The sequence below is a fragment of the Francisella adeliensis genome, from assembly GCF_003290445.1.
Lineage (GTDB): Bacteria > Pseudomonadota > Gammaproteobacteria > Francisellales > Francisellaceae > Francisella > Francisella adeliensis.
Map to the genome: position 1 here is coordinate 1,614,798 of NZ_CP021781.1, position 439,297 is coordinate 2,054,094.

A 439,297-nucleotide genomic window follows, 5' to 3' on the forward strand; every position below is an offset into this window, starting at 1 on the left:
AATTGGACACAAAAAGCTATTGATAACTTAAAAACTCAAATGCCAATCATACATAGCAAAAATGGTATAGCCCTACTAGCAATTGGTGGTGCTGTAAACTTCTTTGATGTAGATATGAGTGGTGATAAAGCTATTTCCGGTGGTAAAGCAATGGCTAAATTCCTTGCTGACTATGGTTTTGATGGTCTTGATATAGATGTCGAGCATCCTAATGCTTCGGCTACTGGTGAAAACTTCTTAAGATACCTTGAAGCTATGCGTGAAGAATTCCAAAAACTAACAGGAAAAGCTGAGTTTGTTACAGCGGCACCTCAAATTACTGGTCATGTTGGTAATTACCCTGGTGGTAATGCCAAGTTTGCTGAAAAAATTTACACACAAAGTTTCATGGATAAGGCTAAACTTGACGCTGTGTTTGTACAAACATATAATCAATATGGTGGTGCTAGATTCTTCGACAAACAAGGTACTGATGTAGGGTTCTTAACAAATGTATTTAATCTTCTTTCAGAGGAAACAAGATCTGATTTTGAGCAATACCTATCACCATCAAGCTTCTATGTACCTGCATCAACTAAAATAGTTCTTGGTGTACCAAACTACAGAGGCCCTAATGTAACAGATGCTCAATATAACCAAGGTCAATGTATGAGAGATGCTACTTGTTCTGGTGTTGGTATATATGACCCTGTTGATCTTACTAAAGATATTAATGATGGTAATATAGCTAACTATAATCAATATGGTGGTGTTATGACATGGATTTTAAACTCAGATGACTACCAAAACTGGACTTGGGTTGATGGAGTAAAAAATGTTGCTTATAACTAAATAACTGAATAACTGAAGTTAACAAACTATCTTGCTAGGTTTTCTACCTAGCTATTCTTTATAATTTATCTATATAATCACATATGTATCCATAGAGAAAAACTGTTGATTTAATATTTATTGTCATTCCCACGCAAAGCGAGAATGTATAGATCTGTATTTGAATTGGTATTATTTAGTCCCAAATATTTTATCTCCTGCATCCCCTAATCCTGGAATAATATAATTCTTCTCATTGAGATAGCTATCAATAGATGCTGTATAAAGCTCAATATCAGGATGTGCTTTTTCAAGAGCCTCTATACCCTCTGGTGCTGCAACAAGAACTAATATTTTAATCTTTTCTGAACCAGCTTTTTTTAGTAGCGATATAGTTTCAATCATCGACCCACCAGTTGCAAGCATTGGATCAACAACTAGAGCCAGTCTTTCATCAAGTTTATCACACAGCTTCTCAAAATATGGGACTGGCTTAGCGGTCTTTTCATCTCGATACATACCAATCATGCTTACCTTAGCAGCAGGCACATGTTCAAATACCCCATCCATCATTCCAAGCCCTGCTCGTAATATTGGTACAACAGTTAGTTTTTTACCTTTGATTTGCTCTATAGTTATATTAGAGTCATCCCAGCCTAATATTTGCGTATCTTCTAACTCAAAATCAGCTGTTGCTTCATAAGTCAATAAACTAGATACTTCTCGTGTAAGTCTTTTAAACTCTTGTGTACTTATGTCTTTCGCACGCATAAGACCTAACTTATGCTGAATCATCGGGTGCTTAACTTCTACTACTTTCATTTTTTAAACCTTTATCCTAAAAATAATTAACTTGACCAAGAATAACTCCATCTCTTGCACCTGTTGCACTTGGACAATTATTATAGCTTCGATTAAGAGTTTCATTCCCAAGCACAGCAAACGCTATAGCTTCTTTAGCATCACTATTTTCATTTACATCTTCAAATATCAAAACTTCAATACTAGGTAGCTGTACTTTTATGTAACCAATAAGAAACTTATTGTATGCCCCACCACCCGTGAATATAATCTGATCTAGATTTTGCTTAGGCAATACAAAGTCCTTATAAGCTTTAATTATACTCTCTGCAGCAAATACCGTAAGAGTATGAACTATGTCTTCATTTTTCTGACTGCTAAATCTCTCAATAATAGCATCTGTATACTCCACCCCGAAAAGCTCTCGACCTGTAGATTTTGGTGGAGATAACCTTAAATAATCATGTTCCATCAACTCATCAAACATCTCTTGAATCAACTTACCTGTAGCTGCTATATCGCCATTATCATCATAAGCCTTACCATACAATACTTCCATAGCTTGATTCATCATCATATTACCAGGACCAGTATCAAAAGCTTTAACTTCAGATATATCGCAGTTTTTTGGTAAAATTGTTGTGTTAGCAATCCCTCCGATATTATGCAATGCTATCGACTTTTCCTTTGAGCGATATAACAAATAATCCACAAATGGAACTAATGGAGCTCCATCTCCACCTGCAGCAATATCTCCAGCTCTGAAATTTGAAACAACTATTGTCTTACATTTATAAGCTATAGTTGCGGCATCTCCTAGCTGGAGTGATGATTTCACAAAATTATCTTTCTCTTCTGATTGATGATAAATTGTTTGACCATGATTTGCGATAAAAGATATATCTTGAGATTTTAAACTATTTACAAGTATCATTTTATTACACGCATCAGCGTACTCTTCACCAAGCTTAAAGTTTAAACTACAAAGTAGTTGAGCATTACTTTTATCTAGTTCAAGAGATTTTTTAATATCTGAAAGTACTTCATCGGAATATTTGTAAGTTTCAAAATCTACTAATTCAATATCAGTATCAACACCACTACCTTTAATCTTACATAGTGCAACATCTATACCATCCAACGAGGTTCCTGACATCACACCCATACACAGCTTATAACTACTCATACAAATAACACTCTAAAAATTAATATCATCTTATAATCATTATATCAATTACAATAAGTCTTTGGTTATTTATCTTAGCTATAGCTAGATACTAAAAATTAATAAAACTCAACTCTAGTATTTTGTTTCGAATTAACATCTTTGTTTTTTTAAAAAAACAATTTATAATCAAAACTTATTTAGCTTAAACATAAAACTAAAAATGAACTTCCTAAAACCAGCAAAAGCTATCCCTCAACTTGCAGCTGAATCAATCAAAAAGAAATACCCTCATTGGCGATTAAGAATGTTTCTAGTTGCTTATATTGGCTATTTCACTTACTACTTTGGTCGTAGTAGTTTTGATGTTTCAAAACAGTATATAACAACTCTAACACCTGATGAACTTGGATTTATAGGTGCTGGACTTGGTGTTGCCTATGGACTTAGCAAGTTCTTAATGGGAAATGTTTCTGATAGAAGTAATGCTAAAGTATTTTTAGCTATAGGGCTGTTTATAACAGGTGTTATAAATCTTATTCTTCCAAGCTTACTTTCTGCAGGTGTGTTAGTGTTATTTATAGTTATGCTTGTAAATGGTTGGGTACAAGGTATGGGTTGGCCCGCTTGTGCTAGAATTATGACTCACTGGTTTTGTGCTAATGAACGAGGCACTAAAATGGGTATATGGAATACTGCCCATAATGTTGGTGCTGGATTTCTAGCTATTGCAGTAGTTCCCGTTGGTTTATATTTGTTTAATGGTGATTGGCATGGCTTATTTTATGTTGCTGGTGCTATGTGTATTATTGTTGCTGCTGCGATACTTCTTTTTGGAGCAGACACTCCTGAATCACTAGGCTTACCAGCTATAGAAGTATACAAAGGTTATACAACTACAGAAGCACACCAAGAAAAAGAGTTTTCAAGTAAAGAGATATTTTTCAAATATGTACTTAATAATAAATGGATTTGGCTAATAGCTATCGCAAATGCTTTTGTATACTGTGCTAGATACGGTATGCTTAGCTGGTCTACATATTATCTTGTTCAAGTAAAACATATGTCAACAACTACTGGTTTATTAGGTTTTGCAATGTTTGAACTTCCTGCAATACCTGGAACGATCATTATAGGCTGGCTTACAGATAAATACTTTGGTAGCCGTAGAGCACCAATGAGTGTGATTTGTATGATTTTATTTATAGGTGCTTTATTAGTTTATTGGAACAGTGACACTGCTTGGGTACTACTTTTATGCTTATCTGCTATGGGGATATTTATCTATGGTCCTGTAGCTTTAATTGGAATATTAGCATTAGATTTGGTACCTAAAAAAGCTGGTGGTACAGCAGCTGGATTTACTGGTTTATTTGGCTATTTTTTAGGTACGGTTGGAGCTCAAGCAGTAATTGGTGTTATAGCTACTTATTTTGGTTGGGATGCTGTATTTTATTTCTTAATTAGTTCTTGTGTGATAGCAACTGTACTTCTTGGTATATGTTGGAACTTAAAAAGCTCTATAAAATAAGAAATATGTGTAACAACCATAAAACCATTAGTACTCCTAGAGCTCTCGACTATTGTTTAAAAAACTTTTATCAACCAGCAGATGTTATAGTTACTAGAGGACCCCAAGTACAAAAAGACTCAAAACGAGCTAATTATGATGCATGCTATTTAGAACTAAATAAATATAAAGTTCTACACTTAACTGCAAAAATCACACCTAAATATCCAGGAGGTTTTGTTGCTTTATGGAAAAGATCACAAACAACTAATCAAATCGAACCCATAGATATTAGTGATGAACTTGATTTTGTTATTATCTCATTTCAAGATGATAGTCACATTGGCCAGTATATATTTTCTCAAGACACTTTGATTCAAAATAGGATTTTTTCTACGAATAATCAAAAGGGTAAATTAAGCTTTAGAATATACCCAAATTGGGTAGATACTAAAACAAAGTCTGCTCAACTTTCTCAAAAATGGCAGAATAAGAACTACGTATCGTTTTCTGATAACAAAAAAACAGCTATTAAGTTAATAAACAGTATTTTTTGTCAACAAACTACTTAACCTTAATACTTTCAGTAATCCCCATCAGAGAGTAGTGCTTTTAAATAGAGGAGAGATTTCCCAAACTAAATACGAAAATATTCACGTTTAGCATGAACTTTTCAAAGAATAATTGCTGATTACTTAGTGTATCTTGATTCGATAGTTTGAAGAGCTTCACTATATACAGATTCCATTTCTTTTTTAGAACCTACACCGCCACCGATTTCATAAAGCTTACCATCACCAACACCATAAATAGCTGCGTGAATTGTGAAGTTTAAACCTTTTTCCCATGCAGACCTAACAACAGTAGTTTTAGATAAATTCAAAGCTTGGTTTAATGCGTTAAGCTCACACATCATATCAACTTTTTTAGCCATATATTCATCTTCATTAGACTTATAGGCTGCTAAAGTTTTTTCAACGAAATCAGCATTGTCATCTCTTATTTCACGGATAGAAGTTAACCAATTATCAATCAAACCATAGCTCTTATCTTTAACTACTGTTTCAACACCACCACATGCATAATGTCCACATACAATAATTTTTTTAACTTTCAGTACTTCTATTGCAAACTGTAGTACTGAAAGGCAGTTTAAGTCCGTAAGAGATACAACATTAGCAATATTACGGTGAACAAAAACTTCTCCAGGTATCAAACCACAAACTTGGTTTGCAGGTACTCGACTATCAGAACAACCTATCCATAAATACTCTGGTGATTGCCCTTTAGATAATGTTTCAAAGAATTCTGGGTTACTTTTCTTGATTTCTTCTGCCCATTCTCTATTACCTTTAAGTAATTCATTAATATTACTCATTTTAAATTTTCTCCTTTTTGTTATTCAATACTATACTATATTAGTATAGTACAAGTTCAAGTGTTTTTGGCTCTTTTAGTCAGTTTTTGCAATCATATTGCTGTAACTATCAATTAGCCTTATATTCTCCAAAACCTAGCTTCCCCTTGGAGATGGTAATTTTTTTAGCTAGCTTTTCTATATTAGAAAGTTCACTTTTATTTATTAAAAGAATACTGTTACCTTCACTCCCCATACGACCAGTTCTACCAGCTCTATGTTTGTAATCTTCATATTTGGTTGGTATGTCATAGTTTATAACATAATCAACACCATCAATATCCAATCCCCTAGCAGCAACATCAGATGCTACTAAAATCTGTATTTCAGATTTTTTAAATTTACGGATAGTGTTTGCTCTATCAATTTTATTTTGCTCACCGTGTATTGACCCAACACTAATTTTTGCATTCTCTAGCTTTTTAGTTACGAAATTCACATCATAATTACGATGTAAAAACACTATTGCTCGAGCAGGACTTATCGCATTAGCTAGCGATCTTAAAGTCTCATTTTTACGATTACCTTCTGCGATTATATAACTATGAGTTATAGTTTCTTTCTCATCACTATTATCTATAAGCTTTAAGTCTTCGATAAATGAATTTGCAACTTCTAAAGCATCGTTTTTGATAGTAGCTGAGCCGAGTATATACTGTAGTTTATTTGACTTTGCTAAGATCTGCTTCAAAGTCTTTAAGCTGTCATCCTCAAGCATTCTATCAGCTTCATCAATTATGCAATACTTAAAATGATTAGGCTTTAGCTTCTTAATATTTACAAGCTCAAGTATACGACCAACAGAGCCTACTACTATTTGTGGTTTCTTTTTAAGTTTTTCTTTTTGACGCTCAATAGATGCTTTACCTATTAAAGCTAAGGATTTAACTCCTATGCTAGAAAATGTTTCATTTATAAAATTACTGATTTGTATAGCTAGCTCGTGCGTAGGTGTGAAAAATATAACCTGAGTTAGTGCTTGTTTATCTTGATACAGTTTTTCAATAATCGGTAATAAATATGCCAGTGTTTTACCACTACCTGTGGGGGATTTTAGCCAGATATTTTCACCTTGACTAATACCTTCATAGCTCAAACTTTGGCAACCTACTAAAGTATTGATATTTTTAGTTGTTAATGCTGAGATTATTTCATCGCTTAAATTAATTTTTTCAAATGACATGATTTTTTTCATCAAATCTTACTTGTAACAACTATGATAGCACACTATGGCTTAACCTATACAGCCATAATATAACTATCCAAATTTAAATCAAATACCCTCTTTTAATAATGACTTTGGTCAAAAAATCTTTTATTATCTAAGTTATATTAGAATTTATTAGCTAGGTACAAAATGAAAAAAACCTTTACAACTTTAGGGCTTTTAGTTGCAACAACTATGGGTATTAGCTACGCTACAGATAACGAAACAAGTAGTGGCTCTAGTTGTCGTTGCTTACCATCTGATTCATGTTGGCCCGACAAAGATAAGTGGCTATCTTTAAAAAAATCTTTAAAGGGTGATCTAATTAATCCATCAGCAGCACTAAATAGTTGTAGCACAGATAGTCAAAGTAAAGAATGTAAAAGCGATATTTCTAAAACTAAAAACCCATTTTATATGCAATCAGCTTCTGGAAGAAGCGAAAATCAGGGCTGGTATAATGCTTGGAAAGATACACCTAGTGCATATGCGGTAGAAGCTAAAAATACAAACGATGTAGTCAAGGCTGTAAATTTTGCTAGAAAAAATAATCTTCGACTTGTTATCAAAGGTGCAGGTCATGACTACCTAGGCAGATCAAGTAGTAAAGATGCTTTAATGATATGGACTCATAATATGCGAGACATTTCATATAATGAGCATTTTCATCCTGCGAACTGCTCTAAAGATAAAGAGTATACAGCTGTAACAGTTGGTGCGGGTACTAGATGGTTAGAAGCATATAACAATGTAACAAATATTCATCACAAATATGTTCAAGGTGGCGGTTGTACTACAGTTGGTGCCGCTGGAGGATTCACTCAAGGTGGTGGGTTTGGTAGCTGGACAAAACAGTACGGTACAGGTGCCGCAGGAATCTTACAAGCAGAAGTAGTAACTGCAGATGGTAAAGTAGTTATTGCTAATGAATGCCAAAACCAAGACTTATTTTGGGCTATAAAAGGTGGCGGTGGCGGTACTTATGGTGTCGTAACTAAACTGACTCTTAGAGTACATGATTTACCTAAGCATTTAGGTTTACTTACTGGTGAAATAACTGCAGATAGCAATGATGCCTACAAAAAGTTAATCACTAAATTCCTATCTTTTTATAGTAAAAACCTGACTAATCCTAACTGGGGTGAGCAATTCTCTCTTAGAAAAAATAACCACCTAAAAATAGCAATAGTTACACAAGACCTTACGCCTAAGGAAGTTTTAACTGTTTGGAAGCCGTTTATAGAATGGTCTAAAGCTCAATCAGACTTACACACTAATACAAAATATATAGATATTCCACCAACTAAAATTTGGAGCTATGACTACTGGCATAAGAATTATCCAGATATGGTAGTAAAGAATACTGGCCCTGATGCTAGGGATGGTGAGTACTGGTGGGCATCAAATACTGGTGAAGTATTCTCTTACTGGTATACATATCAGTCATGGTACTTACCTAAGTTTTTATTTGATAAGAAAAATATCGATAAAACAGCCGATAGCCTTTATAAAGCTTCAAGACTTGCAAATATGTCTATCAGCTTGAATAAAGGAATGTCTGGTGCTTCTAAAGATGCTACAGAGTTGACTAAGCAAACTTCTATGAACCCTGAAGTCTTTAATGCTAATGCTCTAGTTATAATGAGTTCTAGTAGTGATGAACCTGTTTTAGGCGACACTAAAATAAGCAAGGAGAAAAAAGCAGAGGTAGATAATATCTATAAGGCTATGGGTATAATTCAATCTCTAGCTCCGAATGCTGGGAACTATGGTAATGAAGCTGACTACTTTGAAAAAAATTGGCAAGATCATTTCTGGGGTTCTAATTATAATCGTCTACTGTCAATAAAAAACAAATACGACCCGAACGGTTTGTTCTACTGTCATCACTGTGTTGGTAGTGAAGAATGGCAAGAAGGTGGGATGTGTAAAAAGTAAACAAATCACCAACAATCAGCTCTCAGTCAAATTTAATCTTTTAATAATACTGTATTTATCAAATCTTTTGTTTGACATAACACAATCATCTCTCTAGAATCAAATTATATTAATATATAAGTTCTAAACATCTTCAAATGAAAAATGCTAAATTAAAAATTTCATACGGCCTTGGAGCCTATGGTAAAGATGCTGGCTGTGCCATTGTCTATATATTCTTGATGTACTACCTTGCTGATGTGGTCGGAGTAAATGTTGCTTTTTGTCGGTATTTTATTTGTAGTTGCTAGACTCTGGGATGCTATAGTTGATCCGCTTATGGGAATATTAGTTGATAACACTAGTAGTCGTTGGGGGAAGTTTAAGCCTTGGATAGCTATCGGTACAGTTCTTAATATTCTTGTAGTAATGCTCAATAAAAATTAACCTTTAAATAGAGTGTAACAAATTATGTTTATAGCTAGTCAGCTCTAAATTAAATCCTCAAATTTTGGGTTTTCTTTTTTTACAAGATTTAGTTTTGAATCCATATCTAACTTTTTTAGTACCTTCTCTCTAGCTATTGCTAGTCGAATATCATCATAACTCTCAAAGTAAACAAGCTTATCTAACTTATGCTTTTTAGTGAAACCTTCAACAAGCTTTTGTTTATGCTCATGTACTCGTTTTACAATATTTGCTGTTACTCCTACATACACAATATTATTTTTAGTATTTGAAAGGATATAAATATATCCTATTTTATTTTGCTCTTGGCTCATACGTTGCTCTAGTCTTTTAACTAAAAATAGTAGATTGATTATAGTTGATTTGATAGGTAATGCCAATTTCTGTATAACATCAATATCTCTTCATTACCTATTTCATCTGCTTCATCATATTTCCTATATAGCTACTTACCAATTTCTACAATCTATAGAAGAGTCATCAGGTGAGTTTTTTGAAAAAATAGATTTATAGCTAAAGCTATAGATTTAAAACTATCTTCTTGTAGTACAGCGACATCGCATATTGTAGAGTATCTTAGCGTTAATAAAACTATAACGCAAACAGGCACAAAAAAACCCCATAACCCCGTGTGAAATCAGGATTATGAGGTTTTAGAGGTATACTACAAGTAGTATATATGGTGCCCGGGGCCGGACTCGAACCGGCACGAGAGTTAAGTCTCGAGGGATTTTAAGTCCCTTGTGTCTACCAATTTCACCACCCGGGCTAACGAGTGGAGGCTGAGGCCGGAATCGAACCGGCGTCTAAGGCTTTGCAGGCCTCTGCATAACCATTTTGCTACTCAGCCACTTTAAAATTTGTATGGAGCGGGAAACGAGGCTCGAACTCGCGACCCCAACCTTGGCAAGGTTGTGCTCTACCACTGAGCTATTCCCGCATTACAAGGTGATATATTACATTATTTTATGAAATAGTCAATAACAAGTGATACTAAATCGTTAGATTTTATAAGAAAATTTTTTGCACAAGACTAAAAGTTATTTATTAACCTCAAAGTCGATCTTGAAAAGCTTCTGAATATTATTTAAAAGCTCAAGGTTATTGTTTGATTTTAGGTTCACTCTACCACCTTTCATCGGGTTGTTTTTTTGTACACTCTTAGCATCACTAGCTAGCATTGCTAGCAACGCATTTTGATTCATTGGTTTTTTTGCATTTATGCTTACGGAAATACTCTTAGGGTTTTGTAAAAACATCGCTAATGATGAAAGTGATTTTTGTAAAAACTTATCATCTTGTTGTACTGCAAATAACTGTAATAATGCACCATAAGAACCTAAAATTTGCTGAGGTGTAGTGTTTGGATCTTTATTTGCCAAACGGGCTACTTTCTCAAGTAGTCCATCATTTGAGAAGCTAGCGTTCATTTGAGTTAAACACAACTGATCTTTACAGTTATAAAGGTTTGTAGTGGTTGATGATGGGTCAACGGCAATATATGGTAAAATTTTAAGTTTACCATCTACAACACCTACTTCGCTAGCACTAAAACTTGCCAAATCATTAGCAGATAACTCTACATCACCAATATATTTAGAGCCATTAAAATCACGGTTAGAGTCTATAGTAATATTGATTTCATCTTTGCCTAAAAGTGTAAAGAGTTGTTGGATCGTAGCACTACTAGAGAAATAGTTTTTCTTAAAATCAAAATCAAACTTCATATTACCTTTATCCGATGCTATATAAGCATTATCTAATACTTGATTTTTATTTTCTAAGAGCTCTTTAAGCTTACTATCACTATAGTTAATGCCATCTACAACTGCATTGTAGTTAAAGTGGTTATCCGAACCTAATTTTCCAGCTATATCAAGCTTAAGCTCTCCTTTAATTGCACCCATGCTTGCTTTTATCTGCAGGGCTGGTGTCTTCTTAAAACTCTTGCCTAAATACTCTACTGTAACCTCTTTCAATAATGGTGTGAAATCAGCATCAAACTCAGCATCTTTAAAAGTTGTATTAGGTATTAAGTTTTGAATACTCGCAAGGAAATCATCATCAACTTTAGTATCTGATAAGTCGATACCAGAAAGCTCTATTCTACCTTGAGCTAGCTTTTGCTTGGCATAAGTCGAATCAAAACTCACTGCTAAAGAATCACTACTTGAGTTATAGTTGATCGTGAAATCAGCAATACTTTGACCCAGGTTGTTCATAAAGATGCTATAGAAACCTTTATTTTCAGCAAGACTTTTAGTATCAACTTTGCCACTTACAATATTTGTGCTTGCAACTGTCGTAGCTAAGTTTGATACACTTAAACCACTAACCTTAATACTGAAATCTTTAGTAACTTCACTTCCCACTTTAAGACCATCTAACTCAACCTTATTGATTGAAATATTTGGATTTTTTTCATCAGCACTCATCAGCAATACGTCTTTAGCAATAATCATACCGTTGCTATCTTTATTGATGCTACCAACAGTAACCTGTACCGGGTATGGAAATAGTGAATCCAAATTTGCAACTAACACGCTTTTAAGCTGATAATTCTCAGCACTCGTCAGTTGAGATGGTACTGCTTTTGACTCAGCATATAAGTTTGTAGTTGAAAAAGTTGTGATACCAACAGATGCTGCTAAAAGTATTTTTTTAAAATTCATACAATCCTCTTAATTTATTTTTTCTAAATTTAAAAACTCTAAATCTTTTTTTCTCAAAGAGAACATTCCACAGTTAGTTTGAAAAGCAATAGGGCCTCCAAAAACTGATTTATTTGTAACAATCATTTCTTGACCTTCGATCACACCCATAGCAATAATCTTGTCTTTAAACGAATTGGGACAGTTTTCATTAAAGCCTTTAACGATAAACTTATCATTTTTACTAAAAGTCATACTTATACCTATATATTTTTATCTAACTATTAATTATAATCTTCTCATTAGTATAGCATCAATAGATTAAACACTAAGAATGTTTAATGCTTTTTTACAATAGATAATTATGAAAGACCTCTCAAGATTTGACACACCCAAAAAAGAACCTGAAATAAAGCAGGAGTTAAAGAAAACTTCGCCAGAATCTAAGAAAAAAAAGGTAGTAATAGTCGCTATAGTTTGCCTCTTAGCCATAGCTGTCGGCTCTAAACTTGTAAACAAACATCTCAAGAAACTCAAAGCGGAAGAAAAAGCTACTATAGAAGAGAATACTCCCAAAGAAGTACTCAAGAAAGAAACATCCAAAGCTGAGCAGAAACCTGATTTCGAAGAGCAAAAGAAAAAAAACAAGATGATTTTTACATTTTATGATCATCTTAAAAATGAGCAAGTTGAAGTTGATGCTTCACCACAAGCTCAAAGAACTGAATATAAATACACTTATATTTACCAGGTAGCCTCATTTAGAAATATGAATGAAACTACTTATTATGCTAAAAAAATGAAAGAAGCAGGCCTTGAACCACAATATAAAACTGTTGGAAGTTGGATTAGAATGTACATCGGGCCTTATGACAGTAAGAGGGCAATTGCTCCTGATATCATCAAACTACAAAGAATAGGCTTAAATGGTGGTTTCACTCGTGAGATTAGCCGTACAAAAATAGAGCCTAAGTCAGAAAAAGATACCAATAAAAAGACTGAAGATAAAAGCGATAAAAAAGACACCAAAGAATAGATATAATAACTAAAAACTATTTTTTAACTCTCTAAGCTTTACAAACATTTCTTCACCAAGCGTATAGTCTGGTAATGCTTTCAAAAGTTTTTTATCATTAATAGATCTGATAAATATATTAAACTTTGATTCTTCTGCTAGCGTAACTTTCGGCTTATCTTCTGCTGGAAGCTCTGCTACATTTTTACGATAATATTTAAAACCCTCATCATCTGGTAATATACTAAGTGCAAAACCCAAATTGCTCTGCCAATAATCATGTGCTGCATAGGGTACTACATTTCCATCAAGATTTACTATTTTGACTAATGACTTATAAAGATCTCTAGTATTAGCAGTTGAAGCATGAACACCCCCAACACCTGCGTTAAACAAAGTATCACCACAAAATAATGCTTTTTCACTCTCAAACAAAAAGCTTACATGATCTGCTATATGACCAGGTGTATACATAACCTTAAAACTAACAAAGTCTAAATCTATTTCATCACCATCTTTGACATAAAAATCAGGCGCAAAAAGCTCATTATCTTCATAAGCATAAATATTTACATCAGGAAATTCTTGCTTAAGCTTTTTTACGCCTGCAATATGATCACCATGCTTATGAGTAATTAAAATAGCTTCTAATGAAAGATTATTTTCTTTGATAAAATCACTAAACAAACTAGCTTTTAAAGGATCAATAATTATTGCATGCTTGTCATCATATAAGGCATATTGATAATTACGTAAACTATTATTAGAAAACCATCTTTTTACTTGCATAACCCACCCTATGTATTTTCGTAAACTAATCTAGTCTCAGATAAATCAATACCCGGAACACTACCATTTTTGATAAAAAACTTACACAGTATAAGCTTATATTTTTCTAACTGTATTGCAGAAAATGATCCTATCAAATTCAGCTCCACATAATCATATATTGCTTTGAATGTTCTATTTTCTGATTTCATCATTGCTAGATCTAATAATGTCAAAACAGCATCTAGATCATTATTTTCAGTACTACAAACTTTTGAGAAAAGCCTTGGAACCTCTCCACTAAATGCATTTACATATATACTCAACATTTTCGATTCAAAATTATACTCTGCAATGTTTTTCTTAAGAGTCTTTTGAGCTAATGCTGTCTCTCCAAATTTAATAAGCATCTCGATATAAACTCTTGTAAACAATGGGCGTTCATCTGTTTTGTCGTAAATTACCATAGCTTGGGCAGCTGTCTTAGTGTGCTTAAGAGCCAGCACGATTAATCTTTTCTCATTTTCAAGCTTTAAGTGTTGATCATGTTTTTCAAGCAGCTCAAAAGCAAACTCTCCATCATCTTCAGCTAATGCAATTTTTCCAGCTAAGTTTACAATATTAGGTTTCAACTTAATGTTTTTATCCATTAACAATAGTCTAACCTCAGCTAACGCATCAGAAGTTTTTTCAACCAAATACAACTTATAAACACGAAAATACTTATATATATCAGAAGTCTTGCTTATCTGCCTTAAAGAATTTTCAAGCTGTCTTAGATCTTTCTGCTTAATAACTAGCATCATCTTTCTAAATAAAATAAAATCTATAACATATGCTGGTGTAAGTTTTATTATTTTGCTTATACTTATCCTTTTTAAAATTTTATTTTGGTCTAGTGCTATATCAGCAACAAGATCAACAAACTTTTCTTGCTTACTTACATTAACAAGCTCTAATAACCAGCTGAACAATAAGTATGGGAAACTAATTACTAATTTCAGTATTCTATAACCAAATACACTTAAAAAACATAATATAGCTACTATAAACACAAAAGCAACAAGATTCATACGGATTGCTTTATCTGCTACAACAACCATGATATAGCCATGATATTGACTAGCCCATATACCCATAAGTGTCGCTATTGCAACTATAACTACAAGCTTAAGAATTTTTACCATCTTCACTTCCTTTTTTAGCTACATCTTTAAACTGATTTACACTACTTACCATCAATCGATCTTGCTGCTCTGTAAGACTCTTAATCACTTTATCTAGATTGCTTTCCAGCACTTTTGTATTTAGTGGTTGAATTTTATCAATTTGAGCCTCAAGATCTTTAGCATTCTTATTTTGAATGAAGTATTGTTTCAGTATTTTCTGTAAATTAGTTTTTGATGTTGTAACTGCAGCATCATTATTTGTATACATTGCTGTCTGTAAATCCATCAATGATTTATAGAGATTATCTGAGATAAGTTGCTGTGAAAGCTTTGTAGCCACAAGCTGTTGATCTTTTGATATATCTTGAATCTCAACTATCGAACTTAAATACTTCATATATTTATTTTTTTGAGGTTCTTTTGATCTATCAAAATTTTCTGGTGTTGTATATTTTAAATGCCCTATTTTCTCAACAATGCTTGAGAAGTTTTTAACAATATCAGATTGAGAAACAAGATTATCAATTGCTTTTTTTATTTCACTACGATTAGAGGCTCCAATATTGGCGGTCCTACTAGCCTCAACTTTATCAAAAGCTATATCAACAAGCTCATCTGCCTTAGTAGTATCTCCACTAAACAAGGCTACATCTTTTGCCAAAATAAAATAATCTATCGCTGCTTGGATATTTGCTATACTAATTTGAAGATAAAGCTCTTTAGTAGGCGTCGCTCTTTGAGCACCTAACATATCGACTCTTGTTTCTACTGTTTTAATACCCGCATTTTGTGCATCATTTTGCTTGGCTATATCACTAACTAGAGATTGCTGCTCACGAAGCTTATCTTTTAAACTAGTTATATTACTTTCTAGCGTATTATAAGTTTGATTGGCATCTGATAGCTTTTTTGCATCGTCATTTATTTGCAAGGCTAAATACCCTGAGGTCACGATTGCTACGATTGATATAACCAAACTTAATGGAATTAATTTCGTTGACAAACTTTTCTTATCATTTGGAGTCTTTTTGACTTCTTTTTTGTCTAGATCTTTTTGTTGAGACATTTTATTATTTTCCTTTAGCAATTTCTTCTATCACTTTACAAATATGGTCATTGTTTAGTTTATTCAACATAACAGTATTATTAAAACCTTTGCTTTCCAATAATTCTAGCATTTTTAAGCTTGTAACTGTAATTTTAGTATCGTACGGTGCTCTTATTTTGCTAAAAATTCTATTTAATGAGTTAAAAACATCAATACTAGTAACTACTATAATATCTGGGAATTCATCTTGATAATGTTTTAGATAATTTTTCAACAATTCATCAGAGGCAATATCTTTTCTCTTATAGACTTCGAGTTTTTGACAACCTGCAATTTCTGAAAGCTTATCAATAAGATATGTATTACCTCCAACCCCACCAATAACTGCAAATTTTTCATCTGAAATAGACTTGGTATCTATAAGCTCAAATAGATCATAGGAGCTAGCTTTTTTAGGATACTGACATTTCAAACCTAACTCTTTTATAAGTGAAGCTGAGCTAGCACCTACGGCATAAATATTAATATCAATAAAAAGATTTGGTGAGTATTGACTAAAAAAACTTCTAACTGCGTGCTTACTCGTAAAAATAAAATCAGTAAAACCATCAAGGCAAATATTAATACTTATATTTTCAATCGAGATAGTTGGTAAAACAAGATTAGTAATACCAAGTTTATTTAATGAGCTTGATAAATCGATACTATCCTCTAATGGTCTGCATACTAGTACATTCATTACTGATATTTTTTTGCTGTACTATAAATATAGTCTATCATTGATTTTAAGCCTGTCGCTCTAGTTGCACTTAGATTACTACCAAATCCAATCTCTTTAATAAAATTAGTATTTGATTCAAGAATATCTGTTACAGAAGCATCATCATAAACTCGTATCAATAAACCAATAAGTCCAGAAACTATCAAAGCATCGCTAGTAGCAATAAAATGGATTTTGTCTTGGTCTAATGAGCTGTCGAACCACACTTGCGACTGGCAACCTCTTACTAAGTTAGTATCTATTTTCTTATCTTCAGGAAATTTTGGCAATTGCTTTGCCAGTGAAATAACGTAATCATACTTATCTTCCCAATCATCAAAAAAAGATAACTCTTCTACAACCTCTTGCTGCCTTTCTACTACTTGATTTGCCATCGTTAAAACTTTTAATTTTTACTATCAATCTTAAATAATAATATTAACATAAACCCTTAAGTGACTGAAAATAAATAGTTTAATCATTTATATTTATTTAGTGATAGTTCCCAAATATACAAAAGCCGACAAAAGTTAACAAAAAAACTTAAAAACTTATTGACAAAACAAGTAGTCAATTATAGAATAGTCCCTGTTACTCCCTGATAGCTCAGTTGGTAGAGCAGTTGACTGTTAATCAATTGGTCGGCGGTTCAAGTCCGTCTCAGGGAGCCAACACTTCCCAGAATATTTCTCAAATAAATTAGACTCTATTTAGATAAAACTCCTTAGTTTTTTCATTATCTCCTTAACTTGAAATCTTTCTGGAGTCTTTTTTATACACTACTTTCCTAATGCTACATGTTAGTTCAATAAATCATTTAATATAAGAAAATATTATAAGATATATCATTTTTTTCAGTTTTACATATAGCTATTATCAGCTGATAATACTCAACATAAAAGTAATGACAAACAAAAGGTGAAAAATGATTTTCTTAATCTTCTTAAGTACTCTAGCAAGCTTAATCTTAGCTGGTACTAACAAATATAAAGCTTCAATGATATTTTTTAGTATTTCACTGATATTGCTATTAGCTGTGTTTATACCTCATACAATCAGATACATAAATATCCAATTATAGGTGACTACGATGACTACAACTAGAAAATTTTTTAACATTCTTGATGCTCTTGATATTATTGCCATAGCGGTAGTACTAAGCGTAGCTTTTTATTATCAATTATTTTTACATGAGCTACCATGTGCCTTATGCGTATTTCAAAGAATTGCTCTATGCCTTATGAGTTTTGGACTTATTCTTAATATTGTTCATGGTAATTATACTAAACATTATTTTTTGGTGATTTTAGTTGCTATGCTAAATGCTGCAATGGCTATGACTCAAATCCTTTTACATATAGTTCCAGGTACTGGCAGCTATGGTGATGCCTTCCTTTCTTTACATATGTATACATGGAATTTCATTATAAGTGTTGGGTTTATTATTTATGCCGTATTTGCAGGACTATCTAGCTCTAACTCTCCTAGAAAAGAAATAAACTCTAGTGTTTCTTTAATATGCAAAATAGCTATAGGATTTATAATAATGCTGACCCTAGCAAATACAATTAGTGTCTTTGCAGAATGCGGACCTCATATGTGTGCTTCAGACCCTACTGGCTACTGGATTTCATCATTATAACTACTTACTATCATCTATAACCTTTATATAAAGCTTCCCGTCTTTAGCTCTTTCTGGCCCATGAACATCCGTATCGAAACCTGGTAGCATCGAGCCAATTTTCTCAAGCATCAGCAAGAAGTCTAAAATTGTTTTAGACTCTTCTGTAATTTTCTCACCTGGAAATATAACCGGAATACCTGGTGGATATGGTAGTATCATCACAGCTGAAACATGATTTAAAAGCTCTGTTAATGGAACTTTTTTAACCTTGCCTTTCAGTAATTTTTGAAAAGCTCTATGAGGGTTTATATCTTGCTCTGGAAGTACATTAAAAGCATGGTGCATTAGTGATGGCATCTTAGCTTCTTTAATATAACCATGCAGCTGGCTAGATATTTCTTGAACTCTTTTTTCATCATAAAACTTAGGATCTTCTGCATATAATGATGGTAACATTTTCTCAATTAAAGCATTTTCATCATACATCTGTTTAAACTTATTCAGTACAGATATTAGTCTCACAGACTTTGCTTTTGTTGTACCCATACTAAATATAAACAATAATGAGTAAGGTCCGACTTTTTCAACTACAATATCATGCTCATCTAAAAACTTAGCTACAATATCAGCAGGGATTCCCCAGTCTGTAACTTTATTATTTTCTATTCCTGGGGTCAATATTGTAATCTTAACAGGATCTAAAGATAAGAAGTCACCATCGACATCATCAAAACCATGCCAATCATCTGCATTTCTTAAAAGCCAAGTTTCTTTATTGGAGATGTTATCTGGTTGCCAAAGATCAAAAAACCACCCTTTTGCTTCTGATCTTAATTTAACAAGCTCTTTTCTAAAATCTATCGCTAAATCAATCGTTCTATCAATAAGATTATAACCTTGCTCACCTTCCATCATTGCCGCAGCTGTTTCTGTACTTGCAACTAGCGGATAAAAAGGTGATGTTGAGGTATGCATCATATATGCCTCACTCAAAACTTCTTCACTATAATCACCTTTGATGTGTAACATAGATGATTGGCTAAATGCTGCTAAAAGCTTATGCGTTGATTGCGTTTCAAAGATAGTATGCTCTGGTCTAGGCTTTATTTGCATTGCCGATTTGTGCTTATATATTGGGTGAAATATCGCATAAGGAATCCAAGCACTATCAAAATGTAACTTTTTAACATCAAGTTCACGATGAATAGTATCAGTATTATATAAAATACCATCATAAGTAGAGTTTGTAACGACTGCATAAGCTGGCCATTCTTTGGCAATATTACTTTCATCTATCTTTTGTTGAATCGCACTTTTTTGGAATTCTTTTTGAGGTATTCCACCTATTATTCCATACGCATTACGAGTTGGCTTAAGATATATAGGGTTCACATCAACCATCATCATTAGATGAGTTAGCGATTTATGACAATTTCTATCTACTAAGACAGTATCTCCATCAGCAACACTATACATTCCGACTATCTTATTTGCTGTTGATGTGCCATTAGTAACTATCAAAGATCTATCAGATTTGAAAACTTTTGCTATATATTCTTCCGCATCTTTATGTGCTTCTGAATGGTCAAGCAAACTCCCAAGCTCTTTCATAGATATTGATAGGTCTGTTTTAAAAATATTTTCACCATAGAAATCATAAAACAATGAGCCTACAGCTGATTTTTGAAAACCATAACCTCCTTGATGGCCTGGAGTACAAAATGATGAATTAAATGATTTTGAGTATTTAAATAGCTCATATGTTAAAGGTGGCAATATCTCATTAAAATATGTTTCTATAGTTTTAGATATAAAGTTAGATGCTTCTTTAACAAGCACATCGTACTGCAAGAAATTTATATTTAGATTAAAATCTTTAAGATTTAATTTGATGCTCTGACTATAGTCTGAAATCACAAATAAAGGTAATCTCGCATTTAAATGAGCTATATCATGAAAAGCATCAATATTAAAAGTAGTTCTATCTAGGACTATGCTACAAATCCTCGAATTTTCTTCTAAAAGCTCGACCACTTCATCCATACCATCAACTAAAAAAATACTATAATCATGTTTAGCTAGATCAGCTTGAATTTTAGTTAGAAACTCTTGTTTGTAGGATTTTAAGGTATCTTTATATACAAATACGATAGTTTTCATAATCTACAAAAAATAGACTTAGTGTATAGCAAAGTATACTTTATAGCCTAAATTTACTACAGCTTTTTAATATTCTTTTTGTATCTTGATTAGTCTCCATATCAAACAAAATAATAAGTTAATTTTAAAATTAATCTATATTATGTTATAGTTTTAATACAATTATTGAAAACCTGCTTATCAAAATGATACAAACATTAAAAACTAGTATCTGCTTAGTAATTACTACAATTGGTTTATCTTATGCTGACTCAAAAATTGCTTATCTTGGATACGGTTCTTTAATAGAGGATCCTCGTGATTTACCAATAACAGATAAATTTACCGAAACTGACCTCAAACTCCCAATAGATTTTTTAAGAATTAGTGGCTCATATATAGGGAATAGTAAAGACCACGATAATACTTTATATGGCGCAATGTGCGACAAAAAAGATTCTGAGAGAAAGGACCATCCATTATACTTATCAGTAACTATAGCACCTGATGAGTTTGCAAAAGATGTAACTCCATCAAATGTCTATTCAACAACTTATGATGCTAGCCAAGATAAACTCAAAGAAGTAGCTAAAAATGAATTTGATAGTGCAAGAAAAGCCCTTATGCGCCGTGAAGGTACTACACTTTCTAACAATATCGCATTTATATCAAAATCAACTGATGCTCCGGCTGACAAAAAAGGTACTACACTTGAGTATAAAGGAGCAACTTATAAGGTGTCAAATCAGGCTGCCGCACTCAGTCAAGAAGATATTGAAAATATTGTAGAGTGGATGTATAACCAGCAGATAGATACTATTTTTGTTACATATTTCGCTTCAAACTTCCATGATTTAGAGTATGGTCGGGGTATGGAGAGTATTGTCAAGTATGTTAAAAGCCTTGATAACGCTAGAGATATCACACAATGGAATCAAGATAATATTAGACTACTTATGTTTTTAGCGGCCAACAATAAAGCAAACAGAAGTGCTACTAGATATGATGCTCTTGAAAAATTTAAATCATATCTATATGAGGTTCCTGCCAGTGTTAAAAACAATACTACATACTGGCAGAAAGGCCCTTATGCTAAAACTGCAGGATTATCAGGATTGATAACAGATATATGGAACTACCCTAGAATACACACTAGAGTTTTGCCAGATTCTAATGCTTATATTGATTGCTCAGAGTATGTTTCTCCAGTCAAAGGAGATTAATTTTTCTAGCACGTTCTAATCTTTAATATGTACAGCTAGCCAAATAGTTGGATTTTCAGTATATGTTACCCAATGTTTCACATTCTTAGGTACAAACAAACTTTCTCCTTTAGTTAAAGAATATTCTTTGTCATCTAACTTCAGTTTAGCACTACCTTCAACAATCAAAACCCATTCATCATGATCTTGTATGTACGGCTCATTTGAAGGAGTTGTTTGTCCATAAGATAGTATTTTTTCTATAGTGACATTTTTACTAGCATATAGTTCCTTGAAAACTTCTTCATCTGAGTTTTCAGGATTTATATCAAAAATTTTTTCTTGTGATTTATTTTGTATTGTATTACTAGCCATAGTATTACAACCTCCTATAACAAGTGCTATTGGTATTAGAAATAAAACTCTAGTTTTAGAAACCAAATATTTCACAGGTGTTACTATATGTTTGTTTTGCCACTTCATCAACGCTAATACCTCTTAAATCTGCCAAAAATTGTGCTACATACTTAACATACTCAGGGTAGTTAGGTCGCCCTCTAAGAGGTACAGGAGTAAGATACGGTGCATCAGTTTCTATAAGGATTCTATCTAAAGGCAGTTTCTTGGCAGTTTCTTGTATGTCTTGGGCATTTTTAAAAGTTAAAATACCTGAAAAAGATATATACATACCCATATCTATAGCTTGTTTTGCCATATCGTAATCTTCAGTAAAGCAATGCAGTATTCCGCCACATTTTTCTACATTTTCAGATTTCAAAATATCTAAAGTGTCTTGCTTAGCTGCTCGTGTATGAATTATCACGGGTTTGTTGACTTCATTTGCTGCGTGCATGTGATTTACAAACTTATTGATCTGAGCTTTTCTAGTTTCTTCACCGTTATAATGATAATCCAAACCAGTCTCACCTATTGCTACACACTTAGGGTGGTTTGAACGATTAATAAGCTCTTCAACCGATGGTTGGTGGCTATCAAGCTCACTAGGATGTACGCCTACCGAAAAATACACATCTGCAAATTTCTCAGCTATTTTTTGTATCTCATCTATCTCGTGCCAAGCTACAGCTATTGAAGCAATTTTATCTATACCTGCATTTTTTGCATTAGCAATAACTTGATCTAGGCTTATATCTTCTAACTTTAAGTAGTTTAAGTGGCAATGTGAATCTATTATCATGATATTTGCTTATATAAATATTATTGAAAGAAATTATAACAAAATAAATAACTTCAGTTAAATTAATACTTTACTTACCAGTAGATTGTAATTTCGACAACCGAAAGGATCCTATTACTTTTTCCACATACCTAAAAAGATACCCGTCTACACGGGTATTACTATTTTTTTCTTTAGTTATCTTATATAAGCAATTACTCCACCGCTTCAAATAATCCACTATATAAATCATCTAAGCTATCAAACTCATTGCAACTAGGATTATCTGGGTAAAACATAGCAAAATAAGGATTTTCTTCTAAAGAGTCAAAATTGTGCTCACTAGCTTCGACAACTTTCTTCCATTCTTTGCTTTTATTGTTCTCATCTTTTGCGTTATAGACCACATCAGCCAATTTCAAATGTGAAAGCTTAGGAGTATTTAGTAACTGCTCTGCTAATTTTAGATATGTCAGCAACTCTTTTTCTGCTTGCTCTGGAGATATTTTTTGCTTAAGTGAAATTAATACTGAGCTTTGTTTTTCAGAATTAAAATACATCTCGGCTTTCTCTATAGCTTTCCTATCATTGATAGCTTTTATCAAAACACTTAGATATAAAGAAAGTCTATCTTTTGGCTTAGCACCCTTAGATACTCCATACACCTTGATATTATCTTCTTTATCAACACTAATATTTGCTGATAGATGATACTCACCTACAGTTGCTACTATAGGTTTTTTAGTACATTCTACCAAGAGATTATTATCGACCATTCTTTGTAATTTTTCAGTCTCTTCGATAATTGTCGACTCTGTTAATGGTGATTGAGGCATTACTCCTGATAATTGAGTTCTAAGCTTAATATCCTCTAAACTTTGATTATCTAATAATGCTGATACGGTATCACCCTTAAACTGGTGCTTAACTAAGTTATTTACATCAAAAGGTTCTGAGTCTGATAGTTCATCCTCTGTTTGAGAAAAATATAAATGCAATGATGAACTACAAAAAGCTTTTAATGGGTCATCAAATATCTTAACTATCTCTCTAATAGTAAGGTTTTTATCTAAAGTTGCTCTATGCTGGGTACTTTCACCTATACTTTGCTGATTATAAAAATCTATATTTTTCTTTTTGAGTAGCTTGAGCCAATTTTTATCATAACTTTGATAATCGCCCTTTTTGTAGCACTTTTCACTAAATGGGTGTAGTGGATAGTGATAAATATCTTTTTCCTCAAAACCATAGTTTTTTTGCATATAATTAATCAATTCTTTAAGCACTAAACTTGCTTGTTGCTCGGCATTATTTTTGACGCTATTACCAATATAGCTAAGGTATAGGCTTTGCCTTGCTGAAATAATAGACTCTAAAAATAAATATCTGTCATTATCTTTGGTGGTTGTATCTCCTTTTTGGCGTGATTTTTGTGCCATAATATCAAAGTTAATCGAGTTCTCTTGGCGTGGAAATTGACCGCTATTTAATCCCAGCATTGCTACTACTTTAAATGGAATACTTCGCATCGGAGTCATCGAGCAAAATGTAACCTTACCTGTTAGGAAGTGGTTGTTTATTTCAGGTTCAGAAAATAAAGTACTCAAATAATATCTAACAATAGTTAAATCAAGCTTTTGATTAGCTGTAACCCCTGCTTGCTTGGTGCTTTCAACTAGCTTAACTATCGCATTTTCAATATATCTCTTTGCCTTAGAATCATCATCTGAAACTTCAAACAAAAGTTTAATATTTTTAACAAATAACTCCTGCCATTGCTCAACAGTTCTTGGCTCTTTCAAGTCTTCAGCAAAATCATTTAGCAACTCTAAAAGCTCATATACCGCACCTAGTTCAGCTATTTCTTTACCTTTAATGCTAGGTACAGTCATAAGTGTATTATCGTTAACTATCTCATGCTTGTCTGAGATACAAAATCCTAACAACAACCTATTTAAGCCCCATTGCCACGAGTAAGTTTTATTAGTATTACCAAGATTTCTATGGACACAAGCCTCTCTTAGCCAATACTCAATAGTTTCTATATCTGAGTTCTCTATGACAAACTTTCTTTGAATTGCCGGTACACTTAAAAACTCTAGTATTTTTGTAACCTCAAAGCTACTATCTGGAAGTTGAAGCAAATCTATAAAACTAGAAATCAAAGGTTCTGAATCTTTTAGGGTTCTATCAGCTATTGAACAAGGTATCCTATTTTCATCATAATTTTTTGTAAATATGGAGCTAATATAAGGTGCATAATCCTCGATATTTGGACACATTACTAATATTTCTTTAGGCTTTAAATCTGGGTCTGTAGCAAACATATCTAAGAGTCTATCATGCAAAACCTGAACTTCTCGCATTGGGCTATGACAAGAATGAATAGATATACTACTATCCTTATCGTGCATTTTTTTAGTGTTTAACTCAAGTAGATTTTGCTGAATAGAGCTAAGCATACTATCTGTAGAGATACTCTCCTCACTATTAACTGTGACTTCTAATGAGGATTTAAAATCACCATAAACTGTGACTTCGTGCTTAGTATCATTTTCTAGTATTTGACTAAAAAACTCTTTACCCTGCTGACCTAAATTTGCTAATAATGGCTGTAATTCAAAATCATCATTACCAAGCCAAACACTAACTTTATCTTTACAAATATCGTACCAATACTGACTACATGGGTCGATATAAAGTATATGGATATTTATATATTCTGATAATTCAAAAATAAAATTTAAATTCTGGGGTGATATCGCATTTATACCAAAGATGTAAAGATCCTTAGGTAGATTAGTCGCATAAGCTCCTAGCTTTTCTAATGCCTTGGCTTGTACTTCCATTGGTGTACTTGACTCTTGAGCTACTAGCTTTTGCCATAACTTCATCTGCCATGATTCATCATCAACAGTTTGAGTTTTATCAATACTTTCGCCAAGTTGCCATTTTTCTAACCAATCAGGACGAAATTTTATATATTTACTAAATATTTCACTAATTTTATTACTAAGCTGATAGCATTTTAGCTGATTAATCTCACCGTCTGAAATCCAATAGTCATTTAAGCTACTATTGTCACTATCTGCGATAAACTCTTTAGATGAAATTATTGCATAAATTCTCCAAGTTAATATCTCTTTAGTATAAGCTTTTTTGGTTTCTTCAATTTTGGCTATTTTGCTACAAGTATTTACAATAAAACTATTTATCATATCAAAATTAAAGTTCATCGTAATTGAGCTTTTACTTGCCAACTCCATACTCAACCAATGTTGCATACCTCTACTACCAACTAAGACATTATTTTGGTCAAATATAGCTTTTCGCTCTTGGTTAAATTCAAGTAATTTTGCAAAAACTTCTACTAAATACTCAAGTTTATTTGATGGGTATGTATATAGTGCCATTTTTCAACTTTCCCCTATACTATCTGCTTTAGACTGAATATCTTGCATAATCTTACTTATATTTGAGTGCCTATTTACCTTTTTAACTACAGTTTGTTGCCAAGTTTTAGCACTAGTTCGGATATAAACCTTAGACTTAGCTCTAGTAATACCTGTATATAAAAGCTCTCTTGTTAGCAGTCTGTTAGGTTCATTTGGTAATATAATCGCTACATGGTCAAACTCTGAACCCTGTGTCTTATGGATAGTCATTGCATACACTGTTTCATGCTTTGGTAGACGTGAAAGCCCTAGCTCTCGTAACTGTCCATCTCCTGCTTCAAAGTATGCTTTATCTCTCCAGATAACTCCAACATCACCATTAAACAGTCTTGAGTTATAGTCATTTACAATAATCATTATCGGCTTACCATGATAACTAAACGCTTCATTTTGATTTAAATACCTAGCTATTTTCTGATTTATAATTTGTGTGCCTGTAGCTATATTTCTATTAGCGACTAATACTCTAAATTGTTTTAGAATTTCTAATGCTTGCTGTGGGCTTTCGGCTGTTTGAATTTTCTTAAACTCTGGTAGACAGACATTTTTGATAAAATCTTCAACTTGTTTATCATAATTTCTAGTTTCTAGTATTTGGTAATCTATATGGGCATTTAACTGATAATTTCTCACATCTCCACTTATCACATCTTTAGCTATAGCTAAAATATCTTGGCTATCTGTACGATAACTTTTTTGTAAAAATGTTGTAAAATCATAAGCTTTAGTGGATGTTTCAAAAGTATAATTACAAACCTCTTTAAGATATTCTACTGTATACTTTGTATAATGATTTACATCGCAAGCTTTAGCAAGCTCTGCCAATATATTTCCTGTTTCAACTGATGGTAGTTGATTTACATCGCCAAGTAATACAAGTTTACAGCAACCCTTTATAGCTCTAATAATATACATAAATGAGTTTATATCTATCATTGAGGCTTCATCAACTATCAACACATCACAATTAGATTTACGCTCTTGGTTGTACTTTATATAGTTTGAGTTTGGTCGCATTCCTAAGAATCTATGTAGCGTTTTAGCCTCTGTTGGTAAAACATCCGTATCTAAGTTTTGATTAGCATCTTTAAAGCTAGCTATAGACTCTTTTAAGCGTTGTGAAGCTTTACCAGTTGGTGCTATCATCTGTATATCTAAGCATTTATTTGATAACTGTTGTAGTGCAAGTATAAGTTTAGCAACTGTGGTTGTTTTACCTGTCCCAGGTCCTCCAGATATTATGCTAAAATTATCCTTTATACTTTTTGCTACAGCGACTTTTTGCCAATCGACTTCTTTAGTTTCAGCAAAAAAAGCATCTAGTATAGCTTTAATTTGCTCATTAGATTGTTGCGTTTCTTGCGCCTTAGAATGTGTATTTAAAGCTCTAGCTACTAGATTGCTCGCTATCTCATTTTCAAACAACCATAGTCTGTTTATATACAAACAATCATAGTGAAAGCTAATCGGTGATTTTTCATCCAATGTTAAGCTAGTTACTATACTTTTAAGAATATCAATATCGGCAAACTCAAACCCTGCTTTTATCTCGGCTACCTGGTTGTCTTCGCTATCTTCCTTAGTATTCCAGAGAGTTTTGTTTGCTATTTTATTTAGTGGTAAGCAAGTGTGTCCATCACTATAGTACTTTTGTAGGCACATTAGTAGGTGGAAAAGCTGTGTATTATCCGATTTATCTATGTTCTCAAAAAATTCAAAAACCTGCTTTGCAAAGAAATAATCAATAGCTTCTAAATTATCTAAATACTTTTTTGCTTGAGCGTAACTACCATAAATCATTATTTACCTCCCCTAAACAGACTATCTAACTCTAGCACTCTTTTTTTGTTGAGCTTTTTACTATAAACACCAGCTCCACTTTTCATTCCTCTAAGGTAAAAATAGTAAACTCCGCCAAAATCCTTATCAAAATCATAGTCTTTTTTATTGATACTAAGATAACGGTGCAATGCCACACAATATATAAGATACTGTAAATCATAAAAACTTGATTGATTTTTAGCTGACATTTTCTCTTGCGTATAATCTTCTAACTTATCGCCTAAATAATTTGACTTATAATCAGCTACAAAAAATCTATCATTATGTGTAAATATCAAATCTATAAAACCGTGTAACATGCCATGTAACTTAGCGTTATTTGGTAGTTCTGTTTGCTCACCACGATAGTTTGATAGTACTCCCGCAAGCTTATTCTTCCATAAATTTTGATTATCTATTGGGAAGTAAAACTCTGGCTCCTTAAGTACTTGAGATGGTGCTAAATCTTTAAGGCAAAAACTTTGCCCACCATACAAACTGCAAATAGGTGCATCTAAACATTCATCAAGCCATAATTTTATATCTTGTGCTTCTGCTTTGTCACTTACAGCACCTAGATTTTTACCTATAAATTCGTTTACTTTCTCTATCGTTACACCTTCAAAAAAATCAGACTCTTCTAGCACTCCATGAAGCAAATTACCAATATCACTACCTTTATTTGCAGTAAATCTATACTCTAACTCTTTTTTATTTGTAGTATTTACAGCCTCATCAACGACTTCATCCGAGCTTTTATCATCTTGTGTGTATTCATACGGTTTGTTATCTCTGACCATTGATGAAAATGATAACATCCCCCAAGAATTTTCAATTTTAGTATTAAAATCTTTTGCTTCTAGCTTATCTTTACCAATATGATTAGTAATTTGTAACTTAGTCTTTTTGACCTCATCAAAATTGATAACTCTACTATGACTTTCTTGATTTTGAGTGATATTCTCTAATAAAGTCTGCCACTCATCTTTAGGGTTAAAACCTACAAATTGGGCCAATGAAGATTTATCACATTTATCAAAATTTGCTACACCAATATAACAGCGTTGTGACGCTCTCGTGATAGCTACATAAAGTAGCCGTTGTGATTCTTCTATAATTTCATTATCAACCTGTTTTTTCACCAAATCATCTTTACCGATATAATGAACAGTTTCTTGAGATTTTTGGTTATAGTATTTATTTATATCTTTAGCATTAAATGCTTTTGGATTCACTGCTGTTATAAATGGCACAAAAACAACCGGATACTCAAGCCCTTTTGAACCATGTATTGTAACTATCTTGATAAGATTAGAATCACTTTCTAAACGAAGTGTATTTTCTTCATTACTAGACTTATTATGTAATTTATCTTTGTACCACTTTATAAGTTGGAATGATTGTTTATATCTATTTTCAGCTACTTTTAGCAATTCTGCTATGTGTAAAATATTCGTCAATGCTCGCGCATTTTGCTCTACTCTTGGAGCATATTGGTTATGTAATATCTCAAGTAACATCGACATTATACCTTCTTTCTTCCAAGTATTTCTTAGCTTAAATGCCTCATCTTTCGCTCTGTCCCAAATTGCAGGATTTTCTTCATCAAGAAACTGGCTAAACTTTTCGGCTGTACCACCAAACAAACTAGTCGAGTGTGCTTGTTTTAACATACTGTCATTTTCTAGTTCATTTATTCCTGTTAGCACTTTTAAGACTTCTTCAGCTTCGACACTCTGATAAATACTATCTCGCTGACTTAGATAAACTGAGCTTAACCCAATCTCTTGTAGTGCTTTTTTTGTAGCATTTGCTTGCTTGTTATTTTGTACAAGTATAGCTATATCTGACTCTTTAACCTTATTTGTATTTAGTAGTCTTACAATCTCATTAGCAGTCCATTGAGATAGTACTTTCCTACCATTATCAGCTGAAACTTTTTCTTCATCATAAACAAAGTAGTTCATCGCCTTAAAATCATCATCAAACTCTATAAGCTCTTTATTTACTTTAGCATTTTTTGTACTTTTGATAAGCTGATAGCTTATACCATCACTAAAGACATTATTATCTTCGATAGTTTCAAAATCATCTGGAGTATAATTTTTAGTGTAAAAAAGTCTGTTATATGAACTAACTATACCAGCTGTACTTCGCCAATTTGTATCCATACTCCAACTATATTCAGCACTTTTTTTTGCCTTTAAATATGTAAAAATATCTCCACCCCTAAAGCCATAAATAGCCTGCTTAGGGTCTCCTATCATTAACAGTAATGGCTCATTAGTTGACTTATCATGTCCATTTAAAGAGGTATTTTTTGAATATTCATTCATACTATTGAGATTCCCACCTGCGCGGGAATGACTGATAGTATTAGGGTTTTGATTGTCAATCGAAGTGTCGTTACCAATCGTTTTTGCTAATGGATACAGCTTATCTAATATCTCATACTGAATAACATCTGTATCTTGAAACTCATCTATTAAAGCTACTGGGTACTCTTTTTGAAGTATCTCAACTAACTCAGGTGATTTGTAAACTGCATCGCGTAGTTTTACAACTAAATCATCAAAATCTAGCACCGACTTTTTAGCCTTTGCTTCAATAAAATTTGCTCGGATTTCTTGGCATATATCTGTGACTATTTTATATATCTTATTTTGATAAATTTGTACTGAGAGATCCTTTAAATTTTTTATACCCATAAAAAGAGGTTTTATTTCATCTCCTCTGATTTTACCTCCATTAGTAACTATTGATATATCTTGTGGGAAAGTAAGCTCATCATTTTTTAACCACTCTAACACCTTTTGATACTCCTCAACCCTAGCACCCTCTGGCTCTTTTGCCTTCTTTGCTTTGGCTAAAAATTCATCAATAACACTTGGTTTTTTCTCAAACAAATTTAATTGCTCTAGTTTCTGTATCTTAAAATCTTCTAAACTAAAGTACTTTGGCACTTCAATATCATAATTTGACTTAACTACATCTTTAAAACCCTTTTTACCTAAGAATCTCTCTGGAGTATGCCATTTCTGTGACTGCAGCAATTTAAACTTTTCTTTATCAGTATTTATATATTTTCTAAAATAATCTTCAACAACTTCAAGCAATATATCATCAGTATCTACTTCCATAGATACATCCATCTCTAAACCACTTGTAAAAGCCTGCTGAGATAATACTCGCTTACAAAAACCATGAATAGTAAATATCGCTGCTTCATCTATTTCTAACAGTGCTTTTTTGAGAGTTTTATACTTAAGCTCTTGCTCTTCTGTTCTGATATTTTTATCTAAATCGTCAATAAGATTTGTATCTTTTGCTGATATTGTGCCATCAAAATATTTAAGCTCCTCGCGAATCTTCTCTTCAACCCGACTGATAATCTCTTGTGTAGCATCTTTGGTAAATGTCATCACAAGGATATTTTCAGGTGAAAGCTCTTTTTCTAATAATAATCGAATATAAAGCTCTGTGATATTGTAAGTCTTACCAGTACCAGCACTTGCTTCGATAATGTGGCGACCTTGTAATGGTATTGTCTTTGGGTCTAGGTTTTTCATTCGTCAATTCTTATTTTAAAAATTCTACTAATAAATATAAAAAATAAAGCTACAACTGTCCCTGTAAAAGTTTCAACCAACCGTAAACTCATATTTAAAAATGGTGCAAAATGAGGTTGATATAAGCCTAAAGCGACAATTACTCCTGCACTAGCACTACTCATTTTTATAGCATTTTCATAGTTAAAGCTAATTGTAAGCAACACACTTATTGCAACTGCTAAAATCATCACATAATAATGATACCCTAACATATATGTAAACAAAAAAGCTGTTATGCCTCCAATAACTGACCCCATAAATATTTCTATAGATGCTAAGTATGAATTTTTAATACTAAACTGTAATATTGCTGATGCTGTAATTAAACACCAAAATCCACCTATAACAGATTCTCCTCTATGCAATAAACCCGATATATAAAAACCCAATATAAAACATATACACGCCGCTATCGCTATCTCTAAACTTATATAAATATCTTTATAAATTTTATTCATTTTATTTAACCTATCAGAATTGCTTTTCGTTGCTATGCAAGGTACTTCTACAAAAGAAAACTACAAATATTTCATCATACTACAACCAAATCACCTCTACTTTCCATCCTAGTGGCTGATACTGTTTATTCATTAAGCTAACAAATTTATTCTTTGCCTGCTCAATATGCTTTTGTGAAGATGCGATACTATCAGTAAGCTTTTGAACTTCTTTATATGCTATATTTGCTAGTTTATCATCAGGGTCAGTGTTTATAACCCCTAATCTAGGCAATACCTTAAATGTATATGCTTGCCTACTTAGCTGCTTAGTTTTATCAAAATCTATTGTAATGGATGTTACTCTAGGAGGCTTAACTCTTAACGTTATAGTCTTATCTTTTTCATCTATTTTGATATTAGCTTTATCAATATTTGTCGATAAAATAGCTGATGATTCATAGTTATAGTTTGCGGTATTTTCAACTAGCATGCCATCATCAGATACATATAAAGAATTACCACTAACTACAACTTTTAAAGTAGCTAATTCACCAATTTTTTGGATGCTAATAGTTGTTGGGACTATCTCGCTGTTTCTCTTATTCATAACAAACGATGCTACGATTATCAATGCTACAACAATGAGAATATACTTTAAGAATTTAAACATCTATACCCCCCTACAAAAAAAGTAAAGCTAGTATAATCAATATTATCAGTATCGCTACATATCGCATTTTTTGTTACCTTTATAAATTATCTGCAAGATATATAGATTATTATAACCACTAACAAACACTTTTAACTCACATAACTACAAAAAAATTAAAATGATTGAGATAACTATAAAGTTTAGATCAATGAATTTTTGTAATAATACAGACGTTATTCTTTCTCATCCTACAGAAACAAAAAAGCCCTCAACTCCTCTGTGAAATAAGGAATCGAAGGCTTAATGTTATACTACTAATAGTATATCTGGTACCGAAGGCCGGACTCGAACCGGCACTCTATCACTAGAACCGGATTTTGAATCCGGCGTGTCTACCAATTTCACCACTCCGGCAAAAGTGATTATAAATCTTCAGGCCAATTGTCGATCATTGTACCTAAAGATAAATTCAATTCAGTTAACTTATCTTTTATTTCAGTAAGTGATTTCTTACCAAAGTTAGGGGCTCTTAAAAGCTCTCCTTCAGTTTTTTGTACTAACTCACCTATAAATCTTATGTTTACAGCTTTCAAACAATTAGAAGATCTAGCTGTTAGATTAAGCTCTTCAACATGCTTAAGTAAATCAGGATCAATATCTTTAGTTGGATCTTCAACAAAGATGCCTTGATTAATCTCTTCAACATTAACAATATTTGTTAATTGATTTTGGATCTTAGTTGCAGCAAGTCTTAAAGCTTCTTCTGGAGTTGTATTACCATTTGTCTTAATATTAAAATCAAGCCTATCAAGGTCAGTTCTTCTACCAACACGAGCATCTCTTACTTCAAATTCACAAAAGTTAATTGGTGAAAATGCAGCATCTAAAAGAAACTCTCCATCTTTGAAGTTTTCAGTAGTTTCTCTATAGCCAATACCTTTTTCAACTGTAGCTTGAATTTTTAATTTTTTACTACCAGTGTAACTACAAATAAACACTTCTTCATTGATGCTTAAACCTTCAGAAAGCTTAGCTTCTTCAGAAAATATCTCTTCTGCTTCACCAGAAAGTTCAAAGACTAAACTTCCAGACTCAATACCATCTTCAAGAGATACTGCTAAATCTTTGATATTTAAGATAATATCAGCAACAGTTTCTTCACAAGGAACAATGTCTTCTAGTGATGAAATTTTACCATCATTAATTTTGATGCTAGTAACACATGCACCATTTATAGAGTAAAGCATAGTTTGCTTTAGAGCAAAACCAAGAGTATAACCCACGCCTCTTTCTAAAGCTTCAAAAGAAAACTTAGTCGAGTTTGTAGCATAGTCATCAATCTTGATGTTTGTAGGGTGTAATAAATTGTCTAATGCCATAATTAGTTAAAGCCTAGTGGTTTTATATTATTATATTTTTCAGTTTAAAGATTATAACATATAAAAATTCATATTAAATACATAATTTCTTCTTTAGAACACCTGTCATCTAGCCAGAAATAGTGGCAACTAAACTGATTGTCTATATTTACCTCATCATGATATACTAAACATCAAGTTTTCAAATAAAAATCTAATCCCAATATGCTAAAAAAAACAAGCCTTATATCTCTTATGAGCCTACTACCAATACTAAGTTTTGCTAGCAGTTCAGCTAATGGAGACCTTGGAGCTCCTACAAATATTTATTCAATAATTGCTGTTGTTGTGTTCTGTATTGCTTATCTCTTTGTAATTACAGAAGACTTTACTCATTTAAACAAATCAAAACCAGTTGTACTAGCAGCAGGGGTAATCTGGGCATTAGTCGCTATAGTCGGCAAGACAACTCATGCAGGACATATAGTCGCTGCTAATTTTGATCATATCATGGTTGAGTATGGTGAGCTTTTATTATTCTTAATGGTCGCGATGGCATACATCAATCTTATGGAAGATCGTAATGTATTTGAAAAACTCAAAAGCATACTAGTCCGAGCAGGGTTTAGTTATCTTGGAGTTTTTTGGCTTACAGGGGTTATTTCATTTTTCTTATCAGCTGTAGCAGACAATTTAACCACTGCTTTAGTTATGAGTACTGTTGTTATCGCTATTGGCAAAGATAACAAAAAATTCATCACCATGGCATGTGTAAATGTAGTGGTCTGTGCCAATGCTGGTGGTGCTTTCTCTCCATTTGGTGACATAACTACACTTATGGTTTGGCAAACGGGTGTTGTTGATTTCAATGAGTTTTTTGCGATATTTATCCCATCTGTAGTTAACGCCCTTATTCCTGCTATCATTATGAGCTTTTTCTTACCTAAAATGGCTGCTCAAACTATCATCCAAGAAAAAGTAAAGTTTAAAAAAGGTGCCATAACAACAATAATTCTCTTTATAGCGACAATCATTACAGCAATTACTTTTGAACATATACTTCACTTACCCCCTGCTCTTGGAATGATGACTGGTCTCGGCTATATAATGATTTATAACTATATCTATGGGCTTAATATCGCTTGTCATCAAAAGAAAAATCCTCATGCTCACAAAGTCTCGTATGAAGCATTTAATATTTTCGATAAAGTAAAAAATGCCGAATGGGATACTTTATTATTTTTCTACGGTATACTTGTTGCTGTACAGGGGTTAGCTACACTTGGTTATCTAGCTATTATCTCCCAGTATATATACGTAGATATGCAATCTATAGCTCCCTCACTATTTGACGCTCATACACAAGCAAATACTTTGATAGGTATTTTTTCCGCTATAGTTGACAACATCCCTGTAATGTTTGCTGTACTTAGTATGCACCCTGAATTAGATCATACTCAATGGCTACTAATCACCCTTACAGCTGGTGTCGGTGGTAGCTTACTTTCAGTTGGTTCTGCTGCTGGTGTTGCTGTAATGGGAAAAGCAAATGGCAAGTATACCTTTATGAGTCACTTAAAATGGACATGGGTTATTGCAATAGGTTATTTTGCAAGTATTGCCACTCACCTAATCATTAATTAGAAAAATCTAAAAATCTATTATGATACTCTTTAATTCTTTCATTATGGCTTGCTGATATATATGTCAAATTATTCTGCTGTAAAAACTCATATAGCCTTCTTTCAGAATTTACATCTATATTTGAAGTAGCCTCATCAAGTAAGAGTAAATCATATTTTTTAATAAATACTCGACAAAAATTAAGTTTCTGCTGTTCTCCAGAAGACAAAAAGTTTCTCCAGTCATTTCTTGTATTAATATACTTAGCTAAATATTCAACACCTAATTGCCTTAAAATCCCAACAAACTTTTCATCTGAAGGAATCCCTACCTGTATTGGATAAAAAACAGCTCTTTTAAAATCATCCTCAGGATAATAAGGTTTTTGCGGAAATAAACAAATTCTCAAGCACTCTTTAGCAAAAACAATATCTCCTTGATGACTGTTACATCCTACTCTAGCAATTGCCCGCAATAAAGTACTTTTTCCTATCCCTGAAGCGCCATTTATCAGCAACCTATCATAACTCTTTAAACTAAAGCTTACTTTATTAAGTAAAAAATGGGATTCTGAGCAATCTGCTAAAGAAAACTCATTAACCTCTAAAAGATTGTCTGGGCTTACTAACTTATGCTCTTTTTTGTTACTTATTAAATCATGGTGCTTAGAAATCTCATACCTCAACTCTGTAAGTCGTGACATACTTGCTCGCAAACTCGCTAATGTTTCATAAACATATGTCAAATAAACCATTGGAAAAATCACTTGCATAACTGCAGAATTAACCTGCATCATTTGCCCAAAACTTATTTGTTTAGCGAAATATCTTGGCAAAGACATTATTGTTCCAATTACAGCATAAACCTGCATAAATAAAGAGTTCACAACATCTATCTTTGCATTTCGAAACATCAATCCGAAAAAATTATCTACAATCGCTTTAAAGTTTCTTTTAGAACGAGCGTACTCATATTTTTCAGCATTGTAGTCTCTAACGGATGACCTATTATTCCTTATAGCAGATAAATGGTACCTAAAGTTAGCTTGTAATTTTTGCTTTTGATAAACCAGTTTCTTTAGAGGTTTACCTATCCAAAAGACTACAGCAATATTTAAAACACCCAATAAAAAAGCTATCCAAAATAAATAACCATATATAGTAAGTGTCACACCCAAAACAGTAAATGTATAGTCACCAGAAAGCCCCCATAAAACCACAGCAAATGAAAAAAAACTAAAGACACTTCTAGTGACACCCTAAAATAAAGATTGGGAGTCAGCAATGAATCTAGTAATATCCTCATCTATTCTCTCCTCAGGATTATCAACATGTTTGCTTGTAAAATAAGACTGCGAATATAGCCAATTTTTAGTATAAAAATCGGTCATTGGTTTTCTCACAAAAATCACAAAGAATTGTCTAACCAAATAAGATAAAAAGAAATTAAACATCATAACCGATGTTAATACTAAAAAAATAACTAATTGATGTTTTAACAATGACTTATCATACTCTTGTATAGAGTTGTAAAATCCGACATTCCACTCATTCATATAAACACTTACAGCAACTCCTAACCCTTCTAGACTGAGTAATAAAACAATTATAATTACAGCTATTTTCCCCAGCTTACTTTTCCAGAAAAAATCGGATATATACCAAAAACTTTTAAAAAAACCTTATCATTACTTTGCAGCCTTATATATTTAAAACTTTCAAACTTCAATCTAGCATTCATTGATAGTAGCTTTGATAGTCAATCTTTTTTTATCTTTAGGTTATTTAAGTATCATCTTTGAAATCCAGTCGCTTAATGTTTCACACCAAGTATTATTAGTGATTTCTATTCTATCTTCGCCTTTGGCTAAACATAACTATTTATCTATAAACCCTATAATCACTTAAGCAAACAATTTTATCATGGTACTCACTAGCATCATTATTATGGCTTGAACTTATATAACTGATCCCCTTTTGTTTTAGAAGTTTATATATCTTTTCTTTAAAGGATACAGAGGTGTTTGTTAGAGCTTCATCAATTATCACAAGATTATAATCATTAGTATATAGTCTACAAAATGCTAAGCTTTTTAATTCACCAGCTGAAAGTAAGTGTTTCCAATCATAGAGTTGTCCAACAAATTTCGCCAAATGCTCTAACCCGAGATCTTCCAGAATCTCTACAAACTCATCATCTGTAGGGATATTTGATAAATTTGAACTAAATACTGCACGTTTGAAATCATCTTTGGGGAAATAAGGGTTAGAGCTTAAAAATAAAATCATTGGTATTGTATTGTAAGAAATTTCACCCTCAAAATCATGATTCAAACCATTTAGAACTCTTAGAAAGGTAGTTTTACCAACTCCTACCGGACCTTTTATAAAAACACTTTCTCCCTGTGTTAGTGATAAATTGACCCCAATTAAAAGTCTTTCCTTAGGGTTACTAACATCTAAGTTTTTTATATTCAAAAACTGCTCCTGTGTAGGCTCAATCTTATAAACAGACCTATTATCACTCACATCAATTTGCAACTTCAATTCCTTAAGTCTCTGCACATTTGCCTTTAGCTTTGCCACACTTTCATAACTATAAACAAAAAACAATAATGGCGATACAACTTTTAAAAAAGCAGCATTTATTTGCATAACCTGACCAAAGCTTATCACTTTAGCAAAGTACCTTGGTAATGACAAAAATATCCCAATCACTGCATAAACTTGAGAGAAAAGTCCTGTTACGATATTTATTTTGACCTCTCGAAAAGTTAACTTATAAAAGTTATCTACCACCTGACTAAAGTTTTGTTTTAAGGTTGAAACCTTAAATTTTTCAAGCCCTGATTCGCATATAGTATTTTTATTACCACGTATATTTGCTAAATTATACCTAAACTCTGCCTCAAATTTTTGCTTTTCATAAACAAGCTTTCTAAGTGGTTTACCAACCTTGATAACTATATATGCATTTAATCCAGCAAGTAATACTGCCAACCAAAACAAATATCCCTTAACTACTAAGTTATAACCCAAAAACTTAAAGCTTACTGATCCAGAAAGTTCCCATAATATATACGAAAAAAGCACAAATGTAAGCACACTTCCTATAAATCCTAAAAACAGATTTCTTAAAATAGAAACAAACTCTTTAATATCATTACTTATTCTCTCATCAGGATTATCGCAAGTCTCCTGCACACATGCATAATGCTTTGAATAAAGCCATTTTTCTGTATATATTTGAGTTAGAGAATTCCTTATTTTTATGATAAAAATTTGACTCACAATGTATAAGAGAAAGCTATTTACTAACATAAAAAAAACTATGCCAACAAAAGCTATTAATTGATGAATTAATAACTGATAGTTATAGTTTTGAATAGAGTTATAAAAATCAACATACCAATAGTTAAGATAAACGCTCAACCCAACACTAACAAATTCTAAAATAATACAAACACTTAAAACAAACAAAATTCTAAAGCTTGAGTTTGAATGCCAAAAAGGCTTAAAAACGAACCAAATATCTTTTAGAAAACTCATCTACTCCGCCTTATATGGTACAGAAATAACAACACGTGAAACTGTTTTTTGATCCCTTTTATCCATGGCTGTTATAGCAAGCTTAAGCATTTTTGAATTTTGATTATGCAGCAAAAAGTGCCACCATTTAGTATTTATAACCTCAGGTATAATAACTACAGAATAACCCTTTTCAGGATCACGCAAATCATTTTTATGCAGAATTTTTACAATAGGAGTGATGAAGGAATTATAAACTGGTCTCAAAATAAGTAGCTTTTCCTGAAAAGCTAGCCCTTTCCATTGTCCTTTGATCTTAGCTATCTTTTTCTCATCTGCAGATACATATACTGGAGTTATATCATCAGATAAATTTCTTGCCAACTGTAGTGCTTCTATTGTTCCTTTATGAATACGAGAAACTAAAAGAACAATCTTTGGCTTAGTCCTTCTATTTACCGACGCACTAACTATTGCTTCATCAACACTAATAGTCAAATTTTGTTCTCTTATGAGATAGTGTTTTTTTACCTTATACAAGCAGTACATGATTATAGATATAGCTATAATAACAATCCAAACACCTTCAAAAAATTTACTCTCAATAATTGTCAGCAAGACTATAAAAGTCGCAATACAACCGATAGCATTTATAAATGCTCTAACACCCCAGCTTTTATATATTCTCTTATTCTTGTACCAATGTTTTACCAATCCTGCTTGACATAGTGTAAATGCTATAAACACACCAAAAGCATAAAGCGGTATAAGTTTATTCACCTGAGCTTCAAACATTATTACTAATACCGCAGAAGTACATGTAAGCATTATGATGCCATTTCTAAAAGCAAATCTATCTCCAACTCTTTGAAGTTGTTCAGGTAAATACTTATCTTTACTCATTATCGAAGCTAGAGTTGGAAAACCAGTAAAACATGTATTTGCAGCCATCAATAAAATCAAGCAAGTTGAAGCTTGTAAGAAGTAGTATGCAGCACCATCACCTAATACTTGGTGACCTAACTGAGATAATATACTCTCTGTAAAGTCAGGGAAAATTTTAGTTTGTGTTGCAATAAATGTTACACCAGCAAACATCACCATAGAAAGGATTATCATCAATCCTAAACCGATCAATGCTCGGTTCATCATAGGTGTTTTATACGATGATACTCCATTCGCATAAGACTCAATACCTGTTAGTGCAGCACTACCTGACGAGAATGCTCTTAAAACCAAAGTTACAGTCAAAACACCCATAGCAGAATTCATATGATTCATATGCTCTTGACTATAATTAAACTGTTCTAAGCTACCGTTATGGTACTTATAAAACCCTACTACTATTAATGAAATTATTGAAACAATAAATAGATAAGTCGGCCAAGCAAATATTCGAGCTGTAGATTTCACACCGCGTAAATTAACAATCATTATCAAAACTAAAAGCGCTAAAGCTATCTCAACCATAAAGTTGTTAAATACTGGGAAAGCTGAACTTATAGCCACTGAAGCCATAGATACAGATACAGCTACCGTTAGTATATAGTCTATAATCAGTGAGGCCGAAGTCAAAAGAACCATCTTCTCACTAAAATTACTTTTAACTATAGAATAAGAACCACCGCCTTCTGGGTGAGCTTTTATAACCTGGGCATAAGAAACTCCCATAAGTAATATCAGCAACACAACCATTATAGCTACACCAATGGAATATTTAGCAATAGCTAATGCTCCAGCCGTACCTAGAACTATAAATATTTCGCTAGTTGCATAGGAAACTGATGATAATGCATTAGAGGATAATATCGCAAACCCAGAGAAAAGACCTATCTTCTGCTCTTGCTGTTTCGCAGTAGGAATTGGTGAACCAAATATTAGATTTCTCAATTTCATCTAAAGTTACTCTTCCCTATTTAAAAACTCATTAAGGTTTTTAGCTAACATCTCTGTATTTTGTCTCATTGCCGCAGATATTGTAAAGTATTTGTCGTCATAGCCTATTTCCTTAACAAACTCAGCACACTTCTCCTCAACTTCATTTCCTAACAAGTCTGTTTTATTTATAACCAAAAACCTTGGTTTATCGTAAAGATCTTCACTATATTTTTCTAGCTCCTTTTCAACAGCAAAATAGTTTTCAACAGGATCAGACTCATCAAACGGACAAATATCTACCACATGTAGAACACACCTTGCTCTTGTTAGATGCTTTAAAAATCTAAGCCCAAGCCCAGCCCCTTCAGCAGCCCCCTCTATCACACCAGGAATATCTGCCATTACAAAACTATCAACACCTACTTTTACTACTCCTAAATGAGGATACATAGTAGTAAATGGATAATCAGCAACCTTTGGCACAGCTGCTGATACTGCCCTAATTAATGTTGATTTACCAGCATTTGGTAAACCTAATAATGCGACATCAGCAAGTAGATTCAGCTCAAGACGAACCTCTCTATACTCACCCTCTTCACCTAATGTGAATTTACGTGGTGCTTGGTTTGTACTACTTTTGAAGTGTGTATTTCCTATACCTCTTTTACCACCTTCGGCGATCATATAGGTTTCTTCGTGCTTCATCACCTCGCCAACTTTCTTATTTGTCTCAAGATCAAAAATACTCGTACCAACTGGGACAATTAAAAATAAATCATCTCCCGCCTTACCGTAGCAATTAGCACCCATTCCACCTTGACCATTTTGAGCATGGTACTCTCTTTTATAGCGGTAATCTATTAAAGTGTTTATATTCTCATCAGCTTTTAAATAAATGCTTCCACCATGTCCACCATCGCCACCATCTGGCCCACCAAGAGGTACATATTTTTCTCTACGAAAGCTTACACAACCATTACCACCTTTACCGGCCTGTAATTTAATAACTACTTCATCAACAAATCTCATAATAGAATTTATTTTTTTTATATCTTAATATAAGAGCCATTATATACTTTTAAACAAAAATTATCAGTTTGAATTTTTTTGTTAGTTTTGCTGTTCATATACTTCGCAGAGTTCTTTCATACTCTTATTAATACTAACCTTATGCTTATCCTTGTCTAACAATCTTTGTAAATCTGCTGTTGGATCCACATTTACACCAAGTATTGGCTCTACAACAGACTCAAATTTTGCTGGATGTGCTGTGGCTACGATTACATAATCTTTATCTTCATTATACTTATGCTTAGCTGCAAAAGCAGTAGCCGTATGAGGACAAATAATTTCTTTATACTCTTGGTAAACACTGCTTATAGTATCTTGTATTTCTTTATCTGGCACACAGCAAGCTTTAATATTTTTTTTGAAATCATCATGAGAACCTAACAAATAAACCAATCTCTCAAAATTACTAGGATTACCAACATCCATAGCATTTGCCAAAGTTTCTACGCTATTTCTTGGCTTAAACAACCCTGAATCGATATAGTCTGCTATTGTAGCATTAGCATTTAAGCTCATAGATATTTCCGCGATTGGAAACCCCATTTCTTTTGCCCAATATGCAGCCGTGATATTACCTAAATTACCGGAAGGTATAATATAGTTAATCTTCTGCCCTGTCTTTAGATAGTGCTGCCAAGAGGTATATGCATAGTATGTTGATTGAGGCAATAATCTTCCTATATTTATACTATTTGATGTATTTAGCTTTGTTCTTTCACTCCACCATGGTGTTTTAAAAGCCTCCTTAACTAAACTTTGACAATCATCAAAAACACCCTCAACTTCAACTGCTTGAATATTGTCGCCCCAACAAGTAATTTGAGCCTCTTGTCGTGCTGAAATTTTTCCCTTAGGAAACATCACGACTACTCTGATATTTTTTTTACCGTGAAAAGCTGCTGCAACTGCAGATCCTGTATCTCCTGAAGTAGCAACTAATATAGTAAATGGCTTATCATCTTTAATATAGCTCAAACAGTTAGCTAAAAAACCCGCCCCGAAATCCTTAAAAGATAGCGTAGGCCCATGGAAGAGCTCTAATATAGAGGTATTTTCATCTAATCGTTTTACTGGCGCAGGAAACTTAAATGTCTTTTGACAAATATCAGACAAATGAGACTCTAATTCATCTCCTTCAAAAAATTTTTGAAGCATATTTGCAGCAAACTCAGGATAACTCATATTAGAGTCAAACTTATTCCATTCAGGCTTAGGAAAAGTCTCAGGTACAAATAAGCCACCATCTGCAGCTAAACCATTTTGCATTGCTTCACTTAACGTAACACAGATATTATCATTCCTAGTGCTAATAAAATTCATTGTTTATTCTACCTTATTAATTTTTTTCTAGTAAATATGCGCCTTCATTGTTCATAGAACTAATCCATACACTTGATTCCAAACCAGATTTTTTAAATACATTACTCATAGCATCAGCTACTTTTTTAGGGCAATCGCTTTTTCTAACCAAAGCAAACATCGTAGGTCCAGAACCTGAAATACCACAAGCAAAAGCTCCTGAATCATAAGCTGCAGCTTGTACATCATAGTACCCCGTGATTAAGTTAGCTCGTCTAGGCTCTATTAGAACATCTTTTAAGCTCTCGCTCAACAAATCAATATCTTTTGTATATAGAGCACTTATTGTTGAAGCTAAATAAGAGCTATGCTCAACAACTGTAGATAAGTTGTAAGGCTCTTTGAGAATTTCTCTAGCTTTTTTAGTTTCTATAGATAATGCCGGACAAATTATAACAACATCACACTCAACTAATGGTAAGTTAATCTTCTTACATGGTTTTGAACTTTGAAGTAAAACCATACCACCATACATACATGGCACAGCATTGTCACCATGAAAAGACCCAGATATAAGGCTTTCACCATATATTGCATAATCAATTAGTTCATCATATAAGTAAGGTTTTTTGAAAAAAGCATTCATAGCAATCAATGCCGCTACGGAAGAAGCTGCTGACCCCCCCATTCCTGAGCCTAAGGTTATGCCTTTAGTAATATAGACATCAAAACCTATCTCAATCTTTTTATCACTAAGAAATTTTTTAATAACTGCTGTAGCGACATTTTTATCAATATCAAAAGGAAGTTTGTCTGCACCTGTTACACCAGTTATACTTTTTATAACCAAACTAGAATCTTTTCTTTTTCTTAATTCTACGATATCGCCGACACCTTTTAGTGAGAATCCTAGCAAATCATATCCTACTGCAAAATTAGCACTTGTAGCTGGAGCAAAAGCTTTAGCTAAATTTACATTATCACTTAGTTCCATATATTAACTCTCTTTGATGATACTAATAATATCTGCATAAACACCTGCAGCAGTAACTTCTATACCTGCACCTGCCCCTTGAATAACCATAGGTTGAACATAACGTTCAGTATAGATCATTACTATATTATCTATTCCTCTAATGTTAGCAAATGGACTACCTTGGTTGTAACCCTGAATCCCTACACTTGCTTTGCCATTTTCGACACGCCCAATATAGTGAACACCTATAGCCGTTTGCTTTTTAGCCTCTATTTGCTTCATTATCTGATCATTAAACCCAGGTAGTTTAATGAAAAAATCCTCTAATGAACATTCTCTTAGTTCTTCAGGTACTAGATTTTCTATTTCCAAATCATTCAAGCTAATATTTACACCTATTTCTCTAGCCATTATTACTGTTTTCCTAGCAACATCTAAGCCTGATAAGTCCTGTCTAGGATCTGGTTCGGTATAACCTTTATCATGAGCTAACTTAACAGCATCAGCAAAACTAACTCCATTATTAAGTTCGGTAAATATATAGCTTAATGTCCCAGAGAAAATCCCTTGTATCATTTTAACATTATCGCCACTTTGTACCATGTTTTGAATAGTTTTCACTAAAGGTAAACCCGCACAAACATTTGTTTCATAGAGAAAATTAACTCCTCTAAGATTTGCTGTTTTTCTTAAATGCTGATAATACTCATAATCATTAGAGTTAGCATATTTATTAGGAGTTACAACATTAACCCCTCTTTCTAAAAAGTGGGTATATTTAGTAGAAACTTCTTCACTTGCTGTAGCATCAATAACGATCTTTTTAATTGCTGAAGCTTTTGACATAAATTCAGCCAGCTTTTCTAAGTCAACCAGTTCATTCTTTTCAGCTAAAAGAGTTTCTGTATTCTCAAACAACAGGTTTTCATAAACTAATCTCATTTGTCTCGAATTAGTTACGCCTATTAGAACAATGTTTATACCTTTAGCATACCAACTTTCATATGTTTGCTTTAACTGGTTAATTAATTCTTTACCTATATTTCCAGCTCCAATAACTGCTACAGCCACATCATTACTAGTGGTGTTATAATGCCTATGCATCGCCTGAACACCTCTTTTTTCATCTACAGACCTTACTGCAACAGTAACACTTCTTTCTGATGAACCTTGTGCTATAGCATGAATATTTATATTTGCTAACCTCAAAGAGTTTATAAGCTTTGCTAAAGATCCAGATTTAGCTCTCATTCCTTCACCAACAGCTGTAATCAAAGAATAATGTTTCTCAGCAATTATCTTTTCTATATGGTTATTTCTTATCTCATTAACAAACTCTTGAGATAAGACTCTTAAGGCCTTATCTGCTTGTAAACTTTCCACAGCAACGCAAATCGAATACTCCGAACTTGCTTGAGAGATCATCATAACTGAAATATTTGCTTTTTCTAATGCACTGAAAACCTTCACAGAGATCCCAGAAACACCTATCATTCCAGCTCCTTGAACTCTAATGATAGCTACATTTGAAACACTAGTTAAACCCTTAATAAGCCCTTGATCTTCATCTTTTTCAGCACTTATTTTAGTTCCTTTTTCTGAAGGGAAATAGCTACTTTTGATGTATATAGGCGTATTTTCTAGAGCCATAGGTGCTATTGTGAATGGATGCACTACCGAAGCGCCAAAATATGCCAACTCCAAAGCCTCTTTATAGGTAAGCCTAGACAATGGCTTTGCCTCAGGAACAACTGATGGATTAGCACTATATACTCCCTTAACATCTGTCCAGATATATAATTCATCCGCTTGCAATAATTTTGCAAATATAGCAGCAGAATAATCACTGCAATTAAGCCCAAGAATAGTCCTTTTTCCCTCAGTATTTTGAGCTATAAATCCTGTTATTACGTATACATCGGCCTTATTATCATTTAATAACACATTTAACTTTTCTGAACTTTTTTGCCAGTCCACACACACCGGATAAATACTATCATCTACAATTAATTTTTCAGAGGCATCTACAAAATTTGCTTTAACACCTATAGATTGAAAGTATGCTGTTAAAATATTAGCTGACCAAATCTCACCGAAACCTAGTATAAAAAATTCTAATTTAGATGCACAAGAGCCTGTCATAACTATAGTGCTTAAAATATGCTTAATATCACAAATATCTCTACTAATTAAAGCTATTAAAGATTCATTGGCTGGGATTAATTCCTTTACTATATCAGTATGAAAACTACACACAGTATCCATTAAGTGATTATAATTTTCACCAGATAAAGCTTTTTCAATAGCATCACGCAAATGCGATGTTGTTTTATTTAAGGCAGAAACTACAATAGCATCCCCCTTATAATCAATGATTTTAGAAATGTTTCTTATTTTTTCAGCACTAGCGAGACTACTTCCACCAAACTTATGTACAACCATTTTTTTATATTGCTCAGACCATGTAATTATAACTACAATAAACGATAACATTTTCTCATAAATAAACTAGTCTTTTTGCACTTAAGCAGACCTATATCAGCACAAAAGTACTAAATTACCTAAACTCTTAATCAACCAACAAATGGATTGATATTAAAATAAAGATTAATGATTTGAGAAACAATAACTAAAGAGCCAAGAATTCCAGCGTACAAATTAACAGCACTAAGTTCAAAGGTTTTTTTAGATCCTATAAATATAGGAGTATAAACAAAGATTATAACAGCAAAAATGGCTGCATATTGTAATGCTAATATAAATCCTTGTGGATAAAATACCGTAAATATAAGAGGAGGTATAAAACATAGAAAACCAAGTTCAAGATTACTAATATTTTTACTATATTTAGCAAAAATATCTCTAATATAATGCATCAATGAAATCCCGACGCCAATAAATGAAGTAATTACTGCAATATGAATAAATACATTTAAACCAATCTCTAGCATATCAGAATGTGAAAGACTCTTTATCTCATTTACAAAACCATTTGGAGTATTATTGCCACCAATAAAAAGTGACTGGTAACTATGTAAACCTTCTTGAGGTATTAGTGAAAGCGCTAAAAATATCCAAATAAAATAAATTATTAAAACAGCTAAACTTCCAATTAAAATACTTTTTTTAATACTCTTAATATCACCATTTTGATACTCATACAAAACAGGAATTACATTATGAAACCCAAACGATGGTAAAAGTGTCGGCCAAGCAAATACTAATGCTGATAGTGAAACAGGCATGTTACTTAAATAATCCATTTGTATATAAACAAACATTCCACCAATAGCTAGAATAAAAAATAAAAATTTTAAAAACACAAAAATTCGATTTGCATAATCACTAACCTTGTAGCTATACATTAAACTACCAAATATCAGAATAAAAATAATTGCTGGTATCGCAACATTCGTAGCATTTGCTTTACCGCTTGGCAGAGCTAAAGAAACAAGACTAGAGCCTTGAGATGTATATGCTGATAATAAAGAATAAAGTAGTAAGATATATATTACTGCAAATATAGCTTGGTATAATTTTGGTGTTCTATCTTTCAGCATTGAGGTGAAATTGACACCCACCGGATATTTAGCACATGCATTTAAAAGCTTAAGAGCCGTTATATACATTACGCTCCATGATAATAGCAAAAGCAATATAGCTACCTTAAATCCACAAGATGCAACAACTAACGGAAGAGAGAGCATTCCTGCACCAATAGTTGTGCCTATAATAAGTAATACTGAGCCAATAGCTTTAGAATTCATAAATTTATGCGTTATTTTAAAATCAATTATGAATACTACAGCATTTTAAATGTTAATCAATAACTTGTATTCTCTATAATGTATTTTGCATATAATATAGATATACAAAAAATTTTGATTACAAAAAATGAACTTATTTTCTAGTCTACAACAAGTTAAAAGTTTTAAATTCAACGCCTCTGCTGGCATAAACTCAGCTACAAATTGGAACGGTATAGGTCACGGAAAAGTAGTTACTAGAATAGAAGATAATCAAATATTCTTTAAAGAGGAAGGCTCATTCTCGCTAGAAAATATTACTAAACCTACTAATATTTTTAATGAATATATCTGGACTAAACTTTCTGAAAATAAGCTAAGACTTTCTCATGCTCGTTTTGGCTATAAAAATACCGTTACTCTTTTTGATTTAATCAAAATATCAGAAACTGTTTGGCAAAGTGAAGAGGCTCATGTTTGTGTTGATGATTTATATTCTGCAAAGCTTGAAATCACTAGCAATTCTATAAAACTAAAGTGGAATATTGTCGGCCCTAAGAAAGATGAGAGTATAGAATATAATTATAGTTTCTAATCCGCACCAATAAAACGATAACCAATCGCATTCTCTGTAGTTATAAGCGGTTGTTTATTACAGTCAGATAGTTTTTTTCTTAATTGACCGATATACACTCTTAGATACTGAGCTCCATCACCATAATACTCACCCCAAACATCTCTTAAAACATCATCTTGCAATACTAATTTACCTGAATTAATCACTAACTTTTGTAGTATTAAAAACTCTTTTTTTGATAAGTGAATTTGCTCACCATCTATTAGCACTTTTCTATCACTGACATCTACCATCAAGTTATCAAAGCTATACTGATTTAGCTGATTTTGGCTGGCATTTTGTAAAATACTGTTAGTTATCACACTCTTAACTCTAGCTACCAATTCTGGCATATCAAAAGGCTTCTTCACATAGTCATTAGCCCCAGCATCCAACGCTTTAACTACTTCTGTAGTATCACTTCTTGCTGATAGAACTATTATTGGGATTTTATAGTTTTGACGAATAATTGGAATTAAATTTTGACCATCATCATCGGGTAATCCCAAATCAAGAATAATTACATCCACGGTGCTTTGAGTTAAGTACTCTTTAGCTGTTATCGTGCTATCAACACAGTCAACATCATAGCCTAGCACGAGAAATGTCTTTTCTAAAAAACGCCTAATCTGTAAATCATCTTCTACTATTAGAATTTTTTTCATATTGAGTTATCCAATTATTTTTTATCAGTATACTTTTGTGGCAAAACTATTTTAAACCTACTTCCACAATTTTCACCATCGCTATATGCCGTTATAACACCATGATGTGCCTCAACTATTCCTTTACATATTGACAGACCTAGACCATTACCTTGGGTGTAGCTATCTTTTTTATCAAGTCGGTGAAATACAGTAAATATACTTTCTAAATCTGCCTTACTTAGACCAATACCGTTATCACTTACCTCAAAAACACATTCGCCATTACTTTTCTGAATTAAGCTAACATAAACTTTACTGTTATCGGAATTTGAGAACTTTACAGCATTATCAACTAAATTTAGCATAACTTGTTTAAATAACATTTCATCACATTCAAACTCAAATTCATCTTTTGAATTATCAAATTCAATATCAGCTTGAGAATAAAGTCTAGAACATATTTGCTGCATATCATGTATGAATGATTTATTGTTTTGCTTACTTATTGCTAAAGCTAAACTTCCTGACTCAACTTTGAGCATCTGCATAATATTATCGATATAATTATCCAACCTTTTAGACTCGGATAACGCAATATCTAACATTTCATCTTTTTGGATTTCATTAAATGATTCTTTGAACGATTTCAAACTACTTATAGAGCCCATAATAGATGCTAAAGGTGTTTTCAAATCATGAGATACTGATGAAAGCATAGATTGTTGTAACTTCTCCTGCTCCTGTAACAGCATAAGTTTCTTCTCTTCTTTTTCAAGATTGCGTTTAAGTAATAAATGAGAGATGTGTGACAGCAAATTACTTAATATAACACTATCTGAAATAACTCTTTCTGTCGCCTCTTGAGAGCGTAGATATATACCTAGTACGCCTAAAACCCTATTTTCTATAACTAATGGTTCTATCGCCCAGTTTAAACCGGAGAATGTATTAGTTCCCTTGCCACAGCTTAACTTATATGAAAAACTCCACTTTGCAGCAACAAGCTCTTTTTGATTAAAATTTGGGTGTTGTGGAAACGCTGCTAAATCTAACTCTCCATCTTTGACACTTAAAAAAACAAAACTACATCTAAAGTATTCTTCTAAAGCTTGTAAAAATATTACCCTAAAATCTTTGTCTACATTTTTCTCATTAAAAAGTTTAGTAAACCTATAAAGTACAGATATTCTATTTTCTCGTTCCTGTAATGAGAGAAATGCTTTTTTAGTTTTTAATATAGTATGGCTTAGAAACATTTCCATAAATACAAAAAACACAAATGATGTTAAGCCCGCCAAACTTGAGATATGAAACTCAAAATTTGGCATTAGATATACATAAATATATAAAAGCGTTGCCACAACTGATGATGCAATCGATGCAACTAAGCCAAACCTGTATGAGCAAAATGCTAACACCATCAAAAAACAGAGTGTTTTTGCCAGCAATCCGGTATCACCTAACCCGATAAATATCGCAAAACCTGAAATTAAAACGATACTCATAGATTTGATAGCATCTACAAAATTTCTTTTATGCGTTTTATCTCTACTAACTTTAAATTTAGACTTATCTTTGACAGCCTTTTTATTTACCGATATAACATGTACTTGCATACCGTTATTTTTACGAATTAAATCATAGACAACCGAGCCTAAAATCACATCTTTCCATTTAGGTCTTATAGACTTCCCAATAACAATATCTGTTGCACCTATCGAAACTGCATACTCAGTTATCGCTTCAGATATTTTATCACCAAGGATATGGTCGATATTATAACCAAGACTATTCGCTAATAACTTATAGCGTCTAATCAAGCCAAAACTTACTTTGCTAAGCGAGTCAGACCGCTGCACAAAAACAGCTATCAAACGAGCATTTAAAGTCGTGGCTAACTGCTTACCTTTGCGTAACAGCGTAGGTGTAGAATCATCATAACCACAGCATACAAGCACATACGGTGAGCTAGGAATTAAATTACCATTCTTATATAGCTTCTTGTATTGTTGTATATCCTGACCAACATGGTTTGCAGCCATTCTGAAAGTATAATCTCTTAAAATTGTAAGATTTGTGTATTGAAAATATTTCTCTAAAGCTCTATCAATAGCATCACTTTTATAAACCTTGCCTTGCCTTAGTCGTTTAATTAGCTCTTCCGGAGATACATCAACTACAACTAGCTCATCTGCTGATTGGATAAACTCATTTGGAACAATTTCATTAACTTCAGTTTGAGTAATTTGTGTAACTTCATAAGAGATACTAGCTATATGTTGAATATTTACAGCAGTATATACAGATATCCCTTCATCTAATAACTCTTCAATGTCTTGATAGCGTTTTTTATTTCTTGTACCGGAAATATTTGTGTGTGCAAGTTCATCAATGATGACAATATCTGGTTTACGCTGTTTTATAATATCAACATCTAATTCTTGAAAAGCACTACCACGATAGTCAACAGATTTAGTACTAATAACCTCTAAACCATCTATAAGAGATTCTGTCTCTACCCTACCATGGCTAACTATCAGTCCGATAACTACATCTTTATTATCTTTTTGTACAGTTTTAGCATTATTAAGCATGGCATAGCTTTTACCAACTCCAGGAGCATAGCCTAAAAATATTTTTAGCTTACCCTTGCTTGCTTCACCACTTTTGTTTGCTAAGTTTAATAAAGCATCTACTTTTTGCTTATTTTCCATACTCTTTTTTCTTATTTATGAATTAGCTTCATCAAATCCATGTTAAGTTCAAGAACATTAACAGTATCAGTGTTGAAGAGTCTATACCTAGTATTGCTTTTTATCAAACTGTATATTTTATTCGGTGCGATATTGTTTACTTTAGCAATATAGTCAGCTTGATAATATGCTGCATCAGCCGTTATATCAGGGTCAAGGCCACTTCCTGAAGCAAATACCAAATCTTCTGGTACTGGCTTGTTTTTACCATATTTTTGCTGTAATTTCTCAATCCTTTCTTTCACCAATTTCTCTTGCTCTGGATTATTGATGGCATAATTAGAGCCTCCACTAGCTTGAGCGTTATAGTCACTAGCTGATGGTCTTGACTGAAAAAGATTGCTCGGCATATGCTGACCAATCAGCTCTGAACCAATAGTTTTTCCATTTTCATTATACATAGACCCTGTAGCTTGATGATTAAAAAAAGTATATCCAACACCCATTGTTACAAATGGATAAACTAAACCTAAGGCTATTGTAAAAAATAACATTGCCCTTAATGATACAAATAAATTTCTCATTTTCTCTCTCCAACTAAACTAAATGTAGCATCGTAATACACATATCTATAAGCTTTATACCTATAAATGGAACTATAACCCCACCAAGCCCATAAACTAACATATTCTTTCTTAGTAATGCTTGTGCTGATGACACTACACTTTTAACACCTATCAATGCCATAGGTATCAAAAATATAATTATAAGAGCATTAAATATCACCGCTGAAAGTATTGCACTCTCTGATGAATGTAAGTGCATGATATTCAAAGCATTAAGACTAGGAAACGCCATCACAAACAATGCTGGTATAACCACAAAGTACTTTGCAATATCATTTGTAATACTAAATGTTGTCAAAGCTCCTCTTGTAACTAATATTTGCTTACCGATTTTGACAATCTCGATAATCTTCTTAGGGTCAGAATCAAGGTCAACCATATTACCGGCTTCTCTAGCCGCTGAAGTGCCCGATGCCATTGCAATACCTACATCTGCTTGGGCTAAAGCTGGGGCATCATTTGTACCATCACCACACATTGCTACAGTTTTGCCTTCTTTTTGAGCCTTAATTATAAAATCAAGTTTATCTTTAGGTGATGCTTGAGCGATATAATCATCAACGCCTGCCTCTGCTGCTATTGATGCTGCTGTTAGTGGGTTATCTCCTGTTATCATCACAGTCTCTACACCCATTTTTCGCAACTCTGCAAAACGCTCATTGATGTTTGGCTTTATAATATCTTTTAAATATATAACGCCTAACAATTTATTGTTTTGAGCTACCGCTAGTGGTGTACCACCTTGTTCAGAGATTGTCTCAACTATCTTCTGAAAAGTTGTTTGAATAGATGCACTTAATGAATCGCCTAAATATCCCTCTATAGCTGAAATAGCACCTTTTCTTATCAAAACATTATCGTAATCAATACCACTCATGCGAGTATAAGCAGAAAAAGGTATTATCTCGACACTATCTAAATCAACATCATTTTGAGAAAACTCAAAGCTTTGTTCAGCAAGCTTTACGATAGATTTACCTTCTGGAGTTTCATCAGATAATGAGCTAATCCATGCAGCATAAGCAAGCTCTTGTTCATCTATTGTACCAACCGGTATAAATTCAGTTGCAAACCTATTACCAAGGGTTATAGTTCCTGTTTTATCTAATAACAACAAATCTATACTTCCTGATGATTCAACAGCTCTACCAGATAATGCAACGATATTAAACTTTAACAATCTATCCATTCCTGAGATTCCTACCGCTGATAGTAAACCTGCGATAGTCGTTGGTATCAATGTCACAAATAATGCAATAAGCATAACTACAGATAGCATCGTATTACTATACATTGCCATACCATATAGTGAGCATACTGCAAATATAAATATCAAAGTTAAGCCTGATAACAATATAGTCAATGCAATCTCATTTGGCGACTTCATACGCTTAGCATTTTCAACTAAATCAATCATCTTATCTAAAAAGCTCTCACCAGGATTTGATGTAACTTTTACTTTTATGCTATCAGATACTACTTTTGTGCCAGCTGTGACAGCAGAGTTATCAGAGCCTGACTCTTTAACTACTGGTTCAGATTCACCTGTAATAGCAGACTCATCTATAGTAGCCATCCCCTCTACAACATCGCCATCACAGGGTACAAAGCAGTTAGTTTCCACTAAAACAACATCGCCTATTCTTAGACTTTCAGCATCTACTTTTGTAGTATTGCCATCAGAGTCTACTTTTATAGCTATTAGTTTTGATTTAGCTGCCTTTAAAGTATCTGCTTGAGCCTTACCCCTACCTTCAGCTATAGCTTCAGCAAAGTTTGCAAATAAAATTGTAAACCATAGCCATAATACTACCTGCAGAGTAAAACCAAAGTATTGCCCTGTAACTATCTGACCTATCAGATAAACAGAGCATAGTAATGTAACGACCTCAACACAAAACATCACAGGATTAGCAACCATTTGTTTTGGATTACATTTTGTAAATGATTTAAGTATTGCTGGAATAACTAATTCTTTAGACAGCATTGAAGATTTCTTATTCATATTATTCACCTATAAACCTATATGTAACTGATCTAAAATTGGACCTAAACTCAAAGCTGGAAATATTGTCAACCCGCCAACTATGAGTATTGTAAATAGTACTAATATGCTGAAAATAATACTTGTAGTATCCAGAGAGCTTACCTCTGAATAGCTTGAGCTTCTTTTTTTGACAACTAAAGATCCACAAACTTTAAGGATTGCATAAATAACGCCAAATCTACCGATAAGCATACTTAATCCAATAGTAGTATTTAGGTATGGAGTATTTGCAGATAATCCCGCAAATGCGCTACCGTTATTGTTAGACCCAGATATATAGGCATATAAAATTTCAGAAAAACCATGTGCTCCTGAGTTAAATACTGATTCTTTAACCCCAGGCACAACACACGCTAAGCCAGTAAATACAAGCACACAACATGGAGATACAAGTAATCCAATCATAACCCACTTCATATCTACGGTGTCTATGCGTTTACCTAAAAAGCTCGGAGCGCGACCAATCATTAATGAACCAACGAATACCGCTAACATTAAGAACATAAAGAAACCATATAATCCAGCACCAATACCACCGAATATAATCTCACCTAAAGCCATATTTATCATAGCCATCATACCACCAATAGGAGTATAGCTATCCATAACACTATTAACTCCTCCATCAGATGCAGAAGTTGAGACTGTGTTATATAGCGTAGAATTGAATATACCAAATCTAGCCTCTTTACCTTCCATATTTGAAAGGTGTCCTACCTGACCATAAGTATCTTGTAAATTTGAGTTGTGCGATAATCCCCAGCCATGTAGCTCAGATACTGTCATAATTAGAAGTGATGATACAAATAGCACTAGCATTATCATAAATATTGACCAGCCTTGTTTAGTATTACCAACCCACTTACCAAATGTATATGTCAATGCAGAAGCTATAGCAAATATCGACAACGCTTGAAGATAGTTTACAATCACAGTTGGATTCTCATAAGGATGAGCAGAGTTACCATTGAAGAATCCTCCGCCATTTGTGCCTAAAGATTTTATCGCTTCTTGTGACGCTATAGGTCCTTGTGGAATTATCTGCGTAGCACCATTTAGTGTATGAGCATTTACATACTCAAGAATGTTTTGAGGAATCCCTTGTGACATATAAATCACAGCTAAGATAAAAGCTATCGGCAATAGTATCCAAAATGTAGACTTACTCAAATCAGACCAGAAATTACCCACAGTAGTACTTTCATGTCTAGCTATAGACCTTATTAATGCTATAGCAACAGATAAACCAACTGCTGCAGATACAAAGTTTTGTACACATAAAGCTGTCATTTGAGAAAAATAGCTTACACTTGTTTCACCAGCATAGCTCTGCCAGTTTGTATTAGTCACGAAACTAGCTGCTGTATTAAATGCCTGATAAAACCCCATACCCTCAAGATGCTGAGGATTAAATGGTAAATAGTATTGCGACATTAATATAAACATCACAAATACAAACGACACTGCAGAAAACATAAGAATACTCATAAAGTATGCTTTTGCTGATTGCTCTTTTCTTAAGCTAACCCCTATTGATTTTGAGTATATATTCTCAAGCGGAACAGCGAACCAATCAATGATTGTTTTTTTATTATTGAAAATCTTAAAGATATAGCCTCCTAATACTTTAGTAACAATCACCAAAGTAAAAATAAAAACTATAAATAATGAAAAGTTGATAATCATAACTACATATACCTCTAAAATTTCTCTGGAAAAACTAAAGTTAAAGATATATAGACAGTCAAAGCTGTCATAACCAATGCCGATAAAACAAACATATTATTATTCCTGTTTTTTGTTATTTATTTAGGTGGGGTATTATAGGACTATCAAATATAAAGATTCTATTAGTGTATTGAGCTTATGTATAAAATTTTCATAAAGAAATGGGGATAATGCAATCGATTGGTATAAATAGAGTTTTTAGCTGTATAACTAACAGTACTTCATTAAAACATTTGCTAGAATAAGTAACCTAATTAGATGAACTAGAAGTCAACTATGATAGACATTATAGGAAATACTCCTATCATAAAACTAAAGACCAAATCTCCTCATAATATATATGCCAAATGTGAATGGCTAAACCCTACAGGAAGTATAAAAGATAGAGTCGCGAAGTATATAATAAACAGCCTGATAGAAACTAATAAGATAAATAAATACACTACGCTAGTTGAAGCAAGCTCTGGAAATATGGGGACATCTTTAGCTGCTATTGCTAAATCACTTGAGCTACCTGTTCATATAACTTGCCCAGCTAAAACAGGCTTAGCCAAAAGAAATATGATAAAGTCCTTTGGCGCAAAACTAACAGTATGTAAGAATACTGCAGATCACCAAGATAAAGATTTTTATGTAAATAAAGCTAGAGAAATTGCAAACACTCCAAACGCAATATTTATTAATCAATATGATAATCCTTTAAATACAGAATGCCATTATGAAACAACAGGTAGAGAAATAGTTGATTATTTCGCAACTAATCAGATTGACCTAGATTACTTTATAACAGTTGGTGGCTCTGGAGGAACTATCACAGGTTGTTCGAAAAGAATAAAAGAATTTTCACCTACAACTAAAGTTATCATGCCTGACCCTAAGGGTTCTGTATATTATGATATTTTCAATACAGGACAGGTTATAAAAGAAAATATTCAGAGCTATAAAGTTGAAGGTCCAGGTAATCCAGTTTTTTGTAAATCTATGAATTTAGATTATATTGATCAAGTAATTCAATTTACAGATGAGCAAGCTATGCAAGGTTGTTATGATTTAGCAAATGAACAAGGAATTTATGCAGGGCATAGTAGTGGTGCAAACTACCATATAGCTAAACAACTTTTAAGCTTATTACCCAAAGATAAAAACTATAATGTCCTGATCATGATATTGGATAGTGGGATGAAATATAATTTCAACTAGTTTATTAGTAACTGAAGTCAGTAAATTAATTGGTACAATAATATTTTGCTGTTATTATTTAAATATAAAACATGAAAATAGGGTTAATCAAATGCCTGGAATATTAATTAGTTTTGTACTACTTATGATCTCTGTGTCAACAGCTTGGTTCAATCGACGCTGGGGTGTCATCACATTCAGTATTTTTCTTATAGTAGCAAGCTTAGTACTACTTCATCATGCAACAGATGAACTAGCAATTTACTTATAGGAGATATTTATGAAAAAAAGTGTAATAAATGATTCTATAAAATTTTTAAGCGCCATTGAATCAACTGGTATCGCTATTATTATTTTAATGGCTTTTTTCTTTCAAATTTTTATGGGTGAATTACCATGTCCTCTTTGTCTTTTACAAAGACTGGGACTACTAGCTATAGGTTTTGGTTTTTTACTAAACATGAGATTTCATGTTAGGCCAAGTCACTATGCTCTTTCACTTTTAGCCGCTGTTTTTACAGCTTTCGTTTCACTACGACAGGTAGCTTTACATGTTTCTGATCCTGTTGGATTTGGGTCTACAATATTAGGAATGCATATGTATAGCTGGGTATTTGTTATATCTATGATCGCTATTATTTATATAGCGGTAGTTATGTCATACCCTCAACAATATGAAATCCGTAAATCACCTCAAGAAATTTCTGAAGCTAAGAATAGTAAAATACGCCTTCTAACTCATGTAATATTTTTAATTTATGTACTCGTGATATTTGCTAATGTGGTATCAACTTTCTTTGAATGCGGTCTACATGAGTGCCCGGACAATCCAGTAAAGTATTTACTCGCATAAACTCTCCAAACGATATTGCTTACGGTTTTATTTCCGATAAATCTCCTATCTTATATACCTTAAACTTAAAGCTTCTAACTATGGAAGTATCATTAATATGAAAAGCATCTTCAACATGCTCAGGTCTAACCTTATCCATATCTATTATCGGTTTGTTCAACCTTACACCATGAGTATGACTTAGTAACTTATGTTTATTAGCAAATGGGTTGTAATACAAAACCGATGAAAGTTTACTATTTATAGTTTTTAAGTCATCTGAGTTTGGATCACTAACAACAGCCATTATAGTAAGGCTTATATCCTCATCGCTACTCACCTGCCCATCATAATATTTATCCTGATTATTAAAGATATTCTCATTATTTATTGGTGCCTTAGAGATAGACTCATAATTAACCAAATCAAGTTCACAACAACCAATTAGAGCAAAAGGAGCATCTAGCTCTTTATAGATCTCGGCATAAATATCTGCCAATGATAGACTCTTATCAAGAGATGTATACTGAACTTCATAATTTATAGATGCACCTTTAGGTACAATAAATATACCTGTAGTAACGAAATCAGTACCGTAAATTAAAGAACTTTTTCCTTTAGCCTTATAATCTGTTCTTGAGGTATAAATAAAACTATTAAAAAATATACTTTCTCCTAGACTTGTTATACCTTCTGGGGAAGCAAGCTCAAAACCGCACTCAAAATCTTTAGCTTGAAACCTTACATTTTTAAGCTCTTCTGGAACAATTCCATTAATCACATTATTAACATGTCCAACATAAGCTAAAGTTTGTGATTCATCATTAATCTTTTTTATATTTATCATAGTTTAATGACCTACTCCCATATCTTGCACTTGTAAAAAAAGTTCCATATTATCAGAATAATCCATACTAACATTTATTAATGTTGGCTTGTCACTAGTTAATGATTTGTTATATAGTTCCACAATATCTTCAGGTTTATTTGTCTGATAACCATCAGCACCAAAGGCTGAAGCAAATTTAGGTATATCTATTTCACCTAAGTCAATCCCAGACCCACGCTTATACTTCATTAGCTCTTGTTCTTTCACCATATCATAACTACCATCTTGCCATACAAAATGAGTTATTTTTATATTTTCACGAATAGCTGTTTCTAGCTCCATTGCTGAAAACAGAAATCCTCCATCTCCAGATATGCTTATGACTTTTTTATTTGGATTAGCTAGCTTTACAGCCATTGCCCACGGTAGTGCAACTCCAAGGGTCTGCTGTCCATTACTAAACAATAGTTGATGAGGTTTATGAGATATTAAATAGCGGGCTAACCACATATAAACAGAGCCAATATCACAACAAATAATTGTATCATCATCAATAACTTTATTAATTTCATTTACAAATCTAAGTGGGTGAATTCTATTATTTTTACCTTGCTTATTTACACCTGATTTTATCATATCAAATAATTGATTCTGTAAATCAGGGTAAGCGATTGATTTAACTTTAGAAAGCTTATCTGTCAGCAATCTAATATTTTCATGAATATTTCCAAGAACTTCACATTCTGGCTGATAATGATAATGAATATTTACAGGCTTATAATCCACATGAATGATCTGTTTATTAATATCTGAATTCCAAACCTCTGCATCATATTCAAATAAGTTTAAACCTACTGTGATAACTAAGTCTGCCTGAGCAAGAACCTTGTCTCCAGGCTGATTCTTAAACAAACCTACTCTGCCATAAAAATACTCAATTAAATTCCTAGGAATAACTCCTGCCCCCTGATATGTAGATATCACAGGTATCTTAAGTTTATTCACTAACTTTATTATCTCATTAGCATTTTCAGACCTAGAAGCTTCTTGGCCTAGAAATAAAACCGGTGATTGAGCAGACTCTATCAATTTAATTGCATTTGAGATGTTTTGTTCACTTGCTCTACCAAAATTGATCGCTTCAGATTTCTTACACGGACTTATAGTAGTTGATTGTTGTAGAATATCTTGAGGTAAGCTAATAAAACAACCTCCTGATTTAGGCTCTGTAGAAATACGAAAAGCATTCGCTATAGCTTCTGGAATAATTTCAGCACTTGTAACCTCTATACTTGATTTAGTTACAGATTCGAGTAATTTCGAATTATCTGCATTTTGATGAGTTTCTCTAAATTTCATATATAAAGCAACATTACCACCTAAAGCTACAACTGGATCTCCCTCTGTCGTTGCTGTTAAGAGTCCTGTTACTAAATTACCAACACCTGGACCTGATGTTACAAGTACTACTCCTGGCTTACCCGTAGTTCGACCATAAGCTGCTGCCATAAATGTGGCATTTTGCTCATGTCTACAAAGTATCAACTTAATTTTTGAGTCATGTAAGGCATCAAAAACTGTATCTATCTTTGCTCCAGGAATCCCAAAAATATATTCGACATCATTCTCTTCTAAACATTTTACTACTAATTGTGCTGCTGTTTGCATCAGAAAAAACCCTCATATATTATTTAAGCACTAATTAAATCCTACCATAAGAGGTATAAGAAATCTGTATAAAACTCATACTACTAAATGGTTTAGGTGAAAAGTTGGATTACAGAAAAAATATTTATTTAGAATTATTTGTTAACATTGAAGACGTCTTTATTTTTATGCTTTAACATAAAAAACTCTTTCATCATTGGCTTGAATTCTTCAAGAGTCATATTTTCATATGACTTACTAAATGCTTTATCATCATATTTAGCTATAAACTCTACAGCATCATCATAATATGGATTATCTTTAAACTCATCTCTAAGATTTTTATTTAAACCAATTTTATCCCAAAAATTATACCCTTGGAAAATAGAATGGTACTTTAGCATGAAGTAACATTTATCAGAGATATAGTTTCTAAGAAGTTCTGCTATAATGTGATCATGATTAAATGGGTCAAATATTTCACCCACATCATGTAACAAAGCAGAAATAACATAATCTAATTCCCTACCATCTTTATGTGCTAGCGTAGCAGATTGTAAAGAATGCTCAAACCTATTAATAGGGAATCCTTCTTTAGAATCTTGCAATTTTAATAATAACGTTGAATACAGCTCAACTAAGTAATCTGAATCACAGTACTTATTCAAACCATCAATAACATTTTTAATATCATCAGCTGTTGATTGGTCCATGCTCTTATAATCGCTCATAATTATTTACCTTTACATATATTAGACACATATTCAGTATAAGCAGAAAATTGCAAAAAATATATAAAGAACCACCTTTACTAAGGTTAATTATAGTTAATAGTTTAGAAAATAAACCAACCAATCATCTAAGTGAACGATCTTAATCGGTATATTTTAAGGCAAAAAAAAGCCCCACTAGAGGTTATCTAATGGGGCTTTTAATATGTGCTCATTGTTGTTGAGTCTTTTATTATAGAATAAAATGGCGACTACCTACTTTCACTTAGCGAATGCTAAACTATCATCGGCGTGTTATAGTTTCACTTCTGAGTTCGGAATGGGATCAGGTGGTACCTACAAGCTATCATCGCCAAAACTTTAATCTCTAATGTTTTGGTTTTGTATTTTACTGTTTAATTGCATATCAATAAAGATATTTAACAATTCAGCATAGAAATAGACTTAAGTCTCTCGGATCATTAGTACTGGTAAGCTTCATACATTGCTGTACTTCCACACCCAGCCTATCAACGTCGTAGTCTCCAACGTTCCTTACAGGTCTAAGACCTGGGATATCTAATCTTGAAGGAGGCTTCCCGCTTAGATGCTTTCAGCGGTTATCCCTTCCGAACGTAGCTACCCGGCAATGCTTCTGGCGAAACAACCGGAACACCAGTGGTTCGTTCACTCCGGTCCTCTCGTACTAGGAGCAACTCTTCTCAAATATCCAACGCCCACGGCAGATAGGGACCGAACTGTCTCACGACGTTCTGAACCCAGCTCGCGTACCACTTTAAATGGCGAACAGCCATACCCTTGGGACCTGCTTCAGCCCCAGGATGTGATGAGCCGACATCGAGGTGCCAAACTCCTCCGTCGATATGAACTCTTGGGAGGAATCAGCCTGTTATCCCCGGAGTACCTTTTATCCGTTGAGCGATGGCCTTTCCATACAGGACCACCGGATCACTAAGACCTACTTTCGTACCTGCTCGAGCCGTCACTCTCGCAGTCAAGCGCACTTTTGCCTTTATACTCTTGGCATGATTTCCGACCATGCCGAGTGCACCTTCGTACTCCTCCGTTACTCTTTGGGAGGAGACCGCCCCAGTCAAACTACCCACCATACACTGTCCTCGAATTTCTCCTGAGTTAGAACTTCAAATAGTCAAGGGTGGTATTTCAAGGTCGACTCCAACAAATCTAGCGACTTGTCTTCATAGTCTCCCACCTATCCTACACATAAATATTCAAAGTCCAGTGCAAAGCTGTAGTAAAGGTTCACGGGGTCTTTCCGTCTAACCGCGGGTACACAGCATCTTCACTGCGATTTCAATTTCACTGAGTCTCTGGTGGAGACAGTGTGGCCATCGTTACGCCATTCGTGCAGGTCGGAACTTACCCGACAAGGAATTTCGCTACCTTAGGACCGTTATAGTTACGGCCGCCGTTTACTGGGGCTTCGATCCACAGCTTCGCTTGCGCTAACCACTTCAATTAACCTTCCAGCACCGGGCAGGCGTCACACCCTATACTTCATCTTACGATTTCGCAGAGTGCTGTGTTTTTGATAAACAGTCGCAGCCACCTGATAATTGCAACCCATCTCTGCTCCAGGAGCAAGTCCCTTCACATAACATGGGCACACCTTCTTCCAAAGTTACGGTGTTATTTTGCCTAGTTCCTTCACCAGAGTTGTCTCATAGCCTTAGTATTCTCTACCTACCCACCAGTGTCGGTTTACAGTACGGTTACCTATACAATATACTTAGAAGATTTTCCTGGAAGCATGGCATCAATAGCTTCGTCAAACAAGTTTGACTTCGTCTCGTATCTCAGATCAACAATACACCGGATTTACCTAGCATATCTACCTACTTACTTTCACCCGGACAACCATTCGCCGGGCCTACCTAGCCTTCTCCGTCCCTCCATCATTCATATAAGCAGCACAGGAATATTAACCTGTTTTCCATCGACTTCACTCTTCAGCTACGCCTTAGGTGCCGGCTTACCCTACGTTGATTAACATTGCGTAGGAATCCTTGGGTATTCGGCCAATAAGAATCTCACTTATTTTACGTTACTCATGTCAGCATTCGCACTTCTGATACCTCCAGCATGCTTCTCAACACACCTTCATCGGCTTACAGAACGCTCCCCTACCATATATTATCTATATCCGCAACTTCGGTGCATAGCTTAGCCCCGTTAAATCTTCCGTGCGGGCCGACTCGACCAGTGAGCTATTACGCTTTCTTTAAAGGATGGCTGCTTCTAAGCCAACCTCCTGGCTGTCTGGGCCTTCCCACTTCGTTTCCCACTTAGCTATGACTTGGGGACCTTAGTTGGCGGTCTGGGCTGTTTCCCTCTCCACTACGGACCTTAGCACCCGCAGTGTGTCTCCCGTGATTGAACTTGATCGTATTCTGAGTTTGCATCGAGTCGGTAAGGTCGTAAAACCCCCCTAGTCGAAACAGTGCTTTACCCCAATCAGTTATACACGAGGCACTACCTAAATAGTTTTCGGGGAGAACCAGCTATCTCCGTGCTTGATTAGCCTTTCACTCCGATCCACAACTCATCCCGTAATTTTGCAACATTAGTGGGTTCGGTCCTCCAGTTAGTATTACCTAACCTTCAACCTGGTCATGGATAGATCGCGCCGGTTTCGGGTCTACTCCTAGCAACTATACGCCCTATTAAGACTCGCTTTCGCTACGGATCCCTTATTCAGTTATCCTTGCTACTAAAAGTAACTCGCTGACCCATTATACAAAAGGTACGCAGTCACATAACTAAATTATGCTCCTACTGCTTGTATGCAAGTGGTTTCAGATTCTATTTCACTCCCTTTATAAGGGTTCTTTTCACCTTTCCCTCACGGTACTAGTTCACTATCGGTCATTCAGTAGTATTTAGCCTTGGAGGATGGTCCCCCCATATTCAGACAAGGTTTCTCGTGCCCCGTCCTACTTGTTCGTATGTCTAGTTCCACTAAGATTATTTCGTATACGGGACTATCACCCTCTATCGTCAAGCTTCCCAACTTGTTCTACTATAATTCTAGCTATATCATACCAGGCTCTTCCCACTTCGCTCGCCACTACTACGGGAATCTCAATTGATTTCTCTTCCTAAGGGTACTTAGATGTTTCAGTTCCCCTCGTTCGCTCCTAACTCTATGTCGAGTAGGTAACCAGACTGCTCTGGTTGGGTTCCCCCATTCGGAAATCTCCGGATCATAGGTCATTTACCACCTAACCGAAGCTTATCGCAGATTAACACGTCCTTCATCGCCTCTGAATGCCAAGGCATCCGCCACTTGCACTTATTTTCTTAAGTCTATCTCTATACTAAATTGTTAAATATCTCTATCTTCATGCAAATAAATATTGGTGGAGCCTAGCGGGATCGAACCGCTGACCCCCTGCGTGCAAAGCAGGTGCTCTCCCAGCTGAGCTAAGGCCCCAATATGTTTTATACTCCCAACATCTTACGATGTTCAGAAAATGGTGGGTCTGAGTAGACTTGAACTACCGACCTCACCCTTATCAGGGGTGCGCTCTAACCAGCTGAGCTACAGACCCGTATTTATTTACACTAAAATATATTATCTACAAACACTAAGTTAAATCACTTGAGAAACAACAGTTAAAGTTTATTTCTATTTTTCGTATTTCCTTTAAGGAGGTGATCCAGCCGCAGGTTCCCCTACGGCTACCTTGTTACGACTTCACCCCAGTCATGAATCACTCCGTGGTAAACGCCCATTCGTTAAGCTATCTACTTCTGGAGCAACCCACTCCCATGGTGTGACGGGCGGTGTGTACAAGACCCGGGAACGTATTCACCGCAGTATTCTGACCTGCGATTACTAGCGATTCCTGCTTCATGCAGTCGAGTTGCAGACTGCAATCCGGACTAAGAATACCTTTCTGAGTTTCGCTCCACCTCGCGGTATCGCAGCCCTCTGTAATATCCATTGTAGCACGTGTGTAGCCCTGGTCGTAAGGGCCATGATGACTTGACGTCGTCCCCACCTTCCTCCGCCTTGTCAGCGGCAGTCTCAATAGAGTACCCAACTTAATGATGGTAACTATCAATAGGGGTTGCGCTCGTTGCGGGACTTAACCCAACATTTCACAACACGAGCTGACGACAGCCGTGCAGCACCTGTCACTGAGTTCCCGAAGGCACCAATCTATCTCTAGAAAGTTCTCAGGATGTCAAGACCAGGTAAGGTTCTTCGCGTTGCATCGAATTAAACCACATGCTCCACCGCTTGTGCGGGTCCCCGTCAATTCCTTTGAGTTTTAGCCTTGCGGCCGTAGTCCCCAGGCGGAGTACTTAACGCGTTAGCTGCGCCACTAGATCCTTTACACCGAACCCAACAGCTAGTACTCATCGTTTACAGCGTGGACTACCAGGGTATCTAATCCTGTTTGATCCCCACGCTTTCGTCCCTCAGTGTCAGTATTAGTCCAGAATGTTGCCTTCGCCATTGGTGTTCCTTCTGATCTCTACGCATTTCACCGCTACACCAGAAATTCCCCATTCCTCTACTATACTCTAGTTTAGCAGTATCAAATGCAGTTCCAAGGTTGAGCCCTGGGCTTTCACATCTGACTTACTATACCACCTACAGACCCTTTACGCCCAGTAATTCCGATTAACGCTTGCACCCCCCGTATTACCGCGGCTGCTGGCACGGAGTTAGCCGGTGCTTATTCTTCAGGTAACGTCAATTTATTCAGCTATTAACCAAATAAACTTCCTCCCTGACTAAAGTGCTTTACAACCCTAGAGCCTTCTTCACACACATGGTATTGCTGGATCAGGCTTCCGCCCATTGTCCAATATTCCCCACTGCTGCCTCCCGTAGGAGTTTGGACCGTGTCTCAGTTCCAATGTGGCTGATCATCCTCTCAAATCAGCTATAGATCGCAGCCTTGGTAGGCCTTTACCCCACCAACAAGCTAATCTAACGCAGGCTCATCTATCCGCAGCAGCGCAAGCGCCACTTTTAATCCGAAGATATTATGCGGTATTAACGTTCGTTTCCAAACGGTATCCCCCACAGATAGGTAGATTCCTACGCGTTACTCACCCGTCCGCCACTCGTCAGCAAAGAGCAAGCTCTTTCTGTTACCGTTCGACTTGCATGTGTTAAGCATACCACCAGCGTTCAATCTGAGCCAGGATCAAACTCTTCAGTTTAATCTATTTCTGACTCTAACTACTGTTCACTCAAATTCATTAACAAAGTGTTTGTATATAATATATCTATTAAATATCTCGATGACCGCAAACCTAATCGCTGCCTCGCTTCCCGTTGCATCACTCCCAACCGGTGAAGACATATAATACACATCACATTTACAAAACGCAACTACTTTTTACATCTTTTTGAAGGTTTTTTAAAATTTATCATTTTAACCACTTTAATACACCATTCTGGTGAAAATATGTTCACGCTTTATAACGATTATAATCTTGGACCTTACTAAAACCATTAGATATTCAAATTAAATATTTTTAAAAGAAATAATTCTTATTCAACAAAACCATCTGTTGCTTTAACTAAAGCCTCTACAATTCCTGGCTCGCTTATAGAGTGACCTGCATCTGAGATTATCTCTAGCTTTGCTGTTGGCCATGCTTTATGTAGATCCCAAGCAGAAGCTGCTGGACAAACCATATCGTAGCGTCCTTGTACAATAACTCCAGGTATGTTTGCTATTTTATGAGCATTTTTAAGTAGTTGAGCCTCTTCTAAGAAGAGTTTATTTTTAAAGAAATGACATTCAATTCGTGCAAAAGCTAAACTAAACTTATCACCCGCATATTTGAGTATAGCTTCCTTATCCATAAACAACTTACTTATTGATGCTTCCCAAACACTCCAAGCAATAGCGGCTTTTTGTTTGAGAGCCTTATTCTCACCTGTGAGTATATTATAGTAAGCAGATAAGAAATCATTTCTTTGCTCCACTGGGATTGGTTCTACATATTTTTCCCACATATCAGGAAATACTTCACTTGCACCATGTTGATACATCCAAGAGATTTCTTTAGCTCTACCAAAAAAGATTCCCCTAAGAACAAGTTCTGTAACAACTTCGGGATACTTTTGAGCATAAGCTAACCCTAGAGTACTACCCCAAGACCCTCCAAACACCATCCATCTACCTATACCAAGCTTTTTACGAATCTTCTCAAAATCCTCTATCAGATGTTGAGTAGTGTTTTCTTCAATTTCTGCAAAAGGCGTGCTTTGTCCACAACCTCGTTGATCAACTAAAACAATGCGATATTTATCTGGATTAAAATATCTCCTGTAACTTGGCTGAATACCTCCACCAGGCCCTCCATGCACAAACACAACAGGCTTGCCTTTTGGGTTACCACATTCTTCAAAAAATATTGTGTGAAGATCTGACACTTTCAACAACTCTTTATTATATGGTTCTATTTCTGGATATAGTGACATGACAATTCCCAAAGTTAATTACTATCATTCAACATAATACTCCCAACAAATTGACATTTAAATATATAATTCGCTACTCATACTGAATTTATTTCTGTCTTACACTATTCTTAATATGTAGTAAGCTATAATGGTTTCTTAGATTGACTCAATAATCTTTGTAATTATACTTTTACTTTATAATTTAAACATAAAAGGAATTAAAGAAATGACTCATGAATATCTGCTTTGGATAGCTCTTGCCGCTTATAGCATCCATGTACTAGAAGAGCTTATACTTGATTGGAGAAGCTGGGCAAGATCATCATTAGGCCTAAAGCAAATGCAATGGAGTACATTCTATACTGCAAATGCTGCTGTAATGTTTATCTCAATATCTTCTGCAATGATAGGTTGGCATTTACCAGCCTTCGGCTTGATAATAGCAGCTTTAATGCTTATCAATGGAATATTTTTTCATATTCTGCCAACGATATTCCAAAAAAATATATCTCCTGGTGTAATCACATCTATATTACTTTTCTTGCCAATCTCTAGCTGGATTTATTATGGAGCATATTTAGATGGTGTATTGAGCATATCTACATTTACTATATCTTTAATTCTAGGAGGGCTATTAATGGCTTCTCCACTTATATTCTTGAAAATTAATGACAGAATTATTAAAAACATTAGCAAAGAAGATGCCTCTCAATAGAGATGTTTCCTTATTTACTGCTGCTTAACCCATATAAGGTCACTCGTGTTATAACCAAGTTCTTTAGCTTTAGATACAAAATCTTCTTTTACATTTTTAGGCACTGTAGGTGTCCTAGATAACAACCATAGATAATCTTTATCATCACCAGCAATATAAGCATATTTATAATTATCATCTAACTCAAACACTATGTAAACTCCATAAAACGGCCTAAAGAATGAAACTTTTAAGAATGCTGTATCTTGGTTACCAACAAATTTTGCTATACCATCTGCGTAAGTTCTTTCACCTGTTTTAGCATTAACACCACTATTAACCACTTTGATTGAACCATCAGAGTTTAGACTGTACTCTGCTGTTACATTAGTCATACCTTTTTCAAAACGATTATCAAAACGAGCTATCTCATACCATTTACCAAGATACTTTTTTGCTTGAAAATTTTTAACCGGCTCTATATTTGAAGGCTTTGTAACACAGCCACTTAAAAATACCACACTAACAGCAAATAGACATATAATTACTTTTTTCATCTTAAAACTCTTAATACTTTTGTTATAACAATTAATATAATAAACTACTTATAGCTACTTTAAATAATTAAACTTTCTTAACCTATGCAAACAAACTACTTAGATTTTATTAAAAAGCCAGATATATCAAATACTAAGACTTTTGTAATAAGTGGTGATGAGCCACTACAAAGGTTTAATGCTATTGAGAAAATAACTGACTCATTTAAAAATAAAGGTTTTGAGATAGTTAGACACGATTTAACCGAACAAAAACATGACTCACTATACGACGAAGCTGATAGCTTAAGCTTATTTGCTATGGATAAGCTTGTACAATTCAACATCGAGAAACCACCACAAAAAAATCTTCAAAAAGCACTAATCGAAAACTTAACTAAATCTAGTGATAATGTTTATATTTTAGTATTTCACGGATTAAAAAAACAAACCTTAAGTGCTAAATGGTTTCAATCAATTACAAATAATGCTGAACACATCCATATTTATCAACCAAACTTTCAAGCATCAATCAATATAATTAAACATGAAATCACTCAGACTAACTTAAAACTAAATGATAATGCTATTGCACTTTTAGCTCAAAAAACAGAAGGGAATCTAATAGCCACAAAGCAAATACTAAAGCTTTTAAGCAGACAAAATGAAAATAATTTTGATGAGGTTAACATTAGGCCATTTTTACACGAACACGCCAGCTTTGATGTGTTTGATCTATCTGATGCTATATTAATGCAACAAAAAGCTAAGGCTTTAACTATATTAAACAGTATACTGATAGAAAACGATAAACCACCTCTTGTGCTTTGGACCTTAAAAAAAGAATTGCGAATACTTTCTCAACTTAAGGCGACTCAAAATACCTATTACCAGAAGATATTTAAAGATAACAATATCTGGGCTTCCAAACAAAAGTACTACTCTAGTTTGATAAATAAAATCAACCTTTCAACAATCACTAATGCCTTAGAAAAATGTCTTGATGCAGACCTATATATTAAAGGCGCAAAAAAAGGCAATATAAAACTCACTCTAAACGAGATTACATACAGTCTTTTTTAAATTTATAATCAATATTATTGGCTATCAAACATTTACTTTTTTGTACTAATTGGTATCATAATATTTGAAACAACAAAATAAAGGATTTTGATAATGAGAGTAATGACAGCCGAGTATATTTGGATTGATGGAAGCGTGCCTGTACCTGAGCTTCGCTCAAAAACTAGAGTACTTCCCTTCCAAGAAATTACGAGCGCTACAGATTTTCCAGACTGGAGTTTTGATGGTTCGTCTACCAATCAAGCTACAGGCCATGACTCTGATTGCATATTAAAACCAGTAAACTTTGTATTTGATCCACTTAGAGAATGTGGCTATCTTGTACTTTGCGAAGTATACAACCCAGATAACAAAACTCCTCATATAACAAACAACAGAGCTAAATTACGCTCTATTCTTGACAGTTCAATAGATCACGATATGTGGATTGGTTTTGAACAAGAGTATACAATGTTTCAAGATGGTAGACCGTTAGGTTGGCCAACTACAGGTTTCCCTGGACCTCAAGGACCATATTACTGTAGTGCTGGATCAGAAAAAGCATTTGGTCGCGACCTTGTAGAAACTCACATGCAAGCATGTCTTGATGCGGGTATTTTATTCTACGGAATAAACGCTGAAGTAATGCCTGGTCAATGGGAGTTTCAAATAGGCCCAAGAGGTGTAGACGGCGAAGATGCTGGCATACTAAATGTATCTGATCATACTCATTTAGCGAGATGGTTATTAGAAAGGCTAGGTGAAGAGTACGATATAGCAGTTTCATTTTCAAACAAACCTATCAAGGGTGACTGGAATGGTGCTGGTATGCATGCTAACTTCTCTACTATAGGTACTAGAAGTGCTGAAACAGGTAAACAGACTATTGATAACATTGTCAAAAATTTAGAAAAAAATCATGCTAAAGATATCTTGGATTACGGGTTTGGTCTAGGCGATAGATTGACAGGTGAGCTTGAAACTAGTGACATTAACACGTTCAATGTTGGTGATGCTGATAGAGGTTGCTCAATCAGAATACCACGCCCTGTTGCTATCAAAGGCTATGGTTACTTTGAAGATAGAAGACCTGGTGCTAACTCTGATCCCTACTTGGTTTCCGCAGCTCTTGCAGCAGCAACAGTAGCATAAACTTCTTTCAGAATTCTTTTTCTTTGTTATTCTTTAAACAATACATACTTCCACAAAACTAATTAAAATAAATAAAGGCTCATAATGGAATCTAATAAAATAAACAGTGTTGAAGTTTGCACTATTGGTGAAGAGCACTATAAAACAATTTTTGAGGCTATTTGCGATAAAACTGGACATATCACTAAAATGGATATAATAAGCCATTTGAAAGATAATGGTATTACTCGAAGTGATCCCAGAATCAAGAAACTCAACAAGAATCTAGAAGATTATTCAAGAAGAGACAAGATTGATTTTGAAGGCTTTATAGAGATAAGCTCAGAATGTATAAGCCTTATTGAAAAATCAATAAATAAAGGATTCATAATCCCTGATTTCAATGAGTTCGAAAAAGAAATAAGAGAAATTTTTAAAGAGGTTTCTAAAAATGCTGAAGGACAGGTAGCTACATATATCCCTCAATTAGCGCGCGTAAACCCAGATCTTTTTGCAGTAGCTTTTTGTAGTGTTGACGGACAAATGATAACTCTTGGTGATTATAAGCAACCATATTGTGTTCAATCTACATCTAAAGCCATATCATACTGTATAGCAACTGAACTTAATGGTGAAGAAAAAGTCCATCAACATGTAGGTAGGGAGCCAAGTGGTGTTACTTTTAACGCTATTGCCTTAAACAAACATAATTTACCTCATAATCCGATGATTAATTCAGGTGCAATTATGACATCCTCATTAATAAAACCTGAAGTTAATTTAGCTGATAGGTTTGAATATGTTACCCAAGTTTGGAGTAATCTTGCCGGTGGTGAACACATCGGCTTTGATAATGCCACTTACCATTCAGAAAAAGAAACTGCTAATAGAAACTATGCATTAGCTCATTTCATGAAAGAGGTAGATGCTTTTCCTGAAGGTACAGATATCCATACAACTTTAGATTTTTATTTCCAAAATTGCTCTATACAAGTAAATGCAGTCAAAATGGCAAAAGTAATGTCTACTTTTGCTAATGGTGGCATTTGCCCTCTTACAAACAAGAAAATATTCTCACCAACAACGATTAGAAACTCATTATCTATGATGTACTCTTGTGGAATGTATGACTTCTCAGGAGAGTACGCCTTCTCAGTAGGCTTACCTGCGAAATCAGGGGTATCAGGCTCTTTAGTAATTGCTATACCGAATGTTGGGGGATTTGCAATATTTTCACCAAGGTTAGATGCTAATCATAACTCTGCTAGAGGTGTTGATTTCAGTAGGCGTCTAATAGATAAATTTAATTTCCATAACTATGACAATATTGATAATAATCTAAAAATCAATCCAATAGAAAACCGTATGATGGTTGAGTCAAATCTTACTTTTGAGCTAATATGGGCAGCAAGTACAGGTGATTTAACTGAAGTTCGAAGAAGTGTGGCACTAGGAGCTGACATTAACAAAGGAGATTATGATAATCGTACAGCTCTACACCTAGCAGCAGCTGAAGGTCATAATGATGTAGTGAAGTATCTTTTAAATAAAGGAGCTGATGTGTCTACAAAAGATCGTTGGGGAATGAAAGCTATTGATGATGCTAAAACCAATAGTCACGATGATATAATTAAAATCTTAGAGACTAGCTAATAAAACCATAATAAGCGTTCTAATATATTTACCATACTTCTTTCTCTATAATAAGCACTTTAAACACTCTAAATTAAAAAATCACTTATGAAATTAGGTATACTTATTTAGGTCTAGCTTTTGTTACCAACATTATCTATGAACTCACATACTATAAAAATATAGAAAAACAGAAGTAAATTAAATATGTCATTACCTTGTAAATCTAGGGTAGATTATATTTTTACACACTCAATTTTAGCAAACACAAATTTTAACATAAAAATAATATTTGATTTTTTAACTTAACTTATATATCTTCTATATTTGAATTTACTTAAACAGTCAGGAAATTATTATGATCAACAAACTTCTCTCACTTATTGAAAGATTTATCTTTGCAATCCGTTGGATTCAAGCACCTATCTATATACTACTTTCTTTCGTACTTTTTGGCTTTATCTATGAGATATATCATGAGCTTTATATATTATTTACATCTTTAGCAACTTTTGATGAAGATAAGTTAATCATACTAGCACTAACTTTGTGTGACATAGTCTTAGTAGCTAACCTTGTGGTTATAGTAGTAATAAGTGGCTATGAAAACTTTGTTAGTAAAATGAACCTTGATAGAAAAGGTGGTGGACAACCTATTTGGATTAAAAAACTTTCTCCAAATGCCGTAAAACTTAAAATTGCAGGATCTATAATTGGTATATCATCAATATCATTATTAAAAAAATACTTAGAAATTTCTCAAACCTCTGATAGAGACTTAGTATGGGCTGCCTCTATTCATATCGTTTTTGTAGTTTCAGCGTTACTTATTGCAGCAACATCATTTGTTGAGGGTAAATCTCACAAAGCTAGTTATGATGATGATCATTAAAATATCTATTACAGCATCGGAAAAATCCTTATGAATATTCAAGCACCAAGACTTCAAATAGTGAATTTCAATAAATCTCACAAACCAGGTCTTATCAACTTTTTCACTAATAAACAAAATACTCAATTTCTATTTCTTGAAGAAAGCCAAAAAACTATGAAAGGTGCTGGTGAACTCTTTGATTTTGTAGTTTCTAATTACCGCACAGAAAATCACATTCACTCTTATGCTATAACAAATAAAAATGGTGAATTTATTGGCTCATGTGGCTTCTCTCCTCTGGAAGACTCTTATGAATGCTACTATTCTATAGCTATTGAGTATTGCGGAAACGGCTATGCTACAGAATCCCTAAAAGCACTAATAAAGTACTGTTTTGATAGTCTTGGTTTTAATGAACTTATTGCAAATATAATCCCTGAGAATATCGCTAGTGAGAAAGTCGCTATAAAAGCAGGTATGCAATACTTAAAAAATTCAGTAAACAAAGAAAATGGTTCTAAAATTAAAGTATATAAAATAAAAAATAGATATAAATAAAGTGAAAAAAATCGCAACAATTATAATATTATCTGTAGTTGCTAGTATCTATTTTTTTGTGTTTAAGCAAAATAGTATACCCGCATGCAACTCTGCTCAAATAGAAGTAGATTCTCTAGTAAAAAACATATTAGGACAAGTAAGTTCTCAGAAAGACATTACATATAAGATTTCAAATATACAAGAAACAAAAGTTCACGAGCATAGTAGAGTTTGTAAAGCACAACTTAATTTCAAAGATGGTACTAATACTAGTATTTCTTATGCCGTAGAAAATAATAAATTAGGTAAAATCGAAGTAAGAATTATTCCTGGTGGATAAATATCCTAATACACCACATTGATAATGTGTAAAAAAATCTATAACTCCAAATAGTAAATAAATTATCTATTTCTATATTTACTAGCAGTAGAGATTCTATCTTCTAGATTCTTTCTTTCAATACATTTAGGTGATTGAGATTTTCCAGTTATAATACATATATCACTAATTTTATTATCGTACCGATTATCATAACCTACCTCTAAGGCATATGAATAACTTAAAGATAATGTAATAATTAAATGTGCTAATATTTTTTTCATTTTTCTGTACTCTATAATAACTATACTAATATTTGCATTATATACAAAATATTCATAAAATAAATATAACAATTTTTATAAGCTTTATAGCTTTTTCTGATAATAAATAAATTCATTATGCATAAACTAATTGCAAAAAAGGATTAGTTTTATTAAGATCTGTCAAACAAGTTCTTAAAAAAGTATCACATTTGAAGTTATGCAAGAAACAAAAGTTCTCGAGCATAGTAGAATTTGTAAAATAGAAGCTAGAATTATCCCTGGTAGGTAAGGGTAAAACCTACTCAGGTTTCATGTGTGGGAATAAAATCACATCTCTTATAGACTGTGAATTTGTCAGATACATCACTAATCTATCTATACCGATACCTTGACCTGCAGTAGGTGGCATACCATATTCTAACGCACGGATATAGTCCTTATCATAAGGCATTGCCTCATCATCACCGCCTGCAGCTGCTTCAACTTGCTTTCTAAATCTTTCAGCTTGGTCTTGGGCATCATTAAGCTCAGAGAAACCATTTGCAATTTCTCTAGCACCAATGAAAAACTCAAATCTATCAGTAAACTCTGGGTTACCATCTTGACGACGCGCAAGCGGAGATACGACAGCAGGATAATCTGTGATAAATGTTGGTTGAATAAGCTTATGTTCTGCCACTTCTTCAAATATCTCATTGATAAGATGACCTAGCTCATAGAAAGACTCTACTTTTATCTTTAAGCTTTCTGCAATTGCTTTAGCTTTATCAAAATCAGTTAAATCTTCTTTTGTGATATTATCGCCGTGCTTGACAATAGCATCTACCATTGAGATTCGTTCGTAGTTACCTGCAAAGTTAATTTTATGCTCGCCATACTCTAACTCTGTTGAACCTGTAACTTCTTGTACTAGCTTAGATAGCATATCTTCTGTTAGATCCATAAGATCATTATAATCAGCATACGCCATGTAAAACTCTAGCATAGTAAATTCAGGATTATGTCTTGAAGATACACCTTCATTACGGAAATTACGGTTTATTTCGTAAACACGCTCAAAACCACCAACAACTAATCTTTTTAGATAAAGCTCTGGAGCTATACGCAAGTACAACGGCATATCTAAGGCATTATGATGAGTTCTAAATGGTTTTGCAGCTGCACCACCTTGTAGGACATGCATCATAGGAGTTTCTACTTCCATAAAGCTCAAACTGTCAAAATAATTGCGGATAAAGCTTACAACCTTTGAGCGAACCTTAAATACATCACGAGCCTTTTCATTTGTGATAAGATCAACATATCTTTGACGGTATCTCATCTCTTGATCTGCAAGACCATGGAATTTATCTGGTAATGGGCGAATTGATTTTGTTAAAACTTCAAAGTGACTAGCCTCTACAGAAAGTTCGCCTGTATTTGTTTTAAACATAGTACCTGTGATACCTACAATATCACCCAAATCACATAGATTTTTGAAAGTATCGTACTGACCTTCTGGTAAGTCGCTCTTTTTCAAATAACATTGGATTCTACCAGAATAATCTTGAAGCGTGATAAATGAAGCCTTACCCATTACACGGCGTAGAACTACTCTACCTGTTACACTGTATTGTTCTTTATTTTCAAGCTCTTCTAATTCTGGTTTTGTAAAGCTTGCGTATTTATTTTGCAAATCATTTGCTACAGCATTTCTTCTAAAGCTATTTGGATGACTTATACCATCATTTTTACCTGCTAAAGATTGAAGCTTTTCTTTTCTCAAAGTCATCTGTGAGCTTTCTTGTAGCTCCGTGATTTGTTTTTTTACTAATGATGCTGACAGCTCTTTTACGCCATCACTTTTTTCATCAAGACCTTTTTCTGTGATGATGTTTTGCACCTGCTCACGAATTTTGCCTCTTACTGCATCTTTCATTGCGATTTCATTAGCTTCTAAATACTCTTTGATAGAAACTTTAATTAAATCTTTTAATTTACTGCTCATTTATACACCTGTAATTTATAGAGAGAATTGTCTTTTAAGTTTAAGCTACCTATTATACATAATATTTATTGAGTTATATACACACAAACTATTTAGAAATGCTAGATTTTAGCCAAACTATTTATTATCAACTACGCTCTAGTAGCTTCCAATACAAATTAAACTTTTTTTAAAAAAAACTTTTGCCTATAATTAGTTAAATCTCTTTTACTTAAATAACAAAAATGAGTCACCATAGTTTATTTGTATTACTTTGTATCATTACGGCATTAGCAAGTTATATTAACCTAAAGTATCTTAAACTGCCAAAACCTGTAGGCTTGATAGTTATTAGTGCTGGTTTTTCTTTGATACTACTGGTTTTAATAAACTTTAAACCACACTTATTTGACCCTGTTTATAATCAACTAGATAGTGTTAACTTTAAGGCAGTTGTATTACATGGCATGCTTGGTTACTTGCTTTTCGCCTCAGCAATGCACCTTAACTTACTAAATCTTAAAAAACACTTTTTAGGTGTTTTGACTCTTTCTAGCATAGGAGTAGTTATCTCAACATTTATCATAGGTACCCTTGGATGGCTAATTATCCCAATGATTTTAGGCAAACAACTTCCTTATGTTGTATATCTGTTAGTGGGGGCTATAGTTTCCCCTACAGATCCTGTTACAGTATTTGCCGTTTTCAAAAAAAACAAAAATGTTCCAACAAGGGTTAAATCACTCCTAGAAGGTGAATCTCTGTTTAACGATGTAATATCCATAGTTCTCTTTATGATATTAGTATCTATAACATTTGGTTCAAATACGGACATCTCTATTTTACATATTGCTGAACTGTTTTTGCAAGAAAGTCTAGGAGGAATACTATTGGGTGTACTATTAGGTGTAGTTGGTATGTCATTAATGCATAACTCTGATGATAGTCATACTTTAATTATTATTTCTTTAGCAATCGTTAGCTCAGGATTTTGGCTAGCTCAACAACTTGAGGTTTCAGGTCCTCTAGTAATGGTAGTATCTGGACTTATTATTGGTAACAGCAAATTTAAAAGTAGACTATCTAACAGAGAGGTCAAAAAATTCACAGATTTTTGGTTAACAATTGATGAATTATTAAATGCATTTTTATTTGTTTTAGTCGGAATAAAAATATTAGAACTAGATTATTCGAATAAAATACTATTTGTTGGGATTGTGTCGTTTATTATTACCGTTATTGCTAGATATATAAGTGTTGCCATATCTGTGTTTTTACGAAACAGAGGTGTTCCTAAAGACTACAGTCGGAACAATATTGTAATGACATGGGCGGGATTAAGAGGAGGAGTATCTATTGCGCTAGCCTTATCCCTACCCATGGATAGTAGGTATGTACTTTTATTTTCTATTGTATATATTGTTGTAATACTATCTATATTTATTCAAGGAACCACATTTAAAAACTTACTTGATAAGTTTTATGGTTAGCCTATAATCCACTTTTTAAACTAGCTTCGATGAACTTATCTAAATCACCGTCTAATACTGACTGAGTATTTGAACTTTCAACACCTGTTCGTAAATCTTTGATACGCGATTGGTCAAGCACATACGAACGAATCTGGCTTCCCCAACCAATATCTGACTTAGAATCTTCAAGAGCATCTTTTTCTGTATTGCGTTTTTGAAGCTCTAACTCATATAACTTAGATTTAAGTTGCTTCATCGCACTATCTTTGTTTTTATGTTGCGACCTATCACTTTGACTTTGCACTACAGTATTTGTAGGTACATGAGTTATACGCACTGCTGAGTCGGTTTTATTAACATGCTGCCCACCTGCTCCACTTGCACGGTAAGTATCTATACGCAAATCTGCAGGATTGATTTCTATATCAATATCATCATCAACTTCTGGTGAAATAAACGCCGATGCAAATGAAGTGTGTCTTTTACTGTTTGAATCAAAAGGCGACTTTCTTACAAGTCTGTGAATACCTGTCTCGGTGCGTAACCAACCATAAGCATATTCACCTTCAATCTTTAGCGTACAGCCCTTTATACCTGCCACATCTCCATCGGAGACATCATCAACAGTCACTTTAAAACCATGACTATCTGCCCAACGCATATACATACGCATCAGCATTTCAGCCCAATCTTGTGCTTCTGTACCTCCAGAACCTGACTGTATTTCTAGAAACGCATTATTTGCATCCATCTGTCCTGAAAACATTCTGCGAAACTCTAATTTCTCAATATCTGCAAGTACTGACTGAGTATCTTTCGCAATTTCTTCAAGTAATGACTCATCACCATCAGCCATCTCTAAAAGCTCGGTAAGAGCCTCTAAAGTATCGCAGATATTATCACAATTATGCACTACACCTTCTAGTTCAACTTTTTGCTTACCAAGATTTTGAGCGTATTCAGGATTATCCCACACAGAGCCATCTTCTAGCTCCATAAGGACTTCAACTAGCTTTTCTTTTTTGACATCATAGTCAAAGATAGTCTCGTAACGATTGGATACGAGCCGTTAGGTCTTTTAACAAAGTTTTATAATTTATAGATTCCATTTTATAGTTTTTTATATAAGAGGATTAATGGATAGATTTTATATTTTTGTAGAATTTTTTACAACTAACACTTACTAACTGATGCTACTAAAGCTCAATACTCTTAACATCAAACGATACTTTCCTGTAGATATTAAGCCCATCATGTGGAAACACATCATTTACTTTTTTCTCATTATGTAGTTTTGTAATATTAAAATCGTAACTTATCATTTCCTCATGATTAAACTTAGCTCGCTTTAGATGGTCTAATGGAAAACCTTTTTGCTGAGGTGATACAAATAATGCTTGTGCAACTCCATCGGCACCTTCAAGATCATTAATAGATCTATTTGAAACCATACCAACTACTAAACCATAAGCAAAATTTTGTATAGAAAGAATCTTAATAGCAGATTGTACCCTACTTAAGCCATATATATCGTCTGTATAGGACGGTACTATAATCAAATCTGGTTCAATTTTAGCTAATTCTATAGATATATTTGCAAATTCACTGGTATAGCATATTAGAATTACAACCTTACCTTTATCTGTATCTAATACTAGTATATTGTCACCCTTACCATTATATCCAAATGCTAATTCTACAGGTGTTAAGTAAATCTTATCATGCTCTATAATCTCACCGTTTGGTAATGCTACAATCAAAGTATTATAAATCTTCTCATCAATGACCCTCACAATTGTTCCACCTACAATTGTTATCTTCTCTTGTTTAGCTAAATTTAACAAATAAGCTTTATAAGCATCATAAAACTTTGCTAGATTAAGAAGAGAACTTTTCTTCCAAGGTAAATCGTATATCAAATTAAGAGTATTATCTTCTGGAAAAACAACAATATCGGCATTTTGCTTTTTTGCATCTTCCACATACCTTGAAACATCTGCTTTAAACTCTTCAAACGACTGTTGATGTGCAAGCATTTGTACTGCGGAAACCTTTATTGAATCAGCAAAACCTAAATTTACAACTAAAGCAAATACTAATCCTAAAAACACCCTGAACTTCATTATTAGAAAACAACTCTTTAAAAAATATTACTGTAACGATACCCTTTATAATTTATTTTTTCAATTTGTTTAATATATCAACCCCATAAACTATAAAATGAGAAAGCCACCCAATAATACCTTATTCTTTTTAGTTAACTTTGTTATCATTTATTCAAGGACTTTACTAATATAAAAAAATTTATGTCATATCAAGCATTAGCACGTAAATATCGCCCTCAATCCTTCTCCGAAGTTGCAGGACAACAGCATGCTCTAAACAGTTTAGTTCACGCTTTAGAAACACAAAAAGTTCATCATGCTTATCTTTTCACAGGTACGCGTGGTGTGGGCAAAACTACCCTTGGCAGACTACTTGCAAAATGTTTAAACTGCAAAACTGGTGTAACTGCAGAACCATGTAATGAGTGCGAAAATTGTGTAGCTATAAATAATAATAGCTTTATCGACCTAATTGAGATAGATGCAGCCTCGCGTACAGGAGTTGAAGAAACTAAAGAGATATTAGATAACATCGCTTATATGCCTTCTCAAGGTAAATACAAAGTCTACCTAATAGATGAAGTACATATGCTTTCTAAACAAAGTTTTAACGCCCTGCTAAAAACTCTTGAAGAGCCACCGGAATATGTCAAATTTATATTAGCTACAACTGATTATCATAAAATCCCAGTAACCATACTTTCAAGGTGTATACAACTTCATCTTAAGCATATTTCTCAAACAGATATTAAAGCACAAATAAATGAAGTTCTTACCAAAGAATCAATCGAATCAGATCAACAATCTCTAGACTATATAGCATACCATGCCAAAGGTAGCTTAAGAGATGCTTTAAGCTTGACTGACCAAGCTATAAGCTTTTGTAATGGTAAGCTAGAACAAGCTAAAATAAAACAAATGCTCGGTGTTGTTGACAATGAAGAGGTTTATACTATAGTCAAAGCTATTATCAAAAATGATCCAAATGCGATACTACCCGCTGTGAAAAACCTAACATTAAGCGAATCAAATGCTGAAGCTGTGCTTGATAGGATTGCTGAAATATGGTTTAGCTGTTGTATATATAGCTTCACGCAAAGCCTTGATGTTATAAATGATATAGACATTGATATAATTAATGAAATTTTAGCTCACCTTTCTGTAGAGCAGGCTCACTTTCTGTATCAGCTAACGATATCTGCCAAAAAAGATATTTCACTAGCACCAAGTTTTGAAACTGGCGTGACTATGGCTGTGCTTCGTCTTATTGCATTTCAAAAAAAAAGCCTAAATAGTAGCGAGACTACAGATTCAAAACCTGTTGAGGCTAATCTTTCACAAGAAACTAGAAAAGATATTTCTCGACTTAAAGAAGAATTTAAACAACCGACTAAAGCAAGTCCTAGCGTAAATAATGCTCAAGAGTCTAAAGTTTCTAAGCCTATAGTAGAACATTTACCTAAACCTAAAACCGCAACCGTAATGCAACCGCAACCGCAACCGCAACCGCAACCGCAACCGCAACCGCAACCGCAACCGCAACCGCAACCGCAACCGCAACCGCAACGCGATGATACACCTTTAGATACAAAATGGTTTAATCTTTTAAATAAAATCAAAATAAAAGGGTTCACTAAGACTCTAGCTTTTAACAGCAATCTCGCAAAAGTTACAGATAACCATTTTGAAATTCATTTAAATGATGATGCTAAAAAGACTCTTGAACTAGACCCGCAATGTTTATCTAAGCTTCAAGCTAGTATTGGAGAATATTTCAAAAACCCAAGCTTTAGATTAGATATAAAAAACCATCAAACAAATCTAACAAGCTCCAACCAAAAATCTCCCGCAGAAATTAAAAGGCAGAATGCGGTAGATTTAGTTAATAACGATAAAAATGTAAATTTGATAAAAGAAACCCTAGGCTTAGATATCCTAGATGAGAATATTGAGCTGATAGATTAAGTAAAAACTGAAAAAATTTACAAAATATTTTATAGCCTAAAGATACTACTTCAATCAAATTTTATTTTATACTTAAAACATTTGCGGCGTTTTTGTCATAAGTAATATTTAATAGCTTAAAAGAAGTATCCGCGGCATTTGCTACCAATTTCTCACCTATAAAAAGCTCAAGAGACTTTAAATCATTAGCATTAGCCATATCCTCATGGCAATTAGCTGTGAATTTCCAGCCTTTTGCACCATTTTTTGTTGTAGGTTCTACCTTAGCAGACCTTCTGTCACAGTATTGTAACCAATTACCACCTAAAGCAACCTTAACTTCTTTCTCATCAATTTTGATGTCTATCTTTAAGGGATTATAAGTGTAAATTTTTGCACTAGTTCCCTTTCCCACAGCCCTATGCTCTAAAGTATTCAAACTATCGCTATAATCCATAATAAGTGAGGCACCAGTCATAAAACCTTGTTGAATAGCATAATGTCGCATTGGACGATCATTATTCTTTGAAGGTACTCTTGTTGCTTCAAGCTTAGTATTGTCTTCACTTACACCCCCAATATAAGTAGAAAAATCATTATGTAAGCCTCCTAAAAACCACCCATATGGTTGTGATATATCGTTATTTATAAATACCCAGTTACCTGTTTCTTGGAAATGAATCAAAGTTGAATAAGAAACATAATAACGATCCTTAAAACCTGGAGTTATATTGCTATCATAAATCCACACTGGCTTTTTATCCACTTGATATTTGTCAGTTTTATCATCCAAATGACACTCAAAAGGCCCAACAAACAACCCTATAGTATCCTGTAGAATCACACCATCATTTATACTATCAATAACATGCTTAGAGCCATTACCAAAATAATTTTCAGAATCTTCTCTTTTGTAAAAATTATCATAGTTCAATATAAAGCGTTCGTTCTCAGAAATGTTTGAACCATAATTAAAACTCATAAAATTTGCTGGAACATGATAACCATCAGCTACTGTATTTAAGTATGACGCAAACTTATATTTATAATCTATTTTTTTAGGGTCTATATCTTCTGTGCATGCAATACTAACGAATTTAGAGCTTGGAACATATTTGGCAATTACGCAATGTTCTTTTGCCAAATCTATATTCATTTTATTTTTATTCTCGCCTGCCACAAAAAGTAGATTACTTGTAGACCTAAAAATATCAATTTTGTTTTTTATATACAATCTATCCATGCTTGATGTAAAATCATCGATCTTTGTATTTATTTTGACAACATTATCTTTTAATTGCTCAGAAAGTGTTGTGCTTTCCTTCATATTTTTTGCGATATAAAAATCCTTATATGCAGGGTCTTTATCTATAAGAACAGTAAGTGCTTGTATAACCATGTATGTTTTTTGCATCAATATCGCATAAGTCAAATTAACTGAAGTAACACTATAATTTAAATAATCAATTGACTGAGCAAGATCCAATGATAGGTCCGTTTTAATAGAGTCCAATAAAACACTTTTATCTGTTGGTGCAGGTAAATAATTTGAATTCAAACGTTTAAGTAAGTTATCACGTAAAGAAATAATGCTATTTATATTGTCTTGAGTAATATGCAGACCACTTGTTTTATAGACTAAATTATTTTCAACATATGAAATTATCTGATCACTTTCTATATCAGGATTTATTTCTACAGGCTTGATAAAAAATGAATCATAATACAGATCTATATTACTAATTGTCTCAACAAGAAAGTCATCTGTACTTTTTAGATTTTTTGTTTTATCACTTTTATTTTTACTATTTGAAGAATCTAGTAAAAACAATGTCTTTTCAAGTTGGCTCGCATAATTTGCATAATTTGCATTATAAAAACCATCTACTATATAAGTCTTCATTATCTTCTGATTATCTTGAATAATATCTATACCTTTTTGTATTTTCTCCAAAGATTTTATAATATAGTCAAGTTTTTTTGTTACGCTCTCCTCTTGGGGGTTAATTAAAGCAAATAATGCAGATAATCCAGTTTGATTCATTAGATAATTAAATCCTGTTCCAGCTACCCCAGTTAAAATATCCTTAACCTTATTAACGGCAAAATCTTTAAATTTTTTAGAAGCCTGATCTATTTGATCATCATTATTATTTGCCGAATAATATCGGATTATTTGGTTCTTCTTTTTGAATTCACTATCATCAATACTATTGGCTTGTGCTACTGAGAAACTACATAATATAGTCATTAAAGTTAATGGTTTTATTGCATTTTTCATAATAATTTCCTTTAATTAATTTCCTACACAATAACTAATAATTAAATAATTCACTTTCTAATTAATCTAAATAGAAAGTCTGACAATCAATATCATTTTTTATTCTATTAAACTTATTTCATATAAGCTCACTTGCCACTTTAACAAAAAGAACTCTAGATAAAATACTAGTAATTATCCTAATAAATTCTTCAATTCATATTTAAGACTTAAGCAAAATCAACAATGACTTACTACATCGAACAAATATAATTATCCTAAGGTTGTTCTCTCAATCAAAAAGGCTGGTGATTCAATAGCAAAAGTTCATTGAACCTGTCGAAATGTTTGCTATTTATATAAGAGTCTGATGTTTCGATCAACTAAGCTCTAGTTATCTTGTTATCTTGAGTAATCTGATTCAATAGCCTTTCAAAGATATAAATCTAACATATTAGTATTTTTACTAGTAACATACTAATAAGATTAGGAGTAGAATACAGATATCTAAGAGTCTAGAGCAGATATGAAAGATAGATTAGATCTCGATAAGCACATAGGTCTAGAATCAAATCAAGCAATGCCTGAGTCATTAAAGTTTTTTGTGAAACCATGAATATGGCTTATATTTATATAAACCAAGACCTAAAAATAGTTGATAGCAATGATCACTATAAAAGACTTAATATTGACTCTAATACCCTCATAAAATCACTTTGCTTGAACACGCTAAAAGAAAAGAAAAAACAATACTCTAGTAATTACTTCTCTAACCATTACTGTACTTTAAGGTTTGATTTGATAAGCACAACAAGAAGTTTATATTGGATAACGATTCGTATAATAAATATTGAAGATTTTGCTAACATTAATACAGCTCAAATAGTAGAAGCTCTAAACGGCCTACCCTTATATATTTATGCCAAAGATAGCAATGGCACTTATGCTTTTTGTAATGACCATAAAAATTTTTTAGCAAATAATCCTATAAATAAAACTGATCATGACTTACAGTGGGTATCAAGTGCACAAAAACTCATAAATAATGATCAATTTACTTTAGAGTCAATGTCTCAACAATACTTTATTGAACAAATAAACATCGATAATAAAATTATAAGCTCTATATCCATAAAGACACCTGAAAACCAAATTTTATTTGGCCTTTCTATAGAGCTTAACCATATACATCAAAAGATGTTGGAATATAGTAATAACATAATCATAGGTGATAATTCTGACATAAAATTTTCCACAGGCGAAATGGAATGTATGTATTGGTCAGTAGAGGGTAAATCTGCTGCTGAAATTGCGACAATAATAAACAAATCAAAAAAAACTATAGAGTGGAATATTAACCAAATAAGAAAAAAATTAAATTGCCAACGCACATCAAAGCTTGCATATATGCTTGGGCGTTATCATGCTCATCTTATTAATGAAGTTAAGTAATATTATGATTTTAGATAAACACCATTATTTTATCGACTTCTGCAATAATATGGAAATACCTCTCATAGTATGTACAGAAGAAAAAGAAATTATTTTCAAAAATAAGTTTTTTAATATCCTATTTACTAAAGAGCCTTTTATTAAAATTCTTGAAGATACCAGTATTCTGAAAGAAAAACATTCTTATAAAGAGACTTCAGACTCAAGATTTAAAATAAGATGGGATATTGCTTTAAAAGTAAATGATTTTTTATATATAACAGCACGGATAATAGAACATATTCATAAAAAAATGCTAACCTTCATTTAAATGATTTACTAAAATTACCAATCTCAGTATTTACAAAAGATCAGAATTCTATATACATACAAGCAAATGTGCTTATACAAACAATCTTTCTAACTTTGATAATATTGAAGGTATGTCAAATTATGAGGCCTTTGATGAAGAAACAGCTATAAACTTTCAAACCAATGATAAGATAGTTTTTGATACAAAAAAAGATCTAATAACCTATGAAGCAGTAGGTCATGACCAACTATTTCTTAGTATCAAGAAATATAAAGCATACAATGATGTCCCATATATATGTATCAATATCAAAAAAGCCCATAAAAATCTTTTACTACTAGAATTAAAAAATTCTGTTGCTCCAGACATTAATATAAACCTAACAAAAGCAGAGATTAATTGCATAAACCTAATGATTAAAGGAAAAACATCTAAACTTGCATATATGGTTGGAAAATATCATGCTCACTTTTTACTAGATTTATATTAGATCATCAAACATTTTCTGTAACATAACCTGATGGATAAATTTCATTATGATCTGATTTATGAAAGTCATTCATCACCATCTTAGAAGAGTGTAAATATACGATTACATAAACAGTCGCAATTAATACTAATATAAAAAATACTTTTTTACCTACCATTTCTTGAACCTATTTTTCTTATTATTTTATTGGTATATGATATAAAAAAGCATGGATTACTTTAACTAGTAAAAATACTAATTAAAGCTCATTAACAGCTGCTTTCACTAAAGATTTCTCATTATAAAAAAGGCTTAATTTGCTTATATCTCCACCGACATTTAAGAAGATAATACCTTTTAAATTATTATTCTTAATAAATATAATTTTTTCTCTAATCGTTTTTGGGGTATCAATAGTAAGGAATTCTTTGGTACTTTTGTTATATGCAATGGCTTGACCAACCCGAGTGTTATTTTCTATTTTCCAAAAAATATTGTTTTTACTTACTAGATTCTTATACTGTAATTTTTCGATTAAATCCATTTTAGAAATATTTTCATTAGAAAATGTTTGATAAAGGCCGTTATTTAAGAATGGTACTTCGTGATAAACATAGCCGAAAGTAGGAATAGTTATAACTAGTTTTCCTGGACTGACGCCGTACCTAATATAGGCTTTCGTAGTTTTAAAGATATTTTCGGAATTTTTTTGACTGATTTGTGATGTCTGTTTTTGATCAGGGAAAAGTGGGGAACTGTAATTAGTTCTTTTTTGGATGTCTAAAGTATTATGATAATTGTATGAATTGATATTCATTGTATCTACTGTTCTTGATAGCTTCTTCCAAAAGCCAGGGTAGATTTTTTCAACCTTTTTTATTATATTAGTTCTTGCAGGAATTGTTATATCTACTTCAGCATGGAGGGTAAACTTAATTTGCTCTAAAAAATTTAAGTAATTTTGTAGTTTTTGGCGAGCGTTCTTTTGATAAAGAAAAAACCAGGTGTTAGCATACGGTTGCCAATCCACACTCACTCCAGAGAAAGTTTTTCCAAACCTTTGTACATCACTTATATTTTTTAACCTTATAAATTCGAATAAACCCTTAATAGAACTCACAAAGGGTTTAACTAGTGTTGGATTTTGTATGATAGTATTTAGCTCATTGGAATACATATCCTCTATATTTAATAAAACAAGATTGCTTTTATTTATTAGTTCTATTAAGTGTTCTAAAGTATCATCATCGTCAAGCATGAAATCTTTTAAGCATAAAGGTTTTAATTTTTGCTCAAAGAGTCTTTGGTTAGGCTTTTTTTCACATATATTAATGTCACTCCCACTATATATAGCTTTGTTTAGCACCTGATAATCTAAGCTCTTAAAGTCCTTACTTTCCTTAAGATTTTTACTAGAAATGTATCCAGAGATATCAAATGAAATACCTTGAGCAACAATGGAAGAAAGACTAAAAAATATAAAAAGTTTTTTCATTTAGATATGCTTTATGAATAGTGACTGCTTTTGTTATACCAAAACTATAGAAATATAAAAATTTAATTCTCAGCAAACTAGTATTTTTACTAGCTTTCTTTAAATGACTCAGCATAATACAATTTAAACAATTCATACGCAAAGTAATTAAATATGGCAACTAGAACTTCAATACTCTTATCGGTTTTTACAAGTCTTGGGTTAATAGCATCAGTATATGCAGATGCAAGATCTGAAATTATCCTAGAAAATAACTGTAGCTATCCTGTACAGTTTGATATTGATGCAGATGGTTCAGGAAGCAATATATCTACAGAGCTAAAACCAAATCAATATTTTTTAGCAGGGAAGTATATAAATAATAATACATTTTCGCATACAACATCAGATATTAAAGTTTATTATAATGCAGGAACACATAAAGGGAGCATACAATATCTCCTAGAAAACGGCTGGAAAAGTAATTACGCTACTTTTAAAAAGCTGACCGGTGATATCGAAGTTGAACATGATAATTTACAACAAGATTATAAGAAAAATTGGCATAGTTATTCACCAAAGTTTTCACTTAAAATTCCGACATTTACAGTTTCTGCATGTTCAAGTAAAATGAATCTAAATGGAAGTTATTTAGAAAGTATTGATAGAGTTTTAATTTTTGGTGACAGTTTAAGTGACCCTGAAAATTTATATACATATACTGGAGGAGTTATACCAAAATCCACTCCATATTACAGCGGTATGTTCTCCAATGGGATTGCTTGGTCAAATCAATTTAAAAATATGCTCAAGACATATAATATGAATGTTAGTAATTATGCCGTTGGAGGTGCAACGACAATTTTGATGCCTGAATGGGCTGACCTTGGTCTACCTTATAACCTTGGTGGAGAGCTAACTTTATATAATGTAGATAAAATACATTGGCCTAAAGATGAGCGGGTTTTAGCGATATTCTTTATTGGCGCTAACGATTATTTAACTGCTAGTAAAGATATGACTATCGCAGACATGGATCAAGCCACTAACAAAGTAGTCAATAAAATAATCACAAGCATCAAAGAGGTTAATGCCGAAAAAACACTCATTATTGGTTTGCCTAATCTAGCACTAACTATAGAATCACAAGATAAAGGTAATCAGTCCACTCTTGAGTATTTGAGCCTACATCATAATGAATTATTAGAGCATTTTGCTAACCTATCTGATTCTGTGAAATTTATTGATATATCCAAGATGTTTGTATCAATGCTAAACGATACTGAAAATTTTAATAAAAAATTTAACACCAGAATAAACCCAAAACATCTTGGTGAGTCTTGTTGGAAAGGTGGTTACTTCTTAGGAAATTTAAACACGGAACCAAGTGACGAGTTCTACCGTGAATTACTTCTAAAAAATAAAAATAATATAAGTGAAAAAAGTTTAACATTTATGAAAAGCATGCCTCTATCAGTCGATATTAAGGCTGCGATTATTGCTGGAGAAAGCGGGGAAATGTGTAATAACCCATGGGAGTATGTTTTCTGGGATAAAGTGCATCCAACATACCAGGTTCATAAAGCTCTATATCAATATGTTATGAATGAGATTGGGGTCAAACAATAATTCTAATGATTACCCCCACTTCTGCTCATATTCCTTTTTATTCCAACCAGTTCTAGCAAAATCACCTTCTACTACTAATGGTCTTTTGAAAAGCAATGCATCTGTAACTAGGAGTTTGAAAGCCTCTTCTTCAGATAAGCTATCAAACTTTTCTTTTAAACCCATCTCTGTAAAAAGCTTCCCGTTTGAATTAAAAAGATCTATTACCTTAAAACCACCTATTTCTTTAATTTGTTGCATTTCTTGCCATGTAGGCTTTTCTTTTCTCAAATTCATGTACTCTACTTTTCTACCCTTTTCTTCAAAAAACTTAAGAGCATTACGCACACTTGTACAATTATTGATTCCAAAAACTTTTATCATTTTTATCTCCGTAATTTCATTAAACATTAAAAAAAGAATCCTTTTATACCATCAAACATCATTTCAACAGCTAAAGCTGTTAAAAATAACCCCATAATTTTTGAGATTATATCCATTATATTATTACCTAAAACTTCTAGAATTTTAGGTAATTCTCTAAAAAATAACCAAAGTAAAAGAGCCACAAAAACTATACAAGCTGTAGCAATTATTTTAGCTTCTACTGTAGCAAAATAAACATGAACTTCTGAAATGGTCGCTACTAAAGTTCCAGGACCTGCTACCAAAGGCATTGCCATTGGTACTATCGCTAATTTTTTTGAATCAGTATGAACACTTGTGTTTTGAACTTGTGGAATAACTCCTATAACCCTCAAACCAAAGAAAAGCACAACAATACCTCCGCCAAATTTAAAAGCATTAATGTTTATACCAAAAGCATTTAATACGCTTATGCCAACCCATGCAACAATAGTTAGAATAATAAATACTGCGATAGCTACAGTAAGTGCAAAAACATTTTTCTCTTTCCTATTTAAAGAGTCAACTGCATTGAGATATATTCCAGAAATCGAAAATGGATTAATTATAGTCAGTAAAGTAACTATAAATTTCAAGATTATCGTGAGATGAACGCCTAAAATTATCATTAGATTTTTAATTTTAATATAACTGTTATAGATAGTATTTATCTACGGGCAAAATGTAAACCCTACTCAAAATATATTTGATTATTATTATATGTTTTTAGAATTATATCTAACTCTTGTTTAGTAAGTTTATGAGATAATTTTGGTAGGTTTTCCATATCAAACCAATCAACTTCTGTTACTTCAAAGTTAGGGTTATTTTCGCCACCAACTATTTCAGCTAAAAAAACTAAACTATAAACATTATAGATCTCACTTTGAGTGTAATTATTTCTATCCATCAATGCTAAAAATTTTGTAACTTTTATGTCAAAGCCAGTCTCTTCTTTAACCTCTTTTACACAGGTTTCAACCGGAGATAAATCAATATCGCACCACCCACCTGGAATAGTCCACTCGCCAGGAGTGTCTATATCTTGAGCCATCAAAAGCTTACCATCATTGATAATAACGACTCTTACACCAGGTTGAGGAGTAGGATAATAAGTATCTCGATATATATCATACGGTTGAACTTCAGACTTTATATATTCATGAAGCATTTTAGTGCTTAACTCTAAAAGCTCATGATAATTATCCAATGCATATTCACATTTAGAATACACAACTCCTGTATGAGCTATCGCATTTACTTTTTTTATAAATTCAAAGATTTTATCTTGATTCATTTTTTGGTATTTTATTAGAAGCTGATGATGTCATCTTATCGTTTCCAAGATTACTTTTATCGCGTTTTTTTACAATAGTAAAAATAGTTATACCTATTACTGATATAGCCAAAACCACAAAAAATATTTGTGTAAACAAAAACACTGCTTGTTGCATATTATTAAACCTTATTTATTCTTTTTATGCCCTTTCTTATTTGGCTTACAAGCTTTTAATTCATCCCTTGTAGTTGCTTTCTCAACACAAGACATACCTTCTTGCATTCTTGTAATTATCTGCTGTTTTTTAGCTTCAAATTTTTGTTGATGATTATCCGAATCTTGGGAATCTGCAAAAACCATAAAAGGTATTAGTAACACTGTTGACAATAATACTTTTTTCATATCGATAATCCTTAAATGCTAATTGACTACAACCTCAATAATACCATAACACAGAACTTATTACTGCTTTTTAATATCGGCGATTTTGGCTTTCCAGACTTTAGGACCTTGCTGATGAGCAGACACCCCATTTGAGTCAACAGCCACTGTTACCGGCATATCTTCTACTTCAAACTCATAGATAGCTTCCATACCTAAATCTTCAAAACCAACAACTTTTGCTTGCTTGATAGATTTAGAAATAAGGTAAGCTGCTCCGCCTACTCCCATAAGATATATAGCTTTGTTTTTCTTGATTGAATCAATAGTATCTTGTCCACGCTCAGATTTACCTATCATACCCATTACACCTACGTTTTCTAGCATAAACGGCGTGAACTTATCCATTCTAGTTGCTGTTGTAGGACCAGCTGGACCAACTACTTCATCACCTACAGGGTCTACAGGGCCTACATAATAGATAAATTTATCTTTTAAGTTCACAGGAAACTCTTCACCAGCTTCATACATATCTTTTAAACGTTTATGAGCAGCATCACGACCAGTAAGAATTTTACCACTAAGTAAAATATTGTCACCCGACTTTAATTTTTGAAAATCTTCTTTTGTTGCAGTTTCAAGATCAATACGCACAACATCATCATTTTGACTCTGCTCGATAACTGGCCAGTCCTCTAATTTTGGAGAAGGTAAATATACAGCTCCAGAGCCATCAAGTGTAAAATGCACATGACGAGTAGCAGCACAGTTTGGTATAAGTGCTACAGGCTTACAAGCCGCATGTGTTGGGTACTCGTTAATCTTCACGTCAAGCACAGTTGTAAGACCACCAAGACCTTGCGCCCCTATACCTAAAGCATTAACCCGATTAAAAATCTCTAGCCTTAACTCTTCAGTCTCATTTTGTGGGCCGTTTTTGATAATATCTTGCATATTTATCTCTTCACCAAGCGACTCTTTAGCTAAAAGCATAGATTTTTCAGCGGTACCACCAACGCCTATACCAATTATACCTGGTGGACACCAGCCAGCACCCATAGTTGGCAACATTTCTTCTACCCAATCAGCAATACTATCACTAGGGTTTAGTACTTTAAACTTTGATTTAAACTCTGATCCCCCACCCTTTGCAGCAATATCAATATCAATCTTATCGCCATGTACTAAATCTATATGCACTATAGCAGGAGTATTATCTTTTGTATTTTTTCTTGCACCATGTGGTGGAAATACCATAGATGCTCTAAGAGGATTATGCTCATCAGCGTAACCTTTTTTTACACCCTCATTTACAAGTTCTGTAATTGTGCGACTAGTATCATCAAGTTTCGCATCCATACCAACCTTCACAAATGCACAAACCATACCTGTATCTTGACAAATTGGGCGTTGTCCATAAGCAGACATTCTTGAATTTATCAAGATTTGAGCCATTGCATCTTTTGCTGGTTTTGACTCTTCACGATTGTAAGCTTCGTACATTGCATCTACGAAATCTTTTGGATGGTAGTAAGAAATATACTGTAAAGCATCCGCTACACTATCAATTAGATCTTGAGTTTTAATAACTGCCATAATTTATATTACCTTGAGTTTTACTATTTAGAATTGCTACAAAGTATTATAACAGTTGTAATATTTTTTTTAAGCTTGTTTTATATTGAAGTCTTAGAGTCTTTTAAAGATGCTATAACCAGATTAATAACATTGTAGCCAATCACCAAAATCAACAAACAATGAAGCTGAAATGTCGTTAATGATGTAACAATATTAAAACCAATCATGACACCAACAATACCAAACAACCCAACTATAAGAATTTTTTTAAGAGGAATTCTACCTGCAAAGATAAATGCAAAAGTAGTAACTGGTTGCTGAATAGCTCCAGCTGTAGTCATAATAGGAAAGGCCACTAATGGAGACATTCCAAGCAAAAAGAGTATCGCCTGCACTATTGCAAATAACCCAACCCCAAAGCAAACTAAGAACCCAGCGATAAACATCCCAAAAAAACCTAATACGAGCTTAGTACCAGCTAATGCGACCAAACTTCCTCCTATTGGAATTAAACCTAATAGGTTAGTAAGTAGCAAAAAAATAACAACTACAAACGAGCTTATCATGATAAGTCTAATTTTCTTTGCATCTATTTTTGAGGCATATATACCACCAATAAATCCTCCCAGGGTCGCTCCTAAAACTAAAGTGATTAGCGTTAAGGCATCAACATGTAAAACCCCTAAAAAAAAGACCGCCTCTATAGCTCCTGGAACAACTTGAGCACCATTAGCTAAAGCTGGTAAATCTGCATCTTTTACAAGTTTAAATGTCTTTGCTATAGCAATATTTATTGCAAAGCTTCCAACACCTATTGTATCTCCTATAAACGCTATAACTCCTGAGAAAGCTAGCATTATCGCCTGCCAGAAACTTAAAGTTGTTTCTTTATCTTGATGTGTTGCAACTTTATATACCATATATGAAAAACATGATAATGTTAAAATCACGATTAGTGTAACGACTATAAAATACATATACCTATGAACATCTCCAATAAAAGATAAATATTGTACTGTTTTGATTCTAAAAAACAATTTTGATATTGCAAAACCTAATCTGTGTACTAAATGTTTATTAGTGTTACATACACAATACTACTCACACAAAAAAATACAAACGCTACTATCACAGCATTTATCATATAATCTTTGCGCGACTGCAAGAGTCCTCTTTTGAAACTAAACCTATACAAAACACGAGCTACAACTACTGTAACTATCAATGCCACTACAACTGCTAACAAACTTGCCAAAATCATCTTCTACACATCCACAAAACTTATATTTTTATCAAACCATTTTTCAATCAACTTATCCGCCACCTTAGGTTCATTTTCATTTATTTCATCAGCTAATTCTGAGACTTTCTCAAAACTATCATAATACTCATTTATATCGAAAGTTGTAAATGATGATAATCCAGACTGTTCTTTACCAAGTACATCTCCAGCACCTCGAATTTCTAAATCTTTTTCTGCCAAATAAAAACCATCTTGTGACTCGCGAATAAGAGACAACCTTTTCTTGCCAATCTCACTAATTTTATCACTATATAGTAATATACAATAACTCTCTTTTGAGCCTCTCCCAACCCTACCACGCAACTGATGAAGTTGTGAAATACCTAGCCTTTCGGCGTTATCTATTATCATAATACTTGCATTTGGCACATCGACCCCAACCTCAATTACAGTTGTAGCAACCAATATATCGTATTTAGCAGCTTTGAAATCACTCATAACTTGGACTTTTTCTTTAGACTTCATGCTCCCATAAACCAAACCAACCCTTTCAGCACCCAGCTCTTGCGAAAGCTCTTGATGTAGTGATTTGACATCTTGTAAAGTATCTAGCTCTTCCGATTCTTCGACTAGTGGACAGACCCAATAAATCTGTTCTTTATTTGCAACAGCTTGTTTTAATTTAGCAATAAGATTTTGCTTTTTAGTTCGGTTGAGAATAGTTGTAGTTATTGGCTTACGATTTGGTGGTAGCTCATCAAGTATCGAGAGCTTTAAGTTACCATACAAAGTCATCGCTAGAGTTCTAGGAATAGGCGTTGCAGATATTATTAGTTGATGTGGAGCTTGAAAACCCACGCCACTACCTTTTTGCATAAGGGCTAGGCGTTGTTCCACACCAAAGCGATGTTGCTCATCGACTACTACTAACCCAAGATTGTTATATTCTACTCGTTCTTGAAATATTGCGTGCGTGCCAACTACTATACATTTTTTAAGCGTACTTACCTTCTCTAGACTAGTTCGAGTTTGCTTAGCTGTTAGCTTACCTAGAAGTGGCACCACCTCAATATCTGTATCAGCAAAAAAATCACTCAAGAATGCAAAATGTTGCTCTGCCAATATTTCAGTAGGTGCCATTATCGCAGCTTGATAACCTGAGCTTACACAAGCATATAGCGCCATTGTCGCAACTATAGTTTTACCAGCCCCCACATCGCCTTGAAGCAGACGTATCATAGTATTATTACTGCGTACATCTGTGAGAATTTCAGCTATAGTTCTATCTTGAGCTATTGTAAGTTCATAGGGAAATTTTTGTTTGAAGCTTAATAAATCTTTATCAGCAACTTTTAGACTAGGCGAGCTAGTTTTAGTGCTATCCTTTTTTACACTTTCTTCCGCTAACTTATAAGCAATCATCTCTTCAAATTTTATAGAGTAACGAGCTTTTAGAAGATATCTTTCTTCAAGAGTATTTGCTAATGCGTGGATTATGTACAATGAATCTGTATAATCTAATAAACTATATTTCTTTAAATATTTTTGAGGCAATAAATTCTCAACAGTCTTTGACTGTAATACCTTCAACACTATATTAGACACAACCTTATCAGAAATTTTTGCCAACCGATAAACCGCTGATATCTTCTGTTCAATCGTTGATTTGCCGTTCTTAACAATTGACCACTCAGGATGTACCATTTGTGTACTTGAAGATAAATCCACCTTACCATAACATCGCACAGTTTCAGCATTCTCAAGCATAGATATTTGATTTGGATAAAAGCGAAACATCACAATAGTACAGCTAGCAGTATTATCTGTAACTACAAATTTCAGAAACTTCCTCCCAAATCTATTATGGCTAATATGACTAATTCGGCCTTCTATAAGATATGTATAACCAAGCTGAAGATTTGCTATAGGTGTAACATTTCGAGTATCTTTATACGCTTTTGGAAATATAGTTAAAATTTTCTCAGGAGTATTTATTCCATATTTTTCAAGCATTTTTACAGTAGCCTCACCTACACCGGAGCAATCTAACAATTCCATAAAACACTTAAAAAACGAAACAAAACTATATAAATTTTAACAGCTTGATAGTAAATGTGAACAAACTCATTGCTAAAGTAAGTCATTATTGATAAATTCTTCGTATATATAATATATTAATACAGGCGATTTATAATGCTGAAAAAATCTCTACTATTACTGGCTCCGTTATCAATAATAGCACTAGCCCTTTCAAGTTGTGGTCAAACGGGAGATCTCTACCTACCTAAGAAAGAGGTAGTTAGCTCAGGCTCAACTATTGCTGCTTCTGGCTCGACAATTGCTAAAAAAGACACTGTGAAAGTCGATAACGACCCTACTTCACCAGTAAGAAGTAGTGATCCACAAGCCACAGAATTAATCGATTCTGGCGATGGTTCTGGCTTCCAACAGAACATAATGAACTCAGCAGGAGCTGGTGGCCCTCCAGTTTAAAAACTACATTTACCAAAAAAAAGATCCATCTACTCATCTTATCTGAATTTAAGCATTTACTTTTTGGCTTAAAAGTACTAAAATTGTCGAGATATTCTTAAAATGATAATAATGATTATGCCCAAAGGAGGGTTCTAAAAAATGTCTAAAGTATGTATGGTTACAGGCAAAAGGCCTGCTACAGGAAACAATGTATCTCACGCTATGAACAAAACTAGAAGAAGATTTCTACCAAATCTTCACACTCATAGATTTTGGGTTGAAAGCGAGAACAAATATATTAAATTAAAAGTTAGTGCTAAAGGCATGAGAATTATTGACAAAAAAGGTATTGATTCAGTTTTAACTGAAATTCGTGCTAATGGTCATAAAGTATAAAATATTTAATAAAGGATAAATACAATGAGAGAAAAAATCAGATTAGTTTCTTCTGCTAAAACAGGTCACTTCTACACTACTACAAAAAATAAAAGAGAAATGCCTGGGAAAATGGAAATCAAAAAGTTTGATCCTGTAGTGCGTAAGCATGTGATGTATAAGGAAGCTAAAATCAAATAGGATTCTTCTAACCCTCAACTAGGAAACCTTCTCATGAAACAAGCTTTTCATTTTAAAGGTGGTAATTATACTATAAGTGCAATTAGTATAAATGTTACTGAGCTTACTCAGATTGAAAGTCTACTTCACTCTAAAGTTACTCAGTCAAAGTCTTTTTTCCAAAACACTCCTTTTGCTATTGATATTCGAGAAATAGATCAAGATGAAAACTGCGACCTAGCTTTTGTTGAAAAAGTACATGGATGTTTTAAATCTAACGGTATGATTCCAGTTGGGTTTGTTGTTTCAAATCAAGAATTAAAAACACAAATTGCTAAAGCAGGCTATAACATCCTGAAAAACACTAAAATAAAAGATAGCTCCTCGGATTCAGAAACCGAGGCTACTTCTACAAAAATTATAAACTCACCAGTAAGAACTGGGCAGTCTATTACCGCTAGAGACAGCGATGTAATCATTACTGCAAATGTAAATAATGGTGCAGAGATAATAGCTGATGGTAGTGTTATCGTTTACGGTAGAATTGGCGGTAGGGTTATAGCCGGTAGTTCAGGAAATACAGATGCAAAAATCATCTGTAAGGACCTAAAAGCTGAACTTGTTTCTATCGCAGGAAAATATGTAACATTAAATAATGAAAGTATTCCGGTTGATGAAAGATACAAAGATGGATACATTGTCTATCTTAATAATGATAAGCTTCATATTGAAGGTTTTTAAAAAAATTTAAAGTCAGGGTTAAAAAATGAGTGAAGAAAAAAAACAAGGTAAAGTATTTGTAGTAACATCTGGTAAAGGTGGTGTTGGTAAAACAACCTCAAGTGCTGCAATTGCTTACGCATTTGCTAATAGAGGAATGAAAACTGTTGTTATCGATTTTGATGTGGGTTTAAGAAACCTAGATCTTATAATGGGTTGTGAAAGAAGAGTTGTTTACGATTTGGTAAATGTAGTAAAAGAAGAAGCTACTATTAATCAGGCAATCATAAAAGATAAGAGAGTTGATAACCTATACATAATACCAGCATCTCAGACAAGAGATAAAGATGCTTTAAATGAGGAAGGTGTTGATAGAGTTATTAATGAGTTAAAGAACTCGTTTGATATAATTCTTTGCGATTCACCAGCAGGTATTGAAAAAGGCTCTTTAATGGCTATGAGATGCGCTGATGCTGCGATAATTGTTACTAACCCAGAAGTATCTTCTGTAAGAGATTCAGATAGAATTTTAGGCATGCTAGGAAGTAAAACACTTAAAGCTCAAAAAGATGGTGAATTTAAAGAAGTCTATTTATTATTAAACAGATATGATTCAGCTAGAGCAAAAGCTGGTGCAATGCTAAAAGCTGAAGATGTTGAAGAGATTCTTTATACTAAAATAGTTGGGATTATTCCTGAATCTAGAGAGATTTTAGAGGCATCAAACAGCGGACATCCAGTAACTCACTTTGCAGACACAACAGCTTCAAAAGCATATTTTGATGCAGTGGATAGAATACTTGGAAAAGATATTCCAATGAGACATACTGAACAAAAGACTAGCTTCTTTAAAAAATTAATGGGTAAATAAATTATGTTTGCAAAACTTTTTGGACTAGATAAAAAACAAAAGAGTGCTTCCTTAGCAAAAGAAAGACTTCAAATTATTGTTGCTCACCAAAGAAATGAGTTACAGCCAAAATCAGCTAGAATCAGCAGTCACCTACTAGCTGAACTTAAAGATGAAATAATTGAAGTTGTAAAAAAATATGTTGCGTTATCTGAACAAAATATTCGAGATATTGATCTTAAGGTTGAGGATAGTAGTAAAAACTCGACTATAGAAGTTAACATTCCTTTTAACTAATCATCTTTATGAACTATATCAACTTTGATGATGTTTCTTTTTTCAGAGGTGATAACTGCATCTACGACCATACATCTTTTTGGATTCCCAAAGGTAAAATAACCACCATACTAGGACCTTCGGGGGCTGGTAAAACAACTATCCTTCAACTAATTTCAGGTCTTATAAAACCCTCTAGTGGCTCAATAAAGGTTGGTGAAACACTAATAGGTAAAAACACTAAAGAAAAAAACCTTGCTACACTACGCAAAAATATGGGGTTTTTATTCCAGTCTGGCGCCCTATTTACACATTTGAGTGTGTACGATAACATAGCCTTTCCTTTACGCAAAAATACTAAACTCAATGAAGAACTCATTAAAACTATAGTTTTAATGAAATTACAAGCTGTTGGGCTAGCACACACCATAGATATGATGCCAAGTGAACTTTCAGGTGGTATGGCAAGGCGTATAGCCTTAGCTCGATCTATAGCTCTTGATCCGAAGATTATGCTATATGATGAACCTTTTACAGGCCAAGATCCAACATCCTTCAAAAATCTACTATCTTTAATTTCAACTCTAAATAAATCATTAAAGATGACCTCTATTATAGTTTCTCATGATATTGAAGAATCTTTAGAGCTTTCTGACCACATAGTAATATCAGCAAATAAAAAAATAATAGCTAGTGATACTCCAGAAAATATTCGCAACAGCTCAAATCCTGAAGTACAGGATTTTCTTCATGGAAAATCTAAAGTTGATTGTTCTTCAAACAATGATAATGATTTATTCATCAATACACTTCTAGGAAATTAGATTATATGAATATCTTTTCTAATATCTTTATTTTTTTATTAAACCTAATATATAGCTCCATAAGATCGACTCTTTTAATCTGGCATATTATTATTTCAAAATTTGATTTTAGAGACTGTATCACTCAAATAAAAGCTGTTGGTGTAAACTCATTAGTTATTATAATTACATCTGGTGTTTTTATAGGATTAGTTCTTAGTTTACAAGGGTATTACACTCTTTCTAAATTTGGAGCTCAATCATTGCTTGGAGTTATGGTAGCTTTAAGTGTACTACGTGAATTAGGGCCTGTTGTTACGGCTATGCTTTTTGCCGGTCGTGCTTGTAGCTCAATCACATCTGAAATTGGCTTAATGAAGGCTACAGACCAAATCAACAGCCTAAAAATGATGAATGTAAACCCAATTAGCTTTATCCTAAGTACACGATTTTGGGCATGCATGATAAGTCTACCGATTTTAGTTCTGATATTTTGTTCTGTTTCTATTGTAGCTTCATTTATATTAGCAAAAGCAGGTCTAGGCGTTGGTTTTGGTGAATTTTGGAGTAATATCCAAGCATCTGTGACAGCTTCTGATATTATTAATGGAATTATAAAAAGCCTAGTGTTTGGGTTTTTAATATCTTGGATAGCTCTTTATCAAGGATATTACTGTATTGCAAACTCAAACGGTATTGCTAAATCCACAACAAAGACTGTTGTTTATTGTTGTATGAGTGTGTTAGGTGCAGACTTAATCTTGACCTCAATTATGTTTGGAGGAGGAATATAATGAGAAATAAATATTTTGAAACGTCTGTTGGTATTTTTATAATACTTGGAGTTTTATGTCTAGCTTTTCTAACTTTTAAGGTTAGTGGTGGTTCACTTAAATCACTTTCAAGTACTGACTACACGATCCAAGCACAATTTAAAAATGTAGGATCATTACGCACAAATGCTTCAGTTAAGATATCTGGAGTTGAAGTTGGTAGAGTAACAAACATATCATTAGATAAAACTTATAATGGCTTTATGGCTGTTGTTGATATAACGATAAATAATGATGAAAAAATACCTGCAAACTATTCAGCTAGCATATCAATGGCTGGAATTCTTGGGGATAACTACATATCTCTTAGTCCTCCTAAAGAAGATATTATGGCAGTAGCTGGTCTTGATGATGAGAGTAATTCTAACTCTAGTGATGAATATCTACACCAAGGAAGTATTATCGCACTTGAAAATACAGAATCGGCTTTAGACCTTGGCTCACTTATTGACACTTTTGTCGCAAATAAAGATAATGACGATAGCAAAAAGAGCTAACACATTATCCTTTTAATATTCGATATTTTATATTAGAATTTAATATCTATATCAAAATAATAATAAGTAAAAAATATGTTTCGCAAATTAGTAGCCTTATTTACAATACTTACTCTTGGTATTTCATCTGCTTGGGCAATTGAAAACCCTGTTAACATGCTTAATAATACAATAGTAAAAACACAAGATGATCTAATAAAAAACGCTACTGAATATTCTAAAGACCCATACAAGCTTTTAGCATTAGTAGATCAAAAAATTATTCCTATTGTAAGCCCTAAAGTGATTGCTCAATTAATAGTGGGTACAAAAAAATGGAAAGCTGCTTCTGCAGATGATCAAAAAGCCTTCATAACATCTGCAACTGAGATGCTTACTTTCATGTATGCTAAAAATGTTGCTTACGCAGGTAAATACAAAATGACACTATTTGATTTTGATAAAGATAATAATAGCTGGCAGAAAAAACCAATAATTGTTGTAAATGGTAAAATCACAAATATAGATAATAATAAGAGTTCTGACTTCTCTATTAAGATGTTTAAAAAGAATCATAAATGGCACATCTATGATTTTGATGTAGCTGGTGTCAGTATTTTAAGAACATATAAAGAACAGTTCAAATCTTATGCAAGCGTGTCTGATATGATAAAAGCTGCTAATAAAGTAACTACTCGTATTAAAAAGAAAAACTATCCAAAATTATTAGATAAAGACTACAAACTTAAAAACCTCAATGACTAATATCAGCAATAATACTTGGCATATATCTGAAGATTTAAACTCTACAACTGTACCAAACATAATAAAGAGTTATAATAAATCTCTTCCAGATCAAGACTGGAGTATTGATTTATCTAAATGTAAACACATAGATAGTTCAGGTTTAGCCTTATTAGTCAAATACTTTAAATATGCTAAAGCAAACAATATAAAGCTTAGAGTTGTAGGACTGAATAAAGAATCTTTATTATTGGCTAAAGTGCATGGTATTAGTGAACTACTATTATTAACTGAAGTTACACAATAAAAACAATTTATTAAAAGGATATTTTAATGACTAAAGAACAACTAAAAGAAATTCTCGAAAACTCACTCAATAACTGTAATGCTGTTGTTGAAAGTGATGATAATGTACATTTCTCAGCTACAATCATTGCAGAAGAGTTTAACGAGATAAAAAGCAAAGTTAAAAGACAACAGTTAGTTTACTCTAAAATAAATGACTATATATTATCAGGTGAGCTTCATGCAATAGCTATGAAGACTATTGCCAAAAACGAAATTTAAAATCACCCTATCTAATCTTTCTCCATAAATAGTGTTAGCAAAAATGCTATAAAAAATAACGCTGGGATAATACAAACTACAACACTTTTAGTAACACCTAAATCAAGAAAAACACCAATCACAAGTTGTACAGTTGCTCCACCGATAATCCCACATAAGTTTACAAAAGCAAATACTGCAGATACAACTGTTTTGTGAGAATATTTATGTACATAAGAGAAACTCAAAATATGTGAAGATTGGCTAGCTCCTATACCTAATGAAAGTATACACAACAAAACTACAGGGATAGAGATATACAAATACAGAACACTAGAAACAACACCTAATAAAGCTCCTATAGAAAGCAATGTCCTAATTGCAACATAATTAGTCATCAAGCCCCATAATGGTGCTGTAATAGCTATCCCTATAAAAATCAAGGAATTACCCGCTAGTGATGCATAAAACTCCGAATAACCAAGAGAAGCTAAAAACTCTCTGCCCCATAAATCACAAAGAGCAAAAGTAGCTCCCATAGTCGCTGCACAGAAAAGTCCATTACTAACGATTCCTCGTGAATGAATCGCTTTTAAAATATCTTTGAAGATAATATTTTCACGCGATAGCTTTTTTTTGGACCTGTTATCATACACAATAAGCATTGTAATAATCAAAATAAGAACCCCAACTAAAGAAAAGCAAAAATAAATAAATTGCCAATTACTCTCTGTAACTATCATAGCTAAGGGCATACCTGATAACGACCCTCCAAGATAACCAACAAAATTTGTTAAGCCTGCCAATAACGCAAACTTTTTAACAGAAAACCATTGGACTGCTAAAGTTATTGCACATAAAAAACCAAAGGCTCCACAAACCCCCATTAAGATTCTTGCCACCATTAAGGCTACAAAGTTATTGTTTAGGCTAAATAATAATGTACTAATAACTGCTGCCGATATTGCTATTGGAAGCATCTTTCTAACACCATATTTATCTATAAGTATACCCGCTGGAATCTGTAATAAAATGTATGTGAAATAAAATGCTGAACTTAAACTTGCAAGCTGTGTATTATTTAAAGAAAGTTGTGAAGAGAAAACTTCAGAAACTGATCCCATCGAAGATTTTAGCATTATTTCAAATGCATAAAAGGCGGTAGCCACTCCCCACATTAATATAGGAATGCGGAGAAGTTTAATCATACAAGGATCCTAAAATTTTACTAGGAATAACTAGTTTTGTTCTTCTAATGTCTTGATTGCTTCTGGAGCATTATCAGCATCACCAGGTAAGTCTGCAGCTGCATTTTCTATTTGAGTATTGATATTTTTAGACTCATCAATTGTAGCTTTATCAGCATTTTCATCTAAATTAGATAAATCTATTGCATCACTATCATTAGAGTAATCTGTATCAAAAGATTCGTCAACCTGAGAAGCTTTATTTATAGTAGCAAGCTTAGTTTTAAGCATTACCGGAGGCTCAGAAGATGTAACCTTACGATTTGAAGCTACTTGATTCTCTGCATCAGAACTATCAAGACCAAGAACACCAAGTACAGCTTTATCGGTTTCGATAGAGTCATCATCCTGAGCTAGCTCTTGCTTAAGAACTTTAGCCATACCATAATCATAATTTTGCAAATAAGCATTTCTCATAGCAACATATGGATCAATAGAAACTTCGTTTAAGTTATTATATGCAGGTAAGTACGCTACTCCTTGGTTTACATAATATGTACCTGTAATACCCACACTCACACCCCAAGATACTACAGCACCAACAGGCGCAAAGAAGAACACATAAGTAAGAGGGTTAAACATAGCATCAACACCCATAGATACATCTTCAAGAGTTCCTGGGCCAGCTAATGGCCATACAACATAAGGAGAAGCTTCATTATCATCGTAAGCACCCCATTTATGTAGCGTGACAGCAAAACTTTGATGATATCTCATTTCTTTATGCAACATACTATCTGCTGGATCAAAATATCCCAAAAGACCAACCGTAGTATTTGTTAAAAACCTTACACTATCATCTCCTGCATAACCCCATTCACCTTGGAACATATCATTTATGATACGACCAGGCTCTCTAAGGTTATTCATAATGTTAAAGATTCCACTCTGTACAGAATCAGGTACCACATTATCGTAACCATGTGCTAAGGGCGTAAGTGTTTCATATGCTGAGTCGTTGAATGCATACATCTTCCTATTGTAATTTTCAAAAGGGTCTCTATTATCTTTAGTAGTTTTCATGCTCGAACAACTAGCTAAAGTAGTAGCTGCAAGTGTTAGTAAAACCATCGACTTATTGTTAAACTTCATAGGTGCAATATCTCATATATTTATGTTAAAAAAAAATAACCAGTCAATTATAGTAAATTAAATCATAAAACTCTAATAAAAATTTTCTTAGCTTAAATATCTTTGATATTATTTATCTCAATATAACATATTTAAAGTAATAAACTATGAACAACATAGACAGTAATGAAGTTGATAAATTCTCAAAACTAGCAAATACTTGGTGGGATGAAAGTGGTGAGCTCAAAACTCTTCATCAAGTAAATCCTCTTCGATTGGAATTTATAAAAAAACATACTCAACTGAATAATAAAAAAATCATCGATATTGGTTGTGGTGGAGGTATCTTGACAGAATCACTTTTCACACAAGATAATAAAACTTCCGGACTAGATGCTTCTTTTGAGGCTATTGAGGTTGCTAAAAAGCATGCTCAAGCAAACAATCTAAATATTAAATACACTAATTCAACTATTGAAGACTTTGTAGTTAACCAATCTAAAAGTTTTGACATTATTACTTGTATGGAAATGCTTGAGCATGTACCAGACCCAGAGAGCATAATTGCATCAATCAGCAAAATCATCAAAGATGATGGCTATTTTTTTGCTTCAACCTTAAATAGAAACCTCAAGTCTTACTTACTTTCTATAGTTGCCGCTGAGCATATTTTAAAAATGGTACCAAAAGGTACTCATGAATATGCGAAGTTCATAAAACCTTACGAGCTAATCAAAACTGCAGAGAAATATGGCTTTAAAGCCATAGATATGACAGGCGTTCACTACAACCCATTAAATGATAAATTCAGGCTTGGTAGTAATGCTGACGTAAACTACATAATAGCATTTAAAAAGGTTTAATCTTTATGCAATATAACCACTTCAATCACCCTACTCAAAAGTTGCCAAATTATGGGAGTATTCCTTATTTTGCATATAGAAAATTAGCTGATGATAAAAAAGAGATACTCTATCTCTTAGACCAGTTAAAATCACAAATAATTTCTTGCACAGAGTTATATAATAATATCGAAGTAGCTAATGAAAAAATGAACTGGTGGCTAAAAGAGTTAAATAACCTCAAATCGAACAAAACAATATCATCACCTCAGTTAAAGAAATTAGAAAGTGCTTTTAATAACAATACTCTTTATGATTACCTAATAGAAGATGTTAGCCACTCTATAGAAAACAGTAGCAATACTAAAAGAAACTTTATAGCACATATACATAAAAACTTCATTGGAATAGAAACGCTTAAAGCGCTATATCTAAATAATTTTGATGATATTGATAAACAACAAATAGCTCAAATAAATGCAAATAATGAAATAGTTCGCCATATCTTTTGTATGCCTAAACATTTTTATAACCATATTATTTTTGATGAAAAAATATCTCCATCTATGACAAAAGAGGACTTTAAAGGTATTACACAAAGATGGCTGAAATCTTTCTCAACAGTTAAAGCTAATAAAAGCCTAAACCCTCTTTTAAAAACAAATGCTATTCATAAAAAAATGGCTAAAAAACTAATCAAAGAGATAGATAACCCTTTTAAAGAAACGATAAGTTTTAGTCCACTCAACCTATTATTCTACTCGATTTAAAAGCTCGTGAGGTTATTTAATGCAGTCAAAAATAACTTACTTTTTATAATTATTATATTGACTCTATAAGCCAATCCGAATTTAATTCGAGCAAAAATTCAAGCCTAGATATCAGCAATTATGATACTCTCTATAATTAATACACAGCAGGAACCTCCTCCTAAAAACCCCTACCAAGTCAATATGCAAGGTCTAAGTGGTGCTTGGTTATTATGGTGGATTGAGTAAAAGTATCACTTTTTAACTCGACTAAAACAATTAGTAATTTCAATTAGTAACAAAGATCTATTTAATAATACCAAGTATTAATTAACAAAATTTAATTATTTGGCAACATAGTCTCAACTATTATTTGCTAATATTGTAAAGTAGCAAAAAACCATATTAAATGAGTTAAATAATGTTTGAAAAGTCTATTCAAAAAAATCTTCTAAATTCACTCAAAAACATAGTATATGGTGAGATATACCTAACAACTCCAAAAGGTGAAACTTTTCACCAAAAAGGCTCAAAACCTGGTGAAATAGTTGATTTAAAACTAAAAGATTGGCGTACAGTAGTAAACCTAAAATTTAAATCTGACATAGGTTTTGCTGCCGACTATCGAGATGGATATTGGGAAACATCAGATCTAAAAGCTTTAATCAGATTTGGAATAGATAATGAAGAAGCTTTTGGTCAATATATGAAACCAAATATTTTCTACAAGATGCTTCAAAAACTCAATTATCTTACAAAAAGAAATAGTATAGAACAGAGTAAAAAAAACATCTATGAGCATTATGATTTAGGTAATGATTTCTATGGTTTATGGCTTGATAAAACTATGACTTATTCTTCTGCTTTATACAAGAATCAGAACGAGTCACTCGAACAAGCTCAAATAAACAAATACAACAATATTTTAAAAACATTTGATAAGAAAGACGGCTCTGTACTAGAAGTTGGATGTGGTTGGGGTGGTTTTGCTGAAGTTGCTACAGAACATGGCTATTCTGTTAAGGGTATAACACTATCAACAGAACAACATGACTATGCTGTAGAAAGACTTGCTGGCAAAGATGCTTCTATCGTAATAGAGGATTATCGTATCCAAGAAGGTTTATATGACTATATAGTTTCAATTGAAATGATAGAAGCTGTAGGTAGAAAGTACTGGAATACTTACTTTTCAAAACTTAAATCACTTTTGAAAAAAGATGGCAAAATTGTAATTCAAAGTATTTTGATTGATGATGCAATTTTTGATGAATATGCTGCTGGTACAGATATGATTAGAACATTTATCTTCCCAGGTGGCTTCTTACCAAGTCTAAATCAAATCGATATCGAGCTTAAAAAAGTTGGCTTAAAATGTGTTAATAAAGAATCATTTGGTAAAGATTATGCCAAGACCTTAGATATTTGGGATAACAATTTTATAGCTAAAGAAAATGAGCTTATAAAGCTTGGATTCGATAAACGCTTCCAAAGAATGTGGAGATTTTACCTAACATCATGTAGTGCTGCCTTTGATCACGGTAGAATTGATGTTGCACAGTTGGAGATAACTCATGCTTAGAAAATTAGTGGTGCTATTTTTTATAACCCTACCGATACTAAGCTTTGCTGATGAACCTACTTTAAATAAAAACACAAGGTCACTGAGCGGAGTCGAAGTGCCGAAAATCAGCTTACAAGAAATAAAAACTCAAGAATCCAAACGCGTTGGTAAAGTTGAATTCAGAAAATGGTTTTTCCATATTTATAACGCTGAACTTTACACTGAAAATGGTAAATTTAGTTGGGATAAGCCTTTTTTACTTAAAATTCATTATTTATTGAGTTTTAAATCAAGAGTTATTACTAATCGCACTATCCGTGAGATTGCGGAACAACATCCTGAGGCTGTTCGAAAAAATAAAAAGAAATATAAACAAATGATAGCCTCTGTAATACCTGATATTAAAAAGAACAGTAATCTTTACGGATACATGGATAAAGATGGCTATGGGTACATTTTTACCGACCAAAATCTTGTTGGTAAAATAAATGACAAACAATTATCAAAATATTTTTTTGAAATATGGTTAAGTGACAACACAGCAAACCACCAATTATCAACAAAATTGAGGGGATTATCATAATGAATATAAAATTTAAATTTTTGAAAAAATTAGGAGTAATAATAATGGCTTTAGGATTATTTGGTTGTTCAGCTGACATTTCACAATATAAAGGTACCACACCTAAACTAGTATTGGAGGACTATCTACAGGGTCATATAAAAGGTTCCGGGATGATTCAAAATTATAAAAACATGGTTATCAAAAAGTTTGACTTTAGTGGTGATGCTAGCTGGAAAGATGACATTTGTACTTTTGATGAGCATATGGTTTATGATGATGGAACTAAGGATCATCGTATCTGGACTATCAAAAAAATCCGTGACGGATATTATGAGGGTACAACTGGAGATGTAATTGGGATAGCTAAAATTCATATCGAAGGTAATGCTATGAACTGGAAGTATCAAATGAATGTTCCTGTTGGGGATAAAAAATATAAGATTTCATTCGATGACTGGATGTACCTGATGGATGATGGCTCACTAATAAACAAAAACACCTTTAAAAAATTTGGTCTTAAAGTAGGTTCGCTTACACTAATGATGCACAAAGAAAATAAGGAATAATATGCAAAACTTTGTAGATAAAACTATTTGGGTAATTGGTGCAACAGATGGAATTGGCAGAGCTTTTGTTGAGAGGCTTGATAGCTCAATAAAAACAAACTTTATTCTTTCTGCTCGCTCTAAAGATAAACTCGAGCAAATAGCTGACAACCTTAAAAATAAATCAACAATTTTAGATTTTGATGTTGCTGATTATCAAGGTTTTAAAGAAAAATCTGCTACAGCTCTTAATCTCAACCCTGACTATATTATCTATCTTCCTGCATTTTATGAGCCATCTTTAATATCTGAAATTACTGCAGAAAATCTACAAAAAACGATTGATACAAATCTTACTGCTGTTTTTTATCTTTTTGAATTTATGCTACCTTACCTTAAAAAACACCCCTCTACTCAACTAGCAGTCACTGCAAGTGTTGCTGGATATATTGGTCTTCCTAGGTCACAACCCTATGCAGCAACTAAAGCTGGTGTTATCAACCTAGTTGAAAGTGCAAAGGCTGAAAACCCAGAGCTTGACATCCGCCTAATAAACCCAAGTTTTGTAAAAACAAAACTTACAGACAAAAATAATTTCAGAATGCCTGCAATACTAGAAGCAAAAGATGCTGCTGATACTATAATAAAAGGTTTAAACTCTAATAGTTTTGAAATACACTTTGCCAAAAAATTTACGCTAACACTAAAGTTGATAGCTAGTTTACCCTATAAATTATATTTTAAAATCGCAAAAAAAATGATGTGAGAAAATAATGAAAGATATAAAAATTGATTTAGCGTTTATAGGTTTTGCAATACTACACCTTGTATGTATTAGTGCATTTTTTATCACTTGGAACATAACTGCTGTTATCGTATTCTTAGTAACTTTTTCAATGAGAACTTTTGCTTTAACTGCAGGGTATCATCGTTACTTTGCTCACAAATCATTCCAAACCTCTCGTGCATTTCAGTTTATACTAGCTCTTGTAGGCTCTTGGGCATCACAAAATGGTCCTTTATGGTGGTCAGGACATCATAGATACCACCATATCCATTCTGATAAAGAAACTGATCTTCACACACCAAAAAATGGCTTTTTACAAGCTCATTTTGGCTGGGTTTTTGTCCCTAAGAATGAAAATGTCGACCCTAAATTCACTAAAGATTGGGTAAAATACCCTGAACTTGTATGGATAGATAAATATAGTCATCTCTCTTTTGTAGCATACCTTATAGGCCTTTTTGCTTTAGGTAGTTTAATTGCAACAATGTTTCCATCATTAAATACTTCAGGGCTTACATTTGTTTTATGCGGAGGTATCTTTAGTACAGTACTTTTATACCATACTACTTTTAGCGTAAACTCTTTTTGCCATATTTTTGGTAAAAAAGACTATAAAACTACAGATAACAGTCGAAATAACTGGTTCGTAGCTCTTATAACATTTGGTGAAGGTTGGCATAACAATCATCATAAATTTGCCTACTCTGTAAGAAATAACATAAATTTTTGGCAGATTGATATTACTTATATGATTTTATGTATTTTGAGAAAACTTAGAATTGTTTGGGACTTTAAAGAACCTAAACAGCATTGAAGTACTAAGCTTTAGTAACTTCTTTCTTTTTTTTATTTCTAGGCTTTCTTTTTCTAGGTTTCCTCTTTTTACTAGGACCTTTAGACTTTTTATGTTCATCAAACTTTTGATTTGGATCAAAAATTTCAAAATCAATATGCGTATTTTCAAGGTCAACTCTCGAAACTTTGATAACTATATCTTGTCCAATTTTAAAGACTCTATGAGTTCGTTTACCGATTAGAATACTTTTAGCTTCGTCGAAGATATAATAGTCACCTGGTATTTTAGATACATGGACTAGACCTTCAATATACATATCTTTAAGTTCTGCAAATAAACCTAAACCATTTAAATGTACGATTTTAGCATCTAAAACATGACCGATATAATCTTTCATGAAATAGCACTTCAACCAACCTTCTACTTGCTTAGATGCTCCATCAGCATTTCTTTCTTGCACTGAAGCATTATCACAAATATTAGCAAGTTCTGATTTTTCGTAATCACTACCACCTAGCTTATATTCGTTAATAATAGACTTAATTAATCTATGTACAATTAAATCCGGATATCTACGAATCGGTGAAGTAAAATGAGTATATTCTTTATAAGCCAAACCAAAGTGACCATCATTATCGATGCTATAAATTGCTTGATTCATACTTCTAAGAGTCATCATCTGAATATCATCGTAATCAGCTCGACCTTTTACGCTTTGAAGCATATTTGACAGTGCCTGAGGAGTTACTTTGCCATCTTTACCATAAGCTAGATGTATACCATGGATAGATAGATACTTTTTAAGGGCTTCCATCTTATCTTCTTTAGGCTCACTATGTACTCTATAAGGTGAAGTCTTTTTATGTTTAATCATAAACTTAGCTGCAGCCACATTCGCTACAAGCATACATTCTTCAATTAACCTGTGAGCATCATTACGGTGCCTTGGAACAATTGATTCTATATGATTATGATCATCTAGAATAATCTGTGTTTCTACAGTATCAAAATCTATAGCTCCTCTTTCTTGCCTTGCTTGATGCAATACAAAATATAAGTCCTGTAAAGTAAACAAATCAGGAACTAATTCAGGTGTATTTTCAACAATAGTATTTTCTTTTTTACTTAAAAGCTTAGCAACCTCAGTATATGTTAATCGAGCTTTTGAGTTAATCACCGCTGAATAAAATTTAGTTCTAGTTAGCTTACCTGTTTTGCTTATATTCATTTCACAAACAAGCGAATATCTATCGACTTTAGGTTGCAATGAACACAATCCATTAGATAGCTTTTCTGGTAGCATAGGAATCACTAATCCAGGGAAATATACAGATGTAGAGCGACGCTTAGCATCCATATCGAGAGCTGAATCTTTCTTCACATAATTTGATACATCTGCAATAGCTACGAATAACTTCCAGCCACCAGTTTTAGTTTTATGCGAATAAACAGCATCATCAAAATCTTTAGCATCTTCACCATCTATTGTGACAAAGTTTTTATCACGCATATCTACGCGTTCACCAACTAATACATCATCTGAAATATCTTCAACATATTTAAGAGCTTTTTTGCTCCACTCTTCTATCAAATCATATTTCTTAGAAGCAAGCATCATTGCTTCTTTTACTGGAGAGATAGCTTCAACTTCTTTGATATATTTAGCAACAGCTGGGCCTGATACACTTGGCTGAACTATTATCTCAGCTTCAATTAAAGTCTCTGGTTCAATTTTAATATTAGGTGGTAGTAAGGTAACTATTACACTACTATTTTTACTAATAGGCTTTAAAAAATGCCCATCAAAACTTTTAAAAAAATATCCTGTTATAGTTTTCTGTGAACGAGAAACTATTGACTTAACCTCTGCTTCTAAACGAGACCTTTTATTTATTCCAAGTACTTTTGCATTAATCTCATCACCTACAAAAAGCATTTTAGCTTGTGCTGGTAATATTGAAACCTTAGTTTTTAATAAATGGCTAAAAACTTCCATTCTACCATCTCTATCAGCACTTACTTTTGATGTAATAAATATCGGTTTAGCATCTAAAGCACTAAAGTAATATTTATCTTTAGCAATTTGCCCATCACGAACCATTGCTCCAAGTCTAAAAACTAGACCATCAAAAGATGCCTTTTTATGTATTTCTAAGGCATCAGCTATTGTCTCTATACTTACCGGTAACCCTGTATCTTTTATAAAATTTAAAATAACTTCACGACTAGGTATCGGATTTTCATATTTCTGTGCTTCTATGTCCTTATTAGGATCATTTTTTATACTATATTTACTCACTTATTAGTATTTCCTGGTCAAAAAACCTTTTATTAATTAATTCACCCTTATCAAACTCTGCAATAGCAACAAACTTGTCTTCATCATATATTTTTACTGTGCCATTTAGTTCGGGTCTTATAGGGAACTTCCCTCTTTTGTATAAATCTTCTTTTTCTTCTTCTGCTAGTGTATAACTTAACTTATCTGAAAATACACTCTCCACATGAGATATAGTAGCAAGTTTATCTTCAAAACTTAAATCTTTTAATTGTTCAAGTGTATATGATTGCTCTATGTCAAATGGTCCGCTTTTTGTTCTTTGTAACGCAATCAAATGTCCGCCACAACCAAGCTTTGCTCCTATATCTATAGCTAATGAGCGAATATATGTGCCTTTTGAGGAGCGAACTTTAATTGTTATAGTATCTTCAGTAAAATCTAATAAATCTAAGTTATATATCGTGATATCTCGAGGTTTTATTTCAATTTGTATACCTTCACGAGCTAGCTTATATAAAGGTTTACCATTATGTTTTAATGCTGAATACATTGGTGGTACTTGTGATATTTCACCACGAAAGTTATCCAATACATTCTCTAACGCATCATTATCTAACTTTGGAATATCATCTAAACTTTCTTTGATTATATTGCCCTCAGCATCACCACTATCTGTTTCTACACCTAATTTAATAGTTGCGATATATTCTTTATCAGCATCTAACAAATACTGTGCAATTTTAGTAGCCCTTCCAAAACATATTGGCAACACACCTGTAGCCATTGGGTCTAAAGTACCCGTATGACCTGCTTTTTGTGCATTAAAAAGTCTTTTTAATTGTTGAAGGATATAATTTGAGCTTGCATCTTTTGATTTGTTTACGACTATTACACCATTTAAGTTTAGTCTATTCTTTTTCATCTATTACTTTATCTTTTATAATTTGAATCATCTTACCAGCTGCAACTTGTTCAGCCTTTTTACGTGATTTCCCCTGTGCAGTAACACTCAAGTCATGTTCTTGACAAGACACTGACACATTAAAAACCTGTTCATGGTCTTTACCATCTATACTAACTATATCATATACTGGTAAACTTAATGATTGTTGCAGTAAAATTTCTTGTAACGATGATTTATTATCCTTAACAACCGCAATATCAAAATCTTCCTGAGAAAGTGACTTTGAATACCACTTTAAAACAATCTTCTTAGCAGTTTCAAAATTACTATCAAGGTAAATAGCTCCAATAACTGCTTCGACAACATCTTCTAAAATTTTCTCGCGGCGATGTGAGGCATTTTTTTCGCTATCTCCAAAAATTATATACTCATCAATTTGAAGCTCTAGAGCTAACTTAGCTAAAGTCGCTCCTCTAACTAACTTAGAACGAACCTGAGAAAGTTTCCCTTCTTCATCATCAGGAAACTTATGATATAAAACCTCAGCAATCACAAACCCTAAGATAGAATCACCTAAAAACTCTAACCTTTCATAGTTCTTTTTTGTTTTACTACGATGAGTTAATGCTCTATTTAGGATAGAAACATCTTTAAATGTATAGCTTAAGTTACGGTATAATTTTGAAAAATCTTGAATCATATCTGTTAGAAAGTTCTACCAAGCTCGCTCCAACGAACTTTTTTATCTATTTTGTCCCAGCTCATCCATACTATCTTAGCTTTACCAACTAAATCTTTCTCTGGAACAAATCCCCAATAACGGCTATCTTCACTATTATCACGATTATCACCCATTACAAAATAATGTCCTGCAGGTACTTTCAAACCTTCAAAATTTGTTGGTTTAACTGCCTCTATCCAATCAATCTCATGCTTAACGCCAAGTAGATCTTCCGTACAAACAGTATCTCCACTACCTCCAGCCATAGAGTTATTATAATAATTCATAGCATCGCGATTACAATTAGTATAATCAAGTTTCTTACCGTTTATAGTCAACATCTTATTATTATAAGAAATAACATCTCCAGGTAAGCCAACGACCCTTTTAACAAAGTCAACATCAGGGTTTACAGGGAAATGAAGTACCATGATATCACCACGCTTAGGTTCACCAACCTTAATAAGTGTCTTATTACTAAATGGTGCTCTAATACCGTAGGCTGTTTTATCAACAAAAATAAAATCACCAACAGGGAGAGTAGGTGTCATTGATGCTGTTGGAATTAGGAAATTACCAACAAGGAATGTTCTTAAAAAAAATACAATAATAAAAACACTAAACAATGATCTAGCTTGATCTGCTACAAATGGCGCTTTCAAGCCATGGTCTTTATAAAATTGTCGCTTTTCTTTTTTCTTAAGACCTTTCAATTGATCTTTATATGGTGCTAAACGAGACTTTTGAAAAAAAAGATAATCAACTATGTATATAGCACCACTAGCTATAGTTAAGAACAACAACCAAAAAGTAAAGCCTAAACTAAGCAAGTAACCAAGAATGTTGTTTAATATTTCCATATTTATTTTACTATCTTATCCTTTTGGACAAAATATCCAACACCACGAATAGTTTGAATAAAGTTGGAAATTTCTATTTTCTTTCTTAGGTTATGCATATGTACTTCTAAAGTATTAGTATCCATCTCTTTATCAGTAGAATAAACTTCTTCTAGAAGTTGAGTCTTTGGAACAACACGACCAGCATTCTGAACTAGAATAGAAAGTAATGCTAATTCCTTTTTAGAAACTGGAATAATCACGCCATCTTTAGTTACTGTTTCAGAACTTGGGTTAAAGCTATAGTCTCCAAACTTAATTTCTTCATTTACATTTTTGCCTGCTTTAGTATCTACTCTACGAGATACTGCCTTAATTCTAGCTACAAGCTCTTTCAACTCAAATGGCTTAGTCAAATAATCATCGGCACCTAAATCTAGACCTTTAATTCTATCTTCTAAACCATCTCTAGCTGTAAGTAAAAGAATAGGTGTTTTAATACCTTTATTTCTAGCATTTCTAAGAACTTCTAGACCCGTTTTAATTGGAAGGCCTATATCTAATACAACGATATCATAAAGTCCTGACTCTATGAATGTTTGAGCAGCTTCACCATCAGATACTAGGTTTACATTAAAACTTTCTTTTTGTAGTGCTTCTAAAAGACCTTCACCCAAATTCAAATCATCTTCACATAATAATAGTCTCATTACTTCTACCTTTATTTTATTTTAGAATGTTAATTTTAATTAAAAAATATTTATTTTGGTAGTATATATCATAATATAGATAAAGCAAATATTTATTTTAAATTTCAGAACGCGCAAAATAGTTAGCTAAATAAGTTTCTCACTGATCTCTTTAGAAAGCTCATTAGCTCGGTCAATATTAGCATCAATTGCTTCCCTAACTATATCTCCTAGATTGGATTTTTCAAAAACATTTAATGCTGCTGCTGTTATCCCCTTTTTAGATGTTACATTCTCTCTTAGGGTAGATATACTCTTATCGCTCTGCTTGGCCATTTGAGCTGCCCCTAAGCAAGTTTGTATAACTAGTCGCTCTGCTTTTTCCTTATCTAAACCTTGCTTAACAACTGCTGCAACCATACATTCCATGAATTGCAAATAATATGCTGGGCCTGAGCTTGCACAAGCGGCTATTACATCAATCATGCTCTCTTTCTCGACAACCTCTACAATACCAATTGAACTCATCATATTAATAACCTGCTCTTCATGATCTTTGGTTACATTTTCATTAAAATATATACCTGTTGCTCCAAAACCAATACTACTAGGGGTATTAGGTATTGTTCTTGAAATACAAACAGGTTTAGAAAATAATTTTTCATATACAACAACTTCTATTCCAGCCGCTACTGTAACTATTAGTTGGTCCTTCACTGTATCTTTAATCTCAAGAATCAATTTAGACATTTGTTGAGGCTTTATTGCTAGCACTAAAATATCTGCTTTTTCAACCTCTTCAATTAAATTCACAGAAACTCTTATTCCATACTTACTTTTAAGACTTTCTCTTTTTAGTTCGTTCCTATCAACAACACATATCGACTGTGACTCATAACTACTATTAACCATTCCAGAAATCATAGCTTCCGCCATATTTCCACCACCAATAAAACATATACTCTTTATCATAACGTCCCCTGCATTTAAAAATCAATTTCTAACAAATGGTATCATTTTGATACAATATTGTTAATCACATATAAACCAAATTAATACTGGCATGAAAAATATAGTACTTGCATCAAGCAATAAAGGTAAAATAAAAGAATTTAGTGAAATATTTTCTACAATTGATGTTCAAATAACACCTCAAACTCAATTTAATATAAATGACGCAGATGAAACTGGTCTAACATTTATAGAAAATGCAATAATCAAAGCTAGAAACTGCTGTAAAGAAACAAACTTACCATCTATAGCAGACGACTCGGGCCTAGAGGTTGATTCATTGAATGGCGATCCTGGCATATATTCTGCAAGATATGCTGGCTCTCATGGTGATGATATCGCAAATATAAATAAACTACTTAAAGAATTAGAAGGTTCAAAAAAGCGCGAAGCTAGATTTATTTGCGCTCTAGTTTATATGCGTCATGAAAATGATCCTACACCAATAATTTCCATAGGTAAATTAGAAGGCTCTATCACATTTGAACCTATAGGAAACAATGGTTTTGGCTATGACTCTATTTTTCTTGAACCAAATCATAGTAAAACTTTAGCTCAACTAGATAGTAGTCTCAAAAACTCTATAAGTCATCGCTCGAAAGCTCTAAGTCAACTTATCGAGCAAATTAAATCTGAAATATAGCACTTCTATGGTAAATATTCTTGAATTATATATGCTATAATTAACGAAAAGTATAGAACAGGGTTTGTCTTTTTTGTAGGGTGGATAATATTAAAAAAATAATCTATAACATATTAACTCACTTGTATTCTAGTCTTTTTCTAGTCTATATTCCTATTGTCTATTTAAAAAAACTTAAAAGAAGTCTAAATAACAATCAATACCGTCTAAGATGGTCTGAACGTTTTGCTATAACACCGTTACGCTTAAAAGATAGCATCTGGATTCACTCAGTTTCCGTTGGCGAATCACTTTCTGCTGAACCTTTAGTTAGAAAACTTTTAAACGACTTCCCTAATGAAAATATTGTTATAACAACTACAACACCAACAGGTAGTGATGTTATAAGACGCTTATATGACAACCATAAAAATGTTCATCACATGTATATTCCTTATGATGTTAAACCATTCATTAACAGTTTCTTTGCAAAGGTTGATCCAAAGCTATTTATAGTTATTGAAACAGAGATTTGGCCTAATATCCTAGGCAAATGTTTTGCGGAGGATATTCCAGTCGTAATTACAAACGCTAGATTATCGAAAAAATCACTTAGAAATTACAAGAAAATCCCTTTTGGTGGTGAAATGCTTTTTAGCAAAGTTTCTCATATTTGCACACAAACTGAAAAAGATACAAAACGTTTTCTTTCACTTGGTGTTCAAAAAGACAAAGTATCAACAACTGGAAACTTAAAATATAATCTTGTGACTCCCAAAGATCTGGCGAATCAAACACATAGTTTAAAAGAAAGTATTAAACATAGAGCTGTTTGGGTTGCTGGAAGCACTCATTCTGGTGAAGAAAGCATCATATTAGAAGCACATAAAGAAATTCTTAAAACTAATCCAGATTGCTTATTGATTATAGTCCCTAGACATAAAGAAAGATTTTGTAATGTTGAAAAGATAATTTCAAACAATAACCTAACACTACAAAAACGAAGCTCTAACAAAGAGGAGATCGATGAAAAAACTCAAGTATATCTTGGTGACACTATGGGTGAGCTACTTCAACTTTACTTTATAGCCGACATAACATTTATGGGTGGTACACTTATTGATAATGGTGGTCATAACTTGCTTGAACCAGCCGCATTAAGAAAACCCATTATATCAGGAACAAGCCTATATAATTTCAGTCAAATATCTAAGGCTTTAATTCGTAATAAAGCTTTAATTCGTGTAAGAAATTCACAAGAGCTTGCAACTAACATATCAAACCTAATAAAAGATAAGCAAAAATGTTCTGAATTAGCAGACAATTCATATAAAACATTCCAAGCCCATGGCGATGTATTAGACCTACAATATAATCAGATCACTAAATTCTTATGTCAAAAGTAAAACTAGAAATATTTGATAATTTTGCAAAACAGTACTTTAATGAGCTGAAATGCCCCTCTAGCAATCTAATAAATGCCATGAAGTATAGCTTTTTTAGTGGAGGTAAAAGAATTAGAGCTCAACTAGTTTATATTGTCTCAGAAATGTTTGGTGTAAGCATTCAAGAAAGCAACAAAATCGCTTTTGCTATAGAGGCTATACACACCTACTCACTTATACATGATGATTTACCCGCGATGGACAACGACTCTCTTCGTAGGGGGGTTCCTACTTGCCACATAAAATATAATGATGCTACAGCAATTTTAGCTGGTGACGCATTACAGTCCATAGCTTTCAAGGTCCTACAAGATTTAGATATAAAAGATGTCAAAGTGCTAAAGAAAGTAAATTCTATACTTGCAGACTGCTCTGGTACTGATGGAATGGTGGCTGGTCAGCAGTTAGATATTGACGGCGAAAATAATAATTTAGATATTGATAACTTAAAAATAGTACATATAAATAAAACTGCAAAGATGTTTTGTGCAAGTATGTTAATACCATACACTGTTTCTAACAACTACAATAAAAATATTGCTAAAACCCTCGAACATATAGCAATCCTTACTGGGCTATGTTTCCAAATAAAAGATGATATTCTTGATGTTACAAAATCAACTAAAGAGCTTGGTAAAACATCTGCAAAAGACATATCATCAAACAAATCGACCTATGTATCCTTACTTGGTATCGAAAAAGCAAATGAATTACTCAATACTATGACATACGAAATACTAGAAAGTATTATGAGTATAGAAAGTAGCTCAGTTAACTGTAGCAAACTTAAAAATATTATCAAACTAGTTATTAATAGAAACCATTAGAGTTATTTGCTACAATTAGCTAAATCTTATTTAATAAATTTCATAATGTTAATGATGCAAAAAATATATGCTTGGCTAGTTCATCTATTTACATCTTTAGGGGCTGTATTTGGGATTCTTGCCATTATTTTCTCAATAGAAGCTGCAAAAGCTAGTACTTTAGGTCAAATTGACTTATTTCACCACAATATCAAGTTATCTATGTATAGTATTATAGCAGCTGTTTTTATTGACTCAATAGATGGTAGTTTAGCCAGACTTGTTGATATTAAAAAACTTGCTCCTATTGATGGTGCCTTATTAGATAATATTATTGATTTCACAACTTATTCTATTGTTCCTTGTATATGGATATATGTTTCAAGTGTTGTCAGCGATCAATGGCTTATCCCGATCATAGTAATGATCACTATCTCCTCTTCATACCAGTTCTGTCAGCTAAACGCTAAAACAGATGATAACTTTTTTGTAGGCTTTCCTAGCTATTGGAATGTTATAGTGATGTTTATGTTATGTTTCCAAAGTTCTCAGTTAATTAATGGATTAGTAATTATTGTTTTAGCAATTTTTTCATTTATTCCAATAAAATATATATACCTATCAAGAACTGAGCGTATTAGTAAAAGTAAACATGTAAAAACTTTTACTTTTATCTTCACAATGATTGCATCAATATGCACTTTTCTTGCAGTCTTAATGTACCCAATAAAAACTCCCACTCCTATTATTTCAATCATCATGGTTTTCACTGTTTTTTATATACTTTTTAGTTTCAAATTAAACCTTAAAAATTCTGATAACTAGCTTTATAATTTAATCCCGTTATATGCTAATATATTAAGTATTACATTTATATTTGAAGAATTGACAATGGAAGTACTGAGCTTAGCTGAGCGTCAAAAATTATTTGTTGATAATATTTTTCCTTATAAGCATAACATCCCAAGAAATATATATGAAAAACAAAAATATCACCTGCAAATAGAACTATTAAAATTACAGCGCTGGATTAAAGAAAATAATAAAAAATTACTTATTATTTTTGAAGGCCGAGATGCTGCTGGAAAAGGTGGTGCCATTAAAAGAATGATGGAACACTTGAATCCTCGTGGTGCTAAGGTTGTTGCTCTAGAAAAGCCTAGTGAAAGAGAACGCGACCAGTGGTATTTTCAAAGGTATATTAAACACCTACCCTCAGGAGGTGAAATAACTCTATTTGATAGATCTTGGTACAATCGAGCTGGTGTAGAAAAAGTGATGGGGTTTTGTACTGAACGAGAATATTTCTCATTCTTAGAACAAGTGCCTATGCTTGAAAAAATGCTCACCAATAGTGGGACTATAATAATAAAGTTTTGGTTCTCAGTAAGCCAGGACGAACAGAGAAAAAGATTTGAAGCCCGCGAACAACATCCTCTTAAACAATGGAAATTAAGCCCTGTTGATAAAGCGTCATTAGATAAATGGGAAGACTATACTGAGGCTAAAGAAAGAATGTTTATTTATACAGATAAACCTTATGCCCCATGGGTTATTGTTAAATCAGATGATAAAAAAAGAGCTAGACTTAATGCTATCAGATACATTCTCAACAGTATTGATTACGATAATAAATCTCCAGAAGTTGCAATTCCACCAGATCCTTTAATTGTTGGCTCATCCTCTAAAATATACAAATAATTTTTCAACGATAAAATCAAATAATATATTGACTAATCAAGTCGATTTAAATATAATTGCTCTCATGTTTTGGGCCTATAGCTCAGTTGGTTAGAGCGCCGGACTCATAATCCGTAGGTCGTAGGTTCGAGTCCTACTGGGCCCACCAAACATTACATATCTTAAAGCTGTAATAATTTATAAAATTACACTTAAAGCCAAAACATTGTCCTTATAGAAAATACTTAGCTAAATAATCATAAAATAGATTCATCTAATTCGTATATAAGATAGAATCCTGATGTTTAGAATCATCCCATATCTGCTCTTCATCCAGACTAGTTTCAATTAACTCAATAATTGCACCATTTTCTTCAATTATAGCAACCTTAAAGTCCCTCATAGGGAAGTATGGTTCTAAAAGAATATTCTTACCCTTAACAGCATCACATAGATTAGCTACTTTATATGCAATATGGGGCATCGTCTGAATAAGCTTATCTAGCGGGCAGTTTGGGCCAAAACGATGGTACTGAACCCTCCCAGGCTTTTCTCCCCCTGATGTATACATATCCATTGTCGGACTATAACGCTCTCCATCTCTTGGCTCAGTAATAGGAATTCCAATATGATGATATTGATATTTCATAAATTCTCCAAAAAATTAAGTTGTAATAACAAGAAAAAACTTTGATTATAAAATAGCATCCAAATAGTTCTGCTTATCTCTTTTAGTAAGCCTGATTCTATTTTCATTCATAATTGTACCATGAAAGCTCTTATTCATTGCTTCTAAAACATCCATCATAAGCTCATAACATGTTTTAACATCATACTGCATATCTGCAAGTTTTTTAAAGTTCATAACCACCACTAGGGATTTAATAGACCCTTCCTTTTGCGACTCAAAAACTTGTGCCTTATTATCTGGTAAAACCGTGAATATTACATCATCATAATTTACTTTTTGGAAAACTTGCTCATCAGTATATTTGATACCATAATACTTCAAAAACATCGATAAATTATTGACATCAATCATATCAATGCCTTCAAAATAAAACAGTAAATACCCGTCTTTTAATAGAGGATATTCATCTTTAACCTCTTCAATATTGCTAAGACTAGATTTAGTTTGTTTGATAAGCTTTTCAGTAGACTCATTTTCTGAACGCTTTAGAGCCTCTTTCTGCTTAATACGGATAGCTTTTCGACACAGGTCTATTATGACCAGTACAACTAAAATTATAACTAAAATTAAAATCGTTGACATTAATTACTCTACTATAAACATTTTACTAGTCTATATTATATATACAAAAGTGTAATATTTTAAGGGTTTTTAATAATAGTATCTAAGACTTCAAGAATTTTCTCATCAGTATCTACTATCATGCTTTTATGTATTTTCGTGAACTCTTTTTTAATCATTTGATTTCGGTCTTTATCATCGAAAAGTCTTTTCAGTTCAAAATACAAGTTCTCAACAGTGCAGTCTTCTTGGATTAGCTCTTTTATTATCTCACTCTTATGCAGAATATTTGGAAATGCCCAATAACTATGGCTTCCTACAAACAATCTTCCGAGAAAAGCTGAAAGCTTAGAAAGCTTATATCCAACAACCATAGGCAATTTATAAAGCATAGCCTCTAATGTAGCTGTGCCTGAAGAAAGTAAACTAAAGTCTGCTGCCATCTGAAGCTCATGTGATTGACCATCAATAACTTTAATATCTAAATTATTTATTTGACTCTTATACTCATCAAACAATGACTGTAGAGTTTGCTTAGCTAAAGGGATTACAGCTTGAAACTTATAACCATCTTCTTTTAACTTTTGAGTTGCCTCTAAAAACAAAGGTAGTAGCCGAGAAACTTCACTAGTGCGACTACCAGGTAATATTGAAAGTATTGGTAAATCATTTTCAAGACCAAGCTTATCTCGATATTTTTGCTTATCTATTTCTATTGGAATTGATTTAGCTAAAGGATGACCGACATAAATTGCTTCAAAATTATGCCTTTTTCTATAGTATTCAACTTCAAAAGGAAGCAAAGCTAGAACTTTGTCCGTAGCTTTACGGATTTTTTTAATCCTATATTCTCGCCATACCCAGATTTTAGGACTGACATAATGTATAGTCTTTATTCCAACTTGTCTTAGCTTCCTCTCAACAGTTAAATTAAAGTCTGGAGCATCTATACCAATAAAAATATCTGGCTTATTTTGCTTGAAATAATTAATCATTTTTCTTTGGATAGCTAATATTTTGAGGCCCTTAGAGATTATTTCCATAAAGCCAATAAGAGATAGTTGATCCATTGAGTAGTGGCTAATAAAGCCTTCAGCTTGCATCTTAGGTCCACCAATGCCTTCAATAATAGCATTAGGATATTTTTGCTTGAGAGCAGCAACTAAAGAGCAGCCCAACTGATCTCCAGAAAGTTCACCTACAACTATGCCTATTCTCATTACCTTAAGATTCCACGCTTAGAATTACTCATTAAAGTTTCAAACGGTTTAATTACATCTTCATTTTTTGCCATCTCTTTAATAACTTCAGAAGACTCTTTAACCATTAAACCTCTGCGGTATAAAACCTTATAAGCTTCTTTAATAGCTTTAATTTGCTCTGGTGTAAAACCTCTTCGCTTCAACCCTTCAGAATTAATTCCACATGGAGTAGCACCACCAACAACTGCTGTTACCATAAGATATGGAGGCACATCCTTGCTTACAAGAGCCGCATGAGCTATAAATGCATGTTCCGCTACTGTGCAGAACTGATGCACGCCAACATTTGAGCTTAATATAGCATAATCCTTAATATGAACATGACCAGCTAAACCAACCCCATTTACTAAACTAATATTATTGCCAACTTTGCAATCATGGCCAATATGAACATAGCACATAATAAGATTATTATTGCCAACATATGTAATACCAACCTCTTTAGAGGTACCACCATGTATAGTAGCACATTCACGGATAACATTATTATCACCGATTATAACTTGAGAAAACTCTCCCTGCTTATAGGTATAATCAATAGGATCATCTCCTATAGAAGCATATTGAAAAACCCGATTGTTTTTACCAAGAATTGCATTATCTCCAATAGTAACATGGCTTTTTAATTCAGTACCCTCACCAATCTCAACATTTGCACCAATAACGCAAAAAGGGCCAATGGTAGCACTATCTGCAATCTTAGCACTTTCATGGACTACTGCTAAACTATGTATCACTATTAATAATCCTTATATGCTGCCATTAAGTCTGCTGAACAAACAACTTGATCATTCACTTTCACTACTGATTTTGCTGTACATACTATACTTTTAACTTTTATAACCTGTGATTCAATAATCAGTACATCACCAGGAACGACAGGTCTTTTAACTCTAACCTTATCAATTCCCGCTAACATAAATGTACGACGCTCGCCAACACCAGCTTTAGCAACAACATAAGAGAAAAGTTTTTCTGCCATTATTTCACCCAATATAGCTGTAGCTTGGGCCATAGCTTCAACAAGCAGAACTCCAGGCATAACTGGGAAATCTGGGAAGTGTCCATTAAAAAAATCTTCATTAATAGTGACATTTTTTTGAGCTACGATTGATTTATTTTCAACATCCCAATCTAAGATTCTGTCTAAAAGCGCGAATGGATACCTATGAGGTAAAATTTTTCTTATGCCTAATATATCCATTTGTTTGTTTTTATCATCAAATTGACTCATTATAATAAATCCTTATTTGCTATTTTATTTTTGTTTCTAAATCTTTTACTCTTGCCATTAGCTTATCAATTTTAGATATCCTGGCTACAAACCTTCCCCATTCTATACGAGGCTTAGCTTCAAATGCTGCATAATACATCCCTGGCTTTGTAACTGACTTCCCTACATTCGAAGCCCCACCAATAATAGCATTATCACATATATCTATATGACCTGTAATCGCAGACTGCCCCCCTATAAGACAGTTGTTACCAATAGTTGTACTCCCAGCTACTGCCGTAACTCCAGCCAAAGCTGTATTTTCTCCTATAACTACATTATGTGCTATCTGAACTAAATTATCAATACGAACACCTTTTTTGATTATAGTATCATCTATAGCTCCACGATCTATAGTTGTACCAGCACCAACCTCAACATCATCATGTATCACAACACGGCCAAGCTGTGGAATTTTTGTCCAACTACCATCATCATCTCTGGCATTACCAAAACCATCACAACCAATTACTGAGTTTTGATGAATAATACAGTCGCTACCAATAACAATATCATAAGCGATAGAAACATTATTCTTAACTACAGACCTGTCACCAATTATAGTACCTGCATCAACAGTTGCACATGCTCCAATACAGACATCATCACCAATCACAACATTATCACCAATTACAGCATTAGCTTCAATTGTAATGTTATCTCCAAGAACTGCACTTGAAGCAATTACTGCCTTACTATGGATTTTACCGCTAGGCTTTGGGGATTTATCAAACAATTCCATTACTTGAGCTAGTGCCATATAGGGGTTTGATAAAACAACCGCGTTAGTATTACAAAACTCAAGAGCTTCCTCTGTTATCAAAACAGCAGATGCTTTAGTTTCAGATAATTGAGATAAATATTTGGGATTAGTACAAAAAGATATATCTCCTGGGCCTGCTTGAGATAGTGTAGCTATTTTTGTAATCTCTACGGAAGTATCTCCTTCAACTCTACCATCAAGATTATTTGCTAAAAAATCTAAAGTATACATTTACTTCTCCTATCCGCGATTAACTAGAAGATTTATTCATAAGAACAACGACATCATTAGATATATCATCAATACCTTGTGAGTAAGCTAATGCTTGAGTTGTTACAACCATGTTGTAGCCTTTTTCTTTAGCGATTTGACTTACTGACTTATCAAAAGAGGCTTGGAATTTCTTAGATAGTTCATCTTTTTTCGCATACTCTTTTTGCTGAAGGATTCTAGCTTTACCTGCAAATTCTTGTTGCTCTTGCTCAATAGCTTTTTGCTGTTGGGCCAACTCATCTTTTGTCATGGTAGTTGAGTTCTGCTGTAGCTCATTAACCTTTTTCATAATTGCATTTCGTTGTTCTTGTAATTTTGCAGCCTGTGGCTTAAGATCATTCTCTAGTTTCTTAACACTTACAGAACCCAGATCAGTATCATTAAATATCTCAGAAGGGTTCACAACTGCTAATTTTGCTTCAGCATAAGAGCAAGTTACACTTACAATCGCTATAGATATCGCGCTAATTATTTTTTTCATTCTACTTTCTCCCTGATTAATCAAACTACTTATTTTAAAAATTTTGCCCCAATGAGAACTGAAAGTTTTGCACCACATCACCTGTCTGGACATTAAATGGCTGAGCAAATGATATCGCTAAAGGTCCCATTGGTGACGCCCACCTAAATTGCACACCCACTGAATACTTTAAGTTAGACAACGATGGTGTAGTTTCTTGCTTAGGGGCTGGTGCTACGACACCACTTAGATCATAAGTGGTATAAGTATTACCAATATCAACAAAAGCTCCCACCCTCATATTTGAACTGTCTTCAACAAATGGCACTGGAAATAATAAATCATAACCGTTATAAATATTAAGATTACCACCAATTGAGTTTCCTGTCGAGCCATCAATCAAATTAATGTCTCTTAGACCAAGTGAACCCTGTAAGAATCCTCGTACAGATCCCCAACCACCACCATAGAAGTTTTGATAAAAAGGTAGCTCAGCAGTTTTACCAAACCCTCCACCATAGCCAACTTTCCCCGTTATAGAAAGCGCTGATAAATCAGTATTTGGTATAGCTATATTATACTTTCCACCAAACTCAACTTTATAAGAGTTGATATTACTAATACCTGGTATATTTATAGTTCCATTTAAATCAATAGATCCACCATCAGTTGCAAACATAAACTTATTTGAATTATCAAAACTCCAACCACCTGTAACAGCTGGCTCATTGAAAACATTCCTACCTTGCTGATCTATAAACCATTTAACTATTGAGGATTGATAACCATCTGATTGTTTAACTGTGTTGTTTGCAAATGTAAGACCCCATGAAACATTACTAAATGTCGATATTGGCAAGCCATACATCAATCTAGCACCAAAAGTGTCTAACTGATATGCTGCAATTGCATTAGTTTTTGCGAAGTTTGAGCGGTTTGCATATGCGGATACACTTTGTGATATACCAGAAGTGGTAAAGTAAGGGTCTATATAACTAATGTCTAACTGTTGGAATGGTATTGATAACTGGGCATTTAAATTAAATGTATTACCTGTACCAAATACATTTGGCATATTTAATTTACCACCAATCATAAAGCCATAAAGATCCGAGAATCCTAAACTAGCACTGACTGAGTTAGCATTTTTTTCTTTTATATTATAGTTTACATCAACGAGATCATCAGAGCCTTCAACAGGAACTAACTGCATATCTGCGGACTGTACATATGGTAACTGGTCTAATCTTCTCTGAGATTTATCAATTGCTTTTTTGTTGTACTTAGCCTGCTCATAGTACTGTAACTGCCTACGAAAAACATAATCATTAGTAACATTATTACCAAAGAAGTTTACTCTATTTACATATACTTTCTTGCCCGCATCGACAACAAACTTAAACGAGACTGTTCTTTTTTTCTTATTTACATCAGGAATTGGGTTTACAGTTGCAAAAGCATAACCCTTACTACCTAAAAGTGTTTTTATTGCCTCAGCACTATCGACTAACTTTTTCTTTGAAAAAACCTCTCCTTGCTTAAGCTGTATTAGAGCTTCTAGTTCTGATTTTGGGAGTATAAACTTACCATCTAAGCTAATTTTACCAACCTTATAAACCTCTCCTTCAGCAACATCAAAAGTTATAAATGAATGCTCTCTATCTTTTGTCATAGAAGCTTGTTTTGAAGTTACTTTAAAATCAAGATAACCCCTATCTAAATAGTAGTTTGTGACCCCTTGGACAGATTGATCCATAGCATTAGGTGAATAACTATCAAATGGCGCTAAAAAGCCCCATAAATTCCATAGTGAAGGTACCTGAAATGCTACACTAGATTTTAAAGCTTTATCATCGTAATCTTTGTTGCCAACAAAATTTATTGCATCTATTGTCGCAGGCTTACCTTCTGACATTGTTAAATTGATGTCTATTCGGTTATTCGGCAATTTACGAATATTCTCTTCAATCTTAGCACCATAAAGACCCATTTGAGAGTACTGGCTAAGTAGTGATTGTTTTAATAAAAATAATGTATTTGGGTTAAATACATTACCTACATAAATACCTGCATCGGTAAAAACTTTCTCAAGATCTTCTTTCTTTAGTTTTTTATTACCGCTAAAGCTAAACCCTGCGATAATTGGACGTTCTTTTACATTTATAAAAAGATTACTACCTTTACGATACAAATCAACGCTATTAAAAAAGCCCGTACCATAAAGATTATTAATAATCTGGTTTGTATCTTCTGGTGTGATATAGCTACCTTTTTTAAAACCAAGGCGGCTTTTAACCACATCACTTTGCAACCCCTGCAGCCCTTCTATAGATACATCATCTAGTATAAAGCTGCCACCTTCAGCCCAGCTAGTACATGCAATACCCATAAGAAGAAGGATGAATACAAACTTCTTTTTTAAAAAAAACACCAACTCTTACCTCAAAATAGAACCCACATATTCACGAGCTTTTTCATCAATATTAAAAACTTCTTCTATGCTTTGCGGATTCTCAAACTCTAATTCTTCTATTACTTTTTTATTGATCTCAATAATATCTAAATACTTAATTCTCTCATCTAAAAATGCTGCAACTAATATCTCATTTGCTGCATTAAAAACTATATTTGCAGCATAATTTTTATTCTGCAAATTTTTAAACACTATAGCTAATGCTTCAAAACGCTCAAAACAGGCGGCTTTAAAGGTTAACTCGGTGCTTGTGAAATCTAATTCAGCTACATTCACTTCCCCGCGCTTAGGGTAATACATCGCGTTTGCTATAGGTGTTTTCATATCTGGAACACCTAATTGAGCTAAAAAACTACCATCCACATATTTCACCATCGAATGAATTATACTTTGCGGATGAATTAAGACACGAAGTTTATCAGTTGTTACACCAAAAAGCCAATATGCTTCAATAACCTCCAATGCTTTATTTACCATCGTAGATGAATCTACTGATATTTTTCTGCCCATACTCCAATTAGGATGAGCACAAGCTTGATCAGGAGTTATATCAACAAGCTCCTTTAATTCCTTATTCTTAAAAGGCCCACCAGATGCAGTCAACACAATCTCTGAAACCTCTGGAGTAAATTCCTTTTTTGGATTATCTAAGCATTGAAATATAGCATTATGTTCACTATCTACAGGAATAAGTTGAGCATTATTTTTTTTAACTTCGTCTATCAGCAGATGACCTGCTGCGACTAGTGACTCTTTATTTGCTAAAAGAATTTTTTTACCTGCTTTAGCTGCAGCAAAGGTAGGTTTTAAGCCAGCGACCCCAACTATTGCAGACATAACCAAATCAACTTCTTCAGCACTCGCAACTAATTCAAGAGCACTTTCACCAACTAAGATCTTAGTTTTTGTAAGCTTTTCTAGTTCTAGCCTAGCATTTTCATCTGTGACAACAGCATATTTTGGATAAAACTCATTACATAAATCTGCTAGCTTATTAATATTGCTAAAGCCAGATAGAGCAAAAACCTCAAAGTCTTGAGAATCTCTAATTACAGCAATGGTGCTATCTCCAACAGAACCTGTAGCTCCTAATATGGTAATTTTGCTCTTATTAGACATTATAATTAATCTTCAACCTCAGTGTTTTCGCTTGTTTCCTCAACCAAACCTTCCAACTCAGAGACCTCATCATCAAGCTCTTCATCACCTTGCTTAACAACTTTTAATCCAATAAGTTTCTCATTATTTCTAAGATTAATAAGTCTAACACCTTGTGCAGACCTACCACATTCTCTAACTTGATTTGAGTGCGTTCTGACTAAAGTACCATTGTTTGTAATCATCACAATATCTTCATCAGTATCTACAAGTACTGCAACAACCACACTACCATTTCTTTCAGAAGTAGATATTGCTATTACACCTTGACTAGCTCTCTTAGTTTTACGATACTGACTTACCGCAGTTCGCTTACCATAACCATTTTCAGTAGCAGCTAACACAATTCCTTCTTCTGGATCAGTAACAAACATAGATACAATTTTTTGACCATCTTGTAAACGCATACCCGTCACACCAGCTGCTGAACGACCCATAGCTCGTACATCTGACTCATCAAAACGAATAGCTTTACCAGCATCAGAAAACATCATTACTTGCTTACTACCATCAGTAAGAGTCACATAAGATAGTTCATCACCATCGTTTAAACCAATCGCAATCTTACCTGTACTCCTTGGGCGTTCAAACTGTGATAAATCAACTTTTTTAACACGACCTAATTTTGTTGCCATAAATACGAACCAACCTTCTGTAAATTCAGATATTGGCATTAATGCTGTAATTTTTTCATTTTTATCTAATGGTAAAATGTTGTTTATAGGCCTTCCCTTAGATACACGACTTGCAACAGGGAAATCATAAACTTTTGACCAGTAAACGCGACCTAAACTTGAGAAACAAAGCATAGTATCATGAGTAGAAGCTAACATTAACTTAAAGATACTATCCTCTTCTTTAGTCTTAGTTGCTGACTTACCTACACCACCGCGTTTTTGAGCATTGTATGAGCTTAAAGGTTGAGTTTTAACATACCCATCCATAGATAAAGTCACAACCATATCTTCTTCTGTAATCAAATCTGCTCTTGTTAAATCAAGTCTTGATGACATAATTTCAGATTTTCTTTCATCTCCAAAATTATCTCTAATCTCAACCAACTCTTCTTTTATTACTCTGATCAACTCTTCTTGTGAGCTTAATATGCCAATTAGATACTTAATTCTTTCAATAAGCTCTTTAAATTCATTTGTGATTTTATCTTGCTCTAAACCAGTTAATCTATGTAGCCTTAATGCAAGAATTGCTTCTGCTTGTTCTTCTGTAAGATTGTAAGAAGCATCAGTTTGAATACCATAATGAGAAGCAAGTTCTTCTTTGCGATACATCTTAACATTAACACCTTCAAGCATACTCTTAACAAGTGAACCATTCCATGAACGATCAAGCATTCCTTCCTTAGCATCAGCAGGGCTTGGAGAAGCTTTAATCAACTCAATCATCTCATCAATATTTGCCAGAGAAAGAAGTAAACCCTCTAAAATATGAGCTCTTTCTTTTGACTTTCTTAATTCAAAAATAGTTCTACGAGTAACAACTTCTTTTCTATGCTTAACAAACTGTTCAAGAATCTCTTTAAGTCCTAAAAGCTTAGGCTTGTTATCACTTAAAGCAACCATATTAATACCAAAACTACATTGCAATTGTGTTTGAGCATATAGAGTATTTAAAACAACTTCTGGAGATTCATCTCTTCTAATGTCAATTACAACACGAATACCATCCTTATCAGACTCATCTCTAAGCTCAGTAATACCAACTACTTTTTTGTCCTTAACAAGCTCAGCAATTTTCTCTACAAGCTTGGCTTTATTTACCTGATACGGTATTTCAGTAATAATAATATGAGATTTACCACTAGCTTCATCTTCTTCAATATTTGCCTTAGCACGCATTATCACACGACCACGACCTGTTTTATAAGCTTCTAAGATACCATCAGTACCATTAATGTACGAGCCTGTTGGGAAATCTGGCGCTGGAATATACTCCACGATCTCTTCGATAGTTAATTGTGGATTGTCGATTAAGGCTAGCGTTCCATTTATGACTTCTGTCATATTATGCGGAGGAATATTTGTTGCCATACCTACAGCGATACCTGATGAACCATTAACAAGTAAATTAGGCACTCGTGTTGGCAATACATCTGGAACTAACTCTGTATTATCATAATTGGGTGAGAAATCTACAGTTTCTTTATCAAGATCGACCAAAAGCTCATGTGTAAGCTTCTGCATTCTAATCTCGGTATAACGCATTGCAGCTGGAGAATCTCCATCAACCGAACCAAAGTTACCCTGACCATCTACTAGTGTGTAGCGAAGAGAGAATGGTTGAGCCATTCTAACAATAGTATCATAAACAGCCGTATCACCATGAGGATGATACTTACCGATAACATCACCGACTACTCTTGCTGACTTTTTGTAAGGTCGGTTATAGTAGTTAGATAGTTCATTCATCGCAAAAAGCACTCTACGATGTACTGGCTTCAAACCATCACGAACATCTGGTAATGCACGACCAACAATTACACTCATTGCATAATCAAGGTACGACTGTTTCAGTTCTTTTTCTATATTTATAGATGAGGATTCTCTAGGTACTAATGACATTATTTACCGCTATTATTAAAGATAATACATATACCCGGTATTCTAGCACAATCACACATAAAATAATACCTTATCAAAAACCAACTAATACAGTCACAATGCTTTGCTTACACTGTCGTTAACTGAAGTTTATGTGCTAAACATATTTTGAGTGTCACAACTTAGATTGAAGAGCAAGGCAACATGGTCTAAGGAACTACTAGTAGTTTCAAATCTCGGTAACAACAGTAAATGCTTATATTTCGAAATACTCATTCTTAAGTGCTATAATACTCGAAATTTTTAAGATAAATAGAGCAATCTAATGCCTACTATTTCACCCAAAGAAAATAAAAAAATAGCTCGCCAATGGCTAAAACAAATATCAGAGCCAGCAAAAAAACAAATAAAGCTAACTGTTTTAATATCGATAATTAGCGGAGTACTATTGATAGCTCAGCTATACTTACTCTCAAGTATTGCTTATGATGCGTATATTTTAAAACTTAAACTCACAACGCTAACAAACTCTTTTGTAATTATATTCGCTATTGTGGTTATACGAGCTGGGTTAAGCTGGTTAAAAGAAGTGGTAAGCTATAAATCTGCTGTAATTGTCAAAAAACAACTAAGAGAGGATATAGTAACTCACATAGACAAGCTTGGACCAGTGAAATCTAGTCAAACAGCAAATGCAAACCTCATTACAAGTGCAATGGAACAAGTTGATGGCGTTACAAATTATCTAACTAAGTTTTTACCACAAGTGACTCTATCTGCAGTTATGCCGATGATTATTTTAGCTTTTGTTTTATATCAAAACATAGTTGCTGGAATTATCCTACTAATATGTATGCCATTAATTCCACTTTTTATGATAATAGTTGGTCTTAGTGCAGAATCTGAAAGCCAAAAACACTTTAAAGAACTAGCTCGCATGAGTCTCACATTTTTAGATACGTTAAAAGGCCTCACAACTCTCAAACTTTTTAATAAAAGTAAAATACAAAGCGACAAAATATTTGAAGCATCTGATAGCTATAGAGTTCGTACGATGAAAGTTTTAAAATTAGCATTTCTTTCATCGGCTGTACTAGAGCTTTTCTCAGCAGCATCAATAGCATTAGTCGCAATTTACTTAGGCATGGGATTTATTAATCAAGGTTCAGATAACCATATCTGGTGGACGCTTGGAGATTTAAACCTGCAAGGAGCTTTGTTTATACTGTTACTAGCTCCTGAGTTTTTTATGCCATTACGAGAGCTTAGTACACACTACCATGCTAAAGCTGATGCCGTAGGTGCTGCACTTGAAATTGCTAAAATATTCGAGTTAAAACCAAATGAATCTGCAGATAAAGTATTTGATGGAAATATTAAAAACATCAAAATAAAAAATCTTAGTGTGAGTTATGGCGATAAAAAAGTATTAAAAAATATTTCTTTGGATATTAAGCAAGGGCAAAAGATAGCTGTTATAGGTGCTAGTGGTGCTGGTAAAACAACTTTTATAAACACACTGCTTGGGTTTATAGAATATGATGGAAATATAGCTATTACATCCTCTAACTCCAAAGAGCATGAGTTAAAAACTCTCACAGAAAAATCATGGTTAGAGAACATATCGTGGTTAGGGCAAAATGCTTCTCTGTTTAAAGGTTCAATAAAAGAAAACCTACAACTTGCAAACCCTAACGTGAGTGAAAATGAAATTCATGACGCAATTACTAAGGCAAATATTGATACATTCATCAAGTCACTACCGAATGGCTTAAATACACAAATTGGCGAACAAAACTTAGGTATATCAGGGGGGCAAGCTCAAAGACTAGCCTTAGCACGAGCATATATTAAACCTCATGATTTACTAATACTTGATGAACCAACTGCAAGCCTAGACAAAGAAAGTGAAACAAAGGTAATTGAGTCACTTACATCATCATGGCAGAATAAAACCGTAATCATGTTAACTCATAAGCTTAGCTTTCTCGAATGTGTCGATAAAATCATAGTTCTTGAAAATGGCAAGATAGTTCAACAAGGAAATTTCAAAGAACTAGTCAGCCAACAAGACAAAGCTTTTTACAGCTTCTATAAAAATGAGGTGGTGCTATGAAAAACTTAATACCATTTATCAAGCTCTTCAAAAACCAAACTCAATGGATGCTCTTAGGTACACTTCTAGCATGGTCTACTATACTCATGGGTATTGGGCTAATGTCGTTATCTGGTTGGTTTATATCTTATACTGGGTATCTCGCAACAACTAGCTATGCTGTAGCAAGCTCTTTTAACTATTTTTATCCTGCTGCTGGAGTAAGAACTTTTTCATTAGGTAGAATTGTCGGTCGTTATGGCGAAAGAATATTAACTCACGAAGCAACTTTTAAAATTTTGACAGATGTACGCGTGTGGTTTTATAAAAAACTAGAACCTCTCGCACCATCACATCTTTACAAATATAAAAGTGGCGACTTACTTTCAAGATTAGTAAATGATATTAGTGCTTTAGATAATTTGTATATTCGCATATTATCACCTACTGTTGTATTTTTACTATCAACTTTTGCTATATTTCTACTATTTTGTTTCTTTAGTCTGAAATTGGCAATTTGTACAGCTTTAGCACTTTTAACTATCGGATTACTTATACCTGCTCTCTCAAGCTTTGTAGCCTATAAGAAATCTCATAGATTAAATGAAATATCTAATGAACTAAAAACAGACATTACCGAGCGAGTAAATTCACTAGCTGAACTAAAGATATTTGACTTAGAAGATACTCATCTTGAAAAAATAAAAAAAGATAATGTTAGCCTACTAAACCAAGAAACTAAACTAAGTAAGATTAATGGTTTAGGTTCTGCCTTAATGACATTAAGCTTAGGTCTGACAATAATCATGGTAACACTATTTGCTGTTTCTCTTACGAGTAATGGCTCAATAAATGGTGCTTTTATAGCTCTTATATTTTTGGGAATTATGGCTGTATTTGAAGCATTAATGCCTCTACCATTAGCTTACCAATATCTTGGGAAAACGCTATCTGCTTCAAAAAGAATTCTAAACATTACAAATGCTAAACCTAATGTAACCTACCCAAAAGAATCTGTTGAAATACAAAATAATGATATTTGTTTTGACAATATAAGTTTTGGCTATGTTAAAGGCTCTAGTGTGTTTAACAATTTTTCTCTTGAAATAAATCAAGATGAAAAAATAGCCCTCTTTGCTCCAACAGGTTCTGGTAAATCGACAATCATAAATTTACTAAATAGATTTTGGGATGTTGATAATGGTTCAATTACTATTGGCAATAAAAACATAAAGAAACTCAGCGAAAACCAAATTAGAGATTTAATAACTACAATTAACCAATCACCACATATTTTTAACACAACGATTAAAGAAAACCTTTTAATTGCAAATTCAAACGCCACTGATGAAGAGCTGTTAAGTGCATTAGAGCAAGTAGAACTTAAAAAACTTGTTGACTCTTTACCAAATGGCTTAGACACTTGGACTGGTGAGCTTGGTAGGCATCTTTCAGGTGGTCAGCAAAAACGCCTAGCGTTAGCCCGTGCTTTTTTACAAGATAAACCAATTCTAATATTAGATGAGCCTACAGAAGGACTAGATAAAGAAACTGAGCGAGTTGTTTTTGATAACCTTTGTAATCTAATGACTAATAAAACTGTTATATTTATTACACATAATTCTAAACTGTTAGATAGGTTTGATAGAGTTGTAAATCTATAAACAAAGACTGTTAATTTGATCTAATTTTTCAAGAGAACAAAATGGCTAAGCTGAGTTGAAGTTTTAGTTTTAGTTTTAGTTTTAGTTTTAGTTTTCTTAGATAAATAGCAAACATTTCGACAAGCTCAATGAACTTTCGCTATTGAGTTAATATTCTTAAATATCATTCAGATTTAAGTTCTCTTTGCATTAACTCTTTAACAACATCTCGAGCATCGACACCTTCATAAAGAACCTTATATGTAGCAAATACTAACGGCATATCTACCCCATGTTTCTTAGCGAGTTTATATACAGCTTGAGCTGTTGAATAACCCTCAACGACATTGTTTACTTTAGTAAGTGACTCATCTATAGAACAGCCTTCACCAAGATAAAGTCCAAACCTACGGTTTCGTGATTGATTGTCTGAACAAGTTAGCAATAAATCTCCAAGACAACTTAGTCCTAAAAAAGTCTCATCTTTTGCACCTAATTTATTACCTAGCTTTTTAATTTCAGCTAGCCCTCTAGTAATAAGAGCTGCATGAGCATTAACCCCAAAATTAAGTCCTGCAGCAACTCCTGCAGCAATAGCTAATACATTTTTTACAGCCCCTCCAACTTGAGCCCCAATGATGTCTGAGGTTGAATAACACCGAAATGTACTATTACTAAATAATTTTTGGACATATTCAGCGTATTCTATATTTTTTGAGGCTGAAACCACTGCTGTTGGCAATCTATTAGCAACCTCTTTTGCAAAGCTTGGTCCTGTTATTAAAGCAAAACTATGCTGTGGCAAAATTTGCTCAACCATCTCACTCAATAATGAATAACTATCATGACAAAACCCTTTTGTTGCACTTATTATATTTTGACGGGGTTGTATAATCTGCTTTAGCTTATTAAGCGTATCTTTGAATCCTGAGCTTGGTGAAGCTATCAAAATATCATCAAAATCAGCAATACAATCTTGCCAGTTTTGTATAGCTTGCAAATTATCAGGAAATTTTTCAATATTTGGAATATATTTAATATTATTGTGGTTTTCGATCATACTTTGATTATGCTCATCACGCCATGAGTTCAATCTCACTTGATGACCATTATAAGCAAGTTGTAATGCTAAAGCTGTGCCCCAAGCCCCTGCCCCAAGAACTAAAATATTTTTTTGCATGAGATTTTCTTAAACAAAATAAACTTATGAACTCTAATATATTAAAATTGAGCTAGATAGTAAACAGATAGAGGCATTATTTATAACTGAAGTTACACACTAAATATTTTTTGAGTGTTATAAACTATATTGCAGCCATAGTGGTAACATTCTCTTGATATCATTCATAAACTTAAATAGTCCAACATTAAGTTCAACATTACCACTAGGATCGATAGTTTTGCAAGGAAACGCAATACCAACCCCAAATAGCCCTGGTGCTATTATCCCTGTTGAAGAGTCGTATTTACTAAAGTCAACTCCCTCTAATACAGGGGTTCGTTGATTAAATCCTGTAGCATAGATAACTTTGTTATAGTTCGGTAAGTGCTTATCTATTTGCTCTTTTGTAGAAAGATATCGACTTACCCTTTTATCAAGATTTTGAGAAATATTTTGCCTAACCCACTTTGCAGTTTCACCTTTTAGGCCAGTATTATCGTAGAGTGTCCAGCCATCCATTCTTACAGCATAACGCAAAGGTTCTAAATAAAAGTTTGCTATATCAGTAATCCCAGCTTCAATAAGGTTTCTAACTATAATCATTGCTGAGTGTGAAGATCCAAATATCGCTATTTTATCATCATTAGAAACTTCTTCAGCAAGAATACTCGGAGTTAATGCTGATGCTAAACCTATTTCATGACACCTTTCACTATCATGAAGAGTTAAGGATTTAGGGGTGGAACCTGTTGCTAAAACAACTTTCTCAGCATAGTATGTTTGTTTATCTGAAACAAGATTCCAAGTACCGTTCTTCACATATTGCTCAGTTATATTAGCTTCGCAAGAATTAACCTTAGTTCTAAGGTTATCAGTAACCCACCGTAAAGGTTCTGCAGCATTTTTTAAATGAGTAAAGCCTTCTTTATCTTGCGTATTCAAAACAAACTTTTCATTACATTCACTATAATCAAAAGAATCTATTTGATTTAAAAAACTTAAAAACAATTTCACACTAGTATTACTACTAACTTCACACCACTTTTGCCCAAAATCTCCAACTCTAAAATCAGGATCTATCCACAGTATATCTTTAGCATCAACATTATTATCCAATAACAGTCCTACAGTGGCGATACCTGCCGGCCCAGCTCCTATAATAGCCCATCTAAACTTATCTTTTAACATAAAAATCCTCAACTTTTCTATGGAACCTATATTATGATTCTTTTATCTAGATAAGAAAATCCAATATCTTATATATTGTATATCAGTAAAACTTATATTAGTATTCCTTATATACTATGAATTATGAAGCATTATAAATGAAAATATCCCTTAAACAACTGCAGGTATTTGTAAATACTGCAAAAACAGAGTCTATAAGTACAGGTGCTGAGAGATGCTTCATCTCTCAAGCTGCCGCAAGCATGTCCATATCTCAACTAGAAAACCTATTAGGCTCTACTCTATTTGATAGAGTAGGTAAGCGCATTCGCTTAAATTCGAACGGTGAAAGCTTACTTGCCAAAGCAATACAGATACTAGACCAGGTAGAAGAGTTTGAAGCATTTGCTCTAAATGATAATTCTTTATCAGGCAAATTAGTAATTGGTGCTAGCACTACAATAGCAAACTATCTTTTACCTAAATATATTGCAAAATTCAAAGAGTTATATCCTCAAGTTCGTATCAAACTAATTAGCAATAATACCCAAGAAATTATAAATGAAATAGAAAGACTGAACTGTGATGTCGCATTTGTTGAGGGTGAATGTCATAGTAATATGGTTTCTACCACTTTTTGGAGAGAAGATAACTTAAGAGTAATTGTTCGAGCAAACCACCCTTTAGCTAAAGAAACTGATATTACTGTTACAAAACTACTTGAATACCCATGGGTAACAAGAGAGGTTGGTTCAGGAACACACCAACTACTAATAAAAGCTTTAGGAGAGCATATAAAAAGCCTTAAAAAGGCTATCACCCTAAACTACGATGGTGCAAAAAAACAATACATTTATAACAGTGATGCTGTTGCTTGTTTATCAGAACTATCAATTGCAGATTCTTGGAATGGCGACAACTTCTCAAAACTAAGAATCAAAACTAACGAATTAGACCTTAGCAGAAATTTTTATAAGCTACTACACAAAAATAAATATCATACAAACCTAACTGAAACATTTTGTAAATTCGTTGAAAGCGACATATAAACTTGTATTTCATCAAAATAGCCTTATATTAATAGTAGATAACAAAAAAGGAGATCTAAAATGTCTATCGGAATAATTTTACTTATCATTGTTGTAATTATTGGTGCATATATTGTTATGACATACAATAAATTAATATCAGAAATTGAAACAACAAAAAATTCACAAAAGCAAATCGATGTGCAGCTAGATCGCAGATCTAAGGTTTTTGATTCACTTATCAATGTGGTAAAAAAATACATGGATTATGAGCAAACTACGCTTAAGCAAGTAGTTGAACTTCGTAGTCAAGCAAATCAAGCACAAGCTGATGGCGATGAGAAAACTAGAATTACAGCAGAAAATAAAATTTCTCAGTTTGCAAAAGGAATAAATGTTCAGTTTGAAAACTACCCTGAGCTTAAAGCTAATCAAAATGTAATTCAGCTTCAAGAAGAGATCACTTCTACAGAAAATAAATTAGCATATGCAAAGCAAGCTTTTAATGACTCTATCGAAAGATACAATGCTCATAAGAAATCTTTTTTTGCAGGAATTGTTGTTAATATTTTCAAAAAATTAGATGAAAACTTTGTGTACTGGAATCTTTCAGAAGAGAAAATACAGCAACTTGAAGAATCAAGAGTGGAGCTATAACAAATGCAAGAAAATTTGCAATTTGGTTCGGCTAATTGGCGTGAGGTTGTTGCTAAAAACACCCGAAAAACTTATTTCGTAATTGCGACATTTTTGGTGGTTTTTTTCTTGTTAGGCATCTTTGTTGATACTTTTTGGCGTTATAGTGAACTAGCTAATGCTTATTATCATACTTATGGGACACAGCTACCAATATCAAAGGTGTTTATTGCTCTAGCGACTTTTCAGATCCCTCCAGTTGCCACTATGATAATTTTCGCCATAGCTGTTATATGGGTTCTTATTACATTTTCATCTTACGATAAGATAATGCTTTCAGGTACCGAGTACCAAGAAATTTCACCAGATAACCAAGATCCTCTTGCGCGTAAAATATATAATGTTGTTGAAGAAATGAAGGTAGCTGCTGGTATGAGATATATGCCTAAAGTTTTTCTCATCGAAGCAAATTATATGAATGCTTTCGCATCAGGCTACTCTGAAAAATCTGCAATGGTAGCTATCACAAATAAGCTAGCTAATGCTTTGACTCGTGATGAGCTACAAGCTGTAATGGCTCATGAGCTAACACATATTCGCAATCAAGATATTAAGCTAAATCTATTTACAATGGTTTTATCTAATATGATGCTGATAATCATGGATTTCTTGTTTTATTCAGCACTATTCTCCGGAAATAACAACAGTAGAGATAGTAAAAATAATAATGCTGCTGCATTTTTTATCATAATAATGATATTACGTTATGTGTTGCAGATATTTACTATATTTATGATGTTATTTTTAAGTCGTACACGTGAGTATATGGCAGATGCTGGAGCTGTTGAACTAATGAGAACTAATGTCCCTATGGCAAATGCATTACTAAAGATATCTAACGATAGTAAATCTGCAGAGGCTCAGCATAGTTACAAACATAATAAAAATGAAAACTTGCGTAGAGCTTCATATATTTTTGATCCATTAAGTGCTGGTATTAGTGGTGGTGATATGTCTGATTTATTTTCAACACATCCATCTATTGAAAAAAGGCTTGCTTCTATGGGTGTTAAAAAGGACTAACAGCTATAATAAATGCCTTCACTTACTGCTCTTATTCTCTCGCATTTAATTAAATGAGCTCTATAGCCAAAGCCATAAGAATGATAGTGTTTTCTTATACATTATGACAAGCTGTATAAACATCTCCTTCAATAGCTCTTAGGCTTGGATGCTCTTTCTTACAAATATCTGTAGCTATCTTACATCTTGTGTGAAATGCACAACCCTTAGGAGGATTTAGTGGTGATGGTAGTTCTGCTTTTTCTAACTGAAACCTTCTTTGTTTTGCTAACTTTGGATCTGCAATTGGGATAGCATCTAAAAGAACCTTTGTATAAGGGTGTACTGGGTTTTTATAGATATTCTCCTTAGGAGATACTTCTACAAGACTACCTAGATACATCACAAACAACCTATCAGAAATGTGCTTCACAATACTCAAGTCATGAGCTACAAATAATATCGTAAGCTTAAAATCTTTTTGCAACTCTTTAAGAAGGTTTACAACTTGAGCTTGTATAGATACATCTAATGCACTCACAGGCTCATCACAAACAAGCAGTTTTGGTTCACAAATCAAAGCTCTTGCAATACCTATTCTTTGGCACTGTCCACCAGAAAACTCATGAGGGTAGCGATACATTTGCGACTCACTTAAACCAACTTTTTTCATGATAGAAAGCACTTTCTCATCTACTTCTTTTTTACTTAAATCTTTATTGAAATTAATCAATGGTTCAGCAATGATATTTCTAACAACCATTCGCGGATTAAGACAAGCAAATGGGTCTTGGAAAATCATTTGAATATCTCTTCTGACGCTTAGCCATTGCTTATGTGACTTATACTTATGAAGTGGATGCTCACCTTTCCAGATAACTTCTCCATTAGTGATATCATTAAGCCCAATCAATGCTCTTAGCAGTGATGACTTACCACAACCAGACTCTCCTACGATACCGATAATCTCACCCTCTTTCACATCAAAGCTTACATCATTTACAGCTGTAACCTTTTGAATGACTTTACCTGTGATAGTTTTCTTTATTGGAAACTCTACAGTTAGGTTTTTGACTTCTAAAACATTCATCTATCTATACTCCTTAACAAGGTGACAAGCTGTACGCTGATCTCCCATCGAAATCAAAGCAGGATTAACATCTCTACATATACCTTTTGCATAATCACATCTTGTAACAAAAGGACAACCTTTTGGCATATTGTGAATATTTGGTGTTTCCCCAGGTATAGTCTGTAAAACCTCCACTTCCTTAGTGATACTTGGCATAGTATTTAGTAGACCCTTTGTGTAGGGGTGCTGCGCTTTTGTAAATATATTATCTACCGTACCTTGCTCCATAACATTACCACAATACATAACCATCACATCATGACAAATCTCCGCTACCACACCTAAATCATGTGTGATAAACAGCATCGACATGTGAAATTCTTTCTGTAAGTCTGCCAATAATTGTATAATCTGACCCTGTACTGTTACATCAAGAGCCGTAGTAGGCTCATCAGCAATCAATATCTCAGGATTGCACAGTAAAGCCATAGCTATCACAACTCTTTGACGCATACCACCGGAAAACTCATGCGGATATAAGTTGAGCCTATTCTTTGCATCAGGTATTTGCACTGCATCTAGCATCTGCAATACCTTTTGAGTAGCGTCTTTTCGAGACATTCCTTTATGAATTGTCAAAGGCTCTAATAACTGCTTGCGAATATTCATGTATGGATTCAAAGAAGTCATTGGGTCTTGAAATATCATTGAAATCTTATCGCCACGAATTTTGTTCAAATTCTTAACTGGCATATTGATAAGGTTTTGACCATGAAATAGTGCCTCACCAGATGCAACAGCATTACCAGCAAGTAAACTCATAAGTGATAATACCGTTTGGCTTTTACCAGATCCTGACTCGCCAACTATACCTAGGGTATGACCTTTTTTAAGATCAAAACTAATATCCCTAACAGCGGAAAATACGCCATCATCAGTTTTGAAACCGACATTTAAATCTTTAATTTGAAGTGCTAAACCTTCCATTATCATCTACCTCTTACTCTTTGGATCTAGTGCTTCTCTCATTGCATTACCAACAAAGTTTAGAGCCAATAAGGTTACAGTTAAAAATGCCGCTGGATATACTAATAACCACCAGTAGCCTAAAGTTATATATGATGCACCATCACTTATCATTTCACCCCAGTCTGTCATTGGTGGCTGCACCCCAAGACCTAAGAAACTCAAAAATGCTGATAGCATAAGTACTGTAGGAATTGTAAGAGTTATATATACGATGATAATACCGATAAGGTTTCTGATGATGTGCTTAGTCACAATTTTACGGTTTGTAAGACCTGCAACCTTAGCAGCTTCAACAAATTCTTTATGCCTAAGTGCTATAGTTTGCCCACGTACAACCCTAGCTACATCAAGCCAAGATACTACACCGATTGCCACAAATACTAGTATGAAATTTCTACCAAATAGAGTAACTAACAGTATTGCAAAAAACAAAAATGGTAAAGCATATAACGCATCTACAATCCTCATCATAATGCTATCTACCTTACCTCCTACAAATCCTGCAAAAGCTCCCCATAGTGTACCAATTACTACTGAAACAACTGTTGCTACTATAGCTACCTCAAAAGAAATCTGACCACCTACAAGTACTCTTACAAAAACATCTCTGCCAATAGTATCTGTGCCAAAGAAATGCTGAAATGATGGTGCTTGAGTTGTACCATACAAATCTATATGAGAAAAATAGTTATCTGGATACAACCACGGCACAACAAAACATGCAACCAAAATAAAAACTATCACAAATAGTGAAATCGTAGCAACTCTATCCTTTTTAAATCTTATAAAAGCATCTTGAAAAAGACTCTGTTTATTATTTGCCATTATTTTATCCTCGCTTTAGGATCTATAAATCCATATAAAACATCTACAATCAAATTAAAAATCACAACTAAAATACTGTAAATAATAGTCAAAGCTAAAACGATAGCATAATCTCTGTTTGTCGCAGCATTTACCATTTGTGTACCCATACCTGGTAATGCAAAAACTTTCTCAATAATAATAGTACCTGTCAAAATACCTGCTGCTGCTGGACCTAAGAATGAAATAGATGGCATCAATGATGGTTTGATCGCGTGTACAAGCACAATTCTTTTTTTGGATAACCCTTTAGCATAAGCTGTACGAATAAATGGCGAGTTAAGTGTCTCAATGATGCTATTTCGTTGAATCTGAGCTAATATACAAATAAATGGTAAACTCAAAGCTACAACTGGCAAGATTAAATGACTAAAGTCCATACCCCACTGACCTGGTGGTAATAGATGAAATTCCACTGCAAATATAAGCACTAAAACTGGAGCTGTAATCACTGTAGGTATTGCAATAAATGTCACAGAAAAGATACTCACAACTCTATCTACAATACCATTCTGCTTAAGTCCTGCAATAGTCCCTAGTGCTAAGCCAAAGATAGTTGTTACAACTAAAACGATACTACCAAACGACAGACAACCAAAATCCACTATCTCCATCTGTTGGGAAAATAAGGTCATTCACAGATGCACCGATATTTTTATACGACAGACCAAAATCAAAATGAAATATTAGATTTTTAAGATAATTCAAATACTGCTGCCATAATGGTAAATCCATACCATACTGATGATGTAGCTTATCTAGTACTTGTTGGCTCATTGCTCGATCTGAAGAAAATGGGTCTCCCGGAGTTAAATGTACTAGTAAAAAGGTAATTGTAATCACAAAGAATACTGTTGGAATTGCTCCAAATATTCTTTTTAAAATAAATTTCATCATAATAATTATACCTTAGACTGTGTTATCGAAAGTTGCTTAGCCCTAAATCTACCCATTACATTCCCTTTAGGTTTAAACCCTTTCACATAAGGTTGCACAAGCTGTATAGCTGGCTCAGTGAATAAAGGTACTATTGGATAGCCTGCCGTTTGCTTGATAATCAATTGTCGTTGCAACTCATAAAACTCTTCCTTTGAATTAGCAACTAGTGATTTTTTATATATTTTATCTGCTGCTTTATCACAGTAGTCACCTTTGTTGTTATCACTATGACAAGTATACATCTCAGTATAAGTATTTGGCTGATTAAAATCTGCAATCCAAGCCATTCTACCAACATCAAAATTACCGTTCTTTAGACTATCTAGATAAACTTTCCAGTCTTCATTAAATATATCAATCTTAACTAAATCACCGAAGTCTTGCTGCCATGAGCCTTGTAAAACTTGAGCCATCAAACGATTAATATCAGAAGTGTTAAAGTTAACAGTAAATTCTAGTGGATGTTTTTTTGAATACCCTGCTTCTTTAAGAAGCTCTCTTGCCTCTCTTATTCTTTGAGGTATTGGTTGGTTTATCCAATCGTAACCAGGAATATCTTTCGCTAAGTCTTTATATCTATCACCAGCTACAGCTTCTGGTACAACTAAGTAAGATGGTACAACTAACCCCTTTTTAACCCCGTTCGCTATACCTTCTCTATCTATAACCATACTTAAAGCTTTACGCACCCTTATATCTTGAAATTTAGGATCTCTCATATTAAATACAAAATAAGCTTGAGAAAGCATTGGAGCTGGCTGAAATTGATTATTTGTAAAATTCTCTTTGTACCAATCTGCTGTATTTGCAGGTAAACGACTATAAGTGATACTCTCTCCACCCGCTTTGTAGTTCTCTAAGTCACTAGAAACATCTGCTATCATCAGGTATTTCACAGAATCAATACTTACATTTCCAGCATCCCAATAGTTAGGAGACTTTTCTGCTAAAGCGTAGCCATTATGAATCCATTTAGTTAGTTTATAAGCACCATTACTTATAATTGTACGAGGCTTAGCAGCCCAAGCATCCCCATATTTATCTATCGCTTTTTTATTAACAGGAAAAAAAGCATAAATAGTAAGTGAATCTAAAAATGTTGGATTAGGTGCTGCAAGTGTAATTTGCAAAGTATACTTATCCAAAGCCTTTACACCTAATGTATCTGGAGACTTTTCACCTGCTTGGATGGCTACTGCATTAACTATAGGATTAAAATACGAAGCATAAGCACGAGTTAGAGTAGCTGGAGTTACAGACCTTCTATATGAATACACATAATCTTCTGCAGTTACTGGATCACCATTTGTCCACTTAGCATTTTTTCTTAAATGAAATGTATAAGTCTTACCATCTTCTGATATATCCCAGCTAGATGCTCCTGTCGGTATAACCTCTGATTTTTGATTATAATCAACTAAACCTTCAAAGATATCTTCAATCACTCTGCTTGAACTATTATCCGAAGATTGTTGCGGATCTATCGAAGGCATATCGGTACCTATATTTACAACTAACTGATTGTTGTCTTTTGTAAGCTGTCCAGAGTATGCATCATCGCTACTATTTGAATCATTAGAACAACCTGCTATTAGAATCAAACTAACAATAGATGTTAATATTAATGTTTTTTTGAACATAATTATGAATAAATAAATATTGGTTCATTCCAATTTAAACCATTGATTTATAAAACTCAAATGCTTTATGCCAATACTAATACAATTTAGTAAGATATTGAATTTGGAACTATATGTAAAAGTTATTTATTTTTTAGCTTTAGATGAACTAGTATTTTGATTGTTCAACTCTAACTCTAGTTTTATTCTAGCCTTATCTGGAGTCATAAAATATGAGGGGATAGTGCCTAGCTTGTCGTCAAGATTATTATAGTTATATGTATTTTCTCCAGATGGAACTCTACTTGATCTTATTACAACTACACCTTTTTTAGTTAGCTTAGAGATCACACTCCACACATCAGAAGGTATATTACCATCTCCTAAACCAGCTACTACCAATCCTTTTAGACCCTTATCTTCAAGTAGATAATCTAATGAATCAGAAGGCATCCCTTCCCATGTAGAAGCTATAACCACTTTAGGAACAGATTCACCAGGGATCTTATAGTACTTCTCTGGGTGATATGTAAAAAACTCAACTTTACCATCAGTAACTGTACCTAATCTACCTTGCTTAAAAGCATCTACATTTGTGGTGTTCATCTTCTGTACATATTTAGCCGAATAAATATTATCATTCATAACAACCATTACATGTTTATGACCACTTAAGCCCACCGAAATTGCATCATAAAGGTTCATTGCACCATCAGAAGAAAGCTGATCTGAGCTTCTCATACTACCAACAATAACTATTGGTTTTTTAGGCTGTATAGTAAGAAACAAGAAATAGGCTGTTTCTTGCATAGTATCTGTTCCGTGAGTAATAACTATGGCTCTTATGTTTTTATCATCATTATACTTCTTAACTACTAATGCTAGATCTCTAATGTCTTTATAAGTAATATTTCCAGAATCCTTATTAAAAACTTGTTCTGCCTTAAATTTCACACCTGTAAATTTTGAAGTGATTGGTTTTATCAAATCCAATACCGATACTTTGCCAGCAGTATAAATACTACTAGTATTTGACCCACTATCTGAAACAGCTGAGATTGTGCCTCCAGTACCTAGAACAATAACTTCAGGCTTATTAGCAAACGCTGTAGCAAGACCTATAGTTAAGACTACTATCATTAGTAAACTTTTAATCATATTCATTATATCAATTCTCTTTTTTAAATTTTATTAAGTTTATTTTAAAGTCAAGAAACTCTAACTAAATTAGCAATATCTGCCAATAAAATCTTCTGCCCAACATCACTACCAAAATTTACGGTAAAAAACTCTTTTGAGCCTTGTGCTTGAGCTTTTACAAATATTCCTTTGCCGAATATCTTATGAAAAACTTTATCGCCTTTTTTAAACTTATTATCTTTTGAGTTTGATTTTAAAAAATCAAATGGCGATGTGCCGAAATTTGTCTTAGTTTTTTGTCTAGCAGCTGATGCTTGTCTTGTCGCTTTTGCTTTACTTATATGCTCATCATCAATCTCTGCGAGAAATCTTGATTTCACTTGAAAACTACTTCGCCCAAATATGTTACGAACTTCAGCATGGCTTATAGTCAAAGCCTTCATAGCTCTTGTAATTGCCACATAGAATAATCGGCGTTCTTCTGCTAGTTTTTCTTTAAGCTTGTTAGAATGCTCTCCATCAAAAGATTGCTCTGAATTAATCACTGCACTAGGAGGGAATACTCCCTCTTCTGCAGCAACTATAAACACATATTTAAACTCTAGTCCTTTTGATGCGTGGACTGTCATCAGCTGTATGCTATCTACAGTATCGTCAGCCTGCAGATCTCCAGCTTCAAGTACTGCAAATGATAAAAATTCCTGAAGAATATCAGTATTGTCATCAAGTAACTCAATTTGTGGCTCAAAGTCTTTAGCTGCACTTATAAGCTCTTTTAAGTTGTCTATTTTTTGACGGTCTTTTTCAGTATTTTTTTCTTCATAAGATGCAATAAGTCCACTAACTTCTATTACAACCTCTAGAAGTTTATCTAAGCTTAAATCTGCTACTTTTGCAGATATGTTTTCTATAAGAGCGATAAATTTAAGGAGCAATCCCGCCGTGCGTTTTGTCAAAAGATCGCGTTGTACAACCTCTATAGTCGCTTGCCAAAGTGACAGCGAGTTTATCTGCGCAAAGTTACGAATAGTTTCTAAAGTCTTTGCCCCTAGACCTCTTGTTGGAGTATTAATAATTCTCTCAAAAGCTAGATTGTCTGCCTTTGAAACTGCTAGTCGTAAATAAGCTAAAGCATCTTTTACTTCTGCTCGATCAAAGAACTTGAAGCCTCCGTATATTCTATAAGGAATACTTCCATAAATACAACTTTCCTCAAGTACACGCGAAAGGTAGTTTGAACGATACAAAATCGCTATATCATTATAGTCTGTACCATTTGCGTGTAAATCACGGATTTTATCTATTATGTACTTGGCTTCATCGCGTTCATTTACAGCTGTATAAACATCAACTTTCTGCCCCTCTTCAGCTGCCGACCAAAGCTGTTTTGACATTCTATTATCATTGTTTTTAATCACTGAATTTGCAGCATTTAGAATATTTTTTGTCGATCGATAGTTTTGCTCTAGCTTTACAATATCTACATCTGCGACATCTTTTACGAAACTATGAATATTATCGACAACAGCGCCACGCCAGCCATATATAGATTGATCATCATCACCTACTGCCATGATGTAGTTATCATCAATCAAAAGCAGTTTCAACCACTTATATTGGACACTATTTGTATCTTGAAATTCATCTATCAAAATATACTTAAACATTCTCTGATAGTATTCTCTTAACTGCTTATTCAAGCTAAATAACTCATATAAATAAAGTAATAAATCAGCGAAATCTAAAGCCTGCTCAGCCTGTAGTTTTTCTTCATAAGCTTTATATATCCCATTATAATGAGAGTCATACTGTCTTGAGAGTTTATTACTCCTTATAGCTTGATCTTTTTGCTTGTTAATGAAGTTTTGTAACAATTTTGGAGGATATTTTTTATCATCGAGTTCTAGCTCTTTTATCACTCGTTTTAAAAGTTGAGCTTGCTCGTCCTGGTCAAGTATACGAAAGTTTTTATCTAGTCCCAGCTCATGAGCATGTTTACGTAAAAGCCTGTGTGCAATACCATGAAAAGTTCCTATCCACATTCCAAAAGCTGAAACTCCAAGCATACTACTTACTCTAGCCTGGATTTCTTTTGCAGCTTTATTAGTAAATGTAACAGCTAGGATATTCTCAAGGTCAGCCCTACCTTCTCTACAAAGATAGGCTATACGAGAAGTAAGAACTTTTGTTTTACCACTACCCGCACCTGCTAGTATAAGAGAGTTACGGTCTTCTAAAAGAACAGCTCTGCGTTGCTCTGGATTTAGATTATTAAGAAACTGATGTTTTGACATTCTATAAAATATTTTTAAATTACTGAAAGTATTTTAACAGAAAATAATTCACTATTCTGAGCTTTCAAAAGTAAGTTTATACGCATAACAAGACTGTGCCACAAACACTATTGTTACGCTTAAAAGTACAGCCAATGCAATTCCCGTCTCTTGATAAATATAACCAAAGATACTAACTGTAATCACAAGCAGTATCATAAGCAGTAATGAACTAGATACTACAAACTTATTTTTCTTCATGTATATAAGAGTAGGTGCAGCCAAACACCCCGACATTATTACACATTGCATTACCATAAATATAAGCAATATATTTTCACCGACTATATAATCTTTGCCATATAAGAATAATACATCTCTTCCAAATACAATTGTAAGCAACACTATAATAAAACTCGCGATACTCATTGCCGCAAGGTTCTTATTAAATACATCCCTAATTCTAAACAAATCATTATCATTTATAGCTATAGCTATAGGTGTTAAGGCTATAGACTGTATACATGCTAAAAAGATATTTGCTATTAGCTGAGAAAATGATGCTGATGTTGCAAACACTCCTACACTTCCTTCATTTGCTAAGAAAACTTCAGCACCTATAATCGCCAGATAAGGAACTGTAAATAAAGCTAATGTATAAGGAAGCCCGGACAATCCTGAACTTAACCACTTTGTATACTCAATTTCCTCTGTCTTTGTAAAAAATAGTCTCATTCTCTTAAACAACAAATAAAACATAACTACAAATGCAATGACCCATGGCACCATAAATAAAACTACCGCAGCATACGAGTTCCTAAAACTTTCATCAAAAAACATTAAAGCTGCTAGAAATAGCATCGAAAAGTTTATTATGATTTTATAGATGACATTTGCTAACACTGGTTTTGAAAACCCAATAAGCACTCGGTAAAAAAAGAAGGAAAGCGCCATAAAAGGTATAAATATCACTGCAACAAATACTGGATGAGGATTTTTAAATAATAAAATATCCTTAGAAACCCAATAGCCAATAAATGCTATGATGTAGTAAAAAACTGTTAATAACCCAACAACACTAAACACATACACAAAAAAGGCTTTTACTACACCATTTTCTTTAGCTTTAACGGCAATAGCAATCACATTTATAGCTGTAATATCTGCTCCTAGCAGACAAATTATATATGCAACACTAGCAACACTATATGCTGCTGAGAAATCACCAAACTTTTCAGAACCTAGGTATCTAGCAACTATGATTGTTGCCAAAAAAAATGATACCGAAGCTAACAACTGAATCAAAAACAACAATAGACTTCTTTTCATTTGCACCTCGAATAAAATTACTATTTATTTTTAAAAATATGTCTTATTAACTTTACAACCATCAAGTGTGAGCTTATATGCGTACAATATTTGTACTAAAAACACAAAACTTACAGACAATAATACTGCAAAGGCAATTCCTATTTCCTGGTAAATATAACCCAAAAGACTGATAAATGCTATAAGCAAGATAATAAGTAGTAAAGAGGTAGATGCTACAAACTTATTTTTCCCCATATAGATAAGAGTAGGTGCTGCTAAACACCCCATCAAAATCACGCACTGAGTGATAATAAACATCAGCAAAACACCTTCATCAACAACATATTCCTTACCATATACTGATAGTATATCAGCGCCATAAAGTAAAGTTATCTCTATAAGAATAAGACTTAACAAGGTTATATTAAGTGTATTCCTATTAAAAATTCGTCTGATTATTATAAATTTTTTATCGTAAAGTGCTTCAGCTATTGGCTCTAGATCAACCGACTGTATACATGCAGAAAAGTTTGTTGCTATTAGTTGTGAAAGAGCTATCACTGTAGCAAAAATACCCACACTCTCTTCATTGTTAAGAAACACTTCTGCTCCAATAATTGACAAATAAGGTATTGTGAGTAGAGCTAGAGTATAAGGTAGTCCTGAAAGACCAGAACTAAGCCACCCTACATAATCAATCTTTTCGGGGTTACAAACAAATATTTTCATTCTCTTAAAGAGAAATAAAGCCATAATACAAAGAGACAATATCCATGGAATCATAAACAGAACAATCGCTATATGTGAATCTCTAAAAAACTCATCATAAAACATCAAGGATGCTAAAAGTAACATTGAAAAATGTATCAAAACTTTAAAAAGAATATTAGCAAAAACTGGCATTGAAAAAGAGATAATAACTCTATAAAAGAAAAAAGTAAGTGCCATAAATGGTATAAATAATACAGCAACAAAAACTGGATGATCATCTTTGAAATATAAAATATCTTTTGCAACCAAATATCCAATGAAAGCTATCATATAATATATAATGCTTAAAAGTGCTACCACAGTAAATACATAAATTACAAACGCTTTAATAACACCATTCTCTCTAGCTTTAACTGCTGTCGCTATAACATTTATTGCAGTCATATCAGCACCAAGCAAACATACTATATAAGCGACAACTGCCACACTATATGCCGCTGAGAAATCACCGAAATCTTCTGGACCAAGATATCTAGCAACTACAATTGTAGCAAGAAAAAATGACATCGAAGAAAATAGCTGAATCAATAGTAGAAATAAACTTCTCTTCATGCTTCTCCTTATATCCTATATTTTTAGTAAAACTTAATTACCTTACTTGTACTTGCATTTAATCCCTAGTTTTTTATTTCATTATTTTCAAGCACTACCTTCGATACTTCTATAGGAATTTCTATATTATTTTCTTTTAAATATTCGAAAACCTTAGCTCTTAAGTCACTTTCTATAGCTAATTGCTCAACTCTATAACAAAATGCTCTTAGCGTGAAGTTAAGGCTATAATCACCATACTCTTCAAAAATCACGAATGGTTCGATACCTTTCAATACTCCATCTTGATTTTTTGCAACCTTATAAAGCAGCTGTGTCACAGCTTTAGGATCACTATTATATGCAACCTTAACCTTCAAAACTATTCTACCTATTGAATTAAAGGTTTCATTTGAAATCACATCGCTCATAAATAAGCTATTTGGAATAATTAGAGTCTTATGATTAAAAGTTTCTACATGAGTTGATCTAAGCCTGATTTTTTTAACTTCGCCAATCTCATCATCTATATTTATCCAATCACCTACTTTTACTGGTCTTTCAACCAAAAGCATAAGTCCTGCAAAAAAATTCTTGATAAGATCTTGAAGAGCAAAACCAAAACCAACTGACAATCCACTTACTATAAATGCTAGTGATGTACCACTTATTCCAAATGAATATATAAATATTACCAAAGAAATAAATACACCGAGATATCCTGTTGCTGTGTGTATAGCTTTATGCGTACCATTATCAATGTTTATATAAGGCAAAATATGCTTGTCAGATATGTTCTGGATAATTCTTGAAATAACTAAGCACACTACTAGTATGATGAGTGATTTTAGGATATCTAAGATAGCAAAGTGCTTTTCACCAGCAATATTAAAACCATAATAGTAAGCTCTATAGACACTATCAGTAATTTCATGATAAGGTACACCTATCTCTATAAGTACCAAAAAAACTCCAAGAACTATAAAAACTATTTTGATAATCGTTCTTAGCCAGTATTCAAAAACACTTTCATTTTTAGAGTCACTAATTTTTTGAATAACTTGTTCACCATACTTAGATGTTTTCTGAAGTTTTGCTAGAAAAACATAAATCCCTATAGTTAAAGCACTATATAATGAGTAAAAAACCACAAAGACAAACATCACTCTAAGCACACTAATGATTACACCAGCTATTAGATTGTCCGATCCAACAAAAGATGAGCCTAAATATAAAATTGCTACAAATAATACTGCAAACCTTACGATGTTAGTGTAGACACTTATATCTTTAACTATTGATTCTGATTTACGCATCTTTTGAACCACTTTCATTGCAACAAAAACCAAAAATATACTTAATATAAAAGATATTACAGTATTTCCTTGAGCTCCGTATACAGGATCAAATGAAGTTGTAGCTGAGAAAAAATCCATACCATGTATAGATAATAATAATAAGAGTATAAATATATAAAGTTGCAACCAAAATGAAGTTACCTTTCTTAAGTTTATACCAAGTATCTTGATTAAAATGAAAACCATATTCTGAATGATCAAATATATATAAACAACATAGTTTCTTTCAATCCAATCAAACTTTATAAGCAAAAACTTAAATATACCTATGATGAATAAAGATGGTATCAGAGAACACCAAAAAATACGCAAAAATATATTTATCTTATCTATTAATTTACTATCACTATAAATACTTAAATAACGACTTATAAAACGCATATTAATTGCAAACAAATAAACACATAAATTATATACCACTATAGCAAGCAGCGCTGACAGGAAAAATGGAGTAAATTTATGTTTATTTGCACTATACTTTATCTCGTCAACACCTTTATGCCAAGCTGTCGCAAAAACAAGAATTTTATCTTTCTTTAATATATCCGTATTACGAGATTCTATGCGTATTTGCGAGACTTCACTTAAGCCTCCTTCTATAAGTTGCTTTGAATCAATAATGTAAGCTCTAGCTTCTTCTAAGTTGCTAAGCTTAAATTTAAGAAAATCATATCTTTCTTTTACTATTCCATTATTAAACTCTTGTTTTTGTTTAGTTAAAGACGAATAAATTTTTAGTTGCTTCTTTCGCAAGACTATTTCTTTTTCAACATGATTTTGAAGAGATACTAACTTATTAAAACCTCTTAATGCTTGCTCCCTAAACTCATAAAGCTGCTGTTCTCCTATCATTTTACTATTTTCAGAATCTTCGATATAGTCACCTAAAGGAGCTAGTTCTGACATAATTATATCTACTTTCTGTATAATTATTTTAGTGTTATTAGAGTACTCTGTTTTTGAGTAAGAAACACCTACACTTAATAGCAAAAGTATAATAGAAAAAATAGTTTTGAGTTTCATAAGCTACAGCCTTTTTTAATTCAAATTATTTGAAAACAAGGCATCAGTAAAATCATTTGCCTTAAACACCTGCAAATCATCAATTTTCTCACCAACACCAATGAACCTTATTGGCAAGCCCATTTTTTTAGCAATAGAGAATACTACCCCTCCTTTTGCTGTGCCATCAAGTTTGGTAATTGTTATACCAGTTAAATTAACTAAATCATTAAAAGCTTCCGCTTGGGAAAGTGCATTACCTCCTGTTGTAGCATCTAGTACTAGCATAACTTCATGAGGTGCTGAATCATCAATCTTATTAATAACTTTAATAACTTTCTTAAGCTCTTGCATTAGGTTATCTTTGTTGTGTAGCCTACCTGCGGTGTCTGCTATTATCACATCAACATCTTTTGACTTAGCTGAACTTATTGCATCATAAATCACTGAAGCACTATCAGCACCTTCATGCTGATATACAACTTGAGTGTTATTACGGTCACCCCACTCTCTAAGTTGCTCAACTGCAGCTGCTCTAAAAGTATCTCCTGCCGCTAGCATTACTGATTTACCTTGAAGCTGTAACTTTTTAGTAAGCTTACCAATAGTCGTAGTTTTACCTACACCATTTACACCAACTACAAGTATTACATGAGGGGTATTTTGAGAATTAATCTCTAAAGGCTTCTCACTTGGCTTTAAAATCTCAGTAAGCTTTGCTTTAATAATTTCATTGAGAGTATCTACTGTTTGCAACTCATTTCTAGCCACCTTATCGCGAAGGTGATTTACGATTTCATCTGTTGCCTCAACACCAATATCGGCTGTAAGCAATTGCATTTCTATTTCTTCTAAAAGTTCTTCATCAACGATTTTTTGTCCCATTAAAATGGTATTTAAACCGCTACCAAACTTACCTGCAGTCTTAGAAAGGCCTGACTGTAGTCTAGAAAAAAGGCCTTTTTTTTGACTCTCGTTAGATGGTTGCTGTACTTCTACAGACTCTTTTTTCTTCTTAAAAAACATATTAATTCCAGTAAAGATTATTCAAAATATTTATCTTTAAGTTTTGCAATCTTCTGATGAAGTGGATCAAACATACTAACAATATTTTTAGATTTAATAAGATGAACTTCTCCATCAAAAGCTATTTCATCCCCTGCTCGAGCATAAACTTCAAGCAACATAAAACGAAGATTTATATTGTTTGGACTTTTTTCTAATGAGTCTTGAACTGTAATACTCGCTTCCATATATTTCTCGCCATCAAGATATTGCTCAACTAACTCTTCAACATATCTCATCTCATCTTCTTCATATATCTCAGAATCAATTTCTTCTACTAAATCATCTGCTTTTTTAAAGCTATCATCACTAGCTGTTTCAAAAACCATACCTTTTGATGTCTTAACAGCTGTGCTTTTAGTATTTTGAGGAGCAGTAATACTTTCTTCTGCACTATCATCCTCTGGTTTATCACCTGTACTTACTAACTCTGCTATTTTGCTAGTTTTATTTTCACTAGTATTAATAAGATCATTGATATCACTTTCTAGATTAACTTTTTCTTCTAAATCTTTATCCTTGATATTTTCAGCAGCAACTTTACTATGCCTACTTCCATCTAATGGGGCAGAGAAATCAAAAGCTTCTTGAGGACCTTGATGACTATCATCAGCTTTATAAAAATCGCTATCAGATACTACTGGAGAAATTCTAGACATCAGATGATCTCTTCTTTTCTTGGAAAGAACCTCTAACTCTTGTTCTTTTTTTGAGTTTCTGCTATCCCAAAACCTTTTGCCAAATATAAATAACCCCAACAAAATAATAATCACAAAAATAAATTTAGCTAACTTACTAAAAATAGAGCTTGACTCACTACCATCATTCGACTGAGTCTCTTGAATATCCTGATTATTGATTTTACTATCTAAGTCACTACCATATGTAACAACTTTAGCATCATCATTTGGCATTATGTTTGGAACAGTATTTTGTGATGATGTTGTTTGAGTATTTTGTGTCGCAGCTGACCGATTAGAAACCATAGCTTGGTCACCAAGATTTGATGAGTCTGTTGTTGAAGAATTATTATTGCCAATAACTTTAGGTGTCTGTGAAACATTACTAGCATTATATGTCCCTTGGACCATCTCATTACGAACTAAAGTAAGTCCATCTTCAACTTCATCTTTTGTTGTTGGAATAGCAAGCTTATCTCCAATCTTTATGCGATTATCAACAATCCCTGGAACCTCAGACTTATTGATACCTTTAATAGAATCTGTTAACTCACCAGTACTTATACCATTTACAGTGTGTGATTTGGCAATTTTATATAAATAATCGCCGCTTTTAACAGTGTATATTTCCATTGAATATAATGGCTGTAACGCAACTATAGCTGAACCTGCTATCAAAATCTTGCTGATATTCTTTAACATCTAGAAAACCCTATAATATACTTTAAATAAAGACTCAAAAATTATAGCATATTTTAGTGTATAGAAACTAGATGATTTTATTTAATGCTCACGAGTAGAACTAAAGATTATATCTGGATTTTTGTCTTGTGCTAACTGTAAGTTCACACCTGTCGGAGCAAGATAAGTCAAGTACCCAGCACCATCATAAGATAGGTTAACTTCATATTTTTTCTTAAAATCATTAAGTTTTTTCTCATCATCACAGAAGACCCAACGAGCTTGAACCACATTCACACCTTCGTACGAGCATTTTACATTGTACTCACTAGCTAAGCGTTGTGCTACTACATCAAACTGAAGTACACCTACCGCACCAAGCACGAGATCATTTGAAATCATTGGTTTAAACACTTGCGTAGCACCTTCTTCTGATAACTGAACCAGACCTTTCTGAAGAGCTTTCATTTTAAGAGGATCATTCAGTTTGACTCGCTTGTAAATCTCTGGAGCAAAGTTTGGTATGCCTTTAAACTTAAGTTTTTCGCCTTGAGTGAAGCTATCGCCAATTTGAATACTACCGTGATTATGTAGACCAATAATATCTCCAGCATAACCCTCTTCAACCTGCTCTCTTTCGCCTGCCATAAATGTAAGAGCTTTTGAGATTTGCATTAGCTTGCCTGTTCTTTCATGGTAAATTTTCATACCACGATGGTATTTACCTGAGCAGATTCTAAAAAATGCTATTCTATCACGGTGCTTATCATCCATATTCGCTTGGATTTTAAATACAAAACCCGTTAATTTTTCTTCACCTGCGAGCACATCGCGTTGATTTGCTTCACGACCTTGTGGTGCTGGAGCGATAGTTGTAAAGCCATCCATCATCTCTTTTACACCGAAGTTACTGAGAGCCGTACCAAAATAAACTGGTGTTAATTTTCCATCAAGAAATTCTTGTTGGTCAAACTCATTACTAGCACCTTTTACAAGCTCAATTTCCATCTCAAGGTCATCATACAAATCTGAACCAATTTCAGCTTTAGCATTAGCTAGACCCTTAATTTTTTTAAATGGATGAATCTCATGCCCGTGACCTGTTTCAAAAAGTGTAACCTCATCATTGTAAAGATCATATACACCTTTAAAAAATTTACCCATACCTATAGGCCAGTTCATCGGAGCACATTTGATTTTCATGATATCTTCAACTTCATCAAGAAGCTCAAGTGGATCACGAGTATCTCGGTCAAATTTATTCATAAATGTAAGGATAGGTGTATCACGCAACCTACACACATTCATAAGTTTAATAGTTCTATCCTCGACACCCTTTACAGCATCTACAACCATCAAAGCAGAGTCAACTGCAGTAAGTGTGCGGTAAGTATCCTCTGAGAAATCCTCATGCCCTGGAGTATCTAGTAGGTTTACAACACGATCATTATAAGGAAATTGCATCACAGAAGTTGTGATAGATATACCTCTATCCTTCTCCATCTGCATCCAGTCAGATGTCGCATGGACACCACTTTTCTTAGCTTTTACTGTACCTGCTGTCTTGATAGCATTTCCAAATAAAAGCATTTTTTCAGTGATAGTAGTTTTACCAGCATCCGGATGCGAGATGATTGCAAAAGTTCTGCGTTTTGCTATTTGCTGTAGAAGTTCGTTCATAGTTTTATAAGTAAATAATTAAAGATATCTATTTGATAAAAGAGTTTACTAAAAATATTGAATTTAGAAAACCAAAAATATTGTTTTAGTAATAGACTTAGAGTTTACTAGTAACTCCTACACCTTGCTTTCCTATTTTTCAGCGCAATGTTATACCACTCAAAATATATTTAATGCGTAACTTCAGCTAGTAAATCACAAATCTGCTTTTCTATCTCTAGCAATGGTAAAGATGAATCTATCTCATAAGCATTACCTGTCTTTGCCACAAGATCTTTAAAAGTCTTACGAGCACGATGGAAAAACTCCAAACCTGCCTGCTCAATCCTATCTGGATCACCAACCTTTTTAGCTCTCTGCAAACCAATTATCGGCTCAACATCTAAATAAATGATCAAGTCCGGCTCACAATCTTTTATAAAATTATTATTAAGTGCATTAAGCTTAGTAAACCCAAGTCCTCTTCCACCACCCTGATACGCCATACTTGACCAATAAAATCTATCTGAAACGACTATCACTCCACTATCAAGATTTGGTTTTATAAGGCTATGTATATGCTGAACTCGGCTTGCATACATTAGTAGAAGCTCCGTATCTGAGTGGACTGTTTCATCATAATTATTTTGTAATGCTAAATTACGAATATCTTCTGCAACCTTTGTACCACCTGGTTCACGAGTATATATTGCATTGATATTTTTTTGCTCTAAAAACTTTTTAATAAAGCTTATAGCGGTACTTTTACCTGCACCATCTAAGCCTTCTACTACTATAAATTTAGCTTTCATAACTCACCCTAAACAATAAACCCAACCACAGATGCAGAAAGCAAACTTACTAATGCTGCTCCATAAAGTATCTTGATACCAAATTTTGCAATTTTAACAGAAGCATCTTTACTTAATGCTTGCACAGCACCTATTATCACACCAATAGAGCTAAAGTTTGCAAAAGAAACCAAGAAAACTGATATAACGGCTTTGGTATGCTCAGAAATTTCTGTAGAATGCTTTGCTAAATCTTGCATTGCAACAAATTCATTTGTAACAATCTTTGTACCCATTATCTGGCTTGAAAGCATCACCTCATTACCATGAATATTTAAAACCCATGCCAAAGGATAAAATACATACCCTATAATTTGGGTAAACGTAATGCCGATGACATGTGAAAAAATCACATTTATTAGATCTAATAATGCTATATAACCTATCAATACAGCTGAAACAATAACAGCTATCTTGAAGCCATCAAACATATAGTTTGCTAACATTTCAAAAAAACTAGCTTTTTTAGTTTCATAATCTTTTTGAAGCTTATCAAAATCAAAGTCTTCTGAGTTATCATAAGGATTAATAATATGTAAAACAAAAAAAGTACCTATCATATTTAACACTATCGCAACACAAACATATTTAGGATCTATTATTGCCATATATGAGCCAGCAATCGCAAGAGATACTGTCGACATAGCTGTAGCTGCTAGAGTATACAAAACATTTGATGGTAAATGGTCAAGTAAATTCCTATAAACCAAAAAGTTCTCTTGTTGCCCAACTGTGATAGAGCTAACAGCATTGAAAGCTTCCATTTTACCCATGCCTGTAATTTTACTGAGTATTAAGCCAACATACTTAACAATAAAAGGAAGTATCTTAAAATGCTGTAAAGTTCCAATTATTGCGGAGATTAGAACTATCGAAAGCCCCACATTAAAGAAAAATACAAAGCCATATTTATCCATATTTGCAAGATTACCAAACACAAACTCAGCACCTTCATGAGAGTGTTGCAATATACGCTCAAAACCACTAGATAAAACACTTACAAACTTAATTCCAGCTGTAGACTGTAAGATAAAATAGCCAAGAAAAAGCTGTAAGCCTAGTATAATAAAAAGGTATCTATATTTGATGTTTTTGCGATCACTACTCCACACAAACGCTAAGAGAAAAACAACTGCAACACCTAAAATTAAATAAAGTATTTTTGTAACTAGCATATACAACCCTATATGATTAATCCCACGATATTTGCAGATAAAAAGCTTACTAACAAAGCACCATAAACTATTTTCAAACCAAACTTAGCAACCTTAATAGCTGCCTCTTTACTTAAAGCTTGAACTGCTCCAATAATTATACCAATTGAACTTAAACTAGCAAAAGAAACTAAAAACACCGAAATAACTGCCTGCGTATGTGCAGAAAGATTTGCCGACTGATCTTTTAACATTTGCATCGCAACTAGTTCATTTGCGACTATCTTTGTACCCATTATTTGGCCAGCAATATATGTTTCATTGCCATGAATATTTAAAACCCAAGCAAATGGATAAAGCAAATACCCTAGAATCTCTCTAAAACTTATACCTAATACCGCAGTAAAGATTCCATCTATCATTGCCAAAAGAGCCACAAAACCTATAAGCATCGCACAGATTATAACTGCGACCTTGAAACCATCTAGTATATATTCTGACAGCACTTCAAAAAAGCTTTGCTTTGTATTTTCATAATTATCATGAAGTTTTGAATACATTAGGTCATTAGTTTTTTCATAAGGGTTGATAATATTTAGTACAAAAAATATACCAAACATATTTATCACAACAGCAACACATACAAGTCTTGGCTCAATAATAGATATATAGATAGCTATTGCTGCTAGAGATATGGAAGACATTGCCGTAGCTGCCATTGTATACAGAACATTTGAAGGTAAATGGCCAATTATTTTTTTATAGACTAAGAAATTTTCTTGCTGGCCAACCATCAAAGAACTAACTGCATTGAAAGATTCTAGTCTACCCATGCCAGTTATTTTCGACAAAATAAATCCTATAGATTTTATAATTACTGGCAGAATTTTAAAGTATTGTAGAATTCCTATTATCGCTGAGATTAAAACTATAGACATCCCAACATTAAAGAAAAATACAAAACCATTTTTTTGAGAATTTGCCAAATCACCAAAGATAAATGCTGTACCTACATGAGCATACTCAAGTAGATCATTAAAGCCATTAGAAACATGGTCAACAATAGAGACACCCAAACTTGAATCAAGCATAATCACTGCTAATACTAGCTGAATAACTAAAATAATAGCTAGAGTTTTATACTTTATATTTCTCCTATCAGAACTCCAAAGAAAAGCCATCACAAAAACAACGACAAGTCCTAACAAAAAATATAAGATTTTAGATAAAATCATAACTCTATATCACAAACCCTACAACACTTGCTGATAAAAAGCTTACAAGTATTGCTCCGTATAAAATTTTCAAGCTAAACTTAGCAACTTTTACAGATGCTTCTTTACTTAAAGCCTGTATCGCACCTATTATAATACCGATAGAACTAAAGTTCGCAAATGATACTAAAAACACTGAAATAACTGCTTCCGAATGAGCAGAAAAAGATTTTGTATGCTGAGATAACATTTCCATAGCTACAAATTCATTAGTAACTATTTTTGTACCCATTATCTGACTTGCTAAATGTATCTCGCTACCGTTTATATTTAGAAGCCATGCTAAAGGATATAAAATATAGCCTATAATCGCTCGCAGACTTACTCCACAAATTGCAGTAAAAATATCATCTGCTAGGTTTAAAAATGCAATAAAACCGATAATCATTACACAAACGACTATTGCTACTTTAAATCCATCAATAATATACTCTGAAAGCATTTCAAAGAATTTCTGCTTATTTTCTTCTTCAACTTGATCATTAAGAAACTTATAGCTCGTTTCTTTAGTTTTCTCATAAGGGTTTATGATATTTAACACAAAAAACGTACCAAACATGTTTAGTACAATTGCGACACACACATAAGTTGGGTTTATAATAGTCATATATGCAGCAGCCGTCCCTATCGAAACAGTAGACATCGCTGTAGCAGCCATTGTATAAAGGACATTTGAGGGCAAATATTGCAAGATCTTTTTATAGTACAAAAAGTTTTCTGACTGACCAACACTTAGTGAACTTACCGCATTAAATGACTCTAACTTACTCATACCCGTAAATTTCGACAATACACTACCAATGCCCACAACTATATAAGGAAGAATTTTGAAGTGTTGCAAAACACCTATCACAGCAGACATCACAACTATTGGCATCGCAGCATTAAAGAAAAATATAAAATCTTTTGAATCTGCTAAACCACCAAATACAAATGAAACTCCAACATGTGCACTTGATAAGAGCACCCCAAACGCCTTGTTTACAGTATCTATAATTTGAACACCCACAGAAGTACTTAGCATAAATTTCGCCAGAATAAGCTGTACCACGACAATTATCACTAGATATTTGTAACGAATTAGCTTTCTATTGCTACTCCATGCAAATGCTAATATATATATTACTAGCAGACTTAATACAAAAAATAAAAGTTTAGTAGCCATTTGTATCTTCTTTTGTTTGTTCGAGTAAATTATCTAACAGTCCGCTAACACCAAACCTAAATTTACTTGCATTAACATAATTGTCATTGATTATAGTATCAGCTAAGTTTATGTATGCAATAGCTTGGTCATAGTTTCTAATCCCCCCAGAAGCTTTAAAACCAACTCCTGCATCATTATTAGAAATAGTTTCCAGCATTATTTTAGCTGCTCCAAGCGTTGCACCTATTGGAGTTTTTCCTGTAGAAGTCTTTATGAAATTCGCACCATTTGCAATTGCATCAACACTTGCTTTTTCTATTAGATGATTTGAGTTTAATTCTCCAGACTCTATAATCACCTTTAGTACCTTATCACCACATAGCTCTTTAACAGAATTTATAATCTCACATGAGTTTGAGCTTTCACCAGTTTTAATATACTGATTATAATCAATCACCACATCAATTTCATCAGCCCCAAGCTCAAGAGCTTCTTTTGCTTCTGAAACGACTTCTGCTAATGAAGAGTCTCCATTTGGAAAATTTACTACAGTAGCTACCTTAAAATCTTGTCCTAGTTGCTTTTTAACAACAGGAATAAATTCTTTGAAGACACAAATTGCAGCAACCTCTCCAAGAGAGTTTTTTGCCTTAGAGCATAGGTTCATAATATCTTCATTTGTATCATTATCGCCTAATTGAGTTAAATCCATTAGCGAAACGATTTTTTGTTTAGTTATCATACTGATTCCTATAGTACAGACTTACCATAATCTAGCTTTTCAACACCCATAAACTCAGCAATAGTTTGCCCTATATCTGCAAATGTATCTCTTGGGCCAACAAATTCTGATTCAATATTTTTACCCCACAATAAGAACGGTACGCATTCACGTGTGTGGTCAGTACCAGGTGCAGTTGGATCACAACCATGGTCTGCTGCTAAAATCACGATAGTATCCTCATCTAAATATTTATCTAAATCAGGGATGCGACTATCTAGATACTCTAGAGCTTTACCATACCCCTTAGGGTCTCTTCTATGCCCAAAACTTGAGTCTAAATCAACAAAGTTTGTAAAGATAAGGCTATCAGTATTTGCATTTTGATACTCATGTATAGTCTTATCAAAAAGATCCTCAAGGCCTGTTGCTTTTACACTCTTTGATATCCCTTGATTAGCATAGATATCAGCTATTTTACCAATTGAAATAACCTCTCCGCCTGCTTTCACAAGTTTCTGCAATAAAGTTTCTGCAGGAGGTAATATTGATAAATCTCTTCTATTGCCTGTACGAGCATACTCATCTGTTGACTCACCTACAAATGGTCTTGCTATAACTCGACCAACCATCATATTCATTTCATCAAGAAGCTCTCTAGCTATCTTACAAACCTTAAGAAGGTTATCTAAACCAAAGTAATCTTCATGAGCAGCAATTTGAAATACACTGTCGCCAGAAGTATAAACTATTGGTTTTTTTGTCATACAGCTTTCACAACCATAATCTATAAGCACTTGTGTTCCAGAAGCATGGCCAGCATCAATAAAACCATCTTTAAGATCGCATCTTCTGACCCATTCATCAATAAATGCCTTATCAAAACAACTTTGATTTTCTTTTTTAGTGAAATAGTACCAATCAAACAGCACTGGTACTCCTGCAAGCTCCCAGTGTCCACTTGGAGTATCTTTACCCTTACTTAGTTCCGCACAGTATCCATACTTAGCGTTTTCAACAGTATCATTACCACCTGAAATATCTGTAGATAGGGCCTTACATCTATTATACTCAGCTGCTTGCTTCAATCCTTTTCTTGAAAGATTAGGAAGAGTTAATTTTTTACCATTAGCTTCAAAATACTCTACGATATGGCCAAGCGTATCAAAACCCTCATCACCAAAGTCCTCAGCATCTGGAGCTTCACCAATCCCAAATGAATCAAAAAGCAAGATTACAACTTTTTTCTTTTTCAACATAAAACTAAAACCTCAATTATTTTTTATTTTGTAAAAAGGCTATTCTAATGCCTCTTAGAATAAGATCGGGAGATATTTCATCAAATATCCCCTCATCTTTGAAAAGCCCCGTAAATCCACCTGTAGCGATTGTATACACATCATTACCATCAAACTCTTCTATACTTCTCTTTTTTATCTCTTTTAAAGCACCAAGATGGCCATAGTACAAACCTGACCGGATATTTGTTTTGGTATCGTAACCAATTGCAACTTCTGGTTTAACAATAGTTATTGATGATAGTTGAGATGCTCCACTACACAAAGCATTCAATGAAAGCTTAACTCCTGGCATAATCGAACCACTAAGATATTTTTTATCCTTAGTCACTACATCAAATGTTGTCGCTGTTCCTAGATCTATTATAAGCAAGTTTTTATTTGGGTATTCTGCTATAGCGCCTATACAACTAGCAATTCTATCAGCACCAACCTGATGAGCCTCAACTGAAGACATATCTAAAGCAGTAGTATCCATACTAATAAAAAAAGGCTTAATATCAAAATACTTAATAACTGCTGAACCTAAAGAATAATTTAGATGTGGAACTACAGAAGAGATTGCACATCCCTCTATCTTAGCTAGATCTACGTAATTTTCACGAAGAGCCTGCCTTAAGAAAACTCCCATCTGATCTGAAGTCGAATCAACAGATGAAGTTGCGTATCTGATTTGAGAGACTATATTATCGCCCTCAAAAACACCTATATGTATATGAGAATTCCCCACATCCATTACTAAAAGCATAGGATTGCCTTTGTTTTAATCAAAATAAACTGACTACATTATACAGTATAGGCTTGGTATAAAAAAGATAACTAACTAAAACATAGATAAAACAGTGCTATTCTTTTATCAAGGACTGTTGATTTAAGACTTTTCAATGATATATTAGTAGCTTTTTGTAATACCCATGCTGACAGGTATTTTTCAAAGCATCTCGAAAGTGTGAGAATACAGCCCTCATGCTAAACACGAAGACAACTATCTCTAATATTTTTTAACAGCCCATAACTCAGATAGATTAGAATCATCAACTTTTGTAGTAGTTGCATTCAAATCGCTAAGTCCACCACCATCTGCATAATCAGAATCAGAATTAGCATCAGCTATTACATCTGTCATCTGCGCAGACAAGTTAGACAACTGAATTTGGAACTCATCTGATGAGCGTATAATAATGTCATCTTTTGTAAACTCTTCCTCGAAATAGCTATTTACACCTATCGTACCAATAGAACCATCATCAGAAAGATCCCCTAAATCATAGTTCCCCACTTCAGACTCGATTACATTTTGCTCAGTATAAGCAAACTCAGCATCAGCTGCGATTCCTATAGACCCGTCAGTATAAGTAATCTCAGCATGTCCATGAACAGTAATATCTCCATCTACTCTAGTTTCTTCAACACCATCACTTTCTAGATTGATAGCTGATATACCAAGCTCATCAAGCGATAGAGCTTCACCATTATCTACAGCACCATCACCATCTTTATCTTGCCATACTTTGAACTGATCCCAGTCAGTATCTGCAATATCAAATATACCATCATTGTTTGTATCAAACTCTGCTTTTAAACCTTCTAAATCGGTAGCATCTGGATTATCACTATAGTCAGCAAACACAAACTCTTCACGAGCACTTATTTGACCATCATTATCAGCATCATGAAATAACACGCCATCATCATTACCAGCCCATGCCGTTTGCTCAACAACACCATCATCATCAACATCAAGCTCAATTCCATCCTCGATACCTACAAACTCTGTACCATCGCCATCTAAGTCTATAACGATTGGTGCTATACTTTCTGTCACATCAATACTCATAGTAGATAGATTACTTGGGTCAGAATTACCATTCTCATTTAGAACTAAATAATCAAATGTTGCTATTTCTGAATTTTCTCCATCAGGTGTATAGGTTAGTAATGAAATATTTGAAATACTTGTATCACTTCCTATTTCAGAACCATTATACATTAGCTGTCCATTACCACTGATAGTATCTGCATAAATACGAACCCCTACAATTGGATCACCTTCAACATCTGCATAATTAAAATCATCTAATGAGAATGTATAAGTGGTTTCTTCATTAGTATTAACGCTTGAATCGCTAGTCGTAGGGGCATCATCTATCGCATCAACAGTTAATGAGAAGGCTGTATCAGAGCTAGCTCCACTACTATCTGTCGCTGTTACTGAAACTGTTGCATTACCATTTGCATTAGCTATTGGAGTAACCGTTAAAATACCGTCAGAAATAGAGGCTTCAGCCAAACTTTCATCACTAATACTCGCTGTATAAATTATATTATCGCCATTATCTACATCAGTTGCATTTAAATCAATTGTAAAAGGCTCTGCATCCTCATCTATTCCTTGATTATCAATTGATGCCAATATAGGTGCGTCATTAACTCCTGTCACATCAATACTCATAGTAGATAGATTACTTGGGTCAGAATTACCATTCTCATTTAAAACTAGATAATCAAAAGTTGCTATCTCTGCATTTTCAGCATCAGGCACATAAGTCAATAATGCAAAATTAGAAATACTAGTATCACTAGTAATCTCAAAACCGTTATACATTAGTTGTCCATTACCACTGATAGTATCTGCATAAATACGAACCCCTACAATTGGGTCGCCTTCAGCATCTGCATATTCAAAATCATCTGCTGTAAATGTATAAACAGAATCTTCAGAAGTTGAAACGGATGAATCACTTGTTGTTGGTGCATCATTAACAGCTGCAACATCAACAATCATTGTATAACTACCTGAATCTACTGTGCCATCATTTACACTATACTCAAAAGCATCATAAGCACTACCATTTGCATCTGCTGCAGGGGTAAACACTAATGAACCCTCTGCAATACTAGCAGCTGTTATAACCTGATCCTGTGCAACTGCTTCACCATTAAGGATTAAGGCTCCTGCCGCTTCTAAACTAGTTATCTTAACACTTGATAAACTATCTCCACCATCAACATCTACAAAATTAAAGTCATCTACTCCAAATGTATAAGCTACATCTTCATCTGTAGTTACAGTATTATCACTCGATATTGGTGCATCATTAACAGCATCTGTAGTCAAGTTAAAGCTTGAATCAGAACTAGCTCCATTGCTATCGGTTGCTGTTATCGTAACTGTTGCATTTCCATTAGCATTCGCCGTTGGTGTAACAAGCACTCCTTCTTTCAAATTATAAACTTTCACTTGTCCTGCGTATCCATCAGCTCCTCTAGAGCCTATAGCAATTGACTGACCGTCAGCACTTAATGATACTGACCCACCACTGTAATCTCCTGATGATTCACCATCTATATCAGTGCTAACTTGTTCCCATGCACCATCTGTAAGTTGAAAAATGCGAACATGGCCACTATCAGAACCATTACCATCATTATTATTAGTACCTATAGCTACAGTAAGACCATCTGCACTTAACGATACTGCAAGCTCAGTAGATGTTCCTCCATCAAATGGATCAACTTCATTTAATAAAGCCTCACTTATAATACTATCTCCGGCTTTAGTCCATGATGCACCATCATATTGATATATATTAACCTCGCCTGTACCTGAATCACTATAAGGTGCTGCTATAGCAACTGTGCGACCATCTGCACTAATCGAAATAGACTTACCACTACCATCTCCAGATGACTCTCCATCTATGTCCGTACCTAACTGATTCCAAGTATCAGAGCCACTATTATACTCAAAGACTTGTACTTGACCACTATTATAGCCACCTCCATCAGCACCAGTTGAACCTATAGCAATTGTTTGACCATCGGAACTAAGAGCACTAGAGATACCGCTCCAATCATCTGCAGATTCACCATCTATATCTAAGCCTAATTGCGACCAACCACCTTCACCATTATCTTCATAGATACGAACATGGCCACTATTCCTACCAGCAATACCATCATTATACTGAGTACCAACTGAGATTATTTGACCGTCGTAACTTAATGAAATTGAATCAGCAAGCTGATCATTAGCAGCCTCACCATAGATTTCACCTACTTGTGACCAACTATCTTCACCATGCCTATAAACTCGTACTACACCACTATTGTTTCCGTTAGTATCATCTTGTCTTGCACTAACAGCGATTGTTAGACCATCCCCACTTATAGATACAACTCTACCACTTCTATCACCTGCTTGACCATCAATATCTTCACCAAGTTGAGACCATCCCCCATCACTAAGCGTATAAACTCGTACATGCCCACTATTAGTACCATTATCATCATTATACTCGGCACCTATTACAATCGTTTGACCATCTGCACTTAATGATACTGATCCACCACTAGAATCTCCTGCAGCTTCACCACTTATATCAGCTCCGATCTGATCCCATGTGCTCGTAACTTCTACAGTAGCCAAACTTTCATCAGAAATACTAGCTGTATAGGTAATATCATCCCCCTCAACATCACTAGCTGATACCTCAACTATAAAGGAGCCTGCATCTTCTTGTATCGTTTGATCGTCTATTGAAGTAATTAATGGTGCATCATTTACCACTGCAACATCAATCGTCATCGTATAACTAGCATCTGAATCTACTGTGCCATCATTTACACTATATTCAAAAGCATCATAAGCACCTCCATTTGCATCTGCTTCCGGTGTAAATACTAATGAACCAGCTGCAATACTAGCAGCTGTTATAACCTGATCCTGTGTAACTGCTTCATCATTAAGAGTTAAAGCCCCTACCGCTTCTAAACTAGTTATCTTAACACTTGACAAACTATTTCCACTATCTACATCTGCAAAATTAAAGTCATCTATACTAAATATATAAGCCGTATCTTCCGTAGCCATGGCTGTATTATCTTCTGATGTCGGAGCATCATTTTCTTCTGTTATTGTAATCTCAATATCTGAAGTGTTTGTAGCAACTTCATTACCATCACCATCATACACACTCCATGATAAGGTTCTTGTAGATATTGGTGTATCTGAATTATTACTATATGTCAGCTGCTCTAAGACTCTTGCAATTCTCGCAGGGAGAGGTGTCATATTGCTAGTATTAAAATCTATTCTAAAATCATTACCATTAACACCGTCCTGAGTACTATCAATAACTCCTATATGTGAAGTAGTATTACTATAATGTACTTTATCACCTATTCTTTGAACATTCCAAATGCCTGCTGCATCAGTCGGTAAAGAAATAGTGTCTTCTGATTCAAGCCCTGTAATTAAAAGATACCCTCCTTCTAAATCTCCATCTCCAATATCAATATCTGTAAGAGTTATATTTGCATCAATTTGTTGAGGTGTTGAATTTACAGTATTCTCAGCAAAAGTTACATCTGTTAAATCACTAATTTCAGGTTGGTCATTCACAGCTGTGATATCAATGTTAACCACTGTTGATTCACCATCAGCTGTACCATCATTTGGCGTAATAGTTAATGTAGCCGCATTATCACCATACACATCTAATGCTCCTGTGTACTGTATATTACTTGTTGTATCTAAATATGTATTAATAGCTGCAACACTACCAGCTAACGTTAGAGTTCCTGTACCTGAGTTTGAAACTACAACACTATCTGTTGAACCTGCGGTTAATATACCTGCTGATGCTTCAACTGTAATTGTTAAGTTATCTCCTTCAGCATCTGCAAAAACCATATCTGATAAATCTATATCACTAGCAATATCCTCAATAACTGTAACATCACTTGGTGTATCACTTATTGTCGGAGCATCATTTTCTTCTGTTATTGTAATCTCAATATCTGAAGTGTTTGTAGCAACTTCATTACCATCACCATCATACACACTCCATGATAAGGTTCTTGTAGATATTGGTGTATCTGAATTATTACTATATGTCAGCTGCTCTAAGACTCTTGCAATTCTCGCAGGGAGAGGTGTCATATTGCTAGTATTAAAATCTATTCTAAAATCATTACCATTAACACCGTCCTGAGTACTATCAATAACCCCTATATGTGAAGTAGTATTACTATAATGTACTTTATCACCTATTCTTTGAACATTCCAAATGCCTGCTGCATCAGTCGGTAAAGAAATAGTGTCTTCTGATTCAAGCCCTGTAATTAAAAGATACCCTCCTTCTAAATCTCCATCTCCAATATCAATATCTGTAAGAGTTATATTTGCATCAATTTGTTGAGGTGTTGAATTTACAGTATTCTCAGCAAAAGTTACATCTGTTAAATCACTAATTTCAGGTTGGTCATTCACAGCTGTGATATCAATGTTAACCACTGTTGATTCACCATCAGCTGTACCATCATTTGGCGTAATAGTTAATGTAGCCGCATTATCACCATACACATCTAATGCTCCTGTGTACTGTATATTACTTGTTGTATCTAAATATGTATTAATAGCTGCAACACTACCAGCTAACGTTAGAGTTCCTGTACCTGAGTTTGAAACTACAACATTGTCTGTTGAACCTGCGGTTAATATACCTGCTGATGCTTCAATTGAAACTGTTAATTCATCATTGTCTATATCAGTAAAACTCATTGCAGATAAGTCAACATCACTAGACACATCTTCTGTAACGGCTACATCACTTGGGGCAGTACTTATAGTCGGTGTACCGTCATTCACAGCAGTAATATCAATATTAACCACTGTTGATTCACCATCAGCTGTACCATCATTTGGCGTAATAGTTAATGTAGCCGCATTATCACCATACACATTTAATGCTCCTGTGTACTGTATATTACTTGTTGTATCTAAATATGTATTAATAGCTGCTACATTACCAGCTAACGTTAGAGTCCCTGTACCAGAGTTTGAAACTACAACATTGTCTGTTGAGCCTGCGGTTAATATACCTGCTGATGCTTCAATTGTAATCGTTAAATTATCCCCTTCAACATCTGCAAAACTCATAGCAGATAAGTCAACATCGCTAGCTACATCTTCGTTTGCAGTAATGCCATAAGATGGTGTGGCTGTATTATTCTGAATGAAATCTAATCCACCCGTACGCTCTCCAATAAGTAAATCTAGATCACCATCACCTCCAATATCTCCTAATGATGGGGATGAGTTAGAACCAACATCAATTCCATTAAATGGATTATTAGCACCTGATTGACTTGTAAATGTACCACTGTCATTCTGCAAGTAATTTATTGTCCCCAAGCTGTTTCCAAGCGCCAAATCCACATCACCATCACCATCAACATCACCTAAAGATGGAGATGAATATCTACCAACATCAACCCCATTAAATGGATTATTAGCTCCTGATTGGCTTGTAAATGTACCGTTATCATTCTGCAAGTAACTCAGTGTACCACCGGTTTCACCAGCCACTAAATCCAAATCACCATCACCATCAACATCACCTAATGATGGTGTTGAATATTTAGCAACAGCAATCCCATTAAATGGGTTATTAGCTCCTGATTGGCTTGTAAATGTACCATTATCATTCTGCCAGTAATTCAATGTCTTATCGCGTTCACCAATCACTAAATCCATATCACCATCACCATCAACATCACCTAATGATGGAGCGGAGTTTAACCCTACATCTACTCTATTAAATGGATTATTAGCACCTGATTGACTTGTAAATGTACCGTTGTCATTCTGCCAGTAATCTAGTGTCCCAGAGAGGTTGCCAATCAATAAATCTAAATCGCCATCACCATCAACATCGCCTAAAGATGTACGCATGTAACTATTAGTATCCAAACCATTGAATGAATTACTATAATCTGCCTGCTCAATTGTCACTGTCGGTGCATCATTGACAGCTGTAATATCTAAATTAATGACCGTTGATTCACCATCTGCCGTACCATCATTTGAAGTGATTGTTAGCGTTGCAGCGTTATCACCATTTACATTTGCCTCACTTGTGTACTGTATATTACTTGTTGTATCTAAATATGTATTAATAGCAGCTACACTACCTTCAAGTGTTAGAGCTCCTGTGCCAGAGTCTGTAATCGTTACACCTCCTGCAGAACTAGCTCCCAATGTACCTTCAGATGCTGCAACTGTTACCGTTAGGTTATCTCCATCAACATCAGCGAAGCTCATTGCAGATAAATTTACATCACTAGATACATCTTCTACAACAGTTACATCACTTGGAGCGTTGCTCAGAGTTGTAACATCATTAACAGCATTTACATCAATTGTCATTGTGTAGCTAGATGCTGAATCTACAGTTCCATCATTCACATTATATTCAAAAGCATCATAAGCACCACCATTTGCATCTGCTGCTGGTGCAAACTTCAATAACCCACCTGTTATATCTGCCACTGATATAACTTGATTAGTTGTAACGGCACTACCATCGAGTGTCAGCTCACCTGCTGTTTCTAAAGCTGTTATCTTAACACTAGCTAAACTATCACCATCATCAACATCTGCAAAGTTAAAATCTTCTGCTAAGAATGTATATGTTGTATCTTCTGTTACAGTTACTATGCTACTCGTAGCTACTGGCCCATCATTTGTTCCTGTAATTGTTACAGTCAAACTACTCGTATCTGTAGTAGTTCCATCACTTACATCATAAGCTACTTCTACTGTCGCAGTCTCTCCTACAGCCAAGTAATCATAATTTAAACCAGGATTATAGCTAATGCTATTTCCTGACTCTGTAACAGTACCTAATCCTGATGTAATTGCTGCTGAACCACCAACTAAACTTAATGTATCTCTACTATCTACATCTGTATCATTAGCTATTACATCCACTACTACTGACGACTCTTCATCAGCTATAGTTATAGTATCTGCTACAGCTACTGGTCCATCATTAGTACTTGTAATAGTTACGCTAACTGTCTGTGTAGCTGTGCCCCCATTACCATCATCTATAATTACATCAAATGTTTCTAATTTTATTTCTCCAGTTGCCAAGTACTGTACATCAGTATCTGCTACCGTATAAGTCCAATCAATATTACCATTAACTTGGTCTACATTAGCTACTAAATCACCTAATGCTCCGTCCGATATATTTCCAATACTTACACTATGTATATCCGATAAATCTAAATCACTAAACCCTATGGAACCAGTATCTATCAAGCTTCCTAAAGTACTTTCTTCAATCACAGTTCCTGTGATATCAGTAGATTCTAAAATAGGCACATCATTTGTACCTAACACTGTTATTGATATTGTTTGTGTAGCTGTGCCTCCATTACCATCATCTACAGTTATATCAAATGTTTCTAATTTTATTTCTCCAACTGCCAAATACTGTACATCAGCATCTGCTATGGTGTAAGTCCAGTCAACATTATCATTAACTTGGTCCACATTAGCTACTAAACTACCTAATGCTCCAGCCGATACATTTCCAACGCTTACATTGTGAGTATTTGATAAATCAAAATCACTAAACCCTATAGAACCAGTATCTACTAAACTATCTAAAGTACTTTTTTCAGTTACAACTCCTGTGGCATCTGTAGATTTTAGTATTGGAGCAGCATTAACATTAACACTCTGAAAAGCCTCAGTACCACGGACTATAGCCATTACATCAGAAGTCTCATTTCTATTAAAGTTAACTCTATTTATAGCTGCTCTTTCAATAATACCTGAAGACTCTTGAATATTAAGCCCCCGTCCAACAGTTTGCGTCTCCTCTTCCATAATTGAAATTTGTGGGCTTATTGTAGACCCTGTAAAATTCTCACTTCTTTGAACAACTCTTTCTGCACCAGCCTGCTCTCCAGTACCAGCCTGCTCTCCAGTACCAGCCTGCTCTCCAGTACCAGCCTGCTCTCCAGTACCAGCTTCAACTCCAGTACCAGCCTGCTCTCCAGTACCAGCTTCAACTCCAGTACCAGCTTCAACTCCAGTACCAGCTTCAACTCCCATACTAGCTCCGGCCACTACACCTTCTCCCTCAGCATAAGCTTCAGAGCTATACATAATTGCTGAAAGAATAGCAAAAGTTAAAAGTGATTTTGTAAGCACTTCAGACTCTTTAGAGTGGATGATCTTTCTACTAGCATTGTGTTGTCTAATGAGTCTAGCTAAAGGGCTTTCATCCCTCATTTGGTTTATTTTTGCATTATCATCAACTGTATTATGCTTTACTACCTTCCCTAGCTTATCTTTGGCAACAATTTCCAGATAGCTTATATCCTCACCCGAATTAACTTGACTATTATGTGTTATTGCCTTAAATGAAGAGCTAGCTTCATGAATTTCATTATTCTCAATAAAAGTGATAAAACTTGATAGTTTCAGCACTAAATCATCTAAGGCATTACCATTTAAAATAAGATCAACTTGCCTGTAGCCACCTGACCTTGTTTCTCTCAAAGCTATATTAAATTTTTCTGAAGTATCTATAGAGCCATCACGATTAGACTTAGGAACAACTTTTATTAGAGTATCTATAGAGCAACTATCACCTAAACTTATTCTCTCAAAATTGGTGGTTTTTTGGTCATATCCATATATTTTCGAATCTCCCGTAGAGCTAGATAAAGATATTCTATTCTTCTCAACCTTTAGCAACAAACTACCGTGATCTGTAGCATCAAAATCATTGATATTTGGTATATATGTATTCTCTAACACAGAAACAATATTCAAATAGATTATCATTCTACTATCAAAACCACTCATAACTCTTCACTTCCCTTTTTCTAATTACTAGACTTAATTATCCGTCTATCTTTCTCTTAGGCTATTATCAATACCTCTAGTCAAAGGTTCTGTAAAGAATTCTAAAACTCTTCTTGTGCCAGTCTTAACTTCGGCCTCTACTGCCATACCCGGAACTATCTGATAATTTTTACCATCTTTATGCAAAACGCTATCATCTAAACTTATGATCATCTTATAGACTAGTCCCATTTTCTCATCATCAATGGCATCTCCAGAAATTTTTTCAACCTTACCCTTGAGCACTCCATACTCTGTAAATGGGAAAGTATTAACCTTAACCTCTGCTACATCTCCTCTTTTAAGATAACCTATATCATGGTTTTTTACAAACACCTCAGCCTCTAATTTCTGATCCATTGGTACTATCTGCATTAAAACTTGGGCTGGAGTAACTACAGCACCTATAGTATGTATTTGCATCTCATGTACGATTCCATCAATCGGTGCTCGAATAGTATTCTTACCATTAAGCGTAGTTGCTTTTCTAAGCTCTTGCTCCGCTGTATATAAGTCTTTTTTATCTTGACGAATTCCCTCTAAAGTCTCCAAATATGTCTCAGATTTAAATGATTCAAGATTACTTCTAGCCTCTGCAATTTCCGCATCAAACTGCATATCTCTTTTTTTCTCTGTCTCTAACTCATAGTATGCGTTTAGAAACTTCTCTCTATATTCTAAGTATTCCATTCTAGATATAGCTTTTTTCTTATATAAGCCCTGATAAGTATCTAACTTTTCTTTAATTACCTTAATAGTTTCTGCTAACTGTTTAGTTTTATTAATACTTATATCTTTTTCTCTTTCTTTAGAAAACTGCGTAGCTTCTAAAGTCATCAGCTTTGCTATAGTGGACTGCCATTCTTGCCACAATAGCTGTCTTGATTGCTCAAGATCAAGCTTATCTGTTATGCTTTTCGGCGGATGATAATCAAGATCTCCTAACGGTATTTGCTTTCTCAAGCCACTTTTCAACATTTTATAAAATGTCTCTTCTCTGGATATTCTAAGCTTATAAAACTCAATATCCTCTTTTAATTTGTTAATATCTGATTCTGTAAAATCAGATTCTAAAACAACTAATACATCACCTTTTTTAACTATCTGCCCACTTTCAACATTTAACCTTATCACAGTTCCTTTTTCAGACGATTGTATTGTTTTCACGTCTCCTGCCGGAGTAATCTTACCCTGACCATCGGTTATAATGTCTATCTTGCAATAATAAGCCCAGCAAATCACAAATGCTATTAAAAACATTAGACTATAAAGTACTACCTTCAATAATGGGTTTGGTGGCTTATCAACAACTTCTAATACACCCGGCAAAAAGCTATATGAATCTGTTTTAGAATTACGCTTTTCACCAATCTCACCACGTGTTTTCCACAATTCGAGAAACTTGTCTGCCTTATCTTTACAAACTTGCAAAATCTTATCTTTATTGCTTCGATTATTTTGATAAGTATTTCCTACTTGCTTATCTTTATTTTCATCGGGATCTTGCATTATATCAATCTTCATGTCTATACACCCCCATACTGTGACTTATACAACTTAGCATATGCACCATTACGAGTCAGAAGCTCTTTATGACTACCATCCTCAACAACAATACCATTATCCATATAGATAATACGATCACAAGTTCGTACTGTAGATAACCTATGAGCAATAATAAATACCGTTCTCCCCTTAGCTATTCGACTCATATTATTCTGAATAATCTTTTCAGACTCATAATCTAGTGCTGAAGTAGCTTCATCAAGAATAAGAATTTTAGGATTATTCATCAAAGCTCTTGCAATAGAAAGACGCTGTTTTTGACCACCAGAGAAGTTTGTACCACCTTCTTCAACAATAGTGTCATAACCATCTTTCAACTCAAGTATAAACTCATCCGCACCTGCATATTTAGCAGCTGTGACAACCCTTTCCATACTAGCACTAGGGTTTGTAAGAGCAATATTTTCACGCACACTACGATTAAACATAAAACTTTCTTGTAGTACCACACCAATATTTTGCCTTAACCACACAGTATCAATAGTCGATAAATCTGCTCCATCAACAAGTACCTTACCGGCTTCAGGCTGATATAGCCTTTGTATAAGCTTCGTAAGAGTACTTTTCCCACTACCTGAGCGACCAACAATCCCAATCGATTGCCCAGACTCAACTTCAAGATTCACTCCATTCAATACTGGTTTACTTTCAGGAGAGTATCTAAATTTCACATCCCTAAAACTTACCTTGCCCTTAAAATTGGGCAGAGAACTTTTACTTATTTTTTTAGCTGATTCAGTTGGTGAGTTTAAAATATCACCTAACCTTTCCAATGAAACTCCAGCCTGCTGGAATTCTTGCCATAAGTTGACTAATTTTAAAATAGGCTGAGTGACTCTGCCTGCCAACATATTAAAGGCTATAAGCTGACCAACAGTAAGCTTTCCTTGGATAACCATATGGGCACCAATAAATATAATAGCAATAGTGGTAAACTTATTTACAAGTTGAGCAATTTGTCCCGCTACATTTCCTAAGTTCTGAGACCTAAAAGACGCCTTAACGTATTCAGTAAGGTTATCTTCCCATTTGCGTTGCATTTGCGGTTCAATAGCACTTGCTTTTATTGTTTGTATGCCACTTATAGATTCTGTAAGAAAAGATTGGTTTTTAGCACCCGTTGCAAACACTTTATTTAGCCTATGCTTTAGTATTGGTGTTATAAACAACGATAATAAGAAGTAAATAGGTATAGTACCTAATACAATCAAGGTTAATTCCCAACTATAAAGAAATAAGACTGTGATAAATATAAATGTAAATAGTAAATCGATAATAAGTGTAAGCGCTGTACTTGTGATAAAGCTTCTTATACTATCTAACTCTTTTACTCTTGCAACATTTTGCCCAACCTGTCTTGACTCAAAGTAAGATAAAGGCAACCTCATCAGATGAGAAAATAACTTAGAGCCTAGTACCACATCAACTCGCGAAGTTGTATGGCTAAATAAGTATGTCCTTATAGTGCCAAAAAACACTTCAAACACTGAAACCACAAAAAAGACAATTACCAAAGTATTTAGGGTAGTTAAGCCATTATGCATAATAACCTTATCCATAACTACCTGAAAGAAAAAAGGTGTAACTAACCCAAATAACTGCAAGAATAATGAAGCAATAAGTACATCTTTAAATATATGCTTGTACTTCCATAATGCTGGAATAAACCATTTGATATTAAACTTAGCATCAGCTTCAGTTTCAGAATGCTTATAAGTTATAAGAATAGCTCTACCACTATAAGACTCATTCAAATCTTGAGCGGAGAAACTTTCAACTGCCGTTGCTCCCGGCTTTATAACAATAAAGTTTTCATTCTTTATTGCCACAAGAATGAAGTACTCGCCTTCGTTATCTTGAAGAATTGCAGGAAGCACTCTTGGATTTATATTATCTAGCTTGAGTTTACTAACAATCTTAGCTTTAAAGTCACTACCTTTCATTGCTCTTAAAAGTGCAGTTTCACTAATACTTCCATCGTGATCGCCATATTCATGCTGAATCTGTTTAGGATCTATCGCAATCTTATTAAAGTCAGCAACTTGACAAAAACAGAATATACCACTATTCATAGATAGTTAATTTAATAGTTATAATTAAATAACATACTACTATATACTGGTAACAATAGCTATTTCTTTGAAAGTTAATAAGGTATTCTAAAACCTAGTTTAGTTAATGAGCCACGTCCCAATTTTTGCCACTGTCAACATTGACTTCAAGTGGTACACTTAGCCCTACGGCTTCTTCCATGATTTTTTTGATCTCAGCAGATACTTCTTCTAGCTTTTCTTTTGCTACTTCAAATACTAGTTCATCATGTACTTGCATTGCCATCTTTACAGTATCAGCATATTTCTTAGCTATAATAGTATTTACACTTATCATCGCTTTCTTGATAATATCTGCAGCGGTGCCTTGCATTGGGGCATTGATTGCTGCTCGCTCAGCTGCTGCTCTTTGGATACCATTTTTAGCATTTATCTCAGGTAAATAAAGTCTTCTACCAAGTATAGTTTCAACAAAACCTTTTTCTTTGCATGATTCTTTTGCTGTAGTCATATACTCTTTCACACTTGGGTAACGATCAAAATACACATTGATATACTCTTGCGCTTCTCCCCTTGGGATTTCAAGCTGTTTAGCAAGACCAAAAGCACTCATACCATATATCAAACCAAAGTTTATCGCTTTTGCTCTACGGCGTTGCTCACTTGTAACTTCATCCAAAGACACACCCAAAACTTCTGCGGCCGTTGCACTGTGGATATCTAACCCATCATTAAAAGCTTTTACAAGGTTTTCATCTTTAGAAAGATGTGCCATTATACGAAGCTCTACTTGAGAATAATCAGCTGCCATTATCACAAAACCATCTTCTGCGATAAATGCTTCTCTAATTTTACGACCTTCTACACTTTTGATTGGAATATTCTGCAGGTTTGGCTCAGATGATGATAGTCTACCTGTAACCGTACCTGTTTGGTTATATGAAGTATGAGCACGCGAATTTTCATCTAAGATATTGGGTAACTTATCTGTGTAAGTATTTTTTAGCTTAGATAGATGGCGATACTCCATAATCAATGCAGCAACCTCATACTCCTCTGCTAACTGTACTAGCACTTCCTCAGAAGTCGACGCTTGACCTTTCGCTGTCTTCTTAATAGCTGGTAGACCCATTCTTTCAAACAATACTTCACGCAATTGTACTGGCGATGAAAGATTAAACTCTTCGCCACACAGCTCAAAACACTTTGCTTGTAAATCGGCTATTTTCTGTTCTAATTCAGCACTTTGATTTCTAAGCTTATCGGCATCAATCTTGACACCAAGCTTTTCCATATCATTCAAAATCAAAGCTAATGGCATCTCAACTTCCCGATAAAGTTTATCTAAAACCTTTTCTTTAACTAAAAGCTCACCTAGATAATTAAACAATCTAAATGTAATATCCGCATCTTCAGCAGCGTATTTCGCAACTATTTCAATATCAATTTGGTCTAGCGTTTGTTGCTTTCTACCTGTACCAGCTATTTCGGTATATGGGATTGGCTCAACGCCTAGATATTCTTTTGATACAGCATCCATACTGTGCTTACCATTACTTTTTAGCACATACGCCATAATCATCGTATCGTGAATATCTCCGCAGATATCAATACCATACTTTGATAAAACTTTTTCATCAAACTTAAAGTTATGAGCGACTTTTGCATTCTCCGTATTTGCAAATACTGGTTTCAAAGCATTGATAACAACATCTAACTCAAGCTGTTGTGGTACACCAAGGTAGCGATGTTGAACTGGAATGTAGTATGCTAAGCCCTCTTTTGTACAAAATGATAGACCTACTAAATTTGCCTCTGCTGTATCTAACGAATCTGTTTCTGTATCAAATGCAAAACTCTCGGCACTATTTAACTCTGCAACTAAGTTCTCAAGCTCTTTCATGGTCAAAACAGTTTTATAATCAACTGTTACATTACTTGTTGGGTGAACTACCTCTATACTTTCAGGTGTACTCTCATTATTACTAGTTGCAACAGGAGCTGTAGTCCCAAGCCCTTTTAAAAGTGTATTAAAACCATAATGTGTAAATGTTTTAGCTAGATATTCATCATCTGATTTTTTGCATTTCAAATCATCTAAAGATAATCCTAGCTCTAAATCACACTTAATAGTTGCAAGCGTATACGATAATCTTAACTGCTCAATATTATCTCGCAATTTCTCGCCAACCTTACCTTTTACTTTACCTTGATTAGCTATTACACCGTCGATGTTTTCGTATAGGTTTAGCCATTTTACAGCTGTCTTTGGTCCTACACTTGGTACACCGGGGATATTATCAGACTTATCTCCCATAAGAGCTAAGTAGTCAATAATCTGATCAGGCCGAACACCATACTTTTCTACTACACCATCGACATCTGTAGTGACATTTTTCATAGAATCAAATAATACAACTTTTTCATCTACAAGTTGAGCCATATCTTTATCACCTGTAGAGATAACTACACGATAATCCTCTTTCTCAAGATCTTTTGCAAGTGTACCAATGACATCATCAGCCTCAACACCATCTACAACTATCAGTGGAAAACCCATCTTTTTGATAATCTCATGCAACGGCTGAATTTGAACCCTCAGCTCATCATCCATAGATTTACGATTTGCTTTGTATTCTGAATAGATATCATTACGAAAACTTTTACCCTTTGCATCAAAGATAACTGCAACATGCTCGGTGTTATATTTTGTTGGCAATTTTTTAAGCATATTGATTACACCCAAAATAGCACCTGTCGGCTCGCCCTGCTTGTTAGTAAGAAATGGTAAAGCGTGATACGCTCGAAAAAGGTAAGATGACCCATCAACTAGTACGATATTTTTCATGAAGTTTTTAAAAGAAATTTAAAGCTAGTGTAATAGTAATATATACACAGCAATATAGCAAAAAATCATAGTCAATTAGTAACACTACAACTATATGTCGTAATTAATATTTCCCGGTTGTGATTGCGTTCTCAATCTCTTGCAAACTTTTACCCGTAGTCCTAGGCATAAAACGATATATAAAATAACTAAATCCAAAAGTGAAAAAACTGCAAAGGAAAAAGATATTAGCATAACCGATAACATCAATAACCGGCAGAAAGATTGATGTTGTAGCAAAAGATATAATACTATTTAAAAACAACATTAGTGGTAGCCCAAAGCTTCTAATATTTGTAGGTATTAACTCAGGGATTATTACCCAATTGTAAGACCCAATCCCAACAGCAAAAGATAAAATGTAGAGTATTAACAACCCTAAAAGTATATATGCTTTTATTTGTGAATCCGGCACTAGTAAAAATAATACTCCTATCATCACAAGCACCAAAGTCATAGCAATATTTGTAAGATAAATCACAACCTTTCTCTCAAGTCTATCCGCGATAAAAAATGCAACGATTGAACCACCGAACAAGCAAGTACTCATAATGCTACTGCTTAATACCGCAAGTTGATTAGACCCTGCACCAGTATTTTTAAATATCAAAGATGAATATTCTAAAATACTATTAATCCCTGTTAGCTGAAAGAAAATCACTATCATAGCTACAATAATCAAATGCTTACTATATTTTTTCTTAAACTTAGAATCATCTCCCAAGCCTTGATCATTTTCTAAATTTAATTGGGCATAAACTTTATTAGCTTCAGCAACACCATTTCTTTTAGCTAACCAAACAGGTGACTCCACTAAAACAAACGCTCCGAAAAATATCACTAGCCCTGGAATTATTCCAAGTAAAAACATAGCTCTCCAATCACTCTCAGAAGCATAGTAAACACCAACATAATTGGCTGATAATATCCCAAAAGTAAGAAATAACTGAAAAGCTGTAAGTGCGCGACCTCGAACTGACTTTGACATCGTCTCAGATAAATACAAAGGAACTACCACAGATATAAGACCTACTGCTACTCCTTGCAAAAGCCTTGAAAATAAAATCTCAATATAGCTGTCTATAAAACCAACTAACAAGAGTGAAAAAATAAATAGCACACTTGTGAAAATTATAGCTTTTTTCCTGCCTAAAATATCTGCCACCATACCTGCTATCAAAATAGCAAATGCGCTACCAAAGAAAACGGCTCCGCCTAACAGCGATAGTTGAGAACTATTCATTGGGATATCTTCTTTTATGAAGAGCAAAGCTCCATTGATTATGCCAAAATCATACCCATATATCATGCCTCCCATTGCAGCAAAAAATATTATAAGAACTACTTTGATATTATTCACAATTCAGAAAATTTGAGACATCTAAGTCAATATCTAAATACCACCAATTATCATTAGCGAAATCTTTACATTTAATAGCATCTTTGTAGGTCATTATTACTCTATCATCAACCTCTATGTCTGAGAAATCTTTTTCCTCGTACTTGTGATGATCTTTAAAAATTTTTTCATGATGAATATTTATACCTAAGCCATCAAGACTAGTAAAAAACTTATCCGGATTACCTATACCAGCCACGGCTGTAACTGACTTACCATAAAAGTTATCAATAGCTAAAGTCTCTTTTGAAAGTAAGTTTACAAACTCAAGTGATTTAATTTTTGTTTGAGTTATTTTTTGATTATAAGATTTTAGAAAATCCTTATCTGAGCCTTCTAATTCGCCAATCACAACGACTTGATCTACTTGCTTTAATCTCTCAACAGGCTCTCTAAGCGGTCCAGCGGGTATACAGAGCTGGTTTCCAAACATCCTTGTTGCGTCAACCACACAATACTCATAATCTCTACCAAGCTTATAATGCTGTAGGCCATCATCAGATATTATCACATCAGTATCTGGGTATTTTTTTTCTATCAACTTTACAGACTCTACTCTTTTGGGTCCAATAACTATCGGAACTTCACCTCTCATAGCATCATAAAGCATTGCAGGTTCATCACCGCATTCACTAGGCTTAGTATTTACACTAACGACAAAAGGATAATTTTCTGACTTCGCACCATAACCACGACTTATAATTGCTACTTTTTTACCTTGCACTAAATATTGCTCTGCTAACTTGCGGACTACTGGGGTTTTTCCAGTACCGCCTACAGATATATTACCAACTATTATAACTGGAATATGTGACTTATATTGTTCAAGGAGTTGCTTAGTTTTGCGTCTTTGAGCAATTTTTGAAAAAATAAAGGATATAGGAAATAACAAAAAACTTATAAGATTAATACTTCGGCTATACCACGTTTTATCTAACATGCTAATCTAAACCAGACTGATAAAGTCTGTAGTAAGCACCACCTTTTTCCAAAAGTTCAGCATGAGTACCACTTTCAATAATACGACCAGCATCCATAACCACAATTTTATCAGCTTTTTCAACTGTAGTTAGTCTATGTGCTACTACTAAAGTTGTGCGCGAGGTTGTTAAGTTCTCTAGCGCTTGCTGAACTACTTTTTCAGACTCATTATCTAACGCACTTGTAGCTTCATCAAATATCAGCACCGGAGCATTTTTAAGTAATGCTCTAGCAATAGAGATTCTTTGTCTTTGACCACCAGATAATTTAGAGCCATTATTACCAATACCTGTATGCATACCTTCTGGTAAATTTTTTACAAACTCATAAGCATTTGCTCTTTCTAAAGCATCTACAACTTCAGCTTCTGTAACATCGCGAGCCAAACCAAATGAAACATTATTGTAAACAGTATCATCAAATAGATGTACGTTCTGAGATACCATAGACAAATGTGAACGTAGATTTGCTAATGATAATTCACGAGTGTCCTCACCATCAAGGGTAATTTGTCCTTTGCTTTGAGTATAAAACCTTGATAAAACACTCGTAAGCGTAGTTTTACCACTTCCCGACTTACCAACGAAAGCAACTGTTTGTCCAGCCTTAATGTCCACAGACACATCATCCAACACTTTTTGGTTTCCAAAAGAAAAATCCACACCTTTAATTTTGATATTTCCTTTCACATTATGAAGCTCTTTTCTACCAGTTTCTTTTTCTGCAGGGTAGTCTAATATATAAAAAATATCTTCAGTGGCTGCTACAGCCTTTTGGATAACAACATTTACTTTAGTTAGGTTTTTAATCGGCTTTAAAATAGCCGCTGCTGCTGCAAAAAATGATGCAAAAGAACCTGCTGTAAGCCATGATGATCCACCACCTTCATTCGTGCCGAAAATAGCTATTGTAAAAAGTGACAAAGCTAAAACTAAAGATGCTATTATTTGGATAATTGGAGAAGTTAAAGCATCTAGTGCTATTGTCCTAATTTGCTGAGAATATGTATAATCTAAGCTTTTATGAAATCTCTCACTTTGTTTACGCTGTGCTCCAAAAACTCTTATTTCCTTATAGTTCCTAAGGGTCTCTTCAGCCGTATGAGTTACATTACCCATAGAAGATTGTGTATTTCTACTTAAAGATCTAAATTTTTTGTTTATTAATGTTATAAAAACACCTAACAATGGTCCTATTAGAATTAGAAGTAATGATAATTGCCAGCTAGACACTACCATCACAACTATCAAACCAATCACAAATGTACCATCCTGCACAACTGTAATTATTGCTGTAGAAGTTGCCTCTGTAACTTGATCAACATTATATAAAAGCCTAGAAATAATTTGTCCAGATGAATGCTTGTCAAAGAAGCTTGCTGGTAAATCCATAAATCTCTTATAAATATCTTTTCTGAACTTGTAAACAACTTTCTGACCAAGTGAACCAATGAAGTATTGAGATAAAAATGAGCCAACAGCCCTAAGTGTAAGCAATCCAACCATACCAACGCCCATCAACATTAGTATACTTGCACTTTGTTTAGTTATATCACCACTTGAACCAAAACCATAATTAAGTATAGGGTTTATAAGGTATATCATCGAAGCATCTGCTGCTGAGAAAAATATACTACCAACAGCAGCTAAAGCCAAAAAGTGCCATAAATGTTTTACTTGAGAAAGTAATCTTTTATATAAAGAACTAACCTTTTCATGATTAGTCATTTGCCCACTAAGGTTATTAGAACCACTATCTTTCATATCGATTTTATCAATTAAATTTGCCATATTTTTAGTAAGAAGACCCTTTTCAATAAATCTGATTTTATAGTCACATGGTTAGCAATTATACACTTTTTTCTGATAACATAAAGAAAGGCTTAATATCTTAAAAAACTTTTTAACTAATGCAGATTTACTTAGTTGGTGGTGCTGTTAGAGATGAACTTTTAGATCTAAAACCTAAAGACAGAGATTGGGTTGTAGTTGGTGCAACTGATGATGACATGCTAAAACTTGGCTATAAACCAATTTTTTCTAGTTTTCCTGTTTTTATAAACCCAAAAACTAAAGAAGAATATGCTCTAGCTAGAACAGAAAGAAAATTTTCTAATGGCTATCATGGTTTTGAAACGAACTCTGACGCAAATGTAACCCTAAAACAAGATTTAGAAAGGCGTGACTTAACACTCAATTCAATCGCTAAAACTACCGATGGTGATATCATTGATCCATTCAATGGCCAACAAGACATTGAAAACCGTATACTTCGCCACACCTCACTTGCATTCAAAGAAGATCCTTTAAGAGTTATCCGCCTTGCTAGGTTTAAGGCTCAATTATCTGATTTTCATTTCACTATAGCTCCTGAAACCATAGAGCTTGTAAGCAAAATGCTTTCATCTAATGAGTTGAACCATCTTACTAAAGAACGACTTCACTTAGAATTTATAAAATCATTGAAAGATCCTGCTATATTCTTTAAGTGCCTAGCAAGATTAAAAGTTCTACCAGCTGTCTTTCCTTACATATATAAAAATATCGATTTATTACATAGCAGTATTTTTTTCCAAAATGATGACTATAAAAAGCTCTCAACAGATGAGAAAACAGCTTTCACATTCTATAACTTTCCTATAGAGAATCTTAAAAATATAAGAGATGAACTTAATCTAACCAAAAATCAGTATAAATTGTTATTAGCTAGCGCAAGCATATACCAAATAATAACAACTAATATACCGACACCACAAATACTACAGCTAATAAAATCTGCAAATATTCTGCGTAACCAACAGCTTTATATAGCAGCAATTAAAATCATACAAAAATCTCCCATTGAGAGTAATCATCTAATGAAATTAGCTACCCTAAAAAACTCTATAGATGAAATATTAAGCTTCGATTTAAGCCCGCTTGCTAAATCAACCCCAGCAAATCAACTAAAAACAACCATAGAAAAACTGCAAACAGATACTATAAACAAGTATATAAAAGTATGATACAATGGGGAAAACTCTTATGCAGTATATATCAATAACAAATGAAAAAATTAGCTAGCTTAATACTACCAATAAACATACTAGTCTGTGTTGGTGCAATAGCAGTAATAATATTTACCATCGCATTTTTAGGCTGGAAACCCTGTCCTATGTGCTTACTACAACAATTCTGTGTAATTATAATTCTTTTTCTTAGCATACTAGGAGTTATAAAAAAAAGTCCATCTAGCTTTCATATAGTAGTCAAGACTTTTGTTATACTAGCAATCCTTTATGGTATTTATATTGCCGGTGATCAGGTTTATATTCAGTATTTTCAGGCAGTCCCTATTCATGGAACTATAGCATCATGTGATATTAGCAGTCCATTTTTGATACAGGCTACTAAAAGTATAACTGGCTCCGTACAGAGTTGTACATCCATCTCAGAAGAAGTAAAAGGTGTGAGCCTTGCTATTTATAGTTTAGTGTTCTTTATATTTATGTTGCTTATAAATACATCAGCACTTTTTGTTAACATCCTAAAAAAGAAGTAAATCTTATGAACTTAGAAAAAATCAAAAAACAACTTACAAGCCTAAATGACAAGATACACTCAAGTAAAAAAAACTATCTAATATTCATAGTTATTACTATTGCAGTTGCATGGTTTGCACTTGGTAAACTAGGTATTTCAATAGCTATTGTATACTTTATTTTTCAAACTAAATTTGTAAAAAAACAACTCCCTAAATTCAAAAACAAGAATTTTGCTTCTATTGCCGTTATAGTCGCGACGCTTGCTTTGTTTGGATGTATTTTTGGTTTTGCTCAATTTATACAATCAATGATTTCACATGGTATGGCTTCTTATGTACCTCAACCTGTAGCGGTAACATCATCAGAGGTAGTAAAAACAGACTGGAAACAAACCATAAACACAATTGGTGAAGCTCAATCAATTCAGTCTACAGAAATATCTTCTCAATCTGGCGGTATCGTTAGTGAAATACACTTTAAAGGTGGACAGATAGTAAAAAAAGGTGATTTACTATTTAAGCTAGACACTAGCCAACTAAAAGCAAACCTTGAAGAAGCCCTATCAAAATTAAAACTTGCTAAACTAACAAATGATCGTTACAACAAACTTGCAGGACAAAGAGCAACATCAAAAGAATCTGCAGATAAAGCAAACTCAGAATATCTATCAGCTCTTGCACAAGTGCAAAACATCGAATCACAAATAGGATTTAAAGAAGTCAGAGCTCCTTTTGATGGTAAGATAGGTATTCGAAACATTAGTTTAGGAGAATATTTCAATAATGGCGATAGTGCTGCAACCTTAACTATGCTTGATCCTATTTTCATAACATTTGCCGTACCGCAAAATAAAGTTAGTCAAATAGAAGTCGGACAAAATATAGATTTCTACTCTGATTCTATGCCAGACAAAAAATTTACTGCAAAAATTACTGCAATTAACTCTTTCATCAACAGTTCAAATAGATCTATAACTGTTCAAGCTACTTATAAAAACCCTGATCGTGTAATAGTTCCAGGAATGTTTCTAACAGTACATGTAAGTTTACCTGATGTTAAAAACTCTATAGTAATACCTAGAAATGCTATCTCATATAGCTTGTATGGTCAATCTGTATATACTCTAACCCCTGAAATGGAGGATGGTAAGCCTAAAAAAGCTTCTTACACTTCAACAGAATCTGGCAGTATGAAAACTGTAAATACAGACAAAACTCTTTATAAAGTTGGCGAGGAAAATGTAGATGTTTTAGAAACAAGAAATAATCTAGCTCTTGTAAAAGGTCTAAAAGAAGGTCTAACAATCATAACTTCTGGTCAAAATAAAGTACATAAAGGTATGAATGCTGTAGTTAACAATAGTGTGAAAATTGATAACAACATATACACACAAGGACCTCAATAATGAAGTTAATTGATATATTCATTAGAAGACCCGTTCTAGCTTTATCAATAAGTTTTATGATTATAGTTGTTGGGGTTGGATCATTTTTTGGGCTACAAATTAGACAATACCCATATATTGATAGTGCTACAATCACAGTAACCACAACATATCCAGGTGCTAATCCAGCTACAATCCAAGCATTTGTCACAAGACCTATAGAATCATCTGTTGGCTCATCTAAAGGTATTGACTACATGACTTCTTCTTCTGCTTTAGGAGCAAGTACTATCACGGTATTTGTAAAGCTTGGCTACAATACAAATGATGTCTTATCTGAAGTTGTTCAAAATGTAAATGCTGTACTAAATCAGCTGCCTGCAGATGCTTACTCTCCTTCAATAAGAATGAATCCTGCAGATAACTTCCCATCATTAATACTAGCATTTACTAGTAAATCAATGAACACCTCTGAAATATCAGCATATATTAACTCTGAACTAACTCCAAAGCTTTTAGCTAAAGGTGGTCTATCATCTATTGATGTGTGGGGTAATAAACCTTACGCTATGCGAGTTTACCCTAACAAACAAAAAATGGCCGAATATGCTATTACACCAAGCGAATTAGCTACAGCTATAGGGTCTAACAGTTTGATAGCTGCTGGTGGTCAGATTCAAGGTCCTTACCTAAACTATACTCTTAACCCAGGAACAAGTATGTCAACGGCACAAGAGTATGAAAATTTAATTGTCAAAAAATCTGACAACCAAGTAATTCGCCTAAAAGATATAGCAAAAGTTGAGCTAGGTGCTCAAGACTATGATTCATCGGTAATTTTTGACGGTAAAAATGCTGTACTTGCTGGAGCTGTTGTATCTCCTGAAGATAACCCTCTGACTGTGGTAGCTAGTTTAATAGATGAATTACCAAGCATTAAAGCTTCATTACCTAATGGCTTAGATGTTAATATCGCTTATAACCAGACGTTATATATAGAAAGCTCTATTGAGGAGGTTATTCACACTTTAGGTGAGGCAATCATTATTGTTTCTATTGTGATGTTCTTATTCTTAGGGTCCCTAAGAGCAATTGTAGTTCCAGTTATTGCAATACCTTTGTCTATAATCGGCTCATTCTTCTTTATGAAAATCATGGGATTCTCGATTAACCTGCTAACTCTTCTATCAATGATCTTAGCAATAGGTCTTGTTGTTGATGATGCTATTGTTGTACTTGAAAACATTTACCGGCATATTGAGGAGGGTATGGAGCCTTTTGCCGCCTCAATTAAAGGGGCTAGAGAGATTGCTAACCCTGTAATCTTAATGACGCTAACTCTAGTTGTTGTATACGCTCCTATTGGTATGATGGGAGGCTTTACAGGTCAACTCTTTACTGAGTTCGCTTATTCATTAGCAGGTGCGGTAATTATATCAGGTATTGTAGCATACACTCTATCCCCAATGATGTGTTCTAAGATGCTCAACAGACAAATGATGGATACTAAACTTGTTCATTTTATTGACAAACTTTTTACCGCTCTAACAGCAAAATATACAGCTTTACTAAAATTTGTACTTGAAATAAAACCAGCTATTGCAGTTATGGGCCTCATAGTTCTAATAAGCTGCTTTATAATGGGTATGGGTGTAAAGTCTGAGCTTGCTCCAAACGAAGACCAAGGTTTCTTGGGTGTAATGGGACAAGCGCCGTCTTCAGCAAACATTAATTATCTTGAAACTTTTGGAAAACCTCTTGCTAGCACTCTTGATACTATACCAGGCAAACAAAGTACATTTATTCTAAACGGAGTAATGGGTTCGAATGTTATTTTTGGTGGGTTTATAATGAAGTCTTGGGATGATAGAAAAATCTCTCAATCTAAAGCTGCAAAACTGCTTCAAGCTAAAGTTACAGATTTACCAGGTATTCAAACATATACTTATGAAACACCTTCTCTTCCTGGGATACCTCGTGGTGCACCAATGTCTCTTGTTATTCAAAGTGTTAATGACTATGAAGCTATCAACGAAACCACAAATAAGCTGATAGATAAAATGATGAGCAGTGGTATGTTTGTTTTCGCTCAAAGTGATCTTAAGTTTGACAACCCAGTTGTTGATATTGACATAGATAGAGAAAAAGCAGGTATTTTAGGCATAACTATGGCAGATATAGCTAAAACACTACAATACTCTTATGCTGGTGGTTATATTAACTTCTTTTTCCTGAAGGGATACAGTTTCCAAGTGATTCCACAATTAGCACGTAATGAAATGCTTACTCAAGAGCAGCTAGGAAATATATTTATCCGCTCTGATGGACAAGGTAATCAAATGACATCAAAAGACCTTGTTGGTGATTTGTTTAATTCTGAGCTACCCTTATCTGCTTTAGTTAACTTTAAAACTGAAGGGCAACCATTGATACTAAATACTTTCCAACAGCTAAACTCTGCAACAATATCTGCAGTTATGGCTCCTGGATTCAGTCAGGGTCAGGCAATTGACTATGTTAAAAACCTAGCCCAAAATGAACTTACAGAAGGTTTTTCATATAACTTCTCAGGCTCTGCGCGTCAAACTGTTGAAAACGGTAATACAATGATGATTGCCTTTGCTTTTGCAATAGTCTTGATTTTCTTGGCGCTATCAGCACAGTTTGAAAGCTTTAGAGATTCGTTGGTGATTTTAGTTACAATTCCTATGGCTATATGTGGAGCATTGATTCCTTTATATCTAGGACAATATATGGGTGCAAGTTGGGCATCATTAAATATCTATACTCAGCTAGGACTTGTAACCCTCATTGGTCTAATATCCAAGCAAGGTATCATGGTTGTAGAGTTTGCTAACCATTTACAATCACATGAAGGTTTAAATAAGTACGATGCAATTGTCAAATCATCATCTCAAAGGCTAAGACCTATTCTTATGACAGTTTCAGCGATGGTGGTGGGTGTTATTCCACTAGTAACATCATCCGGTGCTGGTGCTGTAAGCAGAAACTGTATTGGTGTAGTTATCTCAAGTGGATTGGTTATTGGTGCTATATTCTCATTATTTGTACTGCCAGTTGTTTATATGTATCTTGCCGAAGACAAATCTAAAGCTGTTGCTTTAGATAAAAAGCAACAAAAAGCTATTGATGAATTAACCTAACAATTTCTCTTTTCTACCCAATACATTCTATATTTAAAGCAAGGTTGATTAATAGTTCCCAAATGACTTTCCTTGACATTACCTCCTGTAGCTTATAGATTAATCACACTATTTCTTTAAACGATTTCAAGATGCCTGATCAGTCTTATCTACCAAACAAAAAAAGCTTAATAATCCTTGCCTGGGCTATATGCTTAGTTGTTACTCTAAATTATAGTTATGATTTCTTTATCCGTGCTGCTCCAGGTGTAATGTCTGATGGACTAATGAAAACGTTTAAAATAGATCACGCTCAAATAGGATGGTTATCTTCAGCGTATTTTATATCTTATACGGTGATGCAAATACCCGCTGGCATTTTTCTTGATAAATATAATAGAAAGTGGGTAATTTCTATCGCTACTCTTCTTTGTGTCTGTGGTAATTTTTTATTCTCCGCAACAGATCATTACTGGGTTTCTGTGCTTGGAAGAGTGCTTATGGGTGTAGGTTCAGCTTTTGGGTTTATCGGTGCTGCAAAAATGGCAGCTATGTGGCTCCCTAAAAGGTTTTTTGCTAGTTTTATGAGTTTCACAACAATGATAGGAATTCTTGGAGGGTTATTTACAGACACTGTTCTTTCATATCTCGTAGGGCATCTTGGTTGGCGTGAAGGTAATGGGCTTTTTACATATATTGGTGTAGGAATCATTGTTTTAATTTTACTAGTTGTTAAAGATAATGAAAAATTTATTGAATACCATAAGAAAAACAGTGCGCCAAAGCTTGTTGATAGTCTTCACACAACATTTAAAATGTTTACAAACTCAAAATTTTGGGCGGCAGCATTTATCGGCAGTGCCCTTTTCTTACCTATAAATGTTTTAGGCTCGCTATGTGTAGATGCTCGCAATCATAAACGCCAATGCTCATTCTCATTTTCACTTTTTTTGCTCTGAAAATGTGAGAATATAAATTCACGAATGCTCGCAAAATGTGAGAATGAAAAGATGCAATGCTCGAATTAAGTGAGAATAAGCAGGTCAATAATTATCTATAGCGTCATGAACTAGCTTATAATATCCATCTTTACCTTCATAAAAATTAGGTAAGATACCTCTATCATCAGAAGGAGTAAATTTATCAATTTTTTCTAAGAGAGATTTATACCGACCTCTTTCATTAAGTTTATATCGAGCTTCTCTTACCCAGTCCAATTCCAAACCTTCTATTTTTTCAAACTCTTGTCTTTTATCTGGAGTAACTCTTGTATTAAAAATTATTTTAGCAGATGTTGTCATACTTATATTATCTAGTGATAAATGCATTGGAACTCTATTTGAGGATCTTACAATCGGTAATATTCTGAGAATGCATTTAAATATTTCTAACAATTTAGCATCTTTTGGATAATCATAGTTATCAATACAATTATTTAGATAATTAATAACACTATTTATACATTTTCCTTTCCGATCACTATGCTTAAACTTTTTAGCTTTATAAAAAGCAGAAGAACTTTTGTACCATTGAACATTATAGAAATGATCATTAGCTGTTAAATTAATAAAAAAATTTCGTAAGCTAGTTAGTTTCTGTTGCGGTTGAATATTAAATTCTAAACTTCTTCTAACACTACTAAATCTACGACCTCTAGCAAATGAATCTCTTCGATTTGCTAATTTTTGCTTTTGTATCTCATAGCACTCATTAAATATTTCTATATATTTATCATCTATTGTAGATATTGGAGATGAAGAGCTTATTATAATATGTTGATTTATATATTCTATTTTACCATTATAAAAATCATTAACACTATAAAGTTCTGCATGATGAAGATGGTTATTATAATTTTCTAGCTTTGATGCTTTATATATCCATGGATCAATTATGACAGCATTGCTTAAATCATTTTTACTAGCTAAATCTTTAAAACTATTTGTATACTTCTTCCAACTTCTAGATCTTAAATGAAAAAGATCATGACTGCAATGGGCTAGCACAAATACATGTTTAGGTGTACCCATTAAAGATAAATAAAAAGTATCTGTTTTAATCTTTTCTAATCCCTTTGCTATATATAGACATGCTAATGATAAATTGTCACACACTCCTGTTTTATTTTGTAAAAAAACTTTTCCGATTTCTTCTGGCGTGTATGCTAAATTCTGATTATTTAAAGCGAATACTTTTTTAATCATATTTTTATAAATACTTGTTCTATTTAGCCCATCAAACAATTGTCCTTCTTCATCCATATTAAATGAGTATTTAATCTGAGACCTAACAGTATCAACAAGAGCAGCGCCAATAGCCAATAATTTATCTGAACTTATCATCTTCTTAAAACCTTATCTTGAAAGACTCTAATTTCTGCCTGATATTTAAGCTTGACTCCTTGGGTAGCTTATTATCAAAAAACAGTTTAATTTCTTTCTTTGTTGTATTTAATAAATCACATAAGATATCTTCATAATAACCATTACGTGCGAGATTCGATTGAATTGATTTAATATCTGAATATAGAGTATCTTTAGCAATATCTAAACTTATTTTAGACTCGCCTATCTCATAAGTTGATAAAATAGCTTTCTCTAAATAAAATTCAATCTGTAAAGGAGTCAAAAGCTCTGTAGCTAAATAGCTAATTGCTTCTTTATCGATAACTTGTTCTAATTTTGTATTATTATTTAATCTTATAGATATCCAGTTTTTTATTAGAGTTTCATTATCATCTTTATTTGGCTCTAATATTGTACTTTTAACTCTAGCACTTATTTCTTCCATGGATGCTGAGAATAATGTTCCACTAAGCTTTGGATGTCCCGCTAATAAAATGCTTAGTTGATAACCATTCTGTGTTACTGTTTCAACTAGTCTTTTTAAAGAGACTAATGTTTGATTATGTAGATCATGTGCTTCATCTATTATTAGTACCACAGGCTTATTATGTTTTTGAAATAGCTTAATAAGCTCCCTTTCTCTTTTCTCAGGAGTAGTAGGAATCTTAAAATCTTTTTCATTAGTATTAAGATCATAAAATAAAGCAGTAAACAATGCTGCTATCTTAAGTCTCTTTTTATCTGTAGATAATGATCTTGAGATTATAATATTACCGTCTTTTTTAAGATCAGATTGTAACTTATTCAGTAAAGTGGTTTTCCCTGATCCAACTAATCCTATTAATGCATATATCCCACTATTTGATATTAGGAATCGTAAGTTCTTATATGCTTTTTTATGTGATTCTAAATCTACATACTTTTTATTCAAATCATATAGGTAATTTAAGTTTAGATGTTTATAAGCTTCTACATACATTAGGCATTATCCTCACTATATAGTTTAAGCTGTACATAGTTGTCAATTTCTCTAATAATAGCTGTTTTATCTAAAGTGCTCATAAGTAAATTATTGGTAAATAAAAGATAATCACTATCCATTTCAGCTAATGGACAACCAATATGGCTAGATATAAACTTCTTAGCTTCTATTTTATTACTGAAACTTTCTGAATCACTATAAGGCTTAACAATAAAATTGTTTTTAGTGTTATCAACATCTTGTGACATTATCTTACTAGATACATTTATGCTTTGGGCTATAGCCTCTATTTCATCTACTTGCTTTTCTAAGGATGTTTTTTTAGGTCTAGAATAGTCTCCGAAAGAAATAATATTTCCTGAAGGATGAAATGGTCCAAATGCTTTATTCTTGTACTCAATATATATTTTCTTATCTAACACTCCGTGTAATACTGTTACTCTTTTATTATAAAGTTCGCCATCAAGTTGATAGCTTATACCACCTAAAGTAATAGTAGCATTACTATTGACTGTTCTAGTCTCAGGTGTTCTTATTAATTTAGCAAACTGTGTCTCATCACATATCTCTAATAAAGTATTATTTTCTAAACTATCTTTCCATACTTTTATCTTTGATAGATTTATAGAGCGATGTTTAGTTTTGTTATATTCTAATGTGTAATTAGCCAACCATTCGTTAGCTTCATCTATATCTTTAGGTCTATTTAAAAAGTACATAGGCTCTAAATCATTTTTAAGTGTTCTATTAAATCTTTCAACTTTACCTTTTGAACGAGCTGTAGTACGCCTACCATCACTTCCTCTAGGTAAATGTGTTAGTAAAGTAATACCTAAGCACTTTAGTACTCTTTGAAACACTTTGCTTCTAGCAAATGCTCCATTATCAGTATAAATATAAGAAGGTATACCTTGTAGCTGAGAAGAATTATTTTTACCCTTCATAGCATCAAATAATACTTTAAGAGCAGTTAATGCATCTTCACCATCTGCTTCTACATATCTACTAAAAGCAACACCACTCTTATCATCAACAATGTTAGCTATATATAAATCCTTTGAATCCTGATTTATTCTTTTTAAATTTGATACTGAAAAATCAAATTGCCAACACTCATTACTATATGTTGATTCAAATCTAGATACTACAGGCTCAACATTTTTAATTGTTGAATAATCAAGCTCAAACTTTTTAAGGTATTTATCAACCGTACTTCTTTTTAATAAATCTTTAGCTACTTTAATATGTTCACCATTTAAAGAAACTCCTTCAGTTTCTAAAATAGATATACATTTCCTTGTAAATATATTATTTCTTTGATTAGATGTTTTTAACTTAAGAGCAGATATTATTTTGCAGTATTTGGTAAGGTTTGATTTGTGTATAGCTCTAGTACTACCTGAATCTGACCTTACTTTATCTACATATTTATATTTAGACAATTGTCTATACACTGATGCTATAGATATACCATAATAGGAAGCATACTCTTTAATGAGTAATTTTCTTTGGTGATCTCGTTTAGGAAACTTATTTAAAGAGTTCCATAAACAAATCAATTGCTCATCAGGTATTTTCTTGTACATAAATTATCAAAAACGACCATTTTTAAGAGAAAAACATTTTGATAACTTCATATATGTTAAAACCCTCTCAAAAATATTTCTTGAAACTAATGGCTAAAATGTTAACATTTTTATGAGTTTTAAGAAATAATATTTTTATGTTAGTTGGATACTACCAAAGATCAAAATTTAGAGTCACAAATAAATATCCTAGAGCAAAATGGTTGCCAAAGAATCTTTCAAGAAAAAGTAAGCTCTACTAAAACTAATCGTGAAGAGCTTAATAACGCACTTAATTTTGTAGTATGGAAATTAGACCGCATAGGCAGAAGTGTAAAACAGCTAGTAGCATTTGTAGAGGATCTACATAGTAAAAACATAGGTTTTAAAAGTATTTCAGGTAATATTGATACATCAACCTTCAGGTAAATTTTTCTTTCATATTATGGCTTCACTTGCTCAAATGGGAAGAGAGCTAATTGTTGAACGAACCCAGGCTGGCTTACAAGCTGCTAGATTAAAAGGTAGAAAAGGTGGTAGACCTAGAAAAATGACCAAACGAAAAATTGAGTCTGCTAAAAAATTACTGATTGATGGGGTTTCACCTAAAGATGTTGCTGAAGATTTAGGTATATCTGTCCCTACTCTTTACAGATGGATACCAGCATCAGAAATTCATTAAATTCAATTTGCTCTCATTCTCACTTTTTGTAGCAAAAAATGGCCTGTGAGAATGAGCATTCGTATTTATGATTGCAAGCAACTATAGCTATGGGGTGTTGGACTTATACAAACTAAATTTGGTCTTTCAGAAACTAACGCTGCCTACATAAACAGCATCCTTTTTGTCGGTACTGCTATAGGCTTTGGGACAGCTGCGATTATAAGTGCTTTTACTACAAGATATAGACTATTATTCACTATAAGCTTAATCAGTATGATTATTATAAGTATAGTCTTGATATATATACCTATCAGCCAAGATTTGTTTATTATTTTGTATTTCTTACTTGGCCTAATGTCTGGTACAGAAGCCATTACATTCACCGTTGGCAGAGCAATATCACCACCAGGTACATCAGGGGCATCAACAGCCGGTCTAAATATGATAAACAACATCATACCTGTAATATTGTTACCTGGAATTGGTTATTTACTAATTAATCTAGGAACCCAAATAGGCCCTCATACATACTCTATAGATAGCTACCATAAAGCGTTAGCCATTATAGTTGCTATACTTGTAATTTGCCTACCAATGAACCTACTTTTACCAAAAAATATTAGATTATAAATCTGACTATATCTGGTTTATCAAAAAATAATGAAAGAGCATATAGTTTAATTATCCTTGATACTAAAAGCATACTTCACTGCCTTTTAACTAAATAGATAGTATTTGTTTTCTCTAGCACTTGTTTAAGGATAGCTATGTTTATAGATTCCTTAATGACATCTATTCGCTTACCAAACTTTACAGGATAACTTATGCATTTTTACTACATATTTGACAGTGGCTATCTTTAACAAGGACATATTTGTTCAAGCTAATTTTATTAGCATCATAACAAACTAGCTCAGAATTATTATTTTTATTCAAAATATTATTTATCAATAAATTTATCGCTGTCAGAGATGATTGTGAAGGAAGGTATCCTAAGACTCCAGTATTGGAGCAAGAAATTAAATCTGCTGCTCTTATACCAGGATAAACACATGATAAACATGGTGATTTGTTATCTAAGTTAAATAATCCAACTTGGTAAGATGCTTCTAGTACACTTACGCTTAACAAAGGTACTCTATATTGTAAAGACAGCTTATTTAATAAAAACTTAGTTTCGAAATTATCACTTCCATCTAATATATAATCATATGAGCTAATACTAAATTCTTTTTCATTTAAAGAAGTTATTTTTTTATTAAAAGCCTCAATGACTACATTATCATTAAGCTCTCGTAATCTCTGGTATGCTACAGTAACTTTAGACTGTCCTACATTATCTGTATGATACAATATTTGCCTAGGCAAGTTGGATAACTCAATATCATCATTATCAACAATTCCAAGCTTACCAACACCCATACTAGTTAAAAAAAGTGCTGCTGGCGAACCAACCCCACCTACTCCAATCAATAAAACTGCAGTACCTTTTAACTTTTGCTGAGCACTAATGCCAAAACTTTCAAGAGAAGTTTGTTTACTATAACGTCTAATCTCACTAGCTGATAATTTGGACAAATCACTCATTATGCTAAACCTTAATTCATAAGAATTTTTATATTATTGATCACAGTTACAGGGTTATCTGCTAATGTAACCAATGAAACAACTGCAATTCCATTAACTCCTGTGCGAGCTATCTCAGTTATATGAGACTCTTTTATACCACCAATTGCTACTAAGGGTAAATCCACTAGTTTTTGCCACTCACTAATTCTATTAATACCTTGAGCTGAAAATTTCATCTTTTTAGTTTTAGTTGGGAATATTGGTCCTAAAGCAATATAACTAGGGTTTAAGCTAGAAGCTATGGAAAGTTCATAATAATCGTGCGTACTTAACCCTAAAGCAATATTTTCACTAGCAATTTGATCTAACACATCACTACCACACTCATGTATTTTCACAATATCCTCATGTCCAAGATGCACACCAAAAGCCCCATATTCAATTGCTAAATTATAATAATCATTTATAAACAACTGGAGGTTATATTGATTTTGATACTCAATAGCCTGTATTACTTCATTTCTAATATCTTCTTGAGGTATATTTTTAATTCTTAACTGAATAGTTTTAATACCTTGCTTAGCCAAAAAAAGCACCCAATCACTACTATCAACAACAGGGTATAGATCTATTTTATTGATCTTCTTAAAGCTCAAATCCCTCAAATTCAGATATGTCTTGGGAAAAGTATTACTATCAGCTGGGAAACCTGAATTTTTCAAAAATAATGAACCTTTCTTACTTAACTTTTCGGCATGTTTAATTGCTGAACTAATATATGCTTTAGCTAGTACAATACTATTATTAGTATCATAACCTTTTACTAAAAATGCACCCATAGCTGCAGATAACGTGCAACCACTACCATGAGTATCAGAATTATTTAAAAACCTATTTACACTTAACCACAATACTTGGTTACGTTTATAGTTAAAATAACAGTCTACTGCTTTATTACCTTTATTATGCCCACCTTTCAAAAGAACATTTTTAATACCATAAAGTTCACTGATTTTTTTTGCCATATTTAACATCTGTGACAAAGTTATCGTTTTAGTTATTTTTAAAGATAATAACATTTGGGCTTCTTGTAGATTAGGTGTAAAGATATCGACCCTCAATAGTAACTCTTTTTTAATAGCATCCAGCACTTCAGTACACATCAACATATCACCTGAGGTTGCTACCATAACAGGGTCACATATATATACAATATCTCTACGATGCTTAAGTAACTTAGCAAGTTCTAAAACTTGTTCCACAGTAGCTAACATACCACTTTTAATAACTTTAATACTAAAGTCATCTTTTAAAGCACTTAATTGGGCAGCAAACATATTATCTGAAACACTCTCCACTTCATACACTTTATGAGCATTTTGGGCAGTTATAGCAGTTATCACATTTAAAGCATGGACACCTAGATTACAACAAACCTGGGTATCTCTTTGTATTCCAGCTCCACTGCAACTATCTGAACCTGCAATAGTCAATAAAACATCTTGCATACTTATTATATTCCTTATTTTGATAGTCAAAATTTATAAACTAAATTCCCTAAACCTGCCAAAATGGAGTTTCAAGCAAATTAGTGGAAGGAGAACTTAAGCTTCTTTCAGGCATTCTTTGAGCTTCATAAGCTTTTTTACCAGCATCTATAGCTTGAGAAAAAGCTTTTGCCATTTTGACTGGATCTCCAGCTTGAGCTACCGCACTATTCAATAACACACCGTCGCACCCCATTTCCATAACTTGGGCAGCATCAGAAGGTACACCTAAACCTGCATCAACAATAAGCTTTATTTGAGGAAATCTTTCTCTTAAGACATTTAAAGCGTATGGGTTGATAACACCTTTACCACTACCTATGGGCGCACCCCAAGGCATAAGTACCTCGCATCCCAATTCCACTAGATAGGTTGCTACTGAAAGATCTTCAGTAGTATATGGCAAGACTTTAAAGCCTCGTAAAATCAGTTGCTCGCAAGCCTTAACTAGCTCTATGACGTTCGGCTGAAGGTTATAGTCATCTCCGATAACTTCAACTTTAATAAAATCTGTCTCAAATATTTCTCTTGCCATTTCAGCCATTTGTATAGCTTCAGCAGCTGTCTTACAACCGGCAGTATTTGGTAAAATATGGCATTTAGTTTTTTTTAAAGCTTCCCAAAAATTATTTTTATGAAAAGTTGGATGTATCGAACGTTTTAAAGATACCGTGACCATTTCTACCTGTGCAGCTTCTATTGAAGCAATCATACATTCTAAAGAAGGATACTGTGAGGTTCCTAATATAAAATTAGAGCTTAAAGCCTTATCAAATAGCTCTAACATAACTATCCTCCTTGCATTGGTAAGATGATATCAATCTGATCATTATCATTTATCTCTTTAGTGGAGTAATTCGATTTTGGTACAAAAACATTATTTATCATTACTGCATAACAGCCACTCTTATAATCATTTAAGTCTAAAATTTCTACCAAGCCTAGCTTTGTATGTTGAGTTAGATCAACAGTCTTATTATTAAATTTAATTTTCATAAATATCCTTTTTAAATTCTTCTAATAAATCATTAGCAATTTTTGGAGCAAATAAATACCCATGTCGAGATAATCCATTAATAGAAGTATTACCTATATTTCTTATGATTAATGGTTTATCATCAAAGCTAGTTGGTCTTACAGAAGTTAAAGTTTTTATAAGCCTCGCCTCAGAAAACCTTTTATCTATCACAAGTAACATAGACAATAGCTCCATTACACTTTGCACTGAAATAGGTGAGTAGTCCTCACTTAGAATACTAGTTGCACCAACATAGAAAATCCCATTTCCTCTAGGAATTAAATATAAAGGATGTCTTGGGTGAGCAAGCCTAATTACATGCTTAAGATTAATATCTTTATGTTGTACGATTAAAGCTTCCCCACGAGTACCATATAATCCACTATCTTTACTCTTTTCTATAGGGAATCCTCTACAATCATAGACATACTCATATTCACAAGTATATTCATCAATATATACTTTATTATTTTCTATTTTAGTAACCTCTTCTTTTAAAAGCCGTATATTGCTTTCTTCAGAGAAGTACTGGCTTGTAAATTTAAAAAAACTTGGAACATTTATTACGCCTTCATTAGTTATTAACAAACCTTTATTCATAAACGTGCCATTCATAAGAGATGGTTCAAGACTTGATAAATCATCAGAATTTATATTCCTAAACCTTTCTTTAATACTCTCATGTTGTTTAGTAAAAAAACTTACTCTATTTTTAATTAAATCAAACTCATTCACATCATTTTTATGTGCTAAAAAAAGCGTGTCAAACTTATCAATAATATTATGTTTTTGAACTAAATTTTCCCCACGTATAGATAACAATTCTTCCCATAGCTGTACACTATCGGCTCCTAATGTATACGTATGGATGCCACAACTTGTAACTTCCGAAACAGGAGCTAGCATACCAGCCGCTTGATAACTGCAGTTATCTTTTGCACCCAAAGAAGCCTTGTCATACAGATCTATATCCAGATGAGGAATACTCTTTGTAAAAGTTAAAGCTAAAACCCTCCCCATTACTCCTAACCCTATTATTGCTATTTTTTTCATTATATAAGCCTAGTTAACTAGCATACTCTCTCTTTATATCTTGAGAAATTTTCATAGAACAAAATTTAGGTCCACACATAGAGCAAAAGTGTGCTGCCTTATGACCTTCTTTAGGTAAAGTTTCATCATGAAATGCACGTGCTTTTTCTGGGTCTAAACTTAGATTAAATTGATCATCCCATCTAAATTCAAACCTTGCTTTAGATAATGCATTATCTCTGATCTGGGCTCCTGGTAATCCTTTAGCTAAATTAGCTGCATGTGCTGCTAACTTATACGTAACGATACCCTCTCTAACATCATCTTTATTAGGTAAACCTAAATGTTCCTTAGGAGTAACATAGCAAAGCATAGATGTGCCATACCAAGCGATCTGAGCAGCTCCAATTGCTGATGTAATATGATCATAACCAGGAGCAATATCTGTAACTAGTGGCCCTAATGTGTAAAATGGTGCCGCGAAACAATCTTGAAGTTCATACTCCATATTTTCTTTGATAAGCTGCATAGGTACATGCCCAGGGCCTTCTATCATTGTTTGGATATCATGCTTCCAAGCTATTTTTGTTAACTCGCCTAAAGTTCTTAATTCAGAAAGTTGAGCAGCATCATTAGCATCATTTATGCACCCAGGACGAAGTCCATCTCCTAATGAAAAACATACATCATAAGCCTTCATTATTTCGCAGATTTCTTCGAATTTTGTATATAAAAAATTCTCCTGATTATGATGCATACACCATTTAGCCATTATAGAACCACCTCTAGATACAATCCCTGTAATTCTTTTTGATGCTAAAGGAATAAATGCCTTACGAACACCTGCATGAATAGTAAAGTAGCTTACTCCTTGTTCAGCCTGCTCAATAAGGGTATCTCTAAATAACTCCCAAGTTAAATCTTCAGCAACACCATTAGTTTTTTCAAGAGCTTGATATATAGGCACTGTACCAACAGGAACTGGACTATTTCTTACAATCCATTCTCTAGTTTGATGAATGTGTTTACCTGTAGATAAATCCATAATAGTATCAGCACCCCATCTTGTTGCTGTAACCATTTTTTCGACTTCTTCAGATATTGATGAAGTTACTGCAGAGGTGCCCATATTTGCATTAATTTTAACAGAAAAATTTCTACCGATAATCATTGGCTCTAATTCAGGATGATTAATGTTTGCGGGGATTATAGCTCTTCCGTTAGCAACTTCATCACGAATAAACTCAGGAGTTATTTCTTTGACTATATTTGCCCCAAAGGATTGTCCAAGTTGCTGTTGATGCATAGTACTATCTAAATGAGAATTTGCTCTTTTAATATTCTCTCTAATAGCGATATACTGCATTTCAGGAGTAATCACTCCTTTCCTGGCATAATGCATTTGTGAAATATTTTTACCTTTACATGCTCGAAAAGGCATTACACTTTTTTGAAAATTCAAAGCATCATTTGATTGCTTATTACTATAGTCCGAACTAAGCTCATCAAGCTCATGTAGGTCATTGTTATTTTTGATCCATTTTAATCTATGTTTAACTAGACCCTGACTGATATCAATCTTATTATCAGCATTGGAATATTCGCCAGATGTATCATAAAGATATATATCTGGGTTATCAATTTTTACTCCATCAATATTTGTTTGAGATTGTTTTATAACCTTAAAAGGGACTTTAAGATCATCATTATCAAAAAATGAGATATATACCTTCTTAGAGTTAGAATATGGCTTAGTTAAATTATCATCTAGCCTATAGTTATGTACTGATTTGATGTTATTAAAACTCATTTGACTCTCCAATTTGTTTACTTAAATCAAGTAAAACAAGCATAAAAGAGCAAATATAGCTGAAAAAATATATAGCCGACTATTTAAGCACTCCCTACGCTAGTTTTAACTAGATCAGGTTCAAAGGGTCAGCGTATTATATACACTTCTCAGCACTTACCTTAGTGCTCCCCTGTGTTGATTTAAATAGTAGCAGTAATTATGGTGTATTACAAATTAGTTAATCAGGTAATTTTTATTTATAACCATTAACAAAAAATTATATCAAAATGCTTTATACAGAAATATTTTTAAAAGAATCTTTATTAGGTGAATAGTTTGATTATAGATCATAAAATCGTGGTGGGTGCAGAGGGGCTCGAACCCCCGACCCTCGCCTTGTAAGGGCGATGCTCTCCCAGCTGAGCTATGCACCCGATTTTAAGTCTTAATGGCGGAGAGGAAGAGATTCGAACTCTCGATAGGGTTTAACGCCTATACTCCCTTAGCAGGGGAGCGCCTTCAGCCACTCGGCCACCTCTCCATAACCATGTGAAAAACTATTATATATAGATTATAGATAGAGTCAAGTCAATCACCCCAAAATATTTTACTGTAATGCATTTCAACTTAAAATATGTCCATTCAATCCATTTGAGTATATAATAGTACCAATAGATTAAATACAAAAGAAAACCAAATACTCATGCGTAAAATTTTAGTTACTAATGCCCTTCCTTATGCTAACGGTGATCTACACCTAGGTCATATGCTTGGCTACATCCAATCTGATATTTGGGTAAGATTTCAAAAGCTACAGGGTAATGAATGTACTTTTGTTTGCGGGAGTGACACTCATGGTACTCCTATCATGCTCAAGGCAAAAAACCTAGGAATCTCACCAGAAGATTTAATAGAGAAATACTCTACAAATCACTTAAAAGATTTTTCTGATTTTGAAATAAAATTTGATAACTACCATTCGACCAACAATAACCTTAACAAGGAAATTGTCGAAGATATATATACAAAACTTAACGATAACGATCTCATAAGCACCAAGAGCATTGCTCAAGCGTACGACCCTGAAGCAAATATGTTTTTGCCTGATAGGTTTGTTAAAGGTACTTGCCCAAAGTGTAAAGCTGAGGATCAATACGGTGATAGCTGTGAAGTTTGCGGTGCCACTTATGACCCTACAGACCTTCTAAACCCAAAATCTGTGGTATCTGGTAAAGCCCCTATCCAAAAAAACTCTGAGCATTATTTCTTTGATTTACCAAAACTTGAGCAAAATATCGCTGACTGGATAGATTCAAACGATAAACTGCAGCCTGAAGTAGCTAACAAACTTAAAGAGTGGTTTGAACAGGGCTTGCAAAGCTGGGATATATCCCGCGATGCCCCTTATTTTGGTTTTGCTATACCAGGAACTGATAACAAAAAATTCTTTTATGTATGGCTTGATGCTCCTATGGGCTACATTGCTAGTATTAAAGACTATTGTGATAAAAACAACCTAAACTTTGATGATTACTGGGGCAAAAATTCTCAAGATACTGAGCTTTACCACTTTATAGGTAAAGACATCATATATTTTCATGCTCTTTTTTGGCCAGCAATACTAGAAGCTACAGGGTACAAGACTCCTACAAGTGTATTTGCAAATGGATTTCTTACTGTGAATGGCAAAAAAATGTCTAAATCTCGTGGTACATTTATCCAAGCAAGAACATTTTTAGATCATTTAGATTCTGTATATTTAAGGTACTATTTTGCCTCTCGTTTAACTTCAAAAATTGATGATATTGACTTAAACCTTGAAGAGTTTATCACTAAATCAAATTCTGATATTGTTGGTAAGGTTGTAAACATTGCTAGTCGTTGTGCTGGATTTGTTTATAAGAAATTTGATGCAACGCTATCAGATCAAATTTTCGATACTGACTTAGAAAAAGAGTTTACAGATACTCATGACGCTATAACTGAAGCTTATGAGCATAGAGAATTTGCTACAGCTATCAGGCTAATTATGGGTTTAGCAGATAAAGCTAATCAATTCATTGATTTCCATAAACCTTGGCAATTAGCAAAAGAAGAAGGACAAGAAAATAAAGTCCATCAAGTATGCTCTCAAGGTATAAATATGTTTAAAGCCTTAGTGTCTTACCTTTCACCTGTAATCCCTAGCATTGCTGAAAAGGCTGAGAAGTTTCTAAACATTGAAATAAAATCTTGGGAAGATGCATCTGTATTCTTAAAAAACCACAAGATTAATAAATTCAAACCTTTAGCTGCTCGTATAGAAAAAGAAAAAATAGATAAAATCTTAGATGAAACAAAGATTATGCTAGAAAAAGAGCAACCTCAGTCACCTAAAAAACCTGAATCAAAGTTAAACATTGCTCCTGAGTGTAATTTTGATGATTTCATGAAAGTTGATCTACGCATTGCACGAATTGCAGAAGCTTCTCTTGTGGAAGGAGCAGATAAACTTCTCAGACTGATTCTTGACTTAGATGGTGAGACAAAACAAGTGTTTGCAGGAATAAAATCTGCTTATAACCCAGAGGATTTAGTAGGTAAAAATACCGTTATGGTAGCTAATCTAGCTCCAAGAAAAATGAAGTTTGGAATGTCTGAAGGTATGATATTAGCAGCTGGTGATGGCAAAGATATATACATATTAGAACCTCATGAAGGCGCTAAGCCAGGTATGAGAGTGAAGTAGCTTAAGGCATGAAAAAGATCTTCCCTTGGCTCCTAGCCTTCATGTTACTAATCTTGGGAATGATAAGCTATCTTGATAGATCTACCCTTAGCATAGCTAATACCGTAATTGCTGAAACTTTCGACATACCTCCTATGCAAATGGGCATTTTACTATCTGCTTTTATGTGGCCATATGCCATTGCAAACCTTCCTTCTGGTTATCTTGTTGATAAATATGGCATCAATAAAATTATGGCCATAAGTATTACAGGATGGTCTATAGCATGCATTCTTTCTGGGTTTGTAACAGGATTTTACACTATACTTATGACTCGAATCTTACTTGGCATTGCAGAAGCTCCTTTTTTTATAATAGCTACTAAAGTTATCCAAGAGCACTTCAGTCCAAGTAAAAGAGGCTTAGCATCATCTATAGTCTCTTTAGGTCCTAGAATCGCTAGTGTTATTGCTCCAGTTTTTATTGTTCTCTTAATTGCTCTAATAAGCTGGCGCGGAATGTTTATTCTATTAGGTATTATTGGAGCTATCTTGGGTGTCATATGGTACATGATTTCAAATAAATCTTTCAAAAAGATTGAACTACAAAATAGGTCAAGAAAAACCACAAGCTTTGTTAAATGCTTTAAAAATAAAAATGTTATATTGCTTTGTCTTGGCAACTTTGGGTCATCTTATGCTTACTGGGTATTTGTAACATGGCTGCCTTACTATTTCATTCATACTAAGGGGCTTGACCTATCTCAGATGGGATTAGCAGCTTCAGCAACATTTGTACTAGCCTTAGCCTCTGTTATGCTTGGTGGAATTATTTCTGATATGTTTATTTCAGCAAAAACAAATGTGATCAAATCACGCTTAGTACCGATTATATTTGGCTGTGCTGTTGCTGGACTATCGATTATCATACTTCCATTTATTGATAACTTAACAATTTCAATAGTTATAATTAGCATTAGTATCTTTTGCTTAGGCTTGAGAATATCTCCAATATGGGCTCTAGTAGCTGACATTTCATCAAAGGAATCTGTTGGGACTGTTGGAGGCATCCAAAATTTTGCAAACTTTATAGGTGCTGGATTAGCTCCTTTACTGACAGGAATTATTCTTTCATATGACAGCGAAAGCTTTACAATTGTCTTCTTAATAAGCGGAGTAATATGTTTACTTGCTTCTTTCTGTTACTTCTTTATCAAAAACACAGAGTTCATATAAAACTTTTTCTATAACTATCCTCAAAAATTAATACACCTAAATTTAGAAACCTCGACCATAAATCTATTGTTGGCCTAATAATTTTTACACTATTTAGATTCTTACATGTATTGAAATAACAACACCTATAAGCTAATTTTTTATTGAATATAAACACTTGAAAATTGATTTTCTTACGTGAAATAAAGTATGTAAAAGAGACTAGATATATACGTTCATATCAAGAGTTAAAGTATTCATATGCTCACCATTATACATTTTCTGATAAGTATACTCTGGACCGAATAATACATTGTCATCAAAATAAGCACGCTGAGCTGAGAATACAAGCTGATTCTTAATACCTGAATCAGACAAACCAAAGTTTATTGGTGATGATGCAATTGCCATTGGTATCGCAGCAGCATTATAAGTTTCACCATAAGATACACCAAAGTTAGTACCTCGTCCTGCTAATACTGCCGAGTAGTTAAGTGCGGCATACCAAGTGCCTGCTAACACCTCAGAACCAACACCAGAGGCAGCACTTGCACTCACTGATTTACCATCACCATTGAATTTTTCTGCTTTGGTCGTTGTTGTCCAACCACTTTGAACCTGCCAAATACCACCAAAACCTGTATAGGCGACGTTGGCATCGATATTAAATACACCAACATTGTCATTTGCACTATCTGTATTAATTAATGCCTGATTTAAAGAGCTGTTGCCAGCACCCGCCATATTAAATACATAGCCAACATTACCACCGACAGCAACATTTTCAGTCCAACTATCTACATAAAATAGACCTGTCGAGAAGTTAGCTCTTTTATCATCTGAACCAAACACTGTTATATTTGTATTTATTGTATCGTTTTTATAATTAATAGAAACATTTGAAGTTTTACCTGGAGCTAAGAACCCATTAATACCTCCAGTATATGGTCCACCACCACCGAATACGCCTACTGAGAGTTTATTTCGACCTGCTGTTACGAAGAATGGTGAAGTATCTAAATTACCAAACATTACAAAGGCATTACCTAAACCAAATGAGCCTGATTCATCTGTGTCAAAGTCAAACTGTGCTGTTACATAGTGTCCAAGGTTAGATAAGAAATAAAGGTTTGCTCCTGTTAAGTATACATTTTGACCAGTACCATTAAACGCTCCTGCTGCTACAGATTTACCATCTGGCCCTACTTCAGATCTAGATACACCACTGCCAAACCATGCTTGAGCATCTGCATTTATTAACCCCCCGAAGAATACTGAGTAGTCATCAAACTTTTCTCTTTGCCCTAATAATGTCGAAGCAAAAAGGCTGCTTGAAATCATCCCTATTGGGATACTGTTGTTACCAGAGTATGAACCTAGGAAAGTAGTTTCACCTTGAGATGTAATAGCAGGAGCTCCACCGACATCAATCCCGCCTTTTTGGTTAAATATACCGCCCAAAGATTTTTGGTCCAGATTTACAATTGAGCCATCTTGGCCAATATTCGACATAATATCATCTGTTGATTCACCTGTAACCATCATCTGACTTAAATCAGTTCCAGAAGTAGCTCTACTAGCAGGTCCACCTTTTGTGTCATCACCAACTCTTGAGCTATAAGTAGTAAATGCTGAAGAACCTCCTCCACCATTTTCGCCGTTTTGGGCTTTCTCTGTTTTAATCTGTTTTAATTGCCCTTGAAGCTCTTGAACTTGTTTTTGTAATTGCATCAACAATTCTTTTTCATTCATTTGAGCTGTAGGTTTTGCAGGAGTATTTGTTGCTGTAGCTGCGGAAGCTTTGCTAGTATTTGCTTGTGAAGAGCTTAAGTTTTGGTCACCAATACTAGTAGCTCCAAAAGGCCCCCCTTGTGATACCACTTTAGGCGAATCTTCAGCATATGCTGAACCTGTAAATATAACAGCTCCACCCATAACCAAACATGTTTTTTTAAACCTTTTAATCACTGGTATACCCTCTGACAAAACACAAACAATAGAAAATCATTTTTGAGAATAACAAATAAATTGTACTATTTCAATTAATACATCAGCAAGAATTTGTTTTTTTAATATTAATCTTTAAAAGACAAACTGAGATGGCTCTGTTTAGATTGGCATATAAGGTGCGTATGTTGGAGTCCAAGATGACAAACTAATAAGCTTATCAATTTCTTCTTCTAATTCACCCTCTTCTAGGTCTTCTAGATCTATATCAACACCATGTACACCTTCAAGAACTGCTTGCTTAGCTACAGCCTTTGTAATTTCTTTAGAAACAGCTACTAAATCTGTGATCTTAGCTAGCAATGGCTCTGTAATATCTTCACTTATAACCATCGGTGATAATTCACTAAGTCTATAACATGCTGCCCTAATCATACCTTTTGTAAGTACTTTAGCATGCACTGCAACAGAACCAAGTCCTAAACCTGGGAAGATAAATGCGTTATTACCTTGAGATATACGGTACTCTCTACCTTTATACTCAACATCTGGGAATGGGCTGCCTGCAGCAATTAGTGCCTTTCCATCTGTCCATTTAATAATGTCTTCAGGTAAAGCTTCACATAAAGAAGTTGGATTCGATAATGGCATAATAATAGGATAATCATTATGCTTAACCATATCTTTAATAATCTCTTCAGTAAATGTACCTGGTTGGCCTGATGTTCCGATAAGAATATCTGTTTTTGAGTTCTTAACTACATCTGTAAGAGTTATATAGCTAGAATCCTCAACCTTCCAACCTTTCAGTTGCTCACCAGTTTTCACAAAAGGTTTTTGCTCTGGAGTAATTCGTTTTGCTCTTAATTTATCATTTACAAGACCATATCTATCTACAAGATAAATATTCTTATTAGCATCTTCTACACTAATTCCCGCTCTGTCAGCAATTACATCAGCTAACTGCCTTGCAATACCACAGCCAGCACTACCAGCACCACAAATTACGATGTTTATATCACAGATAGAGCCTAAAGCTTCTTCTGTAGTGATTTCACCTGAGTTTATTTTAAGAGTACTAATTGTCTTAACTGCAGCTATACAGTTCGCAGCTGCCACAATCCCTGTGCCTTCAATATCATCATTAAAAGTACAAAGCCTTTCTTTATATTTCTCAAGAATACGAGTAGCATTATCACGACCAATATCTTCCCAGTGCAAAAACACATTTGGGAATCTATTTTTAGCTTGAACTACAAACTCTTCTATAAACTCATCATAAGTTTCACCTGAGACTCTTGGTAAACGAACACCCAAATACCCTGGAGCATTTAGTAAAGCATCATTATTTGTACCCATGTCAAGCTGAATCGGTAATACCCTAGCTGGGTCAATACCACTTGCAGCAACATATACCATAATCTTACCGATACTGATATTCATTCCACCTATACCTTGATCTCCTATCCCAAGTACAGCTTCACCATCTGTTACAAGAATAAGGTCTATGCTGTTATAATCGTATCTTTCGAGAATTTGACCAATATATCTTTTATGGTTTATAGATATAAATAAACCGTTTTGTTTCCTAAATTGACTACTATATTTTTGAACCGCTTCACCAACTGTTGGCGTATAAATAATCGGCATAATTTCTTCTAAATTTTCACGCACGAAGTAGTAAAAAAGCGTCGTATTCAAATCATGTAGTCTGTTTAAAAACACATACTTTTCAAGTGACGAATTTTTAAGATTCATTTGCCTTCTAACACGAGTCGCCTGCTCATCTAGGTTTTCAACTTTCTCAGGTAGATACCCCATAAGATTAAAAGCAAGCCTTTCTTCTTGTGAAAATGCTACATCTTTGTTTAAAACTCGGTTATTAAGAAGTTGCCTACCTGTAAGGTTCGTTTCAATAGCGAAAACCTTACCCTTTTGATTGCGCAGTTTTCTGATTCTTTTAGTTCTTTTTGCTGGTTGCATGATTAATTACTTAGGTTAAATTTTAGTATAATAAAACATCTAACTAACAAGTATGTAACAGTGGTTGCTTTTTTTCAACAAAAAATGAATACTATAGCCAATAATTTCTCATTTAAAAATAGATATCAGCCTTTTTTGCTATGAAAATAACTACACATTTTAAAAAAATGAATAATACAGTTCCAGCAGCAATAGCTATAGGCTCTTTTGATGGCGTACATTTAGGTCACCAAAGCATTATCAAAAAACTTAAAAGTATTGCCGCAAAAAACAATCTCAAACCTTTCATTTTATTTTTTGAGCCTCTTCCCAAGGAATTTTTTATGGGAAATAAATCGCCATCAAGAATTAATAATTTTCGCAATAAGATTTTAAACATCAAAAAAGCTGGAATTGACAATGTCATTTGCCAAAAATTTAATCAAAAATTCGCAAATATCGAAGCAGAAGATTTCATCAACTTTTTAATACAAAAACTTAATGTAAAGCACATCATTATAGGTGATGATTTTAAATTTGGTAAAAATCGCAAAGGTGATTTTAAACTATTAGAAACTCTTTCAAAAGAAAAAGACTTTACTGTAGATAAAATCTCGACCTTAAATTTAGATAATCACCGTATAAGCAGCACAGATATTCGTAAATCTTTTGAAAACCATGATTTAAGAAAAATACATGAACTTTTGGGTGAAAACTATAAAATTAATGGTCGTGTGATTCATGGCCAACAAAATGGTAGAAAGATTGGTTTTCACACAGCAAACTTAAAACTTCCAAAAAACTCAGTCTTAAAAGGAGTATTTCTAACAAAAACTTTTATTGATAAGGCTTACTACTATGGTGTAACTAACGCTGGAACTCGCCCAACAGTAGATGGCAAAAATAATCTACTTGAAACACATCTTTTCGACTTTGATCAAGATATTTATAAAAAATATATTACTGTAGAAATTATTGGCTTCATCAGAGCAGAAAGAAAATTTGCTAACTTTGATGAGCTAAAAGACCAAATAGCCAGCGATGTTCAAACTGCAAAAGCCATGATTGCAAAACTATAATTTATCAGTTGGTAAAAATATTTTTCAAACAGATATATACCTTAATTTTCACAATTAAATACCTATAAAATCATTTTGTACACAAAGAAGTATTAACATAATTATCAATGTGCTTTATAATCTGCACTAAGTAATTTATTTTCTAAAAATTTAACCGATTCAAAAATCTGAAGGAAATTCCCATGAGTGACTACAAAAGTACGCTAAATCTCCCAAAAACTAGCTTTTCAATGAAGGGCAACTTAGCAAATAAAGAACCCATGATTCTAAACAAATGGGAAAAAAGTGGAATTTATAAGAAAATGCGTGAGCATTTTGCTGGGCGTGATAAGTTTATTCTTCACGACGGCCCTCCTTATGCAAATGGTAATATCCATGTTGGCCACGCTGTCAACAAGATTCTAAAAGACATAATAATCAAATCTAAAGCTCTAAGTGGTTTTGATACGCCATATATCCCAACTTGGGACTGTCACGGCCTACCAATTGAATTACAAGTTGAGAAAAAACATGGTAAAGCTGGACAAAAAATATCTGAAGATGCTTTTAGAAAAGAGTGTCGTAAATACGCTAAAAAACAAGTCGAACTTCAAAAGAAAGACTTCAAAAGACTTGGCGTATTAAGCGATTGGGATAATGCTTGCCTTACAATGAATTTTGACTATGAAGCTAATATGATTAGAACTCTAGCAAAAATTGTTGAGAATGGTCATCTAAATAAAGGTTTTAAACCGGTACATTGGTGTACTGCTTGTGGTTCAGCTTTAGCTGAGGCTGAGGTTGAGTATGCAGATAAAGTATCTCCGGCTATAGATGTTAAGTTTAAAATCAAAGACCATGATAAACTAGCTAAAGCATTTGGTTTTGATTCATTAAATCATGAAGCTTTTGCAATTATATGGACTACTACTCCTTGGACACTTCCAGCTAACCAAGCTATTGCTGTACACAATGAGCTAAACTATAGCCTAGTAAAACTAGAAAATAACTACATAATCCTGGCTGAAAACCTAGTTGAAGCCACTCTAAAAAGGTACGCGATTGAAGATGCTAGTGTAATTGCTACTACAAATGGTGACAAGCTAGTAGGTATAATAGCTGAGCACCCTTTCTATAGTAGACATGTCCCTATACTTCATGGTGACCATGTAACAGCTGACTCTGGTACTGGTATGGTACATACTGCCCCAACTCATGGTGTCGAGGATTTCACACTTGGTAAAGAACACGATTTATCAATGGAAACTTTTGTTAAGGGTAATGGTTGTTACTCTGATAACACTCCTCTTTTTGCTGGTGAGTTCATCTTTAAAGCAAACGATATGATCGTTGAGCTTTTAGGCGAGAAAAAACGCCTAATGAATTTTGACAAACTAAAACACAGCTACCCACACTGTTGGCGTCACAAAACTCCACTAATGTTCCGAGCTACACCTCAATGGTTTATTAGCATGGAAAAAGAGCATTTACGCGACAATGCTTTAAAAGCAGTGAAAGACACAAAATGGATTCCTGCTTGGGGCGAAACCCGTATTGAAGGTATGCTTAAAGATAGGCCAGACTGGTGTATTTCTCGCCAAAGAACTTGGGGAGTGCCTCTACCGCTATTTATTAATAGAGATACAGAAGAGTTGCATCCAGATACTACAGCTATACTTGAAAAAGTAGCTCAAAAGATAGAAAAAGGTGGCGTAGAAGCTTGGTTTAACGCTGATGATAGCGAGTTTGTAGAAGACACAGATAAATACAAATCAGTAACGGATACTTTAGATGTCTGGTTTGACTCTGGTTCATCTAACATGTGCCTACTCGATAAAGATACAAATCTTAGCTATCCTGCAGACCTATACTTAGAAGGTTCTGATCAGCATCGTGGCTGGTTCCAAACCTCACTTTTAGTAGGTTTATCGGCTAAAAACCAGAAGCCTTTCAAAGAAGTTTTAACTCATGGTTTCGTTGTTGATGAAAATGGCCGAAAAATGTCTAAATCTCTTGGGAATGTAACATCTCCACAAGATATTTATAATACCTTGGGTGCAGATATATTACGCCTATGGACTGCATCAGCGGATTATAGAAGTGAAATGGCTGTATCTGATGAAATTTTAAAGCGTACTGCGGATACCTATAGAAGATTGCGTAATACTGCAAGATTTTTACTATCTAACCTAAATGGTTTTAATCCTGATACAGATATTATCGAGTTTGATAAGCTTGTAAAACTTGATCAATGGGCTGTTGCAAAAACTAAAGAGTTCCAAGACAAGATTATTGAAGCCTATAACGGCTATCAAACTCATACTGTCGCACAGTTGATACATCACTTCTGCTCTGTAGAAATGGGTAGCTTCTATCTTGATGTAATCAAAGACAGACAGTACACAGCAAAAGCTGACGGTCAACCTCGCAAGTCTGCTCAAACAGCTATTTATCATATTGTACAAGCATTAGTTAGATGGATAGCTCCAATACTTTCATACACTGCTGATGAGATTTGGGAAGCTACACCAAAAACTACAGACTTACCGATTCAATTATGCGAATGGTACGATGGTTTAAATACTTTCTCGACTAATGATGAATTAGGCATAGAGTTCTGGGCGAAAACACAAAACATCCGTTCAGAAGTAAATAGAGTCTTAGAACTAAAAAGAAACGAAGACCTTATCAAAGCATCTCTTGAAGCCAAAATCACTCTTTTTGTAGATTCGACAAATATGGCGTTATTAAACAAATTACAAAATGAACTTAGATTCTTGCTTATATCTTCACAAGCCGAACTTAAGTCGATAGATGATAAAACATCTTCAGCAGTTGAGTCAACTATACCTGGATTATATATCGATATAGAAAAACTAGAAGAAACTAAGTGTGAAAGATGCTGGCATCGTAGTGCTAGTGTTGGTGAAAATTCTGAGCATCCAGATATTTGTTCACGTTGCGTGGAAAATATAACGACTGAATCAGGAGAGTCTCGTGAATTCGCTTAAACCAAAGCTTAAGTATTTTATCGTAGCTATAGTTATTATAGCTGTTGACTTATGCTCTAAGCACTATGCAAACACACATCTAAACTTTGCTCAGCCTTATAAGATAACTAGTTTCTTTAATCTGACACTTTTATATAACCATGGAGCTGCATTTAGCTTTTTAAGTAATGACCAAACCTCTTGGCAGCTTATTATGTTTGCTTGCATCTCAATGATCGCAGCTATAATTTTGATTTACCTTATCATCAAACAACCAATAACTGCCAAATTAAACCTTTTTTCTTTTGCAATGATATTAGGCGGAGCTTTGGGTAATTTCTATGACAGAGCTTTTAGAGGTTTTGTGATTGATTTTCTAGATTTTCATATAGATAGTTATCATTGGCCTGCTTTTAATATTGCAGATTCAGCTATAACTTGCGGTGTAATACTTCTAATACTAAGCTCTTTCTTTACGAAGAAGCCTTAATATCTGATTTGTCTGATTTGTCTGATTTGTCTGATTTGTCTGATTTGTCTGATTTGTCTGATTTGTCTGATTTGTCTGATTTGTCTGATTTGTCTGATTTGTTAATATTTTCACCCGTCTTTTTAGGTTCTTCTAAACTTTTTTTATAATCTTCATAAAGCTTATGGGCTAAAAACTTATTATTTCCGTAAACAAAGTTATAAACAGTTTGTTTTAATCTACTATTTTGTTCCATCTCAATGCCAATATATTTCATATTAGGCATAGGTTTGTTTACTTCTGCAATTATAGTAGCAACATTATGTAATTTATCATTTACAACTATTTTATATCCTTCTTTATCTAAAAATTTAACTAAATCATTATACCTCTCATCAAAATTCACTCCATCGAAATCCATAGTTTTATCTGGCTTATTAGCAGTTAAAAATCTCATTCCTTCGATAGTATTTGTATCTTTACTAAATGACTCTTCCTTAATATTTTCATCTCTAGAAAGTCGATGATAATGATCTATGTTATCTTGAATTGCTTCATCAATATTACAAGATGCTAACAATACTATTAAAGAGCTCAAAGCTAATATTTTTTTCATTCAAGTACCCATAAATCAATAATTACACGATAATTATAACAAATATAACCTAGTAAAATCATTAATTTTATAGTTTGAAATACTACTATTTACTAGTTAAAAACAGTAAAATCTCTCTATAAAAATTTAACATAAATATATTCATGGTAAAGACCGCAAGTAGTAAGCGTTGGGTGCAAGAGCATGATTCTGACCACTTTGTCGCAGAAGCTAAAAAACTAGGTTATAGATCGCGTGCAAGCTTTAAAATCATAGAGATTCAAGAAAAATATAAACTCATAAAACCAAATATGTTTGTGGTAGATTTAGGTGCTGCACCTGGAGGTTGGTCTGAACATATTGTAAAATATATAGGGCAAAATGGTAAGCTGATAGCTCTTGATTTGCTCGATATGCCTCCGATTGCAGGAGTTGATTTTATACAAGGTGACTTCTCTAGTGATGATACATTTGAACAATTAAACTCTCTTGTTGAAGGAAAAAAGATAGACTCAATAGTTAGTGATATGGCTCCAAATATGAGTGGTAATAAAACATCTGATCAAGCTAAATCGATACATCTGCTAGAGCTAGCATTAGACTTTGCTAAAGATAACCTTGTCAGTAATGGTAGCTTTGTTGTTAAGCTTTTCCAAGGACAAGGTAGTGATGAATATATCAAGCAAGTTAAAGAATGCTTCAATAAGGTTACACAGTTCAAGCCAAAATCATCTCGACCTAGATCAAGAGAAATTTATGTAGTAGCTCAAGGGTTTAAAGGTTAAGGCCTAAGTACATTGCTAGCCTAACTTTCGCTCCTTAGCATGTGTTTTACCATAGTCTCCTAACATAGCTTTAACCTTTGGAAGTATTAATACAACTGGTAATGCTAAGATTATCGTTATAATAAAAAACATCGTATACCCGACTGAGCTTTCAATAGCTCCGCTTATCATTACTGGTATCATTCTACCCAGAAGAAGTACTCCTGATATAAAGGCATAATGAGCCGTTTTATGTGAACTATCTTTCACCATGAAATAACAAAAAAGCATAGCTGCAGTAAGCCCTAAACTAAAACTAAATTGCTCAACAAAAACACATAAAATAACTACGATATGATCATTTACCTGAAAATATGCTAGAAGAACATAGAGAATATGCGGTAAATTGACTAATACAAACATTGTATATATAGTACTACCAAAACCTTTACGATAAATATAGTACCCACCCACAAAGCCACCAAGTATAATAGCTACAGGAGATATAGTTCCATAGGCAAAACCCGTAAATGTATTGCCTAAATTTAGTCCCCCATTTTGATGAGTGTCAATCATAAATAATGGTAGTATTGCCCCGATCATGCTTTCTGAAAACTTGAACAAAAAAATAAATGCTAAACCAATCCATAAGTTTTTAATTAAAAAAAATGTCTTATAAACATCAATAAAATTTCTAAGAGTTTCTTTAGTATTTTTCTTTTCTGAAACTGGTTGCTCCGGTAAGATTTTTCGATGATAAATACCCATGATGATACATACACAGCCTACTAGAACCAAACAAATACTCCAGCTAACAACATAATCATTATTTATGCTATAGAGAACCCCACAAAGCATTAATATAAGCCCTGTAGCAAAAACTTTGCCAATATTATAGGCTGCCGACTGCATCCCTATAAAATACGATTGCTGCTCTGGAGAGAGATTTTGAATATAAAAACCATCTGTAGCAATATCATGACTAGATGACATAAATGCTATAAACCAACCTGCAGTCAAGCTGAATAATAAAAAATGTTGTGTTTTTAAAGACAATGACATGATTATAAATGCAAGACCCACAAAAATTTGCATAGCATATATCCACCATCTTGTAGTGCGTATAGAGTCAATCAATGATGCCCAAAGTGGTTTAATGACCCAAGGCAAAACCATTGACCCCGTATAAAGAGTAATTTCAAGATTAGAAACTCCGAGGTTTTTGTACATTATCGCTAACACAAGCATAATCATGCTTGCAGGTAAGCCTTCCATAAAAAATGTAGTTGGCACCCATAACCAAGGGGTTTTAGTATTTAAAGTTTTTTTCATTTTGATAGTTAAAAAATATAACGCCTACACCAAATATAATCATTTTTATAGTTTATTGGAAATATAATCTTAGCTAGTTTGTAAGTTTAAGTAATAAATGTATAAAATATACTATAAACACTTACCAACAATTCAAACCTATGTCTCATTTTGATATGCTAGTTAAACTCTATGATTTAGAACTTAATCTTGAATGTATTTCGCAACAAGCCAAGAAAAATATTATAATCAGAAAAGCATTAGCTCCTGAAAAAAGTGTTGTCCTTAACTGGATAAAAAGAGAGTTTGCTCAAGCTTGGGCAGATGAGGCAGATATAGCTTTTTCAAATAATCCATGCTCTATCTTTATTGCGATAAAAGATGAAAAAATTATAGGCTTTGCTTGCTACGATAGCACTATGTTAAATTTCTTTGGCCCTACAGGAGTTAGTCAATCTGCCCGTGGCCTTGGTACTGGCAAAGCTTTATTGCAGGCTTGCATGATGGATATGAAGCTTAAAGGCTATGCTTATGCGATAATTGGAGCAGTTGGTCCAGCTGAGTTTTATGAAAAAACCGTAGGCGCCATAAAAATTGAAAATTCTTGGCCTGGTGCTTATGCTAATTTACTTAAAAATCAAACCTTAGTAGATTGAATATCTAAACCATGCTTTTTATAAAATACATACTTTTTACGCGAAACATCTAAAGCCTTAGTATCTTGATAAACTACTTCTGTTAGCTTACCGACTTTTACTTTATCCTTATCTATCCCTATATCCATGATATTTATAAGCTCATCAAAATTGTTTACTATAAACACATTGTCCGTAATAAGTATAGGGATACCCTTGAAAACATTATATTCCTTAGCATTTAATGCACAAAAATGTGGGATAAAACTTTCTTGTCCAGCTTGCCATAAAATAGCATCTAACTCTTTTGCAACACCGCTTGGAGCTAAAATTGCTAACCTTTTGTTAGTAATATAATTATCCGATACCTGCGTGCAAATATAGTTCAAAACATCCACTAAACTATTTGTTTGCAAAACTTTAAATTCTACTTCCATAACTCCTCTTTAAAATCTTAATAAACTAAAGCTTTTACTTAAAATAAGTATACAAGCTATAAACATTAAGACTCATCATATTTAAATGCTAGCTTTAACTTTGTAATAAAATCGCTACCTAAAACAAAAAAGCTTCCGATAAAAATAATATCACCACTAAATAAAATTAGCATCATATTTACTTCACCAACCTGTCTAGCTTTATCAAACAATAATATAAGCTCCATTGAAATGGTTGGATAAACTAAACTACTAAAAAACATTATCATTCCGATAATATATCTCTTATAACTAATCGGTTTTTGCTGGCTAAAAGCATTCTTAAACACTTTTTTTATAGTATCTTTAATAGCCGTAACTATGGTTTTACCTAGTAACATCACAGATATTACAAATATAACTTCCGCACTTATCAGCAAAATTGATGAAACAGCTAAATATGTCGCTGTTGCTAAACTTACAAATGGCAAAATCGCAAAAACTATTATATAAGGTACAAATGAAATGACAAATAATGATATGCCCAGGTAATATTTGAGATTTTTATCCATTATTACTCAGACTCTTTATTGAAACTTTTATTGCAGTATCAATAGCTGTTGTCATATCAACTATACTCATACTAGGTTCATTATCTTTTGATACAGCTTGTTGAGTACTATAAGGTACATGGATAAAACCACCTATCTTATTTGGGTATTTATTTGCTAGTTGATTTAATAACTCATACATAATATGATTACAAACATAAGTACCAGCTGAATTTGAAATAATCACTGGGATTCCCTTTGCGTTTATAGCTTTTTTTATTTTATATATAGGTAACTTACTAAAGTAAGCATTTTCTCCTTTCTTAGATATGACTTTATTTACGGGCTTTGCTCCATCATTATCTGGGATTCTTGCATCGTCAACATTTATAGCCACTCGCTCAAGAGATATGCTTGATCTACCCCCAGCTTGACCAACATTCAAAATGATAGAAGGATTGTACTTATTGATGTATTTATCCAAAGCCTTAGTCGATTGCTTAAAACTTACAGGTAGTTCTTTTTTAATGATTTTGTAACTATCTATATTATCTGGCAACTTGGTGACAGCTTGATACGATGGGTTAACGCCCTCTCCATCAAAAGCTTCAAAACCAGTGACTAAAACAACTTTTTCAGAGGGCTTTATATCACTAGTATCAGATTTAGAGTTTTTAGCTTGAGCTAAAAAAACTGACAAAATTATCGTAATTGCTGTTACAAAGAGTTTCATATTTTTTTATTCGTAAAGTCCTTTAATCTTTTTATTATCTGTTTTTTTATTAGATTTTGCTACCTTTTTAATTTCTTCTAATAGCTCTGCATACTGATTAAACTCTTTATCTGCATATATTGAAGCATTCAAACCTATTATCAGCGCTTTAAATTCAGGCATTAGTTCAGCAACCTCAAGTAATGAGAATATTTCTTTATCATATTTCTCACTTGCCCAACCTATAAGTGATTGTTGTAATGCAACTTTATCTTTTTTACCACAAGCTTTCTTAACTTCTTTAAAGCTCGATTGGTTTACTGTATTTAAGTTCGAGGTGCTATCATTATTATTTTTTTGTTTAGGTTTAGATAACTTACATTTTAAAAGTAATAGTAGTGTAATAACCCATAAAACCATAAATAATATAGCAATATTTCGCCAATAATAATCAACCACAGTCTTCTCTACGATTTGAGCTTTTTGTGGTGATAAGCTTGAGAAATCCGTATTTACTAGACTACCCTTTTTAACATCAAAATCTTTTACTGGAATGCTAGCAATCTTTGATCTATGAGTGTCTATATCAAACCATTTAAGCTCCAACTTTGGCACTTTTGACTTACCTTCTGTAGTTGGCATATAACCAACCGTATATGTTGCTGTACCAGTAAGTTTGCCACTCTTCTCAATATCATCTAACTTTGGTTTTTCTGAATAAACATTAAAATCATCATTTGAGCTAAAATCTAATTTTGGAATATCTGTACTTAATACTCCTTGTGCTTTAATAGTTACTGTTCTTGTTAGTAAGTTACCTACCTTAACATTTTTATCATCTGACCAGTTATCTTTCATAGTTACTTCAGATGATGGAAACCAATCTTTTATACGAATATCTTTTGGTATGGGTTTAACATAAAGCGTATGTGATTTGGTTGGAATGCTTTCTTTTTTTACCCCAAGCTGTCCAAAACCTTTAGATAAAGTTGCCTCAAGAATCATCGGAGGCACGTATAACTTACCTGTCACATGAGGAATTATCAGAAAACTCTGTTCGGCTACCTCATAAAGCTTACCATTTATTCTTTTCTCATAAGATATTTGGTGACTTGTCGGCTTCATCTCAGCATTTCTTATTTTAAATGCTTTTGGCTGTATACCAAGCATCGGTGTTGAATAGTATAATTTTAGAGTATAAAGAACTGGTACATTTACATAACTTTTTGTTCTAGCTATTGTACTAATAGCAAATATATCTTGATATTCACTTTGCTCATCACTGGTTAATGCTTTATCAACCTTGATATTAATCGGGTTTGTATATTGGTTACCTACTCTAATAGCAGGAATAGTAAGCTTACCGGCTTTATCTGGCATAATAGTAACAATCATATCGTATATTGCTGTCGTTTTACCATTTACCGTGGAAACCTTGCTGTTTGTACTAGTGTTATATACCGTAAAATCTTTATCTAAAACATCTAATTGTGGCTGAGTATTAAAGTTTTCAAGATGTAAAGTCAACTCTATAGTCTCACCATTTTCTATATCTGTTCTATCTATTGATGCTGAAACCTTAGCAAAACTCACACTCACACTCAAAAGCACTAATGCTAATAAAACACTAATTTTTTTCATAAAATTAACTCTCACGATTAGCTCCTGTCATTCTTTGATAGTCTCGTGCAAACTTATGTCTTAATAATCCACCAGGATCATCGTCTACCATAGCTAAAAGCTTATCTGCCTCTCGCTTATCTAACTCATCCTCTCTAGCTTGTTGCTGAGCTTGAGAATCATTATCTTTAGACTTTTGTTTATCTTGTTCGTTTTTATTGTCTTTATTGTCTTTATTGTCTTTATTGTCTTTATTGTCTTTGTTGTCTTTGTTGTCTTTATTGTCTTTATTGTCTTTGTTGTCTTTGTTGTCTTTGTTGTCTTTATTGTCTTTATTGTCTTTGTTGTCTTTGTTGTCTTTGTTGTCTTTGTTGTCTTTGTTGTCTTTGTTGTCTTTGTTGTCTTTGTTGTCTTTGTTGTCTTTGTTGTCTTTGTTGTCTTTGTTGTCTTTGTTGTCTTTGTTGTCTTTGTTGTCTTTGTTGTCTTTGTTGTCTTTGTTGTCTTTATCTTTCTGTTTTTGATTATCCTGATTATCTTTTTGATCATCATTATTGTTTTTATTCTGATCTTTTTGTTTATCAAGTTCCTCTGCTATTTTAAGATTAGCTTTTGCATCTTCAAAATCAGGTCTGTCTTCAATAGCCTTATTATACGCTTTTATCGCATCTTTATATTTGCCAAGCTGTGTTAGAGCATTGCCTTGGTTATAAAGTCCTGAAGCTGTATTATCTTTTTTAAACTCATTATAAGCATTTTGAAAATCTTTAGCTTTATAGTACGATGCTCCCTTCCAATTAGAATTTTCAAAGCTTTGAGCAGCATTTTTATAATCACCTTGTTCAAAATTGTTTTTACCTTGCTGATCTTTTGTATGCCAAGCATCATTCCAGCTTGCTAATGCCAAACAAGGAGTAAAGAATGCAAGTAAAAATATTTTTTTTAACGACATATCTTCTCCAAAAACCCTCTTCTAAACACTAACACGCTTAGTAACCCTAAGGCCCAAATAAAATAAACACCTTCATCCTGCCAGAATGTATTAGCTGATGACTGTTTTGACTCTTTAGTTTTCACATCGTTTTGAATATCTTGTATCAAAGCTTTTACATCATTATTATTAGCGGTTAAAGTGATAAGCTTCCCATCACCAGCTTTGGCTAACTTTCTTAAACCTTGTAAATTCACCCCAAAATATTGAATCTTACCGGAGCTATCTTTGATATAATCCCCATCTTTATCTTTAGCAATGCCACCCTTTGGTGTACCAATAGCATACACATCAACAGTTATACCTTTTTGAGCTAGTTTAGTCGCCTGTTCTATAGCCTTACCTGTTGGTGTAGAGTCGGTAATTAGCACCACTTGTCCTTCACCAGCACCACCTTGGGTTAAAAGCTCAGATGATTTCGATAATGCTTTTGCCATATCGTGCCCTTTTACAGGAACGATGCTCGTACTAAGAACTTTTACTAAATTTGCTATAGTTTTAGAGTCACTAGTAAGTGGAGATACTACAAAAGGTTCACTTGAAAAAACAATCATTCCGACTTGACCTTCTGTAATTCTCTTGAGCATATCAAGTATTTTATATTTAGCCAGCCCAAGCCTACTTGGTGAGACATCTGTAGTATCCATAGATTGGGATACATCTAAAGCTATAACCCTAGAAATATTCTTTTGATAAATAGGTATATCTTGATACTTCCAACTAGGTCCAGCTAATGCTACTACCGACAAACTCCAAATTATAAGAAAAAATATTGGCAACAATGGTTTTTTACCTTTTGAGCTTTTACCGATAATTATATGTTCAAGTAAATGTGGGTCACAGTATTTTGACCAGTTGTTTGATTTACTAGAGTATCTAACTAGTAAATATACAATCACAACACTCGGCAAAAGAGCTAAAAACCACCATGGGCGAATAAAATGAAGTGTATCAACCATGAGAGTTTGCGCTCCTACGATTTAACCATAGTAACGCGATTATATAGCTTATAACTAATGCACCACCTAAAGTCCAAGGGTATAAATAAGTTATTGGTCTGACTACAGTTTTGTCAGACTCTGTAGGTTCAAGCTTATCAATATCTTCATAAACTTTTTGCAAATCACTACTATTCTGAGCTCTGAAAAATTTCCCGCCAGTCATTTTTGCAATTTGTTCTAGTACACTGGTATCAAGATCTTCAGAAGTGTTTACTAATCTCTGTCCAAATGCAGTATTGACCACCATCTGCCCACCACCTAATCCAATGGTATATATCTTAATACCTGTTTTTTTAGCTATTTCAGCTGCTTGTAATGGCTTTAATGTTCCAGAGTTATTCTCACCATCTGTAAGTAACACCAAAGCCTTTGAGTCACTAGGATATTGCATTAGTTTTTTCACAGAAAGACCTATAGCATCACCAATCGCTGTTTGTGGCCCAGGTAAAGCTATACTTGAGTCGTTAAGGATCTTTTTAACCGTAGGAATATCAAATGTAAGTGGTGTCTGTAAATAAGCCTTTGTACCAAACAGCACTAGTCCAACCCTGTCACCTTTTCGGGTATCTAAAAATTCATTAGCTACTCGCATCACAAGATCAAACCTTGATTCTGATTTTCCGTCAGCTTTTTTCATATCTTCAATAGCCATACTTCCTGATAAATCTATAGCCATCATAAGGTCTCGACCTGTCTGTGGTAAGCTCATAGGTTTACCAAGCCATTGCAGTCCTGAACCAGAAATGATAATAAGCACCCAAATAGTAGCCAACAAATATTTAAAATAATTAGCTCTCTTAAAATTACTTTCAAGACTTGTTGGTAATTGTGACTGTATTTGCTTAAAAAATGGCGTTTTAAGTGCTGCTTGCTTATCTGCTTTTGCACGAGGTATAATCCAGTAAAAAACTAATGGCAATATTAGTAAGATAAAAACCCAAGGATATTCTATGTTTATCATAAAACTCTCCTTATCCATGTTTGACTAGCCACTACTACAGCTTCAAGCTCATTATCACTTAAAGAAGCCGGTCGATAAATATTTGCTAAATTTTCAGCAACGATACCTTCAAACATAATGGTTTTAGTCTTTGAATTAAGATAATCAACCCAGTCTTGTCCGTATAATAATTTAATATCATCTTTTGGAAACTTATGAATTGCAATGCGTTTTAAATAGACCGAAATGGTTTGCAAAACTTCTTTAGGCTTTGATGTATATGTATCAGTAACACTAGCTTTAAAATCATCTACAATACTCTCAATATATTGCTTCTGTCTTTTCCTAATTTGCAAATAGATTAGAAACAATACCCCTACAAATATAATAAGTCCAAACACAACCCACCAACCATAAGCTAATGGCCACCATGAAGAAACCTCTTGAGGAAGGTAAATATCCTTTAGTTGTTCAAGAAGATTATTAGGTTGCATGCCCTGCCACCCCATAATTTATTGTTTTAACCAAATCATCATTAGTCGCCATCTCAAAAAATGCCATTTTGTATTGGCGTGAAAAATCTTTAATAGCACTATGCCTAGTATTATATATGTCTTTATAAACTTTATACTGCCTAGTATTTGCAGCATCAAAAACTAAGCTTTCTTCACCATCACTAAAATTATAAATATCTTTCGCTGGCAACTCTTTTTCTAATGGATCATAACTAAACATATTAATAATCTCATTTTTTTTAGCTAATAATTTTAAATATTGTCTAGCTTCTGAATTAAACCCATCAAAATCACCCATTACAACTATCACACTATTACTACGAGCCTTCGCATAAAGAAACTTTAACGCATCAGCCAAACCTTTATCAGTGCTTATTTGAGGTTGTTTATTATCTATTGTTACATGATTTAATATTTTTACTAGAGCTGATTTATCTTGTTTAGCAGGATAAAAACTATATCCCTCATCATCAAAAATCACTCCGCCAACTTTCTCATGAGCCTCTAATGCTCCAAAACCAATTAAAGCTGTAGCATTTGCAACTTTTACAGATTTAAAACATTCTCGTGTACCAAACTTCATTGTAGTGCTTTGATCTACTACAAAGTATAATGTTCGCTCTCTTTCCTCATGATAGACCTTTGTATATGGCTTACCTAGTCTTGCTGTTAAAGACCAATGCATTAGCCTGATATCATCGCCAGGCTGATAATGTCTAACCTCATCAAAATCCATCCCACGACCTTTAGCCTTGGATGATTTACTTCCAGCATTTACTGAATTTACTTTTTGATTAGCAAATAACTTCAAGGCTTTTGCTCGATAACGATAACTCAATAATTCATTGATATCTGGCTTTATACCTTTATAGCTTTTCATTCTCTAATAAGCTCCATACGAAGTACTATCTTTCTAGCTTATGGGATTGGTACAGCTTTTAATAGTTTTGTAATAACATCATCAGTAGTAACACCATCTACTTCAGCTTCAAATGTAAGCAGGATTCTATGACGAAGAACTTCATAAATTACAGCATGTATATCACTTGGGGATACAAAATCGCAACCATTTAACCAAGCATGAGCACGAGCAGCTCTATCAAGAGATATTGTTCCACGAGGACTAGCCCCAAAGGATACCCATTTAGCAATATCTTGGCTATACTTCTCTGGATGACGAGATGCTAATATAAGCTCTATCATATACTCTTCTATTACTTGAGATACCTGTACATTCAAAACTTCTTTCTGTGCTGCGAAGATAGTATCTTGATGAATACTAGGGTGTTCAATAACATATCCTAAAGCTTCTCCTCGACTTATGGCTAAGATTTTGGCCTCTGTCTTTGGATCTGGATATTGAATTTTAACAAACATCATAAATCTGTCTAGCTGAGCCTCTGGTAGTGGGTAAGTTCCCTCTTGCTCAATAGGGTTTTGAGTTGCCATCACCATAAACAGGTCTGATAATGGATAAGTTTTCTTGCCTACTGTTATTTGCTTCTCACCCATTGCTTCTAATAATGCTGACTGAACTTTAGCTGGAGCACGGTTTATCTCATCCGCTAATAAAAGATTATGAAATAACGGTCCTGTTTGAAACTCAAAACTTTGTTGTTGTGGTACGTAAATCTCAGTACCAGTAAGATCTGCCGGCAATAAATCAGGAGTAAACTGAACACGATGATAAGAGCAATCTATACTTTCAGATAAAGTTTTAATCGCTGTAGTTTTTGCAAGCCCTGGCGCGCCCTCTACAAGTAAGTGTCCACCACCTAATAATGCTATCAAAAGTCTTTTATTTAAGCTTTCTTGACCAACCACACGATTATTCAAAAACTCTAAAAGTTGGTTAAATTCACTATGTACAGACACTAATCTCTCCAAGAATTAAAATATTTGCCTGTTTAAAAGTATAAGGGCAAATGTTTATTTATCAAGAAGATTTAAAAAGTAAAAGGTATGTTAAAGTGCTAAAAAGCTAATTAACCTAAACAAAGACTGATGACAGTAACTACAATTATAGATATTTTAAAAACAGTCTTAGCATAAGCTCTATCATCATCCTGCTTATATGATACTACTGATTTGTATAACCAGTATATAGCCACAAACATACAGACAACAAACGAAACTAAGTCTGCTGTGCCTAGCAAATACGGTATGCTACACGAAACCACAAAAGGCACAAGATAAACTAACATTATCTTTTTTGTATAGGCAACACCTTTAACCAAAGGTAACATTGGAAGACTAACTTTTTTATAATCATCCTTATATAACATAGCTATAGCGTACGAGTGTGGTATCTGCCAAAAGAAGAGTATTAAGAACAATCCTAAAGCATTATAGTCTAGACCATTTACTACAGCAGTATAGCCTGCTACAGGCGGAATAGCCCCAGATATACCACCAAGCACAGTAGCATGGATAGTAAGTCTTTTCGAGATAGTATATATAACTACATAAACTACAAAGCCAACTAAAATTATATATAAAGTAAGCGGGTTGACTAGAGCATATAAAATCATACAGCTTAACACAAAAAGTATCGAACCATATACTAAAGCCATAGCTAAAGATATATCGCCTGTTACGAGTGGTCGCTTTTGTGTGCGCTCCATAGTACTGTCTATGTCTTGGTCATAGCAGTTATTGAATACACAGCCAGAAGCTATCATCAATGCTACACCAATCATTACATATAAAAAAAGAGTAATATATTCAAAGCCAATTTGGCGATGAGTAGCTAATAAAAAACCACCAGTAAGAGTGATTAAATTACCAAAGATGATACCTGGTTTAGCTAATTGAAAATAATTTTTGAAAGAAGACATATTAAGAAATTATGATTACATCATCATTGCATATAGATCGAACATAATCCACATTGTACCAGCAAGAATAATTGCTACTACCATTACAGCAAATATAGCACTTACTAAGTTCCAACGAGCTTCTGAATCTGTACTTAAATGCAAGAAGTATACTAGCTGAACAAATAATTGAGTTATAGCAAGCACCGCTACCGCAATACACAATACTGCAGGAGAAAACACCTTAAAACCAACTAATGCGAAAGCTATTGTTGTAATAACTATTGAAAATACAAAACCTTTTATATAAGTCTTGTGCGTACCATAAGCAGCACCAGTATCTTTATCATATAATCCTGACATATTATACCGCTCCTAATAAATAAACTATTGAGAATACAAATATCCATACGATATCTAAGAAATGCCAAAATAAACCTAAATAAGTCATTTTAGTCTTAGTCATCGGTGTCATGCCATGCTTTTTAAGTTGGAATATCATGCTAACGATCCATATAAGACCCATAGATACATGAAGACCATGTGTACCGACTAAAGTAAAGAATGATGACAGGAATGCACTACTAGCCCAAGTATGACCTTCCATTGCAAGCTCATAAAACTCATGAACCTCCATAATGATAAAGCCTAAACCTAGGAAGAATGTAACCCATAAAAACTTAATCACATGATTAATGTTATCAGAATTACGATTAAGCATTGCTAAACCAAAAGTAAAACTACTTACAAGTAGTAGCATAGTTTCCACAAAAACATAAGGTAAGCTAAAAAGCTCTTGAGCATCAGCTCCACCAAATGTATGCTTGTGAAACACCGCATATACAGCGAACAGTGTAGCAAAAAGCACACAGTCACTCATAATATAAATCCAAAAACCAAAGACGTTCTTAGAACCATCGAAGTGATGATGGTCGTCGTGGTGATTGTTATCTGCAGTTACTGTACTCATTATCGTAACTCCCCTTCTTTTGTATATTTACTTTCAACTTCTTTGACTTCTTTTGCTTTCACATAGTAGTCAATACTATAGTCAAAAGATCTGCGTAAAACTGTACCGATCATACCAACAACACCTACAGCAGCAAGCCACCATATATGCCATACCATAGCAAAACCAAATACAAAACTAAATATCCCTATGATTAGACCTACAGATGTGTTTTTAGGCATATGAACATCTTCATAAGTCTTTTCAGCATCTACAGGCTTACCATCAAAGCTAAGACCTTTTTCTTTTTGTGACCAGAAATCATCTCTATCAGAAACTTCTGGTTCATGTGAAAAGTTATAAAATGGTACTGGAGAAGGTATAGCCCACTCTAAAGTACGACCAGAACCCCAAACATCAGCACCCACACGATTTTGATCTCTATCGCGAATACTTACAACTAACTGAAGCACTTGGAAGAATATACCTAAAGCAATAATCATAGCACCAAACCATGCTACAACTAATAGTGTTTGGTAACCAGTAGAAGCATCGTAGTGATACAATCTTCTAGTCATACCCATCATACCAAGTACATATAAAGGCATAAATGCTACAAAGAACCCTATAAACCAACACCAGAAACCATATTTACCTAAACGCTCATTTAGCGTAAATCCGAAGATTTTAGGGAACCAGTAAGTAAGACCAGCAAACGCACCAAATACTACACCACCAATAATTACATTATGGAAGTGAGCAATCAGGAATACACTGTTATGCATTTGGAAGTCAACACCAGGAACTGATAATAATACACCTGTCATACCACCTACAGAGAAGACAATCATAAAGCCAACTAACCACAACATTGGTGTAGTAAATGCTATACGACCTCTAAACATAGTGAACAACCAGTTAAATATCTTCACACCTGTTGGTATCGCGATAATCATCGTCATAATACCGAAGAAGGCATTTACATTTGCACTTGCACCCATCGTAAAGAAGTGATGTAGCCATACTGCAAATGATAAAACTGTAATTGCAATAGTTGCCCAAACCATAGTCGCATAACCAAACAATGGTTTTTTAGAGAATGTTGCAACAACTTCTGAGTACACACCAAACATAGGAAGCACAAGAATATATACTTCTGGGTGACCCCAAATCCATATTAGATTTACATACATCATCTGATCACCACCACCTGAAGTAGTGAAGAAGTGAGTACCAAAGTATCTATCTAAAGTAAGAAGACCTAGTGTAACCGTTAATACAGGGAACGCAGCTATCACAAGAATAACAGAACATAATGAAGCCCAAGTAAATACAGGCATTTTCATTAAAGTCATACCTTTGCAACGCATCTTAATGATAGTTACAAAGAAGTTGATACCAGTCATTAGTGTACCGATACCTGAAATCTGTAATCCCCAAATATAATAATCTGTTCCAACTGTCGGACTATAAGTTATGTCTGAGAATGGTGGGTAAGCTAACCAACCAGCATGCGCAAAATCACCTACCAATAAAGAAATATTGATAAGCATTGCGCCAACTACGAATAGCCAGAAACTTAATGAGTTCATATAAGGAAATGCTACATCTCTAGCACCAATCTGAAGAGGAATCACCCAGTTCATAAGTGCAAAAATCAATGGCATAGCAACGAAGAAAATCATGATTACACCATGAGCAGTAAAAATCTGATCAAAATGCTCAGGAATCAAGTATCCTGTGCTATCGCCAGAAGCTAATGCTTGTTGTGTTCTCATCATCGCGGCATCAACGAAACCACGAACCATCATTACTAAAGCTACGATTACATACATCGTACCTATTTTCTTATGGTCAATAGTTGTAAACCACTCACTCCATAAGTATCCCCACTTTTTAAAATAAGTAATTCCACCAAGTAATGCCACACCGCCGACCGATATACCTATAAACATAACAAGTATGATTAATTGTTGGCTTACCGGTTCATACAAGTATGGAAAAACCAGATGCGGATCACTTAGCTTTCCGATTAATGCTTCTAGCATGCTATTCTCCTATTTACTGTACTACTTTTATTTTATTTATAACTTCTAATATCTTGCAACTTAATTACATTGCCATGTGGTGCATATCACCCATTTTTCCCATGTCGCCTGGCTTATAGTTAGGCATCATATAAGACATGACGATATCACTAAATAGATTCTTATCAACATCTGAATAGTAAGCCACAGGATTAGCAATAGATTGCTTAACAAGGTTACCCCAGAAGTAATCCCAAGTTAATGCTTGATGTTTGCCATCTTGTACTGTAGTAACCCACTTATCAAAGTCTCCCTGATCTACAACATGAGCATAGAACTGCATTTCAGCAAACCCTGTGCCTGTGTAGTTAGCTGAGAAACCACGATACTTACCATTATTTGTCGCAATAATATGCAACTGTGTAGTCATACCCGTCATTGCATAAATCTGACCACCAAGCTCAGGGATGATAAATGAGTTCATCGGAGCTGCAGATGTAATCTTGAAGTTTACTGGGCGATCTTTAGGAAGCTCAAGATAATTTACTGTAGCAATATCTTGCTCAGGATATATAAACATCCATTTCCAGTCCAATGCTACAACATCAATCTCAAGAGGTTTTTTATTTGACTCTAAGGCTTTATAAGGGCTAAGAGAGTGTGTTGTTGTCCAAACCATTATGCCTAATATTAAGATAAGCACAGCAGGTATACCCCAACATACAACTTCTAGCGCTGTACTGTGAGTCCACTCTGGTCTATACTTAGCATTTGCACCTTCACGGTAGCGCCAAGCGAACCATAAAGTTAATATTATCACAGGGACAACCACTATAAGCATAAGAACTGTAGCAATTATGAATAACTCTTTTTCTTGTGCTGTAATTACGCCATTTGGATTCCAAATACCACCCTTACAACCAGCTAAAGATAGTACAGCCAATACACTCAATAATATAGCTATATATTTTTTTAATTTCATTATACAAGATACCTTTTTTATTATTTTATCTTAAAGTTGCGAATTTTACACACACCTCAACCGAGATACCATATTATACAGTAGCTTACAAAAAAAAACACCCAAAAAAATCAATAAAGATTTAATTATAGGAGCCTTTTCGCTATACTCTTGCTACTAAATCATACTAGAGCAAAGTCACAACCAACATGTATCAAAACGAATTCAAAACTACAACATACATATCTTTAATCTATTGTTTTAGAATGATTGGTCTATTTATAATATTTCCGATCTTTAGCCTATACATAAACCATCTAAGTGATGCCACACCATTTCTTATAGGCTTAGCTCTTGGAGTATATGGGCTTACACAAGCAATGCTTCAAATAGTACTAAGTATATGCTCTGACAAATATGGCCGTAAGCCTGTAATACTTTTTGGCTTGATACTATTCATAATAGGTAGTATTGTCGCTGCTCTCTCAACCAGCATTTATGGAATCATCATTGGTAGGGCCATTCAAGGTGCTGGAGCAATAGGAAGTACTCTTTCAGCATTGGTCGCTGATTCTACAAAAGAAGAAAACAGGCTAAAAGCAATGTCCTTAGTTGGCATGTCTATAGGATTTTCTTTTCTTATTGCGATGATGATAAGCTCTATTCTTAATAGCATTATAGGTCTTTCTGGTATATTTTGGCTGACTGCAATTTTTGGCTTCATAAGCATATTTATGCTTAGCAGGATTCCAACACCAAAAACATCAACCTTCCATCACGAAGGAAAAACTGTATTTACACTCTTAAAAGATGTAGTAAGCCATAAAGAATTGCTTAAACTTAACTATGGTATTTTCAGCTTACACGCTTGTTTAACCGCATTATTTATTGTTATTCCACCTATTATGACAAATATCTTAGAAGTAAAAGCTGATTACCAATGGGTAATATATCTACCTGTTTTAATAATATCTTTCTCAATGATGTTTCCATTTGTCATGATCGCTGAAGTAAAACGAAAAATGCGAAGCTACTTTATAATAGCTGTTGCGATTCTAAGTATCTCGATTGGCCTTCTTACTCTTAGTTATACGCATGTCTTCATACTAAGTGTTCTACTTACATTTTTCTTTGCCGCATTCACTTTTCTTGAATCATGCTTACCTTCTTTAGTTTCTAAGATAGCTCCTGTTGGTAGTAAAGGAACTGCAATGGGAGTATTTTCAAGCTGTCAGTTTTTCGGAATATTTGTAGGGGGTATGGTTGGCGGCGTTGTCTATCATCACTTTCACATAGCAGGAGTTCTAACTCTTTGTTTAACTCTTGGCATTTTATGGTTGATAGTATCAATAATGATGGCAGAGCCAACATATCTAAACTCAAAAATATATAAGCTGAAAAATAATTCCCATGATGCAAAAATAGCTCTAGAAGAAATACTTGCAGCACAAACAGGAGTTTATGAATATAACACATGCCTAGATGAGCAAGCGGTTTACATAAAAATTGATAAAAAAGAAATTGAAGAAGAAAATCTCGTAAAAAGAATTAAACACCTCATAATTTTTTAAGCACAAATAATCTACATACTTTTTTTAAATGGCTCTTCAAAATCATAGTATTTAACTAGCACATCAGCACTTAAACTATACTAAATCGGTACACTAAAAGCCTTTAAGCAGAAGGCTTTACGGCAATTTTAGGTTTTGTATTTCGATAACATCATGATAAACTTTTATTAATTTTTGTTAACGTTAGTTGACTTTTGTTAATTTGTTAGATTTTCAACCTCCCAAATAACCCAACAAACAAGTTTTCTAAGTTAGAAAAACAAAAATAACACAACACATTATTTTAAAATACAAGGAGAAGTCGATATGTTACCAACGCTCATGTCTGTTGACCTAGCTAGATTACAGTTTGGTTTAACAGCATCTTTTCACTTCTTATTTGTACCTCTTACATTAGGCCTGACATGGATTATATTCACAATGGAGCTGATGTACATAAGAACAAATAAGCAAGTTTATAAAGACATGGTTAAATTCTGGGGTAAATTACTTGGGATTAACTTTGCTTTAGGAATCATTACGGGTCTTACAATGGAGTTTGAGTTCGGTACGAACTGGTCTTACTACTCACAATCAGTAGGTGATATCTTTGGTACTCCACTTGCAATTGAGGCTTTAGCTGCGTTTATGCTAGAGTCTACTTTTGTTGGACTGTTTTACTTTGGCTGGGATAAACTTTCAAAGAAACAGCATTTATTCTCTACTTTTTGTATGGCTATAGGCTCCAGCTTCTCTGCATTACTTATATTAGTAGCAAACGGCTATATGCAACACCCCGTAGGCTCTGAATTCATAGCTTCTACTATGCGTATGGAAACTGTTAGCTTACTAGATGTATTTATGAACGAAACTGCTCAAACTAACTTTGGCCATGTGATGACAGCAGGTTATACAACTGCTGCAATGTTTGTAATTGGTATAAGTGCGTTCTATCTACTAAAAGGTCGTGATAAAGCTTTTGCTACTAGATCTATAGGTGTAGGTCTTGGTTTTGGTATAGTAACTTGTTTAGTTGCTATGATTTTCGGTGATGCAAACGGTGTTGATGTATTTAAGGTACAGCCAATGAAAATGGCAGCAATTGAGGCTGAGTGGGATACTTCTAAAGCTCCTGCAGCATTTAATGCTATAGCTCTACCAAGTCAATCGGAGCAAAAGAACAACTATGCCGTTGAGATTCCTACTGTACTTGGTCTTATTGCAACTCATGCAACTGATGTCGAAATTCCGGGGATGAAGGCTATTCTTTACGGAAAGGCTGATGCAAACGGTGATAGGGATCCTAACTTTGCATACTACAGAGATATCAAAACAGGTGTAACTGCTGAAGTTTCTCCAGAGGTTGCAGCTGCAAATCCTGCCAAATATGAAAAAATTCCTTCTGCTTTAGTAATGATTAAAGACGGTGGCCTTGCTTATGCTGATTTACTAAAATGGCGTGAATCAGGCCATACTGGCGATACTCCTACGGCTGACTACAAAGACTACAACAACCCTCAGTATCAAAGATACATGGGGCACGGTAAGTTCCTTGTTCAAGCAGCTATGGATAAGTATGGAAAAGCAGACTCTGCAAGCATTATCAAAGTTGCTAATGATCCTGAACTTGTAAGATCAGTAGCTACAAATATGACTCCTGATGTAGCTAGCGTATTCTGGAGCTTCAGAATAATGGTTGGTATCGGATTCTTTATGTTCGCACTAATCATCGTGGGCTTAATACTTCTAGCAAGACAAGCTTTCACTAGTAATGCTTTCACAAGATTAATACTTAAAGTAATGACTTGGTCTATACCTCTACCATTTATAGCATGTATTGCTGGTTGGTATGTAACTGAACATGGTCGTCAACCTTGGACAGTATACGATATACTACCTACAAACATCAGTTCTTCAGCTATTACATCTATAGATGTAGCTACTTCAATGGCAATCTTTACACTAATTGATACAGCTTTATTTGCAGTGTTAGTATTCTTGATGTTTAAGTTTGCACGCCTTGGCCCTAGTTCACTTGGCTTAGGTAAGTATCACTTTGAACAAGATAGCGAAAATTTAAAAAAGGGAGATAAATAAATGTTTTTAGATATTTTACAAATCCTCTCTTGGCTAGTTGTTGGAGTATTGATATTCCTTGTAGCTGGTACTGTTGGATTTGACTTTGGTGTAGGCATCTTAACTAAGTTTGTCGGCAAAAATGACTATGAAAAAAGAGCTGTTATCAATACAATAGCTCCTACATGGGATGGTAGTCAAGTTTGGTTTATCGCCGCTGGTGGTGCTATATTTGCTATATGGCCACAAGTTTATGCAACAAGCTTCTCCGGCTTATATATTGCGATTTTAGTAGTACTATGGGGTTTATTTTTACGCCCACCTGCACTAGAGTATCGTAAAAAAATCGATAATCCTAAATGGCGTAACTTCTGGGATTGGATGCTAGTTTTAGGTAGCATAATTCCTATGGTGGTAATGGGTGTAGCAGTAGGTAATCTATTCTTAGGCTTCCCTATCTCGTATGATGAAACTTCTCGTTTAATCTATGGCACTATCACAAATGGAGCTTACCAATCTATGTGGGTAACTCTTATATACCTACTAACTCCATTTGCATTACTATTTGGTGTATTTGCACTTGTAATGGCACTAATGCATGGTTCAGCTTATGCTAAGCTTAGAACAAAAGGTGTACTTAGAGATAGATTTAGATCTATAACAACAGTTATGGCTAGTGTGTATATCGTACTATTTGTAATTGCTGGTATTTGGATTGCATTTATTCCAGGCTACCAATATACTCCAAGTGCAGACCTTGTAAATATGTCTGACACTTTACACCACCCATTTACTAGCGGTGCTGTAAGCATGGATTACTCATGGTACTACAACTTCTGTCACGCTCATATCTGGATGTGGTTTGCTCCTATACTAACTGTAGTGTGTGCTGGACTTGTAATCAAATTTAACAAGCAAGATAAAGATGGTTTGGCATTCTTATCAAGCATGGTTTCTATACTATGTGCTGTATTGACTGTTGGGTTTGCTTTGTTCCCATTCATTATGGTTTCAACTGTAGGTAATCATCTGTTTAGCTTGACTGTATATAACTCTAGTAGTAGCCAAACTTCATTAGTTGGTATATTATGTGCTGCAGTGATTATATTACCTATCATCTTTAGCTATACTTTCTTTGTATACAAAAAAATGTGGGCAAATGGTCGCAGAATATGTGCAGAAGAAGTTAAAGAAAACTCACACGATATGTATTAAGGAGATTTATATGTATTATTTATATTGGTTCTTATCAGCATTTTCAGCAGTAGCTGTTGGATGTTTTGTAGCAAGTAGAATTGACAAAAAAGAAAACTAAAAATTTTTCTCAATAAAAGCCTTATTCTTTTTCACAATAGTGTAAGGTAAAATACCTCAAAATAATTCATCAAAAAATATTATGTATAGGGTTCTAATAATTTCTCTTTCAATTTTATTGAGTAACTTTAGCTATGCCCTATTAAAAGTTGGCACAACTGGTGATTATACCCCCTTCTCTATTTATAATCAAAAAGATGACTCCTATAGAGGTAAAGATATACAGCTTATCAAGCAGTTTGCTAAATCGAATAATGAAAATATCAAATTTGTAAAAACCTCATGGAAAGTTTCTTCAGGTGATTTGAAAAGCAACAAGTTTGATGTTTTTGTTGGGGGTATGTCGATAAACTCTACTCGCAAAAAAGAGTTTTTATTTTCTACTCCTTTAATCAGCTTTAATAAAGCAGGAATGACACAGTGTAAAAATCTCAGTAAATACAAATCTTTTGATGATATAGATAACCCTCAAAGCTTAGTAATCGAAAATAGGGGTGGTACTAATGAAGGTATAGCTCTAGCGAAATTAACACAAGCGAAACTTTTAATAATAAACGACAACAAGCAAGCTATTAATTCTCTCATAGAAGGTGTTGATGGCATCCATCCAGACATTATGTTTACCGATTCAGTTGAGATAGATTATCAACATTCAATAAATCCAAAACTATGTCAAATACCTATAGATTTTGATAATAACATCTCTTACAAAGCTTTTATGTTCAACAAAAACCATAAAGGGAAAACTCTAGCTAATAAATTCAATAAATGGCTAAAAAATAATCCGAAAGTCTTAAAGAATTATCAAAGCTAATCCTATTAAGCATTCATAAAAAATATCTTGTATATCCCAGATCTCTTTATTGTTTATAAATTTTGATTGATCTATGAGCTTTAATGTATCTCTATTTTCTTTATTATTTCAGCAGCTTCCTTAAGAGTTTCTTGATTAATAGTCAATGGTGGGAGCAATCGAATCGAGTTATTTCTAGTTTTTACAGCCAATAGACCTGAACCTATTAGAGTTTTATAAAAATTCTCGAAATATTCTGCATAAATCTGCAAAGCTATAAACAAACCTTTAGCTCTGATTTCCTTAATGTATTTAGAGTCTATTTTCTTTAACTCAGATATAAAAAAATCACTTAAAACTTCTGATTTTAATGCCAAACTTTGTTGCTCTAAGAGACATAGCGCCTTATAGCCAACTGAACTTGCTAAAGGATTGCCCCCAAAAGTACTTCCATGATCACCTGGACTTAGAACACTCATAATTTTTTCTTTACCTAAAAATAATGATACTGGTAAAACACCCCCTCCTAAAGATTTACCAAGAGTTATTCCATCAGGACTCAAACCATAATGCTCCATAGCAAAATTTTTTCCAGTTCTACCCATTCCTGTCTGTATTTCATCCAATATAAATAAAATATTTTTATCTTTACATATTTTTTGGCATTGAATCAAATAATTAGGATCTGGAATTATTACTCCTGCTTCACCTTGGATTGGTTCTATAATAATTGCAGCAGTATTATCGTTTATAGCAGCTTTTAATGCTTCAATATTATTAAAAGGAATAGATTTAAAACCTGGGGTCAGAGGACCAAAATTAGCCTTATATTTTGCTTCTGAAGAAGAGCTAATTGCCGCAATTGTTCTGCCATGAAAACTATTATCAAATGTAATTATTTGCGCTCTATCTTGTGGTATTTGTTTTTTTATATAAGCCCATTTTCTAATAACTTTTATAGCTGTTTCAATAGCTTCAGCACCACTATTCATTACTATAGCTTTATCCATATTTGTTAACTCGCAAGCTTTTTTTAAGAACATAGATAAAGGTTCATTATAGAAAAGTCTCGAAACAATCGATACTTTTTGAGACTGTTCTATTAAAGCTTCAAAAATTTCTGGATTTTGATGTCCAAAATTTGTTGAAGAGATTCCTGTTGCCATATCAATATACTTTTTACTATTAATATCATAGACATAGCTACCATCCCCTCTAACTATATTAATATTGTAAGGATTAATTATATTAGCACTGAATTTATCTATTATTTTTTTAGCATCCATTTTCTGATCCATAATTCTAATTTATGACTAATTATACATATAAACATCATTTTGCTGAATAATTATTCACCAAAATATAAAATCATGTTATTGTAATTTAAAAATGATTATAAAGAAGCATATGAAAAAAAGAATTTGTATAGCAGGAATGAATGGTTATACCGGCCAGATTTTAAAGAAACTGATAAATAATCATCCAAATTTTGAGCTAGTTGGAAGCTTAGGTCTATCATCAAATAAAAAAGATCAATATAGATATTTTTTGGATGACTTAAATAGTGAAAATTTCGATGTGGATTTTTTATTATTAGCTACACCTGCAGATATTTCTATAGAAATCGTAGATAAGATCAATCAAAAGAATATAAATACAAAGATTTTGGATTTGAGTGGTGCTTTTAGATTAAAAAAAGAAGGTCTAGAAAGATGGTATGGCCTGACACACTCGATTCCTGCTTTTGATGACGGCGCTAAATATGGCTTATCACCATATGTGAAGTTTTCTGATAAAGACACCTTAATAGCTAACCCAGGCTGTTATGCTACCTGCATTCTATTGTCAATTATCCCACTATTAAAAAATAATTTAATTAAGCCAGATAATATTATTATAGATGCTAAATCTGGAGTTTCTGGTGCTGGTAAAACACCTTCTTCTGAACTAATGTTTTCAGAAATGCTAAATAATTTTTATCCATATAAAATTGGCAAGCATCAACATACTCCAGAAATATTAAAATATTTAGCAGATTTCAATCTGGAAGAGGATAATTTTTTCCTCAGCACAAGCATGTTGCCAATTCACTCAGGCATTTCAATATCTATTTACGCAGACCTTAATTTCAGTAAGGATATGTTAAATAATAATGACATTAAAAGAGTAATTAATGAAGCATATGACAATGAATATAATAACTACCCATTGTTTAAATTTATAGATATGACGAAACAAAGTAATGAAACATTGCTGTCATTTTTATCTATCAAAAGCGTTGTTAATACCCCTAATACTCAATTAGGTTTTTTAGTCAAAGGTAATAAAATCATTATCTTTGCATGCATAGACAATTTATTAAAAGGGGCTGCTACTCAAGCGCTTGAAAATTTAAATAATTATTATGATCTACCTGTAGATACAGGATTATAAAAAAGGAGATGGATATGGAGAGTTTATTTAGAACTAAATTGCCAAAAGGATTTTTAGCAGGCGGTATTAATAGTGGGATAAGGCTTTATCGTCCGGATCTAGGAGTTATAGTATTAGATAAAAAAGCTAAAGCTGTTGGAGTCTTTACAAAAAACAAATATAAGGCTGCTCCTGTGCGTTATTGTATGGAGCTTTTACCAGCTGATAATATTAAAGCGATTATCACTAATAGTGGTCAAGCAAATGCAGCAACTGGGGAAATAGGAGTTAAGCACAACAAACAAATAGTTGAGACTCTAGCTCAAGAGCTTAGATGCTCACCTGAGCAAGTTTTGATAGCTTCAACAGGAGTTATAGGACAGCAAATGCCTATCGATAAGATAACAGCTGCAATACCAAGACTTACGACAAGTTTATCAAATATCGCGGATAAGTTTGCACTGTCAATTTTGACAACTGATTTATTACCAAAATCAATACATAAAAAAGTAAAGCTCTCAGGCGGTGAAATTACGATTACAGGAATTTGTAAAGGCTCTGGGATGATTAATCCAAATATGGCTACCATGTTAGGCTACTTTTTAACTGATGTCGACTTAGATCTTAATTTAGCTCAACAGTTATTAAAAGATTCAACTGATAATAGCTTCAATATGATCTCTGTTGATGGTGATATGTCAACGAATGATTGTGTATTTATGTTGGCAAACGGGGCTAGTGGAGTAAATCTCTCATCTAAGGCTGATATCGAAATATTTAAACAAGCATTACATGAAATAGCAATTATTTTAGCTAAAAGTATTGCTAGGGATGGTGAAGGTGCAACCAAGCTTATAGAAGCTAAAGTAAATGGTCTAAATGATCAAACAATAGCTAAAGAATTAGCCAAAAAAATAATTTCCAGCCCATTAGTTAAAACAGCCATATATGGGCAGTCTCCAAACTGGGGTAGAGTCTTAGCTAAAATAGGTGAAGTTGAAATTGATGAGGAAACTTTAGCAAGTTGTGAGATTTATATACAAGGAGAAAAAATATTTACTCAAGGTTTACCAGTTTCTTACGACCTATCAAATCTTAAAGAATCCATGAAAGAGGATACGATAGGAATTGATGTTACATTCTCACAAGGAAATGAGAATGTAATTGCATGGGGTTGTGATCTAACTGAACAATATGTGGATATTAATGCGGGGTATTTATCATGAAAAAATTAAGTAATAAAAGAATATTAATTAAACTAGGTGGTTCTATTCTTGAAGATAATCAGGTTATGAAAAATTTATGTCGTGATGTGAGAAGATTAAAGGATGAAGGGGCTCAAGTAATTTTAGTTCACGGTGGCGGCAAATATATTACCAAAATTTTACATCAGCACAATTTAAAAACAAATTTCCTTGAAGGCTTAAGAGTCACTCCTAAAGAGCATATGGAGCTGATTCAAATGGCTTTGTATATGGTCAATAAAAAAATCACTAAAACTTTTAGCAGTATTAGTTTAGAAGGTATTGGTATTTCTGGAGAGGATAGTAATCTTCTAATTTCTGATTTTATTGACAAAGATAAGTACGGTTATGTAGGTTCTATCAAGGAGATTAATCCAAGTATTATTCTGAAAACACTTGCTCAGGGTTTAGTCCCTATAGTTTCAACTATCAGCCTTACTGATACATATGAATCTGTAAATGTTAATGCTGATAATGTTGCATCAGAAATGGCAATAATATGTGATGTTGATGAACTCATATATCTAACAGATCAAGAAGGCGTTTTGGATAAGAGTGGAAAATTAATACCAAATTTAGTCACAAAAGATATTGAAGAGCTTACAGTAAATAAAACTGTTATTGGGGGTATGGGAATCAAATTAAATTCAGTAAAGAGTTTTTTAAATTGCTCAAAGAAAAATATTACGATATTAAATGGTAAACAAGAAGAGATTCTATTAAATAAATTTATAAAAGAAGGAGAAGGTAATTATGGAACAACTTGCAGATTTTGATGTATATATGGGTGAAAATAACTTATCGTTTAATAATCTATTATCTGGCGCTGAGGTAACTAGTAGCGATTTTACAAAGATCATTGCTACAGCTGAACATATGAAATTAACCCCCGAAGAATATAAAAATGCTTTAACTGATAAGATAATAGCCTTAGTTTTTGATAAACCATCGTTAAGAACACGCTTTAGTTTTTCAGCAGCTATTACAGAAATGGGGGGAAATATTATAGAAAGTGTTTCTACTTCAAGAAAACAAGAAGAGCCAAAAGACTTCATAAGAGTTTTACAAAACTATTGTTCAGCCGTTGTGATTAGAACATTTAATGACAATGATTTAGATGAGATGGTAAATTATTCTACGGTACCAATTATAAATGCTTTAACTGATTTATATCATCCGTGCCAGACTTTAGCAGATCTATTAACATTAAAAGAAAAGTTTGGGGGTTTAGAATCTTTAACTATTACTTACTTAGGAGATGCAAACAATATTCTTTATAGCTTAATGCTTATAGCAAATGAGCTAAAGATCAAGGTTAACTATGCATGTCCCAAAGGTCATGAGCCTGATTCGATAGTATTAAATCAATTAAAAGATCAAAGTTTAATAAAAGGCTTTACAGATCCCAAGAGTGCTGTAATAGGTAGTGATGCTGTATATACTGATGTATGGGCTAGTATGGGCTTCGAGCCTACAGATGAAAGTTCTTTCAAAGGATATCAGGTAAATGAAGAGCTCATGTTACATGCTAATAATGATGCAGTTTTTATGCATTGCATGCCAATGATAAGAGGCAAGGAAGTAAGCACCACCTTACCGGATGATGATTGCTCAGTAATTTTTCAACAGAGTTTAAATCGAAAGTATGTACAAAAAGCGCTTCTATATTTATTGCTAAAATGAAAATTTCAAGTTCTGATCTACCTCCTCAATTTAAGACATTTTATAACTTCATTTCCACTTATACATCTAGTTAATTTAGGATCATCTAATTAATGGTAGGATGTTTACTTTTTGCATTATAGTAAACCTCCATATACCTATCATGAACCAACTACCCTTTAAGCTCCGAAGAAACTCTCACAAGCAATTTATAAAACCTATTTTTTGCAGTAATTGAAAATCCTATCAATGAATATTTATCCTAATTTTTACTTTTTATACGGCGTTATATCTGATAATATGAATAAATAATCAAAAAAACAAGTAAAAAACTATGCCAAAAAAATATCAGAAAGTTGCCAGCCATGAAGCTAAAAAAGGTGAATTCAAACGTTGCCTATTACTATATTCGGGAGGTCTTGACACTTCTGTAATGCTTAAATGGATTCAAGAAAAATATGAGGTTGAAGTTATTGCATTAACTATAGATATTGGACAAGTAGCTGACAACCTTAATGAAATAAAAGCTAAGGCTCTTAACTTAGGTGCTAAAGATGCTATAGTCTACGATGCAAAAACTCGTTTTGCTGATGAAATTATTAGCCAAGCAATTAAGGCTAATGCAGACTATCAGGGAGGATATGCTCTTTCTACCCCTCTAGGTAGAGTCATAATATCTGAAGTAGCAATAGAAGTAGCTAAAGAGTATGACTGTCAAGTAATTGCCCATGGTTGTACTGGTAAAGGTAATGATCAGGTTCGTTTTGAAAGTTACTTAACAACTCTTGATGATAAGATCAAAACTATTGCCCCAGTTAGAGAGTGGGGAATGGGAAGAGAAGAAGAGTTGGAATACGCAGAAAAGCATAACATCCCAGTAAAACAACAAAAAAGCAAACCCTACTCATATGATGAGAATATGTGGGGAAACACCGCAGAAGGTGGTGAAATTGAGGATTCAACCCTTATAGCCCCGAATGAAGATATATTACAATGGTGTAAAACCCCAGAAAATGCTTTAGATGAAAAACAAAATATCACTTTAACTTTTGAAGAGGGTCTGCCTGTCAAATTAAACGACCAACTCCTACCATTAGCTGAACTTATATTAAAATGCAATGAGATTGGTGGTTTTCATGGTGCTGGTGTATTTAATTTGATAGAAGATAGATTGATAGGTCTAAAAGTTAGAGGAATATATGAAAATCCTGGTGCTAGTATCATAATCTCAGCTCATAAAAAATTAGAGCAATTAGTTTCAACTCGTGAAGAAAATGAACTAAAAACTTTTATCGATACAAAATGGGCTTATCTAAATTACGCGGCTCAATGGTATAATCCAGTAATGAATAACATTCATTCATTTATAAATGAACAAAATAAAAAGGTAACAGGTGTTGTGACAGTATCTTTATATAAAGGTAACCTTGAGATTGTAGCTGTTGAATCTCCCTTTTCGTTGCTTAAAGCTGAACTTGCAACTTTTGATGCCGGTGGTGATTTATTTAACCACAACGCTTCTGCTGGATTTATAGAGTTGCATAGCTTATCTCAACGTACTGCTTACTCAATCATGAAAAATAAGAAATAATTTTATGAATAAAAAACTATGGCAAATGAGCTCAGATCAATTACTTAGTATTGTTGAAAAATATACCGTAGGTCAAGACTATTTGTATGACCAGAGACTTTTAAAATATGATCTACAAGCTAGCTTAGCTCATGCAAAAATGTTATCAAAAACAGGTATTATAGACGACAATGAACTCACAGAGCTAGAGCAAGGCTTGAATGAAATTCAAAACCTTTCTGAGAATGGTAAATTTAATATAACTCAAGATCAGGAAGATGGGCATACGGCTATAGAGCAATACCTTTCAGCTCATTACGGTGAGATTGGTAAAAAGATACACACTGGCAGAAGCAGAAATGATCAGTCTTTAGTAATGCTTAGGCTTTTCATGAAAGAAAAGTTAAAATCCATAGGTACATTGATTAAAGACAATATTAGAACTTTACGTAAAAAAGCCGAGATACATTTTGACACATTAATGCCTGGCTATACTCATATGCAGAAAGCTATGCCAACTAGCGTTGGAACTTGGCTCAACTCATTTGCCGACAGTCTAGAAGATACTCTTATACTAATTGATGCTACCAATAAAATAATTGACCAAAATCCTTTAGGTTCTGCATCAGGCTTTGGAATAAGAAATTTTAAAAATGATAGAGCTTATACTACTGAAATTTTAGAGTTTGCTAAAACACAAGAAAACCCAATATATTGTGCTTTTTCAAGAGGATATTTTGAAAAACTAGTACTCCAAACTCTCTCTAATCCTATGAGTATTTATTCTCGCTTTGCAAATGATATGATGATATTCACGATGTCCGAATTCAAATATTTTAGCTTAGATAACTTTTACACTACTGGCTCATCGATCATGCCACAAAAGCGCAACTATGACCTCTTTGAGATTATGCGAGGCAATGCAAAGCTCTATCATGGGTTTATGCAGCAAATCAACTCAATAATTGATGGAGTCGGCAGTGGCTATAATCGTGACTACCAACTAACTAAGGTACCATTTTGTGAAGCATTAGAGCTTATAGAGGATACCGCTATATTAATTAGTTCTATAGTTGAGAACTTAAATATTGATGAGGAAAAACTTACCCAAGCTATGAGCTCAGATCTATATGCTACCGAAGCAGTCTATGATCTAGTTGGAAAAGGAGCATCTTTTAGAGATGCTTATGTATCGATCAAACAAAAACTTAATCAGTAAAGAAATCTTGAGATAAATGTGTGCTCATGACTTATTAGAAGTATCCTTTAAGCTTTTGAAAAAAGAAATTTCTCGATATTATCTCTTAGTTTTTCTATATTTTTTATAGTTAATGGCGCAATAAACAAAGTGTCATCCCCTGCAACAATTCCAATAATTTCGAAACTATTCTTATTATAGTCTAACACTCTAGCTACCAGCTGAGCTGAGCCAGGAGCTGTCTCTATAATAACAACACTCTCATTCGATACTATTTTCATAATTAATGATGCTATATTATCAGTCATCAATGGTGGAGCTGGTTCATCAGGTATCTTATATACGAGTGTTTTTTGGTTATTCTTGACTTTAATAGCGCCAATATTTTTAAGTAACCTGTTTACCTTTGATTGACTTACCTCATAACCAAGCTTTGATAATGTTTCACATATATCATTTTGTGAAGAAAATTCTTTACTAAGAATAAGCTGTTGTAAATCGTACTGAATATCAGACTTAGTCATATTTATAATATTCCTATCATATAATACTAAAAAATAATGCTTTCATTATAATCGTAATTAATCAAATTAGTCAAATTTATGAATAAAAAGCTAAACTAAGACAACTCTATTGGATCAATATCAAAATAAACTTTAATAGTACTAGACACATCACTTAAAACATTCTCTCTAACCCAGTTTACTACACTATTTATTTGTTTACGATTTGATGATGTCAGTAGCAAGCTATAGCGATAGGTATTATTTCTCTTTAAATGTAGTGCAGGCAATGGTTTTGATACTTGAATCTGTTCAACTTTTGCTAGTTTAGTGTAAAGTTGACTTAAAAACTCTAATACCGCTTGCTCATTGCGAGATTCTGCTAAAATTTGAGCTTGAAATGTATAAGGTGGATACTTTGCATACTCTCGCTGCTCAAGCAGATAATCTAAAAACTCTAAATAATCACTACTGACCAACAACTGTAACAACTTATTTTCTGGCTGATATGTTTGTAATAGAATCTTACCTGGTTTATCTGCTCTCCCTGCTCTTCCTGAAACTTGCACTATAAGTTGAGCTGTTTTCTCTATAGCATGAAAATCTGTACTGTAAAGTCCAGCGTCAATATTTATGAGTCCAACTAGTGTAATATTTGCGAAATGATGTCCTTTAGCAATCATTTGTGTACCAACAATCACATCAACCATATTTGAGCTAATCATTTTGTTAACTTCATCAAGGTCATCTATTGTTTTTATATTGTTACGATCAAATCTTATAATTTTATTATAGGGAAATTTTGACTCTATGCGAGATTGAACCTTTTCTGTACCTGTACCATATGTAAAAAGCTCACCTTCATCACAAGATTGACAGCTTGTAACAATTGGCTTGCGTGTACCACAGAAATGACACTGTAAATACTGATAAGGGTGTGTATGTAGTGTGTATGGTTTATCACATTTTTTACACTCCACAGCAACATTACAGCTTTTACAAACCAAGGCCTTAGCAAAGCCCAACTTATTTATAAAAACTAATGATTGACTATGAGCGTTGATGTTATTACCAAGTTCATCAAATAACATACTACAAATACCATTGTCAACAATTGATGATTTAAGATCTATCAATCTGACTTCATTTGAAAAATTATTTAGAGCTTTAGACTTAAGCTTTAGTAACTCATATTTGCCTGCTTTACAGTTAAAGTAGCTTTCTATCGATGGTGTTGCACTACCTAAAACCACAGGAATATCAAGCTGACTAGCCCTATAAATAGCAACATCTCTAGCATTATAGCGAATCGTACTAGATTGTTGTTTGAAAGAACTATCATGCTCTTCATCAACTATAATCATGCCTAAATTCTTAAAATCTGACAATACTCCACTACGAGTTGAAATAACAATATCAGCTTTACCATTACGAATATTCAACCAACTTGTAAGGCGAGTCTTTTCTGAGACTTTTGAATGTAGCGTAACAATCTTGTTCGTAGGAAATCTTAGTTCAAAGCGTTTAAGAGTTTGGGGTGTAAGGTTTATCTCGGGAATAAGCACCAAAATCTGTTTGTCCTTATCAAGCACTCTTTGAATAGCTTGTAAATAAACCTCTGTTTTACCACTTCCTGTTACACCATATAACAAAAAAGTCTTAAAACTAGCTTGTCTTGATATTATTTCAAAAGCAGTTTGTTGATCTTCATTAAGCTTTTTAGCTATGTCTTGATCACTGCTTAAGCTAGCTATACTTTTTAATTCTGTTGTTTTTATGAGTATATTTTTATCTATTAGACGAGAGATAATATTGAGTGAAAACCTAGACTTTAAGTCTTCATACTTAATTGCTTGATCCTCTTCAAAGACATCTAATACTGCTTGTTGCTTTACAGTAAGTCTTGCCTCTTGTGTTTGAGAATTTTTAAGTATAAAAGTCTCTTTTTGAGGCTTTATTATTTCGCTTTTGAAAAAATCATTAGGTAGAGCTAAACGAATAGCATTATACAGATCACAACAATAGTATCCGGCTATCCAATAAATAAGTTTCTGTATTGCAATACTTATAGGGCTATCGACTATTTTAGTAATTGGCTTAACTTTCTCTACTGGATAATCAATAGAAACATCTTTAACTACAACAAAACCAATAAGCTGGCGTTTTCCAACTTGGACAAGCACTCTGTCAAAAAGATTTACTTCACTATCGATACTATAATCTAATAGATAATTAGGGGGAACTTGTAAAGCAACTTTGACTATCATTTTACTTTGGAAGAATGTTTATGCCAATAGTAAAAACCATAAACTGCTGTTAAGAAAAATATGAAGTTTTGTATCGTTTGGCCATGTAAACCTTGCTGGTACATCACAACAACAAAATACAAATCTGAAACTATCCAAATAATCCAATTTTCCATAAATTTTTCAATAGTCATAATCACAGCAACAAATGTAATACCTGTGAGCAATCCTGTAGATAAAATATCTTTTGAACCTGTAATATAGTTAAAACCAACTCCTAAAGCACAAAGCATAATAATGTAGCAAATATAACGAATATAATCTTTCGCTTTCATCCACCTTATGACTTGATCGCCCTTATCAATACCTTGTGTATGCCACTTATACCAACCGTAGCTAAAAAATATAACATATACACACTGTAAGAGAACCAAAGAATAAGTCCCTTTAATAGCAAAAAGAATTAATAACAATACCGCCCCGACAATACCTAAAGACCATGACCATATTTTTAGTCTAGCCAAATAAATAGTATATAGAACATTGATTATCAATGCTGAGTAATCTAGAAAACTTATAAACATTTAGTCACCTTCAGTTTTAAAACAGTCATATAGTTTAATATCAAGGTCTTGATACAGATCTGATTTAACTGTATTTAATGCCGTAACACAAGAGTTTTTTAAACTTAATGTAGGATTGAAAGCGATATATATTTTTCTCAAACTAAGATCAAAAACATCGCAATTTAAATAACAAATATCATGTGCTCCTATTCGGACAATGTTTTGCTCCTCAAGGGTATACAGTATAGATTTTATCTTATCATAGTCAGCAATATCTAGCCTCTTATATAGGTCATCTATAGATACTCCATTAGATAAATCTTTCTGTGCTTTATATAACTCGCTAAGCATATTTATGCTTATACTTAAATCATCATTTTTAACCTCTCTTTTAAAATCAAAAGTGATTTTCATATACTGTATTGCTCTGATCATCACAGAACCTAAAAGAGTAATATGCCAAGTTAAATATACCCACAGTATAAATATAGGAATTAAAGAAAGTGAGCCATAAATAACAGAATATGTCGGTACATAAATCATATATAGAGAAAATATTTTCTTCGCCACAGTAAACACTATTGCTATCATAAATGCTGAAGCTAAAGCTATAGAGGAGCTGATCTTTGTGTTTGGCAAAATCTTATAAACTACAAAAAAACCACCTGTTAAAAACATCAGCGACAAGGCACTTAAAAGATACTGCTCTAAACCGACATCCTTAAAATAAAAAGTCATCGAAAGCACATAAGTACTCGAAATAAATATAAAACCAAGAAGCAATGGCCCCATTGACATTAAAGCCCAATAAACAAGCAGACTTTGTACCAATGAGCGTTGTTTTTTTACATAAAATATTTTATTTAAAGTTTTCTCAAGTCTTTTTATCATCATAAAAATAACTATCAATAAAACAAACACCGAAGTTACAGGTAGTGTAGTCATTTTGCTTGAGATAGATACAATATACTGTTGAACTGTGTTTGCAGTATCTGGAAGCATATTAGAGAACAAAAACTGCTGAATCTCACCAGAAAGATGATTAAATACATTAAAAGTATTCAAAATATTTATTATAATAAAAAAAGTTGGTACTATAGCAAACAAACTTGCAAGAGTCATTGATGCTGCTACAGTGGGGCAATCTTTACGAAGATACTCTTTTATAACCCAAATCCAGTAGTTTTTAAACACTGGTAAATATTTTTTGTATAATTTAATATCAAACATAGAAGTACAGCAATGAAAAACATACTAATACTATACTACAGCCAGGGTGGAAGTACAAAGAAAATGGCTGAAACTATTGCTCTTGGAGTAGAGGCTACAGGTGCAACAGCTATTCTCAGAACAGTGCCAAATCTTTCCGCAAATACAGAGCAGGTAGACCCTGTTATTCCTGAAACAGGCGACTTGTATGCATCTAAAGAAGACCTTATAAGCTGCGACGGCCTGATTGTAGGATCACCGGCATATTTTGGAAATATGGCATCTCCATTAAAGTACTTCTTAGAAAAGCATGCCGATGTTTGGTTTAAAGGGAGCTTAATAGGTAAACCTGCAGGCTTTTTTACCGCAGCATCTGGAATGCATGCAGGACATGAAAGCACTCTTCTATCAATGATGATACCTTTCATTCATCATGGCTGCTTAATTGTTGGCGTTCCGTATAGCGAGCAAGCATTAGAAACCACTCGTACAGGAGGTACTCCTTATGGAGCTTCTCATCTAAATACATTTTCTACAAACAAAACGCTATCTGACGATGAAATCAAAATATGCAAAACACTTGGCAAAAGAGTCTCTGATATAGCATCTAAACTTTCAAACTAAGGGTTTATTTATGAAAAAAATATTCTTTTTATTTTTTCTTGTAACAACTCTTTTAACGAGTTGTGCTAGTAATGATCCTAGCTATTCTGCCAGCTCAATCGGGCAGGTCTCAAATGTAGTGCAAGGAAAAATCATAGATATTCAAAAAGTAAATGTAAAGGGTAAAGATAATGTCGGTGCTCGTGTTGGTGGTCTTGCAGGTGGACTTGGTGGCGCTCTAGCTGGTAGTGGAAACATGCTAACAAGCATAGCTGGCTCAATTGGAGGTGCTCTAGTTGGTGGTGTCGCAGGTGGGGCTACAGAAAAAGCAATCACATCCTCTACCGCATTTCAGTTTGTAATCCAACTAAATACTGGCAAATCTATCGCTGTACTTCAAGAAGAGAATAAAGGTTTAAGTGTCGGTGATGAAGTAACCATATTTGAATCAGGAAATAACACTCGAATAGTCCCTATATCAACAAAGTAAAGTTCCTAACAACTCTTCAAATCAAACCTAAATCTATTGCCTTCATCATAACTATAGCCTAATATAAATGTATGTACTTTATATTTTACATAAATATTTCTAACACAGGCTGCTATAAATATGTATAAAGAAAGATTAAAAGCTCTAGGCATTTCAATTTGGTTTATATGCGCATTCTTCTACGCACTTGAATACTTTATTCGTTCATCTAGCGGAGCTCTTTACGACTCATATGCTGTTCTTCCCTATAACATGTCACCTGAGCAAATGTCTTTATCTAGCTCAGCTTTTTACCTAAGCTATGTAGTTGCTCAGATCCCATCTGGAATGTTAGTTGATAAATACGGTATCAAGAGAATTATGATAGCTAGCTCTATAATATTCTCAACTGCAATTTTCATAGCATCTATGTCAACCTCTCCCAATATGATTATCTTATATAGAGTGCTTGCTGGTATAGGTGGTGGATTTGCATTTTTGTGTGCATTAAAAAGTATTGCACTATGGTTACCAGACCGTTATTTCCCAATATTTACTGGTTTTACACAGTTTTTTTTATATCTTGGTGCAACACTATCTGCCGGTCCTTTGGTAATTATGGCTAAATATACCTCTATATCCGTGATAATGAGTGGTGTATTTTTAGTTTCCGTAGTCTTACTTCTGTTTAGTATTTTTGTAATCAAAATTCACCCTAGCTACGAAACTAAGCCCGCAATACAGAAAAGAAAAGTTAGCGCAGTCCAAAACCTTTTAAAAATCATGAAAAATGAACAAATATGGCTTCACGGTTTTTACTGCTTTACTATATATGGGACTACTGTTCTATTTGCAGACTTATGGGGAATCCGTTACCTTGGTTTAATAGGATTCTCTCAAGAAACAGCTGGGCTATGTACCTCTTTAATCTTCATTGGTATTGCTATATTTAGTCCCATATGGGGAATAATTGCAACAGCTATAAACAGTGAAGCTAAGCCATTGATTTTTGCGCCTTTGCTAGGAATATTTGTCGTTATCTCTCTTCTTTACCTAAATACCAGTCTATATGTAGCATTTATTTTATGCATACTTTTTGGTGGGATACAAGCTGTCCATGTGCTTAATTACTCTTCTTTACGAAAGAGTGTTGCTCCTGTCCGAATAGCTACTGCTCTAGCTTTAGTAAATATGTTTTTGCCTTTAAGTGGTGGTGTTTTGCAGCCTGTTACCGGGTTTATCATCCAAAGTCTAGGGCACCATCATAGTGACCTATACTCATTCCAGATTGCTTTATGCATTATTCCTCTACTCATGCTTTTATCATTTATCATTGCTCTTTTTATAAAAGATACAAATGACTAATTGATAAAACTTTACTACTGCCTCTATTTAACTTATCATTCTCTTTAAAACCTCTCACTCAAACAATACCATTATGAAAAAAATATTTTTAATAATTTTTGCTTTAGTAAGCCTCTCATTCACAGCATTCGCTGAAAATGCGAAACTAAATGTAGTAGCAGCTGAAAACCAGTACGGTAGTGTTGCCAAACTTATCGGTGGAGATAGTGTGAACGTTACAAATATAATAAATAATGCCGACGGTGACCCACACACATTCATATCATCTGTTAAGAATGCTAAGCTTCTAGCTAATGCTGATGTAATTATATATAACGGCGCTGATTATGACTCATGGATACAACCAATATTGAAAAGTAATAAAAAAGCTACTGTTATTAAAATTCAAGATTTAGCAGAATTCAAAAAAACATCTAATCTTGGTATAAACCCACATCTTTGGTATAAGCCTGAAACTTTCCCTGCTCTTGCTAAAAAACTTACAGAAGTTTATTCAAAAATAGACACAGTTAAGGCAGATGATTCTTTATACCAAAAGAACCTTAAAGAATTTAACAACAAATATAAAACAGTTGATAGCCTTGTAGAAGCTATCAAAAAAGACTACTCTGGAACACCTGTAACAGCTACAGAACCTGTATTTGGTTATATGGAAGAAGCTCTTGGTCTAGAAACTAAAGGTTTAGACTTCCAATGGGTGATTATGAATGACTCTGAACCAAGTCCAAAAATGATGATTGCTTATCAAGACTTACTTAAAAACAATGAAGTTAAAGTGCTTTTCTATAACAAACAAGTAACAGACAATACTACCAAAAACATTCTAGATTTAGCAAATAAACAGGGTATACCTGTTGTTGGAGTTACTGAAACTATGCCAACAGATAAAGATGCTATTTCATGGATGGTTGATACTCTTAATGAAACTCAACAAGCACTAGCTCAATCAAAAAAATCTGCAGAAGAAACCGCCAAAAAATGATTAAATGCCAAAACCTTATTATTGGTTATAAAAATACGCCTTTAAGTAAGCCTATTAATTTAAACATCCCAACTAATGCTTGGGTTGGTATTGTTGGTAAAAATGGAGTTGGAAAGTCAACTTTCTTTAAGACTATGCTTGGTAAGATTCCTAGTATATCTGGCACAATTACTGTTGATGATAAAAAATTTGATACTGATGTAATAAGCTATATTCCTCAAGAAAGAGATGTCAATCATGAAGAAAAAACTTCTGGTCTAACACTTGTAAAGTATAGTTACAAACCAAATTTTTGGGGATTGCCATTTTTTAATAAAAGCTTTAAGCAAAAATTAAACTATCTTGTAAATTTGACACAAACTCAAGACTATATATCTCGACCCTTCAAAGACTTATCAGGTGGTCAAAAAAAGCGCATATATCTTATGCAAGCTCTTATTAATGAGCCAAAAATACTGCTTTTAGATGAGCCATTATCTGATCTTGATCCAAATGCTAAGCAAGAATTTTTGCGTTGCTTAAAAGAAATTCATGCAAAAGAAAATATTACGTTGCTATTAATTTCTCATGATATGAAAGAAATAAGCACTCAGCTTGACTCATTTATACACTTTAAAGATGGAGATTGCCATTACTGCGATGAAATGCCTTGCTTAAAGGAGGATATTTGTGTTTAGTTATACTTTTATGCAATATGCTTTTATTGCTGGAACTATTATCGCTTTTATCTGTGGTTTAATAAGTTTTTTTGTAATTATTCGTAGACTTTCTTTTGCTTCCCATGCTCTTGGACATATAAGTTTAACTGGTGCTGCTGGTGCTGTTCTTTTAAATCTTTCAGCCCTTACAGGTCAGCTAACAGTAAATCTCTTTGCCGGTATTCTAATGGGTGCATTTGGAGATAAAATCAAAAAAAATGATATCGCTATAGGTATTGTTTTAACATTTTTCTTAGGCCTAGGAACTTACTTTTTATTTTTATATCAAAATGGTTACTCTGGCTCTGTGATGACAATTCTTGTGGGAAATATCCTTACAGTATCTCTTGAGCAAATATATGTATTATTCGGCTTAGCAGTATTTACAGTTATTTTATTAGGCTTCATTGCTCGACCACTATTTATATCTTCGATTGACCCAACTTTTGCTGAGTCTAAAAACATCTCAAACAAATTACTATCTATACTCTTATTTATATGTATTTCAATCACCGTATCAATGGCTTGTCAAGTTGTAGGAATTCTATTGGTTTTTTCATTACTTATAGGTCCAGCAGCGATTGCAACTCAATGGGTAGATGGCTTTTATAAGCCGATAGTTTTAAGCTGTGTTATATCAGTCATGACTGTATGGCTTGGCATTGTCGCTGCCTACTATATTGATGTACCTATTAGCTTCTTTATAACAACAATTATATGTGCTCTTTACATAGCAAGTATTCTTAAAAACAAGTTATATTCGTAACTGACTTTAAGGTATAAAAAAAACATGGTGATTTCTAGTATTTTTAGTTATAGTATCCATTTCATTTAATATCATTTGCCTTTATAATAACCTCCATCTAAAAAGATTTCTTATATATTAAAAATATGGTTATTACAAAAGAAATAGAATATCGTGCTGATAATGTACTTTTAAAAGGTTTCTGTGCTTATCCAGACAAAGGTGCTCACTTATCTGCTATCATTATAGCTCCTACATGGGCTGGAAGAGATAGTTTTGCATGTGATAAGGCTATGCTACTAGCAAAAAGAGGCTATCTAGCTTTTGCTTTAGATTTATATGGTGATGGTAAAGTCGGACAATCAAAGGATGAAAATGCCTCTTTAATGAACAATCTTTTAGAGGATAAGTATGCTCTTATGACAAGATTAAGGGCTGCCTTTAGTGTTGTTAGAAAAATGCACCGAGTCGACAAATCAAATATTGCAGCAATAGGATACTGTTTAGGTGGTAGATGTGTCTTAGATATGGCAAGAGCAAACATGGAGTTAAATGCTGTAATAAGCTTTCATGGGCTTCTTCAGTCAAACATAACTAAAGAACAAAATATAGAATCTAAAGTCTTAGTTTTGCATGGCAATAATGATCCTATGGTAACGCCTGAACATGTGTATAACTTCCAACAAGAGATGGAATCAAGAAAAGCTGACTGGCAATTACACACTTTCGGCAACACATACCATGCTTTTACTAACCCTAAGGCAAATGACATTGAATTTGGAACTGTATACAACAAAGTTTCAGATCAAAGATCTTGGAAATTAGCAATAAACTTCTTAAAAGAGAATTTCACTAGAGGCTACTAGTTTTTAGGCAGTTCTATAGGTTTTTCATCAAACCTATATAAGGTAGTTGACGGTATCTATCATTATAGTCTAAACCATAGCCAACTATAAATTTGTCTTCAATTTCAAAGCAAACATAGTCTAAGTCGACTTCTCTTTCTAGCCTTGCTGGCTTAAACAATAGTGTCGCAAATTTTAGAGTTTTAGGCTCAAGCTGATTTAAGCCATCAACTAATCTATGATATGTATGGCCTGTGTCGACTATATCTTCAATTATAATTACATTTTTACCCTCTATATATTCTTTTTTCAAAGAATCTATAGTTGATATAACCTTACCAGAGCTAACAGTCCCAGATCCGTACGATGAAGCTGTAACAAAGTGTGTACGAAGATCTACATCAAGCTTTCTTGTTAAGTCTGCAAAAAACATAAATGAGCCTTTTAACACACAAATAAGGACTATCTCTTGACCAGCAAAATCTTTATTTATTTCAGCTGCTAGTTTTGATATTTCTTTATCTAACTCACCAGCAGTTATATATACTTCAGTATTATCTACCGCAAAACTCATCTGATTAACCTCTATTAAAATAATCTTCTAAAAACAAAATCTGCTCTCTCGAAGGACCATAAGCCAATGCAGAAATAGGAATACCAATATGCTTTTCGATAATATCTAAATATGTTTTAAGTTCTTTCGGCATATTTTCTAGAGTAATTTCATCTTCTATAGTAAACGGCTCAAGCTCAACTAATATTGGCTCAACTTTATATAGATCTATACCTGGGTAAGCACAATCAATCTCTTTACCTTTATATTTATAACCAACACATACTTTTAATGAATCCATCTCAGATAAAACATCAATCTTAGTAATAGCTATAGAAGTAAGGTTTGAACATTTTGCAGAATACTTAAGTAATGGCAAATCTAACCAACCACATCTACGCGTACGGCCAGTAGTTACACCAATCTCACCACCCTTGTGCTGAATAAAGTCACCAACATCATCAAAAAGCTCTGTAGGGAAAGGTCCTTCACCAACTCTAGTTACATATGCTTTTGTGATACCAATCACATGATCAAGACTATCACCTGCAGTAGTAGCACCAGAGTAAACACCTGCTACAGAAGTATTTGATGATGTAACAAATGGATAAGTACCATAATCTACATCTAAAAGTACACCTTGAGCACCTTCATAAACTACATTTTTACCATCTGCTATTGCTTGATCGATTATAGAGAAAGTATCTGCGGCATATTGTCTTAATTTTTGACCTAATGAATATAGTCTTTCTAACTCTTCATCTATACTAGGATAATCAACTTTATATAAATCTTTAAACAAAGCTTCTTTTTCAATCAATGCTAACTCTAGTCTTGACCTTAATAATTCTTTATCAAATAAATGAGCAAACTTTATACCCTTACGAGAAACTTTATCTTCATAAGCTGGACCAATGCCTTTACCTGTAGTACCAATCTTTTCAACAGCACTATTTTCACGTACTGCATCTAGAATTTTATGATAAGAAGTAATAACTGTACATGAACCAGACACAAGTAAATTCTCACCACTAATAGAAATGCCTGTCTCTTGTAATCTAGTGATTTCTTGATCTAATGCAACAGGATCTACAACTACACCATGACCAATCACACATTTAGTATGTTTGTGTAACACACCAGATGGTACCAAGTGCAAGAAAGTTTTCTTACCATCCACAACTAGTGTATGCCCTGCATTATTACCACCTTGGTAACGAACTATTAAGTCTGATTTTTCTGCTAAAGTATCAGCAATCTTGCCTTTACCTTCATCGCCCCATTGAGCACCTACAATTACGATATTTGACATCTATTTGAATCTTGTGAAAATTAAAGTTTAGATGGTGTTATTTTAATATATTAGCTATTATTTTGCTAGTATAAAGTTTACTTCACAAAATCAACAACTGTTTCTAGCTCGAAAAATGAGTTTAAAATTGATAGCTAAAAGGCTCAACCACAAAATCTATATTTTAATATTCAAAATTGTTATAATTTCCACAAATTTTGTCTTCACCATCACAATCCACAAGGAAAAAAAATGTCTAAGAGAGTAAAACGCGTTTTAATGTCTGTTTCAGATAAAACTGGTATAGTTGAATTTGCTAAAGAGCTAAGCAAATATAATGTCCAAATCCTTTCAACAGGTGGCACATCTAAAGCTCTTAGAGAAGAAGGGCTTGAGGTTACAGATGTTTCTGATCACACGCATTTTCCAGAAATAATGAATGGTCGTGTAAAAACTCTTCACCCTCTAATCCACGGTGGTATTTTAGCAGATAGAGATAACCAAGAACACCTAGATGCAATGCTTGAGAATAGTATCGGTGCTATTGATATGGTTGTAGTAAATTTATATCCTTTTGTAAATACTGTAAATTCTGGTGCTGACTACGATACTTGCGTTGAAAACATCGACATCGGTGGCCCTTCAATGGTTCGTTCATGTGCAAAAAACCACAAGCACACTACTATTCTTACGAACCCTAGCCAATACGCAAAAGTAGTAGAAGAAATGGCTGAAAATGAAGGTAATACTACTCTTAATACTCGTAAGAAATTTGCACTAGAAGCTTTTGCTCACACTGCTGAGTATGATAGTCATATAGCTAATTGGTTTAGCAAAGAATTAGAAGAAGAGCATCCTCAAAAGCTATTTACAGTTGGTACATTAGAGCAAGTATTACGCTACGGTGAAAACCCACATCAAAAAGCTGCTGTATATTCTACAGATAAAAACACTATCAGCATCACAAATGCAAAACAGCTACAAGGTAAAGAGCTTTCTTACAACAACCTAAACGATGCCGATGGTGCTTTTGAAATGGTTTGTGAATTTGATGAGCCATCTTGTGCAATCATCAAACACGCTAACCCTTGTGGTATTGCTTCTGGTGCAAATGCTCACGAGGCTTGGAAAAAAGCATTATCTTGCGACCCAATTTCTGCTTTTGGTGGAATTGTAGCATTTAACTGCGAAGTAGATGCTGAGTGGGCTCAGTCTTTAGGTAAAATGTTTTTAGAAGTAATCATCGCTCCTAGTTATACTAAAGAAGCTCTAGAAATACTTTCAGCAAAGAAAAATCTACGTGTACTAGAAACAGGCAAAACATTTGACACAAAATCTAGCCGTATGATTAATAAAAACATTCATGGTGGCATACTATCTCAATCTTATGACAACGGTGGTGTTTCTATAGAAGACTGTAAAGTTGCTACAGATCGCCAGCCTACTGAAAAAGAATGGGCTGATCTTATGTTTGCTTGGAAGACAGTAAAGTTTGTTAAGTCAAATGCTATTGTTTACGCTCGTGACACTCAAACTGTAGGTATCGGTGCTGGACAAATGTCTCGTGTAGACTCTGCTAGAATTGGTGCTGAAAAAGCTAATTCTCACGAAAGTGCAAAAGATTCTGCAGTTGCTTCTGATGCTTTCTTCCCGTTTGCTGATGGCTTAGAAGAGTGCATAAAGGCCGGTGCTACAGCAGTTATCCAACCTGGTGGTTCAAAGAATGATCAAGAAGTTATCGATGCTGCTAATAAAGCTGGTATCACAATGGTCTTCACAGGTATGAGACACTTTAGACACTAGAAATCTCTTATATTTTCTCAAAAATAATTCTATACATACTTCTAGAATACATTATCTTTATAAAAAGAAATATTTGCATAACTGAAACTAATAGATAGACAGCACCAATATTTGATATTGTTGGCTGATTTAAAAACGATACCGCTAGTGCTATAGCAAAACCTATAATAATAGTTATGCTACCTTGTAAAGCAGAAAATACTCCCCCATAATTACAAAACCTAGACATATTTTCAGCCATTATATTAGCAAATATAAAACCAGAGCCAAAATTAATTGCTGCCACAGTTAATGCAACTGTATAAATTGACTCATAACTAACAAATGAAAAGATTAAAGAACTCATGCTTCCTATAGTTAGCCCAAATAAAATGAGTTTATTACAAGCTACCTTATTAATTAATTGCTTATTAACTAATGTTCCTACAAAATAACCTAACCCCGAAATAAGAGCAGCTAGTCCAAAAGCATCAGGTAATTGTTTAAATATATTTACTGACCAAAATGGTGCCGTAATATTGAAAATAACTGCCTGAGAAAAACATAACCCTAAAATTCCTGTTCTAGAAATAAACTCTTTATCTATAATTATTTCTCTAGAAATATTTATATAATCAGACAACTGTTTACTTCCACAAATTTTTCTATCAATTAATTTTATCGAAGCAACCAATAATATAATTGCATATATCAGTGTTACAATGAATATAGCTTGCCAATTGAAATATGTTACTAAGACACCACCAAGATATGGTGATATTATTGGCCCAATCCCCCAAGCTAAAGATAAATAAACAATTACTAGCTTAAAGCTATGCCCCTTAAACTTATCCATGGCTACAGCTCGCGAATTAACTGCAAATGACCCACACATAATCCCTTGAATAAATCTCAATACTATTAGAGCTAATATAGATTTAGTACAAAGAATTAAAACCGTAGCAAGTATGTAAATTATTAAAGATAGTATTATAGTTTTATGCCTACCATACAAATCAGATAAAAACCCAAAAACAAATTGTCCAATAGCAAAACCTACTATCATTATAGTAATTGTCGATTGAGCCATAGAACTTGAAGTAGAAAAATAATTAGCAACATCAGGTAGTGCCGGTGAATATGAATCAATGCTTACGCCACATAATAAATTTAAGACTGGTAAAAAAAATAGTAACTGTTTCTCTTGTTTATTCATCTGGAAATTCCTTTTTAGATATTTAAATATTTTATTGTTGACTATTATAAAACCTCAAGTTAACATGAGGTCAAGAGCTTTACATAGGAAAGTATATGAAAAAAAATCTAAGTGTAGGAGAGGTTGCTGAAAGATGTAATATAAAGGTTTCGACAGTCCATCATTATGAGAACAAAGGATTAATACATGGTTGGCGTAACTCCGGAAACCAAAGAAGATTTAGTCGAGATGTGCTTCGTAGAATATCAATAATTAAAGCAGCACAAAAAGTAGGAATTAAGCTAGATGATATAAAAGCTTCATTTTCACATTTACCAAAAAAACAGACCCCAGATGAAAGTGATTGGCAACGACTATCTATGGTTTGGAAAAAAGACCTAAATGAAAAAATAGACTACTTAACTAAGCTCAGAGATAATTTATCAAGCTGCATAGGTTGTGGTTGTTTATCTTTAGATAGATGCCCTCTATACAATAAAGATGATAAATTTGGAAAAATCGCTAAAGGTGCAGATATTTTTTATAGAAAATAGATTTAAATTATTATTGTGCAAATGCCCAACAAACTTGAGAAAAACGTTGTCTTGTAATCCTCTCTCATCCTTATAACAATCATGAAGTAACTAAAGATGACTATATTCTTACTATAAAATACCAATCTATAATAAAAGAATAGACCGAATATGCTATTTGCATGGAAAACTGTAAAACCAAATACTATTGTATATGCTCATGGTACTCAAATTGTAGGTATTACAATAGTCTTTACTGGTATGAGACACTTTAGACATTAATTATACTAATTCTTAAGTATCGCTAGACTGCTGAAGGTAGTAATGGTGAAATTATCAAAACAATACCAATAAAAATAATGAAATAAATACTTTTTGATTTATACACATGTAGTGAAGGAACTTTATATACCATATATGCTGGAGCTAAACATCCTAGTATTCCAAATATCGGCCCAGATAGTGGCACTAGGTTGTAGATAGGTGCGTCAAATACTATTGATAACCACGTCAATAAAAATATTATTGTAACAACTAGCACATCTATACTCTTAGGGCCTATTATTTCATATAAGTTAAACTTAGAAAGACCAGTCTTTAAGAGTCCTTTCAAAGATTCTGTCATGCCTGATAATATACTCAAAAATGAAGTTAAAATTGCACAAACACTTATAACAACCCCACAAACATGTAAAACTACACTTGATAATCCATGCTGCTCTAGTAGTACAAAAGCAGACTGATTTCCTGCTGCAGCCTCCTGTGCAAATTCCTTAGGAATTACAAGTGAAAATGAAAGTATATAAAAGCCTATCAAACTAACCAATAAGATGAATGCTATTTTCATCGTTCTCAATGTTTTTTGCAAAACTAATTCATCATTCTTAAGGCCTGAATAATGAATTCTATAGGCTGAAACCATCGGGCTTAATGACTGTATAAAAAGTATTGAGGTCAAAGAAAAAGGCAACATAAAAACAGTCCGGGTTATAAACTCACTATTTTCCCTTGGTAGGGTAGCTATATTATCTAATGACCATAAAGGTATTAGAAATATCGAAGCTAAAATAACAGCTATTACTAGTGCACAAACCAAGAAAGATGAAACTCTTACTAGTAGCTTTTGGCTCTTTATGCCTATAAAAATCATTATTAGCATTAGTAAAGCACTATATATTATATTTTGCTCAAGATGAGGGTTGTCTGTAAATTTGAAGATATATAGATATGCTGCTAATGATTTAGCAACAACTTCGGCGTAAATTACGGTCCAAATGACCATCATCAGGAAGTAGAGCATCCCCAAGAAAAATGACCATCTGCTTCCCAATAACTCACCTACTACTTCTTTATAAAGTTTAGGCTCTTTTGAAGCAAATAATGTACGAATATATAGCCTCTGAAATAAATATATACCAGGGTAAGCTACTAAAATTGATATCGCAAATATTGCAAACCCAACGATACCTGCAGTAACAGGAACTAATACAATTCCAGCCCCAACAGCCATTCCTATACTGATTATTAGCCAGCTATAATCAAATTTATTAAACTTAGTTTTTTTTTGCATATCTATATATAGTTTTCTCACTTTTCATATGCAAACAGATTATTTCAAAAAAGCTCTTAACTAGCAATACTAATTATAGCTAATCACAAAAAAGGGTTAAAAGTACTTATAGACTATGTAACCCTCTCACCAAAAATACTCTTGAAGTTTGAAGTATAGCGAAAGGTCCGGGTATCTTTTATAGAAAATAAGTTTTATAGATCATTATAATTATGGTGCACTGAGTGGGACTCGAACCCACACATCCTTCGGACACCACCCCCTCAAGATGGCGTGTCTACCAATTCCACCACCAGTGCAGGTAGATTATTTAGATTGTGTTGCTGCATTTGTTTTTGCAACAATATCTTGTACTTGTTTCGTTGCTTTATCTTGACCAGTCTCTTTTTGGTATTGCTCATAGTCGTACTGATTAGCAATAGACTTAGCAGAAGTATCTGTAGTTGCTGCTTTAGGACTTTTACCAAGATAACCAAGAGTTAAGCATCCAACAAAAAATACCGCTGTGCAGAAAATTGTCGCTTTAAATAAAAATGATGCCGAACCTTTACTACCAAATACAGTATTTGAAGAACCAGCGCCAAAAGATACGCCCATATCGGCGCCTTTTCCTTGCTGTAAAAGTACTAGTACAATAATAGCTAAAGCTGCTATTACATCTATTGTTAAAATTATTGAGTACATATTATATTTGCTTGATTTATTATTTCGTTAAACTCAGAAGCTTTCAGTGATGCTCCACCAATCAATCCACCATCAACATCCGCTAGACTCAAAATGTCTTTAGCATTTGCTGCTTTAAGGCTACCACCATACACTATTTTAATGTTTTTAGCAAGATTTTCATCTATTCTAGCTATCATGGATCTGATGAACTTATGTGTATCTTGAATCTGTTCAAGAGATGCTACAACACCTGTACCTATTGCCCATACAGGCTCGTATGCGATCACTACTTTACTTAACTGCTCTACAGATAAATTTTGTAACACTAAAGCTAACTGAGATGCTAAAACTTCTTCAAGCTTACCACCCTCTCTATCTTCTAATGATTCACCTATGCACACCACAGGAGTTATATCAGTATCTATAACTTTTAGTAGCTTTTTAAATACACATTCATCTGTTTCACCAAACAAAGATCTTCTCTCCGAATGACCGATTAATAGGTAATCACAACCTAAATCTTCAAGCATAGTTTTTGAAAGTTCTCCAGTGAAAGCACCATCATCATTAAATGTGATATTTTGCAAACCCACACCAATTTCTTTTGGTAATTGAGCAATAGTTTCTTTTACATATACACTAGATGGAAATACAGCAACACTTACCTTTGAGCTATCAAATTTAGCAGTCGCAATACCAGCACAAAGCTCTTTAATGCTTTGAGTGTTACCATTCATCTTCCAATTACCCATTATTAATTTTTGCATATTTTATTCCACTTTTTGTTTTATAGTTCTTTAGATTTTTTCTTTTACTTTCTCTACCAGGTATTCTGCATGCTTTTGAGCTAAACCCTTATCATCTGCTTCTACCATTACACGAAGTACAGGCTCAGTTCCAGAAGGTCTTAAAAGCACTCTTCCATGTGAAGCTAACTCTGTCTCCGTCTGAGCAACATCATTTGCTAATTTGTCTAAATCTTTGGGTGTTACTTTCTTTGCTAAAGGCACATTTATAAGTACTTGTTGCATAAGCTCACCAGCTAACTTAAATTGTGAAACCGGTTTATTATATTGAGAGAATATAGCTAATAATTGCGCGGCTGTAAATAAAGCATCTCCAGTCGTACCAAAATTTAGGTTTATTACATGGCCTGATGACTCTCCACCAATCTTATAACCATACTTTACTAGATCTTCAAGAACATACCTGTCACCAACTTTTGAGCGAATAAATGGAATATCATTTTGCTTATAATGATTTTCATAGCTCATATTTGTCATTTGTGTACCGACTATACCATCTGTACCACCACAAATGTCACTAAACTGTGAAATGATATTTAAAATACCATCACCATCTATCAAATCACCTTTTTCATCAACGATCATGATTCTATCAGCATCACCATCAAGTGAAATCCCTAAATCAGCATTATGTTCTTGTACTGCTTTTGCTATATTATCAATACAAGTAGCTCCACAATCCACATTTATGTTTACACCATCAGGATCAGATGCAATTGTAATATAATCTATTCCAAACATATCAAGCAAAGATTCAAAATGGTTTGATGCAGCACCATTAGCACAGTCGACCACAACCTTTCCAGTATAAGAAACTATGTCTTTGAATTTAGAGTGACAATCATTTAAATAATCATTAACTAAACTTTCTACAAGAGTGTAGTTACCAAACTTATAATCTTTTTGGTATTCAAAAGGGCTATCTATTTTAGACTCAACAACAGCCTCTAAGCCATCATCTAGCTTAAAACCATCTGATGAAAAAAGCTTAATACCATTATCAGTAAATTTGTTATGTGATGCCGTGATAACAAAACCTGCTGACGCTTGATGCTTAACAGTTATAAAAGCAACAACTGGAGTTGGTACAACCCCTAAATCTAAAACATCAATACCAGCACCATTTAAACCAGACACTAGAGCATACTTAAGCATATTACCTGAGCTACGTGTATCTTGGCCTATAATTACTAGTTTTTTCTTCTTTTTATCGTTTAATACGGAGCCAACAGCATTACCTAGTTTTTGCACAAATTCTGCTGTAATAGTTGAATTACCAACTTCTCCTCTTATACCATCAGTTCCAAAATACTTAGCCATAGATATATCCTTAAAACTTTAATAGTGCTGTAATATCATGTCCTGCAAGCTTTTCACGACCACCTAAACCATCTAGCTCCATTACAAATATCATTCCACAAACATTGGCTTGTGTTTTTTCGATAAGCTCTGCTGTAGCTTTAGCTGTACCACCAGTGGCAAGTAAATCGTCTACAACAAGAACTTTATCATCTTTTGAAAAAGCATCCTGGTGAATCTCCAAGCTATCGCTTCCATATTCTAAATCATAGCTTACACTATAAATCGCTCTAGGTAACTTACCTGGCTTACGCACAGGCACAAATCCAAGACCTAACGCTTCTGCTAACGCCACACCAAAAATAAATCCTCGACTTTCAGTTCCTGCGATGATTGTTGGCTTAATATTTTTACTCTCTAAAGCTTTTTTCATCTCAAAAGTAGTTTTGCGTAAGCCTTCTGGATCAGCTAATAATGGTGTAATGTCACGGAACATAATGCCTGGTTTAGGATAGTCAGGCACAGTGATAATTTTGCTTTCAATAAATTCTAAACTCATGGAAATACCTATAGGTAGAAATTTGATAAAAAATTAGAAAACTATACTTGTAGTAAAATTCTAGTTGGGTCTTCAAGAAGTTCTTTAATCATCTTCAAGAACCTTACAGAAGTACCACCATCAATGATTCTATGATCATAAGATAATGCTAAATACATAATTGGACGAATTTTTATTTCACCATTTACAACCATTGGTCTTTCAACGATATTATGCATGCCTAATATAGCACTTTGTGGTGAATTGATGATTGGAGTAGAAAGCATAGAACCATAAGTACCACCATTAGTAATAGTAAATGTACCACCTTGCATATCTTCAAGAGTTAGTTTACCATCCCTGGCTTTAATAGCCTTATCAACTACAGCATTTTCTAAATCTGCCAAACTCATATCATCAACATCTTTCAACACAGGAACAACTAAGCCTCGGTCTGTACCAACTGCTATACTTATGTCAAAATAGTTATGATAAACAATATCGTCACCATCAATAGATGCGTTTACATCTGGGAATTTTTTCAAAGCTTCTGTAGACGCTTTTAAGAAGAAAGACATAAAGCCAAGTTTAGTATCATGCTCTTTTGCAAACATCTCTTTGTATTTTTTTCTAAGCTCCATAACTGCAGTCATATCAACTTCATTAAAAGTAGTCAAAATTGCATTAGTCTGCTGAACATCTACCAATCTATTAGCAATAGTTTTACGCAAACGAGTCATTTTAACGCGTTTTTCATATCTCTTACCTTGTGGTACAGTAGCAATTTCTGGCTGATTTACTTTTACACTAGATGCATTTTTCACATCTTGAGTTGTTATACGACCTTTTTTACCAGTTCCTTGTATATCACTAGCATTATCTAACCCACTAGCATTAAAAGCTTTACGAGCAGACGGTACTAAATGAGGATCATTTGAGTTAGAACCTGTCTTTTCATCTTCATTAGCTGGTACAGAACTAACAGCTACTGACCCTTCAGATAGTTTCGCAATTGATTCACCAGATAAAACTGTATCACCAGCATTTTTTGTAATAGCTACTAATGTACCATCAACAGTTGCTGGAACTTCTAAAACTACTTTATCTGTTTCAATCTCAGCTAAAATATCACCCTCAGCCACAGCATCACCAACATTTTTATGCCATTCTGAAACTGTACCATCAGCTACTGATTCTGGAAATACTGGAGCTTTAACATCAACTTCAGTGCCTGATGCTGTTGTTTGTACTGGAGCAGTTTCTTCAGCCTTTGTGCTAGGTTCAGCAGATCCATCAGCATCTATTTGCGCTAAAGCTTCTTGCGACAAAACTGTATCACCAGTATGCTTTTTAATACCTTTTAACACTCCACTTGCCGTAGCAGGAACTTCCATTACTACTTTATCAGTTTCAATTTCAGCAACGATATCACCTTCGTTAACAAAATCACCTTCATTTTTATTCCATTGAGCTAGTGTACCATCGGCTACAGATTCCGGAAACATTGGGACTTTTAATTCAACCATCATTTACTCCTAGTAAATTTTTTATATTTCTAATGCTTTATTAACAATTTCTTCTTGCTGTTTTGTATACAGCGCATGATAACCAACAGCCGGTGCAGAAGATCTTTCTCTTGCTACAACCTCTAATGTTTGCTTATCATCCAACAACTTCTCTAACTTTCCACGAATATGATACCAAGAACCTTTATTCTGAGGTTCTTCTTGAAGCCAGACTACTTTTTTAGCATTCTTATATTTTGCTAGTATCTTGCCGATATCTTCTCGAGGTGTAGGGTAAAGCTCTTCAATTCTCACCACTGCTATATGTTCATGCTTATCAGTTTTCTTAGTCATAAGATCATAATAAACTTTACCATTACAAAGTATGATTTTTGTAACCTTATTAGCATTAGCTTGGCTATCATCTATAACCTTTTCAAAATGACCTTTTGAAAGCTCTTCTAAAGAAGAAACTGCCTTAGGGTTTCTAAGTAGACTCTTTGGTGTCATCACTATTAGAGGTTTTCTAAGTGGTCTGATAACTTGTCTTCTTAATAAATGGTATATCTGTGCTGGTGTTGTAGGTGTACAAACTTGCATATTTTGATTAGCACAAGAGCTTAAAAATCTCTCAAGCCTACCTGATGAATGCTCAGCTCCAGCTCCCTCTTGACCATGTGGTAAGAATAAAGTTAAGCCAGATAATATACCCCACTTTTCTTCTGCTGCCACTAAAAATTGATCTATAACAACTTGAGCTGTATTCACAAAGTCACCAAACTGCGCTTCCCATATCACTAAAGATTTAGGACTATAACAACTATACCCATACTCAAAACCAAGCACTCCATACTCTGAAAGTGTTGAGTCAATCACATCAAATCTAACACCTTCTTTGATATGCTCAAGAGGTATGTACTCTTCAGGACTTTGATCTGTATTCATGTTTTTAACAACAGAATGACGATGTGAAAATGTACCTCTACCACTATCTTCACCAGACAGTCTTACAGGGTATCCTTCATCTAAAAGCGTTGCATATGCAAGCGTTTCAGCAAAACCCCAATTTAATGGTAATTCGCCATTAGCCATTTTCTCTCTATCAGTAAGAGCTTTTTTGACCTGCATCTGTACCTTGATATTCTCTGGCACAGTACACATCTTCATAGCCAACTCTCTTAAATGATCTTGAGAGATAGTTTTATAGTCATAATCAGTTTCTTGTGTGCCCGTATAAGGTAACCAATCAGATACTTTTAAATGATCAGCAACCACACTTCTATCTAAAATATCAACCGTTACTTTACCATCTGTAAGTTTACTACGATAATTTGCCATATAACGAGAATATAGTTCACTATCAACCACACCCTCTTTCATAGCCTTATCGCTATAAAGTGTTAAAGTTGTAGGGTGCTTTTTGATAACTTCATACATTTTTGGCTGAGTTCCCGAAGGTTCATCAGTTTCATTATGACCATTTCTACGATAACAAATTAAATCAATAACAACATCTTTGTTAAATTTCATGCGATATTCTAGTGCAATATCTGTAACTCTTACAACAGCTTCAGGATCATCACCATTTACATGAAATATTGGTGCATCAACCATTTTTGCTATATCTGTAGAGTAATTACTACTTCTATTTACACCATTTTTACTTGCTGTAGTAAACCCAACTTGGTTATTTACTACCAAGTGTACTGTACCACCCGTACCATATGCTTCTGTTAATGAAAAACCAAATGTTTCCATTACAACACCCTGACCACAGAAGGCAGAGTCTCCATGTATTAAAATAGGAAGAACTTTATTAAAGACATTACCATCTAACTTGTCTTGAATAGCTTTTGCAGCACCTTCAACAACAGGATCAACCGCTTCAAGATGAGATGGATTAAATGCCAATGCAATTTTAGCTTCTTTACCATCAATACTACGATAGTTTGAATAACCCATGTGATACTTTACATCGCCTGATAGCGTTTTCTCACTTTGCTTACCCTCAAACTCTTCAAAAAGCTCTTTTGGATTTTTACCCAAAACATTTACAAGTACGTTTAAACGGCCTCTATGAGCCATTCCTAATTGCACAAATTTTGTTGAATGTCTTGATACTGCTTTCTCGATAAGGTGCTGTAGTGAAGGTATCATTGACTCACCTCCTTCTACACCAAATCTTTTCTGCCCAACATATCTTAAAGCCAAAAACTTCTCTAGTCCTTCAGCGGCTACTAACTGCTGAAGGATCCATTTTTTCTGCTCCATTGTTGGGGTAGTATCGCTTTCAATTCTGTCTTGAAGCCAAAGCTTTTCTGATTTGTTACTAATATACCTATATTCATAGCCTACGCTTGACTCGTATACTGACTTAAGTTTACTGATAACATCTTTTAGAAGCATTTCTTTATTGTTTGTAAAGCCACCTAAGTTAACTGACTCAGACAAATCACTCTCTGATAAACCATGTGCAGATATTTCAAGATCCGAGTCTCTATCATACTGCGTAAGCCCAAGAGGGTCAATCTTAGCTGATTTATAAGCATGTGAACGATACGCCTTTAACAAAGCTTTTGCTTTTAAGCTGATATCACTCTCGCCTGCTACAACTACAGTGTTTGTCTTATTCTTAGCTAAACCTTTAAACTCATTAACTACATCTCTATGTACAGTATCAGTTTCGTTAGCTACAGAATCAAAAAAAGACACCCACTCAGGATCTAATCCTTCGCGATTGCCTATAATATAATCATCATATATTGATTCAAGATATTCTAGATTACCACCAGAAAACTGAGTGGTTTCTAGCCATTGACTAAAATCAGGTTGGTTTTTTTTCATATAGATTCCCAAGAATTGGTTTACTACTATTTATACACTCTTCTTTAATAAAGTTGATCTAATCTTACCGATAGCTTCTGTTGGATTCAAACCTTTCGGACAAACAGAAACACAGTTCATAATTGTTCTGCATCTAAATAAGCTAAACGGATCTTTAAGATCTTCTAATCTTTCTTCTGTAGCTGTATCTCTTGAATCAGCGATAAACCTATAAGCCTGCAAAAGACCAGAAGGACCAATAAACTTATCTGGATTCCACCAGAAAGATGGGCAAGATGTAGTACAACAAGCACATAAAATACACTCGTATAGTCCATCTAATTTAGCTCTATCTTCAGGTGATTGCAACCTCTCTTTAACAGGAGCTTCTTCATCATTGATAAGATATGGCTTAACTTTATTATAGTTATCAAAAAACTGCTTCATATTTACAATCAAATCTCTAACCACTGGTAAACCTGGTAGAGGATTAATCTTGATTGGCTGTTTTAACTCTCCGATAGAAGTAATACAAGCTAAACGGTTTTTACCATTGATGTTCATACCATCAGAACCACAGACACCTTCACGGCATGATCTTCTCATAGCGAGCGTAGGATCTTGCTCTTTAATAAGCTCTAAAGCTGTAAGTACCTTAACACCTTCGTTTTCTACCTCTACAGTATACTCATCGTAGTAAGGTTTTTTATCAACTTCCGGATTATATCTATAAATTTTAAATCTTACTTCCATTATGCGAAATCCTTATTAGTACTTTCTTTCAGCTGGCTGGAAAGCCTTAACTTTAGTTGGGCTCATATTTACTTCTCTTGATGAAGTTTTATCATCTTCTAAGAAATAAAGCGAATGTTTCATCCAATTCACATCGTCTCTATCTGGGAAATCTACACGCGAATGCGCTCCACGAGACTCTTTTCTTTCAAGAGCCGCTTTTGCTGTTGCAATAGCTGTTAACATAAGGTTATCAAGCTCTAGCGCTTCAATTCTCATCATATTAAATATTCTTGAACTATCTTCAAGAACTGCATTCTCTAGTCTAGTTCTAAGAGCATAAAGTTCATCAAGTCCTTTGTGCATAGTATCTTCTTGTCTAAATACAGAGAAATACTGTTGCATAACTTGCTGTAACTCTTTTCTAAGTACAGAAATTTTTTCCTTACAGCCTCTTTCTTCTGAACTATCCCATTTATTGATTCTAGCAGTAGCAGCTTCTACATTTTCAGCAGAAGTATCTTTCACCTTCATACCTTCTTTTAAACTTTGCTCAGCATGAATACCTGCAGCACGGCCAAACACAACCAAATCAAGTAGTGAATTACTACCCAATCTGTTTGCTCCATGCACAGATACAGATGCACACTCACCTACAGCATAAAGACCTTCTATGACCTTATCTTTGCCATCGATCTGTGTAACAACTTGACCGAATTTATTAGTAGGTATACCTCCCATCTGATAATGACAAGTAGGTACTACTGGGATCATATTTTCAACTGGATCAACACCTGCAAAAGTTCTGCCGAGCTCCCTAACTGTAGGAAGTTTTTCATCAATCACATCAGCTCCTAAGTGAGTTAAATCAAGCCATACACAGCTAGACCCACCAAAGGTATCTCCACGACCTTCCATAATTTCTTGCTGAGATGCGCGAGATACAACATCACGACAAGCAAGGTCTTTTGCATTTGGAGCATAACGCTCCATAAATCTTTCACCATCTTTATTACGCAAGATACCACCTTCACCACGGCACCCTTCAGTAACAAGTACACCAGCTCCAGCAATACCTGTTGGATGGAACTGCCAAAATTCCATATCCTGCAATGGGATGTCAGCTCTTAAGGCTAGACCCATACCATCACCTGTATTGATATAAGCATTTGTGCTTGACTCATATATACGACCAGCTCCACCTGTAGCTAAAATTGTTATCTTAGCTTTTAAGAATACAGTCTCGCCTGTTTCAATACATAGTGCTACTACACCCGAAATACTACCGTCATCAGCTTTCACTAAATCAACAGCAAACCATTCCGTATAAAAATCCGTATCGTGAGCTAAGTTACCTTGGTAAAGCGTATGCAATAAAGCATGTCCTGTTCTATCTGCAGCAGCACAAGTTCTCTCTGCTTGGTTAGCTGGATCATAATTTCTTGACATACCACCGAAAGCTCGCTGATAAATCTTACCATTTTTCAGACGAGAGAATGGCATACCCATATGCTCTAACTCAATAATAGACTGCGGAGCATGCTCACACATATATTCAATAGCATCTTGATCTCCGATATAGTCCGACCCTTTTACAGTATCGTACATATGCCATTTCCAATCATCCGAAGGTAGATCATCTTCAAATTGAACATTACCAAGTGCAGCAGCTATCCCGCCCTGGGCAGCAACCGTATGCGATCTTGTTGGAAAAACCTTAGAAACAACAGCAGTTTTAAAACCTGACTGTGAAAGCTGAAAGGCTGCTCTTAAGCCAGCACCACCAGCACCTATAACAATAGCATCAAACTCTTGTGTAGCTATACTCATAAAAACAACCTCTTAGTAGAAAAATAATACTGCGAACAGCCAGAAGAAACAGAAGATATATGACAAAACAAATGTCAACATCACTGTAGCACTAGCCCAAGCGCATTTAATGTAGTCACCACATATAATCCAAATACCTACCCAGGCATGGAAAAATACAGCTAAATAAGCCATCAAAGTAGCTATTCTAAAAAACATACTACCCGTGAACAATCCATACCAAGCCTCATAATTAAGTTGACCTGAGTGTGAAAGGCACAATGCCTCAATAAGTAGATATGCAAAATATACAGCTATAATGATCGCTGTAACTCTTTGTACAAAAAAGTCTTTAAGTCCTGTAGATGTTAGAGACATTATAGCCATAAGTAGCACCCCCACAACACAGCTGAAACTAAGCCCAGCACAATAACTATTAAAGATGTTGCTTTAGCAACCTTCATGCTTTCACCAAAGCCCATATCCATAAGCATATGCCTAAAACCTGCAAATATATGAAATGTAACAGCAGATAAGAATAACCAGAAAAACACACTGCACCAGCTACCCGTGAGAATATCTACCGTAGCCTTATAGCCATCAGGACCAGCCAAAGAATAATTCATACCCACAACAGCAAGTGGCATCGCGATAAGTAATATAACCCCACTTATACGATGAAGTATAGAACTTATCGCAGTAATAGGAAAGTTATACGACTTGATTGACATCAAATCAATATTAGTAATTTTTTTCACGCTCGATAATCCTCCCAAGCATTTCACTAAACTTTAAGTAGCGTTTAAACACGCACTCTACAACATCTTAATGATATATTTTTGCACACTCAAATTCAAATATTTAAGTAAAGTTTTAGATTTATTTTTTAAAATTTCATATCTAAATAGACTTGAGCTATTTTATTATTTGCAAATAGCTTTTCTTTAGCTTATTATTCTTTTTGAGTATCGATACGGTAAAAAGCTCTCCAAACCGATTAGAGCTTGTATCTTCTTAATAAATGCATTTTTGCATAACTTTTTTAACTCAACTCTAACTCGGAGGCATAAATTGAAATGAGTAAATACGCAACTCTTACATACGCAGACAAGGGAATTGAACTACAATTACCTGTACATTCACCTAGCCTTGGCAACGACTGCATCGATGTTTCATCTCTTGTTAAGCATGGAATTTTCACTTATGACCCTGGCTTTATGTCAACAGCGGCTTGTGAATCAAAAATCACATATATTGACGGTGGTAAAGGCATACTTTTACACCGCGGCTATCCTATTCAGGAATGGACAAAAAAATCAAACTATAGAAGCTTATGCTATGCTCTTTTCTATGACAGAATCCCAACAGATAGTCAAAAACAGAAATTTAGAGAAGAAATAGTCGCTAAAATGCCTGTATGTAAGCATATCAAAACAGCTATAAGCTCTCTACCTCAACACGCTCACCCGATGTCTTGCTTAATTGCTGGTGTAAATGTACTAGCTGCTGAATACGTAGAAGGCGGTCAAAAAGAAGCTTTTGATCATATTGCTAAAAATGTTGCAGCGAAAATGGCAACTATGGCTGCAATGGCTTATAGACATAATCGTGGTGAAAAATTTTTAGAGCCAAGAGAAGACTATGGCTATGCTGAAAACTTCTTATACATGATGTTTGCAAAAGATGAAAACTTCAAGCCTGATGAGTTACATGTAAAAGCTATGGACACTATGTTTATGCTTCATGCTGATCATGAGCAAAATGCATCTACTTCTACAGTAAGGTTAGCTGGCTCAACAGGTACTTCTCCTTATGCTGCAATTATTGCTGGTATTACTGCATTATGGGGCCCTGCTCACGGTGGTGCAAATGAAGCTGTTCTTAAAATGCTTGCTGAAATAGAGAGTGTTGAAAATATTGATAAATTTATAGCAAAAGCAAAAGATAAGAATGATCCATTTAGACTAATGGGCTTTGGTCATAGAGTTTACAAAAACACTGACCCAAGAGCTACAGCTATGAAAGAAAATTGCGAAGAAATATTGTCTAAATTAGGTGATGGAGATAATCCTCTACTTTCAATCGCTAAGAAACTTGAAGAGATTGCTCTACAAGATGAGTTCTTTATTGATAGAAAACTTTTCCCTAATGTTGATTTCTATTCAGGTATTATCCTTAAAGCGATGGGCATTCCTGAAGAAATGTTTACAGCAATATTTGCATTAGCAAGAACATCTGGTTGGATTTCTCAGTTAATGGAAATGTTAAATGACCCTGCTCAAAAAATTGGTCGTCCTAGACAGCTATATACTGGTGCTAGCAGTAGAAGCTTTTAATTATTCTTATCTCTCTTTCTAAATATTTTCTTCAACATATACTATTTAATAAAAATTAATCCAACTCATCAGTTTGGAATATTTTTGAGCCTAATATCTGGCTTAAAAGACTGTTGAGCTAGTTTTGCTGTACAAGAAAATAAATTTGCTGAGCACATTCGATTACGCTCAGCAACCTCGTAAACAATAGTATATAATGAGTTTCTTACCGATATATTTTATCTTTATATATATAATTTTTTGGTTTATTGATTAATACCCAAACTCTATGGTATACGAACGAGAAAAATTTTGTTGAGGTTCTATATCAACATTCCCAATACGATACTCAATATCAACATCCATCCCTAGTGTATCACTTCTACCGCACCATGGCTCAATACATACATAAGGAGCATTTGCTTTTGGCTTTGACCATAACCCAAGATATTCAAATCCATCAAATGACACTTCAATATATCGGTTAGAACCCTTTTCAGCAAGTCGGATTTTTTTACCTGAAAAGCCGCTATAAACCAAAGCATCATCATCGAAGGTATGATTATCTAAACTAATTCTTGATAGTTTTTGATTTTGCACTTCACCCGTATAAAAAGCTTCTGGTGTTATTGAATGAAAATCCAGCTTTTGCTCTGAAAATATAATCTCATAATCACTAAATTGATGTTTATCATCAAATGGGCAAACAAACGCAGGATGTGCTCCAAAACCACAAGATGCAACATTTTCATCAAAATTTATGACACTATATTCTGTAATTAGTTTATTAGCCTCAAGAGTATATGTAACTTCAAACCTTAGTTTAAATGGATAGTTCTCTTTTGTAGTTTCCATAGCTAAGGTAACACTACTCTCACTATGTAACACAGCATCAAATACAGTATGGCGAGCAAGTCCATGATTACTCATAGAGTATTCTTTACCTTGATACTTGATTTTATTATCGTGAGATTTACCTACAGTTGGAAAAAGTACTGGCGATACTCCAGCCCAAACATCACTATCACCAGACCACATATACTCATGATTGGTGATTGTATTTGTTACACTGCGGACTTCTGCACCTAATAGATTTATTTGAACTTTCAAAAAATTGTTTTTGATTTGAATCATATTGACTTAACTTTTATTGTTCTTGATTTTACTAATTATATAACAATACAACCCCCAACCACTAATAATAACCCACGCACATTCAATAACAAAAGCAGGTAGATTCCACTCATACATCAAAGAATACAGTACCGCTAATGAGCCTAAAATATTTAGCAATGAATAACTCAAATGACTAGAGTTTATGCGTCTTGTTTGTAATAGAAAAAATGCAATAATAACGAATATGTCACCGATAATTCCTATTGTATTGGCTAGCATTTTTTTTGTCCTGTTTTATTTTACTTTTTCGCTTATAAAATTTTTTATATTTTTTGCAACTTCTTTAGGTTTTTCAACCATTGGGATATGGCCTGTATTTTTTAGAATAACTAAAGAACTATTTTTCATATTTTCATGAAAAATTTTTGAATTACTTACATGCAATAAGTTGTCATTCTCTCCCCAAATTACTAGAGACGGTTGTTCGATATTCGATAAAGATAATTTTTGCTCAATGTCCTGTTTTAAATCAGATAATATTGTATTATTTAAACCCACTCTCTTTTGCATATTTTCGGTTAGAATATCTAAAATAAAATTGGGTATAAAAGGAGGCTTATACATAGCTAATGAAAGCATCTTCTTATAGTCACTTCGATTATTAATATTTATCATTGGGTTTAAATTTTTATTATCAACCAACTTATCTATATAACTAGGCTCTTTAATAAACCCATAACCATCAATAAGAGTTAAAGATAAAACAAGTTCGGGGTTCGTATTTGTAAGCTTTATAGCTACCGCCCCTCCCATTGAGCTACCAATAAAATGTGCAGCAGTTATATTTAAAGAATCAAGTAAGGTAATTACAGCATCGACTTGTAATTCTATACTGTAATTATTGGCAATATAACTATCGCCATGTCCAGGGAGATCTAAAGCTATAATTCTAAAATCTTTAGTAAGATGTTTTGAAAGTGCAACCCAAGTATCTTTATCCGCCCCTAAACCATGAATAAGAACGATAGTTGGTTTAGGTAAATTATTATTCTTAAAATTATCTAAATAAGATACTTCTCCTTTCTCCAAAAGCATATTATAAGACTTAAGTCGTGCTGATTTTCTTAGAGAATTTATAGCTTTATTAAACAAATATTTCTTAATTTTTTTAATAGCTTTCAATACTTACCCAACCCACTTCCTCGCATTTCTAAACATTCTCATCCAAACGCTATACTCATCGTAATCAGCTGGGATATAGGAGTTTGTAATAGCTCTATAGACACGTTCAGGATGTGGCATCATCGCAAGTACACGACCATTTAGGGCTGTAACAGCTGTTAGACCATCTATTGCACCATTAGGGTTCTGTGGATAATTTTCAGTTTTACTACCATTGTTATCCACAAAATTAAGAGCTACTTGATTGCTTGAAAGCATTGTAATCTGTTGGTTTTCATCATCAAATAACGGTCGACCTTCGCCATGAGCAACTGCTACAGGTGCAAGCGTGCCAGCCATACCATCAAACCAAATAGAATCTGACTCTTGTATCTCTACCATCGAAGTTCTAGCTTCAAACTGCTCTGATTTGTTCTTAATAAATATCGGCCAATTTTCGGCTCCAGCTATTAGAGATTTCAATTGAGCAAGCATTTGACAACCATTACACACACCTAGTGCAAGAGTATCATCACGCCCAAAGAATCTACTAAATTCAGCTTTCAACTTCTCACTAAATAGAATATTTTTAGCCCAGCCACCGCCAGCACCTAATACATCACCATAAGAGAAACCACCACAAGCCACAAGTACTTTAAAGTCATCAAGACTAACTCGACCTGCATGAAGGTCAGACATGTGCACATCATGAGCTTCAAAACCTGCTGTAGTAAATGCTGCTGCCATTTCGACATGACCATTTACACCTTGTTCTCTTAGGATCGCAGCCTTTGGTTTTTGAGTATTTACAAAAGAAGCAGTTATATCTTTTTCTATATCAAAAGTAGCTTTTACATGGATACCTTTATCATCAGTATTTAAGATATTATCAAACTCTTGTTTTGCACATTCGCTATTATCTCGTAATGCCTGGATTTGATAAGAAGTCTCAGCCCACCATCTTTGTAGGTTTACACGAGTGTTTGAGTAAACTTTATCTGTGTTAGCAAAGATGTTTATCTCGTCACTAGAATTTAGCTTAGCTATTGTACACAGGTGAATATCTGCTTGCCTAAACATCTCTTCAACTAGCTTTCTATCACTGTTTTTAACTTGGATAACTACACCGACTTCTTCAGCAAAAAGTTTTGCTAGAGTATCATTAGAGTTGATTGTGATATCAAGCCCTTTACGCCCTGCAAAAGCCATCTCAACAAGTGTAGTAAATACACCACCATCAGAGATATCATGGTATGCAAGTACTTTGTTATCAGCTTTTAGTTCTGCGATATTCTCAAACAATGCTTTTAGCTTACTAGCTTCCACATCAGGAGCAATATTGCCCACTTGATTGTATGCTTGAGCTAAACATGAAGCTCCTAATCTACCAGCTCCATTTGATAGGTCAATGTGTAGCAATGTTGTATCGTTATCATCAACAAGCATAGGTGTAAGAGTTTTGCGAGCATTAGCTACAGGAGTAAAGCCTGAAGTTACAATCGACATCGGAGATGTTACAGCTTTAGCTTCTCCATCATCAGACCACTTAGTCTTCATCGACATAGAGTCTTTACCTACAGGGATTGCGATACCAAGCTCTGGACAAAATTCCATACCAACAGCTTTTACAGTCTCGTATAGTTTTTGATTTTCATCACCTTGATTTGCAGCAACCATCCAGTTAGCAGAAAGTCTTATATCTCGCAGACTTTGCACATCACTTGCAAGTAGGTTTGTTACAGTCTCAGCTACAGCCAGTCTACCCGAAGCAGCTGCATTTATAACAGCTACAGGAGTGCGTTCACCCATTGCCATTGCTTCACCTGATTGGCTATCTACAGTCGCTGTAGTTACAGCACAATCTGCTACAGGTACTTGCCACGGACCAACCATTTGCTCACGAGCAACCATACCTGTAATACTTCTATCACCAATTGTGATAAGGAAAGATTTTGAACCTACCGCTGGTACTTTTAGCACTCGCTCAATTGCATCATCTAACTTTATAGCACTTGTATCAAAAGAGTCTTGCTCAACTTTTACAGTTGTTACATCAATGTGCATTTGCGGAGTATTACCAAACAGTAATCCCATCGGCAAATCTACTGGTTTGTTGTCAAAATGCTCATCATTTAGAGTAATATGCTTCTCTGAAATAGCTTCACCAACTACAGCAAATGGACATCTCTCACGAGTACACAAACTTTCAAAAAACTCTAGTGAACTAGGGTCTACTGAAAGCACATACCTTTCTTGTGATTCATTTGACCATATTTCTAACGGAGAAAGACCTTCTTCTCCAACTATAACTTTTCTAAGCTCAAAGTGACCACCGACATTACCATCTTTCACAAGCTCTGGGAATGCGTTTGAAATACCACCAGCACCTACATCATGAATAAATGTAATTGGATTTTTTTCACCTAACTGCCAGCATTTATCGATAACTTCTTGGCAACGGCGTTCCATCTCAGCATTATCTCGTTGTACTGATTCAAAATCTAGCTTTGAATTAGCTCCAGATGATACAACAGACGAAGCTGCACCACCACCTAGACCAATACGCATAGCAGGACCACCAAGACATATAAGTTTAGCACCTACTTTAATATCGCCTTTTTCAACATGCATTCTTTTAATATTACCCATACCACCGGCAATCATTATCGGTTTATGGTAACCAAGCATCTCTTCACCGTTTGAAGATTTTACAGACTGTTCAAAAGTACGGAAATATCCTGTAATATTCGGACGACCAAACTCGTTTGAGTAGTGAGCAGCACCAATCGGAGCTTCTAGCATAATCTGTAATGGAGTAACTATATGTTCAGGCTTACCATATTTGTTAGATTCCCAAGCTTGATTAAAGTTAGGGATATTTAGGTTTGAAACTGTAAATCCAGCTAAGCCAGCTTTTGGTTTAGAACCAAGTCCTGTAGCACCTTCATCACGAATCTCTCCACCAATACCAGTAGCCGCCCCACTAAAGGGGGCAATAGCTGTAGGGTGATTGTGAGTCTCAACCTTCATTAAGATATCAACTTCTTCTTGATGGAAGTTATAAACATTGTTTTCAGGGTTGCTATAAAACCTTTGAGCCGTTGCACCCTCTATCACAGAGGCATTATCTTTGTATGCAGAAAGTACACCTTCAGGTGAGCAATTTGTAGTGTTACGAATCATCTTGAAAAGAGAATTGTCTTGCTCTTGACCATCTATAGTCCACTTTGCATTAAAGATTTTATGTCTGCAATGCTCAGAGTTTGCTTGAGCAAACATATATAGTTCAGTATCTGTAGGATTTCTTCCTATCTTTGTATATTCATCAGCAAGATAACTTATTTCTTGAGTGCTTAAAGCCAGTCCTAACTTAGCATCAGCATCTTTGATTGCTTGCTCACCTTTTTCTAGCACATCAACAAACTCTAGGCCCTTAGGTGCTGTTACACTAAACAATCTATGTAAATCATCTTTACAAGTAAAGACTTCTTCAACCATGCGGTCATGGACTAAATCTTGGATTTTTTCTAAATCATGATTAGAAACATTACCTTCAATACCAAAAACAACTGCTCTTTCAACTCTTTTAACAGCATAGATACCTGTATTTTGAATAATATCAGTTGCTTTTGATGACCATGGAGAAATAGTGCCTACTCTAGGCGCAGTAATAAAAGTATGACCTTTTGGATTAGCTACACCATATTCTTTGTTATAATTTAGTAAGGATTTAATTACTTCTTCTTGTTTAGTACTAAGTTCTTCATCAATCTCAACAATATGAATATACTCTGCTGATATAGAATCAACTTTATTTGATATTTTTTTTGTATCTGCTAATATTTGCTCTCTTTTAAATGGAGATAAGGCACTTAAGCCTTCAAAGATTTTAATCATTAGTTGTCAAATCCCTTGAGTTTTTTTTCTAATTCTTTTAGTTCTTTTCTATGTCTTTCTAGGTCATCAAGATAAGCTTCATCCACATCACCTGTTATGTAGTTACCTGAGAATACACTATCCTCAAATTCTACTATGTCAGGGTTTTGCATTTGTACCACTTCTTTTAAGTCCGATAATGGTAGATAAATAAGCCCATCAACACCTATCCATTGGCGAATTTCTTCAACTGATTTACCATGTGCAATAAGGTCTGACTTAACTGGCATATCTATACCATACACATTTGGATAACATACAGCAGGTGAAACTGATGCAAGATAAACTGACTTAGCACCAAAATCACGTATCATCTCTATTATACGTTGAGATGTTGTACCTCGGACAATAGAGTCATCTACAAGTAGTACATTTTTATCTTTAAACTCTGCTGGAATAGGGTTTAACTTACGACGAACATAGTTTTTCCTATCTACTGATTCTGGCATTATAAATGTACGACCAATATAGCGATTTTTTACAAAACCTTCGCGATACTCAACACCTAATGCTGTAGCTATCTCTTGAGCTGAAGCACGACCAGTTTCAGGAACAGGTATTACAATATCAATTTGATTATCTTTCCACACATCTTTTATACGCTTACTCAGAAGTTTACCGGCATCTACACGAGCTTGATACACACTAACTCCGTTCATAACACTATCTGGACGAGCAAGATATACATATTCAAACAAACATGGAGCTAAACTAGGATTCTTAGCACAGATTTTTGAATGAATCTTACGATCTTCTGTGATTATTATAACTTCACCTGGAGCTACATCTCGTAAAACTTTAAATCCTGAAATATCTAAAGATACACTTTCACTAGCAACCATATAAGATTTCTCACCATCTGCCTCATCTCTTACTCCAAGCACAAGTGGACGAATACCATGAGGGTCTCTAAACGCTATTAAACCAAAGTTTGCAATCATTGCAGTACAAGCATAACCACCTCGAGCATGCTTAAAAACAAACTCGCAAGCTTTATATACCGCATTTAATGTAGGACTTCCTTTACTCTTATTCATACCACATGCAAAAAAGTTAAGTAAAAGCTCTGAGTCTGAAGAAGTATTTAAATGCCTTCTTTCTATGTCATGAAGCATCCTTGCCAATTCTGAGACATTGGTAAGGTTACCATTATGAGCAAAAACTATACCATGAGGATTATTTACATAAAAAGGCTGACTATCTGCAGCACCTAAACTACCAGCGGTAGGATAACGCACATGCCCTATACCCATATTCCCTAGTGATTTAGCAAGTTTATCGTCAGTAAAAACCTCATTTACTAAACCAGTATTTTTTCGTGTGAAAAAATGACCTTCATGCATAGTAGTAATACCTGCGGCATCTTGACCACGATGCTGCAATAAACTTAAACCATCAAATAATGCATAACTGACCTGACCAGGTCCTGCAACTCCAATTACTCCACACATAAACTGTATCTTCTTGAAAGGATTATTAACTTGTCTATTATATCAAATTTGAACTGATACAATAATTAAAAAGAATATTTGTTAGAAAGATTTTTATAGGTTTAACTCTATGAGTAGTTAATTATCTTTTAAAAGAACACTAATGTGAGAAGCCATTCTTAATTTGTTTATTATTTTTTGACTCAAGTGAATGTATAGCTGCTTTTAAATCCTTAATCATAAGCTGAGCTAAATCATGAGTAAAGCCCTTTCTGATAAGCACTCTCATAACTACCAAATCTTGCCTATTTGTTGGCATCGAGTAAGCAGCAATTTGCCAACCTCTTGCTCTTACTTTTTCCGAAACATCGAACAAATCAAACTTCTTATCTACTTTAAGTGACCAACTTACCGCTGGAATACCGTTATCACCATCACTGATAATCTCAAAAATATCCATCGCTTTCAGCTCTTTAGCAATATATCTTGTAACATCATAGCTTAACTGATGAACTTCTTTATAACCCTCAAAACCTAGTCTAACAAAGTTAAAGTATTGAGCTACAATCTGCCCACCAGGCCTCGAGAAATTCAGAGCAAAAGTTGGCATATCCCCGCCAAGATAGTTCACATTAAAAACCAAATCATCAGGAAGATACTTCTTATCTGTCCACACAACCCAACCAACACCAAGAGGAGAAAGTCCAAACTTATGACCTGATGCATTAATTGATTTAACTCTAGACAACCTAAAATCCCATTTAAGTTCTGGCTGGATAAATGGTGCTAGAAAACCACCAGAAGCTCCATCAACATGTACAGGAATATCTATGCCTGTTTGCTTTTCATATTCATCTAAAGCATTACATACCACTTCAACAGGTTCATACTGACCAGTAAATGTCACACCTAAAGTTGGTACAACACCTATAGTATTTTCATCACATCGCTCAATTACAGCTTCAGGAGTCATAATCAAACTATCTTCAGACATAGGTATTTCTCTTAATTCGATATCCCAATATCTTGCAAATTTATGCCAGCATACTTGAACAGGCCCAGTAATAAGATTAGGCTTAGAGTAATCTTTACCCTGAGCTTTCATTTTGTCTCTCCAACGCCATTTCATAGCCATACCACCAAGCATAGCAGCTTCTGATGACCCTGTAGTTGAACAGCCAACAGCATTTTCAGTTGTAGAGTTCCATAAGTTAGCTAAAATATTGACACATCTAGCTTCTAATTCAGCTGTTTGTGGGTACTCATCTTTATCTATCATATTTTTATCAATACAATCATTCATCAACTTATGCACAAAATCATCAACTTCAGTTTGACAAAAAGTTGCTAAATTCTGTTTTGAATTACCATCAAGCATTAGTTCATCTTTAATTTCTTGATAAACATCTATTGGATTTTGAGATTTAGCAGGAATTTCTAGCTTAGGTAGTGAGCCTTCAAAAAATTCTAAATCATTATCTTTTTTACCATGTAAAGCCATAAGTTATCTCCTATATTGTTAAAATAAAAACTTCAAAAAAAATACTATTTCTTATATAAAGATCAACAATTCATTTGTAATACTTAGGTATAAAACTCTAATTTCATTATAACAAGGTAAAGATAAATAAGTTAATTAGATTTTAACTTACTAGAAATATCTTCAAAACTAAAATCATTTTTTAGCTTTAAAACACTGATTTTTGAGGAGGAAATATTTTTCGAACAAATAGAAATAAATGATTTTTCAAAAAGATAGCTAGCAAAGTCTTTAGGGTGATTTTCACTAATCCAAGATTCATTTTCTTTTGTAAATGTCGCTTTTACCAATCCATGAGCAATACCTGTAGAATTTCTTTTTACTTCTGCTTCTTTTAGTGTCCATAGCTTATAGAACTCTTTTTCTATATTTTCAGAGTCTCCTAACACATCGATTTCATATTCACTAAAATACCTTTTAGCAACTGAGAAAATATTTTTACGAGGTTGAATAATTTCTGTATCAACACCAATATCAACACTTGATACAGTCATAATAATCTTATTGCCACTATGACTTATACTAAAATGCTTATCATTATAGTTTTCTAAATAAGGTTTATTTGTATTATTTGTAGAAAACTTCAACTTTGAAAGTTTAAAATATTCGGTGAAAACGAAATAACGGATAAACTGGGAAAAAAGCTTTTCCTTGTATGTTTTTGAAGTAACATCTAGATTAAGCTTGAAACTTTTAGCCATCTGCTCGATATCTTCAATATAAAAATCTTCAGTATTTAAGATAAAAAGGCTAACTTGGCAAGACATTAATACTACTCTGCAGCAATATCAGAAATCATATTTGTCTTACCTAGTAAAGTATTTATATACTCTATATCCTTAGAAGTAAGACTTCCTTGCAACTCTTTAAGTCTGACATAATCTTCTACATAATTGAAGATAGAGTCAGCAAAAGAAAGCTGTGCTTGGACTAAAATTGCCTGTCTATTAAGCAAATCAACAATAGTCTGTGTCCCAGCTTCAAACCCTTCTAATATAGCTTTTACTGAAGCTAAACCAGAGTATACTGACTTCTTAAAGGCATCAATTCTAACAACGTCAAGTACAACGGTTTGGTAAGCTTCAACTGTTCCAGCATAAACCTCTCTTTTGGTCTGTAGCAATTGGTAATCTGCTGCTTGGTTATCATAACTTGCCTTTTTTAGGCTTGCATAATCAGAACCACCTTTTAAGATATTCCAATTTAACTGTCCTCCAACATTAGCTACATCGAACTTCTTAGGGATATTAGCTGTTTGGATAGCTGAACCACCAAGCTTGTTACGGGTCATCTGAACTCCACCGACTAAATTAAGCTTAGGAAAGAAATTACCCCACTCTATACCAACACCTTCTGTTGTAGCTTCATATTCAAAATCTTTTTGCGATACATCTAGGTTATGAATCTGAGAAGTGCTGATCCAGTAGTTAATATCATTAGGAATAGGGTCTACAAATTCTGTATCTTTGGAGATATAAAGAATAGCACTAATTCGCTTACCTATAAGCTTAGCCATCACTGCTTTTGCATTAACTAATGCTCTTTGCGCATCAGCTCTATCTGCTATAGCTTGTCGATACTGAGCATCAGTAGTTTTAAAATCTGCGTATGAAACCATACCCGCATCATATTGATATTTTTGTGTATTATATAACTTTTTGTTCCATGCTTCATTGGCAAACTGAAACTGTAAAGCTTGTTCTGCTCTTAATAATTCAAAGTAAGCAGTAACAGTATTAGTAACAAGGGTTTGCTCAGCTTTAGCATAAATCATTGCATATGATTTTTGCAAATAAGTCGCTCGAGTATATGTTTTCCATTGAGTCCAATCAAATAATGTTTGTGAACCTTGAAAACTAGTACTTTGCGCTGTATCTGTAACTTGTCCACCGAATTGATCGTAATTATCTCGACGAAGATTAAAACCAAAATCAACCTGTGGTAGCAATGCACCTAATGCAGCAGGTACAGTCTCGACATTTGCAGAAAAAGTTGATCGAGCTGCTAAATAATCAGCATTATGCTCAGCTGCTAACTTATATACATCTGTTAAGCTATAGAACTTTTCCTTAACATCTCCAGCCATCGCAACTTCGTCTGCTTTTTTAAGATCATAGAACTTATTATCTTCTCTTATTTTATCAACTTTTGCATATTGCTTCTCAACAGTATACGGATTTGATGCAATGTCTGTACCGATAGGCCTACCCGCAGTAGGCTTAGGCTTTTCTTTATTCTCACTTGTATCTGGGTTCGTATCATCAGCAAATACTGAGCCGAACGCACAAATCCCCAACAAATATAAGAAGTATTTTTTCATATTGCTCTACTTATTGTATATATCAAACAAAAACTTTTTGTCATATTCGTCTGCACTTGTTTTTTTAAGCAAATACGCTTTATTACAAATATTAGTTTGTACAACAAAAACCATTCTACCATCTAAGTCTAGAAGCTGTAACAATGACTCATCAATATCACTCTCCTGAACAGCACTAGTGATAAATACACAATCATATTTTTTATCATTCTCAATAATATTTGTAAGATGCTCAGCATTATTAAATTCAGCATTGAAGATATTTAAACTTGCTAAACTACGACGAGTTTGACCAAGCATATCGTCACTATAATCAAGGATTTCGACACTATTTGAAATCTTAGCCAAAAGTGCTGCAGTGTAGCCACATTCAACACCAAGCATTAAAACATCATCACTTTCTCTTATTTCCAAAGAATTAAGCAATTTTGCTGTAAGCATAGGGCTTTTTATTTCTCTAGAGCCCAAAACAAGATTTGTATCACAATACGCTAAGTTTTTATATTGGTGAGGTAAAAAATCCTCTCTAGCGATGCTAGACATTGCCTCTATTAAACTTCCATAGGCAATACCTTCAGGCATTACTTGCTGCTTAATCATATTTTCTCGAGCAAATTCGAAATTCATATCAGAACCTTATTAAAAGTGTGAAATCTATCGCATAAAACTAGACTATGATAATACCACAATCATCAATTAAAGAAAATACTCAGACTAAGGTGAAAATTTTCAAATAGTAGATTCTATTTTAGATATGTAGTTGAAACCTTCTCTTATCAACTTAACTATAAATATAGCACTATTAGTAAGAGCACTAGAAATAAGAAGTTCCTTAAATAAATACTTAGTTTTGTTTTTCATAAAAAGCTAATCTTTCTTCATTATTGAGTTATCGCATAGCTTCAATAAATTAAGAGAGCAAGAATTTAAGTTTCTTATTTAAAACTGGGACTAAAACAAATAAAATAAGTGCAGCAATAATGCCTAATAAAGTAAAGTATCCAAAAGCCCTCATATAAATATCTATAGTCTCACTTGGTGCTAGTGAACCAACCTTACCATCTCCACTAATCAACGCTCCAAAACTAGCTGCCAGATAATTTGCAAAGGCTGAACTTAAAACCCATACACCCATAAAAAAACCAACCATTCTTTTAGGAGCTACGACACTAATCATAGCCAAACCAATAGGACCGATAAAAAGCTCCCCTAATGCTTGTAAAAGATAACTTACATTTATCCACCAAGATGAAATGAAACCATTTTTTGCCGTCAGTAATATAGCCACCACCAACAGTAAAAAAGATAAACTCATGATTAAAAGACCTGTAGCAAATTTCACAGGATATGTATGAGGATTGGAATTAAAACGCTTACCTAAATATGCATATAATGGACCAAATAAAATTATAAAAAATGGTTCTACAGATTGAAAAGCACTTGTTGGTATTACAAAACCTAATATTTCTCTATTAACATTTCTTTCTGTAAATACATTCATCATCCCTCCACTTTGTTGCAAAAGAATCATAAAAACCATATAAAAGAGAGTCAAAATTACAGTGATATATATTCTATCTCTATCATTAAGCTCAGAATTAAAAATAAAATAGATTATTAGCAGTGTTGTTGCTAAACCTATTATAAACAATACTTTACTAGCCCAAAATGGATAACTCAATAAGATGAAAATAAATAAGATAAGGCATAGTAACGATAATGTTAAAGCAATCCAGTAAAAAACCCTCTTAATCAGATTGAGTTTGCTCTTTTTTATATCGTTATAATACTTACTGCCGTTTATAAATATTGCCAAACCGATCAACATCCCAACACCAGCTATTCCAAAAGCTAAATTCCAGCTATATGTTACAGCTATATAAGAGCACACTAAAGGGGCAGTAATTGTACCTACATTCATCCCTATATATAAAAATGTAAAACCTTGGTTTCTCTTGTGTGCATTCTTTTTAGCAAATATAGCACCAGTTATCGCTCCTATACTAGGCTTAAATAGGCCAGTACCAACTATTACTATACTTAAGCCCATAAAAAAACAAATATTTTCACTATCAGGAACTATCATCACAAAATGTCCTAGAGCTATAAGTGAAGCGCCTATTATTATTGATCTATATTGGCCAATATATTTATCTGCTATAATTCCACCGATAATAGGGGTACCATATACCATCGAAGCATATGCCCCATAAATCAAGTAAGCTCTAGCATCTGACATGTCAAAATGCTTAAACAAATATAAGATTAGCAATGCTGTTATTCCATAATAACTAAACCTTTCCCACAGCCCAGTTAAGAATAGGTGTGTCATGCCCTCAGGATATTTTGTTAGATTAGCTTTAGCTACAGCGCTCATACTCAATCTCTCCCTGAGTAGCTTTAATAAGAGCTTGCTCTATGTCGCTTTGTAAATCCTCTACATCCTCAATCCCTATTGAAAGCCTTACTAAAGTATCAGAAATACCATGCTTTTCTCTAATTTCTTTGGGTATAGAAGAGTGCGACATAAGTGCAGGAATAGATGATAAACTCTCAACACCTCCAACACTTACTGTGATAGAAAAAAGCTTTAGCGATTCTAAGAAAACTCGAGCAGTTTCAGCAGTTCCTTGGAGTTCTAAAGCTATAACCCCTCCAAAACCAGTCATCTGACGCTGAGCAATTTCGTATCCAATGCTACTTTTCAAGCCGGGATAATGAACATTTTTTACCTGCGCATGTTCTTCTAACCACTCAGCTAAATTCAAAGCATTTTGATTATGTTTTTCCATTCTAAGAGCTAAAGTTTTTAGACCTCTTGCAGCAAGGAAACTATCAAAAGGTCCTGCTACAGCTCCTCCAGCTAATTGCACAAACTCTATTTGCTTAATTAAGCTTTCATCACTAACAGCAACAATTCCACTAATAACATCAGAATGACCATTAATATATTTAGAAGCTGAATGGACAACTATATCAGCACCTAATAAAATAGGGTTTTGATTATATGGTGTGGCAAAAGTATTATCAACAACTAATATGAGGTTATTTTGCTTACAAAACCTACTAATTTTTTCGATATCAACTATATTTAGTAAAGGGTTAGCAGGGGTTTCTAACCACACCATGCGAGTATTTTTTTGTAAACTTTGTTGTAATGAATCAATATGATCAAAATTAATATAACTAATTTCATGGTTTGAAGTTTTACGCTTCACCTCCTCAAAAATTCTGTAAGTTCCACCATATATAACATCTATAGCAATTATATGGCTACCTGCTGACAAAATATCTATTACAGCATTAATTGCAGCTATTCCTGATGCAAAAGCAAACGCTTTTTCTACTCGCTCTAATTCAGCTACAGCTTTTTCATACTGAAATCTTGTTGGGTTGCCCACTCTCCCATATTCAAACTCACAAACCCCAGGGCTTTGTTGAGCGTATACTGAAGATGTATAGATTGGGGTAGTTACAGCTCCTGTAGCTTTATCACCTGGTGAACCAGCATGTACAGAAAGAGTGTTAGGTTTAAAGTTAGATTGAGTCATATTTTCTCTCCTATTGTTTTTATAAAAACCACTAAAACAAATAAGAGACAAATAGATTATCTTCGTTTTAGCAGAATTTATATAGCGCTCGCAATTTGAGATAAATCAGCGCATTTTATTTATGGGTTTATTAAGTTATCTTAAGCTTTATCACCATACTCTTGCATGTGCTTAGCTGTACGTTTATTTTTACCATACATAAAGTGGTTTTCCATATTTTCATTATACTTGCTAGCTGGTACTGTTAGGCCTACAGCATCGGCAACTTCTCTTATATGCATAGGGCTCGCTCCACAGCATACACCAAGATAATTAACGCCCATATTATAAGCTTTTTCAGCAAAATCTCTTATTTCGTAACGATTACAAAATAGTGGATCTAATGCTGTTGGGAATGTTCTACCATGAGGAGATGGACAACCACAGCCATTATTGTCTGGAAGATTAAAAAATGTAGAATGCTCATCATTTGTTCTGTAAGGTACTGGCAATCCTGCAACATGGCACTTAACTGCTTTGCGTATCTTTTCTAAATCTGGAAGCATTGTCTCAGGACCTCTAAAACAGTTTAAACCTACCACATCAGCACCACGCTTTTCCAACTCTTTACAAGTATCAACGATTGACCATCCATCACGCATGATATTTTCAGCCATTGGTGCGATAGTTACAATTGTTTGAAGTCCCGTTTTCTTCATAATTTCTAGTGCTTTAAAAGCTTCTTCAGCATAATAAAAAGTTTCACCAATAAGTATATCAGCACCTTCTTCTACAGCCCAAGTTACCATTTCCTCAAACATTTCAGCTACTTGACGTTGAGACTCTTCATCATTTTCTTTCCAAATATTAGAGTTTGAAATATTACCTGCCATCAAGTTTGGTTGCACACCTTCAGGAGTTGAATCTGCAACTTTCTTAGCTATGCGTAAAGCAGCTCTATTTAAAGGCTCAAGTAAATGCTCTTTACCGGCTACTCTTAACTTTTCTCTATGACCATTGTATGTAAAAGCTTCGACAATATCTGAACCGGCATGCTGAAACTCTCGGTGTAAATTTTCTATAACATGAGGGTTATCAAGAGAAACCATTGGTACAAATTCACCAGAAGATAAATAACCTCGGCGCTCAATTTCAAACAAAAAACCTTCTGCACAGATTACAGGGCCTTTATCTAGTCTTTCTAGTAGGGTTTCTTTTTTCATTTTTGGGTAGTCTCCGTGTTTTATTAGTAAATCAATTTTGAGTTAATCTCAAAAAAACTTTTGACTAAAACGAAGTAAACAAGACTTTTGGGGAATCGTTTTCGTTTTAGCATAATTTATAAAGCGCTCGCAAGTTGAAATAAATCAGCGCTTGAATAAACATTATCATATCAGCTAAGATAAATTCAACTTTTTTTACAGTAAATTATGAAGATTTGATTGTTTTTTAAAAGTTGAAAGCAATAATAGTATAAAATAATGCTGAGATTATTTGAAATAAAATTCAAGATTTTAAAAACTCTGCAAACTATACTTAGCTTCCATAAACTCGTAGATACCATCATCAGAGCCTTCTCTACCAAGACCTGACTCTTTAACCCCTCCAAACGGTGCTTTTTCTGACGAAATCACTCCTGTATTAATACCAATCATTCCATATTCTAGTTGATTACGAACTCTTCGAATTTGTGCCATATCTTCACTAAAGAAATAGCTAGCTAATCCATAATTGGTGTTATTTGCTCGCTCGACAGCTTCTTCTTCATTTTCGAATTCAAATATAGCTATTAGAGGACCAAAAGTCTCATCACAACTAACAAGCATTTCATCTGTTATATTATCTAAAACTGTTGGTTTAAAGAATTTGCCACCTAACTCTTCATCAACCTTACCACCATAAATAAGCTTTGCTCCCTTTGATATAGCATCATCAATATGCGTTTGTACTTTTTCAACAGCAGAATTATTTATTAACGGACCGACTTTTACACCTTCATCTAGACCATTACCTAGTTTAAGGCTAGCAACTTCAGCTTTAAGCTTAGCTACAAACTCTTTTTTGATACTTTTATGAACAAACACTCTATTTGGTGCAACACAAACTTGTCCTGCATTTCTAATTTTAGAGTTTATAAGTCCTGCTATAGCTTTATCTAAATTAGCTCGTTCAAATACTATAAACGGAGCGTTACCCCCTAATTCTAAAGATACTTTCTTAACACTCTCAGCAGCTTGTTGCATAAGTAGCTTTCCAACCCCAGTAGAACCAGTAAATGTGATTTTTCTTACTGCTTTACTCTCTAGCAACTCTTTGCCAATAATTTTAGAATCACCACATACCACATAAAATAAATCTTCGTCTCCACCAGCTTCGACAAAAAGCTCTTTACACACAAAAGCAGATAGTGGTGTTAGCTCAGACGGTTTCAGTACTACACTACACCCTGCAGCAATAGCAGGTGCAACCTTTCGCGTTATCATTGCAAACGGAAAGTTCCAAGGTGTAATTGCAGCAACCACACCCACAGGTTGGTAGTCTACTCTACCCTCCATATTTTCAAGGTTTGGATCAAAAACCCTACCATCTATTCGATTAGCTTTTTCAGCATACCATCTTATGAAGTTTGCTCCGTACTGAAGTTCACCTTTTGATTCTGCTAAAGGCTTACCACTTTCTATAGTTATAATCTCTGCAATATCATCAGAATTTTGCATTATAAGATCATACCAGTTCAATAAAAGATCTGCTTTTGATCGTGCAGATTGGTCTTTAAATATTGCTTGAGCTTGTTTTGATTTAGCTATAGCGTTTTGCACATATTTTGCAGATTTATTTTCTAAACTACATATTAGCCCATCAGTTGCAGGGTTTCTTAGTTCAAAGCTGTTTTCTGCAGCACAAGAATATTTATTTAGAATTTTTTGTAAAACTTTATTGTTTAGCATTTTATAATCTCCTTAATTAGATAAACTACGGCTTCATCACATTAATATTAAATTCTTCTCTTAAGTCTTTAAGAGGTATATCGAAGTATTCTCCATGAGAATGCCAATTCCATTTTTTTGTCATTTTATAAGATCTAAAAATAGCTGAAAGCATATCTGGAATATAAACAAGCATCATTAGGTAAACTCTAAACATGCTGCCGTAATGTTTCTTATAACTTTTCATAACAGTTCTATAATCAACTCCTGTTATCTTAAAAAACTTCATATATTCTTTAAATGTCATATCAGAACCAAAAAGTGTCCAAGTATCATTGATACTTTCTCCTCTTAACTGAAAAGGTATAGTTCCAAAAATCACATGGGTAACATCATGATTCCTGAACCATTGACTAACATCATCATGGCCATCGTTTTTATTCAAAAACTTATAATTATCTATATATTCTTGTAACCCTTCTCTTAGGGTTAGTTCACAGTTTTGGCTTAGATATTTCATAAAGAGTCCTTATTAACCTGAAATCTAAAAGGCTTACTATATAGCCTGAATAGCCGTAATAGCAATCGTATAAGTTATATCATCAACTGTAGCACCACGAGACAAATCATTTACAGGCTTATTTATACCTTGTAAAACAGGTCCAATACTCAGTACATTTGCACTTCTTTGGACTGCTTTATAGACTGTATTACCAGTATTTAAGTCAGGGAATATAAGTACAGTAGCTTTACCTGCAACAGGGCTATTTGGAGCTTTTTTAGCAGCTACACTCTCTATCATCGCAGCATCATACTGTAATGGTCCGTCGACAAGTAGCTCTGGAGCTTGTTGCTTAAGAAGTTCTGTAGCTTTGCGAACCTTTTCTACTTGAGCTCCTGAGCCTGATGAACCTGTACTATAGCTTATCATTGCAACACGTGGCTCAATGTTGAATTTTTTAGCAGATTCAGCACTTTGCATAGCTATATCTACAAGCTGTTCAGCCGTTGGATCTTGGTTAACAGCACAATCAGCAAACACAATCACCTCATCAGGCATACACATAAAAAATACCGATGATACTAGTGATGCACCAGGTTTAGTTTTTACAAGTTGTAACGCTGGGCGTAACACATCTGCTGTAGTATGTTCAGCACCTGATACAAGGCCATCAACCTCACCAAGCTGTAGCATAAGTGTAGCTAGTACAATTGGGTTTTTAAGAGCATCTCTTGCTAGAGATTCAGAAAGCCCTTTGTGTTTTCTAAGCTCAACTAACGCATCTACATACTTTGTAAAAGCGTTATTATCAAAGTTAATAATTTCGATATCCTGTGGTAGAGTAAAGCCATTTAGCTCAGCAACATTATGGATTTTTCCCTTATCTCCAATCAGCACACATTTTGCTAGACCCTGTTCTTGACAGTTTTTAGCTGCCAGTAGAGTTCTAGGCTCATAGCTTTCTGGTAGGATTATTCTTTTTTGAGCTTGTTTTGCCATTTTTAATAAATGATACCTAAACGCAGGTGGCGACATAATTTGATGCTTAGATAAATTTTCACTAACAGCTTTGAATATCTTTTCTTTATCTAATGAATTAATCACCACATCTTTTACTTCTTGAATACGCTCTTTGTCATCTAAAGGTATACCCATTACATCAATATTAGCGATACGCAAAATAGTACTTACACTTCTACTTTTAGTGCTAAGAATAGCTACACCCGATTCTTGAGCAGTATTTAAGCAAAGTTTTTTGATATCATCATCGAGATAATCTTTTACAGTTAAAACTACACCTGCTATCTTCATACCATTTTTGGCAGCTAAACATACCGCTAGCAATATATCAGACCTATCAGCAGAAGTTATGACAAGAGAGTTTGGTGTAAGGTCTTTGATGAAGTTATCAACCCCACGCGAGCACATCATAACTCGTTGTACTCTGGAGCTTAGATCAACATTTGTAAGCTCATCAAGTTTGAGGTTATTTTTAATATCTAACACTCTTGGGTAGGTTTTTTCATTTTTCCACTCAACAGCACCTAGTAGCTCAAAGCCTTTATGTTTAAACACTTCTAAATTTTTCAGGTCACTAACAGCTATGTTTTTTTGATGGTCTAAATCAATATCTTCATCAGTTAAACTAAAATTTAAATATCCATCTTCATTATAGGTGGCATTTATTTTAGTGATTATAGCACCTAAGATATCAGCCTTTTTAGGTAAGCTTCTACGCGAATACTCTAAGTCTTCATTAAGCTCAACTAGAGATTTGTTACCATGATAACTTGCAATGATAACTTTAGCAGATAGTGCTTTGATAATTTCTATATTTAGCTCATCAACTACGCTATTTAATGAATAAAGTGGATGACTATTGTTACCTTGTCGGAAAAGCCCTGAAAATACAGCAAAATCCTTATCTAAACATTTTTCATAATACTTACTTAGAAGTATCTCAACAAAATCTTTTACACGATTGTTAAGTAAGTACTTCTCAATTTCTTCAATTGATAAATCCATATCATAAATAGGATGGAATGTAGTAACTTTCAAACCCTCTTGTTGTAATGCATATTCTATAGATTTAGTAAGCATTCTAAGACCGGTGTACTTAGAGGTTGGTAAAATAAATATTGTGTCTTTCATTTATAAGCCTCCTTAGATAAGGTTTAATGTGTCTTGCGCTATCATCAACTCTTCATTTGTAGCTATAATCATGATTTTATGGCTATCTTGTGACTGTATTTGTGTATTGGCATTTTTATTTTTAGTATTGTCTATTTTAAAACTAATATTTTTTAATTTGGAGACTATCTGCTCTCGAATATTAGCAGCATTCTCGCCAATTCCACCAGTAAAAACTAAAGCATCAAGCTTATCAAAATGTAACATATATTTAGACACAAACTCTGCTACTCGCTGACAAAACATTTCTATAGCATGCTTTGCTAATTTATGGCCACCTTCTGCTAGCTCAGAAACCTGACGCATATCATTATGCCCACAAATACCTAGTAAACCACTTTGCTTATTTAGCATGGTTGTAGTTTGCTTAGCATCATAACCAAGATTATCTGCCAAATACCCAAACACACTTGGGTCGATAGAACCACTTCGCGTACCCATCACAAGACCATCAAGCGGAGTAAGCCCCATACTTGTATCTCTACTTTCACCATCAACTACCGCTGTTATACTACACCCATTGCCAAGGTGGGCCACTATAAAGTTACCTTTTTCTTTACCTAAAAGCTCCGCCGCTTTCATTGATACAAATTTATGAGATGTACCATGAGCACCGTACTTTCTGATTTTTTGGCTTTCCGTTAGCTCTCTAGGTATTGCATACTCTGCGATATAGCTAGGTATAGTTTGATGAAATGCTGTATCAAAAACTGCTACCTGCGGAAGCCCTACAAATATCTCCTTACAAAAATTGATACCCTCAACATGAGCAGGGTTATGTAGAGGTGCAAGAGGTATACAAGCTTTGATTTTTTCTAAATTTTCAGGTGTAATAATTGCAGAGTGAGAAAAATACTCACCACCAGCAACCACTCTATGACCTATAGCTATAACTTTATCAAAAAAGCCCTTTTCATCTAAATAGTTTTTAAGCTCCAAGAAAACATCTTTGTATTGACCATTTTTGATATAAAGTTGCTTTTTTTCATCTCCTTTGAATGTAATCGAGCAATTTTCTTGAGAAATGTTTTCAGCTAAGCCTGTAAATAGAGACTCTGCTGTCTTTGGATTTATAAGGGCAAATTTAACTGAAGAACTACCGCAATTGAGTACTAAAATGTGTGACATGGTTATATTTAAATATTAAATGATCTATTAAATAGCTATTATACTATTTGTTATTAGCTAAGACCATCATTGTGTATAGCTATAAGATTATATTCGCTGAGTTTGTATTTACCATAAATAGAATAACTGATAATATACTTACAACTTATAATAATTAAACCAAAATATCATGAAACACATACTACTAGTTATCTTACTTTTTGTTAGTTTTAACGCTTTTTCTTGTTCTAGCAAAAACCAACTTACTATCACGATTAATACTGTAGAGAAATCAAACTTCCCACACAAAGAATATGTCAGCTTAGGTAAGAAGCTCTTTAATGATGATCTCTTATCAAGTGAATTACACTCTTATAGCGCTCAAATAAACCACTCATCAGGAACTCTAATTTTTGATGTTGCTTCCGATAAGATGAAAAAACAGATACTAACCAAAGTCCAAAAGATTCTAGCTAAACAAGGTTTACGCGAAACACGAGTAACTTTAAGCGAATTACAAAAAACTCAAGCCTAAGCTCCTGGGAACTTATATTTATCGTTGATTGTTTCAGAATACTTTGTAGTCAGCTCATTAGTCAAGCTCTCTGTGACTGCAAATACACTCGCTACTGTAGTCTTTGTGAATACATCTAAAAGTTCTTGTGCTTTTTTAGGGTCTTTTTTATACAGCGAAATATACTCTTTCTCAAAAGCTTGCTGATTTTGCTGTATTTGTTTATTCAATATCGCAAATTTTGCCTTTATAATCGGAGCATACTTAGGGAAGTTAAGCATACCTAACATCTGTAGCTTTCTAAATTTCCAGTATGCAGAGAAATTATCAGCATGATTATCTCCAACTTGGTATTCCAAAGGGATTTTTGCTCCTTGGTAAAAAGGCACATAAATACTCAAAGCACCCATTCCTAGGCTTAGATATTCAATATTTGCTATTGGTAACGGCAAATCATCCTTCAAAGATAATATATGTGATTGTTGAGTTCTGTATACAGATATTGGTCTAGCTGTCACAGATGGATCTTGTAGTTCATAAGGATCATGTTTCGTGTTTTCAAAATGGCTATTTAAAGCATGCTCCACATCATCGATAGAAATCTTATTTTCAGGCGTTAGAAATGTTGGAAAACTATTACCTTTATATTCTGTAGCTTTTTGTGATGGTGTAAATAGATTCTGTAAATATTTTACTCTTGGATAGTTATATCCAGCATCTGAAATATTATCTTGACTATAGATTTTTCTGAAATCAAAATCTCCGCCTTTATATAAACCATGTTCAGTAGCAAAAGAAACTAAACCTGGAGACATCATTACATTTTCTTTATCACCTAAATCAATCACACCTATTCTACTTTGATTTGCAGATACAAAATATTTATCAGCAGGGATTTTTACGGCTACCCAATTATGACCACCAGCATTTTCAAGATACCACGCCTCATTTTTATCGGCAAAAGCCACACCAAAACCTTCTGATGAACCATACTTTTCTATAATTTGTCCTAGAAGAGATACACCCTCTTTTGCAGAATGTATTTGTGGTAATAGTATAGTAGCACTAGCCTCTTCTGATACGCCATTGCTGACATAAGGATCTACCTTTAGTACTTTTTCATTACTAAAAATTGTCTCTGTAGCTGAAACAGATACACCTTCATCGTTGAAACCAGACTCTTCAAACCCATGGTTATCAGTCTGCCAATCAGGGACTCCTGAATAACCTAACAAATTATCTGGGAGCTGGTATTTGAAACCATTTTCAGGCTCTTCATGATTTTGATAAAGGTAACCATGCTTTAGTGGAGGGTGATACACAAATCTCACTGCACCACTGTCTGAAGGACCATCCACATTACGAGAAACAATAATTGAGCCATCAGCAGAAACATCTTTTCCAACAATAATAGTTGTACAAGAAAGTCCATAAGAAAAACCTACTACAGAGGCTATAGATATTAGTATTTTTTTAAGTTGCATATTAGATTTACTGTTTAGAGATTTCTAATTTAGTATAGCCTTATAAATGTAAAGATAAAACATATATAATAGCGTTATTAAAAGATGTGACTATTTTATTAGCCCATGGAAATTATGATGAGACTGTACCAATTTCTTGTATAACTTTCTTTTCCTCTGTATTAAAAGCACTATTTTCTTTTAATGTTTCAAATACTGATCTTGCTAAAACTCTTCCTGCCTCTATATCACTTTGCCAATGAGCACCACATATAACTCTACTATAACCATAATCCATACCTCGAGCCAAAATTTGCTCTCTGAATTTTTCAGGTAAAATATCTGCTAAAACATACGCTACAGTCATTCCTCTTGTAGAGTGTCCTGATGGGTATGAAATACTTCTTTTAGAAGATGTAGAATCGTCACCCTGACAGCTAACAGTATGATAATAGTAATAAGGCCTGTCTCTTGCATATGCAGTCTTTGCTTTTTCTGTAGAATTATTACCATCAAGAACTACTTTAGTAAAAATATCTGTAGTTGCGTTTTTTATCTTGACTTTATCCTCTTCAGATATATTAAGAGGATCTATAAATATTTGTTGATAATACTCTGTTGTTTTACTCGCATCTGCAATAGTTTGATCCATTCTCTCTTTTGATATTGGCTGACCATTAAAAAACTTATTGTTTTGATAAAGAGTTTTCGTTATTTCTTGATCTTGAGCAAAGGTAGGAGAATTATGTCCATTAGAATCAACTTCCATGCTCGGAGGTGGTGGAAGAATTTCTTTACTATCTGGTAATGCTGTAGGTGATAAGAAACCATCTTCAGCAAATGCTGTTAGGCTACATAGAGTTAATATTGCTATGATTAATTTTTTATTCACAATAAGTTTCTCAATTATTCTTTAAGATTTCATTATAATACTACATTGATTAATTAAATCAAGCCACAAATGTTAAAAATATATTATGTCACTTAAAAATGTGTTTTTTTGTGAGCCCTTGTTTATAATTACCATTTTAATTGAAAATTATCGGAGTCATTTTTTTATCATGATGGAAGTTTTTAATACTACATTTGTACTGTTTTTCACTATTTTCTTTGGTCTAATTATGGGCTACAGCAAAATATTTCCCAAAGGTTCTGATAAAACATTTATCCACCTGGTTTTCTATATTCTTTTACCATTACAGCTTTTTTTAAGTTGTTATCGTACAGACACCTCAACTCTTAGCTTTAATTATGGTCTTGCTTATGTTGGCAGTATGCTAGTTATGGCTACTTTCACTTTTTTTATAACTATAAAACTGATGAAAGGAACTAAAGTAGATGGTGTATTAAACTCTATGTCTGTTACTCAAGTAGATGGAGCTTATTTTGCGATACCTTTATTTATGCTGGTATTTTCATCAGCAGCATTTGCGATACCTTTAATGGCTATACAAAATATAGTATTTTTCACAGTTAGTGTTTTGATGATAGAGCTATTACAAAAAAATAGCTTATCTGGGACTAGCAGTGTTACATTTGTAATTAAGAGAATTATCAAAGTATCTTTTACAAACCCAATCATATTATCTTCTGTATTAGGTTTTATTTTTGGCGGTCTTAAAGTACCAATAAACCACAACATAACTCATTCTTTTGAATTTCTTGGTAAAGCATCTGCACCTGTTGCATTATTCTCAATAGGTTTGTCATGTAGCTATGGTTTAAGACAGTTTAAAGTTGACTACCAAATGCTAGCGATATGTGTACTTACAGTTCTTAAGCTCTTAGTGTTTCCTTTAGTAGCCTTGCTATTTGGTTTAGCTCTAGGTTTGCATGGTAATTTACTATTAGCTTTGATTTTGCTGTGTAGTACCCCAACAGCTACCCATAACTATATAATAGCTAACCAGTATGATCTACCTGAACAAGTTAATATTCAAACATTTGTAGTTGTATTCACAACAATACTTAGCTTTTTAAGTGTAAATATGTGGATGTATTTTATAAAATAGTATTGTTTATCTTGAGATCCTCGTTTTACCTAGAAGGCTCTTTACATTATCCTTTTTTTAAACTAGCCTTAGACTATTAAGGTTTATAGCAATTAAACATGCAACATACCAAGCCAACATTATTACAAAAAATTCTAGCCCCTTTCCGTGACTCAAAAATGTTTAGCATGCTTATTTTAGGGTATGCTTCTGGACTCCCTCTAATGCTAACAGCATCATCTTTGCTATTATGGTATAAAGATAGTGGCATAGACACTCAAAAAATTGCTTTCCTTACGCTTATAGCACTTCCTTATACTGTAAAATATCTATGGGCTCCTTTCTTAGACAAAATAAGTATTCTTGGTCTTGGTAGGCGCAAAGGCTGGATACTTTTAACTCAAGTATTATTGATTTCACTTATAGCTTTTATGAGTCTTTTTTCTCCCGCAAGCTCTCCTTTGATTATCGCATTTATTGGTTTTTTAATTTGCTTTGTTTCAGCTACCCAAGATATTGCTATCAATGCTTATCAAACAGAAGTTTTAACTGAACATGAACGAGCTTTAGGTAATGCTGTTGCTGTGATGGGTTATCGTATCGGAATGATTGTTACTGGCTCAATTGTACTAATCATTGCTGATAAACTTCATAATAACTGGAATCTCACATGGTTAATGATATTACCATTTTTTATAATTTGTCCACTATATACTTTATTGCTTAAAGAAAACCCTCAAAGCATTGCACCCAAATCTTTTAGAGAAGCCTTCACAATACCTTTTTTTGATTTTTTTACACGTAAAAATGTCTCTGCTGCAGTCATAATACTGATTATAATCATTGTCTATAAACTAGCTGATGCTATTGCTTTTTCATTAAATACCATCTTTTTTGTAGATATTGGTTTTGATAAAACTACCATAGCTGTTTCATATAAAGCTTTCTCACTAGTAGCAACTATTTCTGGACTTATTTTTGGTGGTTTGGTCGCTAAAAAAATTGGGGTTTATCGTAGTTTCTTATACTTTAGTATACTAATGGCTTGCGCAAACTTAACTTATGTCGCACTAGCTATAGTCGGTAAAAATTATTATCTAATGGTTTCATCTGTAGCTGTTGAATACTTTTTTGGCGCAATGGGTACAGCGATATTAGTGGCTATGATTATGAGCTTGGTAAACCTAAAATTCTCAGCAACACAATTTGCAATATTAAGCTCTATTGATTCACTTGGGCGTGTACTAGTTGGACCACTAGCTGGATATATACAGTCTCACTATAATTGGGAAGGACTATTTATTTTTAGCTTTGCAGTAGGAATGATTGTCTCTTTGGCAATATATCTATTTAGAAAGCAGATTAAAGGCATGGCAAACTTAAGTTAGTTGATGTAATTATCAAACCTTTCATCTAAGCTAGCTTCAACACTAATCGTTTTATCTTGTTTTTCATCAAAAAACTCAAGACTACCCGCATGAAGCAAAAGCTTGTTAACACCTTTTCGATCTAAAAGATTATCTTTAATAGTATTGCCATATTTCTTATCTGCTACTATAGGATGTCCCATTTCTTTACAGTGTACTCTTATCTGATGGGTTCTACCTGTTTCTAATTTTATTTTTAGCAGACTAAATTCATCTTTGATATGCTTTACATTAAGTATATGTGTAACAGTATTCTTACCCTCTTGTTTGTCAACTTTTACTACTCTTTGGCCATCTTTGGTCTCAGTGCGTTTAAGTGGTAGATTTATAGTTTTAAGGCTTTTGTCCCACTTACCATGAACAACAGCATAGTAAATCTTATCAACCTTTCGTTCTTTAAAAATATCAAAAAAATACACCAAAGAACTATGTTTTTTAGCCAATATCACACAACCTGATGTCTCTTTATCTAAACGATGAACAAGGTCTAATCTTCTTGCTTTTGGGCGAAGTTGTCTTAATCTTTCTACTAAACCAGAGTTAACTCCAGATCCACCATGAACTGCTAACCCTGATGGTTTATTAACGATAATATAATCATCATTTTCATAGAGTATTTTACTCTCAAGAAAATCAAGGTGTGACTGAGATACTTTTACCTCTGCTTGCTCATCCTCAAGCATAAATGGCGGTACTCGCACTATATCTCCAGCACTGACCCTCGTTGTCTGTTTAACGCGCTTTTTATTTACACGCAAATCGCCCTTGCGAATCCAACGATATATCAAAGCCTTAGGAAGCTTAGAAAACTTGCCTAGTAAGAAATTGTCAATTCGTTGACCGTTTATGTCATCTGAAACTTCTAAGTGTTGTACTCTAGCCATTTATACTTCCAAAGTTAGAGTTTTGCATATCATTAAGCCTACTAATAGTACGTTGGAATTCAAACTTTAATTTTTCACCATTGTAAATATTTTTAAAATCTTGATTTGCTAAAATTATCACTTTTTTATTTTGATCATAACATTCATCAATAAAAGCAATAAATCTTCTTGCCATATCTTCATTATACTCATCAAAACCAACGAGATTATATAAAAATATTTGCTCAAACCTTTTACAAATTTCAATATAATCATAAGCACTTCTACCATCCCCACAAATAATAGAAAACTCAAAACAAACATCTGTGTGACTTAGTAATAAAGTCGGTATTTCTCTATCAAGGACATTTATACTCTTACCCTTATCAAAATCCTTATTATGCACAAAAAATCTATCAAAGAAATTTTTACGATTATGCTCATTATATGGGAATGTATAGTTTAAGTGCTCACTATCTACTAAAAACCTATAATCAACACCTGAGTCTAAGTTTAGTACGCTAACATTCTGCTTTAAAACCTCTATCGCTGGTAAAAAAAGCTCTCGCTGTAGTCCTCTTGAATATAGCTTTTGTGGCTCAATATTTGAAGTTGCTACTAAAACCACACCCAATGCAAATAGCTCTTTAAAGATATTTCCTAAAATCATAGCATCTGCAATATCTTCAACGAAAAATTCATCAAAGCAAATGATTCTAGTTTCTTTTGCTATTTGATTTGCAACTCTTCCAATAGGGTTCTTCTTACCTTGAAATCCTCGCAATCTTGAATGAATATCTTTCATGAAATGTGAGAAATGTTGTCTTGTTTTATTCGTAACAGGAACTTGTTCATAAAACATATCCATGATAAAAGTTTTACCTCTACCAACACCACCCCACATGTACAACCCTTGAATCTCAGGGTAAAGTTTTTTACCAAAAAGATTAAATTTTAGAGGTTTTTTTTCAACCAATTGATTATTTATATTTTGAAGCCTTTCAATTGCTTCTAACTGAAGAGAATCTGGTTTTAAGCCTAACTCTTTGACTTTATCGTAGTAGACTTGCTTAAGAGTAGACTGTTGTGGCATATTTATTTAACTTCCTTATCCTTGATTAATACTAACAAGAAAAAAGCCACGACCATACTTAAAACAAGTATTAAAAAGGCATTATGGTAAGCAGATACGTGAAAATATCGATGCGACCCTTCAACTGCAGTTTGTACAATATTATTATGAATGTCTATGTATTGACCTGTCCATGTCATGTCTAAAAAGTAACCAATTAACGGATCAAATATAGCCCCCAACAATGGCTCTCCTGTATTTATAAGTGCTGCAACAGTAGCTGCAACAATAATAGGATTTATACGATTACCTATTGCAAAAGCAAGCATATATACACCCAAACAAAAACCAAAGATAAACAGCAATACTCCCGAAATAGCTGGAGTAAGTTTAACTTGTAAGACTACCGCTAATGAAATTGTCGCAATAATATGAAATACGATCATTATCCCCACTCTATTATCAAACTTCTCAGAAAGTTTTCCTATAACAGGAGACCCTATCGCTAATCCTAGAAACATCATAGATACAATATAAGAAGCTTCTTTTGGTGTTACGCTATATAGCTCTCTAAAGTAATTATTGCCCCAAATACCACCAAATACATCTATTGTTGTGAAAGTTAAGCCTGTATATAGAGTCAAAAGCCAATTATTTTTATTAAATAGAACCTTTTTAATGCCTTCAAGGGTACTTGTTTTCTCTTTTAGATTATTAGAGAAGTCAGCATCTGGATTATAGTCTCTGACTAGTGCAAAATATAACAGTGCTATCAATATACTAAAGCATGCATAGCTCACTAATGCTGTATGCCATGATCCTGTCAGTTCTATCAGATAAACCAAAGGTACTTGACCTAACAAAGCTCCAGTCATGGCAGCTGTCATCAAGAAACTACATACAAAAGCAAACTTTCTTGGGTCAAACCATACAGCTGCGGCTTTAATATAACCAACAGTTGCAAAAGATGCTCCTATACCGATCATAAGCCTTGAGACACAACCTAATGCAAAACTATTAATATCTGCAGCTAAAACAAACAATAAAAGACCTATCGCAGATAGTATTAGTGAGAAAAAACTAACCTTTCTAAATCCTAACTTATCAATAACAGGTCCAGCCACAAAAAATTGACAAATTACAACAGCCCATAAAAATAGTGAAACCATTGCACTCATTTCTGTAGCGTTGATTGAAAAGCTACTCATCAAGTCATTTGCTATAAGACTCGGTGAAACATTCATTATGTACTTATCAATTAGCAAAAATGAGCTCAGACCAACAACAATCCAAGCATAGCCTTTTATCTTATGTAGTTTCATATATTTCTTTCTAAAAGGTTTAATAATTCATCAAAAGCCACCGATTGTTGTGGCTTATCTTGCTGTAAATATTTAATGTTTGCTATTTTATTCTCAATTTCTTGAGAACCTATAACAACAGCTATTCTTGCACCTGATTTATCAGCTTTTTTAAATTGTGATTTCATACTTCCAGATTTTAAATCCATTTCAATATTTAAATCTTTTAGCTCACTACGAATGCTATTTATTAAAACCATACTCTGATGAATTGTGGCTTCATCTACTACAAAAAAGACATCTAATTTATCTTTTTGAGCACTTAACTTGCCAAGCTCTTCTAAAAGCAAAAGTAATCTCTCCATACCGATACCAAAACCTATAGCAGGAGTTTTTTGTCCACCAAGATTTTCTACTAAAGTATCGTATCTGCCACCCGCACATATAGCACTTTGAGCACCAAGCTTGTCTGTAGTCCATTCAAACACTAAACCACTATAATAATCCAAGCCTCTTACAAGGTTTTTATTTATACTATAATCTACGCCTAATGCTGATACAAACTCACAGGTTTTCTCAAACCTTTGTAATTCTTGGGCGTCTATGTAATCAGTTAACTTAGGTGCTTGTCTAAGAATATTTTGAGTAGTAGAAACCTTACTATCCAATATTCTTAGTGGGTTTTTATCTAGTCGCTTTAATGAATCTTCATCAAGCTCATTGTGAAAGGGTTCTAAATATTTTAAAAGTGCTTGTGTGTACTCTTTACGACTAGCTATTGAACCTAAACAGTTCAACTCAAGCTTTATATCTTGAGAAAGACCGAGCTCACAGAACAAGTTCCATGCAATAGCTAAAATCTCTAAATCTATAGCCAAACCATCAAAACCATAAGCCTCAACACCAAGCTGATAGAACTGTCTATAGCGACCTTTCTGAGGTCGTTCATAACGAAACATTGGTCCTGAATAATATAGCTTCTGTGTTTGTCCACGATTAGCCAAGCTTTTTTCAATAACCATTCTTACACATCCAGCAGTACCTTCTGGTCGCATAGTAAGACTGTCACCATTTCTATCTGCAAAATCATAAGTTTCTTTAGATACAATATCTGAAGTTTCACCAACACTACGATGAAAAAGCTCACTTTTCTCAAGTATAGGAAGCCTAACTTCTTGGTAATTATAACTATTTAGAACTTTGTTAATCTTAGATTCCAGAAACTGCCATTTAGGGCTCTCATCTGGAAGAATATCATTGAAGCCACGAATAATTTGGATTTTATTCATAGAGAAACCTCTATCTTAGTTTTTCGACTTTACTATCTTTATCACTACCTTTGTAGTTTTCTTCTAAAGACTCTTCGTCTTGTTTTATGAACTTAGCATCTGCATCTAAAGCATCTTGTATTTTTGACTCCATCTTAGCACCATACTCAAGCGAATCATCATAGATAAACTTCAACTCAGGTACAATTCTAAGCTTAAGGGAGCTAGCGATAGCATTTCTAAAAAGGCCTTTAGATTTTTGAAAAGCTTTCTTAGAATACTCAACATCCTCAGCAATCAAACAAGAGTAATAAATCTTTGCATAAGATAAGTCTTTAGAAACTTCAACCTCTGTAATAGTACACATAGCAAGTTTTGTGTCATTTATTCTAGTACGTAAAACTACAGCTAAAACTTTTTTTAGTTCACTTTCTACTCGATGAACTCTACCTTGTGCTGCCATATTCTATAGCTCCTTCGCTACTTCAATAACTTCAAAGACTTCTATTTGGTCACCAGCACGAACATCGTTATAGTTTCTTACACCTATACCACATTCCATACCTTTTTTGACTTCATTTGCATCATCTTTGAATCGTTTAAGAGACTCTAAAGTACCTTCATAAATAACTACGCTATCTCTAAGTACACGGATAGGGTTAGTTCTCTTAACAGTACCTTCAATCACCATACAGCCAGCGATAGAACCAAACTTAGTAGATCTATAAACCTCACGCACTTGAGCTATACCAACAATCTGCTCTTTCATTTCAGGTGAAAGAAGACCAGTCATTGCCATTTTAACATCATCGATTAAATCATAAATAATATTATAGTAACGAAGCTCAACACCGTCAGTTTCCGCTAATTTTTTAGCAGCGCCATCAGCACGCACATTGAAGCCTACAACAACAGCCATAGATGCTACAGCTAAAGTAATATCAGATGATGTAATACCACCAATACCACTAGTGATAATATCAACTTTAACTTCTTCCGTAGAAAGTTTAAGTAAAGATTCTCTAATTGCTTCAACAGAGCCCTGTACATCACCTTTAAGGATAATCTTAAGTGTTTGTTGCTCACCCTCTTTACCCATACTATTAAACATATTAGATAGTTTAAGTGATTGCTCTTGAGCAATTTTAGCTTCTTTTTGTTTTTGTGATCTTTGAGATGCAAGCTCTTTAGCTTTTTTCTCATTTTCAATCACAACCATTTCATCACCAGCAGCTGGTACACCTGATAGACCAAGTATTTCAACCGGAGTAGCCGGTCCTGCTGATTTAATTTGTTTACCAAGATCATCATGCATAGCTCTAACTCTACCATACTCAGTACCACATAGAATGTTATCACCTTGCTTTAGGCTACCGTTTTGAACTAATACAGTTGCAACTGGTCCACGACCCTTTTCAAGGCGCGACTCAACAACGACACCTTCACCAGAACCATCAGCAAACGCTTCTAACTCAAGTACTTCTGATTGTAAAAGCACAGCATCTAATAGAGCTGGGATACCCTCACCACTCTTAGCAGATACATTTGCAAACATTACATCGCCACCCCAAGACTCTGGAATCACATTTCTTTGAGCCAATTCGCTAATTACTTTTTCAGGATCAGCTTCTGGTTTATCTATCTTATTTACAGCAACAACTATCGGAACACCTGCAGCTTTTGCATGGTTAATAGCTTCTTCTGTTTGAGGCATTACGCCATCATCCGCTGCTACTACTAAAATTACGATATCTGTAGATTTTGCACCCCTTGCACGCATTGAAGTAAATGCTTCATGGCCTGGAGTATCTAAGAATGTAATCGAACCTTTCTCAGTTTCAACTGAATAAGCACCAATATGCTGAGTAATACCACCAGCTTCACCCGCTACGACGCGAGCTTTACGAATATAATCAAGCAATGATGTTTTACCATGATCTACATGACCCATAATAGTTACAACAGGAGCTCGAGATATTTTCTTAAATGCACTTCTGTCTACTGTAGTTACAGCTTCTTCAAGAGCATTTGCATTATGTAAAGTATACTTATGTCCCATCTCTTCAATAATTAATATAGCAGTATCTTCATCTAAAGATTGATTGATTGTTGCCATTACACCCATATTAAAAAGTACTTTAACAATTTCAGCACCTTTTACTGCCATTCTTGAAGCCAAATCACTTACCGTGATACCTTCATAAATCTCTACAGTTCTAACGGTATCTTCAACAGGCTTTGTAAACTCTTGTCTTTTAACTTTAGGAGTTTTTAACTTACCTTTTTTAGAGCCAAATTCATCAAATGAATCACCACCAGCAAGCTGAGACAGCTGTCTTGGGTTGGCTTTCTTAAATCCTTTACCCGCAGCTTTTTTAGCTTTGCCACGCTTATCTTCTTCTTCTTTTTTATACTTAGTATTTGTCGTGTTAGCGTTTGAAAACACTTTTTTAACTGCTTTTTTCTTAGCTGGCTCTCTAGTGTTGCTCTCTTCTTGTTCAACCTTTTTAACGGTTGGCATAGAAGTTATCTTAAAACCACTATCCTTAGGCTTTGCTGCAACAGTCTTTTCTTTAATTTCAGCTGCAATGTCTTTAGCAGTATCTTTAGCTGGTTCAACCACATTTGTTTCTATAGTATCAACAACTTTCTCCAAAACTGGAGCTACTTTTTCTTTTAAATTGCTAACAACTTCTTTAGCTTCTGAAACTAAATCCTTAGCTTCTTCTTTAGGAGCATCCTCAACTTTCTTGGCTACACGTCTTTTTCTTTTTACAGATACATTTATTTTGTGATCTCCACCAGCTCTAACAGTAGATGTCATTTTTTTTCTAGCCGGTGCTGCTTTTGCACTATTTATTTTTGCTAATAAAGTCTTCATCTCATCTGCAGTTAGAGTGTCATCTTTACTTGACTTGTCTATACCAAAAGATTTAAGTTGCTTTAATAGAGTTTCTTCATCTTTATTTGTTTGCTGAGCTAATTGCCCTACCGTAATATTTGCCATGTGTTATTCTCCTGTATTTTAACTTTTACTCAAACCAAGGAGCTCTTGCTTGCATAATTAAATCTGTAGCTTGCTCTTCATCCATAGGCACTATATCAAGTAGTTCATCAACAGATAACTCAGCCAAATCTTCCATAGTAGCTACATTTGATTGTGCTAATTGCTTAGCCAACTCTTCACTCATCCCTTGCATATTTAAAAGATCTTCAGCCGGCTCTTTACCACCTAAAGCTTTTGAAACTAATGCAGCTTTTGCTCTTTCTTGTAACTCATCTACAACATCCTCATCAAAACCTTCGATCTCTAAAAGCTCATCCTTATCAAGATAAGCAAGATCTTCAAGTGTTTCAATACCTTCTTCTATAAGAACCAATGCAAAGTCATGGTCAATATCTAAGACTTCAACAAATGTTTCAACTATACCAACCTGCTTTTCTTCTTGCTCAGAATCAGATAATACATTTATCTTCCAACCAATTAGTGCGCTTGCTAGCCTTACATTCACACCATTTTTACCGATTGCTTTAGATAAACTTTCTTGTCTAACAACGATATCCATAGAACTAGACTCTTCATCTACGTTTACTTCTAAGATATCTTCAGCACCTACGGGTGAAAGTGAGTTTATAGCATATTGAACAGTTTCTGCATCCCAAAGAATAACATCAACCTTTTCACCATTAAGCTCATTCATTACAGAGTGTATTCTTGAACCTCTAACGCCTACACAGGCACCACAAGGATCAATTCTTTGATCATTACTTTTTACTGTAACCTTAGATCTAAATCCTGGCTCACGCACAACATTTACAACTTCAATAGTTTCTTCTTCAACCTCTGGAACTTCTAGTTTAAACAACGCTTTTAACATCGTATCGCTAGATCTACTCAAAATAATAGTATTTGGCGTACCATCTTCATCTCTTTCAACATCTTGAACTACTGCTCTAATTTTATCTCCAACACGGAATCTTTCACGAGCAATAAGATCTTTTTTAGCTAAGATGCCTTCAAAATTATTCCCAAGATCAATAATTAAAAGCTCATAAGTAGCTCTTTTAACTTCGCCGTAAGCGATATCACCGATTTTTTCTAAATAAACTTTTGCAGCTCTCTCTCTTTCAAAGTTTTTGATTTTTTTCATCAAAATTTGCTTAGCCATAGTAGCAGCTATACGACCAAAAACTTTAGTTTCAACTGGCTCTCTAATTACATCACCAGCTTTTACATCGTAGCCTTTTTCACGAGCAACATCTTCATATAGCTCTCTAGAGTAATCTATCAAATCTTCATCTTCTGAAACTATATGCCAAACTCTATCAGCTAAATAATCACCTGTTACACGGTCAATTTTAACTTCTATATTCATTTGCTCATCTAGCTCTTTCTTAGTTACAATCGCAAGAGCCTCTTCCATTGCCTCAAACAAAAGATCTTTAGAAATATCTTTTTCATTCGCTACAGTTTCTAGTACTGTTAATAATTCTTTACTCATTTATCTATACCTCTTAACTAAACTCTGGTGACACTCTTAGCTTTTTAAGCTCATCAAAATCAAAACTTACTTCTTTTTGGCTGTCTTCTAATACCAATACAACATTGTTACCTTCAACACGAGTAAGCCTACCTTTAAATTTTGTTTGTGACTCAACTGGAGCTATTGTAACTGCTTTAACATTAAACCCTAATAAAGCTTCTGCTTGGATAATGTTAAATATCTGGCGATTCATGCCTGGTGAAGACACTTCAAGAGTATATTTACTAGCAACTGGGTCTTCTACATCAAATATTGCGCTAACCTCTCTACTCACAGTTTGACAGTCATTTACAGCCACACCATTTTCATGATCAATAAAAATACGGATAGTCATCTTACCACTACCAACTATCTCTATGCCCCATAATATATAGCCTAAATCAGCTGTGATGGGTTCTACTAACTCATATAATTTGTCTAGTACCATTTTCACCCCTTAGAGTTTGCATTTAACTTTTGCTATGCTTTAGATAGCAAAAAGGCCCATAAAGGGCCTTTTAAAAAATTCCTGGTAGCGGGGGCAGGATTTGAACCTACGACCTTCGGGTTATGAGCCCGACGAGCTACCAAGCTGCTCCACCCCGCGTTTATGAAGTATATAATAACAACATTTTCATTGATTGCAAGCTTATTTATCACTAACAGCAACTATAACCGAAGTTTTAGTTAAACTCTCTAATCGCATCAATCATAGCTTTTACATTATCTGGACTAATGTCCGGATAAATTCCATGCCCTAGATTTACTATATAGTTATTTAGCTTATCCGCTTGGATAAACTGCATATTTTCTTTTACTTTCGCTCTGATGCTTTCATGACTACCATACAAAAATGCTGGGTCAAAATTGCCCTGTATGACTTTACCGTTGCCTAGTCGCTCACGAGCTTGTTCTAGTGTCACACTCCAATCTACACCTACACCATCACAACTTGCATCTGCATATTCACCATAAAAGTTTGCTCCACCTTTTGTGAAAAACATCACAGGCATATTAGGTAGTACTTCTTTTACGCCTTTTGCGATATAGTTCATGTATTGTAATGAAAATTGCACGTATTTATCTTGTGGTAGTATTCCACCCCAAGTATCAAATATCATCAGCGTATCAGCACCTGCTTTAACTTGCTCTAGTAAGTATACAACCGTAATATCTCCTAGCTTTTGTAATAACTTGTGCATAAGAGTTGGATTTGCGTACATCATTTTTCTAAGTTTATTAAACTGCTTAGAGCCAGCACCTTCGACCATATACGCGGCTAAAGTCCATGGACTACCTGTAAAACCAATAAGCGGTATATCTATTGCAGATTTTGTGGTTTTAACAGCGTTGTATACATAATCAAGCTTACCAGCACTATCCTCTACAGATAATAGCTTTTCAAAATCAGCATCTGTCTCGATTGGATTAGAAAATACAGGACCAACACCTTTTATAAACTTTAAGTCTAATCCCATCGCTTCTGGGATTGTTAGAATGTCTGAAAACACAATTGCAGCATCAAGATCATATCTTTCTAACGGCTGTAACGCTACTTCACAACAAGCATCTGCATTACGACACATATCCATAAAATCTGGAAACCTTGATCTTGTAGCTCTATATTCTGGTAAATATCTACCTGCTTGACGCATTATCCATATTGGTGGCTTTTCTAGTTTCTTTTCACCAAACGCTTCTAAAAATAATTCTCTCATTTAAAATCAACTCCTTAACTTAAATTTTTTCTTTAACAATCTTTACTGTTTCAGAGTCATAAAACGATTTAAAAATACATTTATACTCATCCATCTTTAAAATGCATTCCGCTCTTTGCAAAGCAATTATTTCAAATAAAAAACCAATGCAAAAGATATAAACTATATATGCAACAGCACCTATTGGTATATCACCTCTAAAAACATCTTTTAGTAAAATAATTAAAGATACTCCAATAACCATAAATAGGATGCAGAGTAGCCAATACCTTATATTTAATTTTCTTGCTCTTTTACTATTTTTGAGCAGTAAATTTCTACTTATTATAACCCTATTTTTTTTAAAAAATATAGCACTTAATTTTGATATTTTCTTTATCTTTGACGGTGGTATTCTCTTAAGCATTTCCAAAATAAGATCTAGTTTATCATCATTATTAACAGTCAAGCTTAAATCTTTATAGAACAAATTCTGTAATTCCATATCCAGCTTGCCCTGAAATATTGACCGTGAAAATTTATTATCATTTCCCTGTATCTTTATGGATAAATTATTCAGCTCATTAAGCTCTCTTGAGACCCTGTACCTGCTTATAAAAAAACTCTCGCCATAGAAAATTTTTATAACACCCCCTACTATAAATGGCAGAAGTATAAAGATGATATTTATAACTATATTGTTCACAATTTTTTCCCATACTCTCTAAAGGCTCTTTATTTTTACTTAATAAACCTATCCATCTTTCTATAACTGATAGCTTCTTGGATTGCTCGTTTATCTACTACATTCATATCATTTAAATCTGCTATAGTTCTAGCTACTTTGAGTATTTTATAGTATCCACGAGCTGAAAGCCCCATTTTTTCGATTGCCATGTTAAGCATATTTTTACTTTCACTATCTAGCTCGCAGACTTTATCTAACTCTTTACTACTCAGCTCAGAATTGATTTTACCTTGTCGTTTTATCTGAATAGCCCTAGCTTTTTCAACTCGCTTACGCACTGTAGTACTTTTCTCACCTTTCAACTCTTGGTTTGTAAGGTCATCTTTTGGTAGCTCAAGTACTTCTACATGCAAATCAATCCTGTCTAACAAAGGACCTGAAAGTTTTGCTTGGTACCTACGAATAGCCTGCAGCGTATCACTACAGTCTTTATATTGCGACCCAAGATAACCACACGGGCAAGGGTTCATTGCAGCAATTAACTGAAAATTAGCCGGATACTCAACTTGACACTTTGCTCTAGAGATATTTATCGTGCCTGTTTCAAGTGGCTCACGCAAAACCTCTAGTACTTTTCTATCAAACTCTGGAAGTTCATCTAAAAATAATACGCCGTTATGAGCTAGAGAAATCTCTCCAGGCATTGGATTGCTACCTCCACCAACTAATGACACACCTGATGAAGTATGATGAGGGTGTCTGAAAGGTCTTTTATAAAAGCTCTCTGCTATGTCGGTTTCACCTTTAATAGATGCTATCATTGCTGATGAAAGTGCTTCTTTCTTATCTAATGATGGTAGTATTGAATTCAAACGACTTGCAAGCATTGTTTTTCCTGTACCAGGAGGTCCAACAAGCAATATATTATGCCCACCTGATGCAGCTATTTCTAAAGCTCGTTTTGCTTGATACTGTCCTTTTACATCTTCTAAATCTTTATACAAGCTTTCAAAATCAACTTTTTTGCTTGGCTGTATCTGCTCTTTTGTGGCTTCACCTGATAGATAATCAGCAACCTCTTTTAGATCACAAAAACCATAAGCTTCTACATCTTCAACCAGCGCTATCTCTTTTTCATTAGATGTTGGCACTATAAGTTTTTTCTTAGAACTTACAGACTTTATTGCCATTGGGATTGAGCTAGCTATTTTTCTTAACTCTCCACTTAGTGAAAGTTCACCAGCAAACTCATATTCTTCTGTATCTTTAGCTAGATTAACCTGACCTGAAGCATAAAGTATTCCTAGAGCTATTGGTAAATCAAATCTACCACTACTTTTAGGTAGGTCTGCTGGAGCTAAATTTATTGTGATGCGTTTATTAGGAAAATTAAAACCTGAATTTATAATAGCACTTCTAACACGATCTTTACTTTCCTTTACAGCTGCTTCCGGCAAACCAACTATAGAAAGACTTGGCAATCCATTTGAAAGATGAACCTCAATAGACACCAAAGGAGCTTCGATGCCAAGTTGAGCTCGACTAGATAGTACCGCTAAAGACACGCTACTTTTTCTCCGCTATCAAAGAGTCTAGTTTTGCTTCAACTTGCTCAAGCTTTGTGCGTGTTTTTAACAAAATCTTTTTTTGAATCTCAAACTCTTCACGAGATACAACATCTAGCTTTTTAAGGCCTTTATTAACTATACTTTCTTTTGAGTTTTTCAGTAAATCATTGATTGGGTCTAAAATTTCTTTCATAACTTCTACTATTTGTAACTATATAACTACAAAGTATAAATTCTTACAGAAGATTTGGCAAACTATTAAAACAACTACAGCCTTACTATGTTTATATGAATACATAATAAAGAAAACTCTATCTCTTCTTACACAACCATTTTTAGGAAAAATCTACTCTGCCAGTTTCTAGCAGCAAACAATTGCAACTATCTATAACGGCTGATATTCTAAAGAAAAAACATCTAATCTTAGATTATTATGAATCAACCAGAAATTAAACATTTAAAAGACTACAAACCTAGTAATTATCTTATAGAAAATACATATTTAACATTTGAGCTTGATGAGAGTAAAACTATAGTAACAGCTAGGTTAAACATCACTGCTAATACTGCAAATAGAGAAAATAACACTCTAGTTTTAGATGGTAATGAGCTGAAACTAGTATCAATTAAAATAGATGATAAAGAACTATCTACAACAGAATATAAAGTTAGCGATAATCAACTAACTATAGAAAACGCTCCTAATGAGTTTATCCTAGAAACAGTTGTAGAAATTAACCCTACTGCGAATACATCACTAGAAGGTTTATACAAGTCTGGAGATGTATTTTGTACACAATGTGAGGCTACAGGATTTAGGAATATCACATACTATTTAGATAGACCTGATGTTATGTCTGCTTTTACTGTCAAGATAATTGCAGATAAGGACAAATATCCAGTTATTCTTTCAAATGGCGATAAAATTGAATCAGGGTATATTTCAGATACTCAACACTTTGCAGTATGGAAAGACCCTTTCAAGAAACCATGTTATCTATTTGCACTTGTAGCAGGAGATTTAGCAAGTATTAAAGATACTTATGTTACAAAGTCAAACCGAAAAGTTAGCTTAGAAATATACGCATTTAAACAAGATATTGATAAATGTCATTATGCTATGCAAGCTGTAAAAGATTCAATGAAGTGGGATGAAGAAAGATTTAACCTAGAGTATGATCTTGATACATTTATGATTGTTGCTGTACCAGATTTTAATGCTGGTGCAATGGAAAATAAAGGCTTAAATATTTTTAATACTAAATACATCATGGCTAGTGATAAAACAGCTACAGATAAGGATTTTGAGTTAGTTCAAAGTGTTGTAGGACATGAGTATTTTCATAATTGGACGGGTGATAGAGTGACATGTCGTGATTGGTTTCAGCTAAGCTTAAAAGAGGGTTTAACTGTATTTAGAGATCAAGAATTTACTTCTGATTTAAACTCAAGAGATGTTAAACGTATAGATGATGTACGTATTATTAGAAGTGCTCAATTTGCTGAAGATGCTAGTCCTATGTCTCATCCTATCCGTCCTGAGTCGTACATTGAGATGAATAATTTCTACACTGTAACTGTTTATCATAAAGGTGCTGAAATTATTAGAATGATACACACTCTTTTAGGAGAGGATGGCTTCCAAAAAGGTATGAAGCTATATTTTGATAGACATGATGGTCAAGCTGTAACTTGTGATGATTTTATAAATGCTATGGCAGACGCTAATAATCGTGATTTTAGCTTATTCAAAAGATGGTATGCTCAATCTGGTACACCAAATATCAAAGTTAGTGAAAATTATGATGCACAAAAGCAAACTTATAATTTAACACTTGAACAAACTACTCCATCAACTGCTGACCAAAAAGAAAAACAAGCTCTGCATATACCTGTTAGTATGGGGCTTATCACTCCTAATGGTGAAAATATCACCGAGCAAGTAGTTGAATTAAAAGAGCAAAAACAAACTTACTCGTTTGAGAATATCCCAGCAAAACCAGTAATTTCTTTATTTAGAGATTTCTCCGCACCTGTAAAGGTTGAGCATACTCGTTCTGAGGAAGAGCTACTGCATATCGTTAAGTACGATAATAATGCCTTTAACCGTTGGGATTCTTTACAGCAGTTAGCTACAAATATGATATTAAATAACTCTGATGTGAGTGAGGAGTTTTTAAATGCTTTTAAAGCAATATTACATGATGAAAATTTAGATAAAGCTTTAATTAGTGATGCTTTACAAATACCTGGTGAGTCTACAATTGCTCAGACAATGCCTGTGATTGCTGTTGATCAGATTGTAAAATCTCGCAAAAAAGTTGTAAATCAATTAGCTGATAAACTAAAAGATGATTGGTTAGAAGTATATCAACAATGTAATGACAATAAGCCATATAGCCTATCAGCTGAACAAATTGCTAAGAGAAAGCTAAAAGGTGTTTGTTTGAGTTATCTGATGAATGCTAGTGACCAAAGCCAAGGTACAGGGTTAGCACAACAGCTATTTGATAATGCTGATAATATGACAGACCAGCAAACTGCATTTTCAGCACTTTTAAAGTCAAATGATAAGCAGATTCGTGATAATGTTATCAATGAGTTTTATAACCGTTGGAAACATGAAGATTTAGTTGTAAACAAATGGCTAGTATCTCAAGCTCAAATCTCACATGAGTCAGCTTTAGATATCGTTAAAAACTTAGCTAGCCATCCTGCGTACAATCCTAAAAACCCTAATAAAGTTTATTCTCTAATTGGTGGTTTTGGTGCTAATTTCTCACAATATCATCGTAAAGATGGCTTAGGATATACTTTCATGGCTGATACTGTACTAGAGCTTGATAAAATCAATCATCAAGTTGCTGCAAGAATGGCTCGCAATCTAATGAGCTGGAAACGCTATGACTCTGATAGACAAGCTATGATGAAAAATGCTCTTGAGAAAATCAAAGCTTCAAATCCTAGCAAGAATGTCTTTGAGATTGTTAGTAAAAGTTTAGAGGTGTAGTTGTTTAAGGAGTATATCTTTTGATATATTAGAGTTTAATGCTATTCATCAGAAGATTGGGAGCCCAGTGGAAAACCAGTCCGGTAACATGCGCTTGTTAGCTGTGAACGCTACGCTACCTGTAGTCATAATTAAGTGAATCAGGGTTCATTACTCTCTCTATCCCTGATTCCTCCAATCCTTTTTTCAGGGCTCTATGTATAAGAAGAAAACTTGGAATCTCTAGAAGATTCTTTCTTGATACGACTTCAATAGCACAACGCTCTAGAAGCTCCGATCTTGAGACATTGAATGGAAAGCTATGTGAGCACTGAAAGCCGTGACTTGAAAGCAGCTTGCACCTTAGTTTCAATACTCTATGCACTACGGAGAGCAACCATCCATCCAACTGAGTTAATTGACCAACATCATCGACTAGAGGGTAGAAGCTCATAACACCTTTAAAGTATATTCGTTTTGTTCTGCCAGATAAGTAGTCTTTAATTTGCTTTTTGCTTAGTCCACCATACATGTATCTCCGAATTTCACACATTGCTGATAAAAAATTATAATCGCTATCATTTGCAGGAATTCGCTGCCCAGTCAACACTGTTTGCTTAAGTGGTTGGATTAAGCTTCGGTAAAGAATATATGATATTTGCTTTTGAATTTTCTTGACGGATTTATCTTTAATGGAAACATTATCAACCGACAGGCAATACCCCAAAAAATCTAGGCTAGTTTTAGCTACGATTTCTGATGGCAAACCATCTTTTGTTAGCAAAGATATTCCTTCTGACTTTGTAGGATTTATTTTTATTCCAGCGCTTCGAGAGAATTCGTTTATTAAGCCAAAGGAATTACATACTTTTGCGTACTCAGGTGACCACACAATAGTGTCATCAGCATATCGAGAAAACTTAACTCCCTCTCGCTCAAGATCTTGATCAAATTTCCAACAGGTTAAATTGGCAAGAAATAAACTTATTGATGTTCCTTGAGGAATACCAACTTTACTCTCTTTCAAAAAAGATTTAATAACAAACCGTTCTTCAGGACTGATGTAGAAACCGTTTTCAGAAAACTGCCCTTTTAAGAACTCATGGGATATAGAACCAAAAAAGTCAGAGAAATCAAATTCAGCCAAAAAGGTGCGTTCATTTCTTTTTAAGTCGACAGAAATATCTTGAATGGCGAAGTGAACATTTCTATCATTTCTATAAGCATATGAAAAAGAACTAAATCGGTGTCTATTTTTTGCCAGCAGTCGGTTAAAGAAAAACTTCGATATAGCTGCGTCAGGTATTTGGTAAATCGCTACTTTTCTAATACCACCGTCAGGCTTTGGAACTTCCTTTATATATGGGGCATTCGGAGAATAGGTTCTATTCTCAATTTTACTGGCGATAGATCGAGCAATACTTTTATGCTTTGCTTTCACATAAAATGGACTGAACTTCCTATCAAAAGACCAATAGTCTGGAGTATGTATTTTCTTTTTTGGTGCAGAGTCGCCTAATCGCTTTTGATTACGCTTAGCTTCTATATGTACCCTGTTGTGATATTCGTGGTAGCGTTCAATTAACTTTTCAGCCTCTTCACGAATAATTCTTGCAATCTGCTGCTCTAATTTCATAAATTCCTTAAACAAAAAAGCCTGAGTTAGACTCAGGCTTTTTCACGGTGTTAACCCAAGTAAAAGTAAGTTATCACATGGTTGGATAGGATTTGATTCCTTTCCCCCATCAGTGTGAATTATCACAACTGAAAACCAGTCATTTCTAACTGGTAGAAGGTAACACCGTTATCCCCATAAGGGAATTCTTACATAATAAACGAGTTACTAACAATCTGCAAGGAGTACCAAACACTTTCGGACGCCTAATAATTGTTCATATATTAATTATAGCCATTTATGAGCGAAGTAACAGTGTAATTTTATTAAAAAAAGAGTATAAAACTTATGACACAATCAGATTTATAAAAAATAAAACAAGCTCTTGAGAAAATCAAAACTTCAAATCCTAGCAAGAATGTTTTTGAAATTATTAGTAAGAGTTTGGAGATGTAGTTACTGTATTATATCTATTACCTTTCAACAGCCAGTCAAACATATTTTCGTATAATTTCTTTTAGATTTATTGTGATCAACATCAACGCTAGATTAGATTAGCTAGGTATTTAGCTACTGATTCATCGATACAGTTACCTATTACCTCAGCATGACAAAGAGTTTGCTTTACTTCCTCTGGTGCATTCTCCATCACTATTGCTTTATTAACTGTCGATAGCATTTCTATATCATTCATTCCATCACCAAAACCTATGCTTCTAGTAACAGGTATCTGCAGAAATTTTGATAATTTAGTTATAGCATTTCCCTTAGAAACATTTTGTTTCATTACTTCTAAACACCAATCGAAAGAAAATGTTAAATGGACATTTTCTTTAATTTCTTCGCATAAATTTTCTTGAAACTCGAGCAAAACTTTCTTATGTCTTTTTTTATGAATAAAAAAAAAGTTTCTCAACTTTCTCTAATGGCATATCTTCTGGTTTGCAATAAGTTGGAGTAAATTTATCATTTTGATTAAAGTCGCTAAAATCATGTCTAAATTCACTAGTTAACCAACCATAATCAGTATACATATTTATAATTACATCACTATATTTTTTAGCTTCATTAATCAGCTGTTTAACTCTGATACTAGATATATACTGTTTAAGATCCATATCCCTGCAAGAGCTTGTTAAGCTTGCACCATTAGATGAGATAATATGTACAGAAATATTAAGAGATGAGACTATAGAACTAACATCTAAATAGTGTCGCCCTGTAGCAAATACTATTTGTTTATTTTTTTCAGATAAATTAACTAATACTTCTTTTGTATAAGCTCCCATTTTGCACCCATCTTGTAGAAGAGTCCCATCAAGATCAGTAATAATTAAATCATACATAATATATAAACCTGTAAAAAACTCTAGTTTGAAGGTTTTTGAGCTATATTACAATTATTTATAAACCAAACCTTCCTCATTTTTATTATTATATGGCTGATAAAATTTAAAAAGACTATTAAATTAATGTTTTTGCTAGAAGCATTTAAGATATATCATTTTTTATATCTAATATTTTTTGTTTACTTTCTGAAATTAATTTAGCCATAATCGTACGATATGTATTATCTGGTAAGTCCCAGTAATGAAAATATAGCTCCATACTCCATATACACCCATTATCTAAAATAATTAGTTCATTATTTTTAAGTTCTTTTATAATGTCTGATTTTGGTAATAAAGCATAGCCTTTACCTTGTAAGCACATTTGCTTAAATCCTTTTACAGATGGAATAATATGACAATTCTCTATATCAGCCTGAAAGCCATAAAATTTCTCCATAAATCTAGAATTTAATTGATCATACTGATTAAATAATAAAGATGGAGCTTGTTTCAAAGTATTTATCCATTTTTTACTATTCCTTTTAATTTCTTTAAAGTATTTATCATAAAAGTAATTAGAGCAAACCAATAAGTAGTCTATTTCACCAAGCTTCTCGACAAGACAATTATGAGAAACTTTACTCTTAGTACTGATACAAGATAAAACTTCACCATTTTGCAATGATTTGAGAGTCATTTCTTGATCAAAAGCCTTGATATTAAATCTCGCCATATTCGATATATCAATATTGTCTAAAATATCTATAAACCAAGTATCTAAACTATCTTGATTTATAGCTATAGATATTTGCAGTTCAGTATTTTTTATTAGCTTTTTTTCTTTTAGGAGACCAGACTCTAGTAGTTCTACTTTTGTTAAATGACTTAATAAATCTTGGCCTAATTTTGTAGCTTTATAAGGGAGTACTCTTATAAGAACAGGCGCACCAAACTTTGTTTCAAGAGATTTTATCCGTTGCGATACAGCTGATTGAGTAATAAATAATTTATTAGCCGCAAACTCAAAACTTTGTTGTTCTATTACTTCCTTTAATGCTTGTATAGCTTTATAATCTATCACGATCATTAATTTAACTAATGTTCTACAATAATCATTAATTATACTAATAATTTATTGTGTGCTAAAGTTTTATTTCATCAAACACTTCAAAGTAAGAAAACAATAATGGCATTCATATCTGGATTTAGTTTAGCTTTATCATTAATTTTAGGAATAGGCGCACAAAATATTTTTGTACTCAAGCAAGCAATCAAAAAACACTATGCTATTAGCACAGCATTGTTATGCTTTTGTTGTGATGTCATTTTAATTATATTCAGTATTTTATTAACTACGATTATGTCTCAATATATTCCTATTTTGAGACCAACTATGCTTATAGTTGCAATACTCTTCTTAGTTTACTATGGTTTTATTTCAATAAAATCATCTTTCTCAAATAAAAATCCACTTGAAGAAAGTTTTAATCAGTATAGTTTTTTTAAAATTTTTATTTTGAGTGTCTCCTTTAGTTTGCTCAATCCTCAAGCTATTTTAGATATAGTTATATTATTAGGGGGAGTTGCGGCACATTATGAAAGTAATAGTTTAAAAATAGAATTTATGTTAGGCGCAGTTATGGCAAGTTTTATTTGGTTTTTATCCTTGATGTTATCAGGTTTTTTTCTAAGAAAATTTATCCAAAAACTAACTGTTTGGCAGTGGATAGAGCGTTTTACAGGAGCTCTTATGTTTATAATAGCCATTAATTGTATCCGGTTACTAATTATTTCTAACTAACCCTGTTAAACCTCTAAGCTTAGAGTCTCACCAACCTTTAAAATCAAAGCATTTTCTTGACCATATTTTTGTTCTTCTGCAGCTTGCTTAAATCTTTTAGGAGGCTCAAAAAAAGGTTCTGGTGTAAGTCTGATAGTTCCCCAGTGCATACCGATGGTTTTTGTAGCCTTGATATCTTTGGCTATTTGAATTGCTTCTTCTGGAGTAGCATGTACAGAGCACATAAAATCACGAGGCTATGATTGGAAGCTAGCATCTTAAATAAGATAACTTCTCTAAGTATGCCCATTAGCTATCGACACGCCTGAAATCAGTTAACTCAAAGACCTTGAGAGGGTTAAGAAACAATGCCAGCCCTAAAAGAAAATATTTATGCCCAGTGTTCTAATTGATTGAAGGCTGCTAACTCGCATAGATTCTTTATAATCATGAAAAGAATCATAATAATATCCACTACCGGGATCATATATCATATCATTAGGGTATAATACTATCCAATGTAATAAAGAAAGATCCCAACTTACTGTACAAATCATACATACTTTCTCACTACCCTTAAAATCACCAGCTATCCATGTTGGATGAGGAATATAGTTATTTTCAATTTGCACTCCCATTGCTTCAATTCTTCTTGATTCAGTCCTCCATTTAAGTCCAGCAGTTATATTTGCTCCCAATGAAATTCTTACTCGCGGATTCATTCCTAATAATTTAGAACATAAACAAATTTCAGATGGAAGGCTAATACTATAATAATCTTTAGAATATACATCTATACTACTAAATTTTGCACTAGTAATGGAATATAATAAGTATTCCATTTCTCTACTTGGATATATCAATACATCATCATTATCCTTTAAATCCTTTAAATCCTTTAAAGTTCTAAGTCCTGTAGCTGGACTATATAGACCAGAATCTATAAGAGTAAAAAGTGTAACCTGTGTAGCCATAAGTTGATCTTTTGGAACCCAATACTCGGATTCTTCAAGTATAGAAACATATCTATCATCATTAATAAATTCATTATCATAAGATATATAATTACCGTGTCTATCTTTTATATACCTTAATGGAATGGGTCCTGTACGATATATTTCTATCAATTGGTTTCGTCCAGCCCTATAGTTAAAACTTTGACTAGCAATAGATTCGCAAACTTTTTTTTCAAAATCTTTAATAATTTTAGTTAAGTCAACAAGTGAATGTCTAGGTATAAGCCCCTCATTAGTGACTGATTCTAACCTATTTTTGAGTATAGATTTATTTATGTATTTCATGGTTAAATTTGTATTCAGTATTACCCCCCTTCTTTTGAAAGATAAATCTATACTATTAGATAGTGAATCCACTACTGCAAAACAATGCATAAGAGCTACTGCTCCACATGTTCTACATCCTTGCTTTTGTTTGTACGGAAAAATCATTTATTACCTCCCGTATTTTAAGTGAGTATTCGCATGATAGTGTATGGGGTTCTGATACTAATGTCGGTTTACGACAGAACCAGAAAGATTACCATTCTAGCTGTACTATTTTAGCAATTTTTGTAGGTATGTTAGATCGCCTAGCACAATATTTTAACCGTATCAATTCGTATAATTTTCTAATTGAGTTACTATAATATATGCCGAAGTTTGGGTCATAGAAATAATAAATAGAATGTTTGTCTTTATAAACGGCAACTGCATGTGTCTGAAATTCCATAAAAAAGTAACCTTCTCTTTCTCTATTTTTTATGTCTAATATATTATCTAAAATTTCAATGTTTTTGGGACAGTCGATGCCTAGTACCGCCCTCATTCTTTTATAAAAAATTTCACGTGGGTTTTCGCAACTCTTTTCTAGCATGCTACTTCTTTCTAGCAGTTTTTTAGTTAATGACTCTAGCATGTCGCAATTTTTTTTAATATTTTCAATTAGATCTAGGTTAGGAAGAGTTTTTTTCATTTCTTGTTTGGCTATGTTATCTTGGTATAAATAATCGTTTAAATAACCTTTTACTGTTTGAGCATTAGTTAAAACTTCTTTTTTCACTTCCTCTAAACTATTTCGATGTTCTATTTGTAATAATTTTGGATGGGCAAAATCGGACGTTATATTTCTTTTTACTTCATTGAATGATTTGTTTAACCCTATTTTATTTACATTTCGTAGCCAAAGTAAACTTAAAGCTACACAAACGTTCGGATTGCCAGAAGTGTGCTTAACTTTCTGTATGGGCTTTAAAAAAAAGGGAATATGCATCATGTATACCTTTAATTCATTAAAGGTGAAATTATAGTGCAAAAAAAACTTTTACTTACTAGTAAAAATACTAATAGTGTTATATGTTGATGATTTAACAGCTAGATTGTAGTCTGAAAGTTTTAAAACTAAAAGAATGGAGGCTTAGTAGGATGAGAAATTCATGCTTAAATTCATCGGTCAATTTAATGCTATTGCCCTAGTTACATTTCCTTTTCTTTAGGAGGTATAAAAGCAAGAGGTTTGTATTTACGATCATTCCACTTATCACCTTTAACACCCATAGGAAAATTTGTGCTGTTCAATCTTATTTTTTCAAATTCTTTGTGTTGTTTATATTCTCTAAATTTTTTTTGAATAATTATTGCACTCTTCTCCATCTCTGTCAGAAACATTTTAGATAAGATATTAGTTTGACACCTAAGAGCACCATGACTCCTTCTTGCTATTTCTTGTGTTTCAGCACCTTTTTTTCCATTATGATTAATAAATTCAACTTTAACACCTTCTTCTTTACAGATATCAATCAACATCTCTTTATGTACTGTATCTTGGCTATCTAAAGTTAAAAAATATTTATTACCATCATAATTACTAGTCAAACTAATACCATTAATTAATGATGATGTTGCTGCTTCACCTATCCATATAGCATCTTTACTATCGGTTTCATGATTTTTTCCATAGATTACGCCTCTAAATATTTTAACTTTAAAACCACATTGCTCTAAGGCTGTGATAACATCTTGAATATATTTTTGCTTACTTACTTAGATTCAAATGATACGTGAAATTAAATAATATAAGAATATTATTACTGTTAAATATTTTTTTATACCTATCGGATAATTTAGATAAATCTGTCTCTAATTTAACAATATCTCTTCTGTATCTGCTGTATTTAATATCTTTGTGGTATTTAATAGCTGCATCAAATCTCAATGCCTGTTCCCCTATTATATACCAGGTTTCTCCAGCTAAATTCTTGGCAATGAAAAGATTGCCACCCTCTAAAGCTGAATTAGTGGATTTAATCATATGCTTATTTGGAAAAATATCAGGGTCAATACCTCTTATTTGTGATCCATACATTAGCAGCTCATCTTGAAACATATCAAGTGAATATGGTTGAGGTACGTTGGCTTTCTGATGTTCCCTAAATAAACGACTCTGAGCATGTATAGAATTTTTATTTCTCACATAAAGTCCTCGTGATGTATCTATAAGTAATCTCTTACCCAAACATCCTCAAGATTAAGCTCTCTATGCCTAATTCCATGTTTATGACAAAATTCCTTTAATCCGAGTGAATACCTAGATTCGTTACTGAATACTAGGACACCACTATTACATTTTTGTTCATGTTTATCAGATGTTCCTGTATATGAGATACCACATTCATAGCAAAAAGGCATAAAACTTATATTTCCTTATTGTGATAATTAACTATAGTAGTGAAATTATAGTGCAAAAAAACTTTTACTTACTGGTAAAATACTAATGGAGATATAAGTTCTAATGCACCCTATCTCTCTCCCATTTTTGTATTTTTGGTATATTCATTTTGCCTATTGGTTCTGATTTAGGATCGCAATACATACTTAGGTAAAAAGATAATGAACCACTTTTATTTTGATTAGGTAAGTACTTAAATGCTTGCCGATATGCCATAAAAAAAGAATCCATATACTTTGTAACTGTTTGTTTCCTTACTGAGGGATTATAAGATTCTGTTGACAAACTATCAACAACCTCATAACTATACCTATTTGTATAGTTTTCATACTCATTTTTTATAAAAGCCAAGCTATTATAAACGAAACTAGCAAACAAAAAAGTTCTTATTTGCCCTGAAACACCATGCCTATTTATAAAACCATACCCTTCGGTTCTAATAATATATGCTATTAAATTACTTATTGATTTTTGCATGAGAGGTATATGCACTGGTATGTTTATTTCTCCTATGCTAGATGCTATGTATCCATTATCTGTTAATATGGATTTCTTGGACATAAATTTTTCAGTATATTCATTTAATGCCCGAGTTATTTTTTCGCAAAATATCATAAAGCGTTCAAGATCAGCTGTTAACTCATCTTTACTTGTATTTACTGATACTTTAGAGGAATAATTTTTTTTAGGAGAGTTGATATTTATAAATTTTGATAGCAAATTTGTTGGTAAATAATTCTCAGCACAGCCAAGGTTAGGGTTTTTAGTCATAATTTCATAAAAAATATATTGTAGTTTTTCAATTTCTGATAAGTTTTCATATTTAACAAAACTTTGCTCTACTTTTAAACAAAAAGGATTTTTTTTTGATAGCAAATTAATAATTTCATTTATTGAGCCTTTCAAATCTATTCTAGCAGATGTATGAAGTGTAAATATACATTTTAATATTTTAGGTAGCTGTTCTACTCTCTCATCAACTGAAAAGTATGTTGCTTCAAACAATATACTGTAATAAACAAAAGTAATTAATGATGATATCGCCATAGATGATTTTTCTATTTCATGTTGAAAAAATTTTTTTATAGTTGTTTTCACATACTCCTCTCTAGAACTGCCTGTTTGCTTTTCTAATAATAATTCCCAGTTTTTAGCTCTATCATAATTTTTTCTTGATATATGATGTATATCTCCTGACATAAATTCATTTATTCTTGATTTTAGAGATTGTATTTCATATAAGTTTCTATAAAAACTTATCCCTCTAATGAACCCACTTTCAAGCTTTTCAACACTTCTAAACTTTATTATATTAAAACCTTTCATGTTATTCTAATTCGCTAACTGCAATAACTTTGATTATATGTTGATAGATTATTGGTATTTAACTAGTAATAATACTAATATAATTGTTTTAACAACATGGATCAACTGCATCTTCTATAAATTCCACAAAGATCTTATTCTCATATTCCTCTCATTTTTCTCACACTGCTAGTGTCTCAAATTGGAGATGAGATCAGTAAGATTAGAGCTGAATTACAAAGAAAAGTACTTAAAAAATAGTATTTTTACTAGATGAACATTTAAAGAAAGCCTACTATCATTCATTTTAAGGTTTAGAACTAAAAAAATATAATATGCATAACAAACTTGATTACCAGTATATTGATGATAGCTTTGTAATAATTATTGATAAAAAAAGTAATTCAAATAAATTATCTGTATTCTGGGAAACACCATTAATATTAGTTAAAAATAGTGTGAACATACATGAAGATTCAATCCCCTATGTGGGGGAGGTATTAACAACTATCATTGAAAAAGATTTATTAGTACAGCACCCTTTCATTCGCCACGATAAATATACTGAAATAGTAATGCTGTACATATCTCTTTTTGAGAAAAATAATTCTACCCATATAAAATGCTTCTTTGGCCATAATAGCGGTATTCATACTGTTACATCAAAGTGGGAGGATGTTAATACTAATTTCAGCAATGCTTTTTTATATAATATGATTCATAAGGAAGATCCCGTAACCCTAAGTTTGAAAGCCATATTTGATAGTTATAAAGAAAAAGCTCTTAAACTTAAACATTATAAGTTGGAAGTTCCTAGCTTTATATCAAGTCATTACCATTCACTTGAATTAAATCAAAACATTAGAAATCTCGAGCAATATAAGCCGTATAATGAACAACTACGAACACGTGTACTTAATCCCAAAAAAACAGATAAGAACCCAACATATGGGGCTCTTTACGCCAAAACTAAAGTTAGATATAATAAATTAGTTATAGAAATGCAAAAAGCCCAAGAATATTATTCAGAAGAAATAAATAAAACTTCATATACTGAAAAGGCTGGTACAACTATAAATATAATACAAAACACTATAGACAATTTAACAAAACTAAAATCTTTAATGCCTCATAATGATACAAATCACACAAAAGTTGATAGATTGAGAAGTATACAACAAGTGCATTTGATGAACATACAAGAAACAATTGAAGAATTTAAAAATATAGATGTTTTCATCTATAATGATCAAAAGATTAAAGAAGACTTTAACACTCAAGATAAGCAATATAGTGAGCTAATAATTAAGATGACAGAAGGATATAAGCATTTATTAAGTAAGTACTATTTTATGAAAGAAAACATAATACACGTTTTTTTTATGGCTGCGAATAAGTATTTTGATAACTTAAAACTTGATATAAAACTTCAAAAATCTTTTGGTAAACACATAGATGAGCAGAAATTCATAGAAGCCTTCGATGGTTTTGTTTCTATAAAGGCAGCTAAGTCAGGACATTACTATGTCAAGCCAATCATATCTAAACATACCGTTACTCTAAAACATATAGAAAAAATTATAAATAAAAACAAAACTATTATAGAAAGAAATGGTGGGTATTTCAAAAAAAATGATCGGTTAAAATGCTTTAATGAAGCTCTAGATAAGATATCTCACCTTAATGTTTCCAAAGAAAAAAGTACATTTAAGTTTTCTAATATGTTTAAAGAACAAGATCAACAATATATGCGGAGTAAAGTTGATATCTTAAAAGAATGGTCTTTCTTATATGCAGATCGTGCATTAAAATTAACAAGCAAATATAAAGAAGATAAAAAGATATTTCTATACTTTGTAAACACATATAATGACAAGTTAGAAGGGATAATAACTAAATTAGTAGAGATGGATGTGTTTCAGAGTACTAATGACAAATTACAATATGAATTTCTAACCCAACAATATATAATGCCTACAAAAAGTAGTTTAACCACTTTCTCTAGACAGAGTACAGAACTTAAAAAGCAAATATCGTTAGCTGAGAGAAATACTATTATTCACGAAAGAATATTCTCTTTTGAAAAATATCAAGAACTGTGTAATGAATTATCCAAAATGATCACTAACTTAAACTTAAATAAAAATAAAAGAAACGAAGAAAGGATACAAGAACTTACCGCTGCAAATGACTTAGCTACCTCCTGTGTTTACGTTAAAGTTCAAAATGATTATATAAATAACAAGGATTTAATAGATGATAATGATGTTTGTATTCTATGGTTTAATAATATGAAAGATACATTAAATCCAGGTTCTTGGCGTCGAGGATGTAAACACTATAACAACATAACCCGAATAATCAATAAGATTGAAGGTGAGATTAAAAAAACCAGATTCTTCTAGTAAGCACAATGAGAGAGTTTGGCGCCACATACTTTAAAAACCTTAAACCATAGATCAAAAAAATCAGGAGTTAAAAATTTTTCAGCAGCAATACTATTCAATAAAAGTAAAGATAAATTATTTGGTACTGGTGTGTCAAAAGATAATCAAAACATACATAATTATATTAAGGAGTTATTGTTTGACTTAAAGCATTGTAGAAATAATGCTGAAATCAATAATCTAAAAATTGAAATTAATGAAGCTTATAAACACTCAGATTCAAAATTGGATGTGTAGATCACAAACAAAATATAGCAATGTTCAATATATTTTTCAGATATACATCATAGTAACAAGATATTAGAAATAATTCAGTTAATAAGGTATAATTATTTAGTATTTTTACTGGTTTTATTTAGCAGTAAAAAATGTTTTAATATTTTTACTGTTAAGCATGTGAGATTAAATAAATGAATATTGATCAACATTATTTGGTTAATTTTGCAGATAAATCAGAAATCCCTTTAGCTGTATATTCTCATAATCTTAAGCTAGTTTTCTATAACAAATTCTTTAAACACCTTTTTGATAAAGTGGATGACTCTAAAGAGTTTATAGACATAGCCATGTTAAAAAACAATAAATATTATAAATATAAAAAGTCATCACAAGGTATCGACGTATATTATAAACTTAGATTTGATCTAGCTTTGTCAGAAGGAGAATTCTATTTTGTAACAGTCAGAGTTATAAATTGTGTGCCCTCTCATCCCCCTAGCCTTCCTGATTTGCCCTTAAGTGTCTATACTAAGGACAAGAATGGAATTTACTTAAGTGCAAATAAATTCACGGCTTCACTAACTCGATTTAAATCAATAGAAGGTATGTCTCATTTTGATATTTTTGGCAGAGATGCTCAACTATTATCAGAAAATGATATGACTACAATAAAAAACAAAAAAGACATATTTTATGAAAAAATTAAAAATGATACTTTTTTATCATTGAAGTTTTGCTCAGAAGAACAGCATATTGGCGCTGTTTGTATAAACTTAAACCATATACATGAGCAAGACTTTAAAAAAAATTTTCTAAATGCTTCTAGTCCTGATATAGATATTACACTAACAAAAACTGAACTTATATGTTTAAACTATCTCACTAATGGACAAACAGCTAAAGAAATAGCTAGGGAAATGTTAATATCACCTAGGACAGTTGAGTTTCATCTATCTAATGCCAAAACAAAACTAAATTGTTTCAAAATAACAAAGATTGCTCATACTATAGGAAGATATCATTCCCTATTTAAAGTGTAAGGTATTCTCTAACTTTAAAATTTTTGCTGCGCGGCTACTCATAAGCTTTTTCACTTAAGAAAGTAATTTTACTAGTTAGATAAGTTTTTAAAACCTTTAAAATATTCATATTAAAAACCTATTAAGAGCGAACGATGCCACATATTAACAAGTACCTAGAATTAGAAGAAAAGGAATATAAAGTAGACGAATCTATTATAAGAAGTCTTCTTGATAATGATTCTTTAACTACTAAAGAGAGAATTATAGAATTATCTAATCTTGTAATTAAAAAATGTAATCCACTTCAGAACTCCATGGAAAAATTTAAATTATCTTACTCAATGAATCTCCTTGATTCTGCAGTAGATCAAAAACATAAATGTGATGAAGCATTAAATATCTTAAAACCAATGGTTACGTTTTTACATAATGAGCCATATACCCATCTAAACAAACTCGTTTTAGATGAAATAAATGGATTGGTTTTTAAGTGCTTAGATGGTTGTAATACTTCACTAAGAACCATTTTAGAGTTATTGGTACATAATAAAACATCCTCTAATAATGGGACTCAAAAACTAAATTTAGAGACTAAAATAGTTCTGACTAAAAAAAGGATCATTCAAAATTGTATAAATGAAGTGATTCTAAAGAATAAATTTAATTTTATTGACATGTTTGGAATGAATGTACACTATGTAAACTCATGTTATAATCAAATTTGCAAGAATTATGGTTTGAAAGAAGTTTTTGATGGTTTTACTAGGCCTCAAGACTATCATAAAATAAAAGGAATATTAGATAGAGAAATAGAAAAATCTGCATTAATGGACGAATACCAATTTGCTAAAGCTTTCCAAGAGATGTTTTTTTCATTACTACCCAATGAAAAATATAATAATGAAACTAGAGATGAGGGTTATGAAGCCCTTCAGGCAACTTTTGGAAACTCTCTTCCACTAATGTTATATGAATCTAATGTTAGTAATCATATTGATATGGAAAGCCGAATTCTAGGATTAATCATTTATGTACTTAAAACTTATGGATATATAGCTAAAAGTGAATATTATTGTGAAAATGAGAAGTTGATAGTATTACATGAAAATATATATCAAATTTCAACAATTTCTCAGGAGGATGACACTCTCTTATGGATGGGAAGAGAGGTTTTAAAACCTCTCAGTCTTAGTGAGCTCATGACAAATTTAGTCAGCAATATAAAAATACTAGATGTAATGTCTAATTATTGTAATCATAAAGAAATTGCTTTATTAAATTTAGATTGTGACAAAATAAAAACACTGATTTCTTCTTATTATAAAACTGGTTTAACACATAAAAGACCACCGCCCTTCGTTTTAATATTAATCGCAGAATTAGATTATAAGCTTCCATCACTTGAAATTACGGAATATTATCCAAGTTACGCACAATATCTCTATCAAAATAAAAACGGTAATCCATTGTATCTTGCAGCTCATACTATGTCATCAAGGATATTTCACAATCTAGTCAAAAGTAATAGTTTTAAAATTAATGATTTGTTTGTATCTGAACCGAGTACCGGTAAAACAACTATGGAGTTGTGCCTCGAACCTACTAGATCCAAGATTTTCTTAAAAATTTTGATTTTTGAACTCCTATATAAAAAAAATTGTAGAAAGATTATTATCGATCTAGTTGACAAGACTAAACAAGTACTTAAAAAAAGTTTTTTCGTACTTATACCCACTGAGGTTGCAAATGAATTCTTTGATAGAATAACTAATACCAACAAATGGATAAGTTCACCCATTAACCTTAATTTTACAAAGGCCTTCCGCTGGGATGATTATCAAGGATATATGATGCAATTAATCAATAAAAAATATAGTTCAAGAATTGAGATAATAAGCACCATAAGTGATCCTAATCATATTTATTTTAATAGAACAACTGAAACAAGGCATCTAGCTGATCTCGAAGATTTACTAAAGCATCCTATCTATTATATCGCTACGACTAATGAAGAAGATATGAGATGGCTAAATAATAAATGGGATGATTATTTTAGTTTCAACAGGGATCCAAGGGAAATTACTTTTGGACACAAAAAAATGCCGATTATATTGTTCTTTATATCAAATTATAACTTTCATAATCCTAGAACACAATATCATCTCTCACATAATGCTTTTGTATTTCAAGTTTGGTTATCTATGTTTAATTCTATACAACATTATAGGGCTCTTGATCTCCTGAAGGATTATATGCATACGATAAATAAACATATATATCTCATTTCTGATAATAATCAGAGAAATAGAGTTGATAGCTTTTTAAAATATATTAATAATCTTGATGGAGTTATCGGATCTAGTGTATGAGTAATTTAGTGATCATTATTTAAGATTCAAAAATAGTATAATATTTCCCCACGAGATAAGACAATTCTGATATTTTTTGACAGTTTAGTTTCTTTTTTATCTTACTAAGTTTAAACTCTATTGATTTCGTTGATAGATTCATGATAGTAGCAATTTCACTTGATGACTTCCCCTCAACCACCCAATGTAAAAGTTCTTTATTATTTTGTACAATTTCGCTAATACATCCGTATATATGTCTATCCTTTTCTAAAAGGAAGGATTGTATATCATGTAAGTTAATTATAAAACCATAAATATAGTTTTTATGAAATATCTTCATAGTTAAATACGTATATATTTTCTCATCAATCAAATACTTCTCATAAAAAGAACTCATGGTTAAACTTTCTTTTGTTTTTTGATCATTAGCCCTTATTTCTTCAGCATATGCACTTGATGTAATATCAAAATCTGTTTTATTTAGGCTCTTAGAAAAGATAAACTCTCTATGAATGTCATTAGAATATGCGTATACCCCAAAAATATCTTTTATATAAACACCAACAGAAAGATTACTCATTAGTTCTTCTGCACCAACAATCTCATTTTTAACCATATCTAGATCTAAATTTTCAAGGGTGCAGTGAAAAAATTTTTTTTCTTGTTCTATCAGTTTCATTTTCAAGAATAAATCATTAGAATCTTTGGAGCACTCTAAATATTGAACGTCATTATTCAGTGAAGAAAAATCCAATTGATTTTCAATATCTCTTTCATTCAAGTTTAAATTCTCAAAATTAGAGTTCACATAAACTATTTTATACTTATCATCACATATAAAATAAGGAATCTCTAATTTATCCAATACGCTTATATATTTTGTTATATAATGATGATTCAAAGCTTAACCCCCCATCAAGCAGCAATATATCATACATTATATCATTAACTAGCCTATATTCACATTTGAAGAATTAATAGATACTTCTGCTGAGCCCTGAATTTCAGCATTAGATGATTTAACAGATACAGAAGAACCTTTTATTTCTATTTTATCTGCATCTAAAATTATATTACTAGCCTTTAAGCTAATATCACCTTCATTTATCGATACTTCAGACTTAGTATTTTTAATATAAATAGAGTTATTTTTGCTATTTATTTGTAAAAGTATCTTCTCTGTTTTCACAGAAAAAATATCTTGATCAGCATCTAATAAAACTGTTATGCTAGTCTTATCTTTTTGAGCCTGGAGGTTTATTCCATTCTCATTACATTCTATTAAGTGATTTACTTCTGACATGTGAAACCCTTATTATTTTAATTTACATATAGACTGAATGGGGTTGTTTATGCTTATAATCCCCTGCCAAGCACAGTTTACCTTGCACTCTGATGTTAACGCTGGTATTTTATTTAGCCTTACTTTTGTTGATCCTGGAACCCATGGAGCCACTATGTTTGGTATGCATGGCTGAGGAGTAAAAACTCCTAACGCAGCAGATGTAGCTGCAATAACTTGAGGGTTTGTTGGGCTAGAGCACAACCCGAAAGTTAGTATATTTACTATAGGCTCCTTATCTTCTACTGAAGCAATAGGAAGCTTCTTTACTTTCGATGTTAAATTTGAAGATACAATCAATGAAGCTGGTGTAGCTCCAAATGTGCAGTTACATATAGCACCACTAACAACTAATTCAGACATAGTTTACCCCTTAAAAGCGTATATATTGTATTATCAAGAAAGATAAAGAAAAAAATAAAGCGGGTATAATAATATGGCTACCAAATAAAGGATAAGGTGTTTTGCGAGTGCCTCCATTTATCTTTTTGATAGGTGATTGATTACTAATATACGCTTTTAGTATAACTTTTAATTTTTTCATATAAATAGTCTTCTTATGGCTTTCATTAGGCTCATAACAACCTCTAAAACCATTTTTCAACAAGAAGTAATATATAAATACTGTTTTGATTGAAGGCATATCTTTTGATATTAAAACATCAATATAATCATAAAACTCACTACCTGCATTTGAGATTCCAAATAATGATAGCTGAATGGGCGTATATATATAATTTTTTTCTAGTGAAATTAAACCAAGTTTTTCATCACAATATGCTGTTAATGCAAAAGTTATTAAATGAGATGCATTGCTACTACTATCATCTTCGTCTTCTGTTAACGCAGCTTGTAGGTTTTCAATATTAAGCTTTGTTTTTATAAAAATATTATATACATCATCATGACTATTTGGCTTAAAATTATCTATATCATCGATAATACTATAAAACATGAATTCCCACATATTACCCCTCCTCACGATCAACAGTTATTTTTTCTTTATATATTAAAAACTTATACTTTTTCAAAAAAGGTTTAGAAAAATAAAACTTCCATTGCATAGTACTACTACCAGCACTTCTAACCAAAAAGAAAAAACTTAATGAACTTATATTTTCTGTATCTAAATCTTCTATAGAAAAATTTCTTGAAGGGAAAAGAGTATATCTCATATATGAATTAGGGTCTGCAACCATTCTTTTCTGCAATTCCTCAGGAGTCATATTTTGGAACTCATTAGGCATCATATTCTCTTTTATAACTAAAATAAACGCACCTGAATCATTTACCATTCCAGGAAGATTAACTTCAACTTGTGATCTGTTAGTTGAACATGAACTTAATAAAAAAATTATTAACGTAATTACTATCCATTTTTTATTCATATAATATCTCCGACAATGTTCCACCATCAATAAATGTATTTTTATCCAACTTACTTCCTAGTGGTAATCTTAAAGGACCAAAACTAAGATTTACTTTAATGTTTTTAAATTCAACGAGCCGTGAAGTCGAAATACATTCCAATTCTTCCTTTAGAGTTTTAATAACATATTCTTTTTTACTATCAAGGTATTCATTCATGAATACCTTCACATTTCCACACACAAAATTCTTATTAATTTCTTTTTGTAAAAAAATCTTCTGAATACTTTTGCGTTGTCCTAGTTTATAATTCATATTCACTGTCTTATTATAAAGACTACAAACAACATGAAATGAAGATAATGCTTTTTGTATACGATATTCTATATATTTTAGTGAACCATTATTTTTTTCAATTTCTAACATGTATAACGAACCATCATTATATATTCTGTTTGTAGGTGTTAGACTTGGATGAAGAGAGAAGTTGTATATTGAAAACCATAATGTCCATATATCTCTAGATAATTGCTTGCTATTCTGAGCTATTTTTTCCATTATTTCTTGGAGATCGTGAATTTGGTTTGTTTCACCTACTATAAAAGTGGCATTAATATCTACATAAATAATTTTATCATCTTTATTTGCAGTTATTTTTTTTATGAATTGATTGCTAGTGTCATAGTTAAAACATATATCATAAACAATCTCATAAGAAGGATATTTTTCTTGCAAATATAAAATGCAATAATAGTAGCTTGTAGGGTAATTATATATATCATACATATTAAAAAATCACCTTTAAATCAAAGTCAAAAAAAGGAATATTATGTAAAATAAACTCTTTGACCTGTGAAACGTAATAATTAATCCATACTTTGTCCATATGGTTCATGCAATTAAACTCTAAAAAAATAAGATTATCTTCAACCTTTGATGACCTAAATAGAGGCTTTACTTTATTGCAACTAAATTTATCAAAAAAACCTAATAAGTTTAACCACGATGAACTTGTCCACTTAAAAATATCATGAGCCTTCAGTATAGTACTTAAAGACTCTATGTTTTTTATATTAACAGTATCCTCACTTACTTGAATGAAGCTTGAAAATCTCATCTTATACAAAGATACATTTTTCTCGTACCATACAGCATCGTAGTTTGCTATATCACCATTCAGTGACAATATATTATTAACAAATAAGTGAGCAACAACTGACTTATTCATATATGGTGCAATTGAGTTTAGCTCAAACCCAATCTTACCCCCCTTATATATTGTTTTATAAGATGTTGGGTCAAGTACATTTTTTTCAATCATTATGCACCTTAACTCTTCTGTCGTATAGTTAGTTTCTTTCTCTAAGTCGAACCAATACCTTTCTTGATGGCCGTCAATATAAATAGATAATGATTTTTCAAAGTTATAATTGATCATTGGTAGCAAATTTGTAATAAATGCTTGTCTTAATTCAAAAACAGAAATATCCATTAATTGATTAGATATCAATAACTCAATTCTCTCAAAACTATTTTCTTCAAATGAAGATAGGTTGACACTTAGTTTGAATTGAAGCTTTGGATCGGACATATTGTTTTTTATTTGAGTATTTTTTTTAAATGGATAGCTATTACCAAAATCAATAGTAACGTCCTTTTCTACTATCCTCTTATCTGAAAGATGCGCACGTATTTTGGCATATTTGGAAATATTTTGATATATATATATGGCTCTCTTAATGTCTAACTTAGGGTGAAACCAAAACTCAAGAATACCGTTATTTATTTCAAAATCACCGTGAATATTCTTGAAATTTAATTTTTGGAGATTCACGGATTGGAATTCAATCTCTGTTATTTCACAAGGCATAAGAGTAATCTCTTTTGCGCAATATAAAATTCTACTAGAATTGTCATTAAAATATAGTTCTTGAAACTGATCTATATGTTGATCATCTTTATAAAATTTTATATCCTCAACCTTGACAAATACTCCATGAAAGCTAGGTGCTACCAACCCATTAAAATAGTCATAAATTTTTGATTTATATATTTCTTCAGCATAAGCTATGAAATTTTCTTCTGCTCCTACTTTCCATTCCCTTAATATATCAATTAACCTCTGCTGGTAGTTTTCATTATTATTCGGCTTCATTAACTTCCTCCTTAGTTAATAGTAACGGTGCCTCAAAACTTACCAAATAACTCGATCTCATGTTTTCCCCAAACACCCAAGAATATATATGTTTTTGTTCGTTCACTTTAGCAACAGACAAGAGCCGGAATATACTCCAATTTTCATTAAAACTTATACTTTTTTCCTGATTATAATTAGAATCCAACAACTCAATTTTTGCAACATTTGCATGCCACCAGTCAAGTTTAAACTTAGAATAAATATGATCAACCCCAAAGCCATACAGGCTATCATTATTGATATCTAACTTACTATAATAAACATTTATATCACTACTATTTGAATTCTTTACAAACTCTGATATTAATGGGCCATGTGTTTTTATACTTAACTCTAACGGCTTTAGTTTCCCGCTACGTTGAAAAAAATAACTTCTTAAGTTTTCTATCCTAAAATATTGCTCCGAATATTCTAACCCAGAGATTTCTCCTATGTTTTTAAGAAAGTTCAACTCTGGTTTTATCTGCTTTATTTTTTCAACATAAACCCCATTATTACCTAATAATTCAATAAGATAATTTATTTTCATATTTTTCTTTGACTCTATGGTGAATGGGAAAAAATCATATAACTCTTGATATATCCATTTCACATTCATTACCCAGTATGAATCAACCCTATGTTTTATAATATCTATATAAATTCTTTCATAGTTTTTTATAGGAGAATATATCAATTCTTTTACATTTTTATTAAGCTTTATTTCTTTGCTGTATTTATCAAACTCTTCAATCAATCTTTGTTGATTAGTCTTATAACCTCTTTCTATATGCTCATTGCTTAGAGATGCTTTTTCTAGATACCTAACTTCTTGTGAAACTATTTGTTTGTACCCATCGATATTTTTCTTAAGTATTTTTAGAGATTTAATATCCTCTAAGATATTTTTATTCTCTGCAAATAAGCTTAAATTATCTATCACATATGAAAGTTTTTTTTGAAAATTCCCTGTTTTTAAAACAAGCTGTAATTTTTTAACACTGTTATAATCATAATTAGAGTAGAAACTATCAACCTTATAAATAAGCGATAAATTATATCTAACATAGTTAGATATATAAAAATCTAAGTTTTTTGCAAAATATAACCTCAACAATTTAGATAGCTCAGGAGAATATTTATCCACGCTCTCTGAGACTCCTATGAATTTCATATAAGCATGGCTTACTGTAGAATTATAGTTTACTTTCGAATAGTATTTACCTTTCTCTTTAAAAAAAATAAAAGGGATACTCTTTTTTTCTAAAACAATACTATTTATTTTCTTTATAAGAGGTGCTTTATCTATAAGTGAAATATATCCAAGATCTCTATATGCCTCTTCTATGTAAGCGTTAAATAAATATAAAGAACTAGCTCTTCTTATTTTTGGTAACAGCAACCTTATATCTAAAATAGCTGCAACATTAACCAGCAAATTAAATTCTTTATGTGTCAGTGCTAAATTTTTTCTCAACAACATCTGCTCTGATATTTCATGTAATTGCTGACACCCTAAGTCATCATTAGTATTCTTTGATAAGGTATTCACTAACAATAAGAAAAGTATATTTCTATAAAATTCTTTATCCACAGCACGTTGTTCGGGGGTTGAAATAAATTTATTGGCTTTTTTTATAACCTTATCAATATCGAGTTTAAAATCATATTTATCGATATCAAAATGTGATGGCTTATATTTACAACGCGCGATTGGCTCAACCTCATCCCAAACAACTAGAGTCGGTATATCTAAAGAAGTTAAACTGCTCCATGAAACAATACCTAATGGAAAATTAGAATTTAAGTATTCAAAATGCGATTTGCTTTGAATATTTAATAGAGAAAACTCTTCAATTAATGAGTTAGTTTGGTAAGCTTTTTCCTTTATTCTATTATCTAATATATATTCTTTCCAAGCACTCTTATAATCTACACTATGATTTCTAAAAGGAGTTATAATCTTTGAAAAAGAGATTTTATTATTTATGTCTAAAAAGAAATTATCCAAATCACTAAGATTGACTTTTTCCTTCAATGTGCCAGATTGATTAACTTCTGTTAATATTTTATTTTTATAAAAAAATACATAATAAGTTGGTAGCAGCATAGTAATTGTAAATAAAATAATGCCTATGAAACGGTATTTTAATACTTTTGAATGTGAGTAACTCCTATTTATAGTATCTTTATTAATATACTGAGATTTTTTATCCTCATCTCTTAATAAATAAAAACCTTTAAACTTAATGCAATAAGGATTTTTATTTAAGACATGCAGTTTATTAGAAACCTCTAATAATTTTCCAATAAAACAATGTAAGTCTATAATTTCTTTAGGCGTTAAGGATTCTTTTAATAGAGAGTTACAAGTATTATCCATATTGAATAGATCTTTAAAAAACAAATCGCTTGGAAGAACATTATCCCAATACATTGGATATTCATTAATTTTACATAACTTTTCCCAAGCCATTGCTCCTTGTGTTGCTTTATCATATGTGAACATAAAATTACTATATAACTTATGGGAAAAATACTTTTTGAGTACTCTAAACAGCTCTAAGCACTCTTGAAAAAAACTTTCTTCTAAATCCTTTTCATATGTAGCAATATCTATCTTAAAAAGAATATTATTTATTCTGCCTTTAGAAAATTTTTTTAAAAACTTTCTAATTTCTTTATATGTAAATTTTTCTTTAGATAAGTAATTTATGTTTATACTACAAATAATAGATTTATCTATGAGTCTTATTTTTATAGCAGCTTCATTACTTTCATCTAAATAATTTTCTACCACTAGCTTTTTGGTTAAAAACCTATATTTAAGCCTATATCTTAACGGCAGACTTTTTATAAAAGTACGATAAGTTAGGTGAAGTTTATTTATTGCAAATATAGATATAAGCATTCTACTAATAAAATTTGACTGTTTACTTTTAAAACAAAACATCGCATATTTCTTTAAAAGAAAGAAAGAAATCACTAATACAGGTAAAAAATACAACATATATATATAGCTCATCATAACTATTCCTTACTACCTTTTACACTTTGATAACTCACGACAAACTTATTTTGATCAATCGAAATATTTCCTTGCATTTGTCCACTCTGGCTTTCAATGTTAAATTTTGATTTACTTAGGTCACTATATTCTGATTCTTGCTCTATAACAGCGCATCCATTACCAAGAATCAAAGTGTTCTTATTGACGTCTTTGCTAGAGTTATATTCTTTTTTTGTAGATATCCAGCACACTTCTGAAATAATGGCATTTTCTTGATATATTTCCATCTTTACTGGTGTTCCTTCTCTTAAGGGGATAAAACTATGATCATTATTAAAAGAAAATGACGCAGGTATAATTAATTTTTTATCTGCTTTACCTGCTCGAAGCATACTTGGAAGTTCAATTAAGTAATATAATCCATTTAGAGAAGTAGCGACTCTCTCTGTATCATCAACCTGTGAGTTATTAATATCAGATCGCTGCTGTTGCTTAATACCATTTTCTAAACAAATAAAATACTCTAGTGTATTTGGTCTTGGGCTATAGACTTTTCCATAAACAACAATTGGCTTCTGTACATAATTAGTAGTTGGTAGATATACACCTATTCTCTCAATTTCTTTTATTTCAAGTTCAGGATAAATCTCTACCGTTTTATCTAACATATTTTTATAATTTTCTTCATTTGATTCATTTTTTATGTAATCTTCTTTGGGTAAAGCATCATTTATAGTATCTATCGTATTTTCTTTTTTTCTTATATCAGACTCTTTTTTATGGATAAGTATTTTTATGGCAAGTATACAGTACTTAACACTTTCTTTATTCTTCTTGCCTTTATTGGCAATAGTCATGATATTAAGGGGCATTATAGTCTTTTCATATGCCGGATAATTTAATTTAAGATTAGATAGATATGATTTATTCGTGTTCTTACGAGTATCTGCTTCGTATTTTTTATATTTTAAATCAAAAGACTTGGATGTACCAGCAGTAACATACTCTTGTCTATCACAAACATTAGTATATTCATTATTTCCCCATGATTTTAATTGATTATTATTTTGACTATTTATCCAAAATGTATTACATAGGCTGTATTTAGTGAAAAGTTCAGTTTGTTTTCCCTTTGAAAAGCTATGCACATACACTTCTTCCCTAGCTAACTCCGCACTATCTTTACTTTGTAGATCTTTTTTTAGTAGATCAATATCTTTTAATTCATATGTAGTCTTATCACTATTCTTATCAAAACTGTAGATTAGTTGGATATTATTAGACTCTAAGACTTCAACCATATATTCATACAAGTTATTAGTATTACAGTTTACTGCAAGCCAGTAAACTTCATCATAAAATTTATTCTGAGCTTCTATTGGATTAATTTTAAATATTGAATCATACGGTTTAAGAATATCTAACAGTAAAGAGCTATAACTACTATTTATATAAACACTCTTTGGAAAACTTATTTCTGTAAATGCTCTTATAGGATCGCAAAAAATTATCTCACAATTTAAGAAACTATCCTCTCCGTCGAAATACTCCTCTAATGTATAATACTTATTATTTTGAAACCTTGGAAAACCAAGAATACTCCAACTTGCTTGATCATCATACTTATAAGCGGCATCATTTTTTGACTTATCAACAATCTCTTGCTCATACCTAATTTTTATTGCAAATGGTTTATCTTCTTTAATGCCTTTCCAAAGTTTTTCTTTTTGTCTATCACATGTGATATTAAATTTAATCGAACCGAGAAACCCATAGATTTTATAATCTATGTCAACCATGTGTACAAATTCTAGAGGAATATATTTAATTTCTTCCTTATTTAAAGACAAATTCTCTTTTAAAGGGATTAAACATACAGAGATGAATTTTCTACTTATCATATTTAGACCTATTTATCATAAAAAATCTTCATTACTATCAAAATTTTCATTAGTATTGAGATTACTCTCTAGATTGCTACCATTTCCTTTTTCAAGAATAGAACTAAATGTATTAAAGTCTCTTTCAATAAAACTAGTAGGATTACTAACATATAATTGCTCTAATAATGGCCAAATCTCTCCATCCTTATATTTGTACATAGATTTTATTTCTTCATATCCACAAAGTTGTGAATCTAAATATGAAACAAATTTTTTTGGAAAATAATTAATAGGATTAAAGTTTGATATTTCTCTTTCAATCTTATTTTGTAATACTGCTGCTGCTAGCCAAGAGTTGTTTTTGACTAAATATTCATATACTCCTATCATTTTTAATAGGTTGTTCCAACATTCGCTGTTCTCTTGATCTGAGTTGATTTTTAGATAATCTTCAGTGCCATTATTTTCTTTTATATTATTACTTTTATGATATCCATTCTCACTGATATCATGGCATTGTTCAGTCCTACTGATACTTTCTTCTGCAAGAATATCCTCTTTTATACTTGCTTTTTCATAACGTGAAAAAATTTTCTCTAAAACTTCTATAACATCTATATCATTAACACAAGATTTCATAAAAAGCATATGTTGATTTATGGTAAGCAATAATTCACTTTTATACTCTTCAGTTAAAGTATTTTTTATGTTTATACTTTTTATGTATTTTAATATGTTGTTATACAACCATTTAATTGCAGAATTATATATTCTTTCATTAATATTTATCTTTAAACCATTGCTTTCAATATATTCTATTATTTGTTGAAACTCTTTAAATAAATTAAATTGTTCAATCACACTCTCAGCCAAAAACCAACGTGCAAATATCGCATAACAAATAACTCTAATATCTAAACAGTCATCCTCTATTATTTGATTTGCTAGTTGAATCACATTGCTGTATTCACCTTGCTCAATAGATAAATATATTTTTTCTAAATCATCTCCATATGCCTTATAAAGCACATTATCTAAATTTACGCTCAATATAAGATTTATTAATTTCATACAATTCTCCTAATACTTATTCATATACTAGATATGCTTTAGCTTCACTTTCTTGAGAATAAAGTGTTAAACATAATAGTTTCTGCTCAAATATATTAATCCAACTTGTACCAGAAGCATGAATTTCTAATATAAGGTCTGCTAATGGAAATGTTTTTTTATACAATTCTTTATCTAACTCTCTCATCTCAACACCTTTACTTGAAAACGTCATAATCGAACGGATATCAACAGGCGAAAAAAGCTTCATACTTGCTTTGACTTCACCACCGTGATGATTTAAGCCCTCAAATACAATATATTTTTTCTTAGACATAAAAAACTCGCGAGGCAATAATGGACTCTTATATATTCCATCACTTAAAGTTAATGTAATAATCCTATGATTAACCGAGAGCAAATCATCCATCGCTTTTTCTATTCTATCAAGTTGAGAAAGACACCAGTGATAACCATCTCCCTCTATATCAGAAGCTTTAAACTGTGGTATTTTATCTTGCACAAGAGATACTATTATAAGTAACTTAACCATATACTTTTGAATCTCATTAAAATGAATTGATTTTGTATTAGAAGATACTTTTTTCAACCAAAAATCAATTTTTGAAAGTTCGCAAATGATAAGTTGATATTTATAGATCCCAACAGTCATGCTAGATATATTTTTGCTAATTAAACAATGTATATGGTCAACGATAGGCATTAACCTAGGCAAAATACCATCCCTATAGAGATAAGGTAAAGCTGAAAGTTTGGGTATAAAACTTTTACATATAGAATAAGAATTAGTATCTTGTATAAGATCTAACTCAAAAACCTTAATTGAATAACAAGACTGCTCAGAATAAGAGTCTGATATAAAAAGGTCATAATACTCGACTTTTATATCATGACTATTATATTTATAAGTGTCTATATATTTTTTCTCTTTAATATTTAGATAAACATCTAGTTTTTTTATACTATTATCATGTACATTTAGCTTATAACTATTTATTTTAGCATTTTTACCCAATATTATACTTTCACCAGAATCAAGTAAAATAACAAGTTCCTCGACATTTATCACTAAGTTATCTATATCATTATCTTTTAACTTTAATTGATATATACCGGGAGTCAGATTATTCACCTCATACAACAGTGTATTTGACAATACAGACATATTGTCCTGTTGCAATCTAAAATGATTTGGCGACAATGTCTGACCAAGATGCCAGTGAACATTAGGCATAACACTCCCTCCTAAAATAATTTTATAGATTAAAACCTGCTAGTTACCTCGAAAGTAGTTTTAGTGTCTTTACATGAAACCATACCACCACCACCAGTAACAAAAGAAATTACGCAAGATTTAGAATTTATTATCCCGCCATGAATACCACACATAGCGGAATTTCTATCATTATCAACATGCTGGCTAAAAGCCTGACCATCACATGAAACTGATAATTCAGACATGAAATTCACAAGTTCTGACCATACTGACTTTCCTGGGTTTACTGGATCATGGAAAAGAAACTGTTTATCATCAAAGGGCTGACTTGCAAGTTTTATGGAAACGCATTGACCATTAGCAGAACTCATGTGTTTTGTAATAGAAGAATAGGTATCCATTGAAACCTCAAAACTCATTGAGAATTTAAAATTATCTATATACATCGTTTGAACCATAGCATCAAATCGTTTTTTTTCAGATGATGATCCTGAATCATAAGTCTCCACTGGTTTAATATCAATCTTTTCATCCCCCAAAGTAATAGTCAAAGCCCCCTCTTTTATCCCTAACCTAGGACTATTTCTATTCGCCATTACATCAGCAAATCCTCTTGAAAAATTGGCATTAAGCGAATTTCCATTATCGACTTTGTTTACGATGTCTCTGTTATCAATAATTATATTTTCCATATCGGTTCTCCGTTTTATTTTACGTTAAGTTATTTATTAAGTTTTTTTTAATTTCCCAGTCTTGTGTCTATTTTCATAACAACATCCATACCTTCAAATTTTATGTGTGGAAGTACAGTAATATTACAATTATAAAAGCCAGCCATTCCCCTAGACTTCATAACTTCAACAGCTGCAGCTTTAAATGGATAATACTGTCTAGTTAATGTAGATGGATTTGGTAAATCTGTTACATACCTATTAAGCCATGTGGATAATTTATCATTTAAATTGTTTTCATCCATCTCAGACCCTATAACATCTCTGGTATAGCACTTAATGTAATGTGCTATCTTAGAAATCGAAAAAGTGTATGGCAATTTAGTTACCATTTGACTATTTTCAGAGTCATTGTCATCTTCAAACTCCTCACTAACCTTTAGAGATTGAGCACTAAAAAAAGTAGCATTAGATGTCTTCTTCTCATAAACCAATGAAATGAACCCTGCTTTAGCTAATGCGTATTCTTTATGATCTGGCATTAAAAAATTAGTTGGTAAAATAAACGCATTAGGGTCTTTATGATTATAATTATAAATAGGTAAGCCTTCTACCAAACCACCACTAGTTGGTCCACATATAGACTGACACCACCCTGTTATCTCATATGACCTAAACAGATTTTTTGCAAACAATACTGCGGCGTTTCCCCATAAACAACTTTTTTGCGGCTCTACCATGTCTAGTTTTTCAGTAAAATTAGGTATAACTCCTTTACCAACCGGGTTTGTTTCTGGATTATAGGGGATTCTCAACATAAAATTAGGCAATGTTAAACCAACATATCCTGCTGATCTGGTTTTTCTAAAAGCATTCCACCTTCCATATTTAGGCTGTGACATTAATCCTTCTATATCTTTAATTTCTGAAAGGTTACTAAAACTATTTTCCCCAAAAAAATTAGGTGATACTGCAGATATAAAAGGAGCATGTGAAGCTTCTGCCACTTTTCCCATAGTATTCAACCACTCTATATCTTCAGGGGTATTACTATAAGAATATAAACCAATAATAGACCCAAATGGTTCTCCCCCGTATTGATCATATTCACTAACATATACTTTCTGAAATAAATCACTGCTTATAATGTCTGCACTATTAATTTCGAAATCTTCTGAAAGCTCTTCCTTGGTCACATCTATTATAGAAAGTTTAGTTTTATTATTATCAATAGAAGATGCTAATTCATAAACACTACGCCAATTTCTCTCTAAGTTCATAAAACTCTCATCTTTAAGAACTTCATCAACTTGGCTTGATATAACCTCATCTATTTTATCAATCAGGCTTTGCACAGAATCTTTATCTATTTTATCTCCAGAATTAGCCAACAACACGGTTAATGCTGTTAGAAATCTCTTTTCATAACTCTCTAGATCCATAGAACCTATATTGTCTTGCTCAATAATCTCGTAAGTATCACAAGAATTAAGCCCCGCTGACAACAATACATCATTACAATCTAATAACTCAGTACTACTCATCATTCTCACCCTTCTCCTTAGCTATTATTTTATAGGAAATTGCTGCATCTAAAGGCAATTGTTTTTTTATATTATCTAAATCATCTTTTTGGTTTAATAACCTGTTAACTAAATTCCTAAAATTCCTATTATTATCTATGCATGACTCATATTCTTTTAGCAGTTTTTTTAATTGTATTAGATTAGTCAGCTCTGGAATATTTTCTGCAATTTTATTTGGATTAAAAGACTTTATGGAGTCAATCTTAAAACCAACTTTAAGGACCCCTTGTTTTGAATCAATGCAGTTAGATATTGAAGCAGAATAGTTTATATTCATTTTACTCATTAACTCATTAAGATTTGGTCCTGCAACTTCATGAATCTCACGTTCACCTAAGTTCTTTTCTCTATCCTTTGAAGTCCCATTAGATAAATCAGCTAAAATAAGTTGTTTAAACGGTAATTCTTTGGCTTTCTTTACACCATTAACCTCCATTTCATAGGTTATATTAACCCTTGACTTTGGTATGAGATTATTTATCATCTTTCGTTTCCCTATTGTTTGACTCTTTCTATCCAAAATAATATTTTTTAACTCGTTTTGATGTAACTAGTAAAAATACTAAAAACTAAATCTTTGTTTTTAGTATTTTTACTAGATCTAAAAAGATAAAAACATGTTTAGAATTAAACTGCTGATTATTCACCATGACTAAAAATTTTATATATTACTAAAACTATAAAAATCAAGAGGAGCAATAAGAATGAAAAAACAATTACTATATCGGCAATATAGACATAGATCTATTTTTGATAATTTCAGCATGACTAAATCAACAGAAAAATTTTTAAAGACCTTAAAATCTAATCAAAGTCGAAATTATTGGCAAGGAAATGGATCCATGCTACTTAAGTTAAAATTTATTTATTGTGAAAATATAATGAGTTTAGATAAGCAGTTAATTGAAATATCAGAATGTTCTAATTTTGGTCCAGTAAGTGAATATTTAACAAAATATATTTCTTTTGGATTGTTGAGATTACGTTGTAGTGATAAATATTCAAATCCTAATGCTATAAATACATTATCTAGTGCGATAGAAGTTTCTATTAGAAAAATGAATTTTAGTAAACAATCTCAAGTAGATGATTTCATCTCATCTTACTTAGATAATATACAATTCATTTTGGATAATGATAAATACACGTTTGATACATTTTATATGATAGATGGTCAAGAATTTTATGGTCGAATTGAACTATCTGAGTTTCAACACTACTTATTATATGATTTTAAAAGAGATGACTTATTTTCACAAAAATCTTTCTCTTGTGTTAAATATATTGATTTTGTTTTAATAGCAAGATTAGTAGAAGTTTTAGATGCTGCAAATCATTATGAGCCACTACAATTGAATGTAATTGGAGATTTGAGTGTAGAATGTATTAATTATCAAAAAGCACTTGATAACTTTCATAAAGAATTATTAGAACAAGATAGTCCCAAAGCATCAATAGATATAATCAATGAATATTTAGTTTATGTTGGAGTAGAAAAGCAAAATGCTCATACTGTTGTTAACGCTTTGAAGAATATATTTTTTAAAGATGAATGTATAGCTATGAATCGAATGAATCTAAGTGTAATTGACAGTAAATACTTTATCTTAATGCGTAGGGGAGAGAAAGATGCAATTGATATGAGTAACCTAAGAAAATGGAAATCTACACCTAATCTAGGCAGATAACAGCTATTATGGGGCCCTTCTCCCTTTCTAGGGGTTGTAGAAGTCAAGCAGCATAAAGGTTATACTGTACATAGATTTGAGCAATGTACTCACTTTATGACCGACTTTACTCTTCCTTTAGATATAACCTCATTAGAAATAACCGCTCAAAGCATTGATAGTAAAGGGAATATTACTTTTACTGTGGTCAGTACATGTTCTGATACAACGTGCCATAACTGTGGAAAACTAGCAACTAAAGTATATGGTTCAACCCCTCCAAGAACAATTCAACATACCTCCATTTTAGACCGCAAAGTTTACCTTCAAATTAGGCCAGTTCGTTATGAATGTGAACATTGTGGTAGCACCACATCTGAGCTGTACGATTGGTGTGAGAGGAATGCAAAAGTTACAAAGGCATTGGAAGAATATATAATGCGTAATTTGATCAATAGTACAATTGAAGATGTTTCAAAAAAAATGAAAATAAGTTACAAAACAGTGGCAAGTGTAGTAGATAGAGAAGTATCATCATAAAGATGGGTTAGGATATACTTTCATGGCTGATACCGTGCTAGAGCTTGATAAAATTAATCATCAAGTTGCAGCTAGAATGGCTCGTAATCTCATGAGTTGGAAACGCTATGATGCAGATAGACAAGCTATGATGAAACAAGCTCTTGAGAAAATCAAAGCTTCAAACCCTAGTAAAAATGTCTTTGAAATTGTTAGTAAGAGTTTGGAGATGTAGTTGTTTCTTTTTTTGAAGAATATCCAAAACATTTAATGTAAGTTCTTTATGGGGCATATTTTTAACTATGTCAAAAGCGTATTATAAAAATATGTATTTTTGGATATATTAGAGTCCAATAACGTCGCAAGCAAGGGTTCTGCCTTGCTATATATCTCTATCACCACTCTGAAATCGAAGCCTCACTTGCCCAGAGCGAAGCAAGTATACTCCAAGAATGATGTAAAGGACATACTGATTAAGAAACGTCTGTCACCACCTCCAAAAGCATTGAAATCCACCGTCTCGACAAAACAAAGCGTAGCTAATGTTGCATACATAACAATTGAAACGAAGGGAGTGTGTTGCCAACGAGTTAAATAGCCAAAGACAAAATTATCCCGGTTGATGAAATTAACAGCCAATGTAGGAACTGCACTCCTAAAGGGAAGTTTGGATCTTGCAAACCAAACGCTACTGTAGGTACAAAGTATTCAATGAACCCGAGAGCTCCCCACACTATTAGCCCTAGTTTCATCGCCATGAGAATATAAATAAAATTATTGCTCACTCGTAAATTCTCCTATTCATCAATTGATACATAACTCCAGGTATAATAGGAGTGAGCAAAAGCCAACTGTTTTTTGCCCTTGCTTAACCGCTTGTTAGGCTACAATTTCGGTAACAACTTCAGTTTTCACTGAGTTAGCAATGAAGCATTGCTCATGTGATTGATGGTGCATTTTTTCAAGTTGCTCCATCGTTGGTTTTTTATCACCAGAAAACTGAACATGTGGTCTAAGTGTAACTTTAGTCATTGAAACTTTACCATCGCTATCTTTCTCCATAATACCAACAGCATCGTCTATATATGAATCTACAACATACCTTCTTTTGCCGATATTGATAAAAAGAATAACATGTGACAACTAGAAAGAGACGCAACAAATGCTTCTTCTGGATCTACATTTGCTTCAACGGAATAAGGTAAAGGAATTACGTGAGGTGAAGAAGAAGCTTGAACGGTTACACCTCCATCAAAGATCCATTCATGCCCACGGCTATACTTGTTATCAATATAACTTTCATTACTACCTCTAACCCAATTGATTTTGGCAAAATACTTTGGCATTTAAACTCCATTTATGAAAGTAGCCTAACAACTGTTCATATATTAATTATAATTATTCACGACATTACAATCAATCCTATAACAAAACAACTAATAAAGAAAACTTACTACGAAATTAGATTTATAAAAAGTCGAGAAAACAGAAGAATTTATAGTGATATACCTTATAAACACCTACAATAGATTTATCTATATTAAAAGTAAAAAATGTCAGTAGTCATATACCTATAGTCTCACCAACCTTTAAAATCAAAGCATTTTCTTGACCATATTTTTGATCTTCTGCAGCCTGTTTGAATCTTTTAGGAGGCTCAAAAAAAGGTTCTGGCGTAAGCCTGATAGTTCCCCAGTGCATACCTATAGTTTTTGTAGCCTTGATATCTCTAGCTATTTGAATTGCTTCTTCTGGAGTAGCATGTACAGAGCACATAAAGTCACGAGGCTCATACGCTCCTATACCTATCAAAGCTAAATCAAAATATTCTTCTTTTTTACCAATTTCTTTAAATACTTCTCCGAAAGCTGTATCACCTGAGAACCATATCTTCTTATTTTTATCTTTAATTGAGAAGCTAGCCCATAGAGTTTTATTTCCATCAAATAATCCTCGACCAGAAAAATGAACACAAGGTAAACAACCTATAGTAATATCATCTATATTAATTTCCTGCCACCAGTTCATTTCAGTTACATTACTAAACCCTCTTTTGATAAAAAAGCTACTAAGCCCAAGAGGTACTATTACTTTGATATCTTCTTTATTTGGAAAATCTTTTATAACTTTTGAATCTAAATGATCATAATGATTATGACTAATAATAATCATATCTATTTTTGGAAGTTCGCTTAAGTCTAATGGCGAGCTTATCTCTCTCTTTGGGCCTAAAAATCCAGGTCCAGCATTTTTACTCAAAAAAGGATCTGTAACAATAAAATAATCATTAAGCTTAATCAAAAAAGCAGCATGCCCTAGCCAAGTAATACTATAGTTATTAGCTTTGTTTAACTGTTCTAAAGCTTGTTGTTTTTCTAAAACATGGTCTTTTGGAAAACCATCTTTATATTTCTTAAACATAGAAGAAAAAACGAATTTTAAAAAGTCTTTACTTCCACCTTTACGCACAGGGCTACCTGTAGGATTAGAAAATCTATTTTCATTAGAGTTATTAATAGAGATAAGACTTCTCACGGTATATTTTTGGTCTATAAATAAGTATCTCATAATATAGATTTATGAAAACTATAAACTTTCAAAATCATATTCAGATTTACAGATATTTCGATTTAGATTTGTGATATTTAAGTTTGAAGTAGCCAATAACTCTATTAAATACTTTAGTTTATGAAAAATCGCCAATCAACTACTCTGCTGCGTAGGGTTAAGATCAGTAGTGAGTATGGGGGTAACAGGCGTTAAAGTAATGCTTTCTGAAGTTTTCATTGTATAGTTATTATTATTTTTATTAGGATCAAGGAAATATAAAGCATATAGCCCTACCAAAGCACTTATAGGTATTACAGCTATTGCAAGATAATCAGAAATTTCACCTGCTAAGTAGAAACATACAAACGGCAATAATCCACCAAATACCCCATAACCAACATTATAAGCTAAAGCAAATGCTGTATAGCGAATCTCTTTTGGTAAACACTCTGCGAAAATAACCATGATATTACCGTAGAATATACCAAAAACAATTGCCATAACCACAAAGAATAATATCAGTAATTCGTTATTCATCTTATATAACTGATATATTGGTAAAGACAGCACCAGCATTAATATCAAACCAAAGGTTATTATGCTTTTAATACTGAAGTATTTTGTTAGTCTTGCAGATATATGACAAGCTACAAGGAAAACGATTATGCTTATTGTCGTTAGAGCTGACACATTTACATTTGCTTGCCCTAAAACTTGCTTAACAATATTTGGAAGCATCGTAATTTGAAAGTATGCAACAACAGCTCCAGGAAAACACAGTACAAATATGAAAATAATACTTTTGTAATTTTTTAAAATTGTAGAGCTAAGCTTTATATTGCTTGCTACTGGCTTTTCTTCCTCATCCTTACTGTGCTTAATAAAGAAAGATATGATTACTAAAATAATAGCTATTGCAAAAAGTATTCTCCAACCACCGTTAGCCATTGATTCTTCAGGAATAAAATATCCTATAAGTTGGAAGCTTACTATTGCTAGCAAAACACCTCCCATTGCACTAGTAACAAAATTAACACCTGCTTTTGATTTACCATATACTGTGCTCTCGCTCTCAACAAGTATTATAAGTGATCCACTAGATTGACCACCTATTGCTATGCCTTGTGATATCCTAAAAATCACTAATATTAATGGTGCAAATATGCCAATGGTTGCGTACGATGGTAAAAGTGCCATACCTACGGTAGGAACCCCCATAAAGAATGCGGCTAAAGCTAAAGCAGTTGTTCTACTTTTTTTATCTCCAATATAGCCAAAAATTAGCCCGCCAATTGGACGAGCTAAAAACCCTGCTGCAAATGCACCAAACGCTGCTAAAAAGCTAGCAAAAGGACTACTCAACTCAGGGAAGAATGCAGCTCCAATATATACCGCACAAAACGAGTAAACTGTAAACTCATACCACTCAGCTGAGCTTGCTAGTAAAACTAAAAATTTCTTCATAATGATTCCGTTTATAAATGTTGTTCATAACATTAATATAAAAAAATAAATAAATACAGTACCTTACAGCGAATCTGCGTTGCGTTTTTTAGAACACAAAATCTATTTTTAGACACTTTTTATACAGCATTTAATTGTTTATGATGATTAGTCATAGGTAGTTGTAAAGTTAAAAAAGGTTTATAAAAATGACTAAAAAAAATGTAGGTGTTATTGGTCTCGGCAATATGGGTTATGGTATGTGTTATTCATTATTGCGTCATAAGTTTACTGTTATAGGAACAGATCTTGATGTAGAAAAGAAAGCTGCAGCTAAAGAGATAGGCGTTGTTATCGCTGATGATGTTAAAGAGTTGTGCTCTAAAGCAGACATAATCATCTTATCATTACCAATGTCTAAGCATGTCCAACAAGTAATTGAAGGTCCTGCTGGTATTATTGAAAATGCAAAACCTAATACCCTTATCATCGACACTTCAACTTCTGAACCAGAAGTTACTCGCCAGCTAGCAAGTAAGCTAAGTGATTATGGTCATCAGTTGTTAGATTGTCCTGTGAGTGGAGGTCCTGCTGGAAGTAAAAGTGGTACTATGCTGATGTTGGTTGGTGGTGAAGAGTCTGCTTTTAAGCGTGCTGAAACATATTTAGATGCTTTAACATCTAAAATCATTTATTTAGGTAAATCTGGTAATGGCAATATAGCAAAACTTATTAATAATCTTTTATGTGCTGCACATCTTGTTACTACCTCAGAGGCTGTAGCACTAGGTGAAAAGGCAGGTCTTGATGCTGAGAAGCTAATAGAAGGCTTGAATGCTGGTTCTGGTAGTAGTGCGATAAGCCAAGTTAACTATCCTCGTTGGATTTTAAATAATGCATTTGATTCAGGCTTTACTATGCAACTGATGCGTAAAGACGTTAACCTAGCAAAAAATTTAATTGGCGAAATGGACATGAAGTTACCAGTATCTGAACAAATATCAGAAATATGGGCTCAAAGTAAAGACAATATTCCTAATGAATATGACTTTAACTGCATTGTAAACAATAACAAATAGGATTTAAATATGAGTTTGATAGTTGAAAAAAATGGCGAAAAACAGATTGAAAAATTACTAACTGATTTTTTTGGTTCTACTACATTTGGTAGTTGGGTAAACGGTGAAATAGTTCAAGGTAAAGGAGAGATTATTGAACTAACTAACCCAGCTACTGGAAAAGTTTTTAAGTCTTACAAAGATGCTGGAAGTGATGTAGTCAATGCTGCTGCTGACTGTGCCGTCAAAGCACAAGAAAAATGGTGGGGACTTACTGCTAAAGATCGTGCTCAACTAATGTATAGATGCGGTGAAAGCATCCGCAATGTCTCAGATGAAATAGCAAATCTCGAAGCTATTTCTGCAGGCAAACCAATAAGAGAATGTCTTGTAGAAATATCTAAAGTAGCAGATATGTTTGAGTATTATGCTGGCTGGTGTGACAAAATGACTGGACAGGTAATTCCTGTCCCAACAAGTCACTTGAACTATACTCGTCATGAACCTTACGGTGTTGTCGCTCAGATTACACCTTGGAATGCCCCAGTCTTCACAGCAGGCTGGCAGATAGCACCTGCAATATGTGCAGGGAATGCTGTTTTACTGAAGCCTTCCGAACTAACTCCATTAAGCTCAACAATTTTGGTTTCAATTATTGAAAAGGCTGGGATTCCAAAAGGTCTTGTAAATGTTATTAATGGACTTGGAAACACTACAGGTGAAACAGCTATATCTAACCAAGCTGTCAAAAAAGTAATCTTTGTTGGATCACATAAAGTTGGTAGCATTATTGCGACACAGGCGGCAAAAAGAGTTATCCCTTGTGTTTTAGAGCTAGGTGGTAAGTCTGCAAACATTATATTTGATGATGCAAATTTAGATGATGCTATTGTTGGTGCACAAGCAGCTATATTCTCATCTGCTGGGCAAAGCTGTGTAGCTGGTTCTCGTTTATTAGTTCAGCGTGGTGTATATGATGAATTTGTTAAGAGACTTGTAAGTGCATCAAACAAGCTTTCTGCTGGCTTTCCTTGGGAAAAAACAACAATGGTTGGACCAATAAATAATTTAAAACAATATAATCATGTAAATAGCATGATAGCTGATGGCATAAAAGAAGGTGCTACAATTTCATGCGGTGGTAATAAACCTGAAGTTTCAGGTGGTGAAGAAGGCTACTTTTTGCGCCCAACAGTGATTACTGGTGTTAACAACTCTATGAAAGTTGCCCAAGAGGAAATTTTTGGTCCCGTAGTGGTTGTTATTCCATTTGATGATGAAAGTGATGCGGTATCTATTGCCAATGATAGTCGCTTTGGGTTAGCTGGTGCAGTTTGGACTGCTGATGTAGGGCGTGCACATAGAATGTCTGCTCTTATTAAAGCTGGAACATTTTGGATAAATTGTTATAAGGCTATTAATGTTATGTCTCCTTTTGGTGGTTTTGGTGAAAGTGGCTATGGGCGTTCAAGTGGTTATGAAGGCCTATTAGAATACACTCAGACGAAAAGTGTATGGGTTGAAACAGCTAAAGATTCTAATATCAAATTTGGCTACTCTGCATAAATAATAATTTTTTAAAGAGGTATAACATAATGAGTGAATTTCAACGAATTATAGATGCTGATAATTTATGGAGTATTATTTCTAAAGAAGCACAATCTATGGTAAATGAACATAATGTACTTTCTGAATTTTATAAAAAAAACATCATTCAACACGATAGTTTAGAGAAAGCTCTTGCTTATATTATTGCTAGTAAATTGAGCGATTCTGTAGAGTATATTACGGAATGGCAAAGCAATATACTAAAAATAATGCAGGAATGTCCAAATATTGCAGAGTCAGCGAAAGAAGATCTGCTATGTCAGTTAATTGAAAATGCATCAATAAAGGATCATCATACTCCTTTATTATACTTTAATGGTTACCTAGCATTGCAATGTTATCGTATTGCTCATTATTACTGGACTAAAAATAACTATACTATGGCTAGCTACATTCAGGGTAAGGTTACATCATTATTCTCAGTTGATATCCACCCTGCAGCTATTATTGGTAAAGGTATTTTTATGGATCATGCCTTTGGAATTGTCGTTGGAGAAACAGCTGTTATTGAAGACGGTGTAACAATTTTTCATGGAGTAACACTTGGAGGAAAAGGAAAACTTCAAGGTGACCGCCACCCTAAAGTTCGCAAAAATGTATTTATCGGTTCTGGAGCTACAATCTTAGGGAATATTGAAATTGGTGAAGGTGCTAAAATAGCAAGTGGAGCCGTCGTTATTAAACCAGTTTCACCAGGCGATACAATGATTGGAAGTATATCTAAATCAATAAGTACAATAAATAAGTCTTAATTAAATCATCAGGAAGTAAATTTTATGAGTAAGAAAAATCATTTAGGAATTGATCATCCGCTAGTTGCTGTAAGAAGTATAGATAAAGCAGTTGAAGATTTTACCCGTTTAGGTTTCTTTATTAACCCTCGTCATCATCATCCCTGGGGTACAGATAACCATTTATTGATGTTTCCAGAAAATTTTATTGAGGTAATTAGTATATATGATGATACTAAATTAGATTTACCGAATGAAAAAGGGTTTACCTTTGGTAGATTTATAAGTGATTCTATAAATCGTCGAGAAGGTATTTCATTAGTTGCTCTACATAGTACAGATGCACGAAAAGACCATGAACTATTAGAAAATAATAAAGTTGAAAACTCGGGTATTGTTGATTTTCGTAGAATTGCTCACTTACCAAATGGAACAACAGAAGTTTGTGTGTCTTTAGTAATGCTAATAAATAATAAGTTTCCATCGGTTTCACACTTTCTATGTCATCAACATAACCCTGAAACAATATGGATGAAGGAATGGATGGAACATCCAAATGGTGCTAATGGAATTACAAGTGTCTCGTATGTTACACATAATCCAGATGATTTATACTCACATTTTTGTGGTATTTATGGAGCGGATAAAATAACTAAAAATAAACCAGGTTATATGACTGTGCAAACAGATCGAGGAGTGTTTGAAATTTTATCTAAACCTCAAGCTAATGAGCGTTTTGCAGGTATTGATATCCCATTGACTGATGATCAGCTTCCAAGTGGTATAGCTATTAGTGTTAGTACTAAGTCTATTAGTAAAGCTAAATCACATCTTGATAACAATAAAGTTGAATATATTCAAACTACTGATAACTGCTTACTAATACCTGCTCACTATGCAGGCAATACTATTATCGAGATACATCAAGATATTATATAAGGAATTTAAACACTATGATTTTACTAGAAAGTGAATTGCATAAAGCTATGCGTGACTGGCGACGAGATATTCATAAACACCCAGAAACAGCATATGAAGAACATCGAACTTCTGCTAAAGTGGCAGAGTTACTTACTAGTTTTGGTTTAGATGTTGTAAGAGGACTCGCTATTACAGGAGTTGTAGCAACATTAAAAGGTAGACTCGGTGACGGTCCTTTAATAGGCTTGAGAGCGGATATGGATGCGTTGAACTTACAAGAATTAAATACTTTTTCTCATTGCTCTCACCATGATGGAAAAATGCATGCTTGTGGTCATGATGGACATACAGCCATGTTGCTAGGGGCAGCAAAATATTTAGCGGATGCACCTGATTTTTCAGGCACTGTGGTATTTATTTTTCAACCAGCAGAAGAAGGAGAAGCTGGTGCCAAATCAATGATTGCAGACGGTTTGTTTGATGATTTTAATGTCGATGCTGTCTATGGTATGCATAATTGGCCAGGACTTGAAGAAGGTAAGTTTGCGACACATAATGGTCCTGTTATGGCTGGGATGGATCTCTTTGACATCACAATTACAGGAAAAGGGGGTCACGCTGGCATGCCACATTTAGGCGTTGACCCTATTGCAGCTGCTGGACAACTTATTAATTCACTTCAAAATATTGTTAGCCGTGAAATACCCCCTTTAGAATCAGGAGTTATTAGTATAACAAAAATGTCTGGCGGTGAAGCCTATAATGTAATACCTAATGAAGTTACTCTATCGGGTACAGTTCGTTCATTTTCTACTGAAGTCCAAAATAAAATAGAAGATAGAATGAGGCAACAGGTAGAAAGTTTATCTCTATCTTTCGGCGCTAAAGGTAACCTTGATTATAGACGGATTTATCCTGCGACAATCAACGATCCAAAACATTTTGAGATTTGCACCAATGTTGCAACCTCTTTAGTTGGTAACGATAATGTAGATTCATTCTCTCATCCTAGCATGGGATCAGAAGATTTTGCATTTATGTTAGAGAAACGACCAGGTGCGTATATTTGGATTGGAAATGGAGTAACTAAAGATGGCGCTTCTGGCCTACATAATCCTTTTTACGACTTTAATGACAATATTCTTGTTTTAGGTGCTAACTACTGGGTTAATTTAGTTCAAAAAGTATGTGTTACTTCGTGATTTCAGATAGGAGAGTTCAGCTTTGAAGCATATTACTAAATTTAGATATTTAAATAGTAAAAGACTTGTATATCTTTACCAAGTTATTAGTTTAGGGTCTATTAGATCTGCTGCTGATAAACTAAATATTTCACCATCATCTATCAGTCGTCAAATTTCTTTATTGGAGCAAGAACTTTCTTGCACTTTAATTCAAAGACACAATAAAGGTGTTGTTCTTACTGAAGCTGGGAAGACTGTGCTTGATTTTTATCATAAGCAACAACTTGATAAAGAGATTTGTATTTCTAAATTACAGGCTTTACAAGGACTACAATCTGGACACATAAAACTATCAATTGGCGAAGGTTTTATAACAGATTTGATGATGAATTTTATTCCTGATTTTAATCGCAAATATCCCGGAATCACTATTTCTATTAGTGTTGATAGCACAAATGATATGCTGCGTAAAATTGAAACAGGAGAGTCTCATATCGCTTTAGCATTTAACCCATCTGAGAATCAAAATATTAATTCAGTCATTATTGCTGATCAGCCTGTTTATGCTATTGCCTCACCGGATCATGAATTAGCTACATCACAGAAGAACATTACTTTGAAGCAACTAGGCGAATACCCTATTGCATTACAAGAAAATAATTTTGGTATACGAAGCTTACTTGCAAAAACTGAAATTGAGAAAAATGTATATTTAAAACCTGTTTTAACCACGAACTCTATTTCAACACTTAAGTACTTTGCTTTATCAGGTATAGGAATTACATTTTTGCCTAAATTTGTTGTTTCTGAAGAGTTAAACAATAATAAGCTCATAGCTTTAAAAACAACAACGGAAGGTTCAATCATGGGGCAATCGCATCTACTTGTACATGCTAAGCGTGAATTACCTGAATGTTCTCATAAGTTTTTACAACTTATTAATTCTTGGATGAAAAAAATTAAGGACAATAAAAGTCATGAGCAATTGCTACAATAAAAAACCAAGTCTTATATCAACTATAGCTCTCGGTATAACTTGCATGTTAGGAAGTGGATGGCTATTTGCAGCATATTATGCTGCAAAGAATACTGGTCCATCAGCATATATATCGTGGATTATTGGTGCAATCTTGGCACTTATTTTATCGCTGTTATTAGCAGAGATGACATGTTCACATACTAAAGAAACGTCTTTTTTTACTAGACTTTTTACAATTAGCCATAAAAATGAAGATTTTGGATTTATAACATCAAGTGCTGCCTGGTTAGCCCTTGTTGTTACTATTGCATCTGAAGCATCAGCAACTATCCAATATTTAAGTGCGGCATTCCCTGTTTTAGAGCCTTATATATATGTTGATAGTAACCTTACAAATATAGGAATACTCCTTGTCATCTTAGTTTTAAGCTTATATGTTCTTGTAAACTTCTGGGGTATCCGTTTTTTAGTTAAAGTTAGCAATGTTATTACATTATTTAAAATCATTATCCCTACTTCAACAGTAATAATTTTAATGGTAGCAGCATTTCATACTAGCAATTTCACTTCTCATGGGTTTGCACCATACGGCTATGGAAATATTTTCAGTACTGTAGTTGACTCTGGGATTTTTTACTCTTTCTATGGTTTTGCGATACTTGCTACTTTTAGTTCAGAATTAGATAACCCCAAAAGAAATATTCCAATTGCTTTAGCTGCATCAATTTTCATTATATTAGCTATATATTTAGGTTTACAGACTGCATTTATTGGTGCTTTACCTGTAGAGATGGTAGCAAAGGGTTGGGCTCATTTAGACTTTAGCTCACCTTTAGCACAATTACTATTACTTTTCCAAATAAATATATTAGCTATATGGGCAACTGTTATATATCTTGATGCTATGGTTAGCCCTTCTGGGACAGGGGTAGTATATGCTGCATCAGCAAGCCGTATGTTACAAGGCATGGCTGAGGATAGACAGGCTCCAGCATATTTTAAAAAAACACACCCTATCTATAATTTTTCTCATCGCTCTCTTATCTTCACTATTTTAGTTTGTATGGGAGTTGTTGTGTTTTTTAAAAATTGGCAAGATATTGTGATTGTTGTTACAGTTTTTCAATTACTATCAGTTGTCGCAATTCCAGTATCTTATACAAAATTCAAATTAAACGAATCTGCACAACATAAAAGCATTAAGCAATTTAGAATGCCTTGTGGCAAGGTTTTAAGTTATTTTATGTTTTTATTTATCACCTATATGTTAGCACAAGCAAAAGTAGAGATTTTAGTACTAGTATTAATACTTAGTCTTGTAATGTTTTTGTTTTATTCTGTAACTAGCTATAAATATCAGATTCGAAAAGTATTGATTTCTTTAGCCTCTTCTTGCAGTATTTTCGCTTATATGGCATTTTCTATTGTTATAGGCTATATGAATGAGTATGGGGTTTTATTTCAGCCATTATATTTTTTATGTTTTATTGTTATCTCAACAATTATGTATTCTTGGCTACTTTCTCAAAAGAATTACCATAAATAAATATTGCTAAAAAAGTATATAGAGATCCCTACAAATAGCATATATCAATTATAAAAAAGGGTTAAGTAACTGAAGTTTGAGCATAAATAGCATGATCAACAATTTGCCCATTTAAATTCTCTGCATTAGAAATTATTCCCTCTAATTTCATTCCAAGACGCTTACAAACAGCTCTACTAGCTAAATTTTCGACTGCTACAGATATTTGAACCTTCTGCATTTTTAACTCATTAAATGCTATATCGATAAGCTTATTACAAACACGCGTGATAATACCGCTACCTTGAGCTGACTCTTTTACCCAATAGCCGATTTCAACCTTTTTCAAACTATGGTTTATACTGTTAAAACTTGCATTACCGACTAACTCATTATTAAACCAAATAGCACAAACCATTGATTTACCATCAGCATAATCGTGAAGAGATTTGCGAATAAACAAAGTAGAATCCTGCTCACTCTTATATGATGAAACCCATGGTAACCACCTCTCAAGATAAGTAGCATTTTCTTTGATTAACTTGAAATATATTGGAGCAAAGGATTCTTGTACTAACGCTAAACTAATATCTTTATCTATCTTGATACTAAACAACTTATCTTCCATTAAACATCTCACTGACACTCAATTATAATTGCTAATTGCCATTATCTCAATCAAGCTACAATGTATAATTTTGATTAATTTGTATTATAATCACTAGCGAAAGTTAAACTATAAAGGATTGACACATAGCTCAACTCCTACGGTCATATTGTTTGATGTTGTTTTTTGTAGGGGTAAACCTATGTGTTTACCTTTTCTTTGATTGTTATAACTATTATTTTAAAATAGTTTCAAAGAAACAAAGAATTTTTTTCTCATTTCCATTAGAATTACCCTAACTAAAATGCATTAATTAAAAAGATGGAAACCATACTAGCGAAGATTGTTGAAGAAAAGAAAAAATGGTTATTTACTAAGAAGAGACTTTTTCCTCTAGAGATATTTAAAGAAGATGTAAAGAAAACAGATAGAAGTTTTTATGAAGCACTAGATTCTGAGCAAGCTGTTTTCATATTAGAGTGCAAAAAAGGCTCTCCATCTAAAGGTCTTATCCGTAAAAAGTTTGATTTGAATGAGATTGCTAGCGTATATAAAAACTATGCAAACGCTATATCTGTACTTACAGATGAAAAGTTCTTTATGGGTAGTTTTGCTAATTTAGAAATTGTTAGAAATCAAGTTAAGCAACCTGTATTATGTAAAGACTTTATGATCGATGAGTATCAAATATATTTAGCAAGATACTACAAAGCTGACGCTATACTACTAATGCTTTCTGTGCTTACAGATGATGAGTACAAAAAACTTGCAAAAGTGGCTCATAGACTCAACATGGGAGTTTTAACAGAAGCTAGTAATGAAGAAGAATTAAATAGAGCCATAAAACTTAAGGCTAAAGTTATTGGGATAAATAATCGTAACCTTAGAGACCTCTCTGTTGATTTAAACACTACTAGATTATTAGCTCCTAAGGTGCCTAAAGGGACTATCATCATTTCTGAATCTGGTATCTATAAAAACCAAGAGGTTCGTGAACTTAGAAGTTTTGTAAATGGATTCTTGATTGGTAGCTCTATTATGGGAGAAAGAAATCTTGAGCTTGCTGTTAGAAAAATTGTTTATGGTTTCAATAAAATCTGTGGTCTTACAAGTATAGAAAATGCTCAAAAAGCCTACAATGCTGGAGCTATATACGGTGGTTTTATATTTGTGAAGGAGTCGCCAAGATATATAGATTTTGAAACTGCAAAAAAAGTGGCTAGAAAAGTTAAACTAAACTATATAGGTGTATTTGCAGATGCTCCAATTAAAGAAGTTGTTGATACTGCTTATGGTTTAAGGTTAAATGCTATACAGCTACATGGAAATGAAAGCCAAGAATATATTAATGACTTAAAAGCTAAACTACATAGAAATTGCCAGCTATGGAAAGCATACGGTGTTGATAAATCTATCCCTGAATTTTTAGACAATATTGATTACCATCTTTTAGACACTAAAATAGGTGGTAAATCTGGTGGTACTGGCAGAAGCTTCGACTGGGATCTTATAAAAGATAAAAAAAATATCATCTTATCTGGTGGATTAAACTCAAATAATATTAGCAAGGCCATCGGATTAAAATGCTCTGCTTATGATATAAACTCTGGAGTTGAATCAAAACCAGGAGAAAAAGACGAGCAAAAACTTAAAAGAGTTTTTGACAAAATCAGAAACTACTAAAACAAAAAGAGGTTTAAGATGACTAACTACATCGTAGCTTTTGTTATAGCAACTATTATTTACTTGATAGCTATTAGGTATTTACAACAGTTATGCCCAATGAGCAAGTTTTTTAAGTTTATAATCTATATCTGTATATCAACAGTTGCTCTCCCTGCTGTCAACTATCTCCATCCACCAGCAAATGGTGAAGATGATATTGTGACATCTCTTATGAGTAAATTTTCAAGTACAGAAAATGAAATTAGTGGCGACTGGCAAAGTGCTCAACAGCAAGCTAATAGCTTAATACATGGTAGTAGCTCTCAAGATTCATCAGAAACTAATAATTCTAGTGGCATAAGAACTACTACATTTGCAGATGAAAGAAGTGTTGATGATCAATCCCAAGATATTATCATAGGCAGAAACGGTAAAGAATTGGATTAAAAAAACTATTCAAATAACTCTCGAATAAGGTTCGATTTCTTTGTATCACTAAACTTATAGACATAATAACTATGCAAAGCACCTTCTTGATAATGAAGTTTATCATTGATTTTAACTAAACTATCTCTATCCTCTTCTCTCAACAAAACAGTTGGTAAAAACCCATATCCGAGTCCTTGATTTATAGCGTTTAATACAGACATACATGAGCTTAAAGGCATCATATTTTTTATATTACGATTACCGACAGACTTAGCTTCTGTAATAAATCTAGCTTTGCTAATCATCTCATTCACATTCCGGTATTTATTAAGTAACCCGGATGAAGCATATGCATCAAATTCAATATGATAGTATAGGTCAGCATAAAAGCCCTGCTTTTCAATCGCTATCAACTCCTCTTGATTTAGAACCATAATTGCAACATCAACATCATAATTTAAGATCTTCTCAAGCACACTCTGTTTATGGTCAACAATTAAATCGTAGGCAAATAATGGTTTCTTATTCATAAAGGTGTTTATCCTATTAAACACACTTTGCTCAAAGATTTGAGACATTGCTATCTTAATCTTTGGTGGTGAGCTTCTTAAATCAGGTAAACCAACATGATTTATCTCATCAATTCTCTCTAAAACAGGACTTATTAGGCTATAAAAAGACTCGCCTTTACTTGTTATGACTAATTTTTTATTTTTTCGCTCAAAAAGATCTATCTCTAGAATCTCTTCTAGATTTTGCAGCTGCTTTGTTATAGCTGGAGGTGTCAAAAATAATAGTTGTGCGACTTGACGAAGGTTTTTGTATTTTACAATTGCAGCAAAAATCTTAAGTTGGTGTAATGTGTAATTCATACTCTCTCCATAGTTAACTAAAAGCTAACAAAATATCAAAAAATATTCAATGTTTTTTAACTATGAAAATTTATATACTTACGATCCATTAAATCAATACACAAGGAAATAAAATGAATATAGAAAACCTAAAAACTATTAAAAACTTTTTAAAATTTCAGCAAACTGGTCAAACTGATAAGGCAGTTGAGATGATTGATGATGATGCAGCTTGGCATAGCGATAATATTGGTGGCTCTTGGAGTGGCTCTCACTATGGAATAAATGCGATAAAAAGACATTTCAAAAATATCTCTTCTTCTGTTTCGGCATTTAAAAAGACTCCCTTTGACCTAGTTGCAAGTAGTGAGAGTAATTTTGTTTATGAGTATAGTTACTTGGAATGTACCTTCCAACATAATAGTAAGGATTTTGAAACTCACCTTATTTCAATCTATGAAGTTAAGGACAATAAAATCATCTCCTACAGGGTCTTGGAAGATTCAAATACGCTTTATAAAAAATATCATCAAAAATAAGAAAATATCGCAATGAATATAAAAATAAAAACGCTCATATACACATTAGCTTTTCTATCAATATTAACAGCTAATATCTACCTGCCTGCAATCCCAGTATTACAGCATGTTTTTATAACTACAAAATCAAGCATGGGTTTAACTATAAGCTTCTATATGCTCGGTCTTGCTATTGGCATCCCAATATATGGAACTCTTTCAGACTATATTAAAACATCAAAGGTTTTGGCTGTAGGTCTTACACTATACATTGTTGCTAATTTAATAGCCGTTTTTTCGCCAAATATTTCGACTTTTCTTGTAGCTCGTCTTATTCAAGGTATCAGTGCAGCAAGTGCTTTATGTTTATGGCAAGTTTTAGCATTTAGTTATTTCGAGAGACAAGCTTCACACATTATAAGTTCTGGATATATACTTATTGGTTCAATGCCGGCACTAGCTCCTATATTTGGCGGAATAATTTTAACTTTTTCAGCTTGGTATGGAGTTTTCATATTCTTAATTATAATTGCTACTGTATTACTTTTAATCACTATACAGTTGCCTGATGCTCCTACAAATGACCATAGAAAAGATCTAAAAAAATCACAACAACATATAGTTATAACTATACTACAGCAGTTTAAATATCTCTTTTGTGATTTGAAATTCATGGTTTTAGCTTTAACCAGTGCATCAATGTATATCTCAGTATATGTATACTTATCGCAAGTACCTTTTTTACTAACAAAGCTACACTTTACAGTAAATGAATTCAGTTTGTTTTTTGTCCCTATCTCAGTTGCATTTATATTAGGTGGGATAATCTCTAAAAAACTATTAAAAATTAACATCTCATTTAAAACAATTTTTACGCTTTCAGTTAGCTTGTTTGTTATTGCAACTACTATAGTTCTTTCTACTAAAGCTATTGGAATAACTATTTCTGGATGGTTACTAGCGATACCATTTTTTATTTTCACTATCGGCTCAGGTATTGGTGTGCCTAACATAGTTAGCAAAGCTTTATCGCTACACCCTCACAGAAGAGGCTCAGCTGCTTCACTAATTGGTTTACTACAAAACTTGGCAGCGTTTATCTTTAGTGGTTTAGGTGCTTATATGACACAGTATGGCTATAATGGTTTAGTTATCTCATACTTTCTGTTAGCAGGCTTACCTCTCTTTTTGTTTATAGTTTTTATAACCATTACAAAAAATAGTCCAACAGCAAATAATACTTACCAATCAAGGTTATAACACCTATATTGAATTTATTTGATAGTTTTAGAAAGCTCATACTTAAGCTTTAATACTTCCTTTATAAAGTGAAGTGAATATGCTTTAGCTCAAATAAAAAATAGTATATTACTTCTTATAAGTAGTTAGCTATATTATGAAAATGAGTCAATTTAAATAACCTTAAAGTATAGTCTAAAACAAATACTTTTTTCTAAATTAGTTGTTAAAATATATTTTATAGTTGATTGATTAAATAGAATTTATAGTTGCTAAATTTATCGAAAGAAAAACTCGAGTATTTGCTTAAATATTCTCCTGATGGAATTCATATTATAGATTCAGAAGGTAATCTTGCTTTTTACAGTGAGACTTTTATGACTAACCTGGGTTATGAAAATCACGATGAGTTGCTTAATTTTAATGTCCGTGATTGGGATCCTTTCGCAGCAAGTGCGCAGCTTACCTCTATGATTAAATCATTGATTAATACCCCTGACACTTTTATTACGAAACATAAGAAAAAAGATAACTCTACTATAGATGTGGAAATAAGTGCTAAAGGTATCCTTATTAATGGTGAAAAATACTTGTATGCATCTCAACGCATCGTTGATACAGGAAACACAAACCAAGTCGATTTAGTAACTAATTTTTTAGCAAGCGAGGAGACTAAATATAAAACTATTTTAGAGTTAGCTTCTGATGGTGTTTTCATAATGGACTACAATGGTAAGTTGGTTGAATATAGTGAAAAAGCTAAGCAAATGCTAGGCTATTCAACTGATGAAATGCAGAACCTTAGTGTTTATGATTGGGATAAAAATATTGATAAAACAGAATATTCTCAGATCATAGAAGCCCTAAAGCAAGGACCAATAGAGGTTGAGAGAACTCACACTAGAAAAAATAACACTAAATATATAGCCTATATAACAGCCAACCTGATAAATATAGATAATCAAAACTTGCTTTATGCTTCAGCTAGAGATATTACTGAACAAAAAGAAAATGAGCGAACTATTCTTGAGCAAAATGAGCAGTTAGAAGCTATCTTCCAGACAGCATTAGGTGGCATTAGCTTGCTAAGTTTAGATGGAGTGTATGACTTTGTGAACAACAAGTATTGCGATTTTTTAGAATACTCTGACAAAGAACTTCTGGGTAAAAGTACATTCAGTTTTACTGATGAAAAATTTATAGCCGAATATCAGTCTGCTCTTAAAAAAGCGGTTATAGAATCAGTATATGAAAATTTTGAGCACACCTGTTTAACCAAATCTGGTAAAACCAAAAGATTAATGTCATCTATAGCCTTAATGCCTAACAATAAACAGCTACTTATGACAACCATAGATAATACAGATCTTTTTGAAGCAATGACCACTATTAAAAAACAGGCATTTATAGATGACTTAACCAAACTCAACAACAAAAGATCATATAATAATCAAATTAATAAGAATTTAGAAGTATTCGAAAAAACTCAAGAACCTTTTTCGATGATTATTTTTGATATAGATTTTTTCAAAAGGGTTAATGATAATTATGGTCACCTGATAGGGGATAGAGTTTTGGAAGAATTTAGTAAGTTAATAACTTCAAATATTAGAAATATTGACTCTGCATTTAGGATAGGTGGAGAAGAATTTGCATTAATTCTTAAAAATACTTCATTAAAGAATGCTGATATAGTTGCTGAGAAACTAAGAGCTCTTGTGGAGCAGGAATTAAAAGTTATTAAAAATGAAACTATAACGATCAGTGCTGGCGTTACAGAAGTTAAGAGTGGTGACACAGCAGATAAAATCTACAAAAGAGCTGATGATTGCTTATATAAGGCAAAAAATAGAGGCCGAAACTGTGTAGTCTCTATTTAAATAACAAAGTAACCTGCTTTCATAAAAACCTTATGAATAACACATCCACCCTACACACTTATCTTTCATTGAGAGGCTATAAAATATAGAGATAAATTTGTTTGTATCTGTAAAACTATTCTATATATTTATCATAACCTAAAAATGCTGTATTTTTTGGTATAGAAACCTATCTTTAAAAGCTATAATACTCCTCAAACCTTAAATATTTGAGTGAAAATGTCTATATCAATAATAGGAAGTGCTAACCGTGACTTAGTAGTCAAAGTCAGTAAGCTAGCACAGAAAGGCCAAACTATAATCAGTAAAAATTATGATGAATTTTGTGGTGGAAAAGGTGCTAATCAAGCCGTAGCCGCTAAAAGACTCGGTGCTGAAGTAAGTTTTATAGCAAAACTAGGCGATGATAGCTTTGGCAATAGTCTCCTAAACTTCTATAAAAACACAGGTCTAAACACATCCACCATACAAAAAAGCTCTGAATCTAAAACAGGCCTAGCTTTTATAACAGTTGATGATTTTGGTCAAAATATAATCAATGTTGTTATGGGTGCAAATGCTGAAGTCGATAAAGAAATCATTGATACAAACGAACTATGTATACTAGATTCGTCAGTAGTCTTAACACAACTGGAAATACCTTTAAATACTGTTGAGTACTTAGCTGATATGCTAACAGAAAAAAACACATTTATACTAAATCCAGCTCCAGCTCAAACACTTCCAGATAATTTACTAAAAAAAGTAGATATTATAACCCCAAATGAAACTGAAGCATCCATTATAGCTGGGGTAGAAATTACAGATCTAACTTCTGCTAAAACTGCTGCTAATGTTATTCATAAGAAAGGCGTCAACATTGTAATTATTACCATGGGAGAAAGTGGAGCTTTATTGTCGAAGCAAGATGGTACTCAAGAACTCTTCCCCTCTACAAAAGTTGATGTCAAAGATACTACTGCTGCTGGTGATACTTTTAACGGCAGTTTAGCACACTGTCTTGACAAAGGTTTTAGCATTGAGCAAGCCATCAAAATAGCAAATAAAGCATCGGCTCGAGCAGTAACTATTCAAGGAGCAGAAAACTCTGCTCCAACAATTACTGAGTTAAACCAGTTTTTTAATGAAAAAATTATTTAATACCAATCCAATACATATTAGTGTATTTATCACAAAGGAGTTTATATGGTTGCAATACATTCATACGGTGTAGCAGTATTTTTATGCATTATAACAATGTTATGTTGGGGGTCGTGGGCAAATACTCAAAAGCTTTCAAAAAAAGAGTGGTCTTTTCAGCTATTTTACTGGGATTATGCTATTGGTATTTTAATAATCTCATTCGTACTAGCAATAACTGCTGGAAATTTTGGGTCTGAAGGAAGAAGTTTCTTTTCAGATATTTGCTTAGCCTCAGGAGAGAGCTTTTTTTATGCTTTTGCTGGAGGAGTCGTTTTTAACCTTGCTAATATACTTCTAGTTGCAGCTATAGACATAGCAGGCATGTCTGTTGCCTTTCCTTTAGCTATCGGTTTAGCTCTTGTGATTGGTGTTATAGTAAACTATATTGCCCAACCATTAGGCCAACCTATACTATTATCTCTGGGTGTTCTTAGTGTGCTTATAGCTATCGTAATTGATGCTATTATTTATAAACGTATTTCCAACAATAAAAACAATAAAGTGATCAAAGGTATTTTAGTTTCCGTCATCTCAGGAATACTTATGGGTTTCTTCTATCCGCTAGTTATACACGCTATATCTATTGATTTTAGCAACCCCACACCTAGTTTGATGACGCCTTATACTGCTAGCTTCATATTTGCTCTAGGAATATTTTTATCAAACTTTATATTTAATAGTTGGATGATAAAGTTTCCTATTTCAGGAAAGAAATTAAATTTTAGTGATTATTTTAAGCAAGGCAACCTCTGGCTACATACTATAGGGATATTAGGTGGTGTAATATGGGGACTAGGATCATGCCTTAATTTTATAGCTTCTGGCGTTGCTGGACCATCAATATCTTATGGTCTTGGCCAGGGTGCAACGATGATAGCTGCTTTTTGGGGTGTGTTTATTTGGAAAGAATTTGCTTTGGCCCCTAAAGGAACAAATAAATTTATTACATTGATGTTTATCACATATATTATTGGTTTGATATTAATTGTATTAGCTAGAAATATTTAATTAACTAGTTCCACTTCTTGCAAATTAAATCATTAATATCTCCTCTTGTCATACTTTCATAGAGCATGAATATAAGCTTATCTCATGTCCAATATTACCCTCGATTGCTAACATTTGTATATAATAAAGATGCTATTAAGGCTAGAGTTATACTTGTTAATTTTTTCATATTTCCTAACAAAAAAGTGCTGTATAAAAAGTTGTATATTTTTAAGTACTAAGGTAGCTTAGTGTCAAATAGTTGGAGATTGCTAATGATCAATTTAAGAGAAATTATGTTTCAAAATATAAACCTTATTAATATAAATGTGGTGCTTATATCTTTGTTTCTAATATGTTTTACTCAGTCTAGCTTTGCAAAAGAAAGCATCGAAGAAACACCTAAAAAAGATAGTCCCTCTAAATGCACTACTATAAAAATGAAAGGAAATGTTGTTATTGGAGCTGATTCAGCAACAGTTTATACAGATGAGCAAAATAGAACGGTGATTATTCTACCTAAGTCTAATAAAAAACATTTTGTATTGCTGAAGTCTGACTACCAGGAGTGTATCTCTACCCCTATAAGCAAAGATCATAAATAACTCTTACCAAATGAGAATGCTAAAATCGAATTTGCATTTTAATATTCATGGAATTTGCTTTCATCATCCCAAATCTTTGAGATTTCTGCTACATCGTATCTTTTTATCATCGTTTTATCACCAGTTTGATTGTATAACCCTTGATTCTATAGCTTTTTGTAACTGAGCATCAATTATTTGTTGGGAATACCCTTGCTGAATAAAATCATATCAAGGTAAATATTATTAGTAATACTATTTTTTTTCATTATATATAGAGGTTTTGTAGAAAGTTATTTTTATTATAGTCGCGCATATTACTAATGCATAGCTTATATAATGCCTTTAATTCAAATTGATACTATAAAAGAACAACTTCTTAATTACAAGGTTCAACAAAATTAAAATAAAATATAATAAACTGCTTTATTATATTAAATTTCAATGATACTATTTATATATTAAGACTTATTTAATCTAACCAGCAAAAAGGGGTTCATTATGAAAACAATCATAAAATTCATTATAACAGCAATTATTTGTAGTTCAGTTGCTTTTACTGCATATGGTAATAGTAGTTCAAATGGCACAGATAGAACACTTATGATATATAACGACACGAATAAAAACATCTATTTCAAAGCAGCAGCTATAAAATGTATGTACATCCATAGTGATGAAGAAAAAGATTATATCCCAGCAGGTGAGTTTGGTACCTTCAAATTTGAAGAAGAAGCTAGTGGCTATTGTGCTATGAGAGATAAAAGTCTTTATGTCGGACTATATACAGAGAATAATACTGTTGAAACAAAAGCACAGTTAGGAGGGCTTACAATAAAAGCTTATTATAAGGCGATTGGAGCTAATATTAGAAACTGGCTGCCTAAAGAAAATATGAAATTTGATAAATATCCTGGTCATAATAATGCTAGTTATTATGTTTCTGTTTCTGGACACATAAAAAATTATGGAGATCTTGACCCTGTTGATCAAGTAAGATGGGCTACGAAGCTCCCTCCCATCCCACCTTTTAATAAAAGTAATGTAGAGAATTCTAATCCAGATACGATATTGAAATTCATAGAAAATCAAATCAAAGCTTAATACATCCTCAAATCTCTGCAATTTATAGATATTAATCTATTACTTTAAACTGAGTCTTTCTTAAAATTTGCTTTACCTTTCAAATAGTATGTAGCTTTATTTGAGGTTGGACCCACACTCTTGGTTACTTCAAGGATTAAAGAATCTTCATCATCTAACTTATAACTTGTAACATCTTTGGATTCACGATCTAAAAGAAATGTATAATAAGGCATTTCAGCATTTTCTGAAGCTGTAGATTTAGAAACTGTCCAATAAGCATCATTTGTTCCAAAATCACGAGGCTCTACAATCACATCAACATGTATTTTATTGCTACTATCAACTGAAGATCCGTCAAAAATATACATATCAAAATCAGCAGTTCTATTTCTACCACCCCTACAATCAGGCACCACTTCCTTAACCATTTCTACTCTTAATATTAATAGTTTTATTATTTTTTATTAGCAATATTCAAACTACCAATACTGCTAAACATAGACATTAAGAGGATGGATTGCAGCAAAAGTTAAATTAACTATAATATAATTTCATACAAAAGCATACTCGACAGGCTAATCTAATATCTATCTCAGTAAGTCAAACATCTCACCTCTTATCAAACAATTACAAAACAAATACAGCCAATCAATGTATTAGTTTCTCTAAAACCTACCAATCAAACTCTTTACATAAATACTCTTTTACAATAACCTAGTATAAAATACTCTACCAATTTAATAAAAAATGAGTTCTCAGAATATTGACCTAAAAGAATATGGCTTCAAAGTCACGCAACCACGACTAGAGATACTTAAATTATTTAACTCAAATAAGGATAAACATCTGAGTCCTGACGATGTGTTTTCTAAACTCAAGTCTAAAGGAAGCAACACCGGTATTGCGACCGTATATAGAGTCTTAGCACAGTTTGAATCCGTTGGTATAATCAACCGTTTAAAGCTTGAAAATGATCAAGCTATGTATGAGTTAAATCAAGGTGATCATCATGATCATATTATTTGTGTTAAATGTAACAAAATACAAGAGTTCTACAATGATGAAATTGAAGAACTACAAAAACGGATTGTTGAATCAATTGGAGCTGAGATTGTAGATCATAGTCTAAATATATATATTTTTTGCAAAAATTGTCGTAAAGACTAATAAACCAATCTTTTTCTAGCCCCTTCTCCTTCTTCCCATAAACAAATCTCAAACTGATATTTAAGATATTTAAAAAAAGTGCAAAAAAAAGTTGCTTTTCCATTTCATATTTATGATAATGATAATCGGTATCATTATCATAAAGAGATAGAACAAATGCAACGCGAGCAATTTCATAATACAAATGCACCAATAGATATAGATTCTTTAGATTTAATTGGCTTAACAATAAGAGAGATAGGTCTAGGTTTAGAAAAACTTAAAAAGTATACAGCAAATAAACAATTTACTAGGGTAATTTTAAGCTTTTATAGAGAAGGACTTCTAGGAGAGATTAAAATAACTGACGATAATTTATTTTTTTATAGCCAAGAAAGTAAAAGTATACTTCAAACCAGAATAGCCTCTTCTTTCAGTCTTAATAGGGTTCTATTTACAAAGGATATCTACATTATCGATAACGACTCTAAAAATACTCGAGAGATTGATTCCCTTCAAGAATTACTTAATTGGACAAAGACTAATAACCCTCAAATAAGTAAAACTGACTGGGAACAGTTTGAGTTAGAACTCAAGAATTCCTACGAAAATGAATTGTCTATGTATGTATACCGAAACTTTTGGCAAAAACAATTAGCTAACAATATTGTTTCATCAGATCATGACAATCTATGGCATTGGATTTCCAATTCTCTTAATAAAAATGAACAAATTTCATTTTTAGAACAATGGGGAGCTGTTGGTCACATCTATCATCCAGGATCAAAAACAAGGCTAGGTCTCAGTAAATTTGAAAATATACAATACTCCCCAGAATTTCAGGCTGAGGTAGGTATAATTTTTGGTGCTATACATAAAAATATTGCCCATACAGAAATCATGGATAGTTTAGAAACAACTTACCAAGAGTGGGTTATAAATAATTATCCTAATCAGCATAGTATTTGGTGTGATGAGTTAGCTAAAAAAAGCTTAGATAGTGATGACTATTTAATGATCCCAATTCACCCATGGCAAGCTGCGCATATCCTACCAGAAAAACACAAGTGTCTAATGAATTGCCAACAATTACTAATCATAGATAACTGTAAATATACTACAAAGCCAAGTATGTCTTTTAGAACTATGCTTCCTACTTCCAGCAAAGATGGCTTAATTGAACCTCATATAAAGCTGCCAGTAGCTATTCACGCAACAAGTGTTATGAGAACTGTCTCTCCTGAATCTGTTAAAACAGGCCCTCGAGTAAGTAGAATTCTTTTAGATATATTAGACAAAGAGCCTCAAATAGCTAAAAGCATGAACATACTTGCTGATACTGTGGGCATACATACTGAAAAAGCTTGCAGAAAGGATGACATCAGACAACTTTCAGCAATATTTAGGGAAAACCCTGAAAAATATCTAAATACTAACGAAATTGCTTCTCCTCTAGCAAGCTTATTTGTGAAAACTCCAAATAGCCAACCTCTAATATGCGATATTTTGGATTTAATAGACTATAAAAGCTCTATAGAAATTTTAGAATACTTTAGAGCTTATGCAAAAATAACGCTAACTACATGCCTAGATTTATATCTTCTATACGGTATTGCTTTAGAAGCTCATCAACAAAATACTCTAGTTGTTTTTGAAAACAATTTTCCTAAAAAGCTTATGATTAGAGATTTAGGAGGGATGCGACTTCATACTCCAAGTATAAAAGCTGCCGGCATAGAGCTTCCAAAAGACACTTTCTCACTGACATTCACAGACTCTCAGTCTATAACAAGAAGAAAATTAATACATGCTTGCTTACAGAGCAACCTTGGTGAGCTAATACTTCAGCTAAGCTCTCATTACAAAATAAATGAAGAAGATTTTTGGCTTATCGTAAGGCAAGAAATTGAAGATCGTTTTATAGCTTTAAAAGACAGAATGAGTGTTAAAAAATATAACAAAGAGTTCTCTGAAATACTTGAAAAACCTTGGTCTATGAAAGCTTTGACAAGAATGCGTTTGAATGACAGGCTTGACTGCGACAAAGATGATATGCAGGGAGATATATATGTTAACTTAGAAAATCCTCTAAAAACTAGCTATGTGTAATACAGTAAAAACTCAGATTATATTGCTATGCTGCTGTCAGCTTGTTGTAATAGCTGCAATGGAAATGAGCAACCCTTTCCTACCAATATACTTACATTCACTTAGTAACTTTGGTCTGCTTTCAGCGAACACTTGGAGCATCCTAGCATACGCACTACCTCTTATATCAGCGATAATCTCTTCTCCTTTTTGGGGCAAATACGGCGATAGATTCGGCTATAAAACTATGATTCTAAGAGCTGCTGGTGCTTTAGCTATTATTCAATTATTAATATACCTTACAGATAGCGTTGTGATTTTTATAACTCTACGCTTCATCCAAGGTGCAATAGCTGGTTTTTTACTCGCCTCGCAAAGTTATGCTGTGGTATTAGTTTCAAAAGAATATAGAAGTAGAGTCTTAGCATGGTTACAATCATCTACAGCTATAGGTATAGCAATAGGTCCATTAATTGGTGGGGTTTTTGCTAGCATTTTCAGTTATAACACAATCTTTCTAATCAGTGCTCTTGCAGCAACTCTAACATTTACAGTGCTATGCTTGAAATTAAAAAAAGTAAACTCTCACTTTGAACCAAAAAAACATAAAAACATACATTCAAAACAATCAAAGAGAAATACTTCTGCTTATTTTTATTTTTCTGTTATTTTTCTAAGTATATTTCTAGCTCAAACAGCGAAATTTTTACCTCAATCTTTCTTTGCTGTTTATGCAGAAAATTTCTTCAATTCAAGTCCCATAGTTATTGGTGCTATATACGCTGCACCTGCTTTTAGTTTGCTTCTAATATCTGCTCCGTTAGGACTTATGTTTGACAAACTACTTAAAAAAATTGATAAGCAATACTTCTTTGCTAGCGGTTATTTTATAACTTTATTTATGCTAGCAGCTATCGCAATAAGCATACATGCCACTACCCACAACATTTATCTTATAATCATTGCACGCCTTATATTAGGAGCCTCTTTTGCAGGGACACTACCTTGTCTATTTAGCCTAGCTTGTCGTGCTAAAGATGCTGGTTTTGGACACTTAATTGGGTACTGTAACACCTTCTCTAAATTTGGAAATTTATCCGGTATTTTCTTGGGTGGAATGATATTTCAACTATGTAATATGCAGACTGTATTTTATCTAACTTCGTTTATTTATCTACTCTTAGTAATTATGTACGCATGTTTATTTTATCTTTTTGACCAACAAAAATTGAATTTAAATAATAAGGAAATTAGCCAGTGTCTAAACTAGAAACTTCAAATAGTATCTTTAAAGATCTTTCTAAAAACAAAATAGAAGAAATAACTCATTTATATGGATCTCCATGTTTTATAGTTAGTGAAAAAGCTCTTTTAGATAGGGCTAAATTATTTAAAAAAACAATTACAAACCACTATCAAAATAGTATCGCCGCGTATTCTGTAAAGACTCAGTCACTACCAGGTATCATCAATATATTTTGCAAAAATGGTTTTGTTCCAGAAGTGGTATCTAGTGATGAATTTGAGCTTATAGAAAAACTAAATCTCAATAATAGCAATATTATTTTCAATGGACCGTATAAGACAGATGAGTCGCTAACAAAAGCTATATTATCAAACAGTATTATCAACTGTGATCATTTTGGCGAGATATTACGTATTGCTGAAATTGCCAAAAAACTCAAAACTAAGGTAAATATTGGTATAAGAATATGTGATAACACAACTACTAAAAACTGGTCACGATTTGGTTTTCCTCTGACAAATACGCAGAGTCATGATAATGAGATACTCAAAACCATTGATAAAATAAAAAACATTCCTGAATTAAACTTCTCTGGCATACATTGTCATATTGGTACAAATATTCGCGATCTATCTCGCTTTGAAGCAATGTCTCAAAATATTGCAAAACTAGCTGAAACTATTCTTGTCAAATATAACCAAACATTAGATTGGATAGATTTTGGCGGAGGATTAGCTGGTATAAGCCCTAGATTAGATGATACTCAAATAGAACCTTACCACCCTTTTGATCTTGAGATTTATGCAAGCACTGTAATTAATCCACTTAAAGAATACCTAGCAAAAACAAACAATAAAACAAAGCTAATCTTTGAACTAGGCAGAAGCTTAGTTGACTACTCTACTGCATTAATTACTTCAGTTGTAGGAGTAAGAGAACAAAATAATAAATATCAAACACTAATAACAAATGCTGGTATACATATAGCTCCAACAACATCTGTTTATAGGCACCCTGTATACCATACTAAACCAACTGATTTGCCTAATAAAAAAACTCTACTACTAGGACCTAGTTGCATGCAACATGATTTATTATCTGAAACTTATTTACCACATCTTGAGTATGGCGATCATGTTTTAGTTGATGGCTTAGGAGCTTACAACATTTCAAGAAATAATGAGTTCATACACTTAAAACCTAGTGTAATTTTAGTAAAAAAAGATAATCAATACGAAATACTCAGAGCAAAACAAACACATTAAAAATAGGTTAGAAAATGAATTTAGATAATAAAAATATAAGACATATCCCTTTACTGGTTCTATCGACATGGTTTCTTGGCAATATGGGAGTACATTTTTTACTACCTCTACTTCCGATTATGACAAAAGATTTAGATACATCTGTAAGGCTTACACAGTATGTTATTGCTTTTTTCTTAGCAGGAAAAGCTTTAGGAATGATAATCTACGGCCCTTTATCAGAGGTCTATGGTCGACGCAAATTTATGTTAATAGGGCTTCTACTTTATATTATAAGTAGTTTTTGTTGTATATTTGCTAGTGACATAACATGGCTGATATTTTTCCGCTTTATCCAAGGTCTTGGGGTAAGTGCTACGATACTCATGGGGCGAATAATTATCAATGATTCTTACCCTAATGACAAGGCTGCAAATGTTTTTGGTTATCTATTTGCCTTAGCTGCGATAATTATTGCTTTCTTACCAACTCTAGGTGGAGTTATAGCAACTTTTAAAAACTGGCATTTTGCTTTTATAGTAATGTGTATTTACAGCAGTTTTATTTTCTTGATAATGTTTAAATACTTACCTGAAACGCAAAAAGCTGATTTTCGAAAAAAATTGTCTTTCAAAGGGATTTTAAGAGATTATTCTACCGTATTCAGGCACCCCGTTTTCTTCGGCTACTTAATGTGTACGGGCTTAATGGTCGCTGGTGAAACAGCATTCAATACAAGTGCTGCATTTTTGATGATTAAAACCTACGGTATACCAACAAAAACTTTTGGAATAATGATGTCCAGTCTCTTAGTAGCTCATCTGTTAGGTGCTGTTATATGTGGTCGCTATGTTGTCAGAAAAGGAATTTCTAATCTAACAGGTGTAGGTGTAGTAATTTTAGTATTAGCAGCTGTATTTTTATTAGCTACAACTATGCTTAAAGTTGATGGGCCATACCTAACAATATCTGCAATGTTTGTTTATTTTCTTGGAACAGGGTTTATTATGACAACTGCTGCTGTAGGTGTAGTCTCACCATTCCCAAAAATGATCGGCACAGCAATGGCTTTTGCACTATCTCTAGAGTTTTTGTTATCTTCACTAAGTAGTTTTATAACGAGCCATTTAGCAATAACATCTCTATACCCAATCTCATTACTAATAACTATTTTGAGTATTATATCCTTTGGAATGTGGTTATTTTATATAAAAAGAAATAAATAAGTATTTTCGCAACAAATAGTATTGATAATCATTATCATTAAATGTATTATCCACAAATAATAATTTCTTCCCTCAATAATATCTATGTCTAATAAGCTTAAAGCATTATCCTTGGGTGTCTTAGTACAGCTATTACTCCCTTCTGTAGGATTTTCTATTGAGCAACAATCTCCCAATAAAAATTTAAATGATTTTGATAATTTAAAAACTATAAAAGCGCTAGAAATAAAAATAAAAGATATCCAATCCGAAATAAATAAGCTACAACATGACGATGAAAAAGCTAAAAATTCTTTAACATTTTCAACATATAAATCAAGAATAGATAGTTCAAATCTAATATCTGATGCTCACAGAAACACAGCTTTTGACATATTAACAAATGTTAACACAGATAATTCAATTATCAATCTAGGTAAAAGTGGTTTATTCAATAAAAATAGAGGTGTAGATGTTGCTAACATCCCTGCTATTACAACTATGGGAGAGATAACATTCCTAGGAGCATTCTCCGGAAATAACCGAATCCCAATAGGAATGATTTCAAGCAATCTTTTTGCATCAACCCTTATTGGTCAACGATATAAGTTTGATAATCATTCTATAGTGTTTGGTGCCAGAATTGGGGCAAATACTCAAGCATGGTCTGGAAGTAACGGTATAACAAATGGTACAACAACTTTACCTGGAAATGGTCAAAACATCTACCTTACAGCTGCAAACCTGTATTTTGTATCTAATTTAGGACACTATGTAACAGCTCAGTTTGATTTTAGTACAACTGAATTAAATAACTTCTCTCTCGGAAATGCTTTAGTAATTATAGGAAACTTAGATACTTCTCCATTTTTCTTTACAGTTGGTAAAAATAAACTATCTATTGGAGCGTTTGGTGGTGGTGGAACATGGACGGGTGGTATGACTAAATTTCTTGCTGCAGGGAATGTCACCAACGTCTCATTCAACTATAAAAATGATGTTTTAAACACAAACATTGCTGTATTTGGTAGTGATGACAATAGGTTAAACTTTTCAGCCGGATTATTTTATGCAGAAAAATGGAGTGAGAATCTAGCTGTCGGCTTTAACACTGGCTATGTCTACAACCTTGCTGAGGCTGGTAATTCATCTCTAAACAAGTTCCTTAAATCACAATCAAAAAGTGGAGATACTATCGGTAGTTTAGATATAAACACTAATCTTACATATACAGTTGGCGGTGGTTTTCTAAATATAGGAGCTGGCTGGGCATCTACTACAAATAAGAAAGATTTCGACGATACTGGCTCTAATGTCTTAGCTGGAGGATGGTACGCTGCAACCAATTACTCCTTCGTACTTAAAGGAAGGAAGACAAACTTTGGTACTTCTTATGGCCAATCTTATAATGCTTCTAATATACCAATGCCTATATCTGCATCCCCTCTTTCTCTAGGAAGATCTACCACCGGCGTAAAGCAACAGTTTATACTATCATCACAACGCGCTTACTTTGATAACAATGTCCTTGTTGGTCCAGAATATGTATACCAAGAACTATATGATCATAAGCATATGAATACAGTCACTCTAAATATGAATGTATACATATAGTCCTGTTAGAAAATATAAATTGTCTTTAGCATCACAATTTTGTTGTATATTTTCAACTCAATATTAGCGATAATATAAACAAACAATATTTAAAGAAGTTTCAATGTCTAAATTAAATGCTTACTTTGGCGAATACGGTGGCCAATTTGTGCCGCAAATCCTTGTACCTGCTCTAAACCAGCTTGAAGAAGAGTTTATCAAAGCTCAACAAGATGAATCTTTTAAAAGAGAGTTTTCTGAGCTTCTAACAGAGTACGCTGGTCGTCCAACAGCTCTTACACTTACTCGAAATTTAGTTAAAGAAACTAAAACAAAACTCTACTTAAAACGTGAAGATCTATTGCACGGTGGTGCTCACAAGACTAATCAAGTACTTGGCCAAGCTCTACTTGCAAAACGAATGGGGAAAAAAGAAATCATCGCAGAAACAGGTGCTGGTCAGCATGGTGTAGCTACAGCTTTAGCTTGTGCTTTGCTTGATCTTAAATGTAAAGTTTACATGGGTGCAAAAGATGTCGAGCGACAAAACCCCAATGTATTTAGAATGAAGCTTATGGGTGCAGAAGTTATCCCTGTACATAGTGGCTCAGCTACTCTTAAGGATGCTTGTAATGAAGCTCTTAGAGACTGGTCAGCTAACTATGCTAAAGCTCATTACTTGCTTGGTACAGCTGCTGGACCTCATCCATTCCCAACTATCGTTAGAGAATTTCAAAAGATGATAGGTGAAGAAACTAAAAAGCAAATATTAGCAAAAGAAGGTAAGCTACCTGATGCTGTGATTGCTTGTGTTGGTGGTGGTTCAAACGCTATTGGGATGTTTGCTGATTTTATTGATGAAAAAGATGTCAAACTAATAGGTGTAGAGCCTGCTGGTAAGGGTATTGATACTACCGAGCATGGAGCTCCATTAAGACACGGTAGGACAGGTATATTTTTTGGGATGAAAGCTCCCCTTATGCAAGATACTCACGGTCAGATAGAAGAATCATACTCTATATCTGCAGGTTTGGATTTTCCATCAGTTGGGCCACAACACGCTCATTTACAGTCTATTGGTCGTGCAGAATATGTATCTGCTACAGATGATGAAGCACTCGATGCTTTTAAGCTACTATGCAGAAAAGAAGGGATTATCCCAGCGTTAGAATCAGCTCATGCGTTAGCTTATGCTGTCAAATTGGCTAATGAAAATCCACAAAAAGAACAGGTTTTAGTAGTAAATTTATCTGGTCGAGGAGATAAAGATATATTTACAGTTCACGATGTACTAAAGCAAAAAGGAGAAATATAATGGATAGATATACAAACCTTTTTGATAGATTAGAAGCTAAAAATGAAGGTGCTTTTGTACCATTTGTAACTATTGGCGACCCTAATAAACAAACATCTCTAAAAATCATAGATACACTTGTACAAGCCGGAGCTGATGCGTTAGAGCTTGGTATCCCATTTTCTGACCCTCTAGCTGATGGTCCTACTATTCAAGCTGCGAATATTCGTGCATTAGATAGTGGTATGACACCGGATGATTGTTTTGATATATTGCGTGAGATTAGAGCTAAGTACCCGAATACACCAATAGGCTTGTTGCTGTATGCAAACCTTGTTTATGCTAATGGTATTGAGAATTTTTATACAAAATGTAAAGATGCAGGTGTTGATTCTATCCTAATTGCAGATGTACCAGTCCATGAGTCAAAAGACTTCTTAGAAGTAGCTGAGAAGACCGGGATACAACAGATATTCATAGCTCCACCTGATGCTACTGATGAGCTTTTACAGTCAATCTCAAAGCTTGGTAGTGGTTACACTTATCTTCTCTCAAGAGTTGGTGTGACAGGCGCTGAAACTGCAGCAAACTTACCAGTAGAAACTGTACTAGCTAAACTCAAAGAGTACAATGCTCCTAAGCCAATTTTAGGGTTTGGTATATCTACTCCAGAGCAAGTCACAGAAGCTATAAAAGCAGGTGCAAGTGGTGCTATATCTGGTTCGGCAACTGTGAAGATTATTGAGAATAATTTGAGTGATGAGCAGACTATGCTTGATGAGTTGAGCAGGTTTGTTGAGAGTATGAAGATTGGGGCAAAGTAATGCATTATTATAATATTCAATGGTTGAGGAGTGTTTATGCCTATAGAGTTAAATAAAACATTAGTTGTGGCCATATCAGCAACAGCACTATTTAATCTTTCAGAATCTACTAAAATTTTTGATGAAAAATCAAAATCAGATCCTGAATCTGCGATAGATGAGTATCGAAAACATATGCTTGAAAAGGAGGATGATGAACTTGAAGACGGTACTGGAATGCCACTTGTAAAAGCATTGTTGAATTTAAATGAGAATTTAAATGATGGAGATAATCCAATTGTAGAGGTTGTAATTATTTCAAGAAATAGTCCAGAAACTGGATTTAGAGTTTTAAAAGAAATTCGTAGAAGAAACCTACCTATAACTCGCTCTGCTTTTATAGCTGGTGAAAAAAGTTCAATTTATCTTGATGCTTTTTATGTTGATTTATTTTTGACTACAAATGAAGAAGATGCTCAAGATGTAATTGATAGTAAAGTTTGTGCTTCAGCATTAGTAAAAGCACCACCAAAGTGTGTAAAACCTCTCGATGATAAGCAGGTTCGTTTTGCATTTGATGCCGATGCTGTTTTATTTAATGAAACGAGTGAAATAATTAACCAAACTAAAGGCTTGAAAGAGTTTTGGTCAAATGAAGACGAAAATCAAAACATCCCTCTTCCTGAAGAACCGTATGCAAATTTATTAAAAAAACTATCAAAAATTCAAGAACGATTACCTGGGTGTGTAGAGTATTCACCTGTTAAGTTAGCTATAATGACAGCACGAAATAGTCCGGCTGAGATGAGAGTTATAAAAACGCTTAGAGCATGGAATGTATATATGGATCAAGCATTTTTTCTTGGAGGACTCCAAAAAAGTCGTTTTTTAAAAGCATTTAAACCACACATTTTCTTTGATGATCAAGATTCACATCTCGAACCTGCTGCACTAGATGTGCCGTGTGCAAAAGTTCTGTATCCTAGCCACTCACCTTTAAATGAAATAATTAGAAATAAAACTGATAAGAGACAAATTAAAGAAATTAAGTCAGAAATAGTAAGTGAACAATTGCCCTTAACAAACCAATAAATTTGACTAAAGATCCATGACCAAAATAAACCTCACAAAACAACAAACCGATCAAATCGTAGCTAAGATAAAGACCTATTTCACTACAGAACTAAACCAAAAAATCGGCGGTTTTGAAGCTGAATTTCTTATGGAGTTTTTTGCAAAAGAAATAGGGCCACATTTTTATAATAGTGGTCTAAATGATGCTAAGAAAGTTTTTGAACAACAGCTAGAAGAAGCTGGTTATATGGTTGATGAGTTAGAGAAATCAACTAACTAAATTAGCGTATCTATCCAGTTAGAATAAAAATTAACTCTATCATCTTTCCAAGAGTATTTGATGTTTACATAATTATTTTTACTCTGATAATAATTATATGGAGGGTTGGTTTTTTTATAACTCAAGTCTCTTACAAACTCAGCTTCTAATGTTTTCTCTGTATATTCAAGGTGATTAAACATATAGATAATATTGGAATTATTTTTATCTACTAAGCAGTCTAACCCATCAATTTCTGATGATAAAATTCTATCAGTATATTTAAGAGCTTCGATTGAGTTTACTTTTGTTTGTCTTGATATACATGCTTTCATTTCCGTTTTGTTGAAGTTTTTAAACAAAGGGTGTTTGTTATCTATTATTTTATGCTCATAAACACCAAATAATTTCTTATCTAAACAACACTTATCTACCGCATACAAATAGTGTAAAGCAGCTTGAGCCGCCCAACATATAAGCATTAGATGGAGATTATACTCTATGCTTTTGGCAATAATTTTGCATACTTCCGGATAAAAATCGACTTCATTGAAATCGAGCAGTTCAACTGGTGCTCCAGTTATAACTATTCCATCAAGTTCATTAAAATCATACTTTTCCCAGTTAGAATAATTTTGATCTATATACCTTTTATCGACCTTAGAACTAGGCCTAATTAATGAGTTAAAAAAGACAACTTCTACAGAGCTGTTTTTATTCTGGGATAAGAGATCTTGCCATTGATACTCCGTCTCTTGTACTGTTGGCATAAGGTTTAATACTGCTATTCTTAGAGTATGTTTATCTATTCCAGATTTATCATTAATTAGTACAGAAGAATTTTTTGAGTAATCTCTATTTATTTCCATACCTCCTCCCTTCAGCTTAATGCCTGCTCTAAATCTAAGATTAAATCTTCAACTTTTTCTAGGCCTATAGAAAGTCTTACTAAACTATTAGTTATGCCTGCTTGTGCTTTTTCTAGATCACTTAACTGAGAGTGTGTAGTTGATGCAGGGTGTATGATTAAACTTCTAGCATCCCCTATATTGGCACAATGGATAAAAAGTTGCGTTTTTTCTACAAGATTTTTTCCAGCATCAAAACCATCTTTCAACTCTATAGTGAAGAGTCCTGGTAAACCTCTAGGCAGATATTGCTTAGCCAAATCATGGTACGGAGAGTTTTTTAAACCTGAATAATTAACTTTTTCCACTTTAGGATGCTTAGCTAAGTACTCAGCAACGACTATAGCATTCGCTACATGTTTATCCAACCTTGCTCCTAAGGTTTCTAAACCTTGTAAAGCTAAAAAGGCTGTATGAGGACTAAGTGTTGCACCAATATCTCTTAATCCAACAGCAATTCCTCTAACAGTAAAAGCAAGCTCTTTAAAACTATCATAAAAACTAATGTTATTATAGGAACTATCCGGCTTAGATAGTAAAGGAAACTTCTCATTTTGTGACCAATTAAATTTCCCAGAATCAACAACAGCCCCACCAACTATAGAACCATTACCTCCCAAATATTTGGTCAAGGAATAAGATACTATATCTGCTCCGTAATCTATAGGGTTTAGTAAATAAGGTGTCGCAACAGTATTATCAACTATTAACGGAATACCTGCTGAGTGAGCTATATCTGCTAGTGCTTGAATATCAGCAATTACTCCACTAGGGTTAGATTGAGTTTCTATAAAAATAGCCTTTGTATTTTGCTTTATAGCATTCTTAACTTCATTAAAATCATTTATATCAACTAATGTAGATTGCCAACTAAACTGCCTAGGGAAGGTATGAGTGAGTTGCGTTATAGAGCCACCATATAGATACTTAGATGCTACAATATGATCTCCACTTTGTAGTAAATTCAAAAATATCAAAAGTTGAGCAGCATGTCCTGAAGAACAAGCAAAAGCGCCAGCTGCATTATGAAGTTTAGCAAGTCTCGAAGCATAAGCATCCACAGTTGGATTAGTAAGCCGAGAGTATATATTACCAAACTCTTTCAATGCAAAAAGGTCTGCAGCCTGTTCTGTACTTTCAAAGACATAGCTTGAAGTTTGATGAATTGGTATTTGCACCGAACCACTTTGAGCAGGTATGGATTGATGTAAGGCTAAAGTTTCTAAAGAATATTTATTCATAAATTTCTCCTATTTATAAATTTCTTTAGCTTGGGAGAAAATCTGAAAAGTAGGTAAATTTATGTATTTAACCTTTTAGCAGATTATTTATCGTGTCCGCAAGCTGAGTTAACAAATCAACACGTGTTTACCTTAAAGATAAACTAATGAATCTATATTCATCTACTAACAGCATAATTGCTTTAATAAACTTTGTCAAAGTATTATTTAGCAAGTATTTTATAATTTAGTAAGTGGAATAATTAATCTATACTAGGATTATGGTTACATGTTTTTTTCAAAGAAATATTTATATATTTGATTACAATCACTTAGTTCTGGGTGAAAACTCATTGCTAGAATATTGTCTTTCTCTATAAGCACTGGGCTATTTTTATAACTAGATCTCACCTCTATAGAACCATCTCTTAAACCTGTAATTATAGGAGCTCTAATAAAAAAAGCCTCTGTTAAAAACGATGATCCTCTTAAATTAACATCTAAAGGATATATACCACTCATCAATTGAGGACCATAACCATTTCTTGTTATTTCAATATCAAGAATATTTAGCTCTTTGAGTAATATCAGACCGGCGCAAGTTGCAAAAACTGGGATAGTTTTAAGTTTAGTTTTGAGCATATCTATGAGATCTAATTCCTTTAGTAGATAAAGCATAGTTGTACTTTCTCCACCCGGTAAAAATATCACATCACATTTTTCTAAATCTTGTTTTGTTTTTAATAAACAACTATCAAAACCAAGTTCTTTTAGTTTATTGCTATGTGCTACATAAGCTCCTTGTAATGCTAAAACACCTATATTCAACTAGTTACCCCTATTTGAGAAGTTTTCAATTTCAGTAAGTGAATCACAGTTTATTCCTGTCATAGCTATACCTATATCTTCAGATATCTCAGCTAAGATATTAGGGTTATCATAGTTAGTCGTTGCTTTAACTATTGCTGAGGCTCTTTTTTCTGGGTTAGTTGATTTAAATATTCCAGACCCAACAAATACTGACTCGGCACCTAACTGCATCATTAAAGCAGCATCTGCTGGAGTCGCGATACCTCCTGCAGAGAAATTAGGTACCGGTAACTTACCATGCTCATGAACATACTGAATAAGATGTAATGGAGCTTGTAAGTCTTTTGCTATATTAGCTAGCTCCATTTTATCTGCAGACATTACAGCACGCATTTGATTATTTATGCATCTCATTTGTATTACTGCCTGAGACACATCACCAGTACCTGCTTCACCCTTAGTTCTAATCAATGAAGCACCTTCTGCTATTCTGCGTAATGCTTCACCTAAATTACTACAACCACAAACAAAAGGTACTTTGAAGTCGTGTTTATCAATGTGAATATTATCAGCAGGAGTAAGCACCTCACTTTCATCAATAAAATCAACGCCTAATGACTCTAAGATTTGAGCCTCAACAAAGTGACCTATTCTAACTTTAGCCATAACGGGGATCGATACACTGTTTATTATTTCTTTAATCATTTTAGGATCCGACATTCTTGCAACACCAGCATCTTTTCGGATATCAGCGGGAACTCTCTCAAGAGCCATAACAGCAACAGCTCCAGCCTTTTCAGCGATAATAGCATGTTCAGGTGTAACCACATCCATAATCACGCCTCCCTTGAGCATTTCTGCTAGCCCTGTATTAATTTTGTATCTTTCATTCATGATGTAAACCTGCTAAATTGTTTAGTATTTGAAATGAAAATAATAGCCTAATTATTTTGTATACTAAACCAATTTGCAGCAACTTATTTATAATATAAAGAGCCTAGAAGCTACTAAATATTTAGTAACAAGGCTGGAGAAATTATTAATCAAATAATTATTAATAGAAGTTATTAATAAAAATTCTACTTTTCTAAAATAGATTCCATAAGATTAGGTAAAAATTCACACCATTTTTCAATACGAATAGCATCATCGCGTTTTATATTCGAAAGCTCATATTCAGGTGTATCTATTCTATCTATAACATCTAGTATACTTATAGCTTGAAGATTAAAAACACTAGCTATAGTTAGCAAAGTTGCTGTAGTGTTATCTGCTGAAAGTATACGGTAATCTCGCCAACTTTTTAATAATTTATACTGATAATCTATACTACATTTGTCAAATAAATCACTAGCTGTTTGCTTTGGCCAAAGTATATCCGTACTTGCTACTACGCCAATTCTGTATCTAAGTTTAGAACAAATCATTGCTTGTTCTGCAAATTCAACGAAACTAAAGTCAGCACTAGCAGGATAGTTAATCGGAGCATAATGTTGAGAGGTTCCTTCTTGGCGTAATGCTCCCTTAGCAATAACAAAATCTCCAACTTGTAAGTATTCGCGTACAGCTCCTGTTTCTCCTAGCCTTATAAAACTTGTTAGCCCAAGCATAGAAAGCTCTTCTAACCCAATCCCCATCGCAGGACCACCAAAACCAGTAGATACAATGAGTACAGGTGTTTCGTTTACATGAATTATGTAGCTATGATACTCACGATTGATACAAACCAACCTTGCTTTAGAGTCTAAAGCAAGTGCTAAATCTTTAGTATAATCACTATCATCTGTAAGTATTGCAAGTGTTGCATACTCTATATCTTCACGAGAAAACCCTATATGGTATAGCTTTGTCTGATTATCTATATTCATTTTACTATTCCTCCAATCTGATTTTCTCGTTTTTTTATATCATTCAACAAACCAGGTTTTAATATAGTTTCCCAATTCTTTTTAGCTATTGCTTTAGCATCTGTTGAAATCTCTTCGCTATCTACTCGTTTGGCTAATACACCACAAAAACAAATAGCTTTCATCTCTAATATATGAGCCGCAGAAAGTAATGCTGACGCTTCCATTTCAAAGTTAGAAACATTCAAGGCGCGCCATTCTTGCATAGATCCCTGTAAGTTTCGCAATAAATAGCCTGAAAAATTATCAACTCGCTCTTGGCCTGGCCAAAATGTATCTGATGAAGCAGTAATTCCTACATGGTGTGGAACATTATATTCTTTTGCAGCAGCTACAAATGATTGAGTAAGACTATGGGATGCAACAGCTGGATAAGCGACATCTAAGTACTGTTTTGAAATACCATCAAGCTTCACAGCTGCCTTAGTAAATACAATATCTCCCAAATTTATACTTTGTTTTATAGCACCACATGTCCCTATGCGAATGAGGTTTTTTAATCCTAAACGGTTAAGTTCTATCGTTACAGCATGTATTGCAGGACAACCCATTCCTGTACTTACCACAAGTATTGGTGTTTTATCTACATACGCTAGATAGCTAGCGTGCTGACGGTTCTCTTTAAGTTTGATAGCATTTTCATCAATACAAAAAGCTAAATCTCTCGCTCGTTTTGGGTCTCCAGGCAAAATCGCATATTTTGCGTTATCTATATCATTCGAATTTAATTGTGTGAAATATTCCATATCAAATCTAGTTAATTTATTCGAACATTCATTATAAACATTATTTTTTAATCTTTAAAACTGAAACTACCAACTTTTCAAAACTTGTCGATAGTAAATAAATACCTTCAATAGTATACTTTTTTATTAATTAACCAATTTTATGAAACAGTATCACCTCAATAAATTATATGAGTAATCAAAATATTATTACACCCACTAAAAACTGGGTAGAGAAAATTGTAGTAGGTATGAATCTTTGCCCCTTTGCAAAGCGTGAAATAGTAAAAGATAGAGTGCGATACACAGTTTCGGAAGTTACGGCACAAGATCAGCTACTTATGGATTTAAAGATGGAGTTAGAGCTACTTAATGCAAATACAGATATTGAAACTACGCTACTTATTCACCCAAATATTCTACATGATTTTTATAATTATAATGATTTCTTAGAGCTGACAGATAGTCTTCTTGTAGAGATGAAACTAGATGGGGTTTATCAAATAGCTAGCTTTCACCCTGATTATCAGTTCGGTGGTACAGATTTTGATGATGCTGAAAACTATACAAATCGTTCACCATATCAGATGCTACACCTTATACGAGAAGCAAGTCTTGAAAAAGCAGTGACAAACTACCCAGACCCTGACAATATCCCAGAGCGAAATATCAAGCTTATGAATGAGCTAGGCACAGATAAGATGAAAGAACTGTTAGAAAAATGTTTTCAAAAGTAAGTTTGTAAATATTTAAAGAAATATAGTACAATTTTTAAAAAATAAAAAAAGGCTTTAATTTATGTCAGTATATGTTTTCGGACACAAAAATCCAGATAGTGATTCAATCGTGGGTGCTATATCTATAGCTTACCTAAAAAACCAAGTTGAGAAAGAGGAGTATGTTCCTGTAAGACTAGGTGAGATATCTAATGAAACAAAATTTATATTAGATAAGTTTGATGGTAAATTACCTGAGCTTAAAACATCTGTAGCAGGTGAAAAAGTATATGTTGTTGACTCAACAGATAAGGCACATTTTCAAGATGATATAGATGAAGCAACTATTGTTGGTATTATTGACCACCACAAACTTGGAGATATGATGACATCTACTCCACTTGAATGCTGGATTAGACCTATTGGTTGTTCTAACACTATCGTAAAAGAAGTTTATGATGCTTTAGGTGTAGCTATCCCTAAAAATATCGCTGGTATGATGATGCTGGCTATTTTAAGTGATACAGTAATGTTTAAATCACCAACTTGTACAGAAATCGATAAAAAGGCTGTAAAAGAGCTAGCTAAGATAGCTGGTATAGCAAACCCTCAAGAGCTAGCTATGGAAATGTTTATTGTGAAATCTGCGACAGTAGGTGCAACAGCTAGACAACTAAATACTAAAGACTACAAGCCGTTTATGATGAATGGCCATAAGGTTGGAGTAAATCAGCTTGAGATGATAGATATCTCTACTCTAGATGATAGAAAAGATGAAATCTATGCAGATATGGTTGCTATGAAAGAAGAAGAAGGTCTTCATACAATGTTAGTTCTTCTGACAGATGTCATGAAAGAAGGTTCTCAACTTCTTTGTGTAAGTGATGACCCAAGCAAAATAGAAGCAGCTTTTGATAAAAAACTAGAAAATAATCAAGTGTGGTTAGATGGTGTTCTAAGTCGCAAAAAGCAAGTTATTCCTTTTGTACAACCTCAGTTTTAATGCTCTAAAGTTACTTAAACCTTATTTTTCTCTTGAGCCTAACGAATAATTCTTATACGGGCTAAATCATGTAAAATATCTTTAAAAATAATTATTTAGTTTTTACAGATGTCAAAATATTTGTATAAATCATTGGTTTGTCAGAGTTGTGAGTTTCTTTTAGCTTTTCTTTAACTAAGCCAATACCTTTACAATAAAATTCTTCACTTTCAGTTTTTATAACCTGATCTTTAAACTTGATAGTTGAATTAACATCAAGCTCAACACAATCTTTATAAATTTTACCATCAACATTGATTTCTGGGATTTGCTTTTTAAACTCTGATGTATCTGTAACATCTCTATCTTCTATATTTTGATGATGCTTTTCAACCTCACCAAACTTTATCTTTGCTGGAAATAGTTTAGTTTCCACTTCTGATCCAGGAGATACAGTATAAATAGAACCATCTTCTCTTATCTCGTAAGCGTAATCATATTTTGTACCTGAAACTTTAGTATTTGATGAATCTTTAAGCTCACTAACATAGTGACACAAACTCTTATCTTCATTACAACTCTTGATTGTTGTACTAATAAAAAACTTAAGCTTACCATTTTCATCTATAGTTTTATACTTGTAGACTGTACCTGTGTCAGTTGAAATATAATCCTTACCATTTAGGTCAGAACTATAACCTACAGATATAATTGTTAAAGCAGTTGCTAAAATGATCAAGGTCTTTCTCATTGTTACCCTTAAAGAAGTTGTTATATTTGTGACTCTAACATATATTGAATGATAAATGAACTTTAACCTTGTGATATATCTTGTCATTTCAATAGCTTTTGAACTAGTTATATATTGACAATACCTCCCTATTTGAGAAAATTAAACTATATTCAATTTTTAAATCAAATTTTTCACAAAGATCGGTGTCGATACACCTTTATTTTGTGTCTACCATTAGTGTTTTAATAACAAGGATAAAACGATGATAAAAAGATACGATGTAGCAGAGATCTCAAAAATTTGGGATGATGAAAATAAATATACAAAGATGCTAGAAGTTGAGTTAGCAATTTTAGAAGCACTTGAAGATAAAATGGTGCCAAAAGGTACAGCTGCTGAGATTCGTGCAAAAGCTGAAATTCGTCCAGATAGAGTTGATGAAATTGAGAAAGTTACAAAGCATGACATTATTGCATTTTGTACTTCTATCGCCGAGCAATTTACAGCTGAGACAGGTAAGTTTTTCCACTTTGGTGTGACTTCATCAGATATTATTGATTCTGCTCTTAGCTTACAAATCCGTGAGTCTTTAGACTTTGTAGTAAAAGATTTAGAAGCTCTTTGTGATTCACTACTTGCAAAAGCTCAAGAGACAAAAGAGATCATCACAATGGGTAGAAGCCACGGTATGTTTGCAGAGCCTATGAGTTTCGGTCAGAAATTCTTGGGTGCTTTTGTCGAGTTTAAGCGTCGTTTGAAAGACTTAAAAGACTTCCAAAAAGATGGTCTTACTATTCAGTTCTCAGGTGCAGTTGGTAACTATTGCATACTTACAACTGAAGATGAGAAAAAAGCTGCTGATATACTAGGCTTACCAGTAGAAGAAGTTTCAACTCAAGTTATCCCTAGAGATAGAATCGCTAAGCTAGTATCTATTCATGGACTTATAGCTGCTGCGATTGAGAGATTAGCAGTTGAGATAAGACATCTACATAGAAGTGATGTATTTGAAGTTTATGAAGGCTTCTCTAAGGGTCAAAAAGGCTCTTCTACTATGCCACATAAGAAAAACCCAATCTCTACAGAGAACCTAACAGGTATGGCTAGAATGCTTCGCTCTCATGTATCTATTGCATTAGAAAACTGTGTACTTTGGCATGAAAGAGATATTTCTCACTCATCTGCAGAACGATTCTACCTTCCTGATAACTTCGGTATCATGGTTTATACTTTGCGTAGAATGAGAAATACTATCGATAATCTTGTAGTACAAAAAGATATTATCGAAGATAGAGTAAAGGGTACAAGTGCATACCTATCAAGCTTCTACCTACACTTCTTGATTGCAAACACTGAGTTTATGCGTGAAGATTGCTACAAAATCGTACAGCAAGTAGCATTTGAGCTTAAAGCTGGCGAATCATTCTCACAAAAGCTACAAGCTATTATGAAGTCTGAGCATGGTATCGACCTAAGCGTTCCAGAAATGGATTTTGAAGGTATCAAAAAGACTTATCTAAAAGAAATTGATCATGTTTTTGAAAGATCTATAAAAACCTAACTCTAAAAGATAAATTATTCTAAAACCCCTAAAAGCTCTCTAGCATGCTTTAAGGTATTTTCAGAAATATCTATCCCTCCAACAATTTTAGCAATCTCTTGGATTCGTTGATCTTGATCTAATTCAATAATCTTTGACTCTGTAGTATCTTTGAGGTATTTTTTAGATACATGTAAATGACAATCAGCCTGTGCAGCAACTTGTGCTTGGTGAGTGATACAAAGTATTTGTAGCTTTTGTGACAACGTTTTTAGTAGTTTACCGACAATTTCAGCTGTACCTCCAGATATACCAACATCCACCTCATCAAAAACTAGTGTAGGATATGATCTTTTCTCAGCTGATACTGCTTGTATGGACAACCCTATACGACTAAGCTCTCCGCCTGATGCAACTTTTTTAACAGGTGCTAGTTGTTCACCCAAATTAAAGTTAATCATAAACTCGCATTTATCAACACCTTTAGCTGTTTTACTATCTAATGGCAAAATCTGTGCAACAAAACTACCTTTTGGTATATTTAGTGATCTGATATTTTTCTCAACCTGCTTTGAAAAATCCTTAGCTGCTTTTTGGCGTGCTTGCGTAAGCTTTGTAGCTTGTGTTAGGTATTCTTGTAAAAGCTGTTGCTCTCTATCTTTCAGAGCATTTAAGCTATCATTTTCTTGTGAGAAACTTTCTAACTCTGCTTGAAGCTCTGCAATATAACCATACAAATAACTAGGCTCAACTTTGTGCTTACGTGCAAGATCGTATATTTGTCCCATCCTGGTTTCCACTTGTGCCAACTCTTCTGGGTCTTGCTCTAAAGATCCTAGCTTATTTTGAGCCTCATCATAACCTTCTTGAGCATAAACTTTTGTTTGTGTTATTAGATCCGCAAGAGTTTCAAAAGATTTATCTTCTATAAGTTTTGATGTTTCTTTTTCAAGTTGAGTCAGCATTGAAATGATATTTTCATCATTATCATAAAGTGCATTACTGATGTAATTTAAGCTATAGCTAACCTCATCTACACTTGAAAGACTCTTTTGTTTGCCTGATAGCTCTTCAAACTCATTTTCATCTAGCTCTAATGCTACAAGTTCATCAAGCTTATACTCTAAAAGCTCTTTTTGACTATTTTGGCTTTCTACTAGTTCTTCTAAGTTTCTTATCTGTGCTGTTATTTTTTGTAGCTCACAAAAGTTGTTTGAAACTTTCGTTACTAAACCATCATTACTTGCAAAAGTATCTAACAAGTTTAGTTGAGATTTTGGATTTAATAAATCTTGATGAGAGTGTTGGCTATAGATGTTTATAAGCCTATCTGAAATTTTTTGTATATCGCTTGCTCTGGCTACACTTCCATTTATAAATAATCTACTTTGCTTAGATTTGTTTACAACTCTACGAAATATACACTCGTTATCATAATCTATAAACAATTCATCAAGTAATTCTTTAGCGCGATGATTATCTTTTATACAAAATGTAGCCGATACCTCTGTAATATCATCCTCATGTAAAAATGACTTCTCAAGCCTTGCCCCTAGCACAAAGCTAAGAGCATCAAGAAGTATTGATTTACCTGCACCTGTTTCACCGGTAAGTACAGTCATTGCACTTTTAAAATCGATTTCACTTGATTTTATAATAGCGAAATTCTTAATAGATAAATGTAATAACATTGAGACCAAAATATGCTTTTTTCTATAGGTAAATATATCATGCTTAAGTAGATATACAAAAGCCATTTAAAATTACTTGATAAACCCTTGTAGTGATGATATTTGTCTGTATAATTTTCGGTCTTAATCAATCCATATATTAAAAACGAAATTGAATAACTTATTTATCAAACCTTATTGTAGGACTTTAAAGGCTATTGCTCTTTTGTTTATGAGTATTGTATTGAGTAGTTGTGCTGCTCATATGGCTATGCCTGTTAATTTAACAAATAACTCAGATAAAATACCTGTCGAAGGGTTTGCATTTTCAGCCTTTAGTAATAAATTAAATTTTGGTCAGTATTATGTCACTGATATTAATCGAGGCTGGACTAAAAAGCATGACTTATCAATACTAGGAGATAGTTCTTCAAACACAGAACAGAAGTATAATTTTTCAATTAACAAAAATGATCAGCTATTATGGAATGTAGAATGTATTTCAGGTGCATCTTGGAATCAACTTAAGATTGAAAATTTTTTTGGTGGAAGCCTATCTTTTGAATCTTCATCCAACCAACAGTTGATTTGTATCATGCAAAATCATAATAAAACTGCAAAACTTTTCATGTCTCAACCTAGTATCAACTCTTCACTACAAGGTGTTATGACAAATAATGGTATGCAAATTAATGTATCGGGAACAGAAAAGTTTGCCTCAACATCTATTACAATGGGTACTCCGACTGGCTACATATTTTCTATAAATAATAGTCCTATGGGTGCTGTTGAAGTTATAAATGGTGGCAATATTTGGTTTAACAAAACAACTTCTCCAAATACAAGATCCTCATTAGCTACTATATCTGCTGTAATGTTGCTCTATCAGAACCCTAGAAAAAACTCTGAACAAATATAAAAGCAAATCAGCCTTCATAAGCCCTCGAATTACTTATAGTAGATCTCACTTTATTCGAGCTATATTCTTAACTATAATTACTATGCAAAAAATATATTTTATGAGTGGTTAAAATATATTATACTTTCAAGGTAATTTTGAAACCAAAGGATATAAAAATGCAACTTTCAAAAAGAGTAAAGGCGATGCAAGCCTCTCCAGTTCGTAAACTAGTACCTTATTCAATTGCTGCTGAAAAAGCAGGTAAAAAGGTTTATCACTTAAATATCGGACAACCAGACATTAAAACTCCTAATGAGTTTATGGATGCTATCCGTGCTTTTGATAAAGAAACTATTGAGTACGCTGTTTCAAGTGGTGACATAAATCTTATAAAAGCAATTTCAGAATACTACAAAAGGTTTGATATTGACTACAAGGAAGATGAGATATTAATTACAAATGGTGGCTCAGAAGCACTTATCTTTGCAGCAATTGCTCTTTGTAATGCTGGTGAAGAGATTCTAGTTCCAGAACCTTTTTATACAAATTATAATGGCTTTACAACAGCTGTTGATGTAGCTATCAAACCAATCACAACAAAAGCAGAAGATGGTTTTCACCTGCCAAGTAAAGAAGAAATACTAGCTTGTGTAACTCCCAAAACTCGAGCTATCATGATCTCTAACCCTGGTAACCCTACAGGCGTTGTATACTCTAAAGAAGAGCTTGAGATTTTAGCAGAAGTAGCACTAGAAAAAGATCTTTTTATAATCAGTGATGAAGTTTATCGTGAGTTTACATATGATGGTCTTACTTGTACTTCTTTTGGTAATATCAAAAGTGTTGAAGATAGAGTAATAATTGTAGATTCAGTTTCAAAACGCTATAGTGCTTGTGGTGCTAGGGTTGGTTCACTTTGCTCTAAAAATAAAGAGTTCATAGCTGAAGTTAATAAGCTTTGCCAAACAAGACTATGTGTAGCAACTCTTGAACAAGTTGGCGCAGCAGCATTATATGGCGTAAGTGAAAAGTACTTAAAAGAAGTAAATGAAGAGTACCAGAACCGTCGTGATATAACTTTTGCAGCACTTTCAAAAATGGAAGATGTTGTTTGTGAGAAGCCAACAGGTGCTTTTTATGTGGTTGCTAAACTACCTATAGATAATGCTGAAAAATTTGCACTGTGGTTACTTACTGACTTTGAAGATAATGGTGAAACTGTAATGGTTTCACCGGCAGCTGATTTTTATGCTACAAAAGGTCTTGGTAAAGATGAAATTCGTATAGCTTATATCCTAGAGGAAAATTCTTTAAAAAGAGCTATGGAACTTCTTGATAAAGCTATCAAAGCTTATAACAAACTATAACAAGTATAATATAAGACGCTTTCTACCTCTTAGTTTTATAGTTTTCTAACGAGGTTTATCCCATCACCTATAGATATAATACAATTTTCTACTCTTTTATCATTTTTAATAAAATTATTTAACTCTCGTATAGCCTGTGTTTGCTCATCATTTTGATGAATATCTGCAACCTTACCTGACCATAAAACATTATCGATAGCTATTATGCCACCTGTATTTAATAACTGTAGGCTACTTTTATAATAGTTAAGATAATTTCCCTTATCAGCGTCTATATACACAAAATCAAAAGCTCTCTTTTGAGAGATAAACTTCCTTAGTGTTTCCAATGCAGGAGCTATATTGAGATTAATCTTATCAGCTACACCAGCTTTTTGCCAAAAACACTTATATGGCTCGATATATTCGTGACTTATATCGCAAGCTTCTACTCCACCATCAACAGGAAGTGCTTGAGCCATAACTAAAGTACCAAATCCACGAAAAGTGCCAATTTCTAAAATATTTTTGGCACCAATCATTTTTATAAAAATGTTTAATAATTGCAGTTGATTTGGAGAGCTAAGCATCTCAGAATATTCTTCTTTCTTAGCTTTTTCAAAAAGCTCCAAAGCAATAGGATTTAGATTGACTGATTTGTCATCAATATATTGATTTAAGCCCTGATTGTTAAATAATGATTTTATAGACATAAGTATTCTCGACTGGAGATTTATGTACTAATTATAACCTAAACTGTTGGCGTATAAAAAAGAAGTTAAAACTAGAGTCAAAAGACTAACAATCTATCCTTTTATTGATAGAAAAAGTCCAAAACCAAAAGATAAGAGCATAAACACCCCACCACTCTACAATATTATGGTTAACAGTTGTTTGATCCATAAATATTGACCAAACAGAAAATACTATTGTAACTAGTATAGCTACACGACGCATGATCATAGGTAGCTTATTTACTTTATCTGAGTATTTAAATTCTAAAATTGTATACCAAATCTGGCAAACACTCATAGTCACAAAAAATATAGCCACCCCTTTTAGATGAACTTTCATAAGAGTATTATCACCATCTATTACGGAAGTACCTATTATCAAACCAATACAGCCGGCTATAGCTAAAAACAGTATGATTTTACCTTGCTTAATTACTGATTTATTATGATCACTAATCTCTACAAGCCAATGTTGGATAAAGAAAAATATCACACCCATTAAAGTAGCAGTAGGGATAAGAACTGCTTTCAACATATAGTTTTCATATGAAGAAAAACCTGCATGAGTAATGTCCGAACATCCGGATATAAATGGGTTACATAGTGTATTATGATTATCCCAAATAGATAAAAAATAAGTCGCTAAAAATAAAACAGCAACTCCGATAGTTGTAAAAGATATAAGTTTTTTTGGATTTAGTTCTGCTTTCATGAAAAATTTTATTATTAATGTTCACCTACTATAAAGTGTAACATGAATTACAAAAATATTTATTTATAAGATTTATATTAATAATATGGACATTTCTTAATCTTAGATGTCTTCCAAGTGGGAGAAAAAACATTAACTGTTGGTGCAATCTCCATACCTGGTTCAAAATTATTGTTTGTAACATAACCATTTTGTGCATAAGTTTTTTCTATTTGAGCACCTCCTTTAACAAGCATATTATCAAGATGCTCATGTGCTATAGCAACAGAATAAGTTATAGGGTTAACACTGATAGATCCTCGCTCATATGAAGCTGTACAACCTTTATTTCTATCATGAAGAACACCAGTTACTTTTGCAACAGGATGTGATTCAGCAACTATTCCCAAGTATGCTTTCTCTTTTAGTGATGCTGCAGCCTCACAAGAAGCTTCTACTTTATAATGTCCAGAGACCTTACCACCAACAAATAAGTTAAACCCTCCGACAGATGCTTCTCCATTTGATTCACAATGCACATTTGCTTCCGCTTCTGCTGCTGCATTTTGACCATAATCCATTGAAAAGTCTAATATAGCAGTCTCACCTGGCTTAACAGTTATCGGGTTACGGATTAAAAACGCTCCATACTTACTCTTCTCATTATCTGGTTCTATAGTATAGTCCATATTAGATGTAAGATTTTTAAACTCAACCTTGCCATAACGAGCATTCTCAGGACCATTAGGATTTTCTTTCGCCGATGATAAATGCCCTAAAGTAATATCTCCTGAATTATCAACTCTATTAGCATTTGCATTAGCTAATGACAGAGCACCCAAAGTGATAGCTCCGATTATTAATGTTTTATATTTCATAATTACCACCTTACTTTATTTTTATTTAATTTTACCTTATCTGCATAGTAAGTAAAACATAAAATTTAAGGATCTCAACTAAAACACAAAAAATAATTAATTTAAAATTGATTCAAGAAACATATTATTAATATTTATTGGATGTAACCCAAATATTTTACCTTTTTTTAAACTATGCTATAATCTTCGGGTTTCAATTTTAAAAAAGACTAAAACAAAGGATTTATAAGATGCCATTTGTAGTTACAGAAAGCTGTATAAAGTGTAAGTATGGTGATTGCGTAGAAGTTTGTCCTGTAGATTGCTTCTACGAGGGTCCAAACATGCTTGTAATAAACCCTGATGAGTGTATTGATTGTGCCTTATGTGAACCTGAATGTCCTGTAGATGCTATAAAATCAAGTGATGATTTAGGTGATCAAGAAGACATGATTGTTGAGTTAAATCGTGAGTTAGCAGCAGAATGGCCAAATATCGTTGAAAAATGCGAACCTTGTGAAGATGCTGACAATTGGGCTTCCGTCAAAGATAAACTCAAGCATCTTGAAAGATAATTACTCTTAACATATCTAAAATAAATAAAACTTCTTATTTCTAATAATTTTCAAAATTACTATAGCTAAAAAAAGTGTTATAATACTACTTAATTATATTTGTGATGTTCGTATACAACATAACGAAAATCACTTGATTTGCTACATAAAAATAAATATAAATGGAGAATAACTTAATGAAATCTTTTCTCAAAAAGATTTGGGCAGTATTTATGTGGGCAAGAATGTCGGCTTTTCAGCTTTACTCTCTTGCGGTAATTGGTGGTAGTTGTATATTAATCAATATATTCGCCTTCTTTAAACTTCCATTATCTTGGCGGATGGCTGTTTGCTTTGTTTGGACTTACTTATACTGGTTAGGAATGTTAGTATTCCTACAAGTTTTTGTCCGTGTTACAGGCAAAGAAAACATCGATAAAGACTATACATGCATATATGTTTCAAAACACCAATCTATGCTAGAAACATTCATGTTTTATGGCTTTATAGGTAAATGTCATTTCATTATGAAAAAAGAACTTTTCGACGCTCCAATATTTGGTTCTGCAATGAAAAACTTAGGTAGTATTGCTATCGATAGAGATAAACCTAGAGAATCTCTAAAAAAAGTAGTCACTGATGGTAAAAAAAGCCTTGCTGAGGGCGTTAATGTAGTCATCTTCCCAGAAGGTACTCGAGTAGAAGTTGGTGAGTACCCTGATTTTCAACGCTCTGCGATGAAGCTAGCTACTGATGCAGATACTTTTATCATCCCAGTTGCTCATAACTTTGGAAGATTTTTCCCTAAAAGCTGGAACGACAATATAAAACCAGGTATTGCTAGAATGGACTTTGGTAAAAGAATAGATCCTAAAGATTATGATTCTAAAAGCCTAACAGCATACTGCCATGAAATAATTACTGCTAAAACTAAAGATTTCAAAGGGTAGTTTTAAATCTATGAAAAAGATATTAAACTTTTTATTACTTGCAAGAATGAAAGTGTTCACTCTTTATGCTTACATTGCTCTAATGCTGTGTTGTATCTTGATGAATGTAGTTGGAGTGTTAGGTGCATCTCTAAGAGTCAGACTTTTTGTATGTTGGTTATGGTCATGTTTATATCGTCTTGGCGTGCTTGTGATTTTACAGATTTACGTAAAAATTGAAGGCAAAGAAAATATCATTCCAGACAAACCATGTATTTATGTATCTAAACATCAATCAATGCTAGAAACATTTGTATTTTATGGGTTGATAAGTAAATGTTGCTTTGTGATGAAACAAGAACTTTTAGAAAAACCTGTTTTCGGTAAAACAAATAAGTTTGCTGAAGCAATCGGAGTTGATAGAGAAAAGGGACTATCTGCTATAAAAAAAGTTCTAGAAGAAGGTCAAGATAGAGTGAACAATAAAAAACTTAGTATTATTGTTTTCCCTGAAGGTACTAGAGTACCTGTTGGCGAGTATCCTAAGTTTCACCGTTCTGCAATGAAACTAGCTACAGTTACCAATGTTCCTGTAATTCCAGTTGCACATAATTTTGGCGTTTATTTTGGTCGCAAAAAAGGTGACTTCGTCAAACCAGGTATTGCTAGAATGTCTTTTGGTAAAGCTATTGATCCTAAAGATTATAGTGTTGCTGAGCTTACAGATCTTTGCTATGACCTTATTACAGAAAAAACTAAAGCTTATGGTGGATAAGTTAACCCAGCCTAAAATCAACGATTATAGGGTTATGATCAGATATTTTCTGGCAATTTAAAACCTTTGCTTTTTCTAAATACAAGTCTCTATATAAAACAAAATCCAAATGGTTTTTTTGAAAAGATTTCACAAGCTCAGGTTCATCTAGAAAAGCTATTTTAAAACCAAACTCACGACAAAAATCTTTAATAAGTTTAACCCTAACTCGATTCCAGGTATTAAAGTCTCCAGCTATTATGATAGGGAGACTTTTTTGTTTAAGACCAATTAGCTCCTTTATCTTTTCAAACTCATACTCATAAACCTTGTTACTTTTAAAATTTATTGCATGAACATTTACTACAATTACTTTCTGACCATTTACCTCTAAATGACTGATTAATGATGCTTTGTGTGTGTTTATAACTGACTCTTTATGAGTTGTTAAAACTTTAACACTTTTAATTGTAGAAAACTTAGAGACTGTAGCTACCCCGTAATTTTTATTTTTTAAAACTATATTTGACGCGAAATTAACATCAAAAGAATCTATTGGAAAACTAGATTTATCATGATTGACGACCTCTTGAAAACAAAAAATATCTATAGCATGCTTGAAGTAAATGCTCTCGATAAAATCAGTAAAGACTTCTGGTCTCTTATGATCAACCTTAAAAGCATTCCAGCTCATAAGTGAAAAAGTATTTTTACTAGAACTCTCAAACATCTGATAAACTTAAATATCAACTATATAAATCATTATATATAAAAAAAACACATTAAGAAATTTAGTAATTAACTTAACTGTTGTAAAATTATTGTTATCAAACTTCAATTTAAGAGATTATGTACAGTTTCTCATTACGGATATTACACAAAATATTAGCAATTTTTATAGTTTTACAACTTTTGGTGGGGTTTGGATTTGAATGGGGATTCTTCGAATCTAAACAAATTATTACTTTGCATAAATCTTTTGGTCTCTGTATTTTCTTTATCGTTATTCTGACAATTATCGTAAAGATTGTTAGTGATAAACCACCATACTCACCTGCATTACCATTATGGCAATATATAGTTGCAAAAATCACTCACCTTGGTCTTTACATTTGTATCATGGGTATGTGCTTATCAGGTCTTGTAGGATCAATACTAATGGGGTACCCATGGAAAATATTCTTTGTAATACCATTTCCAAATTTCCTACCAACAAACCAAAGTCTTGGTTGGGAGATATTTAGTTATCACAGTGTTTTTGCAACAGTCTTAGGCCTATTAGTTACACTTCATATCTTAGCCGCTCTTTATCATCAATTTATTCTAAAAGATGGACTTTTATCAAGAATGAAGTAGCAGATAAAAACATCCTAATACAAACTACTTAAAACATTGACTATTCTAAAAAGTCGTTATAATATCTCTAATGAATTTAAACAAAATATATAGGCCTGGGGATTTAATAGTTATGAATATGAAAAAAATTGTAATTGCTGGAGTTTTAGCGGTATCTGTACTATCACTAAATAGCTGTTGGTTAATAGTTGCTGGCGCTGCTGGCGCTGGTACTGTTGCTTATGTTCAAGGTAAATACTCCATGAATCTAAATGGAAGCATTAAAGATGTATATAATGCTGCAATTGAAGCTGCTCAAAGTAATGATAATTATGTTATAAGCAAAAAAACTATTACTCCTACCACTGCTTCTGTTAACGGTAGTACCAAAGTTGACCCTACTGACTTTAGTATAAGTATTGAAAAACTTACCGATAAGGCTTCTAAAGTCACTATTAAATTTGGTACTTTTGGTGATCGTGCTGCCTCTGAAGCTCTTATGAATAAAATTCAAGAAAACTTATCATAATTAAGGTGAGATTAATCAAATATGAAACACTCTAAAAAATTATTATCTATTTTAATTTTATGTTTATCAACACTAGGTTTAAATGGCTGTATTGTTGCTGCTTTAGTTGTTGGTGGTGGTTCTGTAGCATATATTGATGGCGAATACTCAATGAATATGGAAGGTAATTATAAAGATATCTATAAAGCTGCTCTAAAAGCTGTAAATGATAATAATGATTATGTTCTTGTATCTAAAAGTCTAAGTACGGATGGTTCTCAAAGTAGTGCTGACATAGATGGTGCAACAAAGATTGATAGTACTAGTTTTACTATTAAAATATCTTACTTAACTGACAAAGCTTCAAAAGTGACTATAAAATTTGGTACTTTTGGTGATCAAGCTATGTCTACAGAGTTAATGAATCAGATTCAAAAAAATGCTAGCTAAACAAACAAAATGAAACTTGTTAAAAAAGCTTACTTATTCTTACTTATCCCATTGTTTGTTTTACCTCTAAACAGCTGTTTTCTTGCTGCAATATCTATCGGTGACCAGACTACAAACTACATTGATGGTGTTTACATTATAGAGATGCAAGGTAGTTATAAAGATATATATAACGCTTCTATAGAAACTCTTGGCAATAAAAACAACTATAAATTAGTAGGTTCTACCAATAGCGGTGAAAATGCTCTTATTGAAGGAATAACTAAAACAGACCCTACTGACTTTTATATAAAAATCGAACCAACATCAAAAGATACCTTCTTGATGACTATTAAATTTGGTGAGTTTGGTGATCAAGCAAAATCTTCAACATTGATGGATAAAATCCAAGAAACTTTAAACCGCAATATTCCCAACATAAACTATAATGAAGAAACTTAAATTCATCTGTCTAGCACTATTTGTAACTACTATGCTAAACAGCTGTGTAGTAACAGCATTACTAATAGGCACTGCTATCGTAGCTGGTGGGGCTGTTTATTATATAAACGGTTACTACATAATAGAAGTACCTAAAGATATTCGTACAGTATATAATGCTACTATTAAAGCAATACAAGCAAATAATGACTATAAATTAGACAGTCAAACATACTCTTCTAAAAAAGCTTATGTCGTTGCGAACCTTGGTTCTGAAAAGGTCTATATAACTCTGTCAGATCTTGATGGTAAATCAACAGAGATAAAAATTAGGGTAGGTACTCTAGGAGATGAAGATAAATCTGCTAAGTTAGCAAACTTAATTACTAAAAATATTACATAACTTATAATATTTATATATATATCTGGTTTACTGTTTTTATATTTAAGCTTTGAATGTATAATCTCTGCATACAAACCTTATAGTAGCATCCTATGAGTAACAAAGTTTTCGATACATATTATAAAAACAACCGACACATATGGGTGCTTGTGTTTTGTGGTGCTCTTTTAGGCGTTATTGTTGGCCTTGTTGGCACATCTTTCCAACTATTGTTAACAGCCATAGGCGATAGTAAAGAGTTCTTATTTTCTCTATGTGGCGATAATATTTATTTACAAATTATTGTTTCTATTACCATAACTATGAGTATGGTATTTATATCTCTATACATTGTAAGAAAATTTGCTAAAGAGGCTGGTGGTAGCGGTATACAGGAAGTCGAAGGTACCTTAAAAGGCTGCCGTAAACTTAGAGCTCGCGTTGCTCCTGTAAAGTTTATTAGTGGCCTTTTTTCTTTAGGGTCAGGTCTAAGCCTTGGTAAAGAAGGTCCATCTATCCATATTGCTGCTGCTGTAGCTCAACTCTTTGTTGATAAATTTAAACTAACTAAAAAGTACGCTAATGCCCTTATCTCAGCAGGTGCTGGCGCTGGTTTAGCTGCAGCATTTAATACCCCGATTTCAGGTATTCTTTTTGTTATAGAAGAAATGAATAGAAAGTTCAGGTTTAGCGTAACAGCTATTAAATGTGTGATTATTGCCTGTATTGCAAGTACTATTGTTTCTAGAGCAATTATAGGCAACCCTCCTGCCATACGCATAGAAACTTTCTCAGCGGTTCCTCAAAACACTCTTTGGTTGTTTATGGTTCTAGGTATACTTTTTGGGTATTTTGGTTTGATTTTTAACAAACTTATAATAAAAGTCGCAAACTTTTTTTCTGAAGGGTCTCGCAAAAGATATTGGGTTTTAGTAGCTATTGTTTGTATAATTTTTGGTATCGGCGTTGTACTATCACCAAACTCTGTAGGTGGTGGTTATATCGTTATAGCAAACTCTCTTGATGATAATGTCCCTATAAAAATGCTAGTTGCTTTGTTTGTGTTGAGATTTATTGGTGTGATATTTTCTTATGGTACTGGTGTAACTGGTGGTATTTTTGCACCAATGATTGCTCTAGGTACTGTTTTTGGACTAGCTTATGGAATGGGTGTAAACGAGCTATTTCCTCAATATAACGTAGAAGCAGGTGTATTTGCAGTTGCCGGTATGAGCGCCCTATTTACAGCTACAGTAGGTGCTCCTTTAACAGGTATAATACTTGTGGTTGAAATGACCTGGAACTACCAATTGCTGCTTCCTTTAATGATAACTTGCTTTAGTGCATCCATGCTGACATATATTCACCATCAAAAACCTATCTATGATACTCTTCTAAGAAGAACTATTTCTAACGAAAGAAAACAACAGGTGAAAGAAAAAAATGAGCGAAATTCAAAAGCATCTACAGAGCCTAAAGAAGACTCTCTCGGCGAAGAAAAAATATAATCATGTAATTTCATTAATGCACTGGGATCTTGAAACAGAAGCTCCTAAAAACTCTGTAAATACCACATCTGAAGTTATTGGTTTTTTTAGTGAAAAAATTTATGAATTGACTAATAACAAAGATTTTATCAAAAGCTTAAACATTTTAAATGCAAACTCTTCCAAGCTTAATGATGTAGATAAAAGAATAGTATATCTGACAAGTAAAGAGCAAAATAAATTATGCAAAATTCCAAAAGATACGTATGTCGAGTACAATCAACTTATTTCAAGGGCTCAAAACATTTGGGCTGAAGCTCGCCAGGAAAATGACTTTGAAAAATTTGCTCCATACTTAGAAAAAATCATAGTATATCAAAAGAATTATGCTCTTTTAATCGGAGATCCAAATCACTCGTATAATGTTGTACTTGATGATTATGAGGAGAATATGACTGTAGAAAAACTTGAACCTTTTTTTAAAGAATTGAAAGCCAAGATTGTGCCATTATTAGAAAAAATCAAAAAATCTCAGCAGGTCGATATATCATGCCTAACTAAAAATTACGATATAGAAGATCAAAAGAGCTATTCTAAAAAAATAGCTAAACAATTAGGTTTTAACTTTGATAGTGGTTTACTTAAAGAAAGCGCTCACCCTTTTACACTAAACTTTAACAAATATGATGTGCGTATGACTACCCGTTATATTGAAGATTTATTTAGCTCATCACTATTTAGTACAATTCACGAAACAGGTCATGCACTTTATGAACAAAATATCGGAGATGATATCTATAATACGATATTAGGGACTGGTGTGAGTCTTGGTATACATGAATCACAATCCCGCTTCTATGAAAACCTAATAGGCAAAAACAAAGCTTTTTGGCTAAAAAATTATAATGAGTTACAAACTATATTCCCAGAAAATTTAGCAAACACAACTGTTGAAGAGTTTTATAAAGCTGCAAATTTTGTAGCTCCTAGCTTAATACGCGTAGAAGCTGATGAGCTAACTTACTCTTTGCATATACTTGTACGTTATGAAATTGAAAAAGAAATTTTTGAAAAAGATATTCCTGTAGCTGAACTACCAAAACTATGGAATGAAAAGTACGAAAAGTACCTAGGTATAACGCCTGATAATAATACTAACGGCATACTTCAAGATGTGCATTGGGCTGCTGGGCTTTTTGGCTATTTCCCAACTTATGCTTTAGGTAGTGCTTATGCTTCACAATTTTTCCATTACATGAGTAAAAAATTTGATGTAAACAAATCTATAGAAGATGATAATTTACAACCAATTCTTACTTATCTTACAAAGCACATTCATCAGTATGGCTGCCTAAAAAAAGCTGATGAACTTGTCAAAAATATGTGTGGTGAACAATTAAATTCAGACTATTATATAAACTATCTTGAAAATAAGTTTTCTGAAATATACCGTTTATAAAACAGTATCAAAACTTGAATAAAAAGATAAAAATACATAACATATAATCAAAACATAGATGACTTCTAACAAGGACAAATAACATGAAAAAACTACTTTTATGTACAATACTAGCAACAACCTCTATCTGCTTTGCTGCTGAAACTCAACAAGATATATCGATAGATATGCCAACAAGCGCATCAAGTGTCAACACACAACAAATTACTACCAAAAAAGCTCCAAAAACAATGGACTCTATGCCAATAAATAAAAACTTTGATAAAAATGATGTACAACCAATTGATCAGCCAAAACAACCTGAACAATTGGTTGGATCAAATTCAGCAACTTGGACACCAAAATATTTAGAGATCAAAGGTTTCAAAAACTGCTTAAGTGTGCAAGAGTATCGTGGTTGGGAAGGTTACTGTATGCCAGAGAAAAAAACTGATAAATGTCCCAAAGATTCTTGGAAATCTTTACAAAAAATGAATTTAGTACCTTGTGCTAAAGGTTAATAACCTTAAAACTTATGGTTTTGTTTTATTTTAAATCTATATACCATCAGTATTATAATTCCTACAAATATTGGCAATAATACTGATGGAAAGAGCATTAGCGTGTAGTTATTTCCAGAAATTTCAACCCATAGTACGCCAACAGCATTGCCTAAAATAAATACTGCCATACATGTAAAATAAAAAGGTATTTTCCAGATATTACTTTTATCTCCTTTTAAAACTTTACCTATCTCGATACCAAAGTCCGTAGTAGTCCCTGTCATATGAGTTGTACGTGCAAAGCCTCCAAAAAAAAGTGTAGTAAAACTATTTTGCATTCCCATTGCCATCGCTAAGAATAGATCATCAATAACTCTAGTGTTGCTAAAAACATCTATTAAAATCGTTCCTGTAAGCATAATAGCACTTTGTAGCACAAGTGATTTTGTATGGTTTTCTGAGACTACATAAGCAGGTGTTTTTATTATCGCACCATTGATAGCTGAACCTATAATAAAACCACAAACCAATACTGCTACTTTATATGCAAAAAGTAAATCCGCATCAGCTATACTATGCCCTAAAATTCTTAAGTTACCTGACATTACTGCAACACTGGCACCAAATGAATTATATAAAACAACACTATCAACCCAACCTGAGTTAAATATCAATATAACAGTTATAAAATATGTAAAAGCTAATCTTTTTGTGAACATTTTCTAAATTTCAATATTTATTTTAAGAACCATTATATAGTTTTTCTTTTTAATTATCCTATCTTTTCATACAGTGTAGGGCTACAATAAATAACAAGCTATAAGTAAGAAAGATATGTCAATGGGCTCTATAGAAAACTTAAAAAAACGCAAATGTGTAAGAGAGTTTACACCTAAAAAAATCTCTCAAGATACTTTAACTAAACTACTTGATGCTGCTAAATGGACACCTTCTAGTAAAAATACACAACCATGGAAAATAGCTGTAGTTAGTGGTCAACGAAAAGTTGAACTTATGGAAAAAATTCTTCAAGCTTGTGATAACAGAGAACCTCCTCGTATGGAATACGACTACGATGGCCCAACTCTGGAAGGTGAACGAAGAATAAGAGCCGTAAAATGTGGTGAAGCTCTATATGGTGCTCTTAACATAAAAAGAGAAGACAAAATAAAACGCATAGAACAATGGAAAAAAAATTATCTTTCTTTTAACTCTCCAACAGCTATATTTATATTTGCATACCCAGATACAGGAATGAGTAGTTATATGGACTGTGGCATGCTTATCCAATCAATAATGCTTGCTGCTTGTGAGCTTGGCTTAGCTACTTGTCCTCAAGCTTCTCTTGGTCATTATCCAGATATAGTAAAAAAAGAACTTGGTGGCTATGATGACTACACCTTACTATGTGGTATTGCTATTGGTTATGAAAATAAAGATGCCCCTGTAAATAATTATAGAACTACTAGGGAAAATTTAGATAATATTGTTACATTTTTTTAAGGATAAGTTATGTCTCAATCACAAATTAGTAAAGATATTATAGAAGGCACAAGGTACTTTGTTAGACTTGTCGAACAAGGATCATATTCTGCTGTTAAAAACTATTACTTAGTTGAGCTTAACACTATAAAAGCAAAGATTGAGATACTGGAAAAGTACCTTAATATAAAACTTATACAAAATATCCAAAATAAGATTTCTGCAACAACAAATGGCATGAAATATTATTATTCTTGTAGCCAGCTTCTTAAAGAGTTTGAAAATACAATAAGTAGCATAAAACATAATGGCTTCAAGGAAAAACCTTCTTTAAAAATTTTAGGTTCACCAATATTTATTCAAAATATGATAGATGAAGTAATACCTTCTTTAGAAGAGCTAGGAGTACAAAACTGTAACTACATTTTAAATGATTATTTACTTGATAGTCTATCTGGCTTTGAATATCAACTTGATAAGTATGACGTGATTCAACTATATACCAAACACCTTGACTATATTGCTTCTGATGATTGGATAGTATGTTCTACTCTTGATTCTGCTAATATAAAAGCAAAAATTTATGCATCTAATGACTTTATTAAGAGAAATGATTTAAATGAGGGCATAAATAATTTACAAAATATGCCGTTAATATTCAATAACTATGATTTCACATATAGAATATTAAATTATATTCATAATGATAAAAAATATGACTTTGCTTTTGATAATGTAAAATATGTGGTTGATAATCAACTACATAAAACAAAGCTAATACAAAAAGGACTTGGTATAGGTTTTATGCCGACCATCCATGCTGAATCACAATCTTTACAAGAGAAAAACATATCTGCTATAGACAATGTTGATGCTTTCTTTTACATAGAACCTCAACTAATTCTTATAAACAAAAACTCAAAATTTTTAAAAGAACTAGTTAATACAATAAGGCCTGTAGTTAAAAGCTGGATTGATAAAGCATCCCTTATTGATGATAAAACATACAAACAGGCCTAAAAAGAGCTCTTACTTGTAGCACATCAACCCCAACGAAACCCTATACCTTACTCCACGCATCTTTACTATATTTGCCATCTGGTGAATATGCTTCTAGCGGACAAAGACTAGATTCAGGTCCAACCTTACATCTATAAACCACATTTCCTATAGCTACAGTTGTTCCACCCACGTAGTTTTCATGTCCATTAGGATAAATATATTCTGCTCCTTGAGGTTTATATTGATTTTGACTCGTGTTAGTTTCTTCGAGATGAGAGACATCTGACGTTATATCACTCCAAGCCTGGTAGCCTTTATCTCCTGTAGGTGAGTATATAATATTATTACACAAAGTTTCTTTACCATCTATGCATTCAAAAGTTCTATTATCACCAGCTTTTACTACCCTATTTGGTTTATAGTCACCTATTCCCTCTGGATATGTTGGTGTCTCATCATCTAATATGATTTTTTTATACTCTACTTTTTTAGCCGTATTATTTTTATCAAGCTCTTGCCATGCAAGGTATCCATGTAAACCATTTGGAATGTATGAATTATTGTTACATAAATCTATTAAATCTGCAGATAAACACTTGTATTTTTTACCTTGAAACTCGATTATTGTATTTGCAGTATAACTCCCTAGTTTATATGGATAGTTAATAATTCCCGTATCTATAGTTCTTTCATAACTATTTTCTGTTACAACTTTTTTGGGTTTAGGCATGCTCGTAACTTGCCCTTTAACTTCTGGCAAGCTTATACTAGCTATAATGTTAGTCATAGACCAAGGTTGATGAGAATAATTTTCTGATAGATCTCCCTCTTTTATATTAGTTGCATCAAAGTCTATATTCCATAATGCAAACCCTCCAAAAGAAGCATCGTATTTTGCTACCTCTTTAACAATATTATCAATACCTTCAGGATTAAGCCCATAAACTTTACCCTTTGCTGTAGCTCCTTCAGTTGCAGGTATTAAAAGAACAAGCTTTTTAGGTGGTATTATTAATGCATTTTGCTTATATTTAGTCAGATTTGCATCATATCCATCTTGAGTTGTTATAACCCAAACTAATGATGTTAAAAATTTACTATATTGATCTAATGGAGTTATTTTTTGATACTCTTCATTTTGATCTTTATCTGGACCATAAATTCCTTCTCTAACATTTTCTGAGTAAGTTTTTAAGAAAATATAATCTATATTATTCATACCTATATGATTCATAAGCTCAATATACTTATGATTTTCAAATGTACTCTCTTTTGAATCTTTATTTATAGATGCTGTAACATACTGCCAATTAGGAGAAAATGTTAGCCAAAACTTATCTGTATCTTTCCTGTTTTTAGAAATATTTGCTACTACTTTCTTTATTTTTTTTGTAGCTATATTAACCAACTCATCTGTTTTAGGAATATCTGAATATCCTAAATCAAAATTTATACCATCAAATCCATAATCTTGTATTACTTTTTCTATGCTATCTAAATCTATAGTTTTCCAATTTATATGTGAAAATTTACCTCCTACAGATATTACTACATGCTTTCCTTTAGAGCCCATATACTTGGTAAACTCTTTAACTTCTTCTGGTGTATACTCTTTTTTAGAGTTTCCATTTTCTCCATCAAAAGTTAATCTAAACCCTGAACTATTAGTATATGTCAAATAAGCAGCTATTATCGTGTTGTATTTGCATACTTCAGGATATTTATCACAGTATTCTTGGCCTTTTGGCATTTTAAGATCTACTAATGTACTATTTATTTGTTGTCCTGAAACATTATATGAACTATTTCTTCCCCACAATGATAAATAACCAGCAATAACTGGACCCATTAAATTTTGAGACTTAGGTACACAAATATTGTCATAAATACAATCTCTCAAGGATTTAGCAAATGCTCCCGCTCTATGCTTTTTATCGCCATATAAATCAGATGCATAAGCTGTATTTAAAGTCCATCCTACTACACCAACAAACCTTGGTTTATGTTTAAGTAACTCTAACTGAGGTAGCATCAAAGACATCGCCGCCTCTGTTGATAAAGATTTAGATCCATCTCCACCTGGATGATATATAGTGTTTATACCACCAGCTGTCGCATTTGTAGGCTCTCCTATCAATATTTTTGTTTCTAGTGGAATCTTTGAGTTTTTTATTATTTTATTATAACTTTCAGCAATATAGTTTGGATCATATTGAGGATAAATATTATATTCTTGTAAAAATAAATAATCAATATTTCCTGATTGAATAGCCATATCATAATCATTACTTCTACCAGTAGTTACAAGCTTATAGTCATTAATTTCTGGTTCTGCTGCTATTATTAGATTAGGATCAATTTCTTTAATTTTACCTGTCAAATCATTAATAAAAGATGCTGAGGTATATTTTCTTATACTAAATTCAATACCATCAAGATTATATTTTTTAAGAAATTTTACTATATTTGCAGCTAAAGCCTTTGTTTGCTTAGCTGTCATTGATTTGCCTAGTATTTTTGGATCTAAACCTTTAACTTCAGTACCTGGATGGAAAGTATTTGGGTTTCCACCAACACTTAGAAGTACTTTTAAACCTAAACTTTTTGCTTGACGTATCTTTCCAATAGCCGTTTGCATACTTAGATTAGAGTTATTACCTGATAAATTAAAACCTATATCTGTCCCATATACCTCTCCAAAACCAGCTATAATTAAATTGTAACCATCTTTTTTTACTTTTTCGATATTTACTCTTGTAGCTGACCCTGGGGTTCTTATATCTAAAAAACCACCTAAAATACGATCTGGCATCAAATTGGTTTTTTCGGTTTTAATTTCATCAACTTTTTTAACTTCTTCTGCTATTAAGCTTGTTGATGTTAAAATAAATAAAACTAATAAAAGTTTATTAAAATATTTCATATGTTTTCTTTATATCTTAATAAGAGTTAGGTACTAGAAATTTTAGCTTACATATCTTTTTTTTGATATATAACTTACTATTTTTTTCAATTTTTTATTTTACTTAAGTATTGAGTTTTATTACTTGCTACTGTTATTTGGAACTATACCTATTTACATATACTTTTTTATTTTTAATAAAAAGTACTCTATTTAATAGAAATAAAATATTACAACCTTCTTACATTAAAAATTAATTAAACATCTGTAAAATATATAGCTTATTCTAACTCTCGAATTCTTTTTTACAAAAAACCCCACAAAGCTTTAATTGCTTAACTTTTTTAACTGTAAGCCTTATCTTTATAATTAAATTTCTTATTATTTTTAGTAATAAATCATAATTTTTAAGATTAAAAAAATAATTTTATATAAATACTTAAAATATATATTTAATTTTATTAAATATAATGTTACTATAATTACATACCATAAATATTAAATAGATTTTAAAAAGGACTTAACAATGAAAAAACTTACTATTATAACAATGCTTTTAACAACTATTCTTACAACAACTGCTTTTGGTTATAATGTTAATCAAGTAAGCACATATAATTCAAATATATCTACAGCTGCTCCTATAATGGATTTTAGTTAAACTCCCTATTTATATTCAACTCTTATTTCAATACAACCTTGTTTAAGGTTATATCTATCAAAGATATAATATATGTTTTTTGATCTTAAATAGTTTAAAAGAGCAGCAGATATAATGCTTACTAAATGGATGGTAAATCATGCTTTTTTATAACTCAAATACTTTTCATTGCATTAATTATAGCTTTTTTAGTTATTTGTTCTAATGTAAGTATTTCATCTATAGTTGAATTAAGAGGTGGGAGCCAATAAACAGTATTTCCAAGAGGTCTTAACAATCCCCCTAGCTTCAATGCTTCTTGATATACTTTAAACCCAAACCTATCTATATCAGTATCTAAGTCAGCGGCTATTATACCACCCATATTTCTAATATTTTTTATAAAGCCAGTCTCTTTTTTAATACGCCCAAAACTTTGTGAAAATTGTTGTTCTAATTTACTAATATTATCTAATATTTTTTCATCCCTATATATGTCTAATACAGCATTAGCAACAACAGCCCCTAAAACATTACCACTATGAGTATGAGAATGAAGAAATGCTTTTGATATACTGTCATTATAAAATTGATCATAATACTTATTCTTAGTTAAAGTCACACTAAAAGGAATTACTCCAGAAGTTAATCCTTTGGAAATACATAGAAAATCTAATTCAAAACTATCTAAATACTCATAAGCAAAAAGTTTACCTAACCTACCAAAACCTGTCATTATTTCATCAAAAATGACATATATATCATTTTGATTACACCATTGACATAATTTACCTAAGTAATCTTTGCTATACATCATCATTCCTCCAGCACCCTGACATATAGGCTCAACAATAAGGGCATTTATATTTTCTTTATTCTCTTCTAAAATACGCTTAGATTTTAGCCAATATGCATCCGCATTATTCCATAAAGGGTCATTTTTACCCGTAATGTATGGAATATCTTCTAAGATAATACTTTCAAATAAAAACTGAGAGTATGGTTTTGAATACAAACCACAATCGCTTACACTCATCGTTGCTAATGTTTCCCCATGGTATGAATTTTTTAAGCAAACAAATTTTGTCTTATTTTTTTGACCTTGGAAACTTCTAAGGTGTATAGTCATTTTCAATGCTATTTCAACAGCACATGATCCATCACTTGCATATAAAGTCTTATCCATATTAGTAAATTTGCAAATTCTTTGACTAAAGCTATCAATCTCACTGTTTTTTGTATTAGCAAAAATTGTATGCTCATATTTATCTAACTGGTTTTTGAGCTTGCTAACTATATACGGATGTCTATGCCCTAACGACTTACACCACCAGCTTGAAATTGCATCAAATATTTTTTTATTGTCATTCGTATAAATATATCCACCTTCTGTTTTTGAAATATCTATTGGAAGGCATTGTTCAAAATCTTTCATTTGAGTGCATGGATGCCAAATATTAGTGCTATACATTAATGTAAACCTTTTATGTAAATTATGGTTGACATACATTGTAACCAAAAGATATGATTATATGCAACATAATAAACCACATTTCAAAAAATGAATATCCAGCAGTTAAAAACCATATACAATAAGCCTCTATTAGATTTAATACATCAAGCCCAAACAATTCATAAACAAAATTTTGATAATGATATTGAATTATGCTCATTAAAAAGCATCAAAACAGGTGCTTGTCCTGAAGACTGTAAATACTGTCCTCAAAGTGGACATTACAATTCAAGTATAGAAAAGCATAGATTGCTCGATAAAGAAGAAATCCTTGAGGAAGCTAGAAAAGTTAAAGCAAGTGGCTCTAGAAGGTTCTGTATGGGGGCTGCATGGAAAAATATCCCTAAAAAAGATTTACCTAAAATATCTGAGATAATAACTAGTGTTAAAAATCTAGGGCTTGAAACATGTGTTACTCTTGGGTCACTTAACCAAGAAGATGCTATAGAATTAAAAAACGCTGGTTTAGATTATTATAATCATAACCTAGATACCTCTAGAGAATTCTATCCTAAGATAATCTCAACTCGTAAATTCGATGAGAGAATAGAAACAATAAGAAATGTAGCTAATGCCAATATAAATGTCTGTTGTGGAGGTATTTTAGGAATGGGGGAATCTATTGATGATAGGTTAAATTTATTAATGGAATTATTAAACCTACCGTCCATTCCTCAAAGCATACCAATAAATACACTAATACCTGTTAAAGGTACGCCTCTAGGAGATAGGTATACTAAAGCACAAATTGATAATATTGATTTAGTAAGATTTATAGCTTTAACAAGAATCTTATTTCCCAAAGCTCGACTTCGTCTATCTGCAGGAAGAGAAGATATGTCTATTGAAACTCAGACGCTTTGTTTTACTGCTGGTATTAACTCTATTTTTTATGGTAATAAATTATTAACTGAAAATAATGCATCTATAAATTCTGATGATTATTTGATTCAAAGGCTTGGCTTATCGATAAGTCCTATGGCATAAATAAAATGGATTTTTTAGAAGAAAAATATAAGCACTATTTAGAAAAAAATTTAATTAGAAATCAAAATATCTCTAATAACTGTAAATCAAACATCGATTTTACTAGTAGTGATTATTTAAATATAGCTTCATCTAAAAACCTAAAAAAAAGCATTTTAAGTGGTTTTGAGAAATATGGTTTTGGTAGCAAAGGTTCTGCAGCTGTATGTGGATATAACGATAGTACAAAACACTTTGAAGAAAAATTTGCTAACTTTGTTGGTTACCCTAAAGCTATCTTTTTTAATTCAGGTTATATGGCCAATTTAGCAATTTATGCTACATTATTTAATGAAAAAAATACCCTTTTTACAGACAAATTTATACATGCTTCTACTATTGATGGTATAAACCTATCAAAAGTAAAACTCAAAAGATACAGACATCAAAACTATAATCATTTACTTAAAATATACGATCAAAATAGTTACATTGCTACAGAAGGTATTTTTAGCACTACTGGAACTATAACTAACCTAAAAAAGATTTTTGAAATCTCTGATAATAAAATAATAGTTGATGAGGCTCACAGTTTAGGCGTGTTAGGTAATAATGGGCGAGGATTAATAAATCACTATAATTTGAATTCGAATAACTGTCCTATTGCTATTTATCCATTAGGTAAAGCTTTTGGAGGAGTTGGCGCTGTAGTCTGCACTACATTAGAAATAGCTAATTATTTACAGCAATTTGCTAGAAGTTATATTTATACTACAGCTATCCCTCCATTGATTTTAGAGGCCTCTATAACTCAGTTAGATAATTTAGCAGAAGCTAATCAGCAAAGAGAAAATCTACGGAATAATATCCTGTATTTTAATAAACTATCCAACGAAAGAAACTTGCTACTAGCTTCAATAGATATTTCCCCTATTAGAAGCATAATTATCAAAGAAAATGATTTAGCTCTACAAATAAAACAAGAACTTGAAAATAATAGTTTAAAAGTATCTTGTTTTAGATATCCTACCGTGCCTCAAAATCTAACAATGTTACGTTTATCAATTCATGCTAAGAATACTTTTAGTGAAATCGAAAAAGCTATAAATATCATAACTAAATTTTAAGAAGAAAATGAATAAATACAAAAATATTAAAGATAATTTTTCAAATACAAATTCATATACTAAAAATGCTATAGTACAAACAAATGTGAGAGAAAAGCTTATCACTAAATGCCTAAACAACCTGAAAAAAAGAAATATAGAAAGTGTTTTAAATATAGGTGTCAGAGATATAAGCGAGCCTATAGAATTACAAAGTAGATTTTTAGCAAAAAAAATAGATGTTATAGATTTAACTCTCGAAAATATCTCTGAGCAAACTAAAAACAAAAATATTACTTTTCATGAGTTAAATTTTGATAAAGATTTAAATAAACTAACTCAAAAATACGATCTTATATTTTCAAATATGTCTCTTCAATGGAGTAAAGATTTAAATAAGCTACTAGAAACCCTAAACCAAAAGTTAAATGAACAATCTATGTTTGCTTTTAGCACTCTTCTTGAAAAGAATTTTCATGAATTATCAGGTATATTCCGCATTAATAAAATGCTTACAAAAGAGAGCATCCTAAATTTAATGAAAAACAACGGTCTAATATGTCTGCATGAAGAAAGTTATTTTTACAAATTAGATTTTAATTGTTTTAGTGATCTTAGAAATCATTTTAAGTCTACAGGAATCACAACATATACAGGAAAAAACTCTAGCTCTAAGGCCTTTAGTGTTCGTAATCTAATTAAAAATAAGTCTATATATAATTTAACTTACCATGTAGGTATATTTATATGTTATAAAAATAAGGAATTTAAATGAACAAACTATTTATTATAGGGACTGATACAGAAGTTGGTAAAACATTTGTTTCCGTAAACTTAATCAAAGCTTTTAACTATCTCCATATTAATTCAAAGTGTTTGAAACCTGTAGCCTCAGGTAAAAAAGATAATTCTATTTTATGTGAGGATGTTGAAGATATTATTATTGCGCATAATAATGAATACTTACCCAAAGATCTAAACTTATATTCTTTTGATCAGGCTATTGCTCCTCATATAGCAGCAAATTTAAACAATAAACAAATAGATTTAAATCAATTAGAGAAATTTGTAGTAGAAAACTATTCAAAAAACTACGATATATTAATGATTGAAGGTGCTGGTGGTTTACTAACTCCATACTCTAATAAATTAACTCAACTTGATCTAATAAAGAAACTAAATATCCCTGTTTTATTGGTATCTAATATTCAAGTTGGATGTATTAATCATACTCTTTTAACTATTAATGAGCTAAAAAAACATAATATAAAGTGTATAGGCTGGATAGCAAATGAATATAAACAAACTAAATATACAAACGAACAAATAACTACGATTGAAAAATTTTCAAATATGAATTGTTTAACTAAAATTAAAAAAGATGCTAATTATTTAGATTTTATAGAACTTTCTAAAAAACTAATTTCTCCAGAAGAAAATAAAAATTGCTGATTATTTTTTTCTACTATTATTTCTCCTATATCTGATAAACCAACATATTTACAATTTTCTAATTTTTGGTTTCCAACCATTATGGTAAACTTTTTATCTTTTATATAGTTTAATTTTTCATACTCATCTTTAAAAAAGATAAAACCTTTTTTATAAAACAAACCTATATCTTTTTTTATTGTTTCTATGAGTTTAATTAATAATACTGTTCTATCTATATGCTTTGAAGATTCTCGTTTTAATGAAGTCCATTCGCGTTTGATATTATCATTTTTTTGCATATTAACATTTAACCCAAAAGCAATATGCAAAATAGATTCGTTATTGATTTCTCCACTAATATTTATAATGACTCCGGCAATTTTTTTATCATTTATATAAATATCATTTGGCCACTTCAGTTTTACATCAAAATCTAAGTCTTGTAAAACTTTAGCAATACTAATTGCTATAATAAGAGATAGACCTGAAAACTTTGATATATCAAAAGATATATACTCTACAATAGTACAGTATAGATTTTTGCCAAATGGCGATACCCATTCTCGATTAAACCTTCCATAGCCTTTAGTCTGATGCTCAGCTAAAATTATAGTATTTTCTAAAAAACTATTTTGATGCTTTATAGCATAGTTAGATGTTGAGTCTATACTATGGAAATAAATAACATTTTTGTATTTTTCAATAATATTATCAATATCTAATAAATCTAACTTTTCTTGCAACAAATAACCTTTTTTAGTTGAAGATAATATCTCTAGTTGATACTTATCATTTAGTAACTTAATATTTTTAGATATTGCCGCTCTACTTATGTTAAGTTTTTCACCAATTTCTGCACCGCTTATGTATTCATCACTTTTTAAGAAATTAAGTATTTCTAATTGAGTTTGATTCATTACATATTTTCCTTAAGTACTATATCTAGTTATTTTAACATTTTTCAAACTCAAAGTTTTATTGCTTTTATAGTCACTAAAGCCATGTATTTTCTATCATTTATACCAAACTATTTTATTCTATTTAGTGTTATTTTTTATTTTATTTGAGTTGTAATGCACTCTACTGATACTATACAAGTATAATCATAATTGTCTGTTACTATTTTCCCAAGATATTTTAAATATGAAAAAGACTAAATCTTATTGTTTTTAAATTTTACCAAAAAAATACTATTTTTATCATAAAGTATTGTTTTCTTTAATGCTTTAAGGTTTTTACATCTATATATAACTTTTTTTTATATAGACTATAAAAACTATCTATTTAACATTTTAAAGGTTCCATGAGATACTACAATCACAAAAAAAACAATAAATATAAAATCGTCTAAAGGCAATTAAAATGAAAAAATTTATATCTATAATTACACTACTAACTACTGTATTATTTACTACAACAGCTTTTGGTTATAATGTTAATCAAATAAGCACATATAACACAAATATATCTACAGCTGCTCCTATAATGGATTTTAGTTAAACCTCTTATTTATATTCAACACCTATTTCAGCATAATCTTGTTTAGGGTTATATCTATCAAAATCTGCGATATAGGCTCTCTCTCTAGAAATATCATCCCAAATATCTTCCCACTTATCAAAAATAGCATCAGGAACATTTTCAGATAGTTTATAAATTTCATGATTCAAATTTATAACAACAGAATTTAGCCCTAGAGGTGTTTCAAATGATTCATCTACTTCATAGCCTATAAGTAAAGTATAAGGGTCATCACAGTCACCTTCATACTCATAATATACAGATATAATATCTTGTGATAAATTTTTACCTTGTAAATATTCTAAGACTTCACTATTAGAAAATAAATCCCATGCTTGCTCTAAAAGATCTTCTCTATCGTTAGAAACTTTTGTAGATACTCCAACTACTTTCATATTTATATTTATCCTTATAATTTTATTGTTTTAAACTAACCAACCTTTTGAATATGCTATATTTATTTGCTCTTCTACATAGTCCCATAATTTAGGAGCTACTGTTTTTAACATTTCATTTCTTTTTAAAACTTTTTCTTTAACAACTTTATTCTGTGACCAGCTTCCTCCATCATTTTGCATATTTTGAAAAACTGGTGCTGATTTTTCTATTGCTTTTGAATATATAGCTTCTGCAGAAATTGCTTCTTCAAACTCAATCCATAATTTTTTTAGTTCTTGGCTATCTTTTTCTGGTAAGAATGAGAAAATTTTATCTAATGCTTTTAATTCTTTATCATATTGTTCTGATAGGCTTTTATCACTTCCAAAAGCAAATGTATCTCCAGCATAAATCTCAACAATATCATGAATTAATAGCATTTTTATTACTTTTAACATATCTAATTTTTTTATAGAATAATCTTTAAGAGTTAATGCCATCATTGCAACATGCCAACTGTGTTCTGCGGTATTTTCTCTTCTATTATCATCACTTTTTATAAGTGCTCTTCTATAAACACTTTTTAGCTTATCTATTTCTTGTATAAAAGTTATACTTTTTTGTAAATCTGTCATTTTTCTTTTTACCTTGACAAACAAGCAGCATAACTACTTGGTATGTTAAATGGAACTACTTTATTGTATTGCCAGTTTATATCTTGCCAGACTTTATTTATTGTAACATCTCTACCACATCCTGTACGATAATAGCAGTAGCGTTTAGGGTTTTTATGATGGTAGTTTTGATGGTATTTTTCAGCATCGTAAAATTTTGTAGAAGCTAGTATTTGAGTGTAGACTGGTTTATCAACTTTTTTAAACACTTCTTTCAGCTTCCTAGTAACTTCTTCAGCAATTTTCTGTTGTGATTCATTAGTATAATAAATAGCTGACTGATATTGCTTTCCTTTATCACAAAATTGTCCTTTATTATCAGTAGGGTCAATACGACGATAGAAATATTCTACAAGCTCTTTATAGCTTATTTTTTCTGGATTATATATAACTTCTACAGACTCTTTATAGTTTGTAACTCCTGCCGATACAGTTTTATAGTTAGGATTTTTTTTAGTGCCTCCATCGTATCCAGAAACTACTTGTTTAATACCTCCATGGCTAAGGTTTGTATGATTTTGCATATACTGAAAATCTGATTCTAAGCACCAGAAACATCCTCCTGCAAATACAGCTTTTTCATAATGTAAATTACTATCTTTTGAGTAGGCTGAAATAGACAATAATAATGAACTTATAAATATAGTTTTTTTCATATTTTAATCCCTTTGATTAATATACTTAAGTGTTTTGATAAGTAGAATGGTACCTGTAGTAAGGAATCTTTTGATCTACTATAACATCTCCATCTTTATGAGAATTCCAAAACTTTTTATTTAACTTAATAGTTGCTCGATTATATGGTTGAGCTGGTGATGTAAATTCAGTAAATACATAAGGTACTTCTTTATTTGTTTTATCATCTTTTATAAAACTAACCACATATTTAGATCTACTATTTTCACGAGATATCGCCATATTTTCAGACATTTCATAACCTGTTGAATCATATTTACTAGGGTTATATGTGTTATTTAAAAACATTATAGCTTGCTCTCTTGAGTATCCTTTTTTGTCATTGGCAAATTTTGCGACAGAACCATATTAGTGAATGTTCGTAAGATCGTGTTACTCCTGTCCATCAATAGCCTTCGTACATCATCATTTCCATTATATAGAATGTTTTGATGTACAGCTCTATGTAGTTTAGATAGGTTATTATCAATTCTAGGTGGAGTGTCATATATTGAAAACAGTTGACCTATAGATTCAATTACAAAAGTGAAGAGTGACATATTATATGCTCTTACCTTTGAGAATATTCCACCAGTAAATGTACCAACTCTATTATTTACAAAGCATAGGGACAATATTTGTCCTAGATCATCCGTTGTACCACAGTCTCGAATTGCTATTCGCAGTTGACCTGCTCTAGTGCTACCTTTTTTTCCATGAATTCCATCATGATTCCTATTAAGCTCATCCCCTCCATATTGATAAGTAATATCTAGATAATTATCTATACCAACAAGAATTCTATCTTTTAGACTATCAAATATTTCATCATAACAATATAAATAGCACCGTTGATTGGCACGCCTAACATTATGTGCATGACGTGTTAGAATTAAAGGTAATCTTTTAAGTCTTTTATATTCAACCAGTAGCGGATTGGTTATTTCATTTAGTAGTCCAATTTTTAAATATCTATCATTAATTACTGCAGCGTCTATAAGGCTTTGCTGTAAGCTATTACCTACTTGCTCATCCATCGCAATAGAAGAGACTTGACTAATATAATCACAAGGTTTCTGTACTAAAAAACTTAAACTAATCGGAATTGATTTATAAGTTCCAAATGATGTTAAATCACTATCTTCTTTATATATATTACGTATCCAACATATTGGAGCATCTATTCTATCAATACGAGCTCCTCTTTGATTAGCATTATTTAAACTTTTTCTTAAAAGGTTAATACATTGTGGATCAGTTTGTGCAAATTCTACAATAAATCTTTCACCTCTAATAGTTATTGCATATAAATCGACCGTGGTTCTAGTTTCAAGAGTTGAATGATAAGTGTCATAAGATCTATTTAAGTCTTCCAGACTATTGCATAATTCATCCCAGATATTATTAGTGAAATTTTGGCCAATAGCGGGCCTAGGGTTTTGGTACCCTCTGTAGGATTTTTGTACCTCAGTATTACCAATTTGAGATAAATTCAGATGTCTATTAATGCCCTCATCATCTTGTATTGATTGTATATAAACAGATTTTCTATTTTGAAGAGGTCGAATGTATTGCCTCTCTTTACCATATTGCTCTGATATATCACTTTTATGGATTCGTTGTCTTAGTGCATAGGGCCATAGAAAATGTCGTAGCTTTCGTGATAAATCATCAGGGTTAGCTGCAAATTTAATATGAACATCCATTATATTGCCTTCTAGGATCTGATTAGTGTTTTTCATATGAGTAAAAAAATTTTCTAGTTTTTCTTCTAATGCATGATCCACTAGACACTCCATTATGTATCCTACGTGCCTATTTCGCGAGCTCATCTCCTTTCATAAAACCAGTAGTTGGTTTTCCTCTGATTTGACATCGAAACCCTACATGCGCACGCCACATTGACTCACTGCTTGACTTATACCATAACCTAGGCTTTTTACCTTGTATGTTTGGTTTTTCGTAATAACCAAACACTAGAGGATATTCATTACTTATTATTGCGTAACAGAAAGAAAAAGGATGGCCATTAATATTAATAGTTTCACGACTCTGAGCTGCTCCATTCACCCAATTGTATAGTTTTTCTAACATATTAGAATATCCTTATATTGTTTTATTAGCTAGATTGTATTCTGAAAGTTTTAAAATAGTTGAAAGAGAGTCCCAAATGTAGTTTATCAGGTTTTGACGAACTTAAATAAACAAAAGGAACTAAGAATGGCAAATAGACATTTAACTCTTTCGCACTAATTTTGACTAATATCCACTAAAACATTCCATATTATTAGATAATAACATACAAACATTATGTATCTGTTACATATGATGATTTATTGGGTATGTTCAAACTCTTATTATTTGAAAGCTGGGAGCATATGCTGGTTCATTTATTATAAAATAATGGTATTGACCCACCACAAATAGTGTAAGTTATCATTCCTTCATTTGGTTGGAGTAGGATTACTGTATCTATTAGAAAATAAAGCTTAAATATTTCAACATTGTAGACATATTATCAATAGAGTCATTGTAAGAAAGATCAAATTTTTTATAGTCTGGACAAAAATCTACTTTATTATATTGATCATCATAAATATACTTCCAGAACTCAATAACAAAATCATGGCATCCATATGCAAAATCTTTAGTAAGTTCCTTATATGGTTGGTTATGATTTCATGCTATTTTTTTAATACTTTTCGTACTTCATTATCTTGATTACATTCACAGTTCATCACAATACTTATTACTGATATAATAGGCACATATTATGTAATACTAATGTCTATATTACAATTAGCACTCCATCGAAAATCAAAGATTTATTTCAAAAGAGTAAGGCTTGGCTCAAATACTATGAAGCCAATAAGCACAATATTCGTGATGCTGAAGTAGAAAATGTAGTGAAAATAACGGGGTGTGGGTTGCAAGTATGTGGATTCATCCTTTACAGATGTTCAAATAGAACTTGCATGCATACAAAAAGAATTTGTTTTTCCTGTAACTCTAGATCATGCCCTACATGTGGCAAAAGAGCTATTGATCACTGGGCTGAGAAATCGCCTAACCTATTCCCAGATTGCACATACCAACATATAACTTTTACTATGCCAGATGTATTGTAGCACGTCTTTAAGGATAATAGGGAATCTCTTAACATACTTATGAAAGCTGCTGTAGATACTCTTCTTAGGTTTGCTAAAAAGAAAAGTATTACTATCGGTGCTTTCGCAGCTTTACACACTAATGGAAGACAAATGACATGGAACATGCATATGCATGTATCTGCTACTATGGGAGGGTTAGTTAATGATGGTTACAAAAATATAACAAAAGAAACTCTTACTGCTCAATATGAAAGACCATGGATTGTCCATTTTGAAAAGCCTACTAAAGACTACAAACACACTATTGCATACATTGGTAGGTATACTAAAAAGCCTCCTATAGCTATGTCAAAGATAAAATATTTTGATAGTAAAAAAGTTACTTTTGAGTTCTTAAATCATCGAACTAAGAAGTATAATAAAACAACAATTACTATAGATGAGTTCTTTGATAGGTTTATACAGCATATACCAGAAAAGTTCTTTAGAATGACTAGATATTATGGATTATTTGCTAATGCTGTAAGAGGCAAAACCCTGCCTAAGCTATTCAAAATATTTAATCAACAGCTAAAAGATGTAACTCTGACCACACTCCAACAGTTATCAATATTTTCTTTTGGATATGATCCGTTTAAATGCATATTGTGTGGTAATCAAATGGTAGCATCAACATTAGTTACGGGTAAAAGAATAGGTCAACTCATAGTTTGTCATGAGCAATTAGCTAGCAGAAAATGAATGCCTGCATAGGTCTACAGGGATTAGTGTATCTATACATCTAAAAACAGTCTTTTTTACTCAATAAACCTCTAAAAAGAAACTTTAAAGTATTTTAAAAAACGCTTCCAACATGACAAGATACAGGAAACATTTATTATAATTTTTATTAGGTAATTTTGAAGTGAGAATCTCTCATCAGAAAATATTGAAATTATTCTACTTTAAATTATCCTCTAATAGTTTATTAAAGAAGCTATAACAATCACCACTTTTTATTTTTTTAATAACTTTTTTTGTATTATTTTTTAAGTTAGAATTGTTATATAATTTCATCATTAATGCTATGTTTATGGCAACAGCATAATTATGAGGATCTGGCGCATTTCCTTTTAATATATTCTCTATTATTATTTTATTTTCAGAAGGAGTACCTCCTTTCAAACTATCTAGTGAATATCTACTTATTCCAAAGTCTTCAGGTTCTAGTATATATTCTGTTATATTTCCGTTTTCAATTTCAGCAACAAAAGTCTTATCATGAATAGCCACTTCATCAAGACCACTCCCATAAACAACTATTGCTCTTTTCATACCCAACTGAATTAAGGTTTTTGCCATTGGCAAAATTAATTCTTCCGAATATACTCCAATAAGTGCTTTATTTGGACGAGATGGATTTATTAGAGGTCCTAATATATTAAATATGGTTCTAGTTTTTAATATTGAACGAGCCTTCTTAATATATTTAAAACCATCATTATAGAAGGGTGCATATAAAAACCCTATATTATAAGTATTTATAGAACAACTTGTTTCTTGTGGAGATGCTTCAATATTTACACCAAAAGATTCCAGTAAATCAAAAGATCCTGATTTACTGGATACACTTCTGCTTCCATGTTTAGCTACCTTGTATCCTGATGCTGCTGTTACTATTGCTGCTGTAGTTGATATATTAAAAGTGTTTGAACCATCTCCTCCTGTACCAACAATATCTACCATATCATAACTTCTTTGAGGAAAAGCTTTTGAATTTGATAGTAGAGCTTTTGCTGCTGCTGCTATTTCTGTAGGTGTTTCTTTTTTTATTTTTAATGCTATTAAGATACTTGTTTGAAGTTCTAAAGGTATATTTCCATTTATAAATTCTTCAAATAGTTTATAACCTTCATCATAATCTAAGTTTTTTTGATCATAGAGTTTATGAGCTATTTTTTGAATATCTATCATTTGTAAACCCATTCTATAATATTACTTAAAAGTTTTGATCCTTCTATAGTCATAATAGATTCTGGATGAAACTGTAATCCACATATCTTGTTTTTATCATCTACTACTGCCATAACCAGATCATTTACTTCCGCTATAACTTCTAGCTCATCAGGAACTTTTATAGCTATTAAAGAATGATATCTTGCAACAGCCAAAGGAGATGATAAGTTTTTAAATATATCATGCTTAATATATTTTATATAAGCAATCTTACCATGAACAATTTCATTAGAGTGAGATATTATCCCTCCATAAGATTCTACTATAGCTTGATGACCTAAACATATTCCTAATATTGGTACCTTCCCTTTTAATTGAGAAACCAATTTTACTATACAGCCTGCTTGTGATGGGTTTCCAGGTCCAGGTGATATTACAACTATAGGGTTATCTTTATTAAATATTTTTTTTATTAAAATATCTAAATTAATTGTATTACGATAAACTTCTACAGTATGACCTTGCGTTTTAAATTCGTTTACAAGGTTATAAGAAAAAGAGTCAAAATTATCTATAAAAATTATATTAGCCATTTATATCACTCTCCATGCACATTTTTTATAGCTGTTATTACTGCTTGAGCTTTAGTTCTTGTTTCATCAGCTTCTGCTATTGGTATAGAGTCTAAAACTACTCCAGCTCCTGCTTGAACCTCTGCCACTTCATTTTCTACATATGCTGAGCGAATAACTATACAACTATCAAGATCTCCTAATCCGTTTAAATAACCTACTGCTCCTCCATAACCACCTCGAGTCTGTTTTTCAACTTTTGAAATAAGTTGCATAGCTTTTATTTTAGGGGCTCCTGTAAGTGTTCCCATATTCATCGAAGCTTGATAAGCATGTAAAGCATCTAAACCTTCTTCAAGTTGACCCACAACTCTTGAAACTAAATGCATCACATGACTATATCTGTCTACTTTCAATAAATCAGCTAAATATCTTGTCCCTGGTTTAGAAATTCTAGCAACATCATTTCTTGCTAAGTCTACAAGCATCATATGTTCAGCATTTTCTTTTGTGTCTAATCTTAACTCTAGTTCAATACGACTATCTAAATCGTGATCTATAGTATTGTCAAGATTTTTGCCTCGTTTGCGTGTACCTGCAATTGGATATATTTCAACTTGATTAGTTTCTTTTTCATATTTTAATGCACTTTCTGGTGAAGCTCCAAATAGTATAAAATCCTCATCTTGCATGTAAAACATATATGGGCTTGGGTTTGTCCTTTTAAGTTCCTTATAAACTGCTAAAGAATTTTGACATGGCAAATAAAAGCTCCTTGATGGAACAACTTGAAAAACATCCCCATCAATAATGTGTGATTTCATGTAATCTACTACATTACAGTATTCTTTATCATCTATTGAAACTGTAGGCTCAAGATCTTTAAATTTCCTGATATCTGCTTTAATATTTTTATTTATATTTTTTATATTAAATAGAATATCTTTATTTAATTTATCTACTAAAGATTCATTAAAACAGTTAGTTTGAATATAACTTTTTTGTTGTTGATGATCACTAATAAGAATATTTTCAGCCAAATAAAATACATAATCAGGACAATTATTTTTACGTTCAACTTTCCCTATATCTTCAAAGCTGCCAACAACATCATATGCAAATAACCCAGCTAAAAAAACACTAAAACTATTAGTTATTTCAAAACTATCTCTAAATATTCTTAATACATCAAAAATTGATTCTTTCTTTAGGTTTTGAAACTCACTTGAATCTGAATCTGTTTTATTTTTAATTGTTAAAACAATTTGATTATCGGTTTCTTTATATAAGTCGTATTTTTTAAAGTCTTCTGATATTGATCTAATAGCACTTAATCCATTGATAGATAATGCTTTAATGTATATTTTATTAGCTATACAAGATATTCTAACAGCACTTGATAACACAAGAATACTTTTAAGTTTATCTTTTGTATTTATCTCAGCTGATTCTAAAAGGATTGTATTTTTTTTATCATTACATAAATTAGCAAAACATTTATTTAAATCTTCTTGATAATCTATTTTATGTATATACGAAGCTAAAAAACCTTTTTTTTGATCAAACATTTTTTCACCTATTTTTTTCACCAAATATTTCTTTTATTCTAAATGAACAGTCTTTTAAAGCATTAGAACACCTTGTAACTGTACATATACTAATTCCTAGCTCTTTAGAAATTTCTCTTTGTGTTTTATTTTTTCTAATCAGTTCTTTTGTTAATAAAACTCTTTTATTTAATTGCTCTTTTTCTTCTTTAGTTAGTAAAAAATCACAAATAATATCTATATCTTCAGGATTTTTATTTTTTGATAATATTTTTATTAGTTCTTGCCAACCATTATTAGATCTAGACATATTGATATAAGTATATTTTTTATTATTGTAATGTTACACAAGTACAAATAAGATATCAATATAATATATTGATCATAACTTTTATAAAATATAAAACTTGGGATTTAAAAAGAATTAAATTAAGGTTTAGAGGCATTATATCAGAGATAAAAAAGGGAAAACTGAAAGTAATAACTAAACCTTAAAAGAATATGGCGGAATGGACGGGACTCGAACCCGCGACCCCCTGCGTGACAGGCAGGTATTCTAACCAAACTGAACTACCACTCCGTTGTATGGTGCCGACTACCGGAATCGAACTGGTCACCTACTGATTACAAGTCAGTTGCTCTACCAAATGAGCTAAGTCGGCACTACATGGATGTATTATAGTCATATTTAGATAACTGTCAATAATTAATTAGTAAAAAATATTAATTTAGTGGGATAATGTCGTATTGATTATATAAATGTGCTTTTTCTATCTTCAAATGAATATTTTTTTCAAGTTCTAATTCTAATTCTGCAAGCCATACTGATTCTTCTTTTTCTATATACTTGATAACATCTTCAGAAGAAATTAGTAAAAAATTATTATAATTTGGATAGTTTCTAGCTTCAGACTGTATTTCTCTAAAAAGATCATAACAAATAGTTTGAAGTGTTTTTATAGTGCCTTTTCCATTACAACTTTTGCATGGTTGACATAAAGTCCTCGATAAACTCTCATAAACTCTCTTACGCGTCATTTCTACTAAACCTAGCTCAGATATATCACTGACCGTAGTTTTTGCCTTGTCGAGCTCTAATTCCTTCTTTAAAGCTGTTAAAACTTGTGCTTTATTATTTTCATCCATCATATCTATAAAATCAATAATAATGATTCCACCTAAATTACGTAATCTCAGTTGTTTAGCTATTTCTTTTGTGGCTTCTAAATTTGTTTTAAAAATAGTTTCTTCAAGATTTTTAGTTCCTGTAAAACCCCCAGTGTTTATGTCTATCGTTATCATAGCTTCTGTTTGTTCTATAATCAGATAACCACCAGATTTTAAATAAACATTTTTTTCTAATGCTTTGTTTATTTCTTTTTCTATATCATATTGTTCAAAAATATTAGATTTTTGATAATGTTCTACTTTATCTCTTAAACCAGGTATATATTTATCTGCAAATTGACAAATTTCTTTATAAGAATCTAAATTATCAACTAAAATTTTACTTGGATTATCATTAGCAAAAATATTTATAGTTTTTACAATTAAATTTAAATCTTCATATACTATTCCTGGTTTTACAATAGTACTTGATGTATCTAAAATATCTTGCCAAAGATTATTTAAAAATTTGATATCTGTTTCAATTTCTTCAAAAGTAGCACCTTCTGCAGCAGTTCTTAATATATATCCTCTAGGTTTTTCTGTAACAGTTATTTTTTTTATTATTTCTTGTAACCTATTTTTTTCATCATCTTTTGAAATTCTTAAAGATATACCAATATGATCTAAATCTGGTAAAAATACCAAAAATCTTGAAGATACAGATAAATGACAAGTTAATTTAACTCCTTTATTTCCAATACTTTCTTTAACAATTTGTACTAATACTTCTTGCCCAGCTCTAAGCCATTTATTAATATCTTCTTTATTTAACTTATTTAATCTAAAATCATTATCTTCATCATCTCGTTCTAAAGGTAAAACTTCAGATAAATGTAAAAAACCTGCTTTTTCTAAACCTATATCTACAAAAGCTGCTTGCATTCCAGGAAGTACTTTTATTATTTTACCTTTATAAATATTACCTACAACTCGCTTTTGATTATCTCTTTCTATAAAAATTTCTTTAAGATTGTTATTTTCTTTTATAGCTATTCTATTTTCATAAGAGTTTATATTTAAAAATATTTCTGTATTAAAAGACATTTTTGAAAACCTTTTTAAATTTGTTAACATTTATTATATAGAAAAATATTTTTTTCTCTAAAAAGCTTTTATAAAACACTTTCTTTATTTATATAAAGTATTTCTTTTCTTTTTATATTATTATTTGTTACTGAGCATATTAGTTGTGGATTCTTTAATGAGAACATTTTAAATAAAGGGTTTTAGGTATTTAACAAAAGAAGTATAAGGATGTAAAAAAGAGGTAAAAAGAACCTTAATAAAAATGTGAATAAAAAGCCACCATATTTATCAACATATTTATTAACAGATTTGTGGATATGTTTATAAACAAGTGATATAACAAAAAATAAACATATTAATTAACAGAATTATCCACAGGTTGTAGTAAAGACGTTTGCTTATTCTTTTTTATTCTTTTAAAATTCATTCAACTTAATAATTTAATCTGACTTTTGTGAGGCAAATCTCATGGAATAAGGTTTTACAATCTATTGATAAGCT

391 protein-coding genes, 14 tRNA genes, 3 rRNA genes, 5 pseudogenes and 2 riboswitches (1 of these 415 running past the window's edge) are annotated in these 439,297 nt (G+C 33.1%); of the genes and pseudogenes, 159 read left to right on the forward strand and 254 right to left on the reverse strand.

Annotation, left to right across the window (positions count from 1 at the left end; translation table 11 throughout):
- On the forward strand, window positions 1-831 hold the 3' portion of the coding sequence (locus tag CDH04_RS07790; RefSeq protein WP_162699216.1) for a glycosyl hydrolase family 18 protein. 1,545 nt of this gene lie to the left of the window's left edge; 831 of the gene's 2,376 nt are visible here — the last part of the coding sequence; its start codon lies off the left edge, out of view; the stop codon is at window positions 829-831.
- Window positions 832-1,002: 171 nt separating this feature from the next.
- On the opposite strand, the gene upp is transcribed toward CDH04_RS07790, so the two are convergent.
- Window positions 1,003-1,632: a uracil phosphoribosyltransferase gene (upp, locus tag CDH04_RS07795; RefSeq protein ID WP_112870489.1), complete on the reverse strand. Its 630-nt coding sequence runs from the start codon at window positions 1,630-1,632 to the stop codon at window positions 1,003-1,005.
- Window positions 1,633-1,648: 16 nt separating this feature from the next.
- On the reverse strand, window positions 1,649-2,797 hold the full coding sequence (anmK, locus tag CDH04_RS07800) for an anhydro-N-acetylmuramic acid kinase AnmK (RefSeq protein WP_112870490.1): 1,149 nt from the start codon (window positions 2,795-2,797) through the stop codon (window positions 1,649-1,651).
- A gap of 202 nt (window positions 2,798-2,999) precedes the next feature.
- On the opposite strand from anmK, the gene CDH04_RS07805 reads away from it, so the two are divergent.
- Entirely contained in the window at window positions 3,000-4,307 is a 1,308-nt protein-coding gene (locus CDH04_RS07805; RefSeq protein WP_112870491.1) for an MFS transporter, read from the forward strand.
- Window positions 4,308-4,312: 5 nt separating this feature from the next.
- Window positions 4,313-4,858: a MepB family protein gene (locus tag CDH04_RS07810; RefSeq protein WP_162699217.1), complete on the forward strand. Its 546-nt coding sequence runs from the start codon at window positions 4,313-4,315 to the stop codon at window positions 4,856-4,858.
- A 119-nt stretch (window positions 4,859-4,977) separates the two neighbouring features.
- Here CDH04_RS07810 and CDH04_RS07815 read toward each other — a convergent pair whose 3' ends face one another.
- Window positions 4,978-5,664, reverse strand: a complete 687-nt coding sequence (locus CDH04_RS07815) for a carbonic anhydrase (RefSeq protein WP_112870493.1) — start codon at window positions 5,662-5,664, stop codon at window positions 4,978-4,980.
- 109 nt (window positions 5,665-5,773) lie between these two features.
- Entirely contained in the window at window positions 5,774-6,898 is a 1,125-nt protein-coding gene (locus tag CDH04_RS07820) for a DEAD/DEAH box helicase (protein ID WP_244909959.1), read from the reverse strand.
- 207 nt (window positions 6,899-7,105) lie between these two features.
- Between CDH04_RS07820 and CDH04_RS07825 the strand changes: the two genes are divergently transcribed.
- Both CDH04_RS07825 and CDH04_RS09890 read left to right on the forward strand, forming a co-directional pair.
- A complete protein-coding gene (locus CDH04_RS07825) occupies window positions 7,106-8,848 on the forward strand; it encodes an FAD-dependent oxidoreductase (RefSeq protein ID WP_162699246.1) in 1,743 nt (580 codons plus the stop codon).
- A 252-nt stretch (window positions 8,849-9,100) separates the two neighbouring features.
- On the forward strand, window positions 9,101-9,274 hold the full coding sequence (locus tag CDH04_RS09890) for an MFS transporter (protein WP_200164499.1): 174 nt from the start codon (window positions 9,101-9,103) through the stop codon (window positions 9,272-9,274).
- Between the two features lie 44 nt (window positions 9,275-9,318).
- Here CDH04_RS09890 and CDH04_RS07835 read toward each other — a convergent pair whose 3' ends face one another.
- The 6 genes from CDH04_RS07835 to CDH04_RS07860 all read right to left on the reverse strand — a co-directional run bounded on the left by CDH04_RS07835 (window position 9,319) and on the right by CDH04_RS07860 (window position 12,201).
- The gene (locus tag CDH04_RS07835) at window positions 9,319-9,609 is read right to left on the reverse strand and encodes a GIY-YIG nuclease family protein (RefSeq protein WP_112870930.1); all 291 of its coding nucleotides are present in this window, start codon (window positions 9,607-9,609) and stop codon (window positions 9,319-9,321) included.
- A gap of 366 nt (window positions 9,610-9,975) precedes the next feature.
- A tRNA-Leu gene (locus CDH04_RS07840) sits at window positions 9,976-10,064 on the reverse strand.
- 7 nt (window positions 10,065-10,071) lie between these two features.
- Window positions 10,072-10,145 (reverse strand) — tRNA-Cys (locus CDH04_RS07845).
- A gap of 15 nt (window positions 10,146-10,160) precedes the next feature.
- A tRNA-Gly gene (locus tag CDH04_RS07850) sits at window positions 10,161-10,235 on the reverse strand.
- 100 nt (window positions 10,236-10,335) lie between these two features.
- Window positions 10,336-11,967, reverse strand: coding sequence for a hypothetical protein (locus CDH04_RS07855; RefSeq protein ID WP_112870495.1), 1,632 nt, complete (start codon window positions 11,965-11,967; stop codon window positions 10,336-10,338).
- Window positions 11,968-11,976: 9 nt separating this feature from the next.
- Complete coding sequence (locus CDH04_RS07860; protein WP_112870496.1) at window positions 11,977-12,201, reverse strand: FeoA family protein; 225 nt, start codon at window positions 12,199-12,201, stop codon at window positions 11,977-11,979.
- A gap of 109 nt (window positions 12,202-12,310) precedes the next feature.
- Between CDH04_RS07860 and CDH04_RS07865 the strand changes: the two genes are divergently transcribed.
- Window positions 12,311-12,982 (forward strand): SPOR domain-containing protein, encoded by a 672-nt coding sequence (locus tag CDH04_RS07865; protein WP_112870497.1) that lies wholly within the window; start codon window positions 12,311-12,313, stop codon window positions 12,980-12,982.
- Between the two features lie 9 nt (window positions 12,983-12,991).
- On the opposite strand, the gene CDH04_RS07870 is transcribed toward CDH04_RS07865, so the two are convergent.
- From CDH04_RS07870 to CDH04_RS07890, 5 genes are read right to left on the reverse strand one after another with little or no spacing between them, the layout of a single operon-like run.
- Window positions 12,992-13,750: an MBL fold metallo-hydrolase gene (locus tag CDH04_RS07870; protein WP_112870498.1), complete on the reverse strand. Its 759-nt coding sequence runs from the start codon at window positions 13,748-13,750 to the stop codon at window positions 12,992-12,994.
- A gap of 8 nt (window positions 13,751-13,758) precedes the next feature.
- The gene (locus tag CDH04_RS07875; protein WP_112870499.1) at window positions 13,759-14,916 is read right to left on the reverse strand and encodes a heme biosynthesis protein HemY; all 1,158 of its coding nucleotides are present in this window, start codon (window positions 14,914-14,916) and stop codon (window positions 13,759-13,761) included.
- Entirely contained in the window at window positions 14,900-15,964 is a 1,065-nt protein-coding gene (locus tag CDH04_RS07880; protein ID WP_112870500.1) for a hypothetical protein, read from the reverse strand. Before CDH04_RS07880 ends, CDH04_RS07875 begins: the two co-directional genes overlap by 17 nt.
- A gap of 4 nt (window positions 15,965-15,968) precedes the next feature.
- On the reverse strand, window positions 15,969-16,685 hold the full coding sequence (locus tag CDH04_RS07885; protein WP_112870501.1) for a uroporphyrinogen-III synthase: 717 nt from the start codon (window positions 16,683-16,685) through the stop codon (window positions 15,969-15,971).
- Complete coding sequence (locus tag CDH04_RS07890; RefSeq protein ID WP_112870502.1) at window positions 16,685-17,101, reverse strand: SufE family protein; 417 nt, start codon at window positions 17,099-17,101, stop codon at window positions 16,685-16,687. Before CDH04_RS07890 ends, CDH04_RS07885 begins: the two co-directional genes overlap by 1 nt.
- 200 nt (window positions 17,102-17,301) lie before the next feature.
- Between CDH04_RS07890 and CDH04_RS07895 the strand changes: the two genes are divergently transcribed.
- The 3 genes from CDH04_RS07895 (at window position 17,302) to CDH04_RS07900 (ending at window position 18,348) form a co-directional block, all read left to right on the forward strand.
- Window positions 17,302-17,377 (forward strand) — tRNA-Asn (locus CDH04_RS07895).
- Window positions 17,378-17,631: 254 nt separating this feature from the next.
- Window positions 17,632-17,787 (forward strand): hypothetical protein, encoded by a 156-nt coding sequence (locus tag CDH04_RS09855; RefSeq protein ID WP_174208884.1) that lies wholly within the window; start codon window positions 17,632-17,634, stop codon window positions 17,785-17,787.
- Between the two features lie 9 nt (window positions 17,788-17,796).
- Window positions 17,797-18,348 carry a disulfide bond formation protein B gene (locus CDH04_RS07900; RefSeq protein ID WP_112870503.1) on the forward strand — a complete coding sequence of 184 codons (552 nt, stop codon included), beginning with the start codon at window positions 17,797-17,799 and terminating at the stop codon, window positions 18,346-18,348.
- On the opposite strand, the gene ldcC is transcribed toward CDH04_RS07900, so the two are convergent.
- Window positions 18,349-20,490, reverse strand: coding sequence for a lysine decarboxylase LdcC (ldcC, locus tag CDH04_RS07905; RefSeq protein ID WP_112870504.1), 2,142 nt, complete (start codon window positions 20,488-20,490; stop codon window positions 18,349-18,351).
- Window positions 20,491-20,675: 185 nt separating this feature from the next.
- Between ldcC and CDH04_RS07910 the strand changes: the two genes are divergently transcribed.
- A complete protein-coding gene (locus tag CDH04_RS07910) occupies window positions 20,676-21,692 on the forward strand; it encodes a hypothetical protein (protein WP_112870505.1) in 1,017 nt (338 codons plus the stop codon).
- 15 nt (window positions 21,693-21,707) lie between these two features.
- On the opposite strand, the gene CDH04_RS07915 is transcribed toward CDH04_RS07910, so the two are convergent.
- From CDH04_RS07915 to CDH04_RS07955, 9 genes are all read right to left on the reverse strand, one after another.
- Entirely contained in the window at window positions 21,708-22,154 is a 447-nt protein-coding gene (locus CDH04_RS07915; RefSeq protein WP_234393365.1) for a cupin domain-containing protein, read from the reverse strand.
- The gene (locus CDH04_RS07920) at window positions 22,102-22,869 is read right to left on the reverse strand and encodes a TatD family hydrolase (RefSeq protein ID WP_112870506.1); all 768 of its coding nucleotides are present in this window, start codon (window positions 22,867-22,869) and stop codon (window positions 22,102-22,104) included. Before CDH04_RS07920 ends, CDH04_RS07915 begins: the two co-directional genes overlap by 53 nt.
- 194 nt (window positions 22,870-23,063) lie before the next feature.
- On the reverse strand, window positions 23,064-26,261 hold the full coding sequence (gene recC / locus CDH04_RS07925) for an exodeoxyribonuclease V subunit gamma (RefSeq protein ID WP_112870507.1): 3,198 nt from the start codon (window positions 26,259-26,261) through the stop codon (window positions 23,064-23,066).
- Between the two features lie 3 nt (window positions 26,262-26,264).
- On the reverse strand, window positions 26,265-28,103 hold the full coding sequence (recD, locus tag CDH04_RS07930; protein WP_112870508.1) for an exodeoxyribonuclease V subunit alpha: 1,839 nt from the start codon (window positions 28,101-28,103) through the stop codon (window positions 26,265-26,267).
- A complete protein-coding gene (locus tag CDH04_RS07935; RefSeq protein ID WP_112870509.1) occupies window positions 28,103-31,693 on the reverse strand; it encodes a UvrD-helicase domain-containing protein in 3,591 nt (1,196 codons plus the stop codon). The genes recD and CDH04_RS07935 overlap by 1 nt, the downstream gene beginning before the upstream one ends.
- Complete coding sequence (locus CDH04_RS07940) at window positions 31,690-32,193, reverse strand: FUSC family protein (protein WP_112870510.1); 504 nt, start codon at window positions 32,191-32,193, stop codon at window positions 31,690-31,692. The genes CDH04_RS07935 and CDH04_RS07940 overlap by 4 nt, the downstream gene beginning before the upstream one ends.
- Window positions 32,194-32,272: 79 nt before the next feature.
- On the reverse strand, window positions 32,273-32,845 hold the full coding sequence (locus CDH04_RS07945; RefSeq protein ID WP_112870511.1) for a DUF4230 domain-containing protein: 573 nt from the start codon (window positions 32,843-32,845) through the stop codon (window positions 32,273-32,275).
- Window positions 32,846-33,154: 309 nt separating this feature from the next.
- Window positions 33,155-33,241: transfer RNA gene (locus CDH04_RS07950), tRNA-Leu, on the reverse strand.
- Window positions 33,242-33,249: 8 nt separating this feature from the next.
- Window positions 33,250-34,206 carry a DNA-directed RNA polymerase subunit alpha gene (locus tag CDH04_RS07955; protein WP_112870512.1) on the reverse strand — a complete coding sequence of 319 codons (957 nt, stop codon included), beginning with the start codon at window positions 34,204-34,206 and terminating at the stop codon, window positions 33,250-33,252.
- A 204-nt stretch (window positions 34,207-34,410) separates the two neighbouring features.
- On the opposite strand from CDH04_RS07955, the gene nhaD reads away from it, so the two are divergent.
- Window positions 34,411-35,829: a sodium:proton antiporter NhaD gene (gene nhaD / locus CDH04_RS07960; protein WP_112870513.1), complete on the forward strand. Its 1,419-nt coding sequence runs from the start codon at window positions 34,411-34,413 to the stop codon at window positions 35,827-35,829.
- Here nhaD and CDH04_RS09990 read toward each other — a convergent pair.
- The 9 genes and pseudogenes from CDH04_RS09990 to CDH04_RS08000 form a co-directional block, all read right to left on the reverse strand.
- Complete coding sequence (locus CDH04_RS09990) at window positions 35,822-36,511, reverse strand: ATP-binding cassette domain-containing protein (protein WP_234393367.1); 690 nt, start codon at window positions 36,509-36,511, stop codon at window positions 35,822-35,824. The two genes, nhaD and CDH04_RS09990, sit on opposite strands and share 8 nt — an antisense overlap.
- Window positions 36,491-37,465: pseudogene (locus tag CDH04_RS09995) on the reverse strand (SbmA/BacA-like family transporter); the annotation flags it as partial. The pseudogene CDH04_RS09995 and the gene CDH04_RS09990, both read right to left, overlap by 21 nt.
- 223 nt (window positions 37,466-37,688) lie before the next feature.
- On the reverse strand, window positions 37,689-39,356 hold the full coding sequence (locus CDH04_RS10065; RefSeq protein WP_112870514.1) for an ABC transporter ATP-binding protein/permease: 1,668 nt from the start codon (window positions 39,354-39,356) through the stop codon (window positions 37,689-37,691).
- Window positions 39,357-41,231, reverse strand: coding sequence for an APC family permease (locus tag CDH04_RS07975; RefSeq protein WP_112870515.1), 1,875 nt, complete (start codon window positions 41,229-41,231; stop codon window positions 39,357-39,359). It lies immediately after the preceding gene.
- 6 nt (window positions 41,232-41,237) lie between these two features.
- Window positions 41,238-42,242, reverse strand: coding sequence for an Obg family GTPase CgtA (gene cgtA, locus CDH04_RS07980; RefSeq protein WP_112870516.1), 1,005 nt, complete (start codon window positions 42,240-42,242; stop codon window positions 41,238-41,240).
- An 81-nt stretch (window positions 42,243-42,323) separates the two neighbouring features.
- Window positions 42,324-43,604: a threonine synthase gene (gene thrC / locus CDH04_RS07985; RefSeq protein WP_112870517.1), complete on the reverse strand. Its 1,281-nt coding sequence runs from the start codon at window positions 43,602-43,604 to the stop codon at window positions 42,324-42,326.
- A 16-nt stretch (window positions 43,605-43,620) separates the two neighbouring features.
- Window positions 43,621-44,577, reverse strand: coding sequence for a homoserine kinase (locus CDH04_RS07990; protein WP_112870518.1), 957 nt, complete (start codon window positions 44,575-44,577; stop codon window positions 43,621-43,623).
- Between the two features lie 3 nt (window positions 44,578-44,580).
- Window positions 44,581-47,001: a bifunctional aspartate kinase/homoserine dehydrogenase I gene (gene thrA, locus CDH04_RS07995; RefSeq protein WP_112870932.1), complete on the reverse strand. Its 2,421-nt coding sequence runs from the start codon at window positions 46,999-47,001 to the stop codon at window positions 44,581-44,583.
- Between the two features lie 131 nt (window positions 47,002-47,132).
- Window positions 47,133-48,326, reverse strand: a complete 1,194-nt coding sequence (locus CDH04_RS08000) for an amino acid permease (protein WP_112870519.1) — start codon at window positions 48,324-48,326, stop codon at window positions 47,133-47,135.
- 127 nt (window positions 48,327-48,453) lie between these two features.
- On the opposite strand from CDH04_RS08000, the gene CDH04_RS08005 reads away from it, so the two are divergent.
- Window positions 48,454-48,900: a DUF6314 family protein gene (locus CDH04_RS08005; RefSeq protein ID WP_112870520.1), complete on the forward strand. Its 447-nt coding sequence runs from the start codon at window positions 48,454-48,456 to the stop codon at window positions 48,898-48,900.
- On the opposite strand, the gene CDH04_RS08010 is transcribed toward CDH04_RS08005, so the two are convergent.
- Genes CDH04_RS08010 through kdpA form a run of 5 tightly spaced genes read right to left on the reverse strand, consistent with a single transcriptional unit; the run spans window position 48,897 to window position 56,620 of the window.
- The gene (locus tag CDH04_RS08010; protein WP_112870521.1) at window positions 48,897-49,586 is read right to left on the reverse strand and encodes a response regulator transcription factor; all 690 of its coding nucleotides are present in this window, start codon (window positions 49,584-49,586) and stop codon (window positions 48,897-48,899) included. The two genes, CDH04_RS08005 and CDH04_RS08010, sit on opposite strands and share 4 nt — an antisense overlap.
- Window positions 49,587-49,600: 14 nt before the next feature.
- The gene (locus CDH04_RS08015) at window positions 49,601-52,282 is read right to left on the reverse strand and encodes a sensor histidine kinase (protein WP_112870522.1); all 2,682 of its coding nucleotides are present in this window, start codon (window positions 52,280-52,282) and stop codon (window positions 49,601-49,603) included.
- Window positions 52,283-52,293: 11 nt separating this feature from the next.
- Entirely contained in the window at window positions 52,294-52,845 is a 552-nt protein-coding gene (kdpC, locus tag CDH04_RS08020; RefSeq protein WP_112870523.1) for a potassium-transporting ATPase subunit KdpC, read from the reverse strand.
- Between the two features lie 13 nt (window positions 52,846-52,858).
- Complete coding sequence (gene kdpB, locus CDH04_RS08025; protein WP_112870524.1) at window positions 52,859-54,892, reverse strand: potassium-transporting ATPase subunit KdpB; 2,034 nt, start codon at window positions 54,890-54,892, stop codon at window positions 52,859-52,861.
- Between the two features lie 9 nt (window positions 54,893-54,901).
- Window positions 54,902-56,620, reverse strand: a complete 1,719-nt coding sequence (kdpA, locus tag CDH04_RS08030; protein ID WP_112870525.1) for a potassium-transporting ATPase subunit KdpA — start codon at window positions 56,618-56,620, stop codon at window positions 54,902-54,904.
- Window positions 56,621-56,938: 318 nt separating this feature from the next.
- Between kdpA and CDH04_RS08035 the strand changes: the two genes are divergently transcribed.
- From CDH04_RS08035 to CDH04_RS08040, 3 genes are all read left to right on the forward strand, one after another.
- Window positions 56,939-57,862 carry a cysteine synthase family protein gene (locus CDH04_RS08035; protein ID WP_112870526.1) on the forward strand — a complete coding sequence of 308 codons (924 nt, stop codon included), beginning with the start codon at window positions 56,939-56,941 and terminating at the stop codon, window positions 57,860-57,862.
- 91 nt (window positions 57,863-57,953) lie between these two features.
- Window positions 57,954-58,112: a DUF5993 family protein gene (locus CDH04_RS09860; RefSeq protein ID WP_174208885.1), complete on the forward strand. Its 159-nt coding sequence runs from the start codon at window positions 57,954-57,956 to the stop codon at window positions 58,110-58,112.
- Window positions 58,113-58,121: 9 nt separating this feature from the next.
- Window positions 58,122-58,694, forward strand: a complete 573-nt coding sequence (locus CDH04_RS08040) for a disulfide bond formation protein B (protein WP_112870527.1) — start codon at window positions 58,122-58,124, stop codon at window positions 58,692-58,694.
- Between the two features lie 19 nt (window positions 58,695-58,713).
- Here the strand turns inward: CDH04_RS08040 and CDH04_RS08045 are convergent, their stop codons facing one another.
- From CDH04_RS08045 to pip, 9 genes are all read right to left on the reverse strand, one after another.
- The gene (locus tag CDH04_RS08045; protein WP_112870528.1) at window positions 58,714-59,520 is read right to left on the reverse strand and encodes a hypothetical protein; all 807 of its coding nucleotides are present in this window, start codon (window positions 59,518-59,520) and stop codon (window positions 58,714-58,716) included.
- Between the two features lie 3 nt (window positions 59,521-59,523).
- Window positions 59,524-61,170 (reverse strand): acetolactate synthase AlsS, encoded by a 1,647-nt coding sequence (gene alsS / locus CDH04_RS08050; RefSeq protein ID WP_112870529.1) that lies wholly within the window; start codon window positions 61,168-61,170, stop codon window positions 59,524-59,526.
- A 134-nt stretch (window positions 61,171-61,304) separates the two neighbouring features.
- Window positions 61,305-61,880 (reverse strand): HD domain-containing protein, encoded by a 576-nt coding sequence (locus CDH04_RS08055; RefSeq protein ID WP_112870530.1) that lies wholly within the window; start codon window positions 61,878-61,880, stop codon window positions 61,305-61,307.
- Window positions 61,881-62,122: 242 nt separating this feature from the next.
- Window positions 62,123-62,237: ribosomal RNA gene (gene rrf / locus CDH04_RS08060) — 5S ribosomal RNA — on the reverse strand.
- Window positions 62,238-62,320: 83 nt separating this feature from the next.
- Window positions 62,321-65,207: ribosomal RNA gene (locus tag CDH04_RS08065) — 23S ribosomal RNA — on the reverse strand.
- 51 nt (window positions 65,208-65,258) lie between these two features.
- Window positions 65,259-65,334 (reverse strand) — tRNA-Ala (locus tag CDH04_RS08070).
- 41 nt (window positions 65,335-65,375) lie between these two features.
- Window positions 65,376-65,452: transfer RNA gene (locus CDH04_RS08075), tRNA-Ile, on the reverse strand.
- 96 nt (window positions 65,453-65,548) lie between these two features.
- Window positions 65,549-67,082, reverse strand: a 16S ribosomal RNA gene (locus CDH04_RS08080).
- Together the 16S, 23S and 5S rRNA genes with 2 tRNA genes alongside form the textbook arrangement of a ribosomal RNA operon.
- Before the next feature lie 334 nt (window positions 67,083-67,416).
- Window positions 67,417-68,355: a prolyl aminopeptidase gene (pip, locus tag CDH04_RS08085; protein WP_112870531.1), complete on the reverse strand. Its 939-nt coding sequence runs from the start codon at window positions 68,353-68,355 to the stop codon at window positions 67,417-67,419.
- 208 nt (window positions 68,356-68,563) lie between these two features.
- On the opposite strand from pip, the gene CDH04_RS08090 reads away from it, so the two are divergent.
- On the forward strand, window positions 68,564-69,052 hold the full coding sequence (locus tag CDH04_RS08090; protein ID WP_112870532.1) for an HXXEE domain-containing protein: 489 nt from the start codon (window positions 68,564-68,566) through the stop codon (window positions 69,050-69,052).
- 14 nt (window positions 69,053-69,066) lie between these two features.
- Here the strand turns inward: CDH04_RS08090 and CDH04_RS08095 are convergent, their stop codons facing one another.
- Window positions 69,067-69,588, reverse strand: coding sequence for a lipocalin family protein (locus tag CDH04_RS08095; RefSeq protein ID WP_112870533.1), 522 nt, complete (start codon window positions 69,586-69,588; stop codon window positions 69,067-69,069).
- A gap of 84 nt (window positions 69,589-69,672) precedes the next feature.
- Here CDH04_RS08095 and holA point away from each other — a divergent pair, with 84 nt between their 5' ends.
- The 6 genes from holA to CDH04_RS08125 all read left to right on the forward strand — a co-directional run bounded on the left by holA (window position 69,673) and on the right by CDH04_RS08125 (window position 75,146).
- A complete protein-coding gene (holA, locus tag CDH04_RS08100; protein WP_112870534.1) occupies window positions 69,673-70,650 on the forward strand; it encodes a DNA polymerase III subunit delta in 978 nt (325 codons plus the stop codon).
- Window positions 70,651-70,743: 93 nt separating this feature from the next.
- The gene (locus CDH04_RS08105) at window positions 70,744-71,781 is read left to right on the forward strand and encodes a glutamine synthetase beta-grasp domain-containing protein (protein ID WP_112870535.1); all 1,038 of its coding nucleotides are present in this window, start codon (window positions 70,744-70,746) and stop codon (window positions 71,779-71,781) included.
- An 84-nt stretch (window positions 71,782-71,865) separates the two neighbouring features.
- Window positions 71,866-73,413, forward strand: coding sequence for a glutaminase A (gene glsA / locus CDH04_RS08110; protein WP_112870536.1), 1,548 nt, complete (start codon window positions 71,866-71,868; stop codon window positions 73,411-73,413).
- A 337-nt stretch (window positions 73,414-73,750) separates the two neighbouring features.
- On the forward strand, window positions 73,751-74,284 hold the full coding sequence (locus CDH04_RS08115) for a TIGR00645 family protein (RefSeq protein ID WP_112870537.1): 534 nt from the start codon (window positions 73,751-73,753) through the stop codon (window positions 74,282-74,284).
- Between the two features lie 30 nt (window positions 74,285-74,314).
- Complete coding sequence (locus CDH04_RS08120; RefSeq protein WP_112870538.1) at window positions 74,315-74,824, forward strand: GNAT family N-acetyltransferase; 510 nt, start codon at window positions 74,315-74,317, stop codon at window positions 74,822-74,824.
- A 1-nt stretch (window position 74,825) separates the two neighbouring features.
- Window positions 74,826-75,146, forward strand: coding sequence for a hypothetical protein (locus tag CDH04_RS08125; protein WP_112870539.1), 321 nt, complete (start codon window positions 74,826-74,828; stop codon window positions 75,144-75,146).
- 62 nt (window positions 75,147-75,208) lie between these two features.
- Here the strand turns inward: CDH04_RS08125 and CDH04_RS08130 are convergent, their stop codons facing one another.
- Together CDH04_RS08130 and lysS are read right to left on the reverse strand one after the other, a co-directional pair.
- Window positions 75,209-75,409, reverse strand: a complete 201-nt coding sequence (locus CDH04_RS08130) for a hypothetical protein (RefSeq protein ID WP_162699218.1) — start codon at window positions 75,407-75,409, stop codon at window positions 75,209-75,211.
- Between the two features lie 280 nt (window positions 75,410-75,689).
- Window positions 75,690-77,378 carry a lysine--tRNA ligase gene (gene lysS / locus CDH04_RS08135; protein ID WP_112870541.1) on the reverse strand — a complete coding sequence of 563 codons (1,689 nt, stop codon included), beginning with the start codon at window positions 77,376-77,378 and terminating at the stop codon, window positions 75,690-75,692.
- Between the two features lie 224 nt (window positions 77,379-77,602).
- Here lysS and CDH04_RS08140 point away from each other — a divergent pair, with 224 nt between their 5' ends.
- The gene (locus tag CDH04_RS08140; RefSeq protein ID WP_112870542.1) at window positions 77,603-78,847 is read left to right on the forward strand and encodes a cation:proton antiporter; all 1,245 of its coding nucleotides are present in this window, start codon (window positions 77,603-77,605) and stop codon (window positions 78,845-78,847) included.
- Between the two features lies 1 nt (window position 78,848).
- Here CDH04_RS08140 and prfB read toward each other — a convergent pair.
- A protein-coding gene (gene prfB / locus CDH04_RS08145; RefSeq protein WP_112870543.1) for a peptide chain release factor 2 occupies window positions 78,849-79,938 on the reverse strand; the annotation gives its coding sequence in 2 pieces (ribosomal slippage) (window positions 78,849-79,865 and window positions 79,867-79,938; 1,089 coding nt in all).
- A gap of 87 nt (window positions 79,939-80,025) precedes the next feature.
- On the reverse strand, window positions 80,026-80,952 hold the full coding sequence (locus CDH04_RS08150) for a nitrilase-related carbon-nitrogen hydrolase (protein ID WP_112870544.1): 927 nt from the start codon (window positions 80,950-80,952) through the stop codon (window positions 80,026-80,028).
- A gap of 183 nt (window positions 80,953-81,135) precedes the next feature.
- Between CDH04_RS08150 and dnaX the strand changes: the two genes are divergently transcribed.
- Window positions 81,136-82,899 carry a DNA polymerase III subunit gamma/tau gene (dnaX, locus tag CDH04_RS08155; RefSeq protein WP_112870545.1) on the forward strand — a complete coding sequence of 588 codons (1,764 nt, stop codon included), beginning with the start codon at window positions 81,136-81,138 and terminating at the stop codon, window positions 82,897-82,899.
- A 61-nt stretch (window positions 82,900-82,960) separates the two neighbouring features.
- Here the strand turns inward: dnaX and CDH04_RS08160 are convergent, their stop codons facing one another.
- A complete protein-coding gene (locus CDH04_RS08160) occupies window positions 82,961-85,159 on the reverse strand; it encodes a hypothetical protein (protein WP_112870546.1) in 2,199 nt (732 codons plus the stop codon).
- Between the two features lie 591 nt (window positions 85,160-85,750).
- Between CDH04_RS08160 and CDH04_RS08165 the strand changes: the two genes are divergently transcribed.
- From CDH04_RS08165 to CDH04_RS08175, 3 genes are all read left to right on the forward strand, one after another.
- Window positions 85,751-86,590: a helix-turn-helix transcriptional regulator gene (locus CDH04_RS08165; protein WP_112870547.1), complete on the forward strand. Its 840-nt coding sequence runs from the start codon at window positions 85,751-85,753 to the stop codon at window positions 86,588-86,590.
- Window positions 86,591-86,594: 4 nt separating this feature from the next.
- Complete coding sequence (locus tag CDH04_RS08170; RefSeq protein WP_162699219.1) at window positions 86,595-86,900, forward strand: hypothetical protein; 306 nt, start codon at window positions 86,595-86,597, stop codon at window positions 86,898-86,900.
- Between the two features lie 112 nt (window positions 86,901-87,012).
- Window positions 87,013-87,372 carry a hypothetical protein gene (locus CDH04_RS08175; RefSeq protein WP_112870549.1) on the forward strand — a complete coding sequence of 120 codons (360 nt, stop codon included), beginning with the start codon at window positions 87,013-87,015 and terminating at the stop codon, window positions 87,370-87,372.
- A gap of 4 nt (window positions 87,373-87,376) precedes the next feature.
- On the opposite strand, the gene CDH04_RS09825 is transcribed toward CDH04_RS08175, so the two are convergent.
- Entirely contained in the window at window positions 87,377-87,529 is a 153-nt protein-coding gene (locus tag CDH04_RS09825; protein ID WP_162699220.1) for a hypothetical protein, read from the reverse strand.
- A gap of 81 nt (window positions 87,530-87,610) precedes the next feature.
- On the reverse strand, window positions 87,611-88,846 hold the full coding sequence (locus tag CDH04_RS08180) for a glycoside hydrolase family 18 protein (protein ID WP_112870550.1): 1,236 nt from the start codon (window positions 88,844-88,846) through the stop codon (window positions 87,611-87,613).
- Between the two features lie 153 nt (window positions 88,847-88,999).
- Between CDH04_RS08180 and CDH04_RS08185 the strand changes: the two genes are divergently transcribed.
- Entirely contained in the window at window positions 89,000-90,454 is a 1,455-nt protein-coding gene (locus CDH04_RS08185; RefSeq protein ID WP_112870551.1) for an SGNH/GDSL hydrolase family protein, read from the forward strand.
- A 9-nt stretch (window positions 90,455-90,463) separates the two neighbouring features.
- Here CDH04_RS08185 and CDH04_RS08190 read toward each other — a convergent pair whose 3' ends face one another.
- The 9 genes from CDH04_RS08190 to CDH04_RS08225 all read right to left on the reverse strand — a co-directional run bounded on the left by CDH04_RS08190 (window position 90,464) and on the right by CDH04_RS08225 (window position 97,377).
- Window positions 90,464-90,817 (reverse strand): arsenate reductase family protein, encoded by a 354-nt coding sequence (locus tag CDH04_RS08190; RefSeq protein ID WP_112870933.1) that lies wholly within the window; start codon window positions 90,815-90,817, stop codon window positions 90,464-90,466.
- Window positions 90,818-90,843: 26 nt separating this feature from the next.
- Entirely contained in the window at window positions 90,844-91,434 is a 591-nt protein-coding gene (locus CDH04_RS08195; protein ID WP_234393466.1) for a MarC family protein, read from the reverse strand.
- Window positions 91,435-91,529: 95 nt separating this feature from the next.
- Window positions 91,530-92,135 (reverse strand): NUDIX hydrolase N-terminal domain-containing protein, encoded by a 606-nt coding sequence (locus CDH04_RS08200; RefSeq protein WP_112870552.1) that lies wholly within the window; start codon window positions 92,133-92,135, stop codon window positions 91,530-91,532.
- On the reverse strand, window positions 92,122-92,292 hold the full coding sequence (locus tag CDH04_RS09830; RefSeq protein ID WP_162699221.1) for a hypothetical protein: 171 nt from the start codon (window positions 92,290-92,292) through the stop codon (window positions 92,122-92,124). Before CDH04_RS09830 ends, CDH04_RS08200 begins: the two co-directional genes overlap by 14 nt.
- Window positions 92,293-92,303: 11 nt before the next feature.
- Entirely contained in the window at window positions 92,304-92,519 is a 216-nt protein-coding gene (locus tag CDH04_RS08205; RefSeq protein ID WP_112870553.1) for a hypothetical protein, read from the reverse strand.
- Window positions 92,520-92,579: 60 nt separating this feature from the next.
- Window positions 92,580-94,094 carry a fumarate hydratase gene (locus CDH04_RS08210; protein WP_112870554.1) on the reverse strand — a complete coding sequence of 505 codons (1,515 nt, stop codon included), beginning with the start codon at window positions 94,092-94,094 and terminating at the stop codon, window positions 92,580-92,582.
- Window positions 94,095-94,174: 80 nt separating this feature from the next.
- Window positions 94,175-95,053: a sulfite exporter TauE/SafE family protein gene (locus tag CDH04_RS08215; protein WP_162699222.1), complete on the reverse strand. Its 879-nt coding sequence runs from the start codon at window positions 95,051-95,053 to the stop codon at window positions 94,175-94,177.
- Window positions 95,054-95,142: 89 nt separating this feature from the next.
- On the reverse strand, window positions 95,143-95,337 hold the full coding sequence (locus CDH04_RS08220; protein WP_112870556.1) for a hypothetical protein: 195 nt from the start codon (window positions 95,335-95,337) through the stop codon (window positions 95,143-95,145).
- A 3-nt stretch (window positions 95,338-95,340) separates the two neighbouring features.
- Window positions 95,341-97,377: an ATP-dependent DNA helicase RecG gene (locus CDH04_RS08225; protein ID WP_112870557.1), complete on the reverse strand. Its 2,037-nt coding sequence runs from the start codon at window positions 97,375-97,377 to the stop codon at window positions 95,341-95,343.
- A 135-nt stretch (window positions 97,378-97,512) separates the two neighbouring features.
- On the opposite strand from CDH04_RS08225, the gene lptM reads away from it, so the two are divergent.
- The 12 genes from lptM to CDH04_RS08285 all read left to right on the forward strand — a co-directional run bounded on the left by lptM (window position 97,513) and on the right by CDH04_RS08285 (window position 103,618).
- Window positions 97,513-97,812, forward strand: coding sequence for an LPS translocon maturation chaperone LptM (gene lptM / locus CDH04_RS08230; RefSeq protein ID WP_200164491.1), 300 nt, complete (start codon window positions 97,513-97,515; stop codon window positions 97,810-97,812).
- A 141-nt stretch (window positions 97,813-97,953) separates the two neighbouring features.
- On the forward strand, window positions 97,954-98,190 hold the full coding sequence (gene rpmB, locus CDH04_RS08235; protein WP_112870558.1) for a 50S ribosomal protein L28: 237 nt from the start codon (window positions 97,954-97,956) through the stop codon (window positions 98,188-98,190).
- A 24-nt stretch (window positions 98,191-98,214) separates the two neighbouring features.
- Window positions 98,215-98,370, forward strand: a complete 156-nt coding sequence (gene rpmG / locus CDH04_RS08240; protein ID WP_040009078.1) for a 50S ribosomal protein L33 — start codon at window positions 98,215-98,217, stop codon at window positions 98,368-98,370.
- Between the two features lie 33 nt (window positions 98,371-98,403).
- Window positions 98,404-99,090 carry a septum site-determining protein MinC gene (minC, locus tag CDH04_RS08245; protein WP_112870559.1) on the forward strand — a complete coding sequence of 229 codons (687 nt, stop codon included), beginning with the start codon at window positions 98,404-98,406 and terminating at the stop codon, window positions 99,088-99,090.
- Window positions 99,091-99,115: 25 nt separating this feature from the next.
- Window positions 99,116-99,940: a septum site-determining protein MinD gene (minD, locus tag CDH04_RS08250; protein WP_112870560.1), complete on the forward strand. Its 825-nt coding sequence runs from the start codon at window positions 99,116-99,118 to the stop codon at window positions 99,938-99,940.
- Between the two features lie 3 nt (window positions 99,941-99,943).
- Window positions 99,944-100,216, forward strand: a complete 273-nt coding sequence (minE, locus tag CDH04_RS08255; protein ID WP_112870561.1) for a cell division topological specificity factor MinE — start codon at window positions 99,944-99,946, stop codon at window positions 100,214-100,216.
- A gap of 8 nt (window positions 100,217-100,224) precedes the next feature.
- Window positions 100,225-101,019 carry an ABC transporter ATP-binding protein gene (locus CDH04_RS08260; protein WP_112870562.1) on the forward strand — a complete coding sequence of 265 codons (795 nt, stop codon included), beginning with the start codon at window positions 100,225-100,227 and terminating at the stop codon, window positions 101,017-101,019.
- Between the two features lie 5 nt (window positions 101,020-101,024).
- Window positions 101,025-101,792: an MlaE family lipid ABC transporter permease subunit gene (locus CDH04_RS08265; RefSeq protein ID WP_112870563.1), complete on the forward strand. Its 768-nt coding sequence runs from the start codon at window positions 101,025-101,027 to the stop codon at window positions 101,790-101,792.
- Entirely contained in the window at window positions 101,792-102,328 is a 537-nt protein-coding gene (gene mlaD, locus CDH04_RS08270; RefSeq protein WP_112870564.1) for an outer membrane lipid asymmetry maintenance protein MlaD, read from the forward strand. The genes CDH04_RS08265 and mlaD overlap by 1 nt, the downstream gene beginning before the upstream one ends.
- A 75-nt stretch (window positions 102,329-102,403) precedes the next feature.
- Window positions 102,404-103,072 (forward strand): MlaC/ttg2D family ABC transporter substrate-binding protein, encoded by a 669-nt coding sequence (locus tag CDH04_RS08275; protein WP_112870565.1) that lies wholly within the window; start codon window positions 102,404-102,406, stop codon window positions 103,070-103,072.
- Window positions 103,065-103,358 carry an STAS domain-containing protein gene (locus CDH04_RS08280; RefSeq protein ID WP_112870566.1) on the forward strand — a complete coding sequence of 98 codons (294 nt, stop codon included), beginning with the start codon at window positions 103,065-103,067 and terminating at the stop codon, window positions 103,356-103,358. The genes CDH04_RS08275 and CDH04_RS08280 overlap by 8 nt, the downstream gene beginning before the upstream one ends.
- A gap of 26 nt (window positions 103,359-103,384) precedes the next feature.
- Window positions 103,385-103,618, forward strand: a complete 234-nt coding sequence (locus CDH04_RS08285; RefSeq protein WP_112870567.1) for a BolA family protein — start codon at window positions 103,385-103,387, stop codon at window positions 103,616-103,618.
- 11 nt (window positions 103,619-103,629) lie between these two features.
- Here the strand turns inward: CDH04_RS08285 and CDH04_RS08290 are convergent, their stop codons facing one another.
- Both CDH04_RS08290 and CDH04_RS08295 read right to left on the reverse strand, forming a co-directional pair.
- Entirely contained in the window at window positions 103,630-104,805 is a 1,176-nt protein-coding gene (locus CDH04_RS08290; RefSeq protein ID WP_112870568.1) for an MFS transporter, read from the reverse strand.
- Window positions 104,806-104,835: 30 nt separating this feature from the next.
- Window positions 104,836-105,936: an MlaA family lipoprotein gene (locus CDH04_RS08295; RefSeq protein WP_112870569.1), complete on the reverse strand. Its 1,101-nt coding sequence runs from the start codon at window positions 105,934-105,936 to the stop codon at window positions 104,836-104,838.
- A gap of 146 nt (window positions 105,937-106,082) precedes the next feature.
- On the opposite strand from CDH04_RS08295, the gene ubiG reads away from it, so the two are divergent.
- The 7 genes from ubiG to CDH04_RS08330 all read left to right on the forward strand — a co-directional run bounded on the left by ubiG (window position 106,083) and on the right by CDH04_RS08330 (window position 111,781).
- A complete protein-coding gene (ubiG, locus tag CDH04_RS08300) occupies window positions 106,083-106,778 on the forward strand; it encodes a bifunctional 2-polyprenyl-6-hydroxyphenol methylase/3-demethylubiquinol 3-O-methyltransferase UbiG (RefSeq protein ID WP_112870570.1) in 696 nt (231 codons plus the stop codon).
- Window positions 106,779-106,783: 5 nt separating this feature from the next.
- Window positions 106,784-107,527, forward strand: coding sequence for a hypothetical protein (locus CDH04_RS08305; protein ID WP_112870571.1), 744 nt, complete (start codon window positions 106,784-106,786; stop codon window positions 107,525-107,527).
- Window positions 107,528-107,927: 400 nt separating this feature from the next.
- The gene (locus CDH04_RS08310) at window positions 107,928-109,088 is read left to right on the forward strand and encodes an SAM-dependent methyltransferase (RefSeq protein ID WP_112870572.1); all 1,161 of its coding nucleotides are present in this window, start codon (window positions 107,928-107,930) and stop codon (window positions 109,086-109,088) included.
- Entirely contained in the window at window positions 109,081-109,653 is a 573-nt protein-coding gene (locus CDH04_RS08315) for a chalcone isomerase family protein (protein WP_112870573.1), read from the forward strand. Before CDH04_RS08310 ends, CDH04_RS08315 begins: the two co-directional genes overlap by 8 nt.
- A gap of 44 nt (window positions 109,654-109,697) precedes the next feature.
- Window positions 109,698-110,201 (forward strand): DUF3833 domain-containing protein, encoded by a 504-nt coding sequence (locus CDH04_RS08320; RefSeq protein ID WP_112870936.1) that lies wholly within the window; start codon window positions 109,698-109,700, stop codon window positions 110,199-110,201.
- A gap of 1 nt (window position 110,202) precedes the next feature.
- Window positions 110,203-110,946: an SDR family NAD(P)-dependent oxidoreductase gene (locus CDH04_RS08325; RefSeq protein WP_112870574.1), complete on the forward strand. Its 744-nt coding sequence runs from the start codon at window positions 110,203-110,205 to the stop codon at window positions 110,944-110,946.
- A gap of 7 nt (window positions 110,947-110,953) precedes the next feature.
- On the forward strand, window positions 110,954-111,781 hold the full coding sequence (locus CDH04_RS08330; RefSeq protein WP_112870575.1) for an acyl-CoA desaturase: 828 nt from the start codon (window positions 110,954-110,956) through the stop codon (window positions 111,779-111,781).
- 4 nt (window positions 111,782-111,785) lie between these two features.
- On the opposite strand, the gene rnr is transcribed toward CDH04_RS08330, so the two are convergent.
- From rnr to proC, 6 genes are all read right to left on the reverse strand, one after another.
- Window positions 111,786-114,062: a ribonuclease R gene (gene rnr / locus CDH04_RS08335; RefSeq protein ID WP_112870576.1), complete on the reverse strand. Its 2,277-nt coding sequence runs from the start codon at window positions 114,060-114,062 to the stop codon at window positions 111,786-111,788.
- Complete coding sequence (gene truB, locus CDH04_RS08340) at window positions 114,055-114,966, reverse strand: tRNA pseudouridine(55) synthase TruB (protein WP_112870577.1); 912 nt, start codon at window positions 114,964-114,966, stop codon at window positions 114,055-114,057. Before truB ends, rnr begins: the two co-directional genes overlap by 8 nt.
- Window positions 114,953-115,648 carry a ribonuclease III gene (gene rnc, locus CDH04_RS08345; protein ID WP_112870578.1) on the reverse strand — a complete coding sequence of 232 codons (696 nt, stop codon included), beginning with the start codon at window positions 115,646-115,648 and terminating at the stop codon, window positions 114,953-114,955. Before rnc ends, truB begins: the two co-directional genes overlap by 14 nt.
- 5 nt (window positions 115,649-115,653) lie before the next feature.
- Window positions 115,654-116,529, reverse strand: coding sequence for a signal peptidase I (lepB, locus tag CDH04_RS08350; protein ID WP_112870579.1), 876 nt, complete (start codon window positions 116,527-116,529; stop codon window positions 115,654-115,656).
- Window positions 116,530-116,531: 2 nt separating this feature from the next.
- Entirely contained in the window at window positions 116,532-117,218 is a 687-nt protein-coding gene (locus CDH04_RS08355; protein ID WP_112870580.1) for a response regulator, read from the reverse strand.
- A 126-nt stretch (window positions 117,219-117,344) separates the two neighbouring features.
- The gene (proC, locus tag CDH04_RS08360; RefSeq protein WP_112870581.1) at window positions 117,345-118,169 is read right to left on the reverse strand and encodes a pyrroline-5-carboxylate reductase; all 825 of its coding nucleotides are present in this window, start codon (window positions 118,167-118,169) and stop codon (window positions 117,345-117,347) included.
- 91 nt (window positions 118,170-118,260) lie between these two features.
- On the opposite strand from proC, the gene rdgB reads away from it, so the two are divergent.
- The 6 genes from rdgB to CDH04_RS08390 all read left to right on the forward strand — a co-directional run bounded on the left by rdgB (window position 118,261) and on the right by CDH04_RS08390 (window position 122,930).
- Window positions 118,261-118,851: an RdgB/HAM1 family non-canonical purine NTP pyrophosphatase gene (rdgB, locus tag CDH04_RS08365; protein ID WP_112870582.1), complete on the forward strand. Its 591-nt coding sequence runs from the start codon at window positions 118,261-118,263 to the stop codon at window positions 118,849-118,851.
- Window positions 118,852-118,931: 80 nt separating this feature from the next.
- Window positions 118,932-120,236, forward strand: a complete 1,305-nt coding sequence (gene waaA / locus CDH04_RS08370; RefSeq protein WP_112870583.1) for a lipid IV(A) 3-deoxy-D-manno-octulosonic acid transferase — start codon at window positions 118,932-118,934, stop codon at window positions 120,234-120,236.
- On the forward strand, window positions 120,224-121,102 hold the full coding sequence (locus CDH04_RS08375; RefSeq protein WP_112870584.1) for a polyprenyl synthetase family protein: 879 nt from the start codon (window positions 120,224-120,226) through the stop codon (window positions 121,100-121,102). Before waaA ends, CDH04_RS08375 begins: the two co-directional genes overlap by 13 nt.
- Window positions 121,103-121,147: 45 nt before the next feature.
- On the forward strand, window positions 121,148-121,906 hold the full coding sequence (locus CDH04_RS08380) for a CDP-alcohol phosphatidyltransferase family protein (protein ID WP_112870585.1): 759 nt from the start codon (window positions 121,148-121,150) through the stop codon (window positions 121,904-121,906).
- Window positions 121,907-121,972: 66 nt separating this feature from the next.
- A complete protein-coding gene (gene ppk2, locus CDH04_RS08385) occupies window positions 121,973-122,782 on the forward strand; it encodes a polyphosphate kinase 2 (protein WP_112870586.1) in 810 nt (269 codons plus the stop codon).
- A 71-nt stretch (window positions 122,783-122,853) separates the two neighbouring features.
- Window positions 122,854-122,930, forward strand: a tRNA-Ile gene (locus CDH04_RS08390).
- 105 nt (window positions 122,931-123,035) lie between these two features.
- Here the strand turns inward: CDH04_RS08390 and CDH04_RS08395 are convergent.
- From CDH04_RS08395 to gyrA, 10 genes are read right to left on the reverse strand one after another with little or no spacing between them, the layout of a single operon-like run.
- Window positions 123,036-123,410: a helicase gene (locus tag CDH04_RS08395; RefSeq protein WP_112870587.1), complete on the reverse strand. Its 375-nt coding sequence runs from the start codon at window positions 123,408-123,410 to the stop codon at window positions 123,036-123,038.
- A gap of 45 nt (window positions 123,411-123,455) precedes the next feature.
- A complete protein-coding gene (locus tag CDH04_RS08400; RefSeq protein ID WP_112870588.1) occupies window positions 123,456-124,034 on the reverse strand; it encodes a cell division protein ZipA C-terminal FtsZ-binding domain-containing protein in 579 nt (192 codons plus the stop codon).
- Window positions 124,035-124,093: 59 nt separating this feature from the next.
- Window positions 124,094-125,233, reverse strand: a complete 1,140-nt coding sequence (gene lpxB / locus CDH04_RS08405) for a lipid-A-disaccharide synthase (RefSeq protein WP_112870589.1) — start codon at window positions 125,231-125,233, stop codon at window positions 124,094-124,096.
- Window positions 125,233-126,012 (reverse strand): acyl-ACP--UDP-N-acetylglucosamine O-acyltransferase, encoded by a 780-nt coding sequence (gene lpxA / locus CDH04_RS08410; RefSeq protein ID WP_112870590.1) that lies wholly within the window; start codon window positions 126,010-126,012, stop codon window positions 125,233-125,235. The genes lpxB and lpxA overlap by 1 nt, the downstream gene beginning before the upstream one ends.
- A gap of 2 nt (window positions 126,013-126,014) precedes the next feature.
- The gene (gene fabZ, locus CDH04_RS08415) at window positions 126,015-126,509 is read right to left on the reverse strand and encodes a 3-hydroxyacyl-ACP dehydratase FabZ (protein ID WP_112870591.1); all 495 of its coding nucleotides are present in this window, start codon (window positions 126,507-126,509) and stop codon (window positions 126,015-126,017) included.
- 19 nt (window positions 126,510-126,528) lie between these two features.
- Window positions 126,529-127,542 (reverse strand): UDP-3-O-(3-hydroxymyristoyl)glucosamine N-acyltransferase, encoded by a 1,014-nt coding sequence (gene lpxD / locus CDH04_RS08420; protein ID WP_112870592.1) that lies wholly within the window; start codon window positions 127,540-127,542, stop codon window positions 126,529-126,531.
- 19 nt (window positions 127,543-127,561) lie between these two features.
- The gene (locus CDH04_RS08425; protein ID WP_112870593.1) at window positions 127,562-128,065 is read right to left on the reverse strand and encodes an OmpH/Skp family outer membrane protein; all 504 of its coding nucleotides are present in this window, start codon (window positions 128,063-128,065) and stop codon (window positions 127,562-127,564) included.
- Window positions 128,066-128,099: 34 nt separating this feature from the next.
- The gene (gene bamA, locus CDH04_RS08430; protein WP_112870594.1) at window positions 128,100-130,475 is read right to left on the reverse strand and encodes an outer membrane protein assembly factor BamA; all 2,376 of its coding nucleotides are present in this window, start codon (window positions 130,473-130,475) and stop codon (window positions 128,100-128,102) included.
- A 6-nt stretch (window positions 130,476-130,481) separates the two neighbouring features.
- Entirely contained in the window at window positions 130,482-131,636 is a 1,155-nt protein-coding gene (dxr, locus tag CDH04_RS08435; RefSeq protein WP_112870595.1) for a 1-deoxy-D-xylulose-5-phosphate reductoisomerase, read from the reverse strand.
- A 5-nt stretch (window positions 131,637-131,641) separates the two neighbouring features.
- Window positions 131,642-134,254 carry a DNA gyrase subunit A gene (gene gyrA / locus CDH04_RS08440; RefSeq protein WP_112870596.1) on the reverse strand — a complete coding sequence of 871 codons (2,613 nt, stop codon included), beginning with the start codon at window positions 134,252-134,254 and terminating at the stop codon, window positions 131,642-131,644.
- Window positions 134,255-134,558: 304 nt separating this feature from the next.
- Between gyrA and cydD the strand changes: the two genes are divergently transcribed.
- The gene (cydD, locus tag CDH04_RS08445) at window positions 134,559-136,349 is read left to right on the forward strand and encodes a heme ABC transporter permease/ATP-binding protein CydD (RefSeq protein WP_112870597.1); all 1,791 of its coding nucleotides are present in this window, start codon (window positions 134,559-134,561) and stop codon (window positions 136,347-136,349) included.
- Window positions 136,346-137,992, forward strand: a complete 1,647-nt coding sequence (gene cydC, locus CDH04_RS08450) for a heme ABC transporter ATP-binding protein/permease CydC (protein WP_112870598.1) — start codon at window positions 136,346-136,348, stop codon at window positions 137,990-137,992. Before cydD ends, cydC begins: the two co-directional genes overlap by 4 nt.
- Window positions 137,993-138,155: 163 nt before the next feature.
- Here cydC and CDH04_RS08455 read toward each other — a convergent pair whose 3' ends face one another.
- Together CDH04_RS08455 and CDH04_RS08460 are read right to left on the reverse strand one after the other, a co-directional pair.
- On the reverse strand, window positions 138,156-139,151 hold the full coding sequence (locus CDH04_RS08455; RefSeq protein ID WP_112870599.1) for an NAD(P)H-dependent glycerol-3-phosphate dehydrogenase: 996 nt from the start codon (window positions 139,149-139,151) through the stop codon (window positions 138,156-138,158).
- Window positions 139,152-139,268: 117 nt separating this feature from the next.
- Window positions 139,269-140,321 carry an FAD-dependent oxidoreductase gene (locus CDH04_RS08460; RefSeq protein ID WP_112870600.1) on the reverse strand — a complete coding sequence of 351 codons (1,053 nt, stop codon included), beginning with the start codon at window positions 140,319-140,321 and terminating at the stop codon, window positions 139,269-139,271.
- Window positions 140,322-140,458: 137 nt separating this feature from the next.
- On the opposite strand from CDH04_RS08460, the gene CDH04_RS08465 reads away from it, so the two are divergent.
- The 3 genes from CDH04_RS08465 to htpX are packed head-to-tail and all read left to right on the forward strand — an operon-like array spanning window position 140,459 to window position 143,047.
- The gene (locus CDH04_RS08465) at window positions 140,459-141,349 is read left to right on the forward strand and encodes a LysR substrate-binding domain-containing protein (protein WP_112870601.1); all 891 of its coding nucleotides are present in this window, start codon (window positions 140,459-140,461) and stop codon (window positions 141,347-141,349) included.
- Between the two features lie 60 nt (window positions 141,350-141,409).
- Window positions 141,410-141,985 carry a LemA family protein gene (locus tag CDH04_RS08470; protein ID WP_112870602.1) on the forward strand — a complete coding sequence of 192 codons (576 nt, stop codon included), beginning with the start codon at window positions 141,410-141,412 and terminating at the stop codon, window positions 141,983-141,985.
- A 3-nt stretch (window positions 141,986-141,988) separates the two neighbouring features.
- A complete protein-coding gene (gene htpX / locus CDH04_RS08475; protein ID WP_112870603.1) occupies window positions 141,989-143,047 on the forward strand; it encodes a zinc metalloprotease HtpX in 1,059 nt (352 codons plus the stop codon).
- Between the two features lie 94 nt (window positions 143,048-143,141).
- Here htpX and CDH04_RS08480 read toward each other — a convergent pair whose 3' ends face one another.
- The 28 genes from CDH04_RS08480 to msbA form a co-directional block, all read right to left on the reverse strand.
- Window positions 143,142-144,116, reverse strand: a complete 975-nt coding sequence (locus tag CDH04_RS08480; protein ID WP_112870604.1) for an ABC transporter ATP-binding protein — start codon at window positions 144,114-144,116, stop codon at window positions 143,142-143,144.
- The gene (locus tag CDH04_RS08485; protein ID WP_112870937.1) at window positions 144,117-145,085 is read right to left on the reverse strand and encodes an ABC transporter ATP-binding protein; all 969 of its coding nucleotides are present in this window, start codon (window positions 145,083-145,085) and stop codon (window positions 144,117-144,119) included. It abuts the gene before it with no gap.
- 6 nt (window positions 145,086-145,091) lie between these two features.
- Complete coding sequence (locus CDH04_RS08490) at window positions 145,092-145,952, reverse strand: ABC transporter permease (RefSeq protein ID WP_112870605.1); 861 nt, start codon at window positions 145,950-145,952, stop codon at window positions 145,092-145,094.
- On the reverse strand, window positions 145,952-146,626 hold the full coding sequence (locus CDH04_RS08495; protein ID WP_234393468.1) for an ABC transporter permease: 675 nt from the start codon (window positions 146,624-146,626) through the stop codon (window positions 145,952-145,954). The genes CDH04_RS08490 and CDH04_RS08495 overlap by 1 nt, the downstream gene beginning before the upstream one ends.
- The gene (locus CDH04_RS09865) at window positions 146,568-146,888 is read right to left on the reverse strand and encodes an ABC transporter permease family protein (protein WP_234393469.1); all 321 of its coding nucleotides are present in this window, start codon (window positions 146,886-146,888) and stop codon (window positions 146,568-146,570) included. Before CDH04_RS09865 ends, CDH04_RS08495 begins: the two co-directional genes overlap by 59 nt.
- Before the next feature lie 5 nt (window positions 146,889-146,893).
- A complete protein-coding gene (locus tag CDH04_RS08500) occupies window positions 146,894-148,570 on the reverse strand; it encodes a peptide ABC transporter substrate-binding protein (RefSeq protein ID WP_112870606.1) in 1,677 nt (558 codons plus the stop codon).
- A 126-nt stretch (window positions 148,571-148,696) separates the two neighbouring features.
- Entirely contained in the window at window positions 148,697-149,713 is a 1,017-nt protein-coding gene (locus CDH04_RS08505) for an asparaginase (protein ID WP_112870607.1), read from the reverse strand.
- A gap of 44 nt (window positions 149,714-149,757) precedes the next feature.
- Complete coding sequence (locus CDH04_RS08510; RefSeq protein WP_112870608.1) at window positions 149,758-151,983, reverse strand: UvrD-helicase domain-containing protein; 2,226 nt, start codon at window positions 151,981-151,983, stop codon at window positions 149,758-149,760.
- 51 nt (window positions 151,984-152,034) lie between these two features.
- Window positions 152,035-153,291 (reverse strand): MATE family efflux transporter, encoded by a 1,257-nt coding sequence (locus CDH04_RS08515; protein WP_112870609.1) that lies wholly within the window; start codon window positions 153,289-153,291, stop codon window positions 152,035-152,037.
- Window positions 153,292-153,321: 30 nt separating this feature from the next.
- Window positions 153,322-154,596 carry an MATE family efflux transporter gene (locus tag CDH04_RS08520; protein WP_162699223.1) on the reverse strand — a complete coding sequence of 425 codons (1,275 nt, stop codon included), beginning with the start codon at window positions 154,594-154,596 and terminating at the stop codon, window positions 153,322-153,324.
- 65 nt (window positions 154,597-154,661) lie between these two features.
- A complete protein-coding gene (locus CDH04_RS08525; protein ID WP_200164494.1) occupies window positions 154,662-156,839 on the reverse strand; it encodes a mechanosensitive ion channel family protein in 2,178 nt (725 codons plus the stop codon).
- A gap of 132 nt (window positions 156,840-156,971) precedes the next feature.
- On the reverse strand, window positions 156,972-157,961 hold the full coding sequence (gene ftsY, locus CDH04_RS08530) for a signal recognition particle-docking protein FtsY (protein ID WP_112870612.1): 990 nt from the start codon (window positions 157,959-157,961) through the stop codon (window positions 156,972-156,974).
- Between the two features lie 17 nt (window positions 157,962-157,978).
- Entirely contained in the window at window positions 157,979-159,382 is a 1,404-nt protein-coding gene (locus tag CDH04_RS08535) for a LysM peptidoglycan-binding domain-containing protein (protein ID WP_112870613.1), read from the reverse strand.
- A gap of 81 nt (window positions 159,383-159,463) precedes the next feature.
- Window positions 159,464-161,041: a peptide chain release factor 3 gene (locus tag CDH04_RS08540; protein ID WP_112870614.1), complete on the reverse strand. Its 1,578-nt coding sequence runs from the start codon at window positions 161,039-161,041 to the stop codon at window positions 159,464-159,466.
- Between the two features lie 170 nt (window positions 161,042-161,211).
- Window positions 161,212-161,832, reverse strand: a complete 621-nt coding sequence (tmk, locus tag CDH04_RS08545; protein ID WP_112870615.1) for a dTMP kinase — start codon at window positions 161,830-161,832, stop codon at window positions 161,212-161,214.
- Between the two features lie 8 nt (window positions 161,833-161,840).
- On the reverse strand, window positions 161,841-163,046 hold the full coding sequence (locus tag CDH04_RS08550) for a NupC/NupG family nucleoside CNT transporter (protein WP_112870616.1): 1,206 nt from the start codon (window positions 163,044-163,046) through the stop codon (window positions 161,841-161,843).
- A gap of 8 nt (window positions 163,047-163,054) precedes the next feature.
- Entirely contained in the window at window positions 163,055-164,257 is a 1,203-nt protein-coding gene (locus CDH04_RS08555; RefSeq protein WP_112870938.1) for a NupC/NupG family nucleoside CNT transporter, read from the reverse strand.
- A gap of 7 nt (window positions 164,258-164,264) precedes the next feature.
- Window positions 164,265-165,464 carry a NupC/NupG family nucleoside CNT transporter gene (locus CDH04_RS08560; protein WP_112870617.1) on the reverse strand — a complete coding sequence of 400 codons (1,200 nt, stop codon included), beginning with the start codon at window positions 165,462-165,464 and terminating at the stop codon, window positions 164,265-164,267.
- The gene (deoC, locus tag CDH04_RS08565; RefSeq protein WP_112870618.1) at window positions 165,454-166,188 is read right to left on the reverse strand and encodes a deoxyribose-phosphate aldolase; all 735 of its coding nucleotides are present in this window, start codon (window positions 166,186-166,188) and stop codon (window positions 165,454-165,456) included. The genes CDH04_RS08560 and deoC overlap by 11 nt, the downstream gene beginning before the upstream one ends.
- A gap of 8 nt (window positions 166,189-166,196) precedes the next feature.
- Complete coding sequence (locus CDH04_RS08570) at window positions 166,197-167,426, reverse strand: phosphopentomutase (protein ID WP_112870619.1); 1,230 nt, start codon at window positions 167,424-167,426, stop codon at window positions 166,197-166,199.
- A gap of 16 nt (window positions 167,427-167,442) precedes the next feature.
- A complete protein-coding gene (locus CDH04_RS08575; RefSeq protein WP_112870620.1) occupies window positions 167,443-168,213 on the reverse strand; it encodes a type III pantothenate kinase in 771 nt (256 codons plus the stop codon).
- A 243-nt stretch (window positions 168,214-168,456) separates the two neighbouring features.
- Window positions 168,457-178,137 (reverse strand): Ig-like domain-containing protein, encoded by a 9,681-nt coding sequence (locus CDH04_RS08580; protein WP_112870621.1) that lies wholly within the window; start codon window positions 178,135-178,137, stop codon window positions 168,457-168,459.
- Window positions 178,138-178,182: 45 nt separating this feature from the next.
- The gene (locus CDH04_RS08585; protein ID WP_112870622.1) at window positions 178,183-179,700 is read right to left on the reverse strand and encodes an HlyD family type I secretion periplasmic adaptor subunit; all 1,518 of its coding nucleotides are present in this window, start codon (window positions 179,698-179,700) and stop codon (window positions 178,183-178,185) included.
- A gap of 2 nt (window positions 179,701-179,702) precedes the next feature.
- Window positions 179,703-181,814 carry a type I secretion system permease/ATPase gene (locus tag CDH04_RS08590; protein WP_112870623.1) on the reverse strand — a complete coding sequence of 704 codons (2,112 nt, stop codon included), beginning with the start codon at window positions 181,812-181,814 and terminating at the stop codon, window positions 179,703-179,705.
- Window positions 181,815-181,917: 103 nt separating this feature from the next.
- Complete coding sequence (gene polA, locus CDH04_RS08595) at window positions 181,918-184,641, reverse strand: DNA polymerase I (RefSeq protein WP_112870624.1); 2,724 nt, start codon at window positions 184,639-184,641, stop codon at window positions 181,918-181,920.
- A 103-nt stretch (window positions 184,642-184,744) separates the two neighbouring features.
- Window positions 184,745-186,040 carry an MFS transporter gene (locus CDH04_RS08600; protein ID WP_112870625.1) on the reverse strand — a complete coding sequence of 432 codons (1,296 nt, stop codon included), beginning with the start codon at window positions 186,038-186,040 and terminating at the stop codon, window positions 184,745-184,747.
- Window positions 186,033-187,019, reverse strand: a complete 987-nt coding sequence (lpxK, locus tag CDH04_RS08605; RefSeq protein WP_112870626.1) for a tetraacyldisaccharide 4'-kinase — start codon at window positions 187,017-187,019, stop codon at window positions 186,033-186,035. The genes CDH04_RS08600 and lpxK overlap by 8 nt, the downstream gene beginning before the upstream one ends.
- 1 nt (window position 187,020) lies before the next feature.
- Window positions 187,021-188,850 carry a lipid A export permease/ATP-binding protein MsbA gene (gene msbA / locus CDH04_RS08610; protein WP_112870627.1) on the reverse strand — a complete coding sequence of 610 codons (1,830 nt, stop codon included), beginning with the start codon at window positions 188,848-188,850 and terminating at the stop codon, window positions 187,021-187,023.
- Between the two features lie 119 nt (window positions 188,851-188,969).
- Here msbA and CDH04_RS08615 point away from each other — a divergent pair, with 119 nt between their 5' ends.
- The 5 genes from CDH04_RS08615 (at window position 188,970) to CDH04_RS08635 (ending at window position 196,069) form a co-directional block, all read left to right on the forward strand.
- Window positions 188,970-190,064, forward strand: a complete 1,095-nt coding sequence (locus CDH04_RS08615) for a tRNA nucleotidyltransferase/poly(A) polymerase-related protein (protein WP_112870628.1) — start codon at window positions 188,970-188,972, stop codon at window positions 190,062-190,064.
- Between the two features lie 41 nt (window positions 190,065-190,105).
- The gene (locus tag CDH04_RS08620; RefSeq protein ID WP_112870629.1) at window positions 190,106-190,600 is read left to right on the forward strand and encodes a disulfide bond formation protein B; all 495 of its coding nucleotides are present in this window, start codon (window positions 190,106-190,108) and stop codon (window positions 190,598-190,600) included.
- A 5-nt stretch (window positions 190,601-190,605) separates the two neighbouring features.
- Window positions 190,606-191,988: an efflux RND transporter periplasmic adaptor subunit gene (locus tag CDH04_RS08625; RefSeq protein WP_112870630.1), complete on the forward strand. Its 1,383-nt coding sequence runs from the start codon at window positions 190,606-190,608 to the stop codon at window positions 191,986-191,988.
- The gene (locus CDH04_RS08630) at window positions 191,988-195,131 is read left to right on the forward strand and encodes an efflux RND transporter permease subunit (protein WP_112870631.1); all 3,144 of its coding nucleotides are present in this window, start codon (window positions 191,988-191,990) and stop codon (window positions 195,129-195,131) included. Before CDH04_RS08625 ends, CDH04_RS08630 begins: the two co-directional genes overlap by 1 nt.
- Before the next feature lie 131 nt (window positions 195,132-195,262).
- A complete protein-coding gene (locus CDH04_RS08635) occupies window positions 195,263-196,069 on the forward strand; it encodes an MFS transporter (RefSeq protein ID WP_112870632.1) in 807 nt (268 codons plus the stop codon).
- 84 nt (window positions 196,070-196,153) lie between these two features.
- On the opposite strand, the gene CDH04_RS08640 is transcribed toward CDH04_RS08635, so the two are convergent.
- The 3 genes from CDH04_RS08640 to CDH04_RS08650 are packed head-to-tail and all read right to left on the reverse strand — an operon-like array spanning window position 196,154 to window position 200,023.
- Entirely contained in the window at window positions 196,154-197,452 is a 1,299-nt protein-coding gene (locus CDH04_RS08640) for a hypothetical protein (protein ID WP_112870633.1), read from the reverse strand.
- Window positions 197,453-197,456: 4 nt separating this feature from the next.
- On the reverse strand, window positions 197,457-198,434 hold the full coding sequence (locus CDH04_RS08645) for an AAA family ATPase (protein ID WP_112870634.1): 978 nt from the start codon (window positions 198,432-198,434) through the stop codon (window positions 197,457-197,459).
- The gene (locus CDH04_RS08650; RefSeq protein ID WP_112870635.1) at window positions 198,434-200,023 is read right to left on the reverse strand and encodes a DDE-type integrase/transposase/recombinase; all 1,590 of its coding nucleotides are present in this window, start codon (window positions 200,021-200,023) and stop codon (window positions 198,434-198,436) included. Before CDH04_RS08650 ends, CDH04_RS08645 begins: the two co-directional genes overlap by 1 nt.
- A 144-nt stretch (window positions 200,024-200,167) precedes the next feature.
- Here CDH04_RS08650 and CDH04_RS10145 point away from each other — a divergent pair.
- The 3 genes and pseudogenes from CDH04_RS10145 to CDH04_RS09835 form a co-directional block, all read left to right on the forward strand.
- Window positions 200,168-200,471, forward strand: a pseudogene (locus tag CDH04_RS10145) (recombinase family protein); the annotation flags it as partial.
- Entirely contained in the window at window positions 200,466-200,684 is a 219-nt protein-coding gene (locus tag CDH04_RS10150) for a helix-turn-helix domain-containing protein (protein ID WP_425320037.1), read from the forward strand. The pseudogene CDH04_RS10145 and the gene CDH04_RS10150, both read left to right, overlap by 6 nt.
- 255 nt (window positions 200,685-200,939) lie before the next feature.
- On the forward strand, window positions 200,940-201,296 hold the full coding sequence (locus CDH04_RS09835; protein ID WP_162699224.1) for a hypothetical protein: 357 nt from the start codon (window positions 200,940-200,942) through the stop codon (window positions 201,294-201,296).
- A 192-nt stretch (window positions 201,297-201,488) separates the two neighbouring features.
- Here the strand turns inward: CDH04_RS09835 and CDH04_RS08665 are convergent, their stop codons facing one another.
- From CDH04_RS08665 to CDH04_RS08700, 8 genes are all read right to left on the reverse strand, one after another.
- Entirely contained in the window at window positions 201,489-202,253 is a 765-nt protein-coding gene (locus CDH04_RS08665; RefSeq protein ID WP_112870637.1) for a HesA/MoeB/ThiF family protein, read from the reverse strand.
- Between the two features lie 11 nt (window positions 202,254-202,264).
- Window positions 202,265-203,743 (reverse strand): bifunctional hydroxymethylpyrimidine kinase/phosphomethylpyrimidine kinase, encoded by a 1,479-nt coding sequence (thiD, locus tag CDH04_RS08670; protein WP_112870638.1) that lies wholly within the window; start codon window positions 203,741-203,743, stop codon window positions 202,265-202,267.
- 49 nt (window positions 203,744-203,792) lie between these two features.
- Complete coding sequence (locus CDH04_RS08675; RefSeq protein WP_112870639.1) at window positions 203,793-204,569, reverse strand: thiazole synthase; 777 nt, start codon at window positions 204,567-204,569, stop codon at window positions 203,793-203,795.
- A gap of 2 nt (window positions 204,570-204,571) precedes the next feature.
- Entirely contained in the window at window positions 204,572-204,778 is a 207-nt protein-coding gene (gene thiS, locus CDH04_RS08680; RefSeq protein ID WP_112870640.1) for a sulfur carrier protein ThiS, read from the reverse strand.
- Window positions 204,768-205,853 (reverse strand): FAD-dependent oxidoreductase, encoded by a 1,086-nt coding sequence (locus CDH04_RS08685; RefSeq protein WP_112870641.1) that lies wholly within the window; start codon window positions 205,851-205,853, stop codon window positions 204,768-204,770. Before CDH04_RS08685 ends, thiS begins: the two co-directional genes overlap by 11 nt.
- Window positions 205,854-205,866: 13 nt before the next feature.
- Window positions 205,867-207,642, reverse strand: coding sequence for a phosphomethylpyrimidine synthase ThiC (gene thiC / locus CDH04_RS08690; protein WP_112870642.1), 1,776 nt, complete (start codon window positions 207,640-207,642; stop codon window positions 205,867-205,869).
- Window positions 207,643-207,716: 74 nt separating this feature from the next.
- A riboswitch (TPP riboswitch) is annotated at window positions 207,717-207,826 on the reverse strand.
- A 156-nt stretch (window positions 207,827-207,982) separates the two neighbouring features.
- Window positions 207,983-208,058, reverse strand: a tRNA-Val gene (locus tag CDH04_RS08695).
- Between the two features lie 15 nt (window positions 208,059-208,073).
- Window positions 208,074-208,165 (reverse strand) — tRNA-Ser (locus CDH04_RS08700).
- A 162-nt stretch (window positions 208,166-208,327) separates the two neighbouring features.
- Here CDH04_RS08700 and metG point away from each other — a divergent pair.
- Both metG and CDH04_RS08710 read left to right on the forward strand, forming a co-directional pair.
- Complete coding sequence (gene metG, locus CDH04_RS08705) at window positions 208,328-210,352, forward strand: methionine--tRNA ligase (RefSeq protein WP_112870643.1); 2,025 nt, start codon at window positions 208,328-208,330, stop codon at window positions 210,350-210,352.
- Between the two features lie 8 nt (window positions 210,353-210,360).
- Window positions 210,361-211,566: an MFS transporter gene (locus CDH04_RS08710; RefSeq protein WP_112870644.1), complete on the forward strand. Its 1,206-nt coding sequence runs from the start codon at window positions 210,361-210,363 to the stop codon at window positions 211,564-211,566.
- A gap of 201 nt (window positions 211,567-211,767) precedes the next feature.
- Here CDH04_RS08710 and CDH04_RS08715 read toward each other — a convergent pair whose 3' ends face one another.
- On the reverse strand, window positions 211,768-213,513 hold the full coding sequence (locus CDH04_RS08715; RefSeq protein ID WP_112870645.1) for a DUF3573 domain-containing protein: 1,746 nt from the start codon (window positions 213,511-213,513) through the stop codon (window positions 211,768-211,770).
- A gap of 141 nt (window positions 213,514-213,654) precedes the next feature.
- Window positions 213,655-215,475, reverse strand: coding sequence for an NAD-dependent malic enzyme (locus CDH04_RS08720; RefSeq protein WP_112870646.1), 1,821 nt, complete (start codon window positions 215,473-215,475; stop codon window positions 213,655-213,657).
- Between the two features lie 140 nt (window positions 215,476-215,615).
- Here CDH04_RS08720 and ribF point away from each other — a divergent pair, with 140 nt between their 5' ends.
- From ribF to lspA, 3 genes are all read left to right on the forward strand, one after another.
- Window positions 215,616-216,533 (forward strand): bifunctional riboflavin kinase/FAD synthetase, encoded by a 918-nt coding sequence (gene ribF, locus CDH04_RS08725; RefSeq protein ID WP_112870647.1) that lies wholly within the window; start codon window positions 215,616-215,618, stop codon window positions 216,531-216,533.
- Window positions 216,534-216,715: 182 nt separating this feature from the next.
- Complete coding sequence (gene ileS, locus CDH04_RS08730; RefSeq protein ID WP_112870648.1) at window positions 216,716-219,523, forward strand: isoleucine--tRNA ligase; 2,808 nt, start codon at window positions 216,716-216,718, stop codon at window positions 219,521-219,523.
- Window positions 219,510-219,992, forward strand: coding sequence for a signal peptidase II (gene lspA / locus CDH04_RS08735; RefSeq protein ID WP_112870649.1), 483 nt, complete (start codon window positions 219,510-219,512; stop codon window positions 219,990-219,992). The genes ileS and lspA overlap by 14 nt, the downstream gene beginning before the upstream one ends.
- Here lspA and CDH04_RS08740 read toward each other — a convergent pair.
- Window positions 219,976-220,587, reverse strand: coding sequence for a hypothetical protein (locus tag CDH04_RS08740; protein WP_234393453.1), 612 nt, complete (start codon window positions 220,585-220,587; stop codon window positions 219,976-219,978). The two genes, lspA and CDH04_RS08740, sit on opposite strands and share 17 nt — an antisense overlap.
- A 143-nt stretch (window positions 220,588-220,730) precedes the next feature.
- On the opposite strand from CDH04_RS08740, the gene rlmE reads away from it, so the two are divergent.
- Complete coding sequence (rlmE, locus tag CDH04_RS08745; RefSeq protein WP_112870650.1) at window positions 220,731-221,351, forward strand: 23S rRNA (uridine(2552)-2'-O)-methyltransferase RlmE; 621 nt, start codon at window positions 220,731-220,733, stop codon at window positions 221,349-221,351.
- A gap of 15 nt (window positions 221,352-221,366) precedes the next feature.
- Here the strand turns inward: rlmE and CDH04_RS08750 are convergent, their stop codons facing one another.
- Entirely contained in the window at window positions 221,367-222,662 is a 1,296-nt protein-coding gene (locus CDH04_RS08750; RefSeq protein ID WP_112870651.1) for an MFS transporter, read from the reverse strand.
- Between the two features lie 140 nt (window positions 222,663-222,802).
- Between CDH04_RS08750 and CDH04_RS08755 the strand changes: the two genes are divergently transcribed.
- Entirely contained in the window at window positions 222,803-223,297 is a 495-nt protein-coding gene (locus tag CDH04_RS08755; protein ID WP_112870652.1) for a GNAT family N-acetyltransferase, read from the forward strand.
- Here the strand turns inward: CDH04_RS08755 and CDH04_RS08760 are convergent.
- The 15 genes from CDH04_RS08760 to cyoA all read right to left on the reverse strand — a co-directional run bounded on the left by CDH04_RS08760 (window position 223,279) and on the right by cyoA (window position 236,793).
- Window positions 223,279-223,713: a DNA polymerase III subunit chi gene (locus CDH04_RS08760; protein ID WP_112870653.1), complete on the reverse strand. Its 435-nt coding sequence runs from the start codon at window positions 223,711-223,713 to the stop codon at window positions 223,279-223,281. The two genes, CDH04_RS08755 and CDH04_RS08760, sit on opposite strands and share 19 nt — an antisense overlap.
- 65 nt (window positions 223,714-223,778) lie before the next feature.
- On the reverse strand, window positions 223,779-224,264 hold the full coding sequence (locus tag CDH04_RS08765) for a transporter suffix domain-containing protein (RefSeq protein ID WP_112870654.1): 486 nt from the start codon (window positions 224,262-224,264) through the stop codon (window positions 223,779-223,781).
- A complete protein-coding gene (pcp, locus tag CDH04_RS08770) occupies window positions 224,257-224,976 on the reverse strand; it encodes a pyroglutamyl-peptidase I (RefSeq protein ID WP_112870655.1) in 720 nt (239 codons plus the stop codon). Before pcp ends, CDH04_RS08765 begins: the two co-directional genes overlap by 8 nt.
- Window positions 224,977-224,982: 6 nt before the next feature.
- Window positions 224,983-226,596, reverse strand: a complete 1,614-nt coding sequence (locus CDH04_RS08775) for a BatD family protein (RefSeq protein WP_112870939.1) — start codon at window positions 226,594-226,596, stop codon at window positions 224,983-224,985.
- 4 nt (window positions 226,597-226,600) lie between these two features.
- A complete protein-coding gene (locus CDH04_RS08780) occupies window positions 226,601-227,524 on the reverse strand; it encodes a tetratricopeptide repeat protein (RefSeq protein WP_112870656.1) in 924 nt (307 codons plus the stop codon).
- Window positions 227,515-228,522 carry a vWA domain-containing protein gene (locus tag CDH04_RS08785; protein ID WP_112870657.1) on the reverse strand — a complete coding sequence of 336 codons (1,008 nt, stop codon included), beginning with the start codon at window positions 228,520-228,522 and terminating at the stop codon, window positions 227,515-227,517. The genes CDH04_RS08780 and CDH04_RS08785 overlap by 10 nt, the downstream gene beginning before the upstream one ends.
- Window positions 228,515-229,525, reverse strand: coding sequence for a VWA domain-containing protein (locus tag CDH04_RS08790; protein WP_162699225.1), 1,011 nt, complete (start codon window positions 229,523-229,525; stop codon window positions 228,515-228,517). The genes CDH04_RS08785 and CDH04_RS08790 overlap by 8 nt, the downstream gene beginning before the upstream one ends.
- Entirely contained in the window at window positions 229,522-229,998 is a 477-nt protein-coding gene (locus CDH04_RS08795) for a DUF4381 domain-containing protein (protein ID WP_162699226.1), read from the reverse strand. Before CDH04_RS08795 ends, CDH04_RS08790 begins: the two co-directional genes overlap by 4 nt.
- The gene (locus CDH04_RS08800; RefSeq protein ID WP_112870660.1) at window positions 229,988-230,899 is read right to left on the reverse strand and encodes a DUF58 domain-containing protein; all 912 of its coding nucleotides are present in this window, start codon (window positions 230,897-230,899) and stop codon (window positions 229,988-229,990) included. Before CDH04_RS08800 ends, CDH04_RS08795 begins: the two co-directional genes overlap by 11 nt.
- A gap of 38 nt (window positions 230,900-230,937) precedes the next feature.
- Window positions 230,938-231,894: an AAA family ATPase gene (locus CDH04_RS08805; RefSeq protein ID WP_112870661.1), complete on the reverse strand. Its 957-nt coding sequence runs from the start codon at window positions 231,892-231,894 to the stop codon at window positions 230,938-230,940.
- A 110-nt stretch (window positions 231,895-232,004) separates the two neighbouring features.
- Window positions 232,005-232,856 (reverse strand): heme o synthase, encoded by an 852-nt coding sequence (gene cyoE, locus CDH04_RS08810; protein ID WP_112870662.1) that lies wholly within the window; start codon window positions 232,854-232,856, stop codon window positions 232,005-232,007.
- 15 nt (window positions 232,857-232,871) lie between these two features.
- On the reverse strand, window positions 232,872-233,198 hold the full coding sequence (cyoD, locus tag CDH04_RS08815; RefSeq protein ID WP_112870663.1) for a cytochrome o ubiquinol oxidase subunit IV: 327 nt from the start codon (window positions 233,196-233,198) through the stop codon (window positions 232,872-232,874).
- A gap of 1 nt (window position 233,199) precedes the next feature.
- Complete coding sequence (gene cyoC / locus CDH04_RS08820) at window positions 233,200-233,805, reverse strand: cytochrome o ubiquinol oxidase subunit III (protein WP_112870664.1); 606 nt, start codon at window positions 233,803-233,805, stop codon at window positions 233,200-233,202.
- Window positions 233,805-235,832, reverse strand: a complete 2,028-nt coding sequence (gene cyoB, locus CDH04_RS08825) for a cytochrome o ubiquinol oxidase subunit I (protein WP_112870665.1) — start codon at window positions 235,830-235,832, stop codon at window positions 233,805-233,807. The genes cyoC and cyoB overlap by 1 nt, the downstream gene beginning before the upstream one ends.
- 64 nt (window positions 235,833-235,896) lie before the next feature.
- Window positions 235,897-236,793 (reverse strand): ubiquinol oxidase subunit II, encoded by an 897-nt coding sequence (gene cyoA / locus CDH04_RS08830; RefSeq protein WP_112870666.1) that lies wholly within the window; start codon window positions 236,791-236,793, stop codon window positions 235,897-235,899.
- A 188-nt stretch (window positions 236,794-236,981) separates the two neighbouring features.
- On the opposite strand from cyoA, the gene CDH04_RS08835 reads away from it, so the two are divergent.
- From CDH04_RS08835 to CDH04_RS08855, 5 genes are all read left to right on the forward strand, one after another.
- On the forward strand, window positions 236,982-238,343 hold the full coding sequence (locus tag CDH04_RS08835) for an MFS transporter (protein ID WP_112870667.1): 1,362 nt from the start codon (window positions 236,982-236,984) through the stop codon (window positions 238,341-238,343).
- Between the two features lie 306 nt (window positions 238,344-238,649).
- Window positions 238,650-240,419, forward strand: a complete 1,770-nt coding sequence (locus tag CDH04_RS08840; RefSeq protein ID WP_112870668.1) for a cytochrome ubiquinol oxidase subunit I — start codon at window positions 238,650-238,652, stop codon at window positions 240,417-240,419.
- Window positions 240,420-241,613 (forward strand): cytochrome d ubiquinol oxidase subunit II, encoded by a 1,194-nt coding sequence (gene cydB, locus CDH04_RS08845; RefSeq protein WP_112870669.1) that lies wholly within the window; start codon window positions 240,420-240,422, stop codon window positions 241,611-241,613.
- A gap of 10 nt (window positions 241,614-241,623) precedes the next feature.
- Window positions 241,624-241,713 carry a cytochrome bd oxidase small subunit, CydX/CbdX family gene (locus tag CDH04_RS08850; protein ID WP_112870670.1) on the forward strand — a complete coding sequence of 30 codons (90 nt, stop codon included), beginning with the start codon at window positions 241,624-241,626 and terminating at the stop codon, window positions 241,711-241,713.
- An 81-nt stretch (window positions 241,714-241,794) separates the two neighbouring features.
- Window positions 241,795-242,526, forward strand: coding sequence for a transporter substrate-binding domain-containing protein (locus tag CDH04_RS08855; RefSeq protein ID WP_112870671.1), 732 nt, complete (start codon window positions 241,795-241,797; stop codon window positions 242,524-242,526).
- 80 nt (window positions 242,527-242,606) lie between these two features.
- Here the strand turns inward: CDH04_RS08855 and rocD are convergent, their stop codons facing one another.
- The gene (gene rocD, locus CDH04_RS08860) at window positions 242,607-243,791 is read right to left on the reverse strand and encodes an ornithine--oxo-acid transaminase (protein WP_112870672.1); all 1,185 of its coding nucleotides are present in this window, start codon (window positions 243,789-243,791) and stop codon (window positions 242,607-242,609) included.
- A 121-nt stretch (window positions 243,792-243,912) separates the two neighbouring features.
- Between rocD and argC the strand changes: the two genes are divergently transcribed.
- The 6 genes from argC to argH all read left to right on the forward strand — a co-directional run bounded on the left by argC (window position 243,913) and on the right by argH (window position 250,612).
- Entirely contained in the window at window positions 243,913-244,938 is a 1,026-nt protein-coding gene (gene argC, locus CDH04_RS08865) for an N-acetyl-gamma-glutamyl-phosphate reductase (RefSeq protein WP_112870673.1), read from the forward strand.
- Between the two features lie 14 nt (window positions 244,939-244,952).
- On the forward strand, window positions 244,953-246,143 hold the full coding sequence (gene argJ, locus CDH04_RS08870) for a bifunctional glutamate N-acetyltransferase/amino-acid acetyltransferase ArgJ (RefSeq protein ID WP_112870674.1): 1,191 nt from the start codon (window positions 244,953-244,955) through the stop codon (window positions 246,141-246,143).
- Window positions 246,140-246,937: an acetylglutamate kinase gene (argB, locus tag CDH04_RS08875; RefSeq protein WP_112870675.1), complete on the forward strand. Its 798-nt coding sequence runs from the start codon at window positions 246,140-246,142 to the stop codon at window positions 246,935-246,937. The genes argJ and argB overlap by 4 nt, the downstream gene beginning before the upstream one ends.
- Complete coding sequence (locus tag CDH04_RS08880; protein WP_234393455.1) at window positions 246,915-247,844, forward strand: ornithine carbamoyltransferase; 930 nt, start codon at window positions 246,915-246,917, stop codon at window positions 247,842-247,844. Before argB ends, CDH04_RS08880 begins: the two co-directional genes overlap by 23 nt.
- Before the next feature lie 313 nt (window positions 247,845-248,157).
- Entirely contained in the window at window positions 248,158-249,414 is a 1,257-nt protein-coding gene (locus CDH04_RS08885; protein WP_112870676.1) for an argininosuccinate synthase, read from the forward strand.
- A gap of 4 nt (window positions 249,415-249,418) precedes the next feature.
- The gene (gene argH, locus CDH04_RS08890; protein WP_112870677.1) at window positions 249,419-250,612 is read left to right on the forward strand and encodes an argininosuccinate lyase; all 1,194 of its coding nucleotides are present in this window, start codon (window positions 249,419-249,421) and stop codon (window positions 250,610-250,612) included.
- 47 nt (window positions 250,613-250,659) lie between these two features.
- Here the strand turns inward: argH and CDH04_RS08895 are convergent, their stop codons facing one another.
- From CDH04_RS08895 to CDH04_RS08910, 4 genes are all read right to left on the reverse strand, one after another.
- Window positions 250,660-251,115 carry an arginine repressor gene (locus CDH04_RS08895; RefSeq protein WP_112870678.1) on the reverse strand — a complete coding sequence of 152 codons (456 nt, stop codon included), beginning with the start codon at window positions 251,113-251,115 and terminating at the stop codon, window positions 250,660-250,662.
- Between the two features lie 95 nt (window positions 251,116-251,210).
- Window positions 251,211-253,361, reverse strand: coding sequence for a replication restart helicase PriA (gene priA, locus CDH04_RS08900; protein ID WP_112870679.1), 2,151 nt, complete (start codon window positions 253,359-253,361; stop codon window positions 251,211-251,213).
- The gene (gene pnuC, locus CDH04_RS08905) at window positions 253,358-253,924 is read right to left on the reverse strand and encodes a nicotinamide riboside transporter PnuC (protein ID WP_112870680.1); all 567 of its coding nucleotides are present in this window, start codon (window positions 253,922-253,924) and stop codon (window positions 253,358-253,360) included. Before pnuC ends, priA begins: the two co-directional genes overlap by 4 nt.
- Window positions 253,925-255,136, reverse strand: coding sequence for a YihY family inner membrane protein (locus tag CDH04_RS08910; protein ID WP_112870681.1), 1,212 nt, complete (start codon window positions 255,134-255,136; stop codon window positions 253,925-253,927).
- A 12-nt stretch (window positions 255,137-255,148) separates the two neighbouring features.
- Between CDH04_RS08910 and wrbA the strand changes: the two genes are divergently transcribed.
- The 7 genes from wrbA (at window position 255,149) to CDH04_RS08945 (ending at window position 260,843) form a co-directional block, all read left to right on the forward strand.
- Complete coding sequence (wrbA, locus tag CDH04_RS08915; protein ID WP_112870682.1) at window positions 255,149-255,739, forward strand: NAD(P)H:quinone oxidoreductase; 591 nt, start codon at window positions 255,149-255,151, stop codon at window positions 255,737-255,739.
- 10 nt (window positions 255,740-255,749) lie between these two features.
- Window positions 255,750-256,208 carry an outer membrane lipoprotein gene (locus tag CDH04_RS08920; RefSeq protein WP_112870683.1) on the forward strand — a complete coding sequence of 153 codons (459 nt, stop codon included), beginning with the start codon at window positions 255,750-255,752 and terminating at the stop codon, window positions 256,206-256,208.
- A gap of 120 nt (window positions 256,209-256,328) precedes the next feature.
- Entirely contained in the window at window positions 256,329-257,552 is a 1,224-nt protein-coding gene (locus CDH04_RS08925; protein WP_112870684.1) for an MFS transporter, read from the forward strand.
- A 73-nt stretch (window positions 257,553-257,625) separates the two neighbouring features.
- Entirely contained in the window at window positions 257,626-258,534 is a 909-nt protein-coding gene (locus CDH04_RS08930) for a metal ABC transporter solute-binding protein, Zn/Mn family (protein WP_112870685.1), read from the forward strand.
- On the forward strand, window positions 258,531-259,211 hold the full coding sequence (locus CDH04_RS08935) for a metal ABC transporter ATP-binding protein (protein ID WP_112870686.1): 681 nt from the start codon (window positions 258,531-258,533) through the stop codon (window positions 259,209-259,211). The genes CDH04_RS08930 and CDH04_RS08935 overlap by 4 nt, the downstream gene beginning before the upstream one ends.
- 10 nt (window positions 259,212-259,221) lie before the next feature.
- Window positions 259,222-259,998 carry a metal ABC transporter permease gene (locus tag CDH04_RS08940; protein WP_112870941.1) on the forward strand — a complete coding sequence of 259 codons (777 nt, stop codon included), beginning with the start codon at window positions 259,222-259,224 and terminating at the stop codon, window positions 259,996-259,998.
- 125 nt (window positions 259,999-260,123) lie between these two features.
- Window positions 260,124-260,843 carry a dienelactone hydrolase family protein gene (locus CDH04_RS08945; protein WP_112870687.1) on the forward strand — a complete coding sequence of 240 codons (720 nt, stop codon included), beginning with the start codon at window positions 260,124-260,126 and terminating at the stop codon, window positions 260,841-260,843.
- Between the two features lie 13 nt (window positions 260,844-260,856).
- Here CDH04_RS08945 and hpt read toward each other — a convergent pair whose 3' ends face one another.
- Window positions 260,857-261,396, reverse strand: coding sequence for a hypoxanthine phosphoribosyltransferase (gene hpt, locus CDH04_RS08950; RefSeq protein WP_112870688.1), 540 nt, complete (start codon window positions 261,394-261,396; stop codon window positions 260,857-260,859).
- A gap of 4 nt (window positions 261,397-261,400) precedes the next feature.
- Window positions 261,401-262,687, reverse strand: coding sequence for an adenylosuccinate synthase (locus CDH04_RS08955; protein WP_112870689.1), 1,287 nt, complete (start codon window positions 262,685-262,687; stop codon window positions 261,401-261,403).
- 231 nt (window positions 262,688-262,918) lie between these two features.
- On the opposite strand from CDH04_RS08955, the gene purH reads away from it, so the two are divergent.
- The gene (gene purH / locus CDH04_RS08960; RefSeq protein ID WP_112870690.1) at window positions 262,919-264,469 is read left to right on the forward strand and encodes a bifunctional phosphoribosylaminoimidazolecarboxamide formyltransferase/IMP cyclohydrolase; all 1,551 of its coding nucleotides are present in this window, start codon (window positions 262,919-262,921) and stop codon (window positions 264,467-264,469) included.
- Between the two features lie 7 nt (window positions 264,470-264,476).
- Here the strand turns inward: purH and CDH04_RS08965 are convergent, their stop codons facing one another.
- Entirely contained in the window at window positions 264,477-265,664 is a 1,188-nt protein-coding gene (locus CDH04_RS08965; RefSeq protein ID WP_112870691.1) for an MFS transporter, read from the reverse strand.
- A 95-nt stretch (window positions 265,665-265,759) separates the two neighbouring features.
- On the opposite strand from CDH04_RS08965, the gene soxR reads away from it, so the two are divergent.
- Window positions 265,760-266,197, forward strand: a complete 438-nt coding sequence (gene soxR, locus CDH04_RS08970) for a redox-sensitive transcriptional activator SoxR (RefSeq protein WP_112870692.1) — start codon at window positions 265,760-265,762, stop codon at window positions 266,195-266,197.
- 283 nt (window positions 266,198-266,480) lie between these two features.
- On the opposite strand, the gene CDH04_RS08975 is transcribed toward soxR, so the two are convergent.
- The 12 genes from CDH04_RS08975 to sdhC form a co-directional block, all read right to left on the reverse strand.
- Complete coding sequence (locus CDH04_RS08975) at window positions 266,481-267,746, reverse strand: amino acid permease (protein ID WP_112870693.1); 1,266 nt, start codon at window positions 267,744-267,746, stop codon at window positions 266,481-266,483.
- 213 nt (window positions 267,747-267,959) lie between these two features.
- Window positions 267,960-268,045 (reverse strand) — tRNA-Leu (locus tag CDH04_RS08980).
- A 7-nt stretch (window positions 268,046-268,052) separates the two neighbouring features.
- Window positions 268,053-268,430 (reverse strand): preprotein translocase subunit SecG, encoded by a 378-nt coding sequence (gene secG, locus CDH04_RS08985; RefSeq protein ID WP_112870694.1) that lies wholly within the window; start codon window positions 268,428-268,430, stop codon window positions 268,053-268,055.
- A complete protein-coding gene (tpiA, locus tag CDH04_RS08990) occupies window positions 268,418-269,179 on the reverse strand; it encodes a triose-phosphate isomerase (RefSeq protein WP_112870695.1) in 762 nt (253 codons plus the stop codon). Before tpiA ends, secG begins: the two co-directional genes overlap by 13 nt.
- A gap of 30 nt (window positions 269,180-269,209) precedes the next feature.
- Window positions 269,210-270,538: a phosphoglucosamine mutase gene (gene glmM / locus CDH04_RS08995; protein ID WP_112870696.1), complete on the reverse strand. Its 1,329-nt coding sequence runs from the start codon at window positions 270,536-270,538 to the stop codon at window positions 269,210-269,212.
- 10 nt (window positions 270,539-270,548) lie between these two features.
- Window positions 270,549-271,076, reverse strand: a complete 528-nt coding sequence (locus tag CDH04_RS09000) for an adenine phosphoribosyltransferase (protein ID WP_112870697.1) — start codon at window positions 271,074-271,076, stop codon at window positions 270,549-270,551.
- A gap of 41 nt (window positions 271,077-271,117) precedes the next feature.
- Window positions 271,118-272,581 (reverse strand): 2-oxoglutarate dehydrogenase complex dihydrolipoyllysine-residue succinyltransferase, encoded by a 1,464-nt coding sequence (odhB, locus tag CDH04_RS09005; RefSeq protein ID WP_112870698.1) that lies wholly within the window; start codon window positions 272,579-272,581, stop codon window positions 271,118-271,120.
- 21 nt (window positions 272,582-272,602) lie between these two features.
- Window positions 272,603-275,404, reverse strand: a complete 2,802-nt coding sequence (locus CDH04_RS09010) for a 2-oxoglutarate dehydrogenase E1 component (protein ID WP_112870699.1) — start codon at window positions 275,402-275,404, stop codon at window positions 272,603-272,605.
- A 30-nt stretch (window positions 275,405-275,434) separates the two neighbouring features.
- Window positions 275,435-276,136, reverse strand: coding sequence for a succinate dehydrogenase iron-sulfur subunit (locus CDH04_RS09015; RefSeq protein ID WP_112870700.1), 702 nt, complete (start codon window positions 276,134-276,136; stop codon window positions 275,435-275,437).
- Window positions 276,137-276,151: 15 nt separating this feature from the next.
- On the reverse strand, window positions 276,152-277,945 hold the full coding sequence (gene sdhA, locus CDH04_RS09020; protein WP_112870701.1) for a succinate dehydrogenase flavoprotein subunit: 1,794 nt from the start codon (window positions 277,943-277,945) through the stop codon (window positions 276,152-276,154).
- Between the two features lie 12 nt (window positions 277,946-277,957).
- Window positions 277,958-278,326, reverse strand: coding sequence for a succinate dehydrogenase, hydrophobic membrane anchor protein (sdhD, locus tag CDH04_RS09025; protein WP_112870702.1), 369 nt, complete (start codon window positions 278,324-278,326; stop codon window positions 277,958-277,960).
- On the reverse strand, window positions 278,302-278,682 hold the full coding sequence (gene sdhC, locus CDH04_RS09030) for a succinate dehydrogenase, cytochrome b556 subunit (RefSeq protein WP_162699228.1): 381 nt from the start codon (window positions 278,680-278,682) through the stop codon (window positions 278,302-278,304). Before sdhC ends, sdhD begins: the two co-directional genes overlap by 25 nt.
- Window positions 278,683-279,000: 318 nt before the next feature.
- Between sdhC and CDH04_RS09035 the strand changes: the two genes are divergently transcribed.
- Window positions 279,001-280,260, forward strand: a complete 1,260-nt coding sequence (locus CDH04_RS09035) for a citrate synthase (protein WP_112870703.1) — start codon at window positions 279,001-279,003, stop codon at window positions 280,258-280,260.
- Between the two features lie 252 nt (window positions 280,261-280,512).
- On the opposite strand, the gene CDH04_RS09040 is transcribed toward CDH04_RS09035, so the two are convergent.
- The 16 genes from CDH04_RS09040 to CDH04_RS09110 form a co-directional block, all read right to left on the reverse strand.
- The gene (locus CDH04_RS09040) at window positions 280,513-281,373 is read right to left on the reverse strand and encodes an aldose 1-epimerase family protein (RefSeq protein WP_112870704.1); all 861 of its coding nucleotides are present in this window, start codon (window positions 281,371-281,373) and stop codon (window positions 280,513-280,515) included.
- A 6-nt stretch (window positions 281,374-281,379) separates the two neighbouring features.
- The gene (locus CDH04_RS09840; RefSeq protein ID WP_162699229.1) at window positions 281,380-281,634 is read right to left on the reverse strand and encodes a CBU_0592 family membrane protein; all 255 of its coding nucleotides are present in this window, start codon (window positions 281,632-281,634) and stop codon (window positions 281,380-281,382) included.
- 15 nt (window positions 281,635-281,649) lie between these two features.
- Window positions 281,650-282,537 (reverse strand): alpha/beta fold hydrolase, encoded by an 888-nt coding sequence (locus CDH04_RS09045; protein WP_112870705.1) that lies wholly within the window; start codon window positions 282,535-282,537, stop codon window positions 281,650-281,652.
- Between the two features lie 3 nt (window positions 282,538-282,540).
- Window positions 282,541-286,413 (reverse strand): phosphoribosylformylglycinamidine synthase, encoded by a 3,873-nt coding sequence (purL, locus tag CDH04_RS09050; protein ID WP_112870706.1) that lies wholly within the window; start codon window positions 286,411-286,413, stop codon window positions 282,541-282,543.
- Complete coding sequence (gene purF, locus CDH04_RS09055; RefSeq protein ID WP_112870707.1) at window positions 286,413-287,903, reverse strand: amidophosphoribosyltransferase; 1,491 nt, start codon at window positions 287,901-287,903, stop codon at window positions 286,413-286,415. Before purF ends, purL begins: the two co-directional genes overlap by 1 nt.
- A 139-nt stretch (window positions 287,904-288,042) precedes the next feature.
- A complete protein-coding gene (gene gad / locus CDH04_RS09060; protein ID WP_112870708.1) occupies window positions 288,043-289,383 on the reverse strand; it encodes a glutamate decarboxylase in 1,341 nt (446 codons plus the stop codon).
- Window positions 289,384-289,514: 131 nt separating this feature from the next.
- Entirely contained in the window at window positions 289,515-290,189 is a 675-nt protein-coding gene (locus tag CDH04_RS09065; RefSeq protein ID WP_112870709.1) for a 4'-phosphopantetheinyl transferase family protein, read from the reverse strand.
- Window positions 290,190-290,194: 5 nt separating this feature from the next.
- On the reverse strand, window positions 290,195-291,742 hold the full coding sequence (locus tag CDH04_RS09070) for a TolC family protein (protein WP_112870710.1): 1,548 nt from the start codon (window positions 291,740-291,742) through the stop codon (window positions 290,195-290,197).
- A 6-nt stretch (window positions 291,743-291,748) separates the two neighbouring features.
- A complete protein-coding gene (locus CDH04_RS09075) occupies window positions 291,749-292,369 on the reverse strand; it encodes a protein-L-isoaspartate O-methyltransferase family protein (protein WP_112870711.1) in 621 nt (206 codons plus the stop codon).
- Between the two features lie 283 nt (window positions 292,370-292,652).
- A complete protein-coding gene (locus tag CDH04_RS09080; RefSeq protein ID WP_112870712.1) occupies window positions 292,653-294,119 on the reverse strand; it encodes a peptide MFS transporter in 1,467 nt (488 codons plus the stop codon).
- Window positions 294,103-295,293, reverse strand: coding sequence for a trans-sulfuration enzyme family protein (locus tag CDH04_RS09085; RefSeq protein WP_112870713.1), 1,191 nt, complete (start codon window positions 295,291-295,293; stop codon window positions 294,103-294,105). Before CDH04_RS09085 ends, CDH04_RS09080 begins: the two co-directional genes overlap by 17 nt.
- Window positions 295,294-295,433: 140 nt before the next feature.
- Window positions 295,434-296,495 (reverse strand): homocysteine S-methyltransferase family protein, encoded by a 1,062-nt coding sequence (locus CDH04_RS09090; RefSeq protein ID WP_112870714.1) that lies wholly within the window; start codon window positions 296,493-296,495, stop codon window positions 295,434-295,436.
- A gap of 291 nt (window positions 296,496-296,786) precedes the next feature.
- The gene (locus CDH04_RS09095; protein WP_112870715.1) at window positions 296,787-298,220 is read right to left on the reverse strand and encodes an NAD-dependent succinate-semialdehyde dehydrogenase; all 1,434 of its coding nucleotides are present in this window, start codon (window positions 298,218-298,220) and stop codon (window positions 296,787-296,789) included.
- Window positions 298,221-298,245: 25 nt separating this feature from the next.
- Entirely contained in the window at window positions 298,246-298,719 is a 474-nt protein-coding gene (locus CDH04_RS09100) for a hypothetical protein (protein ID WP_112870716.1), read from the reverse strand.
- A 36-nt stretch (window positions 298,720-298,755) separates the two neighbouring features.
- Window positions 298,756-300,852 carry a phosphate acetyltransferase gene (gene pta, locus CDH04_RS09105; RefSeq protein WP_112870717.1) on the reverse strand — a complete coding sequence of 699 codons (2,097 nt, stop codon included), beginning with the start codon at window positions 300,850-300,852 and terminating at the stop codon, window positions 298,756-298,758.
- Between the two features lie 12 nt (window positions 300,853-300,864).
- Window positions 300,865-302,019 carry an acetate/propionate family kinase gene (locus tag CDH04_RS09110; RefSeq protein ID WP_112870718.1) on the reverse strand — a complete coding sequence of 385 codons (1,155 nt, stop codon included), beginning with the start codon at window positions 302,017-302,019 and terminating at the stop codon, window positions 300,865-300,867.
- 169 nt (window positions 302,020-302,188) lie between these two features.
- On the opposite strand from CDH04_RS09110, the gene CDH04_RS09115 reads away from it, so the two are divergent.
- On the forward strand, window positions 302,189-302,533 hold the full coding sequence (locus tag CDH04_RS09115; protein ID WP_112870719.1) for a hypothetical protein: 345 nt from the start codon (window positions 302,189-302,191) through the stop codon (window positions 302,531-302,533).
- Here CDH04_RS09115 and CDH04_RS09120 read toward each other — a convergent pair.
- Both CDH04_RS09120 and CDH04_RS09125 read right to left on the reverse strand, forming a co-directional pair.
- A complete protein-coding gene (locus CDH04_RS09120; RefSeq protein ID WP_112870720.1) occupies window positions 302,530-303,996 on the reverse strand; it encodes a C69 family dipeptidase in 1,467 nt (488 codons plus the stop codon). The two genes, CDH04_RS09115 and CDH04_RS09120, sit on opposite strands and share 4 nt — an antisense overlap.
- 112 nt (window positions 303,997-304,108) lie before the next feature.
- Window positions 304,109-304,867, reverse strand: a complete 759-nt coding sequence (locus CDH04_RS09125) for an acid phosphatase (RefSeq protein WP_162699231.1) — start codon at window positions 304,865-304,867, stop codon at window positions 304,109-304,111.
- Window positions 304,868-305,036: 169 nt separating this feature from the next.
- Between CDH04_RS09125 and CDH04_RS09130 the strand changes: the two genes are divergently transcribed.
- Together CDH04_RS09130 and CDH04_RS09135 are read left to right on the forward strand one after the other, a co-directional pair.
- The gene (locus CDH04_RS09130; protein ID WP_162699232.1) at window positions 305,037-305,987 is read left to right on the forward strand and encodes an AEC family transporter; all 951 of its coding nucleotides are present in this window, start codon (window positions 305,037-305,039) and stop codon (window positions 305,985-305,987) included.
- Window positions 305,988-306,085: 98 nt separating this feature from the next.
- The gene (locus CDH04_RS09135) at window positions 306,086-307,354 is read left to right on the forward strand and encodes an AmpG family muropeptide MFS transporter (RefSeq protein WP_234393456.1); all 1,269 of its coding nucleotides are present in this window, start codon (window positions 306,086-306,088) and stop codon (window positions 307,352-307,354) included.
- On the opposite strand, the gene CDH04_RS09140 is transcribed toward CDH04_RS09135, so the two are convergent.
- The 13 genes from CDH04_RS09140 to CDH04_RS09200 all read right to left on the reverse strand — a co-directional run bounded on the left by CDH04_RS09140 (window position 307,351) and on the right by CDH04_RS09200 (window position 320,566).
- Window positions 307,351-308,277, reverse strand: coding sequence for an RluA family pseudouridine synthase (locus CDH04_RS09140; RefSeq protein WP_112870723.1), 927 nt, complete (start codon window positions 308,275-308,277; stop codon window positions 307,351-307,353). The two genes, CDH04_RS09135 and CDH04_RS09140, sit on opposite strands and share 4 nt — an antisense overlap.
- Window positions 308,270-309,349, reverse strand: a complete 1,080-nt coding sequence (gene zapE, locus CDH04_RS09145) for a cell division protein ZapE (RefSeq protein ID WP_112870724.1) — start codon at window positions 309,347-309,349, stop codon at window positions 308,270-308,272. The genes CDH04_RS09140 and zapE overlap by 8 nt, the downstream gene beginning before the upstream one ends.
- 2 nt (window positions 309,350-309,351) lie before the next feature.
- Window positions 309,352-310,650: an MFS transporter gene (locus tag CDH04_RS09150; protein WP_112870725.1), complete on the reverse strand. Its 1,299-nt coding sequence runs from the start codon at window positions 310,648-310,650 to the stop codon at window positions 309,352-309,354.
- Window positions 310,647-311,918 carry a histidine--tRNA ligase gene (gene hisS, locus CDH04_RS09155; RefSeq protein WP_112870726.1) on the reverse strand — a complete coding sequence of 424 codons (1,272 nt, stop codon included), beginning with the start codon at window positions 311,916-311,918 and terminating at the stop codon, window positions 310,647-310,649. The genes CDH04_RS09150 and hisS overlap by 4 nt, the downstream gene beginning before the upstream one ends.
- Window positions 311,919-311,928: 10 nt before the next feature.
- Complete coding sequence (gene rbfA / locus CDH04_RS09160; protein WP_112870727.1) at window positions 311,929-312,360, reverse strand: 30S ribosome-binding factor RbfA; 432 nt, start codon at window positions 312,358-312,360, stop codon at window positions 311,929-311,931.
- Window positions 312,361-312,363: 3 nt separating this feature from the next.
- Window positions 312,364-314,904: a translation initiation factor IF-2 gene (gene infB / locus CDH04_RS09165; RefSeq protein WP_112870728.1), complete on the reverse strand. Its 2,541-nt coding sequence runs from the start codon at window positions 314,902-314,904 to the stop codon at window positions 312,364-312,366.
- A gap of 25 nt (window positions 314,905-314,929) precedes the next feature.
- Entirely contained in the window at window positions 314,930-316,399 is a 1,470-nt protein-coding gene (nusA, locus tag CDH04_RS09170; RefSeq protein ID WP_112870729.1) for a transcription termination factor NusA, read from the reverse strand.
- Between the two features lie 13 nt (window positions 316,400-316,412).
- The gene (gene rimP / locus CDH04_RS09175; protein ID WP_162699233.1) at window positions 316,413-316,868 is read right to left on the reverse strand and encodes a ribosome maturation factor RimP; all 456 of its coding nucleotides are present in this window, start codon (window positions 316,866-316,868) and stop codon (window positions 316,413-316,415) included.
- Between the two features lie 82 nt (window positions 316,869-316,950).
- Window positions 316,951-317,027 (reverse strand) — tRNA-Met (locus tag CDH04_RS09180).
- Window positions 317,028-317,103: 76 nt separating this feature from the next.
- Window positions 317,104-318,138, reverse strand: a complete 1,035-nt coding sequence (gene hemE, locus CDH04_RS09185; RefSeq protein ID WP_112870731.1) for a uroporphyrinogen decarboxylase — start codon at window positions 318,136-318,138, stop codon at window positions 317,104-317,106.
- Between the two features lie 19 nt (window positions 318,139-318,157).
- Window positions 318,158-318,823 carry a hypothetical protein gene (locus CDH04_RS09190; RefSeq protein WP_162699234.1) on the reverse strand — a complete coding sequence of 222 codons (666 nt, stop codon included), beginning with the start codon at window positions 318,821-318,823 and terminating at the stop codon, window positions 318,158-318,160.
- A gap of 35 nt (window positions 318,824-318,858) precedes the next feature.
- Entirely contained in the window at window positions 318,859-320,370 is a 1,512-nt protein-coding gene (locus CDH04_RS09195) for a YifB family Mg chelatase-like AAA ATPase (protein ID WP_112870733.1), read from the reverse strand.
- A gap of 1 nt (window position 320,371) precedes the next feature.
- A complete protein-coding gene (locus tag CDH04_RS09200) occupies window positions 320,372-320,566 on the reverse strand; it encodes an accessory factor UbiK family protein (RefSeq protein ID WP_112870734.1) in 195 nt (64 codons plus the stop codon).
- 240 nt (window positions 320,567-320,806) lie between these two features.
- On the opposite strand from CDH04_RS09200, the gene pepN reads away from it, so the two are divergent.
- Entirely contained in the window at window positions 320,807-323,383 is a 2,577-nt protein-coding gene (pepN, locus tag CDH04_RS09205) for an aminopeptidase N (protein WP_112870735.1), read from the forward strand.
- A gap of 115 nt (window positions 323,384-323,498) precedes the next feature.
- On the opposite strand, the gene CDH04_RS09210 is transcribed toward pepN, so the two are convergent.
- Window positions 323,499-324,998 (reverse strand): reverse transcriptase domain-containing protein, encoded by a 1,500-nt coding sequence (locus tag CDH04_RS09210; protein ID WP_112870736.1) that lies wholly within the window; start codon window positions 324,996-324,998, stop codon window positions 323,499-323,501.
- 351 nt (window positions 324,999-325,349) lie between these two features.
- Here CDH04_RS09210 and CDH04_RS10155 point away from each other — a divergent pair.
- Window positions 325,350-325,433, forward strand: a pseudogene (locus tag CDH04_RS10155) (aminopeptidase); the annotation flags it as partial.
- A gap of 88 nt (window positions 325,434-325,521) precedes the next feature.
- On the opposite strand, the gene CDH04_RS10080 reads toward CDH04_RS10155, so the two are convergent.
- From CDH04_RS10080 to CDH04_RS09225, 3 genes are all read right to left on the reverse strand, one after another.
- Window positions 325,522-325,893: an HAD-IIB family hydrolase gene (locus tag CDH04_RS10080; RefSeq protein WP_265575276.1), complete on the reverse strand. Its 372-nt coding sequence runs from the start codon at window positions 325,891-325,893 to the stop codon at window positions 325,522-325,524.
- Entirely contained in the window at window positions 325,868-326,323 is a 456-nt protein-coding gene (locus CDH04_RS10085; protein ID WP_200164510.1) for an HAD-IIB family hydrolase, read from the reverse strand. The genes CDH04_RS10080 and CDH04_RS10085 overlap by 26 nt, the downstream gene beginning before the upstream one ends.
- Window positions 326,324-326,468: 145 nt before the next feature.
- Window positions 326,469-327,395 carry an ArgP/LysG family DNA-binding transcriptional regulator gene (locus CDH04_RS09225; protein WP_234393457.1) on the reverse strand — a complete coding sequence of 309 codons (927 nt, stop codon included), beginning with the start codon at window positions 327,393-327,395 and terminating at the stop codon, window positions 326,469-326,471.
- A 99-nt stretch (window positions 327,396-327,494) separates the two neighbouring features.
- On the opposite strand from CDH04_RS09225, the gene CDH04_RS09230 reads away from it, so the two are divergent.
- Window positions 327,495-328,109 (forward strand): LysE/ArgO family amino acid transporter, encoded by a 615-nt coding sequence (locus CDH04_RS09230; RefSeq protein WP_112870737.1) that lies wholly within the window; start codon window positions 327,495-327,497, stop codon window positions 328,107-328,109.
- Between the two features lie 5 nt (window positions 328,110-328,114).
- Here CDH04_RS09230 and CDH04_RS09235 read toward each other — a convergent pair.
- The 6 genes and pseudogenes from CDH04_RS09235 to CDH04_RS09265 form a co-directional block, all read right to left on the reverse strand.
- A pseudogene (locus CDH04_RS09235) lies at window positions 328,115-328,345 on the reverse strand (MBL fold metallo-hydrolase); the annotation flags it as partial.
- 120 nt (window positions 328,346-328,465) lie between these two features.
- Entirely contained in the window at window positions 328,466-329,536 is a 1,071-nt protein-coding gene (locus CDH04_RS09240; protein WP_112870738.1) for a T3SS effector IpaJ family cysteine protease, read from the reverse strand.
- Window positions 329,537-329,624: 88 nt separating this feature from the next.
- Window positions 329,625-330,356 carry a YopT-type cysteine protease domain-containing protein gene (locus tag CDH04_RS09245; protein WP_200164512.1) on the reverse strand — a complete coding sequence of 244 codons (732 nt, stop codon included), beginning with the start codon at window positions 330,354-330,356 and terminating at the stop codon, window positions 329,625-329,627.
- A 203-nt stretch (window positions 330,357-330,559) separates the two neighbouring features.
- Window positions 330,560-330,958 (reverse strand): hypothetical protein, encoded by a 399-nt coding sequence (locus CDH04_RS09250; RefSeq protein WP_112870740.1) that lies wholly within the window; start codon window positions 330,956-330,958, stop codon window positions 330,560-330,562.
- Between the two features lie 160 nt (window positions 330,959-331,118).
- Window positions 331,119-331,556 (reverse strand): hypothetical protein, encoded by a 438-nt coding sequence (locus CDH04_RS09255; protein ID WP_112870741.1) that lies wholly within the window; start codon window positions 331,554-331,556, stop codon window positions 331,119-331,121.
- A 315-nt stretch (window positions 331,557-331,871) separates the two neighbouring features.
- A complete protein-coding gene (locus CDH04_RS09265; protein WP_112870743.1) occupies window positions 331,872-333,137 on the reverse strand; it encodes a hypothetical protein in 1,266 nt (421 codons plus the stop codon).
- A gap of 314 nt (window positions 333,138-333,451) precedes the next feature.
- Between CDH04_RS09265 and CDH04_RS09270 the strand changes: the two genes are divergently transcribed.
- The 4 genes from CDH04_RS09270 to CDH04_RS09285 all read left to right on the forward strand — a co-directional run bounded on the left by CDH04_RS09270 (window position 333,452) and on the right by CDH04_RS09285 (window position 339,173).
- Complete coding sequence (locus CDH04_RS09270; RefSeq protein ID WP_112870744.1) at window positions 333,452-335,521, forward strand: hypothetical protein; 2,070 nt, start codon at window positions 333,452-333,454, stop codon at window positions 335,519-335,521.
- Window positions 335,522-335,539: 18 nt separating this feature from the next.
- Entirely contained in the window at window positions 335,540-335,800 is a 261-nt protein-coding gene (locus tag CDH04_RS09275; protein WP_112870745.1) for a hypothetical protein, read from the forward strand.
- Between the two features lie 173 nt (window positions 335,801-335,973).
- A complete protein-coding gene (locus CDH04_RS09280) occupies window positions 335,974-336,822 on the forward strand; it encodes a LuxR family transcriptional regulator (protein WP_200164513.1) in 849 nt (282 codons plus the stop codon).
- A gap of 134 nt (window positions 336,823-336,956) precedes the next feature.
- On the forward strand, window positions 336,957-339,173 hold the full coding sequence (locus CDH04_RS09285) for a hypothetical protein (RefSeq protein ID WP_112870746.1): 2,217 nt from the start codon (window positions 336,957-336,959) through the stop codon (window positions 339,171-339,173).
- A 19-nt stretch (window positions 339,174-339,192) separates the two neighbouring features.
- Here CDH04_RS09285 and CDH04_RS09290 read toward each other — a convergent pair whose 3' ends face one another.
- From CDH04_RS09290 to tssB, 14 genes are all read right to left on the reverse strand, one after another.
- Complete coding sequence (locus tag CDH04_RS09290; RefSeq protein ID WP_200164514.1) at window positions 339,193-340,056, reverse strand: helix-turn-helix domain-containing protein; 864 nt, start codon at window positions 340,054-340,056, stop codon at window positions 339,193-339,195.
- Between the two features lie 48 nt (window positions 340,057-340,104).
- Window positions 340,105-340,458: a hypothetical protein gene (locus tag CDH04_RS09295; protein ID WP_112870748.1), complete on the reverse strand. Its 354-nt coding sequence runs from the start codon at window positions 340,456-340,458 to the stop codon at window positions 340,105-340,107.
- Between the two features lie 12 nt (window positions 340,459-340,470).
- Window positions 340,471-340,860, reverse strand: coding sequence for a DUF4280 domain-containing protein (locus CDH04_RS09300; RefSeq protein ID WP_112870749.1), 390 nt, complete (start codon window positions 340,858-340,860; stop codon window positions 340,471-340,473).
- A gap of 10 nt (window positions 340,861-340,870) precedes the next feature.
- Window positions 340,871-341,464 (reverse strand): DotU family type IV/VI secretion system protein, encoded by a 594-nt coding sequence (locus CDH04_RS09305; RefSeq protein WP_112870750.1) that lies wholly within the window; start codon window positions 341,462-341,464, stop codon window positions 340,871-340,873.
- A 1-nt stretch (window position 341,465) separates the two neighbouring features.
- Complete coding sequence (locus CDH04_RS09310) at window positions 341,466-341,885, reverse strand: hypothetical protein (RefSeq protein WP_112870751.1); 420 nt, start codon at window positions 341,883-341,885, stop codon at window positions 341,466-341,468.
- Window positions 341,878-342,651 (reverse strand): hypothetical protein, encoded by a 774-nt coding sequence (locus tag CDH04_RS09315; RefSeq protein ID WP_112870752.1) that lies wholly within the window; start codon window positions 342,649-342,651, stop codon window positions 341,878-341,880. The genes CDH04_RS09310 and CDH04_RS09315 overlap by 8 nt, the downstream gene beginning before the upstream one ends.
- Window position 342,652: 1 nt before the next feature.
- Entirely contained in the window at window positions 342,653-344,020 is a 1,368-nt protein-coding gene (gene iglH / locus CDH04_RS09320) for a type VI secretion system baseplate subunit TssF/IglH (RefSeq protein WP_112870753.1), read from the reverse strand.
- Window positions 344,007-346,952, reverse strand: coding sequence for a hypothetical protein (locus CDH04_RS09325; protein WP_162699235.1), 2,946 nt, complete (start codon window positions 346,950-346,952; stop codon window positions 344,007-344,009). The genes iglH and CDH04_RS09325 overlap by 14 nt, the downstream gene beginning before the upstream one ends.
- Window positions 346,953-347,071: 119 nt before the next feature.
- Entirely contained in the window at window positions 347,072-348,952 is a 1,881-nt protein-coding gene (locus tag CDH04_RS09330; protein ID WP_112870755.1) for a hypothetical protein, read from the reverse strand.
- Window positions 348,953-348,967: 15 nt separating this feature from the next.
- Entirely contained in the window at window positions 348,968-350,005 is a 1,038-nt protein-coding gene (locus CDH04_RS09335) for a type VI secretion system protein IglI family protein (RefSeq protein ID WP_112870756.1), read from the reverse strand.
- Between the two features lie 16 nt (window positions 350,006-350,021).
- Complete coding sequence (tssK, locus tag CDH04_RS09340; RefSeq protein WP_112870757.1) at window positions 350,022-351,239, reverse strand: type VI secretion system baseplate subunit TssK; 1,218 nt, start codon at window positions 351,237-351,239, stop codon at window positions 350,022-350,024.
- 29 nt (window positions 351,240-351,268) lie between these two features.
- The gene (locus CDH04_RS09345; RefSeq protein WP_112870758.1) at window positions 351,269-351,913 is read right to left on the reverse strand and encodes a hypothetical protein; all 645 of its coding nucleotides are present in this window, start codon (window positions 351,911-351,913) and stop codon (window positions 351,269-351,271) included.
- A 47-nt stretch (window positions 351,914-351,960) separates the two neighbouring features.
- Window positions 351,961-353,439: a type VI secretion system contractile sheath large subunit gene (gene tssC, locus CDH04_RS09350; protein ID WP_112870759.1), complete on the reverse strand. Its 1,479-nt coding sequence runs from the start codon at window positions 353,437-353,439 to the stop codon at window positions 351,961-351,963.
- Window positions 353,429-353,962: a type VI secretion system contractile sheath small subunit gene (gene tssB / locus CDH04_RS09355; protein WP_112870760.1), complete on the reverse strand. Its 534-nt coding sequence runs from the start codon at window positions 353,960-353,962 to the stop codon at window positions 353,429-353,431. Before tssB ends, tssC begins: the two co-directional genes overlap by 11 nt.
- 358 nt (window positions 353,963-354,320) lie before the next feature.
- Between tssB and CDH04_RS09360 the strand changes: the two genes are divergently transcribed.
- The 3 genes and pseudogenes from CDH04_RS09360 to CDH04_RS09370 all read left to right on the forward strand — a co-directional run.
- Complete coding sequence (locus CDH04_RS09360) at window positions 354,321-355,166, forward strand: hypothetical protein (RefSeq protein WP_112870761.1); 846 nt, start codon at window positions 354,321-354,323, stop codon at window positions 355,164-355,166.
- Window positions 355,167-355,262: 96 nt separating this feature from the next.
- Window positions 355,263-355,685: a helix-turn-helix domain-containing protein gene (locus CDH04_RS09365; protein WP_112870762.1), complete on the forward strand. Its 423-nt coding sequence runs from the start codon at window positions 355,263-355,265 to the stop codon at window positions 355,683-355,685.
- Window positions 355,672-355,899: pseudogene (locus CDH04_RS09370) on the forward strand (aminopeptidase N C-terminal domain-containing protein); the annotation flags it as partial. The gene CDH04_RS09365 and the pseudogene CDH04_RS09370, both read left to right, overlap by 14 nt.
- Before the next feature lie 644 nt (window positions 355,900-356,543).
- On the opposite strand, the gene CDH04_RS09905 reads toward CDH04_RS09370, so the two are convergent.
- The 4 genes from CDH04_RS09905 to CDH04_RS09390 all read right to left on the reverse strand — a co-directional run bounded on the left by CDH04_RS09905 (window position 356,544) and on the right by CDH04_RS09390 (window position 359,678).
- Window positions 356,544-356,726, reverse strand: coding sequence for an OsmC family protein (locus CDH04_RS09905; protein WP_200164515.1), 183 nt, complete (start codon window positions 356,724-356,726; stop codon window positions 356,544-356,546).
- A 29-nt stretch (window positions 356,727-356,755) separates the two neighbouring features.
- On the reverse strand, window positions 356,756-357,010 hold the full coding sequence (locus tag CDH04_RS09910) for an OsmC family protein (RefSeq protein WP_200164516.1): 255 nt from the start codon (window positions 357,008-357,010) through the stop codon (window positions 356,756-356,758).
- Between the two features lie 217 nt (window positions 357,011-357,227).
- Window positions 357,228-358,199: an MBL fold metallo-hydrolase gene (locus CDH04_RS09385; RefSeq protein WP_174208892.1), complete on the reverse strand. Its 972-nt coding sequence runs from the start codon at window positions 358,197-358,199 to the stop codon at window positions 357,228-357,230.
- A 168-nt stretch (window positions 358,200-358,367) separates the two neighbouring features.
- Window positions 358,368-359,678: an MFS transporter gene (locus tag CDH04_RS09390; protein ID WP_112870766.1), complete on the reverse strand. Its 1,311-nt coding sequence runs from the start codon at window positions 359,676-359,678 to the stop codon at window positions 358,368-358,370.
- A gap of 188 nt (window positions 359,679-359,866) precedes the next feature.
- Here CDH04_RS09390 and CDH04_RS09395 point away from each other — a divergent pair, with 188 nt between their 5' ends.
- The 7 genes from CDH04_RS09395 to CDH04_RS09425 are packed head-to-tail and all read left to right on the forward strand — an operon-like array spanning window position 359,867 to window position 367,684.
- Entirely contained in the window at window positions 359,867-360,736 is an 870-nt protein-coding gene (locus CDH04_RS09395; protein ID WP_112870767.1) for an NAD(P)-dependent oxidoreductase, read from the forward strand.
- Window positions 360,737-360,745: 9 nt separating this feature from the next.
- The gene (locus CDH04_RS09400) at window positions 360,746-362,281 is read left to right on the forward strand and encodes an aldehyde dehydrogenase family protein (protein ID WP_112870768.1); all 1,536 of its coding nucleotides are present in this window, start codon (window positions 360,746-360,748) and stop codon (window positions 362,279-362,281) included.
- Between the two features lie 29 nt (window positions 362,282-362,310).
- Window positions 362,311-363,075, forward strand: a complete 765-nt coding sequence (gene epsC, locus CDH04_RS09405; protein WP_112870769.1) for a serine O-acetyltransferase EpsC — start codon at window positions 362,311-362,313, stop codon at window positions 363,073-363,075.
- A gap of 24 nt (window positions 363,076-363,099) precedes the next feature.
- Window positions 363,100-363,993: a VOC family protein gene (locus CDH04_RS09410; protein WP_112870770.1), complete on the forward strand. Its 894-nt coding sequence runs from the start codon at window positions 363,100-363,102 to the stop codon at window positions 363,991-363,993.
- Window positions 363,994-364,007: 14 nt separating this feature from the next.
- On the forward strand, window positions 364,008-365,177 hold the full coding sequence (locus tag CDH04_RS09415; RefSeq protein ID WP_112870771.1) for a M20 aminoacylase family protein: 1,170 nt from the start codon (window positions 364,008-364,010) through the stop codon (window positions 365,175-365,177).
- A 22-nt stretch (window positions 365,178-365,199) separates the two neighbouring features.
- The gene (locus CDH04_RS09420) at window positions 365,200-366,156 is read left to right on the forward strand and encodes a LysR family transcriptional regulator (RefSeq protein ID WP_112870772.1); all 957 of its coding nucleotides are present in this window, start codon (window positions 365,200-365,202) and stop codon (window positions 366,154-366,156) included.
- A complete protein-coding gene (locus tag CDH04_RS09425) occupies window positions 366,137-367,684 on the forward strand; it encodes an APC family permease (RefSeq protein ID WP_112870773.1) in 1,548 nt (515 codons plus the stop codon). Before CDH04_RS09420 ends, CDH04_RS09425 begins: the two co-directional genes overlap by 20 nt.
- Window positions 367,685-367,745: 61 nt before the next feature.
- Here the strand turns inward: CDH04_RS09425 and CDH04_RS09430 are convergent, their stop codons facing one another.
- A complete protein-coding gene (locus CDH04_RS09430; RefSeq protein WP_234393458.1) occupies window positions 367,746-368,291 on the reverse strand; it encodes a GNAT family N-acetyltransferase in 546 nt (181 codons plus the stop codon).
- A gap of 300 nt (window positions 368,292-368,591) precedes the next feature.
- Between CDH04_RS09430 and trpCF the strand changes: the two genes are divergently transcribed.
- Entirely contained in the window at window positions 368,592-369,953 is a 1,362-nt protein-coding gene (gene trpCF / locus CDH04_RS09435) for a bifunctional indole-3-glycerol-phosphate synthase TrpC/phosphoribosylanthranilate isomerase TrpF (RefSeq protein ID WP_112870774.1), read from the forward strand.
- Between the two features lie 18 nt (window positions 369,954-369,971).
- The gene (locus CDH04_RS09440) at window positions 369,972-370,382 is read left to right on the forward strand and encodes a hypothetical protein (RefSeq protein WP_112870775.1); all 411 of its coding nucleotides are present in this window, start codon (window positions 369,972-369,974) and stop codon (window positions 370,380-370,382) included.
- A 5-nt stretch (window positions 370,383-370,387) separates the two neighbouring features.
- Here the strand turns inward: CDH04_RS09440 and CDH04_RS09445 are convergent, their stop codons facing one another.
- Complete coding sequence (locus CDH04_RS09445; protein WP_112870776.1) at window positions 370,388-371,236, reverse strand: LysR family transcriptional regulator; 849 nt, start codon at window positions 371,234-371,236, stop codon at window positions 370,388-370,390.
- A 113-nt stretch (window positions 371,237-371,349) separates the two neighbouring features.
- On the opposite strand from CDH04_RS09445, the gene CDH04_RS09450 reads away from it, so the two are divergent.
- From CDH04_RS09450 to CDH04_RS09480, 7 genes are all read left to right on the forward strand, one after another.
- Entirely contained in the window at window positions 371,350-371,754 is a 405-nt protein-coding gene (locus CDH04_RS09450) for a nuclear transport factor 2 family protein (protein ID WP_112870777.1), read from the forward strand.
- Between the two features lie 12 nt (window positions 371,755-371,766).
- The gene (locus tag CDH04_RS09455; RefSeq protein WP_112870778.1) at window positions 371,767-372,993 is read left to right on the forward strand and encodes an MFS transporter; all 1,227 of its coding nucleotides are present in this window, start codon (window positions 371,767-371,769) and stop codon (window positions 372,991-372,993) included.
- A 248-nt stretch (window positions 372,994-373,241) separates the two neighbouring features.
- On the forward strand, window positions 373,242-374,852 hold the full coding sequence (locus tag CDH04_RS09460) for a diguanylate cyclase (protein WP_112870779.1): 1,611 nt from the start codon (window positions 373,242-373,244) through the stop codon (window positions 374,850-374,852).
- 219 nt (window positions 374,853-375,071) lie between these two features.
- Window positions 375,072-375,992 (forward strand): ribokinase, encoded by a 921-nt coding sequence (gene rbsK, locus CDH04_RS09465; protein ID WP_112870780.1) that lies wholly within the window; start codon window positions 375,072-375,074, stop codon window positions 375,990-375,992.
- 45 nt (window positions 375,993-376,037) lie between these two features.
- The gene (locus CDH04_RS09470) at window positions 376,038-377,042 is read left to right on the forward strand and encodes a multidrug DMT transporter permease (RefSeq protein WP_112870781.1); all 1,005 of its coding nucleotides are present in this window, start codon (window positions 376,038-376,040) and stop codon (window positions 377,040-377,042) included.
- Between the two features lie 254 nt (window positions 377,043-377,296).
- A complete protein-coding gene (locus CDH04_RS09475) occupies window positions 377,297-377,626 on the forward strand; it encodes a hypothetical protein (RefSeq protein WP_162699237.1) in 330 nt (109 codons plus the stop codon).
- Window positions 377,627-378,106: 480 nt separating this feature from the next.
- The gene (locus CDH04_RS09480) at window positions 378,107-378,709 is read left to right on the forward strand and encodes a hypothetical protein (RefSeq protein WP_112870783.1); all 603 of its coding nucleotides are present in this window, start codon (window positions 378,107-378,109) and stop codon (window positions 378,707-378,709) included.
- A 44-nt stretch (window positions 378,710-378,753) separates the two neighbouring features.
- Here the strand turns inward: CDH04_RS09480 and CDH04_RS09485 are convergent, their stop codons facing one another.
- Window positions 378,754-379,119 (reverse strand): hypothetical protein, encoded by a 366-nt coding sequence (locus CDH04_RS09485; protein WP_112870784.1) that lies wholly within the window; start codon window positions 379,117-379,119, stop codon window positions 378,754-378,756.
- A 319-nt stretch (window positions 379,120-379,438) separates the two neighbouring features.
- Between CDH04_RS09485 and CDH04_RS09490 the strand changes: the two genes are divergently transcribed.
- From CDH04_RS09490 to CDH04_RS09535, 10 genes are all read left to right on the forward strand, one after another.
- On the forward strand, window positions 379,439-379,858 hold the full coding sequence (locus CDH04_RS09490; RefSeq protein ID WP_112870785.1) for a Fur family transcriptional regulator: 420 nt from the start codon (window positions 379,439-379,441) through the stop codon (window positions 379,856-379,858).
- A gap of 156 nt (window positions 379,859-380,014) precedes the next feature.
- Complete coding sequence (gene fslA / locus CDH04_RS09495) at window positions 380,015-381,946, forward strand: rhizoferrin biosynthesis protein FslA (protein WP_112870948.1); 1,932 nt, start codon at window positions 380,015-380,017, stop codon at window positions 381,944-381,946.
- Window positions 381,939-383,195: a rhizoferrin export MFS transporter FslB gene (fslB, locus tag CDH04_RS09500; RefSeq protein WP_112870786.1), complete on the forward strand. Its 1,257-nt coding sequence runs from the start codon at window positions 381,939-381,941 to the stop codon at window positions 383,193-383,195. The genes fslA and fslB overlap by 8 nt, the downstream gene beginning before the upstream one ends.
- Window positions 383,183-384,436 carry a rhizoferrin biosystnesis N-citrylornithine decarboxylase FslC gene (gene fslC, locus CDH04_RS09505; RefSeq protein WP_112870787.1) on the forward strand — a complete coding sequence of 418 codons (1,254 nt, stop codon included), beginning with the start codon at window positions 383,183-383,185 and terminating at the stop codon, window positions 384,434-384,436. The genes fslB and fslC overlap by 13 nt, the downstream gene beginning before the upstream one ends.
- 14 nt (window positions 384,437-384,450) lie before the next feature.
- Entirely contained in the window at window positions 384,451-385,641 is a 1,191-nt protein-coding gene (fslD, locus tag CDH04_RS09510) for a rhizoferrin import MFS transporter FslD (RefSeq protein WP_112870788.1), read from the forward strand.
- An 84-nt stretch (window positions 385,642-385,725) separates the two neighbouring features.
- Entirely contained in the window at window positions 385,726-387,234 is a 1,509-nt protein-coding gene (gene fslE / locus CDH04_RS09515) for a rhizoferrin import outer membrane protein FslE (protein WP_112870789.1), read from the forward strand.
- Window positions 387,235-387,337: 103 nt separating this feature from the next.
- Complete coding sequence (trpB, locus tag CDH04_RS09520) at window positions 387,338-388,528, forward strand: tryptophan synthase subunit beta (RefSeq protein WP_112870790.1); 1,191 nt, start codon at window positions 387,338-387,340, stop codon at window positions 388,526-388,528.
- Window positions 388,525-389,331 carry a tryptophan synthase subunit alpha gene (gene trpA / locus CDH04_RS09525; RefSeq protein WP_112870791.1) on the forward strand — a complete coding sequence of 269 codons (807 nt, stop codon included), beginning with the start codon at window positions 388,525-388,527 and terminating at the stop codon, window positions 389,329-389,331. The genes trpB and trpA overlap by 4 nt, the downstream gene beginning before the upstream one ends.
- 36 nt (window positions 389,332-389,367) lie before the next feature.
- Window positions 389,368-390,402, forward strand: coding sequence for a 5'-nucleotidase (locus CDH04_RS09530; protein ID WP_112870792.1), 1,035 nt, complete (start codon window positions 389,368-389,370; stop codon window positions 390,400-390,402).
- A gap of 16 nt (window positions 390,403-390,418) precedes the next feature.
- Window positions 390,419-390,664 (forward strand): DUF2164 domain-containing protein, encoded by a 246-nt coding sequence (locus CDH04_RS09535; protein WP_112870793.1) that lies wholly within the window; start codon window positions 390,419-390,421, stop codon window positions 390,662-390,664.
- Here the strand turns inward: CDH04_RS09535 and CDH04_RS09540 are convergent.
- From CDH04_RS09540 to CDH04_RS09565, 6 genes are all read right to left on the reverse strand, one after another.
- Window positions 390,661-391,512 (reverse strand): homoserine O-acetyltransferase/O-succinyltransferase family protein, encoded by an 852-nt coding sequence (locus CDH04_RS09540; RefSeq protein WP_112870794.1) that lies wholly within the window; start codon window positions 391,510-391,512, stop codon window positions 390,661-390,663. The two genes, CDH04_RS09535 and CDH04_RS09540, sit on opposite strands and share 4 nt — an antisense overlap.
- Before the next feature lie 11 nt (window positions 391,513-391,523).
- Window positions 391,524-392,792: an O-acetylhomoserine aminocarboxypropyltransferase/cysteine synthase family protein gene (locus CDH04_RS09545; RefSeq protein WP_112870795.1), complete on the reverse strand. Its 1,269-nt coding sequence runs from the start codon at window positions 392,790-392,792 to the stop codon at window positions 391,524-391,526.
- Window positions 392,793-392,847: 55 nt separating this feature from the next.
- Window positions 392,848-392,925: riboswitch (SAM riboswitch) on the reverse strand.
- A 131-nt stretch (window positions 392,926-393,056) separates the two neighbouring features.
- Window positions 393,057-393,599, reverse strand: coding sequence for a pyridoxal 5'-phosphate synthase glutaminase subunit PdxT (pdxT, locus tag CDH04_RS09550; protein WP_112870796.1), 543 nt, complete (start codon window positions 393,597-393,599; stop codon window positions 393,057-393,059).
- Window positions 393,600-394,475 (reverse strand): pyridoxal 5'-phosphate synthase lyase subunit PdxS, encoded by an 876-nt coding sequence (gene pdxS, locus CDH04_RS09555; RefSeq protein WP_112870797.1) that lies wholly within the window; start codon window positions 394,473-394,475, stop codon window positions 393,600-393,602.
- Between the two features lie 185 nt (window positions 394,476-394,660).
- Window positions 394,661-395,449, reverse strand: coding sequence for a phosphorylase family protein (locus CDH04_RS09560; RefSeq protein ID WP_112870798.1), 789 nt, complete (start codon window positions 395,447-395,449; stop codon window positions 394,661-394,663).
- Complete coding sequence (locus CDH04_RS09565) at window positions 395,446-396,234, reverse strand: nucleoside phosphorylase (RefSeq protein ID WP_112870799.1); 789 nt, start codon at window positions 396,232-396,234, stop codon at window positions 395,446-395,448. Before CDH04_RS09565 ends, CDH04_RS09560 begins: the two co-directional genes overlap by 4 nt.
- 170 nt (window positions 396,235-396,404) lie before the next feature.
- On the opposite strand from CDH04_RS09565, the gene CDH04_RS09570 reads away from it, so the two are divergent.
- Both CDH04_RS09570 and CDH04_RS09575 read left to right on the forward strand, forming a co-directional pair.
- A complete protein-coding gene (locus tag CDH04_RS09570) occupies window positions 396,405-396,950 on the forward strand; it encodes a DUF1415 domain-containing protein (protein WP_112870800.1) in 546 nt (181 codons plus the stop codon).
- 61 nt (window positions 396,951-397,011) lie between these two features.
- Window positions 397,012-397,932 carry a manganese-dependent inorganic pyrophosphatase gene (locus CDH04_RS09575; protein WP_112870801.1) on the forward strand — a complete coding sequence of 307 codons (921 nt, stop codon included), beginning with the start codon at window positions 397,012-397,014 and terminating at the stop codon, window positions 397,930-397,932.
- Window positions 397,933-398,023: 91 nt separating this feature from the next.
- Here the strand turns inward: CDH04_RS09575 and CDH04_RS09580 are convergent, their stop codons facing one another.
- Window positions 398,024-398,662 (reverse strand): hypothetical protein, encoded by a 639-nt coding sequence (locus tag CDH04_RS09580; protein WP_112870802.1) that lies wholly within the window; start codon window positions 398,660-398,662, stop codon window positions 398,024-398,026.
- A gap of 244 nt (window positions 398,663-398,906) precedes the next feature.
- Between CDH04_RS09580 and purB the strand changes: the two genes are divergently transcribed.
- Window positions 398,907-400,205, forward strand: a complete 1,299-nt coding sequence (gene purB / locus CDH04_RS09585) for an adenylosuccinate lyase (RefSeq protein ID WP_112870803.1) — start codon at window positions 398,907-398,909, stop codon at window positions 400,203-400,205.
- Window positions 400,206-400,219: 14 nt separating this feature from the next.
- Here the strand turns inward: purB and recN are convergent, their stop codons facing one another.
- Window positions 400,220-401,875 (reverse strand): DNA repair protein RecN, encoded by a 1,656-nt coding sequence (recN, locus tag CDH04_RS09590; RefSeq protein WP_112870949.1) that lies wholly within the window; start codon window positions 401,873-401,875, stop codon window positions 400,220-400,222.
- 211 nt (window positions 401,876-402,086) lie between these two features.
- Here recN and CDH04_RS09595 point away from each other — a divergent pair, with 211 nt between their 5' ends.
- Window positions 402,087-402,773, forward strand: coding sequence for a hypothetical protein (locus CDH04_RS09595; RefSeq protein WP_112870804.1), 687 nt, complete (start codon window positions 402,087-402,089; stop codon window positions 402,771-402,773).
- Between the two features lie 158 nt (window positions 402,774-402,931).
- Window positions 402,932-404,122, forward strand: a complete 1,191-nt coding sequence (locus CDH04_RS09600; protein WP_112870805.1) for a pyridoxal phosphate-dependent aminotransferase — start codon at window positions 402,932-402,934, stop codon at window positions 404,120-404,122.
- A 35-nt stretch (window positions 404,123-404,157) separates the two neighbouring features.
- On the opposite strand, the gene CDH04_RS09605 is transcribed toward CDH04_RS09600, so the two are convergent.
- The 3 genes from CDH04_RS09605 to CDH04_RS09615 all read right to left on the reverse strand — a co-directional run bounded on the left by CDH04_RS09605 (window position 404,158) and on the right by CDH04_RS09615 (window position 406,404).
- Window positions 404,158-404,814 (reverse strand): class I SAM-dependent methyltransferase, encoded by a 657-nt coding sequence (locus tag CDH04_RS09605; RefSeq protein ID WP_112870806.1) that lies wholly within the window; start codon window positions 404,812-404,814, stop codon window positions 404,158-404,160.
- Between the two features lie 85 nt (window positions 404,815-404,899).
- Window positions 404,900-405,547 carry a Frag1/DRAM/Sfk1 family protein gene (locus CDH04_RS09610; protein WP_112870807.1) on the reverse strand — a complete coding sequence of 216 codons (648 nt, stop codon included), beginning with the start codon at window positions 405,545-405,547 and terminating at the stop codon, window positions 404,900-404,902.
- A 77-nt stretch (window positions 405,548-405,624) separates the two neighbouring features.
- Window positions 405,625-406,404 (reverse strand): hypothetical protein, encoded by a 780-nt coding sequence (locus CDH04_RS09615; protein ID WP_112870808.1) that lies wholly within the window; start codon window positions 406,402-406,404, stop codon window positions 405,625-405,627.
- A gap of 230 nt (window positions 406,405-406,634) precedes the next feature.
- On the opposite strand from CDH04_RS09615, the gene fdxA reads away from it, so the two are divergent.
- The 3 genes from fdxA to CDH04_RS09630 all read left to right on the forward strand — a co-directional run bounded on the left by fdxA (window position 406,635) and on the right by CDH04_RS09630 (window position 408,641).
- On the forward strand, window positions 406,635-406,958 hold the full coding sequence (gene fdxA / locus CDH04_RS09620) for a ferredoxin FdxA (protein ID WP_112870809.1): 324 nt from the start codon (window positions 406,635-406,637) through the stop codon (window positions 406,956-406,958).
- A gap of 176 nt (window positions 406,959-407,134) precedes the next feature.
- A complete protein-coding gene (locus CDH04_RS09625; protein ID WP_112870810.1) occupies window positions 407,135-407,887 on the forward strand; it encodes a lysophospholipid acyltransferase family protein in 753 nt (250 codons plus the stop codon).
- A 10-nt stretch (window positions 407,888-407,897) separates the two neighbouring features.
- Window positions 407,898-408,641 (forward strand): lysophospholipid acyltransferase family protein, encoded by a 744-nt coding sequence (locus tag CDH04_RS09630; protein ID WP_112870811.1) that lies wholly within the window; start codon window positions 407,898-407,900, stop codon window positions 408,639-408,641.
- Between the two features lies 1 nt (window position 408,642).
- Here CDH04_RS09630 and CDH04_RS09635 read toward each other — a convergent pair whose 3' ends face one another.
- The gene (locus CDH04_RS09635) at window positions 408,643-409,350 is read right to left on the reverse strand and encodes an endonuclease/exonuclease/phosphatase family protein (protein WP_112870812.1); all 708 of its coding nucleotides are present in this window, start codon (window positions 409,348-409,350) and stop codon (window positions 408,643-408,645) included.
- A 119-nt stretch (window positions 409,351-409,469) separates the two neighbouring features.
- Here CDH04_RS09635 and CDH04_RS09640 point away from each other — a divergent pair, with 119 nt between their 5' ends.
- From CDH04_RS09640 to CDH04_RS09675, 8 genes are all read left to right on the forward strand, one after another.
- Window positions 409,470-409,976 carry a cytochrome b gene (locus CDH04_RS09640; RefSeq protein WP_112870813.1) on the forward strand — a complete coding sequence of 169 codons (507 nt, stop codon included), beginning with the start codon at window positions 409,470-409,472 and terminating at the stop codon, window positions 409,974-409,976.
- Between the two features lie 112 nt (window positions 409,977-410,088).
- On the forward strand, window positions 410,089-410,484 hold the full coding sequence (locus CDH04_RS09645) for a DUF3568 family protein (protein ID WP_112870814.1): 396 nt from the start codon (window positions 410,089-410,091) through the stop codon (window positions 410,482-410,484).
- Between the two features lie 21 nt (window positions 410,485-410,505).
- Complete coding sequence (locus CDH04_RS09650; protein WP_112870815.1) at window positions 410,506-410,913, forward strand: DUF3568 domain-containing protein; 408 nt, start codon at window positions 410,506-410,508, stop codon at window positions 410,911-410,913.
- Window positions 410,914-410,922: 9 nt separating this feature from the next.
- The gene (locus tag CDH04_RS09655) at window positions 410,923-411,354 is read left to right on the forward strand and encodes a DUF3568 family protein (RefSeq protein ID WP_112870816.1); all 432 of its coding nucleotides are present in this window, start codon (window positions 410,923-410,925) and stop codon (window positions 411,352-411,354) included.
- A complete protein-coding gene (locus CDH04_RS09660) occupies window positions 411,338-411,736 on the forward strand; it encodes a DUF3568 family protein (protein ID WP_265415648.1) in 399 nt (132 codons plus the stop codon). The genes CDH04_RS09655 and CDH04_RS09660 overlap by 17 nt, the downstream gene beginning before the upstream one ends.
- A gap of 92 nt (window positions 411,737-411,828) precedes the next feature.
- Entirely contained in the window at window positions 411,829-413,223 is a 1,395-nt protein-coding gene (gene clcA / locus CDH04_RS09665) for a H(+)/Cl(-) exchange transporter ClcA (RefSeq protein ID WP_112870818.1), read from the forward strand.
- Entirely contained in the window at window positions 413,159-414,661 is a 1,503-nt protein-coding gene (locus tag CDH04_RS09670) for a carboxypeptidase M32 (protein WP_112870819.1), read from the forward strand. The genes clcA and CDH04_RS09670 overlap by 65 nt, the downstream gene beginning before the upstream one ends.
- Window positions 414,662-414,744: 83 nt before the next feature.
- A complete protein-coding gene (locus CDH04_RS09675; RefSeq protein ID WP_112870820.1) occupies window positions 414,745-415,161 on the forward strand; it encodes a hypothetical protein in 417 nt (138 codons plus the stop codon).
- A 5-nt stretch (window positions 415,162-415,166) separates the two neighbouring features.
- On the opposite strand, the gene CDH04_RS09680 is transcribed toward CDH04_RS09675, so the two are convergent.
- Window positions 415,167-415,862 (reverse strand): YoaK family protein, encoded by a 696-nt coding sequence (locus CDH04_RS09680; protein ID WP_112870821.1) that lies wholly within the window; start codon window positions 415,860-415,862, stop codon window positions 415,167-415,169.
- Window positions 415,863-415,983: 121 nt separating this feature from the next.
- Here CDH04_RS09680 and CDH04_RS09685 point away from each other — a divergent pair, with 121 nt between their 5' ends.
- Together CDH04_RS09685 and CDH04_RS09690 are read left to right on the forward strand one after the other, a co-directional pair.
- A complete protein-coding gene (locus CDH04_RS09685) occupies window positions 415,984-416,646 on the forward strand; it encodes a nitroreductase (RefSeq protein WP_112870822.1) in 663 nt (220 codons plus the stop codon).
- Between the two features lie 9 nt (window positions 416,647-416,655).
- A complete protein-coding gene (locus CDH04_RS09690) occupies window positions 416,656-417,645 on the forward strand; it encodes a LysR family transcriptional regulator (protein ID WP_112870823.1) in 990 nt (329 codons plus the stop codon).
- Between the two features lie 40 nt (window positions 417,646-417,685).
- Here CDH04_RS09690 and CDH04_RS09695 read toward each other — a convergent pair whose 3' ends face one another.
- Entirely contained in the window at window positions 417,686-420,550 is a 2,865-nt protein-coding gene (locus CDH04_RS09695) for a glycosyl hydrolase family 18 protein (RefSeq protein WP_112870824.1), read from the reverse strand.
- 505 nt (window positions 420,551-421,055) lie between these two features.
- On the opposite strand from CDH04_RS09695, the gene CDH04_RS10090 reads away from it, so the two are divergent.
- Window positions 421,056-421,190, forward strand: a complete 135-nt coding sequence (locus CDH04_RS10090) for a hypothetical protein (RefSeq protein ID WP_256868855.1) — start codon at window positions 421,056-421,058, stop codon at window positions 421,188-421,190.
- 154 nt (window positions 421,191-421,344) lie between these two features.
- Here the strand turns inward: CDH04_RS10090 and bioA are convergent, their stop codons facing one another.
- On the reverse strand, window positions 421,345-422,640 hold the full coding sequence (gene bioA / locus CDH04_RS09700) for an adenosylmethionine--8-amino-7-oxononanoate transaminase (protein WP_112870825.1): 1,296 nt from the start codon (window positions 422,638-422,640) through the stop codon (window positions 421,345-421,347).
- Window positions 422,641-422,730: 90 nt separating this feature from the next.
- Between bioA and bioB the strand changes: the two genes are divergently transcribed.
- Genes bioB through bioD form a run of 4 tightly spaced genes read left to right on the forward strand, consistent with a single transcriptional unit; the run spans window position 422,731 to window position 426,206 of the window.
- Window positions 422,731-423,669, forward strand: a complete 939-nt coding sequence (gene bioB / locus CDH04_RS09705; protein WP_112870826.1) for a biotin synthase BioB — start codon at window positions 422,731-422,733, stop codon at window positions 423,667-423,669.
- Between the two features lie 5 nt (window positions 423,670-423,674).
- Complete coding sequence (locus tag CDH04_RS09710) at window positions 423,675-424,775, forward strand: aminotransferase class I/II-fold pyridoxal phosphate-dependent enzyme (protein ID WP_112870827.1); 1,101 nt, start codon at window positions 423,675-423,677, stop codon at window positions 424,773-424,775.
- Window positions 424,776-424,782: 7 nt separating this feature from the next.
- Window positions 424,783-425,529 carry a methyltransferase domain-containing protein gene (locus tag CDH04_RS09715; RefSeq protein ID WP_112870828.1) on the forward strand — a complete coding sequence of 249 codons (747 nt, stop codon included), beginning with the start codon at window positions 424,783-424,785 and terminating at the stop codon, window positions 425,527-425,529.
- Complete coding sequence (gene bioD / locus CDH04_RS09720; RefSeq protein WP_112870829.1) at window positions 425,526-426,206, forward strand: dethiobiotin synthase; 681 nt, start codon at window positions 425,526-425,528, stop codon at window positions 426,204-426,206. Before CDH04_RS09715 ends, bioD begins: the two co-directional genes overlap by 4 nt.
- On the opposite strand, the gene CDH04_RS09725 is transcribed toward bioD, so the two are convergent.
- Window positions 426,143-427,105 (reverse strand): biotin--[acetyl-CoA-carboxylase] ligase, encoded by a 963-nt coding sequence (locus CDH04_RS09725; protein WP_112870830.1) that lies wholly within the window; start codon window positions 427,103-427,105, stop codon window positions 426,143-426,145. The genes bioD and CDH04_RS09725 overlap by 64 nt on opposite strands.
- 445 nt (window positions 427,106-427,550) lie before the next feature.
- Between CDH04_RS09725 and CDH04_RS09845 the strand changes: the two genes are divergently transcribed.
- Window positions 427,551-427,688 (forward strand): hypothetical protein, encoded by a 138-nt coding sequence (locus CDH04_RS09845; RefSeq protein WP_162699239.1) that lies wholly within the window; start codon window positions 427,551-427,553, stop codon window positions 427,686-427,688.
- A 5-nt stretch (window positions 427,689-427,693) separates the two neighbouring features.
- Here CDH04_RS09845 and CDH04_RS09730 read toward each other — a convergent pair whose 3' ends face one another.
- The 6 genes from CDH04_RS09730 to CDH04_RS09755 are packed head-to-tail and all read right to left on the reverse strand — an operon-like array spanning window position 427,694 to window position 431,530.
- Complete coding sequence (locus tag CDH04_RS09730; protein WP_112870831.1) at window positions 427,694-428,104, reverse strand: GyrI-like domain-containing protein; 411 nt, start codon at window positions 428,102-428,104, stop codon at window positions 427,694-427,696.
- A 30-nt stretch (window positions 428,105-428,134) separates the two neighbouring features.
- Window positions 428,135-428,722, reverse strand: a complete 588-nt coding sequence (locus CDH04_RS09735) for an HD domain-containing protein (RefSeq protein WP_112870832.1) — start codon at window positions 428,720-428,722, stop codon at window positions 428,135-428,137.
- A gap of 8 nt (window positions 428,723-428,730) precedes the next feature.
- Window positions 428,731-429,417 (reverse strand): peptide-methionine (S)-S-oxide reductase MsrA, encoded by a 687-nt coding sequence (gene msrA / locus CDH04_RS09740; protein WP_112870833.1) that lies wholly within the window; start codon window positions 429,415-429,417, stop codon window positions 428,731-428,733.
- A 25-nt stretch (window positions 429,418-429,442) separates the two neighbouring features.
- A complete protein-coding gene (locus CDH04_RS09745; RefSeq protein WP_112870834.1) occupies window positions 429,443-429,745 on the reverse strand; it encodes a hypothetical protein in 303 nt (100 codons plus the stop codon).
- Complete coding sequence (locus CDH04_RS09750) at window positions 429,745-431,235, reverse strand: hypothetical protein (protein ID WP_112870835.1); 1,491 nt, start codon at window positions 431,233-431,235, stop codon at window positions 429,745-429,747. Before CDH04_RS09750 ends, CDH04_RS09745 begins: the two co-directional genes overlap by 1 nt.
- Before the next feature lie 16 nt (window positions 431,236-431,251).
- Window positions 431,252-431,530 (reverse strand): hypothetical protein, encoded by a 279-nt coding sequence (locus CDH04_RS09755; protein WP_112870836.1) that lies wholly within the window; start codon window positions 431,528-431,530, stop codon window positions 431,252-431,254.
- A 722-nt stretch (window positions 431,531-432,252) separates the two neighbouring features.
- Here CDH04_RS09755 and CDH04_RS10160 point away from each other — a divergent pair.
- A complete protein-coding gene (locus CDH04_RS10160) occupies window positions 432,253-432,564 on the forward strand; it encodes a transposase zinc-binding domain-containing protein (RefSeq protein ID WP_409254769.1) in 312 nt (103 codons plus the stop codon).
- A 39-nt stretch (window positions 432,565-432,603) separates the two neighbouring features.
- A complete protein-coding gene (locus CDH04_RS09765) occupies window positions 432,604-433,287 on the forward strand; it encodes a transposase (protein ID WP_112870838.1) in 684 nt (227 codons plus the stop codon).
- 198 nt (window positions 433,288-433,485) lie between these two features.
- Here CDH04_RS09765 and trpD read toward each other — a convergent pair whose 3' ends face one another.
- The 7 genes from trpD to CDH04_RS09800 form a co-directional block, all read right to left on the reverse strand.
- Window positions 433,486-434,499, reverse strand: coding sequence for an anthranilate phosphoribosyltransferase (gene trpD / locus CDH04_RS09770; protein WP_162699240.1), 1,014 nt, complete (start codon window positions 434,497-434,499; stop codon window positions 433,486-433,488).
- Window positions 434,496-435,074: an aminodeoxychorismate/anthranilate synthase component II gene (locus tag CDH04_RS09775; RefSeq protein WP_112870840.1), complete on the reverse strand. Its 579-nt coding sequence runs from the start codon at window positions 435,072-435,074 to the stop codon at window positions 434,496-434,498. The genes trpD and CDH04_RS09775 overlap by 4 nt, the downstream gene beginning before the upstream one ends.
- Window positions 435,075-435,079: 5 nt before the next feature.
- Window positions 435,080-436,621, reverse strand: coding sequence for an anthranilate synthase component 1 (locus CDH04_RS09780; protein WP_112870950.1), 1,542 nt, complete (start codon window positions 436,619-436,621; stop codon window positions 435,080-435,082).
- Window positions 436,622-436,625: 4 nt separating this feature from the next.
- Window positions 436,626-436,910 carry a trp operon repressor gene (gene trpR / locus CDH04_RS09785; RefSeq protein ID WP_112870841.1) on the reverse strand — a complete coding sequence of 95 codons (285 nt, stop codon included), beginning with the start codon at window positions 436,908-436,910 and terminating at the stop codon, window positions 436,626-436,628.
- A 192-nt stretch (window positions 436,911-437,102) separates the two neighbouring features.
- Window positions 437,103-437,180, reverse strand: a tRNA-Asp gene (locus tag CDH04_RS09790).
- 6 nt (window positions 437,181-437,186) lie between these two features.
- Window positions 437,187-437,262: transfer RNA gene (locus CDH04_RS09795), tRNA-Thr, on the reverse strand.
- Between the two features lie 61 nt (window positions 437,263-437,323).
- A complete protein-coding gene (locus CDH04_RS09800) occupies window positions 437,324-438,814 on the reverse strand; it encodes an Rne/Rng family ribonuclease (RefSeq protein ID WP_112870842.1) in 1,491 nt (496 codons plus the stop codon).
- Window positions 438,815-439,297: the final 483 nt, after the last annotated feature.

What these genes read in the sequence shown, in the direction of transcription:
- CDH04_RS09285 (WP_112870746.1), top strand. Translation starts at nt 336,957, where the DNA reads ATGCCACATATTAACAAGTACCTAGAATTAGAAGAAAAGGAATATAAA.
- CDH04_RS09335 (WP_112870756.1), bottom strand. Translation starts at nt 350,005, where the DNA reads ATGAAATTAATAAATCTTATATTGAGCGTAAATTTAGATAATGTGCTT.
- CDH04_RS08885 (WP_112870676.1), top strand. Translation starts at nt 248,158, where the DNA reads ATGCCAAAAAAATATCAGAAAGTTGCCAGCCATGAAGCTAAAAAAGGT.
- purH (WP_112870690.1), top strand. Translation starts at nt 262,919, where the DNA reads ATGTCTAAGAGAGTAAAACGCGTTTTAATGTCTGTTTCAGATAAAACT.
- CDH04_RS09265 (WP_112870743.1), bottom strand. Translation starts at nt 333,137, where the DNA reads ATGAAAGGTTTTAATATAATAAAGTTTAGAAGTGTTGAAAAGCTTGAA.
- CDH04_RS09445 (WP_112870776.1), bottom strand. Translation starts at nt 371,236, where the DNA reads ATGAATTACACATTACACCAACTTAAGATTTTTGCTGCAATTGTAAAA.
- CDH04_RS08525 (WP_200164494.1), bottom strand. Translation starts at nt 156,839, where the DNA reads ATGTCAGAACTAGCTCCTTTAGGTGACTATATCGAAGATTCTGAAAAT.
- gyrA (WP_112870596.1), bottom strand. Translation starts at nt 134,254, where the DNA reads ATGTCATTAGTACCTAGAGAATCCTCATCTATAAATATAGAAAAAGAA.
- rocD (WP_112870672.1), bottom strand. Translation starts at nt 243,791, where the DNA reads ATGGATGCTAAAAAAATAATAGATAAATTCAGTGCTAATATAATTAAT.
- CDH04_RS08665 (WP_112870637.1), bottom strand. Translation starts at nt 202,253, where the DNA reads ATGAGTGATTTGTCCAAATTATCAGCTAGTGAGATTAGACGTTATAGT.
- CDH04_RS08945 (WP_112870687.1), top strand. Translation starts at nt 260,124, where the DNA reads ATGGTTATTACAAAAGAAATAGAATATCGTGCTGATAATGTACTTTTA.
- CDH04_RS08010 (WP_112870521.1), bottom strand. Translation starts at nt 49,586, where the DNA reads ATGAAAAAAATTCTAATAGTAGAAGATGATTTACAGATTAGGCGTTTT.
- CDH04_RS07955 (WP_112870512.1), bottom strand. Translation starts at nt 34,206, where the DNA reads ATGGCATTAGACAATTTATTACACCCTACAAACATCAAGATTGATGAC.
- CDH04_RS09615 (WP_112870808.1), bottom strand. Translation starts at nt 406,404, where the DNA reads ATGAAATATAAAACATTAATAATCGGAGCTATCACTTTGGGTGCTCTG.
- CDH04_RS08170 (WP_162699219.1), top strand. Translation starts at nt 86,595, where the DNA reads ATGATTTTAGATAAACACCATTATTTTATCGACTTCTGCAATAATATG.
- CDH04_RS09765 (WP_112870838.1), top strand. Translation starts at nt 432,604, where the DNA reads ATGAAAGCTGCTGTAGATACTCTTCTTAGGTTTGCTAAAAAGAAAAGT.
- CDH04_RS09410 (WP_112870770.1), top strand. Translation starts at nt 363,100, where the DNA reads ATGAGTAAGAAAAATCATTTAGGAATTGATCATCCGCTAGTTGCTGTA.
- CDH04_RS08295 (WP_112870569.1), bottom strand. Translation starts at nt 105,936, where the DNA reads ATGAAGTTTAACAATAAGTCGATGGTTTTACTAACACTTGCAGCTACT.
- kdpA (WP_112870525.1), bottom strand. Translation starts at nt 56,620, where the DNA reads ATGATTATCAACTTTTCATTATTTATAGTTTTTATTTTTACTTTGGTG.
- CDH04_RS09535 (WP_112870793.1), top strand. Translation starts at nt 390,419, where the DNA reads ATGACCAAAATAAACCTCACAAAACAACAAACCGATCAAATCGTAGCT.
- CDH04_RS09115 (WP_112870719.1), top strand. Translation starts at nt 302,189, where the DNA reads ATGAAACACATACTACTAGTTATCTTACTTTTTGTTAGTTTTAACGCT.
- tpiA (WP_112870695.1), bottom strand. Translation starts at nt 269,179, where the DNA reads ATGCAAAAATTAATAATGGGTAATTGGAAGATGAATGGTAACACTCAA.
- CDH04_RS07865 (WP_112870497.1), top strand. Translation starts at nt 12,311, where the DNA reads ATGAAAGACCTCTCAAGATTTGACACACCCAAAAAAGAACCTGAAATA.
- CDH04_RS09245 (WP_200164512.1), bottom strand. Translation starts at nt 330,356, where the DNA reads ATGCATATTCCCTTTTTTTTAAAGCCCATACAGAAAGTTAAGCACACT.
- CDH04_RS08115 (WP_112870537.1), top strand. Translation starts at nt 73,751, where the DNA reads ATGATCAACAAACTTCTCTCACTTATTGAAAGATTTATCTTTGCAATC.
- CDH04_RS09085 (WP_112870713.1), bottom strand. Translation starts at nt 295,293, where the DNA reads ATGACTCAATCTAACTTTAAACCTAACACTCTTTCTGTACATGCTGGT.
- CDH04_RS08105 (WP_112870535.1), top strand. Translation starts at nt 70,744, where the DNA reads ATGAGAGTAATGACAGCCGAGTATATTTGGATTGATGGAAGCGTGCCT.
- tmk (WP_112870615.1), bottom strand. Translation starts at nt 161,832, where the DNA reads ATGAAAGCTAAATTTATAGTAGTAGAAGGCTTAGATGGTGCAGGTAAA.
- rpmB (WP_112870558.1), top strand. Translation starts at nt 97,954, where the DNA reads ATGTCTAAAGTATGTATGGTTACAGGCAAAAGGCCTGCTACAGGAAAC.
- CDH04_RS09600 (WP_112870805.1), top strand. Translation starts at nt 402,932, where the DNA reads ATGCAACTTTCAAAAAGAGTAAAGGCGATGCAAGCCTCTCCAGTTCGT.
- CDH04_RS08040 (WP_112870527.1), top strand. Translation starts at nt 58,122, where the DNA reads ATGAAAAAAAGTGTAATAAATGATTCTATAAAATTTTTAAGCGCCATT.
- holA (WP_112870534.1), top strand. Translation starts at nt 69,673, where the DNA reads ATGCAAACAAACTACTTAGATTTTATTAAAAAGCCAGATATATCAAAT.
- CDH04_RS07815 (WP_112870493.1), bottom strand. Translation starts at nt 5,664, where the DNA reads ATGAGTAATATTAATGAATTACTTAAAGGTAATAGAGAATGGGCAGAA.
- cydC (WP_112870598.1), top strand. Translation starts at nt 136,346, where the DNA reads ATGAAAAACTTAATACCATTTATCAAGCTCTTCAAAAACCAAACTCAA.
- CDH04_RS08315 (WP_112870573.1), top strand. Translation starts at nt 109,081, where the DNA reads ATGCTTAGAAAATTAGTGGTGCTATTTTTTATAACCCTACCGATACTA.
- CDH04_RS09690 (WP_112870823.1), top strand. Translation starts at nt 416,656, where the DNA reads ATGTCTCAATCACAAATTAGTAAAGATATTATAGAAGGCACAAGGTAC.
- CDH04_RS09750 (WP_112870835.1), bottom strand. Translation starts at nt 431,235, where the DNA reads ATGGAGTGTCTAGTGGATCATGCATTAGAAGAAAAACTAGAAAATTTT.
- thrC (WP_112870517.1), bottom strand. Translation starts at nt 43,604, where the DNA reads ATGAATTTTATTAGCACTAGGAATGATAATATCTGTGTTACGTTAAGT.
- CDH04_RS09625 (WP_112870810.1), top strand. Translation starts at nt 407,135, where the DNA reads ATGAAATCTTTTCTCAAAAAGATTTGGGCAGTATTTATGTGGGCAAGA.
- CDH04_RS08130 (WP_162699218.1), bottom strand. Translation starts at nt 75,409, where the DNA reads ATGAAAAAAATATTAGCACATTTAATTATTACATTATCTTTAAGTTAT.
- pdxS (WP_112870797.1), bottom strand. Translation starts at nt 394,475, where the DNA reads ATGAATGAAAGATACAAAATTAATACAGGGCTAGCAGAAATGCTCAAG.
- CDH04_RS08165 (WP_112870547.1), top strand. Translation starts at nt 85,751, where the DNA reads ATGAATATGGCTTATATTTATATAAACCAAGACCTAAAAATAGTTGAT.
- CDH04_RS08355 (WP_112870580.1), bottom strand. Translation starts at nt 117,218, where the DNA reads ATGAGACTATTATTATGTGAAGATGATTTGAATTTGGGTGAAGGTCTT.
- CDH04_RS08320 (WP_112870936.1), top strand. Translation starts at nt 109,698, where the DNA reads ATGGCTTTAGGATTATTTGGTTGTTCAGCTGACATTTCACAATATAAA.
- pta (WP_112870717.1), bottom strand. Translation starts at nt 300,852, where the DNA reads ATGAAAGACACAATATTTATTTTACCAACCTCTAAGTACACCGGTCTT.
- CDH04_RS09325 (WP_162699235.1), bottom strand. Translation starts at nt 346,952, where the DNA reads ATGCTTATATCTATATTTGCAATAAATAAACTTCACCTAACTTATCGT.
- CDH04_RS08095 (WP_112870533.1), bottom strand. Translation starts at nt 69,588, where the DNA reads ATGAAAAAAGTAATTATATGTCTATTTGCTGTTAGTGTGGTATTTTTA.
- CDH04_RS08005 (WP_112870520.1), top strand. Translation starts at nt 48,454, where the DNA reads ATGAACTTATTTTCTAGTCTACAACAAGTTAAAAGTTTTAAATTCAAC.
- CDH04_RS09400 (WP_112870768.1), top strand. Translation starts at nt 360,746, where the DNA reads ATGAGTTTGATAGTTGAAAAAAATGGCGAAAAACAGATTGAAAAATTA.
- CDH04_RS07810 (WP_162699217.1), top strand. Translation starts at nt 4,313, where the DNA reads ATGTGTAACAACCATAAAACCATTAGTACTCCTAGAGCTCTCGACTAT.
- anmK (WP_112870490.1), bottom strand. Translation starts at nt 2,797, where the DNA reads ATGAGTAGTTATAAGCTGTGTATGGGTGTGATGTCAGGAACCTCGTTG.
- CDH04_RS08535 (WP_112870613.1), bottom strand. Translation starts at nt 159,382, where the DNA reads ATGTTAAAGAATATCAGCAAGATTTTGATAGCAGGTTCAGCTATAGTT.
- bioA (WP_112870825.1), bottom strand. Translation starts at nt 422,640, where the DNA reads ATGTATAGCACTAATATTTGGCATCCATGCACTCAAATGAAAGATTTT.
- CDH04_RS09070 (WP_112870710.1), bottom strand. Translation starts at nt 291,742, where the DNA reads ATGAAAAAATACTTCTTATATTTGTTGGGGATTTGTGCGTTCGGCTCA.
- CDH04_RS10090 (WP_256868855.1), top strand. Translation starts at nt 421,056, where the DNA reads ATGAAAAAACTTACTATTATAACAATGCTTTTAACAACTATTCTTACA.
- CDH04_RS08620 (WP_112870629.1), top strand. Translation starts at nt 190,106, where the DNA reads ATGAAAAAATTAGCTAGCTTAATACTACCAATAAACATACTAGTCTGT.
- CDH04_RS07805 (WP_112870491.1), top strand. Translation starts at nt 3,000, where the DNA reads ATGAACTTCCTAAAACCAGCAAAAGCTATCCCTCAACTTGCAGCTGAA.
- CDH04_RS09110 (WP_112870718.1), bottom strand. Translation starts at nt 302,019, where the DNA reads ATGTCACACATTTTAGTACTCAATTGCGGTAGTTCTTCAGTTAAATTT.
- CDH04_RS08160 (WP_112870546.1), bottom strand. Translation starts at nt 85,159, where the DNA reads ATGAAAAATGCAATAAAACCATTAACTTTAATGACTATATTATGTAGT.
- CDH04_RS08750 (WP_112870651.1), bottom strand. Translation starts at nt 222,662, where the DNA reads ATGAAAAAAACTTTAAATACTAAAACCCCTTGGTTATGGGTGCCAACT.
- nhaD (WP_112870513.1), top strand. Translation starts at nt 34,411, where the DNA reads ATGCTAAAAAAAACAAGCCTTATATCTCTTATGAGCCTACTACCAATA.
- CDH04_RS09040 (WP_112870704.1), bottom strand. Translation starts at nt 281,373, where the DNA reads ATGATTCAAATCAAAAACAATTTTTTGAAAGTTCAAATAAATCTATTA.
- CDH04_RS09360 (WP_112870761.1), top strand. Translation starts at nt 354,321, where the DNA reads ATGCTACTTAAGTTAAAATTTATTTATTGTGAAAATATAATGAGTTTA.
- CDH04_RS08720 (WP_112870646.1), bottom strand. Translation starts at nt 215,475, where the DNA reads ATGCAACCAGCAAAAAGAACTAAAAGAATCAGAAAACTGCGCAATCAA.
- purF (WP_112870707.1), bottom strand. Translation starts at nt 287,903, where the DNA reads ATGTGTGGAGTAATTGGAGTTGCAGGACCTGGTCAGGTCAGTTATGCA.
- CDH04_RS09650 (WP_112870815.1), top strand. Translation starts at nt 410,506, where the DNA reads ATGAAACACTCTAAAAAATTATTATCTATTTTAATTTTATGTTTATCA.
- recN (WP_112870949.1), bottom strand. Translation starts at nt 401,875, where the DNA reads ATGTTATTACATTTATCTATTAAGAATTTCGCTATTATAAAATCAAGT.
- CDH04_RS09630 (WP_112870811.1), top strand. Translation starts at nt 407,898, where the DNA reads ATGAAAAAGATATTAAACTTTTTATTACTTGCAAGAATGAAAGTGTTC.
- CDH04_RS08630 (WP_112870631.1), top strand. Translation starts at nt 191,988, where the DNA reads ATGAAGTTAATTGATATATTCATTAGAAGACCCGTTCTAGCTTTATCA.
- CDH04_RS08590 (WP_112870623.1), bottom strand. Translation starts at nt 181,814, where the DNA reads ATGAATAGTGGTATATTCTGTTTTTGTCAAGTTGCTGACTTTAATAAG.
- CDH04_RS08035 (WP_112870526.1), top strand. Translation starts at nt 56,939, where the DNA reads ATGATAGACATTATAGGAAATACTCCTATCATAAAACTAAAGACCAAA.
- CDH04_RS09780 (WP_112870950.1), bottom strand. Translation starts at nt 436,621, where the DNA reads ATGTTTGATCAAAAAAAAGGTTTTTTAGCTTCGTATATACATAAAATA.
- CDH04_RS09635 (WP_112870812.1), bottom strand. Translation starts at nt 409,350, where the DNA reads ATGTTTGAGAGTTCTAGTAAAAATACTTTTTCACTTATGAGCTGGAAT.
- CDH04_RS08850 (WP_112870670.1), top strand. Translation starts at nt 241,624, where the DNA reads ATGTATTATTTATATTGGTTCTTATCAGCATTTTCAGCAGTAGCTGTT.
- pip (WP_112870531.1), bottom strand. Translation starts at nt 68,355, where the DNA reads ATGTCACTATATCCAGAAATAGAACCATATAATAAAGAGTTGTTGAAA.
- CDH04_RS07915 (WP_234393365.1), bottom strand. Translation starts at nt 22,154, where the DNA reads ATGAAGTGGCAAAACAAACATATAGTAACACCTGTGAAATATTTGGTT.
- argB (WP_112870675.1), top strand. Translation starts at nt 246,140, where the DNA reads ATGAAAAAATTAAGTAATAAAAGAATATTAATTAAACTAGGTGGTTCT.
- CDH04_RS09655 (WP_112870816.1), top strand. Translation starts at nt 410,923, where the DNA reads ATGAAACTTGTTAAAAAAGCTTACTTATTCTTACTTATCCCATTGTTT.
- CDH04_RS09140 (WP_112870723.1), bottom strand. Translation starts at nt 308,277, where the DNA reads ATGGCTAGAGTACAACACTTAGAAGTTTCAGATGACATAAACGGTCAA.
- fslA (WP_112870948.1), top strand. Translation starts at nt 380,015, where the DNA reads ATGCAACGCGAGCAATTTCATAATACAAATGCACCAATAGATATAGAT.
- CDH04_RS07825 (WP_162699246.1), top strand. Translation starts at nt 7,106, where the DNA reads ATGGGTATTAGCTACGCTACAGATAACGAAACAAGTAGTGGCTCTAGT.
- CDH04_RS09210 (WP_112870736.1), bottom strand. Translation starts at nt 324,998, where the DNA reads ATGAAATTAGAGCAGCAGATTGCAAGAATTATTCGTGAAGAGGCTGAA.
- CDH04_RS09725 (WP_112870830.1), bottom strand. Translation starts at nt 427,105, where the DNA reads ATGAATCAAACTCAATTAGAAATACTTAATTTCTTAAAAAGTGATGAA.
- CDH04_RS08645 (WP_112870634.1), bottom strand. Translation starts at nt 198,434, where the DNA reads ATGTATGTAGAAGCTTATAAACATCTAAACTTAAATTACCTATATGAT.
- CDH04_RS07890 (WP_112870502.1), bottom strand. Translation starts at nt 17,101, where the DNA reads ATGGCAAATCAAGTAGTAGAAAGGCAGCAAGAGGTTGTAGAAGAGTTA.
- rbsK (WP_112870780.1), top strand. Translation starts at nt 375,072, where the DNA reads ATGTCTATATCAATAATAGGAAGTGCTAACCGTGACTTAGTAGTCAAA.
- msbA (WP_112870627.1), bottom strand. Translation starts at nt 188,850, where the DNA reads ATGGCAAATTTAATTGATAAAATCGATATGAAAGATAGTGGTTCTAAT.
- priA (WP_112870679.1), bottom strand. Translation starts at nt 253,361, where the DNA reads ATGATAGTCAAAGTTGCTTTACAAGTTCCCCCTAATTATCTATTAGAT.
- CDH04_RS09295 (WP_112870748.1), bottom strand. Translation starts at nt 340,458, where the DNA reads ATGTCAGAAGTAAATCACTTAATAGAATGTAATGAGAATGGAATAAAC.
- CDH04_RS08965 (WP_112870691.1), bottom strand. Translation starts at nt 265,664, where the DNA reads ATGAATAAACAAGAGAAACAGTTACTATTTTTTTTACCAGTCTTAAAT.
- cgtA (WP_112870516.1), bottom strand. Translation starts at nt 42,242, where the DNA reads ATGAGATTTGTTGATGAAGTAGTTATTAAATTACAGGCCGGTAAAGGT.
- CDH04_RS07975 (WP_112870515.1), bottom strand. Translation starts at nt 41,231, where the DNA reads ATGAAATTGAGAAATCTAATATTTGGTTCACCAATTCCTACTGCGAAA.
- CDH04_RS08000 (WP_112870519.1), bottom strand. Translation starts at nt 48,326, where the DNA reads ATGAATTCTAAAGCTATTGGCTCAGTATTACTTATTATAGGCACAACT.
- CDH04_RS08740 (WP_234393453.1), bottom strand. Translation starts at nt 220,587, where the DNA reads ATGAAAAAAATATTAGCTTTGAGCTCTTTAATAGTATTGTTAGCATCT.
- CDH04_RS09845 (WP_162699239.1), top strand. Translation starts at nt 427,551, where the DNA reads ATGAAAAAATTTATATCTATAATTACACTACTAACTACTGTATTATTT.
- CDH04_RS08305 (WP_112870571.1), top strand. Translation starts at nt 106,784, where the DNA reads ATGCAATATAACCACTTCAATCACCCTACTCAAAAGTTGCCAAATTAT.
- CDH04_RS08380 (WP_112870585.1), top strand. Translation starts at nt 121,148, where the DNA reads ATGTTAATGATGCAAAAAATATATGCTTGGCTAGTTCATCTATTTACA.
- CDH04_RS08210 (WP_112870554.1), bottom strand. Translation starts at nt 94,094, where the DNA reads ATGGCAGTTATTAAAACTCAAGATCTAATTGATAGTGTAGCGGATGCT.
- CDH04_RS08180 (WP_112870550.1), bottom strand. Translation starts at nt 88,846, where the DNA reads ATGAAAAAACTTTTTATATTTTTTAGTCTTTCTTCCATTGTTGCTCAA.
- polA (WP_112870624.1), bottom strand. Translation starts at nt 184,641, where the DNA reads ATGAAAAATATCGTACTAGTTGATGGGTCATCTTACCTTTTTCGAGCG.
- CDH04_RS08925 (WP_112870684.1), top strand. Translation starts at nt 256,329, where the DNA reads ATGTATAAAGAAAGATTAAAAGCTCTAGGCATTTCAATTTGGTTTATA.
- fslD (WP_112870788.1), top strand. Translation starts at nt 384,451, where the DNA reads ATGAATTTAGATAATAAAAATATAAGACATATCCCTTTACTGGTTCTA.
- CDH04_RS08485 (WP_112870937.1), bottom strand. Translation starts at nt 145,085, where the DNA reads ATGGAAGGTTTAGCACTTCAAATTAAAGATTTAAATGTCGGTTTCAAA.
- CDH04_RS09640 (WP_112870813.1), top strand. Translation starts at nt 409,470, where the DNA reads ATGTACAGTTTCTCATTACGGATATTACACAAAATATTAGCAATTTTT.
- CDH04_RS10085 (WP_200164510.1), bottom strand. Translation starts at nt 326,323, where the DNA reads ATGTATGATTTAATTATTACTGATCTTGATGGGACTCTTCTACAAGAT.
- CDH04_RS09580 (WP_112870802.1), bottom strand. Translation starts at nt 398,662, where the DNA reads ATGAGAAAGACCTTGATCATTTTAGCAACTGCTTTAACAATTATATCT.
- fdxA (WP_112870809.1), top strand. Translation starts at nt 406,635, where the DNA reads ATGCCATTTGTAGTTACAGAAAGCTGTATAAAGTGTAAGTATGGTGAT.
- CDH04_RS08755 (WP_112870652.1), top strand. Translation starts at nt 222,803, where the DNA reads ATGTCTCATTTTGATATGCTAGTTAAACTCTATGATTTAGAACTTAAT.
- CDH04_RS08185 (WP_112870551.1), top strand. Translation starts at nt 89,000, where the DNA reads ATGGCAACTAGAACTTCAATACTCTTATCGGTTTTTACAAGTCTTGGG.
- ubiG (WP_112870570.1), top strand. Translation starts at nt 106,083, where the DNA reads ATGAACAACATAGACAGTAATGAAGTTGATAAATTCTCAAAACTAGCA.
- CDH04_RS09270 (WP_112870744.1), top strand. Translation starts at nt 333,452, where the DNA reads ATGCATAACAAACTTGATTACCAGTATATTGATGATAGCTTTGTAATA.
- fslB (WP_112870786.1), top strand. Translation starts at nt 381,939, where the DNA reads ATGTGTAATACAGTAAAAACTCAGATTATATTGCTATGCTGCTGTCAG.
- lpxB (WP_112870589.1), bottom strand. Translation starts at nt 125,233, where the DNA reads ATGAGAATAGGCATAGTTGTAGGTGAACTTTCTGGAGATCAGTTGGGC.
- CDH04_RS09865 (WP_234393469.1), bottom strand. Translation starts at nt 146,888, where the DNA reads ATGATGAAATTTATTTTAAAAAGAATATTTGGAGCAATTCCAACAGTA.
- bioD (WP_112870829.1), top strand. Translation starts at nt 425,526, where the DNA reads ATGAACAAACTATTTATTATAGGGACTGATACAGAAGTTGGTAAAACA.
- CDH04_RS08215 (WP_162699222.1), bottom strand. Translation starts at nt 95,053, where the DNA reads ATGTATTTTATAGTCGTTACACTAATCGTGATTTTAACATTATCATGT.
- CDH04_RS08400 (WP_112870588.1), bottom strand. Translation starts at nt 124,034, where the DNA reads ATGTCAACGATTTTAATTTTAGTTATAATTTTAGTTGTACTGGTCATA.
- CDH04_RS08505 (WP_112870607.1), bottom strand. Translation starts at nt 149,713, where the DNA reads ATGAATATGATTAAAAGTTTACTAATGATAGTAGTCTTAACTATAGGT.
- CDH04_RS08800 (WP_112870660.1), bottom strand. Translation starts at nt 230,899, where the DNA reads ATGAAAAGCTATAAAGGTATAAAGCCAGATATCAATGAATTATTGAGT.
- CDH04_RS09080 (WP_112870712.1), bottom strand. Translation starts at nt 294,119, where the DNA reads ATGAGCGCTGTAGCTAAAGCTAATCTAACAAAATATCCTGAGGGCATG.
- alsS (WP_112870529.1), bottom strand. Translation starts at nt 61,170, where the DNA reads ATGCAAACAGCAGCACAATTAGTAGTAAAATGTTTAGAAGAGAATGAT.
- CDH04_RS08855 (WP_112870671.1), top strand. Translation starts at nt 241,795, where the DNA reads ATGTATAGGGTTCTAATAATTTCTCTTTCAATTTTATTGAGTAACTTT.
- thiD (WP_112870638.1), bottom strand. Translation starts at nt 203,743, where the DNA reads ATGCAAGATGTTTTATTGACTATTGCAGGTTCAGATAGTTGCAGTGGA.
- CDH04_RS08975 (WP_112870693.1), bottom strand. Translation starts at nt 267,746, where the DNA reads ATGCAAAAAAAAACTAAGTTTAATAAATTTGATTATAGCTGGCTAATA.
- CDH04_RS09485 (WP_112870784.1), bottom strand. Translation starts at nt 379,119, where the DNA reads ATGGTTAAGGAAGTGGTGCCTGATTGTAGGGGTGGTAGAAATAGAACT.
- thiS (WP_112870640.1), bottom strand. Translation starts at nt 204,778, where the DNA reads ATGAAAATTAAATTTAATAATAAGACTGTTGATCTAACTCAACATACA.
- CDH04_RS08510 (WP_112870608.1), bottom strand. Translation starts at nt 151,983, where the DNA reads ATGTCAAAACATCAGTTTCTTAATAATCTAAATCCAGAGCAACGCAGA.
- CDH04_RS08455 (WP_112870599.1), bottom strand. Translation starts at nt 139,151, where the DNA reads ATGCAAAAAAATATTTTAGTTCTTGGGGCAGGGGCTTGGGGCACAGCT.
- CDH04_RS07990 (WP_112870518.1), bottom strand. Translation starts at nt 44,577, where the DNA reads ATGGAACTAAGTGATAATGTAAATTTAGCTAAAGCTTTTGCTCCAGCT.
- CDH04_RS09645 (WP_112870814.1), top strand. Translation starts at nt 410,089, where the DNA reads ATGAATATGAAAAAAATTGTAATTGCTGGAGTTTTAGCGGTATCTGTA.
- cyoB (WP_112870665.1), bottom strand. Translation starts at nt 235,832, where the DNA reads ATGCTAGAAGCATTAATCGGAAAGCTAAGTGATCCGCATCTGGTTTTT.
- minD (WP_112870560.1), top strand. Translation starts at nt 99,116, where the DNA reads ATGAGTGAAGAAAAAAAACAAGGTAAAGTATTTGTAGTAACATCTGGT.
- CDH04_RS09830 (WP_162699221.1), bottom strand. Translation starts at nt 92,292, where the DNA reads ATGCAACAAGCAGTGTTTTTGTTTACACAAATATTTTTTGTGGTTTTG.
- wrbA (WP_112870682.1), top strand. Translation starts at nt 255,149, where the DNA reads ATGAAAAACATACTAATACTATACTACAGCCAGGGTGGAAGTACAAAG.
- hpt (WP_112870688.1), bottom strand. Translation starts at nt 261,396, where the DNA reads ATGAGTTTTGCGGTAGATAATACTGAAGTATATATAACTGCTGGTGAG.
- iglH (WP_112870753.1), bottom strand. Translation starts at nt 344,020, where the DNA reads ATGAAGCCGAATAATAATGAAAACTACCAGCAGAGGTTAATTGATATA.
- CDH04_RS09450 (WP_112870777.1), top strand. Translation starts at nt 371,350, where the DNA reads ATGAATATAGAAAACCTAAAAACTATTAAAAACTTTTTAAAATTTCAG.
- CDH04_RS09480 (WP_112870783.1), top strand. Translation starts at nt 378,107, where the DNA reads ATGAAAACAATCATAAAATTCATTATAACAGCAATTATTTGTAGTTCA.
- CDH04_RS09240 (WP_112870738.1), bottom strand. Translation starts at nt 329,536, where the DNA reads ATGATTTTTCCGTACAAACAAAAGCAAGGATGTAGAACATGTGGAGCA.
- CDH04_RS08710 (WP_112870644.1), top strand. Translation starts at nt 210,361, where the DNA reads ATGAAAAAGATCTTCCCTTGGCTCCTAGCCTTCATGTTACTAATCTTG.
- pepN (WP_112870735.1), top strand. Translation starts at nt 320,807, where the DNA reads ATGAATCAACCAGAAATTAAACATTTAAAAGACTACAAACCTAGTAAT.
- CDH04_RS09015 (WP_112870700.1), bottom strand. Translation starts at nt 276,136, where the DNA reads ATGGAAGTAAGATTTAAAATTTATAGATATAATCCGGAAGTTGATAAA.
- tssK (WP_112870757.1), bottom strand. Translation starts at nt 351,239, where the DNA reads ATGCCTAATGTTCACTGGCATCTTGGTCAGACATTGTCGCCAAATCAT.
- CDH04_RS09745 (WP_112870834.1), bottom strand. Translation starts at nt 429,745, where the DNA reads ATGTTTTTAAATAACACATATAACCCTAGTAAATATGATTCAACAGGT.
- CDH04_RS08375 (WP_112870584.1), top strand. Translation starts at nt 120,224, where the DNA reads ATGTCAAAAGTAAAACTAGAAATATTTGATAATTTTGCAAAACAGTAC.
- CDH04_RS09605 (WP_112870806.1), bottom strand. Translation starts at nt 404,814, where the DNA reads ATGTCTATAAAATCATTATTTAACAATCAGGGCTTAAATCAATATATT.
- trpCF (WP_112870774.1), top strand. Translation starts at nt 368,592, where the DNA reads ATGGAAACCATACTAGCGAAGATTGTTGAAGAAAAGAAAAAATGGTTA.
- CDH04_RS09910 (WP_200164516.1), bottom strand. Translation starts at nt 357,010, where the DNA reads ATGCCAAAGTATTTTGCCAAAATCAATTGGGTTAGAGGTAGTAATGAA.
- CDH04_RS09990 (WP_234393367.1), bottom strand. Translation starts at nt 36,511, where the DNA reads ATGTCACGACTTACAGAGTTGAGGTATGAGATTTCTAAGCACCATGAT.
- CDH04_RS08220 (WP_112870556.1), bottom strand. Translation starts at nt 95,337, where the DNA reads ATGATTTTGGCAAGTTTGTTAGCAGTTGTAGTGGCATTGATAGTTACA.
- CDH04_RS09455 (WP_112870778.1), top strand. Translation starts at nt 371,767, where the DNA reads ATGAATATAAAAATAAAAACGCTCATATACACATTAGCTTTTCTATCA.
- CDH04_RS09530 (WP_112870792.1), top strand. Translation starts at nt 389,368, where the DNA reads ATGCCTATAGAGTTAAATAAAACATTAGTTGTGGCCATATCAGCAACA.
- lpxD (WP_112870592.1), bottom strand. Translation starts at nt 127,542, where the DNA reads ATGTATACTTTAGATTTTTTAGCAAATAATCTTGATGGTAGAGTTGAA.
- CDH04_RS09860 (WP_174208885.1), top strand. Translation starts at nt 57,954, where the DNA reads ATGCCTGGAATATTAATTAGTTTTGTACTACTTATGATCTCTGTGTCA.
- CDH04_RS09545 (WP_112870795.1), bottom strand. Translation starts at nt 392,792, where the DNA reads ATGAATAAATATTCTTTAGAAACTTTAGCCTTACATCAATCCATACCT.
- CDH04_RS09905 (WP_200164515.1), bottom strand. Translation starts at nt 356,726, where the DNA reads ATGGAGAAAGATAGCGATGGTAAAGTTTCAATGACTAAAGTTACACTT.
- CDH04_RS07945 (WP_112870511.1), bottom strand. Translation starts at nt 32,845, where the DNA reads ATGTTTAAATTCTTAAAGTATATTCTCATTGTTGTAGCATTGATAATC.
- CDH04_RS08540 (WP_112870614.1), bottom strand. Translation starts at nt 161,041, where the DNA reads ATGAACGAACTTCTACAGCAAATAGCAAAACGCAGAACTTTTGCAATC.
- CDH04_RS09595 (WP_112870804.1), top strand. Translation starts at nt 402,087, where the DNA reads ATGAGTATTGTATTGAGTAGTTGTGCTGCTCATATGGCTATGCCTGTT.
- CDH04_RS09565 (WP_112870799.1), bottom strand. Translation starts at nt 396,234, where the DNA reads ATGGAATATTTCACACAATTAAATTCGAATGATATAGATAACGCAAAA.
- CDH04_RS08780 (WP_112870656.1), bottom strand. Translation starts at nt 227,524, where the DNA reads ATGTCGTTAAAAAAAATATTTTTACTTGCATTCTTTACTCCTTGTTTG.
- lptM (WP_200164491.1), top strand. Translation starts at nt 97,513, where the DNA reads ATGCTGAAAAAATCTCTACTATTACTGGCTCCGTTATCAATAATAGCA.
- CDH04_RS09425 (WP_112870773.1), top strand. Translation starts at nt 366,137, where the DNA reads ATGAGCAATTGCTACAATAAAAAACCAAGTCTTATATCAACTATAGCT.
- CDH04_RS08280 (WP_112870566.1), top strand. Translation starts at nt 103,065, where the DNA reads ATGACTAATATCAGCAATAATACTTGGCATATATCTGAAGATTTAAAC.
- nusA (WP_112870729.1), bottom strand. Translation starts at nt 316,399, where the DNA reads ATGAGTAAAGAATTATTAACAGTACTAGAAACTGTAGCGAATGAAAAA.
- CDH04_RS07910 (WP_112870505.1), top strand. Translation starts at nt 20,676, where the DNA reads ATGATACAAACATTAAAAACTAGTATCTGCTTAGTAATTACTACAATT.
- CDH04_RS08520 (WP_162699223.1), bottom strand. Translation starts at nt 154,596, where the DNA reads ATGAAGAGAAGTTTATTTCTACTATTGATTCAGCTATTTTCTTCGATG.
- CDH04_RS09075 (WP_112870711.1), bottom strand. Translation starts at nt 292,369, where the DNA reads ATGAATTTCGAATTTGCTCGAGAAAATATGATTAAGCAGCAAGTAATG.
- minC (WP_112870559.1), top strand. Translation starts at nt 98,404, where the DNA reads ATGAAACAAGCTTTTCATTTTAAAGGTGGTAATTATACTATAAGTGCA.
- CDH04_RS08515 (WP_112870609.1), bottom strand. Translation starts at nt 153,291, where the DNA reads ATGAAAAGAAGTCTATTGTTGTTTTTGATTCAGTTGTTAGCTTCGGTA.
- lepB (WP_112870579.1), bottom strand. Translation starts at nt 116,529, where the DNA reads ATGGAAATATTAAACAACATTCTTGGTTACTTGCTTAGTTTAGGCTTT.
- CDH04_RS08880 (WP_234393455.1), top strand. Translation starts at nt 246,915, where the DNA reads ATGGAACAACTTGCAGATTTTGATGTATATATGGGTGAAAATAACTTA.
- CDH04_RS08935 (WP_112870686.1), top strand. Translation starts at nt 258,531, where the DNA reads ATGATTAAATGCCAAAACCTTATTATTGGTTATAAAAATACGCCTTTA.
- CDH04_RS07835 (WP_112870930.1), bottom strand. Translation starts at nt 9,609, where the DNA reads ATGAGCCAAGAGCAAAATAAAATAGGATATATTTATATCCTTTCAAAT.
- CDH04_RS09610 (WP_112870807.1), bottom strand. Translation starts at nt 405,547, where the DNA reads ATGAAAGCAGAACTAAATCCAAAAAAACTTATATCTTTTACAACTATC.
- secG (WP_112870694.1), bottom strand. Translation starts at nt 268,430, where the DNA reads ATGTACTCAATAATTTTAACAATAGATGTAATAGCAGCTTTAGCTATT.
- ftsY (WP_112870612.1), bottom strand. Translation starts at nt 157,961, where the DNA reads ATGTTTTTTAAGAAGAAAAAAGAGTCTGTAGAAGTACAGCAACCATCT.
- CDH04_RS09315 (WP_112870752.1), bottom strand. Translation starts at nt 342,651, where the DNA reads ATGTATGATATATATAATTACCCTACAAGCTACTATTATTGCATTTTA.
- CDH04_RS09540 (WP_112870794.1), bottom strand. Translation starts at nt 391,512, where the DNA reads ATGGAAATAAATAGAGATTACTCAAAAAATTCTTCTGTACTAATTAAT.
- rpmG (WP_040009078.1), top strand. Translation starts at nt 98,215, where the DNA reads ATGAGAGAAAAAATCAGATTAGTTTCTTCTGCTAAAACAGGTCACTTC.
- recD (WP_112870508.1), bottom strand. Translation starts at nt 28,103, where the DNA reads ATGATTTATGGTAGTTACGCTCAAGCAAAAAAGTATTTAGATAATTTA.
- CDH04_RS08840 (WP_112870668.1), top strand. Translation starts at nt 238,650, where the DNA reads ATGTTACCAACGCTCATGTCTGTTGACCTAGCTAGATTACAGTTTGGT.
- CDH04_RS09130 (WP_162699232.1), top strand. Translation starts at nt 305,037, where the DNA reads ATGATGGAAGTTTTTAATACTACATTTGTACTGTTTTTCACTATTTTC.
- CDH04_RS09010 (WP_112870699.1), bottom strand. Translation starts at nt 275,404, where the DNA reads ATGAAAAAAAACCAACCTGATTTTAGTCAATGGCTAGAAACCACTCAG.
- CDH04_RS08045 (WP_112870528.1), bottom strand. Translation starts at nt 59,520, where the DNA reads ATGATAAATATAAAAAAGATTAATGATGAATCACAAACTTTAGCTTAT.
- CDH04_RS09230 (WP_112870737.1), top strand. Translation starts at nt 327,495, where the DNA reads ATGGCATTCATATCTGGATTTAGTTTAGCTTTATCATTAATTTTAGGA.
- rimP (WP_162699233.1), bottom strand. Translation starts at nt 316,868, where the DNA reads ATGGTACTAGACAAATTATATGAGTTAGTAGAACCCATCACAGCTGAT.
- upp (WP_112870489.1), bottom strand. Translation starts at nt 1,632, where the DNA reads ATGAAAGTAGTAGAAGTTAAGCACCCGATGATTCAGCATAAGTTAGGT.
- CDH04_RS09395 (WP_112870767.1), top strand. Translation starts at nt 359,867, where the DNA reads ATGACTAAAAAAAATGTAGGTGTTATTGGTCTCGGCAATATGGGTTAT.
- CDH04_RS09280 (WP_200164513.1), top strand. Translation starts at nt 335,974, where the DNA reads ATGAATATTGATCAACATTATTTGGTTAATTTTGCAGATAAATCAGAA.
- CDH04_RS08140 (WP_112870542.1), top strand. Translation starts at nt 77,603, where the DNA reads ATGAGTCACCATAGTTTATTTGTATTACTTTGTATCATTACGGCATTA.
- CDH04_RS08550 (WP_112870616.1), bottom strand. Translation starts at nt 163,046, where the DNA reads ATGCTAGTTACAAAAATACTTTATTTAATTTTAGGTGTTGCAGTTGTT.
- CDH04_RS09430 (WP_234393458.1), bottom strand. Translation starts at nt 368,291, where the DNA reads ATGGAAGATAAGTTGTTTAGTATCAAGATAGATAAAGATATTAGTTTA.
- CDH04_RS08090 (WP_112870532.1), top strand. Translation starts at nt 68,564, where the DNA reads ATGACTCATGAATATCTGCTTTGGATAGCTCTTGCCGCTTATAGCATC.
- CDH04_RS08425 (WP_112870593.1), bottom strand. Translation starts at nt 128,065, where the DNA reads ATGAAAAAAATAATTAGCGCGATATCTATAGCGATTGTAAGTGTAACT.
- CDH04_RS09345 (WP_112870758.1), bottom strand. Translation starts at nt 351,913, where the DNA reads ATGGAAAATATAATTATTGATAACAGAGACATCGTAAACAAAGTCGAT.
- rlmE (WP_112870650.1), top strand. Translation starts at nt 220,731, where the DNA reads ATGGTAAAGACCGCAAGTAGTAAGCGTTGGGTGCAAGAGCATGATTCT.
- CDH04_RS09150 (WP_112870725.1), bottom strand. Translation starts at nt 310,650, where the DNA reads ATGAAACTACATAAGATAAAAGGCTATGCTTGGATTGTTGTTGGTCTG.
- CDH04_RS07860 (WP_112870496.1), bottom strand. Translation starts at nt 12,201, where the DNA reads ATGACTTTTAGTAAAAATGATAAGTTTATCGTTAAAGGCTTTAATGAA.
- pnuC (WP_112870680.1), bottom strand. Translation starts at nt 253,924, where the DNA reads ATGTTTATAAGTTTTCTAGATTACTCAGCATTGATAATCAATGTTCTA.
- CDH04_RS08920 (WP_112870683.1), top strand. Translation starts at nt 255,750, where the DNA reads ATGAAAAAAATATTCTTTTTATTTTTTCTTGTAACAACTCTTTTAACG.
- thiC (WP_112870642.1), bottom strand. Translation starts at nt 207,642, where the DNA reads ATGAGTTTTAATAACATCAAATCAGTACATAACTATAGGCTAGATGAT.
- CDH04_RS09575 (WP_112870801.1), top strand. Translation starts at nt 397,012, where the DNA reads ATGTCAGTATATGTTTTCGGACACAAAAATCCAGATAGTGATTCAATC.
- CDH04_RS08575 (WP_112870620.1), bottom strand. Translation starts at nt 168,213, where the DNA reads ATGCTTTTAGTAATGGATGTGGGGAATTCTCATATACATATAGGTGTT.
- CDH04_RS08640 (WP_112870633.1), bottom strand. Translation starts at nt 197,452, where the DNA reads ATGATAAGTTCAGATAAATTATTGGCTATTGGCGCTGCTCTTGTTGAT.
- CDH04_RS08775 (WP_112870939.1), bottom strand. Translation starts at nt 226,596, where the DNA reads ATGAAAAAAATTAGTGTTTTATTAGCATTAGTGCTTTTGAGTGTGAGT.
- CDH04_RS08580 (WP_112870621.1), bottom strand. Translation starts at nt 178,137, where the DNA reads ATGAGTGGTTTTGATAGTAGAATGATAATCTATTTGAATATTGTTTCT.
- sdhA (WP_112870701.1), bottom strand. Translation starts at nt 277,945, where the DNA reads ATGAGTATAGCTACACAAGAGTTTGATGCTATTGTTATAGGTGCTGGT.
- CDH04_RS09825 (WP_162699220.1), bottom strand. Translation starts at nt 87,529, where the DNA reads ATGGTAGGTAAAAAAGTATTTTTTATATTAGTATTAATTGCGACTGTT.
- CDH04_RS08835 (WP_112870667.1), top strand. Translation starts at nt 236,982, where the DNA reads ATGTATCAAAACGAATTCAAAACTACAACATACATATCTTTAATCTAT.
- trpR (WP_112870841.1), bottom strand. Translation starts at nt 436,910, where the DNA reads ATGTCTAGATCTAATAATGGTTGGCAAGAACTAATAAAAATATTATCA.
- kdpB (WP_112870524.1), bottom strand. Translation starts at nt 54,892, where the DNA reads ATGAATAAGAAATCTTCAATGCTGTCTAAAGAATTAGTTATTCCAGCA.
- CDH04_RS08790 (WP_162699225.1), bottom strand. Translation starts at nt 229,525, where the DNA reads ATGATAAACATAGAATATCCTTGGGTTTTTATCTTACTAATATTGCCA.
- CDH04_RS08795 (WP_162699226.1), bottom strand. Translation starts at nt 229,998, where the DNA reads ATGCAACCTAATAATCTTCTTGAACAACTAAAGGATATTTACCTTCCT.
- CDH04_RS08330 (WP_112870575.1), top strand. Translation starts at nt 110,954, where the DNA reads ATGAAAGATATAAAAATTGATTTAGCGTTTATAGGTTTTGCAATACTA.
- CDH04_RS08490 (WP_112870605.1), bottom strand. Translation starts at nt 145,952, where the DNA reads ATGGCAAATAATAAACAGAGTCTTTTTCAAGATGCTTTTATAAGATTT.
- CDH04_RS08290 (WP_112870568.1), bottom strand. Translation starts at nt 104,805, where the DNA reads ATGATTAAACTTCTCCGCATTCCTATATTAATGTGGGGAGTGGCTACC.
- CDH04_RS08685 (WP_112870641.1), bottom strand. Translation starts at nt 205,853, where the DNA reads ATGAAAAAAATAGCAATAATAGGGTTAGGAGTAATGGGGAGGGTTTTA.
- CDH04_RS08570 (WP_112870619.1), bottom strand. Translation starts at nt 167,426, where the DNA reads ATGTTGAAAAAGAAAAAAGTTGTAATCTTGCTTTTTGATTCATTTGGG.
- ppk2 (WP_112870586.1), top strand. Translation starts at nt 121,973, where the DNA reads ATGGAAGTACTGAGCTTAGCTGAGCGTCAAAAATTATTTGTTGATAAT.
- fabZ (WP_112870591.1), bottom strand. Translation starts at nt 126,509, where the DNA reads ATGAGTCAATTTGATGATAAAAACAAACAAATGGATATATTAGGCATA.
- CDH04_RS09035 (WP_112870703.1), top strand. Translation starts at nt 279,001, where the DNA reads ATGAGTAAATACGCAACTCTTACATACGCAGACAAGGGAATTGAACTA.
- CDH04_RS08480 (WP_112870604.1), bottom strand. Translation starts at nt 144,116, where the DNA reads ATGAATGTTTTAGAAGTCAAAAACCTAACTGTAGAGTTTCCAATAAAG.
- CDH04_RS09000 (WP_112870697.1), bottom strand. Translation starts at nt 271,076, where the DNA reads ATGAGTTTAGAATTTATTGAAAGCAAAATTATCACTGTGCCTGACTAT.
- CDH04_RS09330 (WP_112870755.1), bottom strand. Translation starts at nt 348,952, where the DNA reads ATGATAAGTAGAAAATTCATCTCTGTATGTTTAATCCCTTTAAAAGAG.
- CDH04_RS09100 (WP_112870716.1), bottom strand. Translation starts at nt 298,719, where the DNA reads ATGAAATATCTAAGCCAAAACTGTGAACTAACCCTAAGAGAAGGGTTA.
- cydB (WP_112870669.1), top strand. Translation starts at nt 240,420, where the DNA reads ATGTTTTTAGATATTTTACAAATCCTCTCTTGGCTAGTTGTTGGAGTA.
- CDH04_RS09300 (WP_112870749.1), bottom strand. Translation starts at nt 340,860, where the DNA reads ATGTCTGAATTAGTTGTTAGTGGTGCTATATGTAACTGCACATTTGGA.
- CDH04_RS08760 (WP_112870653.1), bottom strand. Translation starts at nt 223,713, where the DNA reads ATGGAAGTAGAATTTAAAGTTTTGCAAACAAATAGTTTAGTGGATGTT.
- CDH04_RS07880 (WP_112870500.1), bottom strand. Translation starts at nt 15,964, where the DNA reads ATGTCTCAACAAAAAGATCTAGACAAAAAAGAAGTCAAAAAGACTCCA.
- trpD (WP_162699240.1), bottom strand. Translation starts at nt 434,499, where the DNA reads ATGATAGATATTCAAAAAATAGCTCATAAACTCTATGATCAAAAAAAC.
- dnaX (WP_112870545.1), top strand. Translation starts at nt 81,136, where the DNA reads ATGTCATATCAAGCATTAGCACGTAAATATCGCCCTCAATCCTTCTCC.
- argJ (WP_112870674.1), top strand. Translation starts at nt 244,953, where the DNA reads ATGGAGAGTTTATTTAGAACTAAATTGCCAAAAGGATTTTTAGCAGGC.
- CDH04_RS08635 (WP_112870632.1), top strand. Translation starts at nt 195,263, where the DNA reads ATGCCTGATCAGTCTTATCTACCAAACAAAAAAAGCTTAATAATCCTT.
- CDH04_RS09415 (WP_112870771.1), top strand. Translation starts at nt 364,008, where the DNA reads ATGATTTTACTAGAAAGTGAATTGCATAAAGCTATGCGTGACTGGCGA.
- CDH04_RS09065 (WP_112870709.1), bottom strand. Translation starts at nt 290,189, where the DNA reads ATGTCTTGCCAAGTTAGCCTTTTTATCTTAAATACTGAAGATTTTTAT.
- cyoC (WP_112870664.1), bottom strand. Translation starts at nt 233,805, where the DNA reads ATGAGTACAGTAACTGCAGATAACAATCACCACGACGACCATCATCAC.
- CDH04_RS08395 (WP_112870587.1), bottom strand. Translation starts at nt 123,410, where the DNA reads ATGAAATATCAATATCATCATATTGGAATTCCTATTACTGAGCCAAGA.
- recC (WP_112870507.1), bottom strand. Translation starts at nt 26,261, where the DNA reads ATGGCACTATATACATACCCATCAAATAAACTTGAGTATTTAGTAGAA.
- CDH04_RS09120 (WP_112870720.1), bottom strand. Translation starts at nt 303,996, where the DNA reads ATGCAACTTAAAAAAATACTAATATCTATAGCCTCTGTAGTAGGTTTT.
- CDH04_RS08285 (WP_112870567.1), top strand. Translation starts at nt 103,385, where the DNA reads ATGACTAAAGAACAACTAAAAGAAATTCTCGAAAACTCACTCAATAAC.
- tssC (WP_112870759.1), bottom strand. Translation starts at nt 353,439, where the DNA reads ATGATGAGTAGTACTGAGTTATTAGATTGTAATGATGTATTGTTGTCA.
- CDH04_RS09560 (WP_112870798.1), bottom strand. Translation starts at nt 395,449, where the DNA reads ATGAATATAGATAATCAGACAAAGCTATACCATATAGGGTTTTCTCGT.
- CDH04_RS08465 (WP_112870601.1), top strand. Translation starts at nt 140,459, where the DNA reads ATGAAAATATCCCTTAAACAACTGCAGGTATTTGTAAATACTGCAAAA.
- truB (WP_112870577.1), bottom strand. Translation starts at nt 114,966, where the DNA reads ATGAAAAAGAATAGACTAAACTTAAATGGTGTAATAGTCGTAAACAAA.
- CDH04_RS08460 (WP_112870600.1), bottom strand. Translation starts at nt 140,321, where the DNA reads ATGTTAAAAGATAAGTTTAGATGGGCTATTATAGGAGCTGGGCCGGCA.
- argH (WP_112870677.1), top strand. Translation starts at nt 249,419, where the DNA reads ATGAATAAAAAACTATGGCAAATGAGCTCAGATCAATTACTTAGTATT.
- CDH04_RS07820 (WP_244909959.1), bottom strand. Translation starts at nt 6,898, where the DNA reads ATGAAAAAAATCATGTCATTTGAAAAAATTAATTTAAGCGATGAAATA.
- CDH04_RS09835 (WP_162699224.1), top strand. Translation starts at nt 200,940, where the DNA reads ATGATTATTATAAGTATAGTCTTGATATATATACCTATCAGCCAAGAT.
- cyoA (WP_112870666.1), bottom strand. Translation starts at nt 236,793, where the DNA reads ATGAAATTAAAAAAATATATAGCTATATTATTGAGTGTATTGGCTGTA.
- CDH04_RS09305 (WP_112870750.1), bottom strand. Translation starts at nt 341,464, where the DNA reads ATGTGGGAATTCATGTTTTATAGTATTATCGATGATATAGATAATTTT.
- CDH04_RS10065 (WP_112870514.1), bottom strand. Translation starts at nt 39,356, where the DNA reads ATGAGTTTTCTAAAAGATATTTGGTTCGTTTTTAAGCCTTTTTGGCAT.
- rbfA (WP_112870727.1), bottom strand. Translation starts at nt 312,360, where the DNA reads ATGGCAGCACAAGGTAGAGTTCATCGAGTAGAAAGTGAACTAAAAAAA.
- epsC (WP_112870769.1), top strand. Translation starts at nt 362,311, where the DNA reads ATGAGTGAATTTCAACGAATTATAGATGCTGATAATTTATGGAGTATT.
- CDH04_RS07920 (WP_112870506.1), bottom strand. Translation starts at nt 22,869, where the DNA reads ATGATAATAGATTCACATTGCCACTTAAACTACTTAAAGTTAGAAGAT.
- pcp (WP_112870655.1), bottom strand. Translation starts at nt 224,976, where the DNA reads ATGAAACTCTTTGTAACAGCAATTACGATAATTTTGTCAGTTTTTTTA.
- CDH04_RS09755 (WP_112870836.1), bottom strand. Translation starts at nt 431,530, where the DNA reads ATGTTAGAAAAACTATACAATTGGGTGAATGGAGCAGCTCAGAGTCGT.
- purL (WP_112870706.1), bottom strand. Translation starts at nt 286,413, where the DNA reads ATGATTAAAATCTTTGAAGGCTTAAGTGCCTTATCTCCATTTAAAAGA.
- CDH04_RS08500 (WP_112870606.1), bottom strand. Translation starts at nt 148,570, where the DNA reads ATGTTCAAAAAAACATTAATATTAACATCTATTGTTAGTTTGATTCTA.
- ileS (WP_112870648.1), top strand. Translation starts at nt 216,716, where the DNA reads ATGAGTGACTACAAAAGTACGCTAAATCTCCCAAAAACTAGCTTTTCA.
- CDH04_RS08650 (WP_112870635.1), bottom strand. Translation starts at nt 200,023, where the DNA reads ATGTACAAGAAAATACCTGATGAGCAATTGATTTGTTTATGGAACTCT.
- metG (WP_112870643.1), top strand. Translation starts at nt 208,328, where the DNA reads ATGCGTAAAATTTTAGTTACTAATGCCCTTCCTTATGCTAACGGTGAT.
- CDH04_RS08225 (WP_112870557.1), bottom strand. Translation starts at nt 97,377, where the DNA reads ATGGAATTGTTAGATTGCTCCGGTGTAGGTGAGGCTACTGTAAAAATG.
- CDH04_RS09470 (WP_112870781.1), top strand. Translation starts at nt 376,038, where the DNA reads ATGGTTGCAATACATTCATACGGTGTAGCAGTATTTTTATGCATTATA.
- CDH04_RS08585 (WP_112870622.1), bottom strand. Translation starts at nt 179,700, where the DNA reads ATGAAGATTGATATAATGCAAGATCCCGATGAAAATAAAGATAAGCAA.
- CDH04_RS08940 (WP_112870941.1), top strand. Translation starts at nt 259,222, where the DNA reads ATGCAATATGCTTTTATTGCTGGAACTATTATCGCTTTTATCTGTGGT.
- CDH04_RS09715 (WP_112870828.1), top strand. Translation starts at nt 424,783, where the DNA reads ATGAATAAATACAAAAATATTAAAGATAATTTTTCAAATACAAATTCA.
- CDH04_RS08785 (WP_112870657.1), bottom strand. Translation starts at nt 228,522, where the DNA reads ATGGTTGATACACTTCATTTTATTCGCCCATGGTGGTTTTTAGCTCTT.
- mlaD (WP_112870564.1), top strand. Translation starts at nt 101,792, where the DNA reads ATGAGAAATAAATATTTTGAAACGTCTGTTGGTATTTTTATAATACTT.
- argC (WP_112870673.1), top strand. Translation starts at nt 243,913, where the DNA reads ATGAAAAAAAGAATTTGTATAGCAGGAATGAATGGTTATACCGGCCAG.
- cyoE (WP_112870662.1), bottom strand. Translation starts at nt 232,856, where the DNA reads ATGTCTTCTTTCAAAAATTATTTTCAATTAGCTAAACCAGGTATCATC.
- odhB (WP_112870698.1), bottom strand. Translation starts at nt 272,581, where the DNA reads ATGGTTGAATTAAAAGTCCCAATGTTTCCGGAATCTGTAGCCGATGGT.
- CDH04_RS07885 (WP_112870501.1), bottom strand. Translation starts at nt 16,685, where the DNA reads ATGAATGTACTAGTATGCAGACCATTAGAGGATAGTATCGATTTATCA.
- CDH04_RS08175 (WP_112870549.1), top strand. Translation starts at nt 87,013, where the DNA reads ATGTCAAATTATGAGGCCTTTGATGAAGAAACAGCTATAAACTTTCAA.
- soxR (WP_112870692.1), top strand. Translation starts at nt 265,760, where the DNA reads ATGAAAAAAAATCTAAGTGTAGGAGAGGTTGCTGAAAGATGTAATATA.
- CDH04_RS08930 (WP_112870685.1), top strand. Translation starts at nt 257,626, where the DNA reads ATGAAAAAAATATTTTTAATAATTTTTGCTTTAGTAAGCCTCTCATTC.
- deoC (WP_112870618.1), bottom strand. Translation starts at nt 166,188, where the DNA reads ATGATAACTAAACAAAAAATCGTTTCGCTAATGGATTTAACTCAATTA.
- thrA (WP_112870932.1), bottom strand. Translation starts at nt 47,001, where the DNA reads ATGGTTGTACATAAGTTTGGTGGAAGTAGTCTCGCTAGTGCTGAAAAA.
- CDH04_RS08910 (WP_112870681.1), bottom strand. Translation starts at nt 255,136, where the DNA reads ATGTTTGATATTAAATTATACAAAAAATATTTACCAGTGTTTAAAAAC.
- CDH04_RS08190 (WP_112870933.1), bottom strand. Translation starts at nt 90,817, where the DNA reads ATGATAAAAGTTTTTGGAATCAATAATTGTACAAGTGTGCGTAATGCT.
- CDH04_RS09800 (WP_112870842.1), bottom strand. Translation starts at nt 438,814, where the DNA reads ATGTCTTTTAATACAGAAATATTTTTAAATATAAACTCTTATGAAAAT.
- CDH04_RS08150 (WP_112870544.1), bottom strand. Translation starts at nt 80,952, where the DNA reads ATGAAGTTCAGGGTGTTTTTAGGATTAGTATTTGCTTTAGTTGTAAAT.
- CDH04_RS09490 (WP_112870785.1), top strand. Translation starts at nt 379,439, where the DNA reads ATGAGTTCTCAGAATATTGACCTAAAAGAATATGGCTTCAAAGTCACG.
- CDH04_RS09840 (WP_162699229.1), bottom strand. Translation starts at nt 281,634, where the DNA reads ATGCTAGCCAATACAATAGGAATTATCGGTGACATATTCGTTATTATT.
- CDH04_RS09200 (WP_112870734.1), bottom strand. Translation starts at nt 320,566, where the DNA reads ATGAAAGAAATTTTAGACCCAATCAATGATTTACTGAAAAACTCAAAA.
- CDH04_RS09890 (WP_200164499.1), top strand. Translation starts at nt 9,101, where the DNA reads ATGTTGCTTTTTGTCGGTATTTTATTTGTAGTTGCTAGACTCTGGGAT.
- purB (WP_112870803.1), top strand. Translation starts at nt 398,907, where the DNA reads ATGATAAAAAGATACGATGTAGCAGAGATCTCAAAAATTTGGGATGAT.
- CDH04_RS08895 (WP_112870678.1), bottom strand. Translation starts at nt 251,115, where the DNA reads ATGACTAAGTCTGATATTCAGTACGATTTACAACAGCTTATTCTTAGT.
- CDH04_RS09365 (WP_112870762.1), top strand. Translation starts at nt 355,263, where the DNA reads ATGACCGACTTTACTCTTCCTTTAGATATAACCTCATTAGAAATAACC.
- CDH04_RS09475 (WP_162699237.1), top strand. Translation starts at nt 377,297, where the DNA reads ATGATCAATTTAAGAGAAATTATGTTTCAAAATATAAACCTTATTAAT.
- CDH04_RS08560 (WP_112870617.1), bottom strand. Translation starts at nt 165,464, where the DNA reads ATGGCTACTAAACTTTTATTTTTTGTATTAAGTCTGCTAGTAATATAT.
- ldcC (WP_112870504.1), bottom strand. Translation starts at nt 20,490, where the DNA reads ATGAAAACTATCGTATTTGTATATAAAGATACCTTAAAATCCTACAAA.
- tssB (WP_112870760.1), bottom strand. Translation starts at nt 353,962, where the DNA reads ATGATAAATAATCTCATACCAAAGTCAAGGGTTAATATAACCTATGAA.
- cydD (WP_112870597.1), top strand. Translation starts at nt 134,559, where the DNA reads ATGCCTACTATTTCACCCAAAGAAAATAAAAAAATAGCTCGCCAATGG.
- fslE (WP_112870789.1), top strand. Translation starts at nt 385,726, where the DNA reads ATGTCTAATAAGCTTAAAGCATTATCCTTGGGTGTCTTAGTACAGCTA.
- minE (WP_112870561.1), top strand. Translation starts at nt 99,944, where the DNA reads ATGTTTGCAAAACTTTTTGGACTAGATAAAAAACAAAAGAGTGCTTCC.
- CDH04_RS08625 (WP_112870630.1), top strand. Translation starts at nt 190,606, where the DNA reads ATGAACTTAGAAAAAATCAAAAAACAACTTACAAGCCTAAATGACAAG.
- CDH04_RS09570 (WP_112870800.1), top strand. Translation starts at nt 396,405, where the DNA reads ATGAGTAATCAAAATATTATTACACCCACTAAAAACTGGGTAGAGAAA.
- gad (WP_112870708.1), bottom strand. Translation starts at nt 289,383, where the DNA reads ATGGCTTTACATGGTAAAAAAGATAATGATTTAGAATTTTTTGAAGGC.
- htpX (WP_112870603.1), top strand. Translation starts at nt 141,989, where the DNA reads ATGCAAGAAAATTTGCAATTTGGTTCGGCTAATTGGCGTGAGGTTGTT.
- CDH04_RS09390 (WP_112870766.1), bottom strand. Translation starts at nt 359,678, where the DNA reads ATGAAGAAATTTTTAGTTTTACTAGCAAGCTCAGCTGAGTGGTATGAG.
- bioB (WP_112870826.1), top strand. Translation starts at nt 422,731, where the DNA reads ATGAATATCCAGCAGTTAAAAACCATATACAATAAGCCTCTATTAGAT.
- CDH04_RS09310 (WP_112870751.1), bottom strand. Translation starts at nt 341,885, where the DNA reads ATGAATAAAAAATGGATAGTAATTACGTTAATAATTTTTTTATTAAGT.
- CDH04_RS08275 (WP_112870565.1), top strand. Translation starts at nt 102,404, where the DNA reads ATGTTTCGCAAATTAGTAGCCTTATTTACAATACTTACTCTTGGTATT.
- rnc (WP_112870578.1), bottom strand. Translation starts at nt 115,648, where the DNA reads ATGATTCAAGATTTTTCAAAATTATACCGTAACTTAAGCTATACATTT.
- glsA (WP_112870536.1), top strand. Translation starts at nt 71,866, where the DNA reads ATGGAATCTAATAAAATAAACAGTGTTGAAGTTTGCACTATTGGTGAA.
- CDH04_RS08765 (WP_112870654.1), bottom strand. Translation starts at nt 224,264, where the DNA reads ATGGATAAAAATCTCAAATATTACCTGGGCATATCATTATTTGTCATT.
- CDH04_RS09135 (WP_234393456.1), top strand. Translation starts at nt 306,086, where the DNA reads ATGCAACATACCAAGCCAACATTATTACAAAAAATTCTAGCCCCTTTC.
- CDH04_RS07870 (WP_112870498.1), bottom strand. Translation starts at nt 13,750, where the DNA reads ATGCAAGTAAAAAGATGGTTTTCTAATAATAGTTTACGTAATTATCAA.
- CDH04_RS07935 (WP_112870509.1), bottom strand. Translation starts at nt 31,693, where the DNA reads ATGAAAAACCTAGACCCAAAGACAATACCATTACAAGGTCGCCACATT.
- CDH04_RS08260 (WP_112870562.1), top strand. Translation starts at nt 100,225, where the DNA reads ATGAACTATATCAACTTTGATGATGTTTCTTTTTTCAGAGGTGATAAC.
- trpB (WP_112870790.1), top strand. Translation starts at nt 387,338, where the DNA reads ATGTCTAAATTAAATGCTTACTTTGGCGAATACGGTGGCCAATTTGTG.
- CDH04_RS08325 (WP_112870574.1), top strand. Translation starts at nt 110,203, where the DNA reads ATGCAAAACTTTGTAGATAAAACTATTTGGGTAATTGGTGCAACAGAT.
- CDH04_RS07875 (WP_112870499.1), bottom strand. Translation starts at nt 14,916, where the DNA reads ATGGTAAAAATTCTTAAGCTTGTAGTTATAGTTGCAATAGCGACACTT.
- CDH04_RS09670 (WP_112870819.1), top strand. Translation starts at nt 413,159, where the DNA reads ATGAGCGAAATTCAAAAGCATCTACAGAGCCTAAAGAAGACTCTCTCG.
- cyoD (WP_112870663.1), bottom strand. Translation starts at nt 233,198, where the DNA reads ATGTCAGGATTATATGATAAAGATACTGGTGCTGCTTATGGTACGCAC.
- CDH04_RS07940 (WP_112870510.1), bottom strand. Translation starts at nt 32,193, where the DNA reads ATGAATAAAATTTATAAAGATATTTATATAAGTTTAGAGATAGCGATA.
- ribF (WP_112870647.1), top strand. Translation starts at nt 215,616, where the DNA reads ATGAAAATAACTACACATTTTAAAAAAATGAATAATACAGTTCCAGCA.
- kdpC (WP_112870523.1), bottom strand. Translation starts at nt 52,845, where the DNA reads ATGAGAAATTTATTTGTATCATTAAGGGCAATGTTATTTTTTACAATA.
- msrA (WP_112870833.1), bottom strand. Translation starts at nt 429,417, where the DNA reads ATGAAAAAAACTATATTTATAAGTTCATTATTATTGTCTATTTCAGCC.
- CDH04_RS08205 (WP_112870553.1), bottom strand. Translation starts at nt 92,519, where the DNA reads ATGAAAAAAGTATTATTGTCAACAGTGTTACTAATACCTTTTATGGTT.
- CDH04_RS09440 (WP_112870775.1), top strand. Translation starts at nt 369,972, where the DNA reads ATGACTAACTACATCGTAGCTTTTGTTATAGCAACTATTATTTACTTG.
- CDH04_RS09095 (WP_112870715.1), bottom strand. Translation starts at nt 298,220, where the DNA reads ATGCTAAACAATAAAGTTTTACAAAAAATTCTAAATAAATATTCTTGT.
- CDH04_RS09675 (WP_112870820.1), top strand. Translation starts at nt 414,745, where the DNA reads ATGAAAAAACTACTTTTATGTACAATACTAGCAACAACCTCTATCTGC.
- infB (WP_112870728.1), bottom strand. Translation starts at nt 314,904, where the DNA reads ATGGCAAATATTACGGTAGGGCAATTAGCTCAGCAAACAAATAAAGAT.
- CDH04_RS08615 (WP_112870628.1), top strand. Translation starts at nt 188,970, where the DNA reads ATGCAGATTTACTTAGTTGGTGGTGCTGTTAGAGATGAACTTTTAGAT.
- CDH04_RS08015 (WP_112870522.1), bottom strand. Translation starts at nt 52,282, where the DNA reads ATGGAAAATAAGCAAAAAGTAGATGCTTTATTAAACTTAGCAAACAAA.
- CDH04_RS09695 (WP_112870824.1), bottom strand. Translation starts at nt 420,550, where the DNA reads ATGAAATATTTTAATAAACTTTTATTAGTTTTATTTATTTTAACATCA.
- CDH04_RS09685 (WP_112870822.1), top strand. Translation starts at nt 415,984, where the DNA reads ATGGGCTCTATAGAAAACTTAAAAAAACGCAAATGTGTAAGAGAGTTT.
- proC (WP_112870581.1), bottom strand. Translation starts at nt 118,169, where the DNA reads ATGATAAAGAGTATATGTTTTATTGGTGGTGGAAATATGGCGGAAGCT.
- CDH04_RS08470 (WP_112870602.1), top strand. Translation starts at nt 141,410, where the DNA reads ATGTCTATCGGAATAATTTTACTTATCATTGTTGTAATTATTGGTGCA.
- CDH04_RS09710 (WP_112870827.1), top strand. Translation starts at nt 423,675, where the DNA reads ATGGATTTTTTAGAAGAAAAATATAAGCACTATTTAGAAAAAAATTTA.
- CDH04_RS09855 (WP_174208884.1), top strand. Translation starts at nt 17,632, where the DNA reads ATGATTTTCTTAATCTTCTTAAGTACTCTAGCAAGCTTAATCTTAGCT.
- CDH04_RS08955 (WP_112870689.1), bottom strand. Translation starts at nt 262,687, where the DNA reads ATGTCAAATATCGTAATTGTAGGTGCTCAATGGGGCGATGAAGGTAAA.
- hisS (WP_112870726.1), bottom strand. Translation starts at nt 311,918, where the DNA reads ATGAATAAAATCCAAATTATTCGTGGCTTCAATGATATTCTTCCAGAT.
- clcA (WP_112870818.1), top strand. Translation starts at nt 411,829, where the DNA reads ATGAGTAACAAAGTTTTCGATACATATTATAAAAACAACCGACACATA.
- CDH04_RS08310 (WP_112870572.1), top strand. Translation starts at nt 107,928, where the DNA reads ATGTTTGAAAAGTCTATTCAAAAAAATCTTCTAAATTCACTCAAAAAC.
- CDH04_RS10150 (WP_425320037.1), top strand. Translation starts at nt 200,466, where the DNA reads ATGGGAAGAGAGCTAATTGTTGAACGAACCCAGGCTGGCTTACAAGCT.
- CDH04_RS08120 (WP_112870538.1), top strand. Translation starts at nt 74,315, where the DNA reads ATGAATATTCAAGCACCAAGACTTCAAATAGTGAATTTCAATAAATCT.
- CDH04_RS09775 (WP_112870840.1), bottom strand. Translation starts at nt 435,074, where the DNA reads ATGGCTAATATAATTTTTATAGATAATTTTGACTCTTTTTCTTATAAC.
- CDH04_RS09090 (WP_112870714.1), bottom strand. Translation starts at nt 296,495, where the DNA reads ATGAAAAAAGAAACCCTACTAGAAAGACTAGATAAAGGCCCTGTAATC.
- CDH04_RS08200 (WP_112870552.1), bottom strand. Translation starts at nt 92,135, where the DNA reads ATGAATCAAGATAAAATCTTTGAATTTATAAAAAAAGTAAATGCGATA.
- zapE (WP_112870724.1), bottom strand. Translation starts at nt 309,349, where the DNA reads ATGCCACAACAGTCTACTCTTAAGCAAGTCTACTACGATAAAGTCAAA.
- lpxK (WP_112870626.1), bottom strand. Translation starts at nt 187,019, where the DNA reads ATGTTAGATAAAACGTGGTATAGCCGAAGTATTAATCTTATAAGTTTT.
- CDH04_RS07855 (WP_112870495.1), bottom strand. Translation starts at nt 11,967, where the DNA reads ATGAATTTTAAAAAAATACTTTTAGCAGCATCTGTTGGTATCACAACT.
- glmM (WP_112870696.1), bottom strand. Translation starts at nt 270,538, where the DNA reads ATGGCTAAGTATTTTGGAACTGATGGTATAAGAGGAGAAGTTGGTAAT.
- CDH04_RS07900 (WP_112870503.1), top strand. Translation starts at nt 17,797, where the DNA reads ATGACTACAACTAGAAAATTTTTTAACATTCTTGATGCTCTTGATATT.
- rdgB (WP_112870582.1), top strand. Translation starts at nt 118,261, where the DNA reads ATGAAAAATATAGTACTTGCATCAAGCAATAAAGGTAAAATAAAAGAA.
- CDH04_RS08495 (WP_234393468.1), bottom strand. Translation starts at nt 146,626, where the DNA reads ATGACCTTATTTTCCCAACAGATGGAGATAGTGGATTTTGGTTGTCTG.
- CDH04_RS08675 (WP_112870639.1), bottom strand. Translation starts at nt 204,569, where the DNA reads ATGTTAGAGCTATTTGATAAGGCTTTAAGCTCTAATTTTATATTAGGA.
- CDH04_RS08265 (WP_112870563.1), top strand. Translation starts at nt 101,025, where the DNA reads ATGAATATCTTTTCTAATATCTTTATTTTTTTATTAAACCTAATATAT.
- dxr (WP_112870595.1), bottom strand. Translation starts at nt 131,636, where the DNA reads ATGTCTAATAAGAGCAAAATTACCATATTAGGAGCTACAGGTTCTGTT.
- CDH04_RS08055 (WP_112870530.1), bottom strand. Translation starts at nt 61,880, where the DNA reads ATGAGCGATTATAAGAGCATGGACCAATCAACAGCTGATGATATTAAA.
- hemE (WP_112870731.1), bottom strand. Translation starts at nt 318,138, where the DNA reads ATGAGAGAATTATTTTTAGAAGCGTTTGGTGAAAAGAAACTAGAAAAG.
- CDH04_RS09680 (WP_112870821.1), bottom strand. Translation starts at nt 415,862, where the DNA reads ATGTTCACAAAAAGATTAGCTTTTACATATTTTATAACTGTTATATTG.
- lysS (WP_112870541.1), bottom strand. Translation starts at nt 77,378, where the DNA reads ATGAGCAGTAAATTAAAAGATTTAATTAAAGTTTCTATCAAAGAGTAT.
- CDH04_RS09730 (WP_112870831.1), bottom strand. Translation starts at nt 428,104, where the DNA reads ATGAAAGTAGTTGGAGTATCTACAAAAGTTTCTAACGATAGAGAAGAT.
- CDH04_RS09735 (WP_112870832.1), bottom strand. Translation starts at nt 428,722, where the DNA reads ATGACAGATTTACAAAAAAGTATAACTTTTATACAAGAAATAGATAAG.
- CDH04_RS09225 (WP_234393457.1), bottom strand. Translation starts at nt 327,395, where the DNA reads ATGATCGTGATAGATTATAAAGCTATACAAGCATTAAAGGAAGTAATA.